At 72.0% G+C, this 451,967-nt stretch carries 439 protein-coding genes, 6 tRNA genes, 1 other RNA gene, 3 pseudogenes and 3 riboswitches (2 of these 452 running past the window's edge); of the genes and pseudogenes, 267 read left to right on the top strand and 182 right to left on the bottom strand.

Annotated elements, in window-relative coordinates; translation table 11 throughout:
* Positions 1-209, bottom strand: the start of a protein-coding gene (locus NYE39_RS07765; protein WP_341012324.1) for an SRPBCC family protein. Its footprint begins 325 nt before the window's first position; only the first 209 of its 534 coding nucleotides appear in the window; the start codon lies at positions 207-209; its stop codon lies beyond the left edge, outside the window.
* Positions 206-574 (bottom strand): ArsR/SmtB family transcription factor, encoded by a 369-nt coding sequence (locus tag NYE39_RS07760; protein ID WP_341012323.1) that lies wholly within the window; start codon positions 572-574, stop codon positions 206-208. The genes NYE39_RS07765 and NYE39_RS07760 overlap by 4 nt, the downstream gene beginning before the upstream one ends.
* 261 nt (positions 575-835) lie before the next feature.
* Between NYE39_RS07760 and NYE39_RS07755 the strand changes: the two genes are divergently transcribed.
* Positions 836-1,075, top strand: a complete 240-nt coding sequence (locus tag NYE39_RS07755; RefSeq protein ID WP_341012322.1) for a hypothetical protein — start codon at positions 836-838, stop codon at positions 1,073-1,075.
* A 44-nt stretch (positions 1,076-1,119) separates the two neighbouring features.
* Here NYE39_RS07755 and NYE39_RS07750 read toward each other — a convergent pair whose 3' ends face one another.
* Positions 1,120-1,788 carry a DUF305 domain-containing protein gene (locus tag NYE39_RS07750; RefSeq protein WP_341012321.1) on the bottom strand — a complete coding sequence of 223 codons (669 nt, stop codon included), beginning with the start codon at positions 1,786-1,788 and terminating at the stop codon, positions 1,120-1,122.
* A 186-nt stretch (positions 1,789-1,974) separates the two neighbouring features.
* Here NYE39_RS07750 and NYE39_RS07745 point away from each other — a divergent pair, with 186 nt between their 5' ends.
* A complete protein-coding gene (locus NYE39_RS07745) occupies positions 1,975-3,399 on the top strand; it encodes an LVIVD repeat-containing protein (protein WP_341012320.1) in 1,425 nt (474 codons plus the stop codon).
* Positions 3,400-3,475: 76 nt separating this feature from the next.
* Positions 3,476-3,973 carry an amino-acid N-acetyltransferase gene (locus tag NYE39_RS07740; RefSeq protein ID WP_185220796.1) on the top strand — a complete coding sequence of 166 codons (498 nt, stop codon included), beginning with the start codon at positions 3,476-3,478 and terminating at the stop codon, positions 3,971-3,973.
* A gap of 28 nt (positions 3,974-4,001) precedes the next feature.
* On the opposite strand, the gene NYE39_RS07735 is transcribed toward NYE39_RS07740, so the two are convergent.
* The 6 genes from NYE39_RS07735 to NYE39_RS07710 form a co-directional block, all read right to left on the bottom strand.
* On the bottom strand, positions 4,002-4,895 hold the full coding sequence (locus NYE39_RS07735) for an A/G-specific adenine glycosylase (RefSeq protein ID WP_341012319.1): 894 nt from the start codon (positions 4,893-4,895) through the stop codon (positions 4,002-4,004).
* Positions 4,892-6,187, bottom strand: coding sequence for a hypothetical protein (locus NYE39_RS07730; RefSeq protein ID WP_341012318.1), 1,296 nt, complete (start codon positions 6,185-6,187; stop codon positions 4,892-4,894). Before NYE39_RS07730 ends, NYE39_RS07735 begins: the two co-directional genes overlap by 4 nt.
* The gene (gene disA, locus NYE39_RS07725) at positions 6,184-7,260 is read right to left on the bottom strand and encodes a DNA integrity scanning diadenylate cyclase DisA (RefSeq protein ID WP_341012317.1); all 1,077 of its coding nucleotides are present in this window, start codon (positions 7,258-7,260) and stop codon (positions 6,184-6,186) included. The genes NYE39_RS07730 and disA overlap by 4 nt, the downstream gene beginning before the upstream one ends.
* 9 nt (positions 7,261-7,269) lie before the next feature.
* On the bottom strand, positions 7,270-8,667 hold the full coding sequence (gene radA / locus NYE39_RS07720; protein WP_341012316.1) for a DNA repair protein RadA: 1,398 nt from the start codon (positions 8,665-8,667) through the stop codon (positions 7,270-7,272).
* A gap of 119 nt (positions 8,668-8,786) precedes the next feature.
* Positions 8,787-10,211: an FAD-binding oxidoreductase gene (locus NYE39_RS07715; RefSeq protein ID WP_341012315.1), complete on the bottom strand. Its 1,425-nt coding sequence runs from the start codon at positions 10,209-10,211 to the stop codon at positions 8,787-8,789.
* Positions 10,208-11,041 (bottom strand): hypothetical protein, encoded by an 834-nt coding sequence (locus NYE39_RS07710; RefSeq protein ID WP_341012314.1) that lies wholly within the window; start codon positions 11,039-11,041, stop codon positions 10,208-10,210. The genes NYE39_RS07715 and NYE39_RS07710 overlap by 4 nt, the downstream gene beginning before the upstream one ends.
* 61 nt (positions 11,042-11,102) lie before the next feature.
* Between NYE39_RS07710 and NYE39_RS07705 the strand changes: the two genes are divergently transcribed.
* The 9 genes from NYE39_RS07705 to NYE39_RS07665 are packed head-to-tail and all read left to right on the top strand — an operon-like array spanning position 11,103 to position 18,165.
* Positions 11,103-12,029, top strand: coding sequence for a Ppx/GppA phosphatase family protein (locus NYE39_RS07705; RefSeq protein WP_072625409.1), 927 nt, complete (start codon positions 11,103-11,105; stop codon positions 12,027-12,029).
* 44 nt (positions 12,030-12,073) lie between these two features.
* Positions 12,074-12,907, top strand: a complete 834-nt coding sequence (locus NYE39_RS07700) for a sugar phosphate isomerase/epimerase family protein (protein WP_341012313.1) — start codon at positions 12,074-12,076, stop codon at positions 12,905-12,907.
* Positions 12,907-13,668 (top strand): ABC transporter ATP-binding protein, encoded by a 762-nt coding sequence (locus NYE39_RS07695; protein ID WP_341013379.1) that lies wholly within the window; start codon positions 12,907-12,909, stop codon positions 13,666-13,668. The genes NYE39_RS07700 and NYE39_RS07695 overlap by 1 nt, the downstream gene beginning before the upstream one ends.
* Positions 13,665-14,399 (top strand): ABC transporter permease, encoded by a 735-nt coding sequence (locus NYE39_RS07690; protein WP_341012312.1) that lies wholly within the window; start codon positions 13,665-13,667, stop codon positions 14,397-14,399. Before NYE39_RS07695 ends, NYE39_RS07690 begins: the two co-directional genes overlap by 4 nt.
* Positions 14,400-14,423: 24 nt before the next feature.
* A complete protein-coding gene (locus NYE39_RS07685) occupies positions 14,424-15,344 on the top strand; it encodes a diacylglycerol/lipid kinase family protein (protein ID WP_341012311.1) in 921 nt (306 codons plus the stop codon).
* The gene (locus NYE39_RS07680; RefSeq protein ID WP_341012310.1) at positions 15,341-16,285 is read left to right on the top strand and encodes a hypothetical protein; all 945 of its coding nucleotides are present in this window, start codon (positions 15,341-15,343) and stop codon (positions 16,283-16,285) included. Before NYE39_RS07685 ends, NYE39_RS07680 begins: the two co-directional genes overlap by 4 nt.
* A 27-nt stretch (positions 16,286-16,312) precedes the next feature.
* A complete protein-coding gene (gene proC, locus NYE39_RS07675; RefSeq protein ID WP_341012309.1) occupies positions 16,313-17,101 on the top strand; it encodes a pyrroline-5-carboxylate reductase in 789 nt (262 codons plus the stop codon).
* Entirely contained in the window at positions 17,101-17,604 is a 504-nt protein-coding gene (locus tag NYE39_RS07670; RefSeq protein ID WP_341012308.1) for a GNAT family N-acetyltransferase, read from the top strand. Before proC ends, NYE39_RS07670 begins: the two co-directional genes overlap by 1 nt.
* Positions 17,605-17,646: 42 nt before the next feature.
* Entirely contained in the window at positions 17,647-18,165 is a 519-nt protein-coding gene (locus NYE39_RS07665) for a GNAT family N-acetyltransferase (protein WP_072625402.1), read from the top strand.
* A 75-nt stretch (positions 18,166-18,240) separates the two neighbouring features.
* Here NYE39_RS07665 and NYE39_RS07660 read toward each other — a convergent pair whose 3' ends face one another.
* On the bottom strand, positions 18,241-18,900 hold the full coding sequence (locus tag NYE39_RS07660; protein ID WP_445667067.1) for a potassium channel family protein: 660 nt from the start codon (positions 18,898-18,900) through the stop codon (positions 18,241-18,243).
* A gap of 69 nt (positions 18,901-18,969) precedes the next feature.
* Between NYE39_RS07660 and NYE39_RS07655 the strand changes: the two genes are divergently transcribed.
* The 13 genes from NYE39_RS07655 (at position 18,970) to hemL (ending at position 31,358) form a co-directional block, all read left to right on the top strand.
* Positions 18,970-20,160: an acetoin utilization protein AcuC gene (locus tag NYE39_RS07655; RefSeq protein WP_341012306.1), complete on the top strand. Its 1,191-nt coding sequence runs from the start codon at positions 18,970-18,972 to the stop codon at positions 20,158-20,160.
* A gap of 172 nt (positions 20,161-20,332) precedes the next feature.
* The gene (locus NYE39_RS07650) at positions 20,333-20,530 is read left to right on the top strand and encodes a helix-turn-helix domain-containing protein (RefSeq protein ID WP_072626317.1); all 198 of its coding nucleotides are present in this window, start codon (positions 20,333-20,335) and stop codon (positions 20,528-20,530) included.
* Between the two features lie 152 nt (positions 20,531-20,682).
* Complete coding sequence (locus NYE39_RS07645; RefSeq protein WP_003792170.1) at positions 20,683-20,781, top strand: 30S ribosomal protein bS22; 99 nt, start codon at positions 20,683-20,685, stop codon at positions 20,779-20,781.
* Positions 20,782-20,944: 163 nt separating this feature from the next.
* Positions 20,945-21,997, top strand: a complete 1,053-nt coding sequence (locus NYE39_RS07640) for an NAD-dependent epimerase/dehydratase family protein (RefSeq protein WP_341012305.1) — start codon at positions 20,945-20,947, stop codon at positions 21,995-21,997.
* The gene (locus NYE39_RS07635) at positions 21,997-23,568 is read left to right on the top strand and encodes a lysophospholipid acyltransferase family protein (RefSeq protein WP_341012304.1); all 1,572 of its coding nucleotides are present in this window, start codon (positions 21,997-21,999) and stop codon (positions 23,566-23,568) included. The genes NYE39_RS07640 and NYE39_RS07635 overlap by 1 nt, the downstream gene beginning before the upstream one ends.
* Positions 23,569-23,576: 8 nt before the next feature.
* On the top strand, positions 23,577-23,825 hold the full coding sequence (locus tag NYE39_RS07630; RefSeq protein WP_318843249.1) for a glutaredoxin family protein: 249 nt from the start codon (positions 23,577-23,579) through the stop codon (positions 23,823-23,825).
* A 133-nt stretch (positions 23,826-23,958) separates the two neighbouring features.
* Positions 23,959-24,642: a redox-sensing transcriptional repressor Rex gene (locus NYE39_RS07625; RefSeq protein ID WP_072625396.1), complete on the top strand. Its 684-nt coding sequence runs from the start codon at positions 23,959-23,961 to the stop codon at positions 24,640-24,642.
* Complete coding sequence (locus NYE39_RS07620; RefSeq protein WP_341012303.1) at positions 24,639-25,913, top strand: glutamyl-tRNA reductase; 1,275 nt, start codon at positions 24,639-24,641, stop codon at positions 25,911-25,913. Before NYE39_RS07625 ends, NYE39_RS07620 begins: the two co-directional genes overlap by 4 nt.
* Complete coding sequence (gene hemC / locus NYE39_RS07615) at positions 25,910-26,869, top strand: hydroxymethylbilane synthase (protein ID WP_341012302.1); 960 nt, start codon at positions 25,910-25,912, stop codon at positions 26,867-26,869. The genes NYE39_RS07620 and hemC overlap by 4 nt, the downstream gene beginning before the upstream one ends.
* Positions 26,866-28,503: a bifunctional uroporphyrinogen-III C-methyltransferase/uroporphyrinogen-III synthase gene (locus NYE39_RS07610; RefSeq protein WP_341012301.1), complete on the top strand. Its 1,638-nt coding sequence runs from the start codon at positions 26,866-26,868 to the stop codon at positions 28,501-28,503. Before hemC ends, NYE39_RS07610 begins: the two co-directional genes overlap by 4 nt.
* Positions 28,500-29,483, top strand: coding sequence for a porphobilinogen synthase (gene hemB, locus NYE39_RS07605; RefSeq protein WP_341012300.1), 984 nt, complete (start codon positions 28,500-28,502; stop codon positions 29,481-29,483). Before NYE39_RS07610 ends, hemB begins: the two co-directional genes overlap by 4 nt.
* Positions 29,480-29,959: a MarR family winged helix-turn-helix transcriptional regulator gene (locus NYE39_RS07600; RefSeq protein WP_341012299.1), complete on the top strand. Its 480-nt coding sequence runs from the start codon at positions 29,480-29,482 to the stop codon at positions 29,957-29,959. The genes hemB and NYE39_RS07600 overlap by 4 nt, the downstream gene beginning before the upstream one ends.
* 67 nt (positions 29,960-30,026) lie before the next feature.
* Positions 30,027-31,358 (top strand): glutamate-1-semialdehyde 2,1-aminomutase, encoded by a 1,332-nt coding sequence (gene hemL / locus NYE39_RS07595; protein ID WP_341012298.1) that lies wholly within the window; start codon positions 30,027-30,029, stop codon positions 31,356-31,358.
* Between the two features lie 19 nt (positions 31,359-31,377).
* On the opposite strand, the gene NYE39_RS07590 is transcribed toward hemL, so the two are convergent.
* Positions 31,378-32,067: a hypothetical protein gene (locus tag NYE39_RS07590; RefSeq protein WP_341012297.1), complete on the bottom strand. Its 690-nt coding sequence runs from the start codon at positions 32,065-32,067 to the stop codon at positions 31,378-31,380.
* A 136-nt stretch (positions 32,068-32,203) separates the two neighbouring features.
* Here NYE39_RS07590 and NYE39_RS07585 point away from each other — a divergent pair, with 136 nt between their 5' ends.
* From NYE39_RS07585 to NYE39_RS07570, 4 genes are read left to right on the top strand one after another with little or no spacing between them, the layout of a single operon-like run.
* Positions 32,204-32,917, top strand: coding sequence for a succinate dehydrogenase cytochrome b subunit (locus NYE39_RS07585; protein ID WP_072625388.1), 714 nt, complete (start codon positions 32,204-32,206; stop codon positions 32,915-32,917).
* Between the two features lie 17 nt (positions 32,918-32,934).
* Positions 32,935-34,926 (top strand): fumarate reductase/succinate dehydrogenase flavoprotein subunit, encoded by a 1,992-nt coding sequence (locus NYE39_RS07580; RefSeq protein WP_072625387.1) that lies wholly within the window; start codon positions 32,935-32,937, stop codon positions 34,924-34,926.
* Between the two features lie 2 nt (positions 34,927-34,928).
* A complete protein-coding gene (locus NYE39_RS07575) occupies positions 34,929-35,672 on the top strand; it encodes a succinate dehydrogenase/fumarate reductase iron-sulfur subunit (RefSeq protein WP_072625386.1) in 744 nt (247 codons plus the stop codon).
* 29 nt (positions 35,673-35,701) lie between these two features.
* Positions 35,702-36,601 carry a hypothetical protein gene (locus NYE39_RS07570; protein ID WP_072625385.1) on the top strand — a complete coding sequence of 300 codons (900 nt, stop codon included), beginning with the start codon at positions 35,702-35,704 and terminating at the stop codon, positions 36,599-36,601.
* Positions 36,602-36,610: 9 nt separating this feature from the next.
* Here the strand turns inward: NYE39_RS07570 and NYE39_RS07565 are convergent, their stop codons facing one another.
* Together NYE39_RS07565 and NYE39_RS07560 are read right to left on the bottom strand one after the other, a co-directional pair.
* On the bottom strand, positions 36,611-37,378 hold the full coding sequence (locus NYE39_RS07565; protein WP_072625384.1) for a CPBP family intramembrane glutamic endopeptidase: 768 nt from the start codon (positions 37,376-37,378) through the stop codon (positions 36,611-36,613).
* A 103-nt stretch (positions 37,379-37,481) separates the two neighbouring features.
* Positions 37,482-37,664, bottom strand: a complete 183-nt coding sequence (locus NYE39_RS07560; protein WP_072625383.1) for a hypothetical protein — start codon at positions 37,662-37,664, stop codon at positions 37,482-37,484.
* A 145-nt stretch (positions 37,665-37,809) separates the two neighbouring features.
* Between NYE39_RS07560 and NYE39_RS07555 the strand changes: the two genes are divergently transcribed.
* Entirely contained in the window at positions 37,810-38,400 is a 591-nt protein-coding gene (locus NYE39_RS07555) for a TetR/AcrR family transcriptional regulator (protein WP_125932858.1), read from the top strand.
* 45 nt (positions 38,401-38,445) lie between these two features.
* Here the strand turns inward: NYE39_RS07555 and NYE39_RS07550 are convergent, their stop codons facing one another.
* Both NYE39_RS07550 and NYE39_RS07545 read right to left on the bottom strand, forming a co-directional pair.
* Positions 38,446-39,537, bottom strand: a complete 1,092-nt coding sequence (locus NYE39_RS07550; RefSeq protein WP_072624885.1) for an IS110 family transposase — start codon at positions 39,535-39,537, stop codon at positions 38,446-38,448.
* Between the two features lie 231 nt (positions 39,538-39,768).
* On the bottom strand, positions 39,769-40,365 hold the full coding sequence (locus tag NYE39_RS07545; RefSeq protein WP_072625381.1) for a DUF4126 domain-containing protein: 597 nt from the start codon (positions 40,363-40,365) through the stop codon (positions 39,769-39,771).
* Between the two features lie 91 nt (positions 40,366-40,456).
* Between NYE39_RS07545 and metG the strand changes: the two genes are divergently transcribed.
* From metG to NYE39_RS07515, 6 genes are all read left to right on the top strand, one after another.
* Positions 40,457-42,256 carry a methionine--tRNA ligase gene (gene metG / locus NYE39_RS07540; RefSeq protein WP_072625380.1) on the top strand — a complete coding sequence of 600 codons (1,800 nt, stop codon included), beginning with the start codon at positions 40,457-40,459 and terminating at the stop codon, positions 42,254-42,256.
* Positions 42,256-43,140, top strand: a complete 885-nt coding sequence (locus NYE39_RS07535) for a TatD family hydrolase (protein ID WP_072625379.1) — start codon at positions 42,256-42,258, stop codon at positions 43,138-43,140. The genes metG and NYE39_RS07535 overlap by 1 nt, the downstream gene beginning before the upstream one ends.
* Positions 43,141-43,308: 168 nt before the next feature.
* Entirely contained in the window at positions 43,309-44,556 is a 1,248-nt protein-coding gene (locus NYE39_RS07530; protein ID WP_341012296.1) for a ubiquitin-like domain-containing protein, read from the top strand.
* A 103-nt stretch (positions 44,557-44,659) separates the two neighbouring features.
* Entirely contained in the window at positions 44,660-45,553 is an 894-nt protein-coding gene (rsmA, locus tag NYE39_RS07525; protein ID WP_341012295.1) for a 16S rRNA (adenine(1518)-N(6)/adenine(1519)-N(6))-dimethyltransferase RsmA, read from the top strand.
* Positions 45,550-46,488, top strand: coding sequence for a 4-(cytidine 5'-diphospho)-2-C-methyl-D-erythritol kinase (locus NYE39_RS07520; RefSeq protein WP_341012294.1), 939 nt, complete (start codon positions 45,550-45,552; stop codon positions 46,486-46,488). The genes rsmA and NYE39_RS07520 overlap by 4 nt, the downstream gene beginning before the upstream one ends.
* Positions 46,488-48,311, top strand: coding sequence for an ABC-F family ATP-binding cassette domain-containing protein (locus tag NYE39_RS07515; protein WP_341012293.1), 1,824 nt, complete (start codon positions 46,488-46,490; stop codon positions 48,309-48,311). The genes NYE39_RS07520 and NYE39_RS07515 overlap by 1 nt, the downstream gene beginning before the upstream one ends.
* 22 nt (positions 48,312-48,333) lie before the next feature.
* Here NYE39_RS07515 and NYE39_RS07510 read toward each other — a convergent pair whose 3' ends face one another.
* Positions 48,334-48,840 carry a MarR family winged helix-turn-helix transcriptional regulator gene (locus tag NYE39_RS07510; RefSeq protein WP_341012292.1) on the bottom strand — a complete coding sequence of 169 codons (507 nt, stop codon included), beginning with the start codon at positions 48,838-48,840 and terminating at the stop codon, positions 48,334-48,336.
* Between the two features lie 95 nt (positions 48,841-48,935).
* Here NYE39_RS07510 and NYE39_RS07505 point away from each other — a divergent pair, with 95 nt between their 5' ends.
* Positions 48,936-49,733 (top strand): methyltransferase domain-containing protein, encoded by a 798-nt coding sequence (locus tag NYE39_RS07505; protein WP_192910745.1) that lies wholly within the window; start codon positions 48,936-48,938, stop codon positions 49,731-49,733.
* A 272-nt stretch (positions 49,734-50,005) separates the two neighbouring features.
* Here NYE39_RS07505 and NYE39_RS07500 read toward each other — a convergent pair whose 3' ends face one another.
* Positions 50,006-50,653 (bottom strand): TetR/AcrR family transcriptional regulator, encoded by a 648-nt coding sequence (locus tag NYE39_RS07500; RefSeq protein ID WP_341012291.1) that lies wholly within the window; start codon positions 50,651-50,653, stop codon positions 50,006-50,008.
* 69 nt (positions 50,654-50,722) lie between these two features.
* Here NYE39_RS07500 and NYE39_RS07495 point away from each other — a divergent pair.
* Positions 50,723-50,801: transfer RNA gene (locus NYE39_RS07495), tRNA-Gln, on the top strand.
* Positions 50,802-50,875: 74 nt separating this feature from the next.
* On the opposite strand, the gene NYE39_RS07490 is transcribed toward NYE39_RS07495, so the two are convergent.
* Positions 50,876-51,451 carry an NADPH-dependent FMN reductase gene (locus NYE39_RS07490; protein WP_341012290.1) on the bottom strand — a complete coding sequence of 192 codons (576 nt, stop codon included), beginning with the start codon at positions 51,449-51,451 and terminating at the stop codon, positions 50,876-50,878.
* Between the two features lie 131 nt (positions 51,452-51,582).
* Here NYE39_RS07490 and NYE39_RS07485 point away from each other — a divergent pair, with 131 nt between their 5' ends.
* Together NYE39_RS07485 and NYE39_RS07480 are read left to right on the top strand one after the other, a co-directional pair.
* Positions 51,583-52,968, top strand: coding sequence for a hypothetical protein (locus NYE39_RS07485; protein WP_341012289.1), 1,386 nt, complete (start codon positions 51,583-51,585; stop codon positions 52,966-52,968).
* The gene (locus tag NYE39_RS07480) at positions 52,965-54,347 is read left to right on the top strand and encodes a hypothetical protein (RefSeq protein WP_341012288.1); all 1,383 of its coding nucleotides are present in this window, start codon (positions 52,965-52,967) and stop codon (positions 54,345-54,347) included. The genes NYE39_RS07485 and NYE39_RS07480 overlap by 4 nt, the downstream gene beginning before the upstream one ends.
* A gap of 16 nt (positions 54,348-54,363) precedes the next feature.
* Here the strand turns inward: NYE39_RS07480 and NYE39_RS07475 are convergent, their stop codons facing one another.
* The gene (locus NYE39_RS07475; protein ID WP_341012287.1) at positions 54,364-54,993 is read right to left on the bottom strand and encodes a cation transporter; all 630 of its coding nucleotides are present in this window, start codon (positions 54,991-54,993) and stop codon (positions 54,364-54,366) included.
* Between the two features lie 65 nt (positions 54,994-55,058).
* Between NYE39_RS07475 and NYE39_RS07470 the strand changes: the two genes are divergently transcribed.
* From NYE39_RS07470 to NYE39_RS07450, 5 genes are all read left to right on the top strand, one after another.
* Positions 55,059-55,523 carry an ATP-dependent endonuclease gene (locus NYE39_RS07470; RefSeq protein WP_341012286.1) on the top strand — a complete coding sequence of 155 codons (465 nt, stop codon included), beginning with the start codon at positions 55,059-55,061 and terminating at the stop codon, positions 55,521-55,523.
* Between the two features lie 125 nt (positions 55,524-55,648).
* Positions 55,649-56,599, top strand: coding sequence for an intradiol ring-cleavage dioxygenase (locus tag NYE39_RS07465; protein ID WP_341012285.1), 951 nt, complete (start codon positions 55,649-55,651; stop codon positions 56,597-56,599).
* 55 nt (positions 56,600-56,654) lie between these two features.
* Complete coding sequence (locus NYE39_RS07460; RefSeq protein ID WP_341012284.1) at positions 56,655-57,341, top strand: histidine phosphatase family protein; 687 nt, start codon at positions 56,655-56,657, stop codon at positions 57,339-57,341.
* A gap of 245 nt (positions 57,342-57,586) precedes the next feature.
* Entirely contained in the window at positions 57,587-59,077 is a 1,491-nt protein-coding gene (gene glmU / locus NYE39_RS07455; RefSeq protein ID WP_072625365.1) for a bifunctional UDP-N-acetylglucosamine diphosphorylase/glucosamine-1-phosphate N-acetyltransferase GlmU, read from the top strand.
* Entirely contained in the window at positions 59,074-60,045 is a 972-nt protein-coding gene (locus tag NYE39_RS07450) for a ribose-phosphate diphosphokinase (protein ID WP_072625364.1), read from the top strand. Before glmU ends, NYE39_RS07450 begins: the two co-directional genes overlap by 4 nt.
* A gap of 55 nt (positions 60,046-60,100) precedes the next feature.
* Here the strand turns inward: NYE39_RS07450 and NYE39_RS07445 are convergent, their stop codons facing one another.
* The gene (locus NYE39_RS07445; RefSeq protein WP_341012283.1) at positions 60,101-60,655 is read right to left on the bottom strand and encodes a CGNR zinc finger domain-containing protein; all 555 of its coding nucleotides are present in this window, start codon (positions 60,653-60,655) and stop codon (positions 60,101-60,103) included.
* Between the two features lie 73 nt (positions 60,656-60,728).
* On the opposite strand from NYE39_RS07445, the gene NYE39_RS07440 reads away from it, so the two are divergent.
* Complete coding sequence (locus tag NYE39_RS07440; protein WP_226282657.1) at positions 60,729-61,760, top strand: EamA family transporter; 1,032 nt, start codon at positions 60,729-60,731, stop codon at positions 61,758-61,760.
* A gap of 183 nt (positions 61,761-61,943) precedes the next feature.
* Positions 61,944-62,624, top strand: a complete 681-nt coding sequence (locus NYE39_RS07435; protein ID WP_072625361.1) for a 50S ribosomal protein L25/general stress protein Ctc — start codon at positions 61,944-61,946, stop codon at positions 62,622-62,624.
* 72 nt (positions 62,625-62,696) lie between these two features.
* On the opposite strand, the gene NYE39_RS07430 is transcribed toward NYE39_RS07435, so the two are convergent.
* On the bottom strand, positions 62,697-64,100 hold the full coding sequence (locus NYE39_RS07430) for a hypothetical protein (protein ID WP_192910736.1): 1,404 nt from the start codon (positions 64,098-64,100) through the stop codon (positions 62,697-62,699).
* A 140-nt stretch (positions 64,101-64,240) separates the two neighbouring features.
* Here NYE39_RS07430 and pth point away from each other — a divergent pair, with 140 nt between their 5' ends.
* Positions 64,241-64,831, top strand: a complete 591-nt coding sequence (gene pth, locus NYE39_RS07425) for an aminoacyl-tRNA hydrolase (RefSeq protein ID WP_072625359.1) — start codon at positions 64,241-64,243, stop codon at positions 64,829-64,831.
* A 45-nt stretch (positions 64,832-64,876) separates the two neighbouring features.
* On the opposite strand, the gene NYE39_RS07420 is transcribed toward pth, so the two are convergent.
* The 4 genes from NYE39_RS07420 to NYE39_RS07405 form a co-directional block, all read right to left on the bottom strand.
* Positions 64,877-65,041 carry a hypothetical protein gene (locus NYE39_RS07420; RefSeq protein WP_192910735.1) on the bottom strand — a complete coding sequence of 55 codons (165 nt, stop codon included), beginning with the start codon at positions 65,039-65,041 and terminating at the stop codon, positions 64,877-64,879.
* Positions 65,042-65,211: 170 nt separating this feature from the next.
* On the bottom strand, positions 65,212-65,397 hold the full coding sequence (locus NYE39_RS07415) for a hypothetical protein (RefSeq protein ID WP_192910734.1): 186 nt from the start codon (positions 65,395-65,397) through the stop codon (positions 65,212-65,214).
* Positions 65,398-65,399: 2 nt separating this feature from the next.
* Positions 65,400-66,116, bottom strand: coding sequence for a PspA/IM30 family protein (locus tag NYE39_RS07410; protein WP_072625357.1), 717 nt, complete (start codon positions 66,114-66,116; stop codon positions 65,400-65,402).
* 108 nt (positions 66,117-66,224) lie between these two features.
* A complete protein-coding gene (locus tag NYE39_RS07405; RefSeq protein ID WP_341012282.1) occupies positions 66,225-68,270 on the bottom strand; it encodes a TPM domain-containing protein in 2,046 nt (681 codons plus the stop codon).
* Positions 68,271-68,405: 135 nt separating this feature from the next.
* Here NYE39_RS07405 and mfd point away from each other — a divergent pair, with 135 nt between their 5' ends.
* From mfd to NYE39_RS07360, 9 genes are all read left to right on the top strand, one after another.
* Positions 68,406-72,044 (top strand): transcription-repair coupling factor, encoded by a 3,639-nt coding sequence (mfd, locus tag NYE39_RS07400; RefSeq protein WP_072625355.1) that lies wholly within the window; start codon positions 68,406-68,408, stop codon positions 72,042-72,044.
* Between the two features lie 21 nt (positions 72,045-72,065).
* Positions 72,066-72,629, top strand: coding sequence for a SurA N-terminal domain-containing protein (locus NYE39_RS07395; RefSeq protein WP_072625354.1), 564 nt, complete (start codon positions 72,066-72,068; stop codon positions 72,627-72,629).
* A gap of 2 nt (positions 72,630-72,631) precedes the next feature.
* The gene (locus tag NYE39_RS07390) at positions 72,632-73,438 is read left to right on the top strand and encodes a MazG nucleotide pyrophosphohydrolase domain-containing protein (protein WP_072625353.1); all 807 of its coding nucleotides are present in this window, start codon (positions 72,632-72,634) and stop codon (positions 73,436-73,438) included.
* Between the two features lie 57 nt (positions 73,439-73,495).
* Positions 73,496-74,611: a GNAT family N-acetyltransferase gene (locus NYE39_RS07385; protein ID WP_318843247.1), complete on the top strand. Its 1,116-nt coding sequence runs from the start codon at positions 73,496-73,498 to the stop codon at positions 74,609-74,611.
* A gap of 109 nt (positions 74,612-74,720) precedes the next feature.
* Positions 74,721-76,001 (top strand): phosphopyruvate hydratase, encoded by a 1,281-nt coding sequence (gene eno, locus NYE39_RS07380; RefSeq protein WP_072625352.1) that lies wholly within the window; start codon positions 74,721-74,723, stop codon positions 75,999-76,001.
* Between the two features lie 160 nt (positions 76,002-76,161).
* Positions 76,162-76,545 carry an FtsB family cell division protein gene (locus tag NYE39_RS07375; protein WP_072625351.1) on the top strand — a complete coding sequence of 128 codons (384 nt, stop codon included), beginning with the start codon at positions 76,162-76,164 and terminating at the stop codon, positions 76,543-76,545.
* Positions 76,542-77,078 (top strand): DUF501 domain-containing protein, encoded by a 537-nt coding sequence (locus NYE39_RS07370; protein WP_072625350.1) that lies wholly within the window; start codon positions 76,542-76,544, stop codon positions 77,076-77,078. Before NYE39_RS07375 ends, NYE39_RS07370 begins: the two co-directional genes overlap by 4 nt.
* Entirely contained in the window at positions 77,075-78,076 is a 1,002-nt protein-coding gene (locus NYE39_RS07365; RefSeq protein ID WP_072625349.1) for a Ppx/GppA phosphatase family protein, read from the top strand. Before NYE39_RS07370 ends, NYE39_RS07365 begins: the two co-directional genes overlap by 4 nt.
* A gap of 78 nt (positions 78,077-78,154) precedes the next feature.
* Entirely contained in the window at positions 78,155-78,769 is a 615-nt protein-coding gene (locus NYE39_RS07360) for a hypothetical protein (protein ID WP_125932855.1), read from the top strand.
* Between the two features lie 4 nt (positions 78,770-78,773).
* Here NYE39_RS07360 and NYE39_RS07355 read toward each other — a convergent pair.
* Positions 78,774-78,850, bottom strand: a tRNA-Leu gene (locus NYE39_RS07355).
* Between the two features lie 103 nt (positions 78,851-78,953).
* On the opposite strand from NYE39_RS07355, the gene NYE39_RS07350 reads away from it, so the two are divergent.
* The 5 genes from NYE39_RS07350 (at position 78,954) to NYE39_RS07330 (ending at position 83,743) form a co-directional block, all read left to right on the top strand.
* Positions 78,954-79,718: a siderophore-interacting protein gene (locus tag NYE39_RS07350; protein ID WP_341012281.1), complete on the top strand. Its 765-nt coding sequence runs from the start codon at positions 78,954-78,956 to the stop codon at positions 79,716-79,718.
* 57 nt (positions 79,719-79,775) lie between these two features.
* Positions 79,776-81,158 (top strand): cystathionine beta-synthase, encoded by a 1,383-nt coding sequence (locus NYE39_RS07345; RefSeq protein WP_341012280.1) that lies wholly within the window; start codon positions 79,776-79,778, stop codon positions 81,156-81,158.
* Between the two features lie 2 nt (positions 81,159-81,160).
* Positions 81,161-82,342, top strand: coding sequence for a cystathionine gamma-synthase (locus NYE39_RS07340; protein WP_341012279.1), 1,182 nt, complete (start codon positions 81,161-81,163; stop codon positions 82,340-82,342).
* 169 nt (positions 82,343-82,511) lie between these two features.
* A complete protein-coding gene (locus NYE39_RS07335) occupies positions 82,512-83,489 on the top strand; it encodes a Bax inhibitor-1/YccA family protein (RefSeq protein WP_341012278.1) in 978 nt (325 codons plus the stop codon).
* Entirely contained in the window at positions 83,486-83,743 is a 258-nt protein-coding gene (locus tag NYE39_RS07330) for a hypothetical protein (protein WP_341012277.1), read from the top strand. The genes NYE39_RS07335 and NYE39_RS07330 overlap by 4 nt, the downstream gene beginning before the upstream one ends.
* 186 nt (positions 83,744-83,929) lie before the next feature.
* Here the strand turns inward: NYE39_RS07330 and NYE39_RS07325 are convergent, their stop codons facing one another.
* Positions 83,930-84,925, bottom strand: a complete 996-nt coding sequence (locus NYE39_RS07325) for an SGNH/GDSL hydrolase family protein (protein ID WP_072625342.1) — start codon at positions 84,923-84,925, stop codon at positions 83,930-83,932.
* Positions 84,926-85,056: 131 nt separating this feature from the next.
* Between NYE39_RS07325 and NYE39_RS07320 the strand changes: the two genes are divergently transcribed.
* The 3 genes from NYE39_RS07320 to NYE39_RS07310 are packed head-to-tail and all read left to right on the top strand — an operon-like array spanning position 85,057 to position 88,026.
* The gene (locus tag NYE39_RS07320; protein WP_072625341.1) at positions 85,057-87,069 is read left to right on the top strand and encodes an NADPH-dependent 2,4-dienoyl-CoA reductase; all 2,013 of its coding nucleotides are present in this window, start codon (positions 85,057-85,059) and stop codon (positions 87,067-87,069) included.
* 1 nt (position 87,070) lies between these two features.
* Positions 87,071-87,526: a hypothetical protein gene (locus tag NYE39_RS07315; RefSeq protein ID WP_083546163.1), complete on the top strand. Its 456-nt coding sequence runs from the start codon at positions 87,071-87,073 to the stop codon at positions 87,524-87,526.
* Between the two features lie 20 nt (positions 87,527-87,546).
* Positions 87,547-88,026 (top strand): DnaJ family domain-containing protein, encoded by a 480-nt coding sequence (locus NYE39_RS07310; protein ID WP_072625340.1) that lies wholly within the window; start codon positions 87,547-87,549, stop codon positions 88,024-88,026.
* A gap of 6 nt (positions 88,027-88,032) precedes the next feature.
* On the opposite strand, the gene msrA is transcribed toward NYE39_RS07310, so the two are convergent.
* Positions 88,033-88,734: a peptide-methionine (S)-S-oxide reductase MsrA gene (gene msrA / locus NYE39_RS07305; RefSeq protein WP_072625339.1), complete on the bottom strand. Its 702-nt coding sequence runs from the start codon at positions 88,732-88,734 to the stop codon at positions 88,033-88,035.
* Positions 88,735-88,835: 101 nt separating this feature from the next.
* Here msrA and NYE39_RS07300 point away from each other — a divergent pair, with 101 nt between their 5' ends.
* Positions 88,836-89,603 carry a WXG100 family type VII secretion target gene (locus tag NYE39_RS07300; RefSeq protein ID WP_192910729.1) on the top strand — a complete coding sequence of 256 codons (768 nt, stop codon included), beginning with the start codon at positions 88,836-88,838 and terminating at the stop codon, positions 89,601-89,603.
* Positions 89,604-89,858: 255 nt separating this feature from the next.
* Here the strand turns inward: NYE39_RS07300 and greA are convergent, their stop codons facing one another.
* The gene (gene greA, locus NYE39_RS07295) at positions 89,859-90,353 is read right to left on the bottom strand and encodes a transcription elongation factor GreA (protein ID WP_192910728.1); all 495 of its coding nucleotides are present in this window, start codon (positions 90,351-90,353) and stop codon (positions 89,859-89,861) included.
* 170 nt (positions 90,354-90,523) lie between these two features.
* Entirely contained in the window at positions 90,524-90,949 is a 426-nt protein-coding gene (locus NYE39_RS07290) for a DUF4307 domain-containing protein (protein WP_072625336.1), read from the bottom strand.
* Between the two features lie 162 nt (positions 90,950-91,111).
* Here NYE39_RS07290 and mca point away from each other — a divergent pair, with 162 nt between their 5' ends.
* Both mca and NYE39_RS07280 read left to right on the top strand, forming a co-directional pair.
* Positions 91,112-92,044: a mycothiol conjugate amidase Mca gene (mca, locus tag NYE39_RS07285; protein WP_192910727.1), complete on the top strand. Its 933-nt coding sequence runs from the start codon at positions 91,112-91,114 to the stop codon at positions 92,042-92,044.
* Complete coding sequence (locus tag NYE39_RS07280) at positions 92,041-92,319, top strand: hypothetical protein (RefSeq protein WP_072625334.1); 279 nt, start codon at positions 92,041-92,043, stop codon at positions 92,317-92,319. Before mca ends, NYE39_RS07280 begins: the two co-directional genes overlap by 4 nt.
* On the opposite strand, the gene trhA is transcribed toward NYE39_RS07280, so the two are convergent.
* Positions 92,266-92,979 (bottom strand): PAQR family membrane homeostasis protein TrhA, encoded by a 714-nt coding sequence (gene trhA, locus NYE39_RS07275; protein ID WP_072625333.1) that lies wholly within the window; start codon positions 92,977-92,979, stop codon positions 92,266-92,268. The genes NYE39_RS07280 and trhA overlap by 54 nt on opposite strands.
* Positions 92,980-93,107: 128 nt before the next feature.
* Here trhA and NYE39_RS07270 point away from each other — a divergent pair, with 128 nt between their 5' ends.
* The 4 genes from NYE39_RS07270 (at position 93,108) to NYE39_RS07255 (ending at position 97,923) form a co-directional block, all read left to right on the top strand.
* Entirely contained in the window at positions 93,108-93,863 is a 756-nt protein-coding gene (locus tag NYE39_RS07270) for an isoprenyl transferase (RefSeq protein WP_185220731.1), read from the top strand.
* 231 nt (positions 93,864-94,094) lie between these two features.
* A complete protein-coding gene (locus tag NYE39_RS07265) occupies positions 94,095-95,186 on the top strand; it encodes an IS110 family transposase (protein ID WP_072624885.1) in 1,092 nt (363 codons plus the stop codon).
* A gap of 496 nt (positions 95,187-95,682) precedes the next feature.
* Positions 95,683-96,921 (top strand): PhoH family protein, encoded by a 1,239-nt coding sequence (locus tag NYE39_RS07260; RefSeq protein ID WP_264158456.1) that lies wholly within the window; start codon positions 95,683-95,685, stop codon positions 96,919-96,921.
* Positions 96,922-97,146: 225 nt separating this feature from the next.
* A complete protein-coding gene (locus NYE39_RS07255; protein ID WP_192910725.1) occupies positions 97,147-97,923 on the top strand; it encodes a hypothetical protein in 777 nt (258 codons plus the stop codon).
* Between the two features lie 199 nt (positions 97,924-98,122).
* Here the strand turns inward: NYE39_RS07255 and coaA are convergent, their stop codons facing one another.
* Complete coding sequence (gene coaA, locus NYE39_RS07250; protein WP_341012274.1) at positions 98,123-99,088, bottom strand: type I pantothenate kinase; 966 nt, start codon at positions 99,086-99,088, stop codon at positions 98,123-98,125.
* A 50-nt stretch (positions 99,089-99,138) separates the two neighbouring features.
* Here coaA and glmS point away from each other — a divergent pair, with 50 nt between their 5' ends.
* The 3 genes from glmS (at position 99,139) to NYE39_RS07235 (ending at position 102,893) form a co-directional block, all read left to right on the top strand.
* A complete protein-coding gene (glmS, locus tag NYE39_RS07245; RefSeq protein ID WP_341012273.1) occupies positions 99,139-100,998 on the top strand; it encodes a glutamine--fructose-6-phosphate transaminase (isomerizing) in 1,860 nt (619 codons plus the stop codon).
* A gap of 4 nt (positions 100,999-101,002) precedes the next feature.
* On the top strand, positions 101,003-101,356 hold the full coding sequence (locus NYE39_RS07240) for a holo-ACP synthase (RefSeq protein ID WP_072625328.1): 354 nt from the start codon (positions 101,003-101,005) through the stop codon (positions 101,354-101,356).
* Between the two features lie 67 nt (positions 101,357-101,423).
* Positions 101,424-102,893 (top strand): bifunctional ADP-dependent NAD(P)H-hydrate dehydratase/NAD(P)H-hydrate epimerase, encoded by a 1,470-nt coding sequence (locus NYE39_RS07235; RefSeq protein ID WP_341012272.1) that lies wholly within the window; start codon positions 101,424-101,426, stop codon positions 102,891-102,893.
* On the opposite strand, the gene mgrA is transcribed toward NYE39_RS07235, so the two are convergent.
* On the bottom strand, positions 102,890-103,933 hold the full coding sequence (mgrA, locus tag NYE39_RS07230) for an L-glyceraldehyde 3-phosphate reductase (RefSeq protein ID WP_341012271.1): 1,044 nt from the start codon (positions 103,931-103,933) through the stop codon (positions 102,890-102,892). The two genes, NYE39_RS07235 and mgrA, sit on opposite strands and share 4 nt — an antisense overlap.
* Positions 103,934-103,980: 47 nt before the next feature.
* On the opposite strand from mgrA, the gene alr reads away from it, so the two are divergent.
* From alr to tsaD, 6 genes are read left to right on the top strand one after another with little or no spacing between them, the layout of a single operon-like run.
* Positions 103,981-105,189 (top strand): alanine racemase, encoded by a 1,209-nt coding sequence (gene alr, locus NYE39_RS07225; RefSeq protein WP_341012270.1) that lies wholly within the window; start codon positions 103,981-103,983, stop codon positions 105,187-105,189.
* Positions 105,189-106,355, top strand: a complete 1,167-nt coding sequence (locus tag NYE39_RS07220) for an alpha/beta fold hydrolase (RefSeq protein WP_341012269.1) — start codon at positions 105,189-105,191, stop codon at positions 106,353-106,355. Before alr ends, NYE39_RS07220 begins: the two co-directional genes overlap by 1 nt.
* Positions 106,352-106,867, top strand: coding sequence for a tRNA (adenosine(37)-N6)-threonylcarbamoyltransferase complex ATPase subunit type 1 TsaE (gene tsaE, locus NYE39_RS07215; RefSeq protein ID WP_341012268.1), 516 nt, complete (start codon positions 106,352-106,354; stop codon positions 106,865-106,867). The genes NYE39_RS07220 and tsaE overlap by 4 nt, the downstream gene beginning before the upstream one ends.
* A complete protein-coding gene (gene tsaB, locus NYE39_RS07210; RefSeq protein ID WP_341012267.1) occupies positions 106,864-107,634 on the top strand; it encodes a tRNA (adenosine(37)-N6)-threonylcarbamoyltransferase complex dimerization subunit type 1 TsaB in 771 nt (256 codons plus the stop codon). The genes tsaE and tsaB overlap by 4 nt, the downstream gene beginning before the upstream one ends.
* Positions 107,635-107,639: 5 nt before the next feature.
* Positions 107,640-108,110: a ribosomal protein S18-alanine N-acetyltransferase gene (gene rimI, locus NYE39_RS07205; protein ID WP_341012266.1), complete on the top strand. Its 471-nt coding sequence runs from the start codon at positions 107,640-107,642 to the stop codon at positions 108,108-108,110.
* Positions 108,107-109,186 (top strand): tRNA (adenosine(37)-N6)-threonylcarbamoyltransferase complex transferase subunit TsaD, encoded by a 1,080-nt coding sequence (gene tsaD, locus NYE39_RS07200; RefSeq protein ID WP_341012265.1) that lies wholly within the window; start codon positions 108,107-108,109, stop codon positions 109,184-109,186. The genes rimI and tsaD overlap by 4 nt, the downstream gene beginning before the upstream one ends.
* Before the next feature lie 203 nt (positions 109,187-109,389).
* Here tsaD and NYE39_RS07195 read toward each other — a convergent pair whose 3' ends face one another.
* The 3 genes from NYE39_RS07195 to NYE39_RS07185 form a co-directional block, all read right to left on the bottom strand.
* Entirely contained in the window at positions 109,390-110,379 is a 990-nt protein-coding gene (locus tag NYE39_RS07195) for a CPBP family intramembrane glutamic endopeptidase (RefSeq protein WP_341012264.1), read from the bottom strand.
* A gap of 126 nt (positions 110,380-110,505) precedes the next feature.
* Positions 110,506-111,780, bottom strand: coding sequence for a glycoside hydrolase family 3 N-terminal domain-containing protein (locus NYE39_RS07190; protein WP_341012263.1), 1,275 nt, complete (start codon positions 111,778-111,780; stop codon positions 110,506-110,508).
* A 60-nt stretch (positions 111,781-111,840) separates the two neighbouring features.
* A complete protein-coding gene (locus tag NYE39_RS07185) occupies positions 111,841-113,088 on the bottom strand; it encodes a class I SAM-dependent methyltransferase (RefSeq protein WP_341012262.1) in 1,248 nt (415 codons plus the stop codon).
* A gap of 203 nt (positions 113,089-113,291) precedes the next feature.
* Here NYE39_RS07185 and groES point away from each other — a divergent pair, with 203 nt between their 5' ends.
* Positions 113,292-113,588 carry a co-chaperone GroES gene (gene groES, locus NYE39_RS07180; RefSeq protein WP_072625319.1) on the top strand — a complete coding sequence of 99 codons (297 nt, stop codon included), beginning with the start codon at positions 113,292-113,294 and terminating at the stop codon, positions 113,586-113,588.
* Positions 113,589-113,686: 98 nt separating this feature from the next.
* The gene (gene groL, locus NYE39_RS07175) at positions 113,687-115,288 is read left to right on the top strand and encodes a chaperonin GroEL (RefSeq protein ID WP_341012261.1); all 1,602 of its coding nucleotides are present in this window, start codon (positions 113,687-113,689) and stop codon (positions 115,286-115,288) included.
* 88 nt (positions 115,289-115,376) lie between these two features.
* On the opposite strand, the gene NYE39_RS07170 is transcribed toward groL, so the two are convergent.
* Positions 115,377-116,474 carry an IS30 family transposase gene (locus tag NYE39_RS07170; RefSeq protein ID WP_445667087.1) on the bottom strand — a complete coding sequence of 366 codons (1,098 nt, stop codon included), beginning with the start codon at positions 116,472-116,474 and terminating at the stop codon, positions 115,377-115,379.
* A 533-nt stretch (positions 116,475-117,007) separates the two neighbouring features.
* Here NYE39_RS07170 and NYE39_RS07165 point away from each other — a divergent pair.
* Genes NYE39_RS07165 through NYE39_RS07155 form a run of 3 tightly spaced genes read left to right on the top strand, consistent with a single transcriptional unit; the run spans position 117,008 to position 119,630 of the window.
* Positions 117,008-117,541: a PadR family transcriptional regulator gene (locus NYE39_RS07165; protein WP_072625317.1), complete on the top strand. Its 534-nt coding sequence runs from the start codon at positions 117,008-117,010 to the stop codon at positions 117,539-117,541.
* Entirely contained in the window at positions 117,538-118,242 is a 705-nt protein-coding gene (locus tag NYE39_RS07160; protein WP_072625316.1) for an ABC transporter ATP-binding protein, read from the top strand. Before NYE39_RS07165 ends, NYE39_RS07160 begins: the two co-directional genes overlap by 4 nt.
* A complete protein-coding gene (locus NYE39_RS07155) occupies positions 118,239-119,630 on the top strand; it encodes an ABC transporter permease (RefSeq protein ID WP_341012260.1) in 1,392 nt (463 codons plus the stop codon). Before NYE39_RS07160 ends, NYE39_RS07155 begins: the two co-directional genes overlap by 4 nt.
* Before the next feature lie 23 nt (positions 119,631-119,653).
* Here the strand turns inward: NYE39_RS07155 and serA are convergent, their stop codons facing one another.
* Positions 119,654-120,856: a phosphoglycerate dehydrogenase gene (gene serA / locus NYE39_RS07150; RefSeq protein WP_341012259.1), complete on the bottom strand. Its 1,203-nt coding sequence runs from the start codon at positions 120,854-120,856 to the stop codon at positions 119,654-119,656.
* A 109-nt stretch (positions 120,857-120,965) separates the two neighbouring features.
* Here serA and NYE39_RS07145 point away from each other — a divergent pair, with 109 nt between their 5' ends.
* Complete coding sequence (locus tag NYE39_RS07145) at positions 120,966-121,661, top strand: aspartate/glutamate racemase family protein (protein WP_341012258.1); 696 nt, start codon at positions 120,966-120,968, stop codon at positions 121,659-121,661.
* 42 nt (positions 121,662-121,703) lie between these two features.
* On the opposite strand, the gene NYE39_RS07140 is transcribed toward NYE39_RS07145, so the two are convergent.
* Together NYE39_RS07140 and NYE39_RS07135 are read right to left on the bottom strand one after the other, a co-directional pair.
* Positions 121,704-121,949 carry an RNA-binding S4 domain-containing protein gene (locus NYE39_RS07140; protein ID WP_072625312.1) on the bottom strand — a complete coding sequence of 82 codons (246 nt, stop codon included), beginning with the start codon at positions 121,947-121,949 and terminating at the stop codon, positions 121,704-121,706.
* Between the two features lie 56 nt (positions 121,950-122,005).
* Entirely contained in the window at positions 122,006-122,308 is a 303-nt protein-coding gene (locus NYE39_RS07135; protein ID WP_084450215.1) for a WhiB family transcriptional regulator, read from the bottom strand.
* Positions 122,309-122,490: 182 nt separating this feature from the next.
* Here NYE39_RS07135 and guaB point away from each other — a divergent pair, with 182 nt between their 5' ends.
* Positions 122,491-124,032, top strand: a complete 1,542-nt coding sequence (gene guaB / locus NYE39_RS07130; protein WP_341012257.1) for an IMP dehydrogenase — start codon at positions 122,491-122,493, stop codon at positions 124,030-124,032.
* Between the two features lie 2 nt (positions 124,033-124,034).
* Complete coding sequence (locus NYE39_RS07125; protein WP_185220713.1) at positions 124,035-124,994, top strand: hypothetical protein; 960 nt, start codon at positions 124,035-124,037, stop codon at positions 124,992-124,994.
* Here the strand turns inward: NYE39_RS07125 and NYE39_RS07120 are convergent.
* Positions 124,981-126,012 carry a P1 family peptidase gene (locus NYE39_RS07120; protein ID WP_341012255.1) on the bottom strand — a complete coding sequence of 344 codons (1,032 nt, stop codon included), beginning with the start codon at positions 126,010-126,012 and terminating at the stop codon, positions 124,981-124,983. The genes NYE39_RS07125 and NYE39_RS07120 overlap by 14 nt on opposite strands.
* A gap of 47 nt (positions 126,013-126,059) precedes the next feature.
* Between NYE39_RS07120 and NYE39_RS07115 the strand changes: the two genes are divergently transcribed.
* Positions 126,060-127,079 carry a dipeptidase gene (locus NYE39_RS07115; RefSeq protein ID WP_185220711.1) on the top strand — a complete coding sequence of 340 codons (1,020 nt, stop codon included), beginning with the start codon at positions 126,060-126,062 and terminating at the stop codon, positions 127,077-127,079.
* 1 nt (position 127,080) lies between these two features.
* On the opposite strand, the gene NYE39_RS07110 is transcribed toward NYE39_RS07115, so the two are convergent.
* The 3 genes from NYE39_RS07110 to NYE39_RS07100 form a co-directional block, all read right to left on the bottom strand.
* On the bottom strand, positions 127,081-127,362 hold the full coding sequence (locus NYE39_RS07110; protein ID WP_072625306.1) for an antitoxin: 282 nt from the start codon (positions 127,360-127,362) through the stop codon (positions 127,081-127,083).
* Between the two features lie 119 nt (positions 127,363-127,481).
* Positions 127,482-128,183 (bottom strand): hypothetical protein, encoded by a 702-nt coding sequence (locus NYE39_RS07105; protein ID WP_341012254.1) that lies wholly within the window; start codon positions 128,181-128,183, stop codon positions 127,482-127,484.
* 199 nt (positions 128,184-128,382) lie between these two features.
* Entirely contained in the window at positions 128,383-130,047 is a 1,665-nt protein-coding gene (locus tag NYE39_RS07100) for a DHA2 family efflux MFS transporter permease subunit (protein WP_341012253.1), read from the bottom strand.
* 139 nt (positions 130,048-130,186) lie between these two features.
* On the opposite strand from NYE39_RS07100, the gene NYE39_RS07095 reads away from it, so the two are divergent.
* The 6 genes from NYE39_RS07095 (at position 130,187) to guaA (ending at position 137,882) form a co-directional block, all read left to right on the top strand.
* Entirely contained in the window at positions 130,187-131,308 is a 1,122-nt protein-coding gene (locus tag NYE39_RS07095; protein ID WP_341012252.1) for a GuaB3 family IMP dehydrogenase-related protein, read from the top strand.
* A gap of 389 nt (positions 131,309-131,697) precedes the next feature.
* Positions 131,698-133,290: a succinic semialdehyde dehydrogenase gene (locus tag NYE39_RS07090; RefSeq protein ID WP_072625302.1), complete on the top strand. Its 1,593-nt coding sequence runs from the start codon at positions 131,698-131,700 to the stop codon at positions 133,288-133,290.
* An 8-nt stretch (positions 133,291-133,298) separates the two neighbouring features.
* A complete protein-coding gene (locus tag NYE39_RS07085; RefSeq protein WP_072625301.1) occupies positions 133,299-135,068 on the top strand; it encodes an FAD-dependent oxidoreductase in 1,770 nt (589 codons plus the stop codon).
* A gap of 100 nt (positions 135,069-135,168) precedes the next feature.
* Positions 135,169-135,921: an SURF1 family protein gene (locus NYE39_RS07080; protein WP_072625300.1), complete on the top strand. Its 753-nt coding sequence runs from the start codon at positions 135,169-135,171 to the stop codon at positions 135,919-135,921.
* Complete coding sequence (locus NYE39_RS07075) at positions 135,918-136,262, top strand: DUF3817 domain-containing protein (protein ID WP_072625299.1); 345 nt, start codon at positions 135,918-135,920, stop codon at positions 136,260-136,262. The genes NYE39_RS07080 and NYE39_RS07075 overlap by 4 nt, the downstream gene beginning before the upstream one ends.
* A gap of 42 nt (positions 136,263-136,304) precedes the next feature.
* Positions 136,305-137,882, top strand: coding sequence for a glutamine-hydrolyzing GMP synthase (gene guaA, locus NYE39_RS07070; RefSeq protein ID WP_192910702.1), 1,578 nt, complete (start codon positions 136,305-136,307; stop codon positions 137,880-137,882).
* A gap of 10 nt (positions 137,883-137,892) precedes the next feature.
* On the opposite strand, the gene NYE39_RS07065 is transcribed toward guaA, so the two are convergent.
* Positions 137,893-138,303 (bottom strand): hypothetical protein, encoded by a 411-nt coding sequence (locus NYE39_RS07065; RefSeq protein WP_125932852.1) that lies wholly within the window; start codon positions 138,301-138,303, stop codon positions 137,893-137,895.
* Between the two features lie 114 nt (positions 138,304-138,417).
* Here NYE39_RS07065 and NYE39_RS07060 point away from each other — a divergent pair, with 114 nt between their 5' ends.
* Positions 138,418-139,479, top strand: coding sequence for a WXG100 family type VII secretion target (locus NYE39_RS07060; RefSeq protein ID WP_341012251.1), 1,062 nt, complete (start codon positions 138,418-138,420; stop codon positions 139,477-139,479).
* A 53-nt stretch (positions 139,480-139,532) separates the two neighbouring features.
* Entirely contained in the window at positions 139,533-140,384 is an 852-nt protein-coding gene (locus NYE39_RS07055) for a hypothetical protein (protein ID WP_341012250.1), read from the top strand.
* A gap of 10 nt (positions 140,385-140,394) precedes the next feature.
* Here NYE39_RS07055 and NYE39_RS07050 read toward each other — a convergent pair whose 3' ends face one another.
* Positions 140,395-140,898: a hypothetical protein gene (locus tag NYE39_RS07050; RefSeq protein WP_341012249.1), complete on the bottom strand. Its 504-nt coding sequence runs from the start codon at positions 140,896-140,898 to the stop codon at positions 140,395-140,397.
* A gap of 68 nt (positions 140,899-140,966) precedes the next feature.
* On the opposite strand from NYE39_RS07050, the gene NYE39_RS07045 reads away from it, so the two are divergent.
* From NYE39_RS07045 to NYE39_RS07035, 3 genes are read left to right on the top strand one after another with little or no spacing between them, the layout of a single operon-like run.
* A complete protein-coding gene (locus NYE39_RS07045) occupies positions 140,967-141,677 on the top strand; it encodes a lysophospholipid acyltransferase family protein (RefSeq protein WP_341012248.1) in 711 nt (236 codons plus the stop codon).
* A gap of 4 nt (positions 141,678-141,681) precedes the next feature.
* Complete coding sequence (locus tag NYE39_RS07040) at positions 141,682-143,013, top strand: MurT ligase domain-containing protein (RefSeq protein WP_341012247.1); 1,332 nt, start codon at positions 141,682-141,684, stop codon at positions 143,011-143,013.
* Positions 143,013-143,813 (top strand): type 1 glutamine amidotransferase, encoded by an 801-nt coding sequence (locus NYE39_RS07035; RefSeq protein WP_083546156.1) that lies wholly within the window; start codon positions 143,013-143,015, stop codon positions 143,811-143,813. Before NYE39_RS07040 ends, NYE39_RS07035 begins: the two co-directional genes overlap by 1 nt.
* A 15-nt stretch (positions 143,814-143,828) precedes the next feature.
* Here NYE39_RS07035 and NYE39_RS07030 read toward each other — a convergent pair whose 3' ends face one another.
* Positions 143,829-144,908: a lysylphosphatidylglycerol synthase transmembrane domain-containing protein gene (locus NYE39_RS07030; RefSeq protein WP_341012246.1), complete on the bottom strand. Its 1,080-nt coding sequence runs from the start codon at positions 144,906-144,908 to the stop codon at positions 143,829-143,831.
* Positions 144,905-145,750, bottom strand: coding sequence for a PIG-L deacetylase family protein (locus tag NYE39_RS07025; protein WP_341012245.1), 846 nt, complete (start codon positions 145,748-145,750; stop codon positions 144,905-144,907). Before NYE39_RS07025 ends, NYE39_RS07030 begins: the two co-directional genes overlap by 4 nt.
* Before the next feature lie 42 nt (positions 145,751-145,792).
* Here NYE39_RS07025 and NYE39_RS07020 point away from each other — a divergent pair, with 42 nt between their 5' ends.
* Genes NYE39_RS07020 through NYE39_RS07010 form a run of 3 tightly spaced genes read left to right on the top strand, consistent with a single transcriptional unit; the run spans position 145,793 to position 147,957 of the window.
* A complete protein-coding gene (locus tag NYE39_RS07020) occupies positions 145,793-146,917 on the top strand; it encodes a glycosyltransferase family 4 protein (RefSeq protein ID WP_341012244.1) in 1,125 nt (374 codons plus the stop codon).
* On the top strand, positions 146,914-147,585 hold the full coding sequence (locus NYE39_RS07015; protein WP_341012243.1) for an NUDIX hydrolase: 672 nt from the start codon (positions 146,914-146,916) through the stop codon (positions 147,583-147,585). The genes NYE39_RS07020 and NYE39_RS07015 overlap by 4 nt, the downstream gene beginning before the upstream one ends.
* 33 nt (positions 147,586-147,618) lie before the next feature.
* Positions 147,619-147,957 (top strand): hypothetical protein, encoded by a 339-nt coding sequence (locus NYE39_RS07010; RefSeq protein ID WP_341012242.1) that lies wholly within the window; start codon positions 147,619-147,621, stop codon positions 147,955-147,957.
* Positions 147,958-148,019: 62 nt separating this feature from the next.
* Here NYE39_RS07010 and NYE39_RS07005 read toward each other — a convergent pair whose 3' ends face one another.
* The 3 genes from NYE39_RS07005 to NYE39_RS06995 form a co-directional block, all read right to left on the bottom strand.
* Complete coding sequence (locus NYE39_RS07005) at positions 148,020-148,898, bottom strand: hypothetical protein (RefSeq protein ID WP_072625288.1); 879 nt, start codon at positions 148,896-148,898, stop codon at positions 148,020-148,022.
* 162 nt (positions 148,899-149,060) lie between these two features.
* Positions 149,061-150,050: a quinone oxidoreductase family protein gene (locus NYE39_RS07000; protein ID WP_072625287.1), complete on the bottom strand. Its 990-nt coding sequence runs from the start codon at positions 150,048-150,050 to the stop codon at positions 149,061-149,063.
* Between the two features lie 35 nt (positions 150,051-150,085).
* Positions 150,086-150,907, bottom strand: a complete 822-nt coding sequence (locus tag NYE39_RS06995; RefSeq protein WP_072625286.1) for a uracil-DNA glycosylase — start codon at positions 150,905-150,907, stop codon at positions 150,086-150,088.
* Positions 150,908-150,988: 81 nt separating this feature from the next.
* On the opposite strand from NYE39_RS06995, the gene NYE39_RS06990 reads away from it, so the two are divergent.
* Positions 150,989-151,315 carry a TfoX/Sxy family protein gene (locus tag NYE39_RS06990; RefSeq protein ID WP_341012241.1) on the top strand — a complete coding sequence of 109 codons (327 nt, stop codon included), beginning with the start codon at positions 150,989-150,991 and terminating at the stop codon, positions 151,313-151,315.
* A gap of 17 nt (positions 151,316-151,332) precedes the next feature.
* On the opposite strand, the gene NYE39_RS06985 is transcribed toward NYE39_RS06990, so the two are convergent.
* From NYE39_RS06985 to NYE39_RS06970, 4 genes are read right to left on the bottom strand one after another with little or no spacing between them, the layout of a single operon-like run.
* Entirely contained in the window at positions 151,333-151,626 is a 294-nt protein-coding gene (locus NYE39_RS06985) for a type II toxin-antitoxin system RelE/ParE family toxin (protein WP_341012240.1), read from the bottom strand.
* Entirely contained in the window at positions 151,623-151,823 is a 201-nt protein-coding gene (locus NYE39_RS06980; RefSeq protein WP_125932849.1) for a hypothetical protein, read from the bottom strand. Before NYE39_RS06980 ends, NYE39_RS06985 begins: the two co-directional genes overlap by 4 nt.
* Before the next feature lie 36 nt (positions 151,824-151,859).
* Positions 151,860-152,828: a non-homologous end-joining DNA ligase gene (gene ligD / locus NYE39_RS06975; RefSeq protein WP_341012239.1), complete on the bottom strand. Its 969-nt coding sequence runs from the start codon at positions 152,826-152,828 to the stop codon at positions 151,860-151,862.
* A gap of 10 nt (positions 152,829-152,838) precedes the next feature.
* The gene (locus tag NYE39_RS06970; RefSeq protein WP_072625283.1) at positions 152,839-153,429 is read right to left on the bottom strand and encodes a GNAT family N-acetyltransferase; all 591 of its coding nucleotides are present in this window, start codon (positions 153,427-153,429) and stop codon (positions 152,839-152,841) included.
* A gap of 221 nt (positions 153,430-153,650) precedes the next feature.
* On the opposite strand from NYE39_RS06970, the gene NYE39_RS06965 reads away from it, so the two are divergent.
* Together NYE39_RS06965 and NYE39_RS06960 are read left to right on the top strand one after the other, a co-directional pair.
* Entirely contained in the window at positions 153,651-154,154 is a 504-nt protein-coding gene (locus NYE39_RS06965; protein WP_341012238.1) for a cysteine dioxygenase, read from the top strand.
* A gap of 5 nt (positions 154,155-154,159) precedes the next feature.
* Entirely contained in the window at positions 154,160-154,570 is a 411-nt protein-coding gene (locus NYE39_RS06960; protein WP_341012236.1) for a rhodanese-like domain-containing protein, read from the top strand.
* Between the two features lie 9 nt (positions 154,571-154,579).
* Here NYE39_RS06960 and NYE39_RS06955 read toward each other — a convergent pair whose 3' ends face one another.
* Positions 154,580-155,851: an MFS transporter gene (locus tag NYE39_RS06955; protein WP_341013374.1), complete on the bottom strand. Its 1,272-nt coding sequence runs from the start codon at positions 155,849-155,851 to the stop codon at positions 154,580-154,582.
* Between the two features lie 130 nt (positions 155,852-155,981).
* On the opposite strand from NYE39_RS06955, the gene NYE39_RS06950 reads away from it, so the two are divergent.
* On the top strand, positions 155,982-157,214 hold the full coding sequence (locus NYE39_RS06950; RefSeq protein WP_072625280.1) for a glycosyltransferase: 1,233 nt from the start codon (positions 155,982-155,984) through the stop codon (positions 157,212-157,214).
* Between the two features lie 36 nt (positions 157,215-157,250).
* Positions 157,251-159,683: a DNA helicase PcrA gene (gene pcrA, locus NYE39_RS06945; RefSeq protein ID WP_341012235.1), complete on the top strand. Its 2,433-nt coding sequence runs from the start codon at positions 157,251-157,253 to the stop codon at positions 159,681-159,683.
* A 207-nt stretch (positions 159,684-159,890) separates the two neighbouring features.
* Here pcrA and NYE39_RS06940 read toward each other — a convergent pair whose 3' ends face one another.
* Both NYE39_RS06940 and NYE39_RS06935 read right to left on the bottom strand, forming a co-directional pair.
* The gene (locus NYE39_RS06940) at positions 159,891-160,823 is read right to left on the bottom strand and encodes a M23 family metallopeptidase (RefSeq protein WP_341012234.1); all 933 of its coding nucleotides are present in this window, start codon (positions 160,821-160,823) and stop codon (positions 159,891-159,893) included.
* Between the two features lie 165 nt (positions 160,824-160,988).
* Positions 160,989-161,897 (bottom strand): esterase/lipase family protein, encoded by a 909-nt coding sequence (locus NYE39_RS06935; protein ID WP_226282639.1) that lies wholly within the window; start codon positions 161,895-161,897, stop codon positions 160,989-160,991.
* Between the two features lie 178 nt (positions 161,898-162,075).
* Between NYE39_RS06935 and sucC the strand changes: the two genes are divergently transcribed.
* The 7 genes from sucC to ribH all read left to right on the top strand — a co-directional run bounded on the left by sucC (position 162,076) and on the right by ribH (position 168,955).
* Positions 162,076-163,257 (top strand): ADP-forming succinate--CoA ligase subunit beta, encoded by a 1,182-nt coding sequence (gene sucC, locus NYE39_RS06930; protein ID WP_072625277.1) that lies wholly within the window; start codon positions 162,076-162,078, stop codon positions 163,255-163,257.
* Between the two features lie 18 nt (positions 163,258-163,275).
* Positions 163,276-164,166 (top strand): succinate--CoA ligase subunit alpha, encoded by an 891-nt coding sequence (gene sucD, locus NYE39_RS06925; protein ID WP_072625276.1) that lies wholly within the window; start codon positions 163,276-163,278, stop codon positions 164,164-164,166.
* Between the two features lie 186 nt (positions 164,167-164,352).
* Complete coding sequence (locus NYE39_RS06920) at positions 164,353-165,174, top strand: lysozyme (RefSeq protein WP_192910683.1); 822 nt, start codon at positions 164,353-164,355, stop codon at positions 165,172-165,174.
* 93 nt (positions 165,175-165,267) lie between these two features.
* A riboswitch (FMN riboswitch) is annotated at positions 165,268-165,397 on the top strand.
* A gap of 144 nt (positions 165,398-165,541) precedes the next feature.
* Positions 165,542-166,633 (top strand): bifunctional diaminohydroxyphosphoribosylaminopyrimidine deaminase/5-amino-6-(5-phosphoribosylamino)uracil reductase RibD, encoded by a 1,092-nt coding sequence (ribD, locus tag NYE39_RS06915; protein ID WP_341012232.1) that lies wholly within the window; start codon positions 165,542-165,544, stop codon positions 166,631-166,633.
* On the top strand, positions 166,633-167,244 hold the full coding sequence (locus NYE39_RS06910) for a riboflavin synthase (protein ID WP_341012231.1): 612 nt from the start codon (positions 166,633-166,635) through the stop codon (positions 167,242-167,244). Before ribD ends, NYE39_RS06910 begins: the two co-directional genes overlap by 1 nt.
* On the top strand, positions 167,241-168,488 hold the full coding sequence (locus tag NYE39_RS06905) for a bifunctional 3,4-dihydroxy-2-butanone-4-phosphate synthase/GTP cyclohydrolase II (protein ID WP_318843246.1): 1,248 nt from the start codon (positions 167,241-167,243) through the stop codon (positions 168,486-168,488). The genes NYE39_RS06910 and NYE39_RS06905 overlap by 4 nt, the downstream gene beginning before the upstream one ends.
* Positions 168,485-168,955, top strand: a complete 471-nt coding sequence (ribH, locus tag NYE39_RS06900) for a 6,7-dimethyl-8-ribityllumazine synthase (protein WP_341012230.1) — start codon at positions 168,485-168,487, stop codon at positions 168,953-168,955. The genes NYE39_RS06905 and ribH overlap by 4 nt, the downstream gene beginning before the upstream one ends.
* Before the next feature lie 157 nt (positions 168,956-169,112).
* Here the strand turns inward: ribH and NYE39_RS06895 are convergent, their stop codons facing one another.
* Together NYE39_RS06895 and NYE39_RS06890 are read right to left on the bottom strand one after the other, a co-directional pair.
* Positions 169,113-169,982 carry a hypothetical protein gene (locus NYE39_RS06895; protein WP_192910680.1) on the bottom strand — a complete coding sequence of 290 codons (870 nt, stop codon included), beginning with the start codon at positions 169,980-169,982 and terminating at the stop codon, positions 169,113-169,115.
* Entirely contained in the window at positions 169,975-170,481 is a 507-nt protein-coding gene (locus tag NYE39_RS06890) for an RNA polymerase sigma factor (protein ID WP_084450255.1), read from the bottom strand. Before NYE39_RS06890 ends, NYE39_RS06895 begins: the two co-directional genes overlap by 8 nt.
* Before the next feature lie 128 nt (positions 170,482-170,609).
* On the opposite strand from NYE39_RS06890, the gene NYE39_RS06885 reads away from it, so the two are divergent.
* From NYE39_RS06885 to NYE39_RS06855, 7 genes are all read left to right on the top strand, one after another.
* Entirely contained in the window at positions 170,610-171,758 is a 1,149-nt protein-coding gene (locus NYE39_RS06885; protein WP_192910679.1) for a cell division protein PerM, read from the top strand.
* A gap of 132 nt (positions 171,759-171,890) precedes the next feature.
* Complete coding sequence (locus NYE39_RS06880) at positions 171,891-172,622, top strand: hypothetical protein (RefSeq protein ID WP_341012229.1); 732 nt, start codon at positions 171,891-171,893, stop codon at positions 172,620-172,622.
* Positions 172,538-173,290 (top strand): phosphoribosylglycinamide formyltransferase, encoded by a 753-nt coding sequence (gene purN / locus NYE39_RS06875; RefSeq protein ID WP_341012228.1) that lies wholly within the window; start codon positions 172,538-172,540, stop codon positions 173,288-173,290. The genes NYE39_RS06880 and purN overlap by 85 nt, the downstream gene beginning before the upstream one ends.
* A 10-nt stretch (positions 173,291-173,300) precedes the next feature.
* A riboswitch (ZMP/ZTP riboswitch) is annotated at positions 173,301-173,382 on the top strand.
* A 30-nt stretch (positions 173,383-173,412) separates the two neighbouring features.
* Entirely contained in the window at positions 173,413-175,011 is a 1,599-nt protein-coding gene (purH, locus tag NYE39_RS06870) for a bifunctional phosphoribosylaminoimidazolecarboxamide formyltransferase/IMP cyclohydrolase (RefSeq protein ID WP_341012227.1), read from the top strand.
* Entirely contained in the window at positions 175,001-175,999 is a 999-nt protein-coding gene (locus NYE39_RS06865; protein ID WP_083546153.1) for a DMT family transporter, read from the top strand. Before purH ends, NYE39_RS06865 begins: the two co-directional genes overlap by 11 nt.
* A gap of 5 nt (positions 176,000-176,004) precedes the next feature.
* Positions 176,005-176,850, top strand: coding sequence for a bifunctional methylenetetrahydrofolate dehydrogenase/methenyltetrahydrofolate cyclohydrolase (locus NYE39_RS06860; RefSeq protein WP_341012226.1), 846 nt, complete (start codon positions 176,005-176,007; stop codon positions 176,848-176,850).
* Positions 176,847-177,155 carry a DUF3017 domain-containing protein gene (locus tag NYE39_RS06855; RefSeq protein WP_084450262.1) on the top strand — a complete coding sequence of 103 codons (309 nt, stop codon included), beginning with the start codon at positions 176,847-176,849 and terminating at the stop codon, positions 177,153-177,155. The genes NYE39_RS06860 and NYE39_RS06855 overlap by 4 nt, the downstream gene beginning before the upstream one ends.
* Positions 177,156-177,228: 73 nt before the next feature.
* On the opposite strand, the gene NYE39_RS06850 is transcribed toward NYE39_RS06855, so the two are convergent.
* From NYE39_RS06850 to NYE39_RS06815, 8 genes are all read right to left on the bottom strand, one after another.
* Positions 177,229-178,224 carry a malate dehydrogenase gene (locus NYE39_RS06850; protein ID WP_341012225.1) on the bottom strand — a complete coding sequence of 332 codons (996 nt, stop codon included), beginning with the start codon at positions 178,222-178,224 and terminating at the stop codon, positions 177,229-177,231.
* Positions 178,225-178,313: 89 nt separating this feature from the next.
* Entirely contained in the window at positions 178,314-179,039 is a 726-nt protein-coding gene (locus NYE39_RS06845; RefSeq protein WP_341012224.1) for an anti-sigma factor, read from the bottom strand.
* The gene (sigK, locus tag NYE39_RS06840) at positions 179,036-179,653 is read right to left on the bottom strand and encodes an ECF RNA polymerase sigma factor SigK (protein WP_226282634.1); all 618 of its coding nucleotides are present in this window, start codon (positions 179,651-179,653) and stop codon (positions 179,036-179,038) included. The genes NYE39_RS06845 and sigK overlap by 4 nt, the downstream gene beginning before the upstream one ends.
* A gap of 23 nt (positions 179,654-179,676) precedes the next feature.
* Positions 179,677-180,333 (bottom strand): fasciclin domain-containing protein, encoded by a 657-nt coding sequence (locus NYE39_RS06835; protein ID WP_341012223.1) that lies wholly within the window; start codon positions 180,331-180,333, stop codon positions 179,677-179,679.
* Positions 180,334-180,401: 68 nt separating this feature from the next.
* Positions 180,402-181,925: a molybdopterin-dependent oxidoreductase gene (locus tag NYE39_RS06830; protein WP_341012222.1), complete on the bottom strand. Its 1,524-nt coding sequence runs from the start codon at positions 181,923-181,925 to the stop codon at positions 180,402-180,404.
* A 42-nt stretch (positions 181,926-181,967) separates the two neighbouring features.
* A complete protein-coding gene (gene aqpZ / locus NYE39_RS06825; protein WP_341012221.1) occupies positions 181,968-182,711 on the bottom strand; it encodes an aquaporin Z in 744 nt (247 codons plus the stop codon).
* A 167-nt stretch (positions 182,712-182,878) separates the two neighbouring features.
* Entirely contained in the window at positions 182,879-185,098 is a 2,220-nt protein-coding gene (locus tag NYE39_RS06820) for an NADP-dependent isocitrate dehydrogenase (RefSeq protein WP_341012220.1), read from the bottom strand.
* Between the two features lie 88 nt (positions 185,099-185,186).
* Positions 185,187-186,164 carry a glycosyltransferase family 2 protein gene (locus NYE39_RS06815; RefSeq protein ID WP_192910671.1) on the bottom strand — a complete coding sequence of 326 codons (978 nt, stop codon included), beginning with the start codon at positions 186,162-186,164 and terminating at the stop codon, positions 185,187-185,189.
* Between the two features lie 521 nt (positions 186,165-186,685).
* Between NYE39_RS06815 and NYE39_RS06810 the strand changes: the two genes are divergently transcribed.
* Positions 186,686-188,140, top strand: coding sequence for a sugar transferase (locus NYE39_RS06810; RefSeq protein ID WP_341012219.1), 1,455 nt, complete (start codon positions 186,686-186,688; stop codon positions 188,138-188,140).
* Positions 188,141-188,216: 76 nt separating this feature from the next.
* Here NYE39_RS06810 and NYE39_RS06805 read toward each other — a convergent pair whose 3' ends face one another.
* Genes NYE39_RS06805 through NYE39_RS06790 form a run of 4 tightly spaced genes read right to left on the bottom strand, consistent with a single transcriptional unit; the run spans position 188,217 to position 194,858 of the window.
* Positions 188,217-188,498, bottom strand: a complete 282-nt coding sequence (locus NYE39_RS06805) for a PqqD family protein (protein ID WP_341012218.1) — start codon at positions 188,496-188,498, stop codon at positions 188,217-188,219.
* Entirely contained in the window at positions 188,498-191,545 is a 3,048-nt protein-coding gene (locus NYE39_RS06800; RefSeq protein ID WP_341012217.1) for a glycosyltransferase, read from the bottom strand. Before NYE39_RS06800 ends, NYE39_RS06805 begins: the two co-directional genes overlap by 1 nt.
* Entirely contained in the window at positions 191,542-192,864 is a 1,323-nt protein-coding gene (locus NYE39_RS06795) for an O-antigen ligase family protein (protein ID WP_341012216.1), read from the bottom strand. The genes NYE39_RS06800 and NYE39_RS06795 overlap by 4 nt, the downstream gene beginning before the upstream one ends.
* A gap of 5 nt (positions 192,865-192,869) precedes the next feature.
* Positions 192,870-194,858 (bottom strand): glycosyltransferase, encoded by a 1,989-nt coding sequence (locus NYE39_RS06790; RefSeq protein WP_341012215.1) that lies wholly within the window; start codon positions 194,856-194,858, stop codon positions 192,870-192,872.
* A 96-nt stretch (positions 194,859-194,954) separates the two neighbouring features.
* Here NYE39_RS06790 and NYE39_RS06785 point away from each other — a divergent pair, with 96 nt between their 5' ends.
* The 4 genes from NYE39_RS06785 (at position 194,955) to NYE39_RS06770 (ending at position 198,998) form a co-directional block, all read left to right on the top strand.
* Positions 194,955-196,367, top strand: coding sequence for a polysaccharide biosynthesis tyrosine autokinase (locus NYE39_RS06785; RefSeq protein ID WP_259920969.1), 1,413 nt, complete (start codon positions 194,955-194,957; stop codon positions 196,365-196,367).
* Positions 196,368-196,524: 157 nt separating this feature from the next.
* Positions 196,525-197,106: a hypothetical protein gene (locus tag NYE39_RS06780; RefSeq protein ID WP_259920970.1), complete on the top strand. Its 582-nt coding sequence runs from the start codon at positions 196,525-196,527 to the stop codon at positions 197,104-197,106.
* 276 nt (positions 197,107-197,382) lie between these two features.
* Positions 197,383-198,027: a phosphatase PAP2 family protein gene (locus NYE39_RS06775; protein ID WP_259909931.1), complete on the top strand. Its 645-nt coding sequence runs from the start codon at positions 197,383-197,385 to the stop codon at positions 198,025-198,027.
* A complete protein-coding gene (locus NYE39_RS06770) occupies positions 198,024-198,998 on the top strand; it encodes a UDP-glucuronic acid decarboxylase family protein (protein ID WP_259909932.1) in 975 nt (324 codons plus the stop codon). Before NYE39_RS06775 ends, NYE39_RS06770 begins: the two co-directional genes overlap by 4 nt.
* Before the next feature lie 112 nt (positions 198,999-199,110).
* On the opposite strand, the gene NYE39_RS06765 is transcribed toward NYE39_RS06770, so the two are convergent.
* From NYE39_RS06765 to NYE39_RS06755, 3 genes are all read right to left on the bottom strand, one after another.
* Positions 199,111-200,187 carry a glycosyltransferase family 4 protein gene (locus tag NYE39_RS06765; RefSeq protein WP_259909933.1) on the bottom strand — a complete coding sequence of 359 codons (1,077 nt, stop codon included), beginning with the start codon at positions 200,185-200,187 and terminating at the stop codon, positions 199,111-199,113.
* The gene (locus NYE39_RS06760) at positions 200,184-201,272 is read right to left on the bottom strand and encodes a glycosyltransferase family 4 protein (RefSeq protein WP_259909934.1); all 1,089 of its coding nucleotides are present in this window, start codon (positions 201,270-201,272) and stop codon (positions 200,184-200,186) included. Before NYE39_RS06760 ends, NYE39_RS06765 begins: the two co-directional genes overlap by 4 nt.
* A 583-nt stretch (positions 201,273-201,855) precedes the next feature.
* On the bottom strand, positions 201,856-203,424 hold the full coding sequence (locus NYE39_RS06755; RefSeq protein WP_341012214.1) for an oligosaccharide flippase family protein: 1,569 nt from the start codon (positions 203,422-203,424) through the stop codon (positions 201,856-201,858).
* A 68-nt stretch (positions 203,425-203,492) separates the two neighbouring features.
* Here NYE39_RS06755 and NYE39_RS06750 point away from each other — a divergent pair, with 68 nt between their 5' ends.
* Positions 203,493-204,362, top strand: a complete 870-nt coding sequence (locus NYE39_RS06750) for a hypothetical protein (RefSeq protein ID WP_259909936.1) — start codon at positions 203,493-203,495, stop codon at positions 204,360-204,362.
* A 9-nt stretch (positions 204,363-204,371) separates the two neighbouring features.
* Here the strand turns inward: NYE39_RS06750 and NYE39_RS06745 are convergent, their stop codons facing one another.
* Positions 204,372-204,800, bottom strand: a complete 429-nt coding sequence (locus NYE39_RS06745) for an acyltransferase (RefSeq protein WP_387355288.1) — start codon at positions 204,798-204,800, stop codon at positions 204,372-204,374.
* A 206-nt stretch (positions 204,801-205,006) separates the two neighbouring features.
* Here NYE39_RS06745 and NYE39_RS06740 point away from each other — a divergent pair, with 206 nt between their 5' ends.
* The gene (locus tag NYE39_RS06740) at positions 205,007-205,981 is read left to right on the top strand and encodes a glycosyltransferase family 2 protein (protein ID WP_259909938.1); all 975 of its coding nucleotides are present in this window, start codon (positions 205,007-205,009) and stop codon (positions 205,979-205,981) included.
* Positions 205,982-206,237: 256 nt separating this feature from the next.
* Here NYE39_RS06740 and NYE39_RS06735 read toward each other — a convergent pair whose 3' ends face one another.
* On the bottom strand, positions 206,238-206,957 hold the full coding sequence (locus tag NYE39_RS06735; RefSeq protein ID WP_341012213.1) for a hypothetical protein: 720 nt from the start codon (positions 206,955-206,957) through the stop codon (positions 206,238-206,240).
* Positions 206,958-207,284: 327 nt separating this feature from the next.
* Here NYE39_RS06735 and NYE39_RS06730 point away from each other — a divergent pair, with 327 nt between their 5' ends.
* Genes NYE39_RS06730 through NYE39_RS06715 form a run of 4 tightly spaced genes read left to right on the top strand, consistent with a single transcriptional unit; the run spans position 207,285 to position 212,276 of the window.
* Entirely contained in the window at positions 207,285-208,394 is a 1,110-nt protein-coding gene (locus tag NYE39_RS06730) for a glycosyltransferase family 39 protein (protein WP_259909940.1), read from the top strand.
* Positions 208,395-208,433: 39 nt separating this feature from the next.
* Positions 208,434-210,719, top strand: coding sequence for a glycosyltransferase (locus tag NYE39_RS06725; protein WP_341012212.1), 2,286 nt, complete (start codon positions 208,434-208,436; stop codon positions 210,717-210,719).
* 4 nt (positions 210,720-210,723) lie between these two features.
* Entirely contained in the window at positions 210,724-211,740 is a 1,017-nt protein-coding gene (gene trpS / locus NYE39_RS06720; RefSeq protein WP_306512326.1) for a tryptophan--tRNA ligase, read from the top strand.
* A gap of 2 nt (positions 211,741-211,742) precedes the next feature.
* Positions 211,743-212,276 (top strand): 2'-5' RNA ligase family protein, encoded by a 534-nt coding sequence (locus NYE39_RS06715; RefSeq protein ID WP_341012211.1) that lies wholly within the window; start codon positions 211,743-211,745, stop codon positions 212,274-212,276.
* On the opposite strand, the gene NYE39_RS06710 is transcribed toward NYE39_RS06715, so the two are convergent.
* The 3 genes from NYE39_RS06710 to NYE39_RS06700 form a co-directional block, all read right to left on the bottom strand.
* Positions 212,245-212,736 carry a MarR family winged helix-turn-helix transcriptional regulator gene (locus NYE39_RS06710; RefSeq protein ID WP_341012210.1) on the bottom strand — a complete coding sequence of 164 codons (492 nt, stop codon included), beginning with the start codon at positions 212,734-212,736 and terminating at the stop codon, positions 212,245-212,247. The two genes, NYE39_RS06715 and NYE39_RS06710, sit on opposite strands and share 32 nt — an antisense overlap.
* 65 nt (positions 212,737-212,801) lie before the next feature.
* Positions 212,802-213,959, bottom strand: coding sequence for a glycosyltransferase family 4 protein (locus NYE39_RS06705; RefSeq protein WP_341012209.1), 1,158 nt, complete (start codon positions 213,957-213,959; stop codon positions 212,802-212,804).
* A 96-nt stretch (positions 213,960-214,055) separates the two neighbouring features.
* On the bottom strand, positions 214,056-215,000 hold the full coding sequence (locus NYE39_RS06700) for a UDP-glucuronic acid decarboxylase family protein (protein WP_341012208.1): 945 nt from the start codon (positions 214,998-215,000) through the stop codon (positions 214,056-214,058).
* 129 nt (positions 215,001-215,129) lie between these two features.
* Here NYE39_RS06700 and NYE39_RS06695 point away from each other — a divergent pair, with 129 nt between their 5' ends.
* The 11 genes from NYE39_RS06695 (at position 215,130) to NYE39_RS06645 (ending at position 226,832) form a co-directional block, all read left to right on the top strand.
* Complete coding sequence (locus tag NYE39_RS06695; protein WP_341012207.1) at positions 215,130-216,098, top strand: glycosyltransferase family 2 protein; 969 nt, start codon at positions 215,130-215,132, stop codon at positions 216,096-216,098.
* Positions 216,076-217,167, top strand: a complete 1,092-nt coding sequence (locus NYE39_RS06690) for a mannose-1-phosphate guanylyltransferase (protein ID WP_341012206.1) — start codon at positions 216,076-216,078, stop codon at positions 217,165-217,167. Before NYE39_RS06695 ends, NYE39_RS06690 begins: the two co-directional genes overlap by 23 nt.
* A gap of 67 nt (positions 217,168-217,234) precedes the next feature.
* Positions 217,235-218,431: an amidohydrolase gene (locus NYE39_RS06685; RefSeq protein WP_341012205.1), complete on the top strand. Its 1,197-nt coding sequence runs from the start codon at positions 217,235-217,237 to the stop codon at positions 218,429-218,431.
* A gap of 164 nt (positions 218,432-218,595) precedes the next feature.
* Positions 218,596-219,627: a BMP family lipoprotein gene (locus tag NYE39_RS06680; protein ID WP_341012204.1), complete on the top strand. Its 1,032-nt coding sequence runs from the start codon at positions 218,596-218,598 to the stop codon at positions 219,625-219,627.
* A gap of 82 nt (positions 219,628-219,709) precedes the next feature.
* Positions 219,710-221,263 (top strand): ABC transporter ATP-binding protein, encoded by a 1,554-nt coding sequence (locus NYE39_RS06675; protein WP_341012203.1) that lies wholly within the window; start codon positions 219,710-219,712, stop codon positions 221,261-221,263.
* Complete coding sequence (locus NYE39_RS06670; protein ID WP_341012202.1) at positions 221,260-222,363, top strand: ABC transporter permease; 1,104 nt, start codon at positions 221,260-221,262, stop codon at positions 222,361-222,363. Before NYE39_RS06675 ends, NYE39_RS06670 begins: the two co-directional genes overlap by 4 nt.
* Positions 222,360-223,622, top strand: coding sequence for an ABC transporter permease (locus NYE39_RS06665; RefSeq protein ID WP_341012201.1), 1,263 nt, complete (start codon positions 222,360-222,362; stop codon positions 223,620-223,622). Before NYE39_RS06670 ends, NYE39_RS06665 begins: the two co-directional genes overlap by 4 nt.
* 1 nt (position 223,623) lies before the next feature.
* Positions 223,624-224,037: a cytidine deaminase gene (locus tag NYE39_RS06660; protein WP_341012200.1), complete on the top strand. Its 414-nt coding sequence runs from the start codon at positions 223,624-223,626 to the stop codon at positions 224,035-224,037.
* Entirely contained in the window at positions 224,034-225,335 is a 1,302-nt protein-coding gene (locus tag NYE39_RS06655) for a thymidine phosphorylase (RefSeq protein ID WP_341012199.1), read from the top strand. Before NYE39_RS06660 ends, NYE39_RS06655 begins: the two co-directional genes overlap by 4 nt.
* 1 nt (position 225,336) lies before the next feature.
* Positions 225,337-225,696 carry a cupin domain-containing protein gene (locus tag NYE39_RS06650; protein WP_072625232.1) on the top strand — a complete coding sequence of 120 codons (360 nt, stop codon included), beginning with the start codon at positions 225,337-225,339 and terminating at the stop codon, positions 225,694-225,696.
* The gene (locus NYE39_RS06645) at positions 225,693-226,832 is read left to right on the top strand and encodes an adenosine deaminase (protein WP_341012198.1); all 1,140 of its coding nucleotides are present in this window, start codon (positions 225,693-225,695) and stop codon (positions 226,830-226,832) included. The genes NYE39_RS06650 and NYE39_RS06645 overlap by 4 nt, the downstream gene beginning before the upstream one ends.
* A gap of 51 nt (positions 226,833-226,883) precedes the next feature.
* Here NYE39_RS06645 and deoC read toward each other — a convergent pair whose 3' ends face one another.
* Genes deoC through NYE39_RS06620 form a run of 5 tightly spaced genes read right to left on the bottom strand, consistent with a single transcriptional unit; the run spans position 226,884 to position 231,571 of the window.
* The gene (gene deoC, locus NYE39_RS06640) at positions 226,884-227,663 is read right to left on the bottom strand and encodes a deoxyribose-phosphate aldolase (protein WP_341012197.1); all 780 of its coding nucleotides are present in this window, start codon (positions 227,661-227,663) and stop codon (positions 226,884-226,886) included.
* Positions 227,664-227,667: 4 nt separating this feature from the next.
* Positions 227,668-228,303 (bottom strand): YigZ family protein, encoded by a 636-nt coding sequence (locus NYE39_RS06635; protein WP_341012196.1) that lies wholly within the window; start codon positions 228,301-228,303, stop codon positions 227,668-227,670.
* 5 nt (positions 228,304-228,308) lie between these two features.
* Positions 228,309-228,926 (bottom strand): uridine kinase family protein, encoded by a 618-nt coding sequence (locus tag NYE39_RS06630; RefSeq protein ID WP_341012195.1) that lies wholly within the window; start codon positions 228,924-228,926, stop codon positions 228,309-228,311.
* A 49-nt stretch (positions 228,927-228,975) separates the two neighbouring features.
* Positions 228,976-230,745, bottom strand: coding sequence for a phospho-sugar mutase (locus NYE39_RS06625; protein ID WP_341012194.1), 1,770 nt, complete (start codon positions 230,743-230,745; stop codon positions 228,976-228,978).
* A 7-nt stretch (positions 230,746-230,752) separates the two neighbouring features.
* Positions 230,753-231,571: a purine-nucleoside phosphorylase gene (locus NYE39_RS06620; protein ID WP_341012193.1), complete on the bottom strand. Its 819-nt coding sequence runs from the start codon at positions 231,569-231,571 to the stop codon at positions 230,753-230,755.
* A 25-nt stretch (positions 231,572-231,596) separates the two neighbouring features.
* Between NYE39_RS06620 and NYE39_RS06615 the strand changes: the two genes are divergently transcribed.
* Together NYE39_RS06615 and NYE39_RS06610 are read left to right on the top strand one after the other, a co-directional pair.
* Positions 231,597-233,012: an NAD(P)H-quinone dehydrogenase gene (locus NYE39_RS06615; protein ID WP_341012192.1), complete on the top strand. Its 1,416-nt coding sequence runs from the start codon at positions 231,597-231,599 to the stop codon at positions 233,010-233,012.
* Between the two features lie 71 nt (positions 233,013-233,083).
* On the top strand, positions 233,084-233,377 hold the full coding sequence (locus tag NYE39_RS06610; protein ID WP_341012191.1) for an antitoxin: 294 nt from the start codon (positions 233,084-233,086) through the stop codon (positions 233,375-233,377).
* 23 nt (positions 233,378-233,400) lie between these two features.
* Here NYE39_RS06610 and NYE39_RS06605 read toward each other — a convergent pair whose 3' ends face one another.
* The 6 genes from NYE39_RS06605 to NYE39_RS06580 all read right to left on the bottom strand — a co-directional run bounded on the left by NYE39_RS06605 (position 233,401) and on the right by NYE39_RS06580 (position 243,144).
* On the bottom strand, positions 233,401-235,383 hold the full coding sequence (locus tag NYE39_RS06605; RefSeq protein ID WP_341012190.1) for an MFS transporter: 1,983 nt from the start codon (positions 235,381-235,383) through the stop codon (positions 233,401-233,403).
* Positions 235,383-237,149: an acetyl/propionyl/methylcrotonyl-CoA carboxylase subunit alpha gene (locus NYE39_RS06600; protein WP_341012188.1), complete on the bottom strand. Its 1,767-nt coding sequence runs from the start codon at positions 237,147-237,149 to the stop codon at positions 235,383-235,385. The genes NYE39_RS06605 and NYE39_RS06600 overlap by 1 nt, the downstream gene beginning before the upstream one ends.
* Positions 237,150-237,252: 103 nt before the next feature.
* Positions 237,253-239,847, bottom strand: coding sequence for a DUF4153 domain-containing protein (locus NYE39_RS06595; protein WP_341012187.1), 2,595 nt, complete (start codon positions 239,845-239,847; stop codon positions 237,253-237,255).
* Entirely contained in the window at positions 239,844-240,542 is a 699-nt protein-coding gene (locus tag NYE39_RS06590) for a response regulator transcription factor (protein ID WP_192910639.1), read from the bottom strand. The genes NYE39_RS06595 and NYE39_RS06590 overlap by 4 nt, the downstream gene beginning before the upstream one ends.
* 240 nt (positions 240,543-240,782) lie before the next feature.
* Positions 240,783-242,249: a VWA domain-containing protein gene (locus NYE39_RS06585; RefSeq protein WP_341012186.1), complete on the bottom strand. Its 1,467-nt coding sequence runs from the start codon at positions 242,247-242,249 to the stop codon at positions 240,783-240,785.
* On the bottom strand, positions 242,236-243,144 hold the full coding sequence (locus NYE39_RS06580) for an AAA family ATPase (protein ID WP_341012185.1): 909 nt from the start codon (positions 243,142-243,144) through the stop codon (positions 242,236-242,238). Before NYE39_RS06580 ends, NYE39_RS06585 begins: the two co-directional genes overlap by 14 nt.
* 76 nt (positions 243,145-243,220) lie before the next feature.
* Between NYE39_RS06580 and NYE39_RS06575 the strand changes: the two genes are divergently transcribed.
* Positions 243,221-244,510: a serine/threonine-protein kinase gene (locus tag NYE39_RS06575; protein ID WP_341012184.1), complete on the top strand. Its 1,290-nt coding sequence runs from the start codon at positions 243,221-243,223 to the stop codon at positions 244,508-244,510.
* Here the strand turns inward: NYE39_RS06575 and NYE39_RS06570 are convergent, their stop codons facing one another.
* Entirely contained in the window at positions 244,511-246,583 is a 2,073-nt protein-coding gene (locus tag NYE39_RS06570; RefSeq protein ID WP_341012183.1) for a VWA domain-containing protein, read from the bottom strand.
* Positions 246,584-246,686: 103 nt separating this feature from the next.
* On the opposite strand from NYE39_RS06570, the gene NYE39_RS06565 reads away from it, so the two are divergent.
* Together NYE39_RS06565 and NYE39_RS06560 are read left to right on the top strand one after the other, a co-directional pair.
* Entirely contained in the window at positions 246,687-247,457 is a 771-nt protein-coding gene (locus NYE39_RS06565; RefSeq protein WP_341012182.1) for a TylF/MycF/NovP-related O-methyltransferase, read from the top strand.
* A gap of 1 nt (position 247,458) precedes the next feature.
* On the top strand, positions 247,459-248,382 hold the full coding sequence (locus NYE39_RS06560) for a PfkB family carbohydrate kinase (RefSeq protein WP_341012181.1): 924 nt from the start codon (positions 247,459-247,461) through the stop codon (positions 248,380-248,382).
* 15 nt (positions 248,383-248,397) lie between these two features.
* Here the strand turns inward: NYE39_RS06560 and NYE39_RS06555 are convergent, their stop codons facing one another.
* The 3 genes from NYE39_RS06555 to NYE39_RS06545 all read right to left on the bottom strand — a co-directional run bounded on the left by NYE39_RS06555 (position 248,398) and on the right by NYE39_RS06545 (position 250,413).
* Positions 248,398-249,150, bottom strand: coding sequence for a class F sortase (locus NYE39_RS06555; protein WP_341012180.1), 753 nt, complete (start codon positions 249,148-249,150; stop codon positions 248,398-248,400).
* A gap of 7 nt (positions 249,151-249,157) precedes the next feature.
* Positions 249,158-249,949 (bottom strand): hypothetical protein, encoded by a 792-nt coding sequence (locus NYE39_RS06550; protein WP_341012179.1) that lies wholly within the window; start codon positions 249,947-249,949, stop codon positions 249,158-249,160.
* Positions 249,950-250,035: 86 nt separating this feature from the next.
* Positions 250,036-250,413: a MerR family transcriptional regulator gene (locus tag NYE39_RS06545; protein WP_341012177.1), complete on the bottom strand. Its 378-nt coding sequence runs from the start codon at positions 250,411-250,413 to the stop codon at positions 250,036-250,038.
* A gap of 63 nt (positions 250,414-250,476) precedes the next feature.
* Here NYE39_RS06545 and NYE39_RS06540 point away from each other — a divergent pair, with 63 nt between their 5' ends.
* From NYE39_RS06540 to NYE39_RS06530, 3 genes are all read left to right on the top strand, one after another.
* Positions 250,477-251,673: an acyl-CoA dehydrogenase family protein gene (locus NYE39_RS06540; RefSeq protein ID WP_341012176.1), complete on the top strand. Its 1,197-nt coding sequence runs from the start codon at positions 250,477-250,479 to the stop codon at positions 251,671-251,673.
* The gene (locus tag NYE39_RS06535; RefSeq protein WP_341012175.1) at positions 251,670-253,232 is read left to right on the top strand and encodes an acyl-CoA carboxylase subunit beta; all 1,563 of its coding nucleotides are present in this window, start codon (positions 251,670-251,672) and stop codon (positions 253,230-253,232) included. Before NYE39_RS06540 ends, NYE39_RS06535 begins: the two co-directional genes overlap by 4 nt.
* Positions 253,233-253,345: 113 nt before the next feature.
* Positions 253,346-254,419, top strand: a complete 1,074-nt coding sequence (locus NYE39_RS06530; RefSeq protein ID WP_341012174.1) for a S8 family peptidase — start codon at positions 253,346-253,348, stop codon at positions 254,417-254,419.
* Here the strand turns inward: NYE39_RS06530 and NYE39_RS06525 are convergent.
* Positions 254,404-255,033, bottom strand: coding sequence for a Maf family protein (locus NYE39_RS06525; RefSeq protein ID WP_341012173.1), 630 nt, complete (start codon positions 255,031-255,033; stop codon positions 254,404-254,406). The two genes, NYE39_RS06530 and NYE39_RS06525, sit on opposite strands and share 16 nt — an antisense overlap.
* 138 nt (positions 255,034-255,171) lie before the next feature.
* Between NYE39_RS06525 and NYE39_RS06520 the strand changes: the two genes are divergently transcribed.
* Positions 255,172-256,434 carry a lipase family protein gene (locus NYE39_RS06520; RefSeq protein WP_341012172.1) on the top strand — a complete coding sequence of 421 codons (1,263 nt, stop codon included), beginning with the start codon at positions 255,172-255,174 and terminating at the stop codon, positions 256,432-256,434.
* Between the two features lie 61 nt (positions 256,435-256,495).
* Here the strand turns inward: NYE39_RS06520 and NYE39_RS06515 are convergent, their stop codons facing one another.
* The 3 genes from NYE39_RS06515 to NYE39_RS06505 are packed head-to-tail and all read right to left on the bottom strand — an operon-like array spanning position 256,496 to position 259,307.
* Positions 256,496-257,392: a hypothetical protein gene (locus tag NYE39_RS06515; RefSeq protein WP_341012171.1), complete on the bottom strand. Its 897-nt coding sequence runs from the start codon at positions 257,390-257,392 to the stop codon at positions 256,496-256,498.
* Between the two features lie 49 nt (positions 257,393-257,441).
* Entirely contained in the window at positions 257,442-259,118 is a 1,677-nt protein-coding gene (locus NYE39_RS06510; RefSeq protein ID WP_192910630.1) for a DUF885 domain-containing protein, read from the bottom strand.
* A 30-nt stretch (positions 259,119-259,148) separates the two neighbouring features.
* On the bottom strand, positions 259,149-259,307 hold the full coding sequence (locus NYE39_RS06505; RefSeq protein WP_341012170.1) for a hypothetical protein: 159 nt from the start codon (positions 259,305-259,307) through the stop codon (positions 259,149-259,151).
* Positions 259,308-259,407: 100 nt separating this feature from the next.
* Between NYE39_RS06505 and NYE39_RS06500 the strand changes: the two genes are divergently transcribed.
* Both NYE39_RS06500 and NYE39_RS06495 read left to right on the top strand, forming a co-directional pair.
* On the top strand, positions 259,408-260,217 hold the full coding sequence (locus NYE39_RS06500) for a methyltransferase domain-containing protein (protein ID WP_341012169.1): 810 nt from the start codon (positions 259,408-259,410) through the stop codon (positions 260,215-260,217).
* Positions 260,218-260,274: 57 nt separating this feature from the next.
* Positions 260,275-260,832 carry a ribonuclease H family protein gene (locus tag NYE39_RS06495; protein WP_445667066.1) on the top strand — a complete coding sequence of 186 codons (558 nt, stop codon included), beginning with the start codon at positions 260,275-260,277 and terminating at the stop codon, positions 260,830-260,832.
* Position 260,833: 1 nt separating this feature from the next.
* Here NYE39_RS06495 and NYE39_RS06490 read toward each other — a convergent pair whose 3' ends face one another.
* Complete coding sequence (locus tag NYE39_RS06490; protein WP_341012168.1) at positions 260,834-261,928, bottom strand: hypothetical protein; 1,095 nt, start codon at positions 261,926-261,928, stop codon at positions 260,834-260,836.
* A gap of 53 nt (positions 261,929-261,981) precedes the next feature.
* On the bottom strand, positions 261,982-262,656 hold the full coding sequence (locus tag NYE39_RS06485; protein ID WP_341012167.1) for an MOSC domain-containing protein: 675 nt from the start codon (positions 262,654-262,656) through the stop codon (positions 261,982-261,984).
* A gap of 266 nt (positions 262,657-262,922) precedes the next feature.
* Here NYE39_RS06485 and NYE39_RS06480 point away from each other — a divergent pair, with 266 nt between their 5' ends.
* Entirely contained in the window at positions 262,923-263,786 is an 864-nt protein-coding gene (locus NYE39_RS06480; RefSeq protein WP_125932844.1) for a hypothetical protein, read from the top strand.
* Positions 263,787-263,865: 79 nt separating this feature from the next.
* Here the strand turns inward: NYE39_RS06480 and NYE39_RS06475 are convergent, their stop codons facing one another.
* Together NYE39_RS06475 and NYE39_RS06470 are read right to left on the bottom strand one after the other, a co-directional pair.
* Positions 263,866-264,129 (bottom strand): acyl-CoA carboxylase subunit epsilon, encoded by a 264-nt coding sequence (locus NYE39_RS06475; protein WP_072625196.1) that lies wholly within the window; start codon positions 264,127-264,129, stop codon positions 263,866-263,868.
* Positions 264,126-265,766 carry an acyl-CoA carboxylase subunit beta gene (locus NYE39_RS06470; RefSeq protein ID WP_072625195.1) on the bottom strand — a complete coding sequence of 547 codons (1,641 nt, stop codon included), beginning with the start codon at positions 265,764-265,766 and terminating at the stop codon, positions 264,126-264,128. The genes NYE39_RS06475 and NYE39_RS06470 overlap by 4 nt, the downstream gene beginning before the upstream one ends.
* 24 nt (positions 265,767-265,790) lie before the next feature.
* On the opposite strand from NYE39_RS06470, the gene NYE39_RS06465 reads away from it, so the two are divergent.
* Genes NYE39_RS06465 through NYE39_RS06450 form a run of 4 tightly spaced genes read left to right on the top strand, consistent with a single transcriptional unit; the run spans position 265,791 to position 269,436 of the window.
* Complete coding sequence (locus tag NYE39_RS06465) at positions 265,791-266,579, top strand: biotin--[acetyl-CoA-carboxylase] ligase (RefSeq protein WP_341012166.1); 789 nt, start codon at positions 265,791-265,793, stop codon at positions 266,577-266,579.
* 36 nt (positions 266,580-266,615) lie between these two features.
* On the top strand, positions 266,616-267,743 hold the full coding sequence (locus tag NYE39_RS06460; RefSeq protein WP_445667065.1) for an adenylate/guanylate cyclase domain-containing protein: 1,128 nt from the start codon (positions 266,616-266,618) through the stop codon (positions 267,741-267,743).
* A gap of 23 nt (positions 267,744-267,766) precedes the next feature.
* Entirely contained in the window at positions 267,767-268,435 is a 669-nt protein-coding gene (locus NYE39_RS06455) for a response regulator transcription factor (RefSeq protein WP_341012164.1), read from the top strand.
* Complete coding sequence (locus NYE39_RS06450) at positions 268,432-269,436, top strand: sensor histidine kinase (protein WP_234993767.1); 1,005 nt, start codon at positions 268,432-268,434, stop codon at positions 269,434-269,436. The genes NYE39_RS06455 and NYE39_RS06450 overlap by 4 nt, the downstream gene beginning before the upstream one ends.
* A gap of 5 nt (positions 269,437-269,441) precedes the next feature.
* Here NYE39_RS06450 and NYE39_RS06445 read toward each other — a convergent pair whose 3' ends face one another.
* The gene (locus tag NYE39_RS06445) at positions 269,442-269,975 is read right to left on the bottom strand and encodes a GtrA family protein (RefSeq protein WP_341012163.1); all 534 of its coding nucleotides are present in this window, start codon (positions 269,973-269,975) and stop codon (positions 269,442-269,444) included.
* Positions 269,976-270,030: 55 nt separating this feature from the next.
* Between NYE39_RS06445 and NYE39_RS06440 the strand changes: the two genes are divergently transcribed.
* A complete protein-coding gene (locus tag NYE39_RS06440) occupies positions 270,031-271,203 on the top strand; it encodes a 5-(carboxyamino)imidazole ribonucleotide synthase (protein WP_185220606.1) in 1,173 nt (390 codons plus the stop codon).
* Positions 271,204-271,244: 41 nt separating this feature from the next.
* Positions 271,245-271,733: a 5-(carboxyamino)imidazole ribonucleotide mutase gene (gene purE, locus NYE39_RS06435; RefSeq protein WP_445667086.1), complete on the top strand. Its 489-nt coding sequence runs from the start codon at positions 271,245-271,247 to the stop codon at positions 271,731-271,733.
* Positions 271,734-271,735: 2 nt separating this feature from the next.
* On the opposite strand, the gene NYE39_RS06430 is transcribed toward purE, so the two are convergent.
* The gene (locus NYE39_RS06430; RefSeq protein ID WP_072626292.1) at positions 271,736-272,188 is read right to left on the bottom strand and encodes a CoA-binding protein; all 453 of its coding nucleotides are present in this window, start codon (positions 272,186-272,188) and stop codon (positions 271,736-271,738) included.
* A 128-nt stretch (positions 272,189-272,316) separates the two neighbouring features.
* Here NYE39_RS06430 and NYE39_RS06425 point away from each other — a divergent pair, with 128 nt between their 5' ends.
* On the top strand, positions 272,317-273,492 hold the full coding sequence (locus tag NYE39_RS06425) for a nucleotide sugar dehydrogenase (RefSeq protein ID WP_341012161.1): 1,176 nt from the start codon (positions 272,317-272,319) through the stop codon (positions 273,490-273,492).
* Between the two features lie 170 nt (positions 273,493-273,662).
* Positions 273,663-274,841 (top strand): acyl-CoA dehydrogenase family protein, encoded by a 1,179-nt coding sequence (locus tag NYE39_RS06420; protein ID WP_200811169.1) that lies wholly within the window; start codon positions 273,663-273,665, stop codon positions 274,839-274,841.
* Positions 274,842-274,944: 103 nt separating this feature from the next.
* Here NYE39_RS06420 and NYE39_RS06415 read toward each other — a convergent pair whose 3' ends face one another.
* On the bottom strand, positions 274,945-275,802 hold the full coding sequence (locus tag NYE39_RS06415; protein ID WP_084450340.1) for a 3-hydroxybutyryl-CoA dehydrogenase: 858 nt from the start codon (positions 275,800-275,802) through the stop codon (positions 274,945-274,947).
* Between the two features lie 96 nt (positions 275,803-275,898).
* On the opposite strand from NYE39_RS06415, the gene NYE39_RS06410 reads away from it, so the two are divergent.
* The 3 genes from NYE39_RS06410 to NYE39_RS06400 are packed head-to-tail and all read left to right on the top strand — an operon-like array spanning position 275,899 to position 278,734.
* Complete coding sequence (locus NYE39_RS06410) at positions 275,899-276,639, top strand: (Fe-S)-binding protein (protein WP_341012160.1); 741 nt, start codon at positions 275,899-275,901, stop codon at positions 276,637-276,639.
* A complete protein-coding gene (locus tag NYE39_RS06405; RefSeq protein WP_341012159.1) occupies positions 276,636-278,111 on the top strand; it encodes a LutB/LldF family L-lactate oxidation iron-sulfur protein in 1,476 nt (491 codons plus the stop codon). Before NYE39_RS06410 ends, NYE39_RS06405 begins: the two co-directional genes overlap by 4 nt.
* A complete protein-coding gene (locus NYE39_RS06400) occupies positions 278,108-278,734 on the top strand; it encodes a LutC/YkgG family protein (RefSeq protein WP_341012158.1) in 627 nt (208 codons plus the stop codon). The genes NYE39_RS06405 and NYE39_RS06400 overlap by 4 nt, the downstream gene beginning before the upstream one ends.
* Positions 278,735-278,738: 4 nt before the next feature.
* On the opposite strand, the gene NYE39_RS06395 is transcribed toward NYE39_RS06400, so the two are convergent.
* Complete coding sequence (locus NYE39_RS06395; protein WP_341012157.1) at positions 278,739-280,106, bottom strand: LCP family protein; 1,368 nt, start codon at positions 280,104-280,106, stop codon at positions 278,739-278,741.
* A gap of 93 nt (positions 280,107-280,199) precedes the next feature.
* On the opposite strand from NYE39_RS06395, the gene NYE39_RS06390 reads away from it, so the two are divergent.
* On the top strand, positions 280,200-281,180 hold the full coding sequence (locus NYE39_RS06390; RefSeq protein ID WP_445667064.1) for a glycosyltransferase family 2 protein: 981 nt from the start codon (positions 280,200-280,202) through the stop codon (positions 281,178-281,180).
* A 19-nt stretch (positions 281,181-281,199) separates the two neighbouring features.
* Positions 281,200-283,362: a SpoIID/LytB domain-containing protein gene (locus NYE39_RS06385; RefSeq protein ID WP_341012156.1), complete on the top strand. Its 2,163-nt coding sequence runs from the start codon at positions 281,200-281,202 to the stop codon at positions 283,360-283,362.
* Positions 283,363-283,371: 9 nt separating this feature from the next.
* On the opposite strand, the gene NYE39_RS06380 is transcribed toward NYE39_RS06385, so the two are convergent.
* Together NYE39_RS06380 and NYE39_RS06375 are read right to left on the bottom strand one after the other, a co-directional pair.
* Positions 283,372-284,010, bottom strand: coding sequence for a CoA transferase subunit B (locus NYE39_RS06380; RefSeq protein ID WP_341012155.1), 639 nt, complete (start codon positions 284,008-284,010; stop codon positions 283,372-283,374).
* Position 284,011: 1 nt separating this feature from the next.
* On the bottom strand, positions 284,012-284,833 hold the full coding sequence (locus tag NYE39_RS06375; RefSeq protein ID WP_341012154.1) for a CoA transferase subunit A: 822 nt from the start codon (positions 284,831-284,833) through the stop codon (positions 284,012-284,014).
* Positions 284,834-285,127: 294 nt separating this feature from the next.
* Here NYE39_RS06375 and NYE39_RS06370 point away from each other — a divergent pair, with 294 nt between their 5' ends.
* Positions 285,128-286,738 (top strand): peptidoglycan-binding domain-containing protein, encoded by a 1,611-nt coding sequence (locus tag NYE39_RS06370; protein WP_341012153.1) that lies wholly within the window; start codon positions 285,128-285,130, stop codon positions 286,736-286,738.
* Between the two features lie 50 nt (positions 286,739-286,788).
* Here the strand turns inward: NYE39_RS06370 and NYE39_RS06365 are convergent, their stop codons facing one another.
* The gene (locus NYE39_RS06365; protein WP_341012152.1) at positions 286,789-287,502 is read right to left on the bottom strand and encodes a TIGR03089 family protein; all 714 of its coding nucleotides are present in this window, start codon (positions 287,500-287,502) and stop codon (positions 286,789-286,791) included.
* A 49-nt stretch (positions 287,503-287,551) separates the two neighbouring features.
* Here NYE39_RS06365 and NYE39_RS06360 point away from each other — a divergent pair, with 49 nt between their 5' ends.
* The 4 genes from NYE39_RS06360 to NYE39_RS06345 are packed head-to-tail and all read left to right on the top strand — an operon-like array spanning position 287,552 to position 293,440.
* Positions 287,552-289,648, top strand: a complete 2,097-nt coding sequence (locus NYE39_RS06360) for a PDZ domain-containing protein (protein ID WP_341012151.1) — start codon at positions 287,552-287,554, stop codon at positions 289,646-289,648.
* A gap of 32 nt (positions 289,649-289,680) precedes the next feature.
* On the top strand, positions 289,681-291,585 hold the full coding sequence (locus NYE39_RS06355; protein WP_341012150.1) for a glycosyltransferase family 4 protein: 1,905 nt from the start codon (positions 289,681-289,683) through the stop codon (positions 291,583-291,585).
* A complete protein-coding gene (locus NYE39_RS06350; protein ID WP_341012149.1) occupies positions 291,582-292,592 on the top strand; it encodes a lysylphosphatidylglycerol synthase domain-containing protein in 1,011 nt (336 codons plus the stop codon). Before NYE39_RS06355 ends, NYE39_RS06350 begins: the two co-directional genes overlap by 4 nt.
* Complete coding sequence (locus tag NYE39_RS06345; protein ID WP_341012148.1) at positions 292,592-293,440, top strand: methyltransferase domain-containing protein; 849 nt, start codon at positions 292,592-292,594, stop codon at positions 293,438-293,440. Before NYE39_RS06350 ends, NYE39_RS06345 begins: the two co-directional genes overlap by 1 nt.
* Before the next feature lie 4 nt (positions 293,441-293,444).
* Here the strand turns inward: NYE39_RS06345 and NYE39_RS06340 are convergent, their stop codons facing one another.
* Positions 293,445-294,263 (bottom strand): aminoglycoside phosphotransferase, encoded by an 819-nt coding sequence (locus tag NYE39_RS06340; protein ID WP_341012147.1) that lies wholly within the window; start codon positions 294,261-294,263, stop codon positions 293,445-293,447.
* 32 nt (positions 294,264-294,295) lie between these two features.
* Between NYE39_RS06340 and NYE39_RS06335 the strand changes: the two genes are divergently transcribed.
* Entirely contained in the window at positions 294,296-295,216 is a 921-nt protein-coding gene (locus NYE39_RS06335) for a DNA-3-methyladenine glycosylase family protein (RefSeq protein ID WP_341012146.1), read from the top strand.
* A gap of 17 nt (positions 295,217-295,233) precedes the next feature.
* Here the strand turns inward: NYE39_RS06335 and NYE39_RS06330 are convergent, their stop codons facing one another.
* Positions 295,234-296,070 carry a 2-phospho-L-lactate transferase CofD family protein gene (locus tag NYE39_RS06330; RefSeq protein WP_341012145.1) on the bottom strand — a complete coding sequence of 279 codons (837 nt, stop codon included), beginning with the start codon at positions 296,068-296,070 and terminating at the stop codon, positions 295,234-295,236.
* 181 nt (positions 296,071-296,251) lie between these two features.
* Between NYE39_RS06330 and NYE39_RS06325 the strand changes: the two genes are divergently transcribed.
* Genes NYE39_RS06325 through NYE39_RS06315 form a run of 3 tightly spaced genes read left to right on the top strand, consistent with a single transcriptional unit; the run spans position 296,252 to position 301,073 of the window.
* Complete coding sequence (locus NYE39_RS06325) at positions 296,252-296,521, top strand: WhiB family transcriptional regulator (protein WP_072625172.1); 270 nt, start codon at positions 296,252-296,254, stop codon at positions 296,519-296,521.
* Between the two features lie 14 nt (positions 296,522-296,535).
* Positions 296,536-299,607 carry a glycosyltransferase gene (locus tag NYE39_RS06320; protein ID WP_341012144.1) on the top strand — a complete coding sequence of 1,024 codons (3,072 nt, stop codon included), beginning with the start codon at positions 296,536-296,538 and terminating at the stop codon, positions 299,605-299,607.
* Positions 299,604-301,073, top strand: coding sequence for a DUF5719 family protein (locus tag NYE39_RS06315; protein ID WP_341012143.1), 1,470 nt, complete (start codon positions 299,604-299,606; stop codon positions 301,071-301,073). The genes NYE39_RS06320 and NYE39_RS06315 overlap by 4 nt, the downstream gene beginning before the upstream one ends.
* Positions 301,074-301,093: 20 nt before the next feature.
* Here the strand turns inward: NYE39_RS06315 and NYE39_RS06310 are convergent, their stop codons facing one another.
* Positions 301,094-301,489 (bottom strand): metallopeptidase family protein, encoded by a 396-nt coding sequence (locus NYE39_RS06310; protein WP_341012142.1) that lies wholly within the window; start codon positions 301,487-301,489, stop codon positions 301,094-301,096.
* Between the two features lie 71 nt (positions 301,490-301,560).
* Here NYE39_RS06310 and NYE39_RS06305 point away from each other — a divergent pair, with 71 nt between their 5' ends.
* The 6 genes from NYE39_RS06305 (at position 301,561) to NYE39_RS06280 (ending at position 307,250) form a co-directional block, all read left to right on the top strand.
* Complete coding sequence (locus NYE39_RS06305; RefSeq protein ID WP_072625168.1) at positions 301,561-301,944, top strand: DUF3499 domain-containing protein; 384 nt, start codon at positions 301,561-301,563, stop codon at positions 301,942-301,944.
* Positions 301,945-301,986: 42 nt separating this feature from the next.
* On the top strand, positions 301,987-303,420 hold the full coding sequence (locus tag NYE39_RS06300; RefSeq protein WP_341012141.1) for a phosphomannomutase/phosphoglucomutase: 1,434 nt from the start codon (positions 301,987-301,989) through the stop codon (positions 303,418-303,420).
* A gap of 1 nt (position 303,421) precedes the next feature.
* Entirely contained in the window at positions 303,422-303,613 is a 192-nt protein-coding gene (locus NYE39_RS06295; protein ID WP_072625166.1) for a Trm112 family protein, read from the top strand.
* Positions 303,614-303,620: 7 nt separating this feature from the next.
* Complete coding sequence (locus NYE39_RS06290; protein ID WP_192910610.1) at positions 303,621-304,796, top strand: SIS domain-containing protein; 1,176 nt, start codon at positions 303,621-303,623, stop codon at positions 304,794-304,796.
* Complete coding sequence (locus NYE39_RS06285) at positions 304,793-306,217, top strand: mycothione reductase (protein ID WP_084450356.1); 1,425 nt, start codon at positions 304,793-304,795, stop codon at positions 306,215-306,217. The genes NYE39_RS06290 and NYE39_RS06285 overlap by 4 nt, the downstream gene beginning before the upstream one ends.
* Before the next feature lie 70 nt (positions 306,218-306,287).
* Entirely contained in the window at positions 306,288-307,250 is a 963-nt protein-coding gene (locus tag NYE39_RS06280; RefSeq protein WP_341012140.1) for a DUF808 domain-containing protein, read from the top strand.
* A gap of 5 nt (positions 307,251-307,255) precedes the next feature.
* On the opposite strand, the gene NYE39_RS06275 is transcribed toward NYE39_RS06280, so the two are convergent.
* Positions 307,256-308,719: an HNH endonuclease gene (locus NYE39_RS06275; protein ID WP_341012139.1), complete on the bottom strand. Its 1,464-nt coding sequence runs from the start codon at positions 308,717-308,719 to the stop codon at positions 307,256-307,258.
* 176 nt (positions 308,720-308,895) lie between these two features.
* Between NYE39_RS06275 and ahcY the strand changes: the two genes are divergently transcribed.
* Positions 308,896-310,341, top strand: a complete 1,446-nt coding sequence (gene ahcY / locus NYE39_RS06270; RefSeq protein WP_341012138.1) for an adenosylhomocysteinase — start codon at positions 308,896-308,898, stop codon at positions 310,339-310,341.
* A 96-nt stretch (positions 310,342-310,437) separates the two neighbouring features.
* Here ahcY and NYE39_RS06265 read toward each other — a convergent pair whose 3' ends face one another.
* Complete coding sequence (locus NYE39_RS06265; protein ID WP_341012137.1) at positions 310,438-311,409, bottom strand: MsnO8 family LLM class oxidoreductase; 972 nt, start codon at positions 311,407-311,409, stop codon at positions 310,438-310,440.
* Between the two features lie 9 nt (positions 311,410-311,418).
* A complete protein-coding gene (locus tag NYE39_RS06260) occupies positions 311,419-311,766 on the bottom strand; it encodes a DMT family transporter (RefSeq protein WP_072625160.1) in 348 nt (115 codons plus the stop codon).
* An 11-nt stretch (positions 311,767-311,777) separates the two neighbouring features.
* Positions 311,778-311,843: riboswitch (guanidine-III (ykkC-III) riboswitch) on the bottom strand.
* A 91-nt stretch (positions 311,844-311,934) separates the two neighbouring features.
* Between NYE39_RS06260 and mtrA the strand changes: the two genes are divergently transcribed.
* The 6 genes from mtrA to NYE39_RS06230 all read left to right on the top strand — a co-directional run bounded on the left by mtrA (position 311,935) and on the right by NYE39_RS06230 (position 319,265).
* On the top strand, positions 311,935-312,612 hold the full coding sequence (gene mtrA / locus NYE39_RS06255) for an MtrAB system response regulator MtrA (protein WP_072626287.1): 678 nt from the start codon (positions 311,935-311,937) through the stop codon (positions 312,610-312,612).
* Positions 312,613-312,614: 2 nt separating this feature from the next.
* Entirely contained in the window at positions 312,615-314,339 is a 1,725-nt protein-coding gene (mtrB, locus tag NYE39_RS06250; RefSeq protein ID WP_083546130.1) for an MtrAB system histidine kinase MtrB, read from the top strand.
* A complete protein-coding gene (locus tag NYE39_RS06245) occupies positions 314,336-316,114 on the top strand; it encodes a GerMN domain-containing protein (RefSeq protein WP_341012136.1) in 1,779 nt (592 codons plus the stop codon). Before mtrB ends, NYE39_RS06245 begins: the two co-directional genes overlap by 4 nt.
* A gap of 97 nt (positions 316,115-316,211) precedes the next feature.
* The gene (locus NYE39_RS06240) at positions 316,212-316,949 is read left to right on the top strand and encodes a ComF family protein (RefSeq protein WP_072625158.1); all 738 of its coding nucleotides are present in this window, start codon (positions 316,212-316,214) and stop codon (positions 316,947-316,949) included.
* A gap of 177 nt (positions 316,950-317,126) precedes the next feature.
* A complete protein-coding gene (gene hpf / locus NYE39_RS06235; protein ID WP_072625157.1) occupies positions 317,127-317,807 on the top strand; it encodes a ribosome hibernation-promoting factor, HPF/YfiA family in 681 nt (226 codons plus the stop codon).
* 267 nt (positions 317,808-318,074) lie between these two features.
* Positions 318,075-319,265, top strand: a complete 1,191-nt coding sequence (locus NYE39_RS06230; RefSeq protein ID WP_341012135.1) for a winged helix-turn-helix domain-containing protein — start codon at positions 318,075-318,077, stop codon at positions 319,263-319,265.
* Here NYE39_RS06230 and NYE39_RS06225 read toward each other — a convergent pair whose 3' ends face one another.
* Complete coding sequence (locus NYE39_RS06225; RefSeq protein ID WP_341012134.1) at positions 319,266-320,423, bottom strand: GNAT family N-acetyltransferase; 1,158 nt, start codon at positions 320,421-320,423, stop codon at positions 319,266-319,268.
* A gap of 117 nt (positions 320,424-320,540) precedes the next feature.
* Between NYE39_RS06225 and secA the strand changes: the two genes are divergently transcribed.
* The gene (gene secA, locus NYE39_RS06220; protein ID WP_341012133.1) at positions 320,541-323,330 is read left to right on the top strand and encodes a preprotein translocase subunit SecA; all 2,790 of its coding nucleotides are present in this window, start codon (positions 320,541-320,543) and stop codon (positions 323,328-323,330) included.
* Between the two features lie 20 nt (positions 323,331-323,350).
* On the opposite strand, the gene NYE39_RS06215 is transcribed toward secA, so the two are convergent.
* Together NYE39_RS06215 and NYE39_RS06210 are read right to left on the bottom strand one after the other, a co-directional pair.
* Complete coding sequence (locus NYE39_RS06215) at positions 323,351-323,887, bottom strand: Rv3235 family protein (RefSeq protein ID WP_072625153.1); 537 nt, start codon at positions 323,885-323,887, stop codon at positions 323,351-323,353.
* Complete coding sequence (locus NYE39_RS06210; RefSeq protein WP_341012132.1) at positions 323,884-324,882, bottom strand: LysM peptidoglycan-binding domain-containing protein; 999 nt, start codon at positions 324,880-324,882, stop codon at positions 323,884-323,886. The genes NYE39_RS06215 and NYE39_RS06210 overlap by 4 nt, the downstream gene beginning before the upstream one ends.
* A gap of 118 nt (positions 324,883-325,000) precedes the next feature.
* On the opposite strand from NYE39_RS06210, the gene NYE39_RS06205 reads away from it, so the two are divergent.
* Positions 325,001-325,540: a hypothetical protein gene (locus NYE39_RS06205; RefSeq protein WP_341012131.1), complete on the top strand. Its 540-nt coding sequence runs from the start codon at positions 325,001-325,003 to the stop codon at positions 325,538-325,540.
* A 6-nt stretch (positions 325,541-325,546) separates the two neighbouring features.
* On the opposite strand, the gene NYE39_RS06200 is transcribed toward NYE39_RS06205, so the two are convergent.
* Entirely contained in the window at positions 325,547-325,762 is a 216-nt protein-coding gene (locus tag NYE39_RS06200) for a helix-turn-helix domain-containing protein (protein ID WP_341012130.1), read from the bottom strand.
* Between the two features lie 121 nt (positions 325,763-325,883).
* Here NYE39_RS06200 and NYE39_RS06195 point away from each other — a divergent pair, with 121 nt between their 5' ends.
* From NYE39_RS06195 to NYE39_RS06180, 4 genes are read left to right on the top strand one after another with little or no spacing between them, the layout of a single operon-like run.
* The gene (locus tag NYE39_RS06195) at positions 325,884-326,555 is read left to right on the top strand and encodes a hypothetical protein (protein ID WP_341012129.1); all 672 of its coding nucleotides are present in this window, start codon (positions 325,884-325,886) and stop codon (positions 326,553-326,555) included.
* Positions 326,555-327,850, top strand: a complete 1,296-nt coding sequence (locus NYE39_RS06190; RefSeq protein ID WP_341012128.1) for an AAA family ATPase — start codon at positions 326,555-326,557, stop codon at positions 327,848-327,850. Before NYE39_RS06195 ends, NYE39_RS06190 begins: the two co-directional genes overlap by 1 nt.
* Positions 327,851-327,893: 43 nt before the next feature.
* The gene (locus NYE39_RS06185) at positions 327,894-329,318 is read left to right on the top strand and encodes a WS/DGAT/MGAT family O-acyltransferase (protein ID WP_341012127.1); all 1,425 of its coding nucleotides are present in this window, start codon (positions 327,894-327,896) and stop codon (positions 329,316-329,318) included.
* Positions 329,318-329,704 (top strand): DUF6912 family protein, encoded by a 387-nt coding sequence (locus NYE39_RS06180; protein ID WP_433956101.1) that lies wholly within the window; start codon positions 329,318-329,320, stop codon positions 329,702-329,704. Before NYE39_RS06185 ends, NYE39_RS06180 begins: the two co-directional genes overlap by 1 nt.
* Here the strand turns inward: NYE39_RS06180 and NYE39_RS06175 are convergent.
* From NYE39_RS06175 to NYE39_RS06165, 3 genes are read right to left on the bottom strand one after another with little or no spacing between them, the layout of a single operon-like run.
* Positions 329,701-330,186, bottom strand: coding sequence for a DUF2505 domain-containing protein (locus tag NYE39_RS06175; protein ID WP_341012125.1), 486 nt, complete (start codon positions 330,184-330,186; stop codon positions 329,701-329,703). The genes NYE39_RS06180 and NYE39_RS06175 overlap by 4 nt on opposite strands.
* Before the next feature lie 31 nt (positions 330,187-330,217).
* Entirely contained in the window at positions 330,218-330,739 is a 522-nt protein-coding gene (locus tag NYE39_RS06170) for a hypothetical protein (protein ID WP_341012124.1), read from the bottom strand.
* Positions 330,736-331,035 (bottom strand): hypothetical protein, encoded by a 300-nt coding sequence (locus tag NYE39_RS06165; protein WP_185220576.1) that lies wholly within the window; start codon positions 331,033-331,035, stop codon positions 330,736-330,738. The genes NYE39_RS06170 and NYE39_RS06165 overlap by 4 nt, the downstream gene beginning before the upstream one ends.
* A 191-nt stretch (positions 331,036-331,226) precedes the next feature.
* Between NYE39_RS06165 and NYE39_RS06160 the strand changes: the two genes are divergently transcribed.
* On the top strand, positions 331,227-336,011 hold the full coding sequence (locus NYE39_RS06160; protein ID WP_072625142.1) for an NAD-glutamate dehydrogenase: 4,785 nt from the start codon (positions 331,227-331,229) through the stop codon (positions 336,009-336,011).
* Between the two features lie 42 nt (positions 336,012-336,053).
* Positions 336,054-337,514: a sensor histidine kinase gene (locus tag NYE39_RS06155; RefSeq protein ID WP_072625141.1), complete on the top strand. Its 1,461-nt coding sequence runs from the start codon at positions 336,054-336,056 to the stop codon at positions 337,512-337,514.
* Between the two features lie 73 nt (positions 337,515-337,587).
* On the opposite strand, the gene NYE39_RS06150 is transcribed toward NYE39_RS06155, so the two are convergent.
* Entirely contained in the window at positions 337,588-337,836 is a 249-nt protein-coding gene (locus NYE39_RS06150; protein WP_007925026.1) for a WhiB family transcriptional regulator, read from the bottom strand.
* Between the two features lie 208 nt (positions 337,837-338,044).
* On the opposite strand from NYE39_RS06150, the gene NYE39_RS06145 reads away from it, so the two are divergent.
* Positions 338,045-338,443 (top strand): hypothetical protein, encoded by a 399-nt coding sequence (locus NYE39_RS06145; protein ID WP_072625140.1) that lies wholly within the window; start codon positions 338,045-338,047, stop codon positions 338,441-338,443.
* Positions 338,443-340,146 (top strand): amidase, encoded by a 1,704-nt coding sequence (locus NYE39_RS06140; protein WP_072625139.1) that lies wholly within the window; start codon positions 338,443-338,445, stop codon positions 340,144-340,146. The genes NYE39_RS06145 and NYE39_RS06140 overlap by 1 nt, the downstream gene beginning before the upstream one ends.
* A 118-nt stretch (positions 340,147-340,264) precedes the next feature.
* On the opposite strand, the gene NYE39_RS06135 is transcribed toward NYE39_RS06140, so the two are convergent.
* The 6 genes from NYE39_RS06135 to NYE39_RS06110 are packed head-to-tail and all read right to left on the bottom strand — an operon-like array spanning position 340,265 to position 348,504.
* Positions 340,265-344,431 carry an FtsK/SpoIIIE domain-containing protein gene (locus NYE39_RS06135; RefSeq protein ID WP_072625138.1) on the bottom strand — a complete coding sequence of 1,389 codons (4,167 nt, stop codon included), beginning with the start codon at positions 344,429-344,431 and terminating at the stop codon, positions 340,265-340,267.
* A gap of 52 nt (positions 344,432-344,483) precedes the next feature.
* Positions 344,484-345,080 (bottom strand): energy-coupling factor transporter transmembrane component T family protein, encoded by a 597-nt coding sequence (locus NYE39_RS06130; RefSeq protein WP_072625137.1) that lies wholly within the window; start codon positions 345,078-345,080, stop codon positions 344,484-344,486.
* Positions 345,077-345,766: an energy-coupling factor ABC transporter ATP-binding protein gene (locus NYE39_RS06125; RefSeq protein WP_072625136.1), complete on the bottom strand. Its 690-nt coding sequence runs from the start codon at positions 345,764-345,766 to the stop codon at positions 345,077-345,079. Before NYE39_RS06125 ends, NYE39_RS06130 begins: the two co-directional genes overlap by 4 nt.
* Positions 345,760-346,953 (bottom strand): thiolase family protein, encoded by a 1,194-nt coding sequence (locus tag NYE39_RS06120; protein ID WP_072625135.1) that lies wholly within the window; start codon positions 346,951-346,953, stop codon positions 345,760-345,762. The genes NYE39_RS06125 and NYE39_RS06120 overlap by 7 nt, the downstream gene beginning before the upstream one ends.
* Positions 346,950-347,927 carry an AMP-binding enzyme gene (locus NYE39_RS06115; protein WP_072625134.1) on the bottom strand — a complete coding sequence of 326 codons (978 nt, stop codon included), beginning with the start codon at positions 347,925-347,927 and terminating at the stop codon, positions 346,950-346,952. The genes NYE39_RS06120 and NYE39_RS06115 overlap by 4 nt, the downstream gene beginning before the upstream one ends.
* Positions 347,914-348,504 carry a biotin transporter BioY gene (locus NYE39_RS06110; protein WP_083546129.1) on the bottom strand — a complete coding sequence of 197 codons (591 nt, stop codon included), beginning with the start codon at positions 348,502-348,504 and terminating at the stop codon, positions 347,914-347,916. The genes NYE39_RS06115 and NYE39_RS06110 overlap by 14 nt, the downstream gene beginning before the upstream one ends.
* A 195-nt stretch (positions 348,505-348,699) precedes the next feature.
* Between NYE39_RS06110 and NYE39_RS06105 the strand changes: the two genes are divergently transcribed.
* Genes NYE39_RS06105 through NYE39_RS06075 form a run of 7 tightly spaced genes read left to right on the top strand, consistent with a single transcriptional unit; the run spans position 348,700 to position 353,298 of the window.
* On the top strand, positions 348,700-349,929 hold the full coding sequence (locus tag NYE39_RS06105) for a CpaF family protein (RefSeq protein WP_341012122.1): 1,230 nt from the start codon (positions 348,700-348,702) through the stop codon (positions 349,927-349,929).
* Positions 349,926-350,792, top strand: coding sequence for a type II secretion system F family protein (locus NYE39_RS06100; protein ID WP_072625132.1), 867 nt, complete (start codon positions 349,926-349,928; stop codon positions 350,790-350,792). Before NYE39_RS06105 ends, NYE39_RS06100 begins: the two co-directional genes overlap by 4 nt.
* The gene (locus NYE39_RS06095) at positions 350,789-351,742 is read left to right on the top strand and encodes a type II secretion system F family protein (RefSeq protein WP_192910596.1); all 954 of its coding nucleotides are present in this window, start codon (positions 350,789-350,791) and stop codon (positions 351,740-351,742) included. The genes NYE39_RS06100 and NYE39_RS06095 overlap by 4 nt, the downstream gene beginning before the upstream one ends.
* A 29-nt stretch (positions 351,743-351,771) precedes the next feature.
* Positions 351,772-351,996 (top strand): hypothetical protein, encoded by a 225-nt coding sequence (locus NYE39_RS06090; RefSeq protein ID WP_072625131.1) that lies wholly within the window; start codon positions 351,772-351,774, stop codon positions 351,994-351,996.
* The gene (locus tag NYE39_RS06085) at positions 351,993-352,388 is read left to right on the top strand and encodes a TadE family protein (protein WP_226282597.1); all 396 of its coding nucleotides are present in this window, start codon (positions 351,993-351,995) and stop codon (positions 352,386-352,388) included. Before NYE39_RS06090 ends, NYE39_RS06085 begins: the two co-directional genes overlap by 4 nt.
* Positions 352,385-352,825, top strand: coding sequence for a pilus assembly protein TadE (locus tag NYE39_RS06080; protein ID WP_084450383.1), 441 nt, complete (start codon positions 352,385-352,387; stop codon positions 352,823-352,825). Before NYE39_RS06085 ends, NYE39_RS06080 begins: the two co-directional genes overlap by 4 nt.
* A complete protein-coding gene (locus tag NYE39_RS06075; RefSeq protein WP_341012121.1) occupies positions 352,822-353,298 on the top strand; it encodes a pilus assembly protein TadG-related protein in 477 nt (158 codons plus the stop codon). The genes NYE39_RS06080 and NYE39_RS06075 overlap by 4 nt, the downstream gene beginning before the upstream one ends.
* Before the next feature lie 10 nt (positions 353,299-353,308).
* Here the strand turns inward: NYE39_RS06075 and NYE39_RS06070 are convergent, their stop codons facing one another.
* A complete protein-coding gene (locus NYE39_RS06070) occupies positions 353,309-354,013 on the bottom strand; it encodes an alpha/beta fold hydrolase (protein WP_072625128.1) in 705 nt (234 codons plus the stop codon).
* 134 nt (positions 354,014-354,147) lie between these two features.
* Between NYE39_RS06070 and NYE39_RS06065 the strand changes: the two genes are divergently transcribed.
* From NYE39_RS06065 to ssrA, 12 genes are all read left to right on the top strand, one after another.
* A complete protein-coding gene (locus tag NYE39_RS06065) occupies positions 354,148-355,533 on the top strand; it encodes an AI-2E family transporter (protein WP_192910593.1) in 1,386 nt (461 codons plus the stop codon).
* Positions 355,534-355,568: 35 nt separating this feature from the next.
* Positions 355,569-356,681 (top strand): peptide chain release factor 2, encoded by a 1,113-nt coding sequence (gene prfB, locus NYE39_RS06060; RefSeq protein ID WP_341012120.1) that lies wholly within the window; start codon positions 355,569-355,571, stop codon positions 356,679-356,681.
* A 119-nt stretch (positions 356,682-356,800) separates the two neighbouring features.
* Positions 356,801-357,802, top strand: coding sequence for a hypothetical protein (locus NYE39_RS06055; protein WP_341012119.1), 1,002 nt, complete (start codon positions 356,801-356,803; stop codon positions 357,800-357,802).
* A complete protein-coding gene (locus NYE39_RS06050) occupies positions 357,799-359,022 on the top strand; it encodes a polymorphic toxin type 24 domain-containing protein (RefSeq protein ID WP_341012118.1) in 1,224 nt (407 codons plus the stop codon). The genes NYE39_RS06055 and NYE39_RS06050 overlap by 4 nt, the downstream gene beginning before the upstream one ends.
* Positions 359,019-359,474 carry a hypothetical protein gene (locus tag NYE39_RS06045; protein ID WP_125932838.1) on the top strand — a complete coding sequence of 152 codons (456 nt, stop codon included), beginning with the start codon at positions 359,019-359,021 and terminating at the stop codon, positions 359,472-359,474. The genes NYE39_RS06050 and NYE39_RS06045 overlap by 4 nt, the downstream gene beginning before the upstream one ends.
* 404 nt (positions 359,475-359,878) lie before the next feature.
* A complete protein-coding gene (locus tag NYE39_RS06040) occupies positions 359,879-360,493 on the top strand; it encodes a contact-dependent growth inhibition system immunity protein (protein ID WP_341012117.1) in 615 nt (204 codons plus the stop codon).
* Between the two features lie 47 nt (positions 360,494-360,540).
* Positions 360,541-360,768 (top strand): hypothetical protein, encoded by a 228-nt coding sequence (locus NYE39_RS06035; protein WP_072625119.1) that lies wholly within the window; start codon positions 360,541-360,543, stop codon positions 360,766-360,768.
* 113 nt (positions 360,769-360,881) lie between these two features.
* Positions 360,882-361,733 carry a cell division ATP-binding protein FtsE gene (ftsE, locus tag NYE39_RS06030; RefSeq protein ID WP_341012116.1) on the top strand — a complete coding sequence of 284 codons (852 nt, stop codon included), beginning with the start codon at positions 360,882-360,884 and terminating at the stop codon, positions 361,731-361,733.
* The gene (gene ftsX, locus NYE39_RS06025; protein ID WP_072625117.1) at positions 361,730-362,635 is read left to right on the top strand and encodes a permease-like cell division protein FtsX; all 906 of its coding nucleotides are present in this window, start codon (positions 361,730-361,732) and stop codon (positions 362,633-362,635) included. The genes ftsE and ftsX overlap by 4 nt, the downstream gene beginning before the upstream one ends.
* Positions 362,636-362,702: 67 nt before the next feature.
* Positions 362,703-364,085 (top strand): peptidoglycan DD-metalloendopeptidase family protein, encoded by a 1,383-nt coding sequence (locus NYE39_RS06020; RefSeq protein WP_341012115.1) that lies wholly within the window; start codon positions 362,703-362,705, stop codon positions 364,083-364,085.
* A gap of 92 nt (positions 364,086-364,177) precedes the next feature.
* On the top strand, positions 364,178-364,660 hold the full coding sequence (gene smpB, locus NYE39_RS06015) for an SsrA-binding protein SmpB (protein ID WP_072625115.1): 483 nt from the start codon (positions 364,178-364,180) through the stop codon (positions 364,658-364,660).
* A 221-nt stretch (positions 364,661-364,881) separates the two neighbouring features.
* Positions 364,882-365,248, top strand: a transfer-messenger RNA (tmRNA) gene (gene ssrA / locus NYE39_RS06010).
* A 71-nt stretch (positions 365,249-365,319) separates the two neighbouring features.
* On the opposite strand, the gene NYE39_RS06005 is transcribed toward ssrA, so the two are convergent.
* Together NYE39_RS06005 and trxA are read right to left on the bottom strand one after the other, a co-directional pair.
* A complete protein-coding gene (locus tag NYE39_RS06005) occupies positions 365,320-365,490 on the bottom strand; it encodes a CsbD family protein (RefSeq protein WP_192910586.1) in 171 nt (56 codons plus the stop codon).
* Positions 365,491-365,592: 102 nt separating this feature from the next.
* Complete coding sequence (gene trxA, locus NYE39_RS06000) at positions 365,593-365,967, bottom strand: thioredoxin (RefSeq protein WP_072625113.1); 375 nt, start codon at positions 365,965-365,967, stop codon at positions 365,593-365,595.
* Between the two features lie 63 nt (positions 365,968-366,030).
* Between trxA and NYE39_RS05995 the strand changes: the two genes are divergently transcribed.
* The 7 genes from NYE39_RS05995 to NYE39_RS05965 all read left to right on the top strand — a co-directional run bounded on the left by NYE39_RS05995 (position 366,031) and on the right by NYE39_RS05965 (position 372,491).
* Positions 366,031-366,402 (top strand): VanZ family protein, encoded by a 372-nt coding sequence (locus NYE39_RS05995; RefSeq protein WP_341012114.1) that lies wholly within the window; start codon positions 366,031-366,033, stop codon positions 366,400-366,402.
* Between the two features lie 90 nt (positions 366,403-366,492).
* Positions 366,493-368,409, top strand: a complete 1,917-nt coding sequence (locus tag NYE39_RS05990) for a DEAD/DEAH box helicase (RefSeq protein WP_236953361.1) — start codon at positions 366,493-366,495, stop codon at positions 368,407-368,409.
* 9 nt (positions 368,410-368,418) lie between these two features.
* Positions 368,419-368,976, top strand: coding sequence for a YqgE/AlgH family protein (locus NYE39_RS05985; protein WP_072625112.1), 558 nt, complete (start codon positions 368,419-368,421; stop codon positions 368,974-368,976).
* 126 nt (positions 368,977-369,102) lie between these two features.
* A complete protein-coding gene (locus NYE39_RS05980) occupies positions 369,103-369,411 on the top strand; it encodes a DUF3039 domain-containing protein (protein ID WP_072625111.1) in 309 nt (102 codons plus the stop codon).
* Between the two features lie 8 nt (positions 369,412-369,419).
* Positions 369,420-370,217 (top strand): thioesterase family protein, encoded by a 798-nt coding sequence (locus NYE39_RS05975; protein ID WP_083546125.1) that lies wholly within the window; start codon positions 369,420-369,422, stop codon positions 370,215-370,217.
* Positions 370,218-370,265: 48 nt separating this feature from the next.
* Positions 370,266-372,026 carry a DEAD/DEAH box helicase gene (locus NYE39_RS05970; protein ID WP_072625110.1) on the top strand — a complete coding sequence of 587 codons (1,761 nt, stop codon included), beginning with the start codon at positions 370,266-370,268 and terminating at the stop codon, positions 372,024-372,026.
* 57 nt (positions 372,027-372,083) lie between these two features.
* Entirely contained in the window at positions 372,084-372,491 is a 408-nt protein-coding gene (locus tag NYE39_RS05965; RefSeq protein ID WP_072625109.1) for a hypothetical protein, read from the top strand.
* A 23-nt stretch (positions 372,492-372,514) separates the two neighbouring features.
* Here NYE39_RS05965 and NYE39_RS05960 read toward each other — a convergent pair whose 3' ends face one another.
* Entirely contained in the window at positions 372,515-373,012 is a 498-nt protein-coding gene (locus NYE39_RS05960; protein ID WP_072626278.1) for an Lrp/AsnC family transcriptional regulator, read from the bottom strand.
* A gap of 107 nt (positions 373,013-373,119) precedes the next feature.
* On the opposite strand from NYE39_RS05960, the gene hppD reads away from it, so the two are divergent.
* From hppD to NYE39_RS05940, 4 genes are all read left to right on the top strand, one after another.
* Positions 373,120-374,349, top strand: coding sequence for a 4-hydroxyphenylpyruvate dioxygenase (hppD, locus tag NYE39_RS05955; protein WP_072625108.1), 1,230 nt, complete (start codon positions 373,120-373,122; stop codon positions 374,347-374,349).
* Positions 374,350-374,461: 112 nt separating this feature from the next.
* A complete protein-coding gene (locus NYE39_RS05950; RefSeq protein ID WP_341012113.1) occupies positions 374,462-375,139 on the top strand; it encodes a biliverdin-producing heme oxygenase in 678 nt (225 codons plus the stop codon).
* Entirely contained in the window at positions 375,136-375,654 is a 519-nt protein-coding gene (locus NYE39_RS05945) for a DedA family protein (protein WP_072625106.1), read from the top strand. Before NYE39_RS05950 ends, NYE39_RS05945 begins: the two co-directional genes overlap by 4 nt.
* A 12-nt stretch (positions 375,655-375,666) precedes the next feature.
* Positions 375,667-376,536, top strand: coding sequence for an RDD family protein (locus NYE39_RS05940; protein WP_072625105.1), 870 nt, complete (start codon positions 375,667-375,669; stop codon positions 376,534-376,536).
* A 9-nt stretch (positions 376,537-376,545) separates the two neighbouring features.
* Here NYE39_RS05940 and NYE39_RS05935 read toward each other — a convergent pair whose 3' ends face one another.
* From NYE39_RS05935 to NYE39_RS05890, 10 genes are all read right to left on the bottom strand, one after another.
* Positions 376,546-377,376 (bottom strand): uroporphyrinogen-III synthase, encoded by an 831-nt coding sequence (locus NYE39_RS05935; protein WP_318843242.1) that lies wholly within the window; start codon positions 377,374-377,376, stop codon positions 376,546-376,548.
* The gene (locus tag NYE39_RS05930) at positions 377,373-377,993 is read right to left on the bottom strand and encodes an isochorismatase family protein (protein ID WP_341012112.1); all 621 of its coding nucleotides are present in this window, start codon (positions 377,991-377,993) and stop codon (positions 377,373-377,375) included. Before NYE39_RS05930 ends, NYE39_RS05935 begins: the two co-directional genes overlap by 4 nt.
* Before the next feature lie 5 nt (positions 377,994-377,998).
* Entirely contained in the window at positions 377,999-379,087 is a 1,089-nt protein-coding gene (locus NYE39_RS05925; RefSeq protein ID WP_072625102.1) for a serine hydrolase domain-containing protein, read from the bottom strand.
* 110 nt (positions 379,088-379,197) lie between these two features.
* A complete protein-coding gene (locus NYE39_RS05920; protein ID WP_072625101.1) occupies positions 379,198-380,307 on the bottom strand; it encodes a uroporphyrinogen-III synthase in 1,110 nt (369 codons plus the stop codon).
* Positions 380,304-380,696, bottom strand: a complete 393-nt coding sequence (nirD, locus tag NYE39_RS05915) for a nitrite reductase small subunit NirD (RefSeq protein ID WP_072625100.1) — start codon at positions 380,694-380,696, stop codon at positions 380,304-380,306. The genes NYE39_RS05920 and nirD overlap by 4 nt, the downstream gene beginning before the upstream one ends.
* Complete coding sequence (gene nirB / locus NYE39_RS05910; protein WP_072625099.1) at positions 380,693-383,284, bottom strand: nitrite reductase large subunit NirB; 2,592 nt, start codon at positions 383,282-383,284, stop codon at positions 380,693-380,695. The genes nirD and nirB overlap by 4 nt, the downstream gene beginning before the upstream one ends.
* Positions 383,285-383,294: 10 nt before the next feature.
* Positions 383,295-384,833 (bottom strand): FAD-dependent oxidoreductase, encoded by a 1,539-nt coding sequence (locus NYE39_RS05905; protein ID WP_341012111.1) that lies wholly within the window; start codon positions 384,831-384,833, stop codon positions 383,295-383,297.
* Positions 384,830-387,013: a molybdopterin oxidoreductase family protein gene (locus NYE39_RS05900; protein WP_341012110.1), complete on the bottom strand. Its 2,184-nt coding sequence runs from the start codon at positions 387,011-387,013 to the stop codon at positions 384,830-384,832. Before NYE39_RS05900 ends, NYE39_RS05905 begins: the two co-directional genes overlap by 4 nt.
* Complete coding sequence (locus NYE39_RS05895) at positions 387,013-388,368, bottom strand: MFS transporter (RefSeq protein ID WP_341012109.1); 1,356 nt, start codon at positions 388,366-388,368, stop codon at positions 387,013-387,015. Before NYE39_RS05895 ends, NYE39_RS05900 begins: the two co-directional genes overlap by 1 nt.
* 101 nt (positions 388,369-388,469) lie before the next feature.
* Positions 388,470-389,792 carry a nicotinate phosphoribosyltransferase gene (locus NYE39_RS05890; protein WP_341012108.1) on the bottom strand — a complete coding sequence of 441 codons (1,323 nt, stop codon included), beginning with the start codon at positions 389,790-389,792 and terminating at the stop codon, positions 388,470-388,472.
* A gap of 15 nt (positions 389,793-389,807) precedes the next feature.
* Here NYE39_RS05890 and clpS point away from each other — a divergent pair, with 15 nt between their 5' ends.
* From clpS to NYE39_RS05870, 4 genes are read left to right on the top strand one after another with little or no spacing between them, the layout of a single operon-like run.
* Positions 389,808-390,098, top strand: a complete 291-nt coding sequence (gene clpS, locus NYE39_RS05885; RefSeq protein WP_084452218.1) for an ATP-dependent Clp protease adapter ClpS — start codon at positions 389,808-389,810, stop codon at positions 390,096-390,098.
* On the top strand, positions 390,098-390,736 hold the full coding sequence (locus NYE39_RS05880) for a DUF2017 family protein (RefSeq protein ID WP_341012107.1): 639 nt from the start codon (positions 390,098-390,100) through the stop codon (positions 390,734-390,736). Before clpS ends, NYE39_RS05880 begins: the two co-directional genes overlap by 1 nt.
* A complete protein-coding gene (gene murI / locus NYE39_RS05875; RefSeq protein ID WP_185220517.1) occupies positions 390,733-391,554 on the top strand; it encodes a glutamate racemase in 822 nt (273 codons plus the stop codon). Before NYE39_RS05880 ends, murI begins: the two co-directional genes overlap by 4 nt.
* Positions 391,551-392,318, top strand: coding sequence for an MBL fold metallo-hydrolase (locus NYE39_RS05870; protein ID WP_072625091.1), 768 nt, complete (start codon positions 391,551-391,553; stop codon positions 392,316-392,318). The genes murI and NYE39_RS05870 overlap by 4 nt, the downstream gene beginning before the upstream one ends.
* A gap of 89 nt (positions 392,319-392,407) precedes the next feature.
* Here NYE39_RS05870 and NYE39_RS05865 read toward each other — a convergent pair whose 3' ends face one another.
* On the bottom strand, positions 392,408-393,040 hold the full coding sequence (locus tag NYE39_RS05865; protein ID WP_341012106.1) for an HAD family hydrolase: 633 nt from the start codon (positions 393,038-393,040) through the stop codon (positions 392,408-392,410).
* Positions 393,041-393,094: 54 nt separating this feature from the next.
* Here NYE39_RS05865 and NYE39_RS05860 point away from each other — a divergent pair, with 54 nt between their 5' ends.
* The gene (locus NYE39_RS05860) at positions 393,095-394,138 is read left to right on the top strand and encodes a S66 family peptidase (RefSeq protein ID WP_072625089.1); all 1,044 of its coding nucleotides are present in this window, start codon (positions 393,095-393,097) and stop codon (positions 394,136-394,138) included.
* Here NYE39_RS05860 and NYE39_RS05855 read toward each other — a convergent pair.
* Positions 394,135-394,989 (bottom strand): alpha/beta hydrolase family protein, encoded by an 855-nt coding sequence (locus NYE39_RS05855; RefSeq protein ID WP_072625088.1) that lies wholly within the window; start codon positions 394,987-394,989, stop codon positions 394,135-394,137. The two genes, NYE39_RS05860 and NYE39_RS05855, sit on opposite strands and share 4 nt — an antisense overlap.
* A 42-nt stretch (positions 394,990-395,031) precedes the next feature.
* Here NYE39_RS05855 and rph point away from each other — a divergent pair, with 42 nt between their 5' ends.
* Together rph and rdgB are read left to right on the top strand one after the other, a co-directional pair.
* Positions 395,032-395,790, top strand: coding sequence for a ribonuclease PH (rph, locus tag NYE39_RS05850; protein WP_341012105.1), 759 nt, complete (start codon positions 395,032-395,034; stop codon positions 395,788-395,790).
* The gene (gene rdgB, locus NYE39_RS05845) at positions 395,787-396,419 is read left to right on the top strand and encodes an RdgB/HAM1 family non-canonical purine NTP pyrophosphatase (protein WP_341012104.1); all 633 of its coding nucleotides are present in this window, start codon (positions 395,787-395,789) and stop codon (positions 396,417-396,419) included. The genes rph and rdgB overlap by 4 nt, the downstream gene beginning before the upstream one ends.
* Before the next feature lie 104 nt (positions 396,420-396,523).
* On the opposite strand, the gene NYE39_RS05840 is transcribed toward rdgB, so the two are convergent.
* The 4 genes from NYE39_RS05840 to NYE39_RS05825 all read right to left on the bottom strand — a co-directional run bounded on the left by NYE39_RS05840 (position 396,524) and on the right by NYE39_RS05825 (position 399,085).
* Entirely contained in the window at positions 396,524-396,673 is a 150-nt protein-coding gene (locus tag NYE39_RS05840) for a hypothetical protein (RefSeq protein WP_341013455.1), read from the bottom strand.
* Between the two features lie 59 nt (positions 396,674-396,732).
* Positions 396,733-398,003, bottom strand: a protein-coding gene (locus tag NYE39_RS05835) for an IS3 family transposase (protein ID WP_341011664.1) whose coding sequence is annotated in 2 segments (ribosomal slippage) — positions 396,733-397,658 and positions 397,658-398,003 — 1,272 coding nt in all. Because the reading frame shifts where the segments join, the coding sequence is not laid out codon by codon here.
* Between the two features lie 228 nt (positions 398,004-398,231).
* A tRNA-Leu gene (locus tag NYE39_RS05830) sits at positions 398,232-398,313 on the bottom strand.
* 13 nt (positions 398,314-398,326) lie between these two features.
* Complete coding sequence (locus NYE39_RS05825; RefSeq protein WP_341013369.1) at positions 398,327-399,085, bottom strand: IS481 family transposase; 759 nt, start codon at positions 399,083-399,085, stop codon at positions 398,327-398,329.
* Between NYE39_RS05825 and NYE39_RS05820 the strand changes: the two genes are divergently transcribed.
* The gene (locus NYE39_RS05820; protein ID WP_445667061.1) at positions 399,059-400,414 is read left to right on the top strand and encodes an IS256 family transposase; all 1,356 of its coding nucleotides are present in this window, start codon (positions 399,059-399,061) and stop codon (positions 400,412-400,414) included. The two genes, NYE39_RS05825 and NYE39_RS05820, sit on opposite strands and share 27 nt — an antisense overlap.
* A gap of 42 nt (positions 400,415-400,456) precedes the next feature.
* Here NYE39_RS05820 and NYE39_RS05815 read toward each other — a convergent pair.
* A pseudogene (locus NYE39_RS05815) lies at positions 400,457-400,813 on the bottom strand (helix-turn-helix domain-containing protein); the annotation flags it as partial.
* A 439-nt stretch (positions 400,814-401,252) separates the two neighbouring features.
* Here NYE39_RS05815 and istA point away from each other — a divergent pair.
* The gene (gene istA, locus NYE39_RS05810; protein ID WP_192911957.1) at positions 401,253-402,800 is read left to right on the top strand and encodes an IS21 family transposase; all 1,548 of its coding nucleotides are present in this window, start codon (positions 401,253-401,255) and stop codon (positions 402,798-402,800) included.
* A complete protein-coding gene (istB, locus tag NYE39_RS05805; RefSeq protein ID WP_341011666.1) occupies positions 402,797-403,573 on the top strand; it encodes an IS21-like element helper ATPase IstB in 777 nt (258 codons plus the stop codon). The genes istA and istB overlap by 4 nt, the downstream gene beginning before the upstream one ends.
* Before the next feature lie 458 nt (positions 403,574-404,031).
* On the opposite strand, the pseudogene NYE39_RS05800 reads toward istB, so the two are convergent.
* The 3 genes and pseudogenes from NYE39_RS05800 to NYE39_RS05790 form a co-directional block, all read right to left on the bottom strand.
* Positions 404,032-404,259: pseudogene (locus NYE39_RS05800) on the bottom strand (integrase core domain-containing protein); the annotation flags it as partial.
* Between the two features lie 26 nt (positions 404,260-404,285).
* The gene (locus NYE39_RS05795) at positions 404,286-405,431 is read right to left on the bottom strand and encodes an IS110 family transposase (protein ID WP_185220960.1); all 1,146 of its coding nucleotides are present in this window, start codon (positions 405,429-405,431) and stop codon (positions 404,286-404,288) included.
* A 243-nt stretch (positions 405,432-405,674) separates the two neighbouring features.
* Positions 405,675-406,729, bottom strand: a pseudogene (locus NYE39_RS05790) (IS3 family transposase); the annotation flags it as partial.
* A gap of 117 nt (positions 406,730-406,846) precedes the next feature.
* Here NYE39_RS05790 and NYE39_RS05785 point away from each other — a divergent pair.
* Positions 406,847-407,344, top strand: coding sequence for an OsmC family protein (locus tag NYE39_RS05785; RefSeq protein WP_341012102.1), 498 nt, complete (start codon positions 406,847-406,849; stop codon positions 407,342-407,344).
* A gap of 9 nt (positions 407,345-407,353) precedes the next feature.
* Here the strand turns inward: NYE39_RS05785 and NYE39_RS05780 are convergent, their stop codons facing one another.
* From NYE39_RS05780 to NYE39_RS05765, 4 genes are read right to left on the bottom strand one after another with little or no spacing between them, the layout of a single operon-like run.
* Complete coding sequence (locus NYE39_RS05780) at positions 407,354-408,112, bottom strand: energy-coupling factor ABC transporter ATP-binding protein (protein WP_341012101.1); 759 nt, start codon at positions 408,110-408,112, stop codon at positions 407,354-407,356.
* Positions 408,109-408,873, bottom strand: a complete 765-nt coding sequence (gene cbiQ / locus NYE39_RS05775; protein WP_072625083.1) for a cobalt ECF transporter T component CbiQ — start codon at positions 408,871-408,873, stop codon at positions 408,109-408,111. The genes NYE39_RS05780 and cbiQ overlap by 4 nt, the downstream gene beginning before the upstream one ends.
* Position 408,874: 1 nt before the next feature.
* On the bottom strand, positions 408,875-409,174 hold the full coding sequence (locus NYE39_RS05770) for a PDGLE domain-containing protein (RefSeq protein ID WP_072625082.1): 300 nt from the start codon (positions 409,172-409,174) through the stop codon (positions 408,875-408,877).
* The gene (locus NYE39_RS05765) at positions 409,171-409,857 is read right to left on the bottom strand and encodes an energy-coupling factor ABC transporter permease (protein ID WP_072625081.1); all 687 of its coding nucleotides are present in this window, start codon (positions 409,855-409,857) and stop codon (positions 409,171-409,173) included. Before NYE39_RS05765 ends, NYE39_RS05770 begins: the two co-directional genes overlap by 4 nt.
* 90 nt (positions 409,858-409,947) lie before the next feature.
* Here NYE39_RS05765 and bcp point away from each other — a divergent pair, with 90 nt between their 5' ends.
* From bcp to NYE39_RS05750, 3 genes are all read left to right on the top strand, one after another.
* The gene (gene bcp, locus NYE39_RS05760) at positions 409,948-410,418 is read left to right on the top strand and encodes a thioredoxin-dependent thiol peroxidase (protein ID WP_072625080.1); all 471 of its coding nucleotides are present in this window, start codon (positions 409,948-409,950) and stop codon (positions 410,416-410,418) included.
* A gap of 13 nt (positions 410,419-410,431) precedes the next feature.
* Positions 410,432-410,734: a DUF3618 domain-containing protein gene (locus NYE39_RS05755; RefSeq protein ID WP_072625079.1), complete on the top strand. Its 303-nt coding sequence runs from the start codon at positions 410,432-410,434 to the stop codon at positions 410,732-410,734.
* Between the two features lie 144 nt (positions 410,735-410,878).
* Positions 410,879-410,951, top strand: a tRNA-Lys gene (locus NYE39_RS05750).
* Positions 410,952-411,069: 118 nt separating this feature from the next.
* Here NYE39_RS05750 and NYE39_RS05745 read toward each other — a convergent pair.
* A complete protein-coding gene (locus NYE39_RS05745; RefSeq protein WP_341012100.1) occupies positions 411,070-411,912 on the bottom strand; it encodes a copper resistance CopC family protein in 843 nt (280 codons plus the stop codon).
* A 109-nt stretch (positions 411,913-412,021) separates the two neighbouring features.
* Between NYE39_RS05745 and NYE39_RS05740 the strand changes: the two genes are divergently transcribed.
* The 3 genes from NYE39_RS05740 (at position 412,022) to NYE39_RS05730 (ending at position 414,379) form a co-directional block, all read left to right on the top strand.
* Positions 412,022-412,097: transfer RNA gene (locus NYE39_RS05740), tRNA-His, on the top strand.
* 214 nt (positions 412,098-412,311) lie between these two features.
* Positions 412,312-413,370: a phosphatase PAP2 family protein gene (locus tag NYE39_RS05735; RefSeq protein WP_072625077.1), complete on the top strand. Its 1,059-nt coding sequence runs from the start codon at positions 412,312-412,314 to the stop codon at positions 413,368-413,370.
* Positions 413,371-413,422: 52 nt separating this feature from the next.
* Entirely contained in the window at positions 413,423-414,379 is a 957-nt protein-coding gene (locus NYE39_RS05730; RefSeq protein ID WP_072625076.1) for a bile acid:sodium symporter family protein, read from the top strand.
* A 9-nt stretch (positions 414,380-414,388) separates the two neighbouring features.
* Here the strand turns inward: NYE39_RS05730 and orn are convergent, their stop codons facing one another.
* Complete coding sequence (gene orn, locus NYE39_RS05725; protein ID WP_341013367.1) at positions 414,389-415,018, bottom strand: oligoribonuclease; 630 nt, start codon at positions 415,016-415,018, stop codon at positions 414,389-414,391.
* 295 nt (positions 415,019-415,313) lie between these two features.
* Between orn and NYE39_RS05720 the strand changes: the two genes are divergently transcribed.
* On the top strand, positions 415,314-416,711 hold the full coding sequence (locus tag NYE39_RS05720) for a PrsW family intramembrane metalloprotease (RefSeq protein WP_341012099.1): 1,398 nt from the start codon (positions 415,314-415,316) through the stop codon (positions 416,709-416,711).
* A gap of 43 nt (positions 416,712-416,754) precedes the next feature.
* Here the strand turns inward: NYE39_RS05720 and NYE39_RS05715 are convergent, their stop codons facing one another.
* On the bottom strand, positions 416,755-417,432 hold the full coding sequence (locus tag NYE39_RS05715) for a 4'-phosphopantetheinyl transferase family protein (protein ID WP_072625074.1): 678 nt from the start codon (positions 417,430-417,432) through the stop codon (positions 416,755-416,757).
* A gap of 79 nt (positions 417,433-417,511) precedes the next feature.
* On the opposite strand from NYE39_RS05715, the gene NYE39_RS05710 reads away from it, so the two are divergent.
* Positions 417,512-417,585: transfer RNA gene (locus NYE39_RS05710), tRNA-Arg, on the top strand.
* A gap of 57 nt (positions 417,586-417,642) precedes the next feature.
* Here NYE39_RS05710 and NYE39_RS05705 read toward each other — a convergent pair.
* Positions 417,643-418,326, bottom strand: coding sequence for a YwaF family protein (locus NYE39_RS05705; protein ID WP_072625073.1), 684 nt, complete (start codon positions 418,324-418,326; stop codon positions 417,643-417,645).
* A 128-nt stretch (positions 418,327-418,454) separates the two neighbouring features.
* Between NYE39_RS05705 and NYE39_RS05700 the strand changes: the two genes are divergently transcribed.
* From NYE39_RS05700 to ettA, 4 genes are all read left to right on the top strand, one after another.
* Complete coding sequence (locus NYE39_RS05700; protein WP_083546124.1) at positions 418,455-420,173, top strand: GTPase domain-containing protein; 1,719 nt, start codon at positions 418,455-418,457, stop codon at positions 420,171-420,173.
* The gene (locus NYE39_RS05695) at positions 420,170-421,822 is read left to right on the top strand and encodes a GTPase family protein (protein ID WP_072625072.1); all 1,653 of its coding nucleotides are present in this window, start codon (positions 420,170-420,172) and stop codon (positions 421,820-421,822) included. Before NYE39_RS05700 ends, NYE39_RS05695 begins: the two co-directional genes overlap by 4 nt.
* Positions 421,823-422,177: 355 nt before the next feature.
* On the top strand, positions 422,178-422,717 hold the full coding sequence (locus NYE39_RS05690) for a single-stranded DNA-binding protein (RefSeq protein WP_072625070.1): 540 nt from the start codon (positions 422,178-422,180) through the stop codon (positions 422,715-422,717).
* Between the two features lie 67 nt (positions 422,718-422,784).
* The gene (gene ettA / locus NYE39_RS05685; protein ID WP_072625069.1) at positions 422,785-424,467 is read left to right on the top strand and encodes an energy-dependent translational throttle protein EttA; all 1,683 of its coding nucleotides are present in this window, start codon (positions 422,785-422,787) and stop codon (positions 424,465-424,467) included.
* Between the two features lie 61 nt (positions 424,468-424,528).
* Here the strand turns inward: ettA and NYE39_RS05680 are convergent, their stop codons facing one another.
* Positions 424,529-425,671 carry a macrolide family glycosyltransferase gene (locus NYE39_RS05680; RefSeq protein ID WP_445667085.1) on the bottom strand — a complete coding sequence of 381 codons (1,143 nt, stop codon included), beginning with the start codon at positions 425,669-425,671 and terminating at the stop codon, positions 424,529-424,531.
* Between the two features lie 107 nt (positions 425,672-425,778).
* Between NYE39_RS05680 and NYE39_RS05675 the strand changes: the two genes are divergently transcribed.
* Complete coding sequence (locus NYE39_RS05675) at positions 425,779-426,384, top strand: pentapeptide repeat-containing protein (protein WP_072625067.1); 606 nt, start codon at positions 425,779-425,781, stop codon at positions 426,382-426,384.
* A gap of 13 nt (positions 426,385-426,397) precedes the next feature.
* Here the strand turns inward: NYE39_RS05675 and NYE39_RS05670 are convergent, their stop codons facing one another.
* Together NYE39_RS05670 and NYE39_RS05665 are read right to left on the bottom strand one after the other, a co-directional pair.
* On the bottom strand, positions 426,398-427,444 hold the full coding sequence (locus NYE39_RS05670) for an SGNH/GDSL hydrolase family protein (protein ID WP_341012097.1): 1,047 nt from the start codon (positions 427,442-427,444) through the stop codon (positions 426,398-426,400).
* Between the two features lie 120 nt (positions 427,445-427,564).
* Complete coding sequence (locus NYE39_RS05665; protein WP_341012096.1) at positions 427,565-428,176, bottom strand: TetR/AcrR family transcriptional regulator; 612 nt, start codon at positions 428,174-428,176, stop codon at positions 427,565-427,567.
* Positions 428,177-428,258: 82 nt separating this feature from the next.
* On the opposite strand from NYE39_RS05665, the gene NYE39_RS05660 reads away from it, so the two are divergent.
* From NYE39_RS05660 to moaA, 4 genes are all read left to right on the top strand, one after another.
* Positions 428,259-429,413, top strand: coding sequence for an acyl-CoA dehydrogenase family protein (locus NYE39_RS05660; protein ID WP_072625064.1), 1,155 nt, complete (start codon positions 428,259-428,261; stop codon positions 429,411-429,413).
* Positions 429,414-429,604: 191 nt separating this feature from the next.
* Positions 429,605-430,096, top strand: a complete 492-nt coding sequence (locus NYE39_RS05655; protein ID WP_341012095.1) for a MogA/MoaB family molybdenum cofactor biosynthesis protein — start codon at positions 429,605-429,607, stop codon at positions 430,094-430,096.
* Positions 430,096-430,530: a molybdenum cofactor biosynthesis protein MoaE gene (locus tag NYE39_RS05650; RefSeq protein WP_084452269.1), complete on the top strand. Its 435-nt coding sequence runs from the start codon at positions 430,096-430,098 to the stop codon at positions 430,528-430,530. Before NYE39_RS05655 ends, NYE39_RS05650 begins: the two co-directional genes overlap by 1 nt.
* On the top strand, positions 430,530-431,528 hold the full coding sequence (moaA, locus tag NYE39_RS05645) for a GTP 3',8-cyclase MoaA (protein ID WP_072626274.1): 999 nt from the start codon (positions 430,530-430,532) through the stop codon (positions 431,526-431,528). Before NYE39_RS05650 ends, moaA begins: the two co-directional genes overlap by 1 nt.
* A gap of 1 nt (position 431,529) precedes the next feature.
* On the opposite strand, the gene NYE39_RS05640 is transcribed toward moaA, so the two are convergent.
* From NYE39_RS05640 to NYE39_RS05605, 8 genes are all read right to left on the bottom strand, one after another.
* Positions 431,530-431,775, bottom strand: a complete 246-nt coding sequence (locus tag NYE39_RS05640) for a MoaD/ThiS family protein (RefSeq protein ID WP_341012094.1) — start codon at positions 431,773-431,775, stop codon at positions 431,530-431,532.
* Positions 431,772-432,062, bottom strand: a complete 291-nt coding sequence (locus NYE39_RS05635; protein ID WP_341012093.1) for a DUF6457 domain-containing protein — start codon at positions 432,060-432,062, stop codon at positions 431,772-431,774. Before NYE39_RS05635 ends, NYE39_RS05640 begins: the two co-directional genes overlap by 4 nt.
* Positions 432,059-432,718 (bottom strand): molybdenum cofactor guanylyltransferase, encoded by a 660-nt coding sequence (mobA, locus tag NYE39_RS05630; RefSeq protein WP_341012092.1) that lies wholly within the window; start codon positions 432,716-432,718, stop codon positions 432,059-432,061. The genes NYE39_RS05635 and mobA overlap by 4 nt, the downstream gene beginning before the upstream one ends.
* Positions 432,715-433,194 carry a cyclic pyranopterin monophosphate synthase MoaC gene (gene moaC / locus NYE39_RS05625; RefSeq protein ID WP_341012091.1) on the bottom strand — a complete coding sequence of 160 codons (480 nt, stop codon included), beginning with the start codon at positions 433,192-433,194 and terminating at the stop codon, positions 432,715-432,717. The genes mobA and moaC overlap by 4 nt, the downstream gene beginning before the upstream one ends.
* Positions 433,195-434,430: a molybdopterin molybdotransferase MoeA gene (locus tag NYE39_RS05620; RefSeq protein ID WP_341012090.1), complete on the bottom strand. Its 1,236-nt coding sequence runs from the start codon at positions 434,428-434,430 to the stop codon at positions 433,195-433,197.
* Positions 434,427-435,587, bottom strand: a complete 1,161-nt coding sequence (locus NYE39_RS05615) for a ThiF family adenylyltransferase (protein WP_341012089.1) — start codon at positions 435,585-435,587, stop codon at positions 434,427-434,429. Before NYE39_RS05615 ends, NYE39_RS05620 begins: the two co-directional genes overlap by 4 nt.
* Before the next feature lie 66 nt (positions 435,588-435,653).
* Positions 435,654-436,601 (bottom strand): acyl-CoA thioesterase, encoded by a 948-nt coding sequence (locus NYE39_RS05610; RefSeq protein ID WP_341012088.1) that lies wholly within the window; start codon positions 436,599-436,601, stop codon positions 435,654-435,656.
* Positions 436,602-436,693: 92 nt separating this feature from the next.
* The gene (locus NYE39_RS05605) at positions 436,694-438,808 is read right to left on the bottom strand and encodes a RecQ family ATP-dependent DNA helicase (protein ID WP_341012087.1); all 2,115 of its coding nucleotides are present in this window, start codon (positions 438,806-438,808) and stop codon (positions 436,694-436,696) included.
* Positions 438,809-438,898: 90 nt separating this feature from the next.
* Here NYE39_RS05605 and NYE39_RS05600 point away from each other — a divergent pair, with 90 nt between their 5' ends.
* The 3 genes from NYE39_RS05600 to NYE39_RS05590 are packed head-to-tail and all read left to right on the top strand — an operon-like array spanning position 438,899 to position 440,774.
* Positions 438,899-439,354: an acyl-CoA thioesterase gene (locus tag NYE39_RS05600; RefSeq protein ID WP_341012086.1), complete on the top strand. Its 456-nt coding sequence runs from the start codon at positions 438,899-438,901 to the stop codon at positions 439,352-439,354.
* Positions 439,351-439,980, top strand: coding sequence for a hypothetical protein (locus NYE39_RS05595; protein ID WP_084452284.1), 630 nt, complete (start codon positions 439,351-439,353; stop codon positions 439,978-439,980). The genes NYE39_RS05600 and NYE39_RS05595 overlap by 4 nt, the downstream gene beginning before the upstream one ends.
* Positions 439,981-439,997: 17 nt before the next feature.
* Positions 439,998-440,774: an inositol monophosphatase family protein gene (locus NYE39_RS05590; protein ID WP_341012085.1), complete on the top strand. Its 777-nt coding sequence runs from the start codon at positions 439,998-440,000 to the stop codon at positions 440,772-440,774.
* Between the two features lies 1 nt (position 440,775).
* Here the strand turns inward: NYE39_RS05590 and NYE39_RS05585 are convergent, their stop codons facing one another.
* From NYE39_RS05585 to pepN, 7 genes are all read right to left on the bottom strand, one after another.
* On the bottom strand, positions 440,776-441,582 hold the full coding sequence (locus NYE39_RS05585) for a glycerophosphodiester phosphodiesterase (protein WP_341012084.1): 807 nt from the start codon (positions 441,580-441,582) through the stop codon (positions 440,776-440,778).
* Between the two features lie 79 nt (positions 441,583-441,661).
* The gene (locus NYE39_RS05580; protein WP_341012083.1) at positions 441,662-442,213 is read right to left on the bottom strand and encodes a dienelactone hydrolase family protein; all 552 of its coding nucleotides are present in this window, start codon (positions 442,211-442,213) and stop codon (positions 441,662-441,664) included.
* Positions 442,213-443,889, bottom strand: coding sequence for a glycoside hydrolase family 13 protein (locus NYE39_RS05575; protein WP_341012082.1), 1,677 nt, complete (start codon positions 443,887-443,889; stop codon positions 442,213-442,215). The genes NYE39_RS05580 and NYE39_RS05575 overlap by 1 nt, the downstream gene beginning before the upstream one ends.
* Positions 443,886-444,290, bottom strand: a complete 405-nt coding sequence (locus NYE39_RS05570) for a globin (protein WP_341012081.1) — start codon at positions 444,288-444,290, stop codon at positions 443,886-443,888. Before NYE39_RS05570 ends, NYE39_RS05575 begins: the two co-directional genes overlap by 4 nt.
* A 13-nt stretch (positions 444,291-444,303) precedes the next feature.
* A complete protein-coding gene (locus NYE39_RS05565; protein WP_341012080.1) occupies positions 444,304-444,582 on the bottom strand; it encodes a hypothetical protein in 279 nt (92 codons plus the stop codon).
* Positions 444,583-444,615: 33 nt separating this feature from the next.
* Entirely contained in the window at positions 444,616-445,530 is a 915-nt protein-coding gene (locus NYE39_RS05560; RefSeq protein ID WP_341012079.1) for a mechanosensitive ion channel family protein, read from the bottom strand.
* Positions 445,527-448,085 (bottom strand): aminopeptidase N, encoded by a 2,559-nt coding sequence (pepN, locus tag NYE39_RS05555; RefSeq protein ID WP_341012078.1) that lies wholly within the window; start codon positions 448,083-448,085, stop codon positions 445,527-445,529. Before pepN ends, NYE39_RS05560 begins: the two co-directional genes overlap by 4 nt.
* 74 nt (positions 448,086-448,159) lie before the next feature.
* Between pepN and NYE39_RS05550 the strand changes: the two genes are divergently transcribed.
* From NYE39_RS05550 to trmB, 4 genes are all read left to right on the top strand, one after another.
* A complete protein-coding gene (locus tag NYE39_RS05550; protein WP_072625045.1) occupies positions 448,160-448,762 on the top strand; it encodes a mycothiol-dependent nitroreductase Rv2466c family protein in 603 nt (200 codons plus the stop codon).
* 11 nt (positions 448,763-448,773) lie between these two features.
* A complete protein-coding gene (locus NYE39_RS05545) occupies positions 448,774-449,241 on the top strand; it encodes a ribose-5-phosphate isomerase (RefSeq protein ID WP_341012077.1) in 468 nt (155 codons plus the stop codon).
* 152 nt (positions 449,242-449,393) lie between these two features.
* Positions 449,394-450,476 carry a PP2C family protein-serine/threonine phosphatase gene (locus NYE39_RS05540; protein WP_083546122.1) on the top strand — a complete coding sequence of 361 codons (1,083 nt, stop codon included), beginning with the start codon at positions 449,394-449,396 and terminating at the stop codon, positions 450,474-450,476.
* A 58-nt stretch (positions 450,477-450,534) separates the two neighbouring features.
* Positions 450,535-451,251: a tRNA (guanosine(46)-N7)-methyltransferase TrmB gene (trmB, locus tag NYE39_RS05535; RefSeq protein ID WP_083546121.1), complete on the top strand. Its 717-nt coding sequence runs from the start codon at positions 450,535-450,537 to the stop codon at positions 451,249-451,251.
* A gap of 33 nt (positions 451,252-451,284) precedes the next feature.
* On the opposite strand, the gene NYE39_RS05530 is transcribed toward trmB, so the two are convergent.
* On the bottom strand, positions 451,285-451,857 hold the full coding sequence (locus NYE39_RS05530; protein WP_341012073.1) for an AMIN-like domain-containing (lipo)protein: 573 nt from the start codon (positions 451,855-451,857) through the stop codon (positions 451,285-451,287).
* Positions 451,858-451,943: 86 nt separating this feature from the next.
* On the bottom strand, positions 451,944-451,967 hold the 3' portion of the coding sequence (gene efeB / locus NYE39_RS05525; protein WP_341012072.1) for an iron uptake transporter deferrochelatase/peroxidase subunit. 1,296 nt of this gene lie beyond the right edge of the window; only the last 24 of its 1,320 coding nucleotides appear in the window; its start codon lies beyond the right edge, outside the window — the gene reads right to left on this strand; the stop codon is at positions 451,944-451,946.

The raw sequence follows: 451,967 nt of genomic DNA, 5'->3' as shown, positions 1-451,967 counted from the left end.
CTGCCACCGGTGCGCGCGTCCCAGTGGTCGATGATCGTGTCGAGCTCGTCGGGCCCGACCCACCGCTTGTAGAGCTCGGGGTCGGTGTGCGCGCGGTGCAGCTGCGCCGCGGTCGCCTTGAAGTCGCGGGTGATCCGCACGACGGGGACCTCGGGGTCGGCCTCGATCGTCGCGGTCGTGATGTGGTCGGTGCTGGGCTGGGTGCTCATCGGTCTGCTCCTGTGCTCGTGGTGCCCGGGTGGGGCGAAGGGAGGTCCGCCAGGACCTCCTCGAGGCGGGCCATGCGCTCCTCGGCCCGTCGTTGGTGCCGCTCGATCCAGCCGGTCATCGTGGCCAGGGCATCGGCCTCGAGGTGGACCGGACGGCGTTGGGCCTCCCTGCGCCGGCTGACGAGGCCGGCCTCCTCGAGGACCTTGAGGTGCTTGCTCACGGCCTGGAGGCTGATGTCGTAGGGGGCGGCGAGGTCGTTGACGGTGGCGTCACCGACCGTGAGGCGGGTGACGATGTCCCGCCGGACCGGGTCGGAGAGCGCGGCGAAGGCCCGGGAAAGTCGCTCCTCGGTGTCGTCCTTCATCGCGCGCTCCTTAATCAACCAACCGGTTGAATAAAACGTAGGGCGGGACCGGGCAGTCGTCAAGAGATCGTTGAAGCGTTCGCTACGTGCAACCGGCACGCTCCTGATCCACGGTGGATGGCATGGACACCTCACCAGGCAGGACGAAGATGACGACGCGCCGCGCGCTCCTCGGCGCCGCCCTGACGACTGCGGCGGTGACCGGCCTCGGGGTCGCGCCGGGCACACAACCCGCAGTCCCGGGTCGAGAGCTACCGCGGCATGCAGGTCAACCTCTACACCGGCCTGGGCGACCTCAACCCCGTCAACGGCTTCAACCTCGACGACAACGAGGACGTCGTTGCCCCGCTAACGCTCTACTTCGCCCAGCAGCTGCAGGCAGCCGGGGTCCCGCGGACGTACCGGGTCTACCCCGAGGGCGGGCACAACATGAAGACGTGGGGCTCGGCGCTCGACGATGGCCTGCCCCGGGTCGTCGGGCACCTCACGAAGGCCGGCTGAGGCCCCCTTCGTCCCACGGCGCGCAGCGCCTGTGACCGAGCCGGTCACAGGCGCCGCCGCATGTCCTTCATCTGTGCGATCTGCTTGGTCTGGGTGACGTTGATGTCGTCGCCGAGCTCACCGGTGCGCTCGTCGGAGCCCTTCTTGCCCAAGGTCTTGCACATCTCGAGGGCGCCCTGGTGGTGCTTGACCATGAGGTCGAGGTAGAGCCGGTCGACGTCGGCACCCTTCGCCCGACGCAGCTCGTCCAGCTGGGCCCGGGTCGCCATCCCGGGCATGCCGGCGTGATCGGCATGGCCGCCGTGACCGCTGCCGCCGGGGTTGCTCGCCTCGATGGGGACCTTCTCGCCCCACGACCGCAGGGTCGTGGCCATGCCCTTCATCTCCGGCTTCTGCTCGTCGCTGATCCGGCTGGCGATGCCGCGCACGCTCTTGTCGGTGAGGCGCCCTTTGACGATGTCGCCCATGACGACCGCCTGCGCGTGGTGGACGATCATGTCCTGGAGGAAGTCGACGTCGGCCTGGTTGTGGCTCGCCGAGGGCGTCGCCACCGCGGAGGTGCCGGACAGCGACGAGTTGGGCTCACCGGGGGTGCCGGGCTGCAGGACCGGTGCGTCGGGAGAGGTGGCCGTGGACGTGGGGGCGTCGTCACCGCTGCAGGCGCCCAGGGTGAGGGCGGCGGCGAGGACGAAGGGGGAGAGGCGGCGGATCACCAGGCCGACGGTAATCCCCCTTCGGCGCCGGTGGTCGGGGCGAGGGTCGGCGGCGCCCTGACCTGACCAAATCCTGACCATTTCGGGGAAACGTCCGGGGTCCGTGGCCGGGCCCGACACGGAAGTCTGGTCGAATCCCGCGCGGAGCACACCCCGCCCCGGCGGTACGCCACCTGTGGAGGAATCATGCGCAGACCCACCCTGGCCGTCGTCGCGGCCGCTGCCCTGGCCATGTCGGGGATCGGCGCGACCAGCGCCACCGCCGACGGGCCCGGCGACCGGATCGGAGTGTCCGGCACCGACCTGGCGACCGACGAGATCGGCCGCAGCAAGAACGTGCAGCACCTCGCCAACATCGCCCCGTCGGGCGCTCTCGCCGAGGGCATCGGGACGGATCTGGCCTTCCAGGACGACAAGGCCTTCGTCGGCAACTACGACGGCTTCTCGATCATCGACCTGAAGAACCCGCGCAAGCCCAAGACGATCGTCCAGGTGAAGTGCCCCGGCAGCCAGAACGACATCTCTGTCTCCGGCGACCTGCTCTACCTGTCGACCGACTCCTCGCGCAGCGACGACTCCTGCGAGTCGACCTCGCAGTCCGCGACGCTCAAGGACAGCTGGGAGGGCATCAAGATCTTCGACATCTCCGACCTGGAGAACCCGAAGTACATCAAGTCCGTCGAGACGGCGTGCGGCTCGCACACGCACACGCTCGTGCCGGGCAAGGGTGCCGACAAGGGCACCGACTACCTCTACGTGTCGAGCTACTCGCCCCGGGCGCAGTACCCCGACTGCCAGACCCCGCACGACCTCATCTCGATCGTCAAGGTCGACACAGCAGCGCCGACCGACGCCTCCGTCATCGCCACGCCCAACCTCTTCCCCGACGGTGGCAACCCCGGTGGCGCCGGACCCACGCCGATCGCCGGCCGCTCGGCGACGACCGGTTGCCACGACATCACCGCGCTGCCGAGCAAGGACCTCGCAGCCGGCGCGTGCATGGGTGACGGCATCATCATGGACATCTCCGACCCCGAGGCACCCGAGGTGATCGAGCAGGTTCAGGACAACGAGAACTTCGCCTTCTGGCACTCGGCCACCTTCAACGCCGACGCGTCCAAGGTCGTCTTCACCGACGAGCTCGGCGGCGGCGGTGCCGCCACCTGCGACGCGGCGATCGGGCCCAACCGTGGCGCCAACGCGATCTACGACCTGTCCGAGGCCGGCGAGCTGACCTTCCAGTCGTACTACAAGATCCCGCGCCACCAGACCGACACCGAGAACTGCGTGGCCCACAACGGGTCGATCATCCCGGTCAAGGGCAAGGACCTCATGGTCCAGTCCTGGTACCAGGGTGGCGTGAGCGTGTGGGACTTCACCGACTCGGCCAACCCCAAGGAGCTCGGGTACTTCGAGCGCGGTCCGCTGCCGGCCGACGAGGGCATCGGTGGCACGTGGTCGACGTACTACTACAACGGTCACGTCTACTCCTCCGACATCGCGCGAGGCTTCGACGTGCTGAAGTACAACGACCCGGCGGCCAAGCGCGCGGACACCATCCGCATGGGCGAGCTCAACGTCCAGTCGCAGCCGCAGTACACGGTGCGCTGAGCCCCCTTCGCGCCACCGCTCTCCGGAGCACCTGACCTACGCCCCCGCCTCGTCGGCGGGGGCGTAGGTTTGTCCGGTGACCGTGACCATCCGCCGAGCGCGCACCTCCGACGTGCGCGAGATCCGTGCCCTCGTCGCCCCGCTCGCCGAGCGACGGGTCCTTGTTAGCAAGGACACGGTGGCCTACTTCGAGGGTCTGCAGGAATTCCGCGTCGCCGAGATCGACGGCCGTGTGGTCGGCTGCGGGGCCCTGCACGTCATGTGGGACGACCTGGCCGAGATCCGCACGCTCGCCGTCTCGGCCGACCACCTAGGGCACGGGGTCGGCGGCGCGCTGCTCGAGACGCTGGCCCAGGACGCCGTCGAGCTCGGGGTCGAGCGTCTCTTCTGCCTGACCTTCGAGGTCGACTTCTTCACCCGGCACGGTTTCACCGAGATCGAGGGGCAGGCCGTCGACCCCGAGGTCTACGTCGAGCTGCTGCGCTCCTACGACGAGGGCGTCGCCGAGTTCCTCGACCTCGAGCGGGTCAAGCCCAACACTCTGGGCAACACGCGCATGCTCCGCCAGCTCTGAGCCCCACGCCAGACGAAGGGGGAACCCCTCACCTCGGCAGGACGTAGCCGCCTGCGGCCGGCTCGACAAGGCCGTCCTCCACGAGCCCGGCGAGACACCGCTCGACCTTGGTCGGGTCGTCCGGCCAGGTGCCGTCGAGATCCCCGCGGGGCACGGGGTCGGGGCTCTCACGCAGCAGCTGCACGATGCGCCCACGCACCTGCCGGTCGGTGCCGTGCCAGGCCTGCCCGCGCCGCGGGGGACCGTCGTGCTCGGGACGACCGGCGAGCTGCCAGGCGCACAGGTGGCTCACCGGGCAGTCGTCGCAGCGGGGCGCGCGGGCGGTGCACACGAGCGCACCGAGCTCCATGGAGGCGGCATTCCACCGGTTGGCCGCGTCGCGGTCGGCGGGCATCGAGGCATCGGCCAGACGCATCTCGGCAGCGGTGAGTGCCGGCGCCGCGTGCTGCGTGCCGCTCACGGTCCGGGCGAGGACCCGGCGGACATTGGTGTCGACGACCGTGCGCGGGTCACCGAAGGCGAAGGAGGCGACGGCCGCCGCCGTGTAGGGCCCGACACCCGGCAGTGCGAGCAGGTCGTCGTGGTCGCGCGGGACCTGACCGTCGTGCCGCTCGACCATCGCCGCCGCCGACTCCCACAGCCGCAGCGCCCGACGGGGGTAGCCGAGCCGGTCCCACATGCGCACCGCCTCGCCGGGGGAGTCCGCGGCGAGGTCGGCAGGGGTCGGCCACCGCTCGAGCCAGCGTTCCCAGACCGGCAGCACCCGAGCGACAGGAGTCTGCTGGGACATCACCTCGGAGAGGTAGACGCCCCACGGCGAGCAGTCGGGGTCGCGCCAGGGCAGGTCGCGGCCGACCTCGTCGAACCACGCGAGCACGGCGGCGTGCAGCCGGGGACCGGCTCCGGTCACCTCGGGACTCACGGCAGGTCCACCTCGGTGAATCGCGGTCGGTAGAGCGATGGGTCGCGGTGGTATGGGCCGCTCGTCGTCGGCGACTCGGACCACGAGACGAGCAGCTTGCCCGAGCCCATCCTCAGGTCGGGGTGGGGCAGCGGCGTGTAGCGCAGCGTGCGGCTCGTGCTCTCGAGGTCGCGAACCGGGTGCGCGGTCCAGGGTCCGGTGACGGTGGGCGCCTTCCACACGGTGAGCGAGTCGCCGGTGAAGTCTCCCTCCTTGCTGATCGCGTACCAGGACCCGTCGTCCTCGACCACGCCGAGGACGTGGGAGACCCCGTCGTCGGGCCCGATGAGTCGCCCGGCCTGTGCCGGCTGGTCGTCGGGCCGCCCGGAGACCCAGCCGGAGCCGTCCCAGTACTGCCAGCGGGAGGGGTCGGCGAGGTGGTTCGACGGCACCCGCGCGACGTGCAGGGTCCAGCCGTCGGTCGTCTTGTCGGCATTGCTCGCCGTGCCGAAGACATAGGTCCACGACCCGCTCTCCCACATCGCGGCACCCCAGGTCGGCACCGTCGGGTCGGTCGTGGTCGGGGTGAGCGGCTCGTGGGAGACGAGCTTGGGCATGCGGTTGGTCGGGACGTCGAAGGTCGCCAAGCCGGAGCCGACGGTCTCGAAGTCACGGCCCCCGAGATCGCGGACGGCCGCGGTGATGACCTCGACCCGGGTGCCGCCGGACACGGCCCGTGCCCGCAGCGACATCGGCCAGTAGCCGGTGTCGCCCTCGTCGGGGATCACGGCGCCGTCGTCGTCGGCGCGCATCGCGCGCAGGCAGCCGCCGTTGGCCACGAGCGCGGAGTTGCGGACCATGAAGGGCGAGACGACGTCGGTGTCGCGGATCGTGTCACCGAAGACGAACATCGTGCGCCCGTCGGCGAGGCGCACCGATCCGCCGTGGTCGCCGCCCTGCAGCCGCGGCTCCCCGTCGAGCTGGGCGAAGAGCGCGTCCATGCCCCGTGCATCGGTGGGTGCGGGGACCGAGCAGGCGCGGCCGGGGTCGGTGCCGCGGGGGTCGATGGCCGCACCCCGTGCTGGACGAAGGGGGGACTCCGCCGCCGGTGGAGGCGTCACGGGCGCGCCGGTTCGGGCAGTGCGGGACCCGCGCGGCTCGTGCCCTATGCCGATCGGGGCTCCGGAGGGCTCGACGGCGCGGTCGGCGGTGCGGGCGATGAGCTCGTCGACGCTGCCGGGCCGGGTCCAGCCGACCCAGGCGCCGGCGATGACGAGCACCCCGGCGAGCAGCGAGACGAGGAAGCGGGTCACACGTAGCGCTCGAGGATCGAGCTCTCGGCGAGTCGGGACAGGCCCTCGCGCACGGTGCGGGCACGGAGCTCACCCACACCGTCGACGGCCATGAGGTCGTCGATGCCGGCGGCGAGCAGTCGCTGCAGCGAGCCGAAGTGCTCGACGAGGCGGTCGACGATCGCGCCCGGCAGGCGCGGGATCTTGCCGAGGATGCGCAGCCCGCGCGGGCTGACCGATGCGTCGAGGGACTCTCCGACGATGGCGAAGCCGAGCGCCTTGGCCACGTGGCCGAGGTCGAGCAGCTCGGTCGCGTCGAGCGCCGAGAGGTTGGTCAGGACCCCGTCGACGTCGGCGACCGGGCCGGCCGGGTCGAGGTAGTCGAGGACCACGGCGTGCAGGTCGTCGTCGAGACCGGCGGTCAGCTCCTCGAGCTGGAGGGTGAGCAGGCGTCCGTCGATACCGAGCTCGAGGACGTACTCGGCGATCTCGGCGTGGATGCGGCGGACCATCTCGAGCCGCTGGAGGACGACGGCGACGTCGCGGACGGTGACGAGGTCCTCGATCTCGAGGGCCGACAGGGAGCCGGTGACCTCGTTGAGGCGGGTTGTGTAGCGCTCGAGGGTCTGCATGGCCTGGTTGGCCTGGGAGGTCAGCTCGGGCGTCGTGCGGAGCACGTGCCGCCGGCCGTCGACGTAGAGGGCGATGATGTGCATCGACTGGCTGACCGAGACGACGGGATAGCCGGTCTGCCGCGCGACCCGCTCGGCGGTGCGGTGACGGGTGCCGCTCTCGAGGGTCTCGATGCTCGGGTCGGGCACGAGCTGGACGGCCGCCTTGAGAATCCGGGAGACGCCGGCGTCGACGACCACGGCGCCGTCCATCTTGGCCAGCTCACGCAGGCGGGTGGCGGAGAACTCGATGTTGACGTCGAAGCCGCCGGTGCACAGCGACTCGACGAGCTTGTCGTGCCCGAGGACGACGAGCGCGCCGGTGTTGCCGCGCAGGATGCGCTCGAGGCCGTCGCGCAGGACGGTGCCCGGCGCGACCGCGGCGAGGGTCGTGCGGAAGAGGTCGTCGTCTGAGTCGGCCACGCAGGGAGTCTATGTCGAGGGCAGGCGTCGCACGTTGTCCGCGGGGTGGCGTCGCCGCATCTCGGCGACGGCGGCCGTGACGTCGGTGACCTCGACGACGTCCATGCCCGGCGGGGGAGCGGCGTCGGCCAGCGCACCCACGGGCACGAGCGCGGTGCGGAACCCGAGACGGGCCGCCTCGGTCAGCCGTCGGGCGACGCCGACCGCGGGGCGGACCTCGCCGCTCAGCCCGATCTCGCCGAGTGCCAGGAGGGTGTGCGGCACCGGCTCGTCGAGCACCGCGCTCGCGATGGCGATCGCCACGGCGAGGTCGCTGGAGGGCTCGGTGATCTTGACCCCGCCGACGGTGGAGACATAGGTGTCCTGGTTGCCGATCGGTGCGCCCGCCCGCTTGTCGAGGACGGCGATGATCATCGCGAGTCGGCCGCTGTCGAGGCCCACGTTGGCCCGTCGCGGGGTGGGGATCTGCGAGGGCGAGACGAGCGACTGCACCTCGACGACGAGCGGTCGCCGGCCCTCGAGCGTTACCGTGGCGCAGGTGCCCGGGACGTTGATGTGGCGGCTGGAGAGGAAGAGGCCGCTCGGGTCGGACAGGCCGATGATGCCGCCGTCGGTGAGGTCGAAGCACCCGACCTCGTCGGTGGGGCCGAAGCGGTTCTTGACCGCGCGCACCATGCGCAGCCGCGTGTGCCGGTCGCCGTCGAACTGCACGACGACGTCGACGAGGTGCTCCAGGACCCGGGGACCGGCGATCGAGCCGTCCTTGGTCACGTGGCCGACGAGCAGCATCGCGAAGCCGCCCTCCTTGGCCGCCTGGATGAGCGAGCCGGCGACCTCGCGCACCTGGCTGACATTGCCCGCGGAGCCGTCGACCTCGCTGGAGGCGATGGTCTGCACGGAGTCGACGACGACGAGGTCGGGCTGCACCTGCGCGATGTGCGCGAGCACGGTCGACAGGTCGGTCTCGGCGGCGAGGTAGAGGCCGTCGGTCACCGCACCGATGCGCTCGGCCCGACCGCGCACCTGCGCCGCCGACTCCTCGCCGGTGAGGTAGAGGACCCGCCGGGTCTCGCCGACCCGGGCGGAGACGTCGAGGAGCAGGGTCGACTTGCCGATGCCGGGCTCGCCGGCCACGAGGACGACCGACCCGGGGACGAGCCCGCCGCCGAGCACCCGGTCGAACTCCGGGACACCGGTCGAGCGGTGGCTCGCCTGCTCCCCGTCGATCTCGCGGATCGGCACGGCGGGGCGCTGCACCCGGGCCGCGGCGAGGGTGCGGGTCGTCGCGCCGCCGACCTCGTCGACGCTGCCCCATGCCTGGCACTCGCCGCACCGCCCGACCCACTTGACCGTGGTCCAGCCGCACTCGCTGCACCGGTAGGCCGGTCCGCCCTTCTTGGTAGCCATGGCCGCCAACCTACGTCCCGCCCCCGACATCCCCCTCGAGGCTGCATTGCCCTACGGCAATGCAGCCTCGAGGGGGGTGCCGAGCCCTGAGCGGGCCTCGCGGGCGGCCGCGGGCTCGGTCAGAGGTCGGCGAGCATCTTGCCGGGGTTGAGAATCCCCAGCGGGTCGAGCGCCGCCTTGACCGCCAGGTGGGCCTGCCGGGTGCCGTCGTCGAGCTCGCGGGCCAGCCAGCGGCGCTTGAGGTACCCGACGCCGTGCTCGCCGGTGATCGTGCCGCCGAGCTCGAGACCGAGCTCCATGATCGCGTCGAAGGCCGCATCGGCCCGCGCGATGCTGTCGGGGTCGCTCGTGTCGAAGAAGATCGACGGGTGGGTGTTGCCGTCGCCGGCGTGCGCGGCGACCGCGATCGTCAGGCCGGACTCCTCGCGGATCGCGTCGAGCCGGTCGTAGAAGTCCGGCAGTCGGGTGCGCGGCAGGCAGACGTCGTCGAGCAGCTGGCCGCCGCCGTGCGCCTGAGCCCACTGCTCGAAGGAGGGCTGGGCCATCCGACGCATGTGCACCAGGGCCGCGCTGTCGGCCGGGTCGTCAGAGACGGCGACGTCCAGGGCCCCGTGCGCCTGCGCGAAGCGCCCCAGCGCCTCGACCTCCGCCTGTGCGGCCTCGAGGCTGCCGCCACCGTCGGACTGGACGAGCAGCATCGCCCCGGCGCCCGTGCCGACGTCGCCGTAGCCGCACTCGGCGAGGATCTGCAGGGTTGCCCGGTCCATCGACTCCACGAGGCTGGGCTGCGCCCCGGACGCCATGAGGTCGGCGACCGTCGCTGCGGCAGCACGGATGTCGGTGAAGGTCGCCACTGCGGTGAGCGGCTCCGGCAGGGTCGGGACGAGCCGCAGCGTCACCTCGACGACGACCCCGAGCGTGCCCTCCGACCCGATGAGCAGGCCGCGCAGGTCGAGGCCGGCGACCCCCTTCGCCGTCGTCGTGCCGAAGGTGGCGAGCGTGCCGTCGGCGAGCACGACCCGCAGCTGCCGCACGTAGTCGCGGGTCACGCCGTAGCGCACGCAGCACAGCCCGCCGGCATTGGTCGCGACGTTGCCGCCGATCGACGAGATCGCGACCGAGCCCGGGTCCGGCGGGTAGGACAGCCCGTGCGGGGCGAGCGCGTCCTTGAGGTCCTGGTTGATGATCCCCGGCTCGACGGTCACGGTCCGCTCGGCCGCGTCGATCTCGAGCACGCGGTCCATGCGCTCCAGCGACAGCAGCAGGCAGCCGGGCACGGCATTGGCCCCGCCGGACAGCCCGGTCCGGGCGCCCTGCGGCACCACGGGGACCCGGTGCCGCGTCGCGAACCGCAGCGTCGCCTGCACGTCGGCCACGGTCCGCGCCCGCACCAGAGCGACCGCGCCGTCGCCGGGGCAGAAGAGCGCCTGGTCCGTGGAGTAGGACCCCACGACGTCGGGGTCGGTGGCGAGCACCCCGTCACCGAGCTCGGCCGCCAGCTCGGTGCGCACCAGCTCCGCGAGGTCGAAGGGGGACACCGTCACCGCTCCCCTGCGGCCAGCGTCGCCGGGTGGACGAGCAGCGGCAGCAGCGCTCGGCCCGAGGGCGAAGGGCGACCGTCCCCGGTCGTCGTGGCCGCGGCCACGAGCGCCAGGTGGGCCTCGCACCGGCGCGCCAGCTCGTCGTAGCCGGCCTGCCCCATGAGCTCGATGAGCCCCGGCCGCTCGCTGACGTAGACCGGATCGGCGGCGACGTGCGCGTCGGGGCTGCCCGAGCAGTACCAGTCGAGCTGGTGTCCGCCCGGCCCCCAGCCGCGGCGGTCGTACTCGCCGATGCTCACCTCGAGGTAGCTGCTCTCGTCGGGCAGCTCGACGGTGCGGTAGGTGCGGCGGATCGGCAGCTGCCAGCACACGTCGGGCTTGACCGTGTGCGGCTCGACGCCGGTGAGCATGGCGTGCTGGTGGAGCGAGCAGCCGGCGCCGGCGGGGAAGCCGGGGCGGTTGAGGAAGATGCACGCGCCGTCGACGACCTTGGTCTTCAGCTCGCCGTCCTCGCGCTCGGTCCACGCCGACTTGCGGGTCGAGCCCGGGTGCAGCTCCCACTCGTCCTCGCCGAGCTCGTCGACGATCGCCTTGACCCGGGCGACGTCGTCCTTGTCGGTGAAGTGGGCTCCGAGGACGCAGCAGCCGAAGTCCGGCTTGTCGGCGTCGATGCCGTGGCAGCCGTTGCCGAAGACGCAGGTCCACGACGAGGTGAGCCAGGTGAGGTCGCAGCGGAAGCGCTGCCCCTCGTCGGCCGGGTCGTCGAACTCGACCCACGTCCGGGCGGTCTGCAGGTCGCTCTCGCCGGGGTGCGACGTGGTCTCATCACTCACGGCCGCCACCCTATGCGTGCGCGCGTGCCGGGCAACAGCCGCGGGCGTCTACTGTTGCCCCGTGCGCCTTGGTGTCATCGATGTCGGTTCCAACACCGTCCACCTCCTCGTCGTCGACGCCCATCACGGTGCGGCGCCGATCCCTGCGACCTCCCACAAGATCCTGCTGCGGCTGTCCGAGCACGTCGACGACGACGGCTGCATCGACGACGCCGGCGCGGCCGACCTGTCGCGCTTCGTCGCCGAGTGCCTCGAGGTCGCCGAGGACCACGGGGTCGAGGAGATCCTGCCCTTCGCCACGAGCGCGGTGCGCGAGGCGCCCAACGGCGACGAGGTCCTTGCCCGGGTGCGGGCCGACACCGGGGTCGACCTGCGGGTGCTCAGCGGTGAGGACGAGGCGCGGCTGACCTTCCTCGCCGCCCGTCGGTGGGCCGGCTGGTCCGCGGGCCGGCTGCTCGTCGTCGACATCGGCGGCGGCTCCCTAGAGCTGACCCTCGGCGACGACGAGGACCCCGACATCGCCAAGTCGCTCCTCCTCGGCGCCGGCCGGGTGACCCGCGACCTGCTGCCGGGCAATCCCCCTTCGGCCCAGGAGATCAAGGCGGCCCGCCGCGCGGTCCGCGCCACCCTGGCCAAGGAGATCCGGCCCTACGCCAAGGCGAGCTCGCCCGACACGGTGCTCGGCACGAGCAAGACGATGCGCTCCCTGGCCCGCATCGCGGGCGCCGCGCCGAGCGCCGACGGGCCCTACGTCGACCGGCGACTGCGCCTGGAGGACGTCACCGCGACGATCGCCCGGATCTCGACGATGACCGCGCACGAGCGCGTCGAGCTCCCGGGGGTCTCCGCATCGCGGGCCCACCAGCTGCTCGCCGGCGGCATCGTCGCCGAGGCGGCGATGGACCTGCTCGGGGTCCGCGAGCTGACGATCTGCCCGTGGGCGCTGCGCGAAGGCGTGCTGCTGCGCTACCTCGACCTGATGAGCTGAGCGCGCTCCCGATCCCGCGGCCGACGCGGGTCTACGCTCGAGGCATGGCCTCTCCCCACCCGCACATCCCGGTCGGCCTGTCCACCGCCTCGGTGTACCCGGAGGGCGCGGCCGCGGCCTTCGAGATGGCGGCCGAGCTGGGCTACGACGGCGTCGAGGTCATGGTCTGGGCGGACCCGATCTCGCAGAGCGCCGGCGCGCTGCGGGCGCTCGCCGACCACCACGGCCTCGACATCGTCTCGATCCACGCGCCGACCCTGCTGCTCACCCAGCGGGTCCTGAGCGCCGACCCCTGGGGCAAGATCGACGGCTCCATCGAGCTGGCGCAGCAGGTCGGGGCGCCGACCGTCGTGCTCCACCCGCCCTTCCGCTGGCAGCAGGCCTACGCCCGGGGCTTCGCCGACGGCGTCGCCGAGCGCGAGCACGAGTCCGGCATCACCCTGGCGGTCGAGAACATGTTCCCCTGGGCCGCGCGGGGGCGCCAGGTGCAGGCCTACCTGCCCCACTGGGACCCGGTGCCCCAGCCCTACGACCACGTGACGATCGACCTGTCGCACACCGCGACCGCCCGCAGCGACGCGATGCAGATGGTCCTCGACCTCGGCGACCGGCTCTCGCACATCCACCTGGCCGACGGCATGCTCACGACGCTCAAGGACGACCACCTCGTCCCGGGCCGCGGCACCCAGCCCTGCGCCGAGGTGCTCCAGCACCTGACGACGAGCGGGTTCGCCGGGGCCGTCGTGCTCGAGGTCGGCACCCGGCGCCGCCCGCAGGAGCGCGAGGCGGACCTGCGCGAGTCGCTCGACTTCGCCCGCCGGCACCTCGGGCAGCTCGCCGACGAGCCGAGCGCCACCGCCACCGAATCGGCGTCGTGATGTCGGCCCGCGGCCGTCGGCGCGACGCGCGGGCCCCCTTCGCCGGGGCGCACGCGATCGAGATCGACGGGCTGCGGGTGACGCGGGGCGGACGCCTCGTGCTGCCCGGCCTCGATCTGCGGGTGCCGAAGGGAGAGGTCGTCGGGCTCCTCGGGCCGAGCGGCGGCGGCAAGTCCACCGTCATGCGGGCGGTCGTCGGGGTGCAGCGGGTCGACGCGGGTCGGGTCGAGGTCCTCGGACGCCCGGCGGGCCACCCCGAGCTGCGGCACCGGGTCGGCTACGTCACTCAGGCACCGAGCGTCTACGGCGACCTCACCGTGGCGGACAACGTCACCCACTTCGCCCGGCTCCTCGGCGTGCGGGACCCGCGCACCGCGGCCCGCGAGGCGCTGACGCGCGTCGACCTGACGAGCCATGCCGCTGCACGCACCGATGCCCTCTCGGGCGGGCAGCGCAGCCGGGTCAGCCTCGCGGCTGCCCTCGTCGGCTCTCCCGAGCTGCTCGTCCTCGACGAGCCGACCGTCGGGCTCGACCCCGTCCTGCGGCGCGACCTGTGGGACCTCTTCCGCGGGCTCGCCGACGACGGCGTGACGCTCCTCGTCTCCAGCCACGTCATGGACGAGGCCTCGCGTTGCGACCGACTCGTCCTGCTGCGCGACGGGGAGGTCCTCGCCGACGACACACCTGCGGGGCTCCTCGAGCGCACGGGCGCCGCCGATGCCGAGGGTGCCTTCCTCGCACTGGTGGACGCGGCGGCATGAGCCGGCGGCTGACCCTCGTCACCGTCGCCCGGGTGCTGCGGCAGCTCGCCCGCGACCACCGCACGCTCGGCCTCCTGCTCGTCGTGCCGGTCGTCCTCATGTGCCTGCTCGCGTGGATCTACGCCGACGGTGTGCTCTTCGAGCGGGTCGGGCCGGTGCTGCTCACGGTCTTCCCCTTCGTCGTCATGTTCGTCGTGACGAGCGTCGCGACGCTGCGCGAGCGCACGAGCGGCACCCTCGAGCGGCTGCTCACCACGCCCCTGGGCAAGGCCGACCTCGTCCTCGGCTACGCGCTCGCCTTCGGTCTGCTCGCCGTCGTCCAGGGGGCGGTCGTCACGGCCGTCTCGGTGTGGCTCCTCGGGCTCGACACCGCCGCGACGTCGGCCTGGCTCGTGCTCGTCGTCGTCGCGAGCGGGGTCCTCGGGACCTCGCTCGGACTGCTCGCGTCGGCCTTTGCCGCCACCGAGTTCCAGGCCGTCCAGCTCATGCCGGCCACGGTGCTGCCGCAGTTCCTCCTCTGCGGGCTGCTCGTGCCGCGCGACCAGCTGCCGCGCGCGCTCGAGCTCGTCTCCGACGTGCTGCCGCTGTCCTACGTCGTCGACGCGGCGACCTCGGTCGCGCGGGCGCCCGACCCGGGCGGCGACCTCGTCACCCCGCTGCTCGTCATCGCCGGCTGGATCGTCGTGGCACTCGCCCTCGGGAGCCTCACCCTGCGCCGCCGGACCGGGTGAGCGCAGGACCGTAGGCTGGCGGTCGTGAGACGACTGCTCTTCATCGCCAATGCCTCTGCGGGCAGCTCCGACCGTGAGGCCCAGGAGGCCGCGCTGGCCGTGCTGCGCGAGGGCGGCGACGTCGAGGTCGTCGAGACCGAGTCGATCGACGACCTCACCGAGGCGATCGCCGCGCGCGACGGCCGCGAGGTCGTCGTCGCCGGGGGAGACGGGTCGCTGCACGCCTTCGTCACCGCCCTGTGCCGCACCGGCGACCTCGGCGAGGACCCGCCGACCGTCGGCCTGCTGCCGATGGGCACGGGCAACGACTTCGCCCGGGCAACGGGCCTGCCCAAGGACCCCGCCGAGGCGGCGCGCATCGTGCTGGCCAGCCCGGTGCGCCCGGTCGACGTCCTCATCGACGACGACGACAACCTCGTGGCCAATGCCGTGCACATCGGCGTGGGCGAGGAGGCCGGCCGCATCGCCGCCCCGTGGAAGGAGCGGCTGGGCAAGGTGCACCTCGGGATCCTCGGCTATGCGATCGGTGGCATCGCCGCGGGCTTCGGCCAGCAGGGTCGCCACCTCGAGGTGGTCGCCGACGACGAGGTCATCGCCGACGGCAGCCGGCGCGTGCTGCAGGTCGCCGCGACGATCGGCACGAGCGTCGGCGGCGGCTCGACGATCGCGCCCGACGCCGAGCCGGGCGACGGCCGCGCCGAGGTCGTCGTCTCCTTCGCCGTCGCCCCGAGGCGTCGGCTGCGCTATGCCCTGCACCTCAGCCGCGGGACGCACACCGAGCTCGACGACGTCGTGACCCGCCGGGCCCGCACCGTCACCGTCCGCGGGGTCAACCACGACTTCGCCGCCAACGCCGACGGCGAGGAGCTCGACCCGGCCAGGGAGCGGACCTGGCGGGTCGTGCCCGAGGCCTACCGCCTGCACACCCCGGAGGAGACCACGTGAGTGCCCTCAACCCCGACCACCTGCGCACGCGCCTGCTCGACGCGCTCATCGCCCCGGGTGCCCGCGAGCGCACCGAGCGCTCGCGGCTCGTCCAGGCCGCCCGGGAGCGCTTCGTCGCCGGCGAGGGCGTCGACGACGCCGTCGCCACCGCGGCCTGGCTGCGCCGCACCAACCGCTTGGCGGCTCTCCACCCGTTGCTTCCGGCCGCGACCGACGCCGCGGCCGTCGAGGCGACGGTCGCCGAGGCGACGACGGCCATTGAGCGCATCGCCCCCGTCACCGCCGGCGGTGACTACCACTCCGAGCTCTACCTCGCCCCCGAGCACCTCGGACTGGGCCAGGACCCGGCTCGCGCCGAGGAGGCCCTGCGCCGGGTGTGCACGGTGGGCGACGACCACCGCGTCGACATCACCCTGCGCTCCGGTCCCGACCACTCGATGGACGCCCTGCTCCACCTCGTCCAGCGGGTGCGGCTGGAGCACCCCCGCCTCACGACCTCGCTCGTCGCCCGCCGCCACCGCTCCGAGGCCGATGCGGCAATGCTCGCCGCGACGTGCGCGCGGGTGCGCCTCGTGCGCGGCGGCACCGGCGAGCCGCAGGCGTCGAGCTGGCAGGACCCGCACGAGGTCGACCTCGCCTTCGCCCGCTGCCTGGCGACGCTGCTCGGCAGTGGCGTCCACACCGTCGTCGCGACCCACGAGCCGGTGCTCCTCGACTTGGCCGACGGGCTCGCCGACCAGTCCGGTCGTGGTCCCGAGGGTCTGGAGTACCAGTTCTTCCTCGGTGCCGACCCCGACCTGCAGCTGCGCACCGCCGACGCCGGCCACCGGGTGCGCATCCTCGTGCCCTACGGTCCGATGTGGCTCGAGCACCTGCACGACCTGGCCCGCCGTCCCTCCGGGGTCCGACGTCTCGTCGAGACCGTCACCGGCCGCGGCTGAGCGCACCACCGACCCAGGAGGACCCAGATGACCACCGCGATCTACGGAGTCGGCGCCATGGGCGGCGCCATCCTCGACGGTCTCACCGCGCACGGCGACGGCGACGTCCTCGCCGTCGCGCGCACCCTCGAGCGCGCCACCGAGCTGCGCGAGCGCTACGCCGACCGGCCCGCGGTCGAGGTCGTCGACGCCTCCACGGCCGCAGCCCGCGCCGACGTCCACCTCGTCGTCGTCAAGCCCTACGCGGTGGCGGACCTGCTCGCGCAGGTGCGCGACTCCCTTCGCCCCGGCTCGGTCGTCGTCTCCCTCGCGCTCGGCGTCTCCCTCGCCGACCTCGCCGCGGCCCTGCCCGACGGCGTCGCCGCGGTCCGCGGGATGCCCAACACCCCGGCCCGCGTCGGCCAGGGGATGACCGTGCTCAGCCCAGCTGCCGACGTCACCGACGAGCAGCTGCAACTCGTGCGCGACGTACTCGCGCCGACCGGCGCCACCCTCGTGCTGCCCGAGGCGCAGCAGGGTGCCGCCACGGCCCTCTCCGGGTCGTCTCCCGCGTACTTCTACCTCGTCGTCGAGGCGATGGTCGACGCCGGCGTCGCGCAGGGGCTGTCCCGCGCCGACGCCCTCGCGCTCGCCGGGCAGGCCGCGCGTGGGGCGGGCGCGATGCTCGTCGAGACGGGCGTGGAGGCGGCGCTGCTGCGCGCCCAGGTCACCTCGCCGGGTGGCTCGACCGCCGCGGCACTCGCCCGCCTCGAGGCCCACGGGGTGCGGCACGCGCTCGCCGACGCCGTCGTGGCCTGCGCCGAGCGCGCGGGCTGATGGCCGCCGACTGGTCGGTGCGCCGCCTGACCGCCGACGACTGGCAGCGCTACCGGGCTGTGCGGCTGGCGATGCTCCTTGACGAGCCGGCGGCCTACGGCAGCAGCTTCGCCCGGGAGGTCGCGTACGACGAGCAGAGGTGGCGCGGGCTCCTCGAGCAGGCGGTCTTCCTCGCCGAGGGGAGCGACGGGCTCCCGCTCGGCGCCGCGACGCTGCTGCGACTCGACCCGGCCGACGTCCCCGAGATCGTCGCGATGTGGGTCGCCGGCCACGCCCGTGGTCGGGGGATCGCCGACGCCCTCGTCGACGCCGCGGTGACCGAGGCGGCGGCCGGGGGCGCGACGGAGGTGCGACTGCACGTCATGCTCGACAACCCGCGAGCACTCGGCTTCTACGAGCGGGCCGGGTTCGCCTTCGACGGGGCACACGTTGACGCCCCGGGGTGCGACAGGATGAGTCGCGAGATCCGCGCTGCGACAGGCGAAGAGGTGAATTCTCGATGACCCGGGGGAGCATTCCGCGGCCCGGGATGAGAGACTCACGCCATGAGTGAGATCACCGTGCGCGCACTGACCGAGGACGAGTGGGAGACCTATCGCACCCTTCGGCTGGAAGCGCTGCGCGAATCTCCCGACGCCTTCGTCGCCGACTACGACACCGAGGCCGCCGAGCCCGAGGACTTCTGGCGCGCCCGCATGGCGCGCAGCGTCCGCCTCGTCGCCGAGGCCGAGGGTGCGCAGGTCGGTGTCGTCAGCATCGGCAGCGTCAGCGAGGACAAGGGCGAGACCGCCGGCCAGCTCTTCGGCCTGTGGGTCAACCCCCAGTGGCGTGGCCGCAGCATCGCCGCCAACCTCGTGCGCCAGGGCGCTCGCATCGCCGAGGACAAGGGGCTGAGCCAGCTCTACTACTGGGTCGGCTCCGACAACGGCCGTGCCGTCGCCTTCGCCTCCAGCTTCGGCTTCCGCCCCACCGACGACCGCCGCCCGATGCGTGTCTCGGGTGGCGACGGCGCTCCCGAGGAGGAGATCGCCCTCGTCCTGGCCCTCGGCGAGGACCGCGGCTGACCGGACCCCACGACCACCGGCACCCCTCCTCCCTTCGTCCGAAGGGGGAGGGGCGCCGTCGTGAGGCGGGCGGGGCTACGGCCGCGCGGCCATCCGCTCGATGAGCGTGGTCGGTCCGCTGACGATGATCAGGTCGCCGCTGCGCACCTTGGTCTCGGGGCGGGCATAGGTGAAGTCCTGGCCGGGTGACTTCACGCCGACGACGGTCACGCCGTACTTGCTGCGGATCGCCGACTGCTCGAGGGTGAAGCCGATCGCCTCCTGCGGCGGGGTCATCTTGACGATCGCGAAGCCGTCGTCGAACTCGATGTAGTCCATGAGCCGGCTGCCGATGAGGTGCGCCAGCCGCTTGCCGGACTCGATCTCGGGGGAGAGGACGTGGTGCACGCCGATCCGGTTGAGGATGCGGGCGTGCTCGGGGCTGACCGCCTTGGCCCAGACCTTGGGCGCCTCGCCGTCGATGAGGTTGACCGCCGCGAGGACGCTCGCCTCGATCGACGAGCCGATCGCGAGCACGGTCGCCGAGAAGGCGTGCGGCTTGATCTCCTCGATCGTCGTGACGACAGTGGCGTCGCCCTGGACGATGCGCCCCACCCGGCCGAGATAGCTCTCCGCCAGACGGGGGTCGAGTTCGAGGGCAGTGACGCGATTGCCGAGCCGGTGCAGCTCGGTCGCGACGGCCCCGCCGAAGCGGCCGAGGCCGATGACGAGGACGTCCTCGTTGTGCAGACGCATGCGGGGCACGGTCTCTCCGATCGTCGGGGGTCAGTGATCACCGACCCTAGCCGGGGTAGCGTCCTGCTCATGAGCACACAGGCGTGCGCCATCTGGGGCGAGGACTTCACCAAGTACGACTTCGGGGCCGGTCACCCCATGGCGCCGGTGCGGCTGGACCTGACCGCACGACTCTGCCGCGAGCTCGGCGTCTTCGACGACGTCGAGCTCGTCGACGTGGACATCGCGCCCGACGAGGTGCTCACCACGGTCCACGATCGCGCCTTCGTCGACGCCGTCAAGGCGATCTCCGCCGACCCCTCCGCCGCCGACGGCACCTGGGGCATCGGCACCGACGACGTGCCCGCCTTCGCCGGGATCCACGAGTCGAGCGCCCGCATCGTCGCCGGATCGGTCGAGGCCGCCCGGCGGGTGTGGACCGGGGAGGCCGAGCACGCCGTCAACTTCACCGGTGGCATGCACCACGCGATGCGCGATCGTGCCGCCGGCTTCTGCATCTACAACGACATCGCCGCCGCGATCCGGTGGCTGCTCGACCAGGGCGTGGAGCGGGTCGCCTACGTCGACGTCGACGTCCACCACGGCGACGGCGTGCAGGCGATCTTCTACGACGACCCGCGCGTGCTCACCGTCTCGCTCCACGAGTCCGGTCGCACCCTCTTCCCCGGCACCGGCTGGCCCGCCGACACCGGAGGGCCCGGCGCCGAGGGCACCGCCGTCAACATCGCGCTGCCGCCCGGGGTCACCGACGGGCCGTGGCTGCGTGCCCTGGCCTCGGTCGCGGCCCCGGTCGTGCGGGCCTTCGAGCCGCAGGTGCTCGTCACCCAGCACGGCTGCGACACCCACCGCGAGGACCCCCTGGCCCACATGGCCCTGACGGTCGACGCCCAGCGGCAGGCCGCGGTCAACCTCCACCGTCTCGCCCACGAGGTCGCCGACGGGCGGTGGGTCGCCTTCGGCGGGGGCGGCTACGACGTCTGCGGCGCCGTGCCCCGGGCGTGGACCCACCTGACCGCGATCGCCGCGCACAAGCCGGTGCCGTCCGCCACCGAGATCCCCATGGCCTGGCGCGAGCACGTCGAGCTCGTCTCCGGGCAGCTCGGCCCGGAGCGCATGGGGGACCTGCCCGATCGCGAGCTGCCGATCTGGGTGCAGCCCTGGGCGATGGGCTACAACCCCCACAGCGGCGTCGACCGGGCGATCATGGCTACCCGCGAGGCGGTCTTCCCGCTCCACGGTCTCGACGTCTGGTACGACTGAAATTCCGCGACTTCTCGCCACGCATCGGCGTGTCGGGTGGACGTGGAGGGCAAAATCTCCCCCTTTGGCTTCACAGTCGTCACATCTGCCCCTATGGTTGTCGTCTGCGGGGCTCGTCGACGATCCATCCGGCACGGGCCGGTGGTGCGGCCCTGCGGAGACCGAGGTGATCATGTCCAACGACCGACTGGGTGAGGTGCGCTTCCTCACCGTGGCCGAGGTTGCCTCGATCATGCGCGTGTCGAAGATGACCGTGTACCGCATGGTCCACAACGGCGACCTGCCGGCAGTGCGCGTCGGTCGCAGCTTCCGCGTCCCCGAGGACGCCGTGCACACCTACCTCGAGAGCTCCTTCATCGAGACCGCCTGATCGACCGCCACCCGCCCCCGGCGCACGGCGCTCGTGGGAGCGGATAGACTCTGTCGTCTGACTCGTAGTTCGGTGGGCCCTGCCTCGGCAGGATCGGCATCGCTCGAGCCGCCCCCGACAAGCACCGACCACGACACCAGAAGGACATCCGCATGGGTTCTGTCATCAAGAAGCGTCGCAAGCGCATGGCGAAGAAGAAGCACCGCAAGCTGCTGCGCAAGACGCGCCACCAGCGTCGCAACAAGAAGTGACCCGCACGAAGGGGGTCGGTCCTCATCATCCGGACCGACCCCCTTCGTCGTGCTCACGGTGACCGCCGTCTCGCCTGTCCCGTCCCCGCGGGCGGCAGCGCGTGACTAGGCTGCAGACCAGGTCGTGACCACCCGCGGCCGGCGTCCACAGGAAGGCCTCCCGGTGCCCCAGACGGTCCTCGTCGCAGGAGTCTCCCGCCACCTCGGCGGAGCCTTTGCGCGTCGCCTGAGCCGAGACGAGTCCATCGACCGGATCATCGGGGTCGACGTGGTGCCGCCGCGGCACGGCATCGGGCGGGCGGAGTTCATGCGGGCCGACATCCGCAGCCCGCTCATCAGCCGGATCATCTCGGGCAACGACGTCGACACGGTCGTCCACATGGGCGTCATCGCCACCCCGCGCGCCGGCGGGGGACGGGCGACCCAGAAGGAAGTCAACGTCATCGGCACGATGCAGCTGCTCGCTGCCTGTCAGCGCGCCGACTCGGTGACCAAGCTCGTCGTCAAGTCCACCGCGGGCGTCTACGGCTCGAGCCCCCGTGACCCGGCGATGTTCACCGAGGACATGTCAGCCAAGCGGACGCCGAGCTCCGGCTGGGCCCGCGACAGCGTCGAGGTCGAGGGCTACGTGCGGGGTCTCTCGCGGCGCCGACCCGACATCGAGATCACCACGCTGCGCTTCGCCAACGTCATCGGGCCGCGCATCCGCACCGCCTTCACCGACCACTTCAGCCTGCCCGTCATCCCGATCCCGCTCGGTTACGACGCCCGGCTGCAGTTCGTCCACGAGGACGACTGCGTCGACGCGATCGCCCGGGCGGTGAGCATCCCGGGTCTGGGCTCGGTCAACGTCGCGGGCGACGGCATCATCACCGCGAGCCAGGCGGCCAACCTCGCCGGACGGCCCTACGTCCTCGTGCCGCGCGCGACGACCGGTGCCCTCACCGACCTGGCGAAGAAGTTCGGTCTGATCGACATCGGCTCCGACCAGCTCGACTTCATGACCTTCGGTCGTGGTCTGGACACGACCCGGATGCGCGCCGACCTGGGCTTCGAGCCCGCCTACACGACACGCGCCGCCTACGAGGACTACGCCCGCGCGACGAAGGGGAGGGTGCTGGACCGCCTCCCCTTCGCCCAGCCCGGCTGGTCTGCCGTGCAGGCCGCCGAGGCCGCCATGCGCGCCGTGTCGCCCGCCCCCGAGAGTGAGAAGTGATGGCCGACAGCACCCGCGCCTCCGGCGCGAAGAAGACCGCCACGACGAAGGCGACGTCGACCGCGAAGAAGACCGCCGCGAAGTCGACGGCGCGGACGTCGACCGCGAAGAAGGCGACCGCCAAGAAGCCGACGGCCAAGAAGGCCACGGCCAAGAAGGCCACGGCCAAGAAGGCCACGGCCAAGAAGGCCACGCCGAAGAAGGCGACCACGAAGGCTGCCCCGCGGACGGCGCCCGCCAAGGTCAGCTCGGTCGCGGCCGCCGCCGACCGCGCCGGGGGAGAGCGGGCTCGTCGCCGCACGACCCCGCTGCTCACCGGTCCGTCGGCCGAGGTCCCCTCGACCGCGAGCTCGAAGGGCGGATCGCGCACCTCGTCGACGTCCCCGCGCCCGCCCAAGCCCAAGAAGCCGTCGGCCCCCCGCCAGCCCCGCCTCACCGTGGTCCCCGGACCCGACGGCGCGCCCCCCGCGGCGACCCCGACCGCCCGCCGTCGCCCGCCGGCCAGGCGCAGCACCTCAACCGCGTCGCGCCCGGCAGCACGCAGCACCGCCGCGGCATCACGGCGGCCCGTCTCGCCGGCGGTGGCTCCGGCCCAGCCGGTGGCGACGCCGGGGACCCCCGACAGCGGGCAGGCGCTCGTGCCGGGCCTGGCCGAGCTGCTCTCCGTGCTCCTGTCGGCCGGGCAGCTGACCTCGCGCACGCTGGGCCAGGCGGCCGGCGCGGCCGCGGGCGAGGACTGGGAGCGGCGCTTCGCCGAGACCCTCCATTTCCTCCAGCGTCGGGTCAAGGGCGACTACGCCGTCGACGACTTCGGCTTCGACCGCGACTTCACCACGCACACCGTCTTCCCTGTGCTGCGGCTGCTCAAGGACAAGTGGTTCCGCGTCGAGGTGCGAGGCATCGAGAACATCCCGGCCGACAGCGGCGCGCTCCTGGTGTCCAACCACTCGGGCACGGTCGCCATCGACTCGGTCATCACCCAGTTGGCGATCCACGACGCCCACCCGCAGCAGCGCTTCCTGCGCATGCTCGGTGCCGACCTCGTCTTCCAGCTCCCGGTGGTCGGTGACGTCGCGCGCAAGACCGGCGCCACCCTCGCCTCCAACGCCGATGCCGAGCGGCTGCTGCGCGGCGGCGAGCTCGTCGGGGTCTGGCCCGAGGGGTTCAAGGGCGTCGGCAAGCCCTTCCGCGAGCGCTACAAGCTGCAGCGCTTCGGCCGTGGCGGCTTCGTGTCGGCGGCGATCCGCTCCGAGGTGCCGATCATCCCGTGCTCGGTCGTCGGCGCCGAGGAGGTCTACCCGATGATCGGCAACATGAAGACCGTGGCCCGGCTGCTCGGGGCGCCCTACGCGCCGATCACGCCCTTCTTCCCGCTGCTCGGCCCGCTCGGGCTGATCCCGTTGCCGAGCAAGTGGATCATCGAGTTCGGCGAGCCGGTCGACACCGCGTCGCTGGGTCCGGCGGCGGCCGAGGACCCCATGCTCGTCTTCGAGCTGACCGACCAGGTGCGCGAGACGATCCAGCAGACGCTGTACTCCGTGCTCGTCACGCGCCGCTCGGTCTTCTTCTAGGAGGCGCGGTGGTCGCCCTTCCCGATGCCCGGGTGGTGATGGTCGCACGCCAGGGCTGTCACCTGTGCGACGAGGCGCGCGCGATCATCGCGCGGGTCGTCGCCGAGACCGGCGACAGCTTCGCCGAGGTCGACATCGATGCCGACCCCGAGCTGGCGCGTTACACCGAGGAGGTGCCGGTCACCTTCGTCGACGGGCGCCAGCACGACTACTGGCGGGTGGACGAAGGGCGGTTGCGCGCGGCGCTGCAGGCGTGAGGGTGCGGGCCGGGGTGGCCGGTGTCCACCGTATGTGGCGACTTTGTGCATTTGTTCACAAGAGCGTAATCTCGAGTCGTTCGGTCGTTCGGCGCCGCTCGCCCCACGACCGCGAGAGGAGCGCAGCCCAGCCGTGTCAGTCGATCAGGCCGCCAAGCGGGAGATCCCCGATGCGACGGTCGCGCGACTTCCCGGATACCTCCGGGCGCTTGGCCAGCTGACCGCGCAGGACGTGCAGTCCGTCTCCTCCGAGGAGCTCGCCCACAGCGCCGGCGTCAGCTCCGCCAAGCTGCGCAAGGACCTCAGCCACCTCGGCTCCTACGGGGTCCGCGGAGTCGGCTACGACGTCGCCCACCTGACCTACCAGATATCCCGGGCCCTGGGGCTGACCCACGACTGGCCCGTGATCATCGTCGGCATGGGCAACCTCGGTCGGGCCCTGGCCTCCTACGGAGGCTTCGCGACCAAGGGCTTCAAGGTCGTCGCGCTCCTCGACCGCGACGAGGGCATCGTCGGCGACAGCGTCGACGAGCTGGCGATCCAGCCCATGGAGGCGCTGACCTCCCTGGTCGTGCCCGGAGAGGCGTGCATCGGGGTCATCGCGACCCCGGCGGCGTCCGCCCAGGCGGTCGCCGACCTGCTCGTCGCGGCCGGTGTCAGCTCCATCCTCAACTTCGCCGCGATGGCCATCCAGGTTCCCGAAGGGGTGCACATGCGCAAGGTCGACCTGTCCACCGAGCTGCAGATCCTCGCCTTCCACGAGCAACAGCGCGTGGGCGGCTCGGACGAGCTCCTCGACGAGGCGGCGGGCCGATGAGTCTGCTCGCCTTCGGCCTCAATCACCGACGTGCCCCCATCTCCGTGCTGGAGCGGGCGGCGCTCGACGAGGCCAGCCTCGCCCAGATCCTCGCGGCGGCCTCGGACAGCCCCGACATCAGCGAGCACGTCGTCGTCGCGACCTGCAACCGCACCGAGATCTACGCCGAGGTCAGCGGCTTCCACGGCGCGGTCGCCGACCTCACCGAGGCCTTCACCTCGTCGACCGGCATCACCCACGACGACCTCAAGGCCCACCTCGACCTCCACTACGGCGACGCCGCCGTCGCCCACGTCTTCAACGTCGCGGCGGGCCTGGACTCGATGGCCGTCGGAGAGTCGCAGATCCTCGGGCAGCTGCGTGCCGCACTGGCTCGCGGCCAGTCGGACGGGCACGTCGGCTCCAGCCTCAACTCCCTGGTCCAGCAGGCCCTGCGCACCGGCAAGCAGGTGCATTCCGAGACGGGCATCGACGAGGTCTCGCGCTCGCTCGTCGGTGCCGGCCTCGACGCCGCGGAGCAGCACGTCGGCCCGCTCGCCGACGCCCACGTCCTCGTCGTGGGTGCCGGCGCCATGAGCGCCCTGGCCGCGACGAGCACCGTGCGCCGCGGTGCCGAGCGGCTCACCGTCGTCAACCGCACCCACGAGCGGGGGGTCGCGCTCGCCGAGCGGCTCGAGGGCACCGCCCGTCCCCTCGACGAGCTCGCCGAGGCGCTCGCCGACGCCGACGTGGTCATCTCCTGCACCGGCTCGACCGGTCTGGCGATCACCCTGGCCGACGTCGCCGACGCCCAGGTGGCGCGCGGCGGTCGGCGGCAGGCCTTCGTCGACCTCGCCCTCCCGCACGACATCGGCCAGGAGGTCGCCGACCTCACGGGCGTCGTGCGTCTGGGCCTGGCCGAGCTCGGCGAGCTCCTCGGCTCCAGCGGTACCGTCCCCGAGGTCGAACAGGCGCGCTCGCTCGTCGGTGACGCTGTCACCCGTCACCTCGGTGCGCGCGCGGCGAGCCAGGCCGCGCCGACGGTCCGGGCACTGCGCGCCGCCGCCCAGCAGGTCGTCGGGCGTGAGCTCGGCCGCCTCGACCAGCGCACCCCCGACATGAGTGCCGAGCACCGGGCCGAGGTCGAGCGGGCCGTCCACCGGATCGTCGACAAGCTGCTGCACCAGCCGACCGTGCGCGCCAAGGAGCTGGCCGTCGACGGCCGGCTCGGCGAGTACGAGGACGCCCTGCGTCAGCTCTTCGACCTGCACGCCGACGGAGGTGTCCTGTGACCTCCCTTCGTCTGGGGACCCGTCGCTCGGCCTTGGCCATGACCCAGTCCGGCCACGTCGCCGACGCCCTGCGGGCCGCCGGCCTCGACGTCGAGCTCGTCGAGATCGTCACCGAGGGCGACACCAACCGCGCCTCGCTCGCCAGCATGGGCGGCACCGGGGTCTTCGCCAGCGCTCTGCGCCAGGCGCTGCACGACGGCGAGATCGATCTGGCCGTGCACTCGCTCAAGGACCTGCCGACCGCACCGGAACCGGGGCTGGTCGTCGTCGCCATCCCGCCGCGGGTCGACCCGCGCGACGCGCTGTGCGCCCGTGACGGGCTCACCATCGGCGAGCTCGGCGAGGGCGCCGTCGTCGGCACCGGGTCGCCGCGACGTCGGGCCCAGCTGGCCGCGCTCGGCCTCGGGCTGCGCTTCCGCGACATCCGCGGCAACCTCGGCACCCGGCTCGACATGGTCGGCCCCGGTGAGGACCAGCTCGACGCGATCGTGCTCGCCCACGCGGGCCTGACCCGGCTCGACCTGCGCGACCGCGTCACCGAGGTCCTCGACCCGATCCAGATGCTGCCGGCGCCCGGCCAGGGCGCGCTCGCCGTCGAGTGCCGCGAGGACGACGATCGGGTGCTCGCCGCCCTGCGTCCCCTCGACGACGCCGACACGCGGGCCGCCGTCACCGCCGAGCGCGCGATCCTCGCCGAGCTCGAGGCCGGCTGCGCCGCACCCGTCGGCGCGCTCGCCGAGGTCGTCGACGACGTCGACGGTCCCGTGCTGTCGCTGCGGGCCGTCGTCGCCGCGACCGACGGCTCCAGCGACCTGCGTCGGTCCGCCACCGGCCCCCTCGAGCAGGCCGAGGAGCTCGGCCGCCGGCTCGCCCGCACCCTCGTCGACGACGGCGCCCCCGCCATCGCCGACCTGACCGCCACCCACCCCCCGACCGCTTCGGAGCATGCCCAGTGACCCCCCAGCGCACTGCCACCGCCACCACCGCCGCTCGCCGGCCGGCCCGCGTCGCCTTCGTCGGCGCCGGACCGGGTGACGCGTCACTCATGACCGTCGCCGCCGTCGACCTGCTCAGGCGCGCGGACGCGGTGATCACCGACCAGCTGACCAACGAGGCCATCGTCGCCTCGATGACCGGCGACGACGTCGACGTCGTCGACGCCAGTCACGGCGAGCACGGGCAGCAGCTGACGCACGCGTCCCGGGCCAAGCTCGTCGTCAAGACCGCCAAGGCGCACAAGGGTGGGCTCGTCGTGCGACTCATGGACGGCGACCCCGCGACCTTCAACGGCCTGGCCGAGGAGGCACAGGCGCTGGTCAAGGCCGACATCGACTTCGACATCGTCCCCGGCGTCTCGTCGGTGAGCGCCGTGCCGACCTACGCGGGGGTGCCCCTCACCGCACGTGGCACCGGGGCGCTGCACGTCGTCAGCCTCAGCGGCTCCAAGCGGGCCGATCTGTCGCACTCGGTCGCCGACGACGTCACGCTCGTGCTGCTCGGCCTGCCCGAGCACATCGCGCCGGCCTTCGGCGAGCTCATCGCGGCCGGTCGGGCGGCTGACACCCCGGTCGCCCTGACCCGGGGCGGGACGACCACCCAGCAGGCCACCCGGCAGACGACCCTCGACGCCGCAGCCGAGGCGCTCGCCGACCTCGACGAGCCGCTCCTCGCGGTGATCGGGTCGACCGTCGGCATGCGCGACGCCCTGTCGTGGTTCGAGACCAAGCCGCTCTACGGCTGGCGCGTGCTCATCCCGCGCACCAAGGACCAGGCCGGGCCGATGACCAAGCAGCTGCTCGGCCACGGCGCGACGAGCGAGGTCGTCCCGACGATCAGCGTCGAGCCGCCGCGGACCCCGCAGGCTGTCGAGCGTGCCGTCCGGGGGCTCGTCACCGGTCGCTACCAGTGGATCGGCTTCACGTCGGTCAACGCCGTCAAGGCGATCCGCGAGAAGTTCGAGGAGTTCGGGCTCGACGCCCGCGCCTTCTCCGGGCTGAAGATCGCCGCCGTCGGTGGGGTCACCGCCGACGCCCTGCGCGACTGGGGCCTCGAGCCCGACCTCGTCCCGTCCGGCGAGATGTCCGCCCGCGGACTGCTCGAGGAGTGGCCGCCCTACGACGAGGTCCTCGACCCGATCGACCGCGTCTTCCTCCCGAGGGCCGACATCGCGACCGACACCCTCGTCGCGGGCCTGCAGGACATGGGGTGGCAGGTCGACGACGTCACCGCCTACCGCACGGTGCGCGCAACCCCGCCGCCGGCGCCGGTGCGCGATGCCATCAAGCAGGGCGCTTTCGACGCCGTCGTCTTCACCTCGTCCTCGACCGTGCGCAACCTCGTCGGCATCGCCGGCAAGCCGCACCCGTCGACGATCATCGCGTGCATCGGTCCGGCCACCGCCAAGACCGCCGAGGAGGCCGGCCTGCGGGTCGACGTCCTGGCCCCCGAGGCGACCGGCGACAGCCTCGTCGAGGCCCTCGCCGACCACGGTCGCGAGCTCGCGGCCGCCGCGGCCGAGGCGGGCGAGGAGCAGACCCGTCCCAGCCAGCGGCGCAAGAAGTCGACGGCCCGACGCAAGGCGAAGGGGTGAGCGGCCCGGTCGTGCGACCGCGACGACTGCGGGGGAGCGTCCCCCTTCGTCGTCTCGTGGCGCAGACGCGGCTGCACCCGGCGGACCTCGTCCTGCCGGTCTTCGTCCGCGAGGGCATCTCCGCGCCCGTGGAGATCTCCTCGATGCCCGGCGTCGTCCAGCACACCCTCGACTCGCTCGTCGAGGAGGCGCGCGCCTGCGTCGAGGCGGGTATCGGCGGGATCATGCTCTTCGGGGTGCCGGAGACCAAGGACGCCCGTGGCTCCGGGGCCGACGACCCGCAGGGCATCCTCAACATCGCCACCCGGGCGGTCGTCGACGCCGTCGGCGACCGGCTGGTCGTCATGACCGACCTCTGCCTGGACGAGTTCACCGACCACGGCCACTGCGGGGTGCTCACGACCACGCCCGACGGGCGCAGCGTCGTCGACAACGACGCCACCCTCGAGCGCTACGCCGACATGGCGCTGGCCCAGGCCGCCGCCGGCTCCCACGTCCTGGGGCTGTCCGGGATGATGGACGGCCAGGTCGCCCACGTGCGTGCCGCGCTCGACGAGGCCGGCTACACCGACACGCTCGTCCTGGCCTACGCGGCGAAGTACACCTCCGCGCTCTACGGGCCCTTCCGCGAGGCCGTGCAGTCCTCGCTGAGCGGCGACCGCGCGACCTACCAGCAGGACCCGGCCAATGCGACCGAGGCGCTGCGCGAGATCGAGCTCGACCTCGCCGAGGGCGCGGACTTCATCATGGTCAAGCCGGCCCAGCCGCACCTCGACGTCATCGCGGCGGCCGCCGAGATCTCGCCGGTGCCGGTGGCGGCCTACCATATCTCGGGGGAGTACTCGCAGATCGTCGCCGCGAGCGAGCGGGGCTGGATCGACCGCGACGCAGCCGTCATGGAGTCGCTCCTGCACATCCGGCGCGCGGGCGCCCAGATCGTGCTCACCTACTTCGCCCTCGAGATCGCGGGCCGTCTGTGAGCGCCGACGTCTGGCTCGACGACGAGCAGCAGCAGCACTGGCGGGCCTACCTGCGCGGGTCTCGACTCCTCGAGCGGGCACTCGTCGACGACCTCGCCCCCTTCGGGATCCAGCTGACCGAGTACGAGCTGCTCTCGATGCTCTCGGAGTCGCCCGGGCAGCGCACCCGCATGTCGCGTCTGGCCGACGACATCATCCAGTCGCGCTCCCGGGTCACCCACACGGCCTCGCGGCTGGAGAAGCGCGGCTGGGTCGAGCGGTGCCGTTCCACCGACGACGGGCGCGGGGTCGAGATCTCGCTCACCGACGCCGGGCGCGAGGCTCTCGAGGGCATCGCGGAGACCCACGTGGCCTCCGTGCGCAGCCACCTCGTCGACGTGCTCACGCCGCAGCAGTTCGCCGCTCTCGGCGAAGCGATGGCCGCGCTGCGTGATCGGATGGCGCCGCAGCACCACGAGATCGGGCTCGACGACTGACCCTTCGGGAGGGTTGCAGCGCAACCTCCTCGGGGAGTGCGCGATCCGGGTTTGGGAGGATCAGGGCATGACGCTCTCGACCACCGCATCCCAGGCTCTCTTCGACCGCGCCCGCGAGGTCACTCCCGGCGGCGTCAACTCGCCGGTCCGGGCCTTCCGCGGGGTCGGTGGCGTGCCGCGCTTCATCGACAGCGCCCGCGGTCCCTGGCTCACCGACGTCGACGGCAACCGCTACGTCGACCTCATCTGCTCGTGGGGCCCGATGATCCTCGGGCACGCCCACCCCGACGTGCTCGCCAGCGTCACCGACGCCGCGGCCAAGGGATTCTCCTTCGGTACCCCGAGCGAGAACGAGGTGGCCCTGGCCGCCGAGATCGTCGAGCGCGTGGAACCGCTGGAGCAGGTGCGCCTCGTCTCCTCGGGGACCGAGGCGACGATGTCCGCCCTTCGTCTGGCGCGGGGCGCGACCGGCCGCTCGGTCGTCGTGAAGTTCGCTGGCTGCTACCACGGCCACGTGGACGCCCTTCTCGCGCAGGCCGGTTCGGGGGTGGCGACCTTTGCGCTGCCCGACTCCGCCGGTGTGCCCGCGTCGGCAGCGGGCGAGACGGTGGTGCTGCCCTACAACGACCTGGGCGCGGTCGAGGAGCTCTTCGCCGTGCGTGGGGAGGAGATCGCCGCGGTGATCACCGAGGCATCGCCCGGCAACATGGGCGTCGTGCCGCCGGCGCCCGGGTTCACCGAGGCGCTGCGTCGAATCACGTCTGCCCACGGGGCACTGCTCATCAGCGACGAGGTCATGACCGGGTTCCGCTGCAGCCGCTCGGGCTGGTACGGCCTCGAGACCGGCGCTGAGGGAGCCCACCCCGGCGGCTACCCGAGCGGTGCCCCGGACCTGTTCACCTTCGGCAAGGTCATGGGTGGCGGCTTCCCCGCCGCGGCCTTCGGCGGCCGCGCCGACCTCATGGCACGGCTGGCGCCCGACGGGCCCGTCTACCAGGCCGGCACGCTCTCGGGTAACCCCGTCGCCACCGCGGCCGGGCTCGCGACGCTCCGGGCGTGCACCGACGAGCTCTACCCGCGCCTGCTCGAGACCGCGCGCACCATCGCCGACGCCGCCTCCGACGCCCTGTCCGCCGAGGGGGTCGCGCACACCGTCCAGTGGGCCGGGTCGATGTTCTCGATCTTCTTCCGCGACGAGCCGGTGCGCTCCTTCGCCGACGCGCAGGCGCAGGACACCGCGGCCTACGGTCGCTTCTTCCACGCGATGCTCGAGGGCGGCGTCCACCTGCCGCCGAGCGCCTTCGAGGCCTGGTTCGTCTCCGGCGCCCTCGACGCCGAGGCCCTCGACGTCATCCGCGCCGCCCTGCCCGCCGCTGCCAAGGCGGCCGCTGCCGGCTGAGCCAGTCCTTTCGGGCCGGTCAGGGGCGGGTGAGGTAGAGAGCGTAGGTGAGGGTGCGCCCTTCACGCTCGACCTCGAGGAGGACCTCCTCGGTCGGGGCGAGAGTGGACAGGGCGGCGAGCAGGTCGGGCTCGGGCTGGGCGGCCCAGATGGCGAGGGTGCCGCCGGGGGAGACCTGGTCGAGAGCCCCGCGCAGGGCCTCGGGGGAGTAGATGCGCTCGTTACCCGCGTGGACGAGGAAGCTCGGGCCGTTGTCGACGTCGAGCAGGACGAGGTCCCACGGGCCGAAGGGGGTGGCGGCACCGGCGAGCACCGGTGCGATGTCGCCGGCGTGGACGCGTACGCGGGGGTGGCGGGCGACCAGGCCGAGTGTCGGGGCCAGACCGAGCCGGGCCCACTCGACGAGGTCGCTCTCGATCTCGACGACGTCGACCTGCCGCACCCGCTTGTCGTTGAGGACCTGCCAGGTCGTGAAGCCCAGACCGAGGCCGCCGACGAGCACCCGCCCGGGCGCCGCGGTCCGGGTCAGCGCTTCGACCGCCAGCGCGGTCTCGGTCGACGTGTCGAGGCTGTCCATGGCGAAGACGCCGGCGACGACGAGCTCGTGGACGACCGAGCCGCTGCCGTCGGGGTGCGCCCGCTCCCGCAGCGCGATCTCGCCGCGGGGTGTCGTCGCGGCGACGATCGTCTCGGCGGCGCTGTCGTCCATGTCCTCGCTCCTTCGCCCGCCCCGGATTTCCGGGACGAATGTGTTGTCTATTACGTCACGGTAACCGGGCAAACATCACACCGTGGACGGCCGCCCCGGCTACGTGTGCCCGCTCACAAGGCGGTACCTTGACCCCGTGGCTACTACGACCCTCCCCGCGAAGAAGAAGGGGGTGGCGTCTTCCTCCATCGGGCTGAAATACCTCATGGCGGGCACCGGCGTCATCTTCATCCTGTACGTCCTGTTGCACATGTACGGCAACCTCAAGGCGCTCGCCGGGCAGGAGGCCTTCGACGAGTACGCCCACCACCTGCGCACCTTCGGCGAGCCGATGCTGCCCTACGGCGGACTGCTGTGGATCGTGCGGGTCGTGCTCATCCTCGCGATCATCGGGCACGTCTACGCCGCGCTGAAGCTCATCGCGCGCAACAACGCCGCACGCCCGGTCAAGTACCAGGTGAAGAAGAACATCTCCTCGACCTTCGCCTCGCGCACGATGCGCTGGGGCGGGCTCGCGCTCCTGCTCTTCGTGATCTTCCACCTGATCCACTTCACCGTCGTCAAGCCGAACTTCAACTCCTCGGCCGACGCCGACGCGGTGAAGGAATCCCCCTTCGTCATGATCAGCGCCAGCTTCGAGCTGTGGTGGGTCGTCCTCATCTACGCCCTGGCGATGGTCGCGCTGGGCATGCACCTCTACCACGGTGTCTACAGCGCCTCGCAGACCATGGGCCTCAACCGGACCGCGGTGGCCCGCTCCCGCGCCCGCGCCCTCGGTGGTGTCATCGCCGCGGTGGTCGTCGTCGGCTTCCTCATCCCGCCGCTCGCGCTGTTCTTCAACCTCGTCTGACCAGGAGCACTGACCACATGACCGACACGCTCAGCGAGTACTTCACCGAGGGCGAGCCCATCGCGGACACCAAGGCTCCGGACCAGCCCATCGACAAGATGTGGACGCAGCACAAGTTCGACAACGCCCTCGTCAACCCGGCCAACCGCCGCAAGCTCGACGTCATCATCGTCGGCACCGGCCTCGCCGGTGCCTCCGCCGCCGCGACCATGGGAGAGGCCGGCTACAACGTCAAGAGCTTCTTCTACCAGGACAGCGCCCGGCGCGCGCACTCGATCGCCGCCCAGGGTGGCATCAACGCCGCGAAGAACTACAACGACGACGGCGACTCGACCTACCGCCTCTTCTACGACACGGTCAAGGGCGGCGACTACCGCAGCCGTGAGACCAACGTCTACCGCCTCGCCGAGGTGAGCACCAACATCATCGACCAGTGCGTCGCCCAGGGTGTTCCCTTCGCCCGCGAGTACGGCGGCCTGCTCGACAACCGCTCCTTCGGTGGTGTCCAGGTCGCCCGCACCTTCTACGCCGCCGGCCAGACCGGTCAGCAGCTGCTCATCGGCGCCTACCAGGCCATGGAGCGCCAGGTCGCCAAGGGCACGGTCACCGAGTACAGCCGCCACGAGATGCTCGAGGTCGTCCTCGTCGACGGGGTCGCCCGCGGCATCATCGCGCGCGACATGGTCACCGGTGAGATCGAGACGCACCTGGCCGACGTCGTCGTCCTCGCGACGGGTGGCTACGGCAACGTCTTCTTCCTCTCGACCAACGCGATGGGCTGCAATGTCACCGCCGCGTGGCGAGCCCACCGCAAGGGTGCCTACTTCGGCAACCCCTGCTACACGCAGATCCACCCGACCTGCATCCCGGTCTCCGGCGAGCACCAGTCGAAGCTGACCCTGATGTCGGAGTCGCTGCGCAACGACGGTCGCATCTGGGTGCCCAAGCGCGCCGAGGACTGCGACAAGGACCCGCGGCAGATCCCCGAGGAGGACCGCGACTACTACCTGGAGCGGATCTACCCGGCCTTCGGCAACCTCGTGCCCCGCGACATCGCCTCGCGCCAGGCGAAGAACATGTGCGACGAGGGCCGCGGTGTCGGCCCGCTCGTCGACGAGGTCGACCAGGACGGCAACAAGCGCCAGATGCGGCGTGGTGTCTACCTCGACTTCGCCGCCGCCATCGAGCGCATGGGCCGGGAGACCGTCGAGGAGAAGTACGGCAACCTCTTCGACATGTACGCCCGGATCACGGGGGAGAACCCCTACGAGACGCCGATGCGTATCTACCCGGCCGTGCACTACACGATGGGCGGGCTGTGGGTCGACTACGACCTGCAGACCTCGATCCCGGGCCTGTACGCGGTCGGTGAGGCCAACTTCTCCGACCACGGCGCCAACCGTCTGGGCGCCTCGTCGCTCATGCAGTGCCTCGCCGACGGCTACTTCGTCCTGCCCAACACCGTGCGCGCCTACCTCGCCAAGGGCCCCTTCGACAAGATCTCCGAGGACCACCCGGCGGTCGTCGAGGCCAAGGCATCGGTGACCGAGCGGATCGAGAAGTTCCTCTCGATCAACGGCGAGCGCAGCGTCGACTCCTTCCACCGCGAGCTCGGCCACATCATGTGGGAGTACTGCGGCATGGAGCGCAGCGACGCCGGCCTGCGCAAGGCGATCGGCCTCATCCGCGACCTCAAGCAGGAGTTCTGGACCAATGTCCGGGTCCTCGGCGAGGCCGACACCCTCAACCAGAGCCTCGAGAAGGCCGGCCGCGTCGCCGACTTCCTCGAGCTCGGTGAGCTCATGTGCATCGACGCGCTGCACCGCCGCGAGTCCTGCGGCGGCCACTTCCGCGCGGAGTCCCAGACCGAAGACGGTGAGGCGTTGCGTCACGACGACGAGTTCGCCTATGTCGCGGCATGGGAGTTCGGCGGCGACGGCGCGCCCGTCCTGCACAAGGAAGACCTGAACTACAAGTTCATCGAGCTGAAGCAGCGGAGCTACAAGTGAGCATGGAACTGACCCTCAAGATCTGGCGCCAGGCCGGACCCACGGCGAAGGGCGAACTCGTCACCTACCAGCTCAAGGACATCTCTCCGGACATGTCCTTCCTGGAGATGCTCGACGTCCTCAACGAGCAGCTCATCGCCGAGGGCACCGAGCCGATCGCCTTCGACAGCGACTGCCGCGAAGGCATCTGCGGCATGTGCGGCCTGATGATCTCCGGCGAGGCCCACGGCCCCGAGCGGACGACCACCTGCCAGCTGCACATGCGCTCCTTCCGCAGCGGCGAGACGATCACGGTCGAGCCGTGGCGGGCCAACGCCTTCCCGGTCATCCGCGACCTCGTCGTCGACCGGAGCGCCTTCGACCGGATCATCCAGTCGGGCGGCTTCATCTCGGTCAACACGGGCGCGGCCCCCGAGGCGCACTCGGTGCCGGTGCCCAAGGACAAGGCCGACCGGGCCTTCGACTCGGCCAAGTGCATCGGCTGCGGCGCCTGTGTCGCGGCCTGCCCCAATGCCTCGGGCATGCTCTTCCTCGGCGCCAAGGTCACCCACCTGGGTGAGCTGCCGCAGGGTCAGCCCGAGCGCGGCGGCCGGGTCGTCAAGATGCTCGAGACGCACGACCTCGAGGGCTTCGGCGGGTGCACCAACATCGGTGAGTGCGCGGCGGCGTGCCCCAAGGAGATCCCGCTCGACGTCATCAGCACGCTCAACGCCGACCTGCGCAAGGCGGCGCGCGGCGCTCTCTGAGCCCGCGAGCAGACGACGAGGGGATCGTCATGACTGCGCGTGACCACGCGCCACGGCGCCGCGCCAGCCTGCTGCTGGCCGGCGCCGTGGCGCTGTCCGTCTCCGGGTGTGCCCTGCTGCCCGGGCAGGCATCCCCTTCGAGCTCGGGGGAGCCGGTGGAGACGCTGACGCCGACACCGACGGACGATGCCACCGCATCGTCGTCGACCTCGCCGAGCGGGGACCCGACCGGCCCCAAGCCCCAGACGCCGGACCCGGTGGCCCTGGCTGACGGCATGCGCACCTACATGGACGCTGCGTCGTCGGTGACGATCCGCGGCACCCTGCACGACACCGAGCGGGACATGCAGATGAAGATCCACGCGGAGGGGTCGACTGCGGGGCTGGCCCAGCAGGTCACCTCGGACGCGGGCATCTCGCGCACCACCCTCGAGCTCCCGGGCGGCGGTACGATGGAGAGCATCGTCGTCGGCTGGGACCACTACCTGCGGGTCGACCAGCAGTGGATCGACACCCGCAAGCCCAAGCTCGACAGCCCGCTGCGCAAGCGGGTCGGCGAGTGGGTCAAGGTGCCGCGCCAGCAGTCGCCGGTCGAGCAGTACAAGCCGCACCGCCTGCTCAAGAGCAGCTTCTTCGGGGTGGGGCTGACGCCCGAGGACGTCCGCCGCAGCCCGGCGAGCACGGTCGCCCTCGGCGACGAGTGGGCCTACCTCCTGCAGCTGAACAAGGCGGGCAAGGAGGGCGGCAACGACCAGCAGCGCCAGGTGTGGCTGTCGACCGACGGCAATGCTGCGCTGCTGAAGATGACCTACGGCACCTACCCGGCGCGCACGACGTTGAGCTTCGGCGACTGGGGTTCCAGCCGGGAGAACTGGAAGGCCCCGGCGGGTGCGCGCACGCTCAAGGAGTTCGGCGACGAGGACCTGTGAGCCGCGGGCTCACAGCCAGGCCACGCGGGTGACGAGCAACGCGTAGCCGACGAAGGCGACGATGTCGATGACCCAGTGGGCGATGAACATCGGCATGACCCGGCGCACCCTCAGGTAGACCGCGCCGAGCAGCAGCCCCATCGCGATGTTGCCGACGAAGCCGCCGATGCCCTGGTAGAGGTGGTAGCTGCCCCGCACGAGGGCGCTGGCGACGACGATCGCGACGGGGGACCACCCGGCCTCCCGCCACCTCGTGAAGAGGTAGCCGAGCATGATGACCTCTTCGAGCAGGGCGTTCTGCCCGGCGGCCAGGACGAGGACGGGCACGGTCCACCACGCCTGCGTCAGGTCCGACGCGGCGATGGTCGTGTTGAGGTCGAGGGCGCGGGCGGCGAGGTAGAGACCCAGGCCGGGGATCCCGATCGCCGCGGCGAGGGCGAGTCCCTGGAGCAGGTCGCGGCCCGGCGCGCGGGTGTCGAGCCCGATGAGGTGGGTGGGCCGGCGGTGCTGCCGGGCGAGCAGGTGCAGGGCGAGGGCGACCGGCACCAGCGCCAGTCCGATGCCGACAAGCTGGTGGGCCAGGTCGAGCCACGGCTGGTCGGGGGTCACGGACTGGTTCATCGACGTGACCTGACCGGACAGCCCCTGGTCGGCGGTGAGTTTGCGCAGCAGCGACAGGGCCGACCACAGGGCCGAGGCGCCCAGGGAGACCCCGAGGACGAGAAGTGTCTCGGTGACGGCCGTCCGGGGGGCCAGGGGCTCGGGGGCTGAGGACATGGCCTCAGCGTAGGCGCGGGGTCCGTGGCGTCGTCGCCGGCGTGGACCCCGGCCGGGGGGCGAAGGGGGGAACGGCGGCGGTCCTCCCTTCGTCAGCGATGGATCAGCTGAAGGCGGCCTGACGGTAGTACGTCCGGATGCTCTCCTGACGGGCCTGGCGCACCGGACGGTTGGCAGCGAAGAACTGGAAGGCGGCGACGCCGACGGTCACGAGGAGGAGCGCCAGCGCGAGGCCGACGAGCACGAGCGAGACGGTGACGAAGGTGGTGATGGAGGCGATGCTCATGATGGTGTCAATCCCTTCTACATCTGTTGAAGACATTCATAAAACTACACCCGTAGAAATGTCACGTCAACTCCGCCGTCCGGTGCCGGGTCGCGTCCCCGCGGGCGGCCCTGGCGGGGCCGTGGGAGCGGGTAGCGTGACCCGGATGAGCGTCACTGACAGCACCGAGCTCTCCCCAAGGATGCGGTTGATCCTCGAGTCCGCGACCCGGGTCGTTGCAGCCGGTGGCATGCGGGGGTTGACCCACCGGGCCGTCGACGCCGAGGCCGGGCTGCCGCAGGGGAGCACCTCGGGCTACCTCCGCACGCGGCTGGCCCTGGTCACCGCCCTCACCGAGTTCATCGCGGCCGGCCTCATCGACAGCATCGAAGAGCTCGGTCGGCAGCAGCAGGCCGGTGAGGACGAGGTCAGGCTCGTCGAGCGAGCGCTCGACCTCTTCGTCTCGTGGCTCGATGAGCCCGACGCCTGGACGGCCAAGGCCGAGCTGGCCCAGGAGGCGACCCGTCAGCCGGAGATCGCCGCGGCGATGGCCCCGGCCCGTGACCGCATCGACGGGATCGTGCGGCAGATCCTCGTCCTCGCCGAGGTCGAGGACGCCGATACCAGCGCGCAGGCGGTCATCGCCGCGATGGAGGGCGTGCTCAACAGTGCCCTGACCCGGCCGGTCGAGGAGCGCGAGGCCTATGTGCGCGGAGTCGGACGGCGCATCATCGAGGCCTTCGTCCACGTCGACTGACCACAGCGTCCTGCGTCGGGCTGCGCCGGGATGCTCCTATGGATGTCAAGCGGCCATGGTGAGCGTCTGGTTGTCGGTTGCTGTCTTGGTGATGACGTAGAACATTTCGCGGGCGATGAGGCGTTTGAGGCAGCGGATGACGTCCTTCTTGGACAGTCCTTCGGCAGTGCGTCGGCGCATGTAGGCCTGGGTGCGCGGGTCCCAGCGCAGGCGGCAGAGAACGATCCGGTACAGCGCAGCGTTTGCTTGCCGGTCGCCGCCGCGGTTGAGGCGGTGGCGGTGGATCTTGCCGGACGAGGCGGGGATCGGTGCGACGCCGCACAGCATCGCGAACGCGCCCTCGGAGCGGAGCCGGTCAGCGTTCTCGCCGGCAGTGACCAGCAGCTGTCCGGCGGTGTCGGCGCCGACTCCGTTCAGCTGGAGCAGATCCGGGTTGATCGCGGCGACCAGTGGCTCGATGAGCGCGTCGAGCTCGGCGATGTCCGCTACGAGGGCAGCGTGTCGGCGGGCCAGGTTGCGCAGGGCCACCTTGGTTGCCTGTTCGGGGTCGCTGACGCGCTCGGTGTCGGGCCGCAGAGCGGCGCAGGTGGTCAGCAGCTCTCGGTCGCTCAGGACACGCAGCCGGGCGCGTAGCTCTTCTGGTGCGGTCACGATCAGGGTCTTGATTCGTCGTTGGCAGTCCGCGCGCTGGTCGACTGCGCTGCGGCGTGCCACGCGTAGGTTGCGCAAGGCCTCGACCTTCCCTTCGCGGGCCTTGGGCGTGCCAGTGCGTACCTGGGCCAGGGCGGCGCGGGCTGCGGCCTCGGCATCGATGGGGTCTGACTTGCCAGCGCTGCGTCGGGTCCTGCGGTCGGGCCGGTCCACCTCGACCATCTCGATGCCCTGACTGCTCAGGTAGCGGGCCAGGCCGGCGCCATAGGCGCCGGTGCCCTCGATCCCGACGACCAGAACCACCCCGAGGTCGTGTAGCCAGGCCAGCAGGGCGTGGTAGCCCGCCCCAGTGGCTGGGAACGTGGAGTGGCCCAGTAGCCGGCCGGCCGCATCGACCGCGGCGACAGTGTGGGTGTCTTGGTGGGTGTCGACACCTGCGGCGATCTCGATCTGGTCTCTCGAGCTGTCTGATGCGATGGTGGTCATCGTCGTCCTTCTCCTTCGACTGGTCAGGGGCGGCACGCACCAGCCGAGCGAGCGGACAAGACAGTGATGGGTGCCTGCTGGCACAGGCTCCTATGAGGTCACACACCCTCGTCCGGTGAGTGCACACGAGTCCCGCAGCGGAACGACCGACAGATCCCGTTGAAGACCCGAAGTCAGTCAGGCGCCGAGTCAGGACGACCGCTGCGGGACTCGCCTACACCATCATCACTGTCAGGCGGCGAGGCGGGCTTGTCGTCGCCGGCGCAGCCGGCGCCACGCGCTGAGCACCCAGACCAGCGCCGCCACGAGGACGACGAGCACGAGGATGACGAGCAGGGGCAGGAAGATCGCGACGAGGGCGATGCCCACGGCGACGCCGTCCTCGGCGGTCGAGGCGACCGGCGCGCCGAAGCCCGCCGTGCCGGCGTTGATCACCGGTCTGGAGGCCGCCTTGCCGGTGTGGACCAGCCCGGCGACGACGATGCCGAGCACGACCCCGACCCAGGCGTGCTCCTGCATCCACGTCGACTCGTCGAGCGTGCTCGCGCCGGCGGTGGCGGCGCCCATGAGCCCGCCCATCCCGGGGCGGATCACGGTCTGTACCGCGTCGTTGAGGCTGTCGACCGCGGGCACCTTGTCGAGGGTGATCTCGGTGACGAGCAGCACCGCGCCGATGCCGATCGCCCACCACGACTCCATCCACTCGAAGCCCGTGGGCAGCACGACGGCATCGGTGAAGCGGGCGAGCAGCGCGACGATGATGAAGGGGATGTAGGCGTTGAGACCGGCGGCGGCGCTCAGCCCCATCCCGGTGAGTGCAGCGATCATCGATGCCCCTCTCGTCGGCGGGTGCTCACGCACCTCGTCCCGGCAGGCTAGCGGCGCGGGACGGCGTGGGCTGGGAACCTAGGATGAGGTCATGAAGGTTCTCTCCGCCGTCGCCTGGCCCTATGCCAACGGACCGCGCCACCTCGGCCACGTCGCCGGGTTCGGCGTCCCCTCCGACGTCTTCAGCAGGTACATGCGCATGGCGGGGCACGACGTGCTCATGGTGAGTGGCTCCGACGAGCACGGCACTCCGATCCTCGTCCTGGCCGACAAGCAGGGCACGACGGCGCGCGAGCTCGTCGACACCCACCACGCGACGATCGCCCACGAGCTGGCCGACCTCGGCTGCTCCTACGACCTCTACACGCGCACCACCTCGCGCAACCACTACCAGGTCGTCCAGGACCTCTTCGAGCAGTGCCGGGCCAACGGCTACTTCATCGAGCAGACCCAGCAGGTCGCCCTCGACGCGCGTACCGGCCGCACCCTGCCCGACCGCTACATCGAGGGCACCTGCCCGATCTGCGGCTACGAGGAGGCCCGCGGCGACCAGTGCGACAACTGCGGCAACCAGCTCGAGCCGAGCGACCTCAAGCAGCCGCGCAGCAAGATCGACGGCTCGACGCCGCAGTTCGGCGAGACCGAGCACTTCTTCCTCGACCTGCCGGCCCTGGCCGATGCCCTGCGCGAGTACCTCCAGGGGCGCGAGGCCACCGGCACGTGGCGGCCCAATGTCATCCGCTTCAGCCTCAACATCCTCGACGACATCCGCCCGCGGGCGATGACGCGCGACATCGACTGGGGCATCCCGCTGCCGGGCGAGCTGGCCACCAAATACCCGACGAAGCGCTTCTACGTGTGGTTCGACGCGGTCATCGGCTACCTGTCCGCGTCCATCGAGTGGGCCCGCCGCCAGGGCGACCCCGAGCGTTGGCGCGAGTGGTGGAACGACCCCGAGGCGCTGTCCTACTACTTCATGGGCAAGGACAACATCACCTTCCACAGCCAGATCTGGCCGGCAGAGCTGCTCGCCTACTCCGGCAAGGGGGCAAAGGGGGGCGAGCCCGGCCCCTACGGCGAGCTCAACCTCCCGACCGAGGTCGTCTCCAGCGAGTTCCTGACGATGGAGAGCCGCCAGTTCTCCTCCAGCCGGGGGCACGTCATCGGCGTGCGACACGTCCTCGAGGCCTATGGCCCGGACCCGCTGCGCTACTTCATCTGCGCCGCCGGCCCGGAAAACCAGGATGCCGACTTCACCTGGCCGGACTTCGTCCAGCGCAACAACTCCGAGCTCGTCGCCGGCTGGGGCAACCTCGTCAACCGCACCGCGTCGATGGTCGCCAAGAACTTCGGCGAGATCCCGCAGCCGGGTGACCTCGAGGACGTCGACCGGGCGGTCCTGGCCCGCGTCGCCGCCGCCTTCGACGAGGTCGGTGGGCTGCTCGCCCGCCACCGGCAGAAGGCCGCGCTGGCCGAGGTCATGCGAGTCGTCGGCGACGTCAACAAGTACGTGACCGACACCGAACCCTTCCGCCTCAAGGGCGAAGACCAGCGCGAGCGGCTGGCGACGGTGCTGCACACGCTCACCCAGTGCGTCAGCGACTGCAACCTGCTGCTCGCCCCCTTCCTCCCGCACGCGGCCAACCGGGTCGACGCGGTCCTCGGGGGCGAGGGGGCCCTGGTGCCGATGCCGCACGTCGAGGACGTCGAGGACCTCGACGGTGGCCCCGGTTACCCGGTGATCACCGGCGACTACTCGGGCTTCCCCCGCTGGGAGCCGACCCCGGTGACCGTCGGCACGCCGATCGCCAAGCCGAGCCCGGTCTTCGTCAAGCTCGACGCGGAGGAGGTCGTCGCCACCGAGCGCGCGGCCATGTCGGGGGAGGGCTGATGGGCGACCGCGAGGGCGTCGCGCCGCACCCCGACCCGCTGCCGGTGGCCGTCGTCGACAACCACACGCACCTCGACATCCGCCGTCGTGACGTCGCCGACGCCATTGCTCCCGAAGGGGGTGACGAGCGGACCACGCAGGACGTCGCCGCGGCGCTCGCCACCGCAGCGTCGGTCGGGGTCGACCGGGTGGTGCAGGTCGGCTGCGACCTCGAGAGTGCCCGCTTCACCGTCGACCAGGTCGACCGTCACCCGACGATGCTCGGTGCAGTTGCGTTGCACCCCAACGAGATTCCCGCACTGGCGGAGGCTGGCCGCCTCCAGGAGGCGTGGGACGAGATCGAGCAGCTGGCGGCACATCCGCGGGTTCGCGCCATCGGCGAGACGGGCCTCGACTACTTCCGCACCGGGCCCGACGGGCACGCCGTGCAGCAGGAGTCCTTCCGCTGGCATATCGACCTGGCCAAGCGCACGGGCAAGGCGCTGCAGATCCACGACCGCGACAGCCACGACGACATCCTGCGCATCCTCGCCGAGGAAGGAGCCCCGGAGACGACCGTGCTGCACTGCTTCAGCGGTGACCTCGCGATGGCCCGTGAGTGCGTCCAGCGGGGCTACCACCTCTCCTTCGCCGGCACCGTGACCTTCAAGAGCGCGGCCGGTCTGCGCGAGGCGCTCGCGCACACCCCCCTCGAGCAGGTCCTCGCCGAGACCGATGCCCCCTACCTCACCCCGACGCCCGAGCGGGGCCGCGCCAACGCCCCCTACCTGCTGCCCCACACGGTGCGCGTCATGGCCCGCACGCTGGGCGTCGACGTGCCGACGATGTGCTCGGCGATCTCGGCCAACAGCGAGCGGGTCTACGGCTCGTGGCAGACGTCATAGCGCCGCCCGTTATCAAAACTTGACCTTTGCGTGACCTGTCGGGCAAGGTAGTCCGCTGTTGGCCGGGGCCGGTTTCCCCTGATCTTTTCGCTGACACAGGTGCCCGCCTTCCTTGGGTCCCCGTGCGCGGACCCACCGGTGCCCGGGAGTTTCAAACATCGGAGCACCGTGAGTTCACCCGCGATCCGTCGCATCACCCAGGCCGGCGTCGTCGGCGCCCTGGCGCTCGGCGTCTCGGGCGTCGTCGTCATGGACAAGTCCGTCGCCCTGTCGGTCGACGGCGAGAAGTCCACCGTCCACGCCTTCGGCGGCACCGTCGGTGACGTCCTCGACAAGCAGGGCATCGACCTGGGCCCCCACGACGTCGTCACGCCCTCCGCCGACAGCCCCGTCGACGACGGCCAGACCATCGTCGTGCGCTACGGCCGCAAGCTGACGGTCACCGTGGACGGCAAGGAGCGCGAGTACTGGACGACCGCCACCACGGTCGGCGACGCGCTCAAGCAGCTGGGTATCCGCAACGGCGACGGCGCGGTGCTCTCCGCCTCGCGCTCGCAGTCCATCGGCCGCAAGGGCCTGGACCTGCGCGTGAGCACCCCCAAGGAGATCAAGCTCCTCGTCGGCGGCAAGCGCTCGACCGCGACCGTCACGGCCACCACGGTCGAGGACGCCCTGACCCAGGCCGAGGTCCGCTACGACAGCAACGACCTCATCAAGCCGGGCGCCTCCGCCAGCGTCAAGGACGGCATGACGATCCGCCTGGACCGCGTCAACCGCAAGCCGGGCACCCGGACCGAGGCCATCCCCTTCGAGACGGTCGTCAAGCAGGACTCCTCGCTCTACGAGGGCACGACCAAGGTCGAGCAGGAGGGCCGCGCGGGCTCGCGCACCTCCACCTACAGCTTCACCTACAAGAACGGCGACGTCGTCTTCTCCAAGCGGACCTCGACCAAGGTGACCCAGCAGCCGGTCGACAAGATCGTGCGCCAGGGGACCAAGGCCCGCCCGGCCCCGAAGCCGAAGCCGGCCCCCGCGCCGGAGCCGACCTCGCAGCCGAAGGCCTCGACGCCCAAGGCCTCGACGCCCAAGGCCTCGACGCCCAAGGCCTCGACGCCCAAGGCCTCGACGCCCGCCCCCGAGCCGACGTCCTCCTCGAGCAGCTCCGGCCTCGACACCTCGCGCGCCGCGATGTGGGACCGGATCGCCCAGTGCGAGTCGACGGGCAACTGGTCGATCAACTCCGGCAACGGCTACTACGGCGGCCTGCAGTTCGACATCCAGACCTGGCTCGGCGCCGGCGGAGGGGACTTCGCCCAGCGTGCCGACCTCGCCACCCGCGAGGAGCAGATCACCGTGGCCAACCGCGTCTACGCCGACCGTGGCCTGCAGCCCTGGGGCTGCGCCCACGCGGCCTGACCCCCGCCCCGGGACGGTCGCTCGACGACCTCCTCGGGGAAGGTGACGACGGGCCCCCACGACCGACTCGGTCGTGGGGGCCCGTCGTCATAGAGTCACCCCCATGACGAGCGAGCAGCCCACGCACCCCGAGGACGGGCCCGGTGGCCTGCTCGGGGCAGCCCGCATCCGCGAGCTGGCGCAGCGCCGCGGGGTGCGCCCGACGAAGCAGTGGGGGCAGAACTTCGTCGTCGACGCCAACACTGTGCGGCGCATCGTGCGCGCGGGGGAGGTCACGGCGCAGGACCATGTCGTCGAGATCGGCCCCGGCCTCGGGTCGCTCACCCTCGCGCTGCTCGAGGCGGCCGGCCGGGTGACGGCCGTCGAGGTCGACCCGGTGCTCGCCGCAGCGCTGCCCGGCACCGTCGCCGAGGAGGCGCCCGGTGCCGCAGCTCGCCTCGAGGTCGTCCACGCCGACGCGATGTCCGTGACCGAGCTGCCCGGGCCGGCGCCCACCGCCCTCGTGGCCAACCTGCCCTACAACATCTCCGTGCCGGTCGTGCTGCACTTCCTCGAGACCTTCCCGAGCATCGAGCGCGTCCTGGTCATGGTCCAGCTCGAGGTCGCCGAGCGCCTCGCCGCCGGCCCCGGCAGCAAGACCTACGGCGTCCCGAGCGTCAAGGCCGCCTGGTGGACCGACGTGGCCCTCGCGGGTCGGGTCTCCCGGACGATCTTCTGGCCGGTGCCCAATGTCGACTCCGGGCTGGTCCGTCTCGTGCGCCGTGAGCCGCCGCAGACCGCGGCGACGCGCGAGCAGGTCTTCGCCGTCGTCGACGCTGCCTTCGCCCAGCGACGCAAGACGCTGCGGGCCTCCCTTCGCTCCGTGGCCGGCTCGGGTGAGGTCGCCGAGCAGGCCCTCCTCGCCGCCGGGGTGGACCCTCGCACCCGGGGCGAGCAGCTCGACGTGGCGGCCTTCGCGCGGATCACCGAGGAACTCATGGCTAGGGTGACGCCATGACCTCCGTCCTCGACTCGCCCGCGCCCGTCACCGTGCGCGCCCCGGCGAAGGTCAACCTCGAGCTCTTCGTGGGCCCGCTGCGCGACGACGGCTTCCACGCCCTCTCGACCGTCTACCAGGCCGTCGGCCTGCACGACGACGTCACCGCCGCACTCGCCGACGACTGGGGTTGCTCGGTCCGTGGTCGTGACGCCGACAAGGTGCCGACCGACGAGTCCAACCTCGCGCTGCAGGCCGCGCTCGCCCTCTCGGAGCACACCGGGGGCCAGGAGCCGGTCCACCTGTCGATCCACAAGGAGATCCCTGTCGCCGGCGGCATGGCCGGGGGCTCGGCCGACGCTGCCGCGGCGCTCGTCGCCTGTGACGCCCTGTGGGGCACCGCCCTGTCGCGGGAGGAGCTCGAGGAGATCGCCGCCGGTATCGGCAGCGACGTGCCCTTCCTCCTCCACGGCGGGACGGCCGTCGGGTCGGGCCGCGGCGAGGTCGTCACGGCCGTCCTGGCGAAGGGGACGTACCACTGGGTCGTCGTCCCGTCGGCCGCGAGTGGGCTGTCGACGCCGCTGGTCTACTCCGCCTTCGACCAGCGCACGGCCGGCACCCGGCTCGACGACCCGCACCCCAGCGCCGCCCTGATGAGCGCGCTGCGTGCCGGCGACCCGAGCGCACTCGCGCCCGTCCTCGACAACGACCTGCAGGCCGACGCGATCGCGCTGCAGCCGGGCATCGGCGAGGTCATCGAGGCCGCCATGGGCTTCGGGGCGCTCGCCGCGATCGTCTCCGGGTCGGGCCCGACCGTCGCGATCCTCACCGAGTCCGCGGAGGGCGCCATCGACGTCGCCGTGGCGCTCACCGCGTCGGGGGTCGCCGATGACGTCTTGCGCGCCACCGGGCCGGTCCAGGGTGCCCACGTCCTGCCGACGGTGCGCACGTCCTGATGGCCACGCCCCTCCTCGGAGCCGAGTCGCTCCACCTCGAGTACCCCACGCGCGTCGTCTTCGACTCGGTCAGCCTCGGCATCGAGGAGGGCGACCGGATCGGGCTCGTCGGGCGCAACGGCGACGGCAAGTCGAGCCTGCTCGGCATGCTCGCCGGGACCATCGAGCCGCAGTCCGGTCGGATCACCCGCCGTGGTGGCGTGCGCTTCGGTGTCCTCGGCCAGACCGACGACCTCGACCCCACGGCGACCGTCGGGCACAGCATCGTCGGCGACCGGCCCGAGCACGAGTGGGCCGGCGACGCGCGCGTGCGTGACGTCATCGGCGGCCTCGTCGCCGACGTGCCGTGGGACGCGCTCGTCGGCGAGCTCTCCGGCGGCCAGCGCCGCCGGGTGGCGCTCGCCGCGCTCCTGGTCGGCGAGTGGGACCTCATCGCCCTCGACGAGCCGACCAACCACCTCGACGTCGAGGGCATCTCGTGGCTCGCCGAGCACCTCAAGCGACGGTGGGCGCGCACGTCGGGCGGCCTGCTCGTCATCACCCACGACCGGTGGTTCCTCGACGAGGTGTGCACCGAGACCTGGGAGGTCCACGACGGCATCGTCGAGCCCTTCGAGGGCGGCTACGCCGCCTACGTCCTCCAGCGCGTCGAGCGCGACCGCATCGCTGCCGCGACCGAGCAGAAGCGCCAGAACCTCATGCGCAAGGAGCTCGCCTGGCTGCGTCGTGGCGCCCCGGCGCGCACCTCGAAGCCGAAGTTCCGCATCGACGCCGCCAACCAGCTCATCGAGGACGTGCCCCCGGTGCGCAACCCCATCGAGCTGCAGCGGATGGCCGTCGCCCGTCTGGGCAAGGACGTCATCGACCTCGAGGACGCGGGCGTGAGCTTCGGCGACCGCACGATCCTGCGCAACATCACCTGGCGCATCGCGCCGGGCGAGCGCACCGGGATCCTCGGCGCCAACGGCGCCGGCAAGTCGACCCTCCTGGGGCTCGTCGCCGGGACGATCGCGCCGACGAGCGGGCGGGTCAAGCGCGGCAAGACGGTGAAGTTCGGCTTCCTCGACCAGCAGTTCTCGCAGCTGGCGAGCATCGGTTCCGACCGGGTGCGCGAGGTGCTCGCCCGCACGAAGACGACCTTCACCATCGAGGGACGCGACCACACGCCGGCGCAGCTGCTCGAGCGGCTCGGCTTTGCCCGCGAGCACCTGTCGGCGCGCGTCGACGACCTCTCCGGCGGTCAGAAGAGGCGCCTGCAGCTGCTGCTCCTGCTCCTCGACGAGCCCAATGTCATCGCCCTCGACGAGCCGACCAACGACGTCGACTCCGACATGCTCGCGGCGATGGAGGACCTGCTCGACTCGTGGCCGGGCACGCTCATCGTCATCTCCCACGACCGCTACCTGCTCGAGCGGGTCACCGACCAGCAGTACGCGATCCTCGACGGCCGGCTGCGGCACGTGCCCGGCGGTGTCGACGAGTACCTGCGGCTGCGCGCCGCGCAGGCCGGCACCACCGGTGCCCGTGACGTGGTGGCGCAGGCCACGGCGACCACGACGAAGGGGGCAGATGGTCCCCCTTCGTCATCGGCGGAGCCGAGCGTGGACCCGGCGACGCAGCGCGAGGCACGCAAGGCGATGGCCCGGATCGAGAAGCAGCTGGCCAAGGTGGCCGCCCGCGAGGACAAGCTGCACCACGAGATGGCCGAGTCGGTGCACGACCACACGCGGCTCGCGGAGCTCAACGCGACGCTCGGCGAGCTCGCGGAGGAAAAAGAGGTGCTCGAGCTCGAGTGGCTGGAGTGCGCCGAGCTCGTCGGCTGAGCCCGAGCGGAGGGGAGCCCGCTCAGGCCTCGAAGGGGGCGAGCAGGCGCTTGAGGGCGCGGGTGAGCGCCGCGCGCTCGTCGGTCGACATGTCGTCGAGGAGCTCGCCCTCGCGGGAGAGCAGGTCGGCCATCGCCGCGTCGACCGCCGCCTGGCCCACCTGCGTGAGGCGGACGATGACGCCTCGGCGGTCGGTGGGCGAACGGAGTCGCTCGACCCAGCCCTTGGTGGCGAGGCGGTCGATGCGGTTGGTCATCGTCCCCGAGGTCACGAGCGTCTCCTGGACGAGGCGACCGGGGGAGAGCTGGTAGGGCTGACCGGCGCGACGCAGCGCGGAGAGCACGTCGAACTCCCAGCCCTCGAGCTCGTGCCGGGCGAAGGCGCTCGTGCGGTCGAGATCGAGCAACCGGGCCAGCCGGGAGACGCGGGAGAAGACGTGGAGCGGCTCGACGTCGAGGTCGGGGCGCTCGCGTCGCCAGGCCTCGACGATGGCGTCGACGTCGTCGGACGGGTCGTGGCGGCTGCTCATCCGTCAAGAATACCTGCGGTCATGAATCTTGATGTCGAGACGAACTGGGGATCGGCGGCTAGGCTGCTCGGACCCGAGGCAGGAGGAAAGCACTGATGACGACGTGGGACCCGACCCGGTACGGCCAGTTCTCCGACGAGCGAGCCCGCCCCTTCTTCGACCTCATGGCGCGAGTCGCCGCGCAGGAGCCGCGGCTCGTCGTCGACCTGGGGTGCGGCAACGGCCCGCTCACGCTCTCGCTCACCGAGCGGTGGCCGCAGGCACGGGTCGTCGGGGTCGACAGCAGCGCCGAGATGCTCGACGCGGCGCGTGCCCTCGACACCGACGGGCGGGTCGAGTGGGTGCAGGCCGACCTGGCCGACTGGGACATCGCGAGCCTGGGGGCAGCCCCGGACGTCATCGTGAGCAATGCTGCGCTGCAGTGGGTTCCGCGGCACCTGCCGCTCATCGAGACCTGGGTCGACGCGCTGGCGGCGGACGGGTGGTTCGCCCTGCAGGTGCCGGGCAACTTCGACGCCCCCACGCACGCGCTCATGCGCGAGACCGCCGTCGACCACCCGCGCAGCGGCGAGCTCGAGGCGGCGAGCAAGCGCTACGGCGCTGGCGACCCCTCGACCTACCTGCAGGTGCTCACCGCGGGCGGCCTCGCCGTCGACGCCTGGGAGACGACCTACACGCACGTGCTCGACCCCGCCGGCGAGAGCGACAACCCGGTGCTCGACTGGGTGAGCGGCACCGGGCTGCGCCCGATGCTCGAGGTGCTCGAGGACGAGGGCGAGCGCGAGGCCTTCCTTGCCGCCTACGCCGACCGGCTCACTGCCGCCTACCCGCGCACCCCTGCTGGCGTCCTGCTCGCCTTCCGGCGGGTCTTCGCAGTGGGGCACAAGGCCTGAGCGTCGTCGGGATGCCCGAGATCCCCAAACCGCCGGCCCTCGCAGCACGTGGAGGTGTGTGGTCCCGAGCCGGCGACCGAGAGCTCCAGCAGGCCTGACCTGGGGAGGGGGGGACGGAACCGTACAAGGCCCTGGGCCCTGCGGACACCATCTGACGGCGTTGACGTCACCGGGCGGCGTTGGTGCCACCTGGATGCCCGGAGATGGGCAGCCAGGTGGCATCAACGCTCCCAACCTGCGCGCACTGGGGACGTCCGGAGGGGGGACCCGGGTCAGTCGTCGGGGGTGATGCTGACGTGCGGGTCGAGACCGGACAGGCCGTTCCACGCGAGGTTGACCATGTGCGCCGCGACGACCTCCTTGGAAGGGGTGCGGGTCTCGAGCCACCACTGACCGGTGAGCGAGACCAGGCCGACGAGCATCTGGGCGTACATCGGCGCGTAGCGGCTCTCGAGCTCGCGCTGCTCGAAGGCGTCCGACAGCACGTCGGCCACCTCGGCGGCCACGTCCGACAGGAGCGAGGCATACGTTCCGGATGGCGCCGTGCCGCTGACATCGCGCACGAGGATCCGGAACCCGTCTGGCGAGCCCTCGATGTAGTCGAGCAGGGCCAGCGCCGCGCGCTCGATCGTCTCGCGGTCGCTGCCGCCGGCGGTCAGCGAGGCGGTCACGCCGTCGGTCAGGGCCCGTAGCTCACGGTCGACGACGACGGCGTAGAGGCCCTCCTTGCCACCGAAGTGCTCGTAGACCACCGGCTTGGAGACGGCCGCTGTCGCGGCGATCTCCTCGACGGAGGTGCCGTCGACCCCCTTCGCGGCGAAGACCTGACGGCCCACCGCGACGAGCTGCTCGCGCCGGGCCGCGGCGGTCATCCGCGCGCGTCGGGGCGTGGGGCTCTCCTCGGGTGCCTGCTCGCTCATGGCTTCCATTGTCGATGACGAAGGGGGCGGAGGCGTCGACTACCCTGACCGGAGCCGCCTCGGCGGCGTTCCCCGGTTGGTCTGCCGGCAGGGCCCGCCTGACTTTGAATCAGGACTAGCGACGTAGGTTCGACTCCTACCCGGGGAGCGGTTGTCCGGTCCACGGACGCGCACGGCCCCGGACCGGTGGAGGGTCCGGGGCCGTCGTCGTGGCCGGGAGGGTCAGCGCGTGGCGCCGGCGAGCTCGTCGGCGAGCACGAACTTGCGGGTGGCGTCGGTGAGCTGCTCGACGAGCGTGGTCAGCTCGCCCTCGCGACGCTCCTCGAGCTGCAGGCCGTTGTCGCCGAACTCGGTGAACAGGCTCAGCGAGACCTGCTGACGCACCGCGTGCATCTGGAAGTTGGCGACGATGGTGCGCCAGTGCTCGACCGCGCGCACGCCGTTGTCGGCGCCGTAGGAGACGAAGCCGACGGTTTTGCCCATCCACTCGGGGGCGAGGGAGTCGAAGGCGTTCTTGAAGGCGCCGGGGATGGAGTGGTTGTACTCCGGGGTGACGAAGATGAAGCCGTCGTAGGAGTCGATGGCCTGGCCCCAGCGGACGACGCGCTCGTCGTCGTAGGCGCGGTTCGCCATGCCCGGCACGGTCGCGGAGGTGAGCAGCGGCAGGTCGAACTCGGACAGCTCGACGACCTCGAAGGTCACGTCCTCGGTGCGCTCGGCGACGGACTTCACCCACTGCGCGACAGCGCTCGCAGCGCGACCCTGGCGGACGGACCCGACGATGATGCCGATCTTCATGCGTTCACTCCGGTGATGGTGAGGCTGTTTATTGATGATTCAACCACCCTAACGAAGGGAGGTCCCCGCCGCATTCCCGCCCCCCCACGGGAGGGTGCGCACGTGCTGGCGCGGTCGGCCACAATGGCGCCGTGACCGCACCCCATGACCTGTCGCCGCAGACCGGACCGCGCACCGGTATCTTCATGCTTAAGGTCGTCGGGGTGCTCGTCCTCGTCGGGATGTTCTGCGCGGGTGTCCTCTCCTTCGTCCCCGGTGGGCTCGGCGGGATCTTCGGCGGCGACGACCCGCCCGAGGTCGAGGGCAACGTCGTCTGGGACAGCGAGGACCTGGCGATCCAGCTGGGGCCCAACGGATGGCTGACCCACCCCGGTGACGGAGGCGACTACGTCGCGCGCAACGTGCGCACGGGCGAGTCGTGGACGATCGGCGACCTCGCCTCGCAGATGTCGATCTCGCAGGACGGGGTCGTCGTGCAACCTGACGAGGCCAAGGTGCTCGTGCAGCGGGAGGGGTCGACGAGCACGCGGACGACGAAGGAGATCGCCGACGAGTTCGGCGACGACGACCTGTGGGGCGGGGAGAACGTCGAGGTCGTCGCGATGGGCGAGCAGCAGGTCGTCGTCATGACCTGTCTGGCGCCGTCGCCGGCGCGCCTCAACGAAGAGGTCGAGGGCGGCTCGGCGGTGCTCGCCGGGCTCTCGCTCGACGACGCGGCGATCAACTGGGTCCGCGACATCGGGCTGGAGTGCGGCCCCGACGCGCTGCAGCTGGGCAAGCCCCGGACGATGCCCGCGCAGCAGTACGCACTCGTGGAGGTGGACGAGGACCACCAGGTCGTCGTCGACGTCGCGACGGGCGAGAGCGCGCTGGAGCGATCGGGGAGCCCTCGACGGGACATCGTCATCAGCGGGGACAAGGCGCTCGTGCGCGAGGGAGACGAGACGGTCGCCTGGCGCTCCCTGCGCACCGGCAAGGAGATCACCCGGGTGGAGTGCCCGCGGGCCTCCCCGGGCCGACCGGACGAGATCACGCAACAGCTGGCGCCGGAGGTCACCCCCTTCGTCACCTGCCGCGACAGCGTCCACGTGGTCCGGGACGACGCCTTCGTCGAGATCGACGCCCCGCCGGCGCAGACGGGTGAACTCCTGCCCGACGGGCAGGAGGTCGCCCACGGTCGCTACCTGCTCGAGCGCGACGGAGACAAGGTCACTCTGCGGGACGGCCTGCAGGACAAGGAGATCGGGGTGCTCGAGGTGCCCGAGGACCTCTCCCTCGGCGCCTTCGGACCGGTGGGCCGGCTGATCACCTTCGTCGAGTTCGACACGGGAGGTAAGCGTCCGCGAGGGACCTACCTGGCCTTCGACATCCGGACCGGTGACCTCGTCGTGCGGACCAACGGCGTCATGCGCAGCGGGGCCGACGTGTCGCCCGACGGCGTGATCCTCGTCGAGGCGGACGACGAGGAGATCGAGGGGACACGACTGTGGGTCGCGACGACGAAGGACGAGCGATGAGCAGCACCCCGAGCAAGAGGGCCGACATCACGAAGCTCGTGCTGGCGCTCCTCGCCGCCGGGGTGGTCGTCCTGCTCGTCGTCGCCTTCCTCCTCCGGGGAGGGTTCAGCGGCAGCAGCGGGATCGACAGCCGCGTCCACTACTTCACCAAGGACCGCTCGTACAGCCTGAGCATCGGGCCCAACGGCTGGTTCGCCTACGGCGACGACGACGGCGACTGGGTGGAGCACGCGCCGACGGGGGAGCGGTGGGAGCAGGGCAGTGCCTTCGGCAGCGCCGTGCTGACCTCCGAGGGTGCTGTCGTCACCACGCTCGGCGGGGACGTACGCGTCGAACGCGAGAGCGGCCTGGCCGAGGCCCGGGCCACCGACCTACTCGTCGCCCACGGTGACAAGGAGGTCCGGCCCGGGGGCGAGGGCGAGGTCATCGGCCTCTCGACGCGCCACGTCGCCGTGATCTCGTGCATGTCGACGAGCGACGAGGCCCGACTCGGGGAGGACGTCCCCGGGGGCCGGATCGTCGTCTCCGGGGTGGCGCTCGAGGACGCGAGCGTCACGTGGAGCCACGACACCGAGACCGGCTGCGACACGGACCTGGCCACGCTCTACCCCCATGGCTTGCCCGAGCAGCGATACGTCCTCATCACCCCCGACGAGCAGACGACCCAGGCGCTCGACCTCGACACCGGCAAGATCGCACGGACCTGGCCGGACGCACCCCGTGGCCGGGTCCTCGTGCGCGATGACGAGGCGATCCACCGGCAGGGCGACGAGGTGACGGTCACCTCCCTTCGGTCCGGGAAGGACGTGGCGCGCACGTCGTGCCGCGGAGCGCGACTGGACAACCCCGGTGACTCGGGTGGGCGGCTCGCCGCGGAGGCCACCCCGCTCGTGCGGTGCGGCGACAGCGTCAGGCTGCTCGACGGTGACCGCTTCGTCACCGTCGACGCACCTCCGGTCGAGAAGTCGCAGCAGGTGCCGGACGGTGGGTCGGTCGTGCACGATCGCTTCGAGATCTCGCGCGCCGAGGACACCCTCACCCTGCGCGATGCCCTGGCGGACCAGGTGGTCGGTGAGGTCGAGGTGCCCGACGGCTACCGCATCTCCACCAACGATCCGCGAGGTCGACTCATCGTCTTCTTCCGGTCTGCCGACAAGCTCTTCAGCGACGCGGCCGAGAGCTCCTTCCGCATCGTCGACACCCGCACGGCCGAGCTCGTCGCCGAGACCGATGACGACCTCTCGCCGGGGGCCGATGTCTCGACGGACGGCTTCGCCGTGCTCCGCGAGTACCAGGAGCGCACCGGTGGCCGCTACAGCCGCTCCTCCCGCAGCTACGCGTGGCTCGTCGGCGTGGACGAGGTCCGACGCCGCGACTGATCGCGACCGGACGAGGTCAGTCGATCTCCTCTCCCGCAAGGGCCTTGGCCGCCAGGCGCTCCTCCTCGCTGACCTCCCACACCTCCCACGCCGCGTGCAGCGCGATGAGGATGATCAGGCAGCCCAGGACGAGGTCGGGCCAGCCCGACGCGGTCCACAGGGTGATGCCGGCCATCGCGATGACCGCGATGTTGACGAGCACGTCGTTGCGCGCGGAGAGGAAGGCGGCGCGGCTCAGCGACCCGCCCGCGTGACGCACCCCGGCGAGCAGCCACCCGCTCGTGCCGTTGACCGCGATGGCACCGAGCGAGGCGAGGACGACGAGCAGGACGTCCGGGGCCACCGGGTCGGCGAAGCGGCGGATCGCCGCCACGCCCGCCACGGCGGCGGGCCCGAGGATGACGAGGGCCATCGCCTTGCCCATGAGCGCCCGGCGGGCGAGGGGCCACCCGAGCGCGATGAAGATCAGCAGGTTGATCGCCGTGTCCTCGAGGAAGTCGACGCTGTCCGCGAGCAGGGAGACCGACCCGGCGAGCAGGGCGACGGTGAACTCCACGAAGAAGTAGACGAAGTTGATCAGGGCCACGACGAGCACGACGCGGCGCAGCCGGTCGGCGTCGAGGCGGGGCGGGTGCTCGGCGGTCATGGCCGCGACGATAATCCGCTGGCGCCGCAGGCGCGTTCGGCGCCCAATGGTGGGGTGAGCACGCCATGGGCGGCATCACCAACCTGCGCAGCCACGCGCTGCGCGACGGCCCGCACGGTCGGGGCCTGGCCCTCGCCGGTCTCTACGACGTCCCCGAGGAGCACCACGTGCGAAGGGGGCTGCTCGCCGCCGGCGTCCTCGTCACCGGCGGCGTCGGGTCGGCGGACATCGAGCTGGCCGAGGTCGGGTTCCACGCGTGCGACCGCGATCTCGAGGACGAGCTGCTGCGCGCGGTCGGCCCCGACGGTGCCCAGGCCGTCATCGAGGCCGCGGGGGAGGCCACCTCGCTCCGTCTGCTGGCGCAGATGCCCTCCCAGCGGGGGTGGACCCGTGAGGAGGTGCTGCGCCGCTTCCTCACCTCGCAGTCGGGCCGCAAGGCCCGCTACGCGAGTCTGCTCGTCGAGGCGCTCGACCTCGACCGGGCGCCGAAGCCCCTCGTCGCCGTGCTCGAGGACGCAGTCGGGCGGTGACCGTGCGGGGCCGTCTCCCGGGTCGCCGGGGCATCGCTGCGTCATGGCGACCCCACAGCGGACGCACAACCTGCGGGGCTTGGCTTGGGTCCATGACCCGGCGGCAGCGAGCGAAGGAGATGGCCATGACGACACCACGGACCCACGAGGGGCGGGTGCTGCCGAAGCAGGACGAGGAGCTCGTCGACCAGGGACTGCAGTTCGACATCGGCACGCTCGTCGGGCGCCGCCGGATGCTCGGCCTCCTCGGGGCCGGGACCGTGCTGGGCCTCACGGCCTGCGCCGGGGGCGGCGAGGGCTCGAGCGGCAGCTCGAGCAGTGCCACGTCAGCGAGCTCGGGCGCCGGCTCGAGCACGAGCGGCAGCTCGAGCTCGCTGACCGAGATCCCCGACGAGACCGCCGGCCCCTACCCCGGGGACGGCAGCAACGGCCCCGACGTCCTCGAGGAGAGCGGCGTCGTGCGGCAGGACATCCGCTCGAGCTTCGGCAGCAGCACGACGACCGCCGAGGGGGTCCCGATGACCCTGGCGCTGAAGATCAAGGACCTCGCCGAGGGCGGTGGTGCCTTCGCCGGCGTCGCGGTCTACGTGTGGCACTGCGATCGCGACGGCAACTACTCGATGTACTCCGAGGGTGTCGAGGACGAGAACTACCTGCGCGGTGTCCAGGTCGCCGACGACAACGGCACGGTGAGCTTCACGAGCATCTTCCCGGCCTGCTACTCCGGTCGGTGGCCGCACATCCACTTCGAGGTCTACCCCGACGAGGCGAGCATCACCGATGCCGCCAACGCCATCGCGACCTCCCAGGTCGCCCTGCCCCAGGACGTGTGCACCACGGTCTACGCCACCGACGGCTACGAGGCCTCGGTGGACAACATGGCGAGCCTGAGCCTGACGAGCGACAACGTCTTCGGCGACGACGGGGGCACGAGCCAGCTCGCGGACGTCAGTGGCAGCGTGGCGAAGGGGTACGACGTCACCCTGGTCGTCGGCGTCGACACGACGACCGAGCCGAGCGGTGGTGGCGCCGGTGGTGGTGGTCAGCCCGGCGGTGCGCCCCCTTCGCAGGGCTGAGCCGGTCACCCGGACCGCGTCCGAGGGGAGGCGCCCACTTGCGTAGCCTGCCGGTGTGCGTCTCCTCCTCATCCGTCACGGCCAGACCCCTCACAACGTCACCGGTGCGCTCGACACCGCCTTCCCCGGCGCCGGGCTGACCGAGCTCGGGCAGCGACAGGCCGCGGCCGTCCCTGAGGCGCTGGCCGACGAGGACGTGAGCGCCGTCTACGCGACCTCGCTCGTGCGCACCCAGCTCACCGGCTCGCCTCTGGCGCAGGAGCGCTCACTCGACGTCCAGGTGCGTGAGGGCCTGCAGGAGATCGCCGCCGGAGACTTCGAGATGCGCTCCGACCGTGCGGCCGTCGAGGCCTACCTCGGTGCCCTGGCCGCCTGGCTGCACCGCGATCTCGACCACGCGCTCGCGGGCGGGACGACGGGCCACGACTTCTTGGCGCGCTACGACGCCGCGGTGCGGGACATCGCGCAGGGGCACGGGCGTGGCGACACGGTGGCCCTCTTCAGCCACGGCGCCGCGATCCGCGTCTACGCGGCGCTGGCGGCGGGCCTCGACGCCGACGAGGTCGAGGGCCGCTGGATCAACAACACCGGCATGGTCATGCTCGACGGCCGGCCCGGCGAGGGGTGGGACCTCGTGCGCTGGCAGGGGGACCCGCTCGGCGGCGCGCACCTCGCCAGCGTCCGCGCCCACGACGTCACGGGCGAGGCGATCGACGAGGAGCTCGACGCCGACGACCGGTGACCTCTCCCCATCTGTCGCATTGCCCTACGGCAATGCGGCCTCAACCGTGCATTGCCCTACGGCAATGCGGCCTCAACCTGGCATCGCCGTACGGCAATGCGGCCTCAACCTGGCATTGCCCTACGGCAATGCGGGCGGGTGGGGCGGCGGTGACGGGTGAGGTCGTGGCCGCGGGCGGGTGGCCGCTACAGTGGCGACGCGGCCCAGACGGTCGGCCGCGCCCCCGACACCCCGGAGAACACCGCGTGAACGACGTCCGTCCAGATGCAGTCATCATCCTCGCTGCCGGCGAGGGGACCCGGATGAAGTCGACCCTCCCCAAGGTCCTCCACCCCATCGGTGGGGCCCCGCTCCTCGGCCACGCGATGCGGGCCGCCTCGGGCGCGGGTGCGGCGGAGACCGTCGTCGTCATCCGCCACCAGCGCGACCGCGTCGCCGAGTTCATCGACGACTACGCCGCCCGCAGCGAGATCGCCTACCGCACCGCCGATCAGGACGAGGTCAAGGGCACCGGCCGCGCCGTCGAGTGCGGTCTCGACGCCCTGCCGGCCAACCTCACCGGCACCGTCGTCGTGACGATGGGTGACGTGCCGCTCCTCTCCGCGGAGACGATCAGCGAGTTGACCCGGGCGCACGTCGAGGCGCAGGCAGCCGTCACCGTCATCACCTCGGTCCTCGAGGACGCCAAGGCCTACGGCCGCATCGTCCGCGACGCCGAGGGCAACGTCGAGCGGATCGTGGAGTTCAAGGACGCGAGCGACGCCGAGCGCGAGATCCGCGAGATCAACTCCGGCATCTACGCCTTCGACGCCCAGGTGCTGCGTCGCGAGTTGGCCAACGTCACGAGCGACAACGCCCAGGGCGAGAAGTACCTCACCGACGTCCTGCAGCTCGCCCGCGCGGCCGGTGGCCGCGTCACCGCGCACGTGCTCACCGACCTCTGGCAGACCGAGGGGGTCAACGACCGCGTCCAGCTCGCCGAGCTCGGCCGCGAGCTCAACCGCCGCACCTGCGAGCGGCACATGCGCGCCGGCGTGACGATCGTCGACCCGGCTACGACGTGGATCGACGTCGACGTGACGATCGGCGCCGACACCCGTGTCCTGCCCGGCACCCAGCTGCTCGGCGCCACGAGCATCGGCGCCGAGGCGACGATCGGCCCCGAGGTCACCCTCACCGACTGCGAGGTCGGCGACCGTGCCGAGGTCAAGCGGGCCGAGGGCAACCTCGCCGTCGTCGGCGCCGGCGCCACGGTCGGGCCCTTCTCCTACCTGCGTCCCGGGACCGTCCTCGGAGCGAAGGGGAAGATCGGCGGCTTCGTCGAGACCAAGAACACGACGATCGGCGAGGGCGCCAAGGTCCCGCACCTCACCTACGCGGGCGACGCGATCATCGGCGAGGGGGCCAACATCGGCGCCGGCACGATCTTCGCCAACTACGACGGGGTCAAAAAGCACCAGACCGTCATCGGCAGGCACTCCTTCGTCGGCTCCAACACCGTGCTCGTCGCGCCGGTCGAGGTAGCCGACGGTGCCTACGTCGCCGCCGGCTCCGCCCTGACGGACGCGGTCGGCCCCGGCCAGCTCGGCATCGCCCGCAGCCGCCAGCGCAACATCGACGGCTGGGTTGCGGCGCAGCGCGCCGGCACGCCCACCGAGGCGGCCGCCCGGGCCGCGGCCACACCCCCTTCGTCCGACTCCACCGCCACCCCCGACACCAGCGAGGACTCCCAGTGACCGGCATCAACAAGACGACCGAGAAGAACCTCATGGTCTTCACGGGGCGCACCCACCCCGAGCTGGCCGATGCGGTCGCCGCCGAGCTGGGCACCGACCTCGTGCCGTCGAGCGCCTACGAGTTCGCCAACGGCGAGATCTACGTGCGCTACGAGGAGTCGGTGCGCGGGTGCGACGCCTTCGTCCTGCAGAGCCACTCCACGCCGATCAACGAGGCGATCATGGAGCAGCTGCTCATGGTCGACGCGCTCAAGCGGGCCAGCGCCAAGCGGATCACCGTCGTCCAGCCCTTCTACGGCTACGCCCGCCAGGACAAGAAGCACAAGGGGCGCGAGCCGATCTCCGCCCGCCTGATGGCCGATCTCTTCAAGACCGCGGGCGCCGACCGGCTCATCGCCGTCGACCTGCACACCGACCAGATCCAGGGCTTCTTCGACGGCCCGGTCGACCACCTCATGGCCCGGCCGATCCTCGCCGACTACGTCAAGGACAAGTACGGCGACCGCCAGCTCGCCGTCGTCTCCCCGGACGCCGGTCGGATCAAGGTCGCCGAGCAGTGGTCGCGCCAGCTCGGCGACGTGCCGCTGGCCTTCATCCACAAGACGCGCAACATCGAGCGGCCCAACGAGTCGGTCGCCAACCGCGTCGTCGGTGAGGTCGAGGGCCGCTGGTGCGTGCTCGTCGACGACATGATCGACACGGCCGGCACCATCACCAAGGCCGCCGACGCCCTCATGGAGGACGGCGCCGCCGGTGTCATCATCGCCGCGACGCACGCGATCTTCTCCGGCCCGGCCGTCGAGCGGATGCAGGCCTGCGCCGCCGAGGAGATCATCGTCACCGACACCCTGCCCCTCACCGACGAGCAGAAGTTCGACGGCCTCACCGTCCTGTCGATCGCCCCGCTCGTCTCCCGCGCGATCCGCGAGGTCTTCGAGGACGGGTCGGTCACCAGCCTCTTCACCTGAGGCCCCACGACGACTCGGCCCAGCGCGGGACTCCCGCGCTGGGCCGAAGTCGTGCTCAGGAGCGGCGTGAGCGATAGGCCGCGGCGGCGAGCCGGTTGCCGCAGCCGCCGTCGCAGTAGCGCTTGGACCGGTTGCGCGAGAGGTCGACGAGCACGTCGTCGCAGTCGTCGGCGGCACAGACCCGCAGCCGGGAGAGCTCCCCGGCCCGGATGACGTCGACGAAGGCCATCGCGGCCTCGACCTGCATCCGGCGGGCGAAGGGGGCGTCGGCGTCGGTCGCGTGGATGTGCCAGCCGTAGTCGTCGTGGTCGACGAGCTGGGGGAGGGCCTCGCTGGTGCGCAGCAGGTCGTTGACGAGCGCGACCGCGGCCTCGTCGTCGCCCGCGGCCTCCCACACCGCCCGCAGTCGGGGGCGCAGGGACCGCGCCTGGTCGAGCTCGGCGGCGTCGCCGTCGAAGCGGCCGGTCCACGCCCACCCGACGTAGAAGTCCCGGAGCTGCTCGACCGTCTCGAGGGTGTCGCCCGCGTCGTCGGGGAAGGCGCCGACGGCCGTGTTGACCAGCGCCGCAGCAGTCTGCAGCGCCACATCGGTGTCATGGGCAAAGGTCACGTTGACTCCTGACGGTCGGGAGGGCTAGCGTCATCACCAACAGGTTACGTGACTCATGACGTCAGGAGGAGCCGTGCCGGCCCCCACCCAGACCGCAGCGCGGTCCCCCTTCGCCCTCGGGCTGCTCGTCGCCCTCTTCTCGGCGGCGACCTTCGGCTCCTCGGGCACCTTCGGTGCCGCGCTGCTGGAGACCGGCTGGACCCCCGGTGCGCTGGTCACCGCGCGGATCACCGGGGCCGCGCTCGTCATGGCCGTGCCCGCGGCCATCGCCATGCGTGGGCACTGGCACCTGGTGCGGCGCAACATTCCTCGCCTGCTGGCGTACGGGGTCTTCGCGGTCGCGGGGTGCCAGTTCGCGTACTTCATGGCCGTCGACCACCTGTCGGTCGGCGTCGCGCTGCTCCTCGAGTACCTCGCTCCCGTCCTCATCGTCGGCTGGGTCTGGGCGCGCCACGGTCGCCGGCCCAGCCGACTGACGGCCGCCGGGGTCGGCGCCGCCGTCCTCGGCCTCGTCCTCGTCCTCGACGTCGCCTCGGGCGCCCGGCTCGACGTCGCCGGCGTCCTGTGGGGCCTGCTCGCCGCGGTCGGGCTCGTCGTCTTCTTCCTCATCGCGGCCGACGAGGAGGAGGCCCTGCCGCCGATCAGCTTCGCCGGCGGAGGGCTGGCCGTCGGGGCCCTCGGGCTGCTCGCGGTCGCCGCGCTCGGCTGGCTGCCCGTGGCCGCGTCGACCGACCCGGTCGACCTCGCCGGGTGGTCGGCGCCGTGGTGGGTCGCGGTCGTCGAGCTGGCGATCGTCGCCGGCGCCGTGGCCTATGCCTCCGGCATCGCGGCCGCCCGCCTGCTCGGCGGGACCATCGCCTCCTTCGTCGGGCTGAGCGAGGTCCTCTTCGCGATCGTCTTCGCGTGGCTCGTCGTCGGCCAGGCGATGTCCCCGGTCCAGGTTCTCGGCGGCCTCGCCGTGCTCGCCGGTGTCGTCATGGTCAAGCTCGGCGAAGGGGAGGTGGCCGGGGTCGCGCTTCCCGTCGCCGACGTCGACGCGGCCATCGTGGCCGGTGGCGACGAGCCCGGCGAGACCGAGTTGGCCCAGCCCGAGCGGGTCCACTAGTATCTCGGGGTTGCCTCGGCGAGGGACGCTGCACGGTCGCAGCGATCCGTGATCGACGCGGTGCCGTCCTGTGGGCTTGCCCGCGCGTCGACATCCACGTCCGCGCCGCGTCCCACGTCGAGGCCACCGCCCACGAGACACGCCCGCTCCCTGCGCGGGCACCCCCGACCCAAGGAGCACGACATGTCCAGCGACGAGATCCGCCTGGTGTCCGACAAGCGGACTGAGTTCGGCAAGGGTGCGGCCCGCAAGCTGCGCCGCGCCGACAAGGTCCCCGCCGTCCTCTACGGCCACGGCGAGGCCCCGGTCCACCTGGCCCTGCCCTTCCACGACACCTTCCAGGCGCTGAAGAACCCCAACGCGCTGCTCACCATCGCCGTCGACGGCGAGGGCGACCAGCTGGCCCTGGCCAAGGACGTCCAGCGCGACCCGATCAAGCCGATCATCGAGCACGTCGACCTCGTCATCGTCAAGCGCGGCGAGAAGGTCACCGTCGAGGTCCCCGTCCACGTCGAGGGCGACGCCGCCCCCGAGACCGTCGTCACGGTCGACAACGCGACCCTCGAGATCGAGGCCGACGTCACCAACCTGCCTGAGGCGCTCGTCGTCTCCGTCGAGGGCCTCGAGGTCGGCACCCAGATCCTCGCCGGCCAGGTCGAGATGCCGGCCGGTTCGACGCTCGCCTCCGACGCCGAGCTGCTCGTCATCAACATCACCCAGCAGATCTCCGCCGAGGAGCTCGAGGCCGAGCTCGCCGAGGCCGAGGCCGAGGCCGGCATCGAGCACGACGAGTCCGACGCCGAGGCTGCCGAGGGCGACGCCGAGGCCACCGAGGGTGGCGAGGAGTCCTCCGAGCAGGAGTGACCCACCGGTATCGCCGTCTCGAAGGGGGCGGGATCTCCACCACGGAGGTCCCGCCCCTTCGTCGTGCTCGGGCTAGAAGCGGCCGCCGCCGCCGAAACCGGACGCACCCGACGAGGAGCCGCCCGAGGACGAGCCGCCCCAGCCGAGGGAGAGCAGACCGATGAGCCCGGCGGCGAGGGCGTCGACGGTCATCTCGGCCACCGAGCCCGAGCGGTGGCGGTCCTCGGCGTAGTAGCGGGCCGTCGCCTCGCGGGTGGCCTCGTCGAGCTCGGCCTGGATGGCCTGGGCCAGGGCCATCGCCTCGTCCAGACGCAAGGTGGCCGCTTCGGGGTCGTCGGTCAGGTGCGTGCGGGCCTCCTCGACGAGGTGCCCCGCCCGGGAGATCGCGGAGCGGTTGTCCGCCGTGCCGGCGACCGAGGAGGCGAGCCGCCGGTCGACCCCCGCGACGAAGGCCTCGGCATTGCGCACCCGACGCTCGAGCCGGGTGTGCGCCCGTCGCCGCTGGTCGTCGGCATCGCGGTGCTCGGCGAGTGCGTCGTCGATGGCCTGCTCTGCGGTGGTGAGCTCGGCGAGGGCGCCGAGCAGGTCCCCACCCTCGGCCAGCGTCGTCTCGGCGGAGTCGATGACCGGGTGGGCGCGCTCGAGGGCGGCGGTGGTGGTCGCATCGGTGGCCTCCAGGCGCCGCGCGTCGGCGAGATCGGAACGGATGGACGCCAGGGCAGCCCGCACGTCCTCACGCGCTGTCGCCAGGGCCGACCGTGCCTCGGTGACCTCGCGAATCTCGGCCCGTGCATGGTGGAGCGCGGCCTCGGCTCCACGGGCGGCGACCACAGCAGCGGCTCGGTCGTCCCGGTCGGCAAGGTGTGCCCGTCCTTCGTCGACGAGGCGTCGCGCTGCGGTGGCGAGCTCCCGGGCGCGGTCGGGGTTGTCGGCGACCGTCACCAGGCCGTCGGCCGGGTGGTCGGCGCGCAGGCGCGCCAGCTCGTCGTCGGCCGCGACGGACTCGTGCTCGACCTCACCGGCCCGCAGGACCAGAGCCTCGAGGAGCTGTGGAGCCCGGGTCCGCAGGTCGCGCAGCCGGGCGAACTCCTCGGCGTCACCGTCGAGGAGCTCGTCGACCCGGCGCGCGAGGTCGATGACCTGGCTCAGCCGGATGCGCTCGGTCGTGTCGTCGGCACCCGAGCCAGCGAGCTCGACCGCCTCGCGGTGCCGCGCCAGGGCATCGTCGGCCAGCCGGCGAGCCGACTCCAGCGTGGCGACGAAGCGCCGGCAGGCGTGGCCGCCGACCTGCGACCTGGCGGTCTCGAGCTCGCGGGCGGAGGCGCGTATCGCGTCGTCCATGGCGACGACGGTCGCCGCGGTCGTGCGTCGCAGCTCCTCGATCGTCTGCGTCGTCTGCGGGTCCGGCTCGGGCTCCGGGTCGCGACGGCCGAAGGACGTGGCCCACTCTCGCAAGCGGGTCGGCAGGTTGGTCACGTGGATCCCCTTCCGGCGGTGCCCCTCACCGCCCACGATCACCCTGCCACCGGGCGCCGATCTCGGCAGGACGTGCGGGGCGGGGCTGTGGACGACGAGGTGACGGGCGCCCCCTTCGGCATTGCATAGGGTGGGGCCTCGTGAGTGATGACACCTGGCTCGTGGTCGGTCTCGGCAACCCCGGCCCGCAGTACGCCGGCAACCGGCACAACGTCGGCGCGATGGTCATCGAGCACCTCGCCGAGCGGGCAGGGGCGCGGTTGCGCAAGCACAAGGCGGGCGCCGCGGCGGAGTCGGTCCGACTCGGCCCCCCGCCCGGAGACCGCGCGATCATCGCCGTCCCGAGCAGCTACATGAACCTCTCCGGAGGCCCGACCAAGGCGCTCGCCGGGTTCTTCTCCGTCCCGCCGGCGCGCACGGTCGTCGTGCACGACGAGCTCGACATCCCCTTCGGCGAGGTGCGGCTCAAGCTCGGCGGGGGCGAAGGGGGGCACAACGGTCTCCGGTCGATCTCCAGCTCCTTCGGCACCAAGGACTACCTGCGGGTGCGCGTCGGCATCGGCCGGCCCCCGGGACGCATGGACGCCGCGGACTACGTGCTCAAGGACTTCTCGTCGACCGAGCGCAAGGAGCTGCCCTTCCTCGTCGACGACGCCGCCGACGCGGTCGAGCTGGTCATCGCCAAGGGCCTGACCGACGCCCAGCAGGTCGTGCACGCGCCGCGCCCCTGAGCGTGACGGGACGGGGGAGCGGCCACGGGAGGACACCACCCCTGGTCAGGAGCCCGCGGTGCCGCCGCCGTCGTTGCGGGTGCTGATGGCGTGGGTGGCGCCCATGCCGTGGCCGTCGATGTCGGTGCGGTCCATCGACCCACCGCGACGGGAGATGACGGCGGCGCACACGCCGGCGACGCCACCGATGCCTCCGATGATCCACCACATGGTCTCGTCTCCTTTCGCCGCGCGGAGGGTCCGCGCCGTGACCTGAAGGCTAGCGGCGCCGGGGGTCGCGCGGGCGGCCGAACACGATGATCCCCGCCCCGCGCGAGTGTGGGGCTCGTGCGGGGCGGGGACCTCGAGGTGTGTCCGTCAGGCAGGTGGAGCGTCGCGGCTCAGCCGACCCCGAAACCGCCACCGATGCTGCCGCCCCCGGTGCCCGCACCGTCGAAGCGCTCGCGGTTGGCCTTGACCGGGTCCTCGCCGTCGGTCTGGGGCGGCGTCATGCTCCCACCCCGTCGGGCGATGACGGCGACGAGGCCGGCGATGACGGCGGCGAGCCCGCCGAGCAGCCACCACATGGTCAGGCCTGCCCGCGCAGCGCGGCGAGCCGCGCCTCGATCTCCGCGTCCTGGCTGTGGTCCTCGAGCTCGGCGAACTGGTCCTCGAGGGTGGCCGACTGCGCCTCGGCGCGGCCCTGGACGAGCGCCTCCTGCTGGCGGATGCGGTCCTCGAAGCGACCCAGCTCGCTCGTGGGGTCCATGACGTCGATCGAGCCGACGGCCTGCTGCACCCGCGCCTGCGCCTCGGCCGAGCGGGCCCGGGCCACGAGCGCGGAGCGGCGCGCCTTGAGGTCCTCGAGCTTGGTCTTCATGCTCACCAGACCGGACTTGAGCTGCTCGACCTGCGCATTCTGCGCCTGGATCGTCGGCTCGGCCTCCTTGGCCTCGCCCTCGTGCTGGATCTGCCGCTGCAGGGCGACGCGGGCGAGGTTGGTGAACTTGTCGGCACCCGCGGTGTCGCCGGCGGCGGTCAGCTCGTCGGCCTTCTTGGCCGCGGCGGCGGCCTTGTTGCCCCACTCGGTCGCGGCCTCGCGGTCGGCCTTGAGGTCGCCCTCGGCCATGCGCACGTGGGCGATCGTCTGGGCGACGGCCTCCTCGGCCTCGGCGATGGAGTTGGTGTAGTCCCGGACGAGCTGGTCGAGCATCTTCTCCGGGTCCTCGGCGCGGTCGAGCAGCGCGTTGATGTTGGCCTTGGCGAGCTGGCTGACGCGGCCGAGGATGGTCTGCTTCTGGGTCATCGTGCTGTCCTCCTGGCGGTGGGACCGCCGGTCGTGGTGCTCGGGATCTGCTGTGGTCGCGGGGTCACGCGTGGACCCGGTGGGCGAAGGGGGTGGACGTGCCGCCGGTCAGAAGCGACCACCCCCGCCGAAGCCGCCTCCGCCGCCTCCGCCTCCGCCGCCGAAGCCGCCCCCGCCGAAGCCGCCGGAGGAGCCGCCCCAGCCACCGCCCCGGCCGCTGAACCCGCCGGAGAGGATGCCGCCGAGGACGAGCGAGCCGATGTCGATGCCGTTGTTGCGCCCGCCGCCGAAGCCACCGAACCCGGAGAAGTCGTCGTGGCGGGAGGAGGTCACGGCGTTGAAGGCGCGCTCCGCGTAGGCCTCGGCCTGGTTGACCCGCTCCGAGGCGAGGTCGAGGTCGCTCTCGCGGGAGGCGTGGGCCTCGGCGAGCAGACGCGAGGCCTCGGCGATGAGGGTGCGCGGACCGGAGTCGAGCATGCCGCGTGCGCCGTTGATCTCCCGCTCGACGACGGCGATCCGGGCGCGGACGTGCTCGTAGCGGCGGTTGAACTTCTCGGTGCGCTCGCTCGTGCGGTCGGCGTCCTTGCGGTAGCGCTCGAGCGCCTGGTCGAGGTAGTGCTCGGCGCGCTCGAGGCCCGCGAGGGCGCCGAGGACGTCGCCCCCGGAGCGCGCGCGGGTGCCGACGTCGACGGCGCGCCGGGCCTCGCCGACGGCAGAGGTCGTCACCTGGTCGTTGGCCTTGAGCCGGTCGACGTCGACGAGGTCGGAGGAGATCGAAGCGAGTGCGGCGTCGAGGGCCGTGACCGCGTCGGCGAGGACGGCGCGCGCGGACAGCACCATCTCCAGGCGCGAGTCGGCCTGACCGAGGGCGTCCTCGGCGGCCCGCGCCGCCGAGACGGCAGCGGGGCGCTCACCGGCCTGCACGTGCTGCTCACCGGTGGCGACGAAGCCCTTGGCCGCCTCGATGAGGCGCGGGGCCTGCTCGAGGTTGGTCGACAACGTGGTGAGCGAGTCGTGGGGGTGGGTCGCGGACAGGCCGGAGAGCTCCTGACGAGCGACGGGGAGGCGGGCCTCGACCTCGGAGATGCGGGTGCGCAGCGACGACAGGAAGGTGGGCACATTGGACTCGAGGTCGCGCAGCCGGGTGAACTCCTCCTCCTGCGCGTCGAGCTCCTCGTCGGCCGCGCGGGTCAGCTCGAGGATCTGGGCCAGTCGAGCCCGCTCCTCGGGGTCGGCCAGCCGGCCTGCGCCGCGGGCGATGTCGAGCTCCTGCTGGATGCGGAAGGCCTCACCCGCCCGGCTGCGCGCGGCCGTGAGCGCGTCGGTGAACTGCCGCGTCGCCTGCTCGCCGAACTGCGCCTTGGCGAACTCCAGCTCCTCGGCCGAGGAGCGGATGGCGTTGTCGAGCTCGACGAGCGCGGTGGAGACGTCCTGACGCATCTGGTCGGTGCTCACCGACGGCATGACCGTGGCCGGCTGGTTGATCGGGGGAGCCTGCGTCGTGGACCGCTTGTCCTTGCCGAGACGCGACACGAGCATGCCGACGACCTTGAGCGCCATCGGTGCCAGGACGATGAGGAGGAAGAAGGTGAAGAAGGACCCGAAGGGGTTGAAGCCGCCTCCCGGGAGGATGCTCGACCCGGAGTCGTCGGTCTGCTGCCGGGCGTAGTCCTGGGACAGGCCCTGGACGGCCGCGGACACGGCCCCGGACCAGTCGTCGTCGCCGAGCCTCGGCTCGACGTCGCGTGTCTGGACGGCCGACAGGCCCCCGGAGCTCAGGCCGGAGTCCTCGGTGGTCCACATGCCGTAGGCGCGGTCCTCCACCGCCACGGCGAGCAGGACGTCGTTGCCGCCCATGCCTGAGGTCTCGAAGGTCTCGCGGGTCCACTCCTCGCCGGACTGCCCGTCGAAGGAGTCGACGTAGACGACGAAGAGCTGCAGGTCCTCCTCGTCCTGGAGGCGCTCGAGGTCGGACTGGAGGCCGTCGGTGTCGGAGAGGACGCCGGCCCGGTCGGTGATCTGGTCGTCGACGCTGAAGGGGGCGTCGGCCGGGAGCGCGGCAGCGCTCGTGCCGCCGAGCAGGAGGACGCCGAGCGCGGCGAGCAGGCTGAGCACCCCGATCATCGGGTGGTGTCGTCGACTCGTCTGCGCCACGTGGCCCCCTGCTGCGTGTCATCGCCCCGACGGGCGGCTGTGGGTCGTTACGTTGCCACACCCGGGAGGCGAAGGGGATGCCGGTCCCGTCGTCGCTGTGGACTGTCGGTGCGATGCGGCAGAATCGACGACAGCATGACTTCCTCACTCGCCCCGCTCCTGAGCGCGATCTCCGGCCTGCCGGGGCTCGCCGACATCCCCCGACACCGCGACTCCAGCGACGTCGTCGACATCGTCGCACCCACCGGCCTGCGGGCACCGGCCGTGGCGATCGTCGGTGGCGAGGCCGTCGATGCCGCGCCGCGACTGGTCATCACCTCGACCGCGCGCGAGGCCGACGACGTCGCCACGGCCCTCGGCGAGCTCGTCGGCGCCGACCGGGTCGCGACCTTCCCCAGCTGGGAGACGCTGCCCCACGAGCGACTCAGCCCGCGCAGCGACACCGTCGGCCGACGCCTGGCGGTCCTGCGCCGGCTCGCCCACCCCGACAGCACCGGCGAGGGCCACGGACTGCCCGGCTTCGTCGTGGCGTCGGTGCGGGCGGTCCTCCAGCCGATCGCCAAGGGCCTGGCCGACCTCGAGCCGGTCCGGCTGCGCGTCGGAGACGAGGCGCCGCTCGAGGAGGTCACCGCGGCACTCGCGGCCGCCGCCTACGTGCGCACCGACCTCGTCGAGCGTCGCGGCGAGTTCGCCGTCCGCGGCGGCATCCTCGACGTCTTCCCGCCGACCGAGGAGCACCCGGTCCGGGTCGAGCTCTTCGGCGACACCGTCGACGAGATCCGCTGGTTCAAGGTCGCCGACCAGCGCAGCCTCGAGGCCACCGAAGAGCTCTGGGCGCCGCCCTGCCGCGAGATCCTGCTCACCGACGCCGTCCGGCGCCGCGCCGCCGACCTCGCCGCGGAGCTGCCCGGCGTCGCCGACATGCTGCTCAAGGTCGCCGAGGGCATCGCCGTCGAGGGCATGGAGTCCCTCGGCCCCGCCCTCGTCGACGGCATGGAGTCCGTGCTCGACGTCCTGCCCGAGGGCTCGGGCATCGTCCTCGTCGACCCCGAGCGCGTGCGCGCCCGCGCCCACGACCTCGTCTCGACGAGCGAGGAGTTCCTCCAGGCCAGCTGGGCCAATGCCGCGGCGGGCAACTCCGTCCCGATCGACCTCGAGGGGGTCCTCGGCACCGCCTCCCACTGGACCCTGGCGCAGGCCCGTGAGCACGCGCTGGACCTCGGCCTGCCGTGGTGGAGCATCACCCCCTTCGCCGTCGACACCGAGCTCGAGGCCATCGCGGCGGAGATGGACGACCGGGTCGACCATGACCACGTCGGGCTGCGGGTGCCGGCCGAGGAGCCGCCCCAATTCCGCGGCAACACCGAGGCGGCCGTCGCCCAGCTGTCCGAGTGGACCCGCGAGGGCTGGCGGGTCGTCGTCGCCACCGACGGCGCCGGTCTGGTGACCCGCGTCGCCGAGGTGCTCGGCGAGGCCGGGGTGGCCACGCGCACGTCCGGCCCCGACGCCCCGCTCGAGCTGACCGAGGGGGTCGTCGCGATCACCCGTGCCAGCCTCGGCACCGGCTTCGTCGCCCCGGAGCACCGCCTGGCCGTGCTCACCGAGGCCGACCTCCTCGGCTCCAGCGGCGCCGGGGCCTCGACCCGCGACATGCGCCGCATGCCCTCGCGGCGGCGCAAGCAGGTCGATCCGCTCCAGCTGCGCCCGGGCGACCACGTCGTCCACGAGCAGCACGGCGTCGGGTCCTTCGTCGAGATGATCCAGCGCACCGTCCAGGGTGCGACCCGCGAGTACCTCGTCATCGAGTACGCCCCCTCGCGGCGGGGCCACCCGGGCGACCGGCTCTTCGTCCCGACCGATCAGCTCGACCAGGTGACCCGCTACGTCGGCGGCGACGCACCGGCGCTCAACAAGATGGGCGGCAGCGACTGGCAGAAGACCAAGTCGCGGGCCAAGCGGCACGTGCGCCAGATCGCCGGCGAGCTCATCCGCCTCTACAGCGCGCGCATGGCCACGCCCGGTCACGCCTTCGGGCCCGACACCCCGTGGCAGCGCGAGCTCGAGGACGCCTTCGCCCACATCGAGACCCCCGACCAGCTCGGGACGATCGACGAGGTCAAGGCCGACATGGAAATGCCGGTCCCGATGGACCGGCTCATCTGCGGCGACGTCGGCTACGGCAAGACCGAGATCGCCGTGCGCGCCGCGTTCAAGGCGATCCAGGACGGCAAGCAGGTCGCAGTGCTCGTGCCGACGACGCTGCTCGTCCAGCAGCACCTCAACACCTTCTCCGAGCGCTACGCCGGCTTCCCCGTGACGGTGAAGTCGCTCAGCCGCTTCCAGACCGATGCCCAGGCCAAGGAGGTCCTCGAGGGGATGGCCAGCGGCGCGGTCGACCTCGTCATCGGCACCCACCGGATCCTCGGCAACGAGGTGAAGTTCAAGGACCTCGGTCTGGTGATCATCGACGAGGAGCAGCGCTTCGGCGTCGAGCACAAGGAGCAACTGAAGGCGATGCGCACCAACGTCGACGTGCTCGCCATGTCGGCCACGCCGATCCCGCGCACCCTCGAGATGGCGGTCACCGGCATCCGCGAGATGTCGACTCTCGCCACACCGCCCGAGGAACGGCACCCGGTCCTGACCTTCGTCGGCGGCTACGAGGAAAAGCAGGTGGCCGCGGCGATCCACCGCGAGCTCATGCGCGAGGGGCAGGTCTTCTACGTCCACAACAACGTCAGCACGATCGAGCGGGCGGCCGCCCGCATCCGTGAGCTCGTGCCGGAGGCCCGCGTCGAGACCGCCCACGGCAAGATGGGCGAGCACCGGCTCGAGCAGGTCGTCCTCGACTTCTGGGAGCGGCGCTTCGACGTCCTCGTCTGCACGACGATCGTCGAGACCGGCCTGGACATCTCCAACGCCAACACGCTGATCCTCGACCGGGCCGACCGCTTCGGCCTGAGCCAGCTGCACCAGCTGCGTGGTCGCGTCGGTCGCGGGCGCGAGCGGGCCTACGCCTACTTCCTCTACCCGCCGGACAAGCCGCTGACCGAGACCGCCCACGACCGGCTGCAGACGATCGCGAGCAACACCGACCTCGGTGCCGGCATGCAGGTGGCGATGAAGGACCTCGAGATCCGTGGCGCGGGCAACCTGCTCGGCGGCGAGCAGTCCGGTCACATCGCCGGTGTCGGCTTCGACCTCTACGTGCGCATGGTCGGCGAGGCGGTCGCCGACTTCAAGGGCGAAGGGGAGTCCGCTCCCGCCGAGGTCAAGATCGAGCTGCCCGTCGACGCCCACCTGCCGCACGAGTACGTCCCGGGGGAGCGGCTGCGCCTCGAGGCCTACAAAAAGCTGGCGTCCGCCGAGACCGAGGCCGATCTCGCCGAGATCGTGGAGGAGCTCACCGACCGCTACGGCGAGCCGCCGGAGCCGGTGCGCAACCTCGTCGAGGTGGCCCGTCTGCGGATCGTCGTGCGCACCGCGGGCCTGACCGACGTCGTCGCCCAGGGCAACAACGTGCGCTTCGCGCCGGCCCAGCTGCGCGAGAGCCAGCAGCTGCGCCTGGCCCGGCTCTACCCGAAGTCGACCTACAAGGAAGGCACCCAGACAGTGCTCGTGCCCAAGCCGATGACCGCGCGCATCGGGGGCAGCCCCCTTCGCGACACGGCGGTGCTGTCGTGGGCCACCGACCTGGTGCGTCAGGTCATGCTCGATGATGTCATCGTGGACCCAGGGGCGACGGCGCCCCGAGACACCTCGCGCTCGCGCTGAGGACCGGACGAAAGGACCCCCGTGCTCGGTCACCACTCCCGCCCCCTCGCCCTCGCTGCGCTCGCCGCGCTCGCCCTCACCGGCTGTGGCGGATCCGACGACGGTGCCGCGGCGCAGGGCAGCTCCGCCCTCGCGGCCAAGGTCGGGGACACCGAGTTCACCGTCGGTGACATCCAGCGCAGCACCCGCGAGCTGACCGCCTTCGTGGCCGCCCAGGCGCAGGCCTCCGGTCAGCAGCCCCAACAGCTCGAGACCTCGACGGTCGTCACCTATCTCGTGCAGACGCCCGCCGTGCTCGACTACGCCGAGCAGGAGGGGCTCGAGGTGCCGTCCGCCGGAGCGATGCGCCGCGAGATCGGCAGCGCCGTGCCCGACCCCTCCGACACGACGGTCGACTTCCTGCGGGCCAATGCCGTCGCGAGCCAGCTCGACGAGAGCGCCCAGCAGGAGCTGAGCCAGCTGCTCACCGAGACCGATGCCGAGCTCAGCCCGCGCTATGCGTCGGCGCTCGGCGAGTCGCCCGACTGGCTCGAGCAGCCCGAGTCGCAGCAGCAGCCCGGCACCGGCCAGCCGCAGACGCCCTGATCGTGCGGCGACTGGTCCTCCTCGCGACGAGCCCACGGGTCTCGCCGGGGCTGCTCAGCCGCGACGCCTGGCGGGCGATCGAGTCCGCCGACCGCGTCCTCGTGGCCGACCCCGACGAGGCGCTGCCGCTCGCGCTCGTCGACGACGACATCGCCGTCGAGCGGATCGAGGCGGACTCGCCCCACGAGCGGGCCCGCGAGCTCGTCGACGCGTGCTCCCCTCGAGACGGTCGCGGGGCGACCTCCTCGGGGAACGTGTCCGGCGCGGTCCTGTGGGTCGGCTCGCCCGACGGCGACCCCGGCCTGAGCGATGCCATCGCCGCGGAGGTCTCCCGGCTCGACGAGGCGCCCGAGGTCGAGGTGCTCGTCGGCTCGTGGGACGTCGAGGGCGGCCGGCTGCTCGACGCCGTCGCCGTCATGGACCGGCTGCGCTCGCCGGACGGGTGCGCCTGGGTGGCCGCACAGACCCACGCGAGCCTGGCCCCCTTCGTCCTGGAGGAGGCGCACGAGGTGACCGAGGCGCTCGAGGCCGTCATCGCCGACCCCGACGACGTGCGTCTGCGCGAGGAGCTGACCGACGAGCTCGGTGACCTGCTCTTCCAGGTGCTCTTCCACGCCCGGGTGGCCGCCGATCACGGCGGCGCGCCCTTCACCGTCGACGACGTCGCCGCCGCCCTCGTCGACAAGCTCGTGCGCCGCAACCCGCACGTCTTCGGTGACGCGCGGGCCGAGACCCTCGAGGAGATCGAGGCGCAGTGGCAGGCGATCAAGGCGCAAGAAAAGGCGGCGAAGGCCGCCCGCCACCCCTGACGTCGCATTTCCTTGAGGTCGTGCGCACCTCCTCCGCATTTCCATAGGGTCGTGCGCATGGACCAGCGGATCAGCTTCGTCACGCTCGCCGTCGCCGACCTCGCGGCGAGCCGCCGCTTCTACCTCGACGGGCTCGGCTGGCGGGCCGAGCTCGACGTGCCGGGCGAGGTCCTGATGATCCGCGTCGGCGAGCACCTGATCCTCTCGCTGTGGGACGCCACCGAGTTCGAAGGGGAGGTCGGCCCCCTGCGTCGTGGGGAGGGTCTCGCGCCGATCACCTTGGCGCACAACGTCGCCCGGGCCGACGACGTCGACGCGATCCTCGAGCTGGCGCGCAGGGCGGGCTCGCCCGACGTCGCCCCGGCGCAGCAGCGCGACTGGGGTGGGTACACGGGCTACTTCGCCGACCCCGACGGCTTCCGCTGGGAGATCGCGGTCAACCCCGGGCCGATCGGTCAGACCGTGCTGCCGCCCGCCTCCCGCGACGAGGTGCGGCTGACCCCCTTCGCCCAGCCGATCGGGCCCGCGGTCGAGGGCTGGGCCTCGCAACCGCGACCCGACCTGCCGGTGACCACCGGTCGCTGGTGCACCGTCGAGCCGCTCGCGCCCGAGCACGCCGACGAGCTGGCGTCCGAGGTCGCCGGCCCCGACCACGACGCCCTGTGGACCTATCTCCCGGTGGAGCGCCCCGACGACGTCGGCGCCTACGTCGCCGGCCGGCTCGCCGGCGAGACCGTCGAGGTGCTCGTCCGCGACGGCGACGGGGTCGCCTGCGGACTGGTGAGCCTCATGCGCATCGACCGGACCCACGGCGTCGTCGAGATCGGCAACGTCGTGCTCGGCCCGCGGCTGCAGCGCACGACCGCCGCGACCGAGGCGATGTCGCTGCTCGCGCGGCACGTCTTCGACCTCGGCTACCGGCGCCTCGAGTGGAAGTGCGACAGCCTCAACGCCCCCTCCCGCCGGGCTGCCGGGCGGCTCGGCTTCGCCTACGAGGGCACCTTCCGTCGGCACGTCGTGACGAAGGGGAGGTCCCGCGACACCGCGTGGTTCGCCATGACCGTCGACGACTGGCCGCGGGTGCGGGCAGCGCATGACGCCTGGCTGGACCCGGCCAACTTCGTCGGCGGGGTCCAGCAGCGGCGGCTGGCGGACCTGCTCGCGGCCGGCTGACCTTCTTCGCCCCGGTTCATGGGGTGGGTCGCAGCGCGAAGCACCGTGGCCGAGCCGTTACGCTCGTGGCGACCGTCCCCGTGTATCGAGCACCACCAAGGAGCCGGCAGTGGCCAGCATCGAAGCAATTGGCGCCCGCGAGATCCTCGACTCCCGCGGCAACCCGACCGTCGAGGTCGAGGTCGCCCTCGACGACGGCACCATCGCCCGCGCCGCGGTGCCGAGCGGTGCGTCGACCGGCGCCTTCGAGGCCGTCGAGCGCCGCGACGGCGACAAGGATCGCTACCTGGGCAAGGGCGTCGAGGACGCCGTCCGCGCGATCGAGGACGACCTGACCCCGCGTCTCGTCGGCTTCGACGCCAGCGAGCAGCGCCTCGTCGACGGCGAGATGCTCGCCATTGACGGCACCGACAACAAGGGCGCGATCGGCGCCAACGCGATCCTCGGCGTCTCGCTCGCCGTGGCCAAGGCCGCTGCCGAGTCCGCCGGCCTGCCGCTCTTCCGCTACGTCGGCGGCCCCAACGCCCACGTCCTGCCCGTGCCGATGATGAACATCCTCAACGGCGGCTCCCACGCGGACTCCAATGTCGACATCCAGGAGTTCATGATCGCTCCGATCGGTGCGCCCTCCTTCCGCGAGGCGCTGCGCTGGGGCACCGAGGTCTACCACTCGCTCAAGGCCGTGCTCAAGGACAAGGGCCTGTCGACCGGCCTCGGCGACGAGGGCGGCTTCGCCCCCAACCTCGACAGCAATCGCGAGGCGCTCGACCTGATCATCACCGCGATCCAGCAGGCCGGCTACGAGCCCGGCACCCAGATCGCGCTCGCGCTCGACGTCGCCGCCAGCGAGTTCTGCGACAACGGCACCTACACCTTCGAGGGCCAGCAGAAGACCGCCCAGGACATGGCGGCCTACTACGGCGAGCTCGTCGACGCCTACCCGCTCGTGTCCATCGAGGACCCGCTCGACGAGGACGACTGGGCCGGCTGGCAGGAGCTCACCGCGCAGCTCGGCGACAAGGTCCAGCTCGTCGGTGACGACCTCTTCGTCACCAACCCCGAGCGTCTGGCCCGCGGCGTCCAGGACGGCGCGGCCAACGCGCTCCTGGTCAAGGTCAACCAGATCGGCTCGCTCACCGAGACGATGGACGCCGTCGCCCTGGCCACCCGCAGCGGCTACACCTCGATGATGAGCCACCGCTCCGGCGAGACCGAGGACGTGACCATCGCCGACCTCGCCGTCGCGACCAACTGCGGCCAGATCAAGACCGGCGCCCCGGCCCGCTCCGAGCGCGTCGCCAAGTACAACCAGCTCCTGCGCATCGAGGAGGAGCTCGACGACGCCGCGGTCTACGCCGGCGCGGGCGCCTTCCCGCGCTTCAAGGGCTGAGCGCCGTCATGGCTCGCACGCCGCGCCGCCGCCCCGCACGCTCCGGCGTGCCGGGCGCGGCCCGGCGACCCAGCACGACCCGGCCGGCCGGCCGGGGAGCGCCCGACCCCGGACCCGCTCGGGCCCCACGACCCGCGAGGCCCAGCAGCGCCGCGCCGTGATGACCACCCGGCGCTGGGTCGTGCTCGGCTCGCTCATGCTGCTGCTGGGCGTCATGCTCGTGCCGACCGGCAAGTCCTGGTACGACCAGCGTCAGCGTCTCGGCGAGCTCAACGAGCAGGTCGCCGCGCAGGAGGCCAATGTCGAGGACCTCGAGCGCCAGCGCGACCTGTGGGGGACCGAAGAGTACGTCGAGGCCCAGGCCCGCAAGCGGCTGAAGTTCGTCAAGCCGGGGGAGCGGACCTACACGGTCATCGACCCCGAGGCCGACAGCCCCGAGGTCGACCCCGAGACCGGTGCGGTCACCGCCCCGGCCACACAGCCCTGGTACGAGCAGGTCGCCTCGTCCGTGGCGGCGGCCGACGACCCCACCTCGGCGCAGTGAGCCGCGACGACCTGGGCAACGACCTCGACCGCGTCGACCCGCAGGACCTCGAGACCGTCCACCGCCAGCTCGGCCGCCCGGCGCGCGCCACCGCGGAGGTCGCCCACCGCTGCCCGTGCGGCGGCCCGACGGTGCTGCGCACCGAGCCGCGCCTGCCGGGCGGCACTCCCTTCCCCACGACCTACTACGCGACCTGCCCCCGCCTCACCGGCCCGATCTCGACGCTCGAGTCGAGCGGGCTCATGACGCAGATGTCGCAGCGTCTGCTCGAGGACGAGGACCTCGCCGCGCGCTACCGGGCGGCCCACGAGGACTACCTCGCCCGGCGCGCGGAGCTCGGCGACGTCCCCGAGATCGACGGCATCTCGGCCGGCGGCATGCCGACCCGCGTCAAGTGCCTGCACGTGCTCGTCGCCCACTCACTGGCCGCCGGCCCCGGGGTCAACCCCCTGGGTGACGAGGCCCTCGACCTGCTGCCCGAGTGGTGGCACGCCAGCCCGTGCGTCAGCGCGGACGAAGGGAGCGACGCATGAGGGTCGCAGCGATCGACTGTGGCACCAACTCCATCCGCCTGCTCATCGCCGATGCCGCGGAGTCCACGCCCGAGGACGAGGCGGCGACGCCCGTGCTCACCGAGGTGCTGCGCCGTACCGAGGTCGTGCGCCTCGGCCAGGGCGTCGACCGGACCGGCAGGCTCGACCCGGCGGCTCTCGAGCGCACTCTCGGCATGTGCCGCGAGTACGCGCAGCAGTGCCGGGAGCACGGCGTGCCCGCGGGCAGGGTGCGCTTCGTCGCCACCTCGGCGTCGCGCGACGCGAGCAATGCCGACGAGTTCGTGGCGGGTGTCCGCGAGGCCTTCGGCGACCTCGACGTCGCTCCCGAGGTCGTGACCGGGGCCGAGGAGGCCGCGCTGAGCTTCGCCGGCGCGACCGCGGGGCTGGCCGACGCGGGCTTCGACGGGCCCTACCTCGTCGCCGACATCGGCGGCGGCTCGACCGAGATCATCCGCGGCACGCACGAGGTCATCGCCGGCACCTCGCTCGACATCGGCTGCGTGCGCCTCACCGAGCGGCACCACCGCACCGACCCGCCGACCCAAGAGGTCATCGACGCGGCGCGCTACGACATCGCCGAGGCGCTCGACGCGGCCGAGGCCGAGGTCGGTCTGGGGGGCGTCACGACGGTCGTCGGCCTCGCCGGGTCGGTGACGACCGTCGCCGCCCTGGCTCTCGGCCTGACCTCCTACGACCGCGAGGCGATCCACCTGGCGCGCATCCCGATCGAGGAGATGATGATCGCCTGCGAGCGGCTCATCCTCAGCACCCGCGCCGAGCGAGCGGCCCAGCCCTTCATGCACCCGGGGCGCGTCGACGTCATCGGCGCCGGAGCCCTCATCTGGTGGGAGGTGCTCGAGCGGGCCCGCGGCGCCAACGGCCCCGACCTCGTCGTCACCGTCTCAGAGCACGACATCCTCGACGGCATCGCGCAGTCGGTCGTGCGGCCCGTCGTCGTCGAGGAAGAGACCGCCTGACGGCACCGCCCCGACCGGTGCGTAGGTCGCCCGTCGCGCGGAGCCTTGCCTGACGGGGGGCCGGACTGCCCTTGGTCCATGAGGCGCAATCTCGGTGCATGGGGGCTCGCTGTCGTCCTGCTGACGGCGTGCGGGACCACGACTGCTGCTGAGCCGAGCGACGCGCCCTGCGGTGCTCCCACCTCCACGCAGGCCGCGCCGTCCGGGGAGGAGATCCTCGAGGTGGATGTGGACGAGCGTGTCGTCGCCGACACCCTCGACGACCTCGCGGGGGAGTCCGAGATCGTCGTGCTCGGGCGCGTCCTGCGGGCGCAGGACGCCGAGCTCGTCGCCGACAGCGAGGACGGCAAGAGGGTCCAGATGGAGCACCTGACGATCGAGGTCCAGTCCGTCCTCGACGGGGACGAAGACCTCGCGAGCTCCGGAGAGGTGACGGTGCGGCAGGCGGGTCGTGACCACGGGCGGGTCCCGAGGACCAACGGGCTGCTCCCGGCACAGGCGGGTCAGTGCGCCGTCCTGTTCCTCGACAAAACCTCCCGCGAGCGGGTTCTCACGATCACCTCGACCCAGGGCCAGTTCGTCGTCGACGACGAGGGGCAGTTGCACGGGGCCGACGCGCACGGGCCCGGCGCAGAGGTGGTCCGCAAGATCGAGGGGATGACGGTTGAGGAGCTGCGAGCGGCCCTCGGGTAAGGGGTGCGGGCGGTGGGATTCGAACCCACACGTTCGACAGGAATTTTAAGTTCCCCGGCTCGCCAGTTGGCCTACGCCCGCCTGTATCGCTGCCCCGGTGCCGGGCGGTCCCGGTCGTGGCAGCCCGGACAGCGTAGCGGTACCCCGTGACCGCCCCCCGTTGTGGTAAGGGTAGCCTCAGTTCATGGCTTCTCCTGATCGTCCCGTTCGCCCACCTCGCCCCCAGCACGAGCTGACCGTCGTCTCCGCCGAGCGCGTCGGACCGCACCTCGTGCGCGTCGTCCTCACCGGCGACTCGCTGGCGGACTTCGGCGCGGCCGAGCACACCGATGCCTACGTCAAGTTGCGCTTCACCGATGCCGACGGCGACCCGATCACCCGCACCTACACCGTGCGTGCGGTCGACCGCGAGGCGCGCCTGCTGACCATCGACTTCGTGACGCACGGCGACGTCGGCTACGCCGGTCCCTGGGCCCAGCAGGCGAAGGGGGGCGACCGCATCGTCCTCATGGGGCCGGGCAGCGGCTACGCCCCCGACCCGGACGCCGGCTGGCACCTGCTCGCCGGTGACCTCTCAGCCGTGCCGGCCATCGCGGCCTCGCTCGAGGCGATGCCTGCCGACGCGAGCGGCGTCGCCCTGCTCGAGGTGGAGGACCGGGGTGACGTCATCCCCCTTCGCGCTCCGGAGCACGTCGACGTGCAGTGGCTCGTCAACCCGGCCACGGACGACGTCGACTTCTTGGCCCGCGCGGTCGACGGCGTCGAGTGGCGCGACGGGGTCCAGGTCTTCGCCCACGGGGAGCGCGAGTCGATCAGGGCGGTGCGCCGCGTGCTCAAGCAGCGGGGCGTGCCCCGCGAGGCGATCTCCATCTCGGGCTACTGGGCACGCGGTCGCACGGAGGACGCCTTCCAGGCGGAGAAGCGCACCCCGGTCGGGCAGATCGACTGATCGGCGGGGGCGGGGAGCGCGGTGTCGGCCGCTGGTGATCCGTGCCACGATGCGGACATGCAGATCGCAGACAACATCTCCGACCTGATCGGCAACACCCCGCTGGTCAGGCTCTCCTCCGTCGCCCCCGAGGGGTCCGGGCTCGTCGCCGCCAAGGTCGAGTACCTCAACCCCGGCGGCAGCATCAAGGACCGCATCGCCCGCAAGCTCATCGACGCGGCCGAGGCCTCCGGCGAGCTCAAGCCCGGCGGGACCATCGTCGAGCCGACCTCCGGCAACACCGGCGTGGGGCTGGCGCTTGTCGCGCAGGAGCGCGGCTACCGCTGCATCTTCGTCTGCCCCGACAAGGTCGGCAAGGACAAGATCGACGTGCTGCGTGCCTACGGCGCCGAGGTGCAGATCGTGCCGACCTCCGTCGCGCCTGACCACCCCGACAGCTACTACTCGGTGAGTGACCGGCTGACGGCGGAGATCGAGGGGGCGTGGAAGCCCAACCAGTTCTTCAACCTCAATGGCCCGCAGGCGCACTACGAGAGCACCGGTCCGGAGATCTGGGAGCAGACCGACGGTCAGATCACGCACCTCGTCGCCGGCATCGGCACCGGCGGCACGATCACCGGCACCGGCCGCTACCTCAAGGAGATCAGCGAGGGCCGCGTCAAGATCATCGGCGCCGACCCCGAGGGCTCGGTCTACTCCGGCGGCACCGGCCGTCCCTACCTCGTCGAGGGCGTCGGCGAGGACATGTGGCCCGGGGCCTACGACCCCGAGGTGCCCGACGAGGTCATCGCGGTCGACGACGCCGAGGCCTTCGCCATGACCCGCCGCCTGGCCCGCAAGGAGGGCCTGCTCGTCGGTGGCTCCAGCGGCATGGCGGTCGTCGCCGCGCTGCGCGTCGCCGAGCGCGAGGGCCCCGACGCCACGATCGTCGTCCTGCTGCCCGACGGCGGCCGCGGCTACCTCGCCAAGATCTTCGACGACGACTGGATGGCCTCCTACGGCTTCCTGCCCGGCGACGAAGGGAGTGACGCCACCGTCGGCGAGGTGCTGCGTGGCAAGGGCGGCGAGCTGCCCGACCTCGTCCACACCCACCCCAACGAGACGATCCGCGAGGCCATCGACATCCTGCGCGAGTACGGCGTCTCGCAGATGCCCGTCGTCGGTGCCGAGCCGCCGGTCGTCATCGGCGAGGTCGCCGGGGCGGTCACCGAGCGCGAGCTGCTCACGGCCGTCTTCGAGGGGCACGCCTCGCTCGCCGACCCGGTGAGCGCGCACATGGGCGCCAAGCTGCCGCAGATCGGTGCCGCCGAGCCCGTCTCGGCCGCGACCGAGGCGCTCGAGCAGGCCGACGCGCTGCTCGTCGTCGAGGGCGGCAAGCCCCTCGGCGTCATCACCCGGCAGGACCTGCTGGGCCACCTGTCCCACCGAGTGAAGGGCTGACCATGTCCGAGCGCAAGAGCGCGGCCGACGCGCACGCGACCCAGGGGTTCGCCACCCGCGCGATCCACGCCGGCTACGAGCCCGACCCGCTGACCGGCGCGGTCAACGTCCCGATCTACGCCAGCTCGACCTTCGCCCAGGACGGCGTCGGCGGCATGCGCGGTGGCTTCGAGTACGCCCGCACCGGCAACCCGACCCGCCAGGCCCTCGAGGCCAATGCCGCGTCCATCGAGTCCGGCAGCTTCGGTCGTGCCTTCGCCTCCGGCATGGCGGCGACCGACGCGATCCTGCGGGCCTCCCTTCGTCCGGGGGACCACCTCGTCATCCCCGACGACGCCTACGGCGGCACCTTCCGGCTCATCGACAAGGTCTTCTCCCAGTGGGGGATCGAGCACACGCCGGCGCCGGTCGGTGACGTCGACGCGATCCGCGCGGCGATGCGCCCGACGACCAAGCTCGTGTGGCTCGAGACGCCGACCAACCCGCTGCTCAACATCGGCGACATCGAGGCCGTCGCCGAGGTCGCCCACGCGGGCGGGGCACGACTGGTCGTCGACAACACCTTCGCCAGCCCCTACCTGCAGCAGCCGCTCACGCGGGGCGCCGACGTGGTGCTCCACTCGAGCACCAAGTACCTCGGCGGCCACAGCGACGTCGTCGGTGGCCTGCTCGTCACCGACGACGAGCAGATCGATGCCGACGTCGCCTTCCTGCAGAACGGCTCCGGAGGCGTCCCCGGGCCCTTCGACGCCTACCTGACGATGCGCGGGATCAAGACGCTCGGCGTGCGGATGGACCGGCACTGCGACAACGCAGAGGCGGTCGTCGACCTGCTCGCGGGCCGCTCGGAGATCTCCTCGATCCTCTACCCGGGGCTGCCCGAGCACCCGGGCCACGAGGTCGCCGCCCGCCAGATGTCCCGCTTCGGCGGCATGATCTCGGTGCGCATGGCCGGTGGGCGTGAGGCCGCGCAGCAGCTGTGTGCGCGGACCGAGATCTTCACCCTCGCCGAGTCGCTCGGCGGCATCGAGTCGCTCATCGAGCACCCGGGGGCGATGACCCACGCGTCGACCGCAGGCTCGATGCTCGAGGTGCCCGACGACCTGGTGCGCCTGTCGGTCGGCATCGAGGACGTCTCCGACCTGCTCGCCGACCTCGAGCAGGCCCTCGACGGGCTGGGCTGACCTCTCCACGCGCGACGGCGGCCGGTCGGGACCCTCGGGCCCGGCCGGCCGTCTGCTTGCGATCCGGCAACGGCCTGTGGATCCCGGGAACACCAGCCTCATGTCGACCGCTTAGTCTGGTGACACCTCTGCGGCCGACGTGCCGTGCCAGCCCCATCAGGAGCAGACGATGAGCAACCCGATCCTCGGCCGGGTCGAGCAGGACGCCCAGCGCGGCTACGCCGGCTTCCGTGACACGGGGCAGGCGCCCCAGCACCAGTACGGCCAGCAGCAGTACGGCCAGCAGGCCTACGGCAACCAGGGCTACGCGCCCCAGCAGGGCCAGCCCTACGGCCAGCCCCAGCAGTACGGCCAGCCGCAGCAGTACGGCCAGCCCTACGGTCAGCCCCAGCCGGGCTACGGCCAGCCCGGGCCCGCCGGTGGCTACGGCGGCGGTGGCGGCGACAACCGGCCGATCACCCTCGACGACGTCCTCCTGCGCACCGGCGCGCTCTTCGCCGTGCTGCTCGCCGTCTCGGCGGTCGGCTGGACCCTGTCGGCGATGGTCCCGGCGGTCGGCAGCCTGATGATGATGGTCGGCCTCGTGGGCACCATCGGCATGAGCCTGTTCATGATGTTCCGCCGCAAGCCGGTCGGCGTCGTCGTCGCGGTCCTCTACGCCGTCCTCGAGGGCGCCTTCGTCGGGCCGATCAGCGGCTTCTACCACCAGATCTACGACCCGGTCGGCTCGAGCGTCTTCGAGTCCATCGTCACCCAGGCGATCCTCGCGACGCTCTGCGTCTTCGGCGCGATGCTCGTCCTCTACCGCACGGGTGTCATCAAGGTGACGCAGAAGTTCCGCGCCATCGTCAGCATGATGGTCCTGGGCTACTTCGTCTTCTCGATGATCAACCTCGGCTACATGATCTTCTTCGACGGCTCGCCCTTCGGCTTCGGTGGCACGGGCTGGCTCGGCATCGGCATCTCGGTCTTCGGCACCGGTCTGGCCGCGGTCACCCTGGCGCTCGACTTCGACAACATCGAGACGGCGATCCGCACCCAGGCGCCGGTCAGCTACGGCTGGCACCTGGCGATCGGACTCCTCGTCACCCTCGTCTGGCTCTACCTCGAGCTGCTGCGCCTGCTGGCCCGGCTCCGCTCGGATTGATCCCCGACGACGTCGCGACCGAGCTCGGCCGCGTGGTCCGCAGGTGGCAGCAGCTGCCGCTGGACCGCGCGGCCGAGCGCGTTGCGGGCGTGCAGGACCTGATGGCCGACCTCGCGGGCGAACCCCTGCCCGACCTCGGGCCGGCCGTGGTCATGGACCAGCTGCGGGTGGTCGTCTTCGACGCCTGCCGGGCCGAAGGGGAGTCCCCGCACCTCGCGCAGCGGCTCGCCTCCCTTCGCCTCACCTGGGCCTGACCCGCGCCCACATGTCCGCATTGCCCTACGGCAATGCGGACACCAGTGGCCGGGCCTGCGCATTGCCCTACGGCAATGCGGAGATCAGCAGCCTGGCTTACGCATTGCCCTACGGCAATGCAGACACCACGGGCCCGCCTGCGCATTTCCTTGAGGAAATGCGGACGTCGGGGGCCGCGGGCGGGCTCAGACGTCGGTGACCTCGTGCTCGCCGCGGCGGCGCAGCATCGCCCAGGGGCCGCGGGGGCCGTGGCTGCGGCCGCGCAGCTCGGCGGGGCCGACCTCGGTACCGGGGGAGGAGGCCGCCCGCTCGGCGGCGTCGTCGAGGGCGCCGATGCCCTCTCCGCGCGCCGCCTCGGGCTCGGAGTCGCGGGTGGCGCCCTCGGGCCACGCGTCGACCTCGGCGGCCACCGACGGCAGCAGCGCCGACGCGACCCGCGCGTAGCCCGCGGCGGAGGGGTGGAACCGGTCCTGGCTGAACATGATCGACGGGCTGGCGGCGAACTCGGGCCCGAGCAGGTCACCCATCGACACCGTGCGCGCCCCGGCCTCGACCGCCGCAACGGTCTGTGCTGCGGCCAGCTCGCGGCTCCACTGCCGCAGCAGCTTGTTGAGCGGGAAGGGGACCGGCTCGACCGTGCCGAGGTCGGGGCAGGTGCCCACGACGACCGGGACGCCGAGCGTGCGCAGGTAGCGCACGGTGCGCTGCAGGTGCTGGACCGAGACCGAGCGGTCGATGCGGTGGGTGACGTCGTTGGCGCCGATGAGGATGACCGCGACATCGGGCTGGTCGATGCGCTCGAGCGCCTTGGACAGCTGGGAGCTCAGGTCGGAGGACTCGGCCCCGACGACGGCCTCGTTGGTCAGCTCTACCGGGCGGCCCATGATCGCGGCGAGCCCGGTCGCGAGGATCGCGCCGATGGTCTGGAAGCGGTTGTCCGCGCCCATGCCCGCGGCGGTCGAGTCGCCGAGGACGAGCAGCTGCACGGGCTCGCCAGGAGCGGCGCCGTAGACCCCGTCGTCGTCGGGCGCCCCGTCGAAGGGGTTGCCGACGATCTTGCGGGTGATCTTGGCCTCGGCCTGGATGAGCCCGTAGCCGAGACCGGCCAGCGTGGCGCCGGCGGCGGCGGTGCCGGCAGCACCCAGCGCGGCCTTGCCGACGATGCGTCCCAGCTCTGCCATGACTCTCCTCGTGTCCCCGGTCGTGGGCCCAACTGTGTCATCCCGTGGTGACAAAGCCAACGAGCGGTGCGACACCCCCTTCGTCATGGGTACCGTCGGCTCGACGCACGTCACTCGCACGAAGGACCACGATGACCGAGTACCCCACGCTCTTCTCGCCGCTCGACCTGGGCTTCACGACCCTGCGCAACCGCACGATCATGGGTTCGATGCACACCGGCCTCGAGGACCGGGCGAGCAACTTCGAGCGGCTCGCGGCCTTCTACGCGGAGCGGGCGAAGGGGGGAGCCGGCCTCATCGTCACCGGCGGCTTCGCCCCCAACATCGAGGGCAGCTTCTACCCCTTCGCCTCGAAGCTCACCACCCGCCGCGAGGCGCGCCACCACCAGCAGGTCACCGACGCGGTCCACCGCGAGGGCGGCAAGATCGCGCTGCAGATCCTGCACGCCGGCCGCTACGCCTACCACCCCTACTCGGTCTCGGCCTCGTCCGGGAAGTCTCCGATCACCCCCTTCGCCGCTCGGGGCCTGAGCGAGAAGGGAGTTCGCCGCCAGATCCGGGCCTTCGCCCGCGCGGCCGAGCTCGCCCGCTCCGCCGGCTACGACGGCGTCGAGGTCATGGGCTCCGAGGGCTACTTCATCAACCAGTTCCTCGCCCCGCGGACCAACAAGCGCACCGACGGCTGGGGCGGCACGCCCGCCAACCGGCGCCGCATCGCCACCGAGATCGTCCGCGCCGTGCGGGCCGCGGTGGGGGAGGACTTCATCGTCGTCTACCGGCTGTCGATCCTCGACCTCGTCGACGGCGGCCAGACGTGGGAGGAGATCCTCGCCCTGGCCACCGAGATCGAGGCGGCCGGCGCGACGATCCTCTCGACCGGCATCGGCTGGCACGAGGCGCGGGTGCCGACGATCGTCACCTCGGTGCCGCGGATGGCCTTCACCGACGTCGCCGAGCGGCTGCGCCCGCACGTCGACATCCCGGTCGTCACGAGCAACCGGATCAACATGCCCGACCAGGCCGAGCAGGTCCTCGCCGCCGGTCAGGCCGACCTCGTGCAGATGGCGCGCCCGTGGCTCGCCGACCCGGCGTGGGGCACCAAGGCGCAGGCCGGGCGGAGCGAGGCGATCAACACCTGCATCGCCTGCAACCAGGCCTGCCTCGACCACACCTTCCAGCGCAAGGTCGCCAGCTGCCTGGTCAACCCGCGCGCCGGCCACGAGACCGAGCTCGTCCTGTCACCGACGGCCCGTCGCAAGCGGGTTGCGGTCGTCGGTGGCGGCCCGGCGGGTCTGTCGGCCGCCGTCTCTGCTGCCGAGCGCGGCCACGACGTGGATCTCTTCGAGGCCGGCGACGACATCGGCGGTCAGTTCGCGCTCGCCATGCGCATCCCGGGCAAGGAGGAGTTCGCCGAGACGATCCGCTACTTCCGCGGTGAGCTCGAGCGCCGCGACGTGACCGTGCACCTCGGCACTCGGGTCGGCGCCGACGACCTCGCGGACTTCGACGAGGTGGTCCTCGCCACCGGCGTGACCCCGCGGGTCCCCGAGATCGAGGGCATCGACCACCCGATGGTCGTCACCTATCCCGAGGCCGTCCTGGGCACCCGCAACATCGGCGAGCGGGTCGCGGTCATCGGCGCCGGCGGCATCGGTGTCGACGTCACCGAGCTGCTCACCACCGTCGAGTCGCCGACGCTCGACCTCAAGGAGTGGCAGGACGAGTGGGGCGTCGACCCCCTCTCGGTCGACCGTGGCGGGCTCAAGGAGGCCCACCCGGCCCCCTCGCCGCGCACCGTCTACCTCGTGCAGCGCAAGGAGACCAAGATCGGCGCCGGCCTCGGCAAGACGACGGGCTGGGTCCACCGCGCGGCGATCAAGGCCAAGGGTGTCCACCAGATCACCGGCGCCGCCTACGAGCGCATCGACGACGCGGGCCTGCACATCACCGTCGACGGCGCGCCCCGTCTGCTCGAGGTCGACAACGTCGTCGTGTGCACCGGCCAGGAGTCGGTCCGTGACCTCGTCGACCCGCTCCGGGCGAAGGGCGTCACCGTGCACGTCATCGGTGGCGCCGACGTCGCCGCCGAGCTCGACGCCAAGCGAGCGATCCGGCAGGGCACCGAGCTGGCCGCGAGCCTGTGAGATGCGGCTCCTCGGCCTGCTCCTCGCCGCACTCCTCGCGTTGGCCGGGTGCGGATGGGGCAGCGAGCCCGAGCCGCCCGCCGAACCGACCAAGAGGGTCGACGAACGCGGGACGCGCACCGACCTCGACCCGCTGACCACCCGCTTCCCCGACCTCGGTGACCCCGTGTCGGCGACGTGGCAGTCCGGCACCCTCGGCGACGACCGGACCGCGCCCGGCCCCGCAACCTACTGGATCGACGCCGTGGTCACGGTCGAGCCGGAAGTAGCCGACTCCCTTCGCGCGCAGCCGTCGTCAGACATTGGCCGGGACATGGACCTCGTCGATGCCGTGGCCGACGAGGTCGGCGACGGCAGCTTCGCCCCGGTGGCCGTCGTCGGTCCCGACATGTGGCAGGTCGACGCCTGGGTCGCCGCCGACCGTGACGTCGTGGTCGTCTGCGCCCGCGGGGGGTGAGTCGGGGTCACACTGGGGTCATGGGAGTACCGCCGTACGAGGGGTGGGTCGAGCGTCAGATCCGTGAGGCCACCGAGCGCGGGGAGTTCGACGACCTGCCCGGCGCCGGTCGGCCCCTGCGCGGGATCGACAGCAGTGATCCCGACTGGTGGGTCAAGGGGATGATGGCCCGCGAGGGGCTCGACAGCAGCGATGCGCTGCCACCCGTGCTGCAGCTGCGACGCGAGGCGGCTGGTTATCCGCAGTCCCTCGCGGAGGAGCGCCACGAGGCCGATGTGCGCGAGCTGCTGCGCGACTTCAACCGGCGCGTGCTCGACGAGCGCAGGCGCCCCACCTTCGGGCCGACGCCGCCGCCGCTGGCCCCGACGGTCGACGTCGAGCAGATGGTCGCGGCATGGCGTCGCCTGCGCGAGGCGCGGGCCGTCGTCCCGACGTCTGAAGAGGCCACGGGGGCGCCCCCTTCGCCTCGACGGTGGTGGCGCCGGCTCCTCGGCAGATGACCGGCGTCAGGCGTCGCGGCCCAGCACCGACTCCTGGCTCGGCACCTCGTCCTGACGCAGGATCCCGACCTGGCAGGTCAGGCCGTTGGGTCCGTGGTTGCAGTACCCGCCAGGGTTCTTGTGGAGGTACTGCTGGTGGTAGTCCTCGGCGTACCAGAAGGCGCCCGCCTCGCTGGCAGGGCGCATCTCGGTGACGACCGGCGGCAGGCCGTGCCGGGCCAGCTCCTCGCCGAAGGACGCGGCCGTCGCCTCGACGGCAGCGCGCTGCTCCTCGGTGGTCCAGTAGATCGCCGAGCGGTACTGCGTGCCGACGTCATTGCCCTGGCGGTCGGGGGTCGTCGGGTCGTGATTTTCCCAGAAGGCCTTGAGCAGCAGCTCCGGTCGCGTCTGCCGGGGGTCGTAGGCGACGAGGACGCTCTCGGTGTGCCCGGTCAGCCCGGTGCACGTCTCCTCGTAGGTCGGGTTGGGCGTGAAGCCTCCCATGTAGCCGGCGGCCGTGGTCACGACGCCGGGCAGCTGCCAGAAGATCCGCTCCGCGCCCCAGAAGCAGCCCATCGCGACGTGGAGCACCTCGGTGCCCTCGGGCCACGGGCCCTCGAGCGGCGTGCCGAGCACCTCGTGGGTCGTCGGCACCGTGAAGGGCCGCTCCGGACGGCCCGGGAGGGCGCTCTCGGCGGTGGGCATGGGCGGGATCGCGCGACGGAACATGCCTCCATCCTCGCAGGTCGGGCGAAGGGGAGTCCTCCCCATTGGGAGCATCAGCTCCGGCTGCCTAGGGTTGACCCGAGACCGGAGGAAGGCAGGCGCGGGTGCGGCACATCAGTCATGGGGCGGACGTCGAGAGACTCGACGACATCGCCGTGGCCCTGCGACGCCAGGGGGACAAGGTCACCGACGCCGGTGACCGTGGGGCCAACCTCGTCGAGCGTCTGCGGGCGCTGTGGGACGGGCCCGACTTCGAGCGCTTCGCCAAGGACTGGCGCGCGGCGCACCGCCAGCTCGACGACGCCGAGAGCGCGATGCGCACCTTCAGCCGCAAGCTCGTCGCCGAGGGCGAGGCACAGCGCAACACGTCCAGTATCGGCGGTAGTGCCCTGAGCGGTGGCTCCGGAGGCCCGGCCTTCCAGCGCTCCGACCGGGGCGGCGCGGCCTTCGAGCGGTCCGACGGGGGCGGCTCGAGCAGCGACGGCACGGCCTTCGAGCGGTCCGACGGCGGGGGGACCGGTCAGGCCTACCGGCTGGCGGACTCCCTGCGCGACCACCCCCTGGCGGTGTGCCCGGCGCTGCCCGACGACGCCGAGACCCTCGAGCTGGGAGCCTTCGAGCGGGTCGAGACCCAGCCCGCCTTCGAGCGGGTCGAGACGCAGCCCGCATGGGACCTGCCGGACATCGGCTCGCTCGAGCCGCTGCCTGCATGGGAGAGCCCGGACCTCGGCCCGGTCGAGACGCTGCCCGCACCCTGGGAGCGGCCGGAGATCGGCCCGATCGAGATCCTGCCGGCGCCCCTGCCCTTCGACCCGATCCGGATCGGCGAGGGCGAGCTGCACCAGGACGTCGACGGCGAGTGGCTGCGCTGACCCGACCACAGGCATGACGAAGGGGAGGTCCCGACCAGCTGGTCGGGACCTCCCCTTCGTGGCTCGGGCGCGAGACCCTCGCAGCTCAGGACGGCGCCCTTCGTGGCTCGGGCGCGAGACCCTCGCAGCTCAGGACGGCGCCCTTCGTGGCTCGGGCGCGAGACCCTCGCAGCTCAGGACGGCGCCCTTCGTGGCTCGGGCGCGAGACCCTCGCAGCTCAGGACGGCGCCCTTCGTGGCTCGGGCGTCGCGGCGATCAGGCCTGGTAGGGCTTGGCCGAGAGGATCTTGACCTCGATGGTCTTGCCGTTGGGGGCGACGTAGGTGGCGGTCTCGCCGACCTTCTTGCCGTTGATCGCGCCGCCGAGCGGGGACTGCTCGGAGTAGACGTCGATTGAGTCGCTGCCGTCGGCGATCTCGCGGGACCCGAGGAGGAAGGTCTCCTCGTCGCCGAAGAGCTCGACGGTGACGACCATGCCGGGCTCGACGACGCCGTCGTCCGGCGGGGCCTCGCCGACGATCGCGGTGTCGAGGATCTGCTTGAGCTGGCGGATGCGGGCCTCCATCTTGCCCTGCTCCTCCTTGGCGGCGTGGTAGCCACCGTTTTCCTTCAGGTCGCCCTCCTCGCGGGCGGCCTCGATGCGCTTGGCGATCTCGACCCGACCCGGGCCCGAGAGCTCACGCAGCTCGGCCTGGAGTCGCTCGAAGGCCTCCTCGGTCAGGTACGACGCGGTGGACGCGGTCTGGGTCACGGATCTCTCCTTGCTCTGTAGCCGTGCGGGATCGACGTCGACCCCCCACGGACGGTGAACCGTGGTGCCTCGATGGTGCCGGGTGATGCACAAAGGTCTGGACCCATCGGTCCAGACCCACGGTTGCGGTAAAGGTTCAGTGTACCGCCATCTGCCGGCAAATGCAGGTGTCAGTCCACCGCGGCGCAGTCCTTGACCGTCGCCGTCACCGCGGTCGTCGTCGTGCGCACCGCGGCCCGCACGCGCGTGGTGCGCTCCTCGCTCGCCGGCACCGCCTGCTCCTTGGTCCCGACGCGTCCGTACTGGTCGTCCATCGCGGTCACCGTGCACGACAGCGCGGTCCCCGGGGGGCGCGTGACGTCGAAGATCATGACGATCTCGCGCTCGCCGTTGCGCTCGAAGCCGATGTCGGTGCTCGTCACCGCGCCCTCGGTGCTCGAGAGGCCGAACCAGATGGTCAGCGCGGTCGCGACGACGACGAAGCCGCCCCCGAGGAGCCACCAGCGCCGTTGTCCCCGACCGGCCTTGGCCTCGTGCTCCGCCTCTTCGCGCTCCGGGTCCCAGGCCGGTTCGGTCTCGGGGGCGTCGGGGCTCATCACTGCTCCTGCAGGCGAAGGGGGTGGCACCGGTCGTCGTCGAGGGAATCGGCGCGCGGTGAGAGGATGGGTCCATTGTCCGTGACACCAGACCGCGTCGGCACACCGGCCCGCGCGGCGCACCTCCCCGGGAGGACCCCAGCAGTGGAAGCACTCAGGCTCATGGCCGTGCACGCACACCCCGACGACGAGTCGAGCAAGGGTGGGGCGACGACCGCCCGCTACGTCCACGACGGCGCCGAGGTGCTCGTCGTGACGTGCACGGGTGGTGAGCGCGGCGACGTGCTCAACCCCAGGCTCAAGGACGACCCGCACATCCGGCGCGACATCGTCGAGGTGCGGCGTCAGGAGATGGCGCGGGCGCAGGCCGCCCTCGGGGTCCAGCACACCTGGCTCGGCTTCGTCGACTCCGGCCTGCCCGAGGGCGACCCACTGCCCGCGCTGCCCGACGGCTGCTTCTACCGTGAGCCGCTCGAGGTGGCGACCGAGGCGCTCGTGCGCGAGATCCGCCGCTTCCGCCCGCACGTCATGACGACCTACGACGAAAACGGGGGCTACCCGCACCCCGACCACGTCATGACCAATCGCGTGAGCGTCGCGGCCTTCGAGGCGGCCGGCGACCCCGAGTCCTTCCCGCACGCCGGCGAGCCCTGGCAGCCGCTCAAGCTCTACTACATCGGCGGCTTCAGCCTCGACCGGATCCACACCTTCCACGAGGCGCTCGTCGCAGCGGGCAAGGAGTCCCCCTTCGTCGACTGGATCAAGCGCGCCGAGGGTCGACCGCAGCGCACGCTGACGACATGGGTCGAGTGCTCGGCCTTCTTCGACGCCCGTGACGAGGCCCTGCGCTCGCACGCGACGCAGATCGATCCCGATGGCTTCTTCTTCGCCGTGCCCAACGACGTGCAGGCCGACCTGTGGCCGACCGAGGAGTACGAGCTGGCGATCAGCCTCGTCGAGACCTCGCTGCCCGAGGACGACCTCTTCGCCGGGATCCCGGCGAGCCTGGCCGAGGCCGACGCCCTCGGTGCGCGCACCGACCTGACCGCGGTCCACGACACCCGGACCGCACCGACCGTGAGGGAGTGGCAGTGAAGACCCCCAGCACCGAGGTCGGCCCCGGGATGTGGGCCTTCGTCGCCTTCTTCGTCCTGGCCCTGGCCCTGTGGCTGCTCATGCGCAGCATGTTCGGGCGGCTGCGCCGGATCAACCTCGCCGAGCGTGACCGGGAGCAGGCCGAGCGCGAGCGGGCCGAGCGAGCCGGGCTGGCGCGCGATGCGTCGGGGGAGGGCGAGGAGCCCTCGTCGCAGGACGCGTCAGGAGTTGGCGATCGGCCCGAAGAGGGCGAGCGTCGCGGCGACGAAGTGTGAGATGAAGGCCAGCACCGTCAGCGCGTGGAAGATCTCGTGGAAGCCGAACCACCGCGGTGACGGGTTGGGCCGCTTGAGGCCGTAGACGACCGCGCCTGCGGTGTAGAGCGCGCCGCCCGCGACGACGAAGGCGAGGATCGTCCAGCCGCCGTGGGTCAGCAGCGGCTTGATGTAGAAGACGGCGACCCAGCCGAGGGCGACGTAGACCGGCACGTAGAGCCAGCGCGGCGCGCCGACCCACAGCACGCGGAAGAGCACCCCGATGATCGCGCCGCTCCAGACGATGGCGAGCAGCGTGATCGCCTGGGTGCGCGGCAGCATCAGCGCGAAGGGGGTGTAGCTCCCCGCGATGATGAGGAAGATGTTGGCGTGGTCCCAGCGGCGCAGCGCGCCGGCCAGGCGTCCGCCCCAGCGGCCCCGGTGGTAGACCGCCGAGGTGCCGAAGAGCAGACCGGCGGTGATGGTGAAGACCATCGCGGCGATGCGGCCGCCCTGGGTGGGGGCGGTCGAGGTGAGCACGAGGCCACCGACGAGGGCCAGGGGAGCGGTGACCAGGTGGAGCCATCCCCGCAGGTGCGGCTTGACCGCCTCGACGAAGGCGTCGACGTGCTCGCTGACGTCGTCGGCGAGCTCCTTGATCTCCGCGCGGGGGGAATCCATGCCGAAGACGGTAACCTACGGCGCCGTAGGTTGACCATGCCGGAGCGCCCTTCGGGCCGCCCGTGTGAGGGGTGACACGGCCCGGCGGTAGGTTGGGCGCACGATCCTCGCCAGGAAGGGACTCGCGCGTGCGCAACCCGCTCTACAGCGCCTACGAGCGCCGACTCGTCGGCCAGCTCGACGCCGACTCGGTGCCCCGTCACGTGGGCATGATCGTCGACGGCAACCGGCGCTTCGCCAAGGCGCGTGGGGGCAACGCCGACGACGGCCACCGCGCCGGCGCGGCCAACGTGGGCAGCTTCCTCGAGTGGTGCGAGGAGGCCGGCGTCGAGGTCGTCACGCTCTGGCTGCTCTCGACCGACAACCTCACCCGTCCGCCCCAGGAGCTCGACAAGCTGCTGCGGATCATCGAGGGTCTCGTCGCTGACCTCGCGGCCGCCGGCCGGTGGCAGCTGCACGCGGCGGGCGCTCTCGACATGCTTCCGGTGCAGACCGCGGCCGCCCTGCGCCGCGCCGAGGAGGAGACGAGTGAGGTCGAGGGCCTCATCGTCAACGTCGCCGTCGGCTACGGCGGGCGCCAGGAGATCGCCGACGCCGTGCGCTCGCTGCTGCGCGCCCGGGCGGCCGAGGGCGCCACCCTCGAGGAGGTCGCCGGCGAGCTGACCGTCGAGGACATCAGCGCGCACCTCTACACCAAGGGCCAGCCCGACCCCGACCTCGTCATCCGCACGTCGGGGGAGCAGCGCCTCTCCGGCTTCCTGCTGTGGCAGTCGGCGCACAGCGAGTACTACTTCTGCGAGGTCTACTGGCCCGAGTTCCGTCGGGTCGACTTCCTGCGGGCGCTGCGCGCCTACGCCGACCGGCACCGCCGCTTCGGCGCCTGACAGTGATGATGGTGTAGGCGAGTCCCGCAGCGGTCGTCCTGACTCGGCGCCTGACTGACTTCGGGTCTTCAACGGGATCTGTCGGTCGTTCCGCTGCGGGACTCGTGTGCACTCACCGGACGAGGGTGTGTGACCTCATAGGAGCCTGTGCCAGCAGGCACCCATCACTGTCTTGTCCGCTCGCTCGGCTGGTGCGTGCCGCCCCTGACCAGTCGAAGGAGAAGGACGACGATGACCACCATCGCATCAGACAGCTCGAGAGACCAGATCGAGATCGCCGCAGGTGTCGACACCCACCAAGACACCCACACTGTCGCCGCGGTCGATGCGGCCGGCCGGCTACTGGGCCACTCCACGTTCCCAGCCACTGGGGCGGGCTACCACGCCCTGCTGGCCTGGCTACACGACCTCGGGGTGGTTCTGGTCGTCGGGATCGAGGGCACCGGCGCCTATGGCGCCGGCCTGGCCCGCTACCTGAGCAGTCAGGGCATCGAGATGGTCGAGGTGGACCGGCCCGACCGCAGGACCCGACGCAGCGCTGGCAAGTCAGACCCCATCGATGCCGAGGCCGCAGCCCGCGCCGCCCTGGCCCAGGTACGCACTGGCACGCCCAAGGCCCGCGAAGGGAAGGTCGAGGCCTTGCGCAACCTACGCGTGGCACGCCGCAGCGCAGTCGACCAGCGCGCGGACTGCCAACGACGAATCAAGACCCTGATCGTGACCGCACCAGAAGAGCTACGCGCCCGGCTGCGTGTCCTGAGCGACCGAGAGCTGCTGACCACCTGCGCCGCTCTGCGGCCCGACACCGAGCGCGTCAGCGACCCCGAACAGGCAACCAAGGTGGCCCTGCGCAACCTGGCCCGCCGACACGCTGCCCTCGTAGCGGACATCGCCGAGCTCGACGCGCTCATCGAGCCACTGGTCGCCGCGATCAACCCGGATCTGCTCCAGCTGAACGGAGTCGGCGCCGACACCGCCGGACAGTTGCTGGTCACTGCCGGCGAGAACGCTGACCGGCTCCGCTCCGAGGGCGCGTTCGCGATGCTGTGCGGCGTCGCACCGATCCCCGCCTCGTCCGGCAAGATCCACCGCCACCGCCTCAACCGCGGCGGCGACCGGCAAGCAAACGCTGCGCTGTACCGGATCGTTCTCTGCCGCCTGCGCTGGGACCCGCGCACCCAGGCCTACATGCGCCGACGCACTGCCGAAGGACTGTCCAAGAAGGACGTCATCCGCTGCCTCAAACGCCTCATCGCCCGCGAAATGTTCTACGTCATCACCAAGACAGCAACCGACAACCAGACGCTCACCATGGCCGCTTGACATCCATAGGAGCATCCCTCCCTTCGCACGTCCTTGAGGTCGTGCCTCCCCGCGAAGGGAGAGGAGTGGCCGGTGGGGCAGGTGTGACGGACGAGGGTTTCGGGGATGTGAACTTCTCGTTCGGCGGCTCCGACACGCCCGGTACGTGCACGGCCGCGGTGGTGCGCGGTCGTACGTTGACGGGGACGGACTGCACACCGCAGGCCGTCCGGGAGGCCTCAGGTATGGAGCTGCTGCTCAGCAGGAGGGGCCGGACCCGGCCCCGGCTCTCGCCGTCGGCCCGGTCCCGGCACCAGCACCGAGAGTAGGCGCGTGCGCGCCTGCCGGCGCGGCGCCCGTGGAGGAGACCGACGTGGACGACCTGATGACCCAGACCGTCACCCCCTCGCTCGCGCAGCCCGAGGGCGCGCCCGACCCGGTGGACCTCCCGCCCCAGGACGAGGGCCGCCGCACCTACGTGCTCGACACCTCCGTCCTGCTGTCCGACCCGCGGGCGATGCTGCGTTTCAAGGAGCACGAGGTCGTCCTGCCCGTCGTCGTCGTCACCGAGCTCGAGGGCAAACGGCACCACCCCGAGCTGGGCTACTTCGCCCGCACCGCGCTACGGCACCTCGACGACCTGCGGATCAGAGCCGGCCGCCTCGACGCGCCGGTCCCGGTCGGTGATGACGGCGGCACGCTGCGGGTCGAGCTCAACCACACCGACCCGATGTCGCTGCCCTCCGGGTTTCGCCTCGGGGACAACGACACCCGCATCCTCGCCGTGGCCAAGAACCTCTCGCTCGAGGGCTGCGACGTCACCGTCGTGTCCAAGGACCTGCCGATGCGGGTCAAGGCCTCGGCGGTCGGCATCGACGCCCAGGAGTACCGCCACGAGCAGAGCCGCTCCGACTCCGGCTGGACCGGCATGGCCGAGCTCGAGATGGCGGCCGAGGAGGTCGACCACCTCTACGAGACCGGCCGCGTCGAGCACCTGGCAGCCGCCGAGCTGCCGTGCCACACGGGGCTGAAGATCATCTCGCCGCGGGGGAGTGCCCTCGGCCGGGTCGGGGCTGACAAGCAGGTGCGCCTCGTGCGCGGCGACCGCGACGCCTTCGGCCTGCACGGCCGCTCGGCGGAGCAGCGCATCGCCCTCGACCTGCTCCTCGACCCCGACGTGGGCATCGTCAGCCTCGGCGGTCGGGCCGGCACCGGCAAGAGCGCCCTGGCGATGTGCGCCGGGCTCGAGGCGGTCATGGAGCGTCGCCAGCACCGCAAGGTCGTCGTCTTCCGGCCGCTCTACGCGGTCGGCGGCCAGGAGCTGGGCTACCTGCCCGGCAGCGAGCAGGAAAAGATGGGTCCGTGGGCGCAGGCGGTCCACGACACCCTCGGCGCGCTGGTGTCGAAGGAGGTGGTCGACGAGATCATCGACCGCGAGATGCTCGAGGTGCTGCCGCTCACCCACATCCGCGGCCGCAGCCTCCACGACGCCTTCGTCATCGTCGACGAGGCCCAGAGCCTCGAGCGCAACGTCCTGCTCACCGTGATGTCGCGCATCGGCCAGAACTCCAAGATCGTCCTGACCCACGACGTCGCCCAGCGCGACAACCTGCGCGTCGGCCGCCACGACGGCGTCGCCGCGGTCATCGAGACGCTCAAGGGGCACCCGCTCTTCGCCCACGTCACCCTGACGCGCAGCGAGCGCAGCCCGATCGCCGCCCTGGTCACGGACCTGCTGGAGGGACTCGACGTCTGACCCGCGACGAAGGGGAGGTCCGCCGACTCGTGCAGCCGGCGGACCTCCCCTTCGCGGCTCGGCCAGGCCCAGCGCCACCGCCTTCGTCCACACCCCACTTTTGCGCCGGCGGCCGGACGTCCGCTAAGGTCTCAAAAAGGTAACGGCCGGGTCGATCCCCTGACGACATCGGCACACACAGCCACTCACCCGTTGAGTGGCTGTTGCATGGAAGGAGCTGGTGTCGTGAAGTCGAGCGACTACACGCCCAGGCACGGCGCCGCACGCGCCCGCAGCGACAAGGGCGCCTCGCTGCGCGCCGCGATCCGGCGTCCCGTCGTGGGCGGAGCCATCGCCGTGGCGATGCTCGGCTCGGTGGGCGCCACCGTCGCCCTCGGCGACCCCTCGCACGACGCGACGGCCGCTGCCCCGGCCGCCGAGAGCTCGAAGACCATCGCCGTGTCCGACGCCATGGCCGCCGACACCACCCGCCTGGCCGAGGACCGCCGCGCGACCAACGTCTCCCGCAGCGCCTCCCGTGAGCAGGACCGTCTGGCCACCGCCGCCGCGAAGAAGAAGGCCGAGGCCAAGAAGGCCGCCGAGGCCAAGCGCAAGGCCGCCGCCAAGAAGGAGGCGGCCGAGCGCAAGCGCAAGCAGGAGAAGGCGAAGCCGGTCAGCGAGCGCGAGTTCACCGACGCGGAGATCAAGCAGATCCAGGCCGACCCCGCGCCCTACGGCAAGGAGCTCGCCGCCGAGTACGGCTGGGGCGACGACCAGTGGTCCTGCCTCGTCAGCCTGTGGATCGGCGAGAGCAACTGGGACTACAGCGCGACCAACTCCTCGTCCGGTGCCTACGGCATCCCGCAGTCGCTCCCGGCCAGCAAGATGGCCACCGCCGGCGACGACTGGAAGACCAACCCCATCACCCAGATGGAGTGGGGCATGGACTACATCAAGACCTCCTACGGCGACCCCTGCGGCGCCAAGGCCTTCTGGGACAGCAACGACCCACACTGGTACTGAGCCGCCCAGCACGAAGCCCCCGCGACCACCAGGTCGCGGGGGCTTCGTCGTTGGCTGGAGGGCGCCGGACGAAAGAAGATGTCGGCGCCCGCCGAAGTCCTTCGTCTCCCTGATGCCGGCGGTTGTCGTTCCTGACTTCGGCTTGATGTGCGCCGACACCATCTTTCGGCCGTCGCCGTCGCCGTCGCCGTCGCCGTCGCTACAGCTTGCGCAGCCGGATGCGGCGGACCTGGTGGTCCGACCCCTTCGTCAGGACGAGGGTGGCCCGGCCACGGGTCGGCAGGACGTTGTCGAGCAGGTTGGGCTCGTTGATCGTCTCGAAGATGTGCAGGGCGCGGGCGCGGGCCTGCTCGTCGGTGAGCTCGGCGTAGCGGTGGAAGTAGGAGGCCGGATCGGCGAAGGCGGTCTTGCGCAGGCGCAGGAAGCGCTCGACGTACCAGCGGCGGATGTCGGCGATGTTGGCGTCGACGTAGACCGAGAAGTCGAAGAAGTCGCTGACGGCCAGGCCGGTGCGCCCGTCGCTGCGGGTGCCCGGCGGCTGCAGGACGTTGAGGCCCTCGATGATGAGCACGTCGGGCTGGCGGACCACGATGTGCTCGTCGGGGACGATGTCGTAGGTCAGGTGCGAGTAGACGGGCGCCGTCACCTCGGGCTGGCCCGCCTTGATCGCCGAGATGAAGCGCAGCAGCGCCCGACGGTCGTAGGCCTCGGGGAAGCCCTTGCGCTGCAGCAGGCCACGACGCTCGAGCTCGGCATTGGGGAAGAGGAAGCCGTCGGTGGTGACCAGGTCGACCTTGGGGGTGTCGGGCCAGCGCTGCATCAGCTCGCGCAGGATGCGCGCGGTCGTCGACTTGCCGACGGCGACCGACCCGGCGACGCCGATGACGAAGGGGGCCTTGGGCGGGCGCTCGCCGAGGAAGGTCGAGGTGATCCGGTGCAGCCGGGTCGTCGCCGAGACGTAGAAGGTCAGCAGGCGCGAGAGCGGGAGGTAGACCTCCTGGACCTCCTCGAGGTCGATCGGGTCGCTCAGGCCGCGCAGCCGGGCGAGGTCGCCCTCGTCGAGGTTGAGCGGGTGATTTTCGCGCAGGGTCGCCCATGCCTGGCGGTCGAGCTCGACGAAGGGGGAGGGCAAGCTCGTCGTGGCGGCGGTGGACACGCACCCCATTGTGTCCCACCTTTTCAGCAGATGGTCACCGGGCGGTTAGCCTGTCCGCCATGTGCGGAATCGTTGGATACGTCGGCCCCGACACGGGCGCCCGCCCCCTGGACGTCGTCATGGAGGGCCTGGCGCGGTTGGAGTACCGCGGCTACGACTCCGCCGGCGTCGCGCTCGTCGCCGGCGACGAGGTCTTCACGCAGAAGCGTGCGGGCAAGCTCGAGAACCTGCGCTCGGCCCTGGAGGGCGAGAGCGTCCCCGCGGCGGCCACGGCCATCGGGCACACCCGCTGGGCCACCCACGGTGGCCCGACGGACGAAAATGCGCACCCGCACCGCGGTGGCCGCGACGGCAAGCTCGCGGTCGTCCACAACGGCATCGTCGAGAACTTCCACGCCCTCAAGCAGGAGCTGCTCGCGCAGGGTGTGGAGTTCACCTCCGAGACCGACACCGAGGTCGCCGCGCAGCTGCTCGCCGCGGCCTTCGACGAGTCGGGTGACCTCACCGAGGCGATGCGCTCGGTGGTCAACCGACTCGAGGGCGCCTTCACACTCCTCGCCGTCCACGCCGACGCCCCCGACACCGTCGTCGCCGCCCGCCGCAACAGCCCGCTCGTCGTGGGGCTCGGCGAAGGGGAGAACTTCCTCGGCTCCGACGTCGCCGCCTTCATCGGCTACACCAAGCAGGCCGTCGAGCTCGACCAGGACCAGATCGTCACGATCACCCCGTCCTCGCACGCGGTGATGAACTTCGACGGCACCCCCGCCGAGGGCAAGCCCTACGAGGTGACCTGGGACGCGGCCGCCGCGGAGAAGGGCGGCTACGACACCTTCATGGAGAAGGAGATCAACGACCAGCCGCACGCGGTCGGCGACACCCTCCTCGGGCGCACCGACGCCGAGGGCCGTCTCGTCCTCGACGAGCTGCGCATCGACGAGGACAAGCTCAAGCAGGTCGACCGGATCACCATCGTCGCGTGCGGCACCGCCGCCTACGCCGGCATGGTCGCCAAGTACGCCATCGAGCACTGGACCCGCATCCCCGTCGAGGTCTCCCTGGCGCACGAGTTCCGCTACTGCGACCCGATCGTCTCCGAGCGCACCCTCGTCGTCTCGATCAGCCAGTCCGGCGAGACCGCCGACACGGCGATGGCCGTGCGGCACGCCCGTTCGCTCGGCGCCCTCACCGTCTCGGTGTGCAACACGCACGGCGCGACGATCCCGCGCGAGTCCGACGCCGTGCTCTACACGCACGCCGGCCCGGAGATCGCGGTCGCCTCGACCAAGGCCTTCCTCGCGCAGATCACCGCCTGCTACGTCCTGGGCCTCTACCTCGCGCAACTGCGCGGCCAGACCTACGCCGACGACGCCAAGGCCGTCATGGCCGAGCTGCACGAGGTCCCGGCCAAGATCGAGGCGCTGCTCGGCACCATGGGCCGGGTCGAGGAGATCGCCCGCTTCATGGCCGACACCCGTTCGGTGCTCTTCCTCGGCCGCAACGTCGGCTACCCGATCGCCATGGAGGGCGCGCTCAAGCTCAAGGAGCTCGCCTACATCCACGCCGAGGGCTTCGCCGCCGGTGAGCTCAAGCACGGCCCGATCGCGCTCATCGAGCCCGGCCAGCCGGTCTTCATCGTCGTCCCCGGTCCGGACACCCCCAATGACCTGCACAAGAAGGTCGTCTCCAACATCCAGGAGATCCGTGCCCGGGGTGCTCGCACGCTCGTCATCGCCCAGGAGGGTGACGACGAGGTGCTGCCCTTCGCCGACGAGGTCATCCGGGTGCCGCACACCTCGCCGCTGCTCCAGCCGCTGCTCACCGTCGTGCCCCTCCAGGTCTTCGCGCTGCACCTGTCGACCGCCAAGGGGCTCGACGTCGACCAGCCGCGCAACCTCGCCAAGTCCGTCACGGTCGAGTGACCCCGTGATCGTCGGGGTCGGCATCGACGTCGTCGACATCGCCCGCCTCGGCGAGCGGCTCGAGCGCACGCCCGCGCTGCTCGACCGCGTCTTCACCGCGGCCGAGCGTGACCTGCCGCTGCGGTCGCTCGCCGCGCGCTTCGCCGCCAAGGAAGCCGTCGGCAAGGCCCTGATGACCCCCGGCGACCTGCCCTGGCAGGGCGTCGAGGTGACCTCCGGTGTCCACGGGGAGCCGGTCCTGGCGATCAGCGGCAAGGTCGCCGAGCGCGCCGAGGCCCTGGGCGCCGACCGGCTGCACATCTCGCTCAGCCACGACGGCGGCATCGCGACGGCGATCGTCGTCGCCGAGACCGCCTGACCCCCCTTCGTCCACCACGGGCGAAGGGGGCGGACCGTCACCTCCCGCAGCCGGTAGCGTCGACGGCGTGATCACCGGCTACTCCGCCCCGACCATCCGTGCGGCCGAGGCCGCCCTGCCCGAGCTCCTCGAGAGCGGTGAGCTCATGCAGCGGGCCGCCCGCGGCATCGCGCGCGTGACGGCCGGGCGGATGCGCGAGCGCGGCGCGCGGACCGTCACGGCACTCGTCGGCCCGGGCAACAACGGCGCCGACGCGCTCTACGCCATCGCCCGCCTGGCCAAGCGCGGCTTCGAGACCTCGGCCGTGTGCATCGACACCACGGCCTCGCAGGTGCAGACCGAGGCCGCCGAGCTCGCCCGTCATCGAGGAGCCACGGTCCTCGCCGCCGACAGCCCAGAGGCCCTCACCGCGATCTCCCGGGCCGAGGTGGTCCTCGACGGCATCACCGGCATCGGGGGCAGGCCGGGGCTGCCTCCCTTCGCCCGGCCGTGGGTCGACGCGATCCGTGACCGGGCCTGGGTCATCTCCGTCGACACCCCGAGCGGGCAGCCGGTCGAGGGTGGCGACGCGCTCGCCGACGCGGTCTTCGCCGACGAGACCGTGACCTTTGGTGCGCCCAAACCGGTGCACCTGCTGCCTCCGACCGAGGCCGCCTGCGGTGTGCTCACCGTCATCGACATCGGGCTCGACCTCACCGAGGCGACGCCCGCCGTCGTGCGGATCACCCCTGACGACGTGCCGCTCCTGTGGCCGGTGCCGGGGCCCGACGACGACAAGTACTCGCGCGGGGTCCTCGGGGTCGTCGCCGGCGGTGAGCAGTACACGGGAGCAGCGGTGCTCACGACGACGGCGGCCGTCACCGCCGGGGTGGGCATGGTCCGCTACGTCGGCACCGAGACACCGACCGCGCTCGTTAGGGCGGCAGTCCCCGAGGCCGTCCACGGCGAAGGGAGGGTCCAGGCCTGGGTCGTCGGGCCCGGTCTCGACACGACCTCGACCGCGCCGGGCGCGGACGCCCAACTCGCCGCCGCCCGGGCTGCCCTCGACTCCGACCTGCCCGTGCTCGTCGACGCCGGCGGTCTCGACCTCGTCACCGGCCGACGCGATGCGCCGACCCTGCTCACCCCGCACGCGGGGGAGTGCGCGCGGATGATCACCCGGCTGCGGGAGCGCTCGACCGAGCTGACCCGCGAGGAGGTCGAGGGCTCACCGCTCGAGCACGCTCGGATGCTCGCCGGGCTCACCGGCGCGACCGTGCTGCTCAAGGGGGGCACGACACTCGTCGTCGACGCCGACGGGCCGGTGCACGTGCAGGACGACGCGCCGGCGTGGTTGGCGACCGCGGGGTCGGGCGATGTCCTCGCCGGCATCGCTGGTGCGCTGCTCGCGGGCGGGCTGGAGCCGGCCGAGGCGGGCTCGCTCGCCGCGCTCGTGCACGGACGCGCCGCCCACGACGCCAACCCCGGAGGGCCGGTGCGGGCACTCGCCGTGGCGCACGCCGTCGGCCCGACCGTCGCCGCGCTGCTGCGCTCCTAACCCCGGGCCGACTCCGCCCACCAGTTGACCCCGCCGTCGACGGCGTGCTCGTCGATGCGGGCGAGCTCCTCGTCGCTGAAGTCGGTGTTGCCCAGCGCGTCGAGGCTGTTGTCGAGCTGCTCGACGGTGCGTGCGCCGACGAGCAGCGAGGTGACCCGCTCGTCGCGCAGCGCCCAGGCCAGGGCCATCTGCGCGAGGGTCTGACCGCGCTCCTGGGCGAGGGCGTCGAGCGCGCGGATGCGAGCGATGTTGTCGTCGGTCAGCTGCTCGGCGATGCCGGTGCCCTCGCGCGCGGCGCGCGAGTCCTCGGGGATGCCGCCGAGGTACTTGCTGGTGAGCAGCCCCTGGGCCAGCGGGGTGAAGGCGATCGTGCCGACCCCGAGCTCGTCGACGGTGTCGAGCAGCTCGTCCTCGATCCAGCGGTTGATCATCGAGTAGGAGGGCTGGTGGATGAGCAGGGGAGTGCCCATCTCGCGCAGGATCGCGTGCGCCTCGCGGGTGCGCTCGGGGCCGTAGGAGGAGATGCCGACGTAGAGCGCCTTGCCTGCGCGGACCGCGGCGTCGAGCGCGCCCATCGTCTCCTCGAGCGGCGTGTCGGGATCGAAGCGGTGGCTGTAGAAGATGTCGACGTAGTCCAGACCCATCCGCTCGAGCGACTGGTCGAGCGAGGCGAGCAGGTACTTGCGCGAGCCGCCGCCCTGCCCGTAGGGGCCGGGCCACATGTCCCAGCCGGCCTTGGTCGAGATGATCAGCTCGTCGCGGTAGGGGCGGAAGTCGGCGGCGAAGATCGTCCCGAAGTTGCGCTCTGCGGCGCCGTAGGGCGGGCCGTAGTTGTTGGCGAGGTCCATGTGCGTCACGCCCCGGTCGAAGGCGCGGCGCAGCACCGCTCGCTGCGTCTCGAGGGGCTCCGCGTCGCCGAAGTTGTGCCACAGGCCGAGCGAGATCGGGGGCAGGAGCAGGCCCGAACGGCCGCACCGGCGGTAGTCCGTGGCGTCGTAGCGGGTGCGGTCGGCCTGGTAGTCGTCGGCGCGGTAGGTCATGCCTGCCAGTCTGCCTCCCTTCGCCGATCTAGACTCGGTCGGTATCCATGGACATCTCGACCCCGCACCCCGCCCTGCCGTCCGTCGCGACCCCCTCGGTCCTGCCGAGCGATGCGCCGACCGACGGTCTGTCCGCATGGGCGGACATCGACCTCGACGCGATCCGCGACAACGTCGCCCGCCTCGGCGAGCTCGCCGGTGACGCCGACGTCATGGCGGTCATCAAGGGTGATGCCTACGGCCACGGCCTCGTCCCAGTCGCCGGCGCCGCCCTGGCCGGCGGCGCCACCTACCTGGGCATCGCCCAGCTCGGCGAGGCGATGGCGGCCCGCGTCGCGGGCGTCACCGCGCCGATCCTCACCTGGCTCTTCCCGCCCGGGGCCGACCTCGTCTCTGCGGTGCGCGCCGACCTCACCCTCTCGGCCGGTGCCCCGTGGGCGCTCGCCGAGATCGCCGCGGCGGCCCGGGCCACCGGGCAGACCGCCCGCGTCCACCTCAAGGTCGACACCGGCCTGGGGCGCGGGGGTGCGTGGCGCGACGACCTCGCCGGCATGCTCGTGGACGCCGCCCGGCTCGAGGCCGAGGGCGTGCTGGACGTCGAGGGCATCTTCAGCCACTTCGTCTATGCCGACGCTCCCGACCACCCGACGGTGCGGGCCCAGCAGGAGACCTTCGGCGCGATCCACGAGGACGCCGAGCGTGCCGGTCTGCGCCCGCGCATCCGCCACCTCGCCAACTCCGCCGCGACCCTGACCAACCCGTCGGCGCGCTTCGACATGGTCCGCCCCGGGGTCTCGATCTACGGTTTGTCGCCGGTGCCCGACATCGGTGGACCCACCCACTTCGGTCTGCGCGAGGCCATGCGCGTCGTCGCCCGCCTCATCAACGTCAAGGACTGCCCGCCCGGCCAGGGCATCTCCTACGGCCACCAGTACACGACGAAGGGGGACACCCGCCTCGGTCTCGTGCCGCTCGGCTATGCCGACGGCATCCCCCGCCACGCCTCGGGAGTGGGCCCGATGCAGGTCCACGGCCGCCGCTACACCGTCGCGGGACGCGTGTGCATGGACCAGATGGTGCTCGACCTGGGCGCCGACAGCCCCGCCCGGTCGGGCGACGAGGTCGTCCTCATCGGCCGCGAGGCCGACGGCGAGCCGACCGCTCAGGACTGGGCGGCCGCGATCGACACGATCAACTACGAGATCGTCACCCGGCTCGGGCCCCGCGTCCCGCGCCGCTACCTCGGAGGCCAGTGATGGACGAGCACGAGCACGGCGGCATCGGCAAGGCTGCGGCGACGGGCATCGGCCTGGCGGCCGCAGCCGTCGGCGGTGTGGCGATCGCCGGTGCGGGCTACGTGGGCCGGTCCGCGGTCAAGCGCTCCCGCGCCTATGCGGTGACCCACCACGACGAGGTGCACGTCTTCCCCTTCGTCACGGACAAGGTGCAGGCCGTCCCGGCCAACGACGGGGTCGTGCTGCACGTCGAGGTCGACGAGCCGGAGGGCTGGACCCCGCAGACCGGGCCGACCGTCGTGCTCGTCCACGGCTTCGTGCTCAACCTCAGCTCCTGGGTCTTCCAGCGGCGCGCGCTCGTCGACGCCGGCTACCGCGTCGTCAGCTACGACCAGCGCAACCACGGCGCCTCCCAGGCCGGCGACCTCGAGCGCTGCACCATCGACCAGCTCGGCCAGGACCTGCGGGCCGTCGTCGACGCGACGACCCCCGACGGCGAGATCGTCCTCGTCGGCCACTCGATGGGCGGCATGACGATCATGAGCTTCGCCGGTCGCTATCCCGAGCTCACCCGCGACCGGGTCCGCGGAGTCGCCCTCATCGCGACGAGCGCCGGCGGCGACAGCCTCGTGCACGTCGGTCTGGGCAAGATGCTCGACGGCGTGATCACCCGCTTCGGTCCGGGGTTCCTCGGTGGGCTCGGCCGTCGCGACGGCGTGTGGGGCGGCATGCGCGCCGCCGGTCGCGCCGTCGAGAACCGGGCGATCCAGCGCTACTCCTTCGGCACCCCGATGCCCAAGGAGATGCTGCGCAAGCTCGCGACGATGATCTTCGGCACCCGGCTCGACGCGATCGGCGCCTTCCTGCCCGAGCTCGACGAGCTCGACGTGCGCGACAGCCTGCCCGGTCTCGTCGACACCCCCGTGCTCATCGTCGCGGGGTCCAAGGACGTGCTCACGCCGCCGGCGCACAGCCAGGCGCTCGCCGACGCCCTGCCGGCGGCCGAGCACGTCGTCGTACCCGGCGTGGGCCACCTGCTCCAGCTCGAGCGGCCGGGGCCGGTCACCGACGGCATCCTCGGTCTGCTCGAGCGCAGCCGCGGCGAGGACGCCGAGCGCGACGCCGAGCGGGCCAAGGCGGCCGTCAGCGAAGGGACCGCGGAACCCGCGACGGAGCGCACCGCATGAGTCTGCTGCTGCCCGACGCGGACACGACCGTCGCCGCCGGTCGCCGACTGGCCGACCTGCTGGGGGCCGGCGACCTCGTCGTGCTCACCGGAGGCCTGGGCGCCGGCAAGACGACCCTGACCCGTGGCCTCGGCGAGGGGCTCGGGGTGCGGGGCGCGGTGACCTCCCCGACCTTCGTCATCGCGCGCGTCCACCCCTCGCTCGTGGGGGGCCCTGAGCTCGTCCACGTCGACGCCTACCGCCTCGGTGGCTCCGCCGAGCTCGACGACCTGGACCTCGACTCCGAGCTCGACGAGGCCGTGACCGTCGTCGAGTGGGGTGCCGGCCTCGCCGAGGGACTGGCCGACGAGCGGCTCGAGATCACCCTCGTCGCCGACCCGGCGACCGAGGCACGGACGCTCACCGCCACCGGTGTCGGCGCACGCTGGGCAGGCGTCGACGTCGAGTCCTACCTGCAGGAGGCCGTGGGCGCGACGACCTGCACGTCCGCCGACGAAGGGGGAGTGCCGTGAGGCTGCTCGCGCTGGACACGGCCACCTCGGCGATCTCGGTCGCCGTCCACGACGGCGAGCGGGTGCTCGCCAGCCGCTCCGTCGTCGACGCGCGCCGGCACACCGAGCTGCTCGCGCCGCTGGTCGTCGAGACGCTCGCGAGGGCAGCGACCGCCGTCGACGAGCTGACCCACGTCGCCGTCGGGACAGGCCCCGGGCCCTTCACCGGGCTGCGGGTCGGTCTCGTCACCGCGCAGACCCTCGCCCACGCGCGGGGCATCACCGTGCACGGGGTGTGCTCGCTCGACGCGCTCGCCGCCGCGGCTGCCGCCGGCGGGCACGAGGGCGAGCTGCTCGTGGCGAGCGACGCCCGGCGCAAGGAGGTCTACTGGGCCCGCTACCGCTGCGCTGCGGGTGGGATCACGCCGCTCGACGAGCCTGCCGTGACCCGGCCCACCGACCTGCCGGACGACGTGCGCGCGCTGCCCACGGTCGGCCGGGGTTCGCTGCTCTACCCCGACCTGCTGGCGCACCCGCTCGACCTGGCGGGTGACGGGGCCGACGCCGCCCTGCTCGACGTCGACGCCGGGGTGCTCGCCGCCCTCGCCGCCCGGCGCATCGCCGCGGGCGAGGAGATGCCCGTCGAGCCGCTCTACCTGCGCCGCCCCGACGCCGTCGCGCCCGCGTCCACGGCGCCGAAGTCCGCACTGAAGCCCTCACCCCGTCAGCAGCAGCGCGACCTGCGGCAGGGCGAGCGGGCCGGCCGCGGTGCCGAGGCGAGCCAGTGACCGCGGTGACGGCTCCCCCCTTCGTCATGAGGGAGGTGCGCTGGCAGGACCTGGAGCGACTGGCGGACCTGGAGCAGGAGCTCTTCGGCACCGAGGCGTGGAGCCTCGCGTCGTGGTGGGGCGAGCTCGCCGGTCGGCCGCGGCGCGAGTACCTCGTCGCGGAGGACGGCGACGGGATCGCCGGCTACGCCGGGCTGGACCACGCGGGCGACACGAGCGACGTCATGACCATCGCGACCCTGCCGCGGGTCCGCGGGCGCGGGCTCGGGCGCCGTCTGCTCGAGGAGCTCGTGGCGCGCTCGCGGGCCGCGGGCGCCGAGCGACTGCTGCTCGAGGTGCGAGCGGACAACACCGCGGCGCGCGGGCTCTACGACTCGGCCGGCTTCCGGCTGCTGCAGACCCGGCGCGGCTACTACCCGGGTGGGGGCGACGCGCTCGTCCTCGCCCTCGACCTGTCGCAGGAGGCGCAGGCATGACGGATGTACCCCTGGTCCTCGGCATCGAGACCTCGTGCGACGAGACCGGTGTCGGCATCGTCCACGGCACCGAGCTGCTCTTCGACGCCATCGCGTCGAGCGTCGACGAGCACGCCCGCTTCGGCGGCGTCGTGCCCGAGGTGGCCTCCCGAGCTCACCTCGAGGCGATGGTCCCGACGATCGAGCGGGCCTGCCGCGAGGCCGGGGTCGCCCTGACCGACCTCGACGGCATCGCCGTGACCTCCGGTCCGGGGCTCGCCGGGCCGCTCATGGTCGGCGTCGCCTCGGCCAAGGCGCTGGCCGTGGCGCTGGGCCTGCCGATCTACGGGGTCAACCACCTGGCGAGCCACGTGGCCGTCGACATCGTCGAGCACGGTCCGCTGCCCGAGCCGACGATGGCGATGCTCGTGAGTGGCGGGCACTCCTCGCTGCTGCTCGTCCCCGACGTCACGCACGACATCCGCAGTCTCGGCTCGACGATCGACGACGCTGCGGGGGAGGCCTTCGACAAGGTGGCCCGCGTGCTCGGCCTGCCCTTCCCCGGGGGGCCGCACATCGACCGGGCGGCGAGCGACGGGCAGATCACCATCGACTTCCCGCGGGGGCTGTCCACCCGCAAGGACATGGAGCGTCACCGCTTCGACTTCTCCTTCTCCGGCCTCAAGACGGCGGTGACTCGCTGGGTCCAGGCCGAGCAGGCCGCCGGGCGCGACGTGCCGGTGGCCGACGTCGCTGCGTCCTTCCAGGAAGCCGTCGTCGACGTCCTCACCCGCAAGGCGGTCCTCGCCTGCACCGAGCACGACGTCGCTGCGCTCCAGGTCGGTGGCGGGGTGGCCGCCAACTCGCGCCTGCGGGCGATGGCCCAGCAGCGGTGCGACGACGCGGGCATCCAGCTGCGCGTCCCGCGGCCGGGGCTGTGCACCGACAACGGCGCGATGGTCGCCAGCCTCGGCGCCCAGATGATGCTCAAGGGCCGGCCGGCCAGCGACCTGTCGCTGCCGGCCGACAGCTCGCTGCCGGTGACCGACGTGCGCACCGGCCTGCCCGTGCACGTCGACCATGACCACGCGCACTGAGGCTGCAGCCGGCTCGGCCGAGCCGGCCGAGGTCGTCGCTGCTTCGTGCTGTGGGCCGGGGCTGGGCGGGGCAGTGGGGGTGGCGTAGTCCTAGGCCGGGGTGTGCTGGATCGGGAGCCGTGACCCGTCGTACGGAGCAGTGGCGTAGGCACCGCCCGGACCGCCGGACCCTCGGCCGCCGGGCCCACGGGCCGGGCGTGAGCTCAGCGGAGCGCCGGCTCGCGCCAGCCCTGCGGGGCGATGCCGTGCCGCCGAGCGAGATGCAGCAGGACCGCGGCGACGAGCGTCGTGGCGGCCACGCTTGCCCCGGCGGCGAGCGGGGTGCTCGTCACGCCGGTGTCGACATAGCTCTGCTCGAGGCCGCCGGCCAGCAGGCCCAGGGTGACGACGAGCAGGTTGTTGACCACGTGGAGCGCGATGATCGCCTCGAGCCCGCCGGTGCGCCAGGTGAGCCAGCACCCGACCGCGGCCATCCACCCGAGGTCGATGAGGATCCAGATGTCCATCGACCCGTGCGCCAGGGCGAAGAGCGCCGCCGACAGCAGGGTCGTCACGCCGAGCGCGACGACGGGGGAGCACACCCAGGCACCCAGGCCCTGAACGAGCCCACCGCGCATGAAGATCTCTTCGGCGGCGGCCTGCAGCGGCGTCGTCAGCAGCGACACGACGAGCAGTCCGACCCAGTGCTCCGGACGCCCGAGCACCTCTGCACCGTCGGCGAGCCAGGCGATGGCGAGGTAGGCCGCCCAGATCGGCGCCAGCACGGCACCGCAGCGGGCCAGCCAGGCCCAGCGCATGCGTCCGGCCACGGACAGCACCCGCCCCGCGCCCGGACCGAAGCCGACCCGCAGGCCCAGCAGGGTGGCGGGGATGAGCACGGCGATGAGGAGGTTGCCCAGCAGCGACGCCGTGGGGTCGAGCACGTCGAACATCTGCTCCTCGCTCGTGACCAGACCCGTGGCGATGAAGACGCCGGTGATCACGCCCATCCCGACGAGGGCCGTGGTCGAGGCGACGAGGAGCGCGAGGAGGGGCCGCCACCAACGGTGGCTGGGCCCGCGCATCTGGTGGACGTAGCTGCGCGCCTGGGTGGGTTGCGGGGCCGCCGGCTCGATGCTCGGGGCCGGCAGCAGGGTCGTCGGAGGGGCGGAGGGGGTCTCGGGCGTCCGCGGGCCCGTCGTCGAGGTGCTCATGCGGCAAGACTCGCGCCGGCACCGCGTCGCGGGCATCGACCCGTGGTCTCGGCTGCCGTCAGCCTTTGGTCGCGGCGGGGTGGGCCTCACCCGAGCCAGAGGTCTACGCGCCGGTCGCCGGTTGGCTCAGCCGCAGCGCAGCAGACCCATGTCCTCCTTGAGGGTGAGTACGCGGGTGACCGAGGCCGTCACCTGCTTGCCGAAGGCGGCATCCCCCTTCGCCTTGGCCTCGATGGCGGACACCATCGTGGGGACCTGGGCCGGCTCTGCGGTCAGGACGATGTCGCCGCCGGCGGAGATGAAGCGCGTCGCGCGCTCGCCGACCGGCGTGGCCGCGACCGCCTTGGCCGCGCCGACGTCGTCCGTGATGACGACCCCGTCGAAGCCGAGGTCGTCCCGGAGCATGTCGTCGACGATCGTGCGAGAGAAGAGGGCCGGGGTCTCGCCGTCGATCTTGGAGTAGTGCGCGGAGCCGACCATGACGATCTTGGTCCCGGCCTCGATGCTGTCGGCGAAGGGGGTCAGGTGCGCGTCGTCGCGGGTCATCGTCGAGTCGGTGATGCCGGTGTCACGCAGGTCGGTGTTGCCGGTGATCCGCCCCAGCCCGGGGAAGTGCTTGACCGTCGGCTCGACGCCCGCGTCCTGCATGCCCTGACCGAAGGCGACCGCGCCCTTGCTCGCGGCCTGCGGGGTCGAGCCGTACTGGCGGCCCCATTTGCCGATGGGTTCGTTGGCCGTGCCGATCTCGCTGGGGACGGTGTCGGCCGTCGGGGCGAGGTTGACGTTGACCCCCGCCTGCTTGAGCTCGGTGCCCCAGCCCTTGGCCGAGGCCCGCAGGTCGGGGTCCTGCGCCTGCTCGAGGCCGGAGGGCATCGAGGTGAAGCCGGACCCGGTGAGCTGCTGGACCTCGCCGCCCTCCTGGTCGGCGGCGACGAGCATGCCCACCTTGGTCCCGTCGACGGTGGGGGAGACGTCCTGCAGGTGCTTGCTGGCGGCCGCGACGGTCGCGCTCTCCTGCCAGCCGCCGAGGTAGAGCATCGAGCCCAGGCCCTGCGCCCCGATCGGCCCGTCGAGGGAGCTGGCCGGCCCCGGCTGCATGGCCGCCATGAGCAGCTGACCGGCCTGCTGGGTCGGCGTCATCGCGTCACGCACCTGCTCGACGCAGGCGCTGGCCTCGGGGCCGTCGGCGGTCACCGTGGTCGATCGCGACGACGAGGACGAAGGGGAGGACGTCGCCGACGAGGACGACGTCGCGGAGGTCGTGTCCTCGGCGGAGGTCGGGGACGACGTCGAGGAGGAGCTCGTGCTGCCCGCTCCCGGGTCGTCGGAGGCGCACCCGACGAGGGCGAGGACGGCGAGGCCTGCAGCGGCGCGGGTCAGGTGACTGGCTCGGGTCGGCATGGGGGGCAGGCTACCTGCGCCGCATGGGCGTCGACGGCGCTCGCGCCGGTGATGCCGCGCTCAGGATGCCTCGACGACGAGCACGGCCTGCTCGCCGCCGACGCGGGTGAGCACGACGGTGGCGCTGTCGCCGTCGCCGGCTCCGCGGCCGATCTTCAGCTGCTTGCGCAGCTGGTCCTCGTCGAGCCGGATCCCGCGCTTCTTGACCGTGAGGCCGGTGACCCCGCGCTCGCGGAGCCACCCGCGCAGACCCTTGACGGAGAAGGGCATCGCCTCGAGCACCTCGTAGCGTCGGGCGTGGCCGAGGTCGACGGCGTCGTCGCTGGTGACGTAGCCGAGCCCGGCCTCGAGCTCCATGCCGGAGACGGCGCCGGTGACGGTGCCGATGAGGCCGGCGCGAGTGACCGCGCGGTCCGCCTCGTAGAGCCAGCGGCCGGTGTCGGGGAGCGAGAGGGCGGCGGCCGGGTCGTCCTCGCAGGTGCGCTGGTCGACCTCGACCGGCGGCGCGCCCTTGCGCAGGACCCGGGCACTGCGGCCGGCCTCCTTGACGAGCGGGCCCCACCAGACCGTGCACTCGAGGACGGTGCCCTGCCACGAGGTCCACTGGGCCTCGGTGCCGAGCGGCGGGATGTCGTGGGGGAGCGAAGGGGAGAGCTTGGCCCCGGTCGCGGGGACGTCACGGGCGACGGAGAGGACGAAGTCCCACGACGGGGAGATCTCGTCGAGCCGGAAGACACGGCGGGTGCGCCCGGAGCGGTCGGTGACACCGGGGGTGCGGCGGGCCGGGTCGAGCCAGACACCCGTGCGCGAGTGCAGCGGGTCGAGCGGTGCCTCGAAGTCCTCGGCCACGCCGGTGCGGGCCCGACTGTCGGGCCACGGCCGCAGGTTGACGTCGGCGATGGCCGCCGTGAGCGGGTCGGCGTCGACGCCGTGGACGGTGACGCCGAGGGCGCTCATCGCCATCGCGTCCGAGCCGATGCCGCAGCCGAGGTCGTGGACGGTCGCCAGGCTGGCCGTCGCGTAGCGCCCAGCGTGCGTCGCCGCCACCTCCAGCCGGCTGGCCTGCTCGAGACCGTCGGGGGTGAAGAGCATGCCGTCGGCGAACTCGCCGAACTTCTCCTGCGCGCGCGCCTGCAGGCGCTTCTGCGTCAGGAGGGCGGCGACGCGTTCGGCGGAGTGTCCCGACGCCCGCAGCCGCGAGGCCAGGCCGACCGCGTCCGCCTCGCGGTACTCGGGCAGGCCGTGCAGGGACTCGTGCCCCTCGGGGGAGGCCAGCCAGCGCACGGTCGTCGGATCCACGTGCGCCATTGTCACGCATCCCGGGCCGCCCAGCGGCCCGGCCGCGACGGGCTTTGGCACTCGGGTTGACCGAGTGCCAACCGGGTGCCTAGATTTGCCCTTGGCACTCACCTCCGGCGAGTGCCAGATGCCACGGTTGGACGACCCCCGCGACGGCGCCCGGCCAGGCTTCGCCCCACGTTCACACACACGTCCCCACAGAAGGAGTCACCGTGTCGGTTTCCATCAAGCCGCTCGAGGACCGGATCGTCGTCCAGGGCATCGAGGCGGAGCAGACCACCGCCTCCGGCCTCGTCATCCCGGACACCGCCAAGGAGAAGCCCCAGGAGGGCGAGGTCGTCGCCGTCGGCCCCGGCCGGTTCAACGAGGACGGTGACGAGCGCATCCCGATGGACATCTCCGTCGGCGACCGCGTCATCTACTCCAAGTACGGCGGCACCGAGGTCAAGCACGGCGGCCAGGAGTACCTCATCCTCTCCGCGCGCGACGTGCTCGCGATCGTCGGCTGACGATCCTTCCCAGTACTGAGCTGACGCCCCGGGTGCGGCCCCTCCCGGGCCCTCCGGGGCGTCGCCTTTTCCCCCTTCGTTAGAACCAAAGGACAAACATGGCCAAGGAACTGGAGTTCAACGACTCCGCCCGTGACGCCCTCCAGCGCGGCGTCGACCAGCTCGCCAACGCCGTCAAGGTGACCCTCGGCCCCAAGGGCCGCAATGTCGTCATCGACAAGCAGTGGGGCGCCCCCACGATCACCAACGACGGCGTGACGATCGCCCGCGAGATCGAGCTCGAGGACCCCTACGAGAACCTCGGCGCCCAGCTCGCCAAGGAGGTCGCCACCAAGACCAACGACGTCGCCGGTGACGGCACGACGACCGCGACCGTCCTCGCCCAGGCCATGGTCAAGGAGGGCCTGCGCAATGTCGCCGCGGGTGCCGCCCCGTCCGGCCTCAAGCGCGGCATCGACAAGGCCGTCGAGGCCGTCTCGGCCCGCCTGCTCGAGACCGCCCGTGAGGTCGAGGGCAAGGACGAGATCGCGCAGGTCGCGTCGCTGTCCGCCCAGGACCAGGGCATCGGCGGGATCATCGCCGACGCCTTCGACAAGGTCGGCAAGGACGGCGTCATCACCGTCGAGGAGTCCTCGACCGCCGAGACCGCGCTCGACTTCACCGAGGGCATGCAGTTCGACAAGGGCTACATCAGCCCCTACTTCGTCACCGACCCGGAGCGTATGGAGGGTGTCCTCGAGGACGCCTACGTCCTGATCAACCAGGGCAAGATCTCCAACATCCAGGAGATCCTCCCGGTGCTGGAGAAGGTCGTGCAGTCCGGCAAGCCGCTGCTCGTCATCGCCGAGGACATCGACGGCGAGGCCCTCTCGACGCTCGTCGTCAACAAGCTCAAGGGCGTCTTCAACGTCGCGGCCGTCAAGGCCCCCGGCTTCGGCGACCGCCGCAAGGCGATGCTCCAGGACATGGCGATCCTCACCGGTGGTCAGGTCATCGCCGAGGAGGTCGGCCTCAAGCTCGACCAGGTCACCCTCGAGGACCTTGGGCAGGCCCGTCGCATCGTCGTCACCAAGGACACCACGACGATCATCGACGGCCAGGGTGCTACCGACGACGTGACCGGTCGCGTCAACCAGATCAAGTCCGAGATCGAGCGCACCGACTCCGACTGGGACCGCGAGAAGCTCCAGGAGCGCCTCGCCAAGCTCGCCGGTGGCGTCTGCGTCATCCAGGTCGGTGCCCACACCGAGGTCGAGCTCAAGGAAAAGAAGCACCGCATCGAGGACGCGATCTCCGCGACCCGCGCGGCCATCGAGGAGGGCATCGTCGCCGGCGGTGGCTCCGCCCTGGCGCACGCGGTCTCCGCGCTCGACGCCGTGCAGCTCGAGGGTGACGAGCAGGTCGGCGCCAACATCGTGCGCACCGCCGGTGTCGAGCCGCTGCGCTGGATCGCCGAGAACGCGGGCCTCGAGGGCTACGTCGCCGTCGCCAAGGTGCAGGAACTCACCCCGGGTGAGGGCCTCAACGCCGCGACCGGCGAGTACGGCGACCTCATCGGCCAGGGCGTCATCGACCCGGTCAAGGTCACCCGCTCCGCGCTCGTCAACGCCGCCTCGATCGCGTCGATGGTCCTCACCACCGACACGCTCGTCGTGGACAAGAAGGAGGACGAGGACGAGGGCCACGGCCACTCGCACTGACGTCCTGACCTGAGCGAAGGGGGCGGCGCACCAACCGGGGCGGATTCATGGGGTGTTCGCAACACCGTGTGGATTTCGGCCTGGGTGGTTAGGCCTCCTGGAGTAGATCACGAAGACGCTCGGCTGGGGTTGCCCAGTCGAGCGTCTTTCGTGGTCTGGCGTTGAGTTCTTGGGCGACGTACTCCAGCTCTGCGTGGCCGTGGACGCTCAGGTCGGTGCCTTTGGGGAAGTACTGGCGCAGCAGCCCGTTGGTGTTCTCGTTCGAGCCGCGCTGCCAGGGCGATGCCGGGTCGCAGAAGTAGACCGGCATGTCGGTCGCGGTGGTGAACGAGGCGTGCGCGGCCATCTCGGATCCTTGGTCCCAGGTCAGCGACCCGCGCAGGTGCTGCGGCAGGCGATGCATCGCGGCGACGAGCCGGTCACGCACGGTGATCGCGTCGTGGGTATCGGGCAGGTGCAGCAGCATCACGTACCGGGTCGAGCGCTCCACGAGCGTCCCGATCGCTGAGCCGTTGTTCTTGCCGGTGATCAGATCGCCTTCCCAGTGGCCCGGGACGGCGCGGTCCTCGACCGCGGCGGGCCGGTCGCTGATCATGATCATCTCGTCGACGAACCGCGGCCGCCGCACCCCGTGGGCTTGGGGTTTGCGGCGGGTGCGGCCGGTGCGCAGAGCGGTCTGGACCTCGCGTTTGAGGCCGCCGCGGGCCTGGAAGTACAGGGCCTGGTAGATCGTTTCGTGGCTCACGCGCATGCTCTCGTCGTCGGGGTGGTCGACCTTGAGCCTGTTGCTGATCTGCTCCGGTGACAACTTCCGTGACAACCCGTCCACGACGTACTCGCGTAGCGCTCCCGGCCGCGCCAGCTTTGATGCCTTCGGCCGGGCCCGGGTATCCGCGGCGTCACGATGCGCCCGGTGGGGCGCGTACCGGCCCTGCTCATCGCGGTGGGCGGCGACCTCACGTGTGACCGTCGAGGTCGGCCGGCCCAGCCGGGCAGCGATCGAACGCATCGACTCCCGGTTGATCAGCCCGTCGGCGATCACCAGACGATCCTGCAATGACAGCAACCTGCCCGTACCCACGACCTCGATCATGGGCCTGTTCCTAGCCGCTCGCTTGGCCGGCGGGCCCGTGACGCGCCCATCGGGATAGATCGTGCGGCCATGACTCTTACGCACGCCCCGCATCCAATACCGGCCCGTGTCGAGCGTGACCCCAACCCGACGAGCGGCCACGGCGTTGTGGACCCCGGAAGCGATCAGCTCGTCAAACTCGGCCCGCTGACGCGGCTTGCCCAACGGCATCGGCTCGGCCTGCACCAACCCCGCCCGAACCAGATGCCGACGAGCTGTGGAGTGAGCACATCCAGCCGCCCTGGCTGCGGCACCAATCGATCTTTCCCGTTCGAAGGCAGCCACCATCACAGCAACTACCTCCGCAGAGACCTCAACACGACGCCGCTTTTCGCTCGAAATGACCATGGTCCTCGCAACTCCTCAGATCGAGGTGTTGCGAGGACCATGTGAACCGAAGCCGGTGCGCCGCCCCCTTCGTCATGTCTCGTCGGCGGCGCGACGCCCCTCCCGGTCCCTGAGGAGGCGCACCGCCCCTCCCGGTCCCTGAGGAGGCGCACCGCCCCTCCCGGTCCCTGAGGAGGCGCGCCAGCGCCGTCTCGAAGGGACCCTTGACGCCACTACTCACACAGTGAATAGTCCTCCCCATGACCACGGGACACGTCCTCATGGGGCTGCTGAGCAGGGGGCCGCAGCACGGGTACGACCTGAAGCGTCATCACGACGAGCTGCTCCCGGCGGCGCGACCCATGGCCTTCGGGCAGGTGTACGCGGCGCTGGGGCGGCTCGCCGGCAAGGGGCTGGTGGCCGAGGCGGCGGTCGAGCAGGGGAGCGGGCCCGAGCGGGTCGTCTACGAGCTGACCGACGCCGGGCGGGCCGAGGTGGACTCGTGGGCGGCGGAGCCGGACGGGCCGGGAGAGCACGTCGCCAACCCCCTCGCGTCCAAGGTGGCCGTCGCCCTGCTCCTCGGTGGCCACGATGCCGCTGCCACCTACCTGCGGCGGCAGCGCGCCGCCCACCTCGAGCGGATGCGCTCGCTGACGCGTGACAAGCGCGAGGCGAAGGGGGACCTGCACCGGGTCCTCGCCGCCGACTACGCACTGAGCCACCTCGACGCCGACGTCCGGTGGATGGAGGACGCGCTCGAGCGCGTCCACGACCTCGAAGGGGACCGAGCATGACGACACGCGGGGAGGGCCACGCGCTCTCGATCGAGGCCACCGGGGTGGCGCACCACTACGGGCGTCGCCCGGCGTTGGGCGGGGTGGACCTCGCGGTCGCGGCCGGCGAGATGGTCGCGGTCACGGGGCCGAGCGGCTCGGGCAAGTCGACGCTCCTGCACGCCCTCTCCGGCGTCATCCGTCCCGACGAAGGTCAGGTCCGTCTCGGTGGTCACGTGGTCACCGCGATGTCCGAGGACGCCCGCTCGCGGCTGCGGCGCACGCGGGTGGGGGTGCTCTTCCAGTTCGGCCAGCTCGTCGAGGAGCTGACCCTGGCGGACAACGTCGCCCTGCCGTTGCTCCTGGAGCGTCGTGGGCGCGGCGATGCGATCACGACGGCCCGGGCCTGGTTGGCCCGCGTCGGGGTGGAGGACCTCGCCGACGAGCTGCCGGGCGAGGTGAGCGGTGGGCAGGCCCAGCGGGCGGCGCTGGCGCGGGCCCTCGTGACCAACCCCGGAGTGCTCTTCGCCGACGAGCCCACCGGCGCTCTCGACTCACGGGCAGGGGAGTCGGTCATGGAGCTCATCACCGATGTCGCCGCCGAGGAGGGGCTGACGGTCGTCCTCGTCACCCACGACGCCCGTGTCGCCGCCTATGCGGACCGCGAGGTCGTGCTGCGCGACGGCATGCTCGACGTCGACGAGATGGTGGCCGTGCGATGAGCTTGGCGTGGTCGGAGGCCGCACGGATGGCGGCGAAGGGAGGGCCCGCGGACCGACTGCGGCGCCGGCTGATGGCCGGGTGCGCCGCGCTCGCCATGGTGCCCGCGGGACTGGCGAGCGGGATCCCCGCCGTCAACGCGCGCGGCTGGCAGGCCGGCGACTACGGCCTCGCCCTGCTGCGCGACGGCGAGCTCGCGCTCGGCGCCGGGTTTGCCATGGCCCTGCTCGCACTGCCGGTCGTCTTGCTCGCCCTCGAGTGCTCGCGGGTCGGGTCCTCGGGGCGCGACCGTCGGCTGGCGGCCATGCGGGCCGCGGGGGCCACGCGTGGCGACGTGCGCCGGGTCATTGCGGTCGAGGCGAGCGCGATGACTGCCCTCGGGGTGATCGTCGGCACGATCCTCGTCCTCGCCGTCTGGGCCCTCCTGGCCCGGTGGCACGTGGGTGGGTTGCCGCTGCTCCCGCCGGGGGTGTGGCCGCGTCCGACGCACCTGCTCACGGCCATGACGCTCGTCGTCCTCATTGGTGCCGTGATGGCCTGGTGGGTTGCCGGCCGCATCCGAGTCGGGGTCGCCGGACAGCAGCGCGTCGAGCGGCGGGTGTCAGGAGCCCGGGCCGTGCTCCTGGTCGTCGTCGCCGGCCTCGCGGGTGGGGCGGCGCTCGTGGTCTCCGACTCGGGGATGGTCAACCTCGCGGTCAGCTCGACCCTGGCCCTGACCGCCCTCGTGGCGCTGGTGGCGGCACTGTCCCTCGTCGCGCCGCTGTCGACGCGAGCGCTCGGGTCGCTCGTCGGGCGTGGCGGGTCGGCGGTCGCGCTCCTCGCCGGGCGGGGCATGGCAGCCCACCCGGCGCGGGCCGGACGCGCCGCCTCCGGCCTCGTCCTCGTCGGGCTCGTCGGAGGCGCGCTCGCCACCTATGGCGGGGCCCTGCGGGCAGGCCTGCGGGAGACCTTGGCCGCGGGCCACACCTTGGGCGGCGACTCGACGGCCTTCTACCTCGTGCCGCTCACGCTCGCCGAGGTGCTCCTCCTCGTCGTCGGGATGCTCGCTGTCGTGGGCCTGCTCGTCGCCGTGGCCGAGCAGGTCGTCGTGCGACGCGGTGCCCTCTGTCGGCAGCATGCCGCGGGGGTGCCGCTGCCGGTTCTGCGCCGCGTCATGGTCCTCGAGACCACGCTTCCGGTCGCGGTCGTCGGGCTGCTCAGCACGCTCGTCGGGATGGGGGTGGCGGGTCTCCTCGTGGCCCAGGTGCCGGAGAACCCCTTCGCTGTCGACTGGTGGCTCGTTGCCGGCGTCGTGGTGCTCATGACCGGGGGGACGGCGGCGGCTGCCTGGGTCGCTTCAGCCCGCATTGTGCGGGCCGCAGACGTGGCTGCGCTGCGCGACGGGGAGTGACCCCCTCCACCCGCGAAGGGGGATCAGGCCGTGACGATGACCCGGACCTCGACGGTCTCGGGCAGGTCGCGCAGACGCTGCTCGGTGTCGGCGGGCAGGCCGCTCGCGAGGTCGGTGACGGCGTAGCCGTACTCGCCCTTGGTGCTCAGCTGCTGGCTGTCGATGTTGACGTCGCCCTCGGACAGGATCGTGTTGACCCGGGCGAGGACGCCGGGGACGTTCTTGTGCAGGTGGAGGATGCGAGTGCTGCCCGCGGCGACGGGGGCGGCGACGGCGGGGACGTTGACCGACATCGAGGTCGCCCCGGTGTCGGCCCAGTCGCGCAGCTTGCCGGCGACGTAGCGACCGATGTCGTACTGCGCCTCCTCGGTGGAGCCGCCGACGTGCGGGGTGAGGATGACGTTGGGGATGCCCTGCAGGCAGTTCTCGAAGGGGTCGCCCGCCTTCTTGGGCTCGCTCGGGAAGACGTCGACGGCGGCGCCGGCGACGTGCCCCGAGACGAGGTTGTCTCGCAGGGCCTCGAGGTCGACGACGAAGCCGCGCGAGAGGTTGAGGAAGAGGCTGCGCGGGCGCATCTTGGCGAACTGCTCGGCGCCGAAGGTGCCGGCATTGCCCGCGCGGCCGTCGACGTGGAGCGTGATCGTCTCGCAGGTCTCGAGCAGCTCGTCGAGCGAGTTGCACTTCGTGGCATTGCCCAGGGGCAGCTTGTCCTCGAGGTCGTAGAAGGACACGTGCATGCCAAAGGCCTCGGCGACGACCGACAGCTGGGCGCCGATGTTGCCGTAGCCGACGATGCCGAGCGTGCGGCCGCGCACCTCGTGGGCGCCCTTGGCCGACTTGTCCCAGACGCCGGCGTGGAGCGCAGCATTTTTGTCCGTCAGGTGGCGGGCGAGGGCGATGATCTCGCCCAGGGCCAGCTCGACGACGCTGCGCGTGTTGGAGAAGGGGGCGTTGAAGACGACGGTGCCGGCCTGGGCAGCGGCGTCGAGGTCGATCTGGTTGGTGCCGATGCAGAAGGCGCCGACGGCCTTGAGCTCGGGTCGTGCCTGGATGACCGCCTGGGTCACCTTGGTCTTGGAGCGGATACCGAGCAGGTCGACGCCCTCGAGGGCGGAGATCAGCTCGGTCTCGTCGAGGGCCCCGGAGCGGGTCTCGACCTCGAAGCCGGCGGAGGTCAGGGCGTCACGGGCGACGTCGTGGATGTTCTCGAGCAGCAGCACCTTCACGCCTGCAGGGTATGCCCGGGCTCGATGTGGCCGGACAGGCGCCCGCGATGCGAACCACAGGGCGGAACGAAGGCCCCACGCGCACAAGCCTGCTGGCTAGGGTGTGCGCATGCGTCTCCTTGGTGTCCTCGGCGGAATGGGTTGGTCGGCGACGGCGGAGTACTACCGCCGTCTCAACGAAGGGGTCGACGCGCGCCTGGGCGGCTTGCACAGCGCCCGCGTCCTCGTCCACAGCCTCGACTTCCAGCCGGTCGACGATGCCGAAAATGCCGGTGACTGGGACGAGATGGCCCGGCTGCTCGTCGAGGGCGCCCGCAGCCTGCAGGCCGGGGGAGCGGAGGGCATCATCCTCGCCGCCAACACGATGCACGTGGTGGCGGACCAGGTGGCCGCGGCCGTCGACATCCCCTTCCTCCACATCGCCGAGGCGACGGCCCGCCGGGTCGAGGCCTCCCGCCAGCGCAAGGTCGGCCTGCTGGCGACCCTGACGACGATGTCCGGCGACTTCTACACCACGCCCTTCACCCAGCGCGGCATCGAGGTGCTCCTGCCCGAGGAGGCCGAGCGGCCCGAGGTCGACCGGATCATCTACGAGGAGCTCGTCCACGGGGTCATCAAGGACACCTCACGGCGCGCCCTGCGCTCGGTGATGCAGGGGATGGCCGAGCGGGGCGCCGAGTGCGTCGTGCTCGCGGGCACCGAGCTCGGCCTGCTGCTCGAGGAGGACGACTGCCCCGTGCCGCTGCACGACACCACGGCGATCCACGTCGACCAGGCGCTCGACTGGATGCTCACCGAGGGCTGACCCTTCGAGACGGTCGCTGCGCGACCTCCTCAGGGACCGTCGTCACCAGGGGACGTCGATCTCGGCCTCTCCGGTGACGACCTCGACCTGCTGGCCGGCGAAGTCCACGACGCTGCCCGCCCGGACCTGTGCGCCGCGGCGCGTCTCGGGCTGGCCGTCGACGCTCACCTCGCCGGCGGCGATGACCTCGCGAGCCATCGCGCCGTCCTCCACGAGGCCGGCGAGCTTGAGCAGCTGGCCGAGGCGGATGGACTCGTCGCGGATGTGGACCGGTGCGGGAGAGCTCACCCCACCAGCCTAGGACGCGAAGGGGGCGCCTGACGCCCCCTTCGTCGGGTCGTCGCTCAGCCGGCGATGCCGGCGGCGGCGATGTCGCGCTCGGCGAGGGCGACCTGACGCTCGTCCTCGGTCATGCCGCCCCAGACGCCGAAGGGCTCACGGATGGCGAGGGCGTGCTCGCGGCAGGCGAGCATCACGGGGCAGCCGGTGCAGATCTCCTTGGCGGCCGCGTCACGGAGGCGACGGGCCGCGCCGCGCTCACCGTCGGGGTGGTAGAAGGACTCGCTGCCCGTCTCGCGGCACGCGCCCTCGAACTGCCACTCCCACAGGTCCGCGACCGGACCGGGCGCCTTGTCTGCCTGTGCCATCTGTCTACCTCCGTGCTCAGGGTGCTGTGGAGGTCGAGCACCCCCGTGATTTCTCTGCCAACCTAAGAAGATCGGCGCAAACAGAGGTCGACGAAAAGGTATGGGTTTGCCCCGAAGTTGAGCCTGTTGGTCAGGGATTGGTCAGGTCCGGAGGCGCGTTCGGGGTGGCTTAGGATAGGGAGATGGATTTCGGTGACCCGACCGCCCGTGACCACACCGGGGGCGCGGCCCCCGACCCCTTCGCCAAGGTGGGCCTGACCTACGACGACGTCCTGCTGCTGCCGGGCTACAGCGAACTGGCGCCCGGCGACCTCGACACCACGAGTCGGCTGACCCGCGAGATCAGCCTCAAGACGCCGCTCATCTCCGCGGCGATGGACACCGTCACCGAGTCGCGGATGGCGATCGCCATGGCCCGACAGGGCGGCATCGGTGTCCTGCACCGCAACCTGTCCATCGAGGACCAGGCCTACCAGGTCGACCTCGTCAAGCGGACCCAGACGGGCATGATCACCAACCCCGTCGTCATCGGGCCCGACGCGACGCTCGACGACCTCGACCAGCGCTGCGGCGAGTACCGCGTCTCCGGGCTTCCCGTCGTCGACGAGTCCGACGTGCTCATCGGCATCATCACCAACCGCGACCTGCGCTTCACCCCGGTCGCCGAGTGGGCCACGACCCTCGTGCGCGACGTCATGACGCCGATGCCGCTCATCACCGCCCCGGTCGGCATCTCCCAGGAGGACGCCACCCTGCTGCTGCGCCAGCACAAGCGCGAGCGCCTGCCGATCGTCGACGACCAGGGTCGGCTTGCTGGTCTGATCACCGTCAAGGACTTCGTCAAGAGCGAGCAGTTCCCCAATGCGAGCAAGGACGCGCAGGGCCGCCTGCTCGTCGGTGCCGCCATCGGCTACTTCGGCGACGCGTGGGAGCGGGCGACCACGCTCATCGACGCCGGTGTCGACGTGCTCGTCGCCGACACCGCGCACGGTCACGTCAAGCTGCTCCTCGAGATGGTCGAGCGGCTCAAGTGCGACCCCGCCACCCGGCACGTGCAGGTCATCGGTGGCAACGTCGCGACCCGCGAGGGGGCCCAGGCCTTCATCGACGCCGGCGTCGATGGGATCAAGGTCGGCGTCGGGCCGGGCTCGATCTGCACCACCCGCATCGTGACCGGCGTCGGCGCCCCGCAGATCACCGCGGTCCACGACGCCTCGCTCGCGGCCAAGCCCGCCGGGATCCCCGTCATCGCCGACGGCGGCCTGCAGTACTCCGGTGACATCGCCAAGGCGATCGTCGCCGGCGCCGACACGGTCATGGTCGGCTCGCTCCTCGCCGGCTGCGAGGAGAGCCCCGGCGAGCTGATCTTCGTCAACGGTAAGCAGTTCAAGGCCTACCGCGGCATGGGCAGCCTCGGCGCGATGAGCAGCCGCGGCAAGAAGTCCTTCAGCAAGGACCGCTACTTCCAGGCCGAGGTCACGAGCGACGACCAGCTCGTGCCCGAGGGCATCGAGGGTCGGGTCGCCTACCGCGGCACCCTCGCCCAGGTCGCGCACCAGATGGTCGGCGGCCTGCGGCAGTCGATGTTCTACGTCGGCGCCGGCACCATCCCCGAGCTGCAGGCGAAGGGGAAGTTCGTCCGGATCACTTCCGCCTCCCTCAAGGAGAGCCACCCCCACGACATCCAGGGCATCGTCGAGGCGCCCAACTACAGCCTGGGCTGACCATGTCTGCGCGGGGGGAGCAGCACGTCGAGCCCAAGGCCCTGGGGCCGATGTGGTGGCTGATGATCGTCGTCGGCCTGCCCGTCGTGCTCCTGCTCATGGCGGTCCTGTCCTTCGCCATGACCATGCTCACCCGCATGCTCGTCGAGGGGCAGACCGAGCCCGACGCGCACGTGCCGACCTTCCTCGCGTGGTTCGTGCTCTTCGGCGGTGCGGCGCTCGTCTTCTACGTCCGGGACACGTGGCGACAGCTCAAGGACGAGCGCGTGCACGTCGACGTCTTCGGCAACGAGCTGCGGATCGACCGGTGGTCACCGCCGCACGAGCGGGAGCGATTCGCCGAGCGGGTCGCGGCCGACGAGGGGGCCCGCACCCGCCAGGCGGGGCGGCGTGACGCCAGCGCACCGGCCCGTCAGCGGCCTGAGCCCACCGAAGACGAGCTGCGTGCCGCCGCGCTGCGTCGTCGTGAGGTCGGGCCGGGGATCCCGACGTCGACCCGTGGCAGCGGCCGGGGCCTCGACCTGCTGGGCACGATCGGCGGCATCTGCCTCATCGCCTGGTTGCCCGCCCTCGTCGTGCTCGGCGTCGTCCTGAGCAAGCTGCAGGACACGATCGCCCCCGAGTGGGCCATGCTCTCCCTGGTCCTGCTGCCGATCGGGTGGCTGCTCTCCTGGACTGCCGGGCTGCTGCGGCACCGCTGGTTGCGCACCCGCGAGACCCGCAGCGACCTCGCGGGGTTCCACATGGTCACGGCCTTCGTCGGGATCGTGATCCTGACGGTCACCGGCATCACCGGCCTCGTCATGCGCGACGAGGCGCTCGGTGTCGCCCTGATCAGCTTCCCCCTCGTCGCCCTGTGTGTTTGGGTCATCCGCCACGAGGCGCACCACCACATCTCCGACGGCTCGAGTGGCGACGGCCCCAGCGGCGACGTCGACCTGACCTTCGTCACCTCCGACTGAGCGTCGCCCGGTAACCCGGCAGCACGGCCCCACCGTCCTCGCTGCGGTCGACGGATCCGGCAGCCAGCACCGCCCGGGCGATGGCCCGGCTCACGCAGTCGGCTGCCGCGGTCTGCAGCTCCACCACGTCGAAGGGAGTCGGCGTCACCCCGCCCGGTGTCGACAGCGCGAAGACCGTGTCGCCGTCGAAGGCCGTGTGCACGGGGGACAGGGCCCGGGCGAAGCCGTCGTGGGCGACGCCCGCGAGCTTCGAACAGCCGGCCTTGTCGAGCCGGGCATCTGTCGCGACGACCGCGAGCGTCGTGGCGGTCCCCGCGCGCAGAGCCTGCGCCTCGGCCTCCTGGCGCTCCCAGTGAGCTTGCACCGCAACGGGATCCGGCTCGGGCACGTCGACCTCGCCCGGCGCGAGCAGGCGCTCGGCGAGCAGCCGGCCGTCGGGGGAGAGGGGTGAGCCGACGGCGTTGACCGCGACGAGAGCGCCGACCGTCGCGCCCGACGACAGGACGAGGCTCGCCGACCCGATGCCGCCGCGCAGGCCCCCGGCACGGGCTCCGGTGCCGGCGCCGACACTCCCTTCGTCCACCGGGCCGTCGCTCGCCGCCAGGTAGGCCGCGCGCCCCTCGGCCGGTCCGGGATGGTGGCGCCAGGCGCCGGCGCGCCCGAGGTCGAAGAGGATCGCCGCGGGCACGATCGGCACGACCTCGCCGGGCCCGGGGCCGATCGGCCAGCCGCGGCCCTCGTCGGCGAGTGCGGCGACCACACCGTCCGCGGCGGACAGGCCGTAGGCGCTGCCCCCCGAGAGGACGACGGCGTCGACGGCGTCGACGAGGTTGCGAGGGTCGAGCAGGTCGGTCTCGCGGGTGCCCGGACCGCCACCGCGCACGTCGACCCCACCCGTGGTGCCGAGCGGCGGCACGACCACCGTCGTGCCGGTCAGCCAGCCGGGCTCGTCACGGGTGGCGTGGCCGACGCGCACGCCGGGCACGTCGGTGATGGCGTTGTGGGCTCCGGGGCGCATGGCACCAGCATGCACCCGGTGGCCCGGGTGACTGGTTGACTGGGGTGATGACGACCAGCGCACCGATTCCGGTCCTCGACGGCCACAACGACCTGCCCTGGCACCACCGCGAGGTGGCTGGCTACGACCTCGACGCGTGCGACATCGCCCGACCGCAGCCGCACCTGCACACGGACCTGCCGCGGATGCGCGAAGGGGGTCTGGCCGCCCAGCTGTGGTCGGTGTGGGTGCCGTGCTCGATGGAGGGTGAGGACGCGGTCGTCGCGACGCACCAGCAGATCGACTTCGTCGAGGCGATGTGCCGCCGCTACGACGAGATGGTGCCGGCCCGCACGGTCGCCGAGGTCCGCGCCGCATGGGCGGAGGGCAAGCACGCGGCGCTCGTCGGCATGGAGGGTGGGCACAGCATCAACGGCTCGCTCCAGCACCTCGCCAACTTCGCCGACCGCGGTGCGCGCTACATGACGCTCACGCACAACGACAACACGCCGTGGGCGGACTCGGCGACCGACGAGCGGGTGCACGGCGGGCTGACCGACGTCGGGCGCGAGATCGTCGCGGAGATGAACCGCCTGGGGGTCATGGTCGACCTGTCCCACGTGAGCGCCGAGACGATGCACGACGCGCTCGACGCGACCCGCCTGCCGGTGCTCTTCAGCCACTCGGGAGCCCGCGCGATCTGTGACCACCCGCGCAATGTCCCCGACGACGTGCTCGAGCGCATCCCGGGCAACGGCGGCATCGTCATGGCCAATGTCGTGCCGAAGTTCGTCAACCAGGCCCGCGCCGACGAGGTCCTCGGCCGCACCGACGTCGTGCCCGACCCGGTGGCGACCCTCGAGCACGTCGTCGCGCACTTCGAGCACCTGCGGGAGGTCGTCGGCGTCGAGCACGTGGGCATCGGGGCCGACTACGACGGCGTCGACGAGACGCCCGTCGGGCTCGAGGACGTCGCGAGCTATCCGCGCCTGCTCGCTGCGCTGGGGGAGCGGGGCTGGAGCCGCGGCGACCTCGAGGCACTCGCGCACGGCAACGTGCTGCGCGTCCTCGAGGCCACCGAGGTGTAGCTCAGAGTCGGCCGTCGGGGAAGGTGGGCTTCGAGCCCTGCGGCTTCGGCGGCGCCTGGTCGTGGACGGTCGAGCCGCGCACCGTGTCTGTGCCGGTGAGGTTCTTCTTCGCCATGGAGGAGAAGCCGGCGATCCGGGAGGTGTACTTCCCCTTCGTGCGGCTGTCGACGAAGCCGGTGGCCGTGTCGATGAACTTGGCGGCCTGCTCGGGGTTGTTGTGCGCCCACTGACGGGCGGCCTCGGCGGCGGTGATGATGACGGCGGCGTTCTTGAGCTTGCGCATTCGGGGGTTCCTTCCCTCGTGGGTGTCTCCATCGTGCCTAACGACCGGGGCCCCGTGTGGATTCCGGGGCCCTGGTCGTCGTGTGCTCGCCGGCCGTCCCCCGACGACCGCGACGACGGTCAGATGCCGCTCGGCAGGTAGGGGATGTTCCAGCCGCTCCACTCGCCGGCCGTGGAGGCGCTGACCGTGCGGGTGAGCAGGCCCAGACGCTGCCAGCCGCCGTTCTTCCACTCCGCGGAGTAGAGGGTCTGGCGGAAGGCGCCGCCGTTGGCGGGGCGGGCGGCCTCGGACGCGATGACCTTGACCGCGCCGGTGCTCGTCGTCGTCCGCTTGTAGCCCACCGAGGACCACACCGAGCCGTCGGTGACCCAGCGGTACCGGGAGCGCGGGTCCTTGAGCGTGGTCAGCCGTCCGTCGCGATAGGTGAGGACCTGCGAGTAGGCGGTGTGGGCGCCGAGGTCGGTCTTGGTGACGAGCTCGTAGCCGGCCTCGCCGTCGATCTTCGCGGCCCCGAAGAAGGCATCGCGGCCCATCCTGCGCTGGGTGTCGGTGACGACCTGGAGCCGCTCGCCGTCGGCGGTGTGCACGCGGGTGGTGATCTTGTCCCCGCCCTCGGCGGTGGCACCCCAGTGCGTCTGCGCGACGGAGTCGGAGCGCCCGTCGCCGTCGACGTCGGCCCGGCTGACGATGACGCAGCCGCTGCCCTTGCCCTCGCAGGCATTGGGGCCCGCGGACCCGCCCGAGCCGGCGGCCTGCGCCGATCCGGCGAAGCCGGTGGCGGCGAGCGCGAGCGTGATGGCGGTCGTGGTGGTGGTGCGCACGTGCTTCATTGCTGATCTCCCCTGGTGATCGGGTGGGGCCGGGCGGTCCCCGGCTCCGAGGTGGCCCCCTGTGGCCGCCTCACCCGTGCAGACGTGCGGCCGCCGTGTCCGGTTGCGTGTCGTCGTCACAAGGCACCAGGGCACGACGAAGGGGGGTGGTCCGGTCGGCCGAACCACCCCCCTTCGCTCGTGGGTCTCGTCAGTGCACGAGGACCGGGGCGCTCTCGCCCGGCTCCTCGTCGAGCAGGTGGCTCTCCTCCCGCTTGCGCGGCAGGAAGGCCGCCACGATGAGGGTCGCGAGGCACATGAAGGCGGAGACCCAGTAGGTCGCGGCGAAGGCCTCGGCCATGTCGACGCGCACGGCCTGCATCAGCGCCGCGGCACCGGCCTGCGGGTCGGAGGCGTACTGGGCCATGATCTGCGCGACCTCGGGGAACTTCGCGAGCAGCTCCTGCATCGCGCCCGGGTCGGTGGCCTTGGCGCTCTCCTCGCCGAACTGCTGGGCCTGACCGATGAGCGGGCGGTCCTCGAAGCCGCGGGTCAGCACGACCGACGCGATGGCGACGCCGAAGGAGCTGGCGACCTGCTGGGTGATGTTGAGCAGGGTCGAGCCGCGGGCCACCTGGTGCGCGGTGAGCGCCTTGAGCGAGCTGGTCATGAGCGGCATCATCGTCGCGCCCATGCCCAGACCCATGACGAAGAGCGCCGGGATGACGAAGCCCCAGTAGCTCGAGTCCGCCGAGAGCTGGGTGAAGGCGAACATGCCGCCGGTGATCAGGGCGATGCCGACCGGGACGATCCGACCGACGGGGTACTTGTCGACGAGCATGCCGGCGATGGGCATGGTGACGAGTGCGCCGAGACCCTGCGGGATCATCAGCACGCCGGCCATCGTCGTGCTCTCGCCGCGCACCTGCTGGAAGTAGGTCGGCATGAGAAGCAGGCCGCCGAAGAAGGCTGCCGCGAAGAGGAACATCGTCAGCGCGGCGACCGAGAACTGCCGGTTGGCGAGCAGGCGCAGGTCGAGCAGCGGGTGCTTGGGCCGCATCGACCACCAGGCGAAGGCGAGGATGAGGACGAGCCCGGCCAGCGCCGTGCCGTAGACCTTGGGCGAGTTGACCGTGCCCTCCTCGGGGATCGAGGAGACGCCGTAGAGGAAGAGGGCCAGGCCCGGGGACATCAGGAGCAGGCCGACGACGTCGAGGGACTCGGTGGGCTCGGTGTGGTCCTTGGGCAGGACGACCGCGGCGTAGGCCAGTGCGATGAGGCCGAGCGGCAGGTTGATCAGGAAGATCCACGTCCAGCTCGGGCGGCCGAGCCAGTGCGCGTTGTCGATGAGCCAGCCGCCGAGGATCGGGCCACCGATCGGGCCGAGGAGCATGGGGATGCCGAGGATCGCCATGAGGCGACCGATGCGGTCCGGGCCCGCTGCGCGGGTCATGATCGTCATGCCGAGCGGCATGAGCATGCCGCCGCCCAGGCCCTGGACGACTCGGGCGCCGATGAGCATGCCGATCGACGGGGCGAAGGCGCACAGCACCGAGCCGGCGACGAAGAAGGCGATGGCCATGAGGTACAGGCGCTTGGTGCCGAAGCGGTCGGCGGCCCACCCCGTGAGCGGGATGACCGTGGCCAGGGCGAGCGTGTAGGCGGTGACCGTCCACGCGACGGTGGAGTAGTGCAGCGGCTCGGGACCGGTGGCCAGGTCGGTCTGGAAGTGGGGCAGGGCGACGTTGACGACCGTGATGTCGAGGATCGACATGATCGAGCCGAGGACGACGACCCCGGCGATCTTGAGCACGGCGGCGTCGATCTTGTCCGGGTACTCCTGTGGGAGTGAGGGGTCGTGCGCAGGTACAGACACAGAGGTCTCCTGTCGGGGGTGCGAAGGGGGGAGGCGGCGGCCTCGTCGCCAGCCGGGGCCACACGCGGATAGATGTATGCGTCGGCCAAGTAAATATGCGCCCTCGTGGGTCCGGGGCCAAGCCAATTAGGGTGGGCGGGTGAACGAGATCGAGATCGGCCGAGGCAAGCGGGGCCGCAGGGCCTACTCCTTCGACGACATCGCGGTGCTGCCGAGTCGGCGTACGCGCGACCCCGAGGAGGTCTCCCTGGACTGGCAGATCGACGCCTACCACTTCGAGATGCCGGTCATCGCCGCGCCGATGGACTCGGTGATGTCGCCGACGACGGCGATCGCCTTCGGCGAGGCCGGGGGGCTGCCGGTGCTCGACCTCGAGGGGCTGTGGACGCGCTACAGCGACCCCGAGCCGCTCCTGGCGGAGATCGCCTCCCTCGACCCCGCCCTGGCGACCGCGCGCATGCAGGAGATCTACGCCGCCCCGATCCAGCCGGAGCTGATCACCGAGCGGCTGCGCCAGCTGCGCGCCGCGGGGGTCACCGTCGCCGGTGCCCTCAGCCCGCAGAACACCCAGCAGCACTGGAAGACCGTCGTCGACGCCGGGGTCGACCTCTTCGTCATCCGCGGCACGACCGTCTCCGCAGAGCACGTGAGCAGCCGCAGCGAGCCGCTCAACCTCAAGCGGTTCATCTACGAGCTCGACGTGCCGGTGATCGTCGGTGGCGCCGCGAGCTACACCGCAGCCCTGCACCTGATGCGCACCGGTGCCGCGGGCGTCCTCGTCGGCTTCGGCGGGGGAGCGGCGCACACGACCCGGCAGGCGCTCGGCATCCACGCCCCGATGGCCAGTGCGGTCGCCGACGTCGCGGCGGCCCGCCGTGACTACCTCGACGAGTCCGGTGGTCGCTACGTCCACGTCATCGCCGACGGCGGGCTGGGCACGAGCGGCGACATCGTCAAGGCGATCGCCTGCGGTGCCGACGCGGTCATGCTCGGTGCCGCCCTCGCCCGAGCCACCGATGCACCCGGGCGCGGATTCCACTGGGGGGCCGAGGCGCACCACCCCGAGCTGCCTCGTGGCGCGCGGGTCGAGGTCGGCTCGGTCGCCCCGCTCCAGGAGGTCCTCTTCGGCCCCAGCCGGGTCGCCGACGGCACGACCAACCTCATCGGCGCCCTGCGCCGGGCCATGGCCACCACCGGCTACACCGAGGTCAAGGAGCTGCAGCGCATCGAGGTCGTCGTCGCGCCCCACCAGCCGAGCTGACCGGGGTGGTCTGACGCTCCCTGAGGAGCTTGCGCAGCGAGCGTCTCGAAGGGAGTCGCGTGCGGCCTCGGTTCACATGTCCTTGAGGTCGTGCGCCCTTCGAGGCACTGATGGTCGGGAGGCAGGGCCATCCGCGCCGGGCGGCGCCGCGGTGACGCCCCCTTCCGTGTGACGGTCCGCCCGCCCGTGTCACTCCATGCGGTCACACAGGTGCCGCCTGTGTGACACAGATGCGGCCGGGCTCGGCCGCGGCTCACCCGCAGCGCCAAGGCCGGGTTCCCCGTCTTCTCAGGGGCCGGAGCCTCTCCTCAGGGGCCAGAGTCGGCCGCGTCGCGCGCATCACGTCGCGCACTCTGGCGGGCCCCCGGCTGCACGGTTACCTTGGGGTAATGACCTCGGAGATCATCGCTGACCCTGACCTCGACCCCACCGCCACCTATGCGGTCGACCCGGGGCGTGCCCGACGTCTGTCCAGCCGGGTGGTCGCCTCTCCGACGGCCGAGACCTTCACCCGCACCTCCCCGCTGACCGGCGGGCCGATCGCGGCGCTGCCGCAGTCGAGCGCGCAGGACGTCGCCCGCGCGGTGAGCGCGGCCCGGGCGGCCCAGCCGCGGTGGGCGGCCACGTCCTTCGAGGAGCGTCGCCGGGTCCTGCTGCGCTTCCACGACCTCGTCCTGGCCAAGCAGGTCGAGCTGCTCGACCTCGTCCAGATCGAGTCCGGCAAGGTGCGCAAGCAGGCCTTCGAGGAGGTCCTCGACACCGCCCTCGCCGCGCGCTACTACGGCCGGACCGCCGAGGCCCACCTGCGCCCGCGCAAGGTCGCCGGAGCCTTCCCGGTGCTGACCCAGACCCGTGTGCAGCACCACCCCAAGGGCGTCGTCGGCATCGTCTCGCCGTGGAACTACCCGCTGAGCCTGGCGATCACCGACGCGCTGCCCGCCCTCATGGCCGGCAACGCGGTCGTGCTGCGCCCCGACCAGCAGGGCTCGGTGACCGCGCTCGCCGGGATCGAGCTGCTCGCCGAGGCCGGGCTGCCCGAGGGGGTCCTGCAGGTCGTCCTCGGCTCGGGGGCCGAGGCAGGTCAGGCGGTCGTCGACACCACCGACTACGTCTGCTACACCGGCTCGACCCCGACCGGCCGCCGGGTCGCGGTGTCCGCTGCCGAGCGTCTCGTCTCCTTCAGCCTCGAGCTCGGCGGCAAGAACTCCGTCTACATCGCCGACGACGCCGACCTCGGCCGCGCGGTCGAGGGTGCGGTGCGCGCCTGCTTCTCCAGCGCGGGCCAGCTGTGCATCTCGACCGAGCGGGTCCTCGTCCACGAGGCGATCGCCGACGAGTTCATCCCGCGCTTCGTGGCCGCCGTCGACGCGATGACCCTCGGCACCGAGCTCGAGTACGGCTACGACATGGGCTCGCTGGTCAACCAGGCCCAGCTCGACACCGTCACCCGCCACGTCGAGGACGCCGTCGCCAAGGGGGCCACGGTCCTCACCGGCGGCAAGCACCGCCCCGACATCGGGCCCTATGTCTACGAGCCGACCGTCATCGAGGGGGTCAGCGCCGCGATGGAGTGCCGCGACGACGAGACCTTCGGGCCGCTCGTGGCCATCTACCGGGTCGCCGACGACGACGACGCGGTCCGGCTGGCCAACGACACCAGCTACGGGCTCAACTCCTCGGTCTGGACCACCGACGTCGCCCGCGGGCGACGCATCGCCGCGCGCATCAAGTCCGGCACGGTCAACATCAACGAGTGCTACGCCGCCGCCTGGGGGTCCATGGGGGCCCCGATGGGCGGCATGAAGGACTCCGGCATGGGCCGCCGCCACGGGGCCGAGGGCATCCTCAAGTACACCGAGGCGCAGACCGTCGCCGCCCAGTACCTCGTGCCGATCGCACCCGCCTTCGGGCTGAGCGACAAGACCTACTCCAAGGCCCTCACCGCTGGCCTGAAGCTGATGAAGATGGCAGGGATGAAGTGACCCCGGACGTGACCACCGACACCGACGTCCTGGTCATCGGCTCCGGCTTCGGAGGCTCGGTCGCCGCCCTTCGCCTGGCGGAGAAGGGCTACCGGGTGACCATCCTCGAGGCCGGGCGCCGCTTCGCCGACGAGGACTTCGCCGAGACCAGCTGGGACCTGAAGAACTTCCTGTGGGCGCCCAAGGCCGGCTGTTACGGCATCCAGCGCATCCACATGCTCAAGGACGTGATGATCCTCGCCGGAGCGGGTGTGGGTGGCGGGTCGCTCAACTACGCCAACACCCTCTACGTCCCGCCGGAGGTCTTCTTCCGCGACCGGCAGTGGGGGCACATCACCGACTGGCAGGCCGAGCTCCTGCCGCACTACGACATGGCGAGCACGATGCTCGGCGTCGTCACCAACCCCTGCGAGGGGGTCGTCGAGGACGCCATGCGCGACGCGGCCGCCCAGATGGGCGTGGCCGAGACCTTCCGCAAGACGCCGGTCGGCGTGCTCTTCGGTGACGACGACTCGCGCGAGCAGCAGGGCAAGGACGTCGCCGACCCCTACTTCGGTGGGGCCGGCCCCGCGCGCACGACGTGCACCGAGTGCGGCAACTGCATGGTCGGCTGCCGCGTCGGCGCCAAGAACACCCTGATGAAGAACTACCTGGCGCTCGCCGAGGGGCTCGGTGTGCAGATCGTCCCGATGCGGACCGTCACCCGCGTCGGCGTGGTCCCCGGCACCGAGGGCCCCGACGAGGTCTACCGGGTGCGCCATGAGGCGACCGATGCGTTGGGGGACAAGAGCGCCCGCGTCACGACGGCCAGCAAGGTCGTCGTCGCGGCCGGCACCTGGGGCACGCAGACCCTCCTCCACGAGATGAAGGCCGACGGCGAGCTGCCGGCGATCAGCGACTTCCTCGGGCAGCTGACCCGGACCAACTCCGAGGCGCTCGTCGGGGCGCTCGCCGACAGCCCGCCGGAGGGAGAGCACGACCTGACGAAGGGCGTGGCCATCACCTCCTCCTTCCACCCCGACGCAGACACGCACATCGAAAACGTGCGCTACGGCCACGGCTCCGACGCGATGGGTTTGCTCACGACTCTGCTCGCGCCCCCGCGCACCGGTCACGCCCCGCGCTGGGCCAAGCTGCTCGCCGAGCTGCCGCGCCAGCTGCCGGCGCTCAAGGCGTGGTTCCCGCCGGGCACGCACTTCGCCGACAGCACGGTCATCGGCCTGGTCATGCAGTCGCTCGACAACTCGCTGACGACCTCTCTGACGACGGGACCGGGTCGGCGCCGGCGGTTGACCTCGACGCAGGGCCACGGTGAGGAGAACCCGACCTACATCGCGGCCGGGCACGAGGGCATCCGGGTCCTGGCCACCAAGCTGGCCGAGCGGATCGGGCGCCCCTTCTACCCCGGCGGCACGTGGAGCGAGGCCTTCGACATCCCGCTCACCGCGCACTTCCTCGGCGGCGCCCCGATCGCCGACTCCCCGGCCACCGGCGTCATCGACCCCTACCACCGTCTGTGGGGCCACCCGGGCATCAGCGTCGTCGACGGCTCGGCCGTCTCTGCCAACCTCGGGGTCAACCCCTCACTGACGATCACCGCGCAGGCCGAGCGCGCCTTCTCGCTGTGGCCCAACGCCGGTGACGCCGATGGGCGCCCCGCTCAGGGCGACGCCTACCGGCGCCTCGAACCGGTGCCCGCGCAGTCCCCGGCGGTGCGCGAGTTCACCCACACGAGCTCCAAGGTGTCCTTGCCCATGCCGGCCGTGCGGGGTGCGTGAGCGGGGCTTCGAGGCTCGGCCGCGAGCGGCCTCGCACCTCAGCCACCGGGGTGCGGGGTGCGTGAGCGGGGCATCCAAAGCGCTCACGTAGCCTGAGCGGGTGCTCCGGACCGCCCTTCGCCCCCGCTATCTGGGGCTGCTCGTGGTGGCCCTGGTGCTCGTGGTCCTCGGCATCATCGCGGGTCGCTGGCAGTGGTCCGTGGCGCACGACGTGGCCCGGGCCGACGCGGTCCGTGAGGTGCAGGAGCAGCCGGTGCGGCCGCTGGCCGAGGTCATGGCCCCGCACGAGTCCTTCCCCGACGACGGGTCGGGCCAGCGGGTGACCGCGACCGGTCGCTACGTCGGTGCCCCCCTCGTCGTCGTGGACCGGCGCTACAAGGGGCAGCACGTCGAGTGGGTCCTCGACCGCTTCGTCGTGGACGGCACCGGCGCCAACCTCGCCGTCGTCCGCGGCTTCGTCCCCGAAGGGGAGGACCCCCCTTCGGCCCCGCAGGGAACCACCGAGCTCGTCGGGTCGTTGGCTCCCCCGGAGGCGCCGGACGAGACCGGTGGCGTCGAGGACGGTCAGCTGGCCTCGGTCGACATCGCCCAGCTGGTCAACGAGTGGTCGGGCGAGATGTACAACGGCTTCGCCTTCGCCGTCACCGAGGACGGCGCCGCGCAGGCCGACGGTCTGGAGCGGGTGCCGCCACCGCTGCCGGACACCTCGCTGCAGTTCCGCAACGTGATGTACGCCTTCCAGTGGTGGCTCTTCGCGGCCTTCGCGGTGTGGATGTGGTTGAAGATCGTGCGCCAGGCGGCGCGCCAGGACGAGGCGGACGAACCCGCCCGGGAGTTGGAGGAGTCGACGTGAGCAGCCACGAGACCAAGGCAGGTCCCACCGCGGACCCGAGAGCGATCGCGACGGCCCTGACCTTCTTCCGCGGGACGGCGATCGTCGCCGGTCTGGCGATGTTCGTCCTCATCGTCGAGATGGTCCTCAAGTACGGCATGGACAACGACGTGCTCTCGTGGTGGTCGCCGGTGCACGGACTGATCTTCATAGTCTTCGCCGTCGCGACGGCCAACCTCGGCTTCAAGGTCGGCTGGTCCGTGGGCCGGATGATCGTCATCCTGCTGCTCGCGTGCATCCCCTTCCTCGCCTTCGTCGAGGAGCGCCGCGTCGTCCGCGAGGTCACCCCGCTCACCACCTGAGGCGACGAAGGGGGAGCGCCCTCGCCCCGGTAGCCTGTGCGGGTGACGGAATCGCTCAAGACCTCTCCGGTCCTCGTCGTCGACTACGGCGCCCAGTACGCCCAACTCATCGCACGTCGCGTGCGTGAGGCGAAGATCTACAGCGAGGTCGTGCCGCACACGATGCCCGTGGCCGAGATCCTCGCCAAGGAGCCGGCCGCGGTGATCCTCTCCGGCGGCCCCTCGTCGGTCTACGCCGAGGACGCCCCCTCGCTCGACGTGACGCTGCTCGAGGCCGGGGTCCCGGTCTTCGGCATGTGCTACGGCTTCCAGGCGATGGTCCAGGCGCTCGGCGGCACCGTCGAGCGGACCGGTCTGCGCGAGTACGGCTCGACCCGCGCGCAGGTGAGCGACCGCGAGTCCACGCTCTTCAACGGCCAGCCCGCCGAGCAGTCGGTGTGGATGAGCCACGGCGACTCGGTCACCGAGGCGCCCGAGGGCATGCGGGTCACCGCGAGCACCTCCGGAGCGCCGGTTGCGGCCTTCGAGGACGATGAGCGGCGTCTCTACGGGGTGCAGTGGCACCCCGAGGTGCTGCACTCGACCTTCGGCCAGCCCGTCCTCGAGAACTTCCTCGTCCGTGGCGCCGGGCTGAGCCCCGACTGGACCGCCGACAATGTCATCGACGAGCAGGTCGAGCTCATCCGAGAGACCGTCGGCGAGGACCGCGTGCTCTGCGCCCTCTCCGGCGGGGTCGACTCCTCGGTCGCGGCGGCGCTCGTGCAGCGCGCCGTCGGCGAGCAGCTGACCTGCGTCTTCGTCGACCACGGCCTGCTGCGGCAGGGCGAGGCCGAGCAGGTCGAGGAGGAGTTCGTCGCCGCGACCGGGGTCAAGCTCGTCGTCGTCGACGCCAAGGAGCGCTTCCTCGGTGCCCTCGCCGGGGTCACCGACCCCGAGGAGAAGCGCAAGATCATCGGTCGCGAGTTCATCCGCGTCTTCGAGCAGGCTGCCCGCGACGTCGTCGGCGAGGGCGACGAGTCCGGCCACCCCGTGAAGTGGCTCGTCCAGGGCACGCTCTACCCCGACGTCGTCGAGTCCGGCGGCGGCACCGGCGCGGCCAACATCAAGTCGCACCACAACGTCGGCGGTCTTCCCGACGACCTGCAGTTCAAGCTCATCGAGCCGCTGCGCGCGCTCTTCAAGGACGAGGTCCGGCAGGTCGGGCGCGAGCTCGGCGTCCCCGACCCGATCGTCGACCGTCAGCCCTTCCCCGGGCCGGGTCTGGGCATCCGGATCATCGGCGAGGTCACCGAGCACAACCTCGACATCCTGCGCCGCGCCGACGCCATCGCCCGCGAGGAGCTGACCGCGGCCGGCCTCGACAAGGAGATCTGGCAGTGCCCGGTCGTCCTGCTCGCCGACGTCCGCTCGGTGGGAGTCCAGGGCGACGGCCGCACCTACGGCCACCCGATCGTCTTGCGCCCGGTGTCGTCCGAGGACGCGATGACCGCCGACTGGACCCGCGTGCCCGGTGACGTGCTCGCGCAGATCTCCACGCGCATCACCAACGAGGTCGAAGAGGTCAACCGGGTCGTGCTCGACGTGACGAGCAAGCCGCCGGGCACCATCGAGTGGGAGTGACCGCCCACCGTCAGCCGCGCAGCGCCTCCCACAGGGCCACGCCACCACCGCACAGGCAGCACAGCAGCAGCGTGCCGCCGAAGGTGATCGCGATGTTGCGCCAGTCGGCGCCCCACGACCTGGCCTGCGGGCTCGTGCCGAGCCGACCGGCGGACAGCGTCGTGCGGGGGAGCGCGTAGTAGATGTCGACGCGACCGCCGGCGGGTACGTCCACGGTCATGCGGGTCTCGCCGAAGGGGGTGACGAAGCCCTGCAGGCCCTCGACCTCGACCTCGTGCCGACCGGCCGCCACGGGGACCGCGGTGGCGGGCAGGAGGAGCTCGACCCGTGTGCCGTCGATGCGCGACTGCACCTCGGCGGTCGTCATGGCACCCGTGATGTGGATGACGATCTGGCCCTGCAGCATGCCTCCGGAGGTCATGGAGGCACCCTAGGGGAGCGCTCCCCATGGTGCGGACACGTGTGCTGCTCGTAGGTTCGTCCTCATCCGTTGAACTCGTGAGGAAGGCCGGGCCCAGTGACCGTCACCGATGGCATGGACGTCGAACGTGTGCGTTCGATCGCTCAGCAGCTGCTGAGTCAGAGCACGAAGATCGATGACGTGCGCTCGAGCGGCGAGGGTCAGATCGGCGTTCTCGAGGGAGCCTGGTCCGGACCCGACCTCGAGAAGTTCGAGGACGGGTGGGACAGCGCCATGCCGCAGCTGGACCACGCCGGTCAGGCGCTGCGCAACTTCGGGCGCGAGCTGGCCCGCCAGGCCAATGACCAGGAGAAGGCGTCCGACGGTGTCGGCGGCCGCACCGGCGTCCCGGTCGTTCCCCCGGGCAAGAGCGGTGAGGGCCAGTCGCTGCTCGACCGCATCGTCAAGGGCATCGGCAACGCTCTCAAGGGTCTCTGGGATGCCTTCTCCGGTGCCGTCGACTGGGTCAAGGACAACATCTGGACGCCGCTCGGCATCCCGCTGATCCTCAAGGACATCGTCGAGGGCCTGCGCAAGGTGGCCGACGACTTCAAGAAGTGGACCGACGACCTGGTCGCCAAGGCAGGGAAGTGGTTCGACGAGACCTTCCCCAAGCTGCTGAAGTGGGGCGAGAAGCTCGCCCCGGTCGGCAAGTTCCTGGCCAAGTTCGGCAAGGTCTTCGGCAAGATCATCCCGGGTGCGGGCGTCTTCTTCTGGGCCTGGGACATGAAGGATCTCGTCGTCGACTTGTGGAACGGCGAGGTCAACCCGGCCGAGCTGTGGAACAAGGGGGTCCTTGGCACCGCGAGCATGATCGCCGGCTTCGTGCCCGGCTGGGGCACGCTCATCTCGGCCGCGATCGCCGTCGAGCAGCTGCGCCACGAGTACATGCCGAAGATGGACGGCTGGATCGCCGACAAGCTCGGGGTGCCCACCGAGTTCGTCACCGGGGGGCGGGTCGCGCTCATGAGCGCGATGAACCCGGTGATGGCTCCCTTCTACATGGCGGACCTGCTGCCCAACGAGAACTTCGACCTCCCGGGGCCCTCTCCCAAGGAGCTGTGGGACAACGGTGTGGACGCCGTCAAGGACGCTGGTGACACGTTGGCCAACCTCAACCCCCTGCCCTGGCCCTGACCGGCAACCCACCCCGTTCGCCGCTGCCGACGATCTGACGCGAGGATGTCCTCATGACCCAACCTGCCGACACCACGACCGACCTGGCCGACGGTGCCGAGGCCGTGCGCCTCGTCGTCGACGACTACCGCACCTCCGGCGACGCCGTCCTCAACCTCGCCATGCTCGCCGACGAGGAGCTCTACGCCTACACCCGAGACCTCCAGGAGGCGGCGCCCTTCGGGATCTGGTTCGGGCGACTTCCCGAGAGCGAGCAGCAGGCCGCAGCGCTCGGCGCGATGCGTGCGCGGGCCGTCCGCGGCGAGGTGGGTGCCGACCTCGGGCTCGTGGAGGTGCCCATGGAGATCGACGACGAGGGCAACGGCACGGTGTCGCTCGAGACCCCCGTCGTGGCCGCACTGACCTTGCGCCGCAACGCCATCCACCTCTCGGTCCGCCTGATCGGTGCCGACGGGGAGACGTGGTACATCCTGCGGCCGGTGGAGGACGACATCTGGCTGCGCGAGACGATGACCCCGCAGGGCTTCCACCTGCTGGCCCTCGTGCGTCTGGACGAGCGGGAGCGCGAGGTCTACCTCGGCCGCTACCAGCTCCCGGACGGGGCCGGCGACCTCGCGGCGCCGGAGGTCTCGGCCTCCTTCACCGAGCAGGAGCTCAGCGATGCCGCGGGCACCAGCGCCCTGAGCTTCCTCACGGACACGCATCACCTCGTCAATGTCTCCCGGCTGACGCGCGCCGACGGCGAGCCCGAGGTCCGGATGGTCAACGTCCTCCACGACGGTTCGCTGGTGACCGGCGACGTCGGTGGCGGTCGGGTGAGCTACAGCGGCGCGACCGTGGCCGACATCGAGTCCGACTGGGACGACTGGGTGGCCACCGTCGCCCAGTCCGACGACGCGAGCTGACCCCCCTTCGTCAGGCGGAGGCCAGCACGATGCCGAGGCCGCAGAGGCAGATGATCGCCACCGTCGCGACGATGATCGCGATCATGACGGCCACGCCCTTGCGCGACTGCTTGACGTGCCCGATCGACCCGGTCGTGAACTGGTGCCACGGCACCGCGTAGAAGCCCGGCACCGTCTGCCCCGCGTGGACCTCGAGGGGCAGGTCGGCCTGGCCGTACTGCCGCAACCACTGCGCGTGCACGTGGACGTGGTGCCTCCCGGGACGAAGCGGGTAGAAGTTCGGCCCGAAGGCGGCCGGCACCGGGTAGCCGTCGATGTGCACCGTCGGCGTCAGGCCGGTGGTGAAGGCATTGCCCTGCAGGGTGAGCAGCAGCGCTCCGTGCCCCGGCGGGGGCTGCATCGTGCTCGCCTGCGGACCGGACACCGGCATCACCTGCTGACCGTGCGGCGACTGGCCCTGGGGCTGGTGGCCGTGCGGCTGCTGCGGCGGGTGCGGGGGAGGCGGCGTCGTCATGGGCGCATGCTCGCCCATCGGCCGGACGCGCGCCAATCGGGGAAGTGACGCTGGCCTACGCTGGCCGGGTGAGCAGCAACCCGGCGATGCGCGTCCTGGAGTGGCTCCTGCGGCGGGTCGTCGTGGGGCCACCGCTGCGGGCGTGGGTGCGCCTGCGGGTCGAGGGTGCCGAGCACGTCCCGACCACCGGCCCGGTGATCATCGCGAGCAACCACCTGAGCTTCATCGACTCGCTGGTCATCCCGCTCGCCGCTGGCCGCAAGGTCGGCTTCCTCGGCAAGGCCGAGTACGTCACCGGCACGGGGATCACGGGCTGGCTGGGCCGGCTGTGGTTCGGCGAGTTCGGCGGGATGATCCCCGTCGACCGCTCCGACGCCCGCGCCGCAGCGCGCTCGCTCGAGCTCGCCGAGGAGCACCTCGCGACCGGCGGGGCCTTCGGCATCTACCCGGAGGGCACCCGCAGCCGCGACGGTCAGCTGCACAAGGGCCGCACCGGTGTCGGCCGGCTGGCGCTGGCCTCCGGCGCACCGGTCGTCCCCTGCGCCCTCATCGGCACCGACCGGGCCCAGCCCGTCGACGCGCGGGGCATCCGCCCGCACCGCGTGACGGTGCGCTTCGCCCCGCCGATAGACGTCGCCGCCCTCGAGTCCCAGCACGTCAAGGGCAAGCTGCTGCGCGCGATCACCGACGAGGTGATGGACGCCATCGCCGAGCGCTCCGGTCAGACGCGCAGCGGCGACTTCGCTGCACGGCCGGGAGCCTCTGCACCGTTAGGGTGAGTCGGTGCTCAAGACCGCAGTCGCCGCCTTCGCCGGCAAGACCGCCCGTCGCGCCGCCCGCCTCCGCGGAGGAGGCTCCGGCGGTTCGGCGCTGCCGGGCCTCGTGGCCGAGAAGATCGACCCCGGATTCCTCGCCCACGCCCTCGGCGACGTCCCGGGTGGGATCGTCGTCGTCTCCGGCACCAACGGCAAGACGACGACGACCAAGATGCTCGTCGCGCTGCTGCGGGCCCACGGCCGCACCGTCTTCACCAACCCCACCGGCAGCAACTTCACGCGTGGCGTCATCTCCGCACTGCTTGCCGAGCGACTCCACCGCGGACGGCTCCAGGCCGACATCGCCGTCCTCGAGCTCGACGAGGCGCACGCCCTGCACTTCGCCCGGGCCGTCGCACCGACCCACGCCCTGCTGCTCAACGTCGCGCGTGACCAGCTCGACCGCTTCGCCGAGATCGACCACACCGCAGGCCTGCTCACGCAGCTGGCCGGCATGACGACGCAGGGCGTCGTGCTCAACCGCGACGACCCCTTCGTCAACCGCATCGCGACGACGGTGAGCGGCCTCGACATCGCGTGGTTCGGCCTCGACGCCTCGATCGCCGACCGGCTCGGCGAGCTGCAGGAGCACGACGCCCGCGGCCACGAGACCTACACCCCGCCGCCGGTCGGCCCGCGAGACGCGCTCCTGCAGCCGGTCGACGAGCACGAGCTGAGCGTGCTCTTCGGCGAGCAGGGCGAAGGGGGCCGCGTCGGCCCCGTCTCCCTGCGCCAGCGCGGCCTCGCCGCGATGATCAACGCCACGGCCGCGACGGCCACCGCCCGCGCCCTCCTCGGCGACGGCTTCCGCACCGACGCCGCCGAGCAGGCGCTGCGGACGGTCGCGCCCCCCTTCGGCCGGGGTGAGGTCGTCGACGCCGACGGGACCCCGCTCGAGCTGGTCCTGGTCAAGAACCCCGCCGGCTTCACCGTCGCGCTCGGCACCTACGGCTCGACGCCGGTCGCCACGATGGTCGCGATCAACGACGACTACGCCGACGGTCGCGACGTCTCGTGGCTCTACGACGTGAGCTTCGAGTCCTTGCGCGACAAGGGAGTTGCCATCACCAGCGGCGTGCGTGGCTGGGACATGGCCCTGCGGCTGCAGTACGACGACGTGCCCGTCGGCGACACCGAGGTCGACCTCGCGGCCGCCCTCGACCGCTTCCTCACCGACCACCGCGACGAGCCCAAGCGGATCTTCTGCACCTACACGGCGATGCTCGCGCTGCGCCGCATGCTCGGTGAGCGCTACGACCTGCCGGAGATGGGCGTCGACGCGCCCGAGGGAGCCCAGTGATGAGTGACGCCAGCCTCGACATCCCGATCCTCGGTGAGCCGACCGGGTCCGCACTGCCGGCCGACCCCGGCCACGAGGGCAAGGGCGAGATCCACCTCGTGCACCTCTACCCGCGCGAGATGAGCATCTACGGCGACCTGGGCAACACCCGCTGCCTCGCCGCACGGATCCGACGGCACGGCTACGTGCCCGTGGTCCACCAGCACCACCCCGGCCAGCCCTTCCCCGAGCAGGCCCACCTCGTCGTGGGCGGCGGTGGGCAGGACTCGGGTCAGGCCAAGGTCGAGGAGGACCTCGAACGGATCGCCGAGCGGCTGCGCTCGCTGGCCGCCGACGGCACCCCGATGCTCATGATCTGCGGCATGTACCAGCTCTTCGGCAATGCCTTCGTCACCGTCGAGGGGCAGCGCCTGCCGGGCCTGGGGATCCTCGACGTGACCACCCAGGGCAACGAGAAGAGGATGATCGGGCCGGTCGTCCTCACCACCGACCACGGTGACGTCGTGGGGTACGAGAACCACTCGGGCTCGACGACGCTCGGGGCGGGCCAGGCCCCCTTCGGTCGGGTGCGGCACGGCATGGGCAACAACGGCACCGACGGCACCGAGGGCGCCGTCACCGGCCACGTCATCGGCTCCTACCTGCACGGCCCGATCCTCCCGGCCAACCCGCGGCTCGCCGACACCCTCATCGGGTGGGCGGCCGAGCTGGCGACCGGACGCGACTTCGCGCCGGAGCAGCTCGACGACGAGGTGGCGCGGCAGGCCCAGAGCCGGCAGGTGCGGCGACTCGTCGGCTGAGCCCGGTGCCGGTCTTCAGGCCTCCGCGGCGGCCCGCTCCTCGGCACTGGCCCGGGGCATGAGGCTCCAGGCGATCCAGCCGAGCGCGCCCAGCGGGATCTCCATGAAGTGCGTGAAGATCGAGAAGAGCACCACCCCGGCCATCGCCGACGCCGGGTCGGCACCCCAGGCGACGAGCGCCGCGGCCGTGCCCGTCTCGGTGACGCCCAGTCCGCCGGGGGTGACGCCGACGGCGGTGAGCAGCCGGCCGATCGCATAGGCCGCGAAGAGCTGGCCGAAGGGCAGCTCGATGCCGGTGGTCTGCGTGCACAGCAGGAAGAGCACGTAGTAGAGACCGAAGAAGCCGGCCATCCCCAGGGTCATCGACAGCCAGCCGGTGCGCACGGTCTCGGCGGTGCGGGCTCGCAGCCCGGTGAGGCCGGACTCGACGGTGTCACCGTGGCCGCGCCGGACGAGCCGGACCAGCCGGTCGATGGCCCGGCCGAGCTGGCGGGCTCCCGCGTCGGTCCCGACGGCCAGCGCGAAGACCACGACGATCGCCGTGCCGGACAGGACCGCGGCCCAGGCGGCCTCGCGCATGGTCGTCGGCAAGTCCGTGGCACCCCAGGCGAGCCCGAGCACGGCGATGATGGGGAGGGCGACCCGGGCGAGGACATTCCACACGCCGGTCACCACGGCCATCGTCGTGACGGAGGCGGCGGAGAAGCCCCAGGACTTCGCGATCGAGTAGGTCGCCGCGAGCCCCACGGCACCGCCGCCAGGCAGCAGGTTGGACACCGACGATCCGCAGACGTTGAGGATGAGGGCGCGCAGATGGCTCAGCCCCTGCATCGCGCCCGTCATCACGAAGGTGTAGCAGTACAGCCCGACGACGACGAGGCCCATGAAGAGCGCGGCCTTCCACGCCGGCACCGTGCGCAGGACGTGCCACACCTCGGCCCACGACGTCTTGGCGAAGTGCGGCAGGCCCCACCACAGCATGGCGACGGCAAGCCCCAGCCCGAGTGTCACCTGCAGCACCCGGACGAAGGGGGAGGTCCGTCGCGTCGGAGGGGTGGAGCCGGAGGCGTCCGACTCGGTGAGCGCGTCCGTCATGCCAGCCCCTCGAAGACGTCGGTGGCGGTCGTGCGGGGCGGGGCGTCGGGGTCGACGAACCACTCCCGGCCGAAGACGAGGTCGTAGAGCGGGCGGGGGATGCGCACGAGCATCCCGAGCGTGCGGTCGTCGCCCCCCGCGGCCGACGCCTGGCTGGCGTGCGCGCGCATCGACGCGCGCTTGGCCGCGGCGAAGCGCCGCACCGGGACGCGGTGGGTGATCTCGGCCGAGGCGCTGAAGGCCCGGTCGAAGCTGCTGCGGTCGAACTCCGGCGGGAAGCGGTAGACCCTGGCCACGAGGTCGATGGCCCGGCAGATGAGGTCGCGGGGGACCGTCGCCCACAGCACCCGCACGTCGACACCGCGCTCGCGGGCCAGCTCGGCGGCCCGGGCTCCGACCTCGTGGACGCGCACGTGGTCACGGTGGCCGTAGCCGCCGTGGGGGTCGTAGGTCGTCAGCACGTCGGCCTGCTCCTCGACGAGGATCTGGCTGACCGCCTCGGCTGCCTCGTCCACCGGCACGCGGACGAAGCGTCGGCCACCCGGCGGGTCAGGCCACACCTCGGGGCCGCTGCCGCTGTCGGCATGGCCGAGCTCGACGGTGCGGGCGACGCCCAGCGCGCGTGCGCTCGCGGCCAGCTCCTGGCTGCGCGTGGCGGCGAGCGCGTCCCCCTTCGTCCCGAAGGTGGACTCGTCGGCCTGGCCGAGCGCGCCGTCGGTGGCGACGACGAGGACGACCCGGTGACCCGCGGCGGCGGCCCGCGCCATCGTGCCGGCGGTGAGCAGTGCCTCGTCGTCGGGGTGCGCGTGGAAGACGACGAGGGTGCGGGCTGGCTGGTCCATCGGTGAAACCCTCCCACACCGCGCCGTGGCACCCTTGGACGCGTGAAGGTGGCCCTGCTCTCCGACTGCTACCCGCCGCGCACGGGCGGGATCGAGTCGCAGGTTGGGGACCTCGCGGCGCAGCTGGTGCAGGCCGGCCACGAGGTCGAGGTGCTCACCGCGACCTCCGCTGGTCGAGGTGCGAGTTTGCGCAGCAAGGGAGCCTCGAGATCCAGCATCCTCGTGCACCGACTCGACACCCCGCTCGCGCTGGGCCTGCCGGTCAACCCGCTCGCGGTGCCGGAGGCGCGACGTCTGCTGGCCGAAGGGGGCTTCGACGTGGCGCACGTGCACGTGGGCGTCGTCTCTCCCTTCGCGTGGGACATGGCCGGGCTGGCGACCCATCTGGGCCTGCCGACGGCCCTCACGTGGCACTGCGTCCTCGACCGCGCCGCACGCCCCCTCGGACCGGCGGTGCGCCGGTGGGTGGAGCGGGGGGCGGTGCTGTCGGCCGTCTCCGGTGTCGCTGCCGAGGGTGTGCGACAGGCGGCGAAGGGGGAGCCCGTCGCCGTGCTCCCCAACGGCATCGACCCGACCTTCTGGCGTCCCTCGACCCCATCCCCGCGGGAATCCACCACCCCCACCCGCCCCGTCCGCCTCGTCACGGCCACCCGCCTGGCCCCGCGCAAGCGGGTTGGCGCGCTGCTCTCTGTGGTCGCCGCCGCCCGTCGCCGGCTCGGCCCGGGAGCCATGACCCTCGACGTCTACGGCGAAGGACCGCTGCGGCCGTGGCTGGAGGCCCGGGTGAGTGCGCTCAGGCTCGATGACACCGTGCGCCTGCGCGGCCGCGTGACCCGCCCGGAGCTCGCCGCTGCCTGGGCTCGCGCCGATGGCTACCTGTCTCCGACCCGCCTGGAGGCCTTCGGCATCGCCGCGCTCGAAGCTCGCACCGCGGGGCTTCCGGTCATCGCCCGCGCCGACTCCGGGGTCCGCGAGGTCGTCACCGACGGGGTCTCTGGGCTGCTCGCCCCGGACGACTCCGGGCTCGCCGACGCGCTCGTGCGGCTCGTCGCCGACCACACCCTGCGCACCCGGGTCGCCGCGCACAACCGACGCGTGCCGCCGGCCCAGACCTGGGACCGCGTCGTCGCGCTCGCCGTCGACGAGTACCGACGGGCCGGCGCATGAGCGTCGTGGTCGTGGCCGACGGCCCAGACGGCGAGGTCGGGCGCTGGCCGCTCGCGCATGGGCAGGACCCGACCGACCTGCTCGCCGCGCACGGCTGGTCGGGTGCACCGACGGGCAGCGATCTCGCGGGTGGTGACGTCGAGGTCCGCTGGCAGGTCAGCCCGCTGCCCGGGCCGGTGCCACCCGTGACGCCGCAGACTGCCCCGCCCGGCGCGACGGTCCTGCAGCGGCTCGCCGCCTATGCGCTCGTCGTCGACGAGGGGCGGCTGCTCATGTCGCAGCTCTCCGACCGGGTGGGCGGCGCGGGTGGCCTGTGGACCCTGCCCGGCGGTGGCGTCGACCCGGGAGAGTCCCCGGCTGACGGCGTCGTCCGCGAGGTGCACGAGGAGACCGGGCAGGAGGTCGTCGTCGACGAGCTCGTGCAGGTGCAGTCACGTCACTGGGTCGGCGACGTGGCGGCGGGGGAGCGGCACGAGGACTTCCACGCGGTGCGGCTGATCCACCGGGCGACCTGCCCACGACCGACGCCGGCGCACGTCGTGGAGGTCGACGGCTCGACCGGTGCTGCCGCGTGGGTCCCGCTCGCCGAGGTCGGGGACCTGCCGCTCGTCGATATGGTGCGCCTGGCCTGGCCGTGGGTGCCGGGCAGCGACTCCTACCCGCTGTAGGAGACGGGGCGCAGGTCGCCTACGCTGGGGCGCATGGACGCCCTGCACCTCATCCTCTACATCCTCCACATGATCGCCATGCTCGCGATCATCGTCGGGCCCGCCGCCGCCGGGCGCGGTCACCTGATCCAGGTGTGGGGCGCGCGCATCCAGCTGCTGCTCGGCCTGGGTCTCACCGGCCTCGCCGAGGCGGGCGACGACCCGGTCAACCACGCCAAGATCGGCACCAAGCTCGTCATCATGATCGCCGTCCTCGCCTGCGCCGAGATCGGCAACGCCAAGGCCAAGCGTGGCGAGGCCGCCGCGACCAAGCTCGCCTGGGCCGCCGCCGGCCTGGCGCTCGTCAACGCCGCCATCGCCTTCCTCTGGTAGTCAGCTGCGGCGTGTCCCGCGGCAGTTGACGAGGCACGCCCGGCACCGGGCCGGGATCCTCGTCAGGCCGACCGTGAACTGCCGCGCGACACGCCACCTCGTTGCTGCACGACCCACGCGATGACCTCGCGCACCCAGTCGGGGTTGAACATCACGTGCTCCCAGGCAAAGCGGAGCACGACCCAGCCGGCGAGGGTCATCTCGTTGCCACGCCAGCAGTCCGTGCGCACGTCCTCGCGCTTCTTGTGGAACTCGTGGCTGTCTGCCTCGAGCGCGATCCGGGTCACCGGGTCACCCACGTCGGCGTGCAGGGTCCTCCCGTCCCGCAGGGTGATGGGCACCTGGGCGACCCAGCCGCGGTCGTCCGCCTCGACCGCCAGAGCGCGCAGGCCCGACTCGAAGGGGTTGACGGCCTCGGCAGACGCGAGGTCCAGCACCCGGCGAGCCGCCGCGCGACCGGTGCGCGGCAGGGTCGCACGCGTCAGCTCCCGTGGGGTGACCAGACCTGACCGCAGCGCCGAGTCGGCGACCGCAAGTGCCTCGGGCAGGGGGAGGTCACGAGCGCAGTCGACGACGGTCCGCAGGGGTGTGGTCGCCGGGCCCTCGACATCTCCGGGCCCGAGGGTGCGGAAGCGCAGCCGCAGCTCGTCGGGGACGGGGATGCTGCGAGCGCGGGAGACGACGGCCTCCGGCGGCTCGGGCGCGTGCAGGACGGGCAGTCCGTGGTGGAGAGCGGCGCTGCGGTGGCTGAGCACCGCTCCGGTGCGGACAGCGAGGGCCGCCTGCTCGTCGAGCGGGAGCCCGTAGACACCGCGCCGGTGACGCACCACCTCACCCGCAGAGAGGGCGTCGCGCAGACCCGTGGGCGTGGTGATCTCGAGGATCTGGGCGCGCGATGCGGTGCCGCCGTGCTGGGCGATGAGGAGCGGGAGGACGGACATCACCCAAGAGTGGCCCGGATCGCTCCAGTTGCCGCGGGGGTTTCCACAGCGGCAACCCGGCGGCATGTCACGCGGCAGTTCGCACGGTGCGCCGGGTGACAGGCCCGGATCCTCGTCGGACGCAACCCGAACTGCCGCGCGACACGCGGGCGCAGCGCCGCGTCAGGGGACGAGGATCAGCTTGCCCGTCGTCGCCCGCGCCTCGAGCGCGCGATAGGCCTCGGCCGCCTCGGCGAAGGGGTGTCTCCCACCGATGGCGATGTCGAGCCGCCCGGCCGAGATGTCCTCGAAGACCTCGCGCCCGCGCATGAGCAGCTCGTCGCGGTCCTCGATGTAGTGGGCCAGCGACGGCCGGGTGACGAAGAGCGAGCCGCCGGAGTTCAGCCGCTGCAGGTCGAAGGGGGGTACCTGCCCGGACGCCGCGCCGAAGAGCACGAGGGTCCCGCGCCGGCGCAGCGACGCGAGCGACGCGTCGAAGGTCGCCTTCCCCACCCCGTCGTAGACGACGTCGACACCCGCGTCGGCCCCCAGCCGGCGTGCGGCGGCGGCGATGTCGGCGGCGAGGTCCTCGCTCTGGCCGTAGTCGATGACCTCGGAGGCACCCCGGGAGCGAGCGATTTCGAGCTTGGTGTCCGACCCCGCCGTCGCGATGACGGTGCCGCCGCGGTTCGTGATCATCTGGGTCAGCAGCTGCCCGACGCCACCGGCCGCGGCGTGCACGACGGCGACGGTGCCCTCCTGGACGCGGACGCAATCGGTGACGAGCGCGTGGGCGGTCATGCCCTGCAGCGTCGCGGCGCACGCGGTCTCGAGGTCGACGTCGTCGGGGACGGGCAGCAACCGCGTCGAGTCGGCGAGGACGAGCTCGGCGTGCAGGCCCGAGGTCATCGACCAGGCGACCCGGTCTCCCACGGCGACGGCCGCGCCCTCACCCACGGCGCGGACGGTGCCGGCCGCCTCGAAGCCCGCGACGTAGGGCGGCTCGGTCGGGTAGACCCCCTCGCGCTGGTAGACGTCGATGAAGTTGACGCCTCCGGCCGCCACCTCGACGAGCGCCTCCCCGGGGCCCGGCTCCGCCACATCCCTCTCCTCGACGGCGAGGACCTCGGGTCCTCCGTGGCGGGTGACGACGAGTGCGCGCGTGGTGGCCATGTCCTCACCCTAGGGCGCGGCCCCGCAGGTGCCCATCACAGCGAGCCGATGACCTCGTCGAGCATGGCCTCGGTGAGCCGACCGGTCTGGGTGTTGTGCTGGCTCACGTGGTAGCAGCCGACAAGATCCACCTCGCGTCCCTCGGGCGTGCGCAGCATCGCTCGGGCGCCGTGGCCGAACTTCGGCTTCGGGCGCGGCACCTCCCACCCGGCGTGCCGCACACCGGCGATGGTCGCGTCCCACCCGACGGCACCCAGGCACATGATCGAGCGGACGAAGGGAGCGCTCCTCGCCAGGTCCGCGTCGAGCCACGGCGCGCAGGTCTGCTTCTCCTGGGGCGTGGGCTTGTTCTGCGGAGGCGCGCAGCGCACCGGCGCGATGATCCGCACGCCGTCGAGGGTGAGCCCGTCGCCGGCCGCCCAGGACTCGGGCTGGCTCGCGTAGCCGGCCCGGTGCAGCGCGGCGAAGAGCCAGTCGCCCGACCGGTCGCCGGTGAAGTTGCGCCCGGTCCGGTTGGCCCCGTGCGCCGCCGGCGCCAGCCCGACGATCACGACGGTGGCGTCGGGCGGCCCGAGCGCCGGCACCGGCCGACCCCAGTAGGGCTGGCCGGCGAAGGCGGCGCGCTTGGTCGTCGCCACCTCCTCGCGCCACGCGACGAGGCGTGGGCAGGCGCGGCACACGGAGATCCGGGCGTCGAGCTCCTCGCCCGTCACTCCCTTCGCCAGTCGTCGCACCTGAGCAGCCGTGCGGGCCACGGGCGTCTCCGCGCTCGCGAGGTCGTCCGGCCAGCCGGTCCCGGGCTCCACCGGTGAGGCGAAGGGAGTGCCCGTCACCGGGTGCGGCAGCAGGTCGCTCATGCACCCAACATAGGTCGCGGGGTCTCGAGGGCCTCGCTGGCGCTCGGCCACCTCGACCGGCGGGTGGGGCAGACTCGAGCCGTGGCCATCGACGAGACTCTCGCCGCCCGCGTCCGCGCCGACCTCACCGAGCGCGGCATCGAGTGGGAGGAGAGGCGCATGTTCGGCTCCCTGATCTTCATGGTCGGCGGGTCGATCCTCGTCGGGGTGCGCGGCGGGGGAGGACTGCTCGCGCGGGTCGACCCGGCCGAGAGCGCGGACCTGCTCGCCGACGCCGACCCGCTCTACGTGCAGGTCGCTGACATGGGTGGCAAGGACATGGGTCCGAGCTGGCTCGACGTCCACCCGGACGCGGTCGCCGACGAGGCGGGCCTGACCCACTGGGTCGACGCGGCCCTACGCCGTTGAGAGGTGGGGCGGGGGCGTCAGCCGGGCAGCGTGGGCCCCTGGTCCTGCCTGGTGTGGAGGACCCGGACGGTGACGAGGTCGTCGGTGCCCGGACGGTAGAACACGCCGTAGGGGAACTGGTGCATCCGGGCGCGCCGGAGACCGGGGAATCCTTCCACCGGCGCGGCGCCATGAGGGAAGGTCTGCAGTCGTTCCATCACCAGGTCAAGATCCGCGACGAAGCGACGACCCAGATCAGGGTCGCCACTGTCGTAGTGGGCATGCGCGGTCTCCAGGTCCTCTGCCGCCAAGCGGGTGAGACGGATGGTCACGCGCGAGAGCGGAGTTGCCGGCGCACGTCACCCCAGTCGAGCGTGGAGGCGGGGTCGGTGGCATCGAGGCCCTCGCCCAGTTGCCGGCGTTCCAGTTCGGTGGGGTGGTAGACGGGTTCACCGACGTGGGTCCGCAATGCCTCCTGGACCACTTCCGAAGGGCTCCGGTGCTCGACCGCGCGCGCTCGTTCGATCATGCCGATGCGGCGCGGGAAGTAGCCGCCCCGCCGAGATCATTCGTCGGGCTCGACCGGCCCCTTGTGCCCGGCGGCCTCGTCACGCTCGGCCCACTCGAGGAGCGGCGTGAGGTCGTGCGCGACGTCGTCGATGCTCGCGTGCAGGTCGCCGACCTCGGCGAAGCGCTCCGGCACGGTCGCGATCGTGCAGTCCTGCGGCTCGACGTCGGCGATCTCGTCCCAGGTGATCGGCGTCGACACCGTCCCACGCGCATTGCCCCGCACCGAGTAGGCGGCCGCGATGGTGTGGTCGCGGGCATTCTGGTTGTAGTCGACGAAGACCGCCGCCGGGTCGCGGTCCTTGCGCCACCACGTCGTCGTCACGTCCTGCGGCGCGCGTCGCTCGACCTCACGGGCGAAGGCGAGCGCCGCCCTTCGTACCTCGCCGAACTCCCACCGCGGCTCGACCCGGACGTAGACGTGCAGGCCGGACCCGCCGCTCGTCTTGGGGTAGCCGACGACCCCGAGCTCGTCGAGCACCTCGTGGACGACGTCGGCCACCCGCCGCACCCGGTCGAAGGGAGCATCCGGCATGGGGTCGAGGTCGATCCGCCACTCGTCGGGCCGGTCGACGTCGGCGCGGCGGACATTCCACGGGTGCAGCTCGACGGTGCTCATCTGCACCGACCAGATGATCTGCGCGAGCTCGGTCGGGCACAGCTCGTCGGCGTGCAGGTCGTAGCGGGGGAAGTGCAGCCGCACCGTCTCGACCCAGTCGGGTGCCCCTTTGGGCAGGCGCTTCTGGTGGACCTTGGCGCCGCTCACCCCCTTGGGGAAGCGGTGCAGCATCGTCGGCCGCTCGCGCAGCGCGCGCAGGATCCCGTCGCCGACGGCCAGGTAGTAGTGGGCGAGGTCGAGCTTGGTCTCCCCGCGCTCGGGGAAGTAGACCCGTTCGGGGGAGGAGATGCGCACGTCCCGTCCACCGACGTCGAGATGGACGTCCTCGCCGTGCTCGCCGCGGGCCATGCCCTCGAGACTAGGCCAGCCGGGCGCCCGCGGGGCGGTCCGTGACCAGGGTGGGCACCCAGTAGCGCCGCGTGCCGACCCGCGAGTCCTCGTAGGCCCCGCCGACGCCCTCGATCGTCGCGCGGGAGGCGGCGTTGTCCTCGTCGCACGTGACGAGCACCCGCTCGTGCCCCATCTCGGCGGCCAGCTCCAGAACCTGACGAAGGGCGGTGCTCGCGTGCCCCTGCCGCCTCGCCGAGGGCCGGATCGAGTAGCCGATGTGCCCGCCCTGCTCAAGCAGGAAGCCGGTCAGCTCGTGCCGGAAGGCGATCGAGCCGAGATAGGTGTCGCCCTCGACGATCCACAGGTACGTGCACGGGACGAAGTGCGCCGGGCGCGGCGTCTCGGGCAGCTCGTCGGCGCGGCGCGCCTGCACCAGCCGACGGAAGGTGTCGGGGTCCTCGAGCCCCTCGCGGGTGAAGTCCAGGCCGGCGAAGCCCGTCGTCGGGTCGGCGGCCAGCTGCAGCTCGCCGTCGCCGTCGCGGTGCGCCCCGTCGAACTCGTCCAGGGCCTCGAGGTAGGAGCGCTGGTAGCGGGCGTCGGGTCGCACGATTTGGATCATGTCGGACACCCTAGGCCGACCAATCTCCCACCATATGGATAGGAGTTTGACGGGAGGGGTGCGCAGGTGGTGGGCTCTCGGCATGGACCACACGACGCGCGCCGGGACCCCCTTCGCCGGGGTGCGCCGTCTGCACCTGGACCTCGCGCTCCACCTCGGTGCCCTCTGTCGCCGCTGCGCCTGACCGCAGCCCGCACACCCCACCGCACAGGAGCCCACCCATGGACACGACCTCGTCCACCCCTGCCCTCGCCGGGCCGACCCCCGGCGTCGAGGCCTTCACCCCCGTCCAGCTGCTGCGCCTCACGCAGCTCTTCGCGAGCGACCCGGCCCTGGCCGACACCCTCGGCCCCGACCTCGAACGACCCGGTGAGCGCAGCTGGCGACTGCTCGCCGACAGCCCGCAGCTGCAGGTCTGGCTCATCCGCTGGCCCGTCGGCACCGGCACCGGCTGGCACGACCACGGCGGTGCCCGCGGCGGGTTCACCGTGGTGCGCGGCACCCTGACCGAGCACACCCGGGAGCGGTCGGTCGTCGCGACCGACCTCGACGAAGGGGAGGGGCGCGCCTTCGGGGGCAGCCACCTCCACGACGTCGCCAACCTCGGGCGCGAGGTCGCCGTCTCGGTCCACGCCTACAGCCCGACGCTCGCCCAGATGACCCACTACGACCTCGTCGACGGAGCGCTGCGGCCCTCCGGCGTCGAGCAGCGACCGGCGTGGTGAGCGGCATGGCCCGCCACCACGCCGGCATCGACGCGCTGCTCGCCGACGCCCGCTCCCGACTGAGCCGCATCACCCCCACGCAGGCCTGGCGGGAGGTGTGCGAGGGCACCGCGCGCCTGGTCGACATCCGTCCCGCGGCACAGCGGGCCGCCGAAGGGGAGGTCGCCGGTGTCCTCGACCCCTGGGTCATCGAGCGCAATGTGCTCGAGTGGCGGCTCGACCCGCGGCAGGAGGCCTCGCTGCCCGGCGTCGCCCTCGGCGACCGGGTCATCGTCATCTGCCAGGAGGGCTACACCTCGTCGCTGGCGGCGGATTCCCTGCGCTCCATCGGGATCGGGCGGGCGACCGACGTCGTCGGGGGCTTCGCCGCGTGGCGTGACCTCGGGTTGCCGGTGGCCCGTCTCCGCGCGGCCTGACGAAGGGGGTCAGGGCGCGGCCGGGTCGACCGGCGCCGCGAAGCTGCCCTCGGGCACCGGGGTGGCCACCTCCGGTGCCCGCAGGGTACGCACCTCACGGGAGAGCAGCGCGAGCATGGCCGAGGCGATGATCAGCCCGGCGCACACGAGCAGCGCGGTGTGCGCGCCGAGGTGCACCGCGGCGGGACCGGCGAGCAGCACCCCGACCGGACCGAAGACCATCGAGCCGAAGGCGTCGTAGGAGGCCACCCGGGAGAGGGCCTCCGGCGGTACCTCCCGCTGCATCGTCGTCTGCCAGAGCACGGTGAAGGCGTCCATGCCCAGCCCCATGACGAAGCCGCCGAGCACGATGACCGGCAGGGGAGCGCCGAGCCCGAGGAACAGGTAGGGCAGGGCCGTGGCGGAGGTGAGCAGGACACCGACGAGGATCGGCCGGCGGGGGCGGATGCGCATCGCGACGAGGACCCCGACGAGCATGCCGACGGCCTCACCGGTGAGGATCGCCGACCACGCGCCGGCTCCGCCCAGCTCGGCCTTGGCGACGACCGGGCCCAGCACGGTGTGCGCGCCCTGCCAGGCGAGGACGAGCAGGGCGAACTGCGCGACCACCACCCACAGCCACTCCCGGGAGGAGAACTCGACCCACCCCTCCCGCAGCTCGGCGAGGACGGAGGTCCCCCCTTCGCGTCCGGGGCGGGGGGTGGTGCCGATGCGCCACGCGAAGCCGGCCGCGCAGGCGTAGATCGCGGCGGCCGTGATGAGTGCCCAGCCGGGACCGATGGCGACGACCACCGCGCCCGCGGCGATGAGGCCGCCGACGCGAGCGGCGTTGGCGCCCACGGCGAGCAGCGCGTTGGCCGGCTGGAGCCGGTCACGCGGCGCGACCTCGGGGATGATCCCCGACAGGACCGGCCACACGACCGCGCCCGCCAGGCCGGTGAGGACGGCGAAGGCGCACACGAGCGGGATCGGCGCCCAGCCGACGAGGAGCATGGTGCCGATGCCCAGCCACGCGACGAGCGAGAGGCACTCGCCGGTGAACATCACCAAGCGGCGCGGGTAGCGGTCGGCGACCACGCCACCGAGGAGCAGGCCGAGCACGTGGGGGATCGCTTCTGCGGCGACGACGAGCGAGAGGGTGCCGGCATCCGCCCCGGGCAGGTCGAGCACCCCGAAGGCCAGTGCCACCGGTGCGAAGGCGAGCCCGAGCATCGACAGGGTGCGCGCGGCGAAGAGCGAGGCGAAGCGTCGCTCGCGCAGCAGACTCAGGTCCTCGCGCATCGGGCTCACCGGCGCAAGATACTCCTGAGTGGTCTCGAGGCTCGCCAGCTCGCACCTCGACCCCCGTTGGTCGAGGTGGCCGAGCGCCAGCGAGGCCCTCGAGACCCGGGGCGCGTGGTAGGCAGAGGACATGGTGCGCGTCCTCTTCGCTCCCGAGACCTTCAACCTGGGGGAGACCTCCCGCGGGGTCGAGGTCGCGCGCCGCATGCGAGCGGACGGGCACGAGGTCATCGTCTGCGGGTACTCGACGCGCTTCAGCGGTCACGTGACGGACGCCGGGCTGCCCCTCGAGTTGCTCGAGCCCCGCCTGAGCGAGGCGGACGCCGACCGTCTCCTCGCCGTCGACCAGGGGCGTGCGGTGCGGCACCCCTTCACCGTCGACATGTTGCGCCGGCGAGTGCGCAGCGAGCTCGACCTCATGGACGAGTGGCGACCCGACGTCGTCGTCATCGGGTCGACGATGAGCACCTTCGTCTCGGCCCGTGCGGCCGGGATCCCCCTCGTCTACGTCAAGCCCTACGCCATGAGTCGCGGGCACCTGTCGTCCATGAGCGACTTCCCGGTGGTTGCCGGGCGGGGGCGCCTCGCGACGGCGGCCAACGCGGTGGCGGGTCGGACGATCCGGACGGTGGGCCAGAGGCTGACCTACCTGCCGGGGGCCTTCCGCGCCGTCGCGGCGGAGCACGGTGTGTGCCTGCCCCCAACCACGCTCGAGGCGCTGGACGGCGATCTCAACCTCATCGCCTCGCTCCCGCCCGCGCTCGAGCCGCTGCCGCTCGGGCCGAGGGACGAGGTCATCGGTCCGGTCTACTCCCGGACGGCGGGGGAGTTGCCGCAGGAGGTCCACGCCCTGACCGCCACCGGCCGGCCCGTCGTCTACGTGGGCATGGGGTCCTCGGCACGCCGCGACCTCGTGCTCGCGGTCCTCGAGGCGGTCGGGGCCCTCGACGTGGAGATCGTCTCCGGGGCCGGCCGGTACCTCACGGACGCCGACCGTCGCCGGCTTCCCCGCTCGGTGGTCATGACCGACTTCATCCCGGCACACCGACTGGCCGGGCTCGTCGACGCGTCCGTGACCCACGGTGGCGAGGGCACGGTGCAGACGGCGTGCGTCTCCGGTGCCCCCTTCGCCGGGATCGGGCTGCAGGCGGAGCAGCGCTGGAACATCCGGCAGTGCGAGCTCGCCGGTCATGCCCTCCCCTTCACCGCCCGACAGCTGCGCCGCGGCGAGCTGCCGGGGATCGTCGATCGCCTGCTCCGCGATCCACGGCTGCGCGAGGCGGCGCGGAAGGTCCGGGACCGGGCCGCTGCGATCGACGGCCCGGCCGCCGCCTCGCGGGCCATCGCCGCCCTCGCCGGGTGATCGGTGTCGGGGCTCCGACGTAGGCTGGAGGGCGAGATGAGCAGCCTCTTCGACGACCTTCCCGATGCCCTCCCCGGTGAGTGGACCACCGACGTCTCCGATGCGGGGGTGCCCACGTGGGCCATGTCCGCCGAGGGGCCGACGCGGGCCGCGCACAGCCCGCACCAGCGCCCGCCGGAGCGCGATCCCGAGGAGCTCGTCGCGGGTCTCAACCCCGCCCAGCGCGAGGCGGTCCTGCACTCGGGCGGTCCGCTGCTCATCGTCGCGGGGGCCGGCTCGGGCAAGACCCGGGTGCTCACCCACCGCATCGCCCACCTGCTCGCCGCGCGTGGTGCCCAGCCGGGGCAGATCCTCGCGATCACCTTCACCAACAAGGCCGCCGCGGAGATGCGCGAGCGGGTCGAAGACCTCGTCGGTCCCCGGGCCAAGGCGATGTGGGTGATGACCTTCCACTCGGCGTGCGTGCGCATCCTGCGCCGCGAGGCCACCAAGGTCGGCATGAAGAGCAGCTTCTCGATCTACGACGCCGCCGACAGCCAGCGGCTCATCGCCCTCGTCATGCGCGACCTCGACCTCGACCCCAAGCGCTTCCCGCCGAGGGCCATGGGGCACCGGATCAGCAACCTCAAGAACGAGCTCGTCGACGAGGAGGAGTACGCCCGCCGGGTCGCGGCCGACGAGGACGCGCAGCAGCCGGGGGGCACACGGCAGGACCAGACGCTGTCGCAGGTCTACACCGAGTACCAGCGTCGGCTGCGCCAGGCCAATGCGCTCGACTTCGACGACATCATCATGACGACGGTGCACATCCTGCAGGCCTTCCCCGACGTGGCCGAGCACTACCGCCGCCGCTTCCGCCACGTGCTCGTCGACGAGTACCAGGACACCAACCACGCGCAGTACATGCTCGTCAAGGAGCTCGTGGGCGGCGACAAGGACGCGACCCGGGGCGAGCACGCCGTCGAGCCGAGCGAGCTCGTCGTCGTCGGTGACGCCGACCAGTCGATCTACGCCTTTCGTGGAGCCTCGATCCGCAACATCATCGAGTTCGAGGAGGACTACCCGGACGCGCGCTCGATCCTGCTCGAGCAAAACTACCGCTCGACCCAGACGATCCTCACCGCGGCCAATGCCGTCATCGAGCGCAACGAGTCCCGTCGCAAGAAGAACCTCTGGACGCAGTCCGGCGAGGGCGAGCCGATCGTCGGCTACGTCGGCCACAACGAGCACGACGAGGCCTCCTTCATCGCCAAGACCATCGACGAGCTCCACGACGAGCACGGCGTGCGGCCCGGCGACGTCGCGGTCTTCTACCGGACCAATGCGCAGTCGCGCGCCATCGAGGAGGTCTTCGTCCGCGTCGGCCTGCCCTACAAGGTCGTCGGCGGCACCCGCTTCTACGAGCGCCGCGAGGTCAAGGACGCCCTGGCCTACCTGCGCGTCGTCGCCAACCCCGCCGACACCGTCAACCTGCGCCGGATCATCAACGTCCCCAAGCGGGGCATCGGCGACCGGGCCCAGGCCGCCGTGGCGCAGCTCGCCGAGCGCGAGCGGATCCCCTTCGTCGCGGCGCTCGGTCGGGTCGAGGACGCACCGGGCATCGCGACCCGGTCGGTGACGGCCGTGCGTGGTTTCACCGCACTCCTCGAGGGTCTGGGCGCGCTGCAGGAGGAGGGGGCCGGCATCGGTGACCTCCTCGAGGCCGTCCTCGACCGCACCGGCTACGTCTCCGAGCTGCAGGCCAGCCGCGACCCGCAGGACGAGACCCGCCTCGAAAATCTGCAAGAGCTCGTCGGGGTGGCCCGCGAGTTCGACGCGACCCGCGAGGAGACCGGCGAGGTCATCAGCCTGGACGACTTCCTCGAGCAGGTCAGCCTCGTCGCCGACGCCGACGAGATCCCCGACGACGAGACCGACGACCAGGGCGTCGTCACCCTCATGACCCTGCACACCGCCAAGGGGCTGGAGTTCCCAGTCGTCTTCCTCACCGGCATGGAGGACGGCACCTTCCCGCACCAGCGCAGCCTGGGCAAGGAGGTCGAGCTCGAGGAGGAGCGGCGGCTGGCCTACGTCGGCATCACCCGCGCCCGGGAGCGGCTGTACCTGTCGCGGGCCGCGGTCCGCAGCGCCTTCGGCGCGCCGCAGTACAACCCCGCGTCGCGCTTCCTCGACGAGATCCCGCAGCACCTCGTGCGGTGGGAGCGCACCGGTCCGCCGGTCGGCCCGACCCGGTCGACGCGTGCCCCGGCGGTCGCCCGGCTGGCCGCGCGCCCCGGTGTCCGCTCGCCCGGCAACCGCCCGGTGATCGCCCTGTCCGACGGCGACAAGGTCACCCACGACAGCTTCGGTCTGGGCACCGTGATCCGGGTCGAGGGCGAGGGTGACAAGGCCATGGCCCACGTCGACTTCGGGGGCGAGGACGGCGTCAAGCGCCTCCTGCTGCGCTATGCCCCCCTCGAAAAGCTCTGAGGCTGCATTGCCCTACGGCAATGCAGGCTGACGTCGCATTGCCCTACGGCAATGCAGTCTCAACGGCGGCCCCCTTCGCATTGCCCTACGGCAATGCAGCCTCGAGGGCGGCCCAGTTCGCATTGCCTTACGGCAATGCAGCCTCCAGACGACCGAAGGGGGCCGATGACCAGTGGTCGTCGGCCCCCTTCGGGGTGGCTGGGTGGGTCAGCTGAACCCGCGCTCGGCGAGCCAGCCGGCGGGGTCGATCGGCTCGCCGCCGCCCGGGTGGATCTCCATGTGCAGGTGCGGGCCGGTCGAGCGGCCGGTGTTGCCCGACAGGGCGACGGTGTCGCCCGGGGCGACCTGCTGGCCGACGGAGGCGCTCACCGAGCTCAGGTGCCCGTAGCGCGAGACCGTGCCGTCCCAGTACTTGATGTCGATGTAGATGCCGTAGCCGTCCATCGGACCGGCGCCGATGACCTCACCGCTGCTCATCGCCTTGAGCGGGGTGCCGACGGCGGCGGCGTAGTCCTGACCGGCGTGCAGGCGACCCCAGCGGTGGCCGAAGGGGGAGGTGAAGACGGCGTTGTCGAGCGGCTTGACCCACCCCTGGGCGCCGACCGAGCTGGCGTCACCCGAGGCGGTGGCCCCGGAGCCGGAGGCCGTGGTGGTCGAGCCCGAGGTGCTCTGGGCGGCGCGCTCGCGGGCGGCGCGCTTCTTGGCCTCGGCGCGGTCGGCGGCCAGCTGCTTGCGAGCCTTGTCGCGGGCGACGCGCTGGCGCTCCTGTGTGCGGCCCTGGTCCTGGGCGACCGAGGTCGACGCGGCCTGGCGGCGCTGGGCGAGACCGTCGGTCTCGTCGGTGGTCGTGGCGGACTCGGCGCGGGCGCTCTCGACGACGTCGGGGTCGGAGAGCATCTCAGCGGCGCTCGGGGTCTCGGCACCGGCCGGGGTGAAGGCGGCCTGCGCGTGGGAGGCGGCCGAGGTGAACGGCGAGGACTGCGCGGCGGTGGCGCCGGCGGCCGTCAGCACGAGGGTCGCGGCGGCCGCGGTGGGCAGCGCGTAGGCGGGGCCGAAGGTCTTGGGGAGGCGCGAGCGGCGCTGCTGGGCGCGGCGCTCGGCGCGGGTGGGCGGCCGGTGTCGACCGGTGTACTCACTCATGAAGGGGACGTCCTCGCAGGGGATCTCGGACTCAGCCTCTGGGGTGGGACCGTGGACAAATCTCGGCAACCCTAGCGTGACCATTTCGTTATGCAAAACTGAGGGTGGCTCGGGCCACACGACGGTGGTCGAGCCCCGTCGAGTCCGCCGGGCGCGGGTGCCCGATCAGGCGGAGATGTCGGTGACCGACGCGGTCTGGTTGCCCTCGGAGTCGATCTGCACCAAGCTCGTCGCGATCTTGTGCACGACGGTCGGCAGGATCGGCAGCGACAGGTGCCCGACGCCCCGCAGGCGCACATTGGTCACCTCGACGCCCTCCTGCTGGAGCGAGGCGCCAACCGCCGGGACGATGACCTCGTCGGTGTCGGACCAGAAGGCGATGATCCGGGTCCGGCAGCCGGGCGCGGGCTCGTTGAGCTCCTGCATCAGCGCACTGCCGGGGCGCAGCTGGCGGGTGAGCGAGGTGGGCAGGAGGTAGGCCGCGAGCGTGCCCGTGTGCGGCGCGCCGAGGGTGGCGAGGGTGTGGATGCGCTCGTCACCACCCAGCCGGGTCACGTAGTAGCGGGCGACGACCCCACCCAGGCTGTGCGCGACGATGTGGATCCGCTCGTAGCCCGTCTCCTCGACGATCGCCTCGACCTCCTCCGCGAGCTGGGCGGCGGCGGTGCGCACGTCGCGGGTGCGCACGGAGTAGTTCATCGCGAAGACCCGGCTGAAGCCACGGCGCAGCAGGCCGCGCCGCAGCACGGTGAAGATCGAGTGGTTGTCGGCGAAGCCGTGGAGCAGCAAGATCGGCGTCCCGCTCTCGACGAGGCCGGCGACGAGCATGCCGCGGCGCACGGGGTTGAGGTGCTCGATGCGGTAGCCGTGGCGCGGACCGCCGCGGCGGGGCGAGCGGGCGCCGAAGGGGTAGAGGGAGAAGTGCGTCGTCGCCCAGACGAGCTCGACGGCGGCGAAGACCATCGCCTGCGTCGTCGCCATCCGCCGGGCCTGGTCGACCACGCCGGACCGCAGGCTCGCCGGTGTCGGGTCGCCGGTCGCGAGGTCGCCGTCGTACGGCTGCTGCGTGGCCATGGTGACCCGAGGGTAACCCCGCTTCGGTGCCGTGAGCGAGATCTCGTGACGACTCCGTGATCCACGGTTCAACCACCCCGCGTCGCGAGCGCTCGCGAGACCGGACGTGCTCCCCCTTCGTCCGGGGGCTAGTCTCGTCCCGCACCCCGTTACCACAGCAGAGGACGGAATCACCCTCGTGGATCTCTTCGAGTACCAAGCACGCGACGTGTTCGAGAAGCACGGCGTCCCGGTTCTTGCCGGCGCCGTCGCCACCACCCCCCAGGAGGCTCGAGCAGCCGCCGAGACCATCGGCGCCAAGAGCGGCGGTGTCACCGTCGTCAAGGCCCAGGTCAAGACCGGTGGCCGCGGCAAGGCCGGCGGCGTCAAGGTCGCCAAGACCGTGGACGAGGCCGAGGCGCACGCCGAGGCCATCCTGGGCATGGACATCAAGGGCCACACGGTCCACAAGGTCATGATCGCCCAGGGCGCCCAGATCGCCGAGGAGTACTACTTCTCGATCCTGCTCGACCGTGCCAACCGCACGTACCTCGCCATGTGCTCCAAGGAGGGCGGCATGGAGATCGAGCAGCTCGCCGTCGAGCGCCCCGAGGCCCTCGCCCGCATCGCGGTCGACCCCAACGTCGGCATCGACGACGCCAAGGCCACCGAGATCGTCCAGGCCGCGGGCTTCGACGAGGCCGACCAGGCCAAGATCGCCGACGTCCTGAAGAAGCTGTGGGTCGTCTACCGCGACGAGGACGCGACCCTCGTCGAGGTCAACCCCCTCGTCAAGACCGAGCAGGGCGACATCGTCGCCCTCGACGGCAAGGTCACCCTCGACGGCAACGCCGACTTCCGCCATCCGGACCACGCCGAGCTCGAGGACAAGGCTGCGGCCGACCCGCTCGAGGCCAAGGCCAAGAGCCTGGGCCTCAACTACGTCAAGCTCGACGGCAACGTCGGCATCATCGGCAACGGCGCCGGGCTCGTCATGAGCACCCTCGACGTCGTCGCCTACGCCGGTGAGGACTTCACCGGCGGCAAGGCCAAGCCGGCCAACTTCCTCGACATCGGTGGCGGCGCCTCGGCCGAGGTCATGGCCAACGGCCTCGACGTCATCCTCGGCGACGAGCAGGTCAACTCCGTCTTCGTCAACGTCTTCGGTGGCATCACCGCGTGCGACGCGGTCGCGGACGGCATCGTCGGCGCCCTCAAGACCCTCGGCGACTCGGCGACCAAGCCGCTCGTCGTGCGTCTCGACGGCAACAACGTCGACGAGGGTCGTCGCATCCTCGCCGAGTTCAACCACCCCCTCGTGACCGTCGAGGCCACCATGGACGGCGCCGCCCGCAAGGCCGCCGAGCTGGCCGCGAAGTAAAGGACGACTGAAACAGACATGGCAATCTTCCTCACCGCTGACTCCAAGGTCATCGTCCAGGGCATGACCGGCTCGGAGGGCATGAAGCACACGACGCGCATGCTCGCCTCGGGCACCAACGTCGTGGGTGGCGTCAACCCCAAGAAGGCCGGCCAGAGCGTCGACTTCCCGGGTGGCCAGTCCGTCCCCGTCTTCGGCTCCGTCGCCGACGCGATCAAGGAGACCGGCGCCGACGTGTCGGTCATCTTCGTGCCGCCGGCCTTCGCCAAGTCCGCCGTCGTCGAGGCCGTCGACGCCGAGATCGGCCTCGCCGTCATCATCACCGAGGGCATCCCCGTCAGGGACTCCGCGGAGTTCTACAACTACTCCGTCGGCAAGGCCACGCGCCTCATCGGCCCCAACTGCCCCGGCCTGATCAGCCCCGGCAAGTCCAACGCCGGCATCATCCCGGCGGACATCGCCGGCGCCGGTCGCATCGGCCTGGTCTCCAAGTCGGGCACGCTGACCTACCAGATGATGTACGAGCTGCGTGAGTTCGGCTTCTCCACGGCCGTCGGCATCGGTGGCGACCCGATCATCGGCACGACGCACATCGACTGCCTCGAGGCCTTCGAGGCCGACCCCGAGACCGACGCGATCGTCATGATCGGCGAGATCGGTGGCGACGCCGAGGAGCGGGCCGCGGCCTACATCAAGGAGCACGTCACGAAGCCGGTCGTCGGCTACGTCGCGGGCTTCACCGCCCCGGAGGGCAAGACCATGGGCCACGCCGGCGCCATCGTCTCCGGCTCCTCGGGCACGGCTGCCGCCAAGAAGGAGGCCCTCGAGGCCGCCGGCGTCAAGGTCGGCAAGACGCCGTCTGAGACGGCTGACCTCATGCGCGAGATCATGCAGGGCCTGGGCAAGTAACCAGCCCGACCCCATGACGAAGGGGAGGGGAGACCGCGAGGTCTTCCCTCCCCTTCGTCATGCCCGGCAGATCCTGACGAAGGTCTGACCGCAGCGAGGGGAGTTCGTGGGCCGCTCGTCACCTGCGGTCCCTAGGGTCCACGCGGGCCGCCTGCCGCGGCCCGCACCCGACGCCAGGAGACCTCCATGTCCCGCACGACCACCGTGCTCGCCGCGCTGCTCGCGGCGACCGCCCTCACGGCCACGACCGCCTCGGCCGCACCCACCCAGGACCGCCCGACACCCGAGGCCAAGGCGGCCGGCATCACCGAGCCCGGCGACGCGCGCATGGGGTGGAAGGAGCGCTCGCAGCAGCCGACGGCGCGCAGCAGCGCAACCGTGGCCGCGCCCGCGGGCGTCCCGGGCATCGACGTGTCCAACTGGCAGGGCTCGGTCGACTGGACCGCGCAGTGGAATGCCGGCAAGCGCTTCGCCTACGTCAAGGCGACCGAGGGGACCGGCTACACCAGCCCCTCCTTCGCCCAGCAGTACAACGGCTCCTACAACGTGGGCATGGTCCGCGGCAGCTACCACTTCGCCCTGCCCAACACGTCCTCCGGCGCCACCCAAGCCAACTATTTCGTCGACCACGGGGGCGGCTGGTCCGCCGACGGCAAGACGCTGCCCGGCGTCCTCGACGTCGAGTGGAACCCCTACGGCAGCACCTGCTACGGGCTGACCCAGAGCGGCATGCGGACCTGGATCAACTCCTTCCTCAACCAGTACAAGGCGCGCACCGGCCGCTACCCGGTGATCTACACCAACACCAACTGGTGGAACGAGTGCGTCGGCCACGACACGAGCTTCGCGGCGAAGTCCCCGCTGTGGATCGCCCGCTACTCCAGCAGCGCCGGCACCATGCCCACCGGCTGGGGCACCTACTCCTTCTGGCAGTACACCGACAGCCCGATCGACCAGAACGTCTGGAACGGCTCGCTCGACCGGCTGCGCTACTTCGCGAAGAACTGACGCCGCATCCTCCGGGCCGGTGCCGTGTGGTGAGACCCACGATGGCACCGGCCCGTGACGGGAGTACCCTGATGCGCGTACGAGTTCAGTCGTACGCGTGCTCCGGGGTCGGTGTAATTCCGAGCCGGCGGTAACAGTCCGCGAGCCCGTCCTCTCGAGGCCGGGTTGAGCTGGTGGAACTCCAGCACCGACGGTGAAAGTCCGGATGGGAGGCAGCACGCGACGGCGTGGGCCGTGCCGTGCGGGCTCCCTGTCGGGCGACTGTCCGGTGCGGTCGTCACCGGCTACCCGGTGGTCCCACGTCGTCGTCACGCCATCGGCGTGCCTTCCTGTGCCCCGTGGTCCGCGTCGGACCACGGAGAGGCAGATGCAGCAACCCGTCACCATCGATTGGGCCATGACCCGCGCCGTCGAGCTGGCGGCGCGCGGCCTCGGGCGCACCGCCCCCAACCCCGTCGTCGGGTGCGTCGTGCTCGACGCGGCCGGTGCCGTCGTGGGCGAAGGGTGGCACTCTCGGGCCGGTGGCCCCCACGCCGAGGTCGAGGCGCTGGCTGCCGCCGGAGACGCCGCACGCGGCGGCACCGCCGTCGTCACCCTCGAGCCCTGCCGGCACTCCGGTCGCACCGGCCCCTGCACGAGCGCCCTCCTCGCCGCCGGCGTCGCCCGGGTCGTCGTCGCCGTCCCCGACCCCACAGAGACCGCCGGCGGGGGAGCGGACCTGTTGCGCCGCAACGGCGTCGAAGTCGTCGAGGGCGTCGGTCGAGCAGCGGCCGAGCACGGCAACCGAGCCTGGCTGCACGCTGTGCGCACCGGCCGGCCCTGGGTGACGTGGAAGCTCGCCACGACCCTCGACGGGCGCACGTCGGCCGCCGACGGCACGAGCCGGTGGATCACCGGCGCGACCGCCCGCGCGGCCGTCCACCGGCTGCGCGCCGAGCGCGACGCCGTCCTCGTCGGCGCCGGCACCCTGCGCGCGGACGATCCGCACCTCGCCGTGCGCGGCCTCGACGACGTCACCCAGCCGCTGCGCGTGGTCCTCGACCCGCGCGCCGAGATCGCGCTCGCCGCCCGGGTCCTCGACGACGTCGCGCCGACGCTCGTCGTCGTCGCCGAGGACGCTGACGCGACCCGGCTCACCGCAGCCGGGGTCGACGTGCTTGCCCTGCCGGTGGGGGAGCGGGGCCTCGACCTCGCGGCCCTCCTCGCGGCCCTCCACGGGCGCGGGGTGCACTCCGTCCTGCTCGAGGGCGGCGCCCACCTGGCCTCGTCCGCCGTCGCTGCCGACCGCGTCGACGAGGTCGTCGCCCACATCGCCCCCGCGCTGCTCGGGGCCGGTTCGCCGGTCCTCGCGGACGCGGGGATCACGACCATCACCGAGGCCCTGCGCCTCACCACCACCGACGTCGCCCGCCTCGGCGACGACGTCGCCGTCACCGCCACCGTGAGGAGGGAGCGCTGATGTTCACCGGGATCATCGAGGAGCTCGGGGAGGTGGTCGCCATCGAGCCGGGCGCCGACTCCAGCCGGCTCACCGTCCGTGGCGAGGTGACGACCGCCGAGGTTGCCCACGGGGCCTCGATCGCCGTCAACGGTGCCTGCCTGACCGTCACCGACCACGAGGCGAAGGGGGGAGTCGTCACCTTCGACGTCATGGCCGAGAGCCTGCGCCGTACCGTCCTCGGCGACCTCGCCGTCGGCGACGTGGTCAACCTCGAGCGGGCGATGGTGCTCGGCGCGCGCCTCGACGGGCACCTCGTCCAGGGGCACGTCGACGGGACCGCGACGATCACCGAGCGGCGTCCGGGGGATCGGTGGGAGGAGGTGCGGCTCTCGCTCGCACCCGAGCTGGCCCCCTTCGTCGTGGACAAGGGCTCGATCTGTCTCGACGGGGTGAGCCTGACCCTCACCGCGGTCGGCGACGACCATGTCGAGGTCGCCCTCATCCCGACGACCATGGAGCTGACGACCCTGGGCCGCAAGGGAGTCGGCGACCGGGTCAACGTCGAGGTCGACATCCTCGGCAAGTACGTGCAGCGCACCCTTGCGCTCGAGACGAAGGACGCACGATGAGCCACGACGAGAGCCTGCTCGACCCGATCGAGACCGCCATCGAGGCCATGGCCGCCGGCCGCCCGGTGCTCGTCGTCGACGACGCCGACCGGGAGAACGAGGGCGACATCATCTTCGCCGCGGACGCCGCGACCGACGAGATCATGGGCGCCACCGTGCGCCTCGGCAGCGGGGTCATCTGCGTCGCGATGACGGGCGAGGACCTCGACCGCCTCGCCCTGCCGCCGATGACCGCGATCAACGAGGACGCCAAGGGCACCGCCTACACGATCTCCGTCGACGCGCGCGAGGGCGTGACGACCGGCATCAGCGCCGCCGACCGGGCCCGCACGGCGAGGCTGCTCGCCGACCCGGCGACCGGCCGCGAGGACCTGGCCCGCCCGGGCCACGTCTTCCCCCTTCGCGCCCGTGACGGGGGTGTCCTCGTGCGCCGCGGGCACACCGAGGCCGCCGTCGACCTGTGCCGGCTCGCCGGCCGCCGCCCGGCCGGCGTCATCTGCGAGGTCGTCGAGGAGGACGGCTCGATGTCGCGGCTGCCGCAGCTGCGCCGGCTCGCCGACGAGCGCGGCTGGCCGCTGGTGAGCATCGCCGACCTCGTCGACCTGCGCCGACGCACCGAGGCGCTCGTCGAGCGGGTCGTCTCGACGCGCCTGCCGACGGTGCACGGCGAGTTCACCGCCCACGGCTACCGCAGCGGTGTCGACGGCAGCGAGCACATCGCGCTCGTCCACGGCGACATCAGCGAGGGCACCCCCCTCGTGCGGGTGCACAGCGAGTGCCTGACCGGAGACGTCTTCGGCTCCAAGCGCTGCGACTGCGGCCCTCAGCTCGAGGCGGCCCAGTCGGCCGTCGTGCGGGCCGGGGCCGGCGTCATCGTCTACGTCCGCGGCCACGAGGGGCGCGGCATCGGGCTCGTCGACAAGCTGCGCGCCTACGCCGGCCAGGACGCCGGCGCCGACACCGTCGACGCCAACTCCGAGCTCGGCCTGCCCGTCGACGCGCGGGACTACACGCACGCCGCCCAGGTGCTGCGCGACCTCGGGCTCGGCACCGTGCGCCTGCTGAGCAACAACCCGGCGAAGGTCCAGGCCCTCACCTCCCTCGGCATCGAGGTGTCTGGCCGGGAGCCGCTGCCGCCGAGCATCACCAGCGACAACCTCCACTACCTGCGCACCAAGCGCGACCGGATGGGCCACGACCTCCCGTGGCTGCCGGACACCCACGACGAAGGGAGCACCCGATGAGCGGGCACGGAGCACCTCGGATCGACCTCGGCGACGCGAGTGACCTGCGGGTCGCGATCGTCGCGTCGAGCTGGCACACCGAGGTCATGGACGGCCTCGTCGCCGGCGCGCGGGCCGCGCTGGGCGAGGCGGGCATCGAGCCGACCTTCGTCCCGGTGCCGGGCAGCTTCGAGCTGCCGGTCGTCGCGGCGCAGCTGGCGCGGACCCACGACGCGGTCGTGGCCCTGGGGGTGGTGATCCGCGGCGGCACACCGCACTTCGACTACGTCTGCTCCGCGGCGACCGACGGGTTGTCGCGGGTGGCGATCGAGACCGGGACACCGGTGGGCTTCGGTCTGCTGACCTGCGACGACGACGCGCAGGCCCTCGACCGCGCCGGGCTGCCGGGGTCGCGTGAGGACAAGGGACGCGAGGCGGCGGAGGCCGCGGTCTCGACGGCGCTCACCCTGCGCTCGCTGCGTGGGTGACGCAGGACACATGCGGACGGTGGGGCCCGGGGAGTGACGTGCAGTCCTCCCGGGCCTACCCTTGGCGACACAGCGCCGACCCGGTCGATCCCCCCCTGCTCCCGGGTCGGCGTTGCCGTGCTCGCCCGGGAGTGCATCGCCGCGGCTGTCGCTGCGGTCAGTGGGTGATCTCGGCGCCGTCCGGGCCGGTCGTCGTGCTGACGCCGTCACCCGGCATCCAGCCGGTGTCGGTCACCAGGTCGACGTCGCCCAGCGCGGCCTTGGCGAGGTTGCGCATCTCGTCGCTCGAGTAGGTCATGCCGTCGACCTCGGCGACGGTGAGGAAGGTCGTCGTGCGACCTCGTGAGGCCTCGACCCACCAGTAGGTCGAGCCGTCGGGGCCGGTGGCGTGCCACGAGCGGTAGCTCGCGTCGCCGGTGGTGAGTGGCAGCTGCTCGGTGATGCGCGAGGAGACGGTGTAGGTCTCCTCGCAGCGGGCGACGGCCTCGTCGACCGCGTCGGTCGGGGCGTCGGTGCTCGTGGTCGAGGTGCCGATCCACTGCCCGGCGATGACCCGGCCGTCGGCGAGCGTGGAGACGCGTCGGTCCCAGGACCCGCTCTCGGGGGTCTGGAAGCACTGGCCCTGCGGGTCGGCCGACGAACGGGTGCTGGTCACGTCGAGCCCGAGCGCGGCGCTCCACTCCTGCGAGTCGAGCAGGGTGATCGCATCGTCGGTGGCGGTGACGGTCGTGGTGCCGGCGGGTGCGGTGCCGGGTCGGTCCACGACGATCAGCGCGGCCGAGGTCGCGACGAGTGCGGCGGCGGCCACGCCGGCGACGACCGCAAAGGTGCGGCGCCGGCGGCGGCCGAGCTCGACGACGGCGCCGCCCGACGGGTGCTCGCCGCCCGTCGCCCCTTCGGCCCGGGCGCGGATGAAGGCGGGCTCGGGCAGCGGCTCGTCGCGGACGTCGTCCATGAGCGACATGAGCGCCGCCCGGACCAGCTCGTCGTCCTCGGGGTCCCACGGCGGGTCGTGACGATCAGTCATCGTGGGCCTCCTTGTCGGCGAGGATCTTGGCGAGCTGCGCGCGCCCGCGGTGCAGGCGCGCCTTGATGGTGCCCGGCGGGGTGCCGGTCTGACGGGAGATCTCCTCCACGGAGAGGTCGGTGAGGTAGTGCAGGGCGAGCGTCTCGCGCACGTCCGGACCGAGGGTGCGCAGGGCAGCCACGACCGCCACGCGGTCCTCGTTGGGAGCGGTGGGGGCGGAGCCCTCGCCGTGGCGTTCCATCGCCTTGGTCCGGTTGGTGTCCTTGCGCCATGCGGAGATCGCAATGCGGCGTGCCACGGTTCGTACCCAGGCGCCCGGCTCGTCCGTGGCGCGGACCTGGTCCCACCGCTGCCACGCCCTGGCGAAGGCCTCCTGGGTGGAGTCCCGAGCCAGCTCGAGGTCGCCCGTCGAGGCATAGACGAGGTGCACGACGCGCTGCGCCGTGGAGCGGTAGAAGTCGTCGAACTCGGCCTCGGCCGATGCTTCGCCTCCCTTCATTCACCCCTCCAGACGCGTCAGGGGGGCACTCGGTTGCCCCCGATCCCGAAATCTTTTGCCGGGCCTCGGCTTGCCTCCACCACCGGACCCGCGTCGTCGGTAACGATGGGGGTGTGACGGTGATGGAGATGATCCGGTCGGCCACGACCGGGCACGACGCTACCCGCCAGCGGCCCGAGGTGCGGGCTGCGGGGGTCGGCGCGGCGACCGCGGCCGCCGGATGGTGTGTCACCGTCCTGCTCGTCGTCCTCGCCGGTCTGGCCGTACCGCGGGCCACCGCGAGCTTCGGTGACGTGCTCGGCTCGGGCAGCCTGCTGTGGCTCGTCCTCGGCGGCGGCCGCCTGCACGTGGGTGAGGGCCTCCTCGCCCTCACCCCGCTGCTCGGCACCCTCCTGCTCGTGCTGCTCGCCCGCTGGGGTGCCCGCCGCGGTCTGCCCGACGAGTCCGACCCGCGGGTCCAGGGCGCCTGGGTCGGCGGGTACGCACTCTTCGGTCTCGTCGCCGCACTGCTCGGCCTGCTCTCCCCAGCCGCTCCCGGCTGGACCAGCCTGCCCGTGCCCCTCGTCGTCGTGCCGGTCCTCGGCCTGCTCCTCGCGCACGGCCTGCCCGAGCCGGTCGCCGAGCGGTGGGAGAGCGCGCCGCTCGCGCTGCGTCGTGGCCTGCGGCCCGGGGCGAAGGGGGCAGCCACCCTCGTCGGAGTGGGTTCCCTGCTCGTCGTCGTCGCGACGGCGATCCACCTGGGCCGGGTCGGGCACATCCAGTCCGAGCTCGAGGCCGGCTTCTTCGGCGGCCTGCTCCTCGTGCTCCTCCAGCTGCTGCTGCTGCCCAACCTCGGCATCTGGGCGCTGTCCTTCGCCGCCGGCCCGGGTGTCGCCACCGCCGGCGGGGCCATGACCACGTGGTCGGGGGCCGAGGCCGGACTGCTGCCGATGGTCCCCGTGCTCGCCGCCCAGCCTCAGCCCGGTGACCTGCCGTGGGTGACCCGGCTCCTCGTACTGCTGCCCGTGCTCGTCGGGGTCCTCGTCGCCCGCTGGGCCCTCCTCGAGGTGCCGCGCTTGGCCCCCACCCAGGCCAAGCTCGCGGCCGTCGCCACCGCCGTCCTCGTCGCTGCCGTCGCGGTGGCCGTGCTCGACGGTCTCGGGGGCGGCTCGATCGGTGCGGTGCGCCTGAGCGACCTCGGTGCTCCCGCGCTGCCGCTCATGCTCGTGCTGCTGCTCGAGCTGGGGCTGGGCGCCCTGGCCGTGCTCGCCCGTGACTGGTGGGTCCTGCGCCGCTGAGCGGACCCCCTTCGTCCTGCCGCAGCGGTCCCGGGGTGCCGTGACCGACTCGTGATGCAACCGGATCGCGGCTCCGACCGTCTGCTGGGGTGAGCGGCCCCGCAGGGGGAGCCGCAGGACAGGGGCACTCCGATGAACCGCACGACCCCACCGATCATGACCGTGGCGGCCGCCGCCATCGCCGCGCTCTCGCTCGCAGCCTGTGGCGGTTCCGACCAGGCCGGGGACCCGGCGTCGCAGACCACGGTGACCGAGCGCTCGCAGACGACCACCTCGGCGACGACGACGCAGACTGCCTCCCCGACCGCGAGCGCCACGTCGACCGCGGCCCCGGCCACGCCCAGCAGCAGCGGGCCCTCCGCGGCGCCGGCCGATCCGAGCGAACCCGGGACCGTGCCGCCCGATGCCAACGCGTCCGCACCGTCGGGCGGCGGCGACGAGCTCACTACCCGGGACTCCGAAGCGCTCTTCGTCTCGCCGAGCGGCAGGATCAGCTGTCACATGACCGCCATGGGCACCACCCAGGTGCGGTGCGACCTCGTCGGCGCCACCTTCCCCGTCGCCGATGACGTCGCCGCCGACTGCGAGTGGGACACCGGCACGAGCATGCACGTGAGCAGTGACGGAGGTGCGCAGGTCGGCTGCGTGAGTGACGTCGTCGCCACCGGCAGGGCCGACTCCGAGCAGGCACGGCTGTGGTGGCAGGAGTCCTTCGGCACCGCGGGCAACGGGCAGGCCGTCCTGCCCTATGGCAAGAGCCTCAACGTCGGTGGCGCCCGGTGCACGAGCACCCGGGAGCACGTGCGGTGCACGGTCGACGGCCAGGGATTCACGATCAGCACCGGCGGGTACACGCTCGTCTGACGTCGACGACGGGTCTCGTCCCCGGGACGACGAGGGGCGCTCACCCGCGCGACCTAGACTCGCGGGGTGAGCGCCCCCTTCGTCTCGTCGCCCTCGTCTCCGGCTCCGGGTCCCTCCTGCAAGCCCTGCTCGACGCCCAGTCCGCAGGCACCCTGCCCGCGCAGGTCGTCGCCGTCGGCGCCGACAAGGAGTGCACCGGCCTGGAGCGCGCGCGGTCGGCCGGGGTGGAGACCTTCGTCGAGGCGGTGCGCGACCACGCCGACCGCGGCGCGTGGGACGAGGCGCTCGCCGCCCGCATCCGGGAGCACGCGCCCGACCTCGTCGTCACGGCCGGCTTCATGAAGATCCTCGGGCCGCAGGCCCTGACGACGGCCACCTTCGTCAACACCCACCCTGCGCTGCTGCCCTCCTTCCCCGGCGCGCACGGGGTGCGCGACGCCCTCGCCCACGGCGTCACCGTCACCGGCTCGACCGCCCACCTCGTCGACGCCGGCGTCGACACCGGACCGATCATCGAGCAGCGCACCGTGGCGATCGCGCCCGACGACACCGAGGAGACGCTGCACGAGCGGATCAAGGTCGTCGAGCGCGAGATGCTCGTCGACGTCGTCACCGCCATGGCCACCGGCGGCTGGCGGGTCGAGGGGCGACGGGTGCACATCGGCTGAGCATCTAGACTCGGGGGCACACGACTGGCGAAGGTGGATCACCACCGGGGAGTGAGACAAGTCGAGGTGCATCGCCCGCCTGGGTGCACCCACCGCACCGCAGCGATCCTCCAGGAGTACTCGTGTCAGACCGCCGTCCCGTCCGCCGTGCCCTCGTCTCCGTCTACGACAAGACCGGCCTCGAGGACCTCGTCCGCGGCCTCGCCGACGCCGGCGTCGAGCTCGTCTCGACCGGCGGCTCGGCCGCCACGATCGCCGGTCTCGGCCTGCCGGTGACCAAGGTCGAGGACCTCACCGGCTTCCCCGAGTGCCTCGACGGCCGGGTCAAGACGCTCCACCCGCGGGTCCACGCGGGCATCCTCGCCGACACCCGGCTCGAGGACCACGTGCGGCAGCTCGAGGAGCTGGAGGTCGCCCCCTTTGACCTCGTCGTCGTCAACCTCTATCCCTTCGCCGACACCGTCGCCTCCGGCGCGGGCGTGCAGGACTGCATCGAGAAGATCGACATCGGCGGCCCGACCATGGTGCGCGCGGCCGCCAAGAACCACGCCTCCGTCGCGATCGTCACCGATCCCACGACCTACGGTGACGTCCTCGAGGCCGTGCGCGGCGGCGGCTTCACCCTCGCTCAGCGTCAGCGCCTCGCGACCGACGCCTTCGTCCACACGGCCACCTACGACGTGGCCGTCGCCTCGTGGATGGGCTCGGTCGTCAGCCCGAGCGACGAGACGCCCTTCCCCGGCTGGGTCGGCGGCACCTATGCCAAGAAGTCCGGCCTGCGGTACGGCGAGAACCCGCACCAGTCGGCCGCGCTCTACGTCACCGACGGTGGCGGCGGCATCGCCGGCGCCGAGCAGCTGCACGGCAAGGAGATGTCGTACAACAACTACATCGACGGTGACGCCGCGCTGCGCGCCGCGCACGACCACGGCGACCAGCCGACCGTCGCGATCATCAAGCACGCCAACCCGTGCGGCATCGCGGTGGGGGAGAGCATCGAGGTCGCCTACGAGCGCGCCCACGCCTGCGACCCCGTCTCCGCCTACGGCGGCATCGTCGCGACCAACCGCCCGGTGACCGCGGCCATGGCCCGTGCCCTCAACGACACCTTCTCCGAGGTTGTCGTCGCGCCCGACTTCGAGGCCGACGCCCTCGAGATCCTCCGCGAGAAGAAGAACCGTCGCCTGCTCAAGGCCGAGACGCCCGCCCCGGGCGGCGTCGAGACCCGGCCCGTCTCCGGTGGCCTGCTCGTGCAGCAGCGCGACGCCATCGACGGCGTGGTCGAGGCGAAGGCGGACGACAAGCCCACGCAGGGCCACGGCGACGACCCGAGCGCCTGGGCGCTCGTGACCGGTGAGGCCGCCGACGAGGCGACCCTCGCCGACCTCGCCTTCGCGTGGCGCGCGGTCCGGGCGACGAAGTCCAACGCGATCCTCCTGGCCAAGGACCAGGGCTCGGTCGGCATCGGCATGGGCCAGGTCAACCGCGTCGACTCCTGCCACCTCGCGGTGTGCCGGGCGGGCGAGGAGCGGGCGAAGGGGGCCGTCGCGGCCTCGGACGCCTTCTTCCCCTTCGCCGACGGGCTGCAGGTGCTCCTCGACGCCGGCGTCAGCGCGGTCGTCGCCCCCGGCGGGTCGGTGCGCGACGACGAGGTCGTCGCCGCGGCGCAGGCCGCCGGCATCACGATGTACTTCACCGGCACCCGCCACTTTGCCCACTGACGCCCCCCGGGCGCCCGCGAGCCGGTACCGGCTGGCGCTCATCCTGGCCTTCGTCAGCGGGTGGGGCATGTCGGCCCAGTCGCGGATGAACGGCGAGGTCGCGTCGGTGCTCGGCGCGCCCGCGCAGGCGGCGGTGTGGAGCTTCGGCTCCGGGCTGGTCCTGCTCGGGCTCGCGACGCTCTTGTCGGCCCGGGTTCGTCGCGGCATCGGCCGCATCGCCGCTGCCCTGCGCGGGGAGCGGCTGCGCTGGTGGCAGTGCCTCGGCGGCATCGGCGGCGGGTTCTTCGTCGCCGTCCAGACCGCGGCGGTGCCGCTTGTGGGCGTCGCGATCTTCACCGTCGCGACGGTCGCCGGCCAGACGGCCACCGGACTGCTCGTCGACCGGCTCGGGATCGGGCCGGGCGGACGCCGCCCGATCCTGCTTAGCCGGGTGATCGCGGCCGTCCTCGCCGTCGCCGGCGTGGGCGTGACCGTCTCCGGCTCCCTGGGCGAAGGTGGACTCTCCCCCCTTCCTGTCGTCCTCGCGGTGGTGGCCGGCGCCGGCCTCGCGCTGCAGCAGGGGGTCAACGGCCGGGTCAACCTCGTCAGCCGTGACGTCCTCGCTACGACGGGGCAGAACTTCCTCACCGGCACCGCCTTTCTCGTCGTCCTCCTCGGCGTCCAGTGGCTGCGTGGTGCCTATGAGCCTGTGTCCTTCGCCGGCGTGCCGTGGTGGGCATGGTGGGGCGGCTGCATCGGCGTGGTCTTCATCGCCGTGGCAGCGTGGGCCGTGCAGCACCTGGGTGTGCTCGTCTTCGGTCTGGCCCTGCTCAGCGGACAGATCGTCTCGGCCCTGGCCATCGATCTGGCCGTGCCCACGGCCGGCCACGAGGTCACCCTCGTCATGGCCCTCGGAGCCGGCGTGACCTTGGCCGCGGCCACCGTCGCCGGGTGGTTCGCCCGCCCCACGCGGACCGCACCCGACCCCTCGACCCTCGTGAAAGGATGAGATCCGTGACTGCACAGATCCTCGACGGCAAGGCGGCGCTCGCGTCGATCAAGGACGAGCTGGCCGCTCGCGTGGCCTCTCTCAAGGAGCAGGGCATCACGCCGGGCCTGGGCACCGTGCTCGTCGGCGACGACCCGGGGAGCTCGTGGTACGTGGCCGCGAAGCACAAGGACTGCGCCGAGATCGGCATCACGAGCATCCGGCGGGACCTGCCCGGGACCTCGACGCTGGAGGAGGTCCTCGACGTCGTGCGTGGCCTCAACGACGACCCGGCGTGCACCGGTTTCTTGGTGCAGCAGCCGACGGGCCTGGACGAAAACGCGATCCTGTCCGCGGTCGACCCCGCCAAGGACGTCGACGGGCTGCACCCGACCAACCTCGGGTGGCTCGTGCTCGGCAAGCCCGCCCCGCTGCCGTGCACGCCGATGGGCTGCATCGAGCTGCTGCGCCGCCACGACGTGCCGATCGCCGGTGCGCGCGTCGCGGTCGTCGGGCGCGGGATCACCGTCGGGCGTCCGCTCGGCCTGATCCTCACCCGCCGCAGCGAAAATGCCACGGTCGTCCTGTGCCACACCGGCACGCGCGACCTCACGGCCGAGGTGCGCCAGGCCGACATCGTCGTCGCCGCGGCCGGCGTGCCGGGCATCATCACGGCCGACATGGTCAAGCCGGGCGCCGCGGTCCTCGACGTGGGCGTCAGCCGGGTCGACGGCAAGATCGCCGGTGACGTGGCCGCCGACGTCGCCCAGGTCGCCGGGTGGATCAGCCCCAACCCCGGGGGCGTCGGCCCGATGACCCGCGCGATGCTGCTGACCAATGTCGTCGAGGCCGCGGAGCAGCAGCTGCGATGAGCGAGCCCGAGCAACCGACGGTTCCGGCCAGGCCTCCCCTTGACGTACCGGCGCTCGCCGCGTGGTGGGTCGTGGCGGCCGGGGTCGCCGTGGCCATGCTCTTCCTCGCGACCGACCACGTGCTGAGGGCGACCCTCTGCCTCGGGGGGAGCCTGCTGCTCGCGGCCCTGCTGCGGGTGACCGTGCGCGGGTCGACCATGGGGGGCATCGCTGTGCGCGGGCCGCTCGTCGACGTCATCACCCTCGTCGTCCTGGGTGTCGCGGTCCTCGTCTCGGGCTTCACCCTCGATCTCTCGGCCCGCTGATCCTGAGCGGACACCGAAGGGGGCCCGTCGCACCATCTGGTGCGGCGGGCCCCCTTCGTGAGCCGTGCTGGCGTCAGCCCTTGATGAGGCCGAGCTTGGTGACGGCGTCGCGCTCCTCGGCGAGCTCGGCGACCGAGGCGTCGATCTTGGCACGCGAGAAGTCGTCGATCTCGAGGCCCTGGACGATCTCCCACTTGCCGTCCTTGACGGTGACGGGGAAGGAGGAGATGAGGCCCTCGGGGACGCCGTAGGAGCCGTCGGAGCAGACCGACATCGACACCCAGTCACCCTCGGGGGTGCCGAGCGCCCAGTCACGGGCGTGGTCGACGGTGGCCGAGGCGGCGGAGGCCGCGGAGGAGGCGCCACGCGCTTCGATGATCGCGGCGCCGCGCTTGGCAACGGTCGGGATGAAGGTGTTCTCCAGCCACTCCTGGTCGCCCACGGCCTCGGCGGCGTTCTTGCCTGAGACCTCGGCGTGGAAGAGGTCGGGGTACTGGGTCGCGGAGTGGTTGCCCCAGATCGTCATCTTCTTGATCTCGGTGACCGGCACGCCGAGCTTGGCGGACAGCTGGCTGATCGCGCGGTTGTGGTCCAGGCGGGTCAGGGCGCTGAAGCGCTCGTTGGGGATGTCGGGCGCGTTGTTCATCGAGATGAGGGCGTTGGTGTTGGCCGGGTTACCGGTGATCGTCACGTGGACGTCGTCGGCCGCGACCTTGTTGAGCGCCGCGCCCTGCGGGGCGAAGATGCCGCCGTTGGCCTCGAGGAGGTCACCGCGCTCCATGCCCGGGCCGCGGGGGCGGGCACCGACGAGCAGCGCGTGGTTGACGCCGTCGAAGACCTTTTCGGCGTCGTCGCCGATCTCGACACCGGCGAGGGTCGGGAAGGCGCAGTCGTCGAGCTCCATGACGACACCCTCGAGGGCCTTGAGGGCCGGGGTGATCTCGAGCAGTCGCAGCTCGACCGGGGTGTCGGGGCCGAAGAGCGACCCGCTGGCGATGCGGAAGAGAAGGCTGTAGCCGATCTGGCCGGCGGCGCCGGTGACGGCGACCTTGACGGGAGTGGTGCTCACGAGAAGTCGTACCCCTTCGTGCGGTGATTGGGGAGCAGATACGGTCTCGACCCTACTCCGAGGCGGGGTGCCGGTGTCACCGGCGTCCGTCAGCCCAGCGCCACGAGTGCCACGGGGTCGGTCGTCGGCTGCTGGGACCCTCCAGTGGGCTCGACGCTCAGGCCGACGCCCTCGGCTGCGGTGACATCACCCTCGAGCACCATCTCGCCGTCGGTGCCGGGCACCATCCCGGCGGAGGTCATGGCCCCCGAGGGGTCCTGCAGCCAGGCCTGGTAAGCGTGCCCGTCGCCGGGGTCGGCGAGCCCCTCGACGCGCAGCACGGCCTTGCCCATGCGCTCGGAGCGCACGACCTGGACCGTGCCGCCGTCGGCGGTGGTGACCTCCTGGGTGCGCGCATCGGGTGCCGCCGCGACCTCCTCGGAGATGCTCGTGGTGGCGCGGTCGACGACCTGCCAGGTGACACCGCCGCCGACGAGGAGGGCGGCAGCCGCGGCGAGGGCGACCCAGCGGCGCCGCGCCCGCCGGCGAAGGGAGAGCACCTGCGCCTCGTCCTCGGCGTGGGTGGGCGTGGGGTGCGCGGCGGGCGGCGGGTCCTGACGGGTCTGAGCGGCCCGGGCCAGGATGTCGTCCCGCAGCGACGGCGGCGGGGTGACCGCGACCATCTCGGCGAGCAGCGGAGTGACCGCGCCGAAGGAGTCGACCTCGTCGCGGCAGGCCGGGCAGCGCGCGAGGTGCTCCTCGAAGTCGGCGCGCTCGTCGTCGTCGAGGGCGTCGAGGGCATAGGCCCCGGAGAGGCTGTGCAGGTCGTCGCTCATGGGGTCACTCCCAGCTGGTCCCTCAGACGGATGAGTCCGTCGCGGATACGTGTCTTGGCGGTGCCGAGTGGTAGGTCGAGGAGGCTGGCGACCTCCGTGTGGGTGTAGCCGCCCAAGTAGGCCAGGCTCACGGCCTCGCGCTGGTTGGCGGTCAGCCCGTCGAGGGCCGAGCGCACCCGGGCGGCCTCGATGCGGGCCGTCGCCGTCTCCGCGGTGGTGTCGAAGTCGACCTCACGGGACCGGGCGTGCCAGCCGTCGTCGCGGACCGCGGCGGCTTGGCTCGAGCGCACCCGGTCGATGGCGCGGCGGTGGGCCATCGTGAGCAGCCAGCCGATCGCCGACCCGCGCCGCGGGTCGAAGTGGCTGGCCCGGCGCCACACCTCGAGGTAGACCTCCTGGGTCACTTCCTCGGACTGCGCCGGGTTGCGCAGGATCCGCAGGACGAGACCGTGCAGTCGGGGAGCTGTCTCGTCGTAGACGGCGGCGAAGGCGACCTCGTCCCCCTTCGCCACCTGCTTGAGGCGGTGGGCGAGCCGGTCGTGGCCCCCGTGGGCAGGCTCCCGCTCGGAGGCCGTGCGGGCGTCCGGCGGGTCCTGCTCACGGGGAGGGGGCACGAGGTCCATGGTGACGGATCAGGTTACTTCTTGGCGGTCGGCATGAGGACCGAGTCGACGATGTAGACCGTGGCATTGGCGGTCTGGACGTCTCCGCAGACGACGTTGGCCTCGCCGACGGTGAAGTCCTCGCCCGAACCCTTGACGGTGATCTTGTCGCCGGCGAGGGTCTCGTGGGTGCCGGCGAGGTCCTCGGGAGCGAGGCGGCCCTCGACGACGTGGTGGGTGAGCACCGTCGTCAGCAGGCCCTTGGGGTCACCCATCGCCTTGTCGAGCGTGGCCTGGTCCATGGCGGCGAAGGCGTCGTCGGTCGGGGCGAAGACGGTGATGTCCTCGGAGGAGTTGAGCGTCTTGGCCAGGTCGGCCTCGGTGACGGCCTTGACGAGCGTCTTGAGGAGCATGTTGTTGCTCGCGGCGGTCGCGACCGGGTCGGTCGACATGCCGTCGAAGGAGCCCTTGCCGTCCTCGGGCACGGAGGCGCACCCCTCGCCGAAGGGGGCACCCGCCTCGGCGGCGTCGGTGGACGAGGACATCGAGTCGTCGGACCCCATCGACTCCGAGCTGCTCGACGAGCTCGCGGAGCTGCCGGTGTCGGTGTCGTCACCGCAGGCGGTGAGGGCGAAGGGGAGCGCCGCTGCGGCGAGCAGGGCGACGGTGCGGGTGGTGGTCAGGCGGGACATGTCGTGCCTCCGGTCATCGTGAGTGGCTGTGCGACAAGGGATTCGGAGCCGTCGGGCGTGCGGATGGGTCAGTCCGTCACGGTCACGGCGATCGAGTGCCAGCCGGTGGCGCCTGCGGGGAAGCGAGTGGCCTCCTGACGCGTCTGCACCTCGCCCGTGCCGTCGGTGGCGCGCACGGTGAGGTCGTGCCGACCCGGGGTCGCGTTCCACGGCAGGAACCACTGGCGCCAGCAGTCGACGTCGGCCTCGGTGCCGAGGGTGGCGCGCTGCCAGTCGCCGTCGTCGATGCGCACCTCGACGCGCGAGATGCCCCGTCGCTGCGCCCAGGCGACGCCGCCGATGACGGTGCGCCCGGGCGGGATGCGGCGCAGCGCCCGGGGCGTGTCGATGCGGGCCTGGGTGCGCACCCGGCCGTCGGTCGCCCAGTCGCGGTCTGTCCAGTAGGCGCTCGCCGCGTCGTAGCGGGTGACGGTCATGCGGGTGAGCCACTTCGTCGCGCCGACGAACCCGTAGAGCCCGGGCGTGACGAGGCGGGCGGGGAAGCCGTGCTCGCGGGGCAGGGGGGCGCCGTTCATGCCGACGGCGACGAGCGCGTCGCGGTCGTCGAGGAGGGCCGAGAGCGGCGTCGAGATCGTCATGCCGTCGGTCGACGTCGAGAGCACCTGCAGGTCGGGGTCGCGTGGGTCGGTGTCGAGTCCGGCGCGGGCGAGCAGCTCGCGGGTGGGCACGCCGAGCCAGCGGGCGTGGCCGATGTAGGGGCCGCCGACCTCGTTGGAGACGCAGTTGAGGGTGATGTCGCGCTCGACCATGGGCGTGGCGAGCAGCTCGTCGATGCCCATCGTCACCTCACGCGGCACATCACCGTCGATCGTCAGCGACCACTCGCCGGGGTCGACGCGCGGGGCGAGGAGTGCGGTGTCGATCCGGTAGAAGTCGGCATTCGCCGTGACGAAGGGGGAGATCCCGGACTTGCCGACGTCCACCCCCTTCGGCAGGGCGGGCAGGGGCCGCGTCGGTCGCGGCAGGGTGAGCGTGGGCGGCGCGGACCGGGCGACGAGCGCCTGCCCTGAGCCGCCGATCGCCAGCGCGGCGGCGCCGGTGCCCCCGAGGGCGACGACCCGACGTCGCGTCGGGTGCGTGGGGTCGGCGTGGGCGGAGCCCGAGGGCAGCACCCGGGCGACGAGCAGGTCGAGCGTCAGGATCCCGACGACGGCCGCGACGAGGGCGGGGAGCCAGGCCAGGTCGTCGGCGGTGGGCCGCAGCACCGCGGCCGCGCCGGCGAGGCCGGTGAGCAGCAGGAGGAGCAGCGTCGAGGCCAGCCGGGAGCGTGGCCGCACGGTGCCCGCGAGGGCCGCGAGGAGCAGGGAGACGACGGCGACCGAGCCGATGAGGATCGGCTTGTCGGCCGTGCCGAAGGTGCCGACCGCCCACTCCTTGACCGGCGTCGGGGTCGCGTCGATGACCTGGCTGCCGACGGCGAGAACCGGCGACGACGCGGGGGAGGTCAGGGCCGCGACGAGGTGCGCGGCGGCCGTGCCGAGGGCAGCTGCGAGGATGCCGCAAGCGGCGGGGAGGGCGGACCGAGAGCTCATGGACGGGGTTCGGCGCTGCCCGGGGTGGCGGATGGGTCGGCGTCAGACGCCCTCGACGTCGACGTCGGCACGGTTGACCCCTGTGATCAGGGCATAGGTGGCGCCGGCGATCGCGGCACCGATGATCGGTGCGACCCAGAAGGCCCACAGCTGGCCGGCTGCACCGTCCTGGAAGAAGGCGACCGCGGTCGAGCGGGCGGGGTTGACCGAGGTGTTGCTGATCGGGATCGAGATGAGGTGGATCAGCGTCAGGCCCAGGCCGATGGCGATCGGCGCGAAGCCCACGGGCGCGCGCTCGTCGGTGGCCCCGAGGATGATGTAGAGGAAGAAGGCGGTGAGCACGACCTCGGCGACGAGGACCGCGGCGAGGGTGTAGCCGCCGGGGGAGTGGTCGGCGTAGCCGTTGGCAGCGAACCCGGCGCCGGCATCGAAGCCGTCCTTGCCGCTGGCGATGAGGAAGAGGACTCCTCCGGCGACGAGACCCGCGACGACCTGCGTGACGACGTAGGCGGGCACGTCCTTCCAGTCGAACCGCCGTCCGGTGGCCAGACCGATGGTCACCGCAGGGTTGAAGCGGCCGCCCGAGACGTGCCCGACGGCGTAGGCCATCGTCAGCACGGTCAGGCCGAAGGCGAGGGCGACACCGACGAAACCGATGCCCAACCCGGAGTCCTCGCCGTCGACGAGGTGCTGGGCGGCGAAGATCGCCGAGCCGCAGCCACCGAGGACGAGCCAGAAGGTGCCGAGGAACTCTGCGCCGAGGCGGTGGACGAGCGAGTGCCGCATGAATGGTGCTCCTGATGTCGTGGGGTGGCTCGAGGAGCCGTCATGGCGAGACTAGTGGAGGGCAGGTCACGTGCGCATGACGAAGGGCGCCGTCCTGAGGAGGCCGCCCGCGGCCGTCACGAAGGGGGGAGGTCCACCGGACCTCCCCCCTTCGCCTGATCGTCAGCTCAGAGGCTGTCGATGATGGCGTTGAGCGTCGCGCTCGGGCGCATCGCCGCCGACGCCTTGGCGGCGTCGGGCTTGTAGTAGCCACCGAGGTCGACCGGCGAGCCCTGCACGCCGATGAGCTCGTCGTTGATCTTCGCCTCGTTGTCGCCGAGCTCGGCGGCCACGCGGGTGAAGCGCTCCTTGAGCTCGGCGTCGGTGTCCTGGGCCGCCAGCGCCTGCGCCCAGTAGAGGGCGAGGTAGAAGTGGCTGCCGCGGTTGTCGATCGAGCCGAGCTTGCGGGCCGGGCTCTTGTTTTCCTCGAGGAAGGTGGCGATCGCCGTGTCGAGGGTGTCCGCGAGGACCTGCGCCTTGGGGTTGTCGAAGTGCGTGGCGAGGTGCTCGAGGGAGGCGCCCAGCGCGGAGAACTCACCCAGGGAGTCCCAGCGCAGGTAGTTTTCCTTGACGAACTGCTGCACGTGCTTGGGTGCGGAGCCGCCGGCACCGGTCTCGAAGAGACCGCCGCCCGCGAGCAGCGGGACGATCGAGAGCATCTTGGCGCTCGTGCCGAGCTCGAGGATCGGGAAGAGGTCGGTGAGGTAGTCGCGCAGGACGTTGCCCGTGACCGAGATGGCGTCCTTGCCGGCGCGGATCTGCTCGAGGCAGAAGGTCACCGCATCGACGGGCGGGAGGATCTTGATCTCGAGGCCCTCGGTGTCGTGCTGCGGCAGGTACTCCTTGACCTTGGCGATGATCTGCGCGTCGTGGGCGCGGGCCTCGTCGAGGAAGAAGACGGCCGGGGCGCCGGTCGCCCGAGCGCGGGTGACGGCCAGCTTGACCCAGTCCTGGACGGGGATGTCCTTGACCCGGCTCATCCGCCAGATGTCGCCCTCCTCGACGGCGTGCTCGAGGACGACCTCGCCGGCCGAGGTGGTGACCGTGACGGTGCCGGCGGTCGGGATCTCGAAGGTCGTCGGGTGCGAGCCGTACTCCTCGGCCTTCTGCGCCATGAGGCCGACATTGGGCACGCTGCCGATCGTCGACGGGTCGAGGGCGCCGTTGCGCTTGTGCTCCTCGATGACCGCGGCGTACATCGGGCCGTAGGAGCGGTCGGGGATCATAGCGAGGGTCTCCTGCTGGCCACCCTCGGCGTCCCACATCTGACCCGAGTCACGGATGACGACCGGCATCGAGGCGTCGATGATGACGTCGCTCGGGACGTGGAGGTTGGTGATGCCCTTGTCGGAGTCGACCATCGCCAGCGCGGGGCGGCGCTCGGCGAGGGCGTCGATGTCGGCGCGGATCGCGTCGCGGGTCTCGGCCGGCAGCTTGTCGAGCTGGGTGTAGAGCGAGGCCAGGCCGTAGCGCAGGTCGACGTCGGCCATGAGGAAGGACGCTGCGTGCTTGTCGACGAGGTCGCCGAGCCACGCGGCGACGCCGTGGCCGAAGAGGATGGGGTCGGAGACCTTCATCATCGTCGCCTTGAGGTGCAGCGACAGCAGCAGGCCCTCGGCGCGGGCGGCCTCGATCTGGGCGTCGTAGAAGGCGCGCAGCGCCTTGGCCGACATGAAGGTCGCGTCGACGATCTCCCCCTTCGTCACCGGGACGGAGTCCTTGAGGACGGTCTCGGTGCCGTCCTGGGCCGTCAGGGTGATCTTCAGGGTGTCGTCGGCGGGGGAGACGATCGACTTCTCGTTGCCGTAGAAGTCGCCCTCGCTCATCGAGGCGACGCGGGCCTTGTTGTCGGCGGTCCACGGGCCGAGCTTGTGCGGGTGCTTCTTCGTGAAGTTCTTGACCGCGAGCGGGGCGCGGCGGTCGGAGTTGCCCTCACGCAGGACGGGGTTGACCGCGGAGCCGAGGACGTTGGCGTAGGCCGCGGCGACCTGCTGCTCCTCGTCGGTGCTCGGGTTGTCGGGGTAGTCCGGCAGGTCGTAGCCCTGACCCTGCAGCTCGGCGATCGCTGCCTTGAGCTGCGGCACGGAGGCCGAGATGTTGGGCAGCTTGATGATGTTGGCCTCGGGCGTCTTGGCCAGCCGGCCGAGCCCGGCGAGGTTGTCGGCGACGCGCTGCTCGTCGGTCAGCCGGTCGGGGAACTGGGCGAGGATGCGGCCGGCGAGCGAGATGTCGCTCGTCTCCAGCTCCACACCGGAGCCCGAGGTGAAGCCCTGGACGATCGGGAGCAACGAGTAGGTGGCCAGTGCCGGCGCCTCGTCGATCTTGGTCCAGACGATCTTCGCGGTCATGTGTGTCCCTCCGTGGGGTGTGGGGTGGGTCTCCTCAGATCCTCCCACGGGTCGGGCCGGGCGCGATCCGCGGTCCGACGAAGGGAGGTCACCCCCGGTCGTCGTCGTGGACCGGGGGGATGCGTGGTGGGCCGAAGCGGATGAGGCGCAGCTGCTCGATCGTCTCCTCGAGGAGCACGCGGTTGGTGCGTTGCAGGTCGGCGATGATGAGCAGCGCGAAGCTGAAGAGGGCCCCGACGAGCAGGGTCGTACCGAAGATCAGCGACTGGATGTGGCCGGCCGAGTCGCCCATCGCGGCAAGGACGAGGAAGCGGACGAAGGGGATGAGCCCCAGCACGAGCAGGACGCTGCCGACGATGCCGAAAAAGGCGTGCGGCTTGAACATGATGAAGGAGCGCACGATCGCCGAGGCGGACTTGGCCATGTGCTGCCAGATGCTCGTGAAGAGCCGGGACTCGCGGGTCTTGTCGTTGGTGACGACGGGGACGGACTCGATGCCCAGCCGCTTGTGGCCGGCCTGGATGATCGTCTCCATGCAGTAGGAGAACTCGGTGACGATGTTCAGCCGCATGAGGGAGGCGGCGGAGTAGGCGCGGAAGCCGCTGGCAGCGTCGGGCAGGTCGGTGCTCGCGGCCCGGTTGACCACGGCCGACCCGAAGGACTGCATGCGCCGCTTGAAGGGGGAGAAGTGGGCGATTGTCGCGGTCTGCCGGTCGGCGACGACGATGTCGGCGCGGCCGGCGATGATCGGCTCGACGAGGTCGCCGATGCGCTCCTGGGGGTACTGGTTGTCGCCGTCGGTGTTGACGAGGATGTCGGCGCCGTGACGCAGCGCGAAGTCGGCGCCGTCGCGGAAGGAGCGGGCCAGGCCCAAGGGACGGCTGTGGCTGATGAGGTGGGTGACCCCGAGCTCGCGCGCGACCTCCGCGGTCCGGTCGCTCGAGCCGTCGTCGATGACGAGAGTCTCGACGACATCGACGCCGGGGATCTGCGTCGGGATCGTCGCGAAGACCAGGGGAAGGGTCGCCTCCTCGTTGAGGCAGGGGATCTGGACGATCACCTTCATGGTCACGGCCTCCGCCGACGTCGCTGCTGGTGCAGGTAGCATCTCAACCCCGGCCGCGGTACCGCCACCCGGGGTCGTGCGACGAGCGAGCCGTCTCGGACGATCTTCGGCGGGCGACGGAGGCCACACGAAAATTTTGGTCAAGGTATGGCAAGGATGGTAAGTGAAAGGTAAAGTCTCTCCTCGAGATCGTGGCCGGGGAGGTCCACAAGTTCGGGGCGGACAGGCCGCCTCTCGATTCTTCGCTGGGGAGGCGCGTTCGTGCACATCGATTTGATGGTGTTCCTGGGGTGGGCTTCGTTGCCGGTCGTGGCCTACGGGGTAGGCATGGCCGCACTACGTCGCGCGGGTCGTCGGCCTGACGGCCGGAGTGCGACCGATGCGACGGCGCGACTGGAGGAGTTGCGCCGTCGACCTGTCGAAGGGGGTGTCACCCGGGGACGGATGGCCGAGGCCATCCGGCTGGCCGACGGTCCGGTTGCCGCGTCCCTGCCCGACCGGCGAGGCTGACGGTGGTCGGCTTGGCCCGCCTCGTCACCGACGTCGGAGCCGGCCGCGCGGCCCTACGGCCCCTGCAGGGGCTGCTCGCGATCACCGATCTACTCGTCATCATGTGGGCCACCTTCGGGGCCCAGGTGGTGCGCTTCGGTGTCGAGGGTCGCACGGACGTCGCCGCGAGCACCGACGACTTCTCGATCAGCTACACGTGGTTCAGCATTGCGCTGGTGGCGTTGTGGTGGCTTGCCCTGCGCTTCCACGGCGCCTACGACGTGCACATCCTCGGTCACGGCGCCGCCGAGTACCGGCTCGTGACGACCGCGTCCCTGCAGGTCTTCGCGCTCGTCGCCATGCTCGCCTTCGCCCTGCAGGTGCAGATCGCCCGCGGATACATCCTGCTGGCCCTCCCCGCCGGCGTCGTCGGTCTCTGGGCCGCCCGGAGGGTGTGGCGGACCTGGCTGGGTCGGCGGCGGGTCGCCGGCGACCTGAGCCACGACGTGCTCGTCGTGGGTGACGTGGCCACCGTGCGCCACCTGGTCGACAGCTTCGCCTCGGTGCCCGAGGCCGGCTACCGCGTCATCGGTGTGTGCACCTCCTCCGGTGGTGACGAAGTGGCCGATGTCCCGGTGCTGGGCAGCGAGCGCGAGGGCGCGCGCGTGGCCATCGAGCTGGGCGTCGACGTCGTGGCCTGCGCCGACGCGCACGCGCTTGGCCCCGGAGGTCTGCGCCGGCTCGGCTGGGCGCTCGAGGGCAGTGGGATCGAGCTGGTCGTCTCGCCGGGTCTCACCGAGATCGCCGGCCCGCGCGTGCTCACGCGACCGGTCGCCGGCCTGCCTCTCCTGCACGTCGAGGCCCCGACCTTCGCCGGGCCCCGGCTCGTGCTCAAGTCGACGATCGACTGGGTGGGTGCCCTCCTGCTGACGATCGCCTTCTCGCCGCTGCTTCTCGTCGTCGCGGTCCTGGTCAAGCTCTCCGATGGTGGGCCCGTCTTCTTCCGGCAGGAGCGCGTCGGACTCGACGGCGAGAGCTTCCGGATGACGAAGTTCCGCTCGATGACGGTCGACGCCGAGGACCGCCTCGACGAGGTGCGGCAACGCACCGCCGCCGAGATCGACCGTGGGGTGCTCTTCAAGCGCCAGGACGACCCGCGGGTCACGCCGATCGGCCGGTTCATCCGCCGCTGGTCCATCGACGAGCTGCCACAGCTCTTCGACGTGCTCGCGGGCAAGATGAGCCTCGTCGGCCCCCGCCCGCCGCTGCCCTCCGAGGTCGCCCGCTACGAGGGCGACGTCGGCCGCCGTCTGCTCGTCAAGCCGGGCATGACCGGGCTGTGGCAGATCAACGGCCGCAGCGACCTCACCTGGGAGGAGTCGGTGCGCTTCGACCTCTACTACGTCGAAAACTGGTCGGTCGCCCAGGACATCGTCATCCTCTGGAGGACCTTCCACGCCGTCGTCACCAAGGACGGCGCCTACTGATGCTGCCCGCCGTGGGGCGCGATCAGGGGCCGTCCACGCGCATCCCGGAAGGGTCCGGCGCCTCCGCTCGAGAGGGTCAGGTCCGGCGAAGCAGCCCGCGCCCGACGAGCTCCGCGACGAAGGCCTCGACGTCCGCGCGGACGTCGTCCGCGTCGTGCCCGAGAACATCGGCCACCATGTCGACGACGTCCCCACCGCCCTCGACAGCGGCGAGCCAGATGACGGCCGACTGGTCGGGCAGGACCGAGACCGGGCCGTTCGGCAGGGGCGCCACGTAGACGATTGTCCGGCCCCGGTCATCGGCTGCCTCGGTCCACCCCACGCCGCGAGGCACGGTCCAGTGGGTCTGCCGGGTCATCAGCGACCACCTGCTCGGACGATCTCCGCGATGCCGCGACGGGAGCGGCCGACGAAGGCCCGCACCACATCGAGGTTGGAGGGGCGGTGCCCGAGCTCGTGGGCGAGGTGGTCGGTGTTGACGAGCGGAGCGCGCAGCACCAAGACGATCCGGCTGCGCAGGTCGGGGGCGGCGGCGATGCGGGCCCGCCACTCGTGGACTCGTCCCCCTTCGGTGACGGCCTGCCACAGCTCCCGCTCCGCGGAGGGCGGCAGTGAGTCGACGTCCCCGACCCCGAGGGCGAAGGCGACCTCTGCCTGCATCTCCTCGACCCACGCGCGCACCTGCTGACGCTGGTCCCGGCTGGCGCCGTGCCAGGCGTGGGCGACGTCGGCGCTGGCCTGACCCCCGGCGGGGTTGCGGGCCGCGTGCATGACGAGGATCGCGACCTGGGCGGGCAGGCTGGGGGCCGGGCAGCTCACGCCGGCGATGTCCGTGGTGAGCCTTTCGACCCACAGGCGCTCGAAGGCGTCTGCGGGTGACCGCCCGATGCCGGGGTAGTGCCGGTGGACGTCGAGGTGGCCCCACAGGTCGTGCCAGAGCGTGAGCGAGTGCTCGAAGGGCGAGCTCGTCGTGAAGCGGCCCGATGACTGGTAGCCGGCGGCAGCGCACGCCGCGAGGAGGGCATCGAGGTGCGCCGGTCGGACGAGGACGTCGGCGTCGGTGGCGATCCTGCCGGGACTGGTGACGGTGGGGTCGAGGGCATCGCCCTTGATGTGGAGCAGGTCGACGCCGTGCTCGTCGGCCAGCCGTTGGACCGCAGCGTGGCCGAAGCGGGTGCGCACCTGCAGCGGGACGTCCGCGCGCCCGGGACCGGGACCTGTAGACACGCGCCTCAGCGCCTGGCTCATCTCGCCGACCCGGTCTGCCCAGGTCGGCACCTGCCGGTCGGCGCCGACGGGGAAGCGGTCGGTCGCGGGGAGGCTGGCAGCGACAACGTCGGGGAAGCGCTCGCGGTCCACCACGGTCAGGCGTGCGTCCGCAGCCTCACGGAACCCGGCGACCGGTGTGCTGACGACAGGTCGGCCGACGGCTCGGTACTCGTAGAGCTTGATCGGGTCGAGACTGTCGGTGAAGTCGTCGACGACGTGTGGCACGACGAGGAGGTCCGCGTGCTGGAGGTAGGCGGGGACGGACCGGTGGTCCTTGGCGCCCAGTAGGTGCACGCCGCCCGTCTCCAGACGGCTGCGCTCGTCGCTGGTCAGTGCGACGGGCCCGACGAGCACGAGGTGCCCGGTGCTGTGCAGCGCTCGGGCGGTGTCCTCGCAGAGGGCGATGTCGAGTCGGTCGGCGTGCAGGGTGCCGACGTAGACGGCGACGGGACCGTCGGGAAGGTCGGTGGGCCGCCCGGTGGGGCGGGTCACCGCGGCGACGTCGACGGCATTGCGGATCAGCGTCACGGGGCGTTGCGCCGACTTGGTCGCGGCCAGTGACGGCGAGCAGACGACGACCTCGGATGCGGATGTGAGCAGCCGTCCCTCCATGTCGCTGATCCGCTGTTGCGTCGCCGGGTCGCGGTCGGCGAGGAGCCAGTCGTCGGTGATGTCGTAGAGGGTCGGCCAGCCGTTGCGCTGCATCACCAGGGCGCCCAGGGGGTCGTTGACCCAGAGCGTCGGGTCCGTCAGGCCGACCTGCTCGGCCGCGCGGCGGACCGCCTCCGCCCACCGCTCGTCCTGGTGCGGGTCGACCCGACGGGGGAGGAGCTTGGTCGGCTCGAGCAGCCACAGGGCGTCGGGGTCGATGTCCGGGAGGTGGGGCCCACGTCGCAGGCCCCGGCCGGGGACGGGGCGGGATCTGCGGCGTGCGGCGTGGAGCGGGTCGGTGCCCGGCTCCACGAAGAGGACGCGCAGGTCGGGGTCTTCGCGCAGCAGGCCGTGGACGAGGTGCTGGTTGCGGCGCCACACGCGGTCCCAGGGCTCGAGGGAGACGACGACGAGGCCCCGTCCGTGTCGGGCCTCGGCACGAGGTGTGGGCGAGCGGGACACGAGGGCGTGCCGGTAGACCTCGTCCGTGGCGCGTGCCTGCTCGGCGATCGTCAGGGCGCGACGTTGGCGCTCGCGCAGCGCGGTGCCGTAGGCGTCGAGGGTGGCAGGGTCTTCCACCAGCCGCAGGAGGTGGTGTGCCGCGGCTTCGTGGTCGCCCGGGGAGAAGAGAGCCGGGGTGGGGACGCCGCCCACGCTCTCGAGGTGACCGCCCGCCGCTGCGGCCACGACGGGCAGACCGGAGGCCATCGCCTCGATGACGGACAGGCCGATGCCCTCGATCGCACACGGCGCGAGGAGCACCGCAGCGGTAGCCATGAGGTCCTCGACGTCGTGACGGTGTCCGAGGAACTCGGTGGCGTCAGAGACGCCCAGTAGGTCGGCCTGGTGCTTCAGCGCCGCCGCGTGGGAGCCGTCGCCGGCGATGCGTAGCCGCCATCCCCGGTCAGGGAGCCCGGACGCGGCGAAGGCGGCGATGGCGACCTCGGTCGACTTCTCCCGCTCCAGGCGCTGCGCGACGAGGACCGTGCGATCGCGACGCGAAGGGGGCGAAAGGTCCGGTCGGTCGGGCACGCCCGGCAGCACCACGGTTGCGTCGACGTCGACCGCTCCGGCGATGTAGTCGCTCACGGCGATCTCGGCCGCGAGCCGGGGCTGCAGGCGCTCCACGAGCGAGCGGTGCGCGGGGGTGGCCCCGCGCCGCGCGGCGAAGTGCCGAGTGCTGACGATCGGAGTGCGCACCAGCGCGGGGCTGGTGAGGGCCACGACGTCTGCGTCGGTCATGTGCGTGGCGACGAGGTCGGCGCCCCGGCCGGCGGGCCCCAGGAGGAGACGCGCTGCGGTCCGGCGGTCGACGGCTGGAACGAGGCGCACTCCCGGCCGGTCGATGGCAGCGCTCATGTGCTCCTGCCGGCCACCGAGGACGGTGACCGTGTGGCCGAGGTCGTGCTGTGCGGCCGCGAGGAGGGCGACGTGCCGCTCGACACCCGCGAAGTTGTCCGTGCAGACGACGTGCGTGATCCTCATCCGGCGCGGCCGTCCGCGGTGGCGACGGGCGGGGCGGCCGGGAGGGTGGCAGCCGGTTCCGCAGCCGGCTGCGCCTCGTCCGTGCTCCGGGCGTGCATCCCGAGGCAGATGCCCGCGACGACGAAGGGGATCGAGGTCTGGGCCGCGACCCAGAAGGCGTCGAGCTGGCCCTGGACGAAGCGCCCGAGCACCACGAGGACGGCGAGCATGCCGTACTCAGGGGGGATGCGCCACAGGACGAGGAGCGAGCCGATCATCAACGCGAGGAAGCCGATGAGTCCCAGCAGGCCGGAAGCGGTGATCACCTCGAGCAGCGCATTCGGTGGCTGGATCCCCCCGGGGAAGCGGTCGGTGTACCACCAGCGCAGCCCGACACCGGTGAGCGGCTGGGTCGACCAGATCTCCAGGGCCTCCTGGAACCACGTGAGTCGGGAGAAGAAGGAGTTGTGCTGGTTGCCGCTGGAGATCTGGTCGCGCACCAGTGTGAGGACCACGATGACCGCGGGGACGACCGCTAGCAGGATGAGCTGCGAGCGCCGTCGGTCGGTGCGCCGGCGCAGCACGAGGACGACGAGGATGACGGCCAGCCCGACGATCGCCTGTCGCGACTGGGTGGCGATGATCGCCAGGACGAGCCAAGTGAAGATCATCAGCGCCGGACCGGGGCGCAGTCGCAACCAGTCGGGGCGCACGTACGCGATCGTGGCCGTGGTCGCCAGGACCGTCCCGAGGAAGTTCTTGTGCATGCGGAAGGGGAGGTAGATCGGCTCGAAGTTGCCGGCGAGGTAGTTGACCAGGCCGGCACCGACGACCCATGTGGCGAGGATCAGTCCGGTCGCGAGCATGAGCAGGAGCCCGGCCCGGCCGAGCCCGTCCCGGCCGATGCTCCACCCGACGAGGAGGGCACCGGCGATGAGGACACCGGCGTGCAGCCACTCGAGGAGGTTGGCCGCGTAGGGGTTGGCGACGACGGTGAAGAGGGTGGCGACCTGGTAGGTGACGACGAGCCAGAGCAGGTTGCGCAGTGCCGGGCTGAAGGGCCGCTGCGCGAAGCACAGGGACACGCCGGCCCCGAGGGTGAGGGCCAGGTCGGACACGGACAGATCGGTGCCGCCGTAGCCCAACCGCTCGGCGACGTAGAGCAGGGGCAGACAGGCGAGGGGCAGGGCGGCTCGCTGCAGCGCGGAGAGGCCCATGACGAGCACCAGCGAGGCAGCAGCGACCGCGAGCACCGGCTGCCGGGGGGCGAGGTAGCCGACGCCGGCGGCCATCACGGCCCCCGCCGTGACGATCAGGGCCGCTGGCAGGTCGGACGTCATCGACCTCACGGGCGGCTCACCGATTCGCGCTCAGCAGCCGGGCGCACCGCAGCCTCGAGGCGAAGGGGGCCGCGAACGTAGCGGCGGGCTCGCTCGCGTGCCGCGTCGGCGCGCGAGCCACGCAGGAGCACGGACCGTGCCGCGGACCCGACCACCACGGCGGCTCGGGTCACCTGCCACCCGAGTGCACCGAAGTGCTTGCGGTGGTAGCGCTCCTGCGAGGCGTGGAAGTAGGTCTCGCGCAGTGTCGAGTCGCTGCTCGTGGCGCCGCCGAGGTGCAGCGCGGTCACCTCGGGGACGAGGGCGTGGCGCCAGCCGAGGCGCGTGGCGCGCAGCGCCCAGTCGGTCTCCTCCGCGTAGAGGAAGAAGGACTCGTCGAGTCCGCCGACCTGGGTGAGCGCCTCGTGGCGGAGCAGCAGCACGGACCCGATGACGAAGTCCTCGGAGCGGCGTAGTCGTCCGAGCCCGAGCGCCTCGACCACCGCGCCCCAGGGAGTGGGGAAGGGCCACGCGGCGCGCGCGGCACGCCCGTGGCCGTCGACCTGTCGCGGGCCGACGCTCGCCAGGTCCGGCTCGGTCCGCAGCGCTCGGTGCAGGCGGCGCACCCCGTCGGCGTCGATGACGGCGTCGGGGTTGAGGAGGAGGACGTCGGCGTCGGGTGCGAGCCGGTCGTCCAGAGCGTGGTTGACGCCGGCGGCAAAGCCGCCGTTGCGCCCGGGGTCGAGGTAGCGCACGCCGAGCTCGGCGCAGACGGCCCGCACCTCGGGGTCGGAGGAGTTGTCGACGACCGTGACCGGCAGGTGGGTGAGCGGCGTCAGGCTCCGCCGGAGCAGCTGTGCGTGGTGGTAGGCGACGACGACGACCTCGGGCGGCGACGTGGGCGTGGACGGGCCTCGTGTGCTCATGCTCTCGTACAGCTCCACGTAGGTCTCCCCGATGCGATCCCAGCTGAACTCGCGCGCTCGCGCGATCCCCTCGCGTCGCATTGTGGCCGAAAGGCGCTCGTCGGTGCCAGCACGGGCCAACGCCTCGGCGAGGGCGGCGACGTCGCCCGGCGGCACGAGCAGTCCGGCACCGCAGACGACATCGGGGAGCGCGCCGCTGTCGCTGGCCACGACCGGTGTGCCGCAGGCCATCGCCTCGACGGCCACGCGCCCGAACTGCTCCACCCAGCCAGCGGTCGTGAGGGACGGCACCGCGAGGACGTCGAGGCTGCGGTAGAGGCCGGGCAGATCGGTGGTGCTCACGGCCCCGATGAGATCGACCCGCCCCGCCAAGTCGGGCCGCTTCGCCCGAGCCTGCAGCTCCGACGCCTGGGGCCCAGCGCCGGCGACGACGAGGTGGAGGCGGGGGTCCCCGGCGACGGCCTCGAGCAGCACGTCCACCCCCTTGTGCGGGGCCAGCCTGCCGACGTAGCCCACCGTGACGGTGCCGTCGGACGCAGGGGGGCGCTCCGGCTCCGGCACCGGCTCGAACTGCTCCGGGTCGACGCCGAGCCCGATGAGGGCGGCCTTGCCGGTGAGGCCCTTGCGGGCGACGATCTCGCCGGCCTCGGCATTGCACACGCTCACGGCCGTGGCGTGGCGCAGGGCCCACTGCTCCAGCCAGCGGAAGGGGGGTGGGTAGCGCTTGTCGATGTTTTGCGCGGAGTAGAGGCAGTAGGGAGTAGGGACCCGCCGGAGCGCGCGCAGCAGGAGCACCTCTGCCGTCGCGAGGGCGAAGGGCTCCTCGTGGAGGTCGATGACGTCCCAGGGCTGCCCCAGCAGCCGCCACAGGCGGATCGGGTCGTAGATGAAGAGGGCCGGGTGACGGCCCAGGGTGCGCACGCCGATCACGTCCTCGTTCGGCCGGGGCTCGAGGGGGACGTCGCGCCCCCCTTCGTCCCAGACGGCCGCGGTCACCGAGGTGACGTCATGACCCAGGCGGCGGGCGACCCGCTCACGCTCGCGCCACGCATCCACGACACCGCTGTGGGAGATCCGCAGGATGCGCACCTTATACACTCCTCGCAGTGGGTGGGGGGCGTGACATGGACCTTACCTCCGGGGCATCACGGGGGTGCCGCGACCGGCGTCGGGCAGGAGTTGGCTGTGCAGCTGAGCGAGTTGTTGGGTGTCATCCGGCAGAGATGGCGGCTCATCGTCGTGTGTGTCGGACTGGCCGTCCTCGCTGCGATCGCCGTGACCCTCACGACGACCCCGGTCTACGAGGCCCGGGCGCGCATCTACCTGAGCGCGGAGCAGCAGAGTGGCAAATCGTCCGGGGGTGTTTTCGTCCTGACCTCTGAGGACCTCGACACCTATGTGTCCATCCTCGACACGCCGGCCGTGCTCGACCCGCTGCGCGAGGAGCTCGGGCTCGAGCCGGGCCACCCGATCACCGTCAGTGCCGAGACCTCCGGCACGACGTCGATCCTCAACATCACGGCGCGGGCCGCCGACGGGCAGGAGGCGGCCGACGTCGCCAACGAGGTCGGCCCGCAACTGGGCAAGGTGGCGGGGGAGTTCTCCACCCTGCTGAAGTCGTCGGGGCAGAAGGTCGTCTCGACGCCGATCCAGCCGGCGACCGCGCCCTCCCTGCCTGTCTCACCCGACCCCGTGCGCAACATCGGTCTCGGCCTGCTTGCCGGGCTCGTCCTTGGCCTGGGGCTCGCCTTCATCCGCCACGCCCTCGACACCAAGGTCCGTGGGGAGGAGGACATCCGGGCGTACTCGGACGCGCCGATGCTCGCGGGGCTGCCCCTCGAGAGTCGCGGGTCCAAGCGCGGCCTGATCAGCGTCGAGGAAAACCCCCACGGTCGGCACGCCGAGGCCGTCCGCCGCCTGCGGACCAACCTGATGTTCGTCGACGTGACGACCGGCCGGCACTCCTTCGTCGTCACCTCCGCGGTGCCCGGCGAGGGCAAGACGACGACGGCGGTCAACCTCGCGCTCGCGATGGCCGACTCGGGCCGGCGCACCCTGCTCGTCGATGCCGACCTGCGCGACCCGTCGGTGGCCAGGACCCTCAGCATGGAGGGCAGCGTCGGCCTGACGACCGTCCTCCTCGGCGACGCCGATGTCCACGACGTCATCCAGACCTGGGGCAGCGCGGGCATGGACGTGCTGCCCGCGGGGCAGGTGCCGCCGAACCCCAGCGAGCTGCTCGGCTCGGCCCCGATGGAGGCCCTGCTCAGCTCGCTCGTCGACGAGTACGACTTCGTGCTCGTCGACTCCCCGCCGGTGGTCCCGGTCATCGACGCGGTGGTCGTCGAGCGGCTCACCGGTGGCCTGCTCATGATCGTGGGGATCGACCGCACGAAGAAGAAGGACCTGGTCGCCGCGCTCAAGCAGCTCGACACCGTGGGGGCGAGGGTCTCGGGCTTCGCCCGCAACTTCGTCCAGGGCAAGGGCGGTGAGTACCGCTACGGCTACCACACCTACGAGCAGGCGATCGCCCAGGACAAGCGCCGGGGGCGCCGCCGGGCCAAGGAACGTCGGGCCTCGGAGCGGGCCCGGGCCTGAGCCTCGGACCGCTGACGGTTAGGGCGCGGGATCATCCCACGAAAAGTCTGCAGGATGAAGTGCGCTAGCATCCAGACCAACAAGGGCGAAGTCGATGGGGTCGGTGTGGATGCCCTGTGACAAGCGGGAAGTGAACATGAGGCAGAGCAACAACTAAGTGCGTCGTCGGTCGGTCGTGGCGGGAGCCGCGTGGGCGGCGCCGACGATCGCCATCGGCAGTGCGGCGCCGGCGATGGCCGCCTCCAGGCCTCCGGGCCTGCAGGGCTGGGTCACCGTCGGCAAGGGCTGCGAGAACAGCCGACTCACCCTGACAATCAACGGCACGGGTGGGGGCACTGCCAACCCGCCGGACAGCAACTCCCGCGGGCTGTGGGTCTACAACACCAATAGCTCCACGAGCATCGCCAATGCGCGCGTGACGATCTACTACCCGAACTCTCTCGGGACCATCGCCTTCAGCCGGGTCGGCAGCGGGGGCACCACGTGGTCGATCCCGGCCGTGGACTCGACCGCGCCTGCGCGCTCCGGCTACACCGCGTATTCGACCTTCTACACGGGCAACTGGGAGTTCTACGACCTTAACGGTGTCATCGACGACCATCACCGGGCCGTCGACCGACCCAACTTCACCGCGACGATCAACGTGTCCTCCTGTCCCAACATCCAGGTGTACTCCTGGCGCACCGTGCAGGTCGACGGTCAGACGATCTCCTTCACGCGCGGCCCGATCTCGCTCTGACAGCCTACGCCGCGCGCGAGTCCCGACTGAAAGGCCCTATCATGACCGACGCACCTGTCCCGACGCCTGACCCTGAGCCGGGGACCGTGCCCACCGAGCCCGTGACCTCCCCTTCGGCAGACGCCACCCGGCCCACGACCACGCCGGACGCCGATGCTCCCGATGCCTCGCAGGAGGAACAGGGCGATACGTCTGCGGATGAGGACTCGGACGGGACCTGGTCGTACGCCCAGATCTGACCCACCGGCGCCCCTGCGGGCGTCGACCGTCAGCGCGGTGCGGCGACCGCTGTGGTGGGCATCCGCATGGGCGGCGCTGTACCTCCTGCTCGTCGTCAGCCCGACCGGCCAGGAGTTCGACGAGTGGTTGCTGGGCCTCGTCCAGCTGCTGGGGCCCGGGCCTCTGGCGCAGCCCTGGCATCTCCTGGGGAGGCGAGTTCTGCCCGTCGGGCTCGTCGTGCTGGTGCTGGTCCTCGGCACACTGCGGGTGCGTTGTGACCCGTGGCAGGTGCTGCGGGTCGGCGTGCTCGTCGGCGCGAGCACCGGTCTGAGTCTGCTGCTGAAGCAGGCCCTGCCCCGCCCGCTCCACGGGCGCGAGCTCGGCTACCTCACCAACACCTTCCCGTCGACCCATGCGTCCGCGACGTTCGCTTTGCTGGTGGCCGTGTGGTGGCTCTGGCTGCCACGCCCGGTGTGGCTGCCCCGGCTGCTGTGCGCGGCGGTCGGCGTCGCCGCGCTCGGCAACGTCGTCGGTCATGCCCACCGACCCAGCGACGTGCTCGGCTCGGCGCTCCTCGTGGGTGTCGTGGCCAACACGCTTCGAGCGGCCACGAGCCGGCGGGCCAGCGGATACTCTGACGACGCCCACGACCGGTCCACCCAGGGCAGGGCGTGGCTCACTGGGAAGGATGGCTGCGCGTGAAGGCACCACATGGGGAGAGCCGGGCGCCTCGGCGGATGATGGTGACGGGCGGTGCGGGGTTCATCGGCTCGCACATCACCGAGCGGCTCCTCGACCAGGGGCACGAGGTGCTCGTCGTCGACAACTACTACTCGAGCACCCGCCGCAACCTCACGCACCTGCTCGACCACCCCAACATCGAGGTCATGCGGCACGACGTGACCTTCCCGCTCTACGTCGAGGTCGACGAGATCTACCACCTCGCCTGCCCGGCGAGCCCGATCTTCTACCAGCGCGACCCTGTCCAGACCACGAAGACGAGCGTGCACGGCTCGATCAACATGCTCGGCCTGGCCAAGCGGACCAAGGCGAAGATCCTGCTGTCGTCGACCTCGGAGGTCTACGGCGACCCGCAGGTGCACCCGCAGACCGAGGACTACTGGGGCAACGTCAACCCCGTCGGCATCCGCTCCTGCTACGACGAGGGCAAGCGCTGCGCGGAGACGCTCTTCTTCGACTACCGCCGCCAGCACGACCTCGCGATCAAGGTCGCGCGCATCTTCAACACCTATGGCCCGCGCATGCAGCCGGACGACGGCCGCGTGGTCTCCAACTTCATCGTCCAGGCCCTCGCCGGTGAGCCGCTCACGATCTACGGCGACGGCAGCCAGACCCGCTCCTTCTGCTACGTCGACGACATGGTCGACGGCCTCCTGGCGCTGATGGCGACCGACCACGAGGTCAGCGGACCGATCAACATCGGCAACCCCGTCGAGTTCACGATGATCGAGCTCGCCGAGCTCGTCCTCGAGCTCACCGGGAGCTCCTCGGCGATCGAGCATCGTCCCCTGCCCCACGACGACCCGGCGCGCCGTCGGCCGGACATCACCCGAGCCAACGACCTGCTCGGCTGGGCGCCGCGACACCAGCTGCGGGACGGCCTGGAGCGCACGATCGATTACTTCGCCGGACTGCCCGGCGGTTCGGCATAGACACCGGGGCAGGCCATCCCGCGTGGCTACTGGGTTCGCTCTCCGGTGACCTGGTCGGCGGGCATGCAGCGGTTCGTGGCACCCGATGTGAGCCGCGCGAAAGGTCAGAGAACTACCGCTGGGCAGTGGTTCTCGAGATGACGTCGTCCCACACCTGTGCGTGGCGTGCCGCGGCACGCTCCCACGACATCCCGAGTGAGCGAGCTCTGGCGGCCTGTACCTTCGCCCGGATCTCGGGCCCGCCGTCGACCGCCCAGATGACACCCTCGGCGAGCGACTCCGGTGCGCGGCCGACGAGCACGCCCGTCTCGCCGAGGACCTCGGGCAGCGCGCTGGCGTCCGTGGCGACGACTGGTACCCCGGCGGCCATGCCCTCGACCGCCGGAAGGCCGTAGCCCTCGTAGAGGGAGGGCATTACCAGCGCCGAGGCTCCGGCAAGCAGGCGTGGCAGGGTCTCGTCGGCGACCCGCCCGACCCTGATGGCGCCCTCCAGAGGAGCGAACAGTCCGTCTCGTCTGGGATGGGGCGGGCCCGTCAGGACCAGCGTGAGATCCGGTCGGCTCGACCGGATCATCGGCCAGGCTCGCGCAAGTCCCTCGAGGTTCTTGCGCTGGGAGGCCCCGCCTGCGGCGAGAACGTACGGCCCCTTCACGCCAAGCGCGTCGAGCTCGTCACACGAGAGCCGACGTGCGTTGGCGAACCGCGCGTGGTCGACTCCGTTGGGGATGACGATGGGGACGACGCCGAAGTGCTCGGCGATCTCGTCCGCGCTGAACTGCGAGACGGTGATGACAGCTGCGGCGCGGAGGAGCTCGGTCCGCGCGGCAGGTGGGAAGGTGCCCTCGTCGGGGTAGCGCAGGGGGGCGATGTCATGCACAGTGACGATGTCCCCGCGTGGCGAAGGGGGCAGGGTGAGGTCCATGCGGTGCACCGGACCCCGACCGGGGTAGAGCCAGCGGCCCACCTCGGGGCGTGTCCGCGGCCCCATCCTCTGCAGAACTCCCGCGGGGAGCCGGCGCGTGCCCGCGAGGGGAGACCGCAGCGAGCGGACGACGGTGCGGTAAAGGCGCGTCGGTCGGGGGAGGGCTGCCACAGCCTCGTCGGCACGGCTGTCGATGGCCTGCTCGTAGACCTGCATCCCCATGACCGTCTCGGACGCGGTGCGCGCCAGAGTCACCTCTCGCCTCATCGAGTCACCTCCGAGTACAGAGCGAGGTACTGGTCGGCGATGGAAGCCCACCCCAGCGTCTCGGCGTGTGCCCGGGCCACGTCCGGTGTCAGCGGCGCCTTGTGGGCAGCGCGGAGGGCCGCAGCTAGGGCGTCCACGTCGGTGGGGTCGACGCCGATCCCCAGGCCCCCCGTTGCATCGGCGAGTCCGCCGTTGGTGCTCCACACAACGGTCCGACCGGTTGCCATGGCCTCCACCGCGACGATGCCGAAGGGCTCGAGTCGGCTCGGTACCACGGCCACTCGGGCGCCGGCCAGCAGCTCCTGGACTCCCGCACGGTCCAGAGGGCCTACGAACTCGACGCCCTTGCCGGCCATCGCCCGCAACCGCGGAGTCTCGTCGCCCTCGCCCCCGATGCGCAGCGTGGCCTCGGGCAGATCGTGGCGCACGCGCGCGAAGGCCTCGATGAGCAGATCGAGACCCTTCTGCGGCACGTGTCGACCCCACGCAGCGAAGACGGGCGCATCGGGCAGGGGCGTGACCTCCCACTGGTCGAGGTCCACACCGTTGGGCACGACCGGGCACCCGACGAAACGTTCGGAGACCGACGCGGCGTCGTCGCCCGCGCGCCGTGAGCACGCGGTGATGGCCGCAGCCGCACGGCCCCCCAACCTCAGGGACAGTCGCATCAGCGCGCTGTGCTGGTACACCGCGTCTGCGTCCATCGCCACCTCACCGTGCGTGGTGACGACTAGGGGAGTGCGGCGGCGACACCAGAGGGTGAGCGGCAGGACTTGGTTCGCGGGACACTGCACGTGTACCACGTCTGGCCTGGGGCCGATCGAGTCCAGCTCGCGTAGTTGGCGAGAGAGCTCGACGGGGTATCGGACGAGAGCCCGCGGGTGCCGACCGGGTAGGTCCATGCGGATGCGGCGGACGGCGACGCCTTCGACCTCGTCGTTGGCCGGCAAGGAGTCGGGGTGACGGTGGACGACGACGGTCACGTCGTGACCTCTGCCTTGATACTCCCGTGCCAGTTGGAGCGTGAGCTCTTCCACTCCGCCGCGCGACGGGTGGAAAGCACTCGGGGCGAGCCAGATCCGCATGGGTCCAGTCAACATGAACGCGCCCGGTTCGAGTGCTCGGGGTGACGCGCTCGGACGTCGTGAGGCGTCGGCTTTCGGGGGCGAGGCCTGATCGCATCGTCCGACGTGACCACTGAAGTCCTTCGGGCCCCAGCCCTTCTGTGCTCTCTTCGCCGGGTCGTGACCCTGTCGCCAACCCTAGTTGGGACAGTTTCGAAACTCGTGCTCAGTCCGCCCACGAGCTTGAGGACTTCGTCCTCGGGTATGGGTTCAGCGACTGGGCTTTCCTGTGTCGCCGCAGCAGATTTACGCATCAGGGGTACCGCAGGGCCGTCCCAGCGTCGTGGCGGTACCCACTGGCGCACGTCGTGCCCGTCTTCGAGCAGCGCGTAGACTCGTGGATGAGACGCGAGCGCTTGTTGCGGGCTACATACCTGCCGGCGTCCATCGAGCACAAGGGCCCGGTCGGCACGCGGTATCCGACGTCGGCGGTTCGACAGCGGTTGCGGCGGAGGGTCCAGGAGCGAGTGGGAGCGTGGTTGGCTAGGACATTCCCTGCTGACCCGAGGTTCGCTCACTACGGACCGGACGATGCGCCGCTGAGTTAACGGCGGACATCATCGTGCCGCACCAGCGGGGCCAGAGCTTTGGATGCTGCGGGCACCAGGCGACCAGGGAGACTGCGGAGGACGGCTTCACGGTCTTGCGGCCGCAGTCCTGCCTTGGTCACCTTGAGGCCGATCCACAGGACGAGCGCGGACACGCAGCTGGCAAGAGTGGCTGTCACCAGCGGCCCAAGGTGCAGCCAATCGACTATGAACCAGGCCACTCCGCAGGCTACGGGCGCGGTCAGGACGGGGGCCAGCATGCGGGTCACTTCTCGTGGTGAGAGGTCCAACTCCCGACGCTCACTCTCCAGGACGACACCCAATTGGACCAGCACGGCACCGGCATTTGCCATGACGGCACCCCACATGCCCAAGAAGGGAATCAGTGCGATGGCCAACATGACGTCCACGCACAGGGCTGCTGCGTTGGCGATCAACAGGCGTCGCGCGGACAGCCGTGCCATGACAAAGGCCGAGATGGGCCCGGTGAGAACGCCGACGCCACCGACGAGTCCGAGCGCTAGAAGGGCGGGAGAGGCACCCGCGTACTCGCTCCCGTACAGAAGGGGCACCAGGACAGCGAGCGCCGGCAGAGCGATGGCCATGAGAACAGCGATGACCACGGAGACGGAGCGGAGTGCACGCTCGAATGCCTCGGCGACCTGAGCGGAGCCCACCTCCTTCAACCCCGAAACGGCTGGGATCAACGGTCCTGTCAATGCGTGAGCGGGGCCGAAGATGTGTGAGCTGACGCCGAAGGCGAGGGCGAAGAGCCCCACCTGCTCAGGGGAGGAGAGCCAGGTGAGGAAGACCACTTCGGTGCGGGAGAGGGCCAGGTCGCCGATCAGGGCCGCGACGCCCGTGGGGATGGCGAATCGCCAAAAGCCCGCCGGGAATCCCTTGGGGAGGCGTGGGCGCAGGACGGCGTGTCGGTAGACAGACGAGATGGCCACCAAGGCCATGGCGATCACGCCTGCGGACAGCACCACGCGCGCCGCCCAGACAGAGTCTGCGGTCCCCACCCACAGCACGGCGCTGACGACACCGGCCTGGACGAGGACGTTGGAGACCATGGCAATCCTCGCCGCCTCGGCGCTCTTGCTCTCAATCGAGAGCGTGATCGTCGCGCCGTCCAGTGCCGCTGGTACCCAGACGCCGAAGATCACGGACAGCACCAAGAGCGGGAGAGGGACATCCACGATGAGGACGACGAGGGCCGTGAGGATCGGGGCGACGACGAGGAGCCGAAAGCCCTGGGACGCCGACAGGATGTGTCGGACTTCGCTGGTTCTGCCAGCGGCATGGGCCCGAGCGCCGAACTGGATCATCGCTGAGGAAAGGCCTAGTGCGACGATGCTGCTGGCGATGCTGATCAGCGTGGTGAGGAAGGCCAGACGTCCGTAGCCCGCCGGGGCCAGCACTCGCGCGAGAAGAAGGTTGACCGCGAAGGCAACGGGTAGGGAGACGATGGTGTGGATCATCGTCCAGGCAACGCCCTTGACCGCCCGGTCCTGCAGCTGAGCGCTGTTGAGGCCCGTGCCTACCGATTCTGTCGGCTCCGTCATGCGTCATCTCCTCGCTGGGCTCCTGGAGCCACCGGTCAGTATGACGCGGAACTGGCAGGATGCCGCTCATGAGACCGAGGCTGGGGGCATACCTGTTGCCAGGCGACCCTGTGTGGCTGCGTTCCAGCCTGCGGCGCTACTACGAGTTTCTCGACGACCTCGTGGTGGTTGTCCCGGTGCCTGCGACTGGGTGGACTGGCCGACCCTTGCCGGTGGATCAGTGTCTGGACATCATTTCCGAGGTAGATGTCCGCGGGATTGCACGTCGGGTGGATGGACATTGGGAGGACCTCGACCAGCCGATGCGAGCCGACACAGCTCAGCGGCAGGCCGGACTTGACGCCCTCCGCGGGCGCGTCGACTGGGTGCTCCAGATCGACAATGACGAGGTGGTGCCGGATCCTGGCTTTCTCGTCGACTCGCTGCAGACGGTCGCCGACGACGTGGTCGGCATCGAGTGGCCGCTTCGGGTGCTCTACCGGCGTCTGTCCGACCGGACCTTCGTGGCTGTGGGCGGAGCAACCGGTGAACCTGTTGTCGAGTACCCCGGAACCACGGTTGTCAGGCCAAACGCGACGCTCGTCGACGCTCGGCGCCCCGGCGAGGGCAAGATCATCAGACATGTCGTGAAGGGCGACAAACAGTCACTGCAGATCGCCCGCCCACCCGGACCAGAGGAGCTGCGCGTCGAGGGTCTCGCCGTCGAACAGGTCATTCTCCACAACTCGTGGGGGCGGACCCCTGCTCAGATCATGCAGAAGACGCGCACTTGGGGCCATGCCTCTGGCGCGAGGGGCCTCGTGTACGTCGTGACTCGCTGGTGGCCGTCGCGATGGACGTGGCGGTGGCAGCGCAACCTGCATCCCTTCGCCGACGGGCTGTGGCCCCGGCTGGTCAAGGTCTCGGTGCCGGCCGAGTTGCTGGACCCCCAGGATTGACGATCCCGGTCAGACGAATCTCTTGGCGTAGCCCAATCGGTAACGCAGGTCGTCGGTGCGCTTGCGGATCGGTCGCGCGGGGTTGCCACCGACAACGGTGAACGGCTCGACGTCCTTGGTGACGACGGCGCCCGCCGCGACCACGGCGCCCTGACCAATGGTGACGCCGGGCAGGACGATGGCGTGGCTAGCCACCCATGCGTGATCCCCGATGGCCACTGGCCCGCCTGTTTCCGCGAAGGTGGGGGAGTGGACGTCGTGCTCTCGGGTGTAGATGTGCACTCGGCTTCCGAGATTGACGCTGTCCCCGATCGTCGGACCTGAGCGACCATCGAGGAAGCAGGTGTCGCCGATAGTCACGTTCTCACCGATGACGATGCGCTCCGGTGCGTAGAACTCCGCTCGCCAGTGAATTGCAGAGGACGTCGGCAGGCGCATTCCGTACCTGCGATAGATGATCTTGTGAGCACGGTGCGAGGGGATGCGGCCCACGCTGGTCAGCAATCGAAGCCGAAGGTCGCCCCAGACATCACGACGCCACGCCGCCGCCCGGAGAACAGGGGCAGGTGCATGGCGCTTCAGCGTGGCCTTGAGGGTCATAAAGGGTCCTCACGGGGTGGGCGGGTCTCCTCTAAGGTGTCACCGTGGCGGAGGAACACGGGCCTGTCGACGGAGACAGTGAAGACGCTGTTGTGGTTCTCAACTTCCACGGTCGCTCGGACACCGAGAAATGCGTCGAGTCGCTGGTTGAGGGCTCACCGGAGGCCCTCGTCGTCGTAGTGGACAACGGCTCGTACGACGGGTGTCTTGAGGCAGTGTCGCGACGCTGGCCGCAGGTGCAGACGCTTCAAAATCGGGAGAATCTCGGCTTTGCCGGCGGAATGAATACCGGCTTGAGATGGGCCTTGGATCGAGGCGCCTCTACTGTCACGGTCCTCAACAACGACACGATCACCCCTTCGGGCGCACTTCGCAAGCTCGCTGATGTTGCCCGACGGGGAAACGCCGTGAGTCCCGCCGTCGTGTATGCCGACGGTTCCGGTCGCGTCTGGTTTGCCGGCGGGACCGTCGATCCCCTAACGGGGCTTGCGCGCCACCTGTCTGAACCGGAGCTGGCAGCACTTCCGCCTGGTGACGATGGGCTGAGGCCCACCACCACGCTGGCTGGATGTTGCGTGACCGCATCCAAGGAGACCTGGCGGTCCGTCGGACTCTTCGACGAGCGCTTCTTCCTGAACTTCGAGGACTCGGACTGGAGCTTGCGGGCGTCGGCCGGCGGCGTCACGCTGGTCGTCGACACCAGCGTCACGATCCAGCACCGTGTGTCTGCCTCCTTCGCTGGGGCCTACTCGTACCTGGGGCTCTTCTATTACGCACGCAACGGACTCCTCTTCGGACGTGAGCGGGTGGGTACGACGCCGCGGCAGAGATATCGCTTCGTGCGACACCACGTCCTGCCCGTCCTAACCGCGACGTGGCGCAAGGGGGACCACCGCGCCGCGGTGCGGCGTGGCGTTGTTGTGGCCGCGGCGATCCTCGGGAACGCGCTCCGACTCTATGGTCGGGCACCTGCGTGGCTGGAGCGGCGCGCCGCTGCATGGGCATCACCAAGGGGCTGACTGTCTTCCTCGCACGAGGGAGTGTCGCGATTGTGGACCACGCCCCCCCACAGCTCTGTGGTGTGGGGGTCGAGTCACACGTGTCAGGCCCATGGGGACCCGCGCGGGCAGCGTCAGCCAGTGCACCCGCCGTGCCTGCGCCCCCGCGTTCCCGATCGCGCCCCTCCGGCATGGTTCCCCGCCATGGCGTCACAGTAGCGACCGAGCCAAGTGCCCGGCGCTCCGGGTCGCATCTCCGCAGGGCGAGGAGGGACGCTCAGCTGACGGCGACGGCAGGCGCGCCCGTGCTCTGCTCGGTCTGCGGTGCCATCCGAGCCTGGCTGCCCGAGTAGGGCCCCCGGGTGCCGTTGCGGCGCTCGAAGGTGAGCACCTGCGGGTTGCCGTCACCGTAGGGGTCGATGGTGATCCGCCGCTGCGTCCAGTAGGTCACGTCGTTGCAGCGGTTCGACGGCTGGGTGAACGACGCACGTGAGTGGAAGTGCTGGAGCCACAGTCGGCCGTTGCGGTCGACGTTGGCGGGGTTGAGCGCGCAGGACGGGGAGTTGCTGTAGGTCCACGTGTAGGGGGTGTACTCCAGTCCGTCGCTCTTGGTCTGCGGGGTGCCGCGCGTCGGGGTGCCCCAGCAGCTGCCGTGATCGGTGAGGTTGGTCCAAGTCGCCGTCTGGTTGCCGATGATCCAGTAGGTGATCTGGGGGTTGGTGATGACCGCACGGGGCTGGACGTCGTAGAGGTAGAGCCCCCAGGGAGCCCCATCCGGCGTGCTGCCGGCATTGCTGGGGTTGGAGTTCACCTCGAGCGTGTAGGAGCAGCCGCCCTGGGATCGGGGGCTGTTGAGGACCCAGCCATTGATGCCCGGGTCGATCCGCAAGGACGCGGCCAGACGTGGGGCCAAGGTCCCGACGCTGATGGTCGGCACCGCCCAGGCTGCGCCCTTGACGACGGTACGGCGGGTGGTGCTCGACGAGTTCTGCGACATTGCTCATTCTCCCAGGCAAGGTGTCGGCGAAGTGCCACGTGGAGCATAGCCCATGCCTACTATCACAGCGGGCTGGAGGTCATAACCCCTTCCATTCCGGATGTCGTTATGCAAATGGTCAGGAACTCACGTTGACCGATCCGAGGGCACCCGACGACTGGTGGGCCCCGTCCAATGCGCTGCGCATGCCACACTCCACCTGTGCGTCTTCGCAATCCTTCCTTGTGGTGCGGCGTCCTCTGCGCCGCAGCCCTCCTTCTTGCGTGGACGCTGGCAGTAGTGGTCCCGCCGGGGCTGCCCTATGACGAGCCCGCGCACCATGACAACGTGGCGTTCTACGCCGCTGAAGGTCGGTTGCCCGTGCTCGGGCAACCCGGAGTCGAGTACGAGGCCCAGATGGGCCCCGTCTACTACGTCATCGGGGCACTCCTGCTCCGGCTGACGGGGACTGGAGACGCCCCCTTCGCCGCACTCGAGTTGCTGCGCCTGGCCGGGCTCGCCCTCGTGCCCGTGCTCGGGTGGCTGACCTACCGATTGGCTCGCGATCTGGGGGCGCGTGACGGCTCGGCCGCGCTGGCCTCGGGACTGCTTGTCCTCAATCCCACCTTGCTGGCGGTCGCGGCTTCCGTGCAGAACGACTACCTCTGCCTCGTCGTTGCCGCGGTCGCTGCGCTCGTGGCACTGCCTGCGCTCCGCCGGGGCGGGACCCGCAGGTCGCTCGTCGTGGGAGCGCTGGTGGGGCTCGCGGTCCTCGTCAAGGTCTTCGCGGGCGCGCTGCTGGTCGGGTTCGTGGTGGCAGTGCTGCTGGATCGGCGACGCTCCCTTCGCCCACGGGTGCTGGACGCCGTGGCCGCCGCAGTCGGGACAGCCGTGGTGAGTGGGTGGTGGTTCGTGCGGAATCTGGTCCTCTACGGCGATCTCACCGGCGCCGCAGCGGTCGAGCTGACCGGGGTCTCCTTCGACCCACTGGCCTACGAGGGCATCGGGTCGGTCCTCGGGTGGGGGCGGTCCATCGTCTCCTACGCATTCGTCCCGACCGAGTACTACCGCAATGCCTTCGAAGCACCGGTCTCGGTCAAGGCCGCGGCGCTCGTGCTCACGGTGTGCGGTCTCGTCCTCGCGGTGACGGCGCTGGCGCGCAGGGCGAAGGGGAAGCGGGGTGCACAGGACCCGGCGGTGGTCTTCACGCTGACCAGCGTCCTCGTCGTCGTGGTGGTCTATGCCGTGGCCGCGTGGACGATGCAGGCGATCGCCCCCCGGCTCGTCGCCGTCGCGGCCCCCATGGCGCTCGCCCTGGTGGCCCGGTCCTCGCGGACCCGGCCCATGCAGGCGGCCCTGCTCGTGGTGCTCCTGGGCTGCCTGCTGCTGGCGTCGTGGCTGGTCTACCGGGTGTCGGCGCTTCCGCCGGACCCGGGCCTCTTCCCCTGGGGCGCCTGACCGCTCCGGTTGTCCGAGCCGGTCCATAGACTCCACCGCATGGGGGAGAAGCACCGACCGGTCCACGTCGCGATCCTCGACCACACCGCCCAGCTCGGCGGGGTCGAGCTGGCGGTCGTGCGCCTCATGGACACGCTCGCCGAGCGTGACGACGTCGACGCGAGGGTCATCCTCTTCGCCGACGGCCCCTTGGTCGGTCGGCTGCGCGAGCGCGGGCACGCGGTCGAGGTGCTGCTGCTCGACGAGGGCATCGGCACGACTACTCGTGAGCAGGCAGCGGGGTTGCGCACGGCGGCGCGCTCCGCGGTGGGGGCCGTCCCCTTCGTCCGGCGGTTGGCCGCGCGACTGCGGGAGCTCGACGTCGACGTCGTGCACACCACCTCGCTCAAGGCAGACCTCCTCGGCGTACCGGCAGCCCGCCTCACCCGTCGGCCGCTCGTGTGGCACGTCCACGACCGGCTCAGCCCCGACTACCTGCCCGCGCCGATCGTGCGGCTCATGCGCCAGGTCGCGACCTGGGGCCCGCAGCGGGTCGTCGCCAACTCCCGCGCCACGGCCGCGACGCTGCCGGGGGTCGACGTCACCGTCGCCCACCCCGGCCTCGTACCCGCGCAGATCGGGGTCACGCCGCGCCCTCTGCCGGCGCGGCCGGTCGTCGGCCTCCTCGGCCGGATCAGCCCGACGAAGGGCCAGCTCGAGCTCGTCCGCGCCGCCGCCCAGGTCGTGCGCCGCCACCCGGAGGTGACCTTCCGCATCATCGGCTCGCCGATGTTCGGCCACGAGGAGCACGAAGGGCAGGTCCGTCGCGAGATCGCCCGGCTGGTTCTCGACGACCACGTCGAGCTCGTCGGCTTCACCGACGACCCGGCCGCCGAGCTCGACGCGATGACCGTGGCAGTCCATGCGTCGCCGGTGCCCGAGCCCTACGGCCAGGTCGTCGCCGAGGCGATGGCCCGCGGTGTGCCGGTCGTCGCGACCGACGCCGGGGGAGTGCCCGAGATCGTCACCGGTGGCCCGGCGTCCGTCGGCTGGCTCGTCCCGCCCGGTGACGTCGACGCCCTGGCCGCCGCCATCAGCGCGGCCCTCGACGACCCCGACGAGGCCGAGCGCCGCGGCGCCGCCGGCTGGCAGCGGGCGCGTACCGACCTCGGGATCGGCCCGAGCACCGACACCATCGTGGGGGTCTGGCGCGAGGTGGCCGGCCGGCTCGGCGCAGGCGCGCACGAGCGCCCCCGCGTGGCGATCGCCCACGACTACCTCACCCAGCGCGGGGGAGCGGAGCGGGTCGTCCTCGCGCTGCTGCGCGCCTTCCCCGACGCGACGGTGCACACGACCCTCTACGACCCCGACGGCACCTACCCCGAGTTCCGCGACGTCGACATCCGGGTCAGCCCGCTCAACCGCGTCGGCCCGTTGCGCCGTCACCACCGCGCGGCGCTGCCCTTTCTCCCCTTCGCCGCGAGTGCCCTGCGCATCGACGCCGACCTCGTCGTCGCGAGCAGCAGCGGCTGGGCCCACGGATTCCCCACGAGCGGGCGCACCCTCGTCTACTGCCACGCGCCAGCCCGCTGGCTCTACCAGAGCGAGCGCTACCTGGGCGGCGACCCGAGGCGCTCGCCGACCGGGCTGGCGCTGCTCGCGCTGCGTGCCCCCCTTCGCCGCTGGGATCGCCGTGTCGCCGCCCGCGCCGACGCCTACCTCGCCAACAGCCGCGTCGTGCGTGACCGGGTCCACGAGGCCTACGGCATCGACGCCGAGGTGCTGCCGCCCCCCTTCGCCGTCGACACCACCGGCACCCGCGAGCCCGTGGACGAGGGCGTCGAGCTGGGCCCCGGCTACCACCTCGTCGTCTCCCGCCTGCTGCCGTACAAGAACGTCGACCAGGTCATCGAGGCCTTCCGCGGTCTGCCGGAGCGCCTCCTCGTCGTCGGCGCCGGCCCCCTGCTCGAGCCGCTGCGGGCCGCCGCCCCGGACAACGTGCGCATCGCGACCGACCTGACCGACGCCCAGATGCGGTGGGCCTACGGCCACGCTCGCGCCCTCGTCGCCGCGAGCCACGAGGACTTCGGCCTGACCCCGCTCGAGGCCGGGGCCTTCGGCCGACCGACGCTCGCGCTGCGCGCCGGTGGTTATCTCGACACCATCGCCGAAGGGGTCAACGGCGCCTACTTCGACGAGCCGACCGCCGACGCGATCCGCACCGCCGTCGTCGCCGACCGCGACGCCACGTGGGACGAAGCTGCCATCCGCGCGCACGTGGAGGCCTTCTCTCCCAACAGATTCGTCGAGCGCGTGCGAGCCGCCGCGGCGCGGCTGGCATCATGAGCGCATGACCAGCCCTGCACCTGACCGGCCCCGCATCCTCTCCGGGATGCAGCCCACGAGCGACTCCCTCCACCTCGGCAACTACCTCGGGGCGCTCGTCAACTGGGTCGGTCTGCAGGAGGACTTCGACGCCTACTACTTCGTCGCCGACCTGCACGCGCTCACCGTGCCGACCGACCCGGCCGACGTCACCCGTCGCAGCCGCGTCACCGCCGCCCAGTACATCGCCGGCGGCGTCGACCCCGAGCGCTCGGCGATCTTCTGCCAGAGCCACGTGCGCGAGCACACCGAGCTGATGTGGGTGCTGTCCTGCCAGACCGCCTTCGGCGAGGCGAGCCGGATGACGCAGTTCAAGGACAAGACGGCCAAGGGGCACAACGCCAACGTCGGGCTCTTCACCTACCCGATCCTCATGGCCGCCGACATCCTGATCTACGACGCGGCCCGCGTGCCCGTCGGCGACGACCAGCGCCAGCACCTGGAGATCACCCGCGACCTCGCCGAGCGCTTCAACGCCCGTTTCGGCGACACCCTCGTCGTCCCCGAGCCGCACATCCTCAAGGAGTCGGCGCGGATCATGGACCTGCAGGAGCCGACGGCCAAGATGAGCAAGTCCTCGTCGACGGACAAGGGCCTGATCTCGCTGCTCGACGAGCCCAAGCGCATCGCCAAGAAGATCCGCTCCGCCGTCACCGACACCGACGGCGAGATCCGCTACGACGTCGACGCCAAGCCCGGCGTGTCCAACCTGCTGTCGATCCACTCGGCCCTGTCCGGCACGTCGATCGCCGACCTCGAGGCGCACTTCGCCGACCGCGGCTACGGCGACCTCAAGCAGGAGGTCGCCGATGTCGTCGTCACCGCGATCGAGCCCTACCAGCGCCGCATGGACGAGCTCATGGCCGACCCGGCCGAGCTCGACAACATCCTCGCCAAGGGCGCCGCCCGGGCCGCCGAGGTCGCCGCCGCGACCCGTGACCGCGTCTACGAGCGCGTCGGGCTGCTCGCCCCCAAGGCCTGATCGTGGCCGTCCATGGCGTGTCCATCGCGATCCCTGAGCCCTGGGGGTCGCAACTGCAGCAGCAGCGCGAGGACGTCGGCGACCCGATGGCCCGGGCCATCCCGCCCCACGTCACCCTCATGCCTCCGACCGAGATCCTCGAGCGCGAGCTCGCGGCCTTCACCCACCACCTCGGGTCCGTCGCCTCGACCCACGGGCCCTTCACGATGCAGCTGCGGGGCACCGGCACCTTCCGCCCGGTGAGCCCCGTGGTCTTCGTCCAGGTGGCCCAGGGGATCCCGATGTGCGAGCGGCTCGAGCAGGCCGTGCGGCGCGGGCCCGTCGTGCGCGAACTCGAGTTCCCCTACCACCCGCACGTGACGATCGCCCACCAGGTGAGCGATGCCCAGCTCGACGAGGCCTTCGGGGCGCTCGCGACCTTCGACGCGACCTTCGAGGTGACCGACTTCCACCTCTACGAGCACGGTGACGACGGCGTGTGGCGCCCCATGGCCGACTTCGCGCTCAGTGGGGAGCCTCTGCAGCCTTCATCGTGAGGTGCCCCTCCGGGTCGAGCCGGTCGAGGACGGCCGAGCAGATGTCGGACAGCTGGCCGACCTGCTCCGGGGTGAGCGCGTCGAGGACCTCCTCGCGCACGAGCGACACGTGACCTGGGGCGGCCGCGACGATCGTCTCCCAGCCCGCGTCGGTGAGCGTGGCGTCGGTGGCCCGCGCGTCGGTCTGGCTGGGACGCCGCACGAGCAGCCCGCGCTCCTCCAGACGCCGCGCGACGTGTGACAGGCGGGGGAGGGTGGCCTGGGTCCGCTGGGCCAGCCACGACATGCGCAGCGTGCGCTCGGGTGCCTCGGAGAGCATCGCGAGCACCTGGTACTCGAAGTGCGTCAGGCCCGAGTCACGCCGCAGCTGGGCGTCCAGCCGCGATGGCAGCAGCTCCGCCAGGGCGATGAGGCGCAGCCACGCCGTCAGCTCTTCGTCGGTGAGCCAGCGGGGTTCCATGGCCGCAGTCTCCCAGACCCGAGGCCGGACGAAGGGGAGGTCCCTCCCTTCGACCTGTGGTGCCGTCAGGCCGCGCGCGTGCCGATGGCGCGCTCGTAGTGGCCGACGAGCTGCTCGGTCAGGCTGCCCCACGAACGGTCGGCGACCATGGCCGGGCCCGCGGCACCCATGGCCTCGCGGGCGCTCGGGCTGTCGACGAGCTCGGCGACCCAGCGGGTGATGTCGCCGCGCACCTCGGGGTCGAAGAGGTAGCCGGAGCGGCCGTGGTCGACGAGGTCGAGCGGTCCGCCGACCGCCGGCGCGACGACCGGCAGTCCGGCCGCGGCCGCCTCCTGCAGCGTCTGGCCGAAGGTCTCCTTGGTGCCCGTGTGGACGAAGACGTCGAAGGCTGCGTAGGCACGGGCGAGGTCGACGCCCGTGCGGGGACCGAGGAAGACCGGGGGCAGGTTGGGACGCCCGGGGCTCGCCGCGACTGCCTCGGCCAGACGCGCGCCGAGCTCGTTGCGGCTCGGGCCCTCGCCGACGAGGACCAGGCGCGTGCCGGGCAGCTGGGCCAGCTCCGCGAGGCGGTGCAGCTCCTTCTCCGGGGCGAGCCGGCCGACGTAGCCGAGGATGACCTCGCCGTGGGGTGCGAGCGCCTGCTTGAGGGCCAGGGTCTCCGGGTCGTCCTTCCACTCCGGCGTGAAGAGGCGGGTGTCGACACCGCGACCCCACAGGTCGGTGCGCGGGATCCGGCGCTCGCGCAGCTCTTCGAGCGTCGGGCGGCTCGGGGCGAGCGTCAGGTCGGCACGCTCGTGCAGCCGGCGCACCCACTCCCACGTCAGCGTGGACGCCCCGCGCCCGAGGGCCCCGGGACCGTGCTGCCTGACGTAGTTGGGCATGTCGGTCTGGTAAATCGCCACCGTCGGCAGGTCGAAGGTCTCGGCGTTGTGCAGGCCGCGTGCCCCGACGAGGAAGGGGGAGGCGACGTGGACGACGTCCGGCCTGAAGTCGCGCAGCGCCCGGCGCACCCCCCGGGTCGGCAGGCCGGCGCGGAACCCGCGGACCGGGACCGCCGGGAGGGTCCGCACGACGTGCCCCGCGAAGGTCGCCGGGGCCGGGCCGGGAGCGATGATCATCGCCTTGTGGCCCTGCTCGCGCAGGTTCTCGGCCACCCGGCAGACGCTCGTGGTGACGCCATTGAGGCTGGGCAGGAAGGACTCGGTCGCAATAGCCACTCGCACGTGACTCACTGTGGCCGCGACGCCACCCCCCTCCGGTGTCCTCGGGGTGGGTGTCCGGTGAGCATTTGGTGACCATTGGGATCACCGGGCCCTCACCTAACGGCCGGTCAGCTCCGAGAAGTAGGCGATGGTGCGCTCCAGCCCGTCGCGCAGCTGGGCCTGCGGCTGCCACCCGAGGGTCTGCGTGGCACGGGTGATGTCGGGACGGCGCCGCGTCGGGTCGTCCTGCGGAAGGGGACGGTGCTCGATCCTCGAGGAGCTGCCGGTGAGCTCGAGGACGAGCTCGGCGAGCTCGAGCATCGTGAACTCGACAGGGTTGCCGATGTTGATCGGCCCGGTCACCTCGTGGTCGGTCGCCATGAGGCCCATGAGGCCGTCGACCATGTCGTCGACGTAGCAGAAGGAGCGGGTCTGGCTCCCGTCGCCGTAGATGGTGATCGGCTCGCCGGCGAGCGCCTGGACGATGAAGTTGGAGACGACCCGGCCGTCGTCGGGCTGCATCCGCGGGCCATAGGTGTTGAAGATGCGGGCGACCTTGATGGCGAGGTCGTGCTGGCGCCGGTAGTCGAAGAAGAGCGTCTCCGCGCACCGCTTGCCCTCGTCGTAGCAGGAGCGGATGCCGATGGGGTTGACGTTGCCCCAGTAGTCCTCGGTCTGCGGGTGGACCTGCGGGTCGCCGTAGACCTCGGAGGTCGACGACAGCAGGATCTTGGCCTTGGTCCGCTTGGCCAGACCGAGCATGTTGATCGAGCCGTGAACGCTCGTCTTCGTGGTCTGCACCGGGTCGCGCTGGTAGAAGATCGGGCTCGCCGGGCAGGCGAGGTGGTAGATCTCGTCGACCTCCACGTAGAGCGGGAAGGTCACGTCGTGCCGCATGACCTCGATGTTGGGGTGGTCGAGCAGGTGCGTGAGGTTGCGCCGGGTGCTCGAGTAGAAGTTGTCGACGACCAGGACCTCGTGCCCATGCTGCAGCAGCCGCTCCGAGATGTGCGAGCCGATGAACCCGGCCCCTCCCGTCACCATCACACGTCGTGGCGTCACGATCGCTTCTTGTCCGTCCCGAGCAGTCACCGCGTCAGGGTAGCGGGTGGCGGTGCCCCGGTCGCCGGCTCTCGCCGACTAGCCTGATGCCCTGCTCACCCCCAGCAAGGCTTCGGAAGGCTCCTGACCATGAAGGTGTTCGTCCAGATCCCCTGCCTCGACGAGGAGAGCACCCTTCCCCTCGTCCTGGCGACGATCCCCGAGGCGATCCCCGGGGTCGACGTCATCGAGACCCTCGTCATCGATGACGGGTCCAGCGACCGCACCGCGGCGGTCGCCCGCAAGCTCGGCGTGACGCACGTGCTGAGCCACACCCGGCCCCTCGGCCTGGCCCGCTCCTTCCGCGACGGCGCGGACTTCGCGCTCGCCCACGGTGCTGACGTACTCGTTAACACCGACAGAGACAACCAGTACCCGCAGGAGCGCATCGGCGATCTCGTGCAGCCGATCCTCGCCGGCGAGGCCGACATCGTGGTGGCGGACCGCCAGACGAGCACCATCGAGCACTTCTCTCCGTTCAAGCGCCGGATGCAGGCCTTCGGTTCCACCGTGGTCAACAAGGCCGCGAGCATCGATCTCCCGGACGCGGCCAGCGGGTTCAGGGCCTACTCGGCCGCGTCCCTCATGCGGCTAAACATCGTCACGGACTTCTCCTACTGCATGGAGACGATCATCCAGGCCGGCCACAAGTCGATCGCGTCGATCCCGATCGTCACCAACGAGAAGACGCGCGAGTCACGCCTCTTCTCCAGCATCTGGCAGCACATCGCCAAGTCCGCGTCAGCGATCATCCGCTCGTTCATCATGTTCAAGCCGCACGCGTTCTTCGGACTCCTCGGGACCGTGCTCCTGCTCCTCGGGCTCATCCCCTTCGTCCGCTTCCTCGTCCTCGCGGCGATGGGCGACGGGGCCGGTCACGTCCAGTCGTTGATCTTCGGGAGCGCGCTGCTCGTCGGCGCACTCTTCTCCTACGCGCTGCTGATCATCGCCGACCTGCAGCGGACCAACCGGGTCCTCATGGAGGAGACGCTCGAACAGGTGCGGATCCTGCGCTTCGGCCAGGGAGGAACGAGTCATGACGACGTCAGGGGATCTTGATCGGTTGTGGGCCGTGGTGCCCGCCGGCGGCGCCGGGACGCGGCTGTGGCCGGTCTCGCGGGCGGGGTCGCCGAAGTTCCTGCACGACCTGACCGGCAGCGGCCGCACCCTCATCCAGGCGACCGTCGACCGGCTGCGGGTCCTCGCCGGCGAGCGGGTGCTCGTCGTCACCGGCGCCGCCCACGCCGACGCGGTGCGCGAGCAGGTGCCCGACCTGCCGGAGGACCTGCTGCTCGCCGAGCCCTCGCCGCGCGACTCGATGGCGGCGATCGGCCTGGCCGCGGCCGTGCTGGAGCGACGCGACCCCGACGCGATCATCGGCTCCTTCGCCGCCGACCACGTCATCAGCGACGAGGAGGCCTTCGCCGCGGCGGTCACCGAGGCCGTGGCCGTCGCCGCGCGCGACGACCTGCTTGTGACCATCGGCATCGAGCCGACCTTCCCGTCCACCGGCTTCGGCTACATCCAGATGGGCCCGCGGCTGCGCGCCCACCCCACCGCGGCGCGCGTGCGCCAGTTCGTCGAGAAGCCCGACGCGCGCAAGGCCGCCTCCTACCTGGCCACCGGCGAGTTCCGGTGGAACGCCGGCATGTTCGTCGTGCGCGCCACGACCCTGCTGGACCTGCTCGCCGAGTGGCACCCCGACCTGGCGGCGGGGCTGCGCGAGATCGCTGCCGACCCGAGCCTGCCCGAGAGCCGGTGGGAGACGCTCGAGAAGATCGCCATCGACCACGCCGTCGCCGAGCCGGCCGCTGACGAGGGCCGCGTGGCCGTGGTCCCCGGGACCTTCGACTGGGACGACGTCGGCGACTTCAAGTCGCTCTCCTGCCTGCTGCCGGCCGGCGACGGAGCAATGACCGTCGTCGGTGACCCCGAGCGGGTCCAGGCCATCGACTCCGGCGGGCTCGTCGTCTCCGGATCGGGCCGGATGGTGGCCGTCGTCGGCCTCGAGGACGTCGTCGTCGTCGAGACCGACGACGCCCTCCTCGTCGCCAGCCGCGAGCGCGCCCAGGACGTCAAGCTCGTCGTCGAGGCCCTCAAGGCTGCCGGGCGCACCGACCTGGTGTGACGCCGCGCGTTCACCCGGTGGGCACCTCCACGTCCCCGGCCGTGGACGTCGGTAGAGTCGCACCGCCATGACTGCTCCCCTCGCCCCGACGCTGCTGCGTGTCGTCGACCGGCTGGTGCCCGAGCTGATCGACTTCCGGCGAGACCTGCACCGCCACCCGGAGATCTCCTTCCAGGAGCACCGCACGACCGCGCGCCTGCGCGAGCGGCTGGAGGCCGCCGGGCTCGAGCCGCGCTCGGTGAGCGAGACCGGGCTCGTCGTCGACCTCGGGGCCACCGAGCCGCGTCGCCGCGTCGCCCTGCGCGGCGACATCGACGCCCTGCCCGTACGCGAGCGCACCGGCCTCGACTGGAGCTCGACCGTCGACGGTGTCTGCCACGCCTGCGGCCACGACGTGCACACCACGGCGCTGCTCGGCGCCGGGCTGGCGCTGGCCGAGGTCGCCGACGAGCTCGCGGCACGTCACGTCGGTGTGCGACTGGTCTTCCAGCCCGCCGAGGAGCAGATGCCGGGCGGGGCGCTCACGTTCGTCCAGTCCGGGGTGATGCAGGGCGTCGACACCGTCTACGCGGTGCACTGCGACCCCTCGCTCGACGTCGGCGAGATCGGCCTGCGCGAGGGTCCGCTCACCGCGGCTGCCGACCAGGTGACCGTCACCCTGCGGGGGCGCGGAGGGCACACCTCGCGGCCCTTCCTCACCGAGGACCTCACCTACGCCCTCGGCAAGGTCGTCACCGACGTGCCGGCCGTCCTCAGCCGCCGGGTCGACCCCCGCGCCGGGCTCGTCGTCGTCTGGGGACGCGTCTCGGCCGGCGAGGCGATCAACGTCATCCCCTCGACGGGCGTCGCGCAGGGCACGCTGCGGATGCTGGACGTCGGCCTGTGGGAGGAGATCGGCCCGCTGCTCCACGAGGTCGTCGCCGATGTCGTGCGTCCCTACGGCGTCACCGCGGCCGTCGACCACGTCCGGGGCGTCCCCCCGGTGGTCAACGACTCGGCCGCCGTCGCCGCGCTCGGCCGGGCGACGATGGCCGCCGGCCTGCGTCCGGTCCCGACCCCGCACAGCCTGGGCGGCGAGGACTTTGCGTGGATGCTCCACGAGGCGGAGGGCGCGATGGCCCGGCTCGGGACCCGCACCCACGGCGGCCGCACCTTCGACCTGCACCAGGGCGACCTCGTCGTCGACGAGGGCGCGGTGCGGGGTGGCACCGCGCTGCTCACCCTGGCCGCGGCGGGGGAGTGGACCCGCGTCGAGGACGCCTGACCCGCAACCCTGCACCCGGGTGAGGGTTTTCCCCCTTCGGTCGCGGTCTCATAACAGTTGGTCCCACCGATCACACGGACTCCTGACGTGGGGGCTGCCGCGACGTAGCATCCCGCGATGGCGCTCGTGCGTCACTCGTACCCCTGCTCGAGAAGGAGAGCGCCTTGCGTCACACCGTGAAGGCCGCATCGATCATGTCCGTCGCCGCCCTGGCCCTGACCGCCTGCGGCAGCAGCGACTCGGGTGGTGACGCCACGTCCGCGGAGGGCAGCGACGTCAAGGCCTGCCTCGCGTACGACGTGGGTGGCCGCGGCGACCAGTCCTTCAACGACTCGGCGGCCAAGGGCCTGGACCAGGCCAAGGAGGAGCTCGGCGTCGAGATCGAGGAGGTCGAGGCCAGCCAGGGCGAGAACGACGCTGCCCGCGAGGACCGCCTCAACCAGCTCGTCGACGCCGACTGCACCAACATCATCGGTGTCGGCTACATCTACGCCAAGGCGATCGGCGGGGCGGCCAAGGACAACCCGGACGTCTCTTTCGCGATCATCGACGACGCCTCGGCCGACTCCGAGGGCGAGAACGTCGCCCAGCTCGTCTTCGCTGAGCACGAGGGTTCCTTCCTCGTCGGCGCGGCCGCGGCGCTGAAGTCCAAGAGCGGCAAGGTCGGCTTCATCGGTGGCACCGACGTGCCCCTGATCAACAAGTTCGAGGCGGGCTTCAAGGCCGGCGCCCAGGCCGTCGACCCCAAGATCGATGTCCAGACCAAGTACCTGGCCGAGGACGGCTCGGGCTTCGCTGACCCGGCGAAGGGCAAGACCGCCGCCGAGGGCATGTATGACAAGGGCGCCGACGTCATCTACCACGCGGCCGGCGGCTCCGGATCGGGCCTCTTCGAGGCGGCCAAGGCCAACAAGAAGATGGCCATCGGCGTCGACTCCGACCAGGCCAAGACCGCGGAGAAGGACGTCCAGGACGTCATCATCACCTCGATGGTCAAGAACGTCGACGTCGCTGTCTTCGACTACATCAAGGCCTCGACCGAGGGTGAGCCGCTCACCGGCCTCCAGGAGTTCGACCTCAAGGACGGCGGTGTCTCGTACGCCACCACCGGCGGCAAGATCGACGACATCACCAAGGAGCTCGACGACTACAAGCAGCAGATCGTCGACGGGAAGATCACCGTCCCGTCCAAGTGACGCCGACCGGCACCCCGGGGCCCGTCCGGGATCGCTACCCTTCGCCTGCGGCACCAACCCGCGGACGTCCCACGGAGGCACCATGAGCACGACCGTCCCAGACCCCCCTTCGGCCTCGAGCCCACCCACCGGTGACCTCGCGGTCGCGGTCGAGGGCATCACCAAGCGCTTCCCGGGCGTCGTCGCCAACCGGGACATCTCCTTCGGCGTCGAGCGGGGCACGGTCCACGCGATCGTCGGTGAGAACGGTGCCGGCAAGTCGACGCTGATGAAGATCCTCTACGGGGTCCAGCGGCCGGACGAGGGGACCATCTCCGTCGGTGGCGAGCCCGTCACCCTGCACAGCCCGGCCGACGCGATCAAGCATGGCATCGGCATGGTCTTCCAGCACTTCATGCTCGCCGACAACCTCACCGTCGCCGAAAACGTCGTGCTCGGCGCCGAAAAGCCGCACGGCATCGGTGCCGCGGCCCGCGCTGAGATCACCCGGATCTCCGACGAGTACGGCCTCGGGATCGACCCCCGCGAGCTCGTCGCCGACCTAGGCGTCGGAGCCCGGCAGCGCGTCGAGATCCTCAAGGTGCTCTACCGGGGTGCGCGCACGATCATCCTCGACGAGCCCACCGCGGTACTCGTGCCGCAGGAGGTCGACGAGCTCTTCGGCAACCTGCGTGAGCTCAAGCGCGAGGGCATCACGGTGCTCTTCATCTCGCACAAGCTCGACGAGGTGCTGTCCGTCGCCGACCGGGTCACCGTCATCCGCCGCGGCACCACCGTCGACACCGTCCTGCCCCAGGACGTCACGGCCCGCCAGCTCGCTGAGCTCATGGTCGGGTCCGAGCTGCCCACCCCGGAGACCGAGGAATCGACGGTCACCGACCGCGTCGTGCTCTCCGTCCGGGACATCACCCTCGCCGGCGCCGGGCGCAACGCCCTCGAGGACGTCACGCTCGACATCCACGCCGGCGAGGTCGTCGGCATCGCGGGCGTCGAGGGCAACGGCCAGGCCGAGCTCGTCGAGGTGCTCATGGGCATGCGCGAGCCGGTCAGCGGCAGCATCGAGCTCGAGGGCATCGACATCTCCGACTGGGACGTGCGCCGCATCCGCGAGGCAGGCGTCGGCTACATCCCCGAGGACCGCCACCGTCAGGGCCTGCTGCTCGACGCCCCGCTGTGGGAAAACCGGATGCTCGGTCACCAGACCCAGGCCCCTGCCTCCCGCCGCGGGATCCTCACCCCGTCGGACGCGCGCGCGGACACCGAGCGGATCGTCGCCGAGTACGACGTGCGCACACCCGGCATCCACGTCACCGTCGGCTCGCTGTCCGGCGGCAACCAGCAAAAGCTCATCATCGGGCGCGAGATGAGCCATGCACCCAAGGTGCTCATCGCCTCGCACCCGACCCGTGGCGTCGACGTCGGCGCCCAGGCCGCGATCTGGGACCTCATCCGGGAGGCCCGTCGCGAGGGCCTGGCGGTGCTGCTCATCAGCGCCGACCTCGAGGAGCTCATCGGCCTCTCCGACACGATCAAGGTCATCCTGCGCGGACGCATCACCGGGGAGTTCGACCCCGACAAGGTCACGAGCCAGGAGCTCGGCAGCGCCATGACCGGCGCCGGGAAGGACGCCTCATGAAGCTCAGCCTCCGTCGCCTCCTGCTGACGCTGGCCGCACCCGTGCTCGCCATCGTCGTCGCCTTCGTCGTGACCTCGCTCGTCCTCGTGCTCGTCGGTGACCCCGTCGGCAAGGTGTGGTCGACGCTCCTGTCCGAGCCGCGCCCGCGCACGATGGTCAACATCATCAACAGCGGGATCACGTACTACATCGCGGCCGTCGCCGTCGCCGTCGGCTTCAGAATGAAGCTCTTCAACATCGGCGTCGACGGTCAGTACCGGATCGCCGCCTTCGCCGCGGCGCTCATCGCCGGTCAGGGCTGGCTGCCCGGGGTGCTCAACATCGTGCTCGCGATGCTCGTCGCGATGCTCGTCGGTGGCTTCTGGGCGGGCATCGCCGGCTGGCTCAAGGTCCGCCGCGGAGTCTCCGAGGTCATCTCGACGATCATGCTCAACACGATCTCCGCCGGACTCGTCGGCTGGGGGCTGCGGACCTGGGGCCAGCGCGCCGAGGGGAGCAACACCCGCAACACGCAGGAGATCCCCGAGTCGAGCCAGCTCGAGGGCTTCGCGGTCTTCGCCGACGCACCCAACCGGGTCTACACGCTGCTCGTGCTCGCGATCGCGATCGGCATCGCCTACTGGTTCGTCATCAACCGCACCCGGTTCGGCTTCGACGTGCGCGCCACGGGTGAGTCCGAGTCGGCCGCCGTCGCGAGCGGTGTCAAGGTGCCGCGCATGGTGCTCATCGCGATGATCGCCTCCGGCGCCGTCGCCGGCCTCATCAGCATGCCGGCCTTCTTCGGGGCCGACCACAGCTACGGGCTGAACTTCCAGGAGGGCGTCGGCTTCATCGGCATCGGCATCGCCCTGCTGGGTCGCAACCACCCGGTCGGCATCGCCTTCGCCGCGCTCCTGTGGTCGTGGCTGGAAAAGGCGAGCGACGGCCTGCAGCTGCAGGCCGGCGTCTCCCCGGCGCTCGTCTACATCATCCAGGGCGTCATCCTGCTGGCCGTCGTCATCGCCTACGAGGTCGTCGCCCGATTCGAGCGGCGCTTCGAGCAGAAGCAGGTCACCCGCCAGCTCGATGCCGGCGTCACCACGGAAGGAGCCACGGCATGAGCCTGAGTGTCGGCACCGAGACCGAGATCGCTCCGTCCACGACTGCCCGCCGCATCCCCTTCTGGGCCTGGCCGCTCGCCCTCGCCGGCGTCCTCGTCGCGCTCTCCGCGATCCGTCTGGTCACGGGGATCAGCGACATCTCCTCCTCCGGCACCCTCGGTGCCACCCTGGCGCTCGCCATGCCCCTCGCCCTCGCGGGTCTCGGCGGCCTGTGGTCCGAGCGGGCCGGGGTCATCAACATCGGCCTCGAGGGCATGATGATCCTCGGTACGTGGGGGGCCGCCTTCGGCGCGATCCACGGCGGCCCGTGGATGGGCATCGTCGGAGCCATGGTCTGCGGCGCGGTCGGCGGGCTCGTCCACGCCCTGGCGACCGTGACCTTCGGCGTCGACCACATCGTCTCCGGTGTCGCGCTCAACATCGTCGCCATGGGCGTCGCGAGCTACCTCGCCGCCCGCTTCTTCGGCGAGCTCGAAGGCGGCAGCGACGTGCAGTCGCCGCCACTCCCTTCGCTCCCGCGGGTGGGCATCCCCGGCATCTCCGACCCGCTGAAGTCCGTCGAGGACAAGGGCTGGTTCTTCGTCTCCGAGCTCGCCGCGCTGCTGCGGGCCGCCACGACCAACCTATCGATCCTCACCGTCATCGCCCTGCTGCTCATCGTCGGCACGTGGTGGCTGCTGTGGCGCACCCCCTTCGGCCTGCGGGTCCGCTCGTGCGGTGAGTCGCCGGTCGCCGCCGAGACCCTTGGCGTCAACGTCTACCTCTACAAGTACGTCGCGGTGACGGCCTCCGGTGCACTCGCCGGTCTCGGCGGCGGCTTCCTCGCCATGGTCGCGTCCAACGCCTACCGCGAGAGCCAGACCGACGGCCGCGGCTACATCGGTCTCGCCGCGATGATCTTCGGCAACTGGCGCCCCGGCGGGGTGCTCATGGGTTCTGGGCTCTTCGGCTTCATGGACGCACTGCAGCTGCGCGGTGGCGGCGACGCGATCCACGCGCTGCTCCTGCTCATCGCGGTGCTGCTCGTCGGTCTCGGCCTGTGGCAGGTCCTGCGCCGCCAGCGCTACGTCCAGGGCACCATCGCCGTCGCCATCGGTATCGCCGTCGGCGTGATCTTCGTGATCACCGAGACCGTCCCCGGCGACGTCACCCGGTTTGCCCCGCACCTGACGACCCTGCTCGTCCTCGCCTTCGCCAGCCAACGCCTGCGGATGCCGGCGGCCAACGGCAAGATCTACCGGCGCGGCGAAGGCCACTGAGGTGGCTGACGCGCTGAGCGAGGCGGACTGGGAGCGGCTGCGGGTCACCGCGGTCGAGGCGATGGAGCGGGCCTACGCGCCCTACTCCGACTTCCCCGTGGGCGTGGCCGGCTACGCCGACGACGGGCGCCTGCTGAGCGGGTGCAATGTCGAAAATGCGTCGTACGCCGTCGGCCTGTGCGCCGAGTGCGGGCTGATCAGCGACCTCGTGCGCACCGGGGGCGGCCGGCTCGTCGCCGTGTGGTGCGTCGATGCGCGAGGTGAGACGCTCATGCCCTGCGGCCGCTGTCGCCAGCTGCTGTGGGAGCACGGCGGGCCGCAGTGCCGCATCCAGACGCCGGAGGGCGAGCGGGGCCTCGCCGAGATCCTGCCCCAGGCCTTCGGTGCCGATGACCTGACGAAGGGAGCACCGTGACCGAGCAGCACGACGCCGTCGACATCATCCGGACCAAGCGGGACCGCGGGGAGCTGACGCCCGAGCAGATCGACTGGGTCATCGACGCCTACACCCGAGGGGTCGTCGCCGACGAGCAGATGTCCTCGCTCGCGATGGCGATCCTGCTCAACGGCATGACCCGTCCCGAGATCGCCCGGTGGACCGCGGCGATGATCGCCAGCGGCGAGCGGATGGACTTCTCCGGCCTGAGCCGGCCGACCTCCGACAAGCACTCGACCGGTGGGGTCGGCGACAAGATCACCCTGCCGCTCGCGCCCCTCGTCGCGGTCTTCGACGTCGCGGTGCCGCAGCTGTCGGGCCGCGGTCTCGGCCACACCGGCGGCACCCTCGACAAGCTCGAGTCGATCCCCGGCTGGCAGGCCGACCTGACCAACGACGCGATGCTCGCCCAGCTCGAGGACGTCGGCGCGGTCATCTGCGCCGCGGGTGCCGGGCTGGCCCCCGCCGACAAGAAGCTCTACGCCCTGCGCGACGTCACCGGCACCGTCGAGGCGATCCCGCTGATCGCCAGCTCGATCATGAGCAAGAAGATCGCCGAGGGCACCGGGGCGCTCGTGCTCGACGTCAAGGTCGGCTCGGGGGCCTTCATGAAGACCCGCGAGGACGCGAGCGAGCTCGCGCGCACGATGGTCGACCTCGGCACCGACGCGGGGGTCAACACCGTGGCGCTCATCACCGACATGTCCGTGCCGCTCGGTCTGACCGCCGGCAACGCCCTCGAGGTGCGCGAGTCCGTCGAGGTCCTCTCCGGCGGCGGCCCGCAGGACGTCGTCGACCTCACCGTGGCCCTGGCCGACGAGATGACCCGCGCCGCGGGCCAGGAGGTCGGTGCCGACGAGCTGCGCGCCGCGCTGGCCGACGGGCGGGCGATGGACGTGTGGCGCCGGATGATCTCGGCGCAGGGTGGCGACCCCGATGCCGAACTGCCGACCGCTGCCGAGACCGAGACGATCACCGCCGACGCCGACGGTCACCTCGAGCACGTCGACGCCCTCGCCGTGGGTGTCGCCGCCTGGCGCCTGGGTGCCGGGCGGGCCCGCAAGGAGGACCCGGTGCAGGCCGGCGCCGGCGTCGAGCTGCACGTCCGCCCGGGGGAGCGGGTGAGCGCGGGCCAGCCGCTGCTGACGCTGCACACCGACACCCCGGAGCGCTTCGCGCGGGCGCAGGAGTCCCTCGAGGGTGCCTGGCGGATCAGCGAGCAGGCCCCTGCCGCGCGCGAGGTCGTCCTCGACCGGATCACCGCCCGAGGGGCCTGAGGTGCCCGAGCTCAACGCCGAGCCCTCGATCATCGACGTCCCCGGCGGCAAGGTCATCGCCGAGCACGTCGGCCGGGTCGCCACCGGCAGCACCGCGATGTCGGTGGCCCACATGAAGGCCCCGGCCGGGTGGTCCGAGCCGGCCCAGCGGCCCGACTTCGACGAGGTGACGCTCGTCGTCGCGGGGACGGTCCTCGTCGAGCACGACGGCGGCACCACCGAGGTGCACGCCGGGCAGAGCATCGTCACGCGGGCGGGGGAGCGGGTGCGCTACTCGACCGGCAACGCCGGTGCCGAGTACGTCGCGATCTGCACCCCGGCCTTCGCTCCGGACACCGTGCACCGCGAGGACGAGGCATGAGCCTCGACGAGGCCGCGATTCGGGCCCTGCCCAAGGTCGTGCTGCACGACCACCTCGACGGGGGCCTGCGACCGGCCACGGTCCTGGAGATCGCCGACGAGGTCGGTCACGAGCTGCCGGTGAGCGGTGCCGACCGGACCGCCGAGGGTCTGGCGCGGTGGTTCCGCGAGTCCGCGGACTCCGGGTCGCTGGAGCGCTACCTCGAGACCTTCGCGCACACCGTCGGCGTCATGCAGACCGCGCCGGCACTGCGGCGCGTGGCCCGTGAATCGGTGCTCGACCTGGCCCGCGACGGCGTCGTCTACGCCGAGTCCCGCTACGCCCCCGAGCAGCACCTGGAGGGTGGGCTGAGGCTCGAGCAGGTCGTCGAGGAGGTCGACGCCGGCTTCCGCGAAGGGGAGGAGCTGGCCGCCGCCGAGGGCCGCCCGATCGTCGTCCGGTCGTTGCTCACCGCGATGCGGCACGCCGCGAAGTCGCGGGAGATCGCCGAGCTGGCCGTGCGCTACCGCGACCGGGGTGTCGCGGGCTTCGACATCGCGGGCGCCGAGGCCGGGTACCCGCCGAGCCGGCACCTCGACGCCTTCGAGTACCTGCGCCGCGAGAATGCGCACTTCACGATCCACGCAGGAGAGGCCTTCGGTCTCCCGAGCATCTGGGAGGCGCTGCAGTGGTGCGGCGCCGACCGTCTCGGGCACGGCGTGCGCATCGTCGACGACATCGGCTTCCGCGGCGCGACGGTGACCGACGACCCCCTGGCGGCCAACGAAGCGGCGCGCGAGGACCCCTCGCAGCTGCGGCTCGGGCGTCTGGCCGCCTTCGTCCGTGACACCCGGGTGCCGCTCGAGATGTGCCCGCACAGCAATGTCCAGACCGGGGCGGCGCCGTCGATCGCGGCGCACCCGATCACCCTGCTGGCCAAGCTGCGCTACCGGATCACGCTCAACACCGACAACCGGCTGATGTCCGACACGTCGATGACCCGCGAGATGCACGCCCTGGTGACCGAGGCGGGCTGGGACCTCGATGACCTGCGCTGGGTGACGACCAATGCGATGAAGTCGGCCTTCCTCCCCTTCGACGAGCGTCTGGAGCTCATCGAAGGGACGATCAAGCCCGCGTACGCCGCCGCCCGCTGACTCCGCCCGAGTGCGAGGCAACCAGGTGACACCAACGACGACGACCTCGGATCAGTAGGTGGTGCTCGGCCCGGCGTCGGCGGTCTGGCCCGGCTCCGGGACGAGCAGACCGGCCGCGCCGACGTGCTCTGCCTCGGCGAGCAGCGCCGCGGTGCTCGAGGTGCCGATGCGGGTGACGCCCTCGGCGAGCATCGCCAGGAGGGTGGGGATGTCGCGGACGCCGCCGGAGGCCTTGACCTCCATGGAGTCGGGGGTGTTGGCCCGCATGAGCGCGACGTCGGTCAGGGTCGCGCCACCCCCGGCGAAGCCCGTCGACGTCTTGGTGAAGTCGGCCCCCGCGTCGGCGCTCGCCCGGCAGGCGTCGATCTTGGCTCGCTCGTCGAGCAGCGCGGTCTCGAAGATCACCTTGACGATGACGCCGGCCTCGTGGCCCACCTCGACGACCGCAGCGATGTCGTCGCGCACGGCCGTGACGTCCCCGCCGCGCAGCCGGCCGATGTTGAGCACCATGTCGAGCTCGGTGGCTCCGTCGGCGAGGGCCTGGCGGGACTCGGCGACCTTGGCCGCGGTCGACGTCGTGCCGTGGGGGAAGCCGATGACCGTGCACACCCGGGTGGGGCTGCCCTCGACGGAGGCGATGGTCTGCGCAGCCAGCGCGACGTCGCTCGGCCGCACGCACACGCTCCAGATGCGCTGGGCGGCGAGCTCGCGGACCGACGCGGACACCTCGTCGGGCGTCAGCTCGGGCTTGAGCAGGGCGTGGTCGATGAGGTCGGCGACGTCCTGGACGGTCAGGGTCGTGCCGGGGGCGAAGGGGGGACGGCGGGTCATGCCCTCAGCCTAGGGCGTCGACCCAGCGCGACCCCACCTCGCGCAGCCGACCGGAGCCGGCGGTCAGCTCTGCCACGAGGGGGCCGAGGGCGGCGACTTCTGTGGCCGGGACCCCGAGCGTCAGGGTGACCTCGGCGGCGTAGTCGGCGTCGACGACGTGCACGCCTCGTGAGCGCAGCTCGTTGTCGACCCGCCCGGCCTCGACGTGCGAGACGGTCAGCGCGTGCTCGACGACGAGCTCACGGCGCAGGGCGCCGACCTCGTCGAGCCCGGCCCGCACCGCGTCGCCGTAGGCGCGCACGAGCCCACCCGTGCCGAGCAGCACCCCACCGAACCACCGGGTGACGACCGCGACGACATCGCTCACCTCGTGCCCGGTGAGGACCTCGAGCATCGGGGCTCCGGCCGTGCCGGAGGGCTCGCCGTCGTCGGAGGAGCGGGTCACCCCCGCGTCGGGACCCAGGACGAAGGCGGAGCAGTGGTGCCGGGCGTCCCAGTGCTGCTTGCGCAGGCGCTCGACGACGGCTCGGGCACTCCCTTCGTCCTCGACTCGCTCGAGGGTGCACCGGAAGCGTGACCGCTTGACCTCGATCTCGACCTCGCCGTCACGGGCGATGGTGCGGTACGACGTCGGGCCCACGGCACTCAGGCGCCGGCGAGCTGGCGCTCGGCCTGGCGGGGGGTGGCGCAGCGGGCGCCGAGCTCGACGTGCCGGGCGACGACCCGCGGCTCGTCCCGCATGAGGACCAGGCCACGGCGGACGAGGGTCAGGGGCGGCTTGCGGCGCTCCTTGAGGTCGCGGGCCAGCCGCAGCACGAAGGTCTTGAGCCGGTGGTGGCGCACGCACCAGGCGGAGTGGAGGAGACCGGCCTCGCGCAGGGCGGGGATGGCCTCGGCCGCGAAGATGCCCTCCGCGACGACGAGGTCGTCGGGTCGCGCCGTCACGGTGTGCTCGCCCGTGGCCCGCGAGACGCTGATGTCGTAGATCGGCATCACCGCCGTCCCGGTCGCCAGGAGGGTGCTCATCGCGGCGACGGCCGCCGGCTCGTCCCAGCTGTCGGGGTGGTCCCAGTCGACCATGCCGAGCTCCTCGCTGCGGGGCAGGTCGGGGGCGTCGAGGTCCTTGTAGAAGTCGTCGAGCCGCACGACCGGCCACCCGTGGTCACGATGCAGGCGGGCGGCGAGACGGGACTTGCCGGAGCCACTGGGCCCGGCGAGGACGACGACACGTCCGGTCGAAGGGGGCTGGGCTGGCGTCGGCACGAGAGCCAACAATACGTGGGTCGAGGTGCGAGGAACGAGCCTCGAGACCCTAGAGCGCCGTCAGCGACTCCATCGCCGCCCGCACCCGACTTAGGCGCTCGGCGGCCCGCTCTCGTGCCACCGACAGGTCGTCGCGGGAGGCGACCGGCTCGATCGCCTCGAGGTAGACCTTGAGCTTCGGCTCTGTGCCGGAGGGACGCACGATGATCCGGGAGTCGTCGTCGAGCAGGTAGCGCAGCCCGTCGGTCGGCGGCAGCCCGCCGGCACCGGCCGAGAGGTCCTCGGCGCTCGCGACGGGGGAGCCGGCGACTTCGGTGGGCGGCGTCTCGCGCAGCCGGGCCATGATCTGCCCGATGTCGGCGAGGTCCTCGACCCGGACGGAGAAGGCGTCGGTGGCGTGCACGCCGAGCTGGCGGTGCAGGTCGTCGAGGACATCGAGGAGGGTGCGGCCCTCGGCCTTGAGGATCGCGGCGAGCTCGGCGATGAGCAGCGCCGCGGAGACGCCGTCCTTGTCGCGCACGAGGTCGGGGGCGACGCAGTAGCCGAGCGCCTCCTCGTAGCCGTAGTGCAGGTCGTCGACGCGGGCGATCCACTTGAAACCGGTGAGGGTCTCCTCGTGCGCCACCCCCGACAGACGGCACATCGCGGCGAGCAGCCGCGAGCTGACGATGGAGTTGGCCATCCGGCGTCCTTCGGGGACGCCGCGCATGATCAGGTGCGAGGCGAGCAGGACGCCGAGCTCGTCGCCGCGCAGCAGCCGCCAGCCGCCGTCGACCGCGGGGTCGGGAACGGCCACGGCGCAGCGGTCGGCATCGGGGTCGTTGGCGATGACGAGGTCGGGTGAGGTCGCGCGGGCGGCCGCCAGGGCGGCGTCGAGCGCACCGTCCTCCTCCGGGTTGGGGAAGGCGACGGTCGGGAAGTCGGGGTCGGGCGCCGCCTGCTCGGCGACCTTCGCCGGCGCGGAGAAGCCGGCCCGCTCGAAGGCACGCTCGACCGTCGTGTCGCCGACCCCGTGGAGCGCGGTGTGCAGCACGGAGAGGTCGCGTGGGGTGTCGAGGCCGACGACTCCCGAGACGGCGTCGAGGTAGGCCTCGAGCAGCTCGTCACCGAGCACCTCCCAGCCGGACTCGGCCCGCGGCACCGATGCGACGCTCGCGACCCGGTCGATCTGGGCGGCGATCTGCGCGTCGCTCGGCGGCACGATCTGGCTGCCGTCGCCGAGGTAGACCTTGTAGCCGTTGTCCTGGGGCGGGTTGTGGCTCGCGGTGACCATGACGCCCGCGTCGGCACCGAGGTGCCGGATGGCGAAGGCCAGCACCGGCGTCGGCAGCGGCTCCGGCAGCAGCGCCGCTCGCCCGCCGGCGGCGGTGACGACCGCCGCGGTGTCGATGGCGAAGGCGTCGGAGTTGTACCTCGCGTCGCGGCCGATGACGACGACGAAGGCGCCGTCCTGAGGTGCGACGGAGTCGCCTCGAAGGGGGGAGGAGCTCGCCTCCTGCAGGTGGGCCACGAGGCCCGCGGCGGCGCGGATGACGACGGCGCGGTTCATCCGGTGGGGGCCGGCGCCGAGGGCGCCGCGCAGTCCGGCGGTGCCGAACTGGAGCAGCCCGGTGAAGCGGTCGGCGAGGTCGGCGACGGCAGCCGGGTCTCCCCCCTTCGTGGCTCCTTCGTCGCGCCTCAGGACGGCGCCTTCGGCAGCGGCCACGATCGCCAGCAGCTCGTCGCGGGTCACGGGGTCGGGGTCGTCGGCAGCCCACTCGCGCGCTGCGACGAGCAGGTCGTCGGGGACGTCGGCGGCGTGGCGGGAGGTGTAGCTCATGGGGGCCTCAGATCCGGGCGACGATGCTGGCGAGGAGGGTGCCGCAGCGCTCGGCGGCGGCCTGACCGGCGGCGACGACCTCGTCGTGCGCCAGGGGAGTCTCGCTGATGCCGGCGGCGGCATTGGTGACGAGCGAGACCCCGAGGACCTCGAGGCCGGCCTCGCGCGCGGCGATCGCCTCGAGCGTCGTCGACATGCCGACGAGGTCGGCGCCGAGGACCCCGGCCATGCGCACCTCCGCGGGGGTCTCGTAGTGCGGCCCGCGGAACTGCGCGTAGACGCCCTCGTCGAGGTCGGGGTCGACCTCGCGGGCCAGCTCGCGCAGGCGGGGGGAGTAGAGGTCGGTGAGGTCGACGAAGTTGGCGCCCTCGACCGGCGAGGTCGCGGTGAGGTTGATGTGGTCGCTGATGAGGACCGGGGTGCCCGGGCCCCACTCGGGCCGCAGCCCGCCGCAGCCGTTGGTCAGCACGATCGCGCGGCACCCGGCCGCGGCGGCGGTGCGCACCGCGTGGACGACGGCGCGCACGCCGCGGCCCTCGTAGAAGTGCGTGCGGGTGCCGAAGACCAGCGCCCGCCGGCCGGTGTCGGCGATCTCGACGGAGCGCAGCTGCCCGGAGTGGCCGGCGACGGCCGCGGCGGCGAAGCCCGGCACCTCGGCCTGCTCGACGGTGGCGACGGTGCGGCCGACCCGGTCTGCGGTCTGGCCCCAGCCGGAGCCGAGGACGAGGGCGACGTCGTGGCTCGCCACGCCGGTGCGGTCGGCGATGACGGCCGCCGCGTCGCGGGCGAGGGCGAAGGGGTCCTGGGTGTCAGCGGTCTGGGTCACAGGCGCAATCTACAAGGGTGGTTGGATGGGAGGCGTGACTCGAACCAGCTCTGTTGTGATCCTCGGCGGCGGCCCGGGCGGCTACGAGGCGGCCCTCGTGGCCGCGCACCTGGGGGCGTCGGTCACCGTCGTCGACCGGGACGGCATCGGCGGGGCCGCGGTGCTCACCGACTGCGTCCCGAGCAAGACCCTCATCGCGACGGCCGACTACCTCGGTGGCTTCGAGACGGCCTCCGAGCTCGGGGTGCACCTCGAGGACCACGAGGGTGACGTCGCGACCGAGACGGTCGCCGAGCTCGACGCGATCAACCGCCGCGTGCTCAACCTCGCGGCGGCGCAGTCCGCGGACATCACCGCCCGGCTGCAGGAGGTCGGGGTGCGGGTCGCGTCCGGTACCGGCCGTCTCGCCTCGCCGAGCGAGGTCGTCGTCGAGGGCGCCGACGGCGCGACCGAGACGATCAGCGCCGACGTCGTGCTGCTGAGCACGGGCGCCACGCCGCGGGTCCTGCCGAGCGCGCAGCCCGACGGCGAGCGGATCCTCACCTGGCAGCAGATCTACGAGCTGCCCGAGATCCCCGACAAGCTCATCGTCGTCGGCTCCGGCGTCACCGGCGCCGAGCTCGCGCAGGCCTACCTCGGCCTGGGCACCGACGTCACGCTCATCTCCTCGCGCGATCTCGTGCTGCCGGGCGAGGACCAGGACGCTGCTGCCGTCATCGAGGACGTCTTCCGCCGACGGGGCATGACCGTGCTCAACCGCTCGCGCATGGCGTCGGCCGAGCGGCGTGGCGACGGTGTCGTCGTCACCCTCGAGGACGGCCGCGAGGTCGAGGGCAGCCACGTGCTCATCGCCGTGGGTGCCGTGCCCAACACCCGCGACATCGGCCTCGAAGAGGTCGGCGTCGAGCTCAGCGAGTCCGGCCACATCGTCACCGACCGCGTCTCGCGGACCTCGGTCCGCGGCGTCTACGCCGCCGGAGACTGCACCGGCGTCTTCGCGCTCGCGTCGGTCGCGGCGATGCAGGGCCGCACGGCCATGGCGCACGCGCTGGGTGACGCGGTGACCCCCCTTCGTCTCTCAGCGGTGTCGGCCAATGTCTTCACCGACCCCGAGATCGCCACGGTCGGCATGAGCGCCGCCGACGCCGCGGACAACTCCGACGTCGAGGCCGTGATGATGCCCCTCTCGCGCAACCCGCGGGCGAAGATGCTCGGCATCGAGGAGGGCTTCGTCAAGCTCTTCGCCTACCGGGGGACCGGCACGCTGCTCGGCGGGGTCGTCGTCGCGCCGCGCGCCTCGGAGCTGATCTTCCCCGTGGCCATCGCCGTGCAGAACAGGCTCTCCGTCGACCAGGTCGCCTCGACCTTCACGGTCTACCCCTCGCTCACCGGCACCCTCGCCGAGGCAGCCCGACGCCTGCACCCCCTCCACGGGGAGTGAGCGCACGCCGCCGCGCTGCCGCCGCTAGGGTCGAAGGGGCCGACCCGCGGCCCGCGACCAAGGAGCCGAGGATGAGCAACAGCCCGCAGCAGTTCAACGGCGGCGAGTATGTCGATAAGGCACGCGACGCGGCCCGGGACCACCCGGACCAGGCGCGCGGTGCGATCGACAAGGTCCAGGAGGCCGTCGACAAGCGCACCGGCGGCAAGTTCACGTCGATCATCGACAAGGCCGGTGACTTCGTCGAGGACAAGCTCGGCCTGCCTGAGGAGAAGAAGGCGGAGCCCGAGGGCGACGCCAGCCCCAAGGCGGACCCGGAGCCGCAGGGCGACTCCTCGACCGGCGGCGGGGCCCTGCCCGGCTGATCCGGCGGGCGCGCCGGCCGCGGTCAGTCGGCCGGCGCGGTCACCGTTGCCGCCTGCAGCTGCAGGTCGGTGCGCACGGCGGATCCACCGAGCACGACGGTCCGCGTGACGATGGCGCTCGTGGCCCGGTCGACGGCCGTGACGACATAGGTGCCCTCCTTGGGCACCGGCAGCTCGTAGCGCCCGTCGGGGCCGGTACGCATCCAGTCGACCGACCCACCAGACCGGCGGGTGACGACGACGGAGACGTCCGCCGCGGGCTGCCCGTCGACACCGATCACGGTGCCCGAGACGCTCATCCGGTCGCGCAGCACCAGAGGCGGCACCTGCGGGCCCCGCTCCAGGTCGACGTAGGCGCTCACGGGTTCCCAGCCCGGGGCGGTGACGACGAAGAGGTGCTTGATCGGGCCGCCCGTCGCCACCGAGTAGTCACCGGCCGAGTCGGTGTGCGACCAGTCGACGTGCGAGCCCTGGCCGCCGAGCACCGTGACGACGGCCCCGGGGAGCGGCTGCCCCGCGGCGTCGGTGATCCGGCCGTGGACGACGTGGTCGGCCTTCTGCTCCTCGACGTCGGGTCGGGCCGGGACCTCGGCGGAGCGCTGCCGCAGGAAGGGCAGGATCAGCCCGAGGCTGATGAGCGAGGCGGCCGTCGCGAGACCGAAGACAGCGGCCATGCCGGTGTAGGTGGGAAACCCGCTGGCCGTGATCGTCGCCGCGAGCACAGCGGTGGTCACGGCACTCGCCGTCGACGTGCCGACCGAGCGCAGCAGCGTGTTGAGGCCGTTGGCCGCCGCCGTCTCGGTGACGGGCACCGAGCGCATGATGAGCGTCGGCAGCGCCGAGTAGGCCAGCGCGGTCCCGATGGTCACGGTGATCGTGCCGAGCACGACGAGACCGATCGAGTGGCTGAAGGGGATGCGGGCGAGGTAGGAGATCGCCATGATCGCCGCGCCCGCACCGATCGCCATCTCGGGCCCGAAGCGGCGGGTCACCCAGCCTGAGAGCGGCGCGAGCAGGCCGAAGGCCACGGCGGAGGGTGCCATCCACAGGCCGGCGTGCAGCGCGTCGAGCCCCAGCCCGTAGCCGGTCTCCTTCGGCGTCTGCAGCAGCTGGGTCGACACGAGCATGTTGACGAACATCGCGAAGCCCATGAAGACCGAGATCGTGTTGGCCGCGATGACGACCGGCTGCGAGGCGGTGCGGATGTCGACGAGCGGGTTGGGGATGCGCAGCTCGAGCGGGACGAAGAGGCCGAACAGCAGCAGGCCCGCGGCGAAGCAGCCGAGCGTGCGCACGTCGAGCCAGCCCCAGTCGCTGCCCTTGGAGACCGCGAGGAGCAGCAGCACGAGCGCCAGGCTGAGCAGGACCGCGCCACGCACGTCGAAGGCGCCCGCGGTGCGCACGCTCGACTCCGAGACCGTGAGGAGGACGAGTGCGATCATCAGCAGGGCGAGGACGCCGGGCAGCCACAGCACGATGTGCCAGTCGAAGGCCTCGGCGAGGTAGCCACCGAGCGGCAGCCCCACGCCGGCCCCGATCGCGAGGGTCGCACTCATCAGGGCGACGGCGAGCGGCACCTGCTCGGGATCGAGCTCGTCGCGCATCGTCGCGATGCCAACCGGCACGAGCGCCATGCCCATGCCCTGCAGGGCCCGGGCGAGGATGAGGAAGGGCAGCGAGGGGGCGAAGGCCCCGACGAGGGCACCGAGCGCGACGACGGCCAAGGTCACGAGGATCATCCGCCGCTTGCCGTACATGTCGGCCATGCGGGAGATGACGGGGGTCGCGACCGCGCCGGCGACGAGGGTCGCGGTGACCAGCCACGAGGCATTGCCGGCGCTCGTGCCGATGAGGTCGGGCAGCTCGGGGACGAGCGGCAGCACCATCGTCTGCTGGAGCGAGACGATCGTCCCGCAGAGGGCGAGGACGGCGATGACGACGCCGCCCCCGGCACGCCGGGAAGGCGTGCCGGGGGCGGCGACGGTGCTGCTGGGGGAGGCGCCCATCAGTCCTTGATCTCGGCGAGGACCGCGCCGTTGCTCACAGTGGCCCCGACCTCGGCCTGCAGGCCGGTGATCGTGCCGGCCTTGTGGGCGTTGATCGGCTGCTCCATCTTCATCGCCTCGAGGACGACGACGAGGTCACCCTCGGCGACCTCCTGGCCCTCCTCGACGGCGAGCTTGACGATCGTGCCCTGCATGGGGGCGGTGAGGCTGTCGCCGGAGGCCGCGGCGCCGCCGCCACTCCCGCCCGAGCGCTTCGGCGCCTTCTTCTTGGCGGCACCGCCGCCGCCACCGAGCGAGAGGCCACCGGGCAGGACGACCTCGAGGCGCTTGCCGCCGACCTCGACGGTGATCTTCTGGCGCTCACCCTCGTCCTCGGCCGCCTCGCCGACCTCGCCGCCGTAGGGGGCGATCTGGTTGTCGAACTCGGTCTCGATCCACCGGGTGTAGACGGAGAAGGGCGCGTCACCCTCGGGCGCGAAGGCCGGGTCGCGGACGATCGCCTGGTGGAAGGGCACGACCGTCGGCATGCCGTCGACGACGAGCTCGTCGAGGGCGCGACGGGAGCGCTCGAGCGCCTGCTGGCGGGTGGAGCCGGTGACGATGAGCTTGGCGATCATCGAGTCGAAGGCCCCGGCGACGGTGTCGCCCTCCTCGATGCCGGCGTCCCAGCGGACACCCGGGCCGTGGGGCACGCGCATCTTGGTCACGGTGCCGGGGGCCGGCATGAAGTTGCGCCCGGCGTCCTCGCCGTTGATGCGGAACTCGAAGGAGTGGCCGCGGGCGATCGGGTCGTCGTAGCCGAGCTCCTCGCCGTCGGCGATGCGCAGCATCTCGCGGACGAGGTCGATGCCGGTGACCTCCTCGGTCACGGGGTGCTCGACCTGCAGGCGGGTGTTGACCTCGAGGAAGGAGATGGTGCCGTCCTGGGCGACGAGGTACTCGCAGGTGCCGGCACCGACGTAGCCGGCCTCCTTGAGGATCGCCTTGGAGGCGCGGACGAGCTCGGCGTGCTGCTCCTCGGTGAGGAAGGGGGCGGGCGCCTCCTCGACGAGCTTCTGGTTGCGGCGCTGGAGCGAGCAGTCGCGGGTCGAGACGACGACGACGTTGCCGTGCTGGTCGGCGAGGCACTGGGTCTCGACGTGGCGCGGCTTGTCGAGGAACTTCTCGACGAGGCACTCGCCGCGGCCGAAGGCCGTGACGGCCTCGCGGACGGCCGACTCGTAGAGCTCGGGGATCTCCTCCATCGTGTAGGCGACCTTGAGGCCACGGCCGCCACCGCCGTAGACGGCCTTGATGGCGATCGGCAGGCCGAACTCCTCGGCGAGGGCGACGACCTCGTCGGCGTCCTTGACCGGGTCGTTGGTGCCGGGAGCCAGGGGCGCGTTGGCCTTGACGGCGATGTGCTTGGCCTTGGCCTTGTCGCCGAGGGCGTCGATGGCCTGGGGGCTGGGTCCGATCCAGATCAGCCCGGCGTCGAGGACGGCCTGGGCGAAGTCTGCGTTCTCGGCGAGGAAGCCGTAGCCCGGGTGGACCGCGTCGGCGCCGGCGTCCTTGGCGACCTGCAGGAGCTTGTCCTGGAGCAGGTAGCTGTCGGCCGGCGTCTGCCCGCCGAGGGCGTACGCCTCGTCGGCGACCTTGACGTGCAGGGCGTCACGGTCGGGCTCGGCGTAGACGGCGACGGAGCCGATGCCGGCGTCGGCGCAGGCACGGGCGATGCGGACGGCGATCTCGCCGCGGTTCGCGATGAGGACTTTGCTGATGGCCATGGGCCGCAGACTACTGCGTGACCGTCGCCCCCGGCTGGTCGCCCGCATCGTGGCGCCGGACACCCCCTTCGCCCACCCCCTGCGAGGGCGAAGGGGGAGCCCGTCACCTCGACCAGCCGCGGGAGTCGGTGCACTGGGTCGGGTCGTCGTAGCGCTGCAGGATCTCCTCGGCGCGGGAGCGGGCGAGGTTCCATCCGGCGAGGGTGTCCTCGTCGCCCGCGCCGTACACCTGGTGCGTCGACAGCGCGCACTGCTTGATGTGCGCGGGCAGGGCGCTCGACTCGATGGTCGGCACGGCGTCGGCGGGCAGGCTGCTGAGGTACCAGGTGTCGATCTTGCCCGTGGCCTGCCACCGCTCGATGTTGCGGTCGGCGACCCATGCGCTCGTGTTGCCGACGGTGCCGACGATGGTCAGGGCGGCCGCGGTGACGAGCACCGTGCGTCCGAGCCAGCGCCGGGTGGGGGTGAAGAGGGAGACGAGCACCGCGAGGACGACGAGCCCGAGCCAGATCTCGAAGAGGTCGGCGTTGATCCGAAGCGTCGTGTAGCCGTAGGCCTCCTGGTAGAGGGCCATGCGGCGCAGCGCGGAGGCGACGACGAGCAGGGTGAGGACGCACAGGGCCGCGTTCATGGCGCGCATGACCCGGCGGTCGCGCTCGGTGCTGGTGCGGCCGAGCGCGCGGACCCCGGCGACGAGCAGGAGGACGAGCGCGGTGGCGAGGGTGAGCTGGCCGAAGCCCTGGCGGGCCGACTCGGCGTAGGTGACGCCGGCGGTGCGCATGACGTAGTCGTGTCCGCCGACGACGGCCGCGGCCTGGGCGACGACGAAGGCGACGAAGATCGCGATGACGACCCCGAGGGGCACCTGCCACTCGCGCTCCGGGATGCGCGGCGACAGCCCGGCCCCCTCGACGGTCGGCGGGTTGATCGCGAGGTAGAGACCGGCGAGCGTGACGCCGGCGAAGAAGACGAGGACGAAGACGCGGAAGATCGCCATGTCGCTGATGTCGGGCACGAGGGCCGCGGCCCACGAGCCGAGGACGGCGTCGGCGGAGGCGAGCAGCCCGCCGAAGACGAGCAGCAGGGCGAGGCTCACGACGGCCGTGCGCAGGATGGACCAACCGCTGCCCCGGCGGGCGAGGACGCGGATCGTCCTGTCGAGCAGCGGCAGCCCGCGCAGTGCCGAGAAGGGCCAGGCGATGACCGACGCGGCGATCCCGCCGACCGTGCGCGCATCGGTGCACGCGGTCGCGGCGAGCACCCCGGCGACGGCGATGGCGAAGAAGCTCATCACCGGGTCGTCGCGCAGGACCGTCGTCAGTCCGAGGGGGAGGGCGAGGGTGGCGGTGAACCACGACCACGGCTTCGCCCGGCGGGGCGAGGCGAGCCACAGTGCGGCGCCACCGGCCGTGAGGACGACGAGCAGCCCGAGCCCGATCGCGTTGCCCGGTAGCAGGATCGCGGCGAGCAGGCCGACGGCGAAGGCGGCGAGCAGCAGCCACGGCTGCGCCTGCGTGACCCGCTCGGGCCACCACCGCGACAACGAGAGACCCGTTCCCTGCCCTTCGAGACGGCGCTGGCGCGCCTCCTCAGGACCCGGTGCGAGGCCGTTCGCGGCCGAGCCTCGAAGGGAGGGCGCGGATTCTGCAGTCATCGTGGGCTCCTGAGTGGTGGTCGTGGTCAACGGTGCCGGCGAAGGGGAGGTCGGCGGGGTGAGCGGGAGGTGGAGCTCGAGCCGGGCCCCGGCGTCGGCGTCCAGGGCGCGGATCGTGCCGCCGTGCATCGAGGCGACCCACGCGGCGATGGCCAGGCCGAGGCCGGTGCCACCCCCTTCGTCCCCGCCGGGACCGAAGCGGTGGAAGAGCCGCTCGGCCCGCTCGGGGGTCAGGCCGGGGCCCTCGTCGGCGACGGTGAGGGTCCACGCGTCGTCGGTGGTGCGGGCGGTGAGCGTGACGGTGCCGCTGGCTGGACTGTGTCGCACGGCGTTGTCGAGGAGGTTGGCGGTCACCTGGGCCAGTCGGTCGCGGTCACCCGTGATGGTGAGGTCGGTGGGCTCGACGTCGACGACGAGGGTGACGTCGCGACCCTGGAGCGATGCTTCGGCGACGGCGTCGTCGAGCAGCTCGCCCACGCGGATCCGACTGGGGGAGAGGGGGATCCGACGACTGTCGGGGCGTGAGAGGTCGAGCAGGTCCGTGACCAGGGAGCCGAGGCGCTCGGACTGCGCGAGGGCGGCCCGCAGGGTCGTCTCGTCCGGGGTGGTGACGCCGTCGGCGAGGTTCTCGAGCAGGGCCTGCTGGGCCGACAGGGGCGTGCGCAGCTCGTGGGCGACGGTCGCGACGAGGCGACGGCGGTGTTCCTCACCCTGCTCGAGCTCGGTCGCCATGCTCGCGAAGGCCCGCGCCAGCGCACCCACCTCGTCCTGCCCGGTCGTCGTGATGCGGGCGCGGTAGTCGCCCTTGGCCATGCGCTCGGCCGCCGTGGTCATCTCGCGCAGCGGGGTGGTCATGCCCGTGGCGAGCCACCGGGTCACGACGAGGGCGAGGCCGATGGTCGCCGGCAGCCCGAGCCACAGGGGGACGCCGGCGTCGGTGCCGATCGTCCCGACGACGGCTGCGACGACGACGCTCGCGCCGACGAGCACGGCCAGCCGGGTGCGGATCGAGGTGAGCTCGAGCAGGGGAGCGGAGCGACTCATCGCCCGGCCCCGTCGTCGAGTGCGTAGCCGACGCCGTGGACGGTGCGGATGCGGTGGGTGCCGATCTTCGCGCGCAGCGCCTTGACGTGGCTGTCGAGGCTGCCGCGGCCGAGCCCGTCGTCCCATCCCCACAGGTCGGCGACGATCCGCTCGCGCCGCAGCACGGCGCCGGGCTCGTGAACCAGCAGCGCGAGCAGGTCGAACTCCGTCGGCGTGAGGTGCACGGCGTGGCCGTCGATCGTGCAGCGTCGGGTGCGTTCGTCGAGCGTCAGGCCGTCGAGGTGGGTGATCGTCTCGTCGGGGCGACCCAGCTCGGCGGCGCGCTCGACGCGACGCAGCAGGGCCCGGACCCGGGCGACGACCTCGCGCATGCGGAAGGGCTTGGTGAGGTAGTCGTCGGCACCCACCCCGAGCCCGACGAGGATGTCGCTCTCATCGTCGCGGGCGGTGAGCATGAGCACCGGCACGGGGCGGTCGGCCTGGATCCGGCGGCACACCTCGAGTCCGTCGAAGCCGGGCAGCATGAGGTCGAGCACGACGACCGCGGGGTCGTGCGCGGCGTGGGCGGCGACCGCCCCCGGCCCGTCGTGCGCCCGCACCACCTCGAAGCCCTCCGCCGTGAAGCGGTCGGCCAGGGCCTGGTTGATCGTCGGGTCGTCCTCGACGACGAGCACGCACGGTGCGGGAGCGGTCATGGGATCAGGCTAGGGAGCCGGACCGGCGGATCCCCGGGGCGCGATCTGGAGATCCTCTGCAGATCTCGGCGAACCGAGAGGAGACGACCGGACGCGACAGGAGACGACCCGGACACTGCATTGCCCTACGGCAATGCCGTGTCTTGACGTCAAGAACCCGCATTGCCGTAGGGCAATGCGGGTTCTTGATGTCGAGAGGTTGCATTGCCGTAGGGCAATGCAGACGAAGGGGGAGTGGCTTCAGCCCACCGGCAGGCGGGAGACGAACTGCCGCAGCTGCTCGATGTTGCGCACCTCGTGCATGTCGACGACCTCGCCGTAGCGGCTGGCCACGGAGTCGCCGGTGTCCCACATGCGCTCCGCCTCGGGGTTGAGCCAGGCGGCGTAGCGGGCCTGGGAGACGAGGATGCGCAGGCGGTCGACGCGCGGGTCGGTGCCGTTGGTCCGCGCGTCACCGAGGATCAGCACCGTCGAGCGCGGCCCGATGGCGTCGAGGTGCTGCTCGACGGCGTCCTCGAAGGCCGCGCCGTAGTCGCTCGACCCGTGCCAGCGGGTCATCTGCGCCTCGCGGGCCACCCGCTCGCTGATGTCCTCGCCGACCTGCGCCTCGCGCACCAGGTCGGTGATGTCGTCGCACGTGTTGACGAAGCCGATGAAGCGCACCCGGCGGAAGACCCCGGCGAGCGACTGCAGGAGCAGCATCGTGAAGCGCGAGAAGCCCGCCACCGACCCGGACATGTCGCACAGCAGGACGATGTCGGCCCGGCTGCGGGTGCGGCGCTTGTAGGCCGGGCGCACCGGCACGCCCCCGGTCGACATCGCCGCGCGCAGGGTGCGCCGGATGTCGATGGTGCCCCGCGACTGCCGCCGCTGGCGGGCGGCGAGCTTGGCCGCGAGCTTGCGCGACAGGGGCGCGATCACCGCGTGCAGCTCGGCCGCCTCGGTCTTACCGGTGAGCAGGAAGTCCTTGCGCTCCAAGGGGTCTCGCACGCCGTAGCGGGAGATGCGGTCGCGTCCGCGGACCTCGGCATTGCGCCGCGCCGACTCGGTCTCGACCTTGCGCCGGAAGGCCCCGACCCGTCGGCGGATCTCGTCGCGGTCGTAGCGGTCGCTGAGCTGCTCGGGCCGCCACGCGCTGCCCGCGCCGCCGCCGCTCCCTTCGCCCGATCCGCCCGAGCCCTCGCCGGACCCGCCGGTGACGTCGCCGGCGTCCCGCGCCCGTTGCAGCGCAGCGGCGATCGCGGTCTGCGGGGCGAGCCGCTCGATCGCCTGGTTGGCCGACCAGCCCCCGGTCGACGACTCGTTGGCCAGGCGGCCGAGCTCGCTCACCGCGCGGGCCGCGAGGCGGTCGAGCTCCTGCTGGTCACCGCGCGCGAGGGCCTCGACGAGCTCTTCGCGGATCGCGGCCGCGCGCTCGCGGGCTCCCGCGGTGTCGGTCGGCGCGAGGTCCGGAGCATCGCCCGTGCGGTGCCCCACCGCAGGCGGGAAGTGGATGTCGAAGAGCTGGTCGAAGACGGCCCGGTCGGCCGACCGGCGCATCATCGTCGCGGCGAGCCCGGTGCGCAGGCGCTCGCGGTCGTCGAGGCCGAGCGCCGTTGCGGCAGAAGCCGCGTCGGCCACCTCGGAGGTCCCGACCGTCACGCCGTGCCGGCGCAGCGCCCGGGCCAGGTCGACGAGGCGCTCGCCGAGCGGGTCAGGCGAGGGCACGGTCCAGGTCCAGGGTCTGCACGGCGAGCTCGATGTCCTCGCGGTGCTTGAGGACGACGCCGAGGGTCGCCCGGACGAGCTCGGGCTGCAGCTCGCCGCCGGTGCCGAGGCTGACGAGGGTGCGCGCCCAGTCGATGGTCTCGGCGACCGAGGGCGACTTGCGCAGCCGCATCTCCCGCAGCGCCCCGACGAGCCGCACGACGGAGGCCGCGAGGGTCTCGTCGAGGTCGGGCACGGTCAGCCGCACGATGCGCAGCTCGAGCTCGGCCTCGGGGTAGTCGATGTGCAGGTAGAGGCAGCGGCGGCGCAGCGCCTCGGACAGCTCGCGGGTCGCGTTGGAGGTCAGGACGACGAAGGGGGTCTGGCTCGCCCTGATCGTCCCGAGCTCGGGCACGGTCACCTGGAAGTCGGAGAGCACCTCGAGCAGCAGGCCCTCGATCTCGACGTCGGCCTTGTCGAGCTCGTCGATGAGCAGCACCGTCGGGTGCGCGTTGCGGATCGCGGTGAGCAGGGGTCGGGAGAGGAGGAACTCGTCGGTGAAGATGTCCTCCTTGACCGAGCTCCAGTCCGCCTCGTCGGCGCCCGCGGTGTCGTGGTGCGCGCCGGCCGCGGTGATGCGCAGCAGCTGCTTGGCGTGGTTCCACTCATAGAGGGCCCGCGCCTCGTCGACACCCTCGTAGCACTGCAGGCGCACGAGCTCGCCGTCCGTCGCCGCCGACACCGCCGCCGACAGCGCGGTCTTGCCGACACCCGCCGGTCCCTCGATGAGCAGCGGCTTGCCGAGCTGATCGGCGAGGTAGACCGTCGTCGCGATCTCGTCGGAGGCGAGGTAGCCCTGCGTCGCGAGGCGCTCGGTGACGTCGTCGACGGAGGCGAACCGGGGGGTGTGCGTCATGCCTGCAGTCTGCCGGACCCGGTCGGGCCGCCCCGCGCCGGATAGCGTGGCACTCACCACGGCGGAGGGAGCGGGCATGGGCGAGCGGTTTGCGGGGCGGTACGAGCTCATCGACCCCATCGGCGACGGTGGGATGGGCACCGTGTGGCGCGTGTGGGACCAGCGCACCCAGCAGGTCGTCGCGGCCAAGGTGCTGCGGCAGTCCGACGCGAGCAGCCTGCTCCGCTTCGTCCGGGAGACGGCCGTCCGCGTCGCGCACCCGCACGTCATCGCGCCCCTCGGCTGGGCCGGCGACGACGACCGGGTCCTCTTCACGATGCCCCTCGTCGACGGTGGGTCGGTGAGCGACCTCGTCGCCGGGGCCGGCCCCCTCCCGCCCGGGCTCGTCGCCGAGCTCCTGCGTCAGCTCCTCGACGGACTGGCCGCGGTCCATGCCGCCGGGGTCGTGCACCGCGACATCAAGCCGGGCAACCTGCTCCTGGCGGCGACCGGCTCGACGAGGCCCCACCTCTACCTTGGGGACTTCGGCATCGCGGTCGAGTCGACCGGCCCGCGCCTCACGACCCACGACGTCGTCGTCGGCACGCCGGGCTACATCGCGCCCGAGCTCGAACGAGGCGAGGATCCGTCGGTCGCGTCGGACCTCTACGCCGCCGGCATGGTCGCCACGGTCATGCTGACGGGCCGGCGCCCGGCCCGGGACGGTGCGGCCGCCACGCTCGCCGCCGGTGGCCCGGCGCTGCTCTCCCGCCTCGTCACCGCCCTCACCGACGTCGATCCGGCCGCACGCCCGGCCAGCGCGAGCGAGGCACGCGCCGCGCTGGACGATCCCTCGGTCGCGTGGACCCCCGACGTCCTCGGTGGGCTCGTCCTGCCCTCCCGGCTGCCGCCACTCCCGGCCGGTCCGTGGACGGCGCCCGAGGCCCTCACCCTCGTGCCCGAGGGAGAGGCCGGGCGTCGGCCAGTCGCGACGGCGACGGGTACGTCGACACCCCCGACGAAGGGAGGACCTCACCGTCTCGGCCTGCTCGCCTCGGTCCTCGTGCTGGTCATCGGTGTCACCGTCATGGCCGTCGCGCTCACGCGTGGCGGGGACGGCGACCGGGGCACCTCCTCCGCGACGGACCCCACGGCCTCGTCGTCGAGCACCACGACGACGCCGGCGCCGCCCCCGTCGTCCACGAGCTCACCCGCCGATCCGCCGACGACGGGCAACTACACCGTCGGGACCGTGGTGCAGCGCGAGGGCCAGACGTGCGCGCTGCACCAGGAGGACGAGCGCACCACGACCATCGAGGGCCGGGTGCCGGTCACCTGCAGATGGGACCCGCAGGAGGACGGCTACACCTGGCAGCGCGAGGACTGATCAGCCGGCGCGGCGGCGACCGCGCAGCAGGGCAACGAGCACGCCGGCCGTACCGAGCAGCGCGAGGGTCCCGCCGCCGAGGACCGGGAGCCACCCGGGCAGCCCGCCCCCGTCACCGTCGGCAGCATCCCCCTTCGTCTGGTCGTCGGCCCCGGCCTCGTCGGCGAACTCCGGTGCGCCGGAGGGCTGCCCGTCGACCGCTGCGCGCAGGCGCACCGGGACCGGGCCCTGCAGGCCCTCGTCGTCGAGCGAGGTTCCCGCCGTGAGCGAGAAGTAGTAGTACCCCGACTGACCGCTGTCGCGGACGGTGTCGCCGGACATCGCGCCCGAGGTGGCGTAGGCGTAGTGGTTGCGGTAGTTGACGCGTGGCGCGTAGCGGTGCAGAACCTCGCGCTCGTCCTGCCCGATGTTGGCCCGGACGTCCTGGGAGCCGAACATCTGGAGCCACTTGCGTGTCGGCGACCACGCCTTGAGGTCGACATTGGTCGGGACGTCGGCCGAGAGCCGTCGGCCCGGCTGCGGCACGTCGACGGTGAGGATCGGCTGCTGGCCGTAGTCGGCCTTGATCTTGTAGAAGATCTGCTCGCCCGGCAGGAGCTCGTCGGTCCACGTGCCGGGCTTCAGCTCGACGGCGGTGGAGAAGGAGCTGCCCCCGACGACGGGCTTCTCCGGCGAGGTGGCGGCCACGAGAGGAGGCGCGTCCTCGTTGACCGGCTCGGGGATCTGGTCGGCGTTGGTCGCCGCGAGCTCCTCGGTGACGAGCAGCTCGACGTCGGCCTCGTCGGTCTCGCCCTCCTCGCGCGTCACCTGGGCGACGAGCTCCGAGGCGGTGCGGCACGGGTCGGTGTCGGTGGGGGAGGGCAGCGGGGTGAGCGGGGTCGCGGTCGGCGCAGGCGATCCGGCGGCGCTGGCGCTCGAGCTCGCGGAGCTGCTCGACGAGCTCCAGCTCGAGCTGCTCGACGACTCCTTGTCGGCCCATGACGAGGAGCTCGAGGCGCTCTGGGCGGGATCGAGGTTCAGTGAGGTGACGGCATCGGCACCGATCGCGATCCGGGAGGAGTAGTTGAGCTGTGCGGCTCCCGCGCTGACGCTGTCGCAGCGGTCCCCGCCGGGCGTCTGGAGGGTGATGTCGTAGGACTCGGAGGTCTCCCCGTCGTCGTCGCCGTCGCGGGCTGCGCTCGTGACCGAGAAGTGCACGATCGACCCCGCCGTCCGGGGGATCCGGTAGTAGCGCGGGCCCTCGTCCGTGCCGAAGGTGTCGAGGTACTGGCCCGGTTTCAGCCGCGGCCCCTGGTCGTAGGCGCTCGCGCCCTTGACCCGCGTCCCGGTGAAGTCGTAGGCCCGCAACGCCCGCTGCGAGATGCGCACGAGGCTGGAGTTCAGGGCGTCCGAGTCCTGCGCGTCGTAGTACGTGCCGTTGGTCTCCTTGGCGATGCACTTCAGCTCGTCGCGGGCGTCCTCGTCGCCGGCCTTGGTCGGGTCCAGCCCGTAGCCGACCGTGTCGACCTGGATGTTGACCCCGTTTTCGACGAGCCGCTGGACGGTGGGGCACGGCGGCGGGTCGCAGTTGGACAGGCCGTCGCTGACGAGGACGATGTTGCGCTTGCCATCGGTGCCGAGGTCCTTGGCGCCCTGCTCCAGGGCGTAGCCGATCGGCGTCGCCGCCTGCCCGGTGAAGGAGTCGATCGAGCTCGTCATCTCGGCGCGGTCGATGGGACCGATCGGCACCGTGAGCTGGCTGTCGGTGCACTGCGTCGCCTTGGGGTCCTGCGAGGTCGCGGTCGCCCCGTAGACCCGCAGGCCGACCACGGCCGAGTCAGGCAGCTCCTCGACCATCGTCGTCAGCGCCCGCTTGGCCGCCTCGATCCGGGTGCCGCCGCTCGCGTCCTTGCCTCGCATCGAGCGCGACCCGTCGAGGATGAGCAGGAGCTTGGTGTCGCTCGAGGCGGAGGTCTGGTCCGACGGCGTCGGGTCGGAGGGCTGCGCGCCGGAGGATGAGGCGAAGGGGAGGGCCAGCACGGTCGTGGTGATGGCGGCGATGGTCAGCTGTCGTCCTCGTGTGGCCCCTGACATGGTGACCAACCTACGGCGTGCAGGGACGGGTGGGCAGGGGGAGCGCTCCCCGGTGGGTACGGTGGCGACATCCCTCGCACCCTCGGCAGGACGGAGCCCCACCGTGACCGACGACCAGGTCCGACGACTCAAGAGCCGGATGCTGGCCCAGCGCGCGGAGCTGGACCTGCTGCGCGACTTCACCCGGCACCCCTTCGCCGACATCACCGTGCCGCAGCGGGTCGAGGAGGTCATCGCCGCAGTCCGCGAGGAGCACCTGACCTATCTGCGCGAGGACGACCTGCGCCTCCTGGCCGAGCTCGTCGTCGAGGCGGACCGGGCCGGCCGTGAGGGCGTGGTCGTCGAGTGCGGGACCGCGCTCGGTGGCTCCGCGATCGTCATGGCCGCGGCCCGGGCGAGCGGACGCCCGATGCGCGTCTTCGACGTCTTCGGGATGATCCCGCCGCCCACGCAGGAGGACGGTCGCGACGTCCACGACCGCTACGAGGCGATCCGGCGTGGGGAGTCCTCGGGTCTCGGCGGGCAGACCTACTACGGCTACCGCGAGGACCTCCTCGGCGAGGTCACGGCGTCCTTCGCGCGGCTCGGGGTGCCGGTGGGGGAGAGCGGGGTCGAGCTCGTGCGTGGCCTCTTCGAGGACACCGTGCACATCGACGGCCCGGTCGCGCTGGCTCATCTCGATGGTGACTGGTACGCCTCGACCCGGGTCTGCCTGGAGCGTGTCGCCCCGCAGATCGTGCCGGGTGGCCGGATCGTCCTCGACGACTACTACCACTGGTCCGGTGCCCGCACGGCTACCGACGAGTACTTCGCCGACCGGCCCGGGTGGCGCATCGAGCACCGGGCCAAGGTCCACGTGGTCCGGGAGACCTGACGTGGCCCCTCGTGTCATCCACACGGCGCAGGCGCTCGTCGACGTCGTCGTCGAGGTGCCCAGCCTGCCGCGGCGCGGCGGCAACGTCATGGCCGACGTCGCCACGCGCCACGCCGGGGGAGCGGTGACGATCCTGCTCGCGGCGGTGCGCTCGGGTGTCGAGGCCGTCCACGCCGGCGCCCACGGGCGGGGGCCCAACGGCGACCTCGTGCGCGAGACCCTCGCCGCCGAGGGTGTGGTCCTGTCGGCGCCTGTCGTCGAGGACCTCGACACCGGCACCTGCCTCGTCCTCGTCGAGCCGTCCGCGGAGCGCACCTTCGTCACGACGCAGGAGGCCGAGCGGCACATCAGCGTCGAGTCGCTCGCAACGAGTGCCCCGGTGGCCGGCGACCTCGTGTGCGTCAGCGGCTACAGCCTCGTCGGCCGCACCCGGGACCCGCTGGTCGCCTGGCTGGAGTCCCTGCCCGAGGGCGTCGTCGTGGTGCTCGACCCCGGCGACGTCTTCGCGGAGCTGGAGCCCTCCCTTCGCTCCCGGGTCGTCGCGCTCACCGACGTCTGGACCGGCAATGCCGAGGAGTCCGAGCACTTCGGTGGGGCGAAGGGGATGGGGCCGGCCGCCGAGGCCGTCGCCGCACTGCTGGAGCCAGGTGCCGTCGCCGTCGTCCGCGACGGCGACCGGGGGTGCGCCGTGCGGGTCGACGGGGTGACGACGATCGTCCCCGGCTTCCCCGAGACGCCCGTCGACACCAACGGCGCCGGCGACACCCACACCGGCGTGCTCCTCGCCGAGGTGGCCCGGGGCAGCGACTGGGCGCAGGCCTGCCGCCGGGCCAATGCCGCGGGCGCCATCAAGGTCACCCGCAAGGGTCCGACGACCGCCCCGACGGCCGCCGAGATCGATGCCTACCTGAGCTCTCGCGCCTGACCGCGGCGAGTCGGGTCAGCGCTCGTCGACGAGCTCGGCGTAGACGACGACGTTGTCGACGTGGTGACCCGTCTCACCGTCGAAGTGGCCGCCGCATGTGATGAGCCGCAAGGCGGCGTGGTCGACCTCGCCGTAGACCTTGTCGGTGGGGAAGTCGGTCTTGGGGTACTGACCGACGTCGGTCACCTCGAAGACCGCGGTCGACCCGTCCGCGCGGGAGACCTCGACCCGCTGCCCGTCGCGCATCGAGCCCAGCTCGAAGAAGACCGCGGGCTTCTTGTCCCACGTGACGTGACCGGCGAGGACGGCCGGACCCAGCTCCCCGGGGGTGGGGCTGCCGGTGAACCACCCGGTGCTCGCGGCGTCCTGGGGTACCTCCATGGTGTCGTCCGGCTGCCGGCCGAGGTCGATGACCGAGCTGGTCACGCCCAGGGAGGGGATGGACACGGACGTCGGCCGTGAGCGGGACATCCGTTCGGTCGTGGCGGTAACGGCCGCGCCCTGGCTCGCCGGACTGCTCGTCCCCGGGCCCATGTGGTGCCCCGCGTGGCCGGACCCGGAGGTCGGGCTGCCCGTCGGGGACGAGCCCGTGGTCGAGCGGCCGTGCCCGGCGTGCCCGCCCTCGGACACGGCGGCGGGCGGGGGCATGCGGGTCTCCTGCTGCGACAGGCCGAAGGCCATCAGGCCGGTGCCCGCCACGGCGAGGGCGAGGACCGCGACCGCCACGCCCCGCGCGCGACGGTCGCGACCCCGGGTGCGCTCACGCACGACCGGCTCAGCTCTCCTGCGTCAGGCGACGGCGGTAGGCGAGCAGACCGACGGCGCCGACCATGGCGAAGGCGCCGGCGCCCAGCGCGCCCTTCGCCTCGACACCCTCGGTGCTCCCGCCGCCCGTCTCGACGCCACCCGTGGGCGGGGCACCAACGGCCGCGCCGGTGACCGTGCCGCACGTCGCCGGGTTGGTGGCCTCCTCCGGGATGCCCTCGACCCCGACGGACTTCGCGAAGCTCGACTCGCCGAGCGCGTCGAGGTCGTACGTGTCGTTGCCGTTGGCATCGAGGCCGTGCTGCACGATGTGCAGGTTCTTCAGCTTGGCGCCCGCGCCCTCGGGCAGAGTGACCGTGCGCGAGTACGACAGGTTGCCGTCCGCGTCGGCGGTTGGCATGCGGTCGACGGCGAGGCCGCTGTCGGGGCTCGTGTCCCCCTTCGTCGTCAGCGAGATCATGATGTCGCCGTAGGTCGGCAGGCCCTCCTCGGTGTTGACCTGACCGTCGCCGTCCGCATCGGCGGCCGACGTCGGACAGGTGAAGTCCTTGTTCTCGTCGAAGGAGCCGTGGAAGTGCTGGGCGTGGGGCGAGTTGGGGGTGAATCCCGTGCCCGTGATGTCGATCGTCAGCTGGTCACCGGCGAGCGACAGCTGTGCGGTCGACGAGGACCCGCTGTCGTTGCCCATCGTGTCCGTGAGCTTCATCGTCCACTTCTCGTCGGCGCTGGCGCCGGTGGCTCCCGCGAGGAGGATCGCGCACGCGGCCGGGGTGGCGAGTGCGGCCTTGGTGAGGGTGTGCATACCTGACTCCTTCGTCGTGGCCGGGCGATCTCGGATGACCGGAGGCCTCGTGCGGGGAGTTCGGGGCGAAGAGAGAAGCGGATGGGTCAGCGGGCGTCGAGCTCGGCGCGACACCGTTGCTCGAAGGTCTCCAGCTCGGTCAGTGCCTCGTCGAGGTCGCGTCGGCGCTGCTCAAGGTCGGCGCGCCGCTCGTCGATCTGGGCGAGCACGTAGGTCAACTGGCTGCGGCGGCCCCGCGGGGCGTCGTAGAGGTCGATGATCGTCGCGATCTCGTCGAGCGGGAAGCCCAGCCGCTTGCCCCGCAGCACCAGGCTCAGCCGGGTGCGGTCGCGCCGGTGGAAGATCCGCGTCGTGCCCTGCCGCTCGGGGGAGATCAGGCCGAGGTCCTCGTAGTGCCGGATGGTCCGGGTCGTCACGCCGAACTCGTCCGCCATCTCGCGGATCGTCCAGGTGGCACTTGTCATGGAGCGAGATCATGCTTTACGTTGACGTCAACGTCAAGCAGCCGCCGTCAAGGAAGACAGGTCATGTTCGAGCTCTCCCAGGACCACGAGGACTTCCGCGCGAGCGTGCGCGACTTCGCCGAGCGCGAGGTCGAGCCGCACGTCGCCCAGTGGGACAAGGACCACCACCTGCCGCTCGAGGTCGTCGGTCGGATGGGTGACCTCGGGCTCTTCGGCCTCGTCGTCCCCGAGCGCTGGGGCGGGTCCGCCGAGACCGTCGACGGCGTCGTCCAGTCCGACTTCACCGCGCTGTGCGTCGCGATCGAGGAGCTCGGTCGCATCGACCAGTCCATCGGCATCACGCTGTCCGCCGGCGTCGGCCTGGGCATCAACCCGATCCTCACCTACGGGTCCGACGAGCAGCGCGACCGCTGGCTGCCGGACCTCGTCGCCGGCCGTGCGCTAGCCGGCTTCGGTCTCACCGAGCCCGACGCCGGCTCCGACGCGGGCGGCACCCGCACGACGGCGAAGCGCGACGGCGACGAGTGGGTCATCGACGGCGCCAAGTCCTTCATCACCAACTCCGGCACCGACATCACCTCGCTCGTCACGGTGACCGCCCGCACCGGCACGACGGCCGAGGGGCGACCGCAGATCTCCGCGATCATCGTCCCGAGCGGCACCCCAGGCTTCACCGTCGAAGCGCCCTACGACAAGCTCGGGTGGAACATCTCCGACACCCACGGCCTGAGCTTCTCGGGCTGCCGCGTCCCCGCCGACCACCTCGTCGGCGCCGAGGGGCAGGGCTTCCGCCAGTTCCTCAAGACGCTCGACGACGGCCGCATCGCCATCTCGGCGCTCGCGACCGGCCTGACCCAGCGCATGCTCGAGCTGGCCACCGACTACGCGCAGACCCGCACCGCCTTCGGTCGGCCGATCGGCGTCAACCAGGGCGTGAGCTTCCAGGTCTCCGACCTCGCCGTCATGGCCGAGACCTCCCGCGTGCTCACCTACAAGGCCGCCTGGCTCAAGGACGAGGCCGACCGCGGTCGTCGCTCGACCCAGGAGGTCGCCAAGGCCGCGTCGATCGCCAAGCTCTACACCTCCGAGGCCGCGGTGAGCGCGACCCGCATCGCCACCCAGGTCTTCGGCGGCAACGGCTTCATGGAGGAGTACCCCGTCGCGCGCTTCTACCGCGACGCCAAGATCCTCGAGATCGGCGAGGGGACCTCCGAGGTCCAGCGCATGGTCATCGCCCGCCACCTCGGCCTGCCGGCATGAGCGGCTACCCGCTGGACCCCATGGTCGAGGACGTCCGCCGTCGCATCCGCGAGGCGCACGAGGCCTCCGAGCGGCCGACCGACAAGGCCGCGGCGAAGCTCGAGTCCCAGGGTAAACTCTATGTCCGCGACCGCATCGCCCTGCTCGTCGACGAGGGCAGCTTCGTCGAGGACGGGCGCTACGCCAACGCCCTGGCCGCCGGCCTGCCGGCCGACGGCGTCGTCACCGGGCGCGGCCTCGTCGACGAGCGACCGGTCATCGTCATCGCCAACGACCCGACGGTCAAGGCCGGCTCGTGGGGCGCCCGCACGGTCGAGAAGATCGTCCGCGCCACCGAGAGCGCGCTGCGCGAGGAGCTGCCGGTCTTCTGGCTCGTCGACTCCGCGGGTGCGCGCATCACCGACCAGGTCGAGATGTTCCCCGGTCGTCGCGGTGCCGGCCACATCTTCCACAACCAGGTCGCGCTGTCGGGCAAGGTCCCGCAGATCTGCTGCCTCTTCGGCCCGAGCGCGGCCGGTGGCGCCTACATCCCCTCCTTCACCGACCTCGTCATCATGGTCGAGGGCAATGCCTCGATGTACCTGGGCAGCCCCCGCATGGCCGAGATGGTTGTCGGCGAGCGGGTCTCTCTCGAGGAGATGGGCGGGGCCCGCATGCACTGCACCGTGAGCGGCGTCGGCGACGTGCTCGTCTCTGACGACACGGAGGCGATCGAGGCGGCCCGTCTGTGGCTGAGCTACCTGCCGCAGAACTGGCGCAGCGACCTCCCTTCGTACCAGCCGGAGGAGCCGGCCGCGGCGCTCACCTCCGCCACCATCCCCGAGCGCGAGTCGCAGCCCTTCGACGTGCACGACGTCATCGACGGCCTCATCGACGACGACTCCTTCTTCGAGGTCAAGGAGCTCTTCGCGCCCGAGCTCGTCGTCGGCCTCGGTCGGATGGCGGGGGAGACCGTCGGCATCGTCGCCAACAACTCCATGGCCAAGGGCGGCGTCCTCTTCACCGACAGCGCCGACAAGGCTGCGCGCTTCATCTGGCTCTGCGATGCCTACTCGATCCCGCTGATCTACCTCGCCGACGTCCCGGGCTTCATGATCGGGTCCGAGGTCGAGCGCGGCGGCATCATCCGGCACGGCGCCAAGATGGTCTCGGCCGTCGCCTCGGCCACGGTCCCGCAGTTCTGCGTGGTGGTCCGCAAGGCCTACGGCGCCGGTCTCTACGCGATGGGCGGGCCGGGCTTCGCGCCGGACGCGACGATCGCGCTGCCGACCGCGCGCATCGCCGTCATGGGTCCCGAGGCCGCGGTCAACGCCGTCTACGCCAACAAGATCGCTCAGGTCGAGGCCGACGAGGGCGAGGCCGCACGCGACGAGTTCATCGCCGCGCGTCGCGCCGAGTACCTCGAGGACGTCGACCTCGAGCGGCTGGCGGCGGACCTCGTCATCGACCAGGTCATCGAGCCCGAGGCCCTGCGCGACGAGCTGCTCGCCCGGCTGCGGCACGCCCGCGGCCGCGATCGCCGCTTCTCCGAGCGCCGTCGGGGGATCCCTCCGGTCTGACGGACGAGGCGGGCGAAGGGGGCGTGACCCGTCTCCCACCCCGCTCGCGCTGCGGGGGCGCCGCCTCGCCGTTACCGTGGGGTAACCAACGTTCCCTGACGAAGGACCCCTCGATGAAGACCTGGACCGCCCCCTTCGCCGCCGCTGCCTGCGCGGTCGGCCTCGTCGTCACTGCCGGCTCGGCCGGTGCCGCCACCGACGACCCGCTGCGTGACAAGCTCTACGGGCTGGACCAGGTCCACGCCGAGCAGGCCTGGTCGAGCAGCCGCGGTGCGGGCACCGTCGTCGCCGTCGTCGACACCGGTGTCGACCTCGGTCACCCCGACCTGCAGGGCCGGCTCGTGCCGGGCGCCGACTTCGTCTGCGGCGAGCAGAAGGGCTCGTGCGGCGACGGCAGCTGGAAGGGCCAGGACGGCGAGGGGCAGGAGCCCGACGTCCACGGCACCCACGTCGCGGGCACCATCGCTGCCACTGCTGACAACGGGATCGGCGTCGCCGGTGTCGCCCCCGACGCCAAGGTCATGCCGATCAAGGTCCTCGAGGACGGGTCGGGCACCAACGAGGACATCGCCGAGGGCATCCGCTACGCGGCTGACAACGGCGCCGACGTCATCAACCTCAGCCTGGGTGGCCTGCCGGGCACGCAGATCTTCTCCATCCTCGGTCTCGACACGACGATGAAGGACGCGATCCAGTACGCCCGCGACAAGGGCACCCTCACGGTGGCCGCGGCGGGCAACACCTCGACCCTGCTGTGCAACGACCCGGCCTTCAGCAGCGACTCGATCTGCGTCGGGGCCACGGACAAGAACGAGATGAAGTCCTACTTCTCCGAGCTGCCCGTGACCTTCCGCGGCAAGGGCGTCGCGGCGCCGGGCGGCTCCGGCCGACTCCTCGGCGGCGACTGCTCCGAGGACATCCTCTCGACCGTGCCGCGCGGCACGGGCACCGACGAGTGCGGTGAGGGCAAGGACTACGCGGCCTTCGCTGGCACCTCGATGGCCACCCCGCACGTCGCCGGGGTCGCCGCGATCCTCTTCGGCCAGGGCCGCAGCATGGCCAACGTCGAGCAGGCGATCCTGTCGACCTCGCGGCACCCGCTGCTCGGCACCCGCGGCGGCTACAGCGCGCTCTACGGCCGCGGCATCGTCGACGCCGAGGCCGCGGTGGCCTACGCCCGCGACTGAGCCACCGACCACCAGTCGGTGCCGAGGTCGGTGAGCAGCCGACGCAGCAGCGGCAGGCACAGCCCGACGACGGTGCTCGGGTGGCCCTCGATCGACTCGACGAAGGGGGCACCCAGCCCGTCGAGGGTGAAGCCGCCGGCCACGTGCAGCGGCTCGCCCGTCGCGACATAGCCCTCGACCTCGGCATCGGTCACCGACGCGAACCTGACGGTCGCACTCGCCGGACCCCCGGCGGTGCGGCCGTCACGCATGTCGACGAGGTGGTGGCCGGTGTGCAGGACCGCCGAGCGGCCACGCACCTGCTGCCACCGCTCGCGGGCGACCTCGGGCGTGCCCGGCTTGCCGTGGACCTGCCCGTCGACCTCGAGGACCGAGTCGCACGCGAGGACCCAGCGGACCCTCTCGTCGGTGGTGCGCGAGGCGACGGCGTCTCCCTTCGCCTCCGCCAGGAGCTGGGCCAGCCGTCGCGGCGTGAGACCCGGGTCCTGTTGCCGCGCAAGGGACTCGACGGCGTCCTCGTCGACCTCGCTGACGACCACCTGGGGCTCGATGCCCGCCGCGCGCAGCAAGCCGAGGCGGGCGGGGGAGGCGGAGGCGAGCACGAAAGAGGTCATGGGCACAGCATGCCAACGGTTGTCAGGGACTGACCGGTAGGTAACTATGGGCGAGCCACACCTGAGATTCTCCGGGCAGCGCCGCGCGCCGGGTCGGTGGACCTCGCCATCCCTCACGACAGGATTCGCATGATTTCGATGAAGAAGCGTGCCGTAGCCGCAGCGGCCCTGGCCGTTGCCGTTGGTCTGCCCCTGGCCGGCAATGCCGTCGCCGGCCCCCACGACGTCCCCGGCACCGCGGGTGCCGCGACGGTGACCGACACCCCCGAGCCGACGCGTCCGGCCTTCTACGAGCCGCCGGCCTCGATCCCGTCCACGCCCGGCACGATCATCCGCAGCGAGCCCGCTCCGCTGCTGCTGGACCCCTTCGATCTCTCCTCGAGCGTCGTCACCGCGACGCGGGTCATGTACTCCTCGACCGACGGCGACGGCACGCCGATCGCGGTGACCGGCACCGTCTTCGTCCCGAAGACGGCGTACTCCGGCTCGTCGGCACGTCCCCTGATCTCCTACGCCCCGGGCACCCAGGGCATGGGCGACAAGTGCGCGCCGTCGCGGCAGATGGAGAGCCTGGTCGAGTACGAGGGCATCGGCATCACGCCCAACGTCGCCCGCGGATACGCCGTGGCCATCACCGACTACCAGGGCCTGGGCACGCCGGGCACGCACTCCTACATGGCCCGCAAGCCGCAGGGCCAGGCGGTCCTCGACATGGCCCGCGCCGTCCACAACCTCCAGGGCAGCGGGATCACGAAGGCCAACCCCGTGGGTCTCATGGGCTACTCGCAGGGCGGCGGCGCCGTTGCCTCCGCGGCGGAGCTGGCCGGCTCGTACGCCCCCGAGCTCAACATCAAGGGCTCGGCCATCGGCGCTCCGCCGGCCGACCTGGCCAAGGTCGGGGCCAACATCGACGGCACGACCTATACCCTCTTCGCGCTCTTCGCGACGCTCGGCCTGGCCACCAGCGAGCACATCGACCCGGGCACGGTGTTCAACGCCGAGGGCAAGGAGCTCGCAGGCAGGGTCGAGAGCGCCTGCGTCTTCGACCTCTTCTCGTACGCCAACCTCGACACGTCGAAGTACACCGTGAGCGGCAAAAAGCTCGGGCAGCTGCTCACCGAGGAGCCCTTCGCCACCGCGGTCGGCAAGCAGCGCATCGGCAAGCTCAAGCCCAATGCTCCGGTGCAGATCAACCACTCCATCGGTGACGACGTCATCCCCTACGGGGTGGGCAAGCAGCTCGGGAGCGACTGGTGCGACAAGGGCTCCCGGGTCACCTTCAACGCGGGCGTGGTCCCGACCCACGTCGGCGGGATGCCGGGGCACATCGCCAAGTCCATGGTGTTCTTCGAGGACCGCTTCGCCGGTCGCAACCAGCTGAGCTCCTGCTGGCGCCTCTGACCAGGACGTGACGAAGGGGGTGCGGCGGGTTGGACCCGGCCACACCCCCTTCGTCATGCCGTCAGGAGAGCGCAGCCCCGGTGATCGCCCCGGTGGAGCCGGAGCCCACGAGCTCGAGGTCGAGGGTGAGTACGAGGGTGCCACCGTGGCGGTTGCTGTAGGTGACGGTCGTGGTGCCGCTCGAGGTCCGCGACCACCGCGGTCCGCCCGACGGGTTGGTCGAGCCGAAGGTCAGCTCGACCGCGTCGCTCGTGTAGGTCCACGCGCCGGACTCGCCCTTGCCCCAGGCGCGCACGAAGGCGTCGGCGTAGTCGGTGAGCGAGGTCGGCAGGCCGTCGCCGGTCTGCGGTGCGTCGGCGCTGAGGGTCGCACTGCTGACGGCGTGCTCGGTGCCCGCGGCGGCGTCGCCGGCGTCGAGCCGGACGGTGAGCGTGTCGGTCCCGTCGCTGTAGCGGACCTCGACGGAGCCGCCGTCGTGGGTGAGGCCCTGCCGCTGCCACCCGCCACCGCCGACGGCGCGCTGGCCGAAGAGCGAGCTCACGGCGCTCGCCGAGGCGTAGGTCGAGGCGACCGACCGGTCACCCCGGCCCCAGGCGCGCACGAAGGTGTCGGCGTAGGCGCCGATGTCCTTGGGCGGGGAGGTCGGGGCGCTCGCGCCCGGACCCGACGACGTGGACGAGGGGGAGGACGAGCCACTCGGGTCACCGGCCGAGCCGTCGCCCGTGGCCCGGCTCGTGCCCCCGTCGCCCGTGGCCCGGCTCGTGCCCCCGTCGCCCGGGGAGGGGGAGGAGGTGACCGTCTGCGTCGTCGGTGCATTGCTCGTCGAGCTCGAGTAGGTGACGGTCACCGTGCCGTCGGTCTCGGTGGGCTCGTCGGACCCCGACGAGCACCCCGAGAGCGCCGCCGCGAGCAGTGCGGTGACGGCGAGGACGGACACGGACCCCCTGAAGTGCTTCACGCCCAGCATCGTAGGCCCCGCCCGGGGACGACCTCGTGGGCAAGGGTGCTCAGCCGAGGACGGCCGAGCGCAGGGTGTCCAGGCCCACCCCGCCCACGTCGAGGGCTCGCCGGTGGAAGGCCCGCAGGTCGAAGTCGGCTCCCTCGCGACGGGCGGTCTCCTCGCGCAGCTGCAGCCACAGCCGCTCGCCGATCTTGTAGCTCGGTGCTTGGCCCGGCCAGCCGAGGTAGCGGTCAAGCTCGAAGCGCAGGAAGCCCTCGTCCATGTTGGCGTGCGCCGAGAGGAAGTCCCACGCCTTGTCATAGGTCCACGCGCCGCCACCGACCTCGGCCGGCGCCTCGAAGCCGCAGTGCACCCCGATGTCGAGGACGACGCGGGCCGCGCGCAGCGACTGCCCGTCGAGCAGACCCATGCGGTTGCCCGGGTCGTCCATGTGCCCGAGCTCGGCCATGAGCCACTCCGCGTAGAGCGCCCAGCCCTCGCCGTGCCCGGAGGTCCACGACGCCAGGCGGCGCCACCGGTTGAGCAGCTCCTTGCGGTGGACGGTCTGGCCGATCTGGAGGTGGTGGCCGGGGACGCCCTCGTGGTAGACGGTCGTCAGCTCGCGCCAGGTGCCGAACTCGGTGACGCCCTTGGGCACCGACCACCACATGCGGCCCGGACGGGAGAAGTCGTCGCTCGGGCCCGTGTAGTAGATGCCGCCGGTCTCGGTCGGCGCGATGCGGCACTCGATGGTGCGCACCGGCTCGGGGATGTCGAGGTGCGGCGAGAGCAGCTCGATGGCCTCGTCGGCGGTGCGCTGCATCCACTCGCGCAGCGCGTCGGTGCCGTGCAGCTGGTAGCGCGGGTCGGCGTCGAGGGCCGCCACGGCCTCCTTGACCCTCGCGCCGGGCTGGATGCGCTCGGCCACGGCCGTCATCTCGGCGGTGATGCGCGCGAGCTCCTCCTGCCCCCAGGCGTAGGTCTCCTCGAGGTCGATGCGCGCACCGAGGAAGGCGCGCGAGTGCAGCGCGTAGCGCTCGCGACCGCAGGCGTCGGCCTCGGGTGCCCGGTCCCGCAGGGGCGCCAGGCGTGACGCGAGGTCACGGTAGGCACTGGCGGCGGCCTCCACCGATCGCCGGAGGTCAGCCGCGACGGAGTCGGGGAGTGGGCCGTCGTCGGTGCGCGCGTCGGTGAGCAGGCCGGCGAAGTAGCCGTCGGGGGCGGTGAGGTCGGCGCACTGCTCGATGCACCGCTCGTACTGACGAAGGGGAGCGATCTCCCCCTTCGTCGCGGCGGCGGTGAGTGAGGCGGTCCACTGGTCGAGCGCGTCGGGCACCCGGCCCATGCGGGTGGCGAGCGTGGCCCAGTCGTCGGCGCTCGCCGTCGGCATGAGGTCGAAGACGTCGCGCACCGCCTGCAGCGGCGAGGCGATGACGTTGAGCTCGGCGAGGTCGAGGCCGGCGTCGTGGAACTCCTCGGCCAGCCCGAGCCGCTCGCGCATCGCCTCGACGGTCACCCGGTCGACGTCGTCGACGGGGGTCGCCCGGTCGAGCGCGGCGAGCGTCTCCCGCCGCAGCCGGGAGTGCGCGGCGAAGCCCTCAGGGGACAGGTCGTCGAGCTCGCCATCGTGGCCGGGCAGGCCGAGGTAGGTCGCGGTGATCGGCGACAGGGCGACCTCGCGGTCGAGGTGGGCCTCGGCGATCCGGTCGACGTCGGTCTGGGGTCGGCGCTGGTCCTGGGTCACCCTGCGGACGCTACTCCGAGGCGTCGGCCGTCAGACGAGCGAGGTGGAGATCGCCGTGGCGTAGAGCAGGGGCGGCAGCAACCCGATGAGCACGACCTCGGAGGAGAGGGTGATCTCGGGGAACCACGGGACGAAGGAGGCCCCCGCGCCGGCAGCGAGGAGGAGCAGCGGTGACAGGGCGATGTCCACGAGGGCATTGTCGTCCTCCACGCGCCGCGTCGTCGGCCACGAGCGTCTCGCGATCCGACGGCACCGCGGCTGGTAGGCGCGCCGGTGCCACGATCGCGGCATGGACCGCTACCTCCACGGCCATGCCGAGCCGGTCGTCGCGTCGCACGCAGCACGGACCGTCGAGAGCTCGGCCGCCTACCTCCTCCCGCGCCTGCGTCCGGGGCTGCGGGTGCTCGACGTCGGGTGCGGGCCGGGCTCGATCACGCTCGACCTCGCGCGACGCGTCTCCCCGGGCGAGGTCGTGGGCGTCGACGCCTCGGCGCAGGTCGTCGCGCAGGCGCGCAGCGCCGCCCGGGAGGCGGGGGACGAGCGCACGACCTTCGAGGTCGCCGATGCGATGGCGCTGCCCTGGGCGGACGACTCCTTCGACGTCGTGCACGCCCACCAGGTGCTCCAGCACGTCACCGACCCCGTCGGCCTGCTCCGCGAGATGGCCCGGGTCACCCGGCCGGGTGGTCTCGTCGCCGCTCGCGACGCCGACTACGAGGCGATGACCTGGGCGCCCGCGCACCCCGGCCTGACCAGCTGGCTCGAGCTCTACCGGACGGCAGCGCGGGGGACGGGCGCCGAGCCCGACGCGGGCCGCCACCTGCTCGGCTGGTGCCACTCCGCCGGCCTCACCGACGTCGCCGCGACGGCCTCGGTCTGGTGCTACGCCGACGAGGCCGCCCGGCAGTGGTGGGGCGGGCAGTGGCAGCGACGTGTGGTCGAGTCCGGGTTCCACGACGAGGTCCTGCGCCAGGGCCTGGCCGACGAAGGGAGCATCGCCCACGTCGTCGAGGGCTGGCGGGCGTGGACGAGCTCGCCCGACGGATGGTTCGTCGTGGTGCATGGCGAAGTGCTGGCCCGGGTGCCTGCCGCCGACTGACGACCCCGGTGCGATACTCGGGGCCGCCCGTGACCCCCCTTCGCCTGGAGTGCCTGCATGACGATCACCGCCGCCGCTGACGGCTCCGCCCTCGGCAACCCCGGCCCCGCCGGCTGGGGCTGGTACATCGACGACGAGCGCTGGGCCTGCGGCGGCTGGCCGCACGGCACCAACAACATGGGCGAGCTGACCGCCGTCCTCGACCTGCTCCAGCAGACGGCGCACCTCGACGAGGAGCTGCACGTCATCTGCGACAGCAAGTACGTCATCAACTCGATCACCCAGTGGATGCCCGGCTGGAAGCGCAAGGGTTGGCGCAAGAAGGACGGCAAGCCGGTCCTCAACGTCGAGATCATGCAGGCGCTCGACGCGGCGATGCAGGGGCGCCGGGTGAGCTTCGAGTGGGTCAAGGGGCACGCCGGCCACGAGCTCAACGAGCACGCCGACCGGCTCGCCACGAGTGCCGCCGCGGCATGGTCGAAGGGGGCCGCCCCCGAGCCCGGCCCCGGCATCCCGGGTGCCCGGTCGAGTGGTGCGACGCCCCCGGCCCCGGTGCCTGGGCCGGCGTCAGGTGGCACGTCGGCTGAGGACGACGGGCCGCTCTCGCTCTTCTGACTCAGTCGTGGACGAAGGGGGCCTCGCGCTTGCTCAGCTGCGAGATCAGATCCACGTGGGCACGGTCCGTCTTCGTCGACAGGGTCGCGGTGACGACCGGGCCCTGCGCGGTGATCTCCTCGAGTGCCAGGGAGTCGGAGAGGCGGGCGCCGCGACTGTCCGTGCCCTCCTCGAAGACCCTGCGCAGTGACTCCACGGAGTCGTTGGCGGCGGCCTCGTCGGCGAAGTGGTAGGCGATGGTGACCACGGGCTCCCCGTCGTCCGCGGACCAGCCGAGCGCCACGGCGTCGAACTCCGAGTGGGGAAGCGGGCCGTAGGCATCCACGGGCACGAAGAGGAAGTTGGCGGAGAAGTCGTGCCCCACCGACATGAGGGCCGAGATCGCGCCTGCCTCGTCGAGCGCGCCGGCGAGGCTGCTGACCGTCGGGTCGGCGGTGAGTGCCTCGCTGGGTCCGGTGAGCCAGTCCTTGACGGCCGCGGTCGAGTCGGAGGCGGCGAGCTGTCCGTCGCGCTGGGCCATCCTCACGGGCGCCCCGGTCGTCTGCACGGCGTTGCTCTGGGACAGGTCGCCGTCGCCGTCCTCACCCTCACCGACGGTGCGCACCCCGTCGCCCACCTCGGGCAGGTGGGCGAGCGTGTCGTCGTCGACGTCTCCCGCGATGTAGGTGAAGGGGCCGGGGGTCTCGGGGATGTCGGCGTAGGAGGCGACGTCGACCAGGGACCAGCCCGCGAGGTCGTCGAAGGCCGCGAGGTCGCGCGTGCTGTTGACCGTCAGCCCCGGCAGGTGCAGGGGGACCGGCACGTACCCGTCCTGAGCGGGCACCCCCGTCAGCGGTGCCAGCCACTGCGCGGTGGCGTCCTTGTCCGCCGGGTCGTCGGGACGCTCGAGACCGGCTGCCTCGGTGGCTGCGTCGACATCGGCGACCCGCACCGTGTACTCCTCGAGGTCAGTCGCGGGGACCTGGTCGAGTGTCGAGCTGATGCTGAAGTCCCCGCTGGTGTCCCCCTCGCCGCGCACGCGCTCGATCGCCCCGCACGCCGTCGTGCTCGCGACCACCAGCGCCAGTCCGCTCGCCACGGTGCCACGCCTGATCATCCGTCCCCCTGTGCTCCGGCCGCCTCGCCCCTCACGGGCGGTCGGTGGTCACGCTACCTGCCAGTGTCGCGCTGTGCCGTGGCCGCCAGCTCGGCGACCCGGTGCTCGGCCAGGGCCCCAGAGTCGATGGCGGTGCGGGCGGCGCCGGGGTCCCCGAGGAAGGCGCGCAGCACCGTGGGCACGCCCAGACCGCTGCCGGAGGGTTCGACGGCGATCGTGTCACCGGGGCGGATCTCGCCGGGCCGCACGACCTGGAGGTAGGCGCCGCTGCGGCCGTGGGCGGCGAACCGCTTCACCCAGCCCCGCTCGCCCATGCGCTCGGCGAAGGTCGCGCACGGGACCCGCGGCCCGCGGACTTCGAGCACGGCGGTCCCGACGTACCAGACGTCGCCGATCTCGCTCGCGTCGACGTCGATGCCGCTCGTCGTGAGGTTCTCCCCGAAGATCCCGCTCGGCAGCTCGCGGCCGAGCTCTCGCGCCCACGCGTCGAGCTCCTCGCGGGCGAAGGCGTAGACCGCCTGATCGCTCCCGCCGTGGTGGCGACCGTCGCCGATGTGGTCGCCGGCGACCCCCGAGACGCCGGCACCGTCCTCGACCCGCTTCGGCCCGGGGTCGGCGACGGTGATGACGTCGACGGCCCGCTTCCCGATGCCGGTGGACCTGCCCTTCGGCACGCGCTGAACCATCGGGCGGCCGACGTTGACGCTCAGGACGCGGGGCTCACTCACCCGGCCGAGCCTACGTCGCCCCCTTCGCTCCTCACGGTCTGCCTCGGCCTGCACCCCCCCGCGGTTGAAATACACCCCGCGTGTCCAAGCACGCGAGGTGTATTTCAACCGCTGTCCACATCCGGGACGGAAGGGCTGACCTCATCCACAGCCGGGCTGGGTGAGTCGTCCGGCGGCGATGTCCGATCCAGCCTGTACGCATGTTGAGAGCCTCGACGCTGGCGAAGGTGGCTCGAGTCGAGGACGCCGCCCTCGACTCCGGGGGAGTGCTGAGCCGGCGCCAGACGACGGAGTTCGGCCTGCATCGCGACGTCGTGGCGAGGCTCGTTCGCGATCGTAGGTGGGCCCGGTGCGGCACCCGGTCGGTGGTGACTCACTGCGGGCCGATTGATCCGATCGGCTTGCGTTGGCGAGCGGTCCACGAGGTGGGCGGTGGTGCCCTCGTCGACGGGGTGAGCGCCTTGCAGGCCGCAGGGTTGCGCGGGCTGGCCGAGGAGATCGTGCACGTCTCGGTGCACAAGCTGAAAAGGGCGCCGGACGTCGAAGGCGTGGAGGTGCACAAGCTCGCGCGCAGACTGTGCGACGACGATATGCCCACCGGCCTGCCACGGACCCGACCTGCACTGGCCGCCCTGCGCGCGGCGCAGTGGGCCGTCAGCGATCGCCAGGCGGCACTGTTCCTGGTGATGCCGGTCCAGCAGCGCATCGTGACCGGCGAGCACCTGAAGGAGGCCCATCAGTGGTACGTGGGTCGGCGGCGTCGTGCCCTCGTCGCCCGGCTCATCGACGACATCGTCGACGGCGCCCAGGCGCTCGGGGAGCTCGACCTCGCGGCCCTGTGCCGGGCCCGGGGTTTGCCGTCACCGGAGCGACAGGTCGTGGTCGACGGGCGTGGCGGCCGCTACTACCTCGATGTCCGCTGGAAGATCGGCCTCGTCGTCGAGGTCGACGGGCGGCACCATCTGGAGGGTGCCTCACCCCTCGAGGACATGTTGCGCCAGAACGACATCGCGATGCGCAGCGACATGATCCTGCGCGTCCCCCTGCTCGGGCTGCGTCTCGAGCCCGACGCCTTCCTCGACCAGATCGTCGAGGCACACCGCCTGCTCAGCCTGCGAGCGGCTGGGTGACCATCGGGGCTGACGAATGAAATACACCCCGCGTGTCTGAACACGCGGGGTGTATTTCAACCGCCGGAGGGGCGGCGGGTCAGCGGGGGAGGGCCGAGGCTCGCCAGCCGCCGCGCGAGGGGTGGACCGGGCCACGCACGAGGCGCTCGCGGGAGGCCCAGCGCGAAGGGGGAGTGGCCGGGGCCTCGTCCTCGCCGCCACCCAGCCCGGACAGGACCGCGACGAGGGCTGCGACCTGCTCGGGGGATGCGTCGCCGAGGACCTCGATGCGCGGGCCGGCAGGGGTCTCGGCCTGCTCGGTGGCCTCGGCCTGCTCGGTGGGCTGATCCTGCGAAGCCGTCACAGCGGAATGTTCCCGTGCTTCTTGGCCGGCAGGCTCTCGCGCTTGGTGCTCAGGGCCCGCAGCGCCTTGGAGACGTTCATGCGCGTGTTGCTCGGCGTGATGACCGTGTCGATGTAGCCCCGCTCGGCGGCGACGTAGGGGTTGGCCAGCGCGTCCTCGTAGGCGGTGATGAACTCCTGACGCGCCTCGTCGAGGTCGCGCCCCTCGGCCTCGGCGGCCGCGAGCTGCTTGCGGTAAAGGATGTTGACCGCGCCCTGCGCACCCATGACCGCGATCTGGGCGGTCGGCCACGCAAGGTTGATGTCGGCACCGAGGTGCTTGGAGCCCATGACGTCGTAGGCGCCGCCGTAGGCCTTGCGGGTGATGACCGTGACGAGCGGGACGGTCGCCTCGGCGTAGGCGTAGATGAGCTTGGCGCCGCGGCGGATGATGCCGTTCCACTCCTGGTCGGTGCCGGGCAGGAAGCCTGGGACGTCGACGAGGGTGAGGACCGGGACGTTGAAGGCGTCGCACGTGCGCACGAAGCGCGCGGCCTTCTCCGAGGCGTCGATGTCGAGGGTGCCCGCAAACTGCATCGGGTTGTTGGCGACGACACCGATCGAGCGGCCCTCGACGCGGGCGAAGCCGCAGATGATGTTGGGCGCGAAGAGCGGGTGCACCTCGAGGAACTCACCGTCGTCGACGATGGTCTCGATGACCTGCTTCATGTCGTAGGGCATGTTGGCCGAGTCGGGGATGATCGTGTCGAGCACCAGGTCGGTGTCGTTGACCGCGAGGTCGAGCTCCTCACCGAAGCGCGGGGCGTCCTCGAGGTTGTTGCTCGGCAGGTACGACAGGAGCGCCTTGACGTAGTCGATGGCGTCCTCCTCGTCGGAGCCCATGTAGTGCGCGACACCCGACTTGGTGTTGTGCGACCGGGCGCCACCGAGGTCCTCGAACTCGACGTCCTCGCCGGTGACGGTCTTGATGACGTCGGGGCCGGTGATGAACATGTGCGAGGTCTGGTCGACCATGACGGTGAAGTCGGTGACGGCGGGGGAGTAGACGGCACCGCCGGCGCAGGGGCCCATGATGAGCGAGATCTGCGGGATGACACCCGACGCGTGGACGTTGCGCTTGAAGATCTCTCCGTAGAGACCGAGCGAGACGACACCCTCCTGGATGCGCGCCCCACCGGAGTCGTTGAGACCGATGACCGGGCACCCGATCTTCATCGCGAAGTCCATGACCTTGGTGATCTTCTCGCCGAAGACCTCGCCGAGGGACCCACCGAAGACGGTGAAGTCCTGCGCGAAGACGGCGACCTGCCGACCGTCGACCGTGCCGTAGCCGGTGACGACGCCGTCGCCGTAGGGGCGGTTGGCCTCCTGGCCGAAGGCGGTCGAGCGGTGCCGCGCGTACTTGTCCATCTCGACGAAGCTGCCCTCGTCGAGGAGGAGGTCGAGGCGCTCGCGGGCGGTCTTCTTGCCGCGCGCGTGCTGCTTCTCGATCGCGCGCTCCGATCCGGCATGCGCGACCTCGGCCACCCGGCGCTTCAGGTCGGCGAGCTTGCCGGCCGTCGTGTGGATGTCGATGTCGGCGGGGACGTCGGTGCCACCGATCGCCTGAGCGTCAGTGGTCTCGGTGCTCTGGGACATGGGGCGCAGCCTAGCCTTGACGCCGTGCTCCCTCCGATCGACGTCCACCGACTGACCGAGGCGTTGCCCACGTCACACGGGTGGGCCCCCGTCGCCCATCTCGACGAGGTCGGCTCGACCAATGCCGAGGCCCTGGACCGTGCCCGGCCGTGGGCTCCCGTCATCGCCGAGCTGCAGACCGCCGGGCGCGGCCGCCTGGGTCGGGCCTGGCAGGAGACCCGCAGCGCGGGACTGGCCATGTCGGTCGTCGTGCCCCGCGTGCCCGACCCCGGCTGGCTGCCCCTCGCCGCCGGCCTGGCCGTCCGCGACGCCGTCGCCGCCCTCGGCGTCGAGACCGAGCTGAAGTGGCCCAACGACGTCCTGCTCCCCGCCGACGACGGGCGCAAGGTCTGCGGGATCCTGTGCCAGATGCTGCCCACCGGGGAAGGGGTCGTCGTGGGCATCGGCATCAACGTCCACCACGCACGTGACCAGCTCCCCGTGGCGACGGCGACCTCCCTTCGCCTCGCCGGCGTTGCCCCCGACCGCACCAAGCTGGCCGCCGCGGTCCTCACCCGGCTGCGGGCCCTCCACGCCGACCTCGCCGACGGCAGCGACCGGGCGAAGGGGGTCCACCTCGACTACCGCGCCGCGTGCGGGACCATCGGTCGGCTCGTCGACGTGCACCGGCCCGACGGGTCCGTGGAGACGGCGCGGGCCGTCGACGTCGACTCCGACGGCAGGCTGGTCATCAGCGTTGACGGTCGCTTCGATACGGTGGCGGCAGGTGACGTGCAGCACATCCGCCCCGCGGGCACGCCACCTCGCCCGTGACCGCGACCGGTCACCCGACCCCACACGCGCAGGGAGGTGGCCTTGTCGAGCAGCCCGACTGATGGTCCGCCTGATGGTCCGTCGTCCCCTCCCGAGCTCGCCCCCGACCCGGCCCTCGAGGCCTTCGAGCGGGCCATGCTCGGCCGCCCCGCGAGCATGGGGCGCCGTGAGGTCTCCCGCGGCGCGGGCGTCTCGATCCGCTCGGCCCGCAAGTTCTGGCACGCCATGGGGTTCCCCGTCGTCCAGGAGGGCGACGCGATGTTCACCGAGGCCGACCTCGATGCGCTGAGCCGCGTCGCGGCGATGGTCCGTGAGGGTGACATCCCCGAGGAGTTCGCCCTCGCGATGACCCGGGCCATCGCCCGCACCATGGACCGCCTGGCGGCCTGGCAGGGCCAGCTGGTCAGCGAGGAGATCGCCCGGCTGCGCCGCGGTGACGCCCTCGAGGGCGACCCCGACGAGCCGGCCGACGACACGACCCCGCGCGGTGCCGCGGCCACCTCGACCCGCGACGCCGAGGCCGCGGCCGCCTGGCTCGCCGAGCTGTCCGACGAGCTCGAGCCGCTGCTGGTCTACGTGTGGCGTCGTCAGCTCACCGCGACGATCCAGCGGCTGCTCACCGTCGAGGAGGACGGCAGCCGGGCCTCGGTCATCGGCTTCGCCGACCTGGTCAACTTCACCTCGGTCGTGCGCCGGCTCACCGAGCGCGACCTCGCCCGCATGGTCCAGCGCTTCGAGGACCTGTGCACCGACGTCGTCACCGCCCACGGCGGCCGGGTGGTCAAGACCGTCGGTGACGAGGTGCTCTTCCAGACCTTCGAGGTCGCGCCCGCGGCGGCCATCGCGCTCGACCTCGTCGAGGCGATGGGCGAGGACGACCTGCTGCCCTCGGCCCGGGTCGGCATGGCCCACGGGCCGGTCGTGCGTCGCCTCGGCGACGTCTTCGGCACGACGGTCAACCGCGCGAGCCGGCTGACCGCGGTGGCACCGCCCGGTGGGGTCTTCGTCGACGACGCGCTCGCCCGCCTCCTCGAGCCACTGAGCGGCTTCTCGACCCTGCCGACCCGCCCGCGCGCGCTGCGCGGCATCGGCGAGGTGGCCCCGAGTCGCCTCGTGCGCGTCACCGGTGTGCGGCGTCCTGCGGATGTCACCGCGCACGTCTGAGTTCGAGTTCCTATGATCGCGCCATGACACGAGTGCTGCTGGCCGAGGACGACGCCGCGATCTCCGACCCGTTGGCCCGGGCCCTCGTCCGCGAGGGATACGAGGTGACGGTCCACGAGGACGGGCGTGACGCGCTCGACGCGGCGGTCGGTGCCCCGCCCGACCTGCTGGTCCTCGACCTGGGTCTGCCCACGCTCGACGGGCTCGAGGTCTGCCGTCGGATGCGCGCGACCGGCTCCGACGTCCCCGTCCTGATCCTCACCGCCCGCGCCGACGAGGTCGACACGGTCGTGGGGCTCGACGCGGGTGCCGACGACTACGTCACCAAGCCCTTCCGCCTCGCCGAGCTCATGGCGCGGGTGCGCGCGCTCCTGCGCCGTCGCTCCGACGACGCCGTCGAGCCGACCGGCCCGCTGCGCATCGACGGCGACAGCCGCCGCGTGTGGTTCCACGGCGAGGAGCTGGCCCTGACGGCCAAGGAGTTCGCCGTGCTGAGCGTCCTCGTCCGCGAGGCCGGTCGGGTCGTCACCCGCGAGCAGCTCATGGGCGAGGTCTGGGAGACGGAGTGGTACGGCTCGACCAAGGCCCTCGACATGCACATCAGCGTTCTGCGCCGCAAGCTCGGGGACGACGTCGCCGACCCGAGACACATCGCCACCGTCCGTGGCGTCGGGTTCCGCTTCGACTCGTGACCGGCTCGGGCCGGGTGCGCCGCCTCCTCGTCGCGGCGATCGTCGGGGTGGCCGTCGTCACCGCGCTCGTCCTGGGCAGCGTGGCGATGGTCTCGGGGTCGCCGCACGACGCGGTCCTGGGCCTCGACCTCGTCGCCTGGACCGTCATCTCACCGCTCGTCGCCGTGGTGACGGTCGGCGGGGTGGCGCTGCTCGTCCTGCGCGTCCTCGAGCGACGGCGCCAGCGCGGTCTGGCCTTCCTCGACCGGCAGGTCCGGGCGATCCGCGAGGGGGAGGGGGCCCTGCCCCGCCCGCTCGTCGGCCTCACCGAGATCGACAAGGTCACCGGCGACCTCGCGCGGCTGGCCGGTGAGCTCGCCCAGCAGCGCGCCCTCGACCGGGACTTCGCCGCCGACGCCTCGCACCAGCTGCGCACGCCCCTGACCGCCCTGCTCATGCGCCTGGAGGAGATCGGCCAGACCGACGACCTCGACGCGATCCGCGACGAGGCGGCGGTGGCGGTGACCCAGGTCGAGCGGCTCACCGGCGTCGTCGACACGATGCGCTCACGCTCCAAGGGGGAGGCGGCGCAGCTGCCCGAGATCTCCCTCGACTCGGTCCTCGCGGGGCTGCAGCGCGAGTACCAGCCGGCCTTCTCCGCGGCCCACCGCACGATGCGGGTCGTCGGCCCGCCCGGACTGGCCGTGCGGGCCTCGCCGGTCGACCTCTCCCAGATCCTGCAGACCCTCATCGAAAATGCGCTCGCCCACGGCGCCGGTCGGGTCGAGATCGAGGTGCGCGGCTCGGGCACCTCGGTCGTCATCGAGGTGCGTGACGAGGGCGAGGGCATCCCCGCAGCGATCGCTCCGCACATCTTCGAACGGTCGGTGACCTCGCACGGCTCCGGGCTCGGCCTGGGGCTGGCCCGGCAGCTCGCCGAGCGCAACGGTGGTCGGCTCGAGCTGGTCCAGGCCCAGCCGGCCGTCTTCTCGATCTTCCTCTCCGGCCCCGGCAGCCGCTGAGAGGGTCAGGCCGGGGGGTCCTCGTCGGACAGGGGAGAGGTGTCGACGTCCATCGGCTCGTGCGCGAAGACGAAGCGGCGGTAGGTCCAGAAGCGGAAGAGCGTGCCCAGGCCGATGCCGAAGACGGTCGCGATGTTGTCGGCCAGGCGGGACTCGAAGCCGAGGACGTAGTGCGAGATGACCAGGCACAGCGTCGAGATGACCAGCGCGAGGCCGTTGACGACGAAGAAGAGGGTGACCTCGTGGTGCACCGGGCGGGAGCGTCGGTGCGCGAAGGTCCAGCTGCGGTTGCCGAACCACGCGAAGAGCGTCGCGGCGACGCCGCTCAGGATGCGTGCCGTCGTCGGCTTGCCCTCGAGGACGGTGTGGGTCAGGAGGTTCATGCCGCCGAGGTCGATGACGAAGCTGATCGCGCCGATGAGACCGAACTTCGCGACCTCGTGCCAGATCGTGTCGACGAGGCGCCCGAGCCCGCTGCGGCGACGGGGCGGCGTGACGTCGTCTGCGGCCCCGGAGGCCGTCCGTGTGGTGTCTGGCATCCCGAGCAGCGTAATCCGCGACGGCCGGCACTGTCGGCCACGTATCCTTGGGCAGGTGTCGACACCCCCACGCGCCCCCGGAGGATTCCCCGTCGTCGGTGTGATCGGTGGTGGTCAGCTCGCCCGGATGTGTGCCGGGCCGGCCGCCGAGCTTGGCGTCACCCTCGCCGTGCTCGCCGAGGCGCCCGACGCCGCAGCCGCGCTCGTCACCCCCTTCGCCCCGGTCGGTGACCACACCGACGTCGCGTCGGTGCGCGACTTCGCCCGGCACTGCGATGTCGTCACCTTCGACCACGAGCACGTGCCGGCCGACGTCCTCGAGGCGCTGGTCGCCGACGGCGTCGCGGTCCACCCGACCCCTCAGGCGCTGCGGCACGCCCAGGACAAGCTCGTCATGCGGCGCGCCCTCACCGGTGCCGGCGTCCCGTGCCCCCGGTGGGCTGCGGCCCGGACCGAGGCCGACGTCGTGGCCTTCGGCGACGAGACCGGTTGGCCGCTCGTCGTCAAGACCCCGCGCGGCGGTTACGACGGCAAGGGGGTGCTCGTGGCCGACACCGTCGACGACGTGCGCGACTGGCTCGCCGCCGCGGCGGAGCGTGACGAGGAGCTGCTCCTCGAGGAGGCCGTCCCCTTCGTCCGCGAGCTCGCCGTGCTGCTCGCCCGCAGCCCCTCCGGCCAGGCCGCGGCGTGGCCGGTCGTCGAGACGGTCCAGACCGACGGCATCTGCACCGAGGTCATCGCGCCGGCCCCCGACCTGGCCCCCGAGGCCGCCGAGGCGGCGACCCTCGTCGGGCTCGACATCGCGGCCGCCCTGGGTGTCACCGGGGTCATGGCCGTCGAGCTCTTCGAGCTCGCCGACGGCTCGGTCGTCGTCAACGAGCTCGCGATGCGGCCGCACAACTCCGGCCACTGGAGCATGGACGGCGCGGTGACCGGGCAGTTCGAGCAGCACTTGCGCGCCGTCCTCGACCTGCCGCTCGGCTCGCCCCGGGCCCGCGAGCCGTGGACCGTCATGGGCAACGTGCTCGGCGGCGAGCACCAAGACCTCTACCCCACCTACCGGCACCTCATGGCCCGCGACCCGGAGCTCAAGGTGCACCTCTACGGCAAGGGCGTGCGCCCCGGTCGCAAGATCGGCCACGTCAACGTCAGCGGCACCGACCTGACGGACCTGCGGGAGCGTGCTCGGCACGCTGCCGACTACATCCAGGGAGTGATCGTGGAATGAGCAGTGTGAGCAGCACCGAGGGTCCCCGTGTCGGGCTCGTCATGGGCAGCGACAGCGACTGGCCGACGATGGAGGCGGCCGCCGACGTGCTCGAGGAGTTCGGCATCGTCTTCGAGGCCGACGTCGTCTCCGCTCACCGCATGCCCACCGAGATGGTCGAGTACGGGCAGCAGGCCGAAGGGAGGGGCCTGCGGGTGATCATCGCCGGTGCCGGCGGCGCCGCGCACCTGCCCGGCATGCTCGCCTCGGTGACGCCCCTGCCGGTCGTGGGCGTGCCTGTGCCGCTGAAGCACCTGGACGGCATGGACTCGCTGCTGTCGATCGTGCAGATGCCCGCCGGCATCCCCGTCGCGACCATGGCCGTCGGCGGAGCGCGCAATGCCGGCCTGATGGCCGTGCGCATCCTTGCCGCCGGCGAGGGGGAGGAGGCGCAGCGGTTGCGTCAGGCGCTGGCCCGGTTTGCCGAGGACCTGTCGGCGCAGGCCCACGCGAAGGGGGAGCGGCTGCGCCAGCGCGTCGCCGGCGGCTGAGCTCAGCGCGCGGCGCCCTCGTTGCGCAGCTGGCGCCACTCGATCTTGGGGCAGGTGTTCATGACGACCTGCAGGCCGGCCTCCTTGGCGCGGTCGGCCGCGGCCGGGTCCTCGACGCCGAGCTGCATCCAGATCGCGTCGATCTTCAGGCGGTCCTTGTGGGCGATGGCCTCGTCGACGAGCGCGCCGACCTCGCCGCTGTTGACGAAGAGGTCGATGACCTTGACGTCGCCGTCAGGGATGTCGGAGATGGTGGCGTAGCCCTGATCGCCGTCGACGACCTCGGCCTCGTGGTGCACCGGGATGATCGCCTTGTGCATCTCGTACTTGAGCCAGCGAGCCACGCGGTGCGCGTCGCGCTCGGTGTTGTTGCTCAGTCCGACGACGACCCACGTGCCGGGGTCGGCGATGAGGCGCCGCATGGTCTCGGTGTCGTTCTTGTGCGTCAGGCTCATGGAGACCATCCAACGCCCCCGTGGCCGGGGAATCAACGGCCCACGCCACGCCTTGTCACGGAATGTCCGTCTTCGTCGGCCATAATGCGCCGGGGAGCCCACCCCAGACCCGAGCAGTGAGGAAGCACGTGACTACCAAGATCGCCGTCGTCGGGACGGGATACGTCGGCCTGTCCATGGCCGTCCTGCTGGCCCAGCACAACGAGGTGGTCGGCTTCGACATCGACGCTCGCCGCGTCGAGATGCTCAACGCCGGTACGAGCCCGATCCAGGACGAGGAGATCATCCACTTCCTCGCCCACCGTGACCTGGACCTGACCTTCACACTGGACAAGCAGACCGCCTACGCGGGGGCCGACTTCGTCGTCATCGCGACGCCGACCGACTACGACCCGGACACCAACTACTTCAACACCAGCTCGGTCGAGGGCGTCGTGCGCGATGTCATGGAGATCAACCCCGACGCCGTCATGGTCGTCAAGTCCACGATCCCCGTCGGCTTCACCAGCGGGCTGCGCGACAAGCTCGGCACGGACAACCTCATCTTCAGCCCCGAGTTCCTGCGCGAGGGCAAGGCCTTGCAGGACAACCTCCACCCCAGCCGGATCGTCGTCGGCGAGGTCAGCGACCGCGCCCGCCGCTTCGCCGACCTGCTCGTGCAGGGCGCCGAGGACACCGACGTGCCGGTGCTGCTCACCGACTCCACCGAGGCCGAGGCGATCAAGCTCTTCGCCAACACCTACCTCGCGATGCGCGTCGCCTACTTCAACGAGCTCGACACCTTCGCGGCCACGCACGGGCTCAACACCCGCCAGATCATCGACGGCGTCGGCCACGACCCGCGCATCGGCACGCACTACAACAACCCGTCCTTCGGCTACGGCGGCTACTGCCTGCCCAAGGACACCAAGCAGCTGCTGGCCAACTACCAGGACGTCCCGCAGAACCTCATGCAGGCCGTCGTCGACTCCAACCGCACCCGCAAGGACTTCGTCGCCGAGGACATCCTGCGCCGCCAGCCCAAGGTCGTCGGCGTCCACCGCCTGATCATGAAGGCCGGGTCGGACAACTTCCGGGCCTCCTCGATCCAGGGGATCATGAAGCGCCTGAAGGGCAAGGGCGTGCAGGTCGTCATCTTCGAGCCGGCGCTCGACGAGGACGAGTTCTTCGGGTCGAAGGTCTACCGCGACCTCGAGGAGTTCAAGGCGGTCGCCGACGTCATCATCGCCAACCGGCAGACCGCCGACCTCGCGGACGTGGCCGACAAGGTCTACACCCGCGATCTCTTCGGCACCGACAGCTGAGTCTCGTCCGGCTGGCTCCGGCCAGCTTCGGGTCGGCTCCGGTTGGTCCGGGCGGCTCCGGTTGACCTGTGCCTGATCGTGACTGTGTGGGCAGGCGACAGACCTTGGGCGCGCGTCTTGTCGTTGAACACCTGTGCAAGGCCGTTGGGGCGGCCGGTAGCATCACGGCCGTGAGCGCGAACCCCGACTTCGACATGTTCCGTACCTCCGAGGACCACGAGGCGATCCGTGAGGCCGTCCGGGCCGTCGCGGAGGCGAAGATCAAGCCCTTCGCCGCCGAGGTGGACGAGGAGTCCCGCTTCCCGAGCGAGGCCAACCAGGCCCTCATCGCCTCGGACTTCCACGCGGCCCACGTGGCCGAGGAGCACGGCGGCGTCGGTGCCGACGCCCTCGCTGTGTGCATCATCATCGAGGAGGTCGCGCGCGTCTGCGCGTCGTCCTCGCTCATCCCGGCCGTCAACAAGCTCGGCTCGATGCCGGTGATCCTCGGCGGGTCCGAGGAGATCAACGCCCGGTACATGCCGCGCCTGGCGAAGGGGGAGGGCTTCAGCTACGGCCTCTCCGAGCGCGAGGCCGGGTCCGACACGGCGGGCATGAAGTGCAAGGCCACCAAGGACGGCGACGACTGGGTCCTCAACGGCCAGAAGGCCTGGATCACCAATGCCGGTGAGTCCGAGCTCTACACCGTCCTGGCGGTCACCGACCCCGACGGCCCCCGAGGCAACAACATCTCGGCCTTCGTCGTCGAGAAGTCCGACGAGGGCTTCGGCTTCTCGGAGAAGGAGCGCAAGCTCGGCATCAAGGGCAGCCCGACGCGAGAGCTGCACTTCGACAACTGCCGCATCCCCGGCGACCGCATCGTCGGCGCCGAGGGCGAGGGCCTGAAGATCGCTCTGCGCACCCTCGACCACACCCGCGTGACGATCGGCGCGCAGGCCGTCGGCATCGCCCAGGGCGCCCTCGACGAGGCGCTGGCCTACGTCAAGGAGCGCCAGCAGTTCGGCAAGCACATCGCCGACTTCCAGGGCATCCAGTTCATGCTCGCCGACATGGCGATGGAGCTCGAGGCCGCGCGCCAGATGGTCTACGTCGCCGCAGCCAAGTCCGAGCGCCACGACGCCGACCTGTCCTTCTTCGGTGCCGCGGCCAAGTGCTTCGCCTCCGACGTCGCGATGAAGGTGACGACCGATGCGGTCCAGCTCCTCGGTGGCGCCGGCTACACGCGTGACTTCCCGCTCGAGCGGATGATGCGCGACGCCAAGATCACCCAGATCTACGAGGGCACCAACCAGGTGCAGCGGGTCGTCATGGCGCGCCAGCTGCTCAAGGGTCTGCCCACCGCGCGCTGACCCGTGTCGGACTCAGCACGAGAAACCTCCCCTTCGCAAGGGTTTCAAACCCTTGCGAAGGGGAGGTTTTCCGGGTGACCCGAGAATCGAGTGACGGGTGAGCTCAGCCGTCGTAGGTGTAGAACCCGCGACCGGCCTTGCGGCCGAGGAGGTTGGCGTCGACCATGCGGGCGAGCAGCGGCGGGGGAGCGTAGAGCGGCTCCTTGAACTCCTCGTAGAGCGACTGGGCGACGGCCATCGTCGTGTCCAGGCCGATGAGGTCGGCGAGGGCGAGCGGGCCCTGCGGGTGGGCCGCGCCCAGGACGAAGCCTTGGTCGATGTCCTCGGCGGTCGCGAAGCCCGACTCGTACATGCGGATCGCGCTGAGGATGAAGGGGATGAGCAGGCTGTTGACGACGAAGCCGGCGCGGTCCTGGCAGGTGATGGCGTGCTTGCCGAGCTCGCCGTCGACGTAGCTGCGGGCCCGCTCGACCGTCTCGTCGGCCGTCATCAGCGACGGGACGAGCTCGACGAGCTTGAGGACCGGCACGGGGTTGAAGAAGTGGACGCCCAGGACGTTCGCCGGACGCTTGGTGACCGTAGCGAGCTTCATGATCGGGATCGAGCTGGTGTTGGAGGCGAGGATCGCGTCCGGCGACTCGACGATCTCGTCGAGCTGCTTGAAGAGGTCGACCTTGGCGCCCTCGTCCTCGACGATCGCCTCGACGACCATGTCGCGGTCGGCGAGCTCGGTGAGCTCGGTGACCACCCGGATCCGCTCGAGGACCGCGTCGGCACTCTCGAGCCGGCCGCGCTCCTGCGCGCGGCGCAGTGACTTCTCCAGCCGTCCGCGACCGGCATCGGCGCGCTCCTGGCTCGACTCGACGACGACGACGTCCGAGCCCGCCCGGGCACAGACCTCGGCGATTCCGGCACCCATGAGGCCGCACCCGACGACCCCGATCCTCTGCAGCGTGTTCATGGGCCGAGCGTATCCGGCGTGTGATGGGCGTCACCGGGGCGGGTCCGTGGCATAGCCTGCAGATGGCACCGGCACCACCGTCGAGGAGGCAGCAGCATGAGAGTCGCCCTCATGGCCACGTGCGTCGGGGACACGATGTTCCCCGACGTCGCGCAGGCCACCGTCCGACTGCTCCAGCGGCTGGGGGTGGAGGTCGACGTGCCGCCGGCGCAGACCTGCTGCGGCCAGCCGATGATCAACACCGGCTACTTCGACGAGGCCGAGCCGGTCGTGCGCTCGTACGCGCAGACCTTCGCCGACCACGAGGCCGTCGTCCTCCCTTCGGGATCGTGCGCCGGCTCCGTCCGCCACCAGCACGGCATCATCGCCCGCCGCTCCGGCGACGCCGACCTCGTCGCGGCCGTCGACCGCCACGGCCCGCGTGCCTACGAGCTGTCCGAGTTCCTCGTCGACGTGCTCGGGGTGACCGACGTCGGCGCATCGTTCCCGCACGCGGTCGCCTACCACCCGACGTGCCACTCCCTGCGCATGCTCGGGGTGGGCGACCGGCCCCGCCGCCTGCTCGAGGCGGTCCGTGGCCTCGAGCTGGTGGACCTGCCGCAGGAGCGGGAGTGCTGTGGTTTCGGCGGGACCTTCGCGGTCAAGAACGCCGACGTCTCCGCCGCGATGGGGCAGGACAAGGCGGCGCACGCGGTCGCGTCGGGTGCCGAGGTCCTCGTCGCCGGCGACTCCTCGTGCCTCATGCAGATCGGCGGGATCCTCTCGCGCCAGGGCTCCGGCGTGCGGACCATGCATCTCGCCGAGGTCCTCGCCGCGACCGAGGAGGTGCCGGCATGAGCAACGCCACCTTCCTCGGCATGCCGCCCTTCCCCGAGGCGGCCGTCGACGCCCTGGCCGACGACCAGCTGCGCCGCAACCTCCACAACGCCACCCACACGATCCGGGACAAGCGCGCCGGGGTCATCGGCGAGCTCGATGACTGGGAGGGTCTGCGCACCCGCGCCGCCAGCCTCAAGGACCGGGCGCTCCACGGGCTCGACGAGCACCTCGTGCAGCTCGAGGAGCAGCTGACCGCGCGCGGCGTTACCGTCCACTGGGCGCGCACCGCCGACGAGGCCTGCCAGATCGTCGGCGACATCGCGGCCGGCCACGGCGTCGACGAGGTCGTCAAGGTCAAGTCGATGGCCACCCAGGAGATCGAGCTCAACGAGGCCCTCGAGCGGCGAGGCATCTCCGCCTGGGAGACCGACCTCGCCGAACTCATCGTCCAGCTCGGGCACGACCTGCCGAGCCACATCCTCGTGCCCGCGATCCACCGCAACCGCACCGAGATCCGCGACATCTTCACCCGCGAGATGGGCCAGGTCGGACGGCCCGCCCCCGACGACCTGACGGACGACCCGGCGGCCCTGGCCGAGGCGAGCCGCCTGCACCTGCGGGAGAAGTTCCTGCGGGCCAAGGTCGCCGTCTCCGGGGCCAACTTCGCCGTCGCCGAGACGGGGTCGCTCGTGGTCGTCGAGTCCGAGGGCAACGGCCGCATGTGCCTCACGCTCCCCGAGGTGCTCGTGAGCGTCGTCGGGATCGAAAAGGTCGTGCCCACCTGGGACGACCTCGACGTCTTCCTCCAGCTGCTCCCGCGCTCGAGCACGGGGGAGCGGATGAACCCCTACACCTCGACGTGGTCCGGTGTCACCGAGGGTGACGGCCCGCAGGAGTGCCACGTCGTCCTGCTCGACAACGGCCGCTCCCGCGCCCTGGCGGACGAGGTCGGCCGGCAGGCGCTGCGGTGCATCCGCTGCTCCGCCTGCCTCAACATCTGCCCCGTCTACGAGCGCACCGGCGGCCACGCCTACGGCTCGGTCTACCCGGGCCCCATCGGCGCGATCCTCAACCCCCTGCTCAAGGGGGTCGGCGAGAGCGACCAGGTGGACTCCCTCCCCTTCGCCTCGAGCCTGTGCGGCGCCTGCTACGAGGTCTGCCCGGTCAAGATCGACATCCCGACCGTGCTCGTCGACCTCCGCTCGCAGGTCGTCGACGCGCACCGCGAGGACCGCGTCCCCGCGCCCGAGGCCGCGGCGATGAAGGCGGCCGCCTGGGCCCTGTCGGACGCCCGTCGCCTCTCGCTCGGCCAGCGCGCCAGCGGGCTCGCGGGCCGGGTCCTCGACCGGGTGAGCCGACGCGACAACGCCTCCGGCAGAGCGGTGCTCGGCTGGTTGCCCTCGATCGGGCACAAGTGGACCGAGGCGAGGGACCTGCCCGTCCCGCCCCGGCAGTCGTTCCGGCAGTGGTGGAAGGGGAGGTCGCGATGAGCAGCGCGCGTGAGGAGATCCTGGCCGCGGTCCGCGAGGCGGTCCGTGGCGCCGAGCCGGGCGCGGCGCCAGAGCCGCAGCCGACGCTGCCGCCCGCCGATCCCGGGCAGATGCTCGACCGCTTCGCCGAGCTCGTGTCGGACTACCGGGCCACCGTCGTGCGCTGCCACCCCCACGAGGTGCCGGTCCACGTGCTCACCGCCCTGCGCGAGAGCGAGCGGGTCCTCGTGCCCGAGGGGGTGCCCGACGCGGTCCACGACGCCGTCGTCGAGCGCCTCGGCGCAGCCGCCGTCTCCACGGGCGACGTCGGTGACCACGAGCTCGAGGACTTCGACAGCGTCGTCACGACCTGCGCGGTCGGCATCGCCGCGACCGGCACGGTCGTGCTCGACCACGGCACCGGGCAGGGGCGGCGGGCGCTCACCCTGCTGCCCGATCGGCACGTCGTCATCGTCCGCGCCGGCCAGGTCGTTCCCGACGTGCCGCACGCCGTGCGTCGCCTCGACCCGCTGCGCCCGCAGACCTGGATCAGTGGACCCAGCGCGACGAGCGACATCGAGCTCGACCGGGTCGAGGGCGTGCACGGCCCGCGCACCCTCGTCGTCCTGCTCGTGAGCGACTGAGCGGTCAGCTGTCGTCGGGCTCGACGGTGATCGGCCGGTCCGCCTTGAGGTCCTCGAAGAGCTTGGGTGCCTGCGTCTCGTCCCACTGGACGGCCGAGCCCACCGGCGTCGGTAGGTTGTTGTTGGACACCGGCACGGTCACCGAGTTGCCGTCGCCCTTGGCGATGCTGCGGAAGGCCCAGAAGGCCCGTGCCGTGCCGATCATCGAGTCGTCCTCGCCGACGGTGAGGGCGCCCTCGCTGTCCTTGCCGAGGGAGTGGATCTTCCACGGCTGGAGCATGGTGCTCGGGGTGACGACCTTGCCCATGAGCGCACCGAGGAACTGGCGCTGGCGCTTGGCGCGACCGAGATCGCCCTCGGGGTCGGAGTAGCGGGCGCGCACGTAGCCCAGGGCGGTCTTGCCGTCCATGTCCTGGCAGCCCTTCTTGAGGTCGATGTGCGCCTTGGGGTCGTCCATGTCGTTCTTGACGCAGATGTTGACCCCGCCGACCGCGTCGACGACCTGCGCGAAGCCGCCGAAGCCGATCTCCATGTAGCCGTCCATCTTCAGCCCGGTGTTGTGCTCGATGGTCTGGCTGAGCAGCTTGGGCCCGCCGATGCTGAAGGCGGCATTGATCTTGTTCATGCCATTGCCCGGGATCTCGACGTAGGAGTCGCGAGGGATCGACAGCAGCGTGGACTTCCCGCCGCCGGTGTGCAGCACGAGGATCGAGTCGGTGCGAGCCCCGCCGGTGTCGGAGCCGGTCCCGAACTCCCGACGCTGCTCGTCGGTCAGGCCCTCACGGGAGTCGCTGCCGACGAGCAGGACGTTGCGGCCCTCGCTGTCGGGGCGCTCGCCCTCGGGGGTCGCGTCGACCTTGGCGACATTGGACCAGGCGCTGTTGACCGCCCAGATCATCCCGCCGCCCCAGAGCAGGGCGAGGACGAGCAGGCAGATGCCCACGGTGCGCAGCGGGTTGCGGCGACCTCCCCCCTTCGGTCCTCCGGTGCCGACGGGGCGGTCTGCAGGCCGGCGGGGGCCGCCGCCACCGCCTGCCGGGCGGCGTGGTCCACCGTCACGCGCGGAGGGGCGACGTGGGCGCTCGGGCGACGGGCGCGAAGGGGGAGTCCCGGCGGGCATGACCCGGGTCCGGGGCTCCTCGGTGGGCTGGCGGGGGCGAGACGCCGCCTGACGGGGCCGCGTCGGCCGCTCGGCGGCCGCTGCGGGGGAGCGGCGTGGTGGTGCCTGTCGCCGGCCGGTCGGGATGGCCCGCGCGCTCTCGTCGTCGGCACGGCCGCGACGCACGTCGAAGGTCATCGCGTCGTCGTCGCCCCGACGACCTGTGGAGCGGTCGTCGGAGGGCCGACGTGGGCGGTGGGGGCGTTCAGGCATGCCGACGAGGATAGGAGCAAAGGCTGGCAGGTCGCATGACGAGGGCGGCGAGTCCGGCACGGGAGGGCCGTGACGTTGTCCATACTGGAGCGCGTGTCCCCCCGAGTCAGCGTCGTCATGCCCGTGCTCAACGAAGAACGGCACCTCGCCGACTCGGTCCGGATGGTCCTCGACCAGGACTGGCCCGGTGAGCTCGAGATCGTGCTCGCGCTCGGCCCCTCGCACGACGGCACCGACGCCGTCGCCGCCGACCTGGCGGCCGCGGACACTCGGGTGCGCACCGTGCCCAACCCCTCGGGGCGGACGCCCGACGCCCTCAACGCTGCCATCGGCGCCTCGACCGGTGACATCGTGGCCCGCGTCGACGCCCACGCCGAGATCCCCGTCGACTACCTCAGCCGCGCCGTCGCAGCCCTCGAGGAGACCGGCGCCGACAACGTCGGCGGGATCATGGACGCCGTCGGGGTCAGCCCGCTCGAGCGGGCCATCGCCTGCGCGATGAAGAGCCCCCTGGGCGTCGGTGGTGCCCGCTTCCACACCGGTGGCGGCGCCGGCGAGGCCGACACGGTCTACCTCGGGGTCTTCCGCCGCTCGGCCCTGGAGCGCGTCGGTGGCTACGACCCGCACTTCGAGCGGGCGCAGGACTGGGAGATGAACCACCGCATCCGCGAGTCCGGCGGCCGCGTCTGGTTCACCCCCGACCTCGTCGTCACCTACCGGCCGCGCTCCACCCTGGGCCGGCTCGCCGACCAGTACTTCAACTACGGCCGGTGGCGCCGCGTCGTCGCCCGCCGGCACCCCGGGACCGCCAACGCCCGCTACCTCGCCCCGCCGACCATGGTCGTCGGGACGCTCGCGGCGACGGCCTTGGGCCTCGCCTGGCGTCCGGCCCTGCTCGTGCCCGCCGGGTACGCCGCGGCCGTCACGGCCGGCGGATGGCTCATCTCGAAGGGGGAGGACCCCGCCGTGCGCGTGCGCGTCCCCGCCGCGATCGCGACGATGCACTGGTCGTGGGGCATGGGCTTCCTCACGAGTCCCTCACAACTCTCCCAGGGTCTTCCCGATGGGGCCTGACGCGAGGACAATCACCCGCATGATCAGGGTGGTGCCCCGTCGAGGCCTGCGCTCCCTCGTCGCCATGACGAGCGCGCTCGCGATGACCCTCGTCGGGGTCGGTGCTGCCGGCGCCGACACGGACCGGGCCGGTGCGGCGCCGACGACGACCACGGCCGCCGCCGCGGTCCCGGCCTCGTGGTCCTTCTCCGGCAGCGGCTTCGGGCACGGCGTGGGCATGAGCCAGTACGGCGCCCTCGCCCAGGCCAAGGCCGGGCGCAGCGCCCAGCAGATCCTCGCGAGCTACTACACCGGCACGACCTACGACCAGGTGCCCGACACCCAGACGATCCGGGTCAACATCGTCTCCGGTGCCACGACGACGAGCGTCAGCGGGCGCGCAACCGGCACCAACGGTGGGCGGCTCACCGTCGCCGCCGGCGGGCGCACCCTGACGACGAGCGCCGGCCAGACGCTCACCCTGCGCCGCAGCGGGTCCTCCGTCGTCGCCTCGTGCAGCGGGTGCTCGCCGACCTCAGTCTCCGGCTCGTCGGTCCAGGTGACGTGGGACGAGTCCCGCACCGACCTCGGCCTCGGCTCGAAGAGGTACCGTCACGCCCCCTTCGTCATCACGCCCACCCCGGGTGCCGCGACCCTGCAGGGCGTGCTCCACTTGCGCCTGGCCGACGAGTACCTCGACCAGATCCGCGAGGTGCCGTGGAGCTGGCCGCGTGCCGCGCTCGAGGCCCAGGCGGCCGCCGCGCGCAGCTACGCCCTGCGCAAGGTCTCCGCCGGCGTGCGGTCCGCGTGCGCCTGCCACGTCCACGACAGCATCAGCGACCAGGTCTACGGGCCGGTGCCCGAGGGGGTCGAGGCGAGCGCCTGGCCCCAGTGGCGTGCCGCCGTCGCCGCGGGCGGCAGCAGCACGACGGGCTACGTCCCGCGCTACGCCGGGCAGATCATCGAGGCGCTGTACTCCTCGTCGTCGAGCGGCCGCACGGTCAACAACGAGGATGTCTTCCTCGGTGCGCCGGTGCCCTACCTGCGCAGCGTCTCCGACCCGTGGAGCACCACGGCCGACAACCCCCGGCGCAGCTGGACGACGACGGTCACCGGCACCAAGCTGGCCAGCGCCTTCGGTCTGCCCGACGTCGCCGCGCTCAACCTCTCCGACCGCACCTCCGCGGGCACCGTGCGCACCGCGGTGGCGACCTCGTCGACGGGCGCCACCCGCAGCATGGGTGGCGACGCCATGCGTCGGGCGCTCGGCCTGTCGTCCGCCGCCACCCAGCGGCCGATCTCCCGGACCGCCGGTGCCAGCGCCGCAGACCTCGCCGCAGAGGTCTCACGCAGCAGCGTCCCGGTCTCGGCGAGGAGCGTCGTCATCGCCAGCAGCTACGAGAGCGACGTGGCGCACCTCGTCATGGCCCGGCCGCTGGCCGGCTCGCTGGGAGCACCGCTGCTGCTCAGCGGGCGCAACCAGCTCACCGGGGCGACCGTGCGCGAGCTGGACCGTCGCGGCTCGCAGGTGACGCGGGCCTACGTCGTCGCCGGGTCACCGATGGTCACCTCGAGCGTCGTCGACCAGCTGCGGGCGCGCGGCATCGCCGTGACCCGGGTCGGCCTGTCCGACAAGGACGCCACGGGTGCCGCCGTGGTCGACCTCATGCGTCAGCAGGGCCCGGTCACCGTGGCTGCGGCCTCGACCCAGGCGAGTGTCCCCGAGGCCGGTGCCTTCGCCGCCGTCGCCGGGCCGCGGCGCGAGCCGATCGTGTGGGCGGGCTCGACACGGGTCGGCTGGCGGTCCAAGGCGGCTCTGACGCGCGCCGGCGTGCGCACCGTGCGGCTCATCGGCCCGACGACGCGGGTCCCGTCCGCCGTCGCGAGCGACCTGGTCGCCAGCGGCTTCCGGACCATGCGCTTCTCCGGGTCGAGCTCCTCGCTCGTCTCGGCCCAGCTCGCCGACTACTTCCGCAACAGCTACACCGGCACCCGGGTCGTGCTGGCCCGCACGGGTGGGGGCCGCACGAGCGATCCGGCCATCGCCGCCGGGCAGCGCGCGCCCGTGCTCGTCGTCACGACGAGCGCCCCGGGGTCGGTGACCTCTCTCGTGCAGCGCAGCCCGCACTGGCCGGCCGTGCGGGCGCTCGGCCCGACGACCCGGGTCAGCTCCGCGAGCCTGACCAAGGTCCGTCGAGCCTGACCCGGCTCCTCAGACGAGGTCGACGGTCAGCTCGGCACCCGTCTTGTCGACGACCTCTTCGGTGGTGACGCCGGGAGCGAGCTCGCGCAGGACGAGCCCGTCGGGGGTGACGTCGATGACGGCCAGGTCGGTGATGATCCGCTGGACCACGCCCTTGCCCGTCAGGGGCAGGGCGCACTCCTGCACGATCTTGTGCGAGCCGTCCTTGGCGACGTGCTCCATGAGGACGATGACCTTCTTCGCGCCGTGGACGAGGTCCATGGCCCCACCCATGCCCTTGACCATCTTGCCGGGGATCATCCAGTTGGCGATGTCGCCGTTGGCCGCGACCTGCATCGCGCCGAGGATGGCCGCGTCGACCTTGCCGCCGCGGATCATGCCGAAGCTCGTGGCCGAGTCGAAGATCGAGGCGCCCTTGCGCAGGGTGACCGTCTCCTTGCCGGCGTTGATCAGGTCGGCGTCGACGTCCTCGTCGAGCGGGTAGGGGCCGACACCGAGGATCCCGTTTTCGGACTGCAGGACGATCTCGACGTCGTCGGGCACGTAGTTGGGCACAAGGGTCGGCAGGCCGATGCCGAGGTTGACGTAGTCGCCGTCGGTCAGCTCCGCGGCCGCGCGGGTGGCCATCTGCTCACGGGTGAGCGCCATGTCAGGCACCTGCCTTCGTCGAGTCGGTCGTGGGGGTGACGGTGCGCTTCTCGATCCGCTTGTCGGCGGCCTGCTCGGGGGTGAGCGGGACGACGCGCTGGACGTAGATGCCCGGCAGGTGGATCGCGTCGGGGTCGAGGTCGCCGGGCTCGACGAGCTCCTCGACCTCGGCGATCGTCACGCGGCCGGCCATGGCGCACAGGGGGTTGAAGTTGCGCGAGGTGGTGCGGAACACGAGGTTGCCGTGCCGGTCGCCCCTCCACGCGCGCACGAGCGCGAAGTCGGTGGCGATGGCCTCCTCGAGGACGAACTCGTGGTCCTCGGTCACCGTCGTGCCGTCGGCCTGGCGGGAGGCGACGGCGAAGGTGCGCGTCTCCTTGGCGGGGGAGGCGACCGCGATGTTGCCGGCGTCGTCGTAGCGCCACGGCAGGCCACCGTCGGCGATCTGCGTGCCGACGCCGGTGCGGGTCCAGAAGCCGGCGATGCCGGCGCCGCCGGCACGCAGCTTCTCTGCGAGGGTGCCCTGCGGCGTCAGCTCGACCTCGAGCTCGCCAGAGAGGTACTGGCGGGCGAACTCCTTGTTCTCCCCGACGTAGGAGGAGACCATCCGCCGGATCTGGCCGCCGGCGAGCAGCAGGCCCAGACCCCAGTCGTCGACGCCGCAGTTGTTGGAGATGCACTCCAGGTCACGCACCCCCGTCGACTGCAGCTCGGCGATGAGCACGCTCGGGATCCCGCAGAGCCCGAAGCCGCCCACCGCCAGGGTGGCGCCGTCGGGGATGTCCGCGACGGCCTCGGCAGATGAGGAGACGACCTTGTCCATGACGGCCACGGTAGACGGTCGTCGACGGTGCACCGGTGTGCCCCCGCCACATACCTCTCCGGGACGAAGGGGGTGACTCGCCACCTGCGCGCGGGTCGCGTCCTCGCGCAATGGCCGGAACCGCCGGTGAACCACAGGGACGTAATTACCCCAATGGGTCTGGCGTGTTCTGTGTGACTCGTGGAATAAGAGTGGCTGGACGTGATGTCTGGGATCGCTGTGACAGGTGAGAACCGACGGATCGCCACCGCCCCATCGGGTCCCCCTGCCCGCTTCCCACCAAGGAGCCTCCGCGTGTCACGTTCCGTCCGCCTGGTCGGTGCTGCTCTCATCCCGGCCTTCACCCTGCCCCTCGCCAGCACCGCCGCCGCTCGGCCCAGCGCCGTCCCCGAGCCGCCGACGAACCGGAACCTGCCCAAGGAGCTGGACGTCGCCTCGCCCTACATCCCGCAGTCGGTGTGCGACCCCGACCCGAAGCCGGGCGTCACGGCCTTCGCCCGACTCATGGCCAACCACTACAGCGAGTTCAACTACGGCATCTCCCGGGCCTGCAACTACGGGCTGACCGAGCACTCCGAGGGTCGCGCCCTGGACTGGATGCTCAATGCCTACGACTCGCACGAGCGCGCCGTCGCCGACGGGGTCATCAGCTGGCTGCTCGCCCCCGACTCAGAGGGCCGACCCGCGGCGATGGCGCGCCGCTTCGGGATCATGTACATCATCTGGAACCGCCAGATCTGGGGCACCTACAACATGAGCGCCGGCTGGCGCCCCTACAACGGCGTCAGCCCGCACACCGACCACATCCACTTCTCCTTCAGCTGGGACGGCGCGATGCAGCGCACGTCGTGGTGGACGGGCAAGGCGTGGACCGGCGTGACGACCACTCCCGGTGGGCCCTCGGTGCCGATCCCGGACCCGGACTCCTACCCCACGCTGCGGCAGGGGGCCTCCGGCCCGGATGTGCAGCTGGCGCAGAAGGTCATCGGCGTCACCGCCGACGGTGCCTTCGGCCCGGCGACGAAGTCGGCTCTCATCTCGTGGCAGCGCAAGAACGGCGTCCCGGCCACCGGTGTCCTCGACGAGGCGACGTGGAACCGTATGGTCCTGCTCGGCGAGATCCCGGCCCGCGGCGACGACCAGGGCGGCGACCTGGCCAAGCACATGAAGACCTCGGTGCGTCTCGGCTCGACCGGCGAGGCGGTCAAGGCGCTCCAGCGCACGCTGAAGATCTCGGTCGACGGCACCTTCGGTCCCGCGACGGACAAGGCGGTGCGTGCCTTCCAGAAGGAGAAGCAGCTGCGGGTCGACGGCTTCGTCACGCAGAACGTGTGGAAGGCGCTCGCCGGCGTGCCGTACGTCAAGAACGGCACCAAGCCCAAGCCGAAGCCCGAGCACGACCACCCGCCGGTGGCCTCGCCCAAGGCGCCGGCGCCCCCGTCCAGCGCCGTCGTCGTCACCAAGACCGAGTTCGACAAGGTGCGCTCGACGGTCCTGGCGACCGGCGCGCGCGGTGCGACCGTCAAGGTGCTGCAGCGTGCCCTCGGGGGCGTCGCCGTGGACGGCGCCTACGGCAGCGGCACCGCCAAGGCGGTGCGCAGCTTCCAGCGCTCGGCCGGGCTGTCCGCGACGGGCATCGTCGACGACCGCACGTGGACGGCGCTCGAGGCCCGGGACTACCCCTTCCTCGCCTACCGCCGCACGGTGCTCAAGCCGGGGTCGACCGGCTACCCGGTGCAGCTCGTGCAGACCTACCTCGGCCTCAAGGCCGACGGGAAGTTCGGCACGGCGACCCAGGACGCGGTGCGGGCGCTGCAGGGCCGTCACGGGCTGGCCCGCACGGGCTATGTCGGTGCCGTGACCTGGCAGGCTTTGGAGCGCGAGGTCCGCGCCCGCCGCGGCTGACCGGGCAGGGGTCCGGGGGCTGCACGGCCCGCGACGGAGGGCGTGACCGCTCAGGCGGTGACGCCCTCCGTGCGTGCCCGGCGGTCGAGGGTCGCCTCGTCGGTCTGGCCGAGGTGCACGACGAGCGAGCCGCCGTCGGCCCACACCGCCAGCGCGGTGCGCAGCAGGGCCTCGGCGGAGGGGTCGACGAGCTGCACCCGGGAGCCCGGCGGGCTCGTGGCCCCGGCCCGCGCGACGTCGACGAGCTCGCCGTAGCGGGTCTCCTCGCCCGCCAGGCGCAGCGCGATGTCGTCGTCCTCGGGCTCGGCCCACGGGCTGAAGAGGTCGCCGAAGGTCGACAGGTCGGCCGCCTCGTCCATGACCCCGTCGGGCAGGTCGTGGTCGGACCGTCGGGCCAGCGCGGCCCGGGTGACGAGGACGGCGGGGCCGTCGTCGGGCAGCCGCTCGGGTTCATCGCTGACGACGAGGTCGGCCCCCGCGCCGCCGTCGAGGTCGACGACCGCGCCGACCGACCAGACGGCCCAGGCCCAGTAGAGCAGCCGCCAGTGGGGGCGCAGGGCGAGGTGGACGACGGAGCCGGGCTCGAGGTCCCACTCCTCCTGCAGGGCATTGGCCGCCTTGCTGACCCAGGTGCCGAGGACGCGGCCGGACAGCTCGACCCGCTCGCCGGCCGTCGGCCCCGGCAGGTCGTCGTAGCAGGTGACCCGCGGGGCGGCGGAGTCGGTGCGGTTGATCGTCGTCAGGACCTCGGCAGGGGTGGGCATGCCTCCACCCTACGAAGGGGGAGTCCGTCTGCCGGATAGCGTGGCCGCCGTGGACCCGTCGACGCACGCCCCGCGTGGCCTCGCCCCGGCTCTCGAGCGATGCGTCGTCGCGGCGGCCCTGTGGGTCGTCGTCCTCGGCTTCGCCGGGTCGCTCATCGCGTGGGTCGGCGCCTGGGTGCCGCTCGTCGGCGCGCTGACCGCCGTCATCGCGGCGGCACTCGCCTGGCGCATCTCCGGTCGCCTCCCGCGGCCCGGGGGGACCCCCCTTCGTCCCGTGCCGGCGGCGGCGCTCGTCGTGGGCGTCCTCGCGGTGACCGTCTGGACGGGCCTGACGCACTCCGAGCAGGTGCTGCCTCGGCGCGACTCGGCGAGCTATCTGCAGGCGACGATCTACGTCGCCGAGACCGGCGTGCGGCCGGTGGCGATCGACGCCGAGACGATCGGCGGACCCGAGACCCTCGCCGAGGAGGGCCTGACCCTCGAGGCGCCTGCCTTCTACGAGACCGGGTCGCCGCAGGAGCCGGTCGTGCAGCCGCAGTTCATGCCCGGACCGGCGCTCGTCTACTCGCTGCCCTGGTGGGCCGGGGGCGCGACGGCCACGCTGTGGGCCCCCGCGGTCCTCGGCGGGCTCGCGCTGCTGGCGATCGGCCTGCTCGTCGCCCGCACCGTCTCGCCGTGGGCGGCCGCGCCGGCGGCGGTCCTCGTGGGCGCCTGCTTCCCGTGGCTGCACACCGCCCGGTCGACCTACTCCGAACCCCTCGCCGGGCTGACGCTCGCCGCCGGCTTCCTCGCCCTGACCCTGCTCGTGCGCGCCGCCGAGGACCGCCGGCCCGCGGAGGGCGGGGGCGCCGGCACGTGGGCCGGGGCCGCGCTGCTCGCGGGCGCCCTCGTCGGCGGCACCTCGATCGTGCGCATCGACGCCCTGCGCGAGACGATGCTGCTCGTCCCGGTCGCCGCCCTGCTGCTGGCCCGTGGCCGCGGCTGGGCGCGCGGCCTGCTCGTCGGCGCGGGGGCGACCACGCTGGCGGGCTTCGCCGTCGCGGGGGTCATGAGCTGGCGCTACCTCGGCGAGATCGGCTCCTCCCTCGTGCCGCTCGTCGCTCTCGTGGTCCTCATGTCGCTCGTCTGCTGGTGGCTGCTGCGGCGCTCGCGACGCGGCTGGTCCCTGCCCGCCGCGCTCGCGTCGCGGCTGCCCGCCGGCCTCGCCGTCGCCGTGGTCGTCGTCGGGGTGGGGCTCTCCCTTCGACCGCTGGTGATGACGGTGCGGCAGGATCCTCGCGACCCCGGAGCCATGTACGTCGCCCGGATGCAGGCCGAGCTCGGCCTGCCGGTCGACGGCGGCCGCACCTATGCCGAGCACTCCGTCGACTGGCTCGCCTGGTGGGTGGGGCCAGCCGCACTGGTCGTCGCCCTCGTCGCGCTGGCGCTCCTCTGGCGCGCGCTCGGCACCTGGTGGACGAAGGGGGGACCCGTCCCGTCGTGGGGTGGCGTGCTCTTCGTGACGACCGGGTCGACCCTGCTCACGCTGTGGCGCCCGGGCATCACGCCCGACCACCCGTGGGCCGACCGGCGACTGCTCGTCGCCCTGCCGCTCGTCATCGTGCTCGCCGTCGCGGCCGTGGCGTGGGCCGGACGGTGGGTTCGTCGTCGTCACGGCACCCTCGCCGCCGGGGTGGTCGCCACCGGGCTCCTCGCGGTGACGGCGGTGCCGACGACGCTGGCGACCTGGCCGCACCGTGCGGAGCGTGTCGAGGCCGGGGGACTGGCCGCGGCGGCCGACTACTGCCGGGCCCTCGAGCCCGGTGACGTCGTCCTCGCCGTCGACGACTGGGCGGTCAACCACTGGACCCAGGTGACCCGCGGCATGTGCGGCGTGCCCGCCGTCGCCACGACCGGGCGGCTGCGGGACGACCCGGACCGGGTGCGGGCGGCGGCGGAGCGGCTCGACGAGCGGGTCCGGGCGCGCGGCGGCCGGGTGCTGCTCGTCGCACACCGTGAGCGCTCGAGCCTCACCGACATCGGCGCCCGGGACGTGCGCGAGGTGCTCGACACGACGATCCCCGAGGACCCGCACGTCCTGGAGACACGGCCGGAGCGACTCGACCCGCTTCGCCTCACCGTGTGGACCGGCCGTGTCGGCCGATGAGCCGGCCGGACGTCGCATAGGCTGCCCACGACATGGATGACGCCACGTTGAAGATCGCGGTCGTCGGGCCGACCCACCCCTACAAGGGCGGCGTGGCCTCGCACACCACGACGCTCGCCCACGAGCTCGAGGCGGCCGGTCACGACGTGACCCTGGTGTCCTGGAGCCACCTCTACCCGAGCTTCTTCTACCCGGGGGAGCAGTCGGTGCCGAGCTCCGGCGACCCCGACGTGCCGCCCTTCCCGCGCACCGTCCGCGCGCTGTCCTGGGCCCGGCCGGACTCGCTGGTGCGCGCCGGGCGTCGGCTGCGCGAGGTCGACATCATCATCGTCGTCCACGTCATCCCGCCCGTCGTCCCGCTGCACCTGACGCTGCTGCGGGCCGCCGGCGTCGGCCGCACGGCCATGAGCGGTCGCGGGCCGCGCAGCGTCGTCATCGCCCACAACGTCCTGCCGCACGAGCCGCACCCCGGCGACGCGGCCCTGATGCGCACCTTCTTCCGCCGGGTCGACGCCGTCGTCGTCCACTCGGCCGAGCAGTCGCGACTGGCCCGCGACCTCGACGCCGAGCACGTCGTCGTCACCGACCTGCCGCCGCACCTGCCCGGGGGCGACCCCGCCGAGCGACCGGACCACCGGGGCCCGGCCCGGCTCCTGGCCCTCGGTCTCGTGCGCGGCTACAAGGGGATTGACGTGCTCCTGCGCGCGGTGCTGCGGGTGCCCGACGTGACCCTCACGGTGGCCGGCGAGATCTGGGGCGACGCCGGCGACGAGATCCGCCGACTCGCCGAGCACCGCAGCCTGCGCGACCGGGTCGAGATCCACAGTGGCTACGTCCCCGCCGAGCGGATCGCGCCGCTGCTCGCCCAGCACGACGTGCTCTCGCTGACCTACCGCAGCGCCACCGCGAGCCAGAACGTCCTGCTCGCCCACCAGCACGGGCTGGCCGTGCTCGCCTCCGACGTGGGGACCTTCGGCGACCAGGTGCACGACGGCGTCGACGGCTACCTCGTGCCACCCGAGGACGAGGACGCGATCGTCGAGGTGCTCCAGCGGCTCGTCGACCCCGACGAGGTCGCGCGCATCCGCGGGGGCGTCACGCCGCCCGACCTGCACGCGCCATGGGCCCGCTACGTCGGCACCCTCGAGGCGCTGAGCACCCGCGACGTCCTGGCCGACCCGACCCTCGCCGCGCCGGCGCGCCGCCAGTCGCGACTCGGGCGGATCGCCGACCGGGCCGAGGACGTCGTCGCCCTCGCCCGCGTCGCCCGTGACCGTCGTCGCCCCCGGCTGGAGCTGAGCCGCAGCGACTTCCCGGCGTGGGTGCGCGCCACCGACGTCCTCGCCCACGACGACGAGGCCCGGCGGGCCCGCGAGCTGGCGCGCGACCTCGGGCTGCCCCGGGGCGGTGACGAGCTCGCCGAGTGGGCGGCGCTCGGCGCGCTCGAGGTGCTCGTCGCGATGCAGGACGACGGCGGGCGGCGTGAGGCACTGATCATCGACGCCTCCGGCAGCGGGTCCCCCTTCGGCCGGTGGGCCCGGGCCGCGGGCTACGTGCCCGTCGAGGTCGAGCTCACCGGAGCCCGCTCGTCGATGACCCTGCTCGACGTCGACACCGCCAGCCTCGACGTCGTCACCCGGCTGCACCCCGACGACGCGACCGCCGCCGACATCGACGAGACGCTCACCCAGGCCGGCTGGGCCCTGCGGTCCGGCGGGCTGCTCTGCCTCACCCTCCCCGTCGGGGGCACGGGCGAGGACGTCATCGGGGGAGCGGCCGACCTGCGGGCGGTCGTCGCCCGCGCGGCCGACGCGGGCTTCGCGCTCGTGGGCGACGTCGACGGCGACCTCACGGCCCGGCTGCGGCACGCCTCCCGGGTGAGTGCCGACCCCGACGCCGCCCACGCGCTCGTCCGGCTCACGCTGCGGCGCCGATGAGCCGGGTCGGGGCGGGAGCGCCCGGGAGGCCGCGGCGGACCCGGCGCAAGCGGGTCCTCGACGTGCTGCGCATCGGCTTCCTCGTCCTCGTCCTCGTCGCCGTCGGCATCGCGCTGTGGTCCAACTGGGAGGAGGTCCGCGGCGACCTCGGGCGGATCGGCCCGGTGACCCTGCTCGCCGCCACAGCGCTCGCGATGCTCTCGCCCTTCGTCACCGTGCTCGGCTGGCGGGTGCTCCTCGCCGACCTCGGGTCGCGTCTGCACATCGCGCCCGCGAGCGGGGTCTTCTTCGTGGGGCAGCTCGGCAAGTACCTGCCCGGGTCGGTGTGGTCGGTCGTCGTGCAGACCGACATGGCCCACCGGCTGGGCGTACCGCGGCGGCGCACGGCGGTCGTCGGGCTGCTGACGATCGCCCTCTCCGCGCTCACCGGCATGATCCTCGGCCTGCCCGCGCTGCCCGTGCTGCTCACCCGCGGCGACGCGGTCGTGCCGTGGTGGTCGCTCGTGCTCATCATCGGCGTGCTCGGGCTGCTGCTCTGGCCGCCGGTGCTCAACCGCGGCATCCGCACGATGCTGCGGCTGCTGCGCCGCGACCCGCTCGAGCACGACCTCACCTACGCGGCCGTCGGCCTGTCGAGCCTGTGGTTCGCCAGCTCCTGGCTCGTCGGTGGGCTGTCGGTGTGGGTCATGGCACGCAACCTCGCACCCGACGACGCCGACGCCTCGCGCCTGCTGCTCGTCGCCGTCTCGGGCTATCTCCTCGCCGCCGGCATCGGCATGTTCAGCATCGTCGTGCCGGCCGGCGTGGGGGTGCGCGACGGCGTGATGATCCTGCTGCTCGCCACGTCGATGTCGATCTCGGCGGCGACCGCGGTCGTCGTCGTGGCCCGCTTCCTCACCGTCCTGGCCGATGTCGTCTGGGCCGCCGTCGGGTGGCTCTGGGCGAAGACGCACGACCTGCTCCCTTCGCCCGCCGGCCCGGGCGCCGCCCCGCAAGGAGATCGCTGATGACCGACCCGATGCCGACCCGCCAGGTCGCGGCTCCTCCCGGAGGCCGCCTGCTCGCCCTCGCCAAGCGGGGTGCCGAGCACCTGCTGTGGGGCCGCGTCGCCCTCCAGCGCCGCCTCGAGGCCCGCACGAAGGGGGCCCGCCCCGTCCCCACGAGCGTGCCCCCGACCGGCGTGCTCACCGACGAGGCGACGTGGCGGCGGGCCACCGAGGAGGCACGCCGGCTCCGCCTGCCGCTCCACCGCGATCTGCCGAAGAACTGGGACGCCCTCGGGGCCGTCGCCGCCGTGCTCGACCTCGTCGACGACGGCACCCGTGGCGCGCGAGTCATGGACGCCGGCAGCGCCCGCTACTCACCGGTGCTGCCGTGGCTGCGCCTCTTCGGCTTCGGCGCCGCGCCCGGGTCGCTCATCGGCATCAACCTCGAGTTCGGCCGGCAGGTGACCCGCGACGGGGTGGTCTTCCGCTACGGCGACGTCACCGACACCGGCCTGCCGACCGGGCACCTCGACGCCATCACCTGCATGTCGGTCATCGAGCACGGCGTCCCGCTCGAGGGCTTCGTCGCCGAGTCGGCGCGCCTGCTGCGCCCCGGCGGTGTGCTCGTCGTCTCGACGGACTACGACCAGGACCCGCCGGACACGACGGGCAAGGTGATCTACGGCTCGCAGGTCCACATCTTCTCGCCGGACGAGATCCGTGACCTCGTGGCCATGGCCGACCGCCACGGCCTCGAGCTCGTCGGCTCGATCGACGAGGCGACGCTGGCGCACAGCGAGCGACCGGTCCACTGGGCGAGGGTCGACCTCGACTACACCTTCATCCTGCTGACCTTCCGCAGGCGCTGAGGCCTCAGGGCCGCATCTGCGCCAGCAGCGGGGCGAGTGCCGCCTCGTAGGCGGGCAGGTCCACAGGGTGGTCGCTGACGACGCGGAAGATCGCCGCTCGCAGCATCGCCTGCCCGTGCGGGCCGGCGGACCAATCGTGCATGACGAGCGGGTCCGCGTGCCCGCCCACGACGCAGTCGAGCACTGCCGTCGCCTCGGCCCACAGGGCCGGCCGCCAGTACGGCGCGAGGTCGACGACGACCGGAGCACCTCGAGGGTCGAGCAGGATGTTGCCGGCGAGGTCGCCGTGGACGAGCTGGGCGGGCCCGAGGTCGGTGTCGTCGCGTGCCGCGGCCAGACGCGCGAGCAGGTCGACGCGCTCGGCCCCGAGGGCGTCGGCAGGCAGCGGGCGCTCGCCGAAGGCCACCCGCTCGGCCTCGGCCCACCGCCCCACCGGAGGCTCCTGCGCCGGTGGCCAGGAGGCGACGACCCGAGCGAGTTCCGCGTGCAGCACGGCGCCGACGGCCCGGGTCGCGGCGAGGTCGGTGAGCTGTCGGGTCCCGGGCTCGAAGCGCGAGGCGGCCCAGCCGTCGACGACCCAGCTGCCGTCGCGTGCGGGCACCGGCATCGCGATCCGCAGGTCGCGATGGTCGCGCCCGGGGCGCGTGTCGAGGTCGACCGCCAGCCGGGCGAGCACCGGGCTGAGCAGGTCCTGGACCCGTGGCCCACGCCCGGGGGAGAGCACGAGGTCGCCGGCGCGGACGCTGCCGCCCTGCCCGCCGGTGAGGGGCTCGATGTCGCCCGGGACCGCAAACATGTCGAGCACGTGCTCCGTCGGTCGCATGCCTGTCACCGTACGGCGGCACAATCGACGGCGTGACCTCCGCACCCATCACCCGGCGCCACCGCCCGCCGGTGCCCGTCGACCTCGGGCTGGTGCTGCCCCCCTTCGTCCGTGGTGCCGGGGACCCGACGAGCCACCGCGCCCGTGACGGCTGGTGGTTCGGCTGGACCACGCCGGCCGGCACGGTGACCCTCCACCTCAGGGCCGAAGGGAGCGAGGTCGTCGCCACGGCGTGGGGAGACGGTGGCGACTGGATGCTCGACCGGCTCCCTGACCTCGTCGGCGGCCGCGACGACCCCGAGACCTTCGTCCCGCACCACGAGCTCGTCGCCCGCGGGTGGCCGCGGATGCGCGGCTGGCGGGTCCCTGCCAACGGCCTCGTCGCGCAGATGCTCGTGTGCTCCGTGCTCGAGCAGCGGGTCACGGGGCGCGAGGCCTTCAGCAGCCAGCGCCAGCTCGTGCGCCGCTACGGCTCGCCCGCCCCGGGGCCCGGCGAGGAGCTCGGGCTGATCTGCCCGCCCACGCCCGCCGAGTGGGCCCACATCCCCTCGTGGGCCTGGCTGCGGGCGGGCGTCGACGGTGCCCGGTCGCGGGTCGTCGTCGGTGCGATGCGCGTGGCCGGACGGCTCGACGCCTGCGCCGACCTGACGCTGGCGCAGGCGCACGCGCGGATGCGCTCGCTCCCCGGCATCGGTGTCTGGACCGCCGCCGAGGTCGCCCAGCGGGCGCTGGGAGATGCCGACTCACCGAGCTTCGGTGACTACCACGTCGCCAAGGACGTGACGCTCGCGCTCGACGGGGTCGTCGGCGACGACGCCCGCATGGCCGAGCTGCTCGAGCCCTATGCCGGTCAGCGCTATCGCGCCCAGGTGGTCATCACCGCCACCGCCGGCCACCGTCCCCGCCGGGGCCCCCGACGGTCCCTGCCGACCCACCTGCCGACGCGCTTCTGAGGCGGCTGGCCGGCGGGTCAGGCGTGGGCGAGGACGTCGGCGGGGGAGGCGTCGGTGGGCAGCCAGGTGACGCGCAGGTCGCGGTAGAGGCCGGCGACACCGGAGGCTGTGGGGTCGATGCCGACGGCGGCCAGCGAGGGGCCGAGGTCGGTGAGGTCCGGGGTGATGCCGACGATCTTCGCCGAGGTGCCGCGGAGGGCATCGCGGACGCCGGGGACACCGAGCACGATGCCGATCGACAGGACCGGGTCGCCCCCGGGGAGCACGACGACGTCGGCCTCACGGATCGCGTCGAGGACGCCCGGGGCCGCCGCGGCGCGGTCCATGCCCGCGACGACGAAGCGGGTCGCGGCGGGGGAGCCGAGCTCGTGGCGCCACTGCTGGACGTGGACGGCTCGCTGCTCCTCCTGCTCGTCGAGGACGACGTGGGTCTCGACGGGGACGTCGCTCATGGGGAGCAGTCTGACCCCCTTCGCCGGCAGGCCGCGGCGCTCGGCGAGGCGCTGGGTGACCTCGCTGGGCGTGGCGCCCTGACCGAGCCATGCGGTCCGAGCCAGGTGGGTGCCGATCTCGCGGTCGGTGACCGGGTACCACTGGGGCTGGACGCCGAGGGCGTGCAGCTCGTCGGTGACGAGGGAGGGGGCGGCGCCGGCCGTGCCGGGGTCGTCGGGGGAGAGGTTGGCGAGCAGCCCGTCGATCTCCGGGGAGATCCGCAGTCCCCACAGGGAGATGTCGTCGCCGGTGTTGGCGATGACGGTGACCTCGGGTGCCGGGGCGGGGTCCCCGGGGTGGTCGACGAGGCCGCGGACGAGTCGGGAGCCGGCGGGGCCGCCGGAGATCACGGTGATGCGCATGGAGGACATGCTCTCAGCCCACGAAGGGAGTGCCGCCCCCCAGTGGACCGTTCGACGCTTCCATAGCCTGCTCGGCTTGACGACGCACGCATGACACGCATGTAATTACAGACATGTCAGGCCGAAGAACCATCGGTGTGGCGTGAAGTACAGGGTCGAGTGCCGAGGTCGAGGAGGGACCATGCACGAACTTCAGCTGATCACCGGTGGAGAACTCGCCGACGAATCCACGGAGCTGTCCTGGCAGGAGCGTTCACTCTGCGCCCAGACGGACCCCGAGGCGTTCTTCCCCGAAAAGGGAGGATCCACGCGCGAGGCCAAGAAGGTCTGCGTCGGGTGCGAGGTGCGACAGGAGTGCCTCGAGTACGCCCTCGAGCACGACGAGCGCTTCGGCATCTGGGGTGGCCTGTCCGAACGCGAGCGACGCAAGCTCAAAAAGCGCGCAGTCTGACTGTCGGCGAGGTCGTGACGCAGCCCACCCCCGCGAGTTCCACCGCCACACCCTCTCGGCGGACGACGGCGCCCCCGGCGACCGTCACCGCAGTCGTCGTCGCGCGCGACCGTGAGGGGACCGGGCAGGTCCTGAGCGCCCTCCTCGCCCAGGACCGTCTGCCCGACCGCATCCTCCTCGTCGACGGCGCGATCGACGGACTCGGCGACACGAGCGACCTCCTCGCTCCGGTCGGCGAGGCCGACATCGAGGTCCTCACCACGACCCTCGGCCCCCGACGCGGGGTCCGCCGGATCCTGCCGGCGATGATCGACCGGTTGCCCCGCGCCGACGTGGGCCGCGACCTCGTGTGGGTCCTCACCTCGCGCACGCGACCGCACCCTCAGGCGCTGCGTCGTCTCGTCGCCGCCAGCGGCCGGGGTGTCGGTCTCGCCACGCCCAAGCTCGTCGACGAGCGCGACCCGAGCCGCCTCGTGCGGATGGGCCTGCAGGTGACCCGCTCCGGCCGCATCGTCCCCCACCCCGAGGCCGGCACGACCGACCAGGGCCAGCACGACGCCGACGTCGACGCCATCGCCGCGCCCCTCGAGGGGCTGCTCATCGACCGTGACACCTACGAGCGGCTCGACGGGCACGACCCCTCCCTGGGCGACTTCGGTGGCGACCTCGACCTCGGCTGGCGCTCGCAGCGGGCCGGCCGCCGGGTCGTCGTCGTGCCCACGGCCGCCGTCGCGGTGCGGCCCACGGCGGCCGAGCGGCACCCGTCCCACGAGCACCGGCGTCAGGCCCGCCGGGCCGCGCTGACCCGGGCGCACGTGGCGACCGCGCCACTGCTCGCGCTGTGGGTCCTGCTGAGCAGCCTCGTCACGGGGCTGGCGCTCGTCGTCCTCAAGCGCCCCGGCATGGGGGCCGACGAGCTCGCGAGCATCCCCGCCGCCCTCGACCTGAGGACCCTCCGGTCCCGGCTGCGGGGGCGAGCCCCGCGCGAGGTCGCGCGCGCCGACCTCGACGCGCTCTTCGTCACCCCCGCCGACGCCCGTCGTCGGATCGTCGACGACGCCCGCAGCGGCGTCGGGCGCGATCCGGGCGTCGAGGCCCGCTCCCTCGAGGTCGAGCGCAGGGGAGGGTGGTTCGCCCACCCGCTGCTGTGGCTCGTCCTGCTCGCCGCGGGGCTGTCCGCGTGGTCGGCCCGCCACATCACCGGCGAGCTGCGCCACCGCGTCGACTCGGGTCTGGTCGGCGGCGAGCTGCCCGGCGGTCGCGCGACCGCCGGCCAGCTCTGGGACGCCTGGTGGACCGGCTGGCACGGTCAGGGCTGGGGGGCCGCGGGCGAGCAGAGCCCCGCTCTCGTCGTGCTCGCCGGGCTGTCGGCGCTCGTCTCCTGGCTCCCCGGCCTCGGCGCGAGCCACTCGCCCGCCGGTGTCGTCCTGGCCCTCCTCGTCGTCACGGCCCTGCCGGTCGCGGCGGCCACCGCCTGGGGCGCCAGCCGCACCTTCTCGACGCACCGGTGGGTGCGTGCCGCGGCCGCCCTGGCGTGGGTGACCACCGCGCCGGCCGCGCTGGCCGTGGGCGAAGGGAGGATCGGTGCCCTCCTCGCGCTGGTCCTGCTGCCGCGCATCGCCGCCGGTCTCGTGCGGGCGACGCGCCGTCACACCGCCTACAGCGACACCGTGCGCACGGCGCTGTGGGCGACCCTGCTCGCGACCGTGGCCCCCGTCTTCGGCGTGGTGACGGTCGTCGTCGGCCTCGGTCTGCTCCTCGTCGGTGACGCGCGCCGTCGGGCCCGCGGGATCACCCTCGCGCTCACCCCCTTCGTCCTCGCCGGGCCGTGGCTGCTCGCGCTCCAGGCGCAGCCCGCCCGCCTGCTCACCGGGTGGGGCCTGACCGACCTGCAGATCGCGACGCCCGCGACCCGGCTCGCCCTGGGGCAGCTGCCCGGTGGAGCCCCGACGACGTGGTGGACCGCGGCGGTCCTCGCCCTCGGGGTCCTCGCCCTGGCCGTGCCCGGCCGGCGCCCCGGCTCGTGGGTCGCCGCCGGAGTCGGTCTGGTCGGTCTGGCCTGGACCCTCGGGGCGCCGCACCTCGTCCTCGGCCACCGTCCGGCCGGTGCCGCGGACCCGGGGGCCGCCGTGACCGCGTGGGCTGGCCTCGGCCAGATCGTGCTCGTCGGCAGTGCCCTCGTCGCGGTGCTGCTCGCCTCCGACACGCTGCCGGACCGGCTGCGCGGTGCCGGCCGTCGACTGTGGCTCCTCGTGCCGGCGGTCGGCCTGACCGTGGCGGCCGTCGGCAGCGGGGTCGTTGTCGGCCAGCACTCCTACGGCGACGGGCTGACGACCTGGCGCGACCCGCGCCCGCTCGTTGCGACCGCCGCTGCCGAGGGGGATCTGGGCGCCAAGACCCTCGTCGTCGAGGCCGCCGGCGAGGGTGTGACCTACCGCCTCGTCGGGGCCGAGCCCGGTGACCTGGTGCGCGACCTGGCCGAGAGCTCGCCCCCCGTGCCCGGCGAGGAGGACGTGGCGGCCGCCGTCGCGCAGCTCCTCGGCGCCGGCGAGGGGCAGCGGCTGCCGGCCGACGTGCTCGCCGAGCAGGGCGTCTCCCACCTCGTCGTGGTCGACCCGAGCGAGGCCCGGCGCCGACTCGTCGACGCCTCACCGGGCTTGAGCCGACTCGGCTCCAGCGCCGGGACCACGACCTGGGCGGTGCGCTCGGACCTCACCGGCGATTCCGTGCCCTCGCGCGTGCGGGTCTCCACCGAGCGGACCAGCGAGGCCGTCGCCGTCGAGGGCCCGCACGCCGACACCGACGGCGACGTCTCCGTCCCACGGGCCGACACGCTCACCATCGCCGAGTCGCTCGACTGGAGCGACCGCGCGCAGGTGCGCGCCGACGGGCGCCTCCTCACCGCCCAGACGCACAGCGCGGTCCCGACCTACGAGCTGCCGGAGCGCACCGATGAGGTGAGCGTCTCCTTCGGGGCCGGCCACCCGTGGTGGAAGCTCGGGCAGGGGATCGCGCTCGTCCTGGCCCTCTACCTGGCCCTGCCGACCGAGCGGCGGATCGACCCCGACGAGGAGGACGCCCGATGAGGCCGTCCCGCCCCTGGCTGACCCCGGTCTCGCGGGTGCTCGCCGTCGCGGTCGTCGCCGGTGCCGGCGTGGTCGGTGCCGACCGCATCGGGGCCGCGCCCGAGGCGACCTCCGCCCCGGACGGCGCGTCGAGCGCCGCGACCACCCTGACGACCTCCTACTGCCCTGGAGACCCCTTCGCGGGTGGGGCAGAGGACTCCCCGGCCGTCGACGTCACGGGGGCGATCGACGCGATGGCCGCTCCCGGCGAGGTGCTCGACGGTGTCGTCAGCCCCTCGGACGACCCGGGCCGGATCACCGTCGAGGAGTTGTCGAAGGCGAGCGCCACCGACCCCAAGGACTCCTCGGAGAGCGGCCCGACGCAGGTGTCGCGCGACGAGCTCGGCGCCGAGTCGGTGCGCGTGCGGGGCACCGGCGAGCGGGCTCCGGGCCTCGTCGCGACCGAGTCCTTCACCGCCTCCGGTGAGGACGTCCAGGGTCTGGCCGCCCTCCCGTGCGCCGCTCCCACGGCCGATGCGTGGCTCGTCGCCGGCGGCGGCGACCGCGGCCGGCAGGAGCGGCTCGTCCTGACCAACCCGGGCGGCAATGCCGTCAGCGCCCGGGTCGAGGCCGTCGGTGCCGATGGCGGCGGCGACGCCAAGGGCCGCTCGGTGGTCGTGCCAGCCGGCGGCCGCAGCACCGTGCTGCTCGACAGCCTCGGCGGCACCGAGGCGCCGCAGGCCGTGCACGTGACGACGACCGGCGGTCTCGTGGCCCCGGTGATCGTCGACCAGCATCTCGACGGGCTGACCCCGGCAGGGGTCGACGTCGTGGGCCCGACCGCGCAGCCGGGCACGCGCCTGGTCCTCCCGGGCAATGCCAACGGCTCCGACCGCGGTCTGGTCATCGCGGCTCCCGGCGATCGCGACGCCGTCGTCCAGGTCCGCCGGCTGAGCGAGGATGCCGCCCGCAGCGCCGAGGTCGTCACCGTCCCGGCCGGTGAGGTCGTCGACGTCGACCTCGAGACCTCCGACGGCATGCGCTCCTGGCTCGTCGAGTCCGACGAACCCGTCGTCGCCGCCTCCTGGACCCGGGCCGAGGGCACGCAGGGGCGCAGCGACATGGCCTGGTCGGTCGCCACGCCCGCGATCGGGCGACTGGCCGGGGTGGCGCTGCCGAGCGCGAGCGCCGACGACGCACGGACCTTCGTCGAGGTGACCGCGGCCGACGGTCCCGCCGAGGTGGAGGTGCTCGTCTCCCGGGACGGTGAGGTGAGCACCGAGGAGGTGAGCCTCGACGAGGCCCGCAGCCAGGCGCTGCCGGTGGGACGGGCCGATGCCGTGTGGGTGCGCCCGGTGAGCGGCCGCGTGCACTCCGCGGCGCTCGTCCTGAGCGCGCCCGGCGCGCAGGAGGCGCAGGCCGCCTCGCTGCCGCTGCTGCCCTCGCGCGTCGCCGTGCGCGACGTGCCGGTCGTCCAGGCCCGCTGACCTCCCTTCGCAGGGTTGGGTCAGCGGGGCGGATCGATCTCGTCGGGGTCGACCCCGAGCAGGCGCGCGACCTGCTCGACCATGACCTCGTGGACGACCTCCGCCTGGTCGGTGCCGCGGGAGATCGTCTCGACGGGGCGGCGGTAGACGACGATGCGCGCCGGCAGGGGCCCGTGCGCCGGCCACAGCCGGGCGAGGGGCACGCCCTCCTCCCAGCTGGCGGGGTCCGACGGAGGGATGTCCTCGACGGCGAACTCCACGTCGCCCCACCGGCGCCCGAGCACGCCGCGGAAGCGCTGTGCGGTGTCGATGACGAGGTCGTCGAAGGCCTCCGCCCGGGTCGCCATCGCCGGGACGGCAGGGTGCGCGAGCGGGCCGCGCAGGCCCCGGCCACGACGATCTCGATGACGACTCACCCTCCCGATCGTAGGTGGCGGCCGACGGCGTGGCGTCGCACATCGCGGCGATCGTGGCCTAGCCTGCACGGGTGTCCGTCTCTCGCCAGTGCTCCCGTGCCGCGTGCCCGCGACCGGCGGCGCGGACCCTGACCTACGTCTACTCCGACTCCACGGTCGTCCTCGGCCCGCTCGCCACCTACGCCGAGCCCCACGCCTACGACCTGTGCGACGACCACGCCGACCGGCTCACCGCTCCTCGCGGCTGGGACGTCGTGCGGCTGGCCGCCGACCAGCCGGCGCCGGCCACCCACGACGACCTCGTCGCGCTCGCCGAGGTCGTGCGCCGCCGCCCCGAGCCGCAGACCGACTCCGAGCGCACCCGGCACGTCGCCACCAGTGCGCGACCGGAGCCGACGAGCGTCACCGAGACCGGGCGTCGTGGCCACCTGCGCGTGCTGCGCGACCGCGACTGATCCCGCCCCCGACGCCCCCGCCGGGCGAACTAGGCTGGCGCGGTGACCACCACGCTCTCCGACTTCGTCAAGGCCTACGACGTACGCGGCCTCGTCCCGCAGCAGCTCAACATCGACGTGGCGCACGCTCTCGGTGCCGCCTTCGCCGAGGTCGTCGCCCTCGAGGAGGGCGCGTCCGCGGTCGTCATCGGGCATGACATGCGGCCCAGCTCCCCGGAGCTCGTCGACGCCCTCGCCCGCGGTATCACCGCACGTGGGGTCGACGCGATCCTCATCGGGCTGGCCAGCACCGATGGCCTTTACTACGCCAGCGGGGCGCTCGGGCTGCCGGGCGCGATGTTCACCGCGAGCCACAACCCGGCCCGCTACAACGGCATCAAGTTCTGCCGCACCGGCGCCCGCCCGGTCGGGCAGGAGTCCGGTCTGGCGCAGATCCGCGACCTCGCCCAGGCCCACCTCGATGCCGGGGTGTCGGCCTTCGACGGGGTCCGCCCCGGCACCGTCTCCCGACGCGACGTCCTCGCCGACTACGCGGCCTTCCTCCGCGGCCTGGTCGACCTGTCGGGCTGTCGCCCCCTTCGGGTCACGGTCGACGCCGGCAACGGCATGGGTGGGCTGACCGTCCCGGCCGTCCTCGGCACCGACTCGGGGCTGCCGGGCCTGCCGCTCACGATCGACCCGATGTACTTCGAGCTGGACGGCACCTTCCCCAACCACGAGGCCAACCCCCTGGACCCGGCCAACCTCGTCGATCTCCAGGAGCGGGTCCGCAGCCACGGCGCCGACATCGGCATCGCCTTCGACGGCGACGCCGACCGCTGCTTCGTCGTCGACGAGCACGGCGACCCGGTGAGCCCGAGCGCGATCACCGCGATGATCGCCAGCCGCGAGATCGCCCGTGAGGTCGCCGCCGGGCGCGCTCCGGGCGACGTGGCGATCGTGCACAACGCGATCACCTCGGCCGCGGTGCCGCAGATCATCGCCGAGGCGGGCGCCCGCCCCGTGCGCACGCGGGTGGGCCACAGCTACGTCAAGGCCGACATGCGTGAGCACGACGCGGTCTTCGGCGGGGAGCACTCGGCGCACTACTACTTCCGCGACTTCTGGTTCGCCGACACCGGCATGCTCGCCGCGATGCACGTGCTCGCCGCGCTCGGCGAGAGCGACGCCCCGCTGAGCGAGGTCATGGCGCCCTACGAGCGCTACGTCGCCTCCGGCGAGATCAACTCCACCGTCGCGGACGCCGCCGCCGTCACCGAGGTCGTGCGGGCGCGGCATGCCACCGAGGGGACGAGCGTCGACGAGCTCGACGGGCTCACCGTCACCCTGCCCGGTGCCGATGGCGCTCCGCAGTGGTGGTTCAACCTGCGCCCGAGCAACACCGAGCCGCTGCTGCGGCTCAACGTCGAGGCTGCCGACGAGGCGACGATGGCGCGGGTGCGCGACGATGTCCTGACGACGATCCGAGAGGCCTGACATGAGCGAGTCCACGATGCAGCCCTGGCTGCGCGAGATCCTGCGCTGCCCTGCGTGCCGCGCCGAGCTGCGCGACGAGACCGGCGCCGCCGGCCCCGAGCTGGTGTGCACCGGCGCCGACTGCGGTCTGGCCTACCGGGTGGACGACGGCATCCCCGTCCTCCTCGTCGACGAGGCCCGGCCCCGGGGTTGAGGCGACCATGACCCCCTTCGACGAGACGCTGCTCGACGACGAGGGGCACCGTCGCGCCGTCGACACCACCGACATGCTGCGAGCCCTGGCCGGCGCCGGGGCCCAGATGCGGCGGGCGATGACCGCCTGCGCCGAGACCGACCTGAGCGGCATGTCGCGCGACCGGCCACGAGCGGTGCACGTCGCCGCGGTCGGGGGAGCGGAGGCCGTCGGCTCCGTCCTCGACCTGCTCGTCTCGCGCAGCGGTCCCGTCCTGCTGAGCGCCGACGGCTCCGGCCCACTGCCGGGCTGGGTCGGCACCCTCGACCTCGTCATCGCCGTCTCCCTCTCGGGGCGGGCCGAGGGCCCCGTCCGCCAGGCGCGCGAAGCCGCCCGGCGCGGCGCCCAGCTGCTGACGATCGGCGCTCCTGACAGCCCGCTCGCCGATGCGGCCGCGCACGCCCGCGGGGTGCACGTGCCCGTCGAGGTACCGGGTGGGCACTCGCGCACGGCCATGTGGGGGCTGGTCACCCCCGCGCTCTTCGCCGCCACCGCCTGCGGGGTCGCCGAGGTCCCACCCGAGGTGCTCGCCGCCGTGGCCGACCGACTCGACGATCAGGCCGAGCGCTTCCGGCCCGATGCGGAGTACTTCGTCAACCCCGCCAAGACCCTGGCCCTGGAGTTGTCCGAGCTGGCGCCCGTCGTCCTCGGCGACGGACCGGTGACGGGCGTCGCGGCGCACCGCACGAGCGCGATGCTCGCCCGCACGGCGCGCACGCCCGCCACCTGGGGCCGGCTGCCCGATGCGGCGGCCCAGGTCGTCGCCTGCCTGTCCGGGCCCTACGCGGGTGGCCAGCAGGCGCCCGACGGCGGGCGAGACGTCTTCGCCGACCCCTACCTCGACGGCCCCGCTGGTCCACAGCTCGGGCTGCTCCTGCTGCGCGACCCGGTCCCGGCGACCGGCGACGGCCCGAGCGAGGTCGAGCGGCACAACACCGCCCAGTCGGTCGCCGACCACGCCGGGGCCAGCGGGGTCCGGGTCCTCGAGCACACGGCCTCGCCCGGCCACCCGCTCGAGCGGCTCGCCGAGCTCGTCGCGCTCACCGACTTCGCGGCCACCTATCTCGCCATCGGTCACGGGCTCGACCCCGCGACCGCCCCCGGCATCTCCGACCTCCACCTGCCCAGGAAGGCCCCCGAGTGATCGACGTCGACATCGCTGTCATCGGCAGCGGATCCGGCAACAGCCTGCTCACCGACGACCTGTCGGACCGCACCTTCGCGATGATCGAGGGCGGTGCCGTCTTCGGCGGTACCTGCCTCAACGTTGGCTGCATCCCGACGAAGATGTACGTCCACGTCGCCGAGATCGCCACCGCGGTGCGCGAAGGGGGGCGGCTCGGTGTCGATGCGACGCTCGAGCGGGTGCGCTTCACCGACGTGCGCGACCGCGTCTTCGGGCGGATCGACCCGATCTCCGCGGCCGGTGAGGCCTATCGCCGCGACGAGGAAGGGGTGCACCTGCTGCGCGGTCGGGCGCGTTTCACCGGGCCGCGCGAGCTCGAGGTGGCGCTGCTCGACGGTGGGACCGAGCAGGTCCGTGCCCGCCAGGTGGTCGTGGCCACCGGGTCCCACGCCGTGATCCCCGACGAGCTGGCGGCTGCCGCCGAGCGCGAGGGCGTCGAGCTGCACACCTCCGACACCGTGATGCGGCTGCCTGACCTGCCGGCGCGGATGCTCGTCGTCGGGGCCGGCTACATCGCCATGGAGATGGCGCACGTCTTCTCCGCCTTCGGTACCGAGGTCGTCGTCTCCGCCCGTGGAGACCGCCTGCTGCGCCACCTCGACGGCGACATCTCGGCGGCCTTCACCGCGGCCGCGGCGGAGCAGTGGGACGTGCGCTTCCGGACCACCGTCACCGACATGCGTCGGACCAGCAGCGGCGTCACGGCCACCCTCTCCGACGGGTCGACGGTCGACACCGACGTCGTGCTCGTGGCCACGGGCCGCCGGCCGAGCACCCAGGACATGGGGCTGGACGTCGCCGGGGTGGAGGTCCACGACGACGACCGGGTCGTCGTCGACGAGCACGGCCGGACCACCGCCGACGGGGTGTGGTCCCTGGGCGACGCGTCATCCCCCTTCCAGCTCAAGCACGTCGCCAACCACGAGGCGCGCGTCGTCGCCCACAACCTCGCCCACCCCGACGACCTGCAGTCCTACACCCACACGGCCGTCCCGGCCGCGGTCTTCACCCACCCCCAGATCGCCTCCGTCGGGCTCACCGAGGAGGAGGCCCGCGCGCAGGGGCTCGACATCAGCGTCAAGGTGCAGCGGTACGGCGACACCGCCTACGGCTGGGCGATGGAGGACACCTCGAGCCTCTGCAAGGTCATCGCCGACCGTCGCACCGGGCGTCTGGTCGGTGGGCACCTCGTCGGCCCGCAGGCGTCGACCCTCATCCAGCCGCTCATCCAGATGATGGCCTTCGACCAACCGGTCGCCGACATGGTCCGTGGCCAGTACTGGATCCACCCGGCACTCACCGAGGTCGTCGAAAATGCGCTGCTCGGGCTCGACTTCAACCCGCCCGAGGACCACGTGGAGTCGCCGCCGCTCGCCTGAGCGCACCGACCGTCCGGCTCCCATACGCTGTCCCCGTGCACATGACCCACACGATGACCGGATCCCGGCGATGAGCGGCGGTCTCTTCGCCCTGCTCGACGACATCTCGGTGCTGGCGCGGGCCGCAGCCGCGTCCATCGACGACGTCGCCGCAGCCTCGGGCCGGGCCAGCGTCAAGGCCGCCGGGGTCGTTGTCGACGACACGGCCGTCACCCCGCGCTACGTGGAGGGGCTCGACCCCAAGCGCGAGCTGCCGATCATCAAGCGGATCACCGTCGGGTCGCTGCGCAACAAGCTCGTCTTCATCGTGCCCGCGATCCTGCTGCTCAACGCCTTCATCCCCTGGCTGCTCTCCCCGCTGCTCATGCTCGGCGGCACCTACCTGTGCTTCGAGGGCGCGGAGAAGATCTGGGAGAAGGTCTCCGGCCACGGCCACCACGCCGGGGAGGAGGAGCAGGTCGGCGACGAGGACACGATCGTCAAGGGTGCCGTGACGACGGACTTCATCCTCTCCGCCGAGATCATGGTCATCTCGCTCAAGGCGGTGCTCGACGAGGGGCTCAACGACTCCTTCTGGTACCTGCTCGCCGTGATGGTCGTCGTGGCGATCGCCATCACCCTGGTCGTCTACGGGACCGTGGCGCTCATCGTCAAGATGGACGACATCGGCCTGGCCCTCTCCAAGCGCGAGTCCGGCCTCTCGCAGACCGTCGGCCAGAGGCTCGTCTCCGGCATGCCGAAGCTGCTCACCGTGCTGTCCGTCGTCGGGGTCGCCGCGATGCTCTGGGTCGGTGGCCACATCATCCTCGTCGGCCTCGAGGAGACCGGCTGGCTCCCGCAGCCCTACGAGTTCGTCCACCACCTCGAGGAGGTCGTCCACGAGGCGACCGGCGCCCTCGGCGGCATCCTCGGGTGGCTGACCAACACCGTGGGCTCGGCGATCCTCGGTCTGCTCGTCGGTGCCGTCGTCGTGGCGGTCATGCACGTGCTGCCCTTCGGCAAGGACGAAGGGGAGACCGCCGGGGCCCACTGACCCGCTTACGCGGCCCTGAGCCACTCCTCGAGGAGGATCTCGACGCGGGACGTGGTGTGGACGTCTCGGCCGTGGCCGAGGATCGGCGGCGCGTGCGAATGGACCGTGCGCCCGGTGGGCGTGGACAGCGTGATCGCGTGGGGCCCTCCGCCGGGGTCGGGACCGTCTGCATCGAGGCCGGTCGACTCGATCCGGACGGTGAACCCCGGGGCCTCCTTGTCGAGGTTGTGGCGCTGACAGACCCCGAGACCATTGCCCGCGGAGGTGGGTCCGCCGCGTGCTGCGGGGAGGGCGTGGTCGATCTGGGTGATGGGGGCATCGCACCACGGGATGCGGCAGGTCTGGTCGCGCAGCTCGATGAGGCGTCGCAGCCCACCGGTGTGCACGCGCTGCCGGGAGGTCATGGCAACCAGGTCGCGTCCGTCTGCCCCGGTCCACAGCCGGCGCAACCAGGTGCCGGCCCCATCGTCGCCCTCGGCGGCGCACACGGCGAGGAGGTGCTCGCGAGCTTGCGCGGCGGGCACGGCCCCAAAGCCGGTGACCTCGACGCGCTCGCCGACGCCCCGGCCGCCGCCCGGACCACGCGTGGGGTCGACGACCGCGGCGTCCATGACCATCCCGATCTCGACGGGTTGGGGCTGCCCGGAAGCTCGTCCGGACAACAGCTCGAGCGCTGTATCGGCCTGCCACGCCCCCGCGCCGCGCTCGTCGGCGGCTCGCTCGGCGTCCATGACCGGGTCACCGGTGGCGGTGCGTCGGGCTGCCTCGGCGGACTTGAGCGCGGCCAGGGCACCGACCACCTGCACGACGGGGCCGAGGATGCTCAGCCGGGCCATGCCATCGGGTGCCGGTCGCGCAGAGACGTGTCGGGAGGCTGCGGCGCGCCGGCGCCGCTCGACGATGGCGGCCTGGTCGAGGTCGATGCAGGCGCGGTGCGCGGCCGCTGCCAGACCTCGGTCACCGAGGGTGGTCAGGCACTTCGTCAGGCGGCGGTCGGCCTCGCGGCGGTTGGCCGGGGACAGGCACGAGGTCTCGCGAGCGACGATGGTGGCGCGCCACTCGCTGATCCGACCCGAGGTCAGGGCGGCCATGGTGTGGGGCAGGTCGGTCACGAGCGCGCGGGCCACGCCCACGTGGCGGTCGGCCTGGCCGGGGGAGCAACGTCGCGCCAGGGCGACCTCGGTCCGCGAAGCTCTGCGCAGGACGGCGGCCTCACGTCGGGTGATCTCACCGCTGGCCCGCTGTTGCCCGGCACGCTCGTCGCGGTCGGCCACGAAGGCTGCGGTGGCTCGGGCCTGCACCGCGGACGCGGCTCCCTTCGCCTCCTCGAGCACGGCGACCACCTCGAGGAGGTCCGCCTCGCCCAGGCCGGTGACGTCGGTGCCCGACAGCTCGGCGAGTGTCGCCCGCAGACCCGCGAGCACGCCCCCTTCGTCGTCAGTGGTCGACGCTGTCGTCGGCTGCGTCATCGCGGCCCCCTTTCCCCACCACCCAGTATCGAACATGTGTTCGAGAACGTCAAGGGTTGGGGCAAGATGGTGGACCGCGGGCACTAGACTGTCGGCGCCGGCGTGGGTGATGACCCGCGACAGGCCCAGAAGGGTCGCGCCGGGTCCGATCCCACACCTGTCACAGGAGTTTTCACGTGTCCTTCGACTACAAGGTCGCCGACCTGGGCCTCGCCGAGGCCGGCCGTCACCAGATCCGCCTCGCCGAGCACGAGATGCCCGGCCTGATGAGCCTGCGCGAAGAATATGGCGAGAGCCAGCCGCTCAAGGGCGCGCGCATCGCCGGCTCGCTGCACATGACCGTCCAGACCGCCGTGCTCATCGAGACCCTCACGGCGCTGGGCGCCGAGGTCCGCTGGGCCAGCTGCAACATCTACTCGACGCAGGACGAGGCCGCCGCGGCGATCGTCGTCGGCGCCGGCACCCCCGAGGACCCGCAGGGCGTCCCGGTCTTCGCGTGGAAGGGCGAGAGCCTGCAGGAGTACTGGGACTGCACCGAGCAGATCCTCACCTGGGCCGACGGCGGGCCCAACATGATCCTCGACGACGGTGGCGACGCCACGATGCTCGTCCACAAGGGCAAGGAGTGGGAGGCCGCCGGTCAGGTGCCGCCCACGACCGACGAGGACTCCGAGGAGTTCGGCGTCTTCAAGGCGCTCGTGCGCCGCACCTTCGAGACCGACCCGCAGAAGTGGACCACGGTCGCCGCCGGCATCAAGGGCGTCACCGAGGAGACCACGACCGGCGTGCACCGCCTCTATCAGCTCGCCGAGGCCGGCGAGCTGCTCTTCCCGGCGATCAACGTCAACGACGCCGTCACCAAGAGCAAGTTCGACAACAAGTACGGCACTCGTCACTCCGTCCTCGACGGTCTCAACCGCGCCACCGACGTCCTCGTCGGCGGCAAGGTGGCCGTCGTCGCGGGCTACGGCGACGTCGGCAAGGGCGTCGCCAGCGCACTCGCCGGTCAGGGCGCCCGCGTCGTCGTCACCGAGGTCGACCCGATCTGCGCGCTCCAGGCCGCGATGGAGGGCTTCGAGGTCACGACGATGGACAAGGCCGCGACCTACGGCGACATCTTCGTCACGACGACCGGCTGCTACGACGTCATCACCGCCGAGCACATGTCGTCGATGAAGAACAAGGCGATCGTCTCCAACATCGGCCACTTCGACAACGAGATCGACATGGCCGGCCTCGCCCGCATCGACGGCGTCACCAAGACCGAGATCAAGCCGCAGGTCCACGAGTGGACCTTCGCCGATGGCCACTCGATCATCGTGCTGTCCGAAGGCCGCCTGATGAACCTCGGCAACGCCACGGGTCACCCGAGCTTCGTCATGTCCAACTCCTTCGCCAACCAGACGATCGCCCAGATCGAGCTCTTCGACAAGGCCGAGGAGTACGTCGACGAGGAGGGCCGGCCGAGCGTCACCACCCTGCCCAAGCACCTCGACGAAAAGGTCGCCCGCCTGCACCTCGACGCCCTCGGTGTCGAGCTGACCGAGCTGACCAAGGGCCAGGCCGAGTACCTCGGCGTCGACGTCGCCGGGCCCTACAAGCCGGAGCACTACCGCTACTGACACCGGACGCAGCGGGGCCCGGAGACACCCGTCTCCGGGCCCCGCTGCGTCCGGTGGCTGAGGTACGACGCAGGAGCGTCGCAGGCCCCCGGTCGGTCAGGGGTGGAGCGTGGCGAGGGCGGCGTCGCTGTCGCGCAGGGCGGCACGGTCGTGGGTGGAGGAGAAGGCGAGGACCTCGGCGGCGGCGGTGCGCTCGACGATCGCGGTGAGCTGCTCGGCGACGTCGGTGACGGTGCCGTGGACCACCTGGTCGAGGTGGCGCTCGACCTGCTCCTGCTGGCGGGCGGTGAGGCGCAGCGCAGGCTCCGGACGAAGGGGAGGGAAGGCCCCGGTCGTGCGCGACTCCACCATGGCCCAGGCCTCGGGCAGGACGAGGTCGCGGGCGCGTGCGGGTGAGTCGGCGACCAGCACGTCGACGCTGACGAGCACCCGCGGCGCGTCGTCGGGGTGGCGCGGGCGGAAGGCGGCGCGGTAGTCCGCCAACGGCGTCAGATCACCGTGAACCAGCGGCCCACCGACGACCACCGGCAGTCCGAGCCGCGCCGCGACGGCAAGACCCGACCCCGTCGCGAGGACGAAGAGCGGGGGAGCGGGCACCCCCTTCGGCATCGCGGTGACGGGACCGGCATCGGCCAGCAGGTCGGCCAGGGCGCTGACGTCGCCCGCGAAGTCGTCCGGGCCGTAGTCGTGCACGCCGAGCGCGTCCCGGACCGGCGCGGTGAAGCCGAGCGACCGCCCGACCCCGAGGTCGACGCGGCCGGGGTGGAGGGCGGCGAGCATCTTCGCCTGCTCGGCCACGACGATCGGCCGGTGGTTGGGCAGCATGACCCCGCCCGAACCGACCCGGATGCGCTCGGTCCGGGCCGCGATCGCCGCCATGAGCAGGGGCGGGCTCCCGCTGGCGATGCCCGGCACGGCGTGGTGCTCCGCCACCCAGATCCGGTCGAAGCCCAGCTCCTCCGCCCGGCGGGCGCGCTCCACGGTTTCGTGCAGCGCGAGGGCGGTCGGCTCCCCGGCCCGGGTGCGTGAGCGGTCGAGCAGGCTGATCGGGACGGGCCGGGTGGTCACCCATCGAGCCTAGGCTGGCCCGGTGTCGTCGGCGTCGGAGGGCGAAGGGAGCAGCTTCAGCCCGATGACCGCGCCGACGATGCCCACCAGCAGCAGGGCCTTGAGCGGGGTGAAGGTCTCGGCGCCGGTGACCATCGCCCAGGTGACCGTGAGGGCGGCCCCGACCCCGGTCCACACGGCATAGCCGGTGCCGATGGGGATGGTGCGCACGGCCAGGGCGCGGCCGCCCATGCTCAGGGCGAGGGCGACGAGGAAGAGCAGGGTGGGACGCAGGCGGGTGAAGCCGTGGGACGCGGACAGCGCCGCTGCCCAGACGGCCTCGAGCATCCCCGAGGCGACGAGCACGAGCCAGGACATGACAACTCCCCGATGAGTCCGTCGTGTCGTGGTGCGGGTACGGCTCCCTCGTCCGCAGGCCGATCGCCGGACCTCTGGTCCGAGGCTACCGGCCGTGGCTCACGGGGTCGGCCGGGCCCCTGTGTGATGATGAGCAGGCAGCTGCACACCCCGTGGGAAGGCAAGACCGTGAAGGGACGTGTCCTCGTCGTCGACGACGACCAGGCGCTCGCCGAGATGCTCGGGATCGTCCTGCGCAAGGAGGGCCTCGACGTCGCGCACGTGGGCGACGGTGCGAGGGCGATCGACGCCTTCCACGAGACGCGACCCGACCTCGTGCTCCTCGACGTGATGCTGCCCGGCATGGACGGCATCGAGATCTGCCGCCGGCTGCGGCAGGAGTCCGGGGTGCCGATCGTCATGCTGACCGCCCGCACCGACACCGTCGACGTCGTCGTCGGTCTCGAGTCCGGCGCCGACGACTACGTCGTCAAGCCCTTCAAGCCGCAGGAGCTCATCGCCCGCCTGCGCGCGCGGCTGCGCCGTGGCGACGAGCCCGAGCCCGAGCGGCTGACGATCGGCGACCTGACGATCGACGTCGCCGGTCACTCGGTCAAGCGTGGCGACCAGTCGCTCAGCCTGACCCCCCTCGAGTTCGACCTCCTCGTCGCGCTCGCCCGCAAGCCGTGGCAGGTCTTCAGCCGCGAGGTGCTCCTCGAGCAGGTCTGGGGCTACCGCCACGCCGGGGACACCCGCCTGGTCAACGTGCACGTCCAGCGGCTGCGCTCGAAGATCGAGCACGACCCGGAGAACCCCCAGATCGTCGTCACCGTCCGCGGGGTCGGGTACAAGGCTGGGCCGTCCTGACGATGACCTCGGCCCTCGACACCGAGGAGGCCGGGGCCCCGGACGCGGCGCGCGCCGGGCAACCGGCCGAGCCCGAGCAGCCCACCGACGGCTGGCTCGTGCGGCGGGTCAAGCAGCTCGTGGGGCACTGGCGGCGCTCGCTGCGCTTCCGGGTCGTGACGAGCACCCTGATCCTCGGCCTCGTCGTCGTCTCGATCATCAGCCTGACGATGTACCGCTCGATCGCGGATGGGCTGATCGACGACCGGATCAATCGCGCCCAGGCCGAGTCGCGTGACCTGACCAACGACGCCCAGGCCCGCTTCAACAGCTACACCGGCGCCCCGGCGGCCGGCGAGTTGTCGGTCTTCGCCAACACCGTCGTCAACAGCACGCTCAAGGCGCCGGCCGGCGACGACAGCCGCTACGTCGTCTTCACCCGCAGCCTCAACAACACGACCGACGTGCGCATCCCCTCTGAGGAGTCGGACGACGTCAGCCTCGAGGCGATCCCGAGCTCGCTGCGCCAGTCGGTCTCGGCCGACCCGACGAGGCAGTCGACGACGACGATCGAGCTGGCGCGACCGACGCACGACGACGTCGGCTCCGACCTGCCGGGGACAGCCACCACGGCCGACACCGTGCCGGCCGTCGTCGTCGGGTCGCAGGTCGAGCTGCCGAGCGCCGGCACCTACGACATCTACCTGATCTACCCCATGGACCAGGAGGAGGCGACCCTCGACACGATCTCGCGCTCCTTCATCCTCGGTGCGCTCTTCCTCATCGCGCTCGTCTCCGCCATCGCCTACATCGTGACGAGCATGATCGTCACCCCCGTCCGTCGGGCCGCGGCCGCCGCCGAGCGGCTCTCCTCCGGGCACCTCAACGAGCGCATGTCGGCGCGCGGGCACGACGACCTCGCCCTGCTCGGGCAGTCATTCAACAACATGGCCGACAACCTGCAGACCCAGATCCGCCAGCTCGAGGGGCTGTCGAGGGTGCAGCAGCGCTTCGTCTCGGACGTCTCCCACGAGCTGCGCACGCCGCTGACGACGATCCGCATGGCGGCCGACCTGCTGCACTCCTCGCGCGACGAGATGGACCCGGTCGCCGGCCGGTCGGCCGAGCTGCTCCACGACGAGCTCGACCGCTTCGAGGAGCTGCTTGCCGACCTGCTCGAGATCAGCCGCTACGACGCGGGTGCGGCCGTCCTCGAGCAGGACCCCGTCGACCTCTTCGCCATCGTCGACCGGGTCGTCGACTCCACGGCGTCGATCGCCGACACGCGTGGCAGCGAGGTCACCATCCACCGCCAGCCGGGCCAGACGGCCGTCGCCGAGGTGGACTCCCGGCGCATCGAGCGGGTCCTGCGCAACCTCGTCGTCAACGCCATCGAGCACGGCGAAGGGCGTCCGGTCGACGTCTGGGTGGCCGCCGACGACGATGCCGCGGCCGTGCTGGTCGTCGACCACGGAGTCGGGCTCAAGGCCGGCGAGGCCTCCCTCGTCTTCAACCGCTTCTGGCGGGCCGACCCGGCCCGCACCCGGACCACGGGTGGGTCCGGCCTCGGGCTGGCGATCGCCCTCGAGGACGCGCGGCTCCACCACGGCTGGCTGCAGGCGTGGGGAGAGCCGGGGGAGGGGTCGCGGTTCCGGCTCACCGTGCCCCGCACCGCGGGCGGCCCGCTCGCTTCCTCGCCGCTGCCGCTCACTCCCCGTGAGGGCGACCTGCCCCGGGACGAGGCATGAGCCCCGGTGACCTGTCCCGCCGGGCCTTCCTCGGGATCGCGGCGGCCGGCGCCCTGGCCGGTTGCGGGCTCGGCACCGACTCGACGATCCGCCCGGGTCTCGAGGTCGACGGGGAGCCGCCCGTGCCCCTCAACCGCATCCCCAACCGCCCGGAGGAGGGCGCCAGCGCCGACGAGATCATCCTCGGCTTCCTCCATGCCGGGGCCACGAGCGGCGAGCGGCTCGACATCACCCGCTCCTACCTCACCGACGCCATGGCCCGTGGCTGGATCCCCGACAGCCAGACGGTGATCTACGACGACGGCGAGCCGGAGGTGCGGCCCATCACGGGGCGCCGCAATGCCTACCGGATCAAGGTGCACGTCGCGGCGATCATCGACACCGAGGGTCGCTACACCGTCGCGCCGCCCAACCTGTGGGAGGTCTTCGACTTCGAGATGACCCAGGTCGAGGGCGAGTGGCGCATCGACAAGCTCGAGGACGGGTTCGGTCGCCTGCTGCAGGACCAGGAGGTCGGCTACATCTTCCGCGACTTCCCGGTGCACTACCCGGCCATCGGCTGGAACACCCTGGTCGTCGACCAGCGGTGGTTCCCCCAGGACCAGCTGGCGACCCGACTCGTGCGGGCGCAGCTGGGGCGGGTGCCCGACTACCTCGAGGACGCGGTCTCCACGGACAACGGCGCGCGGCTAGTCGTCGATGCAGTCCCGGTGCGCGACGGGGTCGCCCGCGTCGACCTCGACGTCGAGTCCGTCGCCGACGACACGACGACCCGCAAGAAGCTCGCGGCCCAGCTCGTCGCCACCCTGATGTCCGTGCCGCAGGTGACCGAGGTGAGCATCACCCTCTCGGGCAACGCCCTCGAGCTGGGGATCGACGCACCGCTGACGACGCCCGAGCAGCTCGGCTTCGTCGACCGCACGCAGACGAGCACCCCTGCGGTCTTCGCCCGGGCCGGGGACAAGGTCGTCAAGGTCGGCGACCGCCTCTCCGCGGTCTCCGAGCAGCACATGCGCACGGCCGCGACGAAGTTCGAGCCGATCCTCGACAGCTCCCAGGTCATGGGCGCGCGCCTCGACGGTCAGGAGCTGGGCGTGCTCGACCGCACCCGGCGCGAGCTGACCCGATACCGCGACAACGGCACCCACGTCGCGGTGCCGACCTTCGCCGCCGACATGACCCGCCCCTGCTACGACTACTTCGGGGTGCTGTGGGTCGGCGGCTCGGGGCTGGGCCGCGAGACGGGACACCGGCTCTGGGCCGTCAACGCCACCGCCAACACCGACGACACCTCGGCCTCGGCGCCCAAGCACGTCCCCACCCCGTGGCTGGGTCGGCGCTTCGTGCGCGCGGCCGTCGTGTCACCGGAGGGCAGCCGGATCGCGGTGATCTCCGAGGAGTCGCTGGGCACCGGCAGCACCCTCGAGGTGGCCGGCGTGGTGCGTCGGGCCAACGGCCTGCCGCTCAAGACCTCGCCGCAGACCTTCCGTGTCGGCGCCCAGCTGGTCGAGATGGTCGATGCCGTGTGGGTTGACCCGACGACGCTGGCCGTCATAGGTCGGCGCGACAAGCAGTCGGTGCTCCAGCCCTATCTCGTCCACGTCGGGGGGACGGTCGACGAGGTGGCCGAGCGACCCGGCGCCGCGCGGATCACGACCACCGGCGACGAGCGCGACATCGTGCTCATCACCGAGGGGAACAAGGTGTTCCAGCGCTCGGGTGGGCGGTGGCAGTCCTTGCCCGCCCTCACCGGTGTGGCTGCGGGAGGCGTGTGACCCTCCCTTCGTCCACAGCCCGAAGGGAGTGACCCGCGCCGTCCACAGGAGGTCACCACCGACGACCGCCGGCGTACGACGGAGCAAGACTGCCGTCGTGGGATCTGCGATCGGTGGGGTGCTGCGCGCGGCGGTCGACCTCGTGCTGTCCCGCACGTGCGCGGGCTGTGGTGCGCCCGACGTCGGCCTGTGCCCCGGGTGCCGTCTCGAGCTGGCCGACCTGGCCCTCGACGACCTCGGCCCCCTGGCGCCACGTCCCGTCCCGGCCGGCTGGCCGGGGTGTCACGGCACGCTGCGCTACGACGGGGTCGCCGCGCGGCTGGCGACGGCCTTCAAGGACGAGGGGCGGCGAGATCTGGCTGCACCCATGGGCCGCCTGCTCGCCGATGCCGTGGCCCGGGCGCTGGCCACGACCTCCCCGCCCGCAGGGCTGCCGGTGCTCCTGGTCCCCGTGCCCTCCTCGCGGGCGGCGATCCGCCGACGAGGAGATCAACCCATGCTCCTGCTCGCCCGCCGGGCGGCCCGCGTCGTGGGGCCCACCGTGCAGGTGTCGACGGCGCTGACGACGATCCGGCGCACCGCCGACCAGGCCGGTCTCGACCAGGCGTCGCGGCGGGCCAACCTCCACGGGGCGATGCGGGTGACCGACCCCCGCAGGGTCCGCGGTCGGCACGTCCTCGTCGTCGACGACGTGCTGACCTCCGGTGCCACGCTCGCCGAGGCGCACCGCGCGGTGCTCGCCGCGGGGGCGGCCGACGTGCGTCTGGCCGTCGCGATGGTGACCCCGCGCAGGTCATCGGCCGTTCACCTATCTTTCCGTCCGCGCTCGGACTAACGTGTCGTCATGGGTCCCTCGCTCGACCGGCACGGCCGGAGAGACGCAGGGGCCTTCCGCGTCCTCGGGCGGCGGCCCGAGGACGACCCCGGGCCCCGACGGGAGGTGGTGCCCCGGCTGTGAGGCCCTCGCCAGGCGCTTACCCCAAGCACCACCCGACGTCCCCAGGAGGACTCCGTGGAAATTGCCATCACCGGACGCCATGTCACCGTCTCCGACCGACTGCGTGACTACCTCGACAGCAAGCTGTCGAAGGTGCCGCAGCTCGATCCCCGCGTGCAGCGGATCGAGGTCATGGTGAGTCACGAGCCCAACCCCCGGCAGTCCAAGGTCAGCGAGCGCGTCGAGATCACCTGCCGGTCCAAGGGGCCGGTCATCCGCGCCGAGGCCTGCCACGACGACCGCCAGGCGGCTGTGGACCTCGCCGTCGACAAGCTGCTCGAGCGGCTGCGCCGCGCCCACGACAAGCGGCACGTCCTGCGGGGCCGCCGTCGCACGTCGGTGGCCGCCGCGACGGCCGACCTCACCGAGCCCCTGCAGACCGACCTGCCGACCGAGGACGAGGAGACGCCCGACCAGTTCGGCACGATCGGCGACAGCCCGATCGAGGTCCGCGAAAAGGTCCACGAGTCGGCGCCGATGACCCTTGCCGAGGCGGTGCGTCGCATGGAGCTCGTCGGTCACGACTTCTTCCTCTTCCACGACTCCGACAACGACCGGCCGAGCGTCGTCTACCGCCGGCGGGGCTGGTCCTACGGCGTGATCCACCTCGACGTCCAGGACGCCGTCAACGGCACCTCCGTCGACGGGGCCGCGGTCAACGGCACCCGCGTCGACGAGCCCGTCTCCGTCCGCTGAGCCTCTCTTCGTCCGGCACGACCCGCGTGGTCGGGTGGCGCGGACGAAGGCTCGGACGGCCCTAAGGAAAAGTCCGGACCGCTTGGTCTTCGACCTCACGTCGAGCAGGCAGTCCGGACTTTTCCATGAGTCGGGCCGCCCCGAGCCCTCGCCCGCGCTTGTGACGGGCGAGGCGGGCCCCCTTCGACTCGTCCCGCGCCAGCTCGTCCCGCGGATCGTGCCAGCCGAGCGAGCGCGGTTGTCGGTGGGGTGGGGCAGTCTGGGCTCGTGCGCACACTGACCCCGGCCGCTGCTCGTCGCATCGCCCTGGCCGCCCAGGGGCTGGCTCGTCCGCGGCCGGAGCGGGAGCCGACGACGCGGGACCTGCAGCGGGTGGTCGACACCGTCGGGCTCATCCAGATCGACAGCGTCAACGTGCTCGCGCGCAGCCACTACCTGCCCGTCTTCTCCCGCGTCGGCCCCTACGACACCGCCCTGCTCGACCGCATGCGCGACCGGGCGCCGCGGCGACTCGTCGAGTACTGGGCCCACGAGGCCAGCCTGCTGCCGCCGAGCACCTGGCCCCTCATGGAGCACCCACGGATGCGCCGGGCCAGGGAGGAGTCGTGGGGCGGCATGCAGGCGGTCGCGCGCGACCAGCCCGATGTCGTCTCGGCCGTGCTCGCCGAGGTCCGCGCCGGCCGTCCGCGCACGGCCCGGGAGATCGAGGCCGCGCTGGGACACGAGCGCACGGGCGACAAGGAGCACTGGGGCTGGAACTGGTCGCAGGTCAAGCACGCCCTCGAGCACCTCTTCTGGGCGGGCGAGATCAGCTCTGCCGGGCGGACCTCGCAGTTCGAGCGACGCTATGCCGCCCTCGAGCGCGTCGTGCCGCCCGCCCACGCGCCACTCTGGCTCGACCCCGCCGCGCGGCCCGCGGCCGACGAGGCCTACACCGAGCTCGTGCGCATCTCCGCGCGTGCCACGGGTGTGGCGACCGAGGCCGACCTCGCCGACTACTTTCGGCTCAAGCGGGTCCACGTGCGTCCGGCGATCGAGCGGCTCGTCGCCGCGGGTGAGCTCGAACCGGTCGACGTCCGAGGGTGGGCCGAGCCGGCCTGGCTGCACGCCGAGGCGCGTCGGCCCCGGGCCGTGCAAGCCCGGGCGCTGCTGTCCCCCTTCGACAGCCTCGTGTGGTGCCGGCCGCGGGTGGAGCGGATCTTCGACTTCCACTACCGGATCGAGATCTACACGCCGGCGGAGCAGCGGGTCCACGGCTACTACGTGCTGCCCTTCCTCCTCGGCGACGAACTCGTCGGCCGCGTCGACCTCAAGGCCGACCGCACCGCCGGCGCGCTCCTCGCCCGCCAGGTGACCTGGGAGCCGGGTCGCGGGGGAGCGGACGACCGGCGCGAGCTCGCCGAGGAGCTGGGTCTCATGGCGACCTGGCTGGGCCTGGCCGAGGTCGTCGGCGCCTGATCAGGCCAGCCGCTCCCAGTGGATCGCCGGCCCCACGGAGCCGTCGGGCGCGTCGGCAGCCTCCTCGCGCCCCCAGGGCGTGAAGCCGGCGCGCTCCAGGACGCGGTTGCTCGCCGCGTTGTCCGCGGCCGTCTCGGCGACGAGCCGCCGCAGCCCGAAGCCGCCCTCGCCCACCGGGCGCAGGGCGAGGTCGGCGGCAGCGCGGGCGGCCCACGCGGCGACGCCCCGACCTCGGGCGCTGGGGCGCACCGAGTAGCCGAGCTCGGCCGTGCCACCCTCGGCGAGCCCGCCGTCGCGCACGAAGACGAGGGCCTCGCCCAACGGCTCGTCGGAGTCCGCGTCGGCGATGCACCAGTTGCTGCCGCGGCCGATCGACATCGACTCGCGGCGGCGCAGCAGCCAGTCGTCGAAGGTCTCGGGCGTCGGCACTGCCCGCGCCGGCAGGTGGTGCGGCGGGTGGTCGTGCGGTTCGGCGATCGCCGTGTCGTCGTCGCGCAGGGGCCGGAGCCGCAGGCCGTCCGCCTCGACGACGGGCGGGACGACCCACGGCTGCCGTGCCGTCATCGGCTGACCGGGTAGCAGTGAGGCGACCCAGGCGTCGGCCGTGCCGTCACGCACCGGGACCCGCTGGGGGAGGGTGCCGTGGTGGGTGAAGCCACACGCGTGCGCCACCCGCCACGAGGCGAAGTTGCCACGCGCGGCGAGCCAGTAGAGGCTCGGCGCCCGGTGGGCGAAGGCCCACTGCGCCGCGATCCGCAGGGCCGCCGACATGACCCCGTGCCCGCGCGCCGCCGGGTGCAGGGCGAAGCCGACCTCCCAGGGCAAGGTGGCCCGCTCACCGGGGCGCACGTCCACCTGCCCGGCGAAGGGGAGCTCGCCCCCTTCGTCGTCGGGCAGGAGCTCGATCGCCCAGTGGCGCCGGCCCCGCGGCTGCGCCCATCCCTCGGCGTGTGTCCGCAGGAACCCTTCGGCCGTGGTGAGGTCGTAGGGCTGGGGCACGGTGGTCCACCGCGCGCTCTCGGGGTCCCGGCACATCTCCACGACGAAGGGGAGGTCCACTGCGGTCATCGCCCGCAGCCGCACGCGACCGTCCTCGAGCACCGGCACGATGCCGGGGAAGTGGCCGTGCGGAACCTCGTCGGCGGGGTGCTCGTTCACTCGGGTCAGAGTGCCCGGTCGGTTACCGGGCCCGCAAACGATTAGCCTGTGGTCAGACTGCTCCGGGGCGGCGACGCTGTGCCGTGCCCGGATAGACCACGTCAGGAGTTCAGGTTCGTGAAGATCGTCGAGCGCATCCTCCGCGCCGGAGAGGGCCGCACCGTCAAGCGGCTCGAAGGCATCGCCGCCCAGGTCAACGCCATCGAGGAGGACTTCGAAAAGCTGACCGACGCCGAGCTGCGGGCGGAGACCGATGTCTTCCGCAAGCGCCTGAAGGACGGCGAGACGCTCGATGACATCCTTCCCGAGGCCTTCGCGGCGGTCCGCGAGGCCAGCCGCCGCACCATCGGCAAGCGGCACTTCGACGTGCAGATCATGGGTGGCGCGGCCCTGCACCAGGGCAACGTCGCCGAGATGAAGACCGGTGAGGGCAAGACCCTCGTCGCGACCCTGCCCTCGTACCTCAACGCCATCGAGGGCAAGGGCGTGCACGTCGTCACGGTCAACGACTACCTCGCCGAGTACCAGGCCGAGCTCATGGGCCGTGTCCACCGGGCCCTGGGTCTGGAGACGGGCGTGATCCTCGGCTCGATGAACCCCGAGCAGCGCCGCGCCGAGTACGCCAAGGACATCACCTACGGCACCAACAACGAGTTCGGCTTCGACTATCTGCGCGACAACATGGCGTGGAACACCGACGAGCTCGTCCAGCGCGGCCACAACTTCGCCATCGTCGACGAGGTCGACTCGATCCTCATCGACGAGGCCCGCACGCCGCTCATCATCTCCGGCCCGGCCGACCAGCCGACGAAGTGGTACGTCGAGTTCGCCAAGATGGTCCGCAAGCTCGAGCGCGGCCACGGTGCCGACCTCATGCGCGGCATCGAGGCCGAGGGCGACTACGAGGTCGACGAGAAGAAGCGCACTGTCGGCATCCTCGAGCCGGGCATCGAGAAGATCGAGGACCTGCTCGGCATCGACAACCTCTACGAGAGCGTCAACACCCCGCTCATCGGCTACCTCAACAACGCGATCAAGGCCAAGGAGCTCTTCACCCGCGACAAGGACTACGTCGTGATCAACGGAGAGGTCCTCATCGTCGACGAGCACACCGGCCGCATGCTCGCGGGCCGCCGCTACAACGAGGGCATGCACCAGGCGATCGAGGCCAAGGAGGGTGTGGAGATCAAGAACGAGAACCAGACCCTGGCGACGATCACCCTGCAGAACTACTTCCGCATGTACGACACCCTCTCGGGCATGACGGGTACCGCCCAGACCGAGGCGGGCGAGCTCAACTCGATCTACAACCTCGGCGTCGTCCCGATCCGCACCAACAAGCCGATGATCCGCAAGGACCAGGCCGATCTCGTCTACCGGACCGAGCAGGCGAAGTTCAACGCCGTCGTCGACGACATCGCCGAGCGCCACGAGACCGGCCAGCCGGTGCTCGTGGGCACGACGAGCGTCGAGAAGAGCGAGTACCTCTCGCAGGAGCTGCGCAAGCGCAAGATCAAGCACGCGGTGCTCAACGCCAAGCACCACGAGAGCGAGGCCGCGATCGTCGCCGATGCCGGCCGCAAGGGCGCCGTCACCGTCGCGACCAACATGGCCGGTCGAGGCACCGACATCATGCTCGGTGGCAACCCCGAGTTCCGTGCCGTCGCCGAGCTGAAGAAGCGCGGGCTCGACCCGGAGAAGACGCCGGAGGAGTACGAGGCGGCGTGGGACGACGCGCTCGCCGCCGCCGAGAAGGCGGTCGAGGCCGAGCACGAGGAGGTCACCGAGCTCGGTGGTCTCTACGTCCTGGGCACCGAGCGGCACGAGTCGCGCCGCATCGACAACCAGCTGCGCGGTCGTTCCGGTCGTCAGGGTGACCCGGGGGAGTCGCGCTTCTACCTCTCCCTCGAGGACAGCCTGATGCGCCTGTTCAACGCCGGCTTCGTCGACCGGGTCATGCAGACGGCCAAGATCGACGACGAGACGCCGATCGCCGGCAAGATGCTCACCAAGTCGATCGAGGGCGCGCAGAGCCAGCTCGAGGGTCAGAACTACGAGACCCGCAAGAACGTCCTCAAGTACGACGACGTCCTCAACCGCCAGCGCACCGTCGTCTACGACGAGCGGCGTCGGGTGCTCAAGGGCGAGGACCTCGAGGAGCAGATCCGCCTCTTCATGACCGATGTCGTCGGCGGCTACGTCGACGCCGAGACGGCCGGCGGATTTTCCGAGGACTGGGACCTCGACCGTCTCTTCACCGCCCTCAAGGCGATCTACCCGGCGACGGTCACGCCCGAGCAGCTCATCGACGGTGCCGGCTCCCGCGCCGGACTGACCGCCGCGAGCCTGCGCGAGGAGATCGTCACCGACATCCACGAGGCCTACGACCGCCGCGAGGCCGAGCTCGGCGAGCCGGTCGCGCGCGAGCTCGAGCGTCGCGTCGTGCTCTCGGTCCTGGACCGCAAGTGGCGCGAGCACCTGTACGAGATGGACTACCTCAAGGAGGGCATCGGCCTGCGTGCGATGGCCCAGCGGGACCCGCTCGTCGAGTACCAGCGCGAGGGCTTCCAGCTCTTCGAGGCGATGAACGAGGCGATCAAGGAGGAGTCGGTCGCCTACCTCTTCAACAGCGAGGTCCAGGTGCCCGAGGTGCCGCAGTCCTCGACGCAGCCCCGCAGTGCCGCCGAGATGTTTGGTGACGCCGACGGTGAGCCGGCCGCTCGCCCGCAGGTCACCGCCAAGGGCCTCGAGGACGGCTCCCGTCAGCGCAATCTGCACTACTCCGCGCCGTCGGAGGACGGCGGGGTCGAGGAGCACGACGAAGGGGGGTCCGCCTCCGGTGGGTCCCGCTCGGAGCGTCGGGCCGCGGCCAAGAAGGCGAAGAAGGCGGCCAAGAAGGGCCGCTGACCGCGGTCGCCGCCGGCGACTCAGCCGACCTGCAGCGCCTGAACGACCCAGCGGTGGTCGCGCCCGGCCAGCCGCAGGGCCAGGGCGCGCACCCGGCCGCCGTCGACGAGGACGACCGAGGCCTCGACGATGTCGTCGGCCGGCTCGCACAGGTGGACGCGCAGCACCCGGGTGCGGTGTGCCGCGCCGGTCGAGGTGCGACGACGGCCGGCGCGTGAGCCGCGACGGGCCACGACGGCGTAGACCTCTGGGCTCGTCCAGCGCATCACCTGGCTCGGCGGCCGGACCCCGTGCATGACCTCGACGAGCCCCTGGGCGATGTGTGCCGCCCACTGGCGTGGGTCGGGCAGGTCGCGGGCCCGGGTGGCCTGCTGCCCGAAGATCTGCTCGTCGCTCGCCGCGGCGAAGTCGACGGCCAGGGCGTCCTGGACGTAGGGCGTGGCCCGACCCGCCTGCTCGGCGGCGCCCTCGGCGTGGGTGGGCAGCGGCACTCCCGGCGGGCTGATCCGGGGTGCGGGCAGGACGCGCAGCGGAGCGCTCGGTGCGGTGCTGGTCATGGGGTCCCCCTCGTGGCCGGGACGGTGCCCGGGTCGTGGTCGTGGCTGGGTGGCGTCAGGCGGGTGCCCGGAAGCAGGTGGTGCGGGTCGCGTCCGATCACGGCGGAGTTGGCGGCGTGCCACCGCGGCCAGGCGGCGGCGACCTCGGCGTCGGTCGCGCCCGGGCCCAGGTGCGTGGCGGCGATCGACCACAGCGTCTCGCCGCGGCGCACGACGACCTCGCGGGTCGAGCTGGGGCTCTGGCGGCCGGTGAGCAGTGTCGGGTCGGTGCGCTGTCGGGCGCGCGGCCGGCTCGGGGTCCACCCGGGAGCAGGGGCCGTGGTCGTCACGCGGGGACCGGTCCGTCCGGGGGTCGTCGAGCTGGGCGACGTGGACGAAGGGGGTGTGGCCGCACGCGACGTGGTCGAAGGGCGTGTGGTGGGCAGCCACCCGGGGGCGGGAGCTTGCGAGGCCCGGGGCGCGGGCGTGCTCGTGGGGGAGGGGGCCCTCGGAGCAGGAGGTGCGCTCCGGGTGGGGGCGCTCGTCGAGTTCGGGGAGCTCGTCGGGGACGGGGCGTCACCCGCGCCGGGGGATGGGCGCCACCCCGGCGCGGGGGGCTCGCTGGCGTCGACGACCCGGACCGCGGCCACGGCGGTGCCGGGCAGGACCGAGGCCGTGACGGAGGCCCCCAGGACGATCGCGGCCCACCGGCGCACGATCGCCGGGGTGACCCGGTCGCGCGCCAGGCGGGAGAGCGCCCCCAGTCGCCCGGGCAGCCGGGCGAGCAGGACGAGGGCGAGGGAGAGGGTGAGCCACCCGGCGATGCCGGCGGCCACGAGGGCGGCGAGCCCGGTGATCGCGGCGGCGGGGTCACCGCCGGGGGCGCTCGCCGTTGCGAGCAGGCGCTGCGCGCCCGTGCCGGTCGCCGTGGTGAGGGCGACGCCGCCCGGCAGGGCGCACCCGACGCCGAGGGCGAGGAGTGCCTCGCGTGCCCGGAGTGCTCGACCTGCTGTCACCGGGTCCCCCTTCGCTCGTAATCGTCTGATGTCGAAACGCATCATTTGATGTTGTTTGGTGTTGATTGACAGCAAACCACGTCAAACGAAGGTTGGCAACAGGGTCTACATTGGGCCGGTGCGCTGGGACCGGCTCTTCGACGACCTCGAGGCGCAGCTGGCTGCCCGCGCACGGCTTGAGCTCGACGCCGAGGTGGCCGAGCGCACCCGCACCGAGCGCTCCAAGATCACGCTGGGGGAGCGGGTCGTCGGCGCCACCGGCTCGGCGCTCGTCGTCCGGCTGCGGGGTGGCACCGTCGTGCGCGGTGTCCTCGAGGACAGTGGTGACGGCTGGCTGCTGCTCGTCGAACCCACCGGTCGTCAGTCGCTCGTCGCGACCGCTGCCGTGCTCGGCATCTCGGGCCTGGGGCGCCCGCGCGACGACACCAGGGCGCGCCGCTTCGGCATCGGCTCGGCCCTGCGCGGCATCAGCCGCGACCGCCGGGCCGTCATCGTCGTGGACGTCGACGGCGGGTCGGTGCACGGCACGATCGACGCCGTCGGTGCCGACGCCTTCGACATCGCCGAGCACCCGCTGGACAGTCCCCGCCGGGCCGAGCACGTGCTCGGCGAGCGGGTCATCCCCTTCGCCGCGGTCGCGGTCGTCGGCTCGGCCTGAGCCGGGTCACCCCTCGCGGCCGCCCTTGGCGACGAACTCGCGGGTCTGGGCGTACATGCGCTCGATGTAGGCGTCGAGCTCGTCGACCTCGACCCGCCACTGGCCGCGACCGCCGACCTTGATCGCCGGCAGGTCGCCGCTGCGGACGAGGGCGTAGGCCTGCGCGGCGGAGACGCCGAGGACCTCGGAGACCTCGGTGAGCGGGACGAACTTGCGCGGCATGGGGCCAGTCTGCCACCGGGAGGCCGTGCTCCCGAGCAGGCCCTGTGGACAGACGACGCGCGCGGTCGCCCCGCGCGGGGCATGATGCAGGTCAGCCGCACCCGACCCTCGAAGGACCGCCGTGAGCGACCTGCCCACACCCGCTGCCCGCCGCCTGACCAAGCCCTCGTGGAAGGACACCCGGCTGCTCGTCGGGGTCCTGCTGGTCCTGCTGTCGATCATCATCGGCGCCCTGGCGATGCGGGCCGCGGACGACCGCGTCGGCATGTGGGTCGCCTCCGAGCAGCTCACCCCCGGCGAGACGATCGAGACGAGCGACCTCGAGCGGGTCGACGTCCAGCTCGGCGACGCCCAGGGCGACTACCTCATGTCCAACGAGCGCCTGCCCAACGGTGCCGTCATCGACCGCGAGGTCCGCCCCGGCGAGCTCGTGCCGCGCGCGGCCGTCGTCAACCCCGTCGAGCTCGACGTCCAGCGCGTCGCCGTGCACGTCGACCCCGCCTACACGAGCAACCTCGTCAAGGGCTCGCGGGTCACCGTCTTCACGGCCGCACCCCCGACGAAGGGGGAGGACGGCGCCCCTGCCGGCGACGAGCCGCAGTACGAGGAGTTCATCAGCCGGGCCACCGTCCATTCCCTGCCCCGCGGCAGCGGGGTCATGGGCTCGGGCAGTCGGACGTCGGTGATCATCGTCGTCCCCAAGGACCGGGTGCCCGAGCTGCTCACCCTCGACACCGCCGAGACCCCGATCCGGCTGGCCCTCGAGTCCGGCAGCCCGGAGAGCCAGGACTGATGGCGACCACCGTCCTCACCGCCCTCGGCCACGACTGGGAGGGCAGCATGGTCCAGGTCGTCGACCAGCTGCCCGGCGTCACCGTCGGGCGGCGGTGCGTCGACCTCGCCGACCTGCTCGCCGCCGCCTCTGCCGGTCTCGGCGACGTCGCCCTCGTCTCCGCCGACCTGCGCGGGCTCGACCGGGACGCCCTCGCGCACCTGCGCGCCCACGGGGTCGCGGTCGTCGGGGCCAGCCGTGACGGCCAGGAGGCCCAGGAGCGGCACCTGCGTCAGCTGGGCGTCGAGCGCCACGTCCACACGGGCACGCCCCGGGAGGACCTCGTCGACGTCCTCACCACGACGACCGCAGCGTCCGCCCCCTTCGTCACGGGGGCGGGGGAGCCGCTGCCGGGGGAGGACCCGCCGACCGCGCCCATCGTCCCCGTCACCGACGAGACGCCCGAGCCGCAGCGTGGGCGGGTGGTCGCCGTGTGGGGCCCCACCGGAGCGCCCGGCCGCAGCACCCTCGCGGTCAACCTCGCGAGCGAGCTCGCGGGTCTGGGCCAGCCCGTCGTGCTCGTCGACCTCGACACCTACGGCGCGTCCGTCGCCCAGCTGCTGAGCGTCCTCGACGAGGCCCCCGGCATCGCGGCCGCGGCCCGCGCGTCCGAGCTGGGCACCCTCGACCTGGCCTCGCTGGCGCGGCTGGCCGTCGAGGTGGCACCCCGCTTCCGCGTCGTCACCGGCATCCCGACACCGACCCGGTGGACCGAGGTGCGCAGCTCCGCCGTTGAGCAGGTCATCGACCTGTGCCGCTCGCTCGCGGCCTTCGTCGTCCTCGACTGCGGCTTCGGCATCGAGGACGACGAGGAGCTGAGCTACGACACGACGGCGCCGCGTCGCAATGCGGCGACGCTCACCGCGCTCGACGCGGCCGACGAGCTGCTGCTCGTCGGCGCTGCCGACCCCGTGGGGCTGCAGCGGATGGTGCGTGCGGTCCAGGGGGTCGGCCAGGTGGCGTCGCCGACGCCACGGCCCGTCGTCAACCGGCTGCGCGCCGGCTCGGTCGGGCCCGACCCGCGCCGTCGGGTCGCCGAGTCGATGGCCCGCTTCGCGGGGCTGGAGGACATCACCTTCCTGCCCGACGACCAGGCCGGCGTCGACGCCGCGGTGCTCGCCGGGCAGACGCTCGCCGAGGCCGCGGCCGGCAGCCCCCTGCGTCAGGCGATCGCCGCCCTGGCCGCCGACCTCGCGGGCGTCGCGGCACCCGTCGGCGAGGTCCGAGGGCGCCGCCGACTGCTGCGACGTGCGTGACGGCGAGGTACCCCGGGGCGCGCGCACGTGCCACGATGTGCCCGTGGTGAACAGACTCGGTGCCCTCGACGCGTCCTTCCTCTACCTCGAGGAGCCCACCCTGCCCATGCACGTGGGGTCGGTCATGGTCTTCGAGCCGCCGGCCGAGGGCTTCGACTACGACAGCTTCGTCGCCGTCGTCGGTGACCGCATCGCCGGGCACTCGCGCTACCGCCAGCGCATCCGCGAGGTCCCGGGGCGCCTGGACAACCCCGTGTGGGTCGACGACGAGCACTTCGACATCGGCTACCACGTGCGCCGCTCGGCCATCCCCTCGCCGGGGGCCCGCAGCGACCTCGAGGACTACGTCGCGCAGATCATGACCCGGCCGCTCGACCGCGACCGGCCACTGTGGGAGGCCTACTTCGTCGAGGGTCTCGACGGGGGGCGCTTCGCCGTCGTCACCAAGGCCCACCAGGCGATGGTCGACGGCATCAGCGCCGTCGACCTGGCCCAGCTGTTGCTCGACCCCGACGCCGTCCCCGTCGACGACCGCGAGGGCCAGCCCGGGTCCGCGCCCTCCGACCTGCGCCTGGTTGCCGACGCGCTGCTCGGTTCGGTCATCAACCCGGCCAGGGTCGTGCGTGGTGTCGGGGCCGGGCTGCGCGACGTCAGCCGCACCGGCCGGGTCGTCACCGGCACCGCCGGCCGCCTCGTCGCGACCCTCGCTCGCGTGGGGGCACGCCCCGCGCCGGACTCGCCGCTCAAGGCGACCGTCGGCGCCGCGCGCCGCTACGTCATGGTCGAGACCGATCTCGACGACTACCGCAAGGTGCGCGGCCGGCTGACCCGGGGGCGCTACGTCGACGACGTGTCGATCAACGACGTCATCCTCGCCACGGTGGCCGGGGCGCTGCGGGCCTGGATGCAAAACCGCGGGCTGCCGGTCACGGCCACGACGACCCTGCGGGTCATGGTGCCGCTGAGCATCGTCGATGGCTCCGGCGACCCGCTCACCGACAACGCGATGACCGCATGCTTCATCGACCTGCCCATCGGCGAGAACACCCCGTCGATGCGGCTGCACCAGATCGCCTTCGCGATGCGGCAGCAGATCGAGTCGATCTCGGTCGAGGGCGTCGGCGCGACGTCGCTGGCGAGCATCGGGGGCTTCGCCCCGCCGACGCTGCACACGCTCGGCGCCCGGCTCGGCAGCGCCATGAGCCGCCGCCTGTTCAACTTCGTCATCACCAACGTGCCCGGTCCGCAGCAGTCCCTGCAGGTGGAGGGCTGCCGGCTCATCGAGACCTACCCGGTCATGCCGCTGGGCCGTGGTCAGGGCCTGGCGATCGCCCTGACCTCCTACGACGGCAAGGTCTACTACGGCCTCACCGGTGACCGTGACTCGATGCCCGACCTCGACCTGCTGGCGCGCTCGATCCAGGACGCGCTCGCCGAGCTGCGCTCCGCCCCCAGGGGACGCGCGTGATGCGGGTCTACGTGCCGATGCTCCTGCCCGAGCTCGCCGACGTCGCCGCGCCGGGACGTCTACCGGAGCGCACCCCCTTCGCCGTGACGGACGCGGTCCGCGCCCTCGACCCGACGGCCGACGAGGAGGACCTCGAGTTCGAGGCGATGTGCCAGGCACTTGACGCGGCCCGCGACCTCGGTGCCGGTCGTCGCGTCGTCGCCGCAGCCGACGTCCCCGACGCCCCGGGCACCGGCGATGACGGTCGGCTCGACGCCGCCGTGGTCCTCGCGGTGGCCGACGTCGTGAGCTTCCACGTCGAGGAGGACGCGGGTGGCGTCGGCTCCGGCTACGACGACCTGCTCTGGTACGACGTCACCGAGCTGCCCGACCTCGCCGCGGGTTAGACCAGGCGCTCGGCGAGGAAGCGCGCCTCGGCGTCGATCGAGTCGATGATCGCCGGCTGGGCGGCCTGCTCGACCTTTTTGCCGACGAGCGGGATCGAGCACGTGAGGTCGGCGGCCACGGCCATCCGGGTACCGTTGCCGTCGGGGGTCAGGTCGATGGTGCCGCGCAGGCGCAGCGGGGCTCCCGAGACGGTGAGGTCGAGGTCGGCGCGGCGGGAGCCGTCGGCCGCCGCGGGGTGCCAGGTCTGCTGCTCGTCGATCTGCAGCGTGTCGCCGACCATCGACGCCACGGCCGCGGGCATGCCCTGGGTGGGGAGCGCCCGTCGGGTGCGCACGACGACGTCGGCGCCCTGCGCGGTCACCGACGCGGTCGAGCCGGGCACCTGGGCGTCGACCTTGGCCTGCTGGTACTCCTGCGTCGAGACGAGGGCGAAGGCCTCGTCGGGGCCGGCGGGCAGGGTGGCCTCACGGGTGATCCTCATGGGCACACGCTAGCGCTGCGGACCGGCGTCGTCAGGCACGCAGGGCGGCACTCGTCATGCGCAGCAGCTCGCTCGCCCGGGCGCACTCGACCGTGAGCAGCGTGCGGTGCCGACCGAGCGTCGTCACGACGTGGTGCACCCGCTCCTGCAGCGACTCGCGCACCCGCTCGGCCTCGTCGACCGAGTGGGCGTCGGCGACGCCGGTGATGCCCCAGCTGCGCTCGACCGTGCCGTCGCGCACGTCGAGCCCGGCCGCGCGGGCCTCCTCCTCGAGGGCACGCAGGCGGGCGATCGCCTCGGCGAGCTCGGTGGCCGTCGAGTGCAGGGTGCGCCCGCACGCGTCCATGGCTTCGGCCGTGGTCGCCGTGGCCTCGGCGAGGCGCTCGGCCCGGCGGCGTCGCTCGAGCGCGCTCGGTCCGCGCCATCCGGGTGCCGCGTCGGCCAGCGCCGCGCGCAGTGCCTCGGCGTCGGCGTGCAGCTGCACGGCACGGCTGCGCAGGGAGGATGCCAGGGCACTCAGCGAGCCGGGGTCGCCCAGCAGGGGGTGGCTCATCGCAGCTCGCGGACGTCGGGGCGTGCGTGCTCACCGCCCCGCGCCGACGAGGAGGCCGACCGGGCGGCGCGCGGCCCCATCGCGAGGGCGAGCTCGCGGCACCCGGCAGAGATCTCGCGGAGGCTGTCGACGGTGTCGTCGACCATGCCGTCGAGCGCCCGCTGGGTCGCGTGGTCCCCGACCGTCACGAGGTGGTCGAGCAGCAGCTCGCCCGTGGCCGCGGTGTGCTCACCGGTGGCGGACAGGGCGTCGACGAGCGCGTCGAGGTCCTCGGGGCGAGGGTGCGAAGGGGGCATGGTCCGGTCAGCCTATCGACGCATGTGGTCCCCGGGACGCGGGCCGTCCACAGGCCCGCGGCGGTCCCCCCTTCGCTCCGCCGGGACGGGCCGGGGGGTGCACGTGACGCGCGTCATAGGGGGCTACGCTCGTCGTGAGCGGGACGACGAGGTTTCGCGACACGTGACGATGCGACCGAGGACGCCCATCCATGGCACAGCTGCCTGCCCGCCCCGCCACCGACCCCGAGGGAGTGCTCGCCGACGCCGCCACCGCGGCCGGTGACGACGCCCCCTTCGTCGAGCGGTACCTGCGACACGTCGACGCGACCGCGCTGCGCGGTCGGTCCGCGGAGGACCTGGTGGCGATGGCCACCAGACACCGGGAGGTGGCCGCCACCCGGGCGCCGGGGCAGACGGTCGTCGACGCCTCCGACGGCGTGCTGCACGTCGTCACCTCGGACCGGCCCTTCCTCGTCGACTCGGTCCTCGGCGAGCTCGGGTCCGCCGGCATCGGGGTCTCGCTGCTCCTCCACCCGCTCTTCGTCGTCCGGCGCGACGCGCAGGGCGAGCTCGTCGAGGTGCTCGACACCGACCCCCGCACGCCCCACACCGACCCCGACCTGCACGACGAGTCGTGGATCCGTCTCGAGCTCGCCGACCGGTGCGACATGGCGCTCGTCCGGGACCGCATCGCCGAGGTCGTCGACGCCGTCGCCGCCGCCGTCGACGACTGGGAGAGCATGCGGGCGACGGTGACCGAGCTCGTGCAGGCCCTCGACGAGGGCCGGGGGGCCGGCAGCCGCGAGTCGCAGACCGCGGCCGCCGAGTTCCTGCGCTGGCTCGTCGACGACCACTTCACCTTCATCGGCTCGCGCGACCACACGGTCGACGGCGACGCGGTCACCGCCATCCCCGGCAGCGGGCTGGGCGTGCTGCGTGACGACTCGACGGCCGAGACGGTCACGCCGCTCGGCGGCACCGGCGACGAGGGTGGGTGCCTGGCGATCGGCAAGTCGCACGCCGTGCTGCCCGTGCACCGCGTGACCCACCCCGACCTCGTGGCCGTGCGCTTCCACGACGCGCAGGGCCGGCTCGTCGAGCGACGCCTTGCCGGGCTCTTCGCGTCGACCGCCTACACCAGCTCGGTGCTGACGATCCCGCTCATCGCCGACAAGGTGCAGCAGATCCTCTCCGACTCCGGGTGGGCCCGCGACAGCCACTCGGGTGCCTTCGCGATGCGCCTGTTCGAGACCTTCCCGCGCGACGAGCTCTTTCAGGCGCCCGTCGACCACCTGCGCGAGGTCGTCACCTCGATCCTGCAGATGGTCCACCGCATCCGCACCGCGACCTTCCTGCGGCTCGACACGGGCGGGCAGTTCGTCTCCGCGATCATCTACCTGCCCCGCGACCGCTACACGACGGCCGTGCGCCAGCGGGTCGAGACCGAGCTGCGCGAGGCGACCGGCGCCGACGAGGTGAGCTTCACCGCGCACGTCTCCGACGAGCCGATGGCGCGGCTCTACTACATCCTACGCGGCTCGCAGGGTGTCGAGCTGCCGACCGGAGAGGCCCAGGAGCGGCTCGAGGCGGCCGTCGCCGATGCCACGCTCACCTGGGAGGAGCGCCTCGTGCGCCGCGCCGACGAGCTCGTCGGCAGCGAGGTCGCCGCCTCGCTCATCAGCCCGTGGGCCGGCGGGTTTCCCGTCGACTACGAGGACGACTTCGATGCCGCCCAGGCCGTGGCCGACCTGAAGAACCTCGCCCTGCTGGGGGAGGGGACCCCCTTCGCCTGTGCGCTCTACGACCCTCGCCGCGGCCACGGTGGCGGCGAGGACCCGCGGGTGCGCCGGATCAAGCTCTTCAGCCTCGACGAGCTGATCCTCGACGACCTCATGCCGATCTTCCGCAACCTCGGCACCCAGGTCATCGAGGAGGAGCCCTACACGCTCACCCGCACCGACGGCGTCACCGCCGGTGTCTACGACATGTGCCTGCGGGTGCCCGACGCGGCCCTGTGGGAGGCGCACACCCACGAGGAGCTGCGCGAGCTCGTCGAGTCGGCGGTCATCGCCGTGCGGGCCGGTCGCACCGAGTCCGACGGCTTCAACGCGCTGATCATCCGGGCTGGGCTCACCTGGCGGCAGGTCTCGCTGCTGCGCGCGATCGGGCGCTACCTGCGGCAGGCCGGCGGCACGTGGGGCCAGACGAGCCTCGAGTCCGCGCTCGCCGACAACCACACGATCGCCCGTGACGTCGTCGAGCTCTTCGAGACCCGCTTCGACCCCGACCGCTTCGAGGGGTTGGCCGGCGAGGACCGCGCCGCCGCCGAGGCCGAGGTGACCCAGCGCATCCACGACGCGCTCGAGGAGGTCAGCTCGCTCGAGCACGACCGGATCATCCGGGCCTTCGTCGGGGTCATCGCCGCGACCCTGCGCACGAGCTACTTCGTGCGCGACGCCGACGGCGAGCCGCTGCCGCGCATCTCGCTCAAGCTCGAGCCGGCGCGCGTGCCCGACATGCCCAAGCCGCACCCCGCCTTCGAGATCTGGGTGCACAGCCCGCAGGTCGAGGGCGTCCACCTGCGCTTCGGCGCGGTCGCCCGAGGTGGCCTGCGCTGGAGCGACCGACGCGACGACTTCCGCACCGAGGTCCTCGGGCTCGTCAAGGCCCAGATGGTCAAAAATGCCGTCATCGTGCCGACGGGCAGCAAGGGCGGCTTCTTCGGCAAGCAGCTGCCCGACCCGGGCGTCGACCGCGAGGCGTGGATGGAGGCCGGCCGCTCGGCCTACCGGGCCTTCATCTCCGGCCTCCTCGACGTCACCGACAACCGCGTCGACGGCGCGATCGTCCCGCCCGAGCGGGTCGTGCGCCACGACGGCGACGACTCCTACCTCGTCGTCGCCGCCGACAAGGGCACGGCGACCTTCTCCGACCTGGCCAACTCCATCGCCCGCGAGTACGGCTTCTGGCTCGACGATGCCTTCGCCTCCGGCGGCTCGGTCGGCTACGACCACAAGGGCATGGGCATCACCGCCCGCGGCGCCTGGGAGTCGGTCAAGCGGCACTTCCGCGAGCTCGGCCACGACACCCAGACCGAGGACTTCACCGTCGTCGGCATCGGTGACATGAGCGGTGACGTCTTCGGCAACGGCATGCTGCTGTCCGAGCACATCCGGCTCGTCGCGGCCTTCAACCACCTGCACGTCTTCATCGACCCGCAGCCCGATGCGGCCGTCTCCTTCGCCGAGCGGCGACGGCTCTTCGACCTGCCGCGCAGCTCCTGGGACGACTACGACCGCTCCCTCATCAGCGAGGGCGGTGGCGTGTGGTCGCGCAGCGCCAAGTCGATCCCCGTGAGCGAGCAGGCCGCAGCCGCCCTCGGTCTCGACGGGGCCACGTCGATGACGCCGACCGAGCTGATCCACCTCATCCTCCAGGCGCCCGTCGACCTGCTGTGGAACGGCGGCATCGGCACCTACGTCAAGGCCGCCGACGAGTCCCACACCGAGGTGGGCGACCGGGCCAACGACGCCATCCGCGTCGACGGCGGCCAGGTGCGCGCCCGCGTCATCGGCGAGGGCGGCAACCTCGGGGCCACCCAGCGTGGCCGGATCGAGGCCGCCGGGGCCGGGGTGCGGGTCAACACCGACGCCGTCGACAACTCCGCCGGCGTCGACACCTCCGACCACGAGGTCAACATCAAGATCCTGCTCGGCGAGGCGATCCGTCGCGGCTCCCTCGACGAGGACGCCCGGGTCGAGCTGCTCGCCTCGATGACCGACGAGGTCGCCGAGCAGGTGCTGCGCGACAACTACGAGCAAAACGTCCTGCTCGGCAATGCCCGGGCCCAGCACGGCGACATGCTCGTCGTCCACGAGCGCCTCATGGAGACCCTCACCGCGCGCGGCGAGCTCGACCGCGAGCTGGAGTTCCTCCCGAGCAGCGCCGAGGTGCACGACCGGCTCGACGCCGGCGAGGGCCTGTCCTCGCCGGAGCTGTCGGTCCTGCTCGCCTACTCCAAGCTGGCGCTCAAGACCGACCTGCTCGACTCCGACCTGCCCGACGACCCGGCGACCGAGCGACAGCTGACGGACTACTTCCCGACGCCGCTGCGCGAGCGCTTCCACGACGAGCTGCGGGCACACCCCCTTCGTCGGGAGATCGTGACGACCGCGGTGGCCAACGACCTGGTCAACCGGGGCGGGATCACCTTCGTCCACCGGGCCGTCGAGGAGACGAGCGCGACGTCCGCCCAGGTGGCGCGGGCCTTCCTCGTCGCCCGCGAGATCTTCGGTCTCGACGACTACGTCGAGCAGGTCGAGGCACTCGACAACGTCGTGCCGACGCAGGTGCAGACCCGGCTCTACCTCGAGCTGCGCCGCCTCATGGACCGGGCGGTGCGGTGGTTCCTCGCCAACCGCGCCGGCCGTCTCGATGTCACCGGCGAGATCGAGCGCTTCGCCGAGCCGGTCGCGAGCCTCGCGCCGCAGATCCCCGAGCTGCTGCGCGGCTCGCAGGCCGAGCGGCTGGCTCGCAAGACGCAGGACCTCGTCGACGCGGGCGTGCCCGCCGACCTGGCCCGGCGGACCGCGACCCTGCTCGACCTGTACTCCGTGCTCGACATCGTCGACATGTCCACCGACACCGGGCGCGAGCTCTTCGACGTCGCCGAGACCTACTACCAGGTCTCCGAGACCTTCGGCATCGACGAGCTGCTCATCATGGTGACGACCCTGCCGCGCGAGGAGCGCTGGGACGCCATGGCCCGGGGGGCGCTGCGGGACGACCTCTACGCGACCCTGCAGTCGCTGACGAGCTCGGTCCTCGAGCGCGACGGCGACGATGCCGCCTCGCGGCTGGCGCAGTGGTCGGCGCAGCACGACGAGGCCGTCGAGCGGGTGCAGACCCAGCTCGCCGGCATCCGACAGCTGACCTCGCCCGGTGTCGCGGCCCTGTCGGTGGCGCTGCGCACGCTTCGCTCGGTCACCCGCTGAGCACCCGGTCCGCCGGTGTCCGCACGTCACTAGGATCGTGACGTGCGGACACTGTCGGACTTCCTGCGGACCACCCCCGGCCTCGAGCCGGCCGACACCGAGTGGCTCCACCTGCTCGTCGAGGACTGGCACCTGCTCGCCGACCTGAGCTTCAGCGACCTCGTCCTCTGGCTGCCGCGCGAAGGAGGCTGGGTCGCCGCCGCGCACACCCGCCCCATGACCGGGCCGATGGTCTTCGTCGAGGACATCGTCGGCCAGGGTGAGGCGGCGGTCTTCGGGGACCTCGTGAGCCGGGCGGTGCGCGACGGGCAGAGCGAGCACGTGCGCGAGCGCGGGCAGGACCTGCTCCACGAGCGGGCTCGCCCGGTACGTCGGGCCGGTCGCATAATCGGCGTGCTCAGCGTGCACGACCAGCTCGACAGCGGTCGGCCGCAGACGCGCCTCGAGGAGAGCTACGGCCACATGAGCGACGAGCTCTTCCTCATGGTCGCCGAGGGCACGTGGCCGACGACCGGGTCACCGAGCGGTGCCCGCCGGGGCGCGCCCCGCGTCGGTGACGGCGTCATGCGGCTCGACGTCGCGGGTGTCGTGCACTACGCCTCGCCCAATGCGCTCAGCGCGATCCGCAAGCTCGGTCACCAGGGCCCGATCGAGGGCGAGGTCCTGCTCCAGGTGATCAGCGGTGTCGCCGGGCAGCCGGGGCAGCTCGACGAGGGGCTGGCCCTCGTCGCCATGGGTCGGGCCGCGTGGCGCTCCGATCTCGCCGCCAACGGCGCTGCGCTCGCGCTGCGGGCGGTGCCGCTCATGCACGGCCGCGAGCGGCACGGCGCGATCGTCCTCGCGCGCGACGTCTCCGAGCTGCGGCGGCGCGGCGACGAGCTGATGACCAAGGACCAGACGATCCGCGAGATCCACCACCGGGTCAAGAACAACCTGCAGACCGTCGCCGCCCTTCTGCGGATGCAGTCGCGACGGGTGCCCGACGGGGTCGCTCGAACGGCTCTGGACGAGGCGGTCCGTCGGGTCGGGGTGATCGCCATGATCTACGAGGCGCTGAGCACCGGATTCGCCGAGGCGCTGGACTTCGACGACGTCGCGGTGCGCGGTCTGCGTGCGATCGTCGAGGTGGCGCGCATGACGGGGGCGATCGACTCCCGCTTTGCCGGGTCCTTCGGGATGATGCGGGCCGAGGACGCGACGGCCGTCGGGCTGATCCTCAGCGAGCTGATCCAGAACGCCGTCGAGCACGGGGTGCCCGAGGGCGGAACGGTCTCGGTCGAGGCCGAGCGCAGCACCGAGGGCGACGTCGACATCCTGCGGGTGACCGTCGTCGACGACGGGGCGGGCCTGCCGACGGGCTTCCGCCCGAGCAAGGCGGGGCTGGGCACCCGGATCGTCACCTCGATGATCCATGACCTCGGCGGTCAGATCCGCTGGGACGACGCGGAGCCGCGGGGGACCCGGGTGCGCTTCAGCGCTCGGCTGCGGCCGGTCGACGGCTGACTCGTACCCGCCGGACACGACGAAACCGCCCCCGAGCAGGTGCTCGGAGACGGCGGTCAGGTGGGACGAGGTCTCAGCCGGCGCGGCGGGCGCGGGCCTTGCGACGCTTGAGCGCGCGGCGCTCGTCCTCGGAGAGGCCACCCCAGACGCCGGCGTCCTGGCCGGACTCGATGGCCCACTTGAGGCAGGTGTCGACGACCTCGCACCGTCGGCAGACCTTCTTGGCCTCCTCGATCTGGGCGATCGCGGGGCCGGTGTTGCCGATGGGGAAGAAGAGCTCGGGGTCTTCGTCGAGACAGGCTGCGCGGTCGCGCCAATCCATGGGGGTGGTGCTCCTTGTCGTCGGGGAGGTCGTGCACGCTGTGTGTCGCTGGCCGAGGCCGACGTGGAGGTCGAGCCGCCGGGGCGTCCACGACCCAAAACACACATCATTGTTCACGCTACTGCTCCGTATGCCAACAGTCTGGGACGACGGCTTTGTTCCGCCGCGTCGTGTGATGAGTCACGAAGGGTCACCTACGCTGCTGGTCGTGACCCCGAGCAATCCCCCTTCGCACCTCACACCACCCGCCCTTGCCGCCGCGGCCGTGAGCGTCGTCGAGGCACTCCTCCTGCTCGTCACGGCCGGCCTCTACGGCCTCGAGCTGGCCGACGGGCGGGCCGAGGACCCGAGCACGGCGTCGATGTCGATGGTCGTGGCGATCATCTTCGCGATCCTGCTGCTGGCCCTCGCCGGCGCGTGGGCGAAGGGGGCCCGCTGGCCGCGCACCCCGACTCTCGTGTGGAACGTCCTGCTGCTGCCGGCCGCCTGGACCCTCGTGCAGAGCTCTGGCCTGTGGATCGGGCTGGGGTTGGCCGTGGTGGCCCTGGCCGGAGTGGTGGCCGCACTCCTGTCACCCTCACCGGACCTGCCGGACGGGGTGGCCTGATGGGCATCGACGTCGTCGAGGCGAGCGTCGCCTCCCTTCGTGCTGCGTTGGAGGCAGGGGAGACGACGAGCGAGGAGCTCGTCCGCGCCTACCTGGCCCGCATCGAGGCCTACGACTCCGCCGGCCCGCGGCTCAACGCCGTCGTCGTGCCCAACCCCGCGGCCCTCGACGATGCCCGCGCCAGCGATGCCCGCCGGGCGAAGGGGGAGACCCTCGGCCCGCTCGACGGCATCCCCTACACGGCCAAGGACTCGTATCTTGCGACGGGGCTCACCTGTGCCAGCGGGTCGCCGGCCTTCGCCGATCTCGTCGCGCAGCGCGATGCCTTCACCATCGAGCGGCTGCGCGGGGCCGGTGCGGTGCTCATCGGCCTGACCAACATGCCGCCGATGGCCAACGGCGGCATGCAGCGCGGGGTCTACGGCCGGGCCGAGAGCCCCTACAACGGCGACTACCTCACCGCGGCCTTCGGCTCCGGCAGCTCCAACGGCTCGGGCACGGCGACGGCGGCGAGCTTCGCGGCCTTCGGCCTGGGGGAGGAAACCTGGTCCTCCGGGCGGGCACCGGCGAGCAACAACGCGCTGTGCGCCTACACGCCCTCGCGGGGCGTGATCTCGGTGCGGGGCAACTGGCCGCTCGTGCCGTCGATGGACGTCGTCGTGCCGCACGCGCGGACGATGGCCGACCTGCTCGAGGTGCTCGACGTGGTCGTCGCCGACGATCCGGACACCACGGGTGACCTGTGGCGCACCCAGCCGTGGATCGAGGTGCCCGCGGCCTCGCAGGTGCGGCCGGGGTCCTACCCGGCGCTCGCCGCGGACGGCGCGGCACCGCTGCGCGGGTTGCGGCTCGGCGTGCCGCGGATGTACCTCGGCACCGACGAGGAGGCGGGCACGGGCGTCGGCTTCGGCGGGCCGATCGGCGAGCGGATCGTGCCGCGGCCGAGCTCCATGGAGCTCTTCGCGGCGGCGCGAGCGGACCTCGAGGCGGCGGGGGCGGAGGTCGTCGAGACCGACTTCCCCGTGGTGTCCAACTACGACGGAGACCGTGCCGGTGCGCCGACGATCGCGACGCGCGGGCTGCTCCCGGAGGGCTATCTCGAGGAGGAGATCTGGGAGCAGTCGATGTGGGGGTGGGAGACCTTCCTGCGGACCAACGGCGACCCCGCGCTGCACCGGCTCGCCGACGTCGACGGCCCGCGGATCTTCCCGCACCCCGAGGGCGCGCTGCCCGACCGCTACGGCGAGCTCGACTTCGACCTCGCTGACTACGTCACCCGGGCGCGGCAGGCAGGGGTGGTCGAGGACGTCACGACCCTGCCCCTGCTCGAAGGGGGTCTGCGTGGCCTGGAGGAGACGCGCCGCGTCGACCTCGAGGCCTGGATGGACGACCTGGGGCTCGACGCGGTGATCTTCCCGGCGGTGGCCGATGTCGGGCCGGCCGATGCGGACGTGCGTGAGGAGTCGGCCGACCTCGCGTGGCGCAACGGCGTGTGGGTGGCCAACGGCAATCTCGTCCCGCGCCACCTCGGCATCCCGACGGTCACGGTGCCGATGGGCACGATGAGCGACATCGGCATGCCGATCGGGCTGACCTTCGCCGGGCGCGGGTGGGACGACAACCGCCTGCTGACGATCGCGGCGGCCTTCGAGGCGACGGGTCAGCGGCGCACCGAGCCCCCGCGCACGCCGCGGCTGGAGTGAGTCTGCCGGTCTCCGGTTGAGTGGGTTGAGGTATCTCCGACCGTCTATCCGGTCGTGGGAACCTCGACTGGTGGCTGCCCAGAGCGTCCAGCAGCCGGGTTGAGGTATCTCCGACCGTCTATCCGGTTGCTGCTACCTCGACCCGCGGGAGGGCGACCTGCACCTCCTCGGCTGCCCCGTCGACGACGAGGTATCCCCGGCCGGCCACGCGCGGCAGGGGCGGGATCCGCAGGCCGAGGGCGTCACCGTCCGAGCGAGCCGACGGCTGGAGCAGCAGACCGGTGCGGGTACGCGCGAGGTCGGAGACCAGCCCGCGCACCTGGCCGACGGCCGTCTGGGTGGCCGTCGCGCCGATGACGAGCCCGCGGTCGGCGTCGAGTCGGCGCAGGATCTCCTTGAGCACGTCGGCGACGGGCGCACCCTCGAGCCGGTCGAGGTCGTCGGCGATGACCGCGAGGTCGGGGTGCCTCTGGCGCAGGGCGATCAGCTCGTCCCGGTCGTCCGCACCGAGGACCGGGCAGTCGAGCCCGTCGGCGATCGCCCCCGAGCCGACGACGACGAGCGGCTGCCCGGAGGCGGCCACCTGACGGGCGAGCAGCGACAGGGCCGTCGACCGACCACTGCGCGGCGGGCCGCAGACGAGGAACCGCCGCGCGCCGTCGGTGCGCCACACCACCGGGTCGCGACCGGAGCCGCCGAGCCCGAGCGGGATCCGCTCCCGCGCCGCTGCGGGCAGCACGTCGAGCGGCACCGACCCGGGCAGCTCCTCGACGACCCACGGGGGTGCGGCCGCTTCGCCCCCTCCAGAGGGGGCATGTGACGGCAGCGCCACCTGCACGAGGTCGCCGCCCGGCTGGAGCCGAGCCCGACCGGGGACGAGCCGGTCCGAGACCTCGGTGCGGGCGAGTCCGGCCAGGGCGGCATCGCCCCGGTCGCTCAGGTGCAGCACGAGGCGGGTGCCGACGAGGGAGGAGACCCGGCCGGACAGCAGCTCGCGGCCACCTGCGACGACGACGCGCAGCCCGAGGGCGACGCCGTCGCGCATGAGCGTCTCGAGGGTCTCGGCCGTCTCACCGAGGTCGAGCGAGCCCCGCGGCCGCGTCACCCGGCCCCAGCCGTCGATCGCCAGGAGCAGGTGCGGCGGGGGCGGCGGACCCCCTTCGCCCTCGTGGGTGGCCCACCATGCGTCGAGGGTCGGGTGACCGCTGGCCCGCAGCGCCGCCCGCCGCGTCGAGAGGTCGGACTCGAGGCGCTCGAGGAAGCGCCCCACGACGGTCGCCGCCTCCCCATCGACGATGCTCCCGACGTGCGGCAGGGCGGTGAGTCCGGCCAGCCGCGCGGACCCGTCACCGACGACCTGCACCTGCAGCCGGTCGGCCGACCATCGGTGCGCGGCAGCGGTGACGAGCGAGGCGAGGGCCGTGGTCCGACCGGAGCCGGGACCGCCGACGAGCATCCAGTGGCCGTCGGTGGTCGCCCACTCCAGCGACGACTGGCGCTGCTGCGCCGGCAGGTCCACGAGGCCGAAGGGAGCCCCCGTCACCTCGTCGTCGTGGAGCCGCGCCGCCTCGATGGTCTCTGGCAGCGGCGGCAGCCAGGGCCGGTGGGGTGCCGGGATGGCCAGGGATTGCGCGACCCGGGTCATCGTGCGGGCAAGGCGCTGCAGGTCGGTCGGCCCGAGGTCGTCGACGACGGGCGGCGCGGGCCAGGCCTCGCCGGGGCGGCGCACGAGCAGCGCCCCGCCGACACCGGCGGCGTGCCCGGCGACCCGGCCGGTCTGGAAGGCGCGCGGTGGACCACCACCGGTGCTCGCCAGGGCCCGGCCGGGGGCCGTCTCGGGGATCTCGGCCGCGTCGGGGCAGCCGATGACGTCGTCGCTGTCGGCGCGGTCGCGCACGCGCAGCGCGATGCGCAGGTTGACGTTGGCCTTGATGTCCGCGGAGACGATGCCGCCGGGGCGCTGGGTCGCGAGCACGAGGTGCACGCCGAGCGAGCGGCCCACGGCGGCGATGCGCATGAGGTGGGCCATGACGTCGGGCTGCTCCTCGGCGAGCATGCGGAACTCGTCGATGACGATCATCAGCCGGGGCAGCGGGTCGCCGCGGTGATCGTCGATGTCCTTGGCCCCCGAGGCGGCGAGGACGTGCTCGCGGCGGGTCAGCTCGGCGTCGAGGCTGGTCAGGGCGCGTTCGGCCGTGGCGGGGTCGAGGTCGGTGAGCATGCCGACGGTGTGTGGCAGTCGCGCGCACTCGGCGAAGGCCGCCCCGCCCTTGTAGTCGACGAGGACGAAGGTCATCTCCTCCGGCGACAGGTGCGCCGCGAGCGCCGCGACCCAGCTCTGGAGGAACTCGGACTTGCCCGACCCGGTCGTGCCCGCGACGAGCGCGTGCGGCCCGTCGCGCCGCAGGTCGATGCGGAAGTCCCCGTCGCCCGCCGGTCCGACGGTGACCTCGAGGTCCATACTTCGTTCCGGCCCCGCACGGCCCCAGCGCTCGACGAAGGCGTCGGCGTCGTCAGGGGAGAGGTCGAGCAGGTCAACGAGCCGCGCGGCACCGGGCAGGACCCCGCCCCGCGCGTCGGGGGTGGCGTCGCGCAGCGGGGTCAGGGCCGCGGCGAGGCGCCGTGCCCACGCATCACCCGTGCCGTCGACGACACCGCTCGCCGCCTCCTGGCCGGCGACGAGCAGCCGCACCCGATCGCCGTCGAGGGCGGCGACGGCGCGGGCCTCGTGCGGCAGCTGGTCGGGGGTGTCGGCGAGGGCCACGACGAGGACGCGGGCGAGACCCCCTTCGCTCATGATCGTGCGCAGACCTGGGTCGGTGCGCCGGTCCCCGACACCGTCGACCACGACGACGTGGGCCACCGGCAGCGGGTCACCCTCGCGGCGACGCTCGGGTGCGGTGGCGGCACGTTCGGCAGCGACGCGGGCCAGGCCGGCGAGCAGCGCGGCCCCGGACTCGCGGTCGGTGGCGATGCGCGCCGACTCGGGCACGTCGTCGTGGGTGCGCAGGTGGACCAGCCCGGCGAAGGGGGACCACCACCCGTCGTCGTCCCCGACGACGCTCACCTGCACGTCGTGGTGCGAGTGGAGCGCGGTGAGCTGGCCGAGCAGGTGCCGGGCGAGCCGGTCGCGGGTGGCCTGCGGGCCGGCGATGCCGAGCACGCCGATCTCGGCGAGGTCCACACACAGGGGCACATCGTCGAGCACGGGGTGCTCGCGGGCTCCCGCGCGGTGCTCGACCTCGATCGTCGCGGGCAGGGCGCCGAGGCCGAGCCGCAGGCACAGGTGCTCGTCGTGCTGGGGGCGCCTCTCCCACAGGCGTGCCGAGTCCCCTCGGGCCGCGTCGAGCAGCGCCGACGCGTCGGGTGCCGACCGCAGGCGATGGCGTCGTTCGGCGCGCAGGGCGGCGGCGAGCCGCTCGCCCGTGGCGGCCCGGTCGCGGACCCACTGGGCGTGGGCCTCGCGGTGCTCGCGTCGCGAGGTCGTGCGGTCGGACAGGGTGGAGCCGAGGACGAGCAGCGGTGAGAGCAGGCCGAAGAGCAGCATCCGCGGCCCGAAGAAGAGCGCGAGCAGCCCGGCGAAGGGCAGCGGCAGCAGCACCATGAGCCACGGGATGCGGCGGCGGACCGCTGCGGTCGGCTCGGGTGGGAGCCGGATGGTCGCGGGTGCCGTCGGCTGGGGCAGGTGGGGCGTGGGGTTGACCGCGAGGGTCCCGTCACCGCTCGGGGTGCGCCTGGCGGGTCGGGTGCGGTGGGCCTCGACGGCGAAGGTCGTGTGCCCTGCAACCACCCGGCTGCCGGAGCGGACGCGGGCACCGTCGGTGGGCAGCGGCGCGTCGTCGACCGTGGTGCCGTTGGTCGTGCCGAGGTCGCGGACGTGGACGCCGTCGCGGTCGACGGTCAGCGCGACGTGCTCGCGGGAGAGGGCGTCGTCGGCGACCCGCATCGTCGCGGCGTCGCCCCGGCCGATGGTGTGCCGACCGGGCGTGAGCTCCAGGGTGCGTCCGGCGTCGGGTCCGCTCACCGACACCAGGCGAAGGGGGGACCGGCTCGCCTCTGCCACAGCGGGACTCGTGGCGCCGAGGGTGATCTCGGCCCCGTCGAGGAGGGGCGGCAGGCCGAGGGGAGCATCGGGCGCGAGGGCCTCGCCGCGGACGGTGGCGGTCGCGGGGGCGTGCCCGGTCGCGACGAGCAGGTCGCCGAGCGTGTGGTGCGTCTCGGCGCGCACGTCGATCGTCTCGGGCCCCCCGCTGCCGGTGTCGATGATCGTCATCCGCAGCTGCATGACGGCACCGTAGGTCGATGAGGGTCAGCGCCGCCGAGAGTTGTCCACAGGCTCAGTCGTCGAGGCCCCGAGCTGCCAGCGCATCACCCATCGCATCCGCCCGGCGCAGCGCGCCGACGATGAGCGGCACGGCGAAGGCGCGTGGGCTGGCGGCCAGGCCCCGCGCGTGCTGCGCCTCGCGCACCCGCCGCCCCAGGTCGATGACCTGGGGCACGGCGCGGATCGCCAGCTGGAGCATCAGGCCCACCCGCTCGGGGTTGACCCCGACCCGCCGCAGGGGGCCGCACACCCGCACGACGACGTCGATGAGGTCGGTGGTGCGGGTCGTCAGCGTCACGAGGTTGGCCAGCAGCACGAGCGCGACGAGCACCCCGACGATGACGACGGCCCGCTGCCACCCCGCCACGACCGTCTGGAAGACCGCCAGCGGCACCATGACGAGCAGCAGCGGCCGCAGCATCTGCAGCAGCACCCGCACCTGCATCCGGGCCAGGGCGTAGCCGGCCAGCACGCCGAGCAGCGCGCACACCGTGACCAGCGGCGAGCGGACGAAGGGGGAGGCCACGCCCACGAGCAGGAGCGCGAGGAGCTTCGCCCCGGCCGGCAGCCGGTGCAGGACCGAGTCGCCCTCGCGGTAGAGCCCGATCACCGGTCGTCGTCCATGAGCCGCAGGTAGTGGGCGATCGCGTCGGCGGGCGTGCCGTCGTGCACGAGGCGGCTGCGGTCGAAGACGAGCACCCGGTCGAAGTCCGCGAGCAGGTCGAGGTGGTGGGTCACGAGGACGACCTGCTGGGGCAGACCCCGCACGACCTCGGCGACCCGCCGCGCGTTGCGGATGTCGAGCAGCGTCGTCGGCTCGTCCATGACGAGCAGGTCGGGCTCGGTGACGAGCACGGCCGCCAGGGCGAGCAGCTGCTTCTGCCCGCCGCTCAGCAGGTGCGCCGGGTGGTCGCCGCGACCGGCGAGACCGTGGGCGGCCAGGGCCGCCTCGACCCGGGCGTCGACCTCGGTGCGGGTCAGCCCCCTTCGTCGCAGGCTGAAGGCGACGTCCTCGGCGACGGTCGGCATGACGATCTGCGCGTCTGGGTCGGTGAAGCAGAAGCCGACCCGCCGCCGCACCTCCTTGCCCTGCCGAGCGGTGTCGAGCCCGTCGAGGGTCACCGTGCCCTGCTCGGGCACGACGAGCCCGTTGAGCATCCGGGCGAAGGTCGACTTGCCGGAGCCGTTGGCCCCGATGACCCCGACTCGCTGCTCGGTCAGCCGCACGGTCACGTCGCGCAGCACCGGCGCGCCACCGTCGAAGCCGTGCGTCACGTCGCGCACGTCGATCAGCATGCCTGCACCACCATCGCCACTCCCTGCCCGCCGCCGGCGGCGATCGCCGCGAGGCCCAGTCGCCCTTCGAGGCTCCCTTCGAGGCTCCTCCGTCGCACCTCAGGACGGCGCCTCCGGCGCACCTTAGGGATCGAAGAGCCCACCAGCTGGTGGAAGAGCCGCACGACGAGCACGGCGCCGGAGGCTCCCCACGGGTGGCCGAGCGCCAGCGCCCCACCCTCGGCACACACGCGAAGGGGGTCGACGCCCAGCTCGTCGCAGCACGCCAGCACCTGCCCGGCGAAGGCCTCGTTGATCTCGATGGCGTCGAGGTCGTCGAGCCCGATCCCGCTGCGCTGCAGCGCGATCCGCGTGGCGGGGACGAGCCCGCGGCCGGGTCGGCTCGGCTCGACGCCGGCCGTCGCCGTGGCGAGGATGCGCAGCCCCGGCACGCCCAGCCGCTCGTGCGTCGCCGCGTCGACGACCGCGACGGCGGCGGCGCCGTCGCTGATGCCGCAGGAGTTGCCGGCGGTCACGCTTCCGTTGTCGCGGAAGGCCGGTCGCAGCCGCGCCAGCTTGTCGACCGTGAGCGTCGCCTTGGGCCGGTCGTCGCGGGTCACGCCGGCGACGGCGACAACTTCCGCGTCGAAGGCCCCCGCCTCCCGCGCGGCCACAGCCCGCGCGTGCGACCGGGCCGCGTACTCGTCCTGGCGCTCGCGGGTGACGCCGGCCTCGTGCGCGAGCAGGTCGTTGGCCACGCCCATCTCGGGGTCGTCCCACCCCGCCGGCGCGAAGGGAGCCCGCTCGTAGCGCACCGGGTCGGCACCGTCGACGGGTGGCCAGTGCCGCCACGGGGCCGTGCTCACCGACTCCACGCCGCCGGCGAGCACGGCGCTCGCGCCGCCGCGCACGAGCGAGACGGCGACGTCGATCGCGGCCAGACCGCTCGCGCACTGCCGGTCGACGGTGAGCGCGGGGACGGTGACGGGCAGCCCGGCCGCCAGCGACGCGGAGCGGGCCACGTCACCGCCGGGGCCCATGCAGTTGCCGAGCACGACGTCGCTGACGTCCTCCGGTGCCAGGCCGGAGCGGTCGAGGGTCGCGGCGAGCACGGGTCCGGCGAGCTGGTCGGCGGTGACCCCGGCGAGGGAGCGCCCGGCGGTGCCGATGGCCGAGCGGGCCGCGGCGACGATCACCGGGGCACTCATCGGGCAGCCGCCAGGGCCTCGCGGACGGCATCGCGGTCGACCTTGTCGTGCCGGGTGCGGGGGAGGGCGGGCAGGTGCAGCCAGCGGCGCGGCCGCTGGGCGGGAGCGAGCTGCTCGCGGGCGAGGGAGGTGAGGCGCTGCACGTCACCAGCATCGGTCACGGCTGCGGCGACGACCTCACCGAGGTCGGGGTGCGGCAGCCCGACGACGACCACGTCACCGCGCGCCAGAGGACGCAGCACGCCCTCGATGTCGGCGACCCGCACGGTCGCGCCGGCCGTCGTGATCCCGCCGGCGCGTCCGTGGACGATCACGCGACCGTCGACGACCTCGCCGCGGTCGCCGACGGTGACCCAGCCCCCTTCGCCCCGCAGCTCGTGGCTCGGCTCGAGGTAGCCGGCGCTGACATAGGGGGAGCGGACCCACAGCTCGCCGTCGCGCGCCTCCACGTCGACGCCGGGGAAGGCCCGCAGGTCGCCCGCGTGCTCGCCCCACGCGACGAAGGACAGCTCCGCCGCCCCGTAGTAGTGGTGCAGCCGCCCACCCGCGGCCGACACCGCGGCGGCGGTCGCCTCGTCGACGCGGTCACCGGCGACGACGAGGCTGCGGCCGGCGAGGTCGGCCCCGTCCGCCAGCAGCCGACGAAGGGAGGTCGGCGTCAGGTGCGCATGGGTCGCCTCGGCGAGGCTCGGGGCGAGGCGCGCGCCGGCCCAGCGGGCGTGGACGGTGGCGAAGAGGTTCATCGTCGCGGTGACCGGGCCGGGCACCCACACCCGGCTCGCGCCGGTGGTGCCGGTGAGCTCGGCGACCGCCCCGAAGGAGTCGGTCCACGACGCCGTCGTCCGCACCACGGTCCGCGGGCGACCGGAGGTGCCTGAGGTCGGCAGGGCGACGAGCCGCCCCTGCCTCTCGGCCTCGACGAAGGCCGCGACCGGGTCCGCCGCCGCCAGGACGTTGACCTCAGACGAGGGCATCCTCGCGGGCCGTGCGCCGGGCGCGGATCAGACCCGGGTAGGCCGCGTGCACCCCCTTCGCGACGACGGCGGCGATCGCGGCCTTGGCGAGGTCACCCGGGACGAAGGGGGCCGCCGCCACGAGCGCGGCGCTCACGGACAGGTCGGCGCGAAGGACCATACCGATGACGCCGAGGAGGTTGAGCAGGAGGACGCCACCGAGGACGTTGATGCCGATGCCGACGGCGGTGCGGTAGGGCGTGCCCATCGCCTGGGTCATCGCCCCGATCGCCCAGGCCGCGATCGGCCAGCCGATCAGGTAGCCGACGCTCGGCCCGGCGAAGACGCCCAGGCCGCCGCGCCCGCCGGCGAGCAGCGGCAGACCGAGCGCGACGAGGGCGAGCAGGACGAGGACGGCCAGCACGCCGCGGCGGGCGCCGAGGATCGCGCCGGCGAGCATGATGCCCAGCGACTGCGCGGTGATCGGGACGGCATTGCCGAAGGGGGCGATGGCCGGGATCAGCCCGAGGACGGCGATGATGCCGGCGAAGACGGCGACCTGCGCCAGATCACGGCCGGTGGAGCGCTGGGTGGACACGGTGGCCCTCTCGGTCGGGGGTTCGGCGCCGATTATGGCACGGTTCGGGACCGCATTCGAACGCCGTTCAGCAGGCGGGTCGGGTGGCCTGTGGATTCTCGAGATGCGGATCGCGCTCAATTCAGTACCGTCGTGGCCCAGTGGACCGGGGAGGTCCGCGAGGACGACGCCTCACGACGAAGGGGGGATCAGCCGATGGATGCTGTCAAGACCGTCGAGACAGAGGTCCGCGAGCTCATTCGCCGCTCCGGGCTCGACCCGGTCCGCGAGACCGCCGAGGTCGCCGACCTCGTGCGCGCCGCCGTCTCCGACTACGACGAGCGCAGCACCCACGGCGGGCTGCCGATGCTCGGCAATGTCGAGGCCGCGGTCAAGTCCGTGCTCGACACCGTCGCCGGCTTCGGGCCCCTCCAGCGCTTCTTCGACGACCCGCAGGTCGAGGAGATCTGGATCAACAGCCCGAGCCAGGTCTTCGTCGCCCGCAACGGCGTCGCCGAGCTGACCTCAACCGTCCTCACCGCAGACGAGGTCCGCGACCTCGTGGAGAAGATGCTCAAGTCCTCGGGCCGACGCATTGACCTGTCGTCCCCCTTCGTCGACGCGACCCTGCCCGACGGCAGCCGGCTGCACGTCGTCATCCCCGACATCACCCGAGAGCACTGGGTCGTCAACATCCGCAAGTTCGTCGTCAAGGCCGACCACCTCGACGACCTCGTGCGGTTGGGCACGCTGACCAAGGAGGCGGCGACCTTCCTCCAGGCCGCCGTCGCGTCGGGGCTCAACGTCCTCGTGGCCGGCGGCACCCAGGCCGGCAAGACGACCCTGCTCAACTGCCTGTCGGCGGCGATCCCGCCACGGGAGCGGGTCGTGACCTGCGAGGAGGTCTTCGAGCTGAAGATCCCGCTGAGAGATGTCGTGTCGATGCAGTGCCGCCAGTCCAACCTCGAGGGGCTGGGCGAGGTGCCGCTGCGGCGTCTGGTCAAGGAGGCGCTGCGCATGCGCCCGTCGCGGATCATCGTCGGCGAGGTGCGGCAGGCCGAGAGCCTCGACCTGCTCATCGCGCTCAACTCCGGGCTGCCGGGCATGTGCACGATCCACGCCAACTCGGCCCGCGAGGCGGTGACCAAGATGTGCACCCTGCCGCTGCTCGCCGGCGAAAACGTCGGCTCGCGCTTCGTCGTGCCGACGGTCGCCGGGTCGATCGACATCGTCGTGCACGCCGCGCTCGAGTCCGACGGCGTCCGCCGGGTGCGCGAGATCGTCGCGCTGCCCGGCCGGATCGAAAACGACGTCGTCGAGATCAGCGACATCTTCACCACGCGCGACGGGCGACTGGTGCGCGCCGACGGCTATCCGCCGCACCGCGACCGCTTCCAGCGGGCCGGCTACGACATCGCGGCCGTCCTCGGGAGTGGGTCGCCGTGACCGGCGTGCTCGTGGGGGCCATCCTCGGGGCCGGGGTCTTCCTCATCTGGTGGTCCTGCTGGCCTCGTGAGGAGCGCGAGCGGGTCCAGCGGGAGAGTCGGGTCATGCGTGGGCTCGCCGACGACCTCGCCCAGGCCGGCTACCGCGGCATCGGGCCCCGACTACTCCTCGCCGCGTGCGGCATCGCCTTCCTGCTGATCTTCCTCACGGTCACCGCGCTCACCGGGGTGCCGGCGATTGCCCTGTGCTTCGCCGTCATGGCCGGCTGGGTGCCGGTCGCCGTCGTGCGGGTGCGGGCCCGCTCCCGCCGGGCGCACCTGCGGGACCTGTGGCCCGACGCCGTCGACAACGTCACCTCCGCCGTGCGCGCCGGTCTGGCGCTGCCGGAGGCGCTCGCCCAGCTCTCGGTCCGGGGGCCCGAGGAGCTGCGGCCGGCCTTCGCCGACTTCGCCAGCGACTACCGCACAACCGGCCGCTTCAACGACTGCCTCGACCGGCTCAAGGACCGTTTGGCCGACCCGGTGGGGGACCGGCTCGTCGAGTCGCTGCGCATCGCCCGTGAGGTCGGTGGGTCCGACCTCGGCTCGCTCCTGCGGACCCTGTCGACCTTCCTGCGCGAGGACGCGCGCACCCGCAGCGAGCTCGAGACCCGGCAGTCGTGGACGGTCAACGCCGCCCGGCTGGCCGTCGCCGCGCCCTGGATCGTGCTTGCGCTGCTGTCGACCCGACCCGAGTCCGTGCAGGCCTACAACACCTCGACCGGGGTGCTCGTCCTTGCCGTCGGGGCGGTGGCCACCGTCGTGGCCTACCGCATCATGGTGCGCATCGGCCGGCTCCCCGAGGAAGAGCGGGTGCTGCGATGACCGACCTGCTCCACGACATCGGCCTCGGTCGCAGCGGCGCCTTGCTCGGGTTGCTGCTCGCCCTGGGCGCCCTCCTCGTCTGGCAGGGGCTGCCGCGGCACCGTCAGGCGACCCTCGACGACCGGCTCGCGCCCTACCTGCGCGACACCCCCAAGCCCTCGCGGCTCCTCGCCGTCGAGGACGTCTCGCTCACCGCCGTGATCCCGACCGTCCTGCGCCCCGTCGTCAGCGACCTGGCCCGCCGCGTCGAGCAGGTGCTCGGCGGCACCTCGTCGGTGCGGCGGCGTCTGCTGCGGGCCGGGCGCGTGCCCGACACCGACCACTTCCGCGCCGAGCAGGTCGTCTACGGCTTCGCCGGGGCGGTCGCGGGCGGGTTCCTCGGCATCGTCTACGTGTCCGGGCAGGGGCGCTCACCCCTCTTCCTGCTGGTGCTCGTCGTCCTCGGCTTCGCCATCGGCGTCGTCGCGCGCGACTCGCTGCTCAGCCGTGAGGCCGACCGGCGTGAGGCCCGAATGCTCGCCGAGTTCCCCACCGTCGCCGAGCTGCTCGCGCTCGCGGTGGGTGCAGGCGAAGGCGCGGCCGGTGCGCTCGAGCGGGTCGTGCGGCTGTCCGACGGCGAGCTGTCCGACGAGCTCGGTCGCTGCCTCGCCGACGCCCGCGCCGGGGCCAGCCTGCCGGCCGCCCTGCAGGGGCTGGCCGACCGCACCGGCCTGGCCTCGTTGGCCCGCTTCGTCGACGGCATCGTCGTCGCCGTCGAGCGCGGCACCCCGCTGGCGGAGGTGCTGCGCGCCCAGGCGCAGGACGTCCGCGAGGAGGGGCGTCGCCTGATCATGGAGGCCGGCGGCAAGAAGGAGATCGCGATGATGGTCCCGGTCGTCTTTGGCGTGCTGCCCGTCACCATCCTCTTCGCCATGTTCCCGGGCCTCGGCTTCTTCCAGTTCCAGATGTGACCGACCAGCACGCACCAAGGAGAAACACCATGAACGACCAGCTCATCAAGGCGCACGTCCGCCTCACCGATGCCGTGCGGCGGGCCACTGCGCGCCTCGACGACGAGACGGGCGACGTGCCCGGCTGGGTCCTCATCACCCTGATGACCGCGGCCCTCGTCACCGGCATCTGGGCCATCGCGGGTGAGCAGCTCAAGGGCATGTTCGAGCGCGCGATCACCGGGGTCACCGGCCCCGACCAGGTCCACAATTGATCGGTGCCGCGAGGCTGCACGACGATCGTGGGTCGGCCGTCGCCGACTTCACGATGACCTCTGCGCTGCTGCTCTTCGTCTTCCTCGGGGTCTTCCAGCTCGGGCTGACGCTGCACGTGCGCAACACCCTCATCTCGTGCGCCTCGGAGGGGGCTCGCTACGGCGCACGTGAGGGGTCGACGCCCCAGGAGGGTGCCGGCCGGGCCGAGGACCTCATCGGCCGCAGCCTGTCCGCCCGCTTCGCGGGTGACGTGACGGCGCGGGTCGACACGACGGCCGCGGGGGTCGACGTCGTCGTGGTCGACGTCAGCGCACCCCTGCCGGTCATCGGGCCCTTCGGTCCCGGCGGTGCGATGGACGTCACCGGCCGAGCCTTCGCGGAGACCCAGTGAGCGTCCGCGAGCGTCTGGCCGACGAAGGGGGGAGCGCCGTCATCGAGTTCGTCTGGCTGGCGATTCTGCTGCTCGTCCCGCTGATCTACCTCGTGCTGTGCCTGGCCCGGCTGCAGGCCGGCTCCTATGCCGTGACCCAGGCGGCCCGCGAGTCGGCGCGCGCCTTCGTCACCGCCCGCGACGATGCCTCCGCCTCCGCGAGGTCGCAGGCTGCGGCCGATATCGCCTTCGAGGACCAGGGCTTCCCGGGCATGGGCGAGGTCGCCGTCGACTGCACCGACTCGCCCTGCCTGACTCCCGGGGCGTCGGTGACCAGCCGCGCCGAGGTGAGCGTGCCGATGCCGCTCGTGCCCGCCTTCTTCCGTGAGGTGGTGCCGTTGGAGATCCCCGTCTCGGCGACCCAGACCGCGCCCGTGCCGAGGTACGAGGTGCGATGACCTCCCTTCGCGCTCGTGCCGTGGCCCGCTGTCGTGACGACAGCGGACAGCTGACCCTGCTCATCACCGGCCTGACCGTCGTCGTGCTGACGCTGATCATCGGGGCTCTGGCAGTCACCTCGGTGCAGATCTCGCGGATGCGTCTGCTCGACGCCGCCGACTCCGCGGCCCTCGACGCGACGGACGACAGCGCCAAGCTCGTCTACGACCGCGGTCTGGGCACGGACCTGCCGCTCGACGACGCGACGGTGCAGGCCAGCGCGGCCGACCACCTCGCCGGCCGTTCCCGGCCCCACGGCCTGGAGAGCTGGCAGGTCGCGAGCGGGACCGGCAGCCCCGACGGCCGCACCGCGGTGGTGCGCCTGTCCGGCGAGGCGGACCTGCCGCTCATCGGGGGTCTGTTGCGCGATCTGGGCGGCTCGGTGACGGTGACCGTGGAGTCCCGGGCCCGGGCCGGCGTGACCCCTGGGTAGCCGGGGGCGGTCAGGGGGTCGGCGTGTCGGGGTGGGCCCGGCGTGCCCAGTCGGCGACGGCGGCACCGACGATCGCGGGCTGCTCGAGGTGGACGTTGTGCCCGGCCGCGTCGACGACGAGTGCTCTCGCACGCGGGTAGTGGGGGAGCAGCCGCAGCTGGTCCTCGTAGCCGACGACGTGGTCCTGCCGTCCGGCCACGAGGAGTGTCGGCCCCCGAAAGGTGGGGCCGCCCTCCTCGGGGACGGTGCCGAGCGCGTAGTCGGCGCCGAGCCGCTGCATCGCGGCCGGGTCGGCTGCGCGTACACCCGGCAGCGCCCAGCGCTCCAAGGCAGCCCACGAGTCACGGGTCTGCCGCACCGCCATGCCGGTGAACTCGTCACGGTCCGCGTCCGTCAGCTCGGCGAGCAGCTCCTCGTCGCGGTCGACGACGGTGCGCTCGGGCAGGGTGCGGCGGGAGGCGTCGGGGTCGACCACGGGTGCGATGAGGGCCAGTCCGAGGACCTGGTCGCCGAACTGGGCCACGAGGTTGCGAGCGAGCAGTCCGCCGAGGGAGTTGGCGACGAGCGCGGGCAGGTCGAGGTAGGTGCGCTCCCACGCGCCGCCTTCGGCCAGGGAGTCGTCCAGGGCGAGGAGCAGGCGGTGGTCGACACCGTTGCCGTGGACGCCGATGAGGGGGACGCCGGCTCCGTGGCGCACAACGTGTGGGTGGGTCATGCGAGCAGCCGAGCACAGGGCCGGCGATCCGTCGTGCGCGTTGACGGCTGACGGCCCTGCTCCCACACGGCCCCCCGAGGTGACACGATGAGCCGGCGGGGAGACCGCACCATCTCGTCCAGGAGGATGCACGCGTGGAGCAAGAACGGTCGGGGGAGGACGCGCAGCCGGACGGTGTCGAGGCCGATGTCGTCGAGGCGCCTGCCCACGAGGAGCCCGACGCGGAGCCGGAGCCCGAGCCGGATCAGGCCGAGGTGACGGATCCCCCTTCGGACGTCGCTTCGAGACGCTCGCAGAGCGAGCTCCTCAACAACCGGGAGGTGGACGAGGAGGTCGTGCACACGACCGACGGGGAGGTGCGGCCCGACGAAGCCGACGACGACGCCGAGACGATCCCCGTCGCCGAGGTGCGCACGCCCGACCCGACCCACGAGCACGAGGCACCCGAGGAGGAGTCGCGGGTGCGGGTGTCGCTGTCGCCGACCCTGACGATCCTGCTCGGCCTGGCCGCCGGAGCTGTGGCGATCTCCGGCCTACGGGAGGTCTCGGGCATCATCGCGCCGACTTTCCTCGCGATGACCCTGATCATCGCCGTCTACCCGGTCTACAAGGTCTTGCGCCGCTTCCTCGGCTCGGTCATCTCCGGGCTGCTGCTCATCGTCATGCTCTACGGGATTCTCGCCTTCCTCGGAGCGTCCATCGGCCTGGCGGCCAGCCGCTTCGCGACCGAGCTGGCCAGGCCGGAGTACACGAGCACCTTCACCGGGCTGGTGCGCGACGGACGCGACCTGCTGCTCGAGCAGGGCATCGAGGCCCAGGAGATCGACGAGGCGATCTCGAACTTCGACCTGCGCAACCTCACCGGCCTGGCGACGTCACTGGCCAACACGATCACCGGCCTGACGACGACGATGCTCTTCCTGCTGACGGTGATGATCTTCCTCGTCATGGACGCCGGCGGCTTCAAGGGGCGCTTGTCGGCCATCCACCGGCACAAGCCCGACGTCGCCGATGCCCTCGTCGACTTCGGCTACCGCGTGCGCAAGTATTGGATCGTCTCGACCGTCTTCGGCATCCTCGTCGCCGTCATCGACTACTTCGCGCTCGTCTGGCTCGGCGTGCCGTTGGCGATGACCTTCGGGCTGCTCGCCTTCGTCACCAACTACATCCCCAACATCGGCTTCGTCCTCGGCCTCATCCCGCCGGCCTTCATCGCGCTGCTGTCGGGTGGGGTGTCGACGATGATCTGGGTCATCGCGATCTACTGCGTCGTCAACTTCGTCATCCAGTCGATCTTCCAGCCGAAGTTCACCGGTGATGCCGTCGGCATCAATGCGACGACCGCCTTCCTCTCCCTCGTCTTCTGGGCCTACGTCTTCGGCGCGCTGGGTGCCCTCCTGGCGATCCCGTGCACCCTGCTCGTCAAGAGCCTGCTCATCGATCGTGACCCCAGGGCCCGCTGGATCAACCAGTTCATCGCCAGCGACCCGCGCGAGCGACGCAGCGCCCAGCCGACGTAGGGGAGCGGGCCACCCCTGCCGTAAGGTGACCTGTCGTGGCTGTCGACTTCGAGACCGAGATCAAGCACCTGCGCACGACCATGGCGTCAGTGCGCGAGGTGACCGACCTGCCTGCGCTCGAGCAGCAGATCAGCGACCTCGAGCAGCAGGCCGCCGCCCCCGACCTGTGGGACGACCCCGAGTCGGCGCAGGGCGTGACCTCCGCGCTGTCGCGGGCCAATGCCGAGCGCGACCGCATCGTCGGCATGGACGCGCGCATCGACGACCTCGAGACGCTCGTCGAGCTCGGGACCGAGGAGGGCGATGCCGACACGCTCGCCGAGGCCGAGACCGAGCTGACCAAGGTCGCCAAGGCGGTCAGCGAGCTCGAGGTCCGCACGCTGCTGTCCGGGGAGTACGACGAGCGCGAGGCCGTCGTGACGATCCGCGCCGGCGCCGGTGGCGTCGACGCCGCCGACTTCGCCGAGATGCTCATGCGCATGTACCTGCGCTGGGCCGAGCGCCACGGATACCCGACCAAGGTCATGGACACCTCCTACGCCGAGGAGGCGGGCCTGAAGTCGGCCACCTTCGAGGTCAACGTCCCCTACGCCTACGGCAACCTCTCGGTCGAAGGGGGGACCCACCGCCTGGTGCGCATCTCCCCCTTCGACAACCAGGGCCGGCGCCAGACCTCCTTCGCTGCGGTCGAGGTCATCCCGCTCATCGAGGGCACCGACTCCATCGAGATCCCGGACAACGAGCTGAAGATCGACGTCTTCCGCTCCTCCGGCCCCGGCGGCCAGTCGGTCAACACGACCGACTCGGCCGTGCGCATGACGCACATCCCGACCGGCATCGTCGTGTCGATGCAGAACGAGAAGTCGCAGATCCAGAACCGCGCCGCCGCGCTGCGCGTGATGCAGTCGCGACTGCTCCTGCAGAAGAAGGCCGAGGAGGCCGCCGAGCGCAAGGAGCTCGCCGGCGACGTCAAGGCCAGCTGGGGCGACCAGATGCGTTCCTACGTGCTCAACCCGTACCAGATGGTCAAGGACCTGCGCACCGAGCACGAGACCGGCAACCCGTCCGCGGTCTTCGACGGTGACATCGACGGCTTCATCGAGGCCGGCATCCGCTGGCGCATCGAGCAGGCCAAGTCCGAGGACTGATCCTCCCGCTCCTTGAGGTGAGCGGCCGCCCGCGGCCAAGCCGCGTATGGGGAGTTCTCCCCGCTGCGTGATTCGCGCGATGCGCCTACGGTGGTCCACGGACCATCAGGGGGTGGCGCATGGACCCGAAGGGGACGGCCGTCAAGGCGACGGCCATCAGTCGTGATGCCTGGGACGTCGTGCGCGACGCCGGCCTCCGGCCGGGGGCGTCGAGCGACGTCTGGGCCGAGCTCGGTGAGCGGGGCATGGCGAAGGGGAGAGACCTCACCCCGCTGTGGAGAGACGTCGTCGCTGGTTTGTCCCGCGCCGACGCACGGCTGGAGGTGCTGGCTCGCTCGGGGGCGATGCGGTTTCGCACGACGCTGTCGGTGATGGGCACCCTCTGCCTGCTCGAGACGTCGCGCGAGCGAGTGGTCGGCGAAGGGGAGGTCACCCGGGAGCCGCGGGTGCTGGTGCAGATCGTGCGGCCCGACGCTGTGTTCGACGCGGTGTCGCGGGTGCTGCCACCGGTCGACGCGCTGCGGGCCGATGACCGCGTGGCAGACGAGGTCGGCGTCCCCGTCCCGGCGACGGATCTTCCCTTCGGCGGAGAGGCGGTCTCGCTCGACGAGCGCGGCGCGGGACCGGTGGGCGCGACCGCCGGTGTCGGCGCGCCGACGGGTGACGGGGGCTGGTTGTCCACGGCGGAGCTGACCGAGGGGCACCAGGGCGACGACCTGCGGCCGGACGAGGCGATGGTTCGGGCCTTCGGCGATCTGCTCGGCGAGATGTCCGACGAGCCGAGTGCTGACGAGTCCGCGGATGCTCTGGCGTCCGTCCCGGGGGTGGACCCGAGGCTGGCCGAGATGCTGCGGGAGCCGGAGACCGAGGTGGTGGTGCTGCGCTCCGGGCGTCGTGAGCGGGCCGCGTCCGCCGAGGGTGCCCTGCAGATGCTGGGTGGTCTCGCGCTGCGCCAGTGGGTCGTCACGGACGAGGGACTGGTGGCCGTGCGTGCGGATGTCGGGGGAGTGCGGGTGCTGGGTGTCGAGCCCGGCGATCTCGCCGACGAGGTGCGCCGGCTGGTGGCCGGTGACGTCGCGGACATCGAGGCGGTTGCGGAGTACTTCGGGGAGGACTCATGAGCGTGCAGGAAGGGCTGGAGCCCAAGGCCGTTCGTGCGGCCGGTGAGCGCATCGAGTCCTTGGGCAAGCAGGTCTCGGGCATCCAGGACGACGGCAACGCGATGCTCAAGGTGCTGGCCGCGGTGTGGGAGGGGCCCGATCTTGGGACCTTCGAGAGCGGGTGGTCGGAGGCCGGACCGCAGGTGGCGCAGGCGGCCGAGACGCTGCGTGCCGCGGGGGCTGAGCTGCGTCGTCAGGCCGAGGACCAGGTCCGTGCCAGCGATGGCGAAGGGAGTCGCGGCGGCGGTGGCGGCGGGTGGGGTTGGCCCGACTGGGACCTGCCGGACTTCGACTTCCCGGACCTCAACCCCTTCGACGGGTGGGACTGGGACCTGCCCGACATCGACTGGCCGACTCTCGACGTGAGCGCCTTCCTCGATGGTGCCTGGGACGACTTCCTCGACCTGCTCGAGGACATCGGCGACTGGTGGGACAACCTGCCGTGGTGGGGCCAGGTCATCGCCTTCGTCGTCGGTGTCGTTATCGGGATTGTTGTCGCGATCTTCCTAGGCCTCGAGGTGCTCGCGGTCTTGGCGACGATCGTCGTCATCGTCGGTGCGGTCATGACTGTCATGGACCTGCTCAACGAGATCGCCGAGTTCTTGAGGGACCCCAAGGCCGCGATCGAGAAGTTCCTCAACGACCCGCTGGCTGTCCTGGACGACCTGCTCTGGCTCGTCGTCGGTGCCGGAGTCGGCCGCTTGCTCAAGGTGTTCCGCAAGCCGATCGAGAAGTTGGTCGACAAGGTGGCGCCCTGGGCCAAGCGCAAGTGGGACGACTTGGCGGCCAAGGCGCGTCTCAAGCAGAAGGAATGGGACGATCGACGGGAGGGGCGTCCCTATCCGGGGTCGCCGGTCTCCCGTGGTCGCGAGTACACAGGAACCGGGACCGGCCGAGGCAAGAATGCCTTCCCGAAGCAAGCGGGCCCCAACGAGGTCCTGTATCGCACTGATGGCAATGGCAAGGTCACCTATTATCAGGAGTACGGACCGGACGGGCTCCCCACGAAACGGGTTGACATCGATCCGGATTCGAAACCTCACAAGGGAAAGGACGGGGTGCCGATCCCGCCGCCACATGTAGTGGAGTACGAACGTCACGTGAACCCCAAGACGGGTAAAGTGCACGTTAATAAGGGTGAGGTTCGTCCGGCCACTCCAGAGGAGGTTCACAACCTGTGAGGCGATTCGACGCGATGGAAGATCCCACGGTGGCAGCTTGGGTTAACGGCCTTCAGCCACCAGGGACGGTGGGCTTGTACGTCAAGTACAACGTGGGTGTGGCTGGCTTGATCGCAGTCGCTGACATTGCCTTCCCGGAGCTTATGGAAGTCGACGGTCTTGTGTTCATTAAGGCTAGATATGCTGGGTTCTCGCAAAAGACTCTCGATGATTGGCGCGAGCGTCTGGGTGACGATGGTGCGGCCCTCGCTCGGGTGGTCAACAACTTCGTTGTCTGGGACGAACTTGACGTCGATGGCGACGGCGATGACATCAGCGACGTAATGGCCGCTGAATTCATCGCCGAGTGCTGGCGGGCGAGGGCAGCCGCCGACTTCCCTGACCGCAACATCGTCGTCGAAGTGGTCGACCAGTACGGGCCCACCGTGGTGATGTACGAGCCGAACGTCTAGTGGGCATTGGGCCAGGTGCCATGAAGGACGAATTCGGAGTCCCCGACGAGACATACGCAGCGCTCTTTGACACCTTCCTCAGCGGTGCCGTCGAGGCTGCGGCCTTCCGGTCGCAGTTCTACGCGACGATGACATCGGACGCTCGCCTCGGGACGGCGTCCGCTACGCGATCCTCCAGCGCGTCTTCTTCGGTCTCGACGATCGCGTGCTAGATGCCGATCTTCCCGTCGGCGAAGAGCGCGATGACGACGAGATCGATGAGAGCGTCTTCCGCGAGATTGTGGCGAAGGCCTCCCACGATCTCCAGCATCGGCCCGACGACTGGGAAGGCACCCAGCGCCTGATCCCGGGCACCGGTGGCTTGGGAGGTTCACAGGTGCCTGAGGGTTCGACTGGGGCGACACATGGATCTTGAGTGTGAGTACCCTGCGCTGACTGACTTGATGATGTCGGGCTTCCACCTGGACTTCTGGGACTTCCACGAGTCGCCGGAGGAGGTGGTGAGCACCTTCACCCGTGACCCCATCTTCTGCGCCCGGATTCCGCTGGAGGTCGATTCGCTGCTGGGCAAGTTCGCGGGGCCGGACCGAGAAGATCGGCTCGACGAGGTCCTGTGGAAGCTGACGAACAACTACGACTACGACGAGGAAGGCATCACTGCGTCGACGTGGCTGACCGCGGTGCGGGACCAGGTGGTCGCCGAGACGCCCTCGGTCGAGATGATCGACGCGCTCGTGGGCGCGCGCGTCCTCGGTGCGACCGGCGGGAGGGTGCTCACGGTCCAGACGGACGCCGGCTTGATCCGCTACCGGGGCGGCGCCCTGGTTCGGGCACCCGGCCGTGGCCGAGTATTCGCTCGGGGTGAGGGGTCGGATGTTTTCTCGACGGCCGTCGGCGAGACCATCCTCGTCGCCCACGACACGGGGGAGCGGCTGCGGCTTGCCACGCGCTCGCTCCAGCTGGTCAGCGACACAGAGGGGCGCAGGCCCCATTGGACGTTCACTCCGGTCACCTCGTGAGGTGTTGACGACCTGGAGGCGGGCCGTGACGGTCATAGCCTGTCCTCATGCACCTGCACCTCGCCCCCGACGCCGATGGTCTGCGACTCGAGTTGGACGACGACGCCCGCCGCTTCCTGCGGGCCAACATCATCGAGGCCATGCAGGAGCTCGGTGAGGACGAGTACGACACCCGGACGGGATTCACCCTCGACGAGGCCCGACGGGTCGCCGACCTGCTGCGCCCGCCCGCCCCGGGCACGGCGGACCCGTCGTCACCCGTCCTGACCGATTGAGGCTGGCCACCTAACGCGCCGAGGTCACGCGGGTGTCACGGCCTCGCAGCGAAGCGACATATCCTGCAGGCGGCCGTTCACCCCCTTCGTCCGCGTAAGGCCCCGAGCACCTGATGATCCGTTTTGAGAACGTCACCAAGAGATATCCCAACCAGAGCCACCCCGCGCTCGACGGGATCGACCTCAACATCGACCGCGGTGAGTTCGTCTTCATCGTCGGCGCCAGCGGCTCCGGCAAGTCCACCCTGGTGCGCCTGACGATCCGCGAGGAGATCGTCAGCTCCGGCCGGCTGCTCGTCGGCGGCCACGACCTGCGCAAGATGCCGCAGCGCAAGGTGCCGCAGCTGCGCCGCCAGGTCGGCACGATCTTCCAGGACTTCCGACTGCTGCCCAACAAGACGGTCCAGCAAAACGTCGCCTACGCGCTGCAGGTCATCGGCCGGCCCCGCCGCGCGATCCGCGCGCTCGTGCCCGAAACCCTCGAGCTCGTTGGCCTCGCGGGCATGGAGAAGCGGATGCCCCACGAGCTCTCCGGCGGTGAGCAGCAGCGCGTGGCCATCGCGCGCGCGGTCGTCAACAAGCCGCCGGTGCTCCTCGCCGACGAGCCCACCGGCAACCTGGACCCGGCCACGAGCCTGGACATCGTCCAGCTGCTGCGCCGCATCCACGACTCCGGCACGACGATCGTCATGGCCACCCACGACAACGTCATCGTCGACGAGATGCGCAAGCGCGTCGTCGAGCTCGAGGACGGCGTGATCATCCGCGACGAGGAGGGCGGCAGCTACGTGCCCAAGGCCGTCGACTCCCGCGACCGCGACGAGCGCGAGGCCGACCGGGCCCACGACGACCACGAGGACTACGACCACGACGACGGGGCGCTGCCGCCCCAGGAGGACCGACCGATCGGCGAGGTGCACGCCCTGGACGACTGGGACGACGACGCGGAGGACCTGCTGCGATGAAGCCGTCTGTCTTCGCCGACGCCTGGGAGGGCCTGCGGCGCAACAAGTCGATCGCCGTCTCGGTCATCCTCGTGACGATGATCTCGCTCTACCTGCTCGGCGTCGGCCTGCTCGCGCAGCGCCAGGTCGACCAGATGAAGGGCTATTGGTACGACCGCGTCCAGGTCTCGATCTACATGTGCACCGACACCTCGGCGCAGCCCAACTGCTCCACGGGGGCGGCGACGCAGGACCAGCGCGAGTCGGTGGCCGCCCAGCTCGAGGAGATGGAGCCGCTCGTCAAGGACGTCTACTGGGAGTCCGAGGAGGAGGCATACTCGCGCTTCAAGCAGGACTACAAGAACTCCCCGCTCGCCGGGCACATCCGGGTCGGGGACATCCCGCCGAGCTATCGCGTGCAGCTGTCCGACCCGGAGGAGTTCGAGACCGTCGCCTCGGCCTTCGAGGGGGCGCCCGGTGTCGCCAGCGTGCCCAACCTGCGCGAGGTCTTCTCCCCGCTCTTCCGCGCGATCAACATCATCACCGCGGTGATGGTCGGGCTGGCCGTGCTCACCCTCGTCTCGGCGGTGCTGCTCATGGCGACGACGATCCGGCAGGCGGCCTTCACCCGCCGCCGCGAGATCGCGATCATGAAGCTCGTCGGCGCGTCCAACCGCACGATCCGCACCCCCTTCATCATCGAGACGGTCGCCTCCGGGCTGATCGGGGCGCTGATGGCGATCGGCCTGCTGTGGGTGTCCGCCTGGGCGCTCTTCGACAGATATCTCCTGCAGGAAAACTCGGGAACGGCCTTCATCTCGTCCAACGACGTGTGGGTCATCGCCCCCTTCCTGCTCGTCGGCGTCGTCGTGCTCGCCATCGGGACCTCGACGGTGACCCTGTGGCGCTACCTGCGGGTGTGATGCGGGGCCACGCCGAGCGGCGCAGGGTCCTGTTCACCGGCCTCCTTCGGGTCTACCGTTGAGCGCGATGCCCCGCCCAGCCCGTCCCCTCGCCACCCGACGCGCCCGTGCCCTCACCGGTGCGGCCCTGTCGGTGTGCCTGCTCACCGGAGCCGGCTACGCCTTCGCCGCCGACCCCGACCCGCAGCAGGAGAAGGACCGTGTCGACGGCCAGCTCTCCGACGCCCAGGGCGACCTGCACGAGACGTCCAAGGACCTGCTCGACGCCTACAGCAAGCTCAAGTCCACCCGCTCGAAGCTCCCCGGTGCCCGCAGCGCGGCCAAGTCGGCCGAGCAGGCGGAGACGACGGCCAAGGGCGAGTACGACGACGCGGTCGCGGCCTACGACCTGGCCAAGGCCAACGAGGACAAGGCCGAGCGGGACCTGAAGTCGACGAGCTCGAAGATCACGACCTCGCGCCGGGCCGTCGCCAGCTTCGCCGGGCAGGTCTACCAGCAGCAGGGCATGGGCAGCATGTCCGTGGCCGTCGGCAGCGAGGACCCGGGCGCCTTCGTCGACAAGATGATCATGGCCGAGTCGGTCGGCGACTCGCAGAGCTCGGCGCTCGAGGAGCTGAGCACCTCGCGGGCCAACCTCGTCTCCACGGGCGACAAGCTGAGCGCACTGCGCAAGAAGACCAGCGACGCCAAGGCGACCAAGGAGACCAAGCTCGCCGCGGCCCGCACCGCCAGCGACAAGGCCGACCGCACCCAGCGCAGCCTCGAGACCCTCGAGAGCGACCAGACGACCCAGGCCGCCGACCTGCGCGCGGCCAAGCGCGAGGACCAGAAGAAGGTCGACGGACTGCAGGCCGAGTCCGACAAGCTGACCAAGATCCTCGAGGAGCGGGCCCGCAAGGCGCGCATCCGCGAGGCCGAGATCCGCAAGGCGCGCGAGGAGCAGGCGGCCCGCGAGGCCGACGCCCGGCGTCGCGCCCAGCAGTCGACCTCGAGCGACGACACCGGGTCGGCCGCGCCGGCCGACCCCAACCCGCCGGCGCCGACGAGCAGCGGCGTCCTGCAGGCCCCCAGCAATGCGCCGGTCAGCTCCGAGTTCGGCCTGCGCTTCCACCCGATCCACCAGACGTGGCGGCTGCATGCCGGGCGCGACTACGCCGGCGCCTGCGGGTCCCCGGTCTACGCCGCGACGGACGGCACGGTCATCGCGGCCAACCCGCCGAGCTCGACCGGTGGCTACGGCAACCAGATCGTCATCGACCACGGCATCAAGCGCGGCTCCTCGCTCGCGACGACCTACAACCACCTGCAGTCCTTCGCGGTCCGCAGCGGTCACGTCAGTCGCGGTCAGGTCATCGGCTACGTCGGCACGACCGGCACGTCGACCGGCTGCCACCTGCACTTCGAGACCCGGGCCAACGGCACCCCGGTCGACCCCCGCGGCTGGCTCTGACCTCCCTTCGGGCACAAAACCGGTGGCGATCCGGTTGTCACCTCGGGGTACCGTGACCCCTCAACCACCACGAGCAGCGAAGGGGGAGACCCATGGCCAAGAAGACCGAGACGGGTGAGCTCGTCGTCGCACGCAACCGCAAGGCGCGTCACGACTACCTCATCGAGGACACCTACGAGGCCGGCATCGCGCTCATGGGCACCGAGGTCAAGGCGCTGCGCATGGGGCGGGCCAGCCTGATCGACGGCTACGCGATCTTCTACGGCGACGAGCTGTGGCTCGAGGGCGTGCACATCCCCGAGTACGTCCAGGGCACGTGGACCAACCACACGCCGCGCCGACGTCGCAAGCTGCTGCTGCACCGCGCCGAGCTCGACAAGATCATGGTCAAGGCGCAGGGGAGCGGTCGGACCATCGTGCCGCTGTCGCTGTACTTCAAGAACGGCCGGGTCAAGGTCGAGATCGCCCTGGCGACGGGCAAGAAGGCCTACGACAAGCGGCACACGCTGCGCGAGCGGCAGGACCGGCGCGAGGCCGAGCGGGCGATGTCCGACCAGTTCAAGCGGCGGCGCTGACCCGCGACGTGGGTCGAGGAGCGACGAAGGAGCCTCGAGACCTGGGTGTCGAGGCTCGCTGGCGCTCGCACCTCCACCAGCGGTTTGGGGCGCTCGCACCTCCACCAGCGGGGTGGGGGCGCTCGCACCTCCACCAGCGAGACGGGAATGTGTTTGGCCCCGGCCGCCGTTGAGTCCATACTGAGTGACCACAACTGAACAGCGTGACGTGTTCATCCCATGGGGGTGATCGGTTTCGACACTGGCCGGTCCTTCAGGGGAAGCGGGTCGAGGATGCACGGTCATCTCGTCAACGCCCCGTGCAAACCCAATAGGTGCCGATTCCAAGCGCACCGACTTCGCCCTCGCCGCCTGAGCGAGCCCGAAGTCCGTTGGCCTAGGTGTGATCTCGACCTAGATCCCAGCGTCAGCTAGAGATCTTGCTGCAGTGCCATGTCGCGGGGCACTGCGGGACTCCTACGCGACTGGGCCTGTCGGGGAACGTGTGCGCGCGAGCCCCGGGGCCGAGAAAATCCATAGCGCACTGCACCCGGAGAAGCCCTGATTGTCTGCCAGTGGACGCGGGTTCGATTCCCGCCACCTCCACCATCTTGGGCACGTCACGCACGAAGGGCGGGACCGTCACGGTCCCGCCCTTCGTCATGTCCGTGGTCAGCAGGTCACTTGAAGGCGTCCTTGACCTTTTCGCCGGCGGCCTTGAGGTCGCCCTTGCTCTCCTGGACCTGGCCCTCGGCCTGCAGGTCCTCGTTGTCGGTGGCGTCGCCAGCCGCGCCCTTGGCCTTGCCGGCGAGCTGGTCCTTGGCGTTGTCGATCTTGTCGCCGATGCCCATTAATCCTCCTGATGTGGTGGGTGGTGGTCCTCCACGCAACCACAGGATTCGGGTAAGCGCCACCCCCTTCGGTCTCATGCCGAAGGTCGGGTGCGTCTGCGCTCAGCCCTGCGAGGTCTCGCGGGCGGCGACCTGCGCCTTGACCTCGTCCATGTCGACGTCCTGGACGGCATCGAGGAGCTGGTCGAACTGCGCCTTGGGCAGCGCCCCGGCGCTCTGGTGCAGCAGGATGCCGTCGCGGAAGGCCATGAGGGTCGGCACGGACGAGACATTGGCCATCGAGGCCAGCTCCGGGTTGTCGTCGATGTCGACCTTGCCGAAGGTGATGTCGTCCCTTGCGTCCGCCGCAGCCTCGAAGACCGGGGCGAACTGACGGCACGGGCCGCACCAGCTCGCCCAGAAGTCGACGATGACCGTTCCCTCGCCGGTGACGGCGGAGCGGAAGCTCTCGAGATCGAGTTCGGTGATCTTGCTCATGACCGCAACTGTAGGCCGGACCGGCCGTGGGGGGTGGTGCCGGTGGTGTGCTGTGCTGTCACGGTGACCCCTTCGACACCTCGGCGACACCTCGTCACGGCAGCGGTGGCGCTGGCCGTCGCGGTGCAGGCCGTCGTGCTCTACGCACCCGAGGCGCCCGGCCCGCCGTCCCCGATACCGCACGGGGACAAGGCGGTTCACGCGATGGTCTTCGCCCTGCCGGTCCTCGTCGCGGGCCTCGGGCGAAGGGGGTGGTGGCCCGTCGTCGTGACGCTCTGCGCCGTCCACGCCCCTGTGAGCGAGATCATCCAGCACACCGCACTCGCGCACCGCTCGGGTGACCCATGGGACGTCGCCGCCGACCTCGCCGGGACCGCGCTGGCGGCAATAGGGGTACTATTTGTGGTTCGGCGCCCACGACGTCGCCGACCATAGAAGCTCGCACGATCGCCTCGACCTCTGCTGTGTCGACCCGCGCCGGAGTTGCGGGTTTACCCATCACACACAGACCGAGAGAGTCGACCCGTGCCTGCGAAGAAAAAAGCCCGCTGGACCACCGCCCAGAAGAACGCCGCCAAGAAGAAGGCCGTGACCAAGGGCCCCAAGAAGCCGTACCACCGCGGCCAGGCCCCGAGCGACGCGCCCCGGAGCAAGGAGCGCTGGCGTGACCGTGAGGACGCGCCCGCCGGCGAGCGCCCCAAGCGCGTGCGACGCGACGGCACCGAGGACCGCGGTCAGCGGACATGGGAGCGTCGTGAGGACCGCGGCGGGCGACCGCGCCGTGACCGTGACGACCGTGGCGGCTACCAGCGTCGGGACGACCGCTCCGACGACCGGGGTGGCTACCAGCGCCGCGACGACCGTGACGACCGGGGTGGCTACCAGCGTCGCGAGCGGGACGACCGTGGCTTCCAGCGCCGCGACGACCGCGGCGACCGTCGCCGTGGCGCGACGCCGCGCTTCGAGCGCGAGCAGCAGCAGCGCGGCTTCGCGCCTCGGACCGAGCAGGTCGAGGACCCGGACGTGCTGCGTCAGGAGGCGGACACCTGGACGTCGTCCGCCCGCACCTCACTGACCGGCCCCGTGGAGGTCGCCGAGGACAACGGCTTCGCCGCCCTCGGGCTGCCCGAGGTCCTCGTGGAGCGGCTCGCCCGCGATGCCATCACCACCCCCTTCGCCATCCAGGCCGCTGCGATCCCCGATGCCCTCGCGGGCAAGGACGTGCTCGGCCGCGGTCAGACCGGATCGGGCAAGACGCTCGCCTTCGGCCTGCCGATGCTCGCTCGCCTCGCCGGCGGCCGGGCGCGCAGCCGCAAGCCGCGCGGTCTGGTCCTCGTGCCGACCCGTGAGCTCGCCATGCAGGTGAGCGACTCGCTCGAGCCGCTCGTGCACGTGAGCGGCCTGCGGATCAAGCTCGTCGCCGGTGGCCTGTCCTACACGGGTCAGACCGCGGCCCTCGACAAGGGAGTGGACGTCCTCATCGCGACGCCGGGGCGTCTGGTCGACCTGCTCGACCGGGGCGCCCTGACGCTCGACGAGGTCGAGGTCGCCGTCCTCGACGAGGCCGACCACATGGCCGACATGGGCTTCCTGACCGACGTGACCCGCATCCTCGACGACTGTGCCGACGGCGGGCAGCGCCTGCTCTTCTCCGCGACGCTCGACCGCGGGGTCGGTGACCTCGTCGACCGCTACATGAGCGACCCGGTGACCCACAGCACCGACGAGGCCGCCGCGAGCGTCTCGACGATGGACCACCACCTGCTGCTCATCGAGCCCAACATCAAGAAGCAGATCACCGCCCGGATCGCCTCGCGCCCCGGCCGCACCGTGATCTTCGCCCGCACCAAGCTCGGCTGCGAGCGGATCGCCGGCGAGCTGCGCGACGCCGGCGTGGCGGCCGCGCCGCTGCACGGCGGGCTGACCCAGTCCGCCCGCAACAAGACGATCGGCGCCTTCCGCAGCGGCACCCTGCCGGTGCTCGTCGCCACGGACGTCGCTGCGCGCGGCATCCACGTCGACAACGTCTCGCTCGTCATGCAGGTCGACCCCCCGGCCGACCACAAGGACTACCTGCACCGGGCGGGTCGCACGGCGCGCGCCGGCGAGGCCGGCGTCGTCGTCACGCTCGTCCTGCCGCACCAGCGCAAGGAGGTCACCCGGATGGCCGACCAGGCCGGCATCGAGGCTCGTCCGACCAAGACGGCGCTCGACGACGAGGTCCTCACGGCCATGGGCGCCACCGAGCCGAGCGGCGAGCCGATCTCCGACGCGGACTTCCGCAAGCTCGTCGACCCCCGACCGGCACGCCGGCACTCCGGCACCCGCGGACCGCGCGGAGCCCGGGACCACCGCGGCGGCGGTCGTGGTGGTCGCGGTGCCAGTGGTGGCGGCGGCCGTGGCGGTCGACAGGGTGGTTACCGGGGTCGTCCGCGCGACTAGGGTCGGAGCATGGACACCTCGCTCGCCGGCAAGCTGCTCGTGGCGACGCCCGACCTGACGGACGACCTCTTCGCCCGCAGCGTCGTGCTCGTGCTGCAGCACGACGACGAGACGGCCGAGGGCGTCATCCTCAACCGTCCGCTCGACACCCCGGTCGACGACGTCCTGCCCGGCTGGCAGTCGGGTGCCAGCGCGCCGCAGCGGGTCTTCCAGGGTGGCCCCGTCCAGCTGGACTCAGCCATCGGCATCGCCGGGCTGCCGGGTGACCAGGAGCCCCCGCCGGGGATCAAGCGGCTCTTCGGGGCGATCTCGCTCGTCGACCTCGACTCGCCGCAGGAGATCATCTGGCCCCAGGTGAGCGCCCTGCGGATCTTCGCCGGCTACTCCGGCTGGAGCGCCGAGCAGCTGGCGGGGGAGCGCGCCCGGGGCGGCTGGTACGTCGTCGACGCCGAGATCGGTGACGTCTTCGACGAGGACCCCACGACCCTGTGGCGGCGGGTGCTGCGGCGCCAGGGCGGCTCGCTCGGATGGGTGTCGACCTACCCGGTCGACCCGGATCTCAACTGACCTCGCGCGGGCGGCTGGCAGCGTTGCTGTCACCTGTCGGCCTTGGCGCCACCCGGTTGCCCGGAGATGGGGGACCGGGTGACACCAACGCCGTCAGGCTGACCGGGCGCGTCCTACGATGGAGGCATGAGCACGCCTGCCGACCCCAGCCAGCCCGGAGGCCCGATCGCCGACCCCGGCGGCCCCTCGACGTCGACCTCGGTCCTCGAGCGGACCGAGCCCACGCCGCAGCTGGCCGAGCCCGGCGACCACGAGCGCTTCAGCCACTACGTGCGCAAGGAGAAGATCCTCGAGAGCGCCCTCTCCGGCGAGCCGGTCAAGGCGCTGTGCGGCAAGACGTGGGTCCCCGGTCGCGACCCGGAGAAGTTCCCCGTCTGCCCCATCTGCAAGGAGATCTACGACGGTCTGCGCGACCCGCAGGACGGAGAGGACTGACCGCCGGAGTGGAGTCCTTCTACCGTCAGCTCGACGAGACCACCTTCGACTCCCTTCGGGCCACGGCCGGACCGTGGAGCCCGCACGCCCAGCACGCTGGGCCACCTGCGGCCCTGCTCGCGCGGGCCATGGAACGCCACGAGCCGGCACCGGGCACCCGCCTGGCCGACGTGCGGCTGGACATCCTCGGCCCGATCCCCGTCGCGCCGCTCACCGTCGACGTCGAGCTGCTCCGCGGGGGTCGGTCCATGCAGCTGCTCCAGGCCACGGCGTCGACCGCCGGCAGGCCCGTCGCCGTCGCCCGAGCCTGGCGGATCACGCGGGCGCCCGAGGACTTCCCGCGCCTCACCGGGCGGCGCGCCGAGGGCATCGGTGCGGTGCCCGGTGCCACCGACACCTCGTCGCGCCTGGAGCTGCCGGGCATGCACGCCGACGGCTACGTGGCGGTCATCGAATGGCGCTTCGTCGAGGGTGGGGTCGGTACCGGCGGCACTGCGACCGCGTGGGGGCGCCAGCTCGTCCCGCTGCTGCCCGACGAGGAGCCGAGCCCGTGGGAGCGCACGCTCGTGCTCGCCGACTCGGGCGGCGGGATCACCATGACCGTCGACCCGCGACGGCACACCTACATCAACTGCGACCTGCACGTCGTCCTCGACCGTGACCCGGAGGGGGAGTGGGTGCGGATGGACTCGCAGGCCTTCGCCACGCCCGGCCACGGCGGCACGGTCCGCACGACGCTCGCCGACCATCACGGTGTGATCGGCACCGGCCTGCAGACGATGGTCGCCCAGGACGCGCGGTGCTGACGGACCGTTTGGGAGGACGTCACCTCGGCGATCTAAGGTGACCCTGCGATGAGTCAGTCTGCTGCGTCCCACCTGTCACCCGCCTTCCCGAGACGGGCGGCGTGGGGTACCGCCGGAGCCCTGCGTGCCTGGCAGGCCGAGGCCCTCAAGCTCTACCTGCAGTCCGGGCGCACCGACTTCCTCGCCGTCGCGACCCCGGGGGCCGGCAAGACGACCTTCGCGCTGCGGGTGGCCGCCGAGCTGCTCAGCGCAGGCGAGGTCACCGGCGTGACCGTCGTCGCGCCGACGGAGCACCTCAAGACCCAGTGGGCCGACGCCGCGGCTCGGGTCGGCATCCACCTCGACCCCAAGTTCTCCAACACGACCGCGGTGACCTCGAGCGACTACGACGGGGTGGCCGTCACCTACGCCCAGGTGGCGTCCCGCCCTTCGGTCCACGAGAGCCGCACCAGGGCCGAGCGGACCCTCGTCATCCTCGACGAGATCCACCACGGCGGTGACAACAAGTCGTGGGGTGACGGCATCCGCCAGGCCTTCGAGCCCGCGGTCCGGCGGCTCTCACTCACCGGGACCCCCTTCCGCTCCGACACCAACCCCATCCCCTTCGTCGGCTACGAGTACGGCGACGACGGGATCCTCCGGTCGAGCAGCGACTACACCTACGGCTACTCCGAGGCCCTGCGGGACGGCGTGGTCCGGCCGGTGCTCTTCATGGCCTACGGCGGGGCGATGCGCTGGCGCACCCGCGCCGGCGACGAGGTGGCCGCGCGGCTCGGCGAGCCGATGACCAAGGACCTCGTGGCCCAGGCCTGGCGCACCGCGCTGGACCCGAAGGGGGAGTGGATCCCGTCGGTCCTCGCCGCCGCCGACAAGCGGCTGACCGAGGTGCGTCGCGGTGTGCCCGACGCCGGCGCGATGGTCATCGCGACCAACCAGACCCAGGCCCGTGCCTACGCCCGGATCCTCACCGAGCTCACCGGCGAGAAGCCCACCGTCGTCCTGTCCGACGACAACGGCGCCTCGCAGAAGATCGAGGACTACTCGGCGAGCACCTCGCGCTGGCTCGTCGCGGTGCGCATGGTGAGCGAAGGGGTCGACGTGCCCCGCCTGTGCGTCGGCGTCTACGCGACGTCGACGTCGACCCCGCTCTTCTTCGCCCAGGCCGTCGGGCGCTTCGTGCGGGCCCGTGGTCGCGGTGAGACCGCGAGCGTCTTCCTGCCGAGCGTCCCGGTGATCCTCGCCCACGCCGGCACCCTCGAGGAGCAGCGTGACCACGCCCTCGACCGGCCCGAGGCCGCCGAGGACGAGGCGCCCCTGTGGTCGGAGGAGGAGGGCATGCTCGCCGCCGCCAACCGCGCCGACAGCGCGAGCGACGACCTGCTCGGGTCCTTCGAGGCGCTTGAGTCCGACGCACACTTCGACCACGTGCTCTACGACAAGCAGCAGTTCGGTCTGCACGCCGAGGTCGGCTCCGAGGACGAGCAGGACTACCTCGGCCTGCCCGGGCTGCTCGAGCCCGACCAGGTGCACGCGCTGCTCAGCGAGCGGCAGACCAAGCAGTCGAAGAAGACGGGCCGCACCCGCAAGGACGACGACGCGCCGATCGCGGCCCACCGGGCCCTGGCCTCGCAGCGCAAGGAGCTCAACAAGCTCGTCGCCGCCTATGCGACCAAGACCGGTGCACCCCACGCCAACATCCACATGGACCTGCGGCGCGCCTGCGGGGGGCCCGAGCTCGCCCAGGCGACGAGCGAGCAGGTGACCGAGCGGATCGAGCGGATCCGGCGCTGGTTCGTCGGGCGTCGGTGACCTTCTGAGCGACCCGACCTCCCCCTATCGGGCGGACGGTGCGGGCATCATGGGTCCATGACCGTCTTCGCGTGGATCCTCGTGGGCCTGGGCGTCCTCGTGCTCGTCCTGACCCCGCTCCGACTGCGGCGGTCCAAGGGTGAGCGTGGGATGACCGACTTCTCCGGGTGGGTGCTCAACGCCCACTCGATCACGCTCTTCGTCGGGCTGGGGCTCATCTCGCTCCGGCTGCTCGACGTGCACTCGTCGACGGGCGCGACGTGGTTGGCCATCATCTGCATGGTCATCGCCTCGCTCATCGGGCTGAGCTTCCTCGGCCGGTGGCGGCGGACGGGGTCGCGGCACTCCGAGGCCTTCGAGGGCGACTCGTGGACGCGCGGGCCCTGGTTGTCGCAGGTCGCCCACTTCGGGATGACGATCGGGACGATCATCTTCGCCTGGCTGCTGCTCGCCGACAAGATCTAGACGCGAGGCGCCCGGCCGGCCGGTCACTGACGACGCGCGGCCGCCTCGACGAGGGGACCGGTGCGCATCTCGAGGTGGGTCACGAGGCAGATCGACGTGCTCGCCCGCACGACGTGCACGTCGTCGATGATCGCGTCGATGACCCGGCCGAGGTCGGCATTGTCCGTCGCGACAATCCGGATGATCAGGTCGCCGACGCCCGTCGTGCTGTGGATCTCGAGGACCTCCGGGATCGCGGTGAGGTGGTCGACGACGGCCTGGTGCCCGAGCCGCTGGCGGATCTCGAGGGTGCACAGGGCCGTGACCGGGTAGCCCAGGGCCGCCGGGTCGATCGTCGGGGCCAGGGTGCGGATCACTCCCTTCGTCCTAAGGCGGTCGAGGCGCGCCTGGACGGTGCCGCGGGCCACGCCCAGCTCCCGTGAGGCGCCGAGGACCCCGATCGTCGGGCTCGTCGAGAGCAGGGCGAGGAGGCGGGCGTCGAGGTCGTCGACGACCTTGGACGGCGTGGGGACGGTGCTCATGGTCACATTGTCTGCTCGTCACCGACGTGACGGCAACAGATTGCGCAGCGTGTGCACCCTTCGTCGGGTCCGTTGCACAGCCGGGAGCGCGGCGGCATCCTGACGCCATGTCCAACACCGCGGTTGAACTCACCAGGCAGGAGCGCGAGGCCGAGCTCGACCTCGACCAGCTCAAGCAGCTCGTCGGGCTCGTCGACTACGACGAGGAGCGTGATCCCTTCCCGGTGACGGGCTGGGACGCCATCGTCTTCGTCGTCGGCAACGCGACCCAGACGGCGCACTACTACCAGAGCGCCTGGGGCATGGAGCTCGTCGGCTACTCGGGGCCGGAGCACGGCAACCGCGACCACAAGGCCTTCGTCCTCAAGTCCGGCTCGATCCGCTTCGTCGTCAAGGGCGCGGTCAGCCCGGACAGCCCGCTCATCGCCCACCACACCGCGCACGGTGACGGCGTCGTCGACATCTCGCTCGAGGTCCCCGACGTCGACAAGTGCATCGCCCAGGCCAAGGCGGCCGGCGCCACGGTGCTGCAGGAGCCCGAGACGGTGAGCGACGAGCACGGCTCGGTGCGCATCGCCGCGATCGCGACCTACGGCGAGACCCGCCACACGCTCGTGCAGCGCGTGAATGTTGCAGGCGACGGGTCGGTGTACACCGGCGTCTACCTGCCGGGTTACGTCGCTCGCAGCTCCGCCTTCGTCAAGCGCGAGGGCGCGCCCAAGCGGCTCTTCCAGGCGCTCGACCACATCGTCGGCAACGTCGAGCTGGGCAAGATGGACGAGTGGGTCGGCTTCTACAACCGGGTCATGGGCTTCGTCAACATGGCCGAGTTCGTCGGGGACGACATCGCGACGGAGTACTCCGCGCTGATGTCCAAGGTCGTCGCCAACGGCAACCACCGCGTGAAGTTCCCGCTCAACGAGCCGGCGATCGCGAAGAAGAAGTCGCAGATCGACGAGTACCTCGAGTTCTACACCGGGCCCGGCGCCCAGCACCTGGCGCTCGCGACCAACGACATCCTGCGCACCGTCGACGAGCTGCGCAAGGAGGGCGTCGAGTTCCTCGACACCCCCGACGCCTACTACGACGACCCGGAGATGCGGGCGCGGATCGGGCGGGTCCGGGTGCCGATCGAGGAGCTGAAGAAGCGCAAGATCCTCGTCGACCGCGACGAGGACGGCTACCTGCTGCAGATCTTCACCAAGCCGCTGGGTGACCGGCCGACGGTCTTCTTCGAGATCATCGAGCGGCACGGGTCGCTCGGCTTCGGCAAGGGCAACTTCAAGGCCCTCTTCGAGTCGATCGAGCGCGAGCAGGACAAGCGCGGCAACCTCTGACGTCACCACGTCGGGACGGGGGCGAGGAGCGGATGACGGCGCTTCTCGCCTCTGTCGTGCGGCAGCGTCCGCCAGTTAGGATGAGGTAACCCTCACCTCATCTGGAGCACCCATGAACCAGCCGTTGTCGCTCGCCCTGCGCACCGAGACGGCCTCGGCCCACGACGACGCCGAGGGTTCGGCCTTCGTCGAGCAGCTCATGGGTGGGCTCGCCTGCCGACCGGCCTTCGTCGCCCTGGTGGCACGGCAGCTCGTCATCTACCGGGCGCTCGAGGAGGTGCTGTGGGGGCACTACGCCGACCACCCCTTCGTCGCGCCGGTGCTCGACCACCGCCTCGACCGGGTCGCCGCGCTCGAGCAGGACATGGCCTATCTGTGCGGCGGTGACGTCGACGGCCGTCTCGACGCCGGCGACATCCACATCGTGCCCGCAGCGGCCGACTACGCGGCGCAGCTGCGCGAGCGGCACACACCCGAGGCGATGCTCGCCCACCACTACGTGCGCTACCTCGGCGACCTGTCCGGCGGGCAGATCATCGCGCGGATGGTGCAGCGGCACTACGGCATCGACCCGGCGGGTCTGAGGTTCTACCACTTCGAGGAGATCCCCAAGCCGAAGCCCTACAAGGACGCCTACCGGGCCACCCTGGACTCGCTGGTGCTCGACGAGGCCACGCGACGCCGGGTCCTCGACGCGGCGGTCGACAGCTTCGAGCTCAACCGGCGCGTCTTCGCCGACCTCGGCGCGGCGCGTGCCCCCGAGCACGCAGCCGCCGGCGGGCCTGCGTGACCTGGTCCCAGTTCCTCCCGGCCTTCACGGCGCTCTTCGTCATCGTCATGCTCCGGGCCAATGCGACCTACTGGCTGGGCCGCGGGGCCGCCGCCGGGGGCCGCCGATGGCGCAAGGTCGAAGGGGAGGGCTCACCCGCCTGGCAGCGTGCCCGCGACCTCGTCAACCGGTGGGGGCCGATCGCCGTGGTCCTGTGCTTCTTCACCGTCGGCATCCAGACCGCGGTCAACGCGACCGCCGGGGTGACCCGGATGCCGCTCCGCAGATACCTGCCGGCAGTGACCCTTGGCTCGATCGTGTGGGCCACGATCTACGCAACCGTCGGGCTGGCAGCCGCGCGTGCGTGGCTCGCGGCCGCGGCCCGCTCTCCGGTCGGCGCCACCCTCGCCGCCGTGGCCATCGTCGCCGTGGTCGTCACCATCGTGGTGGTGCACCGGCGGCGCGCGCGGCGCCCGGCGCCCTCGGTGGTCGACGGCACGGAGCGAGGGATGTCCGAGGCGACGCGGGCGTCGTGAGATCGTGAGGGCATGAGCACCCCCGACCGCGCCGGCTGGTACGACGATCCTGACGACGACTCCCGGCTGCGGTACTTCGACGGCATCATCTGGAGCGAGCGCACCGAGCCCAAGAGCACGCGGGTGGCCCGGGTGCCGGCCGACCCGGCAGCCGGCGTCGAGGGCGGTTCGCCCGCCGGTGACGTCCCCGGGCACGCAGCTCCCGGCACCGACGTCTTCGGTCGCCAGACCCAGCAGCCGAGCGCGCCCCAGTGGCAGCAACCGACAGGGCCCGGCCACCCCGGCCACTCGGGTTACTCCGGGTACGCAGCAGCCCCCGAACCGACGACCGAGGACGGGCAACCCCTCGCGAGCTACGGCGCCCGTGCGGGTGCCTACCTCATCGACGGACTCGTCGTCGCGGTGCTCAACCTGCTCGTCACCGGCTGGGCGTGGTGGCTGTGGATGGCCGACTACTGGGACTTCGTCTACGGCGCGGCCCTCGACGGCAACCAGGACGCCGTCAACGACCTCACCCCCGCCGAGCTGACCGGCATGTTCGACTGGCAGTACTTCTTCATCGCCGCGGGGCTCTCGCTGCTCCTCCAGGCCGTCTACCACGTCGGCTTCCTCAGCACCCGCAGCGCGACGCCGGGCAAGATGCTGCTCGGCATCTCGGTCCGCAAGGTCGAACGACCGGGGCGGATCAGCGCGGGCACTGCCTTCATGCGGATGCTGCTGCCGCTGTCGGTCGGGGTCTTCTCCCTCATCCCGCTGGTCAGCTATCTCGTCGTCTTCGTCACCCTCGCCGACCTCATCTGGCCGGCCAAGGACCCGCGACGTCAGGCGCTGCACGACAAGATCGCCGGCACCCAGGTCGTCCGGGGCCGTCAGCCGCGCTGACGGACGCGCTCAGTCGCCGGCGTCGCCGAAGTGGAGCAGGACCGCGCGGATCAGCGCGCCCATCCGGCTGCGCTCGGGGACGAGCGGCTCGACCCCCTTCGCCCGTAGCGGTGCCGCGGTGACCGGTCCGACGGCGGCGACGAGCAGGTCGTCGCGGGAGCGGCGCACGATCGCGTCGGCGACCCCGGCCTCCTCGGCGGCGGTCCACCACGAGGCCACGGCAGGAGCCGAGGTGAAGACGACGACGTCGATCTCGCCGGCAGCCGCCTCTCGGGTGGATGCGGTCACTGCTGCGGGGTCCGGCGCGGGACCCCAGCGGTAGACGACGAAGGGAGCGACCCTCGCCCCGGCCTGCGCGAGCGCGTCGTCGATGCCGTCGGAGCCGTTGCCGTGGTGCTGCACGGCGACCGTCGTGCCCTCGACACCGCGGTCGAGCAGGTGCTCGATGATCTCGGCGGCGGTCTCGGACTCGGCGACCCAGTCGGCGCGCAGACCGCGGGAGATGAGCGCTCCCTTGGCCTTGGGGCCGCGCGCGACGATGTAGGCGTCGGCGAGGGCCGCGCGCAGCGCGTCGTCGAGACCGGCGACCTCGGCGGCCTCCATCCACCCCCGCAGGCCGGCCCCCGTCGTGATGACGAGCGCGTCGGGCGGGTCGGCGACCAGGGCGCGGGTGTCGTCGACGAGCTGCTCGTCGTCGCTGTGGTGGACGATCGTCATGGCGGGCGCGTGACGGATCGCGGCGCCGCGGCGGGCGAAGGCGTCGGCGAGGTCCTCGCTGCGGCGGTCGGCGGTGATCAGGACGGTGCGCCCGGCCATGACCGGGGGCAGGGGTGCGCTCACGAGGCGTCCGTCGTGGCGCCGGCGGAGATCATCTCGGTGAGGGCGGCCTCGGTGGTCGCGGGAGCGACCCCGGCGATCGAGTCGGTGAGCAGGCGCACGGCGAAGCCCTCGCGGAGCCCGTCGAGGACCGTGGCGCGCACGCAGTGGTCGGTGGCGATGCCAGCGACGTCGAGGTCGGTGATGCCGTGGTGGCGCAACCAGCCGGCGAGCCCGGTGTGCCCGTCGCCGGCGGCGACCCCCTCGAAGCCGCTGTAGGCGGCGTCCGTCATCCCCTTGCGGAAGACCTCGTCGAGGTGCGCCAGAGCCGGCTCGAGCGCGGGGTGGAACTCCGCGCCCGGGGTGTCGGCGGCGCAGTGCACCGGCCAGGTCGTCGCGTAGTCAGGCTCGCCGTCGACCGCCCAGTGCTCGCCCGGGTCGTGGTGCCAGTCGGCGGTGGCCACGACGGCGGTGTAGTCGCGGTGCCCGAGGTCGTGCCCCTGCCAGTCGTCGAGCACGCGCTCAGCCGCCCGTGCGGCGACCGCGGCTCCACCGGTGACGGCGAGGGAGCCCCCTTCGCAGAAGTCGTTTTGGATGTCGACGAGGACGAGTGCGCGGCCCATGCCTGTGAAGGATGCCATGTCGCTCAGTCGAAAAGGCCCCAGAAGCTGTCGAAGGCCGTGATCGTCGCGGGGGAGTCGACGGTGACCGCCGTTGCGAGGAAGGCGGCCCGCCCAGTGGCCGGGTCGGCGTAGCCGATGGTGCCCAGGCCGCCGGCCCAGCCCACCTGCCCGCCTGGACGGACCTCGACGGTGAGGCCCCAGTCGCAGCCCGGCTCGATGAACCCCGCTGCGGTGCGGCGCTGCTCGTCGGTGAGCGTGCCGGTGCGCAGGGCCACGAGGGACGCCGGCGAGAGGACGGCGGGCCCGCCGACGAGCGAGCGCAGGAAGGCCAGCTGGTCGGGCAGGGTCGAGACGAGCCCGGTGGCGAGCGATGCGAAGGGAGGTGGGGCCACGAAGGTGCCTGCCGGGAGCTCGACGGGCCCGGGCCCTCCCTCCTCGGGTGCCAGCGGTGGGGCCAGGCGGGTGGCGGTGTAGCCGGTCTGGGTCATCCCGAGCGGCTGCAGCACGTGCTCGGTGAGCAGCTCGGGGACGCTCGTCCCCGTGGCCCGGGCGAGCAGCACCCCGAGGACATCGCTGCTCGTGTGGTAGCGCCAGGCCGTGCCCGGCTGGTCGGCCAGCGGCAGGCTGCCGAGCCGGCGCATGAAGTCGTCGGGTGACATGGGTGGGCAGAAGGGGCCGGGGGCGACCTGCTCACGGGCGAGGGCGTCGGCAAGCGGGCCCGGTTCGATCATCCACCCGAAGCCCGGGGTCATCGTCAGCAGGTGGCGCAGCGTGATCGGTCGCTCGGCGGGGACGGTGGCGGTGAGGTCGGCCTCGGGACCGACGAGGACGCGCGGCTCGGCGAGCTCGGGCAGCCAGGGCGCGACCGGCTCGTCCAGGGCGAGCGCTCCGAGCTCGACCATTCGCAGCGCGAGTACGCCCCCGATCGGCTTGGTGCACGAGCTGAGGGCGACCTGGGTGTCCGGCGTCATCGGCGCTCCGCCGGGGGAGCGGGCCCCGCCCACGCGCACGCTCGCTCCGTCGGGATCGGCCACGCCGACCGCCCAGCCCGCGAGGTCGCCGGCGCCCAGCAGCCGGTCGAGGGTGCGGGTGAGGTCCTCGAGTGCACGCATTGCTCCACCGTGGCACGGATCTGCCCGGGCGGGCGAAGGGAGGGGTGGCTCCCTTATCCGGGAGGTCATCCGCTCACCCTCCCGGCCGGCGCGGCCGCACGCGGATTGCCTCAGGCCGTGGCCAGGCGGTAGCCCCGCTTGACGACGGTCTCGACGACGCGGCGGTCACCGATGGCCTCGCGCAGCCGGCCGACGGCCACCTCGACGGCGTGACCGCTGGCGGAGTCGCCGGGCAGCACCTCGAGGACGTCGGCGCGGGTGACGACATCCCCCTTCGCGTCCATGAGCAGGTGGAGCACGGACAGGCCGCTCGGGGAGATGGCGAGCACCCGGTCGCCGAGGAGCGCGGCGGTGCTGCGCAGCTGCAGCGGTCCGGCGACGGTCTCGACGGCGGTGGCCATCATCGCCTCGTAGTGGCCGACCACGGCGCGCACGAGCGACCCCAGCCGGGCCCGCTCCGGGAGCAGCGGGCTGATGCCGACGTGCTCCAGCGGGCGCGCGGTGACCGGCCCGACGGCCGCGACGACGAGACGGCCGGTGCGGACCCGGCCGACGATCGACGGCAGGACGCCGGCGTCCCGAGCCGCGTCGAGCCAGGCCGCCGCGGCCGGTGCCGAGGTGAAGACGACGACGTCGACGTCGCCGACCGCCGCCTGCTGCACGCCGCAGGTCACCGCGTCGGCGTCCGGTGGTGGGCCCCACCGGTAGACGACGAGGGGAGTCACCAAGGCACCGGCGGCGGCGAGGTCGACGTCGAGCTCCTCGCACCCGGCGCCATGGTGCTGGACCGCGATCCGTTGTCCGGCAACGCCCTCGGTGATGAGGAAGTCGCGGATCTCGGCCGAGGTCTCCGACTCGGCGACCCAGTCGGCGTCGTGCCCGGCGGCCTGGATCGCACCCCGGGCCTTGGGCCCGCGGGCGATGATCCGGGTGGCGTCGAGCACGTCGTGCAGCTCTTCGCCGAGTCCGGCGGCGTCGGCCGCCTCGACCCACCCGCGGAACCCGATCGCCGTCGTCACGACGACGACGTCGGGCGGTGCGGCGAGCAGTGCCCGGGTCCGCTCCACGAGCTCCGCGTCGGCGGTGTGCGGCACGATCGTCAGCGCCGGGGTGTGCACGACCCGGGCACCGCGCCGCTCGAGGGCGGCGCGCAGGTCACCGGCACGCCGGTCCCCGGTGACGAGGACGACGCACCCGGCGAGGAGCTGCGGCAGGCTCACGTGACGCCACGGTCGAAGGGGGAGCCCGTCACCTCGTTGCCGGACGGCTCGATCCAGACCTCGCCGTCGACGACCGCCACGGGCCAGGTCCGCAGGTCGACCGGGTCACTGCCGGCACCGTCGAGGCAGGCGCCGGTGCGCAGGTCCCACACCTGCTTGTACATCGGCGAGATGACCGTCGGGACCCCGCCCCGCGTGCCGACGAGCCCGCGGGCGATGACGTGGGCGCCGCTGTAGGGGTCGAGGTTGTCGATGCCGTGAACGACGTCGTCGTGGGTGCGGACGAGCGCGACCTGCAGTCCGTCTACGAGGGCGACGGCGCCACGCTCGGGGACGAGATCGGTGAGGGCGCACAGACGCACCCGGGTCTGCGGGGGAGCAGTGGTCATGAGCGGACCTCCAGGGTCGTGCCGGCGATGAGGACGGACGCGTCCGAGCGTTCCTGCGGGGTGGCGGGGCGGGCCTGGCCGCGCTCGCCGACGTAGGCGAGCGAGTCGTCGACGGCGTCCGGGGCGTTGACGAAGGACGCGAAGCGGGCCAGCTTGTCGGGGTCGGCGAGCGTGGCCGCCCACTCGTCGCGGTAGTTGCCGACGTGCGCGGCCATCGCGGCGTCGAGGTCGTCGGCGATGCCGAGGCTGTCGTCCATGACGACGGCACGGATCGCGTCCAGACCCCCTTCGTGCTCCTCGACCCAGGGGGCGGTGCGCTGCAGGCGGTCGGCGGTGCGCACGTAGTACATGAGGAAGCGGTCGATGGTGCGCACGAGCGTCTCGGTGTCGAGGTCCTCGGCGAGCAGGCGGGCGTGCTTGGGGGTGAAGCCGCCGTTGCCGCCGACGTAGAGGTTCCACCCCTTGTCGGTGGCGATGATGCCGACGTCCTTGCCGCGGGCCTCGGCGCACTCACGGGCGCACCCGGAGACGCCGAGCTTGATCTTGTGCGGTGAGCGGAGGCCCCGGTAGCGCAGCTCGAGGTCGATCGCGAGGCCGACGGAGTCCTGCACGCCGAAGCGGCACCACGTCGAGCCGACGCAGGACTTCACCGTGCGCAGCGACTTGCCGTAGGCGTGACCCGACTCGAAGCCGGCGTCGACCAGCCGCCGCCAGATGCCGGGCAGCTGGTCCATCCGGGCACCGAAGAGGTCGATCCGCTGGCCGCCGGTGATCTTCGTGTAGAGGCCGAACTCCCGGGCCACCTCGCCGATGGCGATGAGTCCCTCGGGCGTCACCTCGCCGCCCGGGATGCGCGGGACGACCGAGTAGGAGCCGTCCTTCTGCAGGTTGGCCATGACGTGGTCGTTGGTGTCCTGCAGCGTCGCCTGCTCGCCGTCGAGGATGTGCCCGGTGCCGAGCGAGGCGAGGATCGAGCCGATGACCGGCTTGCAGATGTCGCACCCGCGGCCGGTCCCGTGGCGCTCGATGATCTCGCTGAAGGTCCGCAGGCCCTGGACCTGCACGATGTCGAAGAGCTGCGCCCGCGACTGCTCGAAGTGCTCGCACAGCGCACTGCTCACCTCGACGCCGGCGGCGGCGAGCTCGCTCGTCACGAGCTTCTTGACCAGCGGCAGGCAGGAGCCGCAGCTCGTGCCGGCCTTGGTGCACGCCTTGACCCCGGCGAGGTCGGTGCAGCCCCCTTCGCCCACGGCACAGCGGATCTCGCCGGCGGTGACGTTGTTGCAGGAGCAGACGGCGGCCTCGTCCGGCAGGTCCCCGGCGGGCGCCGGTGCCGCACCCTCGGGCAGGAGGTAGGCCGCGGGGTCGCCGCCGAGCTCACGACCGACCATCGGGCGAAGGGAGGAGTAGGCGCTGGCGTCGCCGACGAGGATGCCGCCGCGCAGGGTGCGGGCGTCGTCGCTCATGACGAGCTTCTTGTAGACCCCCGCGACCGGGTCGGAGATGACGACCTCGAGCGAGCCGGGCTCCTGGGCGAAGGCATCGCCGAAACTCGCGACGTCGACACCGAGGAGCTTGAGCTTGGTCGACAGGTCGGCCCCGGGGAAGGTCCCGGCGCCGCCGAGCAGCCGGTCGGCGACGATCTCGGCCATCGTGTAGCCGGGGGCGACCAGACCGAGGCAACGACCGCCGATGCAGGCGACCTCACCGATCGCGTGGATCGCGGGATCGGCTGTGGCACAGGCGTCGTCGACGACGACTCCGCCGCGCTCGCCGATCTCGAGACCGGCCTCGCGGGCCAGTTCGTCGCGCGGACGGACACCCACGGCGAAGACGACGACGTCGACGTCGAGCGAGGGACCCTCGCTGAACCTCATCCGGGAGACGGCTCCGCGCTCGCCGACGATCTTCGACGTCGCGGTCGAGGTGCGCACCGAGACGCCGAGACCCTCGATGAGCCGCTTGAGGCCTTCGCCGCCTCCCTCGTCGACCTGCAGCGGCATGAGGCGCGGCGCGAACTCCACGACCGTCGTCTCGACCTCGAGCGCCCGCAGGGCACCGGCCGCCTCGAGGCCGAGCAGGCCGCCGCCGACGACCGCGCCGCGCACCGGCCGGTCGAGTTCCTCGCGGCGGGTCTCGACGAACTCGCGCAGGTCGGCGACGTCGTCGATCGTGCGGTAGACGAAGGCCCCGCGCAGGTCCTTGCCCGGCACGGGCGGGACGGCGGCGTAGGAGCCGGTCGCGAGGACGAGCGAGTCGTAGGGCAGGACCTGGCCGGTGCTCGTCGTCACCGTCCGCGCGTCGCGGTCGATGCTCTCGGCCCGGACACCGCGGCGCAGCGTGACGAGCGGGTCGTCCCACAGCTCCTGCCCGCCGAGGGCGAGGTCCTCGGGGTGGCGCCCGGTGAAGTAGGAGGTGAGCGCGACGCGGTCGTACGGCGCGCGCGGCTCCTCGCACAGCAGTGTGACGGCCCACCGGCCGGCGTCGTCGCGGGCACGCAGTGCGTCGACGAGCCGGCGGGCGACCATGCCGCCGCCGACGATCACGAGCTGCTGCGGCCCGGTGGTGGGGGTGGTGGTCTCTGGCATGGCGCTCAACTTAGGAAGCCCTCGTTTCGGCTCGGTCTTGGTCGTGTTTCCCCGGTGTGAACCCGTCCTCACCAGGCGCGGTCGCGGGCTGTGAGGGGCCTGCGTCGGCGCCGAGCCAGTCGAGGATCCCGCACACGGCGTCGGTGCAGCCGCCGCAGCCGGTCGTCGCCCGCGTGCTCGCGGCCACCTGCTCCAGCGTCGTTGCGCCGGAGGCGAACTCGGTGCGGATGTCCCCCTTCGTCACGCCGTTGCACCGGCAGATCGTCGCCCGGTCCGGGATGAGCGAAGGGGAGTCCCGTCGCGTCGTCGTGGCCGCAGGCGCGACCGCCGGCAGCAGCAGGTGCGCCGGGTCGGCCGGCAGGGGCGTGCGGCGGGTGTAGGTGGTGATCAGGTCGGTGCCGACACGACCCGCGCCGACGGTCGTGGCGCCCAGGAGCAGGCCGTCGCGCACGACGATCTCGAGGTGCCGGCCGGCGGAGGGGTCGCTGAGCTGCACGACGCGCAGGCCGGGCTCGTCGGCCCGGCCGCTGCCGCACACGCCCATCGTCACGATGTCGACGCCGTGGGTCTTGGGCTTGACGACGTCGCCGACGCCGGTGGTCACGGTCTCGGGGTCGCGGCCGGTGAGCAGGTCGGCGAGACGGCGGGCCTGCTCCCACCCCTGGGCGACGAGGCCGCTGGCGCCGCCGGGAGGTTGGGCGCAATCACCGATGGCGTGCACGTGCGGGTCGCTCGTCGTCAGGTCGGCGTCGACGAGGACGCCGCGGTCGACGTCGATCCCGGCCGCCTCGGCCAGCTGGGTGCTGGGTACGGTGCCGGTCGACAGCACGAGCAGGTCGGCGGCGAGCACTTCGCCGTTCGTCAGGTGCACCCGTCGCAGCCGGCCCTCCTCGACGACGATCTCCTGCGCCCCGACTCCGACCCGCTGGTCGACACCGTTCCGGCGCAGGGTCGACTCGACGACCCGGCTGGCGGCCTCGTCGAGCTGGCGCTCCATGAGGGCAGGGGAGGGGTGGACGACGGTGACGGCGAGGTCGCGTCGGGCGAGCCCGCTCGCGGCCTCGAGGCCGAGCACGCCGCCGCCGAGGACGATGGCGCGGCGGGCGTTGAGGGTCGCCGCGATGATCTCGCGGGCGTCGTCGATGGAGCGCAGCACGTGCACCCCGGTCGGCAGGTCACCCCGACCGGGACCGTTACCGAGACCCGGGACCGTCGGGACCCGGGCGGCCGCCCCGGTGGCGATGACGAGCTCGTCGTAGGGGACCCGCGTGTCGTCGGCGAGCACGACGTCGCGGCGCTCGCGGTCGATCGCCCGCACCGCGACGCCGCGCTGCACCGTGACGCGCGGGTGGTCGGCGGCCGGCAGGGTGATCGACGAGAGCCCGCGCGTGCCCGCGACGACGTCGCTCAGCAGGACCCGGTTGTAGGGCTCGCAGGCCTCGTCGCCGAGGACCGTCACGAGGTGCTCACCGGCGTGGTCGGCAGCCGTGAGGTCCTCGACGAATCGGGACCCGACCATCCCGTACCCGATGACGACGACGTGGCTCATGCGCTGACCTCCAGCGGCTCGGGGACGAGATCGGTGGTGCTGGCGGCGACGTCGACGGCGCACACCTTGAACTCCGGCATCGACGAGATCGGGTCGACCGCGTCGTTGGTCGCCCGGTTGACGCTCCCGGCACCGGCGAAGTGGAAGGGCATGAAGACCGTGTCCGGCCGGACCCGGTCGGTGATCCGCGCGGGCGCGCTGACCGTGGCCCGCGCGGTGCGCAGGTCGAGCTGGTCGCCCTCCTCGATGCCCAGGCGGTGGGCGAGGAGTGGGTGCACCTCGACGAAGGGGGTCGGTTGCGCCGCGAGGAGCGCTGCCACCCGGCGGGTCTGTGCCCCCGACTGGTAGTGCTCGAGGACGCGCCCGGTGATGAGGAAGAGCGGGGCATCGCGCCGCAGGTCCTCGGCCGGGCCGACGTGGTCGACGGGCACGAGCCGGGCACGGCCGTCGGGCGTGGGGAAGTCGTCGAGGAAGGCGCGCGGGGTGCCCGGGTGCAGGGCCTCCCCTTCGCCGGTGGCCGGGCAGGGCCAGTGCAGGTCGCTCTCTCGGTCGAGGCGGGCGTGGCTCAGCCCGGAGTAGTCGGCGCGGCCGCCGACGCTCGCCCTGGCCAGCTCGTCGAAGACCTCCGACGGGACCGTCGACCACGTGCCCGGGGCATCGAGGCGGGCGGCGAGTTGCGACCACACCCACAGCTCCGAGACGACTCCCTCGGGCGGATCGATCGCCTTGCGGCGACGGATGATCCGGCCCTCGAGGTTGGTCATCGTGCCTTCCTCCTCGGCCCACTGCGTGACGGGCAGGACGACGTCGGCGAGGGCGACGGTCTCGGAGGGGACGACGTCGCAGACGACGAGCAGGTCGAGTGCGCGCAGTCGATCGGCGACGGCATCGGCGCGGGGTGCGCTCACGACGGGGTTGGCCCCGTGGACGAGAAGTGCCCGGGGTCCGCGGGGGGTGCCGAGGGAGCGCAGCAGCTCGACGGCCGGCAGGCCCGGGCCGGGCAGGTCGTCGGCGTCGACGCCCCAGACCGCGGCGACGTGCTCGCGGGCGGCCGGGTCGGCGATCATCCGGTAGCCGGGCAGCTGGTCCGCCTTCTGCCCGTGCTCGCGCCCACCCTGGCCGTTGCCCTGACCCGTGAGGGCGCCGTAGCCGCTCCCTGGGCGCCCGACGAGGCCGAGCGCGAGGGCGAGGTTGATCGCGGCGGTGACCGTCGCGGTGCCCTGGCTGGACTGCTCGACGCCGCGCCCGGTGAGGACGTGGACGCCCGCGCCTCCCCGTGCGGGGCTGGCCGCCGCGAGCAGCCGAGCGGTCGCCCGCAGGTCGTCAGCGGGCACCCCGCAGACCTGCTCGGCCCGCTCGGGCCACCACGCGGCGACGGAGCGGGCGACGTCGTCGAGCCCGCTCGTCCGCTCGGCGAGGTAGGCCTCGTCGGCGAGCGACTCGGCCAGGACGACGTGCAGCAGCGCCTGGAGCACGACGAGGTCGGTCCCGGGGACGGGCTGCAGGTGGACGCCCTGCCCGTCGTCGGTGAGGTCGGCCGTGGCCGAGCGGCGCGGGTCGACGACGACGAGCCCACCGGCCGCGCGAGCTCCCGCGAGGTGCCCGACGAAGGGAGGCATCGTCTCGGCGACATTGCTGCCGAGCAGCAGGATCGCGCCGGAGGTGTCGAGGTCGGTGACGGGGAAGGGCAGGCCCCGGTCCATCCCGAGCGACCGGTTGGCGGCGGCCGCGGCGGAGGCCATGCAGAAGCGGCCGTTGTAGTCGATGTGCTTGGTGCGCAGGGCGATCCGGGCGAACTTGCCGAGCTGGTAGGCCTTCTCGTTCGTCAGCCCACCACCGCCGAAGACGGCCACCGCGTCGGGCCCGTGCTCGTCCGCGATCGCCCGGAGCCGGTCGGCGAGGAGGTCGAGCACCTCGTCCCAGCCCATCGGGTGCAGCTCGCCGTCGGAGCCGCGCACCAGGGGAGTGGTGAGCCGGTCGGGGGCGCGGAGCACCTCGGCCGACGTCCACCCCTTGCGGCACATGCCGCCCCGGTTGGTCGGGAAGTCGCGGCCCTCCACCTCAATTCGCTGGTGGGAGGCCGTCCGCGGCCGACCCTCGAGACCTGCAGTCCCGAGACCCACCCGCTCCAACGACATCGCGCACTGCAGCGCGCAGTACGGGCAGTGGCTGTCGACCATCAGATGCCCTCGTCGGCCAGGCGCGAGCCGCGGCGGACGTAGACCGCCCAGGTGAGCGCCGCCATGAGGACGTAGGCCGCGATGAAGACCCCGATCGCGGGAACGAGGGAGCCGAAGCTCGTCGTCGACATCGCGAAGCCGCGCGGCACGAGGAAGCCGCCGACGGCGCCGACCGCGCCGGCGATCCCGATGCAGCCGGCGGCACTGCGCCGGGCGATCGCGAGCTCCTCACCGTCGCGGACCCCGGCCCGGAAGACGGCCGGGATCATCCGATAGGTCGCGCCGTTGCCGATGCCGGCCCCGGTGAAGAGCACGAGGAAGGCGAGCAGGAAGAGGACGAAGGAGTGCGCGGAGAGGGCGAGGATCGCCAGCCCCGCGGCGAGCCCCATGACGACGAAGGCCGCGATGGTCACCCGCGCGCCGCCGAGCCGGTCGGCGATGATCCCGCCGAGCGGTCGGCTCGCGGCGCCGAGGACCGCGCCGACGAAGGCGATCGACGTCGTCACCTCGGGGAACTGGCTCCTGAGCAGCGTCGGGAAGGCCGCCGAGTAGCCGATGAAGGAGCCGAAGGTGCCGATGTAGAGGAAGGAGATGATCCAGGTGTGGGGGTGGGTCGCGGCCTTCGCCCAGCTGCGGTGGTCGGACCGCGCGGTGCTGAGGTTGTCCATGCCGCGCCAGGCGCCGAGCGCGGCGAGCAGCACGAGCGGCACGAAGAGCAGGCCGGCCCGCTCGAGGTGGATCCCGGCGCCGATCGCGATCACGGCGGGGACGACGAGTTGCACGATGCCGGTGCCGAGGTTGCCGCCAGCGGCGTTGAGCCCCAGGGCCTTCCCCTTCTCCGCCTCGGGGAAGAAGAAGGAGATGTTGGTCATCGACGAGGCGAAGTTGCCCCCGCCGAAGCCGGCGAGTGCGGCGATGCCGAGGAGCAGCGCGAAGGGGGTCTCCGGCCGGCCCACGACCCAGGCCAGGGAGAGAGTGGGCAGCAGGAGCAGCAGCGCCGAGATGATCGTCCAGTTGCGCCCGCCGACCAGCGGGACCATGAAGGTGTAGGGGACCCGCAGGAAGGCGCCGACGAGGCTCGGCACCGCGATGAGCCAGAACTGCTGGTCGAGGGTGAGGGCGAAGCCGACGCCGTTCAGCTGCGGGACGACGACGCTCCACAGCGCCCACACGCAGAAGCCGAGGAACTCGGCGAGCACCGACCACCCGAGGTTGCGGCGGGCGACGGCCTGACCCCCGGCGGCCCAGAAGCCCGCGTCCTCCGGGTCCCAGTGGTCGATCCAGCGCCCGGCTCGGCGGACGGGACCAGCGGTGGGTGTTGCGGCAGCGGTGCTCGTGGGCAGCGTCGTGGTCATGCCGGGAGGCTTGCAAGACCGTGTTTCGCGCCCGGTCTGAGTACGTAAAGGCCGCGTTACTCTGCCCGCACATCCGGGAGCGGGGCGCTGTGAGGGACGTCCTAGGGGGTGTCGGTGAGGAAGACCGTCTCGACCGCGGGCTGACCCTGGCTCAGCTGGTGGGCCGAGCGGGGCAGCTCGGCGACCGAGGCCTCGTGCCGGGCACGCGCGCCCTCGAGGTTCGCGTGCTCGCGCCCGACGACCTCGCCGCCCTCGACGAGCTGCACGAGCAGGTCGCGGTCGTCGGCGTCACCGACGGGCTGCTCGCCGATGCCGAGCACCTCGGCCTCGACGACACCCCATGGGTTGCGTCGACGCAGCGCGTACTTGCGCCCGCCGACCGACTGCTTGTCCTTGCTCTTCTTGGCGACGCCGATCATCCGCCCTTCGTCGTCCTCGCGGGCGACGAGCTTGTAGACCATCGACGCGGTCGGGTGGCCCGACCCGGTGACCACCCGGGTGCCGACGCCATAGGTGTCGACGGGGGCGGCCGCGAGGGCCGCGATGGCGTACTCGTCGAGGTCGGAGGTGACGACGATCTTGGTCTCGGTCGCGCCCAGCGCGTCGAGCTGCTCTCGGACCTCGCTCGCCTGGACCACGAGGTCACCCGAGTCGAGACGCACGCCACCGAGCGAGGTGCCAGCGACCTCGATGGCGGTGTTCACCCCTTCGGTCACGTCGTAGGTGTCCACGAGCAGGGTGGTGCCGACGCCCAGCGACGCCACCTGTGCCTCGAAGGCCTCGCGCTCGCTCTCGTGCAGCAGGGTGAAGGCGTGCGCCGCGGTGCCACCCGTCGGCACGCCGTGCCGCCGGCCCGCCTCGAGGTTGGAGGTGGAGGAAAATCCGGCGATGTAGGCCGCCCGCGCCGCCGCGACCGCCGCCTCGTCGTGCGTGCGGCGGCTGCCCATCTCGATGACCGGCCGCGACCCGGCGGCACCGGTCATCCGCGACGCGGCCGAGGCCACGGCGGAGTCGTGGTTGAGGATCGACAGGATCACCGTCTCGAGGATCACACCGTGGGCGAAGTCGGACTCGACGACGAGCACGGGGGAGTAGGGGAAGTAGGTCTCGCCCTCGGCATAGCCCCAGATGTCGCCGTCGAAGCGGTAGTCGGCGAGGAACCCGAGGGTGTCCTCGTCGACGACCCGACGCTCGCGCAGGTCGCGCAGCTCCTCGGGGCCGAAGCGGAAGTCCTCGATGGCGTCGAGCACCCGACCGGTGCCGGCGAGGACCCCGTAGCGGCGCCCGCTCGGCAGCCGCCGCGCGAAGGTCTCGAAGACGCAGCGACGCGACGCCGCGCCGCTGCGCAGGGCGGCCTGGAGCATCGTCAGCTCGTAGTGATCGGTGAGCAGGGCGGTGCTGGGTCGGATCGTCACGCCGGCCACTCTAGGCTGGAGGGCGTGTCCATCGCCCCAGCCGAGCAGCAGACGTCCGAGCCCGACGTCGTCGAGGCCGTCGACACCCCGTGGATCACGCTGGTGTGGAACGACCCCGTCAACCTCATGTCTTACGTGACCTGGGTCTTCCAGACGCACTTCGGCTATCCGAAGCAGCAGGCCGAGAAGCTCATGATGGACGTGCACCTCAAGGGCCGCGCCGTCGTCGCGCACGGCCCCAAGGAGCAGATGGAAGCCGATACGGAGGCGCTGCAGGGCTACGGCCTGTGGGCGACCTTCCAGAAGGACACCTGATGGCCCACGCCTTTGCCGCGGACGGGGACGACCTCGTCGCGCTCATGGACGACAACGAGCGGGCGGTCGTCGCAGGGCTGTGCCTGCAGGTCATGGACCTCGTCGCCCCCGCCTCCGTGACGAAGGGGGAGCACGCCGACCCCTTCGAGGCGATCGTCGCGGGGCTGGGTGACCTCGCCACGGACACCGAGCAGGGTGCTGCGGGCGTCGGGGTCCCCGACCGGGCCTTCGGTCTCGACCACGACCGCGACCCGGCGCTCGACCGGCTCTTCCCCACGGGCAACCGGGAGGACGAGCAGGAGGCCGCGGAGTTCCGTCGCTTCACCGAGCAGGGGCTGCGCCAGCGCAAGCACGACGGCCTCGCGACCACGGTGCGCACCCTCGAGTCGGTCGACGAGGACCGGTGGGTCGTCACCCGCGCGCAGGCGCCGCAGGTGCTCGTCGCCCTCACCGACGTGCGCCTAGTCATGGGCGAGCGGCTCGGGCTGCGCACCGACGAGGACGCGACCCGGCTCGAGGAGCTCATCGAGACGCTCGACGCCGACGACCCGGCGGTCTTCGCCCTCGGCGTCTACGACTTCCTCACGTGGCTGCAGGAGTCGCTGACCCGCGCGCTCACCGGCGAGGACGAGGAGTGAGCGGGCCGGCCACGGCCGCCCAGCCCATCGGCATCTTCGACTCCGGCTTCGGCGGGCTGACGGTCGCGCGCGCCGTCATCGACCAGCTGCCGCACGAGTCGGTCGCCTACCTCGGTGACACGGCGCGAGCGCCCTATGGCCCCAGGCCGATCGCGCAGACCCGTGAGTACGCGCTCGAGTGCCTCGACCGGCTCGTCGAGCACGGCGTCAAGGTCCTCGTCATCGCGTGCAACACCGCCAGCGCCGCCGTCCTGCACGACGCCCGCGAGCGGTACGACGTGCCGGTCATCGAGGTGATCCGACCGGCGGTGCGCCGCGCGGCGCTCGCGACCCGCAACCACCGCATCGGGGTCATCTCGACCGAGGGCACGCACCGCTCCCGCGCCTACCTCGACGCATTCGCCGCCGCGCCGACCGCACAGGTCGTCTCCCAGCCCTGCCCGCGCTTCGTCGAGCTCGTGGAGGCCGGGACGACGTCCGGGCCGGAAGTGCTGGAGGTGGCACGCGGCTACCTCGCCCCCCTTCGTGAGGCGGAGGTGGACACGCTCGTCCTCGGCTGCACGCACTACCCGCTGCTCACCGGTGCCTTGTCCTACGTCATGGGCGAGGGTGTCACCCTCGTCTCATCGGCCGAGGAAACCGCCAAGGACGTCTACCGTGTCCTTGCGGACCACGACCTGCTGCGTCCCGAGTCGCTGCCGGCTCCGGGGCACGGCTTCACCACCACGGGAGACCCGGATCGCTTCCGGTCGCTGGCCCGCCGCTTCCTCGGCCCCGAGGTGGCGGACGTCTTCGGCAACATGGGGGAAGAGTCGTGAGGCTCACCGTCGTCGGGTGCTCCGGGTCCTTCGCGGGCCCCGAGTCGCCGGCTTCCTGCTATCTCGTGACGGCCGAGCACGAGGGGCGCACCTGGCGCATCGTGCTCGACCTCGGCAACGGCGCGCTCGGCGCCCTGCAGCGGCACGCCGACCCCGCCGACCTCGACGCCGTCGTGCTCAGCCACCTGCACCCCGACCACTGCATCGACCTCACCGGCATGTACGTCACCCGCACCTACCGGCCCGAGGGTGCGCTCACCGAGCGCCTGCCGGTCTACGGTCCCGCAGGCGCGGCCGAGCGCCTCGCCGCGGCCTACGAGGGCATCGACGAGGCCGGCATGACCGGGGTCCTCGACTTCCGCCGACTCTCCACGAGCGTGCCGACGCACATCGGGCCCTTCGTGGTCCGGCCCTTCCTCGTCAACCACCCGGTCGAGGCCTACGGGTTCCGCGTCGAGGCCGACGGTCGGGTGCTCGCCTACAGCGGCGACACCGATGCCTGCGACGCGCTGACCCCGCTCTTCGCCGACGCCGACCTCGTGCTCGTCGACTCCGCCTTCGTCGAGGGGCGAGACGAGGCCCGCGGCATCCACCTCACCGGGCGTCGCGCGGCCGAGGCCGCCGTCGCCGCCGGGGGAGTGGGGCGCCTGATGCTCACCCACATCCCGGCGTGGAACGACCCCGAGGTCTGCCGCGCCGAGGCCGCCGCCGTGTGGCCGGGCGAGGTCGAGCTGGCCCGCCCGGACGCGACCTACGACGTCTGAGCGTGCACAACAGGTCGTCCTGACGCATCTCGCGGCGTTCGTTGGCCTTTTCGTGCACGCGGACGACCTGTTGTGCACACGCTCCCGGGTCAGACGAGCTCGAGCAGCGGCAGCAGCGACTCCTCGAGCCGGTCGGGGTGCGCGGAGGCGAGCATGGCGCGGTCGTGGGTGGCCTCGGGACGGCACACGGCATAGGTCTGAAGACCGGCGGCCGCACCCGCGTGGACGTCGTGGGTCGTGTCGCCGACCATCCACGTGCCCTCGGCGTCGAGTGCCGCCAGCGCTCGCTCGATGACGTCCGGTGCCGGCTTGGCGGGGAAGCCGTCGGTGCCCTGCACGTGGTCGAGGTGGTCGGCGAGCCCGAGCGCGGCGACGAGGTCGCGCGCCATCTCGCTGCGCTTGGTCGTCGTCACCGCGAGCAGATAACCCTTGGCCCGGAGGGCCTCGAGCACCTCGACGGTGTCGACGAAGGGAGTGGACCGCTGGGTGAATCGGGCCGGGTAGATCCGGCGGTACGACGCCGCGAGGGCGGCGACGTCCCCCTCGGGGGCGAGGGCGGTGAACATGTCCTGGAGGGGGAGGCCGACGAGCGCGCGGACGGGCGCGTCGCCCGGGTCGGGCAGCCCGTGCTCGACCATCGCGGCCGCGATGCTCCCGATGATGTCCGGCAGGGAGTCGACGAGCGTGCCGTCGAGATCGAAGCAGATGGCTCGTCGCGTCATGTGCCGCAATCTAACCCGCTCGACGTGATGGGCCGCGACTGGTGGACTGGGGCCATGGACGCGCGCCTGCCCGCCCCCCTTCGCCCCGGTGACACGATCGCGGTCACTGCACCGAGCTCCGGGGTCCCGCCGACCCTCCAACCCCGCCTCGACCTGGCGATCGCCGGGCTGCGGCGACGCGGCTTCGAGGTCGTCGAGGGGGTCTGCCTGCGGGACGTCGCGCCCACCCACGTGAGTGCCTCGCGCGAGGCCCGCGCCGACGAGCTCATGGCCCTGCTCGTCGACCCCGACGTGCACGCCGTGATCCCGCCGTGGGGCGGCGAGACGGGCATCGACGTGCTGCCGCTGCTCGACCTCGACCTGCTCGCGCAGTGCGACCCGACCTGGTACGTCGGCTTCTCCGACACGACGACGACGATGCTGCCGCTCACCCTGCGGGCCGGGTGGGCGACCCTGCACGGCAGCAACCTCATGGACACGCCCTACGCGCCCGCTCCCGGTCAGCGGCACTGGCTCGACGTGGCCATGTCCGAGGGCGGTGAGCTCACCCAGACCGCCGCCACCCACCACCGCGCCGCGGGCTGGGACGACTACGAGGGCGACCCGGGAGTCGACGAGATGACCCTCATCGAGCCCACCAGATGGTCTCTGCTCGAGGGGGAGTCCGCGAGCTTCACCGGGCCGCTCGTCGGTGGGTGCATCGAGGTGCTCTCGCCGCTGGCGGGGACTCCCTTCGGCGATGTGTGGTCGTGGGCGCAGGTGCAGGAGCAGCCGCCCGTGGTCCTGCTCGAGGCCGCGGAGGGCGATGCCTTCGAGATCGCCCGCTGCCTGCACGGGCTGCGGCTGGCAGGGTGGTTCGACCGGTGCGCCGGCGTCGTGGTCGGGCGCACCTCCGCACCTGATGCACCGACGCTGACGCAGCACGAGGCGGTGCGTGACGCCCTCGGTGACCTCGACGTGCCGGTCGTGCTCGACGCCGACGTGGGGCACCAGCAGCCGCAGCTGCCGCTCGTCCTCGGCGTGCCCACGCGGGTCGAGGTGGGGCCTGAGGCGCAGACGATCACCCAGGACCTCACCCGCCGGACCGCATCTGCCTAAGGTCGGGCGCGCTCGCCGACCCGTCCGGTGACCCAGGCGGCGATCCGCTCGCCGATGATCTCGGGGGAGCGGGCGAAGCTGTAGTGGTCGACCGCCTTGCCCGGGTCGCCCGCCGACTTGGTGAAGGTGAAGCGCTCGACGTCGGCACCCGCGAAGAGTCCGACGAGCTCGTCCACGGCGGCCGGGGGAGCGAGGGTGTCGTTGTCGAGGTCGACGACGAGCAGCGGCAGGCTCCGCTCGGCCAGCCCCGGCGCGATGTCGCGGCCGCCGGGAGCGAGGCGCCCGGTGCGCGAAAAGGCCGCCCACTCGCGCATGAGCGTCACCGCCTGCGTTCCCCCGAAGCCGAGGCGGGCTCCGGGCCAGTACCCGCACAGCCGCGAGACCAGCCCGATGAACTGCGTCTGCGCGAGGGTCTTGAGCCCTTGCTGCGCGCGCCAGTGCGGCGTCCCCGACCCGATGAGCACGGCGGCGTCGACCGCGGGCGTCGGGCCGGCGAGGTGGGCGGCGAGGAGGTGGCCGCCGAGGGAGTGCCCGAGCGCGACGACCGGGCCTTCGTGGTGTTCGCGGACCGCGTCGACGACCGCCGGCAGCCAGCCGTCGGCGAGGTCGGTGTAGCCGAGGTCGCGTCCGCGGCCGACGTGCGGCCGGGAATCGGACTGACCCGTGTAGTCGGCGACGCCAGCGGCCACGCCGTGCTGCGCGAGCTCGTCGACGAAGGGGCCGTAGTAGCCCGCCGGCACCCCCATGGCCGGCATGACGAGGACGAAGGGGGCCGACGTGGCGTCGGTCCCGGCGGCGTGCAGGGTCGTCGTCGCGCCACCGGGCAGGGTGATGTCGCTGTGCTTCTCCACGGCGGTGAGCCTACGGCCGTCGCGGATCGTTAGCCTGAGCGCATGACTGACACCACCCCCCGGCACGACGGACGCACCCCCGAGCAGCTGCGCGAGGTGCGCATCACCCGCAACTGGCTCGACCACGCCGAGGGCTCGGTGCTCGTCGAGTTCGGCCGCACACGGGTGCTCGTCGCCGCGAGCTTCGAGGCGGGGGTCCCGCGCTGGCTCAAGGGGCAGGGCACCGGCTGGGTCGCCGCCGAGTACGAGATGCTGCCGCGCTCGACCAACACCCGCAGCGGGCGCGACTCGCGCAAGGGCAAGGTCGGCGGTCGCACCCACGAGATCTCACGGCTCATCGGCCGCAGCCTGCGCGCGGTCATCGACACCAAGGCCCTGGGGGAAAACACGATCGTCCTCGACTGCGACGTCCTGCAGGCCGACGGCGGCACCCGCACCGCCGCGATCACCGGCGCCTACGTCGCGCTCGTCGACGCCGTCGAGGACGCCCGGGCCCGCGGCCTCATCGCTGCCGGGGCCAAGCCGATCACCGGGTCGCTCGCCGCGGTCTCGGTCGGCGTCGTCGACGGCCGCGCAGTCTGCGACCTCGACTACCCCGAGGACTCCACGGCCGAGACGGACATGAACGTCGTCATGACCGGCACGGGCGAGTTCATCGAGGTGCAGGGCACGGCGGAGGGCGCTCCCTTCGACCGCGCGCTGCTCGGTGACCTCCTCGACCTGGCCACCACCGGCTGCGCGGCGCTGACCGAGACGCAGCAGGCAGCCCTCGCGGAGACCCCGCGGGAGCGCGTCCTGTGACCCAGCGGGTCGTCCTCGCGACGCACAACGAGCACAAGGTCCACGAGCTGCAGCAGATCCTCGGAGAGGCCGAGTTGGGCGTCGAGATCGTCTCGATGGCCGCCTTCCCCGAGGTCGGCGAGATCCCCGAGACTTCAGTGACCTTCGCCGGCAACGCGCGGCTCAAGGCCGAGCACGTCGCGATGCGCACCTCGTTGCCCGCGCTCGCGGACGACTCCGGCCTGGCCGTCGAGGTTCTCGGTGGCAGTCCCGGCATCTTCTCCGCGCGGTGGTCGGGTCTGCACGAGGGTGCGGACATGTCGCGGGCCGACAAGGACCGTCGCAATCTGCAGCTCCTGCTCGACCAGCTCGCGGACGTGCCCGACGAGCACCGTCGGGCGGCCTTCCGTTGCGCGGCGGTCCTCGCGATCCCCGGCGGCACCACCGTGACGAGCGAAGGGGAGGTCCCCGGCGTCGTCGTGCGGGAGCCGGTGGGGGACAACGGGTTTGGTTACGACCCGATCTTCGTCCCCGACGGAGACACCCGCACCCTGGCGCAGTACACCGACGTGGAAAAGAACGCGATCAGCCACCGCGGCCGCGCCTTCCGTGCCATGGTCCCGCTGCTGCGCGAGCAGCTCGCTCCCTGAGGAGGCGCCCGCGGCCGAGCCTCGAAACCTGCCCGGACCCGCGTCCTGCCTCAAGCGCGGCCGAGGGCCGATCTGGGAGCGTGCCCACGCAAGGACCTGACCATTCAGAGGGGGTCGGTGAACGAGACAGGCGTGTCGGTGGCGTGAGCGTAGGCAATCTCTGAACGAGTGGACTCACCGATGTACCCGCCCGGGTTGACCACGAGCACCCTGTCGGCAAGGTCGATCTTCCGCAGGTGGAGTGCATCCAGCATGGCCTTCTGGTCGCTCGTGACCTCGGGCCCTACCCCCGGTTCTTGGACACAGGGTGTGATTACGCGGCGGTCGGCAGCGTAGCGGCCCGGCGGGCCTCGTAGGTGGACGGGGACAGGTAGCCGCACCAAGTGTGACGGCGGCGGGTGTTGTAGCGGACGAGCCACCTGAAGACCTGCCGGCGGCAGGTCAGGTCGTCACTCCAGCAGGCGGCGTCTTGGAGGACCTCGCGCTTCATCGTGGCGTTGAACGACTCGGCGAGCGCGTTGTCGGCCGACGACCCGACGGCTCCCATGGATTGGGCGATGCCGAGCTTCTTGCAGAGCTTGGCGTAGGCCTTCGAGCAGTAGACCGACCCGTGGTCGCTGTGGAAGATCGCGCCCTTGAGGCTGCCGCGGGTCGCGGCAGCGGCGTTGAGAGCGTCCTCGACCAGCTCGGTGCGCATGTGGTCGGCGATCGCCCACCCGGCCAGCCGACGGCTGTAGCAGTCGATCACGGTCGCTAGGTACAGGTTCGTCCCGTCGGCCAACGGCAGGTAGGTGATGTCCCCGACGTAGCGTCGGTTCGGCGCAGGAGCGGTGAAGTCCCGGTTCAGCAGGTCTGGGTACTTCTGCCCCGAGGGTTCGGGGATCGTGGTCCGCACGCGACGCTTCTTCACATAGCCGCGGATGCCCTCCAGCCGCATCACCCTGGCCACGCGCTTGTGATTCACCCGTGCACCGGCAGGCGCGTTGTCGTTGAGTTCGGCGGTGATCCGCGGCGCACCGCAAGTGTTGTCCTCGGCATGGACGGCCCTGATCCGCTCCGCGAGCTCGGCATCAGCCCGGGCACGCCCCTCGCGTGTCGGGGCAGCCTTGAGCCAGGCGTAGTAGGACGAGCGCTCGACCTCGACGAGCTCGCACAGTCGCTTCACCCCGCCGCGATCGGCGAAGGTGGCGGAGTTGTCAGCGACGAACTGGAAGCGACTCACCAGCGCGTCTCCCCGGCGAAATACTTGGCCGCCCGCTGAAGAATCTCCCGCTCGGTGGTCAGCTTCGTCGTCTCGACCTCGAGCTCGTCGACCCGAGCCTCGAGCCGGGCGATCTTCTGCTCCGACGTCTCATCAGCCGGCGTCGAGGAACTCTTCGACGGCTTGGACTGCAGCGGGCTGGAGGTCAACGTCCCGTCAGCAGCGGTCTTCTTCCCGGCCCCGTAGACCTCGAGCCAGTGCCGCAGCGTGCCCCGCACGATGCCGAGATCCTCGGCGATGCCGCGGACCGTGGCGCCCGGGGTGGACTCGTACAAGTCGACTGCCTGACGACGGAACTCCTCGGAGTAGTTCTTCCTGGCCATGATTCTCGAATCATCTCGCTTCCCCAGCACCAGGTGCTGGATTCTGCGTGTCCAAGAACCGGGGTCAGGCCCCATCCCCGTCTATCTCGGCGGGCATGAGGGCGATCAGTCCCGAGACGGTCAGGTCCCGGTGGGCCCTACGCAGGTCATCTGCGAACCGCATCGAACCGCAGATGCACACGATCTCCGGTTGCTCTGACACGGTCCAGTCCTCCGCTCAAATTCTTGTGCCGAAGGCGGGACTTGAACCCGCACGCCCGTGGACACGGCATCCTAAGTGCCGCGCGTCTGCCAATTCCGCCACTTCGGCTCGGTCGTGCAGTCTAGGTGTACTGACCCGCCAGGTTGGGTACGCGGTCTGCGGGTGAGGCGCCTTTGAGTGCGGTGTGGCCGCGGTCGTGATTGTAGGTGTGGAGGAAGTCGGGGAAGGCCGCGACGCGTTCGCTCTCGCTGGCGTAGGGGCGGGCGTAGGCCCATTCCTCTTGCAGGGTGCGGTTGAACCGCTCAACTTTGCCGTTGGTTTGCGGCCGGTAGGGGCGGGTCCACTTGTGCTTGATCCCGTGCTCGGCCAACAGGTCCCGGAACATCTGCGACCGGTAGCAGGCCCCGTTGTCGGTCATCACGCGCTGGGTGGCGACGCCGATGGAGGTGAAGTGCTGCAGGGCGCGGGCCATGAACGCTGTCGCGGTCTCCTTCTTCTCGTCGGTCAGGATCTCGGAGTAGGTGTAGCGCGAGTGGTCATCGACCGCGTGGTGCAAGAACGCGTAGCCCAGGTTCGGGCGACCGTGGACCTTGCGTGGCCGGCCGTCTTCCCGGTGGGCGCTGGAGTTGCGCCCGCCCTGCGCTCGGCCGTGGACGCGATGTCCTCCGCCGTCGGGGATGCGTCCTAGCTTCTTGATGTCGACGTGGATCAGATCCCCGGCCGCCTCGCGTTCGTAGCGCACGATCTGCCGTCGCTTCGCACGGACCGGGGCCCCGGTCGCGGGGTCGGTCCAGGGCGTGTCAGATGGTCTGTGTAAGTGGGGTCTCCTATCTGAAGGAGATTGACTATGGCTATGACCAAGCCGAAGGATGACGCGCAGCGTGAGGAGCCGGAGGCTCGTCGGTTGCGTCGTGAGCTGTTCGATGACGAGATGCTCGACAAGTTGATGGCCGCGACGGATGAGCGTGGCCTGTCGCTGACGGGTGAGGGCGGTTTCTTGCCCGAGATGATCAAGGCTGTCCTCGAGCGTGGGATGCAGGCTGAGCTGACCGACCACCTGGGCTACGAGAAGGGCGACCCGGGAGGGCACGGCTCGGGGAACTCACGCAACGGCAGCACCCCCAAGAATTTGGGCACCGAGGTCGGTGACATCGGTCTGGACCAGCCGCGGGATCGCAACTCCACGTTCGCGTCGGCGTTGGTGCCCAAGGGCGCTCGGCGTTTGGGTGGGCTGGAAGACATGATCATCTCGCTGTACGCGGGCGGGATGACGATCCGCGACATCCAGCACCACCTGGCCGCGACGTTGGGCACCGAGCTGTCCCACGAGACGATCAGCAATGTCACCGACGCCGTCGCCGAGGAGGTCACCGCCTGGCAGACCCGCCCGCTGGAGGCGTTCTACCCGGTGATCTACCTCGACGCTCTGGTGGTGAAGATCCGCGACGGCGCTCACGTGAGCAACCGCGCCGCGCACATCGCTGTCGGCGTGGACATGGATGGCGTCAAGCACGTCCTGGGCATCTGGGTCCAAGCCGCCGAGGGCGCGAAGTTCTGGGCGTCGGTGTGCGCGGAACTGGCCAACCGCGGCGTCAAGGACGTGCTGATCGTCTGCTGCGACGGGCTGACCGGCTTCCCCGAGGCCATCGAGGCGACCTGGACCCAGGCGATGGTCCAAACGTGCGTGGTCCACCTGATCCGCGCCTCGATGCGGTTCGTGTCCTACACCGACCGTAAGGCCGTCGCGGCGATGCTGCGCCCGATCTATACCGCCGCGAACGAGGACGCGGCGTTGATGGCGCTGACCACGTTCGCCGACTCGAACCTGGGTAAGAAGTACCCCGCCGCCGTGGCCTCCTGGGAGAACGCGTGGGAGCGGTTCACGCCATTCCTGGCCTTCGGTCCCGCCTTGAGGAAGGTCATCTACACGACCAACTCGATCGAGTCGCTGAACTACCAGCTACGCAAGATCATCAAGAACCGCGGCCACTTCCCCAGCGACACCGCCGCGATCAAGCTGCTGTGGCTGGCCATCCGCACCATCGAGGACAAGCGAGCCCGTGAGCGCGCCAAAGAAGCCGGCACCCCCAGAGGCACTCCCCGCAAGGCACCCGGCAAGCTCGTCGAAGGCTCCGTCATCCAAGGCTGGAAAGCAGCCCTCGGCGAACTCGCCCTGATCTATCCCGACCGCATCAACACCTACCTGTAACCCACCGAGACCCAGTCACTTACACAGACAACTTGACAAGCTCTCGGTCCAGGACAGGCGCAAGCACCCGTAGCGGGTCAAGATCCGCTGGACCGTAGAGACGTTCAAGCCCAGGTGGTACGCGATCCGTGCTGGCCCCCAGCGACGCGACACACGCATCCCGACCACGCGCCGCTCCTGACGGCGCGTGGTGCGGTGAGGGCACGAGCGTGGACGACTGGACCGATCGCCCATCGCTGCCGGGCCGTGCGCGCGGTACCGATCGGCCCACCGCTTGGCCGTGGTGACCGAAACCTGGAAACGGTCCGCTGCGCGACGAAGCGGCCACCCATCATCGACAACGCACCGGGCCAGCCGCAGCCGACCGCGTGGAGTGAGCAAAGCATTAGCGTGGGTCATGAAGGCCTCCGTGGTGAGCCGTGTGTGTTCCTAGACAGCTCCACACCTCACCCGGAGGTCTTCCTCATGTCACGCCGACTCGCCCATCGCGTACCTAACGTCCCGGGTCAGTACATCTAGGCGCTGGTGTAGCGACCCGTCTGTCGGCCGGCGAACGTTTCGGTTGTGGAATGGCAGTTCGGACATAGGTAGCGAACGTTCTCAGGCACGTTGTTCGTCATGTCGCCGTCGATGTGATCAACATGTGTCGGCGGCCACGAGAAACTGCCCGGAGACGGCCACGAAACTACCCGGTGGCGGACATGAGAACTGCCCGCTGACGGTCATGGGATCTGCCCGACACGACGTCGTCTGCCTCGCCGTGCTGCGTGGTTGAGGCCCCTTCCTCGGGTGCGATGAGCGGTGCTGAAGCGCCCCATCGCCCCGAGGAAGGGATGAGTTGAAGTCTGCCGAGGAGATCATGAAAATTCTGGATGCCTACGACCTGACAGGGTCGTTGCGTGATGCCGGGGAGCTGGCCGGCTGCTCCCACCACACGGTCAAGCACTACGTCGAGCGGCGTGCCGCTGGCGGCGAGCTGGACCGGGCCGCGACGCGGCCGCAGGTGATCGATGAGTACCTGCCCAAGGTCGAGGAATGGGTCGAACGCTCGAAGGGCAAGGTCCGCGCGGACGTGGCCCACGACAAGCTCGTGGCGTTGGGCTACACCGGCTCGGAGCGCACCACCCGCCGCGCGGTCGCGACCGTGAAGCAGTCCTACCGGGCTGGCCATGTGCGGGTGCACCGACCGTGGGTCACCGAGCCGGGGATGTGGCTGCAGTACGACTACGGCGACGGTCCGGTCGTCGACGGCGCGAAGACCGTGCTGTTCGTCGCCTGGCTGGCGTGGTCGCGGTTCCGGGTCGTCCTCCCGATCCGCGACAAGACGATGCCGAGCGTGTTCGCCGCGCTGGACCAGACGTTCCGGCGACTGGGTGGGGTGCCGACCTACGTGTTGACCGACAACGAGAAGACCGTCACGGTCGAGCACATCGCCGGGATCCCGGTCCGCAACGCCCAGCTCGTCAGCTTCGCCGAGCACTACTCGGTGGTCGTGCACACCTGTGTCCCGGCGGATCCGGCGTCCAAGGGCGGCACCGAGTCGTCGGTGAAGATCAGCAAGGCCGACCTGGTCCCCAAGGACACCAACCTGCTCGTCGAGTACGCGACGTTCGCTGAGCTCGAGGCCGCCTGCGAGGCGTTCTGTCAGAAGGTCAACACCCGCCCGCACCGGCTCACCAAGCGGCCACCGGTCGAGATGCTCGCCGAGGAAGCCACCCGGCTGCACCCGGTCCCCGCGGTGCCGCACACGGTCGCGTTCGGCACCACCCGGCAGGTGCCGACCAACACCCCGATGGTGACCTTCGAGTCCGGCCAGTACTCGGTCCCCCACGTCCACGACGACCAGTCCCTACTGGGCGCCACGGTGTGGGTCCGCACCCAAGGAGTCGGGGTCGACGAGCAGGTCGTGATCGTCCACGTCGGCGCCGATGGTCCGGTCGAGGTCGCCCGCCACGCCCGGGCCACCCCGGGCACGCCGAAGATCAACGACGAGCACTTCCCGCCCCAGCCCGAGGGACCGCTGGACCGTCGGCCGCGGGCGAAGAACGCTGCTGAGTCGGAGTTCCTCGACCTGGGCGAGGGCGCGAGGTTGTGGCTGGTCGAGGCCGCCGCCGCGGGCACGCCGCGGATGCGGGTCAAGATGGCCGAGGCACTTGCCCTGGCCAAGCTGTTCGACCCCGTCGAGGTCGACTGGGCACTGGGCCATGCCGCGGTCCATGGCCGGTTCGCCGAGGCCGACCTGTCCTCGATCCTGGACCACCACGCCCGCCAACCCGGCGCCGGTGAGCACCGGGCCAGCGAGGACTCCTCGCTGACCCAGGGCACCAGCGCCTGGGCACGGCTCGGCCAGCAGTCCGCTACGGACACCGACGAGGTGATCGCATGAAGACCACGACCACCGCGCCGCCACTGCCAGCCGACCTGGAAGACCTGCTGCGCAGGCTGCGGCTGCCGCACATCCGCCGCCACGCCCCGGAAGTCGTCGCGACCGCGAAGGCCCAACGCTGGGAACCGGCCGAGGTCCTCAAGGCGCTGTTCGCAGAGGAGGTCGCCGGCCGGGAACGCTCCGCACTCGCCACGAGGCGTGCAGCGGCGGGGTTCCCGACCGGGAAGACCTTCGACGCATGGCAGCCCGACGCGTCCTCGATCCCGGCGCCCACCCAGCAGGCACTGCGGACCCTGGAATGGGTCCACCGACGAGAGAACCTTGTCGTCTGTGGGCCGTCGGGGACCGGGAAGACGTTCCTGCTCGAGGCGCTCGGCCAACAAGCCGTCGAGACCGGTCTGAAAGTCGCCTGGTTCACCCTGGAAGACCTCGGCGTCCTACTGCGCCGACACCGCGCGGACGACACGGTGTCGAAGGCGATCGCCCGCGTCCTGCGCGCCGACCTGGTCATCGTTGATGACATCGGGCTGCTGCCGGTTGCCGCCGACGCCGCCGAGGGCCTCTACCGGCTCGTCGACGCCGCCTACGAGAAGCGCTCGGTCGCGATCAGCTCGAACCTGCACCCGTCCGGATTCGACGAACTCATGCCCAAGACGCTGGCCACCGCCACCGTCGACAGGCTGCTGCACCACGCCCACGTCTGCCAGACCAGCGGCGACTCCGTGCGCCTCACCCAAGCACTGGCTGGCCAAGGGGTGAGCCCGTTGAGCTGAGCACCCTGGTCGGTGGTGGCCGCAGCCCCCATGGGCAGATCCCATGGCCACCACCGGGCAGTTCTCGTGGCCGTCAGCGGGCAGGTTTCATGTCCGCCACTGGGCAGTTCTCACTGGCCCTTGACAAACATGCAACGAGATGGCGTGGCCTTGCCAGTTTCCATCGCACCCGCACATCTCGCACTCGTATGGCCGACCGATCTCGTTGAGCGCACGTCGGAGTTGCTCAGGCTTGGTCCGGTTTGCGTCGCGAGGCTTCCGGACGAGGATCTGTGCCGCCGTCAGTGGAGGTCTCGTGGGAGGGCGACCACGTTGCGTGAAGTGAGACGTGTCCACTTCGAGCTTCTTCAGCATGCGACCTATGTGCGCCTGGGTGCCTCCGGCTTGTCTCAACCCCAGGTATCTGAGAATCCCCGCGACCGAAGTCGAGTTGAAGCGCCCCAGGTTCTCTGCCGCTCTCATACGGGCTGCGGCTCGGGGTTGAGGGCAGCGTAGTGGGCTTGCTCGTACTCGATGGGCGGGACGTTGCCCAGCGAGCTGTGCAGCCGTCTGGCGTTGTACCAGTCGACCCAGCCGGCGGTGGCGTACTCGACGTCGGCGATGCTCTTGTAGGGGCCGTCGTGGAAGACTGTGGTGCGGATGCACTCGGCCTTGTACAGGCCGTTGATCGTTTCCATCAACGCGTTGATGCTCCTATAGATCGTCAAGTCGATCAGGCCGCGATTTCGAGCTCTCCATTAACGGGCTTGGCGATGGCGTCCGGGGCCAGCAGCAGGCGGAAGAGCTCGCGAGCGAGGTACCGCTTCAGGCACCGGATGATCTCCCGCTTCGACATGCCCTCGGCGGTGCGACGGGCCACGTAGTCGATCGTCGGCTGATGCCAGCGCATGCGCACGATGACCACGCGATACAGCGCGGCGTTGGCCTGCCGGTTCCCGCCGCGGTACAGACGGTGCCGGCTGTTGGTCTTGCCGGATCCAGCCGGGATCGGGCACGCGCCACACATCTTGGCAAACGCTGCCTCGGACTTGATCCGGTTGGCGTTGTCGCCGGCGGTGATCAGCATCTGTGCCGCAGTGTCGTAGCCGACGCCGACGGCCTCGACGAGCTGGGGCGCAGCGGCCGCAGTGAGTGCCTTCAGTGATGCGGCGTGAGCCTTGGCCTCCTCGTGCAGCGCCAGCCAACGCTTCGCCATCGAGGACAGCACGTGTCGCATCGCCACATCCGGGTCGCCCGGCACAACAACGGCAGGTGCGCCACGGCGCACGGGCGGCAGTGGAGTCGGACCCTCCAGCGCCGCGCACGCGAGGATCAGCTTGTGGTCGGTGAGCGTCTCCAGCTCCGCCCGCAACGCCTCGCTCCCGGTCGCGAGGGTCGCCTTGAGCGTGATCATCGCGGTTGTCCGCGCTTGAACGGCACCGTCGTAGGCGATCTTGACCAGCCTGATCGTTTCGACCGCGCCGTCGGCGGTCTTGGGTGTCGACAGCCCGTGCCCAGCCAGTAGCTGGCGTGCAGCGTGCTCGGCATCGATGGTGTCGTTCTTCCCTGCGAGTCGACGTTCCGCGGCCCGTGCTGGGCGGGCGATCTCGTGGACGTCGTGACCGTGGTTGCGCAGGTAGCGCGCCAAGCCGACCCCGTAGGAGCCGGTGCCCTCGACGCCGAACCCGATCAGCCGACCGGCCGACCCGACGAAGGCCAGACAGAAGGCGAGGAGCTCCTCAAACCCGGCGATGGTGGTGGGCACGACGATGTCGCCGAGCCGGCCGCCAAAGCCGTCGATCGCGACCGCTACGTGGTTGTCCTTGTGGGTGTCGACGCCGACGATGACATCGTCACGCCGAAGCTGCATGCTGGGCATCGGGCTGTGGATCCTCTCTCGCACTTTCCGGGCGGGCTGTCCATGGCTCAGCTGGCCGGAGTGGGCGGACAGGACTGCGATGAGGCCCTGGTCGAGTCAGGCTCCTATCAGGTCACTGCCCACCCGGCCAGCAGCCTGGTGAACGCCACCACCCGGGGCCGACACGTCAACGCGAGGGCACCCGCAGGGCCGGTCATAAGCAAGGGTCAGACCCCAGGTGGTGGCGCAGTCACGATGCTCGCAGTCGTAGGCGTCGCCAACCGACCCGATCGAGGGCCGGATCTCCTCCAGCGCCAAGTGCTCAGTCAGCCGCAGGCTCGTGTACTGGGACCCGGCGTCCGAGTGGTGGATCAACTCGCCCGGCTCGGTGGGGCGTCCCTCGCGGGTACGTTGCCACAGCGCCATCCGCAGCGGGATCATCACCAGATCGGTGTGCTTGGTGGCCGCGGCGTGCCAAGCCACGATCCGCTGGGCGTAAACATCGACGATGAACGCAACATAGGTGAAGCCGGCCCACGTTCTGACGTACGTGAAGTCGGTGACCCACACCCGGTTGGGGGCCGGCGCGGTGAAGTCACGATCGAGCAGATCACCGGCCCGTACGCCGTCCTTGGCCGGGATCGTGGTCCGAACGCCCTTGTCGCGCCGCACGCCACTCAACTCGAGTGCGCGCATCGCCCGGTCCACCGACCCGAGCGAGGCGTCGGCGATGACGGTGCGACGCACGTACGCGGTCATCTTCCGGCGCCCGTACAGACCCTCAGGCGTCAGCTTGTGGCGCCCGTGTCGGTCCAGCGACCACGCGATCTCGCGCACCGCATCCATCACGTGGGCGTCACTGATGGTCCGTGCGGCCACGGCCCGGTTGCTGCTCTTCCAGCTGCGGTAGGTCCGCGCAGCGATCTGACAGCCCTGCTCGCGCAGTACCCGGCAGACCGACTCGACCGCGTGGCCCTGGCTCCTCATGGCATCGATGAAGCCCATGATCAGCGGTTGCGGGGGTCGAGTTCCCCCACGAAGAAAGTCGTGGCCGCCTTCAGCACGGCCACGTCCTCGCGCAGGCGACGATTCTCGGCCTTCAGCCGTTTGATCTCGGCCGATTCCTCGCTCGTGGTGCCCTCCCGCCGACCCGCATCGACATCGGCCTGGATAACCCACCGACGCACCGACTCCTTGCCCACGCCCACCTGCTTGGCCACGGCCTGCGAGGCCGCCGTCAGGTTCGGGTACTCCCCACGGTGCTCCATCACCAGCCGCACGGCCCTGGCCTTCAACTCGGGATCGATCTTCTTCGGCATGCGCTCATCCTCCTGGACTCAAACAGGAGCGGCATCAAACCTGGGGCGCTTCAGGTTGGCAGCAGCCTCTTCCAGCAGTTCCTTTGTGTACTTCCTCCCCATGAATGAACTCTAGAGTTGACCACCGACAACGATTCTCGCTCAGGGAGGTGCCCGGTCAGCGACCACTCCTTCACCACGACCCTCGCGTGGTCGGGCTCGACGGGCGTCGGCTACGACGACTACTCCCGCGAGCACGAGCTGACGATGGCCTCGACGGCGACGCGCGCGAGCAGCGACGCTCCCTTCCGGGGCGACGCCAGCCTGCCCAACCCCGAGCAGCTCCTCGTCGCGGCGGCGAGTAGCTGCCAGATGCTCTCCTTCCTCGCCGTCGCCGCCCGGGCCCGGCTCGACGTCGTCGACTACCGGGACGAGGCCGTCGGGGAGATGCCGGAGGGCGAGCGGCCGATGTGGGTGACGCGCATCGTCCTGCGTCCGCACATCACCCTCGCTGCCCCGGCCCCCCGCGCCAAGGTCGAGCGGCTCGTCGAGGTCGCCCACCGGGAGTGCTTCATCGCGCAGAGCCTGCGCAGCGAGATCCTCCTCGAGCCGACCCTCGTCGGCATCAGCGACTGATCGCACCGGTCAGCCGCGCGTGCGCCCCGGCACCGACCGCGGGTCGAAGCCGTAGGGCAGCTCCAGCCGGTGCGCCGCCATGAGCTCGCCGTCCGAGAGCACCTCGCGTGTCGCGGCATCGGCGACCACCCTCCCTTCGGACAGCACGACCGAGCGCTCGCACAGCTGGAGGGCATAGGGCAGGTCGTGCGTGACCATGAGCACGGTGATGCCGAGCCCGTCGACGATCTCGGCGAGCTCGCGCCGCGACGCCGGGTCGAGGTTGCTGCTCGGCTCGTCGAGCACGAGGATCTCCGGTCGCATCGCGAGCACCGTCGCCACCGCAACCCGCCGCTTCTGCCCGAAAGACAGGTGGTGCGGGGGACGGTCGGCGACGTCGAGCATGCCGACGGCCGTAAGGGCCTCCTCGACCCGGGCGTCGACCTCGTGCGCCGACAGCCCGAGGTTGCGCGGGCCGAAGGCCACGTCCTGCGCCACGGTCGTCATGAAGAGCTGGTCGTCAGGGTCCTGGAAGACCACCCCGACCCGGCGCCGCACCTCGAGCAGGTGGTCGCGCTCGACCGGCAGCCCGGACACGGACACCGACCCGCTCGTCGGCGCGAGGATCCCGTTGAGGTGGAGCACGAGCGTGGTCTTGCCGGCGCCGTTGGGTCCGAGCAGGGCCACCCGCTCGCCGGGGTGGATGTGCAGGTCGACCCCGTCGAGGGCCCGGTGGCCGTCGGGGTAGACGTGGTGGAGGCCGTGCAGGTCGATGACGGGGGTGCTCACGAGGTCACCCTCGCAGCCGCGAGCACGAGTCCCGCAGTCAGGGGCAGCACGAGGGCGGCCGCCCACGTGCCGGCACTGACCGGCGCGTCGTCGCCGCCCCGCACGCGCCCGTCGAAGCCCCGCGAGAGCATCGCCAAGTGCACCCGCTCGCCGCGCTCGTAGCTGCGGACGAAGAGTGCCCCCGCGGTGCGCGCGAGCACCGGCCACGACCGCACCCCACCGCCCCGGAACCCGCGCGACTCCCGGGCCACCCGCATCGCCCGCAGCTGCCCGGTCACGATGTCGGCGTAGCGGACCATGAAGCCGAGGATGAGCACGAGCTGACCGGGCAGCCGCAGCCGTGCCAGCCCCGTGACGATGTCGGCCGGCTCGGTCGTCGCGGCGAGCAGCAGCGAGGCGCCGACGCCGAGCGTGCCCTTGGCCAGGAGGTTCCACGCGCCCCACAGCCCCGCCTCCGACAGCGACAGAGGCCCGACATCGATCCGCGGTCCGGTCGCGACGAAGGGCATGAGCAGCGCGAAGACGACGAAGGGCACCTCGACGAGCAGTCGCGGGGCCAGGTGCCGCAGCGGGACCCGGCTGGCGAGGACGGCACCCAGCAGGAGCAGTGCCTGCACCCCCAGGGCCCAGACCGCCTCTCGGGGGGTGAGCACGACCGCGACGACGTAGGCGAGGGTCGCGACGATCTTGACGTGCGCCGGCAGCGCGTGCAGCCGCGTGCGCCCGTGGGTGGTCAGCGCGTGGCCGTGCGGTCCGCCCACCTCAGTCGCGGCGGCGGACCAGCCGCAGCACGAGCCACATGACGGCGCCGGTGAGCGCGACGCCCACGATGCCCGCGACCGGACCCGACAGGGCGCCGCCCACCCCCTTCGTCTCGTAGTCGGCGAAGGGGGAACCCGCTGCGCCGTGGTCACCGGCGGCGTCGGCGAAACCAAGGGTCTCGGCGACGTGCTCGAGGCCGTCGGGGTGCCCGGAGGCCCAGGTGCTCACCACGGCAGCGAGGAGCAGGCAGACCACGAGACCACCGACGACGAGGGCGCGGGTCGAGATGCGCGATCTCATCGGACGGCCACCGCCTCGACGTCCGCGCCGCCCCGGGGCAGGTGCTCGGCGCCGCGCACGAGATCGGGCCGCACCCCCATGACGGCCGAGACGACGAGACCGGTGATGACCGCCTCCCCGATGCCGATGACGAGGTGCCAGCCGATCATCGCCGCGAAGAGCCCGCCGGCGTCGACCGGCGCCGTCCCCCCGACGAGGAAGAGGCCGGCGAAGACGGCGGCCGCCGCCGGGACGGAGACGAGGGCGCCGACGGCCGCGGCCACGGGCACGCTCCCGCCGCGCGAAGGGAGGACCGCCCGCGCCATCGCGAAGACGCCCCAACCGACCCAGACACCGACGAGCGCCATGAGCGTGATGTTGGTGCCGAGCGCGGTGAGCCCGCCGTCGGCGAAGACGAGCGCCTGGACGAGCAACACGACGGTGACGCACAGCGTGGCCGTCCACGGCCCGACGAGGACCGCGGCCAGGGCCCCACCGAGCAGGTGGCCGGACGTGCCGCCGGCGACGGGGAAGTTGATCATCTGCGCGGCGAAGACGAAGGTCGCGACGAGCCCCGCCAGGGGAGCGACCCGGTCGTCGAGGTCACCGCGGCTGCGTCGCAGCGACAACGCGACCCCGGCCACGGCCACGGCACCGGTGGCCACCGATGTCGGGGCGTCGAGGAAGGCGTCGGGGACGTGCACGGCTGCTCCTCCGCGGCGAACCGCTGGGGCGATAGGTTGGGTCCGCCTGACCCTAGTGCACCCCCAGACCCGAGACAGGAGATGCGATCCGTGGGCGAGAGACTCACCCCGGGCGATGCAGCCCCCGACTTCACCCTCCCTGACGACACCGGCGCGCAGGTCACGCTGAGCGACCTGCGCGGCAAGCGCGTCATCGTCTACTTCTACCCGGCGGCGATGACCCCCGGGTGCACCAAGCAGGCCTGCGACTTCAGCGACTCCCTCGAGGCGCTCCGGGCCGCCGACACCGAGGTCGTCGGCATCTCGCCCGACAGTCCCGACAAGCTGGCCCGCTTCCGCGAGCGCGACGGGCTGACCATCACCCTCCTCTCCGACGCGGACAAGTCGGTGATGACGGCCTGGGGCGCTTATGGTGAGAAGAAGTTGTACGGCAAGGTCGTCGAGGGAGTGATTCGCTCGACGATCGTCGTCGGACCCGATGGCGTGGTGACCCACGCCCAGTACAACGTCAAGGCGACGGGCCACGTGGCCCGCATCCGCCGCGACCTCGGTATCGAGTAGGACAGGACCCCACGTGAGCAATGACAACCCGAGCATGACCAAGCTCGAGAACGACATCATCACGACCCGTGACCGACTGGCCCAGACGATCGACGAGCTGACGGTCCGCGCGGCGCCCAAGAACGTCGTCGCCCGGCAGAAGGCGCAGGCGAGGGCCTCCTTCGCCCAGGCGACCCGGACCGAGTCCGGTGAGCTGCGCATGGACCGCGTGGCCATCGCGGCCGCCGCAGTCGTCGGTCTCGTCGTGCTCAAGGCGATCTCCACCAGCCGCAAGCACAAGAAGTGGGAGCGCCAGCGCGCCAAGCGCTCCTGGTGAGCTCTGTACCGCGTCGAAGGGGGTCGCACCGGCGGGTGCGGTCCCCTTCGTCATGCCCGGCCGGGCGCCTCGTCAGGCCCCGGCATCCCTGTCGCGGAGTCGATTTCGTCCCTGCGTCATCGTGGTGCTAATGTTTCTCCTCGCGCGCCAATAGCTCAATTGGCAGAGCAGCTGACTCTTAATCAGCGGGTTCGGGGTTCGAGTCCCTGTTGGCGCACAGTGTCGAAGGCCCGGTTTTCCGGGCCTTTCGCATGTCCGGGTCCGGTTGTCCCGTCGACGACGCAGGGCCCCACCGCGATGCGGTGGGGCCCTGCGTCGTGTCGGCCGGGAGCGGGTCAGCCGCGCCACTCCTCGAGGTCGACGTGCTCGTCCTCCTCGGTGTCGCGCCGGCCGCGCAGGGCCAGCCCGATGCCCGCGAGGACCACGAGGACGGCACCGATGATCGCGGCCCAGCCCCAGGCGGGGAAGCCGCCGCTGCTCGAGGTGTCGTCGCCCTCGACGGGCGCCGCGGTGTCGCTGGACGTGCTCGAGCCCTCACCGCTCGGCTCGGTCTCGCCGTCACCGGAGGTGCTCGAGGAGCTGCTGGAGCTCGAGGTGCTCGTCGACGACGGCTCGCTCGTCGAGGAGCTCGGGGCGCTCGTGCTCGTCGGAGCCGACGTCGTGGACTCGCTCGGGGGCGGCGGGGTGGTCGCGCTCGAGCTGGGGGAGTCGCTCGTTGCGCCACCACCCGAGGTCGTGGTCTCGCTGGAGCCGTCGTCACCGGCGCCGGTGTCACCACCGGGCGGGGCGTAGGTGAAGGAGAGGGACCCGCTGATGGGGTGCCCGTCGGCGCTCACGACCTTGTAGGTGACGGTGTAGGAGCCGGACTTCAGCGAGGACTTGATCGGCTGGTAGACGGTGTTGCCCTCGATCTCGAGGTCCCCGTCGGTGACGTCGGTCGACCCGCTCTTGACGCTCACCTGGTTGAGCCCGTCCTTGATCGGCTCGTTGAAGCGCAGCATGATCTCCGGCGGCGTGGCCGTGAGCGTCGAATCGTCCTTGGGGCTCGAGGCCTCCAGCCGCGCGTGCGCTGCGGCGGGGGAAGCCAGGGTGACCATCGTCGCGAGCATCGCTGCGAGAGCGAGGATCGCGGTCGTGCCACGGGCGAAGGGGGGTGCGGTCCGGGGTGTCGTCGTCACCTGACCCATCGTGCCCGATGTGCCTGCGCGGTCGCTGGAGGTGGGTGGTCATGAGCACCCTCCGAGAGCAGGTACGATGGTCCGCGCTGCCTTAGACAGGCGGTACATGGTGGGTATAGCTCAGCTGGTAGAGCACCGCGTTGTGGTCGCGGGTGTCGCGGGTTCAAGTCCCGTTACTCACCCCAGCAGTCGAACGGCCCCGGGCAACCGGGGCCGTTCGCATGTCCGGCGGCGTCGAGCGGCCTCGGGATCGCGTGTTCTTGGTCACGGGATCAGGTGCGCGATCGACGTGAACTCCCGATGAATATAGGCCGTCCGGCGCCTCGGCAGGGCACCAATACGACACGTTTCGGCACGTCGAGTTAACCTTTGCGACGATTTCAGGCCATTATTGTTCGGATGCAGACCGTACGCAGCTGGCCCTACACCGTCGCTGTGGTCGTCTCGATGCTCGTCGGGGTGGCCGCAGTCGTCGGCACCTACTCTCTCGGGATTCCGATCAAGGACCCCGAGGGCTTCCTCGGCCCCGCATACGTGCGGCTGCCCCTCCTGGCGCTCCTCCTCTTCGGTATCGGCCTGGTCATCGCCGGTGCCCGCCGACGCGGCTGGCGACAGCTGCGGCAGGGCATGGTCGAGGTGGCCCGCTACGAGTGGAGCCTGGGCCGCATCATCTACATCGCGACCGGCCTGCTCACCTTCTACGTCTGCTACGTCGGGTACCGCAACCTCAAGAGCGTCCTGCCTGTCTACCGCGAAGGCGTCCTCTACGACCGCCAGCTGCTCGAGGTCGACAAGTGGCTCTTCGGTGGCACCGACCCGGCCGTGATCCTGCACGCGATCTTCGGTGTCGACCTGACGGCGGGCGTGCTCTCCTTCGTCTACCTGCTCTACCTGCCCCTCGTGCCGGTGAGCCTCATGGCCGTGCTCGTCCTGTGCCGTGACCTGGCCGTCGGCGCCTGGTACGCCACCGCGCTCAGCCTCAACTGGGTCCTCGGTGCGATGAGCTACTACGTCCTGCCGGCGCTCGGGCCCATCTACGCCCGGCCCGACCTCTTCTCGACGCTGCCCGACACCGGGGTGAGCGACCTGCAACAAGCCCTGTTGAGCAACCGCCTCGAGTTCCTCGCCGACCCGATCGCGAGCGACGCGATCCAGGGTGTCGCGGCCTTCGCCTCGCTGCACGTCTCGGTGACCTTCGCGCTCGCGCTCTTCCTCCAGCGCACCGGCCAGTCGCGCTCGCTGCGGATCGCTGCGTGGACCTTCTTCGGCCTGACCTTCGTCGCGACGATCTACTTCGGCTGGCACTACGTGCTCGACAACCTTGCGGGCGTGCTCATCGGCTACCTCGCCGTCGTCATCGGCGGCTGGGCCACCGGTCAGCGCGGCGGCCGGGTCGGCGGTGCCGTGGTGACGACCAAGGAGAGCGAGCCGGCGCCGTCGCTCGTCAACGCCGCCTGATCGACGTCCGTCGGCGGGCGTTCGCGACGCCGCGTGTGTACGGCGACCGACCGTGAGTTCGCAGCCTGCCGTCGCCACGGCCACCGAGGAGCGCAGCGGCTACATCGCCGTCCTGGTCTTCCCCCTGCTCATCGTCGCCGGGGGAGTGATCGGCTACCTGGCCGCTGACACCGTCTCCGGGGCGGCCCCCTTCGTCAACCCGCTGCTCGGGCTCGTGATGTTCACGATGGGTCTGACCCTGCGCCCGGCCGACTTCGCGCTCGTCGTGCGACGTCCGCTGCCGGTCGTCCTCGGGGTGATCGCCCAGTACGTCATGATGCCGTTGTGCGCGGTGCTCGTGGTGAGTCTGCTGGGCCTGCCCTCCGAGCTGGCCGCGGGCGTGATCCTCGTCGGGTGCGCCCCGGGCGGCACCGCCTCCAACGTCGTGTCCTATCTGGCGCGTGGTGACGTGGCTCTGTCCGTGGCGATGACCTCGCTCTCGACGCTCCTCGCCCCGCTCCTCACGCCGCTGCTCACGCTGTGGCTGGCCGGGCGCTACATGCCGCTCGACGGGGCGGGGATGGCCCGCACCATCGTGACGATCGTCCTGCTGCCCGTCATCGCCGGGATCATCGTGCGCCTGCTGCTCGCGCCGCTCGCCGAGGCCCTGCTGCCGGTCCTGCCGTGGCTGTCGGTGGCCGCGATCTCGATCATCGTCGCGATCGTCGTCTCGGGCAGCGCCGACGCCATGCTCTCGGCCGGTGCCCTCGTCCTCGTGGCGGTCACCGCACACAACCTGCTCGGCATGGCGCTGGGCTACGGCGCTGCCACGCTGGCGCGGCTGCCCGTCGCGGCCCGTCGCACCACGGGCATCGAGGTCGGCATGCAGAACTCCGGACTCGCCGCCGGCCTGGCGGCGCAGTACATGGACCCGCTCTCGGCCCTGCCGGGTGCCGTCTTCTCCGTCTGGCACAACGTCTCGGGTGCCCTCTTCGCCGCCTGGTGCCGGCGGCGCGACCGGCGGTCGTAGGACCGCCCGTCAGCCCACTTGGTGGCGCGCGGCGATCTCCTTGAGCTCCGCGGTCTCCAGCCCCGGCTGCGGACGGAAGACCGCCTCGCGGTAGTAGCGCAGCTCGGCGATCGACTCGGTGATGTCGGCGAGGGCGCGGTGGCCACCGTTCTTGTCCGGGGCGGCGAAGTGGGCCCGCGGGTACCACCGTCGGGAGAGCTCCTTGATCGAGGAGACGTCGATCATCCGGTAGTGCAGGTGCGCCTCGAGACCGGGCATGTCACGCACGAGGAAAGCCCGGTCGGTGGCGACGCTGTTGCCTCCCAGGGGCGCCTTGCCCGCGTCGGGGACGACCTGACGGATGTGCGCCAGGACCGCCTCCTCCGCCTCGGCCAGGGTGGTCCCCTCGGCCAGGACGTCGAGCAGTCCCGAGGTCGTGTGCATCTCCCGGACGAAGTCGTTCATCTGCGTCAGCGCGGCCTCCGGCGGGCGGATGACGATGTCGATGCCCTCGTCGAGCTGGTTGAGCTCGTAGTCGGTGATCAGCGCCGCGACCTCGATGAGGGCGTCGTGCTCGAGGGAGAGCCCGGTCATCTCGCAGTCGATCCACACGATGCGCTCGGACGAGTTCGAAGTCGATGAAGTCACGTCCGCCACCATATCCACCGGGGCAGATGGGTAGTCCTCCCCACCGACGCAAGGGAGTTGGCGCACTAGCGTGTGGGCCATGACGACGCCACCTCCTCCGCCCTCCGGGCAGCCTCCGGCTCCCGCCGGGCCTCCGCCGCCCCCTCCGGCCGCCGCCCCCCGGACGGCGACGCCGCCACCGCCGCCCGTGGGTCAGCAGCCCCCGCCGTCTCCGACCGGGCAGCAGCCGTCGCCGCCTCCGGGCCAGCCCGCGCCACCGTCCCAACCGTCCGAGGACACCCTCAGCCGGCGGCTGCTGCGACGTACGGTGCCGGACGAGCCCGAGTGGTACCGCACGGCGACTCGGTCGGTGCTGCTGGCCGAGGAGGAGGCCCGGACCGACTCCCGGGCCAAGGTGCTCGAGCAGCAGCGTGCCTACGAGGAGCAGCAGCGTCTGGCCCAGCAGGCCCAGGCGCAGCAGCAGGTCCAGCAGGCCTACGCCCACCCGGGTGGCGCGCATCAGCAGGCCCAGGCCGCGCTCGCCTACCAGCAGGCACAGCAGGCGGCCTGGCTGCAGCAGCAGAGCTACTCGGCCCACTACGTCACGGCGCAGGCACAGGCCAATCCGACGCCCCGGCCGACGCTGCGCACGTGGATCCTCGGCGGGATCGTCATCGTGCTCTCCCTCATCGGTGCCGGGCTCATGGCACTGATCATCGGGGCGGAGTCGGGCGTGCTGGCGACCCTGGTCGGCCTGCTCTTCGCCCTCATCCCCCTCGTCTTCGTGCTGCCCCTCTTCCTGTGGCTCGACCGCTTCGAGGCTGAGCCGTGGCGTTACCTCGCCACGGCCTTCCTCTACGGCGCCTTCGGGTCGACCCTCGCGGCGCTCGTCCTCAACTCCCTGGGTGGGTTCGTCCTGATGGGCTACACCGACGCGGAGTCCGCCAACGTGCTGAGCGCGGTCTTCATCGCACCGCTCACGGAGGAGACCTTCAAGGGGCTCTTCCTGCTCGTCATGTGGTGGTTCATGCGCAAGGAGTTCAACGGCCTGACCGACGGCATCGTCTACGCCGGCATCGTCGCCGCGGGCTTCGCCTTCACCGAGAACATCCTCTACCTCGGGCGGGCCCTCGACCAGGGCGGCACCGAGGCACTGCTCGGCACCTTCGCCCTCCGCGGGCTCGTCAGCCCCTTCTGCCACCCGATGTTCACCGCCATGACGGGCATCGGGGTCGGCATGGCCTCGCTGTCGCGCCAGACCCCGGTGAAGATCATCGCTCCCTTCGTCGGGTGGTGCGCGGCGGTGCTGCTCCACGGCCTGTGGAACCTCGGCGCCTCCGCCGGAGCCACCGGGCTCGTCGTCAACCTCTCCTTCGGCTTCGTCGTCTTCGTCGTCTTCGTGGCCTTCGTCGTGTGGACCCGACAGCGCGAGGGCAAGGTCATCGGTCAGCACCTGCTGCCCTATGCCGACTCCGGGTGGATCTCCCGCGACGAGGTCTCGATGCTCTCGTCGATGAAGGAACGGCGAGTGGCCCGCCGCTGGGCCCGGGCCCGTGGTGGCAGCAGTGCCGTGCAGTCGATGCGCTCCTTCCAGGACACGGCCTCCGAGCTCGCGCTGCTGCGATTCCGGACGCTGCGCCACGAGGCGGACCACGAGTCGCTGCACAAGGAGCGGGTGCTCCTGGACTCGATGACGGCCCGGCGACGGGAGTTCGCCGGAGCCTGACCGCGCCGGCGGGAGCAGCCCGGCCGATGCGGGTCGGGGCGGGTCAGACCGCCTCGACCCGCAGGTCGTCCCCGGTGAGGGCGGCGACGGCCGCCCGGTGGTCGGGCGTCGTCGGGTCGACGTCGGCGAGGGCGATCATCGGTGGGCGGGGCTCGTCGGCGCGCCAGTCGACGAGCCGCGCCGGGTCGCGCGGAGCGGACACGAGCACCTCGGAGGGGTCGACAACCAGGCCACGACCGGTGGCCTTGAGCACGGCCTCCTTGCGGGCCCACACCCGGGCGCGTGCGACGAGCAGGTCGTGCCCGTCGAGTCCGTCGAAGCCGGCCACCTCGTCGCGGGCCAGGGTCGCCCCGGCGAAGCCCTCGAAGTCGGCGTCGGTGAGGTCCTCGATGTCGACCCCGACCTCGACCCCCTCGGCGACGGCGACGATCGCGCTCGCACTGGTGTAGGAGAGCGAGAAGTGCCAGTCGGGGACGTCGCGCAGGCTCGGCTTGCCGTGCTGCTCGCTGCCGCAGGTGGTGCAGCGGCGGGCGAAGGTCAACCCGGCGGGGTCGCGGTCGAGGAGCTCGCCGAGCACCCGGCGCACCAGGGCATGACCCGTGACGAAGGGAGCTGCCTCCCGTTTGCGCCCGGCCCGGGCCCGCTCGCCGTCGTCGAGGATCGCCAGGTCGTCGGGGGAGTCGGTGACTCCCCTCTCGCGCACCACGATCCGGACGGACATGGTGCCGATGATGGCAGGTCGTCCCGCTCATTACACTGAAACCGCTCGGGTCGTGGACATGTCCCGTTCTCTCGGGCATGCCTCCGTAGCTCAGCTGGACAGAGCAAGGGCCTTCTAATCCCTAGGTCGCAGGTTCGAGTCCTGCCGGGGGCGCCGACCTCCTCGGCGCCGATCTCGTCGACGCCGCTGCCGCCCGTCAGCCGGTCGTCGTCACCGGTGCTGGCGGGTCCACGGCCAGGTCATCAGGGCCCACACGAGGGCGACGATGACGACCTCCACGGCGAGGTAGACCGGCCACGGGCCGAGGAGGTCGAGCAGCGATCCCGTGCCCGGCTTGCCGTTGACGAAGCCGTAGTTGGTGCCGAGCAGCAGGTTGAGCGGGTAGAGCACGAGCATCCACGTCGCGGTGAGCGCCACCGTGCGGCGGTAGCCGGACCAGTCCGGCCGGTGACCGAGCCCGAAGGTGAGGAAGACGGCGGCCCAGACGACGAGGATGTGCATGGCCCAGAAGACGACGAACCGCGGGTCGGGGAAGTCGGCGGCCAGCGCCGGGGTGACGAGCGCCTGCGGCGTGAGGAGCAGTCCCCACAGGTAGGTCACGCAGATCGCGGTGTGGTTGCGGGTCCACAGGGCGATGACGGCGACGAGCGCCGCCAGGTCGCACAGCTGCAGCGGCAGGCTGACCCCGAGCTGGAAGTTGCCCGGCAGGTGGTCGAGGACCTGCAGCGGCAGCACCGCCGCGACGAGGACGAGCGCGAATCCTCGGGCGACCAGCTGGGGACGCGCACGGGCGTGGCGACCCAGCAGCACCATCAGCGGGAGCCCCACGAGGAAGATCCCGATCATCGCCAGGTGGGAGGTGCCCATCGCCTCGAAGCGGTCCGCGCCGGTCATGGCCCGATCCTCCCGCGGCGGGGGACGAAGGGGGTGAGTACCGCGCCCCACCCGTGGGTCAGGTCCGACGCGCGCACGGGTGCGCGTCCACGTCGAGCAGACCCCCTTCGCTGGATAGGGTGTGCCGCATGGGTGAGATGCCGAGGGGACAGGACGACAGCACACTCCTGACCCGGGTGACGGCGCTGCGTGACGAGGTCGAGCGGAGCCGGCTGACGCTCGATCTGCCGAGCACCCGGCAGGCGCAGTCCGAGCGGCAGGCGCTGCTCGACCAGCTCGACGACTACGTGATCCCCAGACTCCAGTCGATGGACGCCCCGCTGCTCGCCGTCGTCGGTGGGTCGACGGGGTCGGGCAAGTCCACCCTCGTCAACTCCATCCTGCGCCGTGAGGTGAGCCGTTCGGGCGTGCTGCGCCCGACGACGACGAGTCCCGTGCTCATCCACCACCCCGACGACGAGCGGTGGTTCCGCGACGCGCGGGTCCTCCCTTCGCTCGCCCGGGTCACCGGGGGCGACGCCGAGCCGCAGCCCGGCACCGTCCGGCTCACCCCGTCGACGACGCTGCCGCCGGGCATGGCGATCCTCGACGCACCCGACATCGACTCGGTCGTCTCGGCCAACCGCGAGCTGGCGGCGCAGCTGCTGTCCGCTGCCGACCTGTGGCTCTTCGTCACGACGGCCGCGCGCTACGCCGACGCGATCCCGTGGCAGCTGCTGCGGCAGGCCTCCGACCGGGGGACCGCCGTCGCGATCGTCCTCGACCGCGTCGACCGTCCCGCGATGACCGACGTGCGCTCCCACCTCATCGAGATGCTGCGCGAGCAGGGGCTCGAGACGGCGCCGGTCTTCGCGGTGCCCGAGACCGAGCTGGATCCGCAGGGCCTGATCCCCGAGCCCGACATCGAGCGCGTGCGCGGCTGGCTCACCGCCCTGGCCGGCGACCAGCGGGCCCGCACGATCGTCATCCGGCAGACCCTGCAGGGGGCCCTGCGCTCGCTCGACGGGCGGGCGGCCGCGGTCATCGACGCGGCGCGGTCCCAGCGCGAGCAGACCACCTCGCTGACCCAGGTCGCCTACGACGCCTACGACACCGCCGAGCAGGGCGTGAGCGACGGCATGCAGGACGGCCAGCTGCTGCGCGGCGAGGTGCTCGCCCGGTGGCAGGAGTTCGTCGGGACGGGCGAGTTCTTCCGCAAGGTCGAGAAGGGCGTCTCACGCCTGCGCGACCGGGTCACCTCGGCCGTCTCCGGCGGGCCGCCACCGGCCGCCGAGCTCGACCAGGCCCTGCACACCGGGGTCAGCGCCCTGATCCTCGCCGAGGCCGACACCGCCGCGGCGACCATCGCCCGGACCTGGCGTGGCACCGAGGCCGGCCCCGTCGTCCTCGACGACCACCCCGAGCTCGGCCACTCGTCGCGCGGCCTCGAGAGCGACGTCGAGCGGCTCGTGCGTGACTGGCAGGGCGACGTCCTCGACATCGTGCGGGCCGAGGGCGGCAACCGCCGCACCAATGCCCGCATCGCGGCCTACGGGGTCAACGGCATCGGCCTCTTCCTCATGCTCGTCTCCTTCGCCCACACCGGCGGCGTGCTCGTCGCCCCCGAGGTGGCCATCGCCGGCGGCACGACCGCCCTCGCACAAAAGGTCCTCGAGGCGATCTTCGGTGACCAGGCCGTGCGCGACATGGCCCGCAAGGCGCGCCAGCTGCTCCTCGACCGGGTCGTCGAGCTCTACGCCGCCGAGCGCGACCGCTACACCGCGGTGGTCGGTGACCTCAGCGTCAGCGAGGCCCAGATCCGCCGGCTCGAGCAGGCGGCTGCCGCGGTCGGGGAGGAGACCCGATGAGCCCGCGCAACCCCCTTCGCCGTGGTGACACCCCGCAGGCCCTGACGGTCGACGAGCTGAGCGCCCGCGCCGATGCCTTGGCCGGCGCCGTCGAGACGGGCGGCGAGCGGTTGGAGCGTGGGGCGGCGCACCGGGCGACGGCCGTCGTCGACAAGGTGCGCGAGCGCAACTCCCTCGTCGGCGGCCACACCGTCGTCGCGCTCGCCGGGGCGACCGGGTCGGGCAAGTCCTCGCTCTTCAATGCCCTCGTCGGGGCGGACATCGCCCGGGTCGGGCAGCGGCGTCCCACGACGTCGACGCCGACCGCCGCGGTGTGGGGGACCGAGCCGGCGGGAGCGCTGCTCGACTGGCTCTCCGTGGGCACCCGACACCAGGTGACTGAGCCCGGCGACCTCGACGGTCTGGTCCTGGTGGACCTCCCCGACTTCGACTCGCGCGAGTCGGCTCACCGCGAGGAGGCGCAGCGGATCCTCGAGCTCGTCGACGTCTTCGTGTGGGTGACCGACCCGCAGAAGTACGCCGATGCGGTGCTCCACGACGACTACGTCGCCGTGCTGCGCGACTACGGGGCCGTGACGATCGTCGTGCTCAACCAGGTCGACCGGCTGCCGCCCGGTGGCGAGGAGCAGATCGCCGCCGACCTGGCGCGCCTGCTCGAGCGTGACGGGCTCCAGCAGCACGAGGTCATCGGCACCTCGACCCGCACCGGGGTCGGCCTCGACGCACTTCGCTCACGGCTGCACGACGCCGTCGAGCAATCCGACGCCGCCCGCCACCGGCTGGGCGCCGACCTGCGCACCGCGGCCGGCGGCCTGCTCGACTCGGTGGGGGAGAGCGGCGCCGGGGTGCCCGACCGCGCCCGCGACGAGCTCGTCGACGCGCTCGCCCGCAGCGCCGGGGTCCCGACCGTCGTCGACGCCGTCGCCCGCGACTTCCGGATGGAGTCGTGGGCCCGCACCGGGTGGCCCTTCACCCGCTGGGTGCGCGCCGTCCGCCCGGCACCGCTCAAGCGGCTGCGGCTCGACCGCGATGTCGCGGGGTCACCGGACATCACCGAGCAGGACGTACGTGCCGTGCTCGGTCGTTCCTCGATTCCGTCGCCGGCGCCGGCGGCCCGAGCCGCGGTCGACCTCGCCGCCCGGCGCATCGGTACCAGTGCCGGCGAGGGGCTGCCGACGCGGTGGGCCGACGCGGTCGCCGACGCTGCGCGCCCTGCCGACGCCGACCTCGCCGACGAGCTCGACCAGGCGGTGCTGCGCACCTCGCTGCGGGGTCGCAAGCCGCTCTGGTGGGCGGTCCTCGGCCCGCTGCAGGTCGTGCTCGCGCTCGCGGCGCTGGCCGGGCTCGTGTGGCTCGTCGTCATCGCGCTCGCGGGGTGGCTGCAGCTACCCGACGTCCCGACCGCCGACATCGGACCCTTCGCGATGCCCTTCCTGCTGCTCGTCGGCGGCCTGCTCGCCGGGCTGCTGCTCGCGGCGATCGCGCGCTGGCTGGCCGCGATCGGTGCCCGCAAGCGGGCCGCGACGGTCGACAAGCGGTTGCGTCGGGCGATCGGCGAGGTGGGCGATGCCCGCGTCGTCGAGCCGGTCGAGCAGGTGCTGTCCCAGCACGACCGGACCCGCGCGGGCATCGAGCGCGCCCTGGGGTGAGGACACCCGGCGCCGTGGGGCTCAGTCCGACGGCAGCAGGGCCGCACCCTCGCCCTTGAGCCCGTGCGCGGCGCGGGCCGAAGTCGGCGACGTCCTTGACGCTCCAGCCCGCGCACAGGGACGGGTGCTCCCACTCCTCGGGGGCCAGGTTCTCGAGGGTGCCGGCCAGCGCTCCTCGTGGATGAGCGCCCAGAGGCGGGACCGATCCATGCCCACCATCGTCCTCTTCCCCAGTCCTGAGCGGTAGACCCCGGTCGTCCACAACCTGCGCCGGGTGCGGCTGCGCCCCCTTCGTCTCGGTGAGTCTGGGTGCACGGACCCGCCGACCGCGGTGGGTGGGGAGAGAGGACAGATCATGAACGAAGTCGAGATCACCGTCGCCGGCCGAGTCGTCGCCGACCCGGAGCACCGGGAGACCGGTCAGGGGCGGACCTTCACGACCTTCCGCATCGCCTCGACGGTGCGTCGGCGCAACCGCGAGGGGGTCTTCGTCGACGTGTCGACGAGCTTCTACAACGTCGCGGCCTTCCGCTCGCTGGGGATGAACTCGCATGGCTCGCTGCGCAAGGGCGACCCCGTCGTCGTCCACGGTCGGTTGACCATCAACTCGTGGCAGCGGGCCGACGACTCCTGGGGCAGCTCGGCCGACATCGAGGCGGTGAGCGTCGGGCACGACCTGACCTTCGGCACCACCGAGTACGCCAAGGCCGCCCGGGGTGTCGTCGACAGCCTCGCGCAGGAGGCCGGCGCGCACGGACTGGACCGGATGACCGAGCGCTACGAGCAGGGCGAGGGCCCTGCGTGGGGCGGCCCGGCACCGTCGACCACGCCGGACGGTGAGACCTCCGCCGGCGAGGGCGAAGGGGAGGACACGCCCGTCGCCGTGCCGGCCTGACCGGTCGGTCGGGGCGCGGAGCCGGGGAGGATTCGGGCGAGGGGGCAGGAGTGGATAGCCTGCCCCCATGGCCGACTACATCTACACCATGGTCCGTGCGCGCAAGGCGCACAACGAGAAGGTCATCCTCGATGACGTCTCGATGTCCTTCTTCCCCGGAGCCAAGATCGGGATGGTCGGGCCCAACGGGGCCGGAAAGTCGACCATTCTCAAGATCATGGCCGGGCTCGACCAGCCGAGCAACGGCGAGGCGCAGCTCAAGCCGGGCGCGACCGTGGGCATCCTGCTGCAGGAGCCGCCACTCAACGAGGACAAGACCGTCCTGGGCAATGTCGAGGAGGGCGCGGGCGAGATCAAGGCCAAGCTCGACCGCTACAACGAGATCTCCGAGCTGATGACCGAGCCCGACGCCGACTTCGACGCGCTCATGGACGAGATGGGCAAGCTCCAGGAGGACATCGACCACGCCGACGCCTGGGACCTCGACTCCCAGCTCGAGCAGGCGATGGACGCGCTGCGCTGCCCGCCGCCGGACGCCGACGTCACCGTGCTCTCCGGTGGTGAGCGCCGCCGCGTCGCGCTGTGCAAGCTGCTCCTGCAGAAGCCCGACCTGCTCCTGCTCGACGAGCCGACCAACCACCTCGACGCCGAGTCCGTGCTCTGGCTCGAGCAGCACCTCGCGTCCTACCCGGGCGCCGTCGTCGCCGTGACGCACGACCGCTACTTCATGGACAACGTCGCGCAGTGGATCGCCGAGGTCGACCGCGGCCGGCTCTACCCCTACGAGGGCAACTACTCGACCTACCTGGAGAAGAAGCAGGAGCGCCTGCAGATCCAGGGCAAGAAGGACGCCAAACTCGCCAAGCGGCTGAAGAACGAGCTCGAGTGGGTGCGTTCCAACCCCAAGGCCCGCCAGACGAAGAACAAGGCGCGTCTCGAGCGCTACGAGGAGATGGCGGCCGAGGCCGACCGGACCCGCAAGCTCGACTTCGAGGAGATCCAGATCCCGCCGGGCCCGCGCCTGGGCAGCAAGGTCATCGAGGTCAAGGGCCTGAAGAAGGGCTTCGACGACCGCGTGCTCATCGAGGACCTGTCCTTCTCCCTGCCGCGCAACGGCATCGTCGGCATCATCGGTCCCAACGGCGTCGGCAAGACCACCCTCTTCAAGACCATCGTCGGCATCGAGGAGCCGGACGCGGGCGTCGTCGACATCGGCGACACGGTCAAGCTCTCCTACGTCGACCAGAACCGCGGCGGCATCGACCCGGAGAAGAACGTCTGGGAGGTCGTCTCCGACGGGCTCGACCACATCCAGGTCGGCCAGGTCGAGATCCCCTCGCGTGCCTACGTCAGCCAGTTCGGCTTCAAGGGTCCGGACCAGCAGAAGAAGTCGGGCGTGCTCTCCGGTGGTGAGCGCAACCGTCTCAACCTGGCGCTGACGCTCAAGCAGGGCGGCAACGTCCTGCTCCTCGACGAGCCGACCAACGACCTCGACGTCGAGACCCTGGGTTCGCTCGAAAATGCGCTGCTCGACTTCCCGGGCTGTGCCGTGGTCATCTCCCACGACCGGTGGTTCCTCGACCGCGTCGCGACGCACATCCTCGCCTACGAGGGCACCGAGGAGAACCCGGCGAGCTGGTACTGGTTCGAGGGCAACTTCGAGGGCTACGAGGCCAACAAGATCGAGCGCCTCGGCGAGGAGGCGGCGCGTCCGCACCGCGTGACGCACCGCCGCCTGACCCGCGACTGAGGTCTCGCCGCACGACGACGGGCGCTCACCCCTGCCGGGGGTGGACGCCCGTCGCGTTGGGCTACCGCAGCTCGGCCTCGACGAGGTCGGCCGCCCGTGAGGTGCCCCCCTCGGCCCGTGTCTGGTGTGCCAGCTCGGCCAGCCGAGCGGCGACGTCGCGGTCCGCGAGGAGCTCGTCGCCCGCGGTACGCAGGGCCTCGGCCGTCGCGTCGGCGGTGTCGATCCGCCGCGCCACGCCGAGCCCGACGAGGGTGTCGGCATTGGCGAACTGGTCGACGTCCTGCGGGACGGCGATCATCGGGGTCGCGGTGAGCAGGCCCTCACCGGAGCCGCCCATCCCGGCATGGGTGACGAAGAGGTCGGCCTCGCGCAGGATCGCCAGCTGGGGCACCCACCGGTGGACCTCGACGCCGTCGGGGAGCGCACCCAGCACGTCGATGTCGACCCGTCGCCCGACCTGCAGCACGAGGTGCCAGCCGGGGCGACCGCCGAAGGCGGCCACGCACTCCCGGTAGAAGTCCGGCTGATCGGTGTAGCTGGAGCCGAGCGAGACGAGCACGACGACCTCGGCGCCGTCCGGGCGCTGCCACGACCCCTGGTCGGCGCGCTCGCCGATGCAGGGACCGACGAAGGAGATCCGCCGCTCGTCGACCCGGTCGGCGTGTGGTTGCATCACCCGGGGGACCAGGGCCAGCGCCCGGGGAGGGGTGCCGGCGAAGGCGTCCGGGTCGTGCGTCGTGGCCCCCGACCTCTCGAGCCAGGTGGCGAAGTCCGCCCGGTACTCCGCGGCGCCGGGCAGCGCCATGATCTGGTCGCCGACCTCCTGCGCGTAGCCCTCCCAGGCGACATAGGTCGGTGACAGCTGGACGAAGGGAGCCCCCTGCGCCTCGGCGAGCACGCGCCCTCCGTAGCCACCGATGTCGGCGAGGTAGAGGTCGGCGGGGTCGGCGGTGAAGTGCTCGCGGACCTGCTCCAGACCCTGCACGGCGTCCTCGAGGAAGATCCGCATGGCGGCGATCGGGTCGTCCGGCCAGTCGCCCTCGGGCAGGGTCGAGGTGCACGGCACGAGCTGCGCCCCCGTGTCCTCGACCAGCTCGCGCTGGTGCGGGTCGTTGACGACGCTCACCCGGTGCCCGCGGGCAACGAGCTCGCGCAGGATCTCCAGGCTGGGCAGGGTGTGGCTGACGGCGTCGACGCCGAACATCGCGATGTGGGCCATGCCCCGATGGTCGCCCCGGGGACGGGCGCGACGCCAGCGAGTTTCGGGCTGGGTCGGGTCTCGCTGTCGCCCCACGTCGGTAGCGTGCCGTCATGCCCACACTCGCCGAGCAGGTCGACGGACGCACGAGCATCGTCGACGAGGTCCTCACCGGGTCGATGGGGGAGGGCGAGGTCCTCTCGGGGGTCGAGCTGGTCGGGTGCACCCTGCGCGACGCCCAGCTGGCCGGAGCCACGCTCGCCGGCGTCCGACTGGAGGGCTGCGCCCTCGAGCGGGTCGACCTCTCGCGCGTGCGCCTGCCCGACGCGGTCGTCGACGGCTGCACCTTCACCGGGTGCAAGGCGCTCGCGACCTCGTGGTCGATGCAGCGGGCCCCGGTCCTGGCTCCGGACCCGTCGACCTGGGTCGAGTGCCAGCTGGCCATGGGCAGCTTCGGCGGGCTCGACCTGAGCGGCGCGCGCTTCGAGCGGTGCGTGCTCACCGACGCCGACTTCGACGAGGCCGTCCTGCGCGAGGCCGTCCTCGACGACTGCTCGCTGGCGGGGGCCCGCTTCGTGCGGGCCGACCTGCGCGAAGCCGACCTGCGCACCGCCCGCGACTACGTGATCGACGTGGGCGATGCGCGGGTTGCCGGGCTGCGGGTCGACGCGGTCGGCGCGCTCGGTCTCCTCGCCCCCTTCGGCGTCGTCGTCGGCTGAGGCCGGGGCTGGCTCAGCGGTGCTCGGCCGCCTGGCGGGCCGACCAGACCCGGTCTGCGGCGGTGATGCTCGCCGGGGATTCCAGGTCCACCCCGGCCCTCGCGGCGGCGCGGCGCACCCGCGGAGAGTCGAGGTCAGGCAGCCGCACCGTCTTGGGCTTGATCGTGGAGTCGAGGTCGGCCCGTGCGCGCTGGCGCGTGGCCTGCGCGTCCCCGCCGGCCTCCGCCCGCCGCTCGACCTCCTGGGTGACCGCGACCGCGGACCCGCTGATCGAGGACGAGACGAGCGGGGTGTAGCCGTCGCGGTGACGGGCGACATTGGGGTGGTAGCTCTCGACAATCGGGTCGGACAGCCCGTTGAGCCACTCGGGGTCGTCGCAGACCGCGTGACCGGTGAAGGCAGAGGTCGGGTTGACGAAGGTGAAGCCCGCGGACTGCGCGGCCGAGCGCAGCCGGGAGTTGAGCAGGTCGGCGGTGGCGTTGAGCCGGGTCTGCTCCTCGGGGCTGAACCACGTGAGGGCATTGCAGTCCTCGCCCATGAAGACCCGCGGGTAGCCGACGACCACGACCCCGGCGTTGGGCGCCTTGCTGCGGATCGAGCCGTAGAGCGTCCCCAGGCGCCTCGGGAGGGTGCCGTCGATGAAGGTCTCGGCGTCGTCGATCGCGCCATTGCAGTCACTGGCCCAGCCGGGCATCGCGCACTCGGTGAGCACGTCGGCGAAGCCCGCATCATTGCCGCCGACCGAGATGCTCACCCGGTCCGTCGAGGTGCTGAGCGCCGCCAGCTGCGTCGCGGTGACATCGGCGGTCGTGGCCCCGGAGCAGGCGCGCAGGTCGAGGTCCAGCCCACCGGCCGCCGCCGTGAGCGAGGGGTAGGCGAGCGTCGAGCGCAGGCACGAGGTGCCGTCGTCGAGGTACTGACGGGCCCCCGTGCCCGAGGAGTAGGAGTCGCCGAGGGCGACGTACTCGTCGCCCGGAGCGGCCTGTGCGGAGGCAGGTGCCGACAGGGCGGCGATGGTCAGGGCGATGACCGTGGTGGCGAGCGGACGGGACACGTGCATGCCGGGCTCCTCGGGGGGCGATGTGGTGTGTCTCACGTCGCACGCTAGGGCTCACCGAAGGGGGGTGCCCGCCGACCTGACAAAGTCCGGATGGACTCCTGACCGAGTCCGGACGCCTGCTCAGTCCTCGCGGGCGCCGACGAGGCGCAGCGCCAGGGCGCCGTAGGTGCGACCGATCTGCTCGGGTGTGGTGCGCTTGATGCCCGGGTGGTACCAGCGGGCGACGTCGACGACGAGGGAGAGCGCGGCCAGTGCGGTGGCCCGGGTGTCGGTGACGTGGAAGTCGCCGGAGGCGACGCCCTCGGCGATGATCCGCTCGACGACGCCGTCGATCTCGCGACGCAGGGTGAGCACCTCGCGCTGGTGGTCGGGGGAAAGGTGGCGGAACTCGTACTGCACGATCCGCGCGACCTGGTGCTGCTCGGCGTGCCAGCGGGCGAAGGCCGAGATGACCTCGGCGAGGGCATGGGGCGGCGAGTCGGCCGCTGCCGCCGCGGCGGCCAGGTCGTCGCGGGCTGCCTCGTGGCCGACCCGGCTGAGCTGGAAGAGCAGGTCCTCCTTGCTCGTGAAGTGGACGTAGACGCCGGCTGGCGACAGCCCCGCGCGGGAGGCGATGTCGCGCGTGGTGGTCGCGTGGAATCCCTTGTCGGCAAAGGCATCCGCGGCCGCCTCGAAGAGGCGCACAACCGTCGGGTTGCTGTGCTCGGGCAGGGAGGGTGTCGGCGTCGTCACGGTTGACAGCATGCCCGCCGGAGGCGAGACTAAGCAAGCGCTTAGTCCGTTCCGCACGTCACGTCCCAGAAGAGGTGGACACATGCCCCGCAACATCTACGACGAGGACCACGAGGCCTTCCGCAGCTCCGTCAAGGAGTTCGTCGACCGCACCCTCGTCCCGCGCGCCGAGTCGATGATCGCCGAGCACTCCATTCCGCGTGAGGTGTGGCTCGAGGCCGGCAAGCAGGGCTTCTTCGGTCTGACCATCCCGGAGGAGTTCGGCGGGGCGGGCATCGACGACTACCGCTTCAACGCGGTCCTCGCCGAGGAGCTGGCGAAGTTCAACGTCGCGGTCTCCTCCTGCTTCGGCATCCACGCCGACATCACCGCGCCCTACATCGTCGCCCTCGGGACCGAGGAGCAGAAGCAGCGCTGGCTGCCGCAGGTCGCGACCGGCGAAAAGATCCTGTCCATCGGCATGACCGAGCCCAACGGCGGCTCCGACCTGGCCGCCCTGAAGTCCACCGCGGTCAAGGCCGACGACGGTTCCGGCGACTGGATCATCAACGGCTCCAAGACCTTCATCACCAACGGTCACCAGTGCGACCTCGCGGTGGTCGCGATCCGCACCGACCCGAGCAAGGGCGCCAAGGGCATCTCGCTCTTCGTCCTCGAGAAGGAGGACGAGGGCTTCACCAAGGGCAAGCCCCTCGACAAGGTCGGCCAGCCCGAGTCCGACACCTCCGAGCTCTTCTTCGACAACGTGCGCGTCCCCGCGGACCGTCTCCTCGGCCCCGAGGGCATGGGCTTCATCTCGATGATGCAGAAGCTCCCGCAGGAGCGTCTCGGCAATGCCGTCGGCTGCGTCGCGCACGCCGCCCAGATCCTCGGCGAGACGATCGAGTACACCAAGGAGCGCAAGGCCTTCGGTCAGCCGATCGGCTCCTTCCAGCACAACAAGTTCAAGATCGCCGAGCTCGTCACGAGCATCGAGGTCGCCCAGGCCTACGTCGACGACTGCGTCGCCGCGCACGCCGAGGGCAAGCTCTCCGCCGTCGACGCCGCCAAGGCGAAGTGGTGGGCCGCCGAGACCCAGAGCAAGGTCCTCGACGAGTGCGTGCAGCTGCACGGTGGCTACGGCTACATGAACGAGTACCGCGTGGCCCGCGCCTGGCGCGATGCCCGGATCAACAAGATCTGGGCGGGCACCAACGAGATCATGAAGGAGCTCATCGGCCGCGACCTGGGCCTGTGACGCCAGACGCATGCGAGGTCGTGGGCGACGAAGGAGCCTGCGGCTGCGCGGAGTCGGCGGAGCGGGCCCCAAGAGGGGGCCTGTGACACCGGGCTAGTACGGCGGGCCCACCCCGTGAGACGGGGTGGGCCTGCCTTCGTCTTCCCTGCGTGATTTGAGACACTGGGAGACCAGCGAGGGGAAGGAGCCCGGTGAGCACCACAGCGCACGTCATCACGGTCTCGAACCGGGTGAGCGCCGGCGAGCGGGAGGACCTGTCGGGTCGCACCGCGGTCGAGCTCCTGGAGGCGGCCGGCCTCGAGACGACGACCAGTGTCGTCCCGGACGGCGCGGACGGGGTCGAGTCCGTCCTGCGCGCCTCCATCGCGGCGGGGTACCGCCTGATCATCACCAGCGGTGGTACCGGCGTGACGCCCACCGACCGGACGCCGGAGGGCACGGCACCGGTCCTGGACCGCGAGGTCCCCGGTCTCGCCGAGCTGCTGCGTGCCGAGGGCTCGCGGCACACCCCCTTCGCCGCGATCTCCCGTGGCCTGGTCGGTGTCGTGGACGCCTCGCCGGACCACCCGGGTGCCCTCGTCGTCAATCTCCCCGGCAGCCCCAAGGGGGTCCGCGAGGGCCTGGACGTGCTCCTGCCCCTCGTCGAGCACGTCCTCGACCAGATCGCTGGAGGTGACCACTGATGGCACACACCGCGTGGATCGCCACCGACCCGATCGACCTGACGGACATGCTCGCGAGCGTGAGCGGGCCGACCCACGGAGCCGTCGCGAGCTTCGTCGGGCAGGTGCGCGACCACGACCCCGAGGCGAGTGGCCGGGTCGTCGCCCTGCGCTACACCTGTCACCCCGACGCGCCCGCCCTCATCGAGCAGATCGTCGCGCGGACCGTCGCCGAGCACGACCCGGCGGGCGAGGCCGACGTGGCGGCGATGCACCGCATCGGTGACCTCGACGTCGGTGACCTCGCGCTCGTCGTCACCGTTGGCAGCGCCCACCGGGATCTCGCCTTCACCCTCTGCCGCGCCGTCGTCGAGGCGGTCAAGCACGAGCTGCCGGTGTGGAAGCAGCAGTTCGAGGCCGACGGCTCGCACGCATGGTCGGGGCTGAGCTGCTGATGACTCGCCCCCTGATCGATCCCCACGGTCGCGTCCACCGCGACCTGCGGGTCTCGCTGACCGACAAGTGCAACCTGCGCTGCACCTACTGCATGCCGGCCGAGGGCCTGCCCTGGCTGCCCAAGGACGAGCTGCTCACGACCCCCGAGCTGCTCACCCTCGTCGAGGCGGCGGTCACGGCAGGCATCACCGAGGTGCGTCTCACCGGTGGCGAGCCGCTCGTGCGCCCCGATGTCGTCGAGATCGTCGCGGGCATCGCGGCGATGGAGGGCCCGCAGGGCCGTCCCGAGGTGTCGATGACGACCAATGGTCTGGGCCTGGCCAAGATCGCGCCGGCACTCAAGGAGGCTGGCCTGGCCCGGGTCAACGTCAGCCTCGACACGCTGCACCCGGAGCGTTTCCACGAGATCACGCGTCGTGACCGCTTCGACGACGTCGTCGCCGGCATGGCGGCCGCCCACGAGGCCGGGCTGCGACCGGTCAAGGTCAACTCGGTGCTCCAGCGCGGCATCAACGACGACGAGGTCGTCGACCTCACCCGGTGGGCGGTCGAGCGCGGCTATGAGCTGCGCTTCATCGAGCAGATGCCGTTGGACGCCCAGCACAGCTGGGAGCGCACGGAGATGATCACCGGGCACGAGATCCTCGCGTCGCTGCGTGCCGAGCTCGACCTCGAGGAGCTCCCCGGGCGAGGTGCCGCACCGGCCGAGCGCTTCCTCATCGACGGCGGCCCGGCGACGGTGGGTGTCGTCGCCTCGGTGACGATGCCCTTCTGCGGGTCGTGCGACCGGCTGCGCCTCACGGCCGACGGCCAGCTGCGCAACTGCCTCTTCGCCAACGGCGAGACGGACCTGCGCGGGCCGCTGCGCTCCGGCGCGACGGAGGAGGAGATCCATGCTCTCGTGCACGAGTGCTTGGCCCTCAAGCTGCCCGGCCACGGGATCAACGAGCCCGGCTTCCTCCAACCGCCGCGTCCGATGAGCGCGATCGGCGGGTGACTCACCCCCCGGCGAAGGGGGGCAGCACGTCGATCGTCACTCCGGCGGTGACCGGTGTGGAGTCGTCGTCGACGTAGCGGCCGGCGTGCAGCACGGAGCACCGCTCGAGGACCTCGCTCAGCCGGTCCCCGTGCGCCCGACGGGCAGCCGCGAGCACCTCGCCGACGGTGGCGCCGTCGAGCTGCTCCTCGTCGGTGCCGGCCGCCTCGGCGGCGCCGGCGAAGTACCGGATCGTCGTGCTGCTCATGCCTGCTCCGTCCTCGACGCCGGGGGCAGCGTCGACTCGAGGTGCGATCGTAGGGACTCCAGGTCGACCGGGCGGCCCTGCTCCTGCAGGCGCCCCACGGCCAGGCCGAGGATGTAGGCACCGACCGGCGCCATGGGTCGCTCGAAGTCGTGGGCGATGGTCTTGGTCATCGCGAGAATGCTGCGCACGTCGACGGCCTCGGGGTCGAGCCCCAGTGCGGCGCAAGCGTGCTCGATCCAGTCGGCCCAGCGCTCCTCGGCCCGACGGTCATCGGTCGGGTGGCTCATCGCTCCTCCTGCTGCGCGGACTCCGACGGGGCGTCCTGCGGATGCTCCAGTCGCTCGGCCCACCGGGCCAGCTCGGCCCAGGTGTCGATGTCGGCGACGTCGTCACGGCTCGCCGGCAGGGTGACGAGCGTCGCCTCCGCGAAGAGCTCGCGCAGCGAACGGTCACGCGGTGACCCGAGCCGCTCGAGCGCCCGGCGCAGCGTGCTCGTGCGGTGGATGCCGAGCAACCACTGGGGGCGATCGTCCGCGTCGGCCAGGCACCAACCGTCGTGCTCGTCGGTCGTGACCTCCTCGCTGCGGACCGCGAAGGACCAAGCCGCCAGCAGCCGCCCGAGTGCCGGGAGAGGGTTGGCGAGGTCGCACGAGGCGAGCAGGGTCCACTCGGCGCTCGAGCCGCCGGCCTCGAGCTCGGACAGCCCGGCGGCGAGCCCGGCCACCGGCCCGCCCCGAGGTGGGTCCTCGAGGGTGCGGTGGACGCCGTCGGGGACCGCGACGTCACCGACGACGGCGATCGCGTCGGCGTCGGCCACGGCGACGAGCACGCGGTCGAGCAGGCGCTGCCCGTCGAGCTCGAGGTCGGCCTTGCTCGCACCGCCGAGGCGCGAGCCCGTGCCGCCGGCGAGGATGACGGCGTTGAAGGGGACGGGGTCGTTCATGAGTCCTCCCGGGTCCAGGTGCCGCTGCGACCGCCGGTCTTCTCCAGCAGCCGGATGTCGGTGATGTGGGCGGTGCGGTCGCGCCCCTTGACCATGTCGACGACGGCCAGGGCGGCGACGCTGACGCTCGTCAGGGCCTCCATCTCGACGCCCGTGCGGTCGGCGGTCCGGACGGTCGCGGTGATGTCGACACCCGTGTCGGTGATCGTCAGGTCGACGACGGCACCGTGCACGCCGATGACGTGGGCCAGCGGCAGCAGCTCGGGGGTCTTCTTCGCTGCCTGGATCCCGGCGATGCGGGCGACGGCGAGGACGTCCCCCTTCGGAACGGTGCCGTCCCGCAGGAGCGCGACGGTCTCGGCGGAGGTCACCACGCGGCCTGCGGCGGTGGCCGATCGGATCGTCGGCTGCTTGTCGGTGACATCGACCATGCGGGCATGGCCCGCGGTGTCGAGGTGGGTCAGCGGGTGGTCCATCTACAGGCTCCTGACCCCGACGAGGTCGCCGGGCTCGACGGTGTCGGTCTCCTCGTCGACGACGGCCAGCGCGTGGGCGCCGCCGAGCGAGGTGGCCATGTGCGAGGCGGATCCCCGCCGGTGGGCCGGGGTGGCGACGAGGCGTCCCCGGTCATCGCTCGTGAGGCGCACGGGGACGAACTGCCGGCGTCCCTGGGGGGAGCGCCAGCCGGTACCGGCGACCGCGAGCGTCGCACCGCCGGGTGCCTCGCGGCCGAGCAGGCGGTCGATGACGGGTCGGCCGAAGACCTCGAAGGAGATCGCCGTGCTCACCGGGTTGCCGGGGAAGGCCAGCACGGGCACGCCGTGCCACCGTGCCCAGCCCTGCGGCTTGCCGGGTTGCATGCGCACGTGGCGGAAGACCCCGTCGGCGGAGTCCTGCAGGACGATGCGGGAGACGTCGAAGTCGCCCACGCTCACCCCGCCGGTGAGGATGATCAGGTCGCTGCCCCGTGCGAGCTCGTCGAGGCCCGAGGTGAAGGCCGCGCGCTCGTCCCCGAGGACGACGGGTCCGCGCACCTCGACCCCGAGCTCGGTGAGGGCGGCGGCGAGGTGGGTGCCGTTGGACTCGAAGATCTGGCCCCGCTCCAGGGCCCCACCGGGGGCGACGAGCTCGTCACCGGTGGCCGCGACGGCGACGACCGGGCGGCGTCGCACGGAGACGGTGCCGGTGCCCGCGGCCGCGAGCGTGCCGAGCACGCGTGCGGTGATCGTCACCCCGGCGTCGGCGACGACGTCATCGGCCCGCACGTCCTCACCGGCGCCGCGCAGGTGCTGTCCGGGCTCGACGGTCCCGGTGATGGTCACGATTTCGTGGCCGCCGTCGGTGAGCTCGACCGGGACGATCGTGTCGGCGGCCGTGGGCACGGGCGCGCCGGTCATGATGCGCACGCACTCGCCGGCGGCGAGGGCGGGGTCGAGCGAGGACCCGGCGGCGACCGCTCCGACGACGCGCAGCGTGCCCGGCCCAGCGGTGAGGTCGGCGTGCCGCACGGCGTAGCCGTCCATGCCCGAGTTGGCGAAGGCGGGCACATCACCGCGGGCCCGCACCGGCTCGGCGAGGACCCGGCCGAGGGCCTGCGCCAGGGGGACCTGCTCGGTGTCTGTGAGTGGCCCGCTGCCGGCGAGCAGGTCGGTGAGCAGCTCCTCGCGGTACTCGTCGACGGTCAGCAGGGCGCGGGCGGTGGGGCTGGTCATGCGGGGGACTCCTCAGCGAGCGGGACCGGGTCGGGCCAGGCGAGCATGCCGCCGTCGAGGACGTGCAGCTGCTCGAAGCCGCGGGCACGCAGCGTGGTCGCCGCGAGTCGGGCCCGCGCCCCGGAGTGGCACACGAGGACGATGTCGCGGTCGGTCGGCAGCGCGTCGCTGGAGGCCGGGTCACCCGTGAGGGTCGGCACGGGGATGTGGACGGCGCCCGGGACGCTGCCGGACGCCAGCTCGTGGGCGTCTCGCACGTCGAGGACGAAGGGGGCGTGCGCCCCGGAGAGCTGGTCGGCCAGGTCGGCTGGGGAGACGAGTGTGGCACCGCCGGGCTCGGTGTCCGCGACCGGGGTGGGCAGGACCGCCGGGGGGCGGGTGCGTGGCCCGCGTGCGACGAGGGGCAGCTCGCGCTGGGTGGCGGCGAGCACGTCGATGAAGAGCAACCGGCCGACGAGGGGCGCACCGACACCGGTGATGAGCTTGATCGCCTCGGTCGCCATCATCGAGCCGACCTGGCCGACAAGTGGTCCGACGACGCCGGCGTCACCGCAGGCGGGCACCGATCCGGGGGCCGGCGGCCGTGGGAAGAGGTCGCGCAGCCCCGGGGCGGGGTGGCCCTCCGGCGCCGCGGTCCAGAAGACGGTGAGATGGGCCTCGGTGCGGTAGACGGCTGCCCAGACGAGAGGGACACCGAGCTCGTCGCAGGCGTCGGCCACCGCGTAGCGGGTCTCGAAGTTGTCGCTGCCGTCGAGCACGACGTCGTGGTCGGCGAGCATCGCGGCGGCATTGTCGGCAGTGAGGTGGTCGGTGACCCCGACGATCTCGACCTCGGGGTTGAGGGCCCGCACCCGCTCGAGGGCGCTGTCGATCTTGGGCCGACCCACGTCGGCGCTCGAGTGGATGACCTGCCGCTGCAGGTTGGTCTCGTCGACGACGTCGTCGTCGACGACGGTGATCCGACCGACGCCGGCCGCGGCCAGGTAGAGCAGCGAGGGGGAGCCGAGACCACCGGCCCCGATGACCGCCACCCGGGCGGCGAGGAGGCGACGTTGACCCCCTTCGCCGATGGTCGGCATGAGGAGGTGGCGCGAGTAACGGCTCACCTGCTCCCCGGTCAGCGCCGGTCCGGGGGCAACGAGCGGTGGAAGGCCCATGTCCTGACGGTAGTTCACCAGTGCTGCGGGTCGCGGCCCGGTCTCGTCGCGCCGTGCGCCCGACGCTCAGCCCACGGGCTTGATCCGCACCATGGCCTCCTGGGCGATGGTCGCGACGAGGACACCCTCCTCGGTGAAGACCTTGCCGACCATCAGCCCGCGACCGGAGCGGGTCGAGGGCGACTCCTGGTCGTAGAGCAGCCAGGCACCCGGGTCGACGGGGCGGTGGAACCAGATGGTGTGGTCGATGGTCGCCGGCGTCAGCCCGGGCTCGGACCAGGTCAGGCCGTGGGCCCGCAGCATGCTGTCGATCGGCGTGTAGTCCGAGGCGAAGGCGAGGACGGCACACCGGGTCAGCTGGTCGTGGGGGAGCTGGGCGATGGTCCGGAACCACACCCGCTGGTGACCGTCCTGCTCGGGGGCCGGCGCCATCATGATGTCGCCGTCGACGTAGCGGTGGTCGACGGGCCGGGTGGCGACGTACTTGGCGCGCGGGTGGTCGATGGCGCCGTAGCTGTCGCCGATGGACTCGAGGTCGTCGGGGGAGGGCACGTCGGGTGCGGCGACCTGGTGGTCGAGGCCGTCGGAGGGGTCCTGGAAGGACGCGGTCATCGACAGGATCGGGCGTCCGTGCTGCAGCGCGTGGACGCGTCGGGTCGAGAAGGAGCGGCCGTCGCGCATCCGCTCGACGGCGAAGCGGATCGCCAGGTCGGAGTCCCCGGGACGCATGAAGTAGGCGTGCAGGGAGTGCGGCATCCGGTGCGGCATCTCGGGGAGGACGGTGCGCCCGGCCGCCATGAGCGCCTGCGCGAGCACCTGACCGCCGAAGACCCGCCCGTGCGGCATGGCGATGCTCTCGCCCTCGAAGACGTCGGCCGAGCTCGCGCCGAGCTCGCCCACCCCGTCGGCCCCCTCGACGCGGATGGTCGCGTGACCGACCTCCTGGAGCTCGAGCGTCGCCAGAGCGGTGCTCAGGTTGATGCGCTGTGCCTGCTCGACGGAGTCTTCGGCCATGGTGCTCCTCGGTGTCACGTGGTCAACGGACCGAGCCTAGGCGAGAGGGGTGCTCGGGGTCAGCATCGGTCTGCCGTGCGGACCGCGGGGGCTCACCCGTCGACGGCGAGGGCGAAGGGGAGGACCTCCCGTGCTCCGGCCCGACGCAGGGCCCGAGCCGCCGTGGTCATCGTCCACCGGGAGTGGACGACGTCGTCGACGAGGAGGACCGGTCCGGTGAGGCCCGGGAGCTGGTGGGCGAGCTCGGGGTCGACGGTCAGCCGCTCCCACACCCCGGCGAGGCGGTAGGCGGAGTTGCCGCCCGGCTCGCCCACGGGTCCGCCGTCGACGGGGGTGAGCGCACCGAGCACCGGCAGCCGGCCGATCTGCCCGAGCTGATCGGCGAGCGAGGTGACGAGCGTCGGGCGAGACCGCGAGGGGACGACGACGATGCCGGCGGGGCGGGTCTGCCACCCCCACTCGGCGAGCACCCGGACGACGGCGCGGACCACCTGGTCCGGTACCGGCTGGTCCTCGGAGAGGAACTCGCGCAGCCGTGGGCCCCAGCCGAGGTCGGTGACGCGCGCCAGAGCGCGACCTGGCGACATGGCCTCGTCGGCGGGGATGCGTCCCTTGACCGGGACCCCGAGACGGTCCATGCCGCTCGGCCACTGGGCCCGCGGGTCGAGGTCGACACCGGCCCGGTCGAGCGTGGAGCGGGCCGAGCCGAGTGCGTCGTCGGCGACCTCGGCGTCGATCCACGGGCCGGCGCAGCGGTCGCAGCGCCCGCAGTCCCGTGCGCTCGCGTCGTCGAGGGTGCGCTGGAGGAAGGCCATCCGGCAGCCGGTGGTGTCGATGTAGTCGAGCATGTGCTGCTGCTCGGCCTCACGGGCGGCGGCGACCCGCTCGTAGCGCTCCGCGTCGTAGACCCACGGCTGGCCGGTGCCGATCCAGCCACCGCTCACCCGCTCGACCGCGCCGTCGACGTCGAGCACCTTGAGCAGCAGCTCCAGCCGCGTGCGCCGGATGTCGACGATCGTCTCGAGGGCGGCCGTCGACAGGGGACGGCCGGCCTCGGCGAGCGCGGTGATGACGGCCGCGGCCTGGTCCTCGCGGGGCATGGAGGAGGAGGCGAAGTGCTTCCAGATCGACACGTCGTCGTGCCCGGGCAGCAGGACCACGTCGGCCCGCTCCGTGGCGCGGCCGGCGCGACCGACCTGCTGGTAGTAGGCGACGGGCGACGAGGGGGCACCGAGGTGGACGACGAACCCGAGGTCGGGCTTGTCGAAGCCCATGCCGAGGGCGCTCGTCGCGACGAGGGCCTTGACCTGGTTGTGGCGCAGGGCCTCCTCCATCGACGCCCGCTCCTCCGCGTCGGACCGGCCGGTGTAGGCGGCGACCTCATGGCCGGCGGCCTGCAGCGCGGCGGCGACGTCCTCGGCAGCGCTCACCGTCAGGGTGTAGATGATGCCGCTGCCCTCGAGCCGGCTGAGGTGGGTGGTGAGCCAGGCGAGGTGGCGGTCCATCCCGGACCGTGGGAGGACGGCGAGCCGGAGGCTGTTGCGGGCGAGCGGTCCGCGGACGGTGAGGACCTCGCCCTCGGTGCCGGCTGCCAGCTGCTCGGCGACGTCATGGACGACGCGCTCGTTGGCCGTCGCGGTCGTCGCAATCACCGGGGTGCCCGCGGGGAGCTCGCCCAGCAGGTCCTTGATCCGGCGGTAGTCGGGGCGGAAGTCATGGCCCCAGTCGCTGACGCAGTGCGCCTCGTCGACGACGAGCAGACCGCACCGCCGGGTGAGGTCGGGCAGCTGCTCGGCGCGGAACCGGGGGTTGTTGAGCCGCTCGGGGCTGACGAGCAGGACATCGACCTCGTCGCGCGCGAGCCGGCCCCGGACCTCGTCCCACTCCTGGGCGTTGGCCGAGTTCATCGACACGGCGCGCACGCCGGCCCGCTCGGCGGCGGCGATCTGGTCGCGCATGAGCGCGAGCAGCGGCGAGACGATGAGTGCCGGGCCAGCTCCCTTCGCCCGCTGCAGGCGCGAGGCGACGAAGTAGACCGCGGACTTGCCCCACCCGGTGCGCTGGACGACGAGCACCCGCCGCCCACCCCCGACGAGGGCCTCGATCGCCTCGAGCTGTCCGTCGCGGAAGGTGACGTCGTCGCGGCCGACGAGCTGCCGCAGGACAGCGGTCGCGTCGTCGTGGAGGGAGCTGGTCTGTGTGGTCATCGTGGTCAACCGTAGGTCAGCCCACCGACGACGAGCCGGCCGCCGACAGGGGATGGGGATGACCGCGACCGTCGGTGGGAGGATGTGGACATGACGAGCGAGACCACCGAGCCGGCGGCCCTCACGGCCGAGATCGGCCTGCGCTGGGGCGACATGGACGCCTACGGCCACGTCAACAACGTCCAGTACCACCGCCTGCTCGAGGAGGCCCGCATCCGGGCCTTCGCCGAGTGGTTCCACTCCAGCGGTGGTGACAGCATGCTCCGCTCGGGCGTGCTCCTTGCCCGGCAGGAGATCGAGTACCTCGAGCAGCTCGTCTACCGCCCGGAGCCGATCCTCATCGACATGTGGGTCACCGCGCTCGGTGGCGCCAGCTGGGACATGGGCTACACGATCCGCGACGAGGAGGTGGTCTTCGCGCGTGCCGAGTCCACGCTCGTCGCCTTCGACATCGCGTCGCAGGGGGCCCGCCGGCTCACCGACGAGGAGCGTGCCGCGCTCACCGCCCGGCAGGGCGGTCCGGTTCCGATGCGGCGCCGGCGATGACCCCCCTTCGCCTCGCCGACGCCGAGAGCGCCGCGGACCTCACGACCTATCTCACCCGGGCCAAGCGCCTGGACGAAGGGGGCGACGTGCGCCTGCAGGCAGTCGGCTCCGTGCTGGCCGCCTGGACCTGCGTGCTCCCGGGCCGTGGCCTGGGCAGCACCGGTCTCGTCCTCGGGCTGCGGACCTACGCCCTGGCCGAGGCGAGCTCGATGGACACGACGGTCCCGCTGTCGGCCGTGACCGACCGCCTCGCCCGCGGAGGCACCCAGATCGAGCAGCCGCCGGTGACCTCGCAGCCGACGTGGCGCGCCCTCACCCCGCCGCGGTCCGGCTGGGAGCCGGTCGGCGTGGTCGCCGACGCCGAGCTGCTCGCCGCCGCCCGGGCCGGGATCGCCGAGGTCGCCGAGGGTGCCCCCGAGGGGTCCGGTGCGTCGGCCGTCGCCGACCTGCGCTCGCGGGTCTGGGGCCGCCCCACGTCGACCATCCCGCCGGTGCCGGCCGGGACGGCCTTCGGGCTGCACGCCCTGGGCTTCCTGCGACCCGACGCCGACGCCCGGGCCCAGATCCACACGGTGGGCCCGTGGACTCGGGTGGCGACGGACCGAGGCTTCGTCCTCGCCCGCTGATCCGTAGGGTGGACCGCGTGGACGACCACCTCGCCGAACTCGACGACGCCGCGCTCGCGGCAACGCTGACCCGGGACGCGGCGAGGCTCGCCGCTCGCATGCGCGCCGAGGGGCTGCAGGCACAGCACAAGACGTCGATCTCCGACGTCGTCACGGCGGCCGACCATGCCGCCGAGGAGCTCGTCGCCGGCACGCTCGCCCGGTTGCGTCCGGACGACGGGATCGTCGGCGAGGAGGGTGCCGAGGCCGAGAGCCGCTCCGGTCGCACGTGGGTCATCGACCCCGTCGACGGGACCTACAACTTCCTCTCTGGCCTGGGCACCTGGTGCAGCGCCCTCGCCCTGCGCGACCGGGCCGGGCTGGTCCTCGGGGCCGTGCACCAACCTGCCGTCGACGAGGCCTGGCTCGGTGGTCGCGACCTGCCGACGACGCTCAACGACTCACCCGTCGGTGACCTCGCCGACCTGCCCCTGGCCGAGGTCGCGATGGCGACTTATCTCCACCCCGCGCGCCTGCCCGACGCCACCCTGCGCAAGCCCTGGCTGACCGCGATCGAGGGTGCGGCGACGGTCCGCATGTTCGGCTCCGGCTCGTGCGACCTGGCCGCGGTCGCCGCGGGGCGCATCGGCGTGTGGGCCCAGCAGTCGGTGCCGGAGTGGGACTGGCTGCCCGGCGCGGCGCTCGTCACTGCGGCCGGCGGCCGGACCGAGCAGGTCGAGGTCCGCGGGCATGTGTGGAGCGTCGCCGGGCGCCCCACCGCCGTCGAGCAGGTCCTCGCCGCGCTGCAGTCCTGACCTACCGCGACGACGGGCGAAGGGGGTGACCCCGGTCCGCGAGCACGTCCCGCAGGGTGTCGATCCGGTCGGTGACGATGCCATCGACGCCGAGGTCGAGCAGACGGTGCATCTCGTCGGCCTCGTCGATCGTCCACACGTGCACCTGCTTGCCGAGGCGGTGCGCCACCTCGACCAGCCGGGGCACGACGAGCGTCACCGACCTCGGACCGACGGCGTGGGTGACCGGGATCTGCAGCGCCTGGGCGGGGGAGTAGACCAGCCGGGAGAGCAACCCCGGGAGCAGTCGGAGCGAGGCGACGCCGACCGGTCCGGCGGAGGTCGCGAGGTCCGGGCCGAGCGCGCGGCGCACCCGGCGCAGCCGCGCGTCGCTGAAGGACCCGATGCACACCCGATCGACGGCGTCGTGTCGCCGGATCGTCTCGACGAGCGGGGCGACCGCGCCATCGGCCTTGACGTCGATGTTGAAGCGCGCCTCGGGGAAGGTCTCGAAGAGCTCGTCCATCAGGGGCACCGCGTCGATCCCGTGGATCCGAGCCTGCGACACCTGCGCCCACGGCAGCCCGGCGATGGCTCCCCGCGCGTCCGTCACCCGGTCGAGGAGCTCGTCGTGGAAGGCGACCAGCCGACCGTCGGCCGTCGCGTGCACGTCCGTCTCGAGATAGCGGTAGCCCATGCCGACCGCCTCGCGGAAGGCGTGGACGGTGTTTTCCCGGCCGAGGTTGGGCGCGTAGGCCGAGCCGCCGCGATGGGCGAGCGCCAGGGGAGTGGGGTGGTCGAAGTATGCGTAGTCGCGCGCGGGCCTCACGCGCTCACCGTACGCGCCCGGCAGTGGCCCGCGACGCAGTACGGCCCGTCGGCGCGCACCGCCCCGAGCGGGAGCCTCCTCAGCGGAGGAAGGCGTCGATCCGCTCGATGGTCGCGGACGTGACCGCTTCGTCGTAGCCGGGTAGCTCGGGGTCGGTGAAGAGGTGCCCCCGGCCGGGCGTCACGTGGTCCTCGAAGGGAGCGCCGCTCGCCTCGACCGCCGCGCCCAGCCGGGTCACGTCGGCAGGCGAGATCCACGGGTCGTCCTCGTGCCGGTGGACCTGCACGGACACGCCGGACCACTCGTGGCGGGGCGCGGCGACCGAGTGCAGCAGGATCGCGGCCCGGGCGCGTGGCCGGCGCGCCGCGAGACGCTGGGCGAACCACGCCCCGAGCGAGAAGCCGGCGAGCACCGTCTCGGGTGGCAGGGAGGCCGCGAGCTCACGGACCGACTCGAAGTACTCGGGGTGGGCGTCGCGGTGCGCGATGCCCGATGCCTCCTCGTCGAAGACGTGGCCCTCGTAGTAGTCGGGCACGACGACCTCGTGGCCGCGCTCGCGCAACCGGTCGGCGAAGGTGTGCACGCCGGGCCGCAGCCCGAGGGCCGAGTGGAGCAGCAGGACGTGGGCCATCAGGCCAGCTTCGCCCAGACGGCCGTGTCGGTCGGCACGCGCCCGTCGACGAGGTCGTCGGAGGCGACGAGCACGACGGCCCCCTGGGGCAGGGTCACGGGCTGGGCGCCGAGGTTGGCCACGACGAGGGTGCGGGTACCGTCGGGTGAGGTCGCGACGTAGCCCACGACGTCATCGCCCAGGCCCTCGACCTCCTCGAGACCGGCGAGCCCGAGCCGCCGCTCGCGGCGCACCGCGAGCAGCCGCCGGTAGAGCTCGAGGGTCGAGCCCTCGACGCCCGTCTGCGCGTCGACGGCGAGGTCGGAGTAGGCGGGCGGCTGCGGCAGCCACGCGGCACCGGTGGAGGAGAAGCCCAGGGCGGGCGCCCCCTGCTCCCAGGCCATCGGCACCCGGCACCCGTCGCGACCGAGCTCGCGCCCGTCGGTCCGGGCGAAGGTCGGGTCCTGACGCACCTCGTCGGGCAGGGCGGTGTGCTCGGGCAGCCCGAGCTCCTCGCCCTGGTAGACGTAGGCCCCACCGGGCAGCGCGAGCATCAGGGTCGTCGCGGCACGGGCCCGGCGCAGCCCGAGCTCGGCGTCCGGTTGCGGGTCGTCGGCCCCGATGCCGTTGGGTCGCGGACGGTCGTCGGGCAGGCCGAAGCGACTGGCGTGGCGCAGCACGTCGTGGTTGCTCAGCACCCACGTCGACGGGGCGCCGACGGAATCGTTGGCTGCCAACGAGCGGCGCACGCCGGCACGCAGCGCCTCGGCGCGCCAGGGCGTCTCGAGGAAGTCGAAGTTGAAGGCCTGGTGGAACTCGTCCTCGCGCACGTAGCGGGCCAGTCGGTCGGCGGGGTTGACCCACGCCTCGGCGCACATGATGCGCACCGGCTCGCCGTAGGAGTCGAGCAGCTTGCGCCATGCGCGGTAGATCTCGTGGACGCCTTCTTGGTCCCAGTAGGGCGCCTCGTGGGTCACCTCCATCAGCCCACCCGGGTGCTTGCCGAAGGGAGGGAAGGTCGGGTCCTTGACCAGGCCGTGGGCGACGTCGACACGGAAGCCGTCGACGCCCCGGTCGAGCCAGAAGCGCAGCGTCGTCTCGAAGTCCTCGCGCACCTGCGGGTTGGTCCAGTTGAGGTCCGGCTGGCTCGGGTCGAAGAGGTGGAGGTACCATTGACCGGGCGTGCCGTCGGGCTCGGTGACGCGGGTCCAGGCGCCACCCCCGAAGTTGGCCAGCCAGTCGGTCGGCGGCTGCGACCCGTCATCGCCGAGACCGTCGCGGAAGACGTAGCGCTCGCGCTCGGGGCTGCCCGGCCCGGCGCCCAGCGCCGCCTGGAACCAGGCGTGTTCGGAGGAGGTGTGGTTGGGCACGAGGTCGACGACGACCCGCAGGCCGAGGTCGTGGGCCCGGGCGATCATCGCGTCGGCGTCGTCGAGGGTCCCGAAGAGCGGGTCGACGTCACGGTGGTCGGCGACGTCGTAGCCGGCGTCGCGCTGCGGCGAGCGGTAGAAGGGGGAGAGCCACACGGCATCGACGCCCAGGTCGCGCAGGTGCTCCAGCCGCGAGGTGATGCCCGGCAGGTCACCGACACCGTCGCCCGAGGCGTCGGCCCACGAGCGCGGGTAGATCTGGTAGATCACGGCATCGCGCCACCACGCGGCGTCGGCGGCATCGGGGGAGTGGAGCTCGCTGGTCACAGGCGCTGTCCGTCCTCGTCGGCGTTGATCATCATGTCCGCGGCCCGGGTGAAGTACTGGCGCATCGCGGCGTCGTGCGCCTCGGGCAGGTCGAGCGTGTCCATCGCGGCGAGCATGTGCCGCATCCACCGGTCGCGCATGTCGGGCGTCACGGCGTAGGGCACGTGGCGCATGCGCAGTCGCGGGTGCCCGCGCTGCTCGCTGTAGGTGTGCGGCCCACCGAAGTACTGCTCGAGGAACATCCGCAGCCGTACCTCGGCCGGGCCGAGGTCCTCCTCGGGGTACAGCGCCCGCAGCGGCTCGTCCTGCGCGACGCCCTCGTAGAAGGCACGCACGAGGCGCACGAAGGTCTCGTGCCCCCCGACCTGCTCGTAGAAGCTGTCTCCGGGCTGGGCGAACATGCCCGCCAGTCTGTCAGGCGTCGCCCGCGTCCTTGCGCCGGGGACGCTTCCACGGCATCTCGACGAGCGGCCGGGTGTCGGCCTCGTCGCGGGCCTTGCTCTTCCTCGTGCCGGTGCGCCACGAGTTGAGGATGTGGATGAGGCCGAGCGTCTCGCCCGTCGAGGCGCCGGACGCGCCACCGACGACGGCACCGACCTGCAGGTTGCTACAGCCTCGGCACGCGGGCTTGCCGATCGTGGACCGATGGACCTTGCCCTGGATGCGTCGACCGCACGAGTAGCACGTGGTCATGATCTCCCCCTTCGTCGTTGGTGACGACCCTCCTCAGATCTGGTGCCCGCCACCGGACATCGGGATCGGGGGACCCGCGATGCCCTCGCGGTCGAAGGTCTCCTTGACCCGCCGCCGGATCTCGCGCTGGATGCCCCAGTTCTCGTCCGGGGCGCAGCGCGCGAGGACCCGCACGGTGACGGTGCCCCCGGTGATCGACTCGACGCCCAGCACCTGCAGGTCCTCGCGCAGCACCTCGTGCCAGTGCGGGTCGTCGTCGATCTGCTCGACGGTGGACCGGATGATCCCCAAGACCCGCTCGATGTCCTCGCGGTAGCTGAAGGGGATGTCGACCATGACCGTCGACCAGCCCTGGCTGCGGTTGCCGATCCGGATGATCTCGCCGTTGCGGACGTACCAGACGACCCCGTCGGGGTCGCGGAGTCGGGTGACCCTCAGGGTGACCTCCTCGACGGTGCCGACGGCCTCGCCGGTGTCGATGAGGTCGCCCACGCCGTACTGGTCCTCGAGGATCATGAAGATCCCGGAGAGGAAGTCCTTGACGAGGGCCTGCGCGCCGAAGCCGAGGGCGACGCCGCCGACACCGGCCGAGGCGAGCAGCGGCGCGAGCGGGATCCCGAGGAGCGACATCACGGTGAGCACGGTGATGACGGCGATCGCGAAGGTGGCGATGCTGCGCAGCAGCGAGCCCATCGTCAGCGTGCGCTGGCGATAGCGCTCCTTGGCCGCCGAGGCCGGGATCCCGCTGTTGCGCTCTCGCTTGGCCCGACTGGCCTCGCTGCGGACGATCGACGCGTCGACCGCCTTGGTGATCGCCCGGTGGGCGAGCCAGCGGGCGAGGAAGGCGACGACGACCGCGACGAGGATCCGCAGGGGCGCACCGAGAGCCCAGTCGAGGGTGGACTCCCAGGTGAGGTCGATGGCAAGCAGGTGGGGTACGTCGATCATCCGACGGAGTCTGCGTCACGCTCCTGAGCAGCAACTGCACGCGCCACCGTGTCGCGGCTCTCCGCGACGGTGCGCCGCAGGCCGGCCGGCGCATCCGGGTGCTCGTCGAGCCAGGTCTGCGTCGTGGCGAGCAGCTCCGGCCCCGCGAGCGACATGGGGTAGAAGCCGATGACGATGCCCTCGGCGATGGCGTGGGTGCGCTCGGCCCAGACCTGCTCCAGCACCTCGTGGTAGCGCTGGACGAAGGGGGTGAGCAGCGCCGTGTCGCCGGTGCGGCCGAAGCCGAGCGCGTGCGCGTCGACGACGGAGTTGGGCGTGTCGGTGGCGACGACGCCGGCCTGCCACGCGGCCTCCTTGGCCTCGGCCGTGGGGATGCTCGCCGCGGCCCGGGCCGCGCGCTCGCGACCGGTGGCGGTGTTGTCCCCCTGGGCCTCCGTGGCCACGGCATCGGCGTCGGCGACCCCGGCCGCGGCCAGGCCGGTGAGCAGAGTCCACCGCATGTCGGTGTCGACCGCCAGGCCCTGGAGCGTGGTGCTGCCGTCGAGCAGGTCGGCGACCCACGTGGTGTCGTCGCCGGGGGCCAGGAGGTTGGCGTGGGCGGTGACGAGCTGCAGCTGGGCATCGCTGCCGGGGGTCGCCGCACGGGCCAGGTCCGCCAAGTGCGACACGACCTGCCGGCGCAGCTGCTCACGGTGGGCCGGCGCCGAGTAGGTGAGGATCGCGGTGCTCACCTGGCCCAGCAGGGTGCGCAGCAGGGTCGAGTCGGCCAGCCCGTCGAGGACCGGCAGGACGAGCTCGACGTAGTCGCGTGCCGGCATCTCGGCGTCACGGGTCATGTCCCAGGCGGAGGCCAGCGCCAGCGAGGCCGGCAGCGAGTCCTCGAAGGCGGTGGGGTTGGCCAGCAGGGTGGCGAGGGAGCGCTCGTCGAGCCGCAGCTTGGCGTAGGTCAGGTCGTCGTCGTTGAGCAGCAGCAGGTCGGGCTGGCGCTGACCGACGAGCTGGGGGAGCGGGGTGCGCTCGCCGTCGACGTCGACCTCGAAGCGCTCGCGACGCTGCAGGGTGCCGTCGACGAGGTCGTAGAGCCCCACGGCGAGACGGTGGGGGCGCAGCGTCTCGAAGCCCTCGGCGAAGGTCTGCTCGATGACCGCGTCGACGTAGTGCCCGCGGTCGTCGACCTCGACCAGCGGACGAAGGGTGTTGACGCCGGCCGTCTCGAGCCACAGCTTCGACCAGGACCGCAGATCGCGACCCGAGGTGGCCTCGAGCTCGTCGAGGAGGTCGTCGAGCGTGGTGTTGCCCCACGCGTGCTTGGCGAAGTAGGCGCGCAGCCCGTCGCGGAAGGACTCACGCCCGACGTAGGCGACGAGCTGCTTGAGCACCGATGCGCCCTTGGCGTAGGTGATGCCGTCGAAGTTGACCTCGACGTCGGCGAGGTCGCGGATCGGGGCGACGATCGGGTGGGTCGAGCTCAGCTGGTCCTGGCGGTAGGCCCAGGCCTTCTCGTGGGTGCAGAAGGTCGTCCACGCGTCGGTCCACTCGGTGGCCTCGGCCTGGCAGGTCGTCGAGGCCCACTCGGCGAAGGACTCGTTGAGCCACAGGTCGTTCCACCAGCGCATCGTCACGAGGTTGCCGAACCACATGTGGGCGAGCTCGTGCAGCACGGTGAGGGCGCGGCGCTCGACGAGCGCGTCGGGCACCTTGGAGCGGAAGACGTACATCTCGTGGAAGGTCACGCAGCCCGCATTTTCCATCGCGCCCATGTTGTACTCCGGCGTGAAGACCTGGTCGTACTTGGTGAAGGGGTAGGCGCGGTCGAACTCCTCCTCGAAGAAGGCGAAGCCTGCCTTGGTGAGGGCGAAGAGGTTGTCGGCGTCGAGGTACTGGGTGAGCGACTTGCGGCAGAAGATGCCCAGGGGCACCTCCTTGTCGCGCGAGGTGAGCGAGTCGCGCACGACGTCGTAGGGGCCGGCGACGAGCGCGGTGATGTAGCTGCTCATCCGCTCGGTCGGGGCGAAGGCCCAGGTCGCCGCGCCCTCCTGACCCTCGACGGGCGTCGGCTCGGGGGTCGGCGAGTTGCCGATGACCTGCCAGTGCGCCGGCGCGGTGACGGTCAGGGTGAAGCTCGCCTTGAGGTCCGGCTGCTCGAAGACCGGGTACATGCGGCGGCTGTCGGGCACCTCGAACTGCGTGTAGAGGTAGACCTCGCCGTCGACCGGGTCGACGAAGCGGTGCAGGCCCTCACCGGTGTTCATGTAGCGACCGGTCGCCGTGATCGTCACGACGTTGTCCTCGGCGAGGTCGTCGAGACGGATGCGGTGGTCGGCGTAGACGACGGCGGGGTCGAGCGCGGTGCCGTTGAGCTCCACGGACTCCACGGACTCACCGATGAAGTCGACGAAGGTGGCGGCGCCCCCCTTCGCCGCGAAGCGGATCGTGCTGGTCGTGGCGAAGGTCGTCTCGGAGGTCGTCAGGTCGAGGGTGATGTCGTGCGTGTCGACGGTGACGACGGCCGCCCGGTCGGCGGCCTCCTCACGGGTGAGGTTCTTCCCGGGCACGTGCTGCTCCTTCGCATCGAGGCGTTTTCCTCATGCTGTCACAGCCGCACCGGCCGGTCTGAGACGATGGCGTCATGACGCAGACCGTGGAGATGTGGTTCGACCCGCTGTGCCCCTGGGCCTGGATGACGAGCCGGTGGCTCATGGAGGTCGAGCAGGTGCGTGACCTCGAGGTCACCTGGTCGCAGATGAGCCTGTCCGTCCTCAACGAAGGGCGTGACCTCCCCGAGGAGTACCGCGAATTGATGGACCGCGGCTGGGCCCCGGTCCGGGTCATCGCCGCCGCGCGCAAGGCGCACGGCGACGAGGTGACCAAGCCGCTCTACGACGCCATCGGGACCCGCCTGCACCTCGGCGGCGAGCGCGACTTCGTCGCCGCCACGGCCGCCGCGCTCGCCGAGGTCGGCCTGCCGGCCGAGCTCATCGGGGCCGCCGACACCGACGAGCACGACGCCTTCCTGCGTGAGAGCCACGAGCGCGCCATCGCCCTCGTCGGCGACGACGTGGGCACGCCCGTGATCTCCGTGGAGGACACCGCCTTCTTCGGACCGGTCGTCTCGCCGGCGCCCAAGGGTGAGGCCGCCGGTCGACTCTGGGACGGCTGCGTCCTCGTCGCCGGTACCGACGGCTTCTTCGAGCTCAAGCGCTCGCGCACCCGCGACCCGATCTTCGACTGAGAGGCACTTCCTTGCGCGTCCACATCGGCGGCGACCACGCCGCCTTCGAACTCCACCAGGAGCTGCTGACCTTCCTCGCCGACGAGGGCCACGAGGTCACCGACCACGGGCCCTTCGAGTACGACGCCCTCGACGACTACCCGGTCTTCGTCATCCGTGCCGCGCAGGCCGTGGCCGCCGACCCCGGCAGTCGCGGCATCGTCCTCGGTGGTTCCGGCAACGGCGAGCAGATGGCGGCCAACAAGGTCGCCGGCATCCGAGCGGCCCTGTGCTACAACGCCGAGCTGGCCCGGCTGGCCCGCGAGCACAACGACGCCCAGGTGCTGTCGATGGGCGGGCGCATGCAGTCCGTCGACGAGGCCAAGGAGATGGTCCGGGTCTTCCTCGCCACCGACTTCTCCGGCGAGGAGAGGCACCAGCGCCGCATCGACATGGTGAGCGCCTTCGAGGCCGACGGCACGGTCCCGCCGCTGCCCTGATGTCCTCCTCCCCATAGCACCAGAGACCCGTCGCACGGTGTGTGCGGCGGGTCTCTGATCGGTTACAACCCTTCCCACAGAGGCGAATCCCCGCTTAAGGTGCGGGCTACGGTCCCGGACGGGGCCGTGACGAACGACCGGGGAGAGCACGTTTGTCCGCCATACTGCCCAGCCGGACCCTGTGGTCCGAGCGACGCCAGCCGACCTGGGCCCTGTCGTCGCTGCGCGGGACCCCCCTCCTGGTCGCCGTCGTCGCCCTGCTGGCGCTCGTCCTCGCGGCCCACCTCGTCTGGCCGCAGTCGGTCCCCCTCGTCGCGCTCGTCCCCCCGTGCCTCCTCGCGAGCACGCTGTGCCCGATCCGCGAGGTCCGCATCGTCTTCGGCCTCGTCCTCGCCGTCGTCCTGTGGTCGCTCGTCATGTCCGACGAAGGGATGGCCCGTCACCTCCCGCTGCTCGTCTCGCTCGGCCTGATGTACGCCATCGCCGCGTCCCGCTCCAGCCACGGTGCCGCGGCCTTCGCCGGCGACCGGATGCTCGGCGACCTCCGCTCACGGCTGCACGGCATGGGTGCCATTCCCACGCTCCCGCGCGGCTGGCACGCCGAGCGGTCCTTCGCCACCGCCCACGGCAGCGCCTTCGCCGGCGACTTCAACGTCTCGACGACCAGCCGCTGCGGCAACACCCTCGAGATGGTCCTCGTCGACGTCAGCGGCAAGGGACAGGAGGCCGGGACGCGCGCGCTCGTCCTCGCCGGAGCGCTCGGCGGCGTCATCGGCGGCACGGCCCCGCAGGACGTGCTGCCCATGGCCAACGAGTTCGTCGAGCGCGACGGCTGGGACGAAGGCTTTGCGACCGCGGTCCACGTCCACCTCGACCTCGTGACCGGCGAGGCCCTCGTCCACTCCGCAGGTCACCCGCCGGCCATGCACTACGACGCCGGGTGCGGCCGCTGGCGCGCCCTCGACGACCAGCGTGGCCCGGCCCTCGGGCTCCTGCCGGGTGCCAGCTACCCCTCGTCGCGCACGGTCCTCCAGCGGGGCGATGCCCTGCTCGTCTACACCGACGGCATCATCGAGTCGCGGGTGCGCGACCTCGACGACGGCATCGACTGGATGCTCGGCCAGGCCGAGGCCCGTGTCTCGCAGGGCTTCTCGGGCCTGGCCAAGCGTCTCGTCGCCGGTGGTCGGGCCGGGGTCGAGGACGACCGCGCGGCCGTCCTCCTCTGGCGCGACTGACCCCCTTCGTGTGTCGAGCGGTCGGGCCCGGGTGCCAACGCGCCGTATCCTTGCGGCCGTGACCTCCGAGCCCGACCCGCACAAGCTGCCCCTGACGGACACCCCGCGCACAGCGGACGGCCGGTACCGGGCGACGGTGCGCACCTTCACCCCACGCTGGCGGATGTCGCCGCGGGTCGAGGAGCTCATGGAGCGGCTCTTGCCGCGCTACGCGGTCCCGAGCGGTCCCTTGGACCCGACGGCGGTCTTCGGCCGTGACCTGCCCGTCGTGCTCGAGGTCGGGTCGGGCTACGGCGAGGCGGCGGTGGCCTATGCCCGGGAGCACCCCGAGCACGGGATCATCGCGGCCGAGGTCCACGTGCCCGGCGTGGCGACCCTGATGGAGAAGGCCGAGCGGGAGGGCCTGGACAACCTGCGCACCTTCCGCGGGGACGCCCTCGAGTACCTCGTCGAGTGCGTCGGCCGCGGTCAGCTCGAGGCCGTGCACCTCTTCTTCCCCGACCCGTGGCCCAAGGCCCGCCACGCCAAGCGACGCTTCGTCCAGCAGGACACCCTCGACCTGGTCCTCGAGCGCCTGCGTCCGGGCGGTCACCTGCTCGTGGCGACCGACCACGCGGCCTATGCGGAGCACGTGCGCGAGCAGCTCGCCCAGCACCCCCGGGTGGCCGTCGTCGAGGGGGAGCGCCCCGCGTGGCGCCCGTCGGCGGGCTTCGAGGACAAGGGTCGCGCCGCCGGCCGGGCGATCCACGAGTTCCGGGTCACCGAGCGAGGCTGACCCGACGGTCGGGCCGACGAGGGCCCGACCGCGTCACCAGGTGTGGGCGACGTCGATGACCAGGCGCGACCGGTCTCCGGGCCCGTCGAGCTCGGTGACCTTGAAGGGCAGGCGGGCCCGCGTGCCGATGCCCATCGTGGACTGGCCCTCCCAGCTGCCGCCCCAGGCCACCTGGCGGAGAGTGCGGTAGCCCGTGGTGTCGACCAGCTCCTTGCGGTTGGCCGGTGAGTAGGTCGGGTCGAAGTCGTCGTCGTAGGCCGGCGTGCGCACGACGACCTGCAGCTTGGCACCTCCGCGCAGCGGGATGACCGTGCCGCTGCCGTCCTCGGAGAAGGTCGGGACGTAGCGGACGTCGTAGGAGAGCGAGTGGCGCGGCCGGTCGACGTCGACGACGAGCCGGTCGAAGCACGCGTGCCGCCCGGAGCGGACGTCGGTGAGCGTGCCGAGGCTGTAGTGCCTGTCGTTGGCCTGGGCCAGCGACCCCCACGGGGTGCTGCAGGCGGTGCTGCCCGAGGTGGCCGGTGCGGCCGCCGGTGCCGTGAGCAGCAGGGCCGCGGCGGCAGCGCCCACTCCGAGACCGATCCGGGTGCGGGTGCGAGTGTTCATCAGATGTCCCCCTTCGTCCGACGGGGCCGCATTGCCCTCGTCATGGATGAAGACGCACGACCGGGCTCGGGGGTTGCCTGCTCAGGTCACGAGTCGGCGAAGAGGGCCTG

Origin of the sequence: Janibacter sp. FSL W8-0316 (assembly GCF_038004165.1) — a bacterium.
GTDB lineage: Bacteria > Actinomycetota > Actinomycetes > Actinomycetales > Dermatophilaceae > Janibacter > Janibacter indicus.
Note: the sequence above shows the minus strand (reverse complement) of the source record. Positions and strands in the feature narration are given on the sequence as shown.

Bases quoted from the DNA above. Each gene is read 5' to 3' on its own strand.
- NYE39_RS07760 (WP_341012323.1), bottom strand. From the start codon at position 574: ATGAAGGACGACACCGAGGAGCGACTTTCCCGGGCCTTCGCCGCGCTC.
- NYE39_RS07755 (WP_341012322.1), top strand. From the start codon at position 836: ATGCAGGTCAACCTCTACACCGGCCTGGGCGACCTCAACCCCGTCAAC.
- NYE39_RS07745 (WP_341012320.1), top strand. From the start codon at position 1,975: ATGCGCAGACCCACCCTGGCCGTCGTCGCGGCCGCTGCCCTGGCCATG.
- radA (WP_341012316.1), bottom strand. From the start codon at position 8,667: ATGGCTACCAAGAAGGGCGGACCGGCCTACCGGTGCAGCGAGTGCGGC.
- NYE39_RS07700 (WP_341012313.1), top strand. From the start codon at position 12,074: ATGGCCTCTCCCCACCCGCACATCCCGGTCGGCCTGTCCACCGCCTCG.
- NYE39_RS07695 (WP_341013379.1), top strand. From the start codon at position 12,907: ATGTCGGCCCGCGGCCGTCGGCGCGACGCGCGGGCCCCCTTCGCCGGG.
- NYE39_RS07690 (WP_341012312.1), top strand. From the start codon at position 13,665: ATGAGCCGGCGGCTGACCCTCGTCACCGTCGCCCGGGTGCTGCGGCAG.
- proC (WP_341012309.1), top strand. From the start codon at position 16,313: ATGACCACCGCGATCTACGGAGTCGGCGCCATGGGCGGCGCCATCCTC.
- NYE39_RS07670 (WP_341012308.1), top strand. From the start codon at position 17,101: ATGGCCGCCGACTGGTCGGTGCGCCGCCTGACCGCCGACGACTGGCAG.
- NYE39_RS07665 (WP_072625402.1), top strand. From the start codon at position 17,647: ATGAGTGAGATCACCGTGCGCGCACTGACCGAGGACGAGTGGGAGACC.
- NYE39_RS07660 (WP_445667067.1), bottom strand. From the start codon at position 18,900: ATGCGTCTGCACAACGAGGACGTCCTCGTCATCGGCCTCGGCCGCTTC.
- NYE39_RS07655 (WP_341012306.1), top strand. From the start codon at position 18,970: ATGAGCACACAGGCGTGCGCCATCTGGGGCGAGGACTTCACCAAGTAC.
- NYE39_RS07650 (WP_072626317.1), top strand. From the start codon at position 20,333: ATGTCCAACGACCGACTGGGTGAGGTGCGCTTCCTCACCGTGGCCGAG.
- NYE39_RS07645 (WP_003792170.1), top strand. From the start codon at position 20,683: ATGGGTTCTGTCATCAAGAAGCGTCGCAAGCGCATGGCGAAGAAGAAG.
- NYE39_RS07635 (WP_341012304.1), top strand. From the start codon at position 21,997: ATGGCCGACAGCACCCGCGCCTCCGGCGCGAAGAAGACCGCCACGACG.
- NYE39_RS07620 (WP_341012303.1), top strand. From the start codon at position 24,639: ATGAGTCTGCTCGCCTTCGGCCTCAATCACCGACGTGCCCCCATCTCC.
- hemL (WP_341012298.1), top strand. From the start codon at position 30,027: ATGACGCTCTCGACCACCGCATCCCAGGCTCTCTTCGACCGCGCCCGC.
- NYE39_RS07590 (WP_341012297.1), bottom strand. From the start codon at position 32,067: ATGGACGACAGCGCCGCCGAGACGATCGTCGCCGCGACGACACCCCGC.
- NYE39_RS07580 (WP_072625387.1), top strand. From the start codon at position 32,935: ATGACCGACACGCTCAGCGAGTACTTCACCGAGGGCGAGCCCATCGCG.
- NYE39_RS07575 (WP_072625386.1), top strand. From the start codon at position 34,929: ATGGAACTGACCCTCAAGATCTGGCGCCAGGCCGGACCCACGGCGAAG.
- NYE39_RS07570 (WP_072625385.1), top strand. From the start codon at position 35,702: ATGACTGCGCGTGACCACGCGCCACGGCGCCGCGCCAGCCTGCTGCTG.
- NYE39_RS07565 (WP_072625384.1), bottom strand. From the start codon at position 37,378: ATGTCCTCAGCCCCCGAGCCCCTGGCCCCCCGGACGGCCGTCACCGAG.
- NYE39_RS07560 (WP_072625383.1), bottom strand. From the start codon at position 37,664: ATGAGCATCGCCTCCATCACCACCTTCGTCACCGTCTCGCTCGTGCTC.
- NYE39_RS07555 (WP_125932858.1), top strand. From the start codon at position 37,810: ATGAGCGTCACTGACAGCACCGAGCTCTCCCCAAGGATGCGGTTGATC.
- NYE39_RS07550 (WP_072624885.1), bottom strand. From the start codon at position 39,537: ATGACCACCATCGCATCAGACAGCTCGAGAGACCAGATCGAGATCGCC.
- NYE39_RS07545 (WP_072625381.1), bottom strand. From the start codon at position 40,365: ATGATCGCTGCACTCACCGGGATGGGGCTGAGCGCCGCCGCCGGTCTC.
- metG (WP_072625380.1), top strand. From the start codon at position 40,457: ATGAAGGTTCTCTCCGCCGTCGCCTGGCCCTATGCCAACGGACCGCGC.
- NYE39_RS07535 (WP_072625379.1), top strand. From the start codon at position 42,256: ATGGGCGACCGCGAGGGCGTCGCGCCGCACCCCGACCCGCTGCCGGTG.
- rsmA (WP_341012295.1), top strand. From the start codon at position 44,660: ATGACGAGCGAGCAGCCCACGCACCCCGAGGACGGGCCCGGTGGCCTG.
- NYE39_RS07520 (WP_341012294.1), top strand. From the start codon at position 45,550: ATGACCTCCGTCCTCGACTCGCCCGCGCCCGTCACCGTGCGCGCCCCG.
- NYE39_RS07515 (WP_341012293.1), top strand. From the start codon at position 46,488: ATGGCCACGCCCCTCCTCGGAGCCGAGTCGCTCCACCTCGAGTACCCC.
- NYE39_RS07510 (WP_341012292.1), bottom strand. From the start codon at position 48,840: ATGAGCAGCCGCCACGACCCGTCCGACGACGTCGACGCCATCGTCGAG.
- NYE39_RS07505 (WP_192910745.1), top strand. From the start codon at position 48,936: ATGACGACGTGGGACCCGACCCGGTACGGCCAGTTCTCCGACGAGCGA.
- NYE39_RS07500 (WP_341012291.1), bottom strand. From the start codon at position 50,653: ATGAGCGAGCAGGCACCCGAGGAGAGCCCCACGCCCCGACGCGCGCGG.
- NYE39_RS07490 (WP_341012290.1), bottom strand. From the start codon at position 51,451: ATGAAGATCGGCATCATCGTCGGGTCCGTCCGCCAGGGTCGCGCTGCG.
- NYE39_RS07480 (WP_341012288.1), top strand. From the start codon at position 52,965: ATGAGCAGCACCCCGAGCAAGAGGGCCGACATCACGAAGCTCGTGCTG.
- NYE39_RS07475 (WP_341012287.1), bottom strand. From the start codon at position 54,993: ATGACCGCCGAGCACCCGCCCCGCCTCGACGCCGACCGGCTGCGCCGC.
- NYE39_RS07470 (WP_341012286.1), top strand. From the start codon at position 55,059: ATGGGCGGCATCACCAACCTGCGCAGCCACGCGCTGCGCGACGGCCCG.
- NYE39_RS07465 (WP_341012285.1), top strand. From the start codon at position 55,649: ATGACGACACCACGGACCCACGAGGGGCGGGTGCTGCCGAAGCAGGAC.
- NYE39_RS07435 (WP_072625361.1), top strand. From the start codon at position 61,944: ATGTCCAGCGACGAGATCCGCCTGGTGTCCGACAAGCGGACTGAGTTC.
- NYE39_RS07420 (WP_192910735.1), bottom strand. From the start codon at position 65,041: ATGTGGTGGATCATCGGAGGCATCGGTGGCGTCGCCGGCGTGTGCGCC.
- NYE39_RS07415 (WP_192910734.1), bottom strand. From the start codon at position 65,397: ATGTGGTGGCTGCTCGGCGGGCTCGCCGCCGTCATCGCCGGCCTCGTC.
- NYE39_RS07410 (WP_072625357.1), bottom strand. From the start codon at position 66,116: ATGACCCAGAAGCAGACCATCCTCGGCCGCGTCAGCCAGCTCGCCAAG.
- mfd (WP_072625355.1), top strand. From the start codon at position 68,406: ATGACTTCCTCACTCGCCCCGCTCCTGAGCGCGATCTCCGGCCTGCCG.
- NYE39_RS07385 (WP_318843247.1), top strand. From the start codon at position 73,496: ATGGACCAGCGGATCAGCTTCGTCACGCTCGCCGTCGCCGACCTCGCG.
- NYE39_RS07375 (WP_072625351.1), top strand. From the start codon at position 76,162: ATGACCACCCGGCGCTGGGTCGTGCTCGGCTCGCTCATGCTGCTGCTG.
- NYE39_RS07365 (WP_072625349.1), top strand. From the start codon at position 77,075: ATGAGGGTCGCAGCGATCGACTGTGGCACCAACTCCATCCGCCTGCTC.
- NYE39_RS07360 (WP_125932855.1), top strand. From the start codon at position 78,155: ATGAGGCGCAATCTCGGTGCATGGGGGCTCGCTGTCGTCCTGCTGACG.
- NYE39_RS07350 (WP_341012281.1), top strand. From the start codon at position 78,954: ATGGCTTCTCCTGATCGTCCCGTTCGCCCACCTCGCCCCCAGCACGAG.
- NYE39_RS07345 (WP_341012280.1), top strand. From the start codon at position 79,776: ATGCAGATCGCAGACAACATCTCCGACCTGATCGGCAACACCCCGCTG.
- NYE39_RS07340 (WP_341012279.1), top strand. From the start codon at position 81,161: ATGTCCGAGCGCAAGAGCGCGGCCGACGCGCACGCGACCCAGGGGTTC.
- NYE39_RS07335 (WP_341012278.1), top strand. From the start codon at position 82,512: ATGAGCAACCCGATCCTCGGCCGGGTCGAGCAGGACGCCCAGCGCGGC.
- NYE39_RS07325 (WP_072625342.1), bottom strand. From the start codon at position 84,925: ATGGCAGAGCTGGGACGCATCGTCGGCAAGGCCGCGCTGGGTGCTGCC.
- NYE39_RS07320 (WP_072625341.1), top strand. From the start codon at position 85,057: ATGACCGAGTACCCCACGCTCTTCTCGCCGCTCGACCTGGGCTTCACG.
- NYE39_RS07315 (WP_083546163.1), top strand. From the start codon at position 87,071: ATGCGGCTCCTCGGCCTGCTCCTCGCCGCACTCCTCGCGTTGGCCGGG.
- NYE39_RS07310 (WP_072625340.1), top strand. From the start codon at position 87,547: ATGGGAGTACCGCCGTACGAGGGGTGGGTCGAGCGTCAGATCCGTGAG.
- msrA (WP_072625339.1), bottom strand. From the start codon at position 88,734: ATGTTCCGTCGCGCGATCCCGCCCATGCCCACCGCCGAGAGCGCCCTC.
- NYE39_RS07290 (WP_072625336.1), bottom strand. From the start codon at position 90,949: ATGAGCCCCGACGCCCCCGAGACCGAACCGGCCTGGGACCCGGAGCGC.
- mca (WP_192910727.1), top strand. From the start codon at position 91,112: ATGGCCGTGCACGCACACCCCGACGACGAGTCGAGCAAGGGTGGGGCG.
- trhA (WP_072625333.1), bottom strand. From the start codon at position 92,979: ATGGATTCCCCCCGCGCGGAGATCAAGGAGCTCGCCGACGACGTCAGC.
- NYE39_RS07265 (WP_072624885.1), top strand. From the start codon at position 94,095: ATGACCACCATCGCATCAGACAGCTCGAGAGACCAGATCGAGATCGCC.
- NYE39_RS07260 (WP_264158456.1), top strand. From the start codon at position 95,683: ATGCTGCGTTTCAAGGAGCACGAGGTCGTCCTGCCCGTCGTCGTCGTC.
- coaA (WP_341012274.1), bottom strand. From the start codon at position 99,088: ATGGGGTGCGTGTCCACCGCCGCCACGACGAGCTTGCCCTCCCCCTTC.
- glmS (WP_341012273.1), top strand. From the start codon at position 99,139: ATGTGCGGAATCGTTGGATACGTCGGCCCCGACACGGGCGCCCGCCCC.
- mgrA (WP_341012271.1), bottom strand. From the start codon at position 103,933: ATGACCTACCGCGCCGACGACTACCAGGCCGACCGCACCCGCTACGAC.
- alr (WP_341012270.1), top strand. From the start codon at position 103,981: ATGGACATCTCGACCCCGCACCCCGCCCTGCCGTCCGTCGCGACCCCC.
- NYE39_RS07220 (WP_341012269.1), top strand. From the start codon at position 105,189: ATGGACGAGCACGAGCACGGCGGCATCGGCAAGGCTGCGGCGACGGGC.
- tsaE (WP_341012268.1), top strand. From the start codon at position 106,352: ATGAGTCTGCTGCTGCCCGACGCGGACACGACCGTCGCCGCCGGTCGC.
- tsaD (WP_341012265.1), top strand. From the start codon at position 108,107: ATGACGGATGTACCCCTGGTCCTCGGCATCGAGACCTCGTGCGACGAG.
- NYE39_RS07195 (WP_341012264.1), bottom strand. From the start codon at position 110,379: ATGAGCACCTCGACGACGGGCCCGCGGACGCCCGAGACCCCCTCCGCC.
- NYE39_RS07190 (WP_341012263.1), bottom strand. From the start codon at position 111,780: ATGCCGACCCGAGCCAGTCACCTGACCCGCGCCGCTGCAGGCCTCGCC.
- NYE39_RS07185 (WP_341012262.1), bottom strand. From the start codon at position 113,088: ATGGCGCACGTGGATCCGACGACCGTGCGCTGGCTGGCCTCCCCCGAG.
- groL (WP_341012261.1), top strand. From the start codon at position 113,687: ATGGCCAAGGAACTGGAGTTCAACGACTCCGCCCGTGACGCCCTCCAG.
- NYE39_RS07170 (WP_445667087.1), bottom strand. From the start codon at position 116,474: ATGCGGGGCGTGCGTAAGAGTCATGGCCGCACGATCTATCCCGATGGG.
- NYE39_RS07165 (WP_072625317.1), top strand. From the start codon at position 117,008: ATGACCACGGGACACGTCCTCATGGGGCTGCTGAGCAGGGGGCCGCAG.
- NYE39_RS07160 (WP_072625316.1), top strand. From the start codon at position 117,538: ATGACGACACGCGGGGAGGGCCACGCGCTCTCGATCGAGGCCACCGGG.
- NYE39_RS07155 (WP_341012260.1), top strand. From the start codon at position 118,239: ATGAGCTTGGCGTGGTCGGAGGCCGCACGGATGGCGGCGAAGGGAGGG.
- NYE39_RS07145 (WP_341012258.1), top strand. From the start codon at position 120,966: ATGCGTCTCCTTGGTGTCCTCGGCGGAATGGGTTGGTCGGCGACGGCG.
- NYE39_RS07135 (WP_084450215.1), bottom strand. From the start codon at position 122,308: ATGGCACAGGCAGACAAGGCGCCCGGTCCGGTCGCGGACCTGTGGGAG.
- guaB (WP_341012257.1), top strand. From the start codon at position 122,491: ATGGATTTCGGTGACCCGACCGCCCGTGACCACACCGGGGGCGCGGCC.
- NYE39_RS07125 (WP_185220713.1), top strand. From the start codon at position 124,035: ATGTCTGCGCGGGGGGAGCAGCACGTCGAGCCCAAGGCCCTGGGGCCG.
- NYE39_RS07120 (WP_341012255.1), bottom strand. From the start codon at position 126,012: ATGCGCCCCGGAGCCCACAACGCCATCACCGACGTGCCCGGCGTGCGC.
- NYE39_RS07115 (WP_185220711.1), top strand. From the start codon at position 126,060: ATGACGACCAGCGCACCGATTCCGGTCCTCGACGGCCACAACGACCTG.
- NYE39_RS07110 (WP_072625306.1), bottom strand. From the start codon at position 127,362: ATGCGCAAGCTCAAGAACGCCGCCGTCATCATCACCGCCGCCGAGGCC.
- NYE39_RS07090 (WP_072625302.1), top strand. From the start codon at position 131,698: ATGACCTCGGAGATCATCGCTGACCCTGACCTCGACCCCACCGCCACC.
- NYE39_RS07065 (WP_125932852.1), bottom strand. From the start codon at position 138,303: ATGACCTCCGGAGGCATGCTGCAGGGCCAGATCGTCATCCACATCACG.
- NYE39_RS07060 (WP_341012251.1), top strand. From the start codon at position 138,418: ATGGACGTCGAACGTGTGCGTTCGATCGCTCAGCAGCTGCTGAGTCAG.
- NYE39_RS07055 (WP_341012250.1), top strand. From the start codon at position 139,533: ATGACCCAACCTGCCGACACCACGACCGACCTGGCCGACGGTGCCGAG.
- NYE39_RS07050 (WP_341012249.1), bottom strand. From the start codon at position 140,898: ATGACGACGCCGCCTCCCCCGCACCCGCCGCAGCAGCCGCACGGCCAC.
- NYE39_RS07035 (WP_083546156.1), top strand. From the start codon at position 143,013: ATGAGTGACGCCAGCCTCGACATCCCGATCCTCGGTGAGCCGACCGGG.
- NYE39_RS07030 (WP_341012246.1), bottom strand. From the start codon at position 144,908: ATGACGGACGCGCTCACCGAGTCGGACGCCTCCGGCTCCACCCCTCCG.
- NYE39_RS07025 (WP_341012245.1), bottom strand. From the start codon at position 145,750: ATGGACCAGCCAGCCCGCACCCTCGTCGTCTTCCACGCGCACCCCGAC.
- NYE39_RS07015 (WP_341012243.1), top strand. From the start codon at position 146,914: ATGAGCGTCGTGGTCGTGGCCGACGGCCCAGACGGCGAGGTCGGGCGC.
- NYE39_RS07010 (WP_341012242.1), top strand. From the start codon at position 147,619: ATGGACGCCCTGCACCTCATCCTCTACATCCTCCACATGATCGCCATG.
- NYE39_RS07005 (WP_072625288.1), bottom strand. From the start codon at position 148,898: ATGTCCGTCCTCCCGCTCCTCATCGCCCAGCACGGCGGCACCGCATCG.
- NYE39_RS07000 (WP_072625287.1), bottom strand. From the start codon at position 150,050: ATGGCCACCACGCGCGCACTCGTCGTCACCCGCCACGGAGGACCCGAG.
- NYE39_RS06995 (WP_072625286.1), bottom strand. From the start codon at position 150,907: ATGAGCGACCTGCTGCCGCACCCGGTGACGGGCACTCCCTTCGCCTCA.
- NYE39_RS06980 (WP_125932849.1), bottom strand. From the start codon at position 151,823: ATGATCGAACGAGCGCGCGCGGTCGAGCACCGGAGCCCTTCGGAAGTG.
- ligD (WP_341012239.1), bottom strand. From the start codon at position 152,828: ATGGCCCGCGGCGAGCACGGCGAGGACGTCCATCTCGACGTCGGTGGA.
- NYE39_RS06970 (WP_072625283.1), bottom strand. From the start codon at position 153,429: ATGATCCAAATCGTGCGACCCGACGCCCGCTACCAGCGCTCCTACCTC.
- NYE39_RS06965 (WP_341012238.1), top strand. From the start codon at position 153,651: ATGGACACGACCTCGTCCACCCCTGCCCTCGCCGGGCCGACCCCCGGC.
- NYE39_RS06960 (WP_341012236.1), top strand. From the start codon at position 154,160: ATGGCCCGCCACCACGCCGGCATCGACGCGCTGCTCGCCGACGCCCGC.
- NYE39_RS06955 (WP_341013374.1), bottom strand. From the start codon at position 155,851: ATGCGCGAGGACCTGAGTCTGCTGCGCGAGCGACGCTTCGCCTCGCTC.
- NYE39_RS06950 (WP_072625280.1), top strand. From the start codon at position 155,982: ATGGTGCGCGTCCTCTTCGCTCCCGAGACCTTCAACCTGGGGGAGACC.
- pcrA (WP_341012235.1), top strand. From the start codon at position 157,251: ATGAGCAGCCTCTTCGACGACCTTCCCGATGCCCTCCCCGGTGAGTGG.
- NYE39_RS06940 (WP_341012234.1), bottom strand. From the start codon at position 160,823: ATGAGTGAGTACACCGGTCGACACCGGCCGCCCACCCGCGCCGAGCGC.
- NYE39_RS06935 (WP_226282639.1), bottom strand. From the start codon at position 161,897: ATGGCCACGCAGCAGCCGTACGACGGCGACCTCGCGACCGGCGACCCG.
- sucD (WP_072625276.1), top strand. From the start codon at position 163,276: ATGGCAATCTTCCTCACCGCTGACTCCAAGGTCATCGTCCAGGGCATG.
- NYE39_RS06920 (WP_192910683.1), top strand. From the start codon at position 164,353: ATGTCCCGCACGACCACCGTGCTCGCCGCGCTGCTCGCGGCGACCGCC.
- ribD (WP_341012232.1), top strand. From the start codon at position 165,542: ATGCAGCAACCCGTCACCATCGATTGGGCCATGACCCGCGCCGTCGAG.
- NYE39_RS06910 (WP_341012231.1), top strand. From the start codon at position 166,633: ATGTTCACCGGGATCATCGAGGAGCTCGGGGAGGTGGTCGCCATCGAG.
- NYE39_RS06905 (WP_318843246.1), top strand. From the start codon at position 167,241: ATGAGCCACGACGAGAGCCTGCTCGACCCGATCGAGACCGCCATCGAG.
- ribH (WP_341012230.1), top strand. From the start codon at position 168,485: ATGAGCGGGCACGGAGCACCTCGGATCGACCTCGGCGACGCGAGTGAC.
- NYE39_RS06895 (WP_192910680.1), bottom strand. From the start codon at position 169,982: ATGACTGATCGTCACGACCCGCCGTGGGACCCCGAGGACGACGAGCTG.
- NYE39_RS06890 (WP_084450255.1), bottom strand. From the start codon at position 170,481: ATGAAGGGAGGCGAAGCATCGGCCGAGGCCGAGTTCGACGACTTCTAC.
- NYE39_RS06885 (WP_192910679.1), top strand. From the start codon at position 170,610: ATGATCCGGTCGGCCACGACCGGGCACGACGCTACCCGCCAGCGGCCC.
- NYE39_RS06880 (WP_341012229.1), top strand. From the start codon at position 171,891: ATGAACCGCACGACCCCACCGATCATGACCGTGGCGGCCGCCGCCATC.
- NYE39_RS06855 (WP_084450262.1), top strand. From the start codon at position 176,847: ATGAGCGAGCCCGAGCAACCGACGGTTCCGGCCAGGCCTCCCCTTGAC.
- NYE39_RS06845 (WP_341012224.1), bottom strand. From the start codon at position 179,039: ATGAGCGACGACCTGCACAGCCTCTCCGGGGCCTATGCCCTCGACGCC.
- NYE39_RS06835 (WP_341012223.1), bottom strand. From the start codon at position 180,333: ATGTCCCGCCTGACCACCACCCGCACCGTCGCCCTGCTCGCCGCAGCG.
- NYE39_RS06830 (WP_341012222.1), bottom strand. From the start codon at position 181,925: ATGAGCTCTCGGTCCGCCCTCCCCGCCGCTTGCGGCATCCTCGCAGCT.
- aqpZ (WP_341012221.1), bottom strand. From the start codon at position 182,711: ATGCGGCACTCGCTCGTCCACCGCCTCGGCGCAGAGTTCCTCGGCACC.
- NYE39_RS06820 (WP_341012220.1), bottom strand. From the start codon at position 185,098: ATGACCGCGAAGATCGTCTGGACCAAGATCGACGAGGCGCCGGCACTG.
- NYE39_RS06815 (WP_192910671.1), bottom strand. From the start codon at position 186,164: ATGAAGGTGATCGTCCAGATCCCCTGCCTCAACGAGGAGGCGACCCTT.
- NYE39_RS06805 (WP_341012218.1), bottom strand. From the start codon at position 188,498: ATGACCCGGCAGACCCACTGGACCGTGCCTCGCGGCGTGGGGTGGACC.
- NYE39_RS06800 (WP_341012217.1), bottom strand. From the start codon at position 191,545: ATGAGGATCACGCACGTCGTCTGCACGGACAACTTCGCGGGTGTCGAG.
- NYE39_RS06795 (WP_341012216.1), bottom strand. From the start codon at position 192,864: ATGACGTCCGACCTGCCAGCGGCCCTGATCGTCACGGCGGGGGCCGTG.
- NYE39_RS06765 (WP_259909933.1), bottom strand. From the start codon at position 200,187: ATGAGGCGAGAGGTGACTCTGGCGCGCACCGCGTCCGAGACGGTCATG.
- NYE39_RS06760 (WP_259909934.1), bottom strand. From the start codon at position 201,272: ATGCGGATCTGGCTCGCCCCGAGTGCTTTCCACCCGTCGCGCGGCGGA.
- NYE39_RS06755 (WP_341012214.1), bottom strand. From the start codon at position 203,424: ATGACGGAGCCGACAGAATCGGTAGGCACGGGCCTCAACAGCGCTCAG.
- NYE39_RS06750 (WP_259909936.1), top strand. From the start codon at position 203,493: ATGAGACCGAGGCTGGGGGCATACCTGTTGCCAGGCGACCCTGTGTGG.
- NYE39_RS06745 (WP_387355288.1), bottom strand. From the start codon at position 204,800: ATGCGCCTGCCGACGTCCTCTGCAATTCACTGGCGAGCGGAGTTCTAC.
- NYE39_RS06735 (WP_341012213.1), bottom strand. From the start codon at position 206,957: ATGTCGCAGAACTCGTCGAGCACCACCCGCCGTACCGTCGTCAAGGGC.
- NYE39_RS06725 (WP_341012212.1), top strand. From the start codon at position 208,434: ATGGGGGAGAAGCACCGACCGGTCCACGTCGCGATCCTCGACCACACC.
- trpS (WP_306512326.1), top strand. From the start codon at position 210,724: ATGACCAGCCCTGCACCTGACCGGCCCCGCATCCTCTCCGGGATGCAG.
- NYE39_RS06710 (WP_341012210.1), bottom strand. From the start codon at position 212,736: ATGGAACCCCGCTGGCTCACCGACGAAGAGCTGACGGCGTGGCTGCGC.
- NYE39_RS06695 (WP_341012207.1), top strand. From the start codon at position 215,130: ATGAAGGTGTTCGTCCAGATCCCCTGCCTCGACGAGGAGAGCACCCTT.
- NYE39_RS06690 (WP_341012206.1), top strand. From the start codon at position 216,076: ATGACGACGTCAGGGGATCTTGATCGGTTGTGGGCCGTGGTGCCCGCC.
- NYE39_RS06685 (WP_341012205.1), top strand. From the start codon at position 217,235: ATGACTGCTCCCCTCGCCCCGACGCTGCTGCGTGTCGTCGACCGGCTG.
- NYE39_RS06675 (WP_341012203.1), top strand. From the start codon at position 219,710: ATGAGCACGACCGTCCCAGACCCCCCTTCGGCCTCGAGCCCACCCACC.
- NYE39_RS06670 (WP_341012202.1), top strand. From the start codon at position 221,260: ATGAAGCTCAGCCTCCGTCGCCTCCTGCTGACGCTGGCCGCACCCGTG.
- NYE39_RS06665 (WP_341012201.1), top strand. From the start codon at position 222,360: ATGAGCCTGAGTGTCGGCACCGAGACCGAGATCGCTCCGTCCACGACT.
- NYE39_RS06645 (WP_341012198.1), top strand. From the start codon at position 225,693: ATGAGCCTCGACGAGGCCGCGATTCGGGCCCTGCCCAAGGTCGTGCTG.
- deoC (WP_341012197.1), bottom strand. From the start codon at position 227,663: ATGACCCGCCGTCCCCCCTTCGCCCCCGGCACGACCCTGACCGTCCAG.
- NYE39_RS06625 (WP_341012194.1), bottom strand. From the start codon at position 230,745: ATGAGCTACACCTCCCGCCACGCCGCCGACGTCCCCGACGACCTGCTC.
- NYE39_RS06615 (WP_341012192.1), top strand. From the start codon at position 231,597: ATGGGAGGCGTGACTCGAACCAGCTCTGTTGTGATCCTCGGCGGCGGC.
- NYE39_RS06610 (WP_341012191.1), top strand. From the start codon at position 233,084: ATGAGCAACAGCCCGCAGCAGTTCAACGGCGGCGAGTATGTCGATAAG.
- NYE39_RS06605 (WP_341012190.1), bottom strand. From the start codon at position 235,383: ATGGGCGCCTCCCCCAGCAGCACCGTCGCCGCCCCCGGCACGCCTTCC.
- NYE39_RS06600 (WP_341012188.1), bottom strand. From the start codon at position 237,149: ATGGCCATCAGCAAAGTCCTCATCGCGAACCGCGGCGAGATCGCCGTC.
- NYE39_RS06595 (WP_341012187.1), bottom strand. From the start codon at position 239,847: ATGAGTCGCTCCGCTCCCCTGCTCGAGCTCACCTCGATCCGCACCCGG.
- NYE39_RS06590 (WP_192910639.1), bottom strand. From the start codon at position 240,542: ATGACCGCTCCCGCACCGTGCGTGCTCGTCGTCGAGGACGACCCGACG.
- NYE39_RS06580 (WP_341012185.1), bottom strand. From the start codon at position 243,144: ATGACGCACACCCCCCGGTTCGCCTCCGTCGACGACGTCACCGAGCGC.
- NYE39_RS06575 (WP_341012184.1), top strand. From the start codon at position 243,221: ATGGGCGAGCGGTTTGCGGGGCGGTACGAGCTCATCGACCCCATCGGC.
- NYE39_RS06570 (WP_341012183.1), bottom strand. From the start codon at position 246,583: ATGTCAGGGGCCACACGAGGACGACAGCTGACCATCGCCGCCATCACC.
- NYE39_RS06550 (WP_341012179.1), bottom strand. From the start codon at position 249,949: ATGCACACCCTCACCAAGGCCGCACTCGCCACCCCGGCCGCGTGCGCG.
- NYE39_RS06545 (WP_341012177.1), bottom strand. From the start codon at position 250,413: ATGACAAGTGCCACCTGGACGATCCGCGAGATGGCGGACGAGTTCGGC.
- NYE39_RS06540 (WP_341012176.1), top strand. From the start codon at position 250,477: ATGTTCGAGCTCTCCCAGGACCACGAGGACTTCCGCGCGAGCGTGCGC.
- NYE39_RS06535 (WP_341012175.1), top strand. From the start codon at position 251,670: ATGAGCGGCTACCCGCTGGACCCCATGGTCGAGGACGTCCGCCGTCGC.
- NYE39_RS06530 (WP_341012174.1), top strand. From the start codon at position 253,346: ATGAAGACCTGGACCGCCCCCTTCGCCGCCGCTGCCTGCGCGGTCGGC.
- NYE39_RS06525 (WP_341012173.1), bottom strand. From the start codon at position 255,033: ATGACCTCTTTCGTGCTCGCCTCCGCCTCCCCCGCCCGCCTCGGCTTG.
- NYE39_RS06520 (WP_341012172.1), top strand. From the start codon at position 255,172: ATGAAGAAGCGTGCCGTAGCCGCAGCGGCCCTGGCCGTTGCCGTTGGT.
- NYE39_RS06500 (WP_341012169.1), top strand. From the start codon at position 259,408: ATGGACCGCTACCTCCACGGCCATGCCGAGCCGGTCGTCGCGTCGCAC.
- NYE39_RS06495 (WP_445667066.1), top strand. From the start codon at position 260,275: ATGACGATCACCGCCGCCGCTGACGGCTCCGCCCTCGGCAACCCCGGC.
- NYE39_RS06490 (WP_341012168.1), bottom strand. From the start codon at position 261,928: ATGATCAGGCGTGGCACCGTGGCGAGCGGACTGGCGCTGGTGGTCGCG.
- NYE39_RS06470 (WP_072625195.1), bottom strand. From the start codon at position 265,766: ATGTCCCAGAGCACCGAGACCACTGACGCTCAGGCGATCGGTGGCACC.
- NYE39_RS06455 (WP_341012164.1), top strand. From the start codon at position 267,767: ATGACACGAGTGCTGCTGGCCGAGGACGACGCCGCGATCTCCGACCCG.
- NYE39_RS06445 (WP_341012163.1), bottom strand. From the start codon at position 269,975: ATGCCAGACACCACACGGACGGCCTCCGGGGCCGCAGACGACGTCACG.
- purE (WP_445667086.1), top strand. From the start codon at position 271,245: ATGGGCAGCGACAGCGACTGGCCGACGATGGAGGCGGCCGCCGACGTG.
- NYE39_RS06430 (WP_072626292.1), bottom strand. From the start codon at position 272,188: ATGAGCCTGACGCACAAGAACGACACCGAGACCATGCGGCGCCTCATC.
- NYE39_RS06415 (WP_084450340.1), bottom strand. From the start codon at position 275,802: ATGAACACGCTGCAGAGGATCGGGGTCGTCGGGTGCGGCCTCATGGGT.
- NYE39_RS06410 (WP_341012160.1), top strand. From the start codon at position 275,899: ATGAGAGTCGCCCTCATGGCCACGTGCGTCGGGGACACGATGTTCCCC.
- NYE39_RS06405 (WP_341012159.1), top strand. From the start codon at position 276,636: ATGAGCAACGCCACCTTCCTCGGCATGCCGCCCTTCCCCGAGGCGGCC.
- NYE39_RS06400 (WP_341012158.1), top strand. From the start codon at position 278,108: ATGAGCAGCGCGCGTGAGGAGATCCTGGCCGCGGTCCGCGAGGCGGTC.
- NYE39_RS06395 (WP_341012157.1), bottom strand. From the start codon at position 280,106: ATGCCTGAACGCCCCCACCGCCCACGTCGGCCCTCCGACGACCGCTCC.
- NYE39_RS06385 (WP_341012156.1), top strand. From the start codon at position 281,200: ATGATCAGGGTGGTGCCCCGTCGAGGCCTGCGCTCCCTCGTCGCCATG.
- NYE39_RS06380 (WP_341012155.1), bottom strand. From the start codon at position 284,010: ATGGCGCTCACCCGTGAGCAGATGGCCACCCGCGCGGCCGCGGAGCTG.
- NYE39_RS06375 (WP_341012154.1), bottom strand. From the start codon at position 284,833: ATGGACAAGGTCGTCTCCTCATCTGCCGAGGCCGTCGCGGACATCCCC.
- NYE39_RS06365 (WP_341012152.1), bottom strand. From the start codon at position 287,502: ATGCCCACCCCTGCCGAGGTCCTGACGACGATCAACCGCACCGACTCC.
- NYE39_RS06355 (WP_341012150.1), top strand. From the start codon at position 289,681: ATGGATGACGCCACGTTGAAGATCGCGGTCGTCGGGCCGACCCACCCC.
- NYE39_RS06350 (WP_341012149.1), top strand. From the start codon at position 291,582: ATGAGCCGGGTCGGGGCGGGAGCGCCCGGGAGGCCGCGGCGGACCCGG.
- NYE39_RS06345 (WP_341012148.1), top strand. From the start codon at position 292,592: ATGACCGACCCGATGCCGACCCGCCAGGTCGCGGCTCCTCCCGGAGGC.
- NYE39_RS06340 (WP_341012147.1), bottom strand. From the start codon at position 294,263: ATGCGACCGACGGAGCACGTGCTCGACATGTTTGCGGTCCCGGGCGAC.
- NYE39_RS06330 (WP_341012145.1), bottom strand. From the start codon at position 296,070: ATGCGCATCACCGTGATCTCCGGCGGCCCCGCCGGCTCCCGACTCGTC.
- NYE39_RS06325 (WP_072625172.1), top strand. From the start codon at position 296,252: ATGCACGAACTTCAGCTGATCACCGGTGGAGAACTCGCCGACGAATCC.
- NYE39_RS06315 (WP_341012143.1), top strand. From the start codon at position 299,604: ATGAGGCCGTCCCGCCCCTGGCTGACCCCGGTCTCGCGGGTGCTCGCC.
- NYE39_RS06295 (WP_072625166.1), top strand. From the start codon at position 303,422: ATGAGCGAGTCCACGATGCAGCCCTGGCTGCGCGAGATCCTGCGCTGC.
- NYE39_RS06290 (WP_192910610.1), top strand. From the start codon at position 303,621: ATGACCCCCTTCGACGAGACGCTGCTCGACGACGAGGGGCACCGTCGC.
- NYE39_RS06280 (WP_341012140.1), top strand. From the start codon at position 306,288: ATGAGCGGCGGTCTCTTCGCCCTGCTCGACGACATCTCGGTGCTGGCG.
- NYE39_RS06275 (WP_341012139.1), bottom strand. From the start codon at position 308,719: ATGACGCAGCCGACGACAGCGTCGACCACTGACGACGAAGGGGGCGTG.
- NYE39_RS06260 (WP_072625160.1), bottom strand. From the start codon at position 311,766: ATGTCCTGGCTCGTGCTCGTCGCCTCGGGGATGCTCGAGGCCGTCTGG.
- mtrB (WP_083546130.1), top strand. From the start codon at position 312,615: ATGACCTCGGCCCTCGACACCGAGGAGGCCGGGGCCCCGGACGCGGCG.
- NYE39_RS06245 (WP_341012136.1), top strand. From the start codon at position 314,336: ATGAGCCCCGGTGACCTGTCCCGCCGGGCCTTCCTCGGGATCGCGGCG.
- NYE39_RS06215 (WP_072625153.1), bottom strand. From the start codon at position 323,887: ATGACCAGCACCGCACCGAGCGCTCCGCTGCGCGTCCTGCCCGCACCC.
- NYE39_RS06200 (WP_341012130.1), bottom strand. From the start codon at position 325,762: ATGCCGCGCAAGTTCGTCCCGCTCACCGAGGTCTCCGAGGTCCTCGGC.
- NYE39_RS06190 (WP_341012128.1), top strand. From the start codon at position 326,555: ATGGCGACCACCGTCCTCACCGCCCTCGGCCACGACTGGGAGGGCAGC.
- NYE39_RS06180 (WP_433956101.1), top strand. From the start codon at position 329,318: ATGCGGGTCTACGTGCCGATGCTCCTGCCCGAGCTCGCCGACGTCGCC.
- NYE39_RS06175 (WP_341012125.1), bottom strand. From the start codon at position 330,186: ATGAGGATCACCCGTGAGGCCACCCTGCCCGCCGGCCCCGACGAGGCC.
- NYE39_RS06170 (WP_341012124.1), bottom strand. From the start codon at position 330,739: ATGAGCCACCCCCTGCTGGGCGACCCCGGCTCGCTGAGTGCCCTGGCA.
- NYE39_RS06165 (WP_185220576.1), bottom strand. From the start codon at position 331,035: ATGCCCCCTTCGCACCCTCGCCCCGAGGACCTCGACGCGCTCGTCGAC.
- NYE39_RS06160 (WP_072625142.1), top strand. From the start codon at position 331,227: ATGGCACAGCTGCCTGCCCGCCCCGCCACCGACCCCGAGGGAGTGCTC.
- NYE39_RS06150 (WP_007925026.1), bottom strand. From the start codon at position 337,836: ATGGATTGGCGCGACCGCGCAGCCTGTCTCGACGAAGACCCCGAGCTC.
- NYE39_RS06140 (WP_072625139.1), top strand. From the start codon at position 338,443: ATGGGCATCGACGTCGTCGAGGCGAGCGTCGCCTCCCTTCGTGCTGCG.
- NYE39_RS06135 (WP_072625138.1), bottom strand. From the start codon at position 344,431: ATGCAGCTGCGGATGACGATCATCGACACCGGCAGCGGGGGGCCCGAG.
- NYE39_RS06125 (WP_072625136.1), bottom strand. From the start codon at position 345,766: ATGCTGATCGACGTGCGCGACGTGACGCACGGCTTCGACGGTGGCGCG.
- NYE39_RS06120 (WP_072625135.1), bottom strand. From the start codon at position 346,953: ATGAGTGCCCCGGTGATCGTCGCCGCGGCCCGCTCGGCCATCGGCACC.
- NYE39_RS06115 (WP_072625134.1), bottom strand. From the start codon at position 347,927: ATGCCCTCGTCTGAGGTCAACGTCCTGGCGGCGGCGGACCCGGTCGCG.
- NYE39_RS06105 (WP_341012122.1), top strand. From the start codon at position 348,700: ATGGATGCTGTCAAGACCGTCGAGACAGAGGTCCGCGAGCTCATTCGC.
- NYE39_RS06095 (WP_192910596.1), top strand. From the start codon at position 350,789: ATGACCGACCTGCTCCACGACATCGGCCTCGGTCGCAGCGGCGCCTTG.
- NYE39_RS06090 (WP_072625131.1), top strand. From the start codon at position 351,772: ATGAACGACCAGCTCATCAAGGCGCACGTCCGCCTCACCGATGCCGTG.
- NYE39_RS06075 (WP_341012121.1), top strand. From the start codon at position 352,822: ATGACCTCCCTTCGCGCTCGTGCCGTGGCCCGCTGTCGTGACGACAGC.
- NYE39_RS06070 (WP_072625128.1), bottom strand. From the start codon at position 354,013: ATGACCCACCCACACGTTGTGCGCCACGGAGCCGGCGTCCCCCTCATC.
- NYE39_RS06055 (WP_341012119.1), top strand. From the start codon at position 356,801: ATGGACCCGAAGGGGACGGCCGTCAAGGCGACGGCCATCAGTCGTGAT.
- NYE39_RS06050 (WP_341012118.1), top strand. From the start codon at position 357,799: ATGAGCGTGCAGGAAGGGCTGGAGCCCAAGGCCGTTCGTGCGGCCGGT.
- NYE39_RS06040 (WP_341012117.1), top strand. From the start codon at position 359,879: ATGGATCTTGAGTGTGAGTACCCTGCGCTGACTGACTTGATGATGTCG.
- NYE39_RS06035 (WP_072625119.1), top strand. From the start codon at position 360,541: ATGCACCTGCACCTCGCCCCCGACGCCGATGGTCTGCGACTCGAGTTG.
- ftsE (WP_341012116.1), top strand. From the start codon at position 360,882: ATGATCCGTTTTGAGAACGTCACCAAGAGATATCCCAACCAGAGCCAC.
- ftsX (WP_072625117.1), top strand. From the start codon at position 361,730: ATGAAGCCGTCTGTCTTCGCCGACGCCTGGGAGGGCCTGCGGCGCAAC.
- NYE39_RS06020 (WP_341012115.1), top strand. From the start codon at position 362,703: ATGCCCCGCCCAGCCCGTCCCCTCGCCACCCGACGCGCCCGTGCCCTC.
- smpB (WP_072625115.1), top strand. From the start codon at position 364,178: ATGGCCAAGAAGACCGAGACGGGTGAGCTCGTCGTCGCACGCAACCGC.
- NYE39_RS06005 (WP_192910586.1), bottom strand. From the start codon at position 365,490: ATGGGCATCGGCGACAAGATCGACAACGCCAAGGACCAGCTCGCCGGC.
- trxA (WP_072625113.1), bottom strand. From the start codon at position 365,967: ATGAGCAAGATCACCGAACTCGATCTCGAGAGCTTCCGCTCCGCCGTC.
- NYE39_RS05985 (WP_072625112.1), top strand. From the start codon at position 368,419: ATGGACACCTCGCTCGCCGGCAAGCTGCTCGTGGCGACGCCCGACCTG.
- NYE39_RS05980 (WP_072625111.1), top strand. From the start codon at position 369,103: ATGAGCACGCCTGCCGACCCCAGCCAGCCCGGAGGCCCGATCGCCGAC.
- NYE39_RS05970 (WP_072625110.1), top strand. From the start codon at position 370,266: ATGAGTCAGTCTGCTGCGTCCCACCTGTCACCCGCCTTCCCGAGACGG.
- NYE39_RS05965 (WP_072625109.1), top strand. From the start codon at position 372,084: ATGACCGTCTTCGCGTGGATCCTCGTGGGCCTGGGCGTCCTCGTGCTC.
- NYE39_RS05960 (WP_072626278.1), bottom strand. From the start codon at position 373,012: ATGAGCACCGTCCCCACGCCGTCCAAGGTCGTCGACGACCTCGACGCC.
- hppD (WP_072625108.1), top strand. From the start codon at position 373,120: ATGTCCAACACCGCGGTTGAACTCACCAGGCAGGAGCGCGAGGCCGAG.
- NYE39_RS05950 (WP_341012113.1), top strand. From the start codon at position 374,462: ATGAACCAGCCGTTGTCGCTCGCCCTGCGCACCGAGACGGCCTCGGCC.
- NYE39_RS05940 (WP_072625105.1), top strand. From the start codon at position 375,667: ATGAGCACCCCCGACCGCGCCGGCTGGTACGACGATCCTGACGACGAC.
- NYE39_RS05930 (WP_341012112.1), bottom strand. From the start codon at position 377,993: ATGGCATCCTTCACAGGCATGGGCCGCGCACTCGTCCTCGTCGACATC.
- NYE39_RS05925 (WP_072625102.1), bottom strand. From the start codon at position 379,087: ATGCGTGCACTCGAGGACCTCACCCGCACCCTCGACCGGCTGCTGGGC.
- nirD (WP_072625100.1), bottom strand. From the start codon at position 380,696: ATGACCACTGCTCCCCCGCAGACCCGGGTGCGTCTGTGCGCCCTCACC.
- nirB (WP_072625099.1), bottom strand. From the start codon at position 383,284: ATGCCAGAGACCACCACCCCCACCACCGGGCCGCAGCAGCTCGTGATC.
- NYE39_RS05905 (WP_341012111.1), bottom strand. From the start codon at position 384,833: ATGAGCCACGTCGTCGTCATCGGGTACGGGATGGTCGGGTCCCGATTC.
- NYE39_RS05900 (WP_341012110.1), bottom strand. From the start codon at position 387,013: ATGGTCGACAGCCACTGCCCGTACTGCGCGCTGCAGTGCGCGATGTCG.
- NYE39_RS05895 (WP_341012109.1), bottom strand. From the start codon at position 388,368: ATGACCACGACGCTGCCCACGAGCACCGCTGCCGCAACACCCACCGCT.
- NYE39_RS05880 (WP_341012107.1), top strand. From the start codon at position 390,098: ATGGCCCACGCCTTTGCCGCGGACGGGGACGACCTCGTCGCGCTCATG.
- NYE39_RS05865 (WP_341012106.1), bottom strand. From the start codon at position 393,040: ATGACGCGACGAGCCATCTGCTTCGATCTCGACGGCACGCTCGTCGAC.
- NYE39_RS05860 (WP_072625089.1), top strand. From the start codon at position 393,095: ATGGACGCGCGCCTGCCCGCCCCCCTTCGCCCCGGTGACACGATCGCG.
- rph (WP_341012105.1), top strand. From the start codon at position 395,032: ATGACTGACACCACCCCCCGGCACGACGGACGCACCCCCGAGCAGCTG.
- NYE39_RS05840 (WP_341013455.1), bottom strand. From the start codon at position 396,673: ATGCTGGATGCACTCCACCTGCGGAAGATCGACCTTGCCGACAGGGTG.
- NYE39_RS05820 (WP_445667061.1), top strand. From the start codon at position 399,059: ATGACCAAGCCGAAGGATGACGCGCAGCGTGAGGAGCCGGAGGCTCGT.
- istB (WP_341011666.1), top strand. From the start codon at position 402,797: ATGAAGACCACGACCACCGCGCCGCCACTGCCAGCCGACCTGGAAGAC.
- NYE39_RS05795 (WP_185220960.1), bottom strand. From the start codon at position 405,431: ATGCCCAGCATGCAGCTTCGGCGTGACGATGTCATCGTCGGCGTCGAC.
- NYE39_RS05770 (WP_072625082.1), bottom strand. From the start codon at position 409,174: ATGAGATCGCGCATCTCGACCCGCGCCCTCGTCGTCGGTGGTCTCGTG.
- NYE39_RS05735 (WP_072625077.1), top strand. From the start codon at position 412,312: ATGCAGACCGTACGCAGCTGGCCCTACACCGTCGCTGTGGTCGTCTCG.
- orn (WP_341013367.1), bottom strand. From the start codon at position 415,018: ATGGTGGCGGACGTGACTTCATCGACTTCGAACTCGTCCGAGCGCATC.
- NYE39_RS05715 (WP_072625074.1), bottom strand. From the start codon at position 417,432: ATGTCCGTCCGGATCGTGGTGCGCGAGAGGGGAGTCACCGACTCCCCC.
- NYE39_RS05705 (WP_072625073.1), bottom strand. From the start codon at position 418,326: ATGACCGGCGCGGACCGCTTCGAGGCGATGGGCACCTCCCACCTGGCG.
- NYE39_RS05700 (WP_083546124.1), top strand. From the start codon at position 418,455: ATGGGTGAGATGCCGAGGGGACAGGACGACAGCACACTCCTGACCCGG.
- NYE39_RS05695 (WP_072625072.1), top strand. From the start codon at position 420,170: ATGAGCCCGCGCAACCCCCTTCGCCGTGGTGACACCCCGCAGGCCCTG.
- NYE39_RS05690 (WP_072625070.1), top strand. From the start codon at position 422,178: ATGAACGAAGTCGAGATCACCGTCGCCGGCCGAGTCGTCGCCGACCCG.
- ettA (WP_072625069.1), top strand. From the start codon at position 422,785: ATGGCCGACTACATCTACACCATGGTCCGTGCGCGCAAGGCGCACAAC.
- NYE39_RS05680 (WP_445667085.1), bottom strand. From the start codon at position 425,671: ATGTTCGGCGTCGACGCCGTCAGCCACACCCTGCCCAGCCTGGAGATC.
- NYE39_RS05675 (WP_072625067.1), top strand. From the start codon at position 425,779: ATGCCCACACTCGCCGAGCAGGTCGACGGACGCACGAGCATCGTCGAC.
- NYE39_RS05670 (WP_341012097.1), bottom strand. From the start codon at position 427,444: ATGCACGTGTCCCGTCCGCTCGCCACCACGGTCATCGCCCTGACCATC.
- NYE39_RS05660 (WP_072625064.1), top strand. From the start codon at position 428,259: ATGCCCCGCAACATCTACGACGAGGACCACGAGGCCTTCCGCAGCTCC.
- NYE39_RS05650 (WP_084452269.1), top strand. From the start codon at position 430,096: ATGGCACACACCGCGTGGATCGCCACCGACCCGATCGACCTGACGGAC.
- moaA (WP_072626274.1), top strand. From the start codon at position 430,530: ATGACTCGCCCCCTGATCGATCCCCACGGTCGCGTCCACCGCGACCTG.
- NYE39_RS05640 (WP_341012094.1), bottom strand. From the start codon at position 431,775: ATGAGCAGCACGACGATCCGGTACTTCGCCGGCGCCGCCGAGGCGGCC.
- NYE39_RS05635 (WP_341012093.1), bottom strand. From the start codon at position 432,062: ATGAGCCACCCGACCGATGACCGTCGGGCCGAGGAGCGCTGGGCCGAC.
- mobA (WP_341012092.1), bottom strand. From the start codon at position 432,718: ATGAACGACCCCGTCCCCTTCAACGCCGTCATCCTCGCCGGCGGCACG.
- moaC (WP_341012091.1), bottom strand. From the start codon at position 433,194: ATGGACCACCCGCTGACCCACCTCGACACCGCGGGCCATGCCCGCATG.
- NYE39_RS05620 (WP_341012090.1), bottom strand. From the start codon at position 434,430: ATGACCAGCCCCACCGCCCGCGCCCTGCTGACCGTCGACGAGTACCGC.
- NYE39_RS05615 (WP_341012089.1), bottom strand. From the start codon at position 435,587: ATGGGCCTTCCACCGCTCGTTGCCCCCGGACCGGCGCTGACCGGGGAG.
- NYE39_RS05610 (WP_341012088.1), bottom strand. From the start codon at position 436,601: ATGGCCGAAGACTCCGTCGAGCAGGCACAGCGCATCAACCTGAGCACC.
- NYE39_RS05605 (WP_341012087.1), bottom strand. From the start codon at position 438,808: ATGACCACACAGACCAGCTCCCTCCACGACGACGCGACCGCTGTCCTG.
- NYE39_RS05600 (WP_341012086.1), top strand. From the start codon at position 438,899: ATGACGAGCGAGACCACCGAGCCGGCGGCCCTCACGGCCGAGATCGGC.
- NYE39_RS05595 (WP_084452284.1), top strand. From the start codon at position 439,351: ATGACCCCCCTTCGCCTCGCCGACGCCGAGAGCGCCGCGGACCTCACG.
- NYE39_RS05580 (WP_341012083.1), bottom strand. From the start codon at position 442,213: ATGGCCCACGTCCTGCTGCTCCACTCGGCCCTCGGGCTGCGGCCCGGC.
- NYE39_RS05570 (WP_341012081.1), bottom strand. From the start codon at position 444,290: ATGTTCGCCCAGCCCGGAGACAGCTTCTACGAGCAGGTCGGGGGGCAC.
- NYE39_RS05565 (WP_341012080.1), bottom strand. From the start codon at position 444,582: ATGACCACGTGCTACTCGTGCGGTCGACGCATCCAGGGCAAGGTCCAT.
- NYE39_RS05560 (WP_341012079.1), bottom strand. From the start codon at position 445,530: ATGATCGACGTACCCCACCTGCTTGCCATCGACCTCACCTGGGAGTCC.
- NYE39_RS05550 (WP_072625045.1), top strand. From the start codon at position 448,160: ATGACGCAGACCGTGGAGATGTGGTTCGACCCGCTGTGCCCCTGGGCC.
- NYE39_RS05530 (WP_341012073.1), bottom strand. From the start codon at position 451,857: ATGAACACTCGCACCCGCACCCGGATCGGTCTCGGAGTGGGCGCTGCC.